Annotated in this window: 428 protein-coding genes, 9 tRNA genes, 1 other RNA gene and 3 pseudogenes (2 of these 441 only partly in view); 198 read left to right on the top strand and 243 right to left on the bottom strand. The window is 58.7% G+C overall.

Going from position 1 to position 461,373, the window contains the following annotated elements; genetic code table 11:
* Positions 1 to 866, bottom strand: partial view of a response regulator gene (locus tag HF931_RS10010; RefSeq protein ID WP_206741217.1) — the 5' portion only. Its footprint begins 82 nt before the window's first position; 866 of the gene's 948 nt are visible here — the first part of the coding sequence; its start codon is at positions 864 to 866; its stop codon lies off the left edge, out of view.
* Positions 867 to 929: 63 nt separating this feature from the next.
* Here HF931_RS10010 and HF931_RS17205 point away from each other — a divergent pair, with 63 nt between their 5' ends.
* Positions 930 to 1,718 (top strand): EF-hand domain-containing protein, encoded by a 789-nt coding sequence (locus HF931_RS17205; protein ID WP_155841987.1) that lies wholly within the window; start codon positions 930 to 932, stop codon positions 1,716 to 1,718.
* 2 nt (positions 1,719 to 1,720) lie between these two features.
* Positions 1,721 to 2,404, top strand: a complete 684-nt coding sequence (locus tag HF931_RS17200; protein ID WP_420537712.1) for a dioxygenase family protein — start codon at positions 1,721 to 1,723, stop codon at positions 2,402 to 2,404.
* A 23-nt stretch (positions 2,405 to 2,427) separates the two neighbouring features.
* Here the strand turns inward: HF931_RS17200 and HF931_RS17195 are convergent, their stop codons facing one another.
* Positions 2,428 to 3,033, bottom strand: a complete 606-nt coding sequence (locus HF931_RS17195; protein ID WP_035554726.1) for a TetR/AcrR family transcriptional regulator — start codon at positions 3,031 to 3,033, stop codon at positions 2,428 to 2,430.
* A gap of 115 nt (positions 3,034 to 3,148) precedes the next feature.
* Here HF931_RS17195 and HF931_RS10000 point away from each other — a divergent pair, with 115 nt between their 5' ends.
* The 4 genes from HF931_RS10000 to ald all read left to right on the top strand — a co-directional run bounded on the left by HF931_RS10000 (position 3,149) and on the right by ald (position 10,140).
* Positions 3,149 to 4,330 (top strand): efflux RND transporter periplasmic adaptor subunit, encoded by a 1,182-nt coding sequence (locus HF931_RS10000; protein ID WP_273239946.1) that lies wholly within the window; start codon positions 3,149 to 3,151, stop codon positions 4,328 to 4,330.
* Positions 4,331 to 4,349: 19 nt separating this feature from the next.
* Entirely contained in the window at positions 4,350 to 7,487 is a 3,138-nt protein-coding gene (locus HF931_RS09995; RefSeq protein WP_035554722.1) for an efflux RND transporter permease subunit, read from the top strand.
* Positions 7,484 to 8,902, top strand: coding sequence for an efflux transporter outer membrane subunit (locus HF931_RS09990; RefSeq protein ID WP_035554721.1), 1,419 nt, complete (start codon positions 7,484 to 7,486; stop codon positions 8,900 to 8,902). Before HF931_RS09995 ends, HF931_RS09990 begins: the two co-directional genes overlap by 4 nt.
* Before the next feature lie 122 nt (positions 8,903 to 9,024).
* Complete coding sequence (gene ald / locus HF931_RS09985; protein ID WP_035554719.1) at positions 9,025 to 10,140, top strand: alanine dehydrogenase; 1,116 nt, start codon at positions 9,025 to 9,027, stop codon at positions 10,138 to 10,140.
* Positions 10,141 to 10,157: 17 nt separating this feature from the next.
* Here ald and HF931_RS09980 read toward each other — a convergent pair whose 3' ends face one another.
* From HF931_RS09980 to HF931_RS09970, 3 genes are read right to left on the bottom strand one after another with little or no spacing between them, the layout of a single operon-like run.
* Positions 10,158 to 10,970, bottom strand: coding sequence for an aminotransferase class IV (locus HF931_RS09980; RefSeq protein WP_273239943.1), 813 nt, complete (start codon positions 10,968 to 10,970; stop codon positions 10,158 to 10,160).
* On the bottom strand, positions 10,967 to 11,551 hold the full coding sequence (locus HF931_RS09975; protein WP_035554717.1) for an anthranilate synthase component II: 585 nt from the start codon (positions 11,549 to 11,551) through the stop codon (positions 10,967 to 10,969). The genes HF931_RS09980 and HF931_RS09975 overlap by 4 nt, the downstream gene beginning before the upstream one ends.
* A complete protein-coding gene (locus HF931_RS09970; RefSeq protein WP_273239941.1) occupies positions 11,548 to 12,921 on the bottom strand; it encodes an anthranilate synthase component I family protein in 1,374 nt (457 codons plus the stop codon). The genes HF931_RS09975 and HF931_RS09970 overlap by 4 nt, the downstream gene beginning before the upstream one ends.
* A 181-nt stretch (positions 12,922 to 13,102) precedes the next feature.
* Here HF931_RS09970 and HF931_RS09965 point away from each other — a divergent pair, with 181 nt between their 5' ends.
* From HF931_RS09965 to HF931_RS09940, 6 genes are all read left to right on the top strand, one after another.
* Positions 13,103 to 13,750, top strand: coding sequence for a PepSY-associated TM helix domain-containing protein (locus HF931_RS09965; RefSeq protein ID WP_273239939.1), 648 nt, complete (start codon positions 13,103 to 13,105; stop codon positions 13,748 to 13,750).
* A gap of 62 nt (positions 13,751 to 13,812) precedes the next feature.
* Positions 13,813 to 14,553, top strand: a complete 741-nt coding sequence (locus HF931_RS09960; RefSeq protein WP_273239937.1) for an ImuA family protein — start codon at positions 13,813 to 13,815, stop codon at positions 14,551 to 14,553.
* Positions 14,441 to 16,165, top strand: a complete 1,725-nt coding sequence (locus tag HF931_RS09955; protein WP_273239935.1) for a Y-family DNA polymerase — start codon at positions 14,441 to 14,443, stop codon at positions 16,163 to 16,165. Before HF931_RS09960 ends, HF931_RS09955 begins: the two co-directional genes overlap by 113 nt.
* Positions 16,162 to 19,419, top strand: coding sequence for an error-prone DNA polymerase (locus HF931_RS09950; RefSeq protein ID WP_035554711.1), 3,258 nt, complete (start codon positions 16,162 to 16,164; stop codon positions 19,417 to 19,419). The genes HF931_RS09955 and HF931_RS09950 overlap by 4 nt, the downstream gene beginning before the upstream one ends.
* Positions 19,420 to 19,500: 81 nt before the next feature.
* Positions 19,501 to 19,947 carry a hypothetical protein gene (locus HF931_RS09945; RefSeq protein WP_035554709.1) on the top strand — a complete coding sequence of 149 codons (447 nt, stop codon included), beginning with the start codon at positions 19,501 to 19,503 and terminating at the stop codon, positions 19,945 to 19,947.
* 21 nt (positions 19,948 to 19,968) lie between these two features.
* Positions 19,969 to 20,910: a VOC family protein gene (locus HF931_RS09940; protein WP_272982218.1), complete on the top strand. Its 942-nt coding sequence runs from the start codon at positions 19,969 to 19,971 to the stop codon at positions 20,908 to 20,910.
* Positions 20,911 to 20,915: 5 nt separating this feature from the next.
* On the opposite strand, the gene HF931_RS09935 is transcribed toward HF931_RS09940, so the two are convergent.
* The 7 genes from HF931_RS09935 to HF931_RS09905 form a co-directional block, all read right to left on the bottom strand.
* Complete coding sequence (locus HF931_RS09935) at positions 20,916 to 22,409, bottom strand: PepSY-associated TM helix domain-containing protein (RefSeq protein WP_051602868.1); 1,494 nt, start codon at positions 22,407 to 22,409, stop codon at positions 20,916 to 20,918.
* Between the two features lie 17 nt (positions 22,410 to 22,426).
* Positions 22,427 to 23,014 carry a hypothetical protein gene (locus HF931_RS09930; RefSeq protein ID WP_035554704.1) on the bottom strand — a complete coding sequence of 196 codons (588 nt, stop codon included), beginning with the start codon at positions 23,012 to 23,014 and terminating at the stop codon, positions 22,427 to 22,429.
* A gap of 12 nt (positions 23,015 to 23,026) precedes the next feature.
* On the bottom strand, positions 23,027 to 25,159 hold the full coding sequence (locus HF931_RS09925) for a TonB-dependent siderophore receptor (protein ID WP_273239931.1): 2,133 nt from the start codon (positions 25,157 to 25,159) through the stop codon (positions 23,027 to 23,029).
* Positions 25,160 to 25,433: 274 nt separating this feature from the next.
* Entirely contained in the window at positions 25,434 to 28,562 is a 3,129-nt protein-coding gene (locus tag HF931_RS09920; protein WP_273239929.1) for an efflux RND transporter permease subunit, read from the bottom strand.
* A gap of 3 nt (positions 28,563 to 28,565) precedes the next feature.
* Entirely contained in the window at positions 28,566 to 29,669 is a 1,104-nt protein-coding gene (locus HF931_RS09915) for an efflux RND transporter periplasmic adaptor subunit (RefSeq protein ID WP_273239927.1), read from the bottom strand.
* Positions 29,670 to 29,671: 2 nt separating this feature from the next.
* Positions 29,672 to 31,102, bottom strand: coding sequence for an efflux transporter outer membrane subunit (locus HF931_RS09910; protein ID WP_162176011.1), 1,431 nt, complete (start codon positions 31,100 to 31,102; stop codon positions 29,672 to 29,674).
* A 322-nt stretch (positions 31,103 to 31,424) separates the two neighbouring features.
* Positions 31,425 to 33,197: a hypothetical protein gene (locus HF931_RS09905; protein ID WP_273239925.1), complete on the bottom strand. Its 1,773-nt coding sequence runs from the start codon at positions 33,195 to 33,197 to the stop codon at positions 31,425 to 31,427.
* A gap of 141 nt (positions 33,198 to 33,338) precedes the next feature.
* Between HF931_RS09905 and lldD the strand changes: the two genes are divergently transcribed.
* The gene (gene lldD / locus HF931_RS09900) at positions 33,339 to 34,475 is read left to right on the top strand and encodes an FMN-dependent L-lactate dehydrogenase LldD (RefSeq protein ID WP_035554700.1); all 1,137 of its coding nucleotides are present in this window, start codon (positions 33,339 to 33,341) and stop codon (positions 34,473 to 34,475) included.
* Here lldD and HF931_RS09895 read toward each other — a convergent pair whose 3' ends face one another.
* Positions 34,476 to 35,891, bottom strand: a complete 1,416-nt coding sequence (locus HF931_RS09895; RefSeq protein WP_273239923.1) for an FGGY-family carbohydrate kinase — start codon at positions 35,889 to 35,891, stop codon at positions 34,476 to 34,478.
* Between the two features lie 111 nt (positions 35,892 to 36,002).
* Here HF931_RS09895 and HF931_RS09890 point away from each other — a divergent pair, with 111 nt between their 5' ends.
* The 3 genes from HF931_RS09890 to HF931_RS09880 are packed head-to-tail and all read left to right on the top strand — an operon-like array spanning position 36,003 to position 40,250.
* Positions 36,003 to 38,108, top strand: coding sequence for a bifunctional rhamnulose-1-phosphate aldolase/short-chain dehydrogenase (locus tag HF931_RS09890; RefSeq protein ID WP_273239921.1), 2,106 nt, complete (start codon positions 36,003 to 36,005; stop codon positions 38,106 to 38,108).
* 15 nt (positions 38,109 to 38,123) lie between these two features.
* Positions 38,124 to 39,416: a TIM barrel protein gene (locus HF931_RS09885; RefSeq protein WP_035554696.1), complete on the top strand. Its 1,293-nt coding sequence runs from the start codon at positions 38,124 to 38,126 to the stop codon at positions 39,414 to 39,416.
* Between the two features lie 45 nt (positions 39,417 to 39,461).
* A complete protein-coding gene (locus HF931_RS09880) occupies positions 39,462 to 40,250 on the top strand; it encodes a DeoR/GlpR family DNA-binding transcription regulator (RefSeq protein WP_273239919.1) in 789 nt (262 codons plus the stop codon).
* 25 nt (positions 40,251 to 40,275) lie between these two features.
* Here HF931_RS09880 and HF931_RS09875 read toward each other — a convergent pair whose 3' ends face one another.
* Positions 40,276 to 40,602 carry a hypothetical protein gene (locus tag HF931_RS09875; RefSeq protein ID WP_273239917.1) on the bottom strand — a complete coding sequence of 109 codons (327 nt, stop codon included), beginning with the start codon at positions 40,600 to 40,602 and terminating at the stop codon, positions 40,276 to 40,278.
* Positions 40,603 to 40,619: 17 nt separating this feature from the next.
* Positions 40,620 to 41,285: a TetR/AcrR family transcriptional regulator gene (locus tag HF931_RS09870; protein WP_273239915.1), complete on the bottom strand. Its 666-nt coding sequence runs from the start codon at positions 41,283 to 41,285 to the stop codon at positions 40,620 to 40,622.
* Between the two features lie 212 nt (positions 41,286 to 41,497).
* Here HF931_RS09870 and HF931_RS09865 point away from each other — a divergent pair, with 212 nt between their 5' ends.
* Positions 41,498 to 43,912 carry a glycoside hydrolase family 2 protein gene (locus HF931_RS09865; protein ID WP_273239913.1) on the top strand — a complete coding sequence of 805 codons (2,415 nt, stop codon included), beginning with the start codon at positions 41,498 to 41,500 and terminating at the stop codon, positions 43,910 to 43,912.
* 95 nt (positions 43,913 to 44,007) lie between these two features.
* Here the strand turns inward: HF931_RS09865 and HF931_RS09860 are convergent, their stop codons facing one another.
* Positions 44,008 to 45,630: an isocitrate lyase gene (locus HF931_RS09860; protein WP_035554686.1), complete on the bottom strand. Its 1,623-nt coding sequence runs from the start codon at positions 45,628 to 45,630 to the stop codon at positions 44,008 to 44,010.
* 40 nt (positions 45,631 to 45,670) lie between these two features.
* Positions 45,671 to 47,308 (bottom strand): malate synthase A, encoded by a 1,638-nt coding sequence (aceB, locus tag HF931_RS09855; RefSeq protein ID WP_051602866.1) that lies wholly within the window; start codon positions 47,306 to 47,308, stop codon positions 45,671 to 45,673.
* 153 nt (positions 47,309 to 47,461) lie between these two features.
* On the opposite strand from aceB, the gene HF931_RS09850 reads away from it, so the two are divergent.
* Positions 47,462 to 48,901: a helix-turn-helix domain-containing protein gene (locus HF931_RS09850; protein WP_035554685.1), complete on the top strand. Its 1,440-nt coding sequence runs from the start codon at positions 47,462 to 47,464 to the stop codon at positions 48,899 to 48,901.
* Positions 48,902 to 48,920: 19 nt separating this feature from the next.
* Here the strand turns inward: HF931_RS09850 and HF931_RS09845 are convergent, their stop codons facing one another.
* The 15 genes from HF931_RS09845 to HF931_RS09775 form a co-directional block, all read right to left on the bottom strand.
* Positions 48,921 to 49,757, bottom strand: coding sequence for a TauD/TfdA dioxygenase family protein (locus HF931_RS09845; RefSeq protein ID WP_035554683.1), 837 nt, complete (start codon positions 49,755 to 49,757; stop codon positions 48,921 to 48,923).
* A gap of 36 nt (positions 49,758 to 49,793) precedes the next feature.
* Entirely contained in the window at positions 49,794 to 52,067 is a 2,274-nt protein-coding gene (locus HF931_RS09840; RefSeq protein WP_155841981.1) for a TonB-dependent receptor, read from the bottom strand.
* Between the two features lie 212 nt (positions 52,068 to 52,279).
* Positions 52,280 to 53,530 (bottom strand): MFS transporter, encoded by a 1,251-nt coding sequence (locus tag HF931_RS09835; RefSeq protein WP_035554679.1) that lies wholly within the window; start codon positions 53,528 to 53,530, stop codon positions 52,280 to 52,282.
* 129 nt (positions 53,531 to 53,659) lie between these two features.
* Complete coding sequence (locus HF931_RS09830; protein ID WP_206741216.1) at positions 53,660 to 54,322, bottom strand: cysteine hydrolase family protein; 663 nt, start codon at positions 54,320 to 54,322, stop codon at positions 53,660 to 53,662.
* The gene (locus tag HF931_RS09825) at positions 54,323 to 55,441 is read right to left on the bottom strand and encodes an LLM class flavin-dependent oxidoreductase (RefSeq protein ID WP_035554677.1); all 1,119 of its coding nucleotides are present in this window, start codon (positions 55,439 to 55,441) and stop codon (positions 54,323 to 54,325) included.
* A 106-nt stretch (positions 55,442 to 55,547) separates the two neighbouring features.
* Positions 55,548 to 55,868, bottom strand: a complete 321-nt coding sequence (locus HF931_RS09820) for a 2Fe-2S iron-sulfur cluster-binding protein (RefSeq protein WP_035554675.1) — start codon at positions 55,866 to 55,868, stop codon at positions 55,548 to 55,550.
* A 24-nt stretch (positions 55,869 to 55,892) separates the two neighbouring features.
* A complete protein-coding gene (locus tag HF931_RS09815; protein WP_199285774.1) occupies positions 55,893 to 56,972 on the bottom strand; it encodes a TauD/TfdA family dioxygenase in 1,080 nt (359 codons plus the stop codon).
* 120 nt (positions 56,973 to 57,092) lie between these two features.
* Positions 57,093 to 57,926: an oxidoreductase gene (locus HF931_RS09810; RefSeq protein ID WP_035554673.1), complete on the bottom strand. Its 834-nt coding sequence runs from the start codon at positions 57,924 to 57,926 to the stop codon at positions 57,093 to 57,095.
* On the bottom strand, positions 57,923 to 58,855 hold the full coding sequence (locus HF931_RS09805; RefSeq protein ID WP_273239907.1) for a ribokinase: 933 nt from the start codon (positions 58,853 to 58,855) through the stop codon (positions 57,923 to 57,925). The genes HF931_RS09810 and HF931_RS09805 overlap by 4 nt, the downstream gene beginning before the upstream one ends.
* Positions 58,855 to 60,144, bottom strand: coding sequence for an MFS transporter (locus HF931_RS09800; RefSeq protein ID WP_051602865.1), 1,290 nt, complete (start codon positions 60,142 to 60,144; stop codon positions 58,855 to 58,857). Before HF931_RS09800 ends, HF931_RS09805 begins: the two co-directional genes overlap by 1 nt.
* Positions 60,141 to 60,632: a VOC family protein gene (locus HF931_RS09795; protein WP_035554669.1), complete on the bottom strand. Its 492-nt coding sequence runs from the start codon at positions 60,630 to 60,632 to the stop codon at positions 60,141 to 60,143. Before HF931_RS09795 ends, HF931_RS09800 begins: the two co-directional genes overlap by 4 nt.
* A 51-nt stretch (positions 60,633 to 60,683) precedes the next feature.
* On the bottom strand, positions 60,684 to 61,721 hold the full coding sequence (locus tag HF931_RS09790; RefSeq protein ID WP_273239904.1) for a helix-turn-helix domain-containing protein: 1,038 nt from the start codon (positions 61,719 to 61,721) through the stop codon (positions 60,684 to 60,686).
* 14 nt (positions 61,722 to 61,735) lie between these two features.
* Positions 61,736 to 62,941, bottom strand: a complete 1,206-nt coding sequence (locus HF931_RS09785; protein WP_035554667.1) for an aromatic ring-hydroxylating oxygenase subunit alpha — start codon at positions 62,939 to 62,941, stop codon at positions 61,736 to 61,738.
* A 122-nt stretch (positions 62,942 to 63,063) separates the two neighbouring features.
* A complete protein-coding gene (locus tag HF931_RS09780) occupies positions 63,064 to 65,388 on the bottom strand; it encodes an acetamidase/formamidase family protein (RefSeq protein WP_035554665.1) in 2,325 nt (774 codons plus the stop codon).
* A gap of 198 nt (positions 65,389 to 65,586) precedes the next feature.
* Positions 65,587 to 66,678, bottom strand: a complete 1,092-nt coding sequence (locus HF931_RS09775; protein ID WP_035554663.1) for an acetamidase/formamidase family protein — start codon at positions 66,676 to 66,678, stop codon at positions 65,587 to 65,589.
* A 204-nt stretch (positions 66,679 to 66,882) separates the two neighbouring features.
* Here HF931_RS09775 and HF931_RS09770 point away from each other — a divergent pair, with 204 nt between their 5' ends.
* Positions 66,883 to 67,707: a DODA-type extradiol aromatic ring-opening family dioxygenase gene (locus tag HF931_RS09770; RefSeq protein ID WP_035554661.1), complete on the top strand. Its 825-nt coding sequence runs from the start codon at positions 66,883 to 66,885 to the stop codon at positions 67,705 to 67,707.
* 25 nt (positions 67,708 to 67,732) lie between these two features.
* On the opposite strand, the gene HF931_RS09765 is transcribed toward HF931_RS09770, so the two are convergent.
* Genes HF931_RS09765 through HF931_RS09755 form a run of 3 tightly spaced genes read right to left on the bottom strand, consistent with a single transcriptional unit; the run spans position 67,733 to position 71,573 of the window.
* Entirely contained in the window at positions 67,733 to 68,758 is a 1,026-nt protein-coding gene (locus tag HF931_RS09765) for a bile acid:sodium symporter family protein (RefSeq protein WP_273239900.1), read from the bottom strand.
* A 59-nt stretch (positions 68,759 to 68,817) separates the two neighbouring features.
* Positions 68,818 to 70,170, bottom strand: coding sequence for an MFS transporter (locus tag HF931_RS09760; protein ID WP_051602863.1), 1,353 nt, complete (start codon positions 70,168 to 70,170; stop codon positions 68,818 to 68,820).
* Positions 70,167 to 71,573: a zinc-binding metallopeptidase family protein gene (locus HF931_RS09755; protein ID WP_273239898.1), complete on the bottom strand. Its 1,407-nt coding sequence runs from the start codon at positions 71,571 to 71,573 to the stop codon at positions 70,167 to 70,169. Before HF931_RS09755 ends, HF931_RS09760 begins: the two co-directional genes overlap by 4 nt.
* A gap of 289 nt (positions 71,574 to 71,862) precedes the next feature.
* On the opposite strand from HF931_RS09755, the gene HF931_RS09750 reads away from it, so the two are divergent.
* Complete coding sequence (locus HF931_RS09750; protein WP_273239896.1) at positions 71,863 to 72,462, top strand: malonic semialdehyde reductase; 600 nt, start codon at positions 71,863 to 71,865, stop codon at positions 72,460 to 72,462.
* 10 nt (positions 72,463 to 72,472) lie between these two features.
* On the opposite strand, the gene HF931_RS09745 is transcribed toward HF931_RS09750, so the two are convergent.
* The gene (locus HF931_RS09745; RefSeq protein WP_162176010.1) at positions 72,473 to 73,405 is read right to left on the bottom strand and encodes a DMT family transporter; all 933 of its coding nucleotides are present in this window, start codon (positions 73,403 to 73,405) and stop codon (positions 72,473 to 72,475) included.
* Between the two features lie 168 nt (positions 73,406 to 73,573).
* Here HF931_RS09745 and HF931_RS09740 point away from each other — a divergent pair, with 168 nt between their 5' ends.
* Positions 73,574 to 74,989 (top strand): amidohydrolase family protein, encoded by a 1,416-nt coding sequence (locus HF931_RS09740; RefSeq protein ID WP_273239894.1) that lies wholly within the window; start codon positions 73,574 to 73,576, stop codon positions 74,987 to 74,989.
* A gap of 331 nt (positions 74,990 to 75,320) precedes the next feature.
* Positions 75,321 to 78,092 carry a bifunctional aconitate hydratase 2/2-methylisocitrate dehydratase gene (locus HF931_RS09735; RefSeq protein ID WP_273239892.1) on the top strand — a complete coding sequence of 924 codons (2,772 nt, stop codon included), beginning with the start codon at positions 75,321 to 75,323 and terminating at the stop codon, positions 78,090 to 78,092.
* Between the two features lie 61 nt (positions 78,093 to 78,153).
* On the opposite strand, the gene HF931_RS09730 is transcribed toward HF931_RS09735, so the two are convergent.
* Positions 78,154 to 79,686, bottom strand: a complete 1,533-nt coding sequence (locus HF931_RS09730; protein ID WP_273239890.1) for an alkaline phosphatase D family protein — start codon at positions 79,684 to 79,686, stop codon at positions 78,154 to 78,156.
* Between the two features lie 127 nt (positions 79,687 to 79,813).
* Positions 79,814 to 82,435: a TonB-dependent receptor plug domain-containing protein gene (locus tag HF931_RS09725; protein ID WP_241764225.1), complete on the bottom strand. Its 2,622-nt coding sequence runs from the start codon at positions 82,433 to 82,435 to the stop codon at positions 79,814 to 79,816.
* Between the two features lie 259 nt (positions 82,436 to 82,694).
* Between HF931_RS09725 and HF931_RS09720 the strand changes: the two genes are divergently transcribed.
* Positions 82,695 to 83,471 carry an HAD-IIA family hydrolase gene (locus tag HF931_RS09720; protein ID WP_051602861.1) on the top strand — a complete coding sequence of 259 codons (777 nt, stop codon included), beginning with the start codon at positions 82,695 to 82,697 and terminating at the stop codon, positions 83,469 to 83,471.
* Here HF931_RS09720 and HF931_RS09715 read toward each other — a convergent pair.
* On the bottom strand, positions 83,468 to 84,370 hold the full coding sequence (locus tag HF931_RS09715) for a MurR/RpiR family transcriptional regulator (protein ID WP_035554841.1): 903 nt from the start codon (positions 84,368 to 84,370) through the stop codon (positions 83,468 to 83,470). The genes HF931_RS09720 and HF931_RS09715 overlap by 4 nt on opposite strands.
* A gap of 163 nt (positions 84,371 to 84,533) precedes the next feature.
* Here HF931_RS09715 and HF931_RS09710 point away from each other — a divergent pair, with 163 nt between their 5' ends.
* The 3 genes from HF931_RS09710 to phnE are packed head-to-tail and all read left to right on the top strand — an operon-like array spanning position 84,534 to position 87,284.
* Positions 84,534 to 85,469 (top strand): phosphate/phosphite/phosphonate ABC transporter substrate-binding protein, encoded by a 936-nt coding sequence (locus HF931_RS09710; protein ID WP_035554646.1) that lies wholly within the window; start codon positions 84,534 to 84,536, stop codon positions 85,467 to 85,469.
* Positions 85,470 to 85,496: 27 nt separating this feature from the next.
* The gene (locus HF931_RS09705; RefSeq protein ID WP_035554644.1) at positions 85,497 to 86,270 is read left to right on the top strand and encodes a phosphonate ABC transporter ATP-binding protein; all 774 of its coding nucleotides are present in this window, start codon (positions 85,497 to 85,499) and stop codon (positions 86,268 to 86,270) included.
* Positions 86,271 to 86,279: 9 nt separating this feature from the next.
* Positions 86,280 to 87,284 carry a phosphonate ABC transporter, permease protein PhnE gene (gene phnE, locus HF931_RS09700; protein WP_273239887.1) on the top strand — a complete coding sequence of 335 codons (1,005 nt, stop codon included), beginning with the start codon at positions 86,280 to 86,282 and terminating at the stop codon, positions 87,282 to 87,284.
* Between the two features lie 289 nt (positions 87,285 to 87,573).
* Here phnE and HF931_RS09695 read toward each other — a convergent pair whose 3' ends face one another.
* The 3 genes from HF931_RS09695 to HF931_RS17190 all read right to left on the bottom strand — a co-directional run bounded on the left by HF931_RS09695 (position 87,574) and on the right by HF931_RS17190 (position 90,615).
* The gene (locus HF931_RS09695; protein WP_273239885.1) at positions 87,574 to 88,278 is read right to left on the bottom strand and encodes an IS6 family transposase; all 705 of its coding nucleotides are present in this window, start codon (positions 88,276 to 88,278) and stop codon (positions 87,574 to 87,576) included.
* A gap of 167 nt (positions 88,279 to 88,445) precedes the next feature.
* Complete coding sequence (locus HF931_RS09690) at positions 88,446 to 89,882, bottom strand: hypothetical protein (RefSeq protein WP_273239884.1); 1,437 nt, start codon at positions 89,880 to 89,882, stop codon at positions 88,446 to 88,448.
* A gap of 355 nt (positions 89,883 to 90,237) precedes the next feature.
* On the bottom strand, positions 90,238 to 90,615 hold the full coding sequence (locus HF931_RS17190) for a DUF3592 domain-containing protein (protein ID WP_420537738.1): 378 nt from the start codon (positions 90,613 to 90,615) through the stop codon (positions 90,238 to 90,240).
* Between the two features lie 147 nt (positions 90,616 to 90,762).
* Here HF931_RS17190 and HF931_RS09685 point away from each other — a divergent pair, with 147 nt between their 5' ends.
* The gene (locus tag HF931_RS09685; protein WP_273239883.1) at positions 90,763 to 90,894 is read left to right on the top strand and encodes a hypothetical protein; all 132 of its coding nucleotides are present in this window, start codon (positions 90,763 to 90,765) and stop codon (positions 90,892 to 90,894) included.
* A gap of 23 nt (positions 90,895 to 90,917) precedes the next feature.
* Here HF931_RS09685 and HF931_RS09680 read toward each other — a convergent pair whose 3' ends face one another.
* Positions 90,918 to 91,067 (bottom strand): hypothetical protein, encoded by a 150-nt coding sequence (locus HF931_RS09680; RefSeq protein ID WP_273239882.1) that lies wholly within the window; start codon positions 91,065 to 91,067, stop codon positions 90,918 to 90,920.
* Positions 91,068 to 91,201: 134 nt separating this feature from the next.
* Here HF931_RS09680 and HF931_RS09675 point away from each other — a divergent pair, with 134 nt between their 5' ends.
* Together HF931_RS09675 and HF931_RS09670 are read left to right on the top strand one after the other, a co-directional pair.
* Complete coding sequence (locus tag HF931_RS09675; RefSeq protein WP_273239880.1) at positions 91,202 to 93,625, top strand: TonB-dependent receptor; 2,424 nt, start codon at positions 91,202 to 91,204, stop codon at positions 93,623 to 93,625.
* Positions 93,626 to 93,645: 20 nt separating this feature from the next.
* Positions 93,646 to 94,062, top strand: a complete 417-nt coding sequence (locus HF931_RS09670) for a nuclear transport factor 2 family protein (protein ID WP_272982173.1) — start codon at positions 93,646 to 93,648, stop codon at positions 94,060 to 94,062.
* A gap of 50 nt (positions 94,063 to 94,112) precedes the next feature.
* Here the strand turns inward: HF931_RS09670 and HF931_RS09665 are convergent, their stop codons facing one another.
* Positions 94,113 to 94,610 (bottom strand): MarR family winged helix-turn-helix transcriptional regulator, encoded by a 498-nt coding sequence (locus HF931_RS09665; protein ID WP_273239878.1) that lies wholly within the window; start codon positions 94,608 to 94,610, stop codon positions 94,113 to 94,115.
* Positions 94,611 to 94,821: 211 nt separating this feature from the next.
* Here HF931_RS09665 and HF931_RS09660 point away from each other — a divergent pair, with 211 nt between their 5' ends.
* A complete protein-coding gene (locus tag HF931_RS09660; RefSeq protein WP_273239876.1) occupies positions 94,822 to 96,069 on the top strand; it encodes a cytochrome P450 in 1,248 nt (415 codons plus the stop codon).
* 108 nt (positions 96,070 to 96,177) lie between these two features.
* Here HF931_RS09660 and HF931_RS17185 read toward each other — a convergent pair.
* The 3 genes and pseudogenes from HF931_RS17185 to HF931_RS09650 form a co-directional block, all read right to left on the bottom strand.
* Positions 96,178 to 96,303 (bottom strand): annotated as a pseudogene (locus HF931_RS17185) (IS6 family transposase); the annotation flags it as partial.
* A gap of 93 nt (positions 96,304 to 96,396) precedes the next feature.
* A complete protein-coding gene (locus HF931_RS09655; RefSeq protein ID WP_272982169.1) occupies positions 96,397 to 98,310 on the bottom strand; it encodes an SEL1-like repeat protein in 1,914 nt (637 codons plus the stop codon).
* 405 nt (positions 98,311 to 98,715) lie between these two features.
* Positions 98,716 to 98,805, bottom strand: a tRNA-Ser gene (locus tag HF931_RS09650).
* A gap of 184 nt (positions 98,806 to 98,989) precedes the next feature.
* Between HF931_RS09650 and HF931_RS09645 the strand changes: the two genes are divergently transcribed.
* From HF931_RS09645 to obgE, 4 genes are all read left to right on the top strand, one after another.
* A complete protein-coding gene (locus HF931_RS09645; RefSeq protein WP_035551565.1) occupies positions 98,990 to 99,637 on the top strand; it encodes a 50S ribosomal protein L21 in 648 nt (215 codons plus the stop codon).
* 39 nt (positions 99,638 to 99,676) lie between these two features.
* Positions 99,677 to 99,946 (top strand): 50S ribosomal protein L27, encoded by a 270-nt coding sequence (gene rpmA, locus HF931_RS09640; protein WP_027838753.1) that lies wholly within the window; start codon positions 99,677 to 99,679, stop codon positions 99,944 to 99,946.
* 125 nt (positions 99,947 to 100,071) lie between these two features.
* Positions 100,072 to 100,587 (top strand): GNAT family N-acetyltransferase, encoded by a 516-nt coding sequence (locus HF931_RS09635; RefSeq protein ID WP_051602664.1) that lies wholly within the window; start codon positions 100,072 to 100,074, stop codon positions 100,585 to 100,587.
* A 17-nt stretch (positions 100,588 to 100,604) separates the two neighbouring features.
* On the top strand, positions 100,605 to 101,642 hold the full coding sequence (gene obgE / locus HF931_RS09630; RefSeq protein WP_035551571.1) for a GTPase ObgE: 1,038 nt from the start codon (positions 100,605 to 100,607) through the stop codon (positions 101,640 to 101,642).
* Here the strand turns inward: obgE and HF931_RS09625 are convergent.
* A complete protein-coding gene (locus HF931_RS09625) occupies positions 101,639 to 101,872 on the bottom strand; it encodes an MJ0042-type zinc finger domain-containing protein (RefSeq protein ID WP_035551574.1) in 234 nt (77 codons plus the stop codon). The genes obgE and HF931_RS09625 overlap by 4 nt on opposite strands.
* Before the next feature lie 106 nt (positions 101,873 to 101,978).
* Between HF931_RS09625 and proB the strand changes: the two genes are divergently transcribed.
* From proB to HF931_RS09610, 3 genes are read left to right on the top strand one after another with little or no spacing between them, the layout of a single operon-like run.
* Positions 101,979 to 103,097, top strand: coding sequence for a glutamate 5-kinase (gene proB, locus HF931_RS09620; protein WP_035551669.1), 1,119 nt, complete (start codon positions 101,979 to 101,981; stop codon positions 103,095 to 103,097).
* Positions 103,098 to 103,103: 6 nt separating this feature from the next.
* The gene (locus HF931_RS09615) at positions 103,104 to 103,571 is read left to right on the top strand and encodes a GNAT family N-acetyltransferase (protein WP_035551577.1); all 468 of its coding nucleotides are present in this window, start codon (positions 103,104 to 103,106) and stop codon (positions 103,569 to 103,571) included.
* Positions 103,568 to 105,037 carry a RimK family protein gene (locus tag HF931_RS09610; RefSeq protein WP_035551579.1) on the top strand — a complete coding sequence of 490 codons (1,470 nt, stop codon included), beginning with the start codon at positions 103,568 to 103,570 and terminating at the stop codon, positions 105,035 to 105,037. The genes HF931_RS09615 and HF931_RS09610 overlap by 4 nt, the downstream gene beginning before the upstream one ends.
* Before the next feature lie 3 nt (positions 105,038 to 105,040).
* Here the strand turns inward: HF931_RS09610 and HF931_RS09605 are convergent, their stop codons facing one another.
* The gene (locus HF931_RS09605; RefSeq protein WP_051602665.1) at positions 105,041 to 106,864 is read right to left on the bottom strand and encodes a long-chain-acyl-CoA synthetase; all 1,824 of its coding nucleotides are present in this window, start codon (positions 106,862 to 106,864) and stop codon (positions 105,041 to 105,043) included.
* A gap of 137 nt (positions 106,865 to 107,001) precedes the next feature.
* Between HF931_RS09605 and HF931_RS09600 the strand changes: the two genes are divergently transcribed.
* From HF931_RS09600 to HF931_RS09585, 4 genes are all read left to right on the top strand, one after another.
* Positions 107,002 to 107,877: an acyl-CoA thioesterase gene (locus tag HF931_RS09600; RefSeq protein ID WP_035551583.1), complete on the top strand. Its 876-nt coding sequence runs from the start codon at positions 107,002 to 107,004 to the stop codon at positions 107,875 to 107,877.
* Between the two features lie 54 nt (positions 107,878 to 107,931).
* Positions 107,932 to 108,008: transfer RNA gene (locus HF931_RS09595), tRNA-Pro, on the top strand.
* Positions 108,009 to 108,036: 28 nt separating this feature from the next.
* Positions 108,037 to 108,345, top strand: coding sequence for an ETC complex I subunit (locus HF931_RS09590; RefSeq protein WP_035551586.1), 309 nt, complete (start codon positions 108,037 to 108,039; stop codon positions 108,343 to 108,345).
* Positions 108,346 to 108,366: 21 nt separating this feature from the next.
* A tRNA-Arg gene (locus tag HF931_RS09585) sits at positions 108,367 to 108,443 on the top strand.
* A gap of 93 nt (positions 108,444 to 108,536) precedes the next feature.
* Here the strand turns inward: HF931_RS09585 and HF931_RS09580 are convergent.
* The 9 genes from HF931_RS09580 to HF931_RS09540 form a co-directional block, all read right to left on the bottom strand.
* Positions 108,537 to 110,246, bottom strand: a complete 1,710-nt coding sequence (locus tag HF931_RS09580) for a class I adenylate-forming enzyme family protein (RefSeq protein WP_035551589.1) — start codon at positions 110,244 to 110,246, stop codon at positions 108,537 to 108,539.
* Between the two features lie 102 nt (positions 110,247 to 110,348).
* Positions 110,349 to 111,773: a DUF1593 domain-containing protein gene (locus HF931_RS09575; protein WP_051602668.1), complete on the bottom strand. Its 1,425-nt coding sequence runs from the start codon at positions 111,771 to 111,773 to the stop codon at positions 110,349 to 110,351.
* 174 nt (positions 111,774 to 111,947) lie between these two features.
* A complete protein-coding gene (locus HF931_RS09570) occupies positions 111,948 to 113,732 on the bottom strand; it encodes a carboxylesterase/lipase family protein (RefSeq protein ID WP_035551593.1) in 1,785 nt (594 codons plus the stop codon).
* A 109-nt stretch (positions 113,733 to 113,841) separates the two neighbouring features.
* A complete protein-coding gene (locus tag HF931_RS09565) occupies positions 113,842 to 114,327 on the bottom strand; it encodes a UPF0262 family protein (RefSeq protein ID WP_035551596.1) in 486 nt (161 codons plus the stop codon).
* Complete coding sequence (hisD, locus tag HF931_RS09560; RefSeq protein WP_035551599.1) at positions 114,324 to 115,628, bottom strand: histidinol dehydrogenase; 1,305 nt, start codon at positions 115,626 to 115,628, stop codon at positions 114,324 to 114,326. The genes HF931_RS09565 and hisD overlap by 4 nt, the downstream gene beginning before the upstream one ends.
* 2 nt (positions 115,629 to 115,630) lie before the next feature.
* Positions 115,631 to 116,080, bottom strand: a complete 450-nt coding sequence (locus HF931_RS09555; RefSeq protein WP_035551602.1) for a DUF2948 family protein — start codon at positions 116,078 to 116,080, stop codon at positions 115,631 to 115,633.
* 20 nt (positions 116,081 to 116,100) lie between these two features.
* Positions 116,101 to 117,381 (bottom strand): UDP-N-acetylglucosamine 1-carboxyvinyltransferase, encoded by a 1,281-nt coding sequence (murA, locus tag HF931_RS09550; RefSeq protein ID WP_035551605.1) that lies wholly within the window; start codon positions 117,379 to 117,381, stop codon positions 116,101 to 116,103.
* Between the two features lie 66 nt (positions 117,382 to 117,447).
* Positions 117,448 to 118,653: a cytochrome P450 gene (locus HF931_RS09545; protein WP_051602666.1), complete on the bottom strand. Its 1,206-nt coding sequence runs from the start codon at positions 118,651 to 118,653 to the stop codon at positions 117,448 to 117,450.
* Positions 118,650 to 118,790, bottom strand: coding sequence for a hypothetical protein (locus tag HF931_RS09540; protein ID WP_164473914.1), 141 nt, complete (start codon positions 118,788 to 118,790; stop codon positions 118,650 to 118,652). The genes HF931_RS09545 and HF931_RS09540 overlap by 4 nt, the downstream gene beginning before the upstream one ends.
* A 79-nt stretch (positions 118,791 to 118,869) precedes the next feature.
* Between HF931_RS09540 and HF931_RS09535 the strand changes: the two genes are divergently transcribed.
* Positions 118,870 to 118,944: transfer RNA gene (locus tag HF931_RS09535), tRNA-Thr, on the top strand.
* A 571-nt stretch (positions 118,945 to 119,515) separates the two neighbouring features.
* Here the strand turns inward: HF931_RS09535 and HF931_RS17180 are convergent.
* Positions 119,516 to 119,584: pseudogene (locus HF931_RS17180) on the bottom strand (hypothetical protein); the annotation flags it as partial.
* Positions 119,585 to 119,722: 138 nt separating this feature from the next.
* Between HF931_RS17180 and HF931_RS09530 the strand changes: the two are divergent.
* A complete protein-coding gene (locus HF931_RS09530) occupies positions 119,723 to 119,905 on the top strand; it encodes a hypothetical protein (RefSeq protein ID WP_273239869.1) in 183 nt (60 codons plus the stop codon).
* 177 nt (positions 119,906 to 120,082) lie between these two features.
* Here the strand turns inward: HF931_RS09530 and HF931_RS17175 are convergent.
* The 8 genes and pseudogenes from HF931_RS17175 to HF931_RS09490 all read right to left on the bottom strand — a co-directional run.
* A pseudogene (locus HF931_RS17175) lies at positions 120,083 to 120,511 on the bottom strand (recombinase family protein); the annotation flags it as partial.
* The gene (locus HF931_RS09520; protein WP_035551621.1) at positions 120,508 to 120,906 is read right to left on the bottom strand and encodes a hypothetical protein; all 399 of its coding nucleotides are present in this window, start codon (positions 120,904 to 120,906) and stop codon (positions 120,508 to 120,510) included. The gene HF931_RS09520 and the pseudogene HF931_RS17175, both read right to left, overlap by 4 nt.
* A 165-nt stretch (positions 120,907 to 121,071) precedes the next feature.
* Positions 121,072 to 121,506, bottom strand: a complete 435-nt coding sequence (locus tag HF931_RS09515; protein WP_273239866.1) for a hypothetical protein — start codon at positions 121,504 to 121,506, stop codon at positions 121,072 to 121,074.
* A gap of 280 nt (positions 121,507 to 121,786) precedes the next feature.
* Entirely contained in the window at positions 121,787 to 123,427 is a 1,641-nt protein-coding gene (locus HF931_RS09510) for a type IV secretory system conjugative DNA transfer family protein (protein WP_273239864.1), read from the bottom strand.
* Between the two features lie 51 nt (positions 123,428 to 123,478).
* On the bottom strand, positions 123,479 to 123,706 hold the full coding sequence (locus HF931_RS09505) for a hypothetical protein (protein WP_273239863.1): 228 nt from the start codon (positions 123,704 to 123,706) through the stop codon (positions 123,479 to 123,481).
* A gap of 41 nt (positions 123,707 to 123,747) precedes the next feature.
* Complete coding sequence (locus tag HF931_RS09500) at positions 123,748 to 124,044, bottom strand: hypothetical protein (RefSeq protein ID WP_273239861.1); 297 nt, start codon at positions 124,042 to 124,044, stop codon at positions 123,748 to 123,750.
* A 227-nt stretch (positions 124,045 to 124,271) separates the two neighbouring features.
* Positions 124,272 to 125,036: a helix-turn-helix domain-containing protein gene (locus tag HF931_RS09495; RefSeq protein WP_273239860.1), complete on the bottom strand. Its 765-nt coding sequence runs from the start codon at positions 125,034 to 125,036 to the stop codon at positions 124,272 to 124,274.
* 573 nt (positions 125,037 to 125,609) lie between these two features.
* Complete coding sequence (locus tag HF931_RS09490; RefSeq protein WP_273239858.1) at positions 125,610 to 126,071, bottom strand: recombinase family protein; 462 nt, start codon at positions 126,069 to 126,071, stop codon at positions 125,610 to 125,612.
* 276 nt (positions 126,072 to 126,347) lie between these two features.
* Here HF931_RS09490 and HF931_RS09485 point away from each other — a divergent pair, with 276 nt between their 5' ends.
* Positions 126,348 to 126,812: a hypothetical protein gene (locus tag HF931_RS09485; RefSeq protein ID WP_035551640.1), complete on the top strand. Its 465-nt coding sequence runs from the start codon at positions 126,348 to 126,350 to the stop codon at positions 126,810 to 126,812.
* Here HF931_RS09485 and HF931_RS09480 read toward each other — a convergent pair.
* A complete protein-coding gene (locus tag HF931_RS09480; RefSeq protein WP_273239855.1) occupies positions 126,809 to 127,651 on the bottom strand; it encodes a hypothetical protein in 843 nt (280 codons plus the stop codon). The two genes, HF931_RS09485 and HF931_RS09480, sit on opposite strands and share 4 nt — an antisense overlap.
* A 226-nt stretch (positions 127,652 to 127,877) precedes the next feature.
* On the opposite strand from HF931_RS09480, the gene HF931_RS09475 reads away from it, so the two are divergent.
* Positions 127,878 to 128,318 carry a hypothetical protein gene (locus tag HF931_RS09475; protein WP_273239853.1) on the top strand — a complete coding sequence of 147 codons (441 nt, stop codon included), beginning with the start codon at positions 127,878 to 127,880 and terminating at the stop codon, positions 128,316 to 128,318.
* Between the two features lie 599 nt (positions 128,319 to 128,917).
* Here HF931_RS09475 and HF931_RS09470 read toward each other — a convergent pair.
* The 6 genes from HF931_RS09470 to HF931_RS09445 all read right to left on the bottom strand — a co-directional run bounded on the left by HF931_RS09470 (position 128,918) and on the right by HF931_RS09445 (position 137,313).
* Positions 128,918 to 130,141 (bottom strand): hypothetical protein, encoded by a 1,224-nt coding sequence (locus tag HF931_RS09470; RefSeq protein WP_273239851.1) that lies wholly within the window; start codon positions 130,139 to 130,141, stop codon positions 128,918 to 128,920.
* A gap of 47 nt (positions 130,142 to 130,188) precedes the next feature.
* Positions 130,189 to 131,490, bottom strand: coding sequence for a restriction endonuclease (locus HF931_RS09465; RefSeq protein WP_273239849.1), 1,302 nt, complete (start codon positions 131,488 to 131,490; stop codon positions 130,189 to 130,191).
* Between the two features lie 72 nt (positions 131,491 to 131,562).
* Complete coding sequence (locus HF931_RS09460; RefSeq protein WP_273239847.1) at positions 131,563 to 132,981, bottom strand: hypothetical protein; 1,419 nt, start codon at positions 132,979 to 132,981, stop codon at positions 131,563 to 131,565.
* Positions 132,887 to 133,489 (bottom strand): mobile mystery protein B, encoded by a 603-nt coding sequence (locus tag HF931_RS09455; RefSeq protein ID WP_273239845.1) that lies wholly within the window; start codon positions 133,487 to 133,489, stop codon positions 132,887 to 132,889. Before HF931_RS09455 ends, HF931_RS09460 begins: the two co-directional genes overlap by 95 nt.
* On the bottom strand, positions 133,486 to 133,956 hold the full coding sequence (locus HF931_RS09450; protein WP_273239843.1) for a mobile mystery protein A: 471 nt from the start codon (positions 133,954 to 133,956) through the stop codon (positions 133,486 to 133,488). Before HF931_RS09450 ends, HF931_RS09455 begins: the two co-directional genes overlap by 4 nt.
* Positions 133,957 to 134,088: 132 nt before the next feature.
* The gene (locus HF931_RS09445) at positions 134,089 to 137,313 is read right to left on the bottom strand and encodes a hypothetical protein (protein ID WP_273239842.1); all 3,225 of its coding nucleotides are present in this window, start codon (positions 137,311 to 137,313) and stop codon (positions 134,089 to 134,091) included.
* A 354-nt stretch (positions 137,314 to 137,667) separates the two neighbouring features.
* Between HF931_RS09445 and HF931_RS09440 the strand changes: the two genes are divergently transcribed.
* From HF931_RS09440 to HF931_RS09420, 5 genes are read left to right on the top strand one after another with little or no spacing between them, the layout of a single operon-like run.
* The gene (locus tag HF931_RS09440; RefSeq protein ID WP_273239840.1) at positions 137,668 to 138,369 is read left to right on the top strand and encodes an antirestriction protein ArdA; all 702 of its coding nucleotides are present in this window, start codon (positions 137,668 to 137,670) and stop codon (positions 138,367 to 138,369) included.
* 3 nt (positions 138,370 to 138,372) lie between these two features.
* Positions 138,373 to 140,103 carry a group II intron reverse transcriptase/maturase gene (ltrA, locus tag HF931_RS09435; RefSeq protein WP_273239838.1) on the top strand — a complete coding sequence of 577 codons (1,731 nt, stop codon included), beginning with the start codon at positions 138,373 to 138,375 and terminating at the stop codon, positions 140,101 to 140,103.
* A 3-nt stretch (positions 140,104 to 140,106) separates the two neighbouring features.
* Positions 140,107 to 140,517 carry an antirestriction protein ArdA gene (locus HF931_RS09430; RefSeq protein WP_273239836.1) on the top strand — a complete coding sequence of 137 codons (411 nt, stop codon included), beginning with the start codon at positions 140,107 to 140,109 and terminating at the stop codon, positions 140,515 to 140,517.
* 3 nt (positions 140,518 to 140,520) lie between these two features.
* The gene (locus HF931_RS09425) at positions 140,521 to 140,964 is read left to right on the top strand and encodes a hypothetical protein (protein ID WP_273239834.1); all 444 of its coding nucleotides are present in this window, start codon (positions 140,521 to 140,523) and stop codon (positions 140,962 to 140,964) included.
* 48 nt (positions 140,965 to 141,012) lie between these two features.
* On the top strand, positions 141,013 to 142,542 hold the full coding sequence (locus tag HF931_RS09420) for a hypothetical protein (RefSeq protein ID WP_273239833.1): 1,530 nt from the start codon (positions 141,013 to 141,015) through the stop codon (positions 142,540 to 142,542).
* A 414-nt stretch (positions 142,543 to 142,956) separates the two neighbouring features.
* Here the strand turns inward: HF931_RS09420 and HF931_RS09415 are convergent, their stop codons facing one another.
* The 4 genes from HF931_RS09415 to HF931_RS09400 all read right to left on the bottom strand — a co-directional run bounded on the left by HF931_RS09415 (position 142,957) and on the right by HF931_RS09400 (position 146,838).
* Entirely contained in the window at positions 142,957 to 143,493 is a 537-nt protein-coding gene (locus tag HF931_RS09415) for a hypothetical protein (protein WP_273239831.1), read from the bottom strand.
* Positions 143,494 to 143,520: 27 nt separating this feature from the next.
* Positions 143,521 to 144,861: a hypothetical protein gene (locus tag HF931_RS09410; protein ID WP_273239829.1), complete on the bottom strand. Its 1,341-nt coding sequence runs from the start codon at positions 144,859 to 144,861 to the stop codon at positions 143,521 to 143,523.
* Between the two features lie 235 nt (positions 144,862 to 145,096).
* On the bottom strand, positions 145,097 to 146,404 hold the full coding sequence (locus tag HF931_RS09405; protein WP_273239827.1) for a relaxase/mobilization nuclease domain-containing protein: 1,308 nt from the start codon (positions 146,402 to 146,404) through the stop codon (positions 145,097 to 145,099).
* On the bottom strand, positions 146,401 to 146,838 hold the full coding sequence (locus HF931_RS09400; RefSeq protein ID WP_081806054.1) for a MobC domain-containing protein: 438 nt from the start codon (positions 146,836 to 146,838) through the stop codon (positions 146,401 to 146,403). Before HF931_RS09400 ends, HF931_RS09405 begins: the two co-directional genes overlap by 4 nt.
* Before the next feature lie 348 nt (positions 146,839 to 147,186).
* Here HF931_RS09400 and HF931_RS09395 point away from each other — a divergent pair, with 348 nt between their 5' ends.
* Complete coding sequence (locus HF931_RS09395) at positions 147,187 to 148,227, top strand: zinc-dependent alcohol dehydrogenase family protein (protein WP_051602547.1); 1,041 nt, start codon at positions 147,187 to 147,189, stop codon at positions 148,225 to 148,227.
* A gap of 123 nt (positions 148,228 to 148,350) precedes the next feature.
* Here the strand turns inward: HF931_RS09395 and glpK are convergent, their stop codons facing one another.
* From glpK to HF931_RS09375, 4 genes are all read right to left on the bottom strand, one after another.
* Positions 148,351 to 149,832, bottom strand: coding sequence for a glycerol kinase GlpK (glpK, locus tag HF931_RS09390; RefSeq protein ID WP_035549853.1), 1,482 nt, complete (start codon positions 149,830 to 149,832; stop codon positions 148,351 to 148,353).
* A 52-nt stretch (positions 149,833 to 149,884) separates the two neighbouring features.
* Positions 149,885 to 150,352, bottom strand: coding sequence for a hypothetical protein (locus HF931_RS09385; protein ID WP_035549856.1), 468 nt, complete (start codon positions 150,350 to 150,352; stop codon positions 149,885 to 149,887).
* Entirely contained in the window at positions 150,340 to 150,813 is a 474-nt protein-coding gene (locus HF931_RS09380) for a D-Ala-D-Ala carboxypeptidase family metallohydrolase (protein WP_241764155.1), read from the bottom strand. Before HF931_RS09380 ends, HF931_RS09385 begins: the two co-directional genes overlap by 13 nt.
* A 67-nt stretch (positions 150,814 to 150,880) precedes the next feature.
* Positions 150,881 to 151,876 carry an NAD(P)H-dependent flavin oxidoreductase gene (locus HF931_RS09375; RefSeq protein ID WP_035549859.1) on the bottom strand — a complete coding sequence of 332 codons (996 nt, stop codon included), beginning with the start codon at positions 151,874 to 151,876 and terminating at the stop codon, positions 150,881 to 150,883.
* Between the two features lie 174 nt (positions 151,877 to 152,050).
* Between HF931_RS09375 and HF931_RS09370 the strand changes: the two genes are divergently transcribed.
* Complete coding sequence (locus tag HF931_RS09370) at positions 152,051 to 153,226, top strand: glycoside hydrolase family 43 protein (RefSeq protein WP_035549861.1); 1,176 nt, start codon at positions 152,051 to 152,053, stop codon at positions 153,224 to 153,226.
* Between the two features lie 119 nt (positions 153,227 to 153,345).
* Here HF931_RS09370 and HF931_RS09365 read toward each other — a convergent pair whose 3' ends face one another.
* On the bottom strand, positions 153,346 to 153,567 hold the full coding sequence (locus tag HF931_RS09365) for a hypothetical protein (RefSeq protein ID WP_035549864.1): 222 nt from the start codon (positions 153,565 to 153,567) through the stop codon (positions 153,346 to 153,348).
* A gap of 126 nt (positions 153,568 to 153,693) precedes the next feature.
* Here HF931_RS09365 and HF931_RS09360 point away from each other — a divergent pair, with 126 nt between their 5' ends.
* The 3 genes from HF931_RS09360 (at position 153,694) to HF931_RS09350 (ending at position 158,172) form a co-directional block, all read left to right on the top strand.
* On the top strand, positions 153,694 to 155,616 hold the full coding sequence (locus tag HF931_RS09360) for a methylmalonyl-CoA mutase family protein (protein ID WP_035549867.1): 1,923 nt from the start codon (positions 153,694 to 153,696) through the stop codon (positions 155,614 to 155,616).
* Positions 155,613 to 157,772: a methylmalonyl-CoA mutase gene (scpA, locus tag HF931_RS09355; protein WP_035549870.1), complete on the top strand. Its 2,160-nt coding sequence runs from the start codon at positions 155,613 to 155,615 to the stop codon at positions 157,770 to 157,772. Before HF931_RS09360 ends, scpA begins: the two co-directional genes overlap by 4 nt.
* A gap of 70 nt (positions 157,773 to 157,842) precedes the next feature.
* Positions 157,843 to 158,172: a heavy metal-binding domain-containing protein gene (locus tag HF931_RS09350; protein WP_035550020.1), complete on the top strand. Its 330-nt coding sequence runs from the start codon at positions 157,843 to 157,845 to the stop codon at positions 158,170 to 158,172.
* Here HF931_RS09350 and HF931_RS09345 read toward each other — a convergent pair.
* The 11 genes from HF931_RS09345 to HF931_RS09295 all read right to left on the bottom strand — a co-directional run bounded on the left by HF931_RS09345 (position 158,169) and on the right by HF931_RS09295 (position 169,089).
* A complete protein-coding gene (locus HF931_RS09345; protein WP_420537737.1) occupies positions 158,169 to 158,564 on the bottom strand; it encodes a GFA family protein in 396 nt (131 codons plus the stop codon). The two genes, HF931_RS09350 and HF931_RS09345, sit on opposite strands and share 4 nt — an antisense overlap.
* Positions 158,565 to 158,566: 2 nt before the next feature.
* Positions 158,567 to 159,046 (bottom strand): YbjN domain-containing protein, encoded by a 480-nt coding sequence (locus HF931_RS09340; protein ID WP_035549873.1) that lies wholly within the window; start codon positions 159,044 to 159,046, stop codon positions 158,567 to 158,569.
* A 20-nt stretch (positions 159,047 to 159,066) separates the two neighbouring features.
* On the bottom strand, positions 159,067 to 160,515 hold the full coding sequence (locus HF931_RS09335) for an amidase (protein ID WP_035549876.1): 1,449 nt from the start codon (positions 160,513 to 160,515) through the stop codon (positions 159,067 to 159,069).
* 54 nt (positions 160,516 to 160,569) lie between these two features.
* Complete coding sequence (locus HF931_RS09330; RefSeq protein WP_035549879.1) at positions 160,570 to 161,058, bottom strand: periplasmic heavy metal sensor; 489 nt, start codon at positions 161,056 to 161,058, stop codon at positions 160,570 to 160,572.
* Positions 161,055 to 161,498, bottom strand: coding sequence for a hypothetical protein (locus HF931_RS09325; protein WP_051602548.1), 444 nt, complete (start codon positions 161,496 to 161,498; stop codon positions 161,055 to 161,057). Before HF931_RS09325 ends, HF931_RS09330 begins: the two co-directional genes overlap by 4 nt.
* Positions 161,495 to 162,037, bottom strand: coding sequence for an RNA polymerase sigma factor (locus tag HF931_RS09320; protein ID WP_035549882.1), 543 nt, complete (start codon positions 162,035 to 162,037; stop codon positions 161,495 to 161,497). The genes HF931_RS09325 and HF931_RS09320 overlap by 4 nt, the downstream gene beginning before the upstream one ends.
* A gap of 98 nt (positions 162,038 to 162,135) precedes the next feature.
* Positions 162,136 to 162,675 carry an EF-hand domain-containing protein gene (locus HF931_RS09315; RefSeq protein WP_035549883.1) on the bottom strand — a complete coding sequence of 180 codons (540 nt, stop codon included), beginning with the start codon at positions 162,673 to 162,675 and terminating at the stop codon, positions 162,136 to 162,138.
* A 56-nt stretch (positions 162,676 to 162,731) separates the two neighbouring features.
* Positions 162,732 to 165,407 carry a bifunctional [glutamine synthetase] adenylyltransferase/[glutamine synthetase]-adenylyl-L-tyrosine phosphorylase gene (locus HF931_RS09310; RefSeq protein ID WP_051602549.1) on the bottom strand — a complete coding sequence of 892 codons (2,676 nt, stop codon included), beginning with the start codon at positions 165,405 to 165,407 and terminating at the stop codon, positions 162,732 to 162,734.
* A 7-nt stretch (positions 165,408 to 165,414) separates the two neighbouring features.
* Entirely contained in the window at positions 165,415 to 166,815 is a 1,401-nt protein-coding gene (locus tag HF931_RS09305) for a sensor histidine kinase (RefSeq protein ID WP_035549886.1), read from the bottom strand.
* Positions 166,816 to 166,848: 33 nt separating this feature from the next.
* Positions 166,849 to 167,520, bottom strand: a complete 672-nt coding sequence (locus HF931_RS09300) for a response regulator transcription factor (RefSeq protein ID WP_035550031.1) — start codon at positions 167,518 to 167,520, stop codon at positions 166,849 to 166,851.
* Between the two features lie 36 nt (positions 167,521 to 167,556).
* Positions 167,557 to 169,089, bottom strand: a complete 1,533-nt coding sequence (locus HF931_RS09295; protein ID WP_273239814.1) for a Do family serine endopeptidase — start codon at positions 169,087 to 169,089, stop codon at positions 167,557 to 167,559.
* A gap of 670 nt (positions 169,090 to 169,759) precedes the next feature.
* Between HF931_RS09295 and HF931_RS09290 the strand changes: the two genes are divergently transcribed.
* Positions 169,760 to 170,317 (top strand): prepilin peptidase, encoded by a 558-nt coding sequence (locus HF931_RS09290; RefSeq protein ID WP_051602550.1) that lies wholly within the window; start codon positions 169,760 to 169,762, stop codon positions 170,315 to 170,317.
* On the opposite strand, the gene HF931_RS09285 is transcribed toward HF931_RS09290, so the two are convergent.
* From HF931_RS09285 to HF931_RS09250, 8 genes are all read right to left on the bottom strand, one after another.
* On the bottom strand, positions 170,314 to 170,733 hold the full coding sequence (locus HF931_RS09285) for a cytochrome c-type biogenesis protein (RefSeq protein ID WP_035549889.1): 420 nt from the start codon (positions 170,731 to 170,733) through the stop codon (positions 170,314 to 170,316). The two genes, HF931_RS09290 and HF931_RS09285, sit on opposite strands and share 4 nt — an antisense overlap.
* Positions 170,730 to 172,613: a heme lyase CcmF/NrfE family subunit gene (locus HF931_RS09280; RefSeq protein ID WP_035549892.1), complete on the bottom strand. Its 1,884-nt coding sequence runs from the start codon at positions 172,611 to 172,613 to the stop codon at positions 170,730 to 170,732. Before HF931_RS09280 ends, HF931_RS09285 begins: the two co-directional genes overlap by 4 nt.
* The gene (locus HF931_RS09275) at positions 172,610 to 173,035 is read right to left on the bottom strand and encodes a cytochrome c maturation protein CcmE (RefSeq protein WP_035549894.1); all 426 of its coding nucleotides are present in this window, start codon (positions 173,033 to 173,035) and stop codon (positions 172,610 to 172,612) included. The genes HF931_RS09280 and HF931_RS09275 overlap by 4 nt, the downstream gene beginning before the upstream one ends.
* 56 nt (positions 173,036 to 173,091) lie before the next feature.
* Positions 173,092 to 173,694: a tetratricopeptide repeat protein gene (locus HF931_RS09270; protein WP_035549897.1), complete on the bottom strand. Its 603-nt coding sequence runs from the start codon at positions 173,692 to 173,694 to the stop codon at positions 173,092 to 173,094.
* Positions 173,691 to 175,124 carry an ATP-binding protein gene (locus HF931_RS09265; protein ID WP_051602551.1) on the bottom strand — a complete coding sequence of 478 codons (1,434 nt, stop codon included), beginning with the start codon at positions 175,122 to 175,124 and terminating at the stop codon, positions 173,691 to 173,693. The genes HF931_RS09270 and HF931_RS09265 overlap by 4 nt, the downstream gene beginning before the upstream one ends.
* Positions 175,125 to 175,151: 27 nt before the next feature.
* Positions 175,152 to 175,835, bottom strand: coding sequence for a response regulator transcription factor (locus HF931_RS09260; RefSeq protein WP_035549900.1), 684 nt, complete (start codon positions 175,833 to 175,835; stop codon positions 175,152 to 175,154).
* A gap of 37 nt (positions 175,836 to 175,872) precedes the next feature.
* Positions 175,873 to 176,184 carry a PepSY domain-containing protein gene (locus HF931_RS09255; protein WP_035549903.1) on the bottom strand — a complete coding sequence of 104 codons (312 nt, stop codon included), beginning with the start codon at positions 176,182 to 176,184 and terminating at the stop codon, positions 175,873 to 175,875.
* A 95-nt stretch (positions 176,185 to 176,279) separates the two neighbouring features.
* Positions 176,280 to 177,041: a helix-turn-helix transcriptional regulator gene (locus HF931_RS09250; protein WP_035549906.1), complete on the bottom strand. Its 762-nt coding sequence runs from the start codon at positions 177,039 to 177,041 to the stop codon at positions 176,280 to 176,282.
* Positions 177,042 to 177,550: 509 nt separating this feature from the next.
* Here HF931_RS09250 and HF931_RS09245 point away from each other — a divergent pair.
* Positions 177,551 to 179,983: a bifunctional diguanylate cyclase/phosphodiesterase gene (locus tag HF931_RS09245; protein ID WP_273239809.1), complete on the top strand. Its 2,433-nt coding sequence runs from the start codon at positions 177,551 to 177,553 to the stop codon at positions 179,981 to 179,983.
* A gap of 4 nt (positions 179,984 to 179,987) precedes the next feature.
* Here HF931_RS09245 and HF931_RS09240 read toward each other — a convergent pair whose 3' ends face one another.
* The 17 genes from HF931_RS09240 to HF931_RS09160 form a co-directional block, all read right to left on the bottom strand.
* Positions 179,988 to 180,863, bottom strand: a complete 876-nt coding sequence (locus tag HF931_RS09240) for a J domain-containing protein (RefSeq protein WP_273012575.1) — start codon at positions 180,861 to 180,863, stop codon at positions 179,988 to 179,990.
* Positions 180,864 to 180,941: 78 nt separating this feature from the next.
* The gene (locus tag HF931_RS09235) at positions 180,942 to 181,412 is read right to left on the bottom strand and encodes a DUF1203 domain-containing protein (protein WP_273239807.1); all 471 of its coding nucleotides are present in this window, start codon (positions 181,410 to 181,412) and stop codon (positions 180,942 to 180,944) included.
* 67 nt (positions 181,413 to 181,479) lie between these two features.
* Positions 181,480 to 185,103 (bottom strand): baseplate multidomain protein megatron, encoded by a 3,624-nt coding sequence (locus tag HF931_RS09230; RefSeq protein ID WP_273239805.1) that lies wholly within the window; start codon positions 185,101 to 185,103, stop codon positions 181,480 to 181,482.
* Positions 185,104 to 185,106: 3 nt separating this feature from the next.
* Positions 185,107 to 185,538, bottom strand: a complete 432-nt coding sequence (locus tag HF931_RS09225) for an NlpC/P60 family protein (RefSeq protein WP_273239803.1) — start codon at positions 185,536 to 185,538, stop codon at positions 185,107 to 185,109.
* Positions 185,535 to 186,182, bottom strand: a complete 648-nt coding sequence (locus HF931_RS09220) for a DUF2163 domain-containing protein (RefSeq protein ID WP_273239801.1) — start codon at positions 186,180 to 186,182, stop codon at positions 185,535 to 185,537. The genes HF931_RS09225 and HF931_RS09220 overlap by 4 nt, the downstream gene beginning before the upstream one ends.
* Positions 186,183 to 186,187: 5 nt before the next feature.
* Complete coding sequence (locus tag HF931_RS09215; protein ID WP_273239800.1) at positions 186,188 to 186,805, bottom strand: DUF2460 domain-containing protein; 618 nt, start codon at positions 186,803 to 186,805, stop codon at positions 186,188 to 186,190.
* Positions 186,802 to 187,179, bottom strand: coding sequence for a phage tail tape measure C-terminal domain-containing protein (locus HF931_RS09210; RefSeq protein ID WP_273239798.1), 378 nt, complete (start codon positions 187,177 to 187,179; stop codon positions 186,802 to 186,804). The genes HF931_RS09215 and HF931_RS09210 overlap by 4 nt, the downstream gene beginning before the upstream one ends.
* 54 nt (positions 187,180 to 187,233) lie before the next feature.
* Positions 187,234 to 187,473 carry a phage tail assembly chaperone gene (locus HF931_RS09205; protein ID WP_273239796.1) on the bottom strand — a complete coding sequence of 80 codons (240 nt, stop codon included), beginning with the start codon at positions 187,471 to 187,473 and terminating at the stop codon, positions 187,234 to 187,236.
* Positions 187,473 to 187,766 (bottom strand): GTA-gp10 family protein, encoded by a 294-nt coding sequence (locus HF931_RS09200; RefSeq protein ID WP_273239794.1) that lies wholly within the window; start codon positions 187,764 to 187,766, stop codon positions 187,473 to 187,475. The genes HF931_RS09205 and HF931_RS09200 overlap by 1 nt, the downstream gene beginning before the upstream one ends.
* Complete coding sequence (locus tag HF931_RS09195; RefSeq protein ID WP_273239792.1) at positions 187,763 to 188,176, bottom strand: phage major tail protein, TP901-1 family; 414 nt, start codon at positions 188,174 to 188,176, stop codon at positions 187,763 to 187,765. Before HF931_RS09195 ends, HF931_RS09200 begins: the two co-directional genes overlap by 4 nt.
* Positions 188,176 to 188,586, bottom strand: a complete 411-nt coding sequence (locus tag HF931_RS09190; protein ID WP_273239790.1) for a DUF3168 domain-containing protein — start codon at positions 188,584 to 188,586, stop codon at positions 188,176 to 188,178. Before HF931_RS09190 ends, HF931_RS09195 begins: the two co-directional genes overlap by 1 nt.
* A complete protein-coding gene (locus HF931_RS09185) occupies positions 188,583 to 189,131 on the bottom strand; it encodes a head-tail connector protein (protein WP_273239789.1) in 549 nt (182 codons plus the stop codon). The genes HF931_RS09190 and HF931_RS09185 overlap by 4 nt, the downstream gene beginning before the upstream one ends.
* Before the next feature lie 136 nt (positions 189,132 to 189,267).
* Complete coding sequence (locus tag HF931_RS09180) at positions 189,268 to 189,471, bottom strand: hypothetical protein (RefSeq protein WP_273239787.1); 204 nt, start codon at positions 189,469 to 189,471, stop codon at positions 189,268 to 189,270.
* A 212-nt stretch (positions 189,472 to 189,683) separates the two neighbouring features.
* A complete protein-coding gene (locus HF931_RS09175) occupies positions 189,684 to 190,856 on the bottom strand; it encodes a phage major capsid protein (RefSeq protein WP_273239786.1) in 1,173 nt (390 codons plus the stop codon).
* A 38-nt stretch (positions 190,857 to 190,894) separates the two neighbouring features.
* Positions 190,895 to 191,410 carry an HK97 family phage prohead protease gene (locus HF931_RS09170; protein WP_273239784.1) on the bottom strand — a complete coding sequence of 172 codons (516 nt, stop codon included), beginning with the start codon at positions 191,408 to 191,410 and terminating at the stop codon, positions 190,895 to 190,897.
* Complete coding sequence (locus HF931_RS09165; RefSeq protein WP_035549945.1) at positions 191,403 to 191,633, bottom strand: hypothetical protein; 231 nt, start codon at positions 191,631 to 191,633, stop codon at positions 191,403 to 191,405. Before HF931_RS09165 ends, HF931_RS09170 begins: the two co-directional genes overlap by 8 nt.
* Positions 191,630 to 192,757, bottom strand: a complete 1,128-nt coding sequence (locus HF931_RS09160; RefSeq protein ID WP_273239782.1) for a phage portal protein — start codon at positions 192,755 to 192,757, stop codon at positions 191,630 to 191,632. The genes HF931_RS09165 and HF931_RS09160 overlap by 4 nt, the downstream gene beginning before the upstream one ends.
* A gap of 218 nt (positions 192,758 to 192,975) precedes the next feature.
* On the opposite strand from HF931_RS09160, the gene HF931_RS09155 reads away from it, so the two are divergent.
* From HF931_RS09155 to HF931_RS09145, 3 genes are read left to right on the top strand one after another with little or no spacing between them, the layout of a single operon-like run.
* Positions 192,976 to 193,860, top strand: coding sequence for a ParA family protein (locus HF931_RS09155; RefSeq protein WP_051602556.1), 885 nt, complete (start codon positions 192,976 to 192,978; stop codon positions 193,858 to 193,860).
* The gene (locus HF931_RS09150; RefSeq protein ID WP_035549950.1) at positions 193,857 to 194,309 is read left to right on the top strand and encodes a hypothetical protein; all 453 of its coding nucleotides are present in this window, start codon (positions 193,857 to 193,859) and stop codon (positions 194,307 to 194,309) included. The genes HF931_RS09155 and HF931_RS09150 overlap by 4 nt, the downstream gene beginning before the upstream one ends.
* A gap of 54 nt (positions 194,310 to 194,363) precedes the next feature.
* Positions 194,364 to 194,726, top strand: a complete 363-nt coding sequence (locus HF931_RS09145; protein ID WP_273239780.1) for a GIY-YIG nuclease family protein — start codon at positions 194,364 to 194,366, stop codon at positions 194,724 to 194,726.
* Between the two features lie 74 nt (positions 194,727 to 194,800).
* Here the strand turns inward: HF931_RS09145 and HF931_RS09140 are convergent, their stop codons facing one another.
* Positions 194,801 to 196,039 (bottom strand): DNA-packaging protein, encoded by a 1,239-nt coding sequence (locus tag HF931_RS09140; RefSeq protein ID WP_420537711.1) that lies wholly within the window; start codon positions 196,037 to 196,039, stop codon positions 194,801 to 194,803.
* A 528-nt stretch (positions 196,040 to 196,567) separates the two neighbouring features.
* Between HF931_RS09140 and HF931_RS09135 the strand changes: the two genes are divergently transcribed.
* The 4 genes from HF931_RS09135 to HF931_RS09120 all read left to right on the top strand — a co-directional run bounded on the left by HF931_RS09135 (position 196,568) and on the right by HF931_RS09120 (position 198,867).
* Positions 196,568 to 196,843, top strand: a complete 276-nt coding sequence (locus HF931_RS09135; protein ID WP_273239776.1) for a TonB-dependent receptor — start codon at positions 196,568 to 196,570, stop codon at positions 196,841 to 196,843.
* 112 nt (positions 196,844 to 196,955) lie between these two features.
* A complete protein-coding gene (locus HF931_RS09130; RefSeq protein WP_035549957.1) occupies positions 196,956 to 197,219 on the top strand; it encodes a hypothetical protein in 264 nt (87 codons plus the stop codon).
* Between the two features lie 182 nt (positions 197,220 to 197,401).
* Positions 197,402 to 197,662, top strand: a complete 261-nt coding sequence (locus HF931_RS09125) for a hypothetical protein (protein ID WP_035549960.1) — start codon at positions 197,402 to 197,404, stop codon at positions 197,660 to 197,662.
* 173 nt (positions 197,663 to 197,835) lie between these two features.
* Entirely contained in the window at positions 197,836 to 198,867 is a 1,032-nt protein-coding gene (locus HF931_RS09120; protein WP_035549963.1) for a phytase, read from the top strand.
* 78 nt (positions 198,868 to 198,945) lie between these two features.
* Here the strand turns inward: HF931_RS09120 and HF931_RS09115 are convergent, their stop codons facing one another.
* Together HF931_RS09115 and HF931_RS09110 are read right to left on the bottom strand one after the other, a co-directional pair.
* Positions 198,946 to 199,674, bottom strand: coding sequence for an SDR family NAD(P)-dependent oxidoreductase (locus HF931_RS09115; RefSeq protein WP_273239773.1), 729 nt, complete (start codon positions 199,672 to 199,674; stop codon positions 198,946 to 198,948).
* A gap of 112 nt (positions 199,675 to 199,786) precedes the next feature.
* Positions 199,787 to 200,284: a nuclear transport factor 2 family protein gene (locus HF931_RS09110; RefSeq protein ID WP_273243177.1), complete on the bottom strand. Its 498-nt coding sequence runs from the start codon at positions 200,282 to 200,284 to the stop codon at positions 199,787 to 199,789.
* A gap of 11 nt (positions 200,285 to 200,295) precedes the next feature.
* Between HF931_RS09110 and HF931_RS09105 the strand changes: the two genes are divergently transcribed.
* A protein-coding gene (locus tag HF931_RS09105; RefSeq protein ID WP_273239771.1) for an IS3 family transposase occupies positions 200,296 to 201,434 on the top strand; the annotation gives its coding sequence in 2 pieces (ribosomal slippage) (positions 200,296 to 200,554 and positions 200,554 to 201,434; 1,140 coding nt in all).
* A gap of 629 nt (positions 201,435 to 202,063) precedes the next feature.
* Here the strand turns inward: HF931_RS09105 and HF931_RS09100 are convergent.
* Both HF931_RS09100 and HF931_RS09095 read right to left on the bottom strand, forming a co-directional pair.
* Positions 202,064 to 202,612 (bottom strand): hypothetical protein, encoded by a 549-nt coding sequence (locus HF931_RS09100; RefSeq protein WP_273239769.1) that lies wholly within the window; start codon positions 202,610 to 202,612, stop codon positions 202,064 to 202,066.
* Entirely contained in the window at positions 202,599 to 205,484 is a 2,886-nt protein-coding gene (locus tag HF931_RS09095) for a class I SAM-dependent DNA methyltransferase (RefSeq protein ID WP_273239767.1), read from the bottom strand. Before HF931_RS09095 ends, HF931_RS09100 begins: the two co-directional genes overlap by 14 nt.
* Positions 205,485 to 205,917: 433 nt before the next feature.
* Here HF931_RS09095 and HF931_RS17170 point away from each other — a divergent pair, with 433 nt between their 5' ends.
* The 4 genes from HF931_RS17170 (at position 205,918) to HF931_RS09080 (ending at position 210,114) form a co-directional block, all read left to right on the top strand.
* Entirely contained in the window at positions 205,918 to 206,223 is a 306-nt protein-coding gene (locus HF931_RS17170; protein ID WP_420537710.1) for a helix-turn-helix transcriptional regulator, read from the top strand.
* A gap of 266 nt (positions 206,224 to 206,489) precedes the next feature.
* Complete coding sequence (locus tag HF931_RS09090) at positions 206,490 to 207,674, top strand: ABC-three component system protein (protein ID WP_273239765.1); 1,185 nt, start codon at positions 206,490 to 206,492, stop codon at positions 207,672 to 207,674.
* Complete coding sequence (locus HF931_RS09085; protein WP_273239764.1) at positions 207,671 to 208,177, top strand: three component ABC system middle component; 507 nt, start codon at positions 207,671 to 207,673, stop codon at positions 208,175 to 208,177. Before HF931_RS09090 ends, HF931_RS09085 begins: the two co-directional genes overlap by 4 nt.
* On the top strand, positions 208,174 to 210,114 hold the full coding sequence (locus tag HF931_RS09080; RefSeq protein WP_273239762.1) for a DUF3732 domain-containing protein: 1,941 nt from the start codon (positions 208,174 to 208,176) through the stop codon (positions 210,112 to 210,114). The genes HF931_RS09085 and HF931_RS09080 overlap by 4 nt, the downstream gene beginning before the upstream one ends.
* 336 nt (positions 210,115 to 210,450) lie before the next feature.
* Here the strand turns inward: HF931_RS09080 and HF931_RS17165 are convergent, their stop codons facing one another.
* On the bottom strand, positions 210,451 to 210,696 hold the full coding sequence (locus HF931_RS17165; RefSeq protein ID WP_420537736.1) for a helix-turn-helix domain-containing protein: 246 nt from the start codon (positions 210,694 to 210,696) through the stop codon (positions 210,451 to 210,453).
* 290 nt (positions 210,697 to 210,986) lie between these two features.
* On the opposite strand from HF931_RS17165, the gene HF931_RS09070 reads away from it, so the two are divergent.
* A complete protein-coding gene (locus HF931_RS09070) occupies positions 210,987 to 211,277 on the top strand; it encodes a hypothetical protein (RefSeq protein ID WP_273239758.1) in 291 nt (96 codons plus the stop codon).
* A 75-nt stretch (positions 211,278 to 211,352) separates the two neighbouring features.
* Here the strand turns inward: HF931_RS09070 and HF931_RS09065 are convergent, their stop codons facing one another.
* The 4 genes from HF931_RS09065 to HF931_RS09050 all read right to left on the bottom strand — a co-directional run bounded on the left by HF931_RS09065 (position 211,353) and on the right by HF931_RS09050 (position 213,256).
* Positions 211,353 to 212,540 carry a tyrosine-type recombinase/integrase gene (locus HF931_RS09065; protein ID WP_273239756.1) on the bottom strand — a complete coding sequence of 396 codons (1,188 nt, stop codon included), beginning with the start codon at positions 212,538 to 212,540 and terminating at the stop codon, positions 211,353 to 211,355.
* Between the two features lie 185 nt (positions 212,541 to 212,725).
* Positions 212,726 to 212,812, bottom strand: a tRNA-Leu gene (locus HF931_RS09060).
* Positions 212,813 to 213,055: 243 nt separating this feature from the next.
* Positions 213,056 to 213,129: transfer RNA gene (locus HF931_RS09055), tRNA-Gly, on the bottom strand.
* A 42-nt stretch (positions 213,130 to 213,171) separates the two neighbouring features.
* Positions 213,172 to 213,256 (bottom strand) — tRNA-Tyr (locus tag HF931_RS09050).
* Positions 213,257 to 213,363: 107 nt separating this feature from the next.
* Between HF931_RS09050 and HF931_RS09045 the strand changes: the two genes are divergently transcribed.
* The 3 genes from HF931_RS09045 (at position 213,364) to HF931_RS09035 (ending at position 218,050) form a co-directional block, all read left to right on the top strand.
* Positions 213,364 to 214,194 (top strand): TrmH family RNA methyltransferase, encoded by an 831-nt coding sequence (locus HF931_RS09045; protein WP_273239755.1) that lies wholly within the window; start codon positions 213,364 to 213,366, stop codon positions 214,192 to 214,194.
* 57 nt (positions 214,195 to 214,251) lie between these two features.
* Positions 214,252 to 215,142 (top strand): hypothetical protein, encoded by an 891-nt coding sequence (locus HF931_RS09040; RefSeq protein WP_035555731.1) that lies wholly within the window; start codon positions 214,252 to 214,254, stop codon positions 215,140 to 215,142.
* A gap of 94 nt (positions 215,143 to 215,236) precedes the next feature.
* Positions 215,237 to 218,050 carry a phosphoenolpyruvate carboxylase gene (locus tag HF931_RS09035; protein WP_273239752.1) on the top strand — a complete coding sequence of 938 codons (2,814 nt, stop codon included), beginning with the start codon at positions 215,237 to 215,239 and terminating at the stop codon, positions 218,048 to 218,050.
* Between the two features lie 6 nt (positions 218,051 to 218,056).
* On the opposite strand, the gene HF931_RS09030 is transcribed toward HF931_RS09035, so the two are convergent.
* The gene (locus HF931_RS09030) at positions 218,057 to 219,049 is read right to left on the bottom strand and encodes an aspartyl protease family protein (RefSeq protein ID WP_273014030.1); all 993 of its coding nucleotides are present in this window, start codon (positions 219,047 to 219,049) and stop codon (positions 218,057 to 218,059) included.
* 179 nt (positions 219,050 to 219,228) lie between these two features.
* Between HF931_RS09030 and HF931_RS09025 the strand changes: the two genes are divergently transcribed.
* On the top strand, positions 219,229 to 220,473 hold the full coding sequence (locus HF931_RS09025) for an acetyl-CoA C-acetyltransferase (protein ID WP_035555722.1): 1,245 nt from the start codon (positions 219,229 to 219,231) through the stop codon (positions 220,471 to 220,473).
* A gap of 155 nt (positions 220,474 to 220,628) precedes the next feature.
* Entirely contained in the window at positions 220,629 to 221,021 is a 393-nt protein-coding gene (locus HF931_RS09020) for a SpoIIAA family protein (RefSeq protein WP_035555719.1), read from the top strand.
* Positions 221,022 to 221,025: 4 nt separating this feature from the next.
* On the opposite strand, the gene arsC is transcribed toward HF931_RS09020, so the two are convergent.
* The 4 genes from arsC to HF931_RS09000 all read right to left on the bottom strand — a co-directional run bounded on the left by arsC (position 221,026) and on the right by HF931_RS09000 (position 224,705).
* The gene (gene arsC, locus HF931_RS09015; RefSeq protein WP_035555717.1) at positions 221,026 to 221,427 is read right to left on the bottom strand and encodes an arsenate reductase (glutaredoxin); all 402 of its coding nucleotides are present in this window, start codon (positions 221,425 to 221,427) and stop codon (positions 221,026 to 221,028) included.
* A gap of 17 nt (positions 221,428 to 221,444) precedes the next feature.
* Positions 221,445 to 222,515 (bottom strand): PLP-dependent cysteine synthase family protein, encoded by a 1,071-nt coding sequence (locus tag HF931_RS09010; RefSeq protein ID WP_273014029.1) that lies wholly within the window; start codon positions 222,513 to 222,515, stop codon positions 221,445 to 221,447.
* 90 nt (positions 222,516 to 222,605) lie between these two features.
* Positions 222,606 to 223,595 (bottom strand): DNA topoisomerase IB, encoded by a 990-nt coding sequence (locus HF931_RS09005; RefSeq protein WP_051602940.1) that lies wholly within the window; start codon positions 223,593 to 223,595, stop codon positions 222,606 to 222,608.
* 75 nt (positions 223,596 to 223,670) lie between these two features.
* A complete protein-coding gene (locus HF931_RS09000) occupies positions 223,671 to 224,705 on the bottom strand; it encodes a hypothetical protein (RefSeq protein ID WP_273239750.1) in 1,035 nt (344 codons plus the stop codon).
* A 75-nt stretch (positions 224,706 to 224,780) separates the two neighbouring features.
* On the opposite strand from HF931_RS09000, the gene HF931_RS08995 reads away from it, so the two are divergent.
* Entirely contained in the window at positions 224,781 to 225,671 is an 891-nt protein-coding gene (locus tag HF931_RS08995) for an alpha/beta hydrolase family protein (RefSeq protein WP_273239749.1), read from the top strand.
* Here HF931_RS08995 and dnaJ read toward each other — a convergent pair.
* Positions 225,668 to 226,825: a molecular chaperone DnaJ gene (gene dnaJ, locus HF931_RS08990; protein WP_273239746.1), complete on the bottom strand. Its 1,158-nt coding sequence runs from the start codon at positions 226,823 to 226,825 to the stop codon at positions 225,668 to 225,670. The genes HF931_RS08995 and dnaJ overlap by 4 nt on opposite strands.
* A 107-nt stretch (positions 226,826 to 226,932) precedes the next feature.
* Entirely contained in the window at positions 226,933 to 228,261 is a 1,329-nt protein-coding gene (locus HF931_RS08985) for a penicillin-binding protein activator (RefSeq protein ID WP_273239745.1), read from the bottom strand.
* On the opposite strand from HF931_RS08985, the gene rsmI reads away from it, so the two are divergent.
* Both rsmI and HF931_RS08975 read left to right on the top strand, forming a co-directional pair.
* Positions 228,255 to 229,175: a 16S rRNA (cytidine(1402)-2'-O)-methyltransferase gene (gene rsmI, locus HF931_RS08980; RefSeq protein WP_273239743.1), complete on the top strand. Its 921-nt coding sequence runs from the start codon at positions 228,255 to 228,257 to the stop codon at positions 229,173 to 229,175. The genes HF931_RS08985 and rsmI overlap by 7 nt on opposite strands.
* Positions 229,168 to 229,554: a YraN family protein gene (locus tag HF931_RS08975; protein WP_273239741.1), complete on the top strand. Its 387-nt coding sequence runs from the start codon at positions 229,168 to 229,170 to the stop codon at positions 229,552 to 229,554. The genes rsmI and HF931_RS08975 overlap by 8 nt, the downstream gene beginning before the upstream one ends.
* A 14-nt stretch (positions 229,555 to 229,568) precedes the next feature.
* Here the strand turns inward: HF931_RS08975 and HF931_RS08970 are convergent, their stop codons facing one another.
* Positions 229,569 to 230,843 (bottom strand): MFS transporter, encoded by a 1,275-nt coding sequence (locus HF931_RS08970; RefSeq protein WP_273014166.1) that lies wholly within the window; start codon positions 230,841 to 230,843, stop codon positions 229,569 to 229,571.
* A 187-nt stretch (positions 230,844 to 231,030) separates the two neighbouring features.
* Here HF931_RS08970 and HF931_RS08965 point away from each other — a divergent pair, with 187 nt between their 5' ends.
* Both HF931_RS08965 and HF931_RS08960 read left to right on the top strand, forming a co-directional pair.
* Entirely contained in the window at positions 231,031 to 232,014 is a 984-nt protein-coding gene (locus HF931_RS08965; RefSeq protein ID WP_273239739.1) for a glutathione S-transferase family protein, read from the top strand.
* A 98-nt stretch (positions 232,015 to 232,112) separates the two neighbouring features.
* Positions 232,113 to 233,231 carry an acyl-CoA dehydrogenase family protein gene (locus HF931_RS08960; RefSeq protein ID WP_273239737.1) on the top strand — a complete coding sequence of 373 codons (1,119 nt, stop codon included), beginning with the start codon at positions 232,113 to 232,115 and terminating at the stop codon, positions 233,229 to 233,231.
* A gap of 38 nt (positions 233,232 to 233,269) precedes the next feature.
* On the opposite strand, the gene HF931_RS08955 is transcribed toward HF931_RS08960, so the two are convergent.
* Positions 233,270 to 234,799, bottom strand: a complete 1,530-nt coding sequence (locus HF931_RS08955; protein ID WP_273239735.1) for a flavin-containing monooxygenase — start codon at positions 234,797 to 234,799, stop codon at positions 233,270 to 233,272.
* 211 nt (positions 234,800 to 235,010) lie between these two features.
* Between HF931_RS08955 and HF931_RS08950 the strand changes: the two genes are divergently transcribed.
* The 5 genes from HF931_RS08950 to HF931_RS08930 all read left to right on the top strand — a co-directional run bounded on the left by HF931_RS08950 (position 235,011) and on the right by HF931_RS08930 (position 241,146).
* Positions 235,011 to 237,032: a transglycosylase domain-containing protein gene (locus HF931_RS08950; protein ID WP_273239733.1), complete on the top strand. Its 2,022-nt coding sequence runs from the start codon at positions 235,011 to 235,013 to the stop codon at positions 237,030 to 237,032.
* A 56-nt stretch (positions 237,033 to 237,088) separates the two neighbouring features.
* The gene (locus tag HF931_RS08945; protein ID WP_273239732.1) at positions 237,089 to 238,129 is read left to right on the top strand and encodes a methyltransferase; all 1,041 of its coding nucleotides are present in this window, start codon (positions 237,089 to 237,091) and stop codon (positions 238,127 to 238,129) included.
* Entirely contained in the window at positions 238,126 to 238,800 is a 675-nt protein-coding gene (locus HF931_RS08940; protein WP_273239729.1) for a pseudouridine synthase, read from the top strand. The genes HF931_RS08945 and HF931_RS08940 overlap by 4 nt, the downstream gene beginning before the upstream one ends.
* 23 nt (positions 238,801 to 238,823) lie before the next feature.
* Positions 238,824 to 240,653, top strand: a complete 1,830-nt coding sequence (locus tag HF931_RS08935) for an ABC-F family ATP-binding cassette domain-containing protein (protein WP_420537735.1) — start codon at positions 238,824 to 238,826, stop codon at positions 240,651 to 240,653.
* Positions 240,654 to 240,714: 61 nt separating this feature from the next.
* On the top strand, positions 240,715 to 241,146 hold the full coding sequence (locus HF931_RS08930) for a PAN domain-containing protein (protein ID WP_273239726.1): 432 nt from the start codon (positions 240,715 to 240,717) through the stop codon (positions 241,144 to 241,146).
* Here the strand turns inward: HF931_RS08930 and HF931_RS08925 are convergent.
* The 4 genes from HF931_RS08925 to HF931_RS08910 form a co-directional block, all read right to left on the bottom strand.
* Positions 241,143 to 242,741, bottom strand: a complete 1,599-nt coding sequence (locus HF931_RS08925) for a peptide chain release factor 3 (RefSeq protein ID WP_273239724.1) — start codon at positions 242,739 to 242,741, stop codon at positions 241,143 to 241,145. The genes HF931_RS08930 and HF931_RS08925 overlap by 4 nt on opposite strands.
* Positions 242,742 to 242,820: 79 nt before the next feature.
* Positions 242,821 to 243,195 carry a hypothetical protein gene (locus HF931_RS08920; protein WP_155842034.1) on the bottom strand — a complete coding sequence of 125 codons (375 nt, stop codon included), beginning with the start codon at positions 243,193 to 243,195 and terminating at the stop codon, positions 242,821 to 242,823.
* Positions 243,196 to 243,286: 91 nt separating this feature from the next.
* Entirely contained in the window at positions 243,287 to 243,637 is a 351-nt protein-coding gene (locus HF931_RS08915) for a DUF1491 family protein (RefSeq protein ID WP_273239722.1), read from the bottom strand.
* Positions 243,637 to 245,280: a sensor histidine kinase gene (locus HF931_RS08910; protein ID WP_273239721.1), complete on the bottom strand. Its 1,644-nt coding sequence runs from the start codon at positions 245,278 to 245,280 to the stop codon at positions 243,637 to 243,639. The genes HF931_RS08915 and HF931_RS08910 overlap by 1 nt, the downstream gene beginning before the upstream one ends.
* Positions 245,281 to 245,399: 119 nt before the next feature.
* On the opposite strand from HF931_RS08910, the gene HF931_RS08905 reads away from it, so the two are divergent.
* Both HF931_RS08905 and HF931_RS08900 read left to right on the top strand, forming a co-directional pair.
* Complete coding sequence (locus HF931_RS08905) at positions 245,400 to 246,377, top strand: hypothetical protein (protein ID WP_035555683.1); 978 nt, start codon at positions 245,400 to 245,402, stop codon at positions 246,375 to 246,377.
* An 88-nt stretch (positions 246,378 to 246,465) separates the two neighbouring features.
* Positions 246,466 to 246,900, top strand: coding sequence for a SufE family protein (locus HF931_RS08900; RefSeq protein WP_273239718.1), 435 nt, complete (start codon positions 246,466 to 246,468; stop codon positions 246,898 to 246,900).
* On the opposite strand, the gene HF931_RS08895 is transcribed toward HF931_RS08900, so the two are convergent.
* From HF931_RS08895 to HF931_RS08815, 17 genes are all read right to left on the bottom strand, one after another.
* Positions 246,864 to 247,520 carry a hypothetical protein gene (locus HF931_RS08895; RefSeq protein WP_273239716.1) on the bottom strand — a complete coding sequence of 219 codons (657 nt, stop codon included), beginning with the start codon at positions 247,518 to 247,520 and terminating at the stop codon, positions 246,864 to 246,866. The genes HF931_RS08900 and HF931_RS08895 overlap by 37 nt on opposite strands.
* Positions 247,521 to 247,523: 3 nt before the next feature.
* The gene (locus tag HF931_RS08890; protein ID WP_035555675.1) at positions 247,524 to 247,868 is read right to left on the bottom strand and encodes a helix-turn-helix domain-containing protein; all 345 of its coding nucleotides are present in this window, start codon (positions 247,866 to 247,868) and stop codon (positions 247,524 to 247,526) included.
* Between the two features lie 206 nt (positions 247,869 to 248,074).
* On the bottom strand, positions 248,075 to 248,575 hold the full coding sequence (locus HF931_RS08885; RefSeq protein ID WP_273239714.1) for a PAS domain-containing protein: 501 nt from the start codon (positions 248,573 to 248,575) through the stop codon (positions 248,075 to 248,077).
* A gap of 142 nt (positions 248,576 to 248,717) precedes the next feature.
* Positions 248,718 to 249,134, bottom strand: coding sequence for a Ros/MucR family transcriptional regulator (locus HF931_RS08880; protein ID WP_273239712.1), 417 nt, complete (start codon positions 249,132 to 249,134; stop codon positions 248,718 to 248,720).
* Positions 249,135 to 249,281: 147 nt separating this feature from the next.
* Positions 249,282 to 251,045 (bottom strand): Na(+)/H(+) antiporter subunit D, encoded by a 1,764-nt coding sequence (locus tag HF931_RS08875; RefSeq protein ID WP_273239710.1) that lies wholly within the window; start codon positions 251,043 to 251,045, stop codon positions 249,282 to 249,284.
* On the bottom strand, positions 251,045 to 251,491 hold the full coding sequence (locus HF931_RS08870; RefSeq protein WP_273239708.1) for a hypothetical protein: 447 nt from the start codon (positions 251,489 to 251,491) through the stop codon (positions 251,045 to 251,047). The genes HF931_RS08875 and HF931_RS08870 overlap by 1 nt, the downstream gene beginning before the upstream one ends.
* Positions 251,488 to 252,996 carry a monovalent cation/H+ antiporter subunit D family protein gene (locus HF931_RS08865; RefSeq protein WP_273239706.1) on the bottom strand — a complete coding sequence of 503 codons (1,509 nt, stop codon included), beginning with the start codon at positions 252,994 to 252,996 and terminating at the stop codon, positions 251,488 to 251,490. Before HF931_RS08865 ends, HF931_RS08870 begins: the two co-directional genes overlap by 4 nt.
* A complete protein-coding gene (locus HF931_RS08860) occupies positions 252,996 to 254,525 on the bottom strand; it encodes a monovalent cation/H+ antiporter subunit D family protein (protein ID WP_051602932.1) in 1,530 nt (509 codons plus the stop codon). The genes HF931_RS08865 and HF931_RS08860 overlap by 1 nt, the downstream gene beginning before the upstream one ends.
* Positions 254,522 to 254,974 carry a cation:proton antiporter subunit C gene (locus HF931_RS08855; protein ID WP_272981614.1) on the bottom strand — a complete coding sequence of 151 codons (453 nt, stop codon included), beginning with the start codon at positions 254,972 to 254,974 and terminating at the stop codon, positions 254,522 to 254,524. The genes HF931_RS08860 and HF931_RS08855 overlap by 4 nt, the downstream gene beginning before the upstream one ends.
* 4 nt (positions 254,975 to 254,978) lie before the next feature.
* Positions 254,979 to 255,431, bottom strand: a complete 453-nt coding sequence (locus tag HF931_RS08850; protein ID WP_035555645.1) for a Na(+)/H(+) antiporter subunit B — start codon at positions 255,429 to 255,431, stop codon at positions 254,979 to 254,981.
* Positions 255,428 to 256,060 (bottom strand): DUF4040 domain-containing protein, encoded by a 633-nt coding sequence (locus tag HF931_RS08845; protein ID WP_051602943.1) that lies wholly within the window; start codon positions 256,058 to 256,060, stop codon positions 255,428 to 255,430. The genes HF931_RS08850 and HF931_RS08845 overlap by 4 nt, the downstream gene beginning before the upstream one ends.
* A 5-nt stretch (positions 256,061 to 256,065) precedes the next feature.
* On the bottom strand, positions 256,066 to 256,437 hold the full coding sequence (mnhG, locus tag HF931_RS08840; RefSeq protein ID WP_035555642.1) for a monovalent cation/H(+) antiporter subunit G: 372 nt from the start codon (positions 256,435 to 256,437) through the stop codon (positions 256,066 to 256,068).
* On the bottom strand, positions 256,430 to 256,723 hold the full coding sequence (locus HF931_RS08835; RefSeq protein WP_035555640.1) for a monovalent cation/H+ antiporter complex subunit F: 294 nt from the start codon (positions 256,721 to 256,723) through the stop codon (positions 256,430 to 256,432). Before HF931_RS08835 ends, mnhG begins: the two co-directional genes overlap by 8 nt.
* Positions 256,720 to 257,208 carry a Na+/H+ antiporter subunit E gene (locus HF931_RS08830; protein ID WP_035555636.1) on the bottom strand — a complete coding sequence of 163 codons (489 nt, stop codon included), beginning with the start codon at positions 257,206 to 257,208 and terminating at the stop codon, positions 256,720 to 256,722. Before HF931_RS08830 ends, HF931_RS08835 begins: the two co-directional genes overlap by 4 nt.
* 95 nt (positions 257,209 to 257,303) lie before the next feature.
* Entirely contained in the window at positions 257,304 to 258,503 is a 1,200-nt protein-coding gene (locus tag HF931_RS08825) for a DUF2336 domain-containing protein (protein ID WP_035555632.1), read from the bottom strand.
* Positions 258,504 to 258,578: 75 nt separating this feature from the next.
* Complete coding sequence (locus HF931_RS08820; protein ID WP_035555629.1) at positions 258,579 to 259,040, bottom strand: DoxX family protein; 462 nt, start codon at positions 259,038 to 259,040, stop codon at positions 258,579 to 258,581.
* A 100-nt stretch (positions 259,041 to 259,140) separates the two neighbouring features.
* Positions 259,141 to 259,965 carry an isocitrate lyase/PEP mutase family protein gene (locus tag HF931_RS08815; protein WP_273243166.1) on the bottom strand — a complete coding sequence of 275 codons (825 nt, stop codon included), beginning with the start codon at positions 259,963 to 259,965 and terminating at the stop codon, positions 259,141 to 259,143.
* Positions 259,966 to 260,129: 164 nt separating this feature from the next.
* On the opposite strand from HF931_RS08815, the gene HF931_RS08810 reads away from it, so the two are divergent.
* From HF931_RS08810 to HF931_RS08765, 10 genes are all read left to right on the top strand, one after another.
* Positions 260,130 to 261,581, top strand: a complete 1,452-nt coding sequence (locus HF931_RS08810; RefSeq protein WP_035555622.1) for an MFS transporter — start codon at positions 260,130 to 260,132, stop codon at positions 261,579 to 261,581.
* 50 nt (positions 261,582 to 261,631) lie between these two features.
* Positions 261,632 to 262,687, top strand: a complete 1,056-nt coding sequence (gene alr, locus HF931_RS08805; RefSeq protein WP_035555619.1) for an alanine racemase — start codon at positions 261,632 to 261,634, stop codon at positions 262,685 to 262,687.
* Positions 262,665 to 263,477, top strand: a complete 813-nt coding sequence (locus HF931_RS08800; protein WP_035555617.1) for an MlaE family ABC transporter permease — start codon at positions 262,665 to 262,667, stop codon at positions 263,475 to 263,477. The genes alr and HF931_RS08800 overlap by 23 nt, the downstream gene beginning before the upstream one ends.
* Complete coding sequence (locus tag HF931_RS08795) at positions 263,474 to 264,238, top strand: ABC transporter ATP-binding protein (protein ID WP_027837996.1); 765 nt, start codon at positions 263,474 to 263,476, stop codon at positions 264,236 to 264,238. Before HF931_RS08800 ends, HF931_RS08795 begins: the two co-directional genes overlap by 4 nt.
* Positions 264,239 to 264,499: 261 nt before the next feature.
* Positions 264,500 to 265,096 carry a hypothetical protein gene (locus tag HF931_RS08790; protein ID WP_272981612.1) on the top strand — a complete coding sequence of 199 codons (597 nt, stop codon included), beginning with the start codon at positions 264,500 to 264,502 and terminating at the stop codon, positions 265,094 to 265,096.
* A 117-nt stretch (positions 265,097 to 265,213) separates the two neighbouring features.
* A complete protein-coding gene (gene radA / locus HF931_RS08785) occupies positions 265,214 to 266,596 on the top strand; it encodes a DNA repair protein RadA (protein ID WP_035555610.1) in 1,383 nt (460 codons plus the stop codon).
* Positions 266,589 to 267,134, top strand: coding sequence for a CvpA family protein (locus HF931_RS08780; RefSeq protein ID WP_035555607.1), 546 nt, complete (start codon positions 266,589 to 266,591; stop codon positions 267,132 to 267,134). The genes radA and HF931_RS08780 overlap by 8 nt, the downstream gene beginning before the upstream one ends.
* 40 nt (positions 267,135 to 267,174) lie before the next feature.
* Positions 267,175 to 268,626, top strand: coding sequence for an amidophosphoribosyltransferase (gene purF / locus HF931_RS08775; protein ID WP_035555604.1), 1,452 nt, complete (start codon positions 267,175 to 267,177; stop codon positions 268,624 to 268,626).
* A 21-nt stretch (positions 268,627 to 268,647) separates the two neighbouring features.
* Positions 268,648 to 269,370, top strand: a complete 723-nt coding sequence (locus HF931_RS08770) for an SDR family NAD(P)-dependent oxidoreductase (RefSeq protein WP_035555602.1) — start codon at positions 268,648 to 268,650, stop codon at positions 269,368 to 269,370.
* A gap of 4 nt (positions 269,371 to 269,374) precedes the next feature.
* Positions 269,375 to 269,854 (top strand): GNAT family N-acetyltransferase, encoded by a 480-nt coding sequence (locus tag HF931_RS08765; RefSeq protein WP_273243160.1) that lies wholly within the window; start codon positions 269,375 to 269,377, stop codon positions 269,852 to 269,854.
* Here HF931_RS08765 and HF931_RS08760 read toward each other — a convergent pair.
* On the bottom strand, positions 269,851 to 270,453 hold the full coding sequence (locus HF931_RS08760; protein ID WP_273243159.1) for a glutathione S-transferase N-terminal domain-containing protein: 603 nt from the start codon (positions 270,451 to 270,453) through the stop codon (positions 269,851 to 269,853). The two genes, HF931_RS08765 and HF931_RS08760, sit on opposite strands and share 4 nt — an antisense overlap.
* An 11-nt stretch (positions 270,454 to 270,464) precedes the next feature.
* Positions 270,465 to 271,481 carry a 2'-deoxycytidine 5'-triphosphate deaminase gene (locus tag HF931_RS08755; protein ID WP_035555593.1) on the bottom strand — a complete coding sequence of 339 codons (1,017 nt, stop codon included), beginning with the start codon at positions 271,479 to 271,481 and terminating at the stop codon, positions 270,465 to 270,467.
* Positions 271,482 to 271,546: 65 nt separating this feature from the next.
* Between HF931_RS08755 and metZ the strand changes: the two genes are divergently transcribed.
* Positions 271,547 to 272,749 carry an O-succinylhomoserine sulfhydrylase gene (metZ, locus tag HF931_RS08750; RefSeq protein WP_273243158.1) on the top strand — a complete coding sequence of 401 codons (1,203 nt, stop codon included), beginning with the start codon at positions 271,547 to 271,549 and terminating at the stop codon, positions 272,747 to 272,749.
* Between the two features lie 25 nt (positions 272,750 to 272,774).
* Positions 272,775 to 273,191, top strand: a complete 417-nt coding sequence (gene apaG / locus HF931_RS08745) for a Co2+/Mg2+ efflux protein ApaG (RefSeq protein ID WP_035555589.1) — start codon at positions 272,775 to 272,777, stop codon at positions 273,189 to 273,191.
* Positions 273,192 to 273,197: 6 nt separating this feature from the next.
* Here the strand turns inward: apaG and HF931_RS08740 are convergent, their stop codons facing one another.
* From HF931_RS08740 to HF931_RS08720, 5 genes are all read right to left on the bottom strand, one after another.
* Positions 273,198 to 273,941, bottom strand: coding sequence for a DsbA family protein (locus HF931_RS08740; RefSeq protein WP_035555586.1), 744 nt, complete (start codon positions 273,939 to 273,941; stop codon positions 273,198 to 273,200).
* Between the two features lie 98 nt (positions 273,942 to 274,039).
* Positions 274,040 to 275,422, bottom strand: coding sequence for a M48 family metalloprotease (locus tag HF931_RS08735; protein WP_035555583.1), 1,383 nt, complete (start codon positions 275,420 to 275,422; stop codon positions 274,040 to 274,042).
* Positions 275,423 to 275,514: 92 nt separating this feature from the next.
* A complete protein-coding gene (locus tag HF931_RS08730) occupies positions 275,515 to 276,525 on the bottom strand; it encodes an ABC transporter ATP-binding protein (RefSeq protein ID WP_035555580.1) in 1,011 nt (336 codons plus the stop codon).
* A complete protein-coding gene (locus tag HF931_RS08725) occupies positions 276,522 to 278,135 on the bottom strand; it encodes an ABC transporter permease (RefSeq protein WP_273243157.1) in 1,614 nt (537 codons plus the stop codon). Before HF931_RS08725 ends, HF931_RS08730 begins: the two co-directional genes overlap by 4 nt.
* 6 nt (positions 278,136 to 278,141) lie before the next feature.
* Complete coding sequence (locus HF931_RS08720) at positions 278,142 to 279,215, bottom strand: extracellular solute-binding protein (protein ID WP_035555575.1); 1,074 nt, start codon at positions 279,213 to 279,215, stop codon at positions 278,142 to 278,144.
* A 224-nt stretch (positions 279,216 to 279,439) separates the two neighbouring features.
* Between HF931_RS08720 and HF931_RS08715 the strand changes: the two genes are divergently transcribed.
* From HF931_RS08715 to HF931_RS08675, 9 genes are all read left to right on the top strand, one after another.
* Complete coding sequence (locus HF931_RS08715) at positions 279,440 to 279,688, top strand: hypothetical protein (protein ID WP_035555572.1); 249 nt, start codon at positions 279,440 to 279,442, stop codon at positions 279,686 to 279,688.
* Between the two features lie 38 nt (positions 279,689 to 279,726).
* Positions 279,727 to 280,902 (top strand): glycine oxidase ThiO, encoded by a 1,176-nt coding sequence (gene thiO / locus HF931_RS08710; RefSeq protein ID WP_273243156.1) that lies wholly within the window; start codon positions 279,727 to 279,729, stop codon positions 280,900 to 280,902.
* A gap of 24 nt (positions 280,903 to 280,926) precedes the next feature.
* Entirely contained in the window at positions 280,927 to 281,505 is a 579-nt protein-coding gene (locus HF931_RS08705) for a hypothetical protein (RefSeq protein ID WP_273243155.1), read from the top strand.
* A 2-nt stretch (positions 281,506 to 281,507) separates the two neighbouring features.
* Entirely contained in the window at positions 281,508 to 281,837 is a 330-nt protein-coding gene (locus HF931_RS08700) for a hypothetical protein (protein ID WP_273243154.1), read from the top strand.
* A 160-nt stretch (positions 281,838 to 281,997) separates the two neighbouring features.
* Positions 281,998 to 283,578: an ABC-F family ATP-binding cassette domain-containing protein gene (locus tag HF931_RS08695; RefSeq protein WP_273243153.1), complete on the top strand. Its 1,581-nt coding sequence runs from the start codon at positions 281,998 to 282,000 to the stop codon at positions 283,576 to 283,578.
* Positions 283,579 to 283,680: 102 nt separating this feature from the next.
* Entirely contained in the window at positions 283,681 to 284,085 is a 405-nt protein-coding gene (locus HF931_RS08690) for a thiol-disulfide oxidoreductase DCC family protein (protein ID WP_273243152.1), read from the top strand.
* On the top strand, positions 284,078 to 285,739 hold the full coding sequence (locus HF931_RS08685; RefSeq protein ID WP_273243151.1) for an SDR family oxidoreductase: 1,662 nt from the start codon (positions 284,078 to 284,080) through the stop codon (positions 285,737 to 285,739). The genes HF931_RS08690 and HF931_RS08685 overlap by 8 nt, the downstream gene beginning before the upstream one ends.
* Positions 285,740 to 285,825: 86 nt before the next feature.
* Positions 285,826 to 286,998: an acyl-CoA dehydrogenase family protein gene (locus tag HF931_RS08680; RefSeq protein WP_273243150.1), complete on the top strand. Its 1,173-nt coding sequence runs from the start codon at positions 285,826 to 285,828 to the stop codon at positions 286,996 to 286,998.
* Between the two features lie 129 nt (positions 286,999 to 287,127).
* Positions 287,128 to 287,505, top strand: a complete 378-nt coding sequence (locus tag HF931_RS08675) for a hypothetical protein (protein ID WP_273243149.1) — start codon at positions 287,128 to 287,130, stop codon at positions 287,503 to 287,505.
* An 85-nt stretch (positions 287,506 to 287,590) separates the two neighbouring features.
* Here the strand turns inward: HF931_RS08675 and HF931_RS08670 are convergent, their stop codons facing one another.
* A complete protein-coding gene (locus tag HF931_RS08670) occupies positions 287,591 to 288,217 on the bottom strand; it encodes a sulfotransferase family protein (protein ID WP_273243148.1) in 627 nt (208 codons plus the stop codon).
* 101 nt (positions 288,218 to 288,318) lie between these two features.
* Complete coding sequence (locus tag HF931_RS08665) at positions 288,319 to 290,331, bottom strand: putative bifunctional diguanylate cyclase/phosphodiesterase (RefSeq protein WP_273243147.1); 2,013 nt, start codon at positions 290,329 to 290,331, stop codon at positions 288,319 to 288,321.
* Positions 290,332 to 290,501: 170 nt separating this feature from the next.
* Between HF931_RS08665 and HF931_RS08660 the strand changes: the two genes are divergently transcribed.
* The 8 genes from HF931_RS08660 to HF931_RS08625 all read left to right on the top strand — a co-directional run bounded on the left by HF931_RS08660 (position 290,502) and on the right by HF931_RS08625 (position 297,620).
* Positions 290,502 to 290,750 (top strand): DUF3297 family protein, encoded by a 249-nt coding sequence (locus HF931_RS08660; RefSeq protein WP_035555553.1) that lies wholly within the window; start codon positions 290,502 to 290,504, stop codon positions 290,748 to 290,750.
* A 65-nt stretch (positions 290,751 to 290,815) separates the two neighbouring features.
* The gene (locus HF931_RS08655; protein WP_273243146.1) at positions 290,816 to 291,400 is read left to right on the top strand and encodes an NnrU family protein; all 585 of its coding nucleotides are present in this window, start codon (positions 290,816 to 290,818) and stop codon (positions 291,398 to 291,400) included.
* A gap of 3 nt (positions 291,401 to 291,403) precedes the next feature.
* On the top strand, positions 291,404 to 291,805 hold the full coding sequence (locus HF931_RS08650; RefSeq protein ID WP_273243145.1) for a GFA family protein: 402 nt from the start codon (positions 291,404 to 291,406) through the stop codon (positions 291,803 to 291,805).
* A gap of 69 nt (positions 291,806 to 291,874) precedes the next feature.
* Positions 291,875 to 292,711, top strand: coding sequence for a 3-methyl-2-oxobutanoate hydroxymethyltransferase (gene panB / locus HF931_RS08645; RefSeq protein ID WP_273243144.1), 837 nt, complete (start codon positions 291,875 to 291,877; stop codon positions 292,709 to 292,711).
* Positions 292,712 to 292,780: 69 nt separating this feature from the next.
* A complete protein-coding gene (locus tag HF931_RS08640; RefSeq protein WP_273243143.1) occupies positions 292,781 to 293,533 on the top strand; it encodes a hypothetical protein in 753 nt (250 codons plus the stop codon).
* A complete protein-coding gene (locus tag HF931_RS08635) occupies positions 293,530 to 294,879 on the top strand; it encodes a PQQ-like beta-propeller repeat protein (protein WP_273243142.1) in 1,350 nt (449 codons plus the stop codon). The genes HF931_RS08640 and HF931_RS08635 overlap by 4 nt, the downstream gene beginning before the upstream one ends.
* A 54-nt stretch (positions 294,880 to 294,933) precedes the next feature.
* Positions 294,934 to 296,475, top strand: a complete 1,542-nt coding sequence (gene der, locus HF931_RS08630; RefSeq protein ID WP_035555536.1) for a ribosome biogenesis GTPase Der — start codon at positions 294,934 to 294,936, stop codon at positions 296,473 to 296,475.
* A gap of 89 nt (positions 296,476 to 296,564) precedes the next feature.
* On the top strand, positions 296,565 to 297,620 hold the full coding sequence (locus tag HF931_RS08625) for a methyltransferase domain-containing protein (protein ID WP_420537734.1): 1,056 nt from the start codon (positions 296,565 to 296,567) through the stop codon (positions 297,618 to 297,620).
* Positions 297,621 to 297,626: 6 nt separating this feature from the next.
* Here HF931_RS08625 and arfB read toward each other — a convergent pair whose 3' ends face one another.
* A complete protein-coding gene (gene arfB / locus HF931_RS08620) occupies positions 297,627 to 298,061 on the bottom strand; it encodes an alternative ribosome rescue aminoacyl-tRNA hydrolase ArfB (protein ID WP_273243140.1) in 435 nt (144 codons plus the stop codon).
* Positions 298,062 to 298,201: 140 nt separating this feature from the next.
* Between arfB and HF931_RS08615 the strand changes: the two genes are divergently transcribed.
* The 5 genes from HF931_RS08615 (at position 298,202) to HF931_RS08595 (ending at position 302,422) form a co-directional block, all read left to right on the top strand.
* Positions 298,202 to 298,768, top strand: coding sequence for an RcnB family protein (locus tag HF931_RS08615; protein ID WP_273243139.1), 567 nt, complete (start codon positions 298,202 to 298,204; stop codon positions 298,766 to 298,768).
* 447 nt (positions 298,769 to 299,215) lie between these two features.
* Complete coding sequence (gene kdsA / locus HF931_RS08610; protein ID WP_035555527.1) at positions 299,216 to 300,064, top strand: 3-deoxy-8-phosphooctulonate synthase; 849 nt, start codon at positions 299,216 to 299,218, stop codon at positions 300,062 to 300,064.
* The gene (locus tag HF931_RS08605) at positions 300,061 to 300,531 is read left to right on the top strand and encodes a GNAT family N-acetyltransferase (RefSeq protein WP_273243138.1); all 471 of its coding nucleotides are present in this window, start codon (positions 300,061 to 300,063) and stop codon (positions 300,529 to 300,531) included. Before kdsA ends, HF931_RS08605 begins: the two co-directional genes overlap by 4 nt.
* On the top strand, positions 300,528 to 301,082 hold the full coding sequence (locus tag HF931_RS08600; protein WP_035555524.1) for a pseudouridine synthase: 555 nt from the start codon (positions 300,528 to 300,530) through the stop codon (positions 301,080 to 301,082). The genes HF931_RS08605 and HF931_RS08600 overlap by 4 nt, the downstream gene beginning before the upstream one ends.
* A 92-nt stretch (positions 301,083 to 301,174) precedes the next feature.
* Positions 301,175 to 302,422 (top strand): mechanosensitive ion channel family protein, encoded by a 1,248-nt coding sequence (locus tag HF931_RS08595; protein ID WP_273243137.1) that lies wholly within the window; start codon positions 301,175 to 301,177, stop codon positions 302,420 to 302,422.
* A 12-nt stretch (positions 302,423 to 302,434) separates the two neighbouring features.
* Here the strand turns inward: HF931_RS08595 and HF931_RS08590 are convergent, their stop codons facing one another.
* The 5 genes from HF931_RS08590 to phaP form a co-directional block, all read right to left on the bottom strand.
* Positions 302,435 to 303,637, bottom strand: a complete 1,203-nt coding sequence (locus tag HF931_RS08590; protein WP_035555521.1) for a serine hydrolase domain-containing protein — start codon at positions 303,635 to 303,637, stop codon at positions 302,435 to 302,437.
* Between the two features lie 102 nt (positions 303,638 to 303,739).
* Complete coding sequence (gene clpA / locus HF931_RS08585; protein ID WP_273243136.1) at positions 303,740 to 306,061, bottom strand: ATP-dependent Clp protease ATP-binding subunit ClpA; 2,322 nt, start codon at positions 306,059 to 306,061, stop codon at positions 303,740 to 303,742.
* A gap of 27 nt (positions 306,062 to 306,088) precedes the next feature.
* Positions 306,089 to 306,487, bottom strand: a complete 399-nt coding sequence (clpS, locus tag HF931_RS08580) for an ATP-dependent Clp protease adapter ClpS (protein WP_420537722.1) — start codon at positions 306,485 to 306,487, stop codon at positions 306,089 to 306,091.
* Positions 306,488 to 306,558: 71 nt separating this feature from the next.
* On the bottom strand, positions 306,559 to 306,951 hold the full coding sequence (locus HF931_RS08575; RefSeq protein ID WP_273013244.1) for a DUF1499 domain-containing protein: 393 nt from the start codon (positions 306,949 to 306,951) through the stop codon (positions 306,559 to 306,561).
* Positions 306,952 to 307,120: 169 nt separating this feature from the next.
* Positions 307,121 to 307,549, bottom strand: a complete 429-nt coding sequence (phaP, locus tag HF931_RS08570; protein ID WP_035555515.1) for a TIGR01841 family phasin — start codon at positions 307,547 to 307,549, stop codon at positions 307,121 to 307,123.
* 242 nt (positions 307,550 to 307,791) lie between these two features.
* Between phaP and HF931_RS08565 the strand changes: the two genes are divergently transcribed.
* Together HF931_RS08565 and HF931_RS08560 are read left to right on the top strand one after the other, a co-directional pair.
* Positions 307,792 to 308,901 (top strand): D-alanyl-D-alanine carboxypeptidase family protein, encoded by a 1,110-nt coding sequence (locus HF931_RS08565; protein ID WP_273243133.1) that lies wholly within the window; start codon positions 307,792 to 307,794, stop codon positions 308,899 to 308,901.
* 94 nt (positions 308,902 to 308,995) lie between these two features.
* Complete coding sequence (locus tag HF931_RS08560) at positions 308,996 to 309,958, top strand: KpsF/GutQ family sugar-phosphate isomerase (RefSeq protein ID WP_273243131.1); 963 nt, start codon at positions 308,996 to 308,998, stop codon at positions 309,956 to 309,958.
* A gap of 5 nt (positions 309,959 to 309,963) precedes the next feature.
* Here HF931_RS08560 and HF931_RS08555 read toward each other — a convergent pair whose 3' ends face one another.
* Positions 309,964 to 310,761, bottom strand: coding sequence for an SIMPL domain-containing protein (locus HF931_RS08555; protein ID WP_273243129.1), 798 nt, complete (start codon positions 310,759 to 310,761; stop codon positions 309,964 to 309,966).
* Between the two features lie 62 nt (positions 310,762 to 310,823).
* A complete protein-coding gene (gene galE, locus HF931_RS08550; protein ID WP_273243127.1) occupies positions 310,824 to 311,894 on the bottom strand; it encodes a UDP-glucose 4-epimerase GalE in 1,071 nt (356 codons plus the stop codon).
* A 129-nt stretch (positions 311,895 to 312,023) separates the two neighbouring features.
* Between galE and HF931_RS08545 the strand changes: the two genes are divergently transcribed.
* Positions 312,024 to 312,100: transfer RNA gene (locus HF931_RS08545), tRNA-Ile, on the top strand.
* A gap of 38 nt (positions 312,101 to 312,138) precedes the next feature.
* Here HF931_RS08545 and HF931_RS08540 read toward each other — a convergent pair.
* Positions 312,139 to 313,092, bottom strand: a complete 954-nt coding sequence (locus tag HF931_RS08540; protein WP_273243125.1) for a UDP-glucuronic acid decarboxylase family protein — start codon at positions 313,090 to 313,092, stop codon at positions 312,139 to 312,141.
* A gap of 105 nt (positions 313,093 to 313,197) precedes the next feature.
* Complete coding sequence (gene phhA, locus HF931_RS08535) at positions 313,198 to 314,067, bottom strand: phenylalanine 4-monooxygenase (RefSeq protein ID WP_273243123.1); 870 nt, start codon at positions 314,065 to 314,067, stop codon at positions 313,198 to 313,200.
* A gap of 100 nt (positions 314,068 to 314,167) precedes the next feature.
* On the opposite strand from phhA, the gene HF931_RS08530 reads away from it, so the two are divergent.
* Positions 314,168 to 315,274: a glycosyltransferase family 2 protein gene (locus tag HF931_RS08530; RefSeq protein ID WP_273243121.1), complete on the top strand. Its 1,107-nt coding sequence runs from the start codon at positions 314,168 to 314,170 to the stop codon at positions 315,272 to 315,274.
* On the opposite strand, the gene rfbA is transcribed toward HF931_RS08530, so the two are convergent.
* Genes rfbA through rfbB form a run of 3 tightly spaced genes read right to left on the bottom strand, consistent with a single transcriptional unit; the run spans position 315,243 to position 318,121 of the window.
* A complete protein-coding gene (gene rfbA / locus HF931_RS08525; RefSeq protein WP_273243119.1) occupies positions 315,243 to 316,115 on the bottom strand; it encodes a glucose-1-phosphate thymidylyltransferase RfbA in 873 nt (290 codons plus the stop codon). The genes HF931_RS08530 and rfbA overlap by 32 nt on opposite strands.
* On the bottom strand, positions 316,112 to 317,020 hold the full coding sequence (rfbD, locus tag HF931_RS08520; RefSeq protein ID WP_273243117.1) for a dTDP-4-dehydrorhamnose reductase: 909 nt from the start codon (positions 317,018 to 317,020) through the stop codon (positions 316,112 to 316,114). Before rfbD ends, rfbA begins: the two co-directional genes overlap by 4 nt.
* 27 nt (positions 317,021 to 317,047) lie before the next feature.
* The gene (gene rfbB, locus HF931_RS08515; protein ID WP_273243114.1) at positions 317,048 to 318,121 is read right to left on the bottom strand and encodes a dTDP-glucose 4,6-dehydratase; all 1,074 of its coding nucleotides are present in this window, start codon (positions 318,119 to 318,121) and stop codon (positions 317,048 to 317,050) included.
* Positions 318,122 to 318,419: 298 nt separating this feature from the next.
* Here rfbB and HF931_RS08510 point away from each other — a divergent pair, with 298 nt between their 5' ends.
* The 6 genes from HF931_RS08510 to HF931_RS08485 all read left to right on the top strand — a co-directional run bounded on the left by HF931_RS08510 (position 318,420) and on the right by HF931_RS08485 (position 331,872).
* Complete coding sequence (locus HF931_RS08510; protein ID WP_273243112.1) at positions 318,420 to 320,759, top strand: rhamnan synthesis F family protein; 2,340 nt, start codon at positions 318,420 to 318,422, stop codon at positions 320,757 to 320,759.
* Between the two features lie 35 nt (positions 320,760 to 320,794).
* Positions 320,795 to 326,671 (top strand): rhamnosyltransferase WsaF family glycosyltransferase, encoded by a 5,877-nt coding sequence (locus tag HF931_RS08505; RefSeq protein WP_273243110.1) that lies wholly within the window; start codon positions 320,795 to 320,797, stop codon positions 326,669 to 326,671.
* Positions 326,672 to 326,770: 99 nt separating this feature from the next.
* Positions 326,771 to 327,697 (top strand): phytanoyl-CoA dioxygenase family protein, encoded by a 927-nt coding sequence (locus HF931_RS08500; protein ID WP_273243108.1) that lies wholly within the window; start codon positions 326,771 to 326,773, stop codon positions 327,695 to 327,697.
* Between the two features lie 216 nt (positions 327,698 to 327,913).
* Positions 327,914 to 329,383, top strand: coding sequence for a hypothetical protein (locus HF931_RS08495; RefSeq protein WP_273243106.1), 1,470 nt, complete (start codon positions 327,914 to 327,916; stop codon positions 329,381 to 329,383).
* 331 nt (positions 329,384 to 329,714) lie between these two features.
* Positions 329,715 to 330,926, top strand: coding sequence for a hypothetical protein (locus HF931_RS08490; RefSeq protein WP_273243104.1), 1,212 nt, complete (start codon positions 329,715 to 329,717; stop codon positions 330,924 to 330,926).
* Positions 330,927 to 331,032: 106 nt separating this feature from the next.
* Entirely contained in the window at positions 331,033 to 331,872 is an 840-nt protein-coding gene (locus tag HF931_RS08485) for a class I SAM-dependent methyltransferase (RefSeq protein ID WP_273243103.1), read from the top strand.
* Here the strand turns inward: HF931_RS08485 and HF931_RS08480 are convergent.
* The 8 genes from HF931_RS08480 to HF931_RS08445 are packed head-to-tail and all read right to left on the bottom strand — an operon-like array spanning position 331,850 to position 340,918.
* Positions 331,850 to 332,623 (bottom strand): SDR family NAD(P)-dependent oxidoreductase, encoded by a 774-nt coding sequence (locus HF931_RS08480; RefSeq protein WP_273243100.1) that lies wholly within the window; start codon positions 332,621 to 332,623, stop codon positions 331,850 to 331,852. The genes HF931_RS08485 and HF931_RS08480 overlap by 23 nt on opposite strands.
* Positions 332,616 to 333,938 (bottom strand): FAD-binding oxidoreductase, encoded by a 1,323-nt coding sequence (locus HF931_RS08475; RefSeq protein WP_273243098.1) that lies wholly within the window; start codon positions 333,936 to 333,938, stop codon positions 332,616 to 332,618. The genes HF931_RS08480 and HF931_RS08475 overlap by 8 nt, the downstream gene beginning before the upstream one ends.
* Positions 333,904 to 335,388: a UbiA family prenyltransferase gene (locus HF931_RS08470; RefSeq protein WP_273243175.1), complete on the bottom strand. Its 1,485-nt coding sequence runs from the start codon at positions 335,386 to 335,388 to the stop codon at positions 333,904 to 333,906. Before HF931_RS08470 ends, HF931_RS08475 begins: the two co-directional genes overlap by 35 nt.
* A 39-nt stretch (positions 335,389 to 335,427) precedes the next feature.
* On the bottom strand, positions 335,428 to 336,060 hold the full coding sequence (locus HF931_RS08465; protein ID WP_273243096.1) for a VTT domain-containing protein: 633 nt from the start codon (positions 336,058 to 336,060) through the stop codon (positions 335,428 to 335,430).
* Positions 336,061 to 336,065: 5 nt separating this feature from the next.
* Positions 336,066 to 336,494 (bottom strand): GtrA family protein, encoded by a 429-nt coding sequence (locus tag HF931_RS08460; protein WP_273243094.1) that lies wholly within the window; start codon positions 336,492 to 336,494, stop codon positions 336,066 to 336,068.
* 2 nt (positions 336,495 to 336,496) lie between these two features.
* A complete protein-coding gene (locus HF931_RS08455) occupies positions 336,497 to 337,837 on the bottom strand; it encodes an NAD(P)/FAD-dependent oxidoreductase (RefSeq protein WP_273243092.1) in 1,341 nt (446 codons plus the stop codon).
* A 2-nt stretch (positions 337,838 to 337,839) separates the two neighbouring features.
* Positions 337,840 to 338,784 (bottom strand): NAD-dependent epimerase/dehydratase family protein, encoded by a 945-nt coding sequence (locus HF931_RS08450; protein WP_273243090.1) that lies wholly within the window; start codon positions 338,782 to 338,784, stop codon positions 337,840 to 337,842.
* Between the two features lie 22 nt (positions 338,785 to 338,806).
* Positions 338,807 to 340,918, bottom strand: coding sequence for a hypothetical protein (locus HF931_RS08445; RefSeq protein WP_273243088.1), 2,112 nt, complete (start codon positions 340,916 to 340,918; stop codon positions 338,807 to 338,809).
* 277 nt (positions 340,919 to 341,195) lie between these two features.
* Between HF931_RS08445 and HF931_RS08440 the strand changes: the two genes are divergently transcribed.
* Genes HF931_RS08440 through HF931_RS08420 form a run of 5 tightly spaced genes read left to right on the top strand, consistent with a single transcriptional unit; the run spans position 341,196 to position 346,943 of the window.
* The gene (locus HF931_RS08440; RefSeq protein ID WP_273243086.1) at positions 341,196 to 342,050 is read left to right on the top strand and encodes an ABC transporter permease; all 855 of its coding nucleotides are present in this window, start codon (positions 341,196 to 341,198) and stop codon (positions 342,048 to 342,050) included.
* On the top strand, positions 342,040 to 343,443 hold the full coding sequence (locus HF931_RS08435; protein WP_273243085.1) for an ABC transporter ATP-binding protein: 1,404 nt from the start codon (positions 342,040 to 342,042) through the stop codon (positions 343,441 to 343,443). Before HF931_RS08440 ends, HF931_RS08435 begins: the two co-directional genes overlap by 11 nt.
* Positions 343,444 to 343,447: 4 nt before the next feature.
* Positions 343,448 to 344,758, top strand: coding sequence for a hypothetical protein (locus HF931_RS08430; protein ID WP_273243083.1), 1,311 nt, complete (start codon positions 343,448 to 343,450; stop codon positions 344,756 to 344,758).
* Positions 344,759 to 344,781: 23 nt separating this feature from the next.
* Positions 344,782 to 345,573: a sulfotransferase family protein gene (locus HF931_RS08425; protein ID WP_273243081.1), complete on the top strand. Its 792-nt coding sequence runs from the start codon at positions 344,782 to 344,784 to the stop codon at positions 345,571 to 345,573.
* Positions 345,570 to 346,943 (top strand): sulfatase, encoded by a 1,374-nt coding sequence (locus HF931_RS08420; protein ID WP_273243079.1) that lies wholly within the window; start codon positions 345,570 to 345,572, stop codon positions 346,941 to 346,943. The genes HF931_RS08425 and HF931_RS08420 overlap by 4 nt, the downstream gene beginning before the upstream one ends.
* A 9-nt stretch (positions 346,944 to 346,952) precedes the next feature.
* Here HF931_RS08420 and HF931_RS08415 read toward each other — a convergent pair whose 3' ends face one another.
* Positions 346,953 to 347,936: a DUF2793 domain-containing protein gene (locus HF931_RS08415; protein WP_273243076.1), complete on the bottom strand. Its 984-nt coding sequence runs from the start codon at positions 347,934 to 347,936 to the stop codon at positions 346,953 to 346,955.
* Positions 347,937 to 348,058: 122 nt separating this feature from the next.
* Positions 348,059 to 348,616 (bottom strand): dTDP-4-dehydrorhamnose 3,5-epimerase, encoded by a 558-nt coding sequence (rfbC, locus tag HF931_RS08410; RefSeq protein WP_273243074.1) that lies wholly within the window; start codon positions 348,614 to 348,616, stop codon positions 348,059 to 348,061.
* 214 nt (positions 348,617 to 348,830) lie between these two features.
* Here rfbC and HF931_RS08405 point away from each other — a divergent pair, with 214 nt between their 5' ends.
* Positions 348,831 to 350,006: a glycosyltransferase gene (locus tag HF931_RS08405; protein ID WP_273243072.1), complete on the top strand. Its 1,176-nt coding sequence runs from the start codon at positions 348,831 to 348,833 to the stop codon at positions 350,004 to 350,006.
* A 97-nt stretch (positions 350,007 to 350,103) separates the two neighbouring features.
* A complete protein-coding gene (locus HF931_RS08400; RefSeq protein ID WP_273243070.1) occupies positions 350,104 to 351,264 on the top strand; it encodes a DegT/DnrJ/EryC1/StrS family aminotransferase in 1,161 nt (386 codons plus the stop codon).
* 36 nt (positions 351,265 to 351,300) lie between these two features.
* On the opposite strand, the gene HF931_RS08395 is transcribed toward HF931_RS08400, so the two are convergent.
* Positions 351,301 to 351,744 (bottom strand): RDD family protein, encoded by a 444-nt coding sequence (locus HF931_RS08395; protein ID WP_273243068.1) that lies wholly within the window; start codon positions 351,742 to 351,744, stop codon positions 351,301 to 351,303.
* A gap of 301 nt (positions 351,745 to 352,045) precedes the next feature.
* Here HF931_RS08395 and ahcY point away from each other — a divergent pair, with 301 nt between their 5' ends.
* Genes ahcY through metK form a run of 3 tightly spaced genes read left to right on the top strand, consistent with a single transcriptional unit; the run spans position 352,046 to position 355,512 of the window.
* On the top strand, positions 352,046 to 353,440 hold the full coding sequence (gene ahcY, locus HF931_RS08390) for an adenosylhomocysteinase (RefSeq protein ID WP_273243066.1): 1,395 nt from the start codon (positions 352,046 to 352,048) through the stop codon (positions 353,438 to 353,440).
* Positions 353,441 to 353,453: 13 nt separating this feature from the next.
* Positions 353,454 to 354,308, top strand: a complete 855-nt coding sequence (locus HF931_RS08385) for a formyltetrahydrofolate deformylase (protein ID WP_273243063.1) — start codon at positions 353,454 to 353,456, stop codon at positions 354,306 to 354,308.
* A gap of 22 nt (positions 354,309 to 354,330) precedes the next feature.
* Positions 354,331 to 355,512 carry a methionine adenosyltransferase gene (gene metK, locus HF931_RS08380; RefSeq protein WP_273243061.1) on the top strand — a complete coding sequence of 394 codons (1,182 nt, stop codon included), beginning with the start codon at positions 354,331 to 354,333 and terminating at the stop codon, positions 355,510 to 355,512.
* A gap of 7 nt (positions 355,513 to 355,519) precedes the next feature.
* Here the strand turns inward: metK and HF931_RS08375 are convergent, their stop codons facing one another.
* From HF931_RS08375 to HF931_RS08365, 3 genes are all read right to left on the bottom strand, one after another.
* The gene (locus tag HF931_RS08375; RefSeq protein ID WP_273243059.1) at positions 355,520 to 355,915 is read right to left on the bottom strand and encodes a hypothetical protein; all 396 of its coding nucleotides are present in this window, start codon (positions 355,913 to 355,915) and stop codon (positions 355,520 to 355,522) included.
* On the bottom strand, positions 355,888 to 358,380 hold the full coding sequence (locus HF931_RS08370; protein WP_273243057.1) for a S8 family peptidase: 2,493 nt from the start codon (positions 358,378 to 358,380) through the stop codon (positions 355,888 to 355,890). The genes HF931_RS08375 and HF931_RS08370 overlap by 28 nt, the downstream gene beginning before the upstream one ends.
* 101 nt (positions 358,381 to 358,481) lie before the next feature.
* Positions 358,482 to 359,405, bottom strand: coding sequence for a hypothetical protein (locus HF931_RS08365; protein ID WP_273243055.1), 924 nt, complete (start codon positions 359,403 to 359,405; stop codon positions 358,482 to 358,484).
* Between the two features lie 206 nt (positions 359,406 to 359,611).
* Between HF931_RS08365 and HF931_RS08360 the strand changes: the two genes are divergently transcribed.
* Positions 359,612 to 360,760: an AGE family epimerase/isomerase gene (locus HF931_RS08360; RefSeq protein WP_273243054.1), complete on the top strand. Its 1,149-nt coding sequence runs from the start codon at positions 359,612 to 359,614 to the stop codon at positions 360,758 to 360,760.
* A 24-nt stretch (positions 360,761 to 360,784) separates the two neighbouring features.
* Here HF931_RS08360 and glmS read toward each other — a convergent pair whose 3' ends face one another.
* Complete coding sequence (glmS, locus tag HF931_RS08355) at positions 360,785 to 362,611, bottom strand: glutamine--fructose-6-phosphate transaminase (isomerizing) (protein WP_273243052.1); 1,827 nt, start codon at positions 362,609 to 362,611, stop codon at positions 360,785 to 360,787.
* 251 nt (positions 362,612 to 362,862) lie between these two features.
* On the opposite strand from glmS, the gene cysD reads away from it, so the two are divergent.
* The 4 genes from cysD to HF931_RS08335 all read left to right on the top strand — a co-directional run bounded on the left by cysD (position 362,863) and on the right by HF931_RS08335 (position 368,343).
* Positions 362,863 to 363,765, top strand: a complete 903-nt coding sequence (cysD, locus tag HF931_RS08350) for a sulfate adenylyltransferase subunit CysD (protein WP_273012746.1) — start codon at positions 362,863 to 362,865, stop codon at positions 363,763 to 363,765.
* Positions 363,765 to 365,675 carry a sulfate adenylyltransferase subunit CysN gene (gene cysN / locus HF931_RS08345; protein WP_273243050.1) on the top strand — a complete coding sequence of 637 codons (1,911 nt, stop codon included), beginning with the start codon at positions 363,765 to 363,767 and terminating at the stop codon, positions 365,673 to 365,675. The genes cysD and cysN overlap by 1 nt, the downstream gene beginning before the upstream one ends.
* Before the next feature lie 100 nt (positions 365,676 to 365,775).
* Positions 365,776 to 367,293, top strand: a complete 1,518-nt coding sequence (locus HF931_RS08340; RefSeq protein WP_273243048.1) for an acetyl-CoA acetyltransferase — start codon at positions 365,776 to 365,778, stop codon at positions 367,291 to 367,293.
* A gap of 45 nt (positions 367,294 to 367,338) precedes the next feature.
* On the top strand, positions 367,339 to 368,343 hold the full coding sequence (locus HF931_RS08335) for an NAD(P)H-dependent glycerol-3-phosphate dehydrogenase (RefSeq protein ID WP_035546562.1): 1,005 nt from the start codon (positions 367,339 to 367,341) through the stop codon (positions 368,341 to 368,343).
* 23 nt (positions 368,344 to 368,366) lie between these two features.
* Here HF931_RS08335 and HF931_RS08330 read toward each other — a convergent pair whose 3' ends face one another.
* The 3 genes from HF931_RS08330 to HF931_RS08320 form a co-directional block, all read right to left on the bottom strand.
* Positions 368,367 to 369,278 (bottom strand): MBL fold metallo-hydrolase, encoded by a 912-nt coding sequence (locus HF931_RS08330; protein WP_273243046.1) that lies wholly within the window; start codon positions 369,276 to 369,278, stop codon positions 368,367 to 368,369.
* A gap of 41 nt (positions 369,279 to 369,319) precedes the next feature.
* Complete coding sequence (locus HF931_RS08325; protein WP_035546569.1) at positions 369,320 to 370,258, bottom strand: ATP-grasp domain-containing protein; 939 nt, start codon at positions 370,256 to 370,258, stop codon at positions 369,320 to 369,322.
* Between the two features lie 138 nt (positions 370,259 to 370,396).
* Positions 370,397 to 370,807, bottom strand: a complete 411-nt coding sequence (locus HF931_RS08320) for a protein tyrosine phosphatase family protein (RefSeq protein ID WP_035546572.1) — start codon at positions 370,805 to 370,807, stop codon at positions 370,397 to 370,399.
* Positions 370,808 to 370,943: 136 nt separating this feature from the next.
* Here HF931_RS08320 and HF931_RS08315 point away from each other — a divergent pair, with 136 nt between their 5' ends.
* From HF931_RS08315 to HF931_RS08300, 4 genes are all read left to right on the top strand, one after another.
* A complete protein-coding gene (locus HF931_RS08315) occupies positions 370,944 to 371,915 on the top strand; it encodes an ABC transporter permease (protein ID WP_272982412.1) in 972 nt (323 codons plus the stop codon).
* On the top strand, positions 371,915 to 372,826 hold the full coding sequence (locus tag HF931_RS08310) for an ABC transporter permease subunit (RefSeq protein WP_035546576.1): 912 nt from the start codon (positions 371,915 to 371,917) through the stop codon (positions 372,824 to 372,826). Before HF931_RS08315 ends, HF931_RS08310 begins: the two co-directional genes overlap by 1 nt.
* A gap of 112 nt (positions 372,827 to 372,938) precedes the next feature.
* Complete coding sequence (locus HF931_RS08305; RefSeq protein ID WP_273243042.1) at positions 372,939 to 374,378, top strand: mannose-1-phosphate guanylyltransferase/mannose-6-phosphate isomerase; 1,440 nt, start codon at positions 372,939 to 372,941, stop codon at positions 374,376 to 374,378.
* Between the two features lie 98 nt (positions 374,379 to 374,476).
* Positions 374,477 to 375,700 carry a potassium/proton antiporter gene (locus HF931_RS08300; protein ID WP_273243041.1) on the top strand — a complete coding sequence of 408 codons (1,224 nt, stop codon included), beginning with the start codon at positions 374,477 to 374,479 and terminating at the stop codon, positions 375,698 to 375,700.
* Here HF931_RS08300 and HF931_RS08295 read toward each other — a convergent pair.
* Entirely contained in the window at positions 375,697 to 376,572 is an 876-nt protein-coding gene (locus HF931_RS08295) for a DUF1499 domain-containing protein (RefSeq protein WP_081805951.1), read from the bottom strand. The two genes, HF931_RS08300 and HF931_RS08295, sit on opposite strands and share 4 nt — an antisense overlap.
* A 151-nt stretch (positions 376,573 to 376,723) precedes the next feature.
* Here HF931_RS08295 and HF931_RS08290 point away from each other — a divergent pair, with 151 nt between their 5' ends.
* Positions 376,724 to 377,242, top strand: a complete 519-nt coding sequence (locus tag HF931_RS08290; RefSeq protein WP_273243038.1) for a DUF305 domain-containing protein — start codon at positions 376,724 to 376,726, stop codon at positions 377,240 to 377,242.
* Here HF931_RS08290 and HF931_RS08285 read toward each other — a convergent pair.
* Complete coding sequence (locus HF931_RS08285; protein ID WP_273243036.1) at positions 377,239 to 378,864, bottom strand: long-chain-fatty-acid--CoA ligase; 1,626 nt, start codon at positions 378,862 to 378,864, stop codon at positions 377,239 to 377,241. The genes HF931_RS08290 and HF931_RS08285 overlap by 4 nt on opposite strands.
* Before the next feature lie 99 nt (positions 378,865 to 378,963).
* Here HF931_RS08285 and HF931_RS08280 point away from each other — a divergent pair, with 99 nt between their 5' ends.
* On the top strand, positions 378,964 to 379,908 hold the full coding sequence (locus tag HF931_RS08280; protein ID WP_273243035.1) for a glycerophosphodiester phosphodiesterase family protein: 945 nt from the start codon (positions 378,964 to 378,966) through the stop codon (positions 379,906 to 379,908).
* 201 nt (positions 379,909 to 380,109) lie between these two features.
* Complete coding sequence (locus HF931_RS08275) at positions 380,110 to 380,559, top strand: glyoxalase superfamily protein (RefSeq protein ID WP_273243033.1); 450 nt, start codon at positions 380,110 to 380,112, stop codon at positions 380,557 to 380,559.
* A gap of 3 nt (positions 380,560 to 380,562) precedes the next feature.
* On the opposite strand, the gene pdxH is transcribed toward HF931_RS08275, so the two are convergent.
* Positions 380,563 to 381,234, bottom strand: a complete 672-nt coding sequence (pdxH, locus tag HF931_RS08270; protein ID WP_273243031.1) for a pyridoxamine 5'-phosphate oxidase — start codon at positions 381,232 to 381,234, stop codon at positions 380,563 to 380,565.
* A gap of 173 nt (positions 381,235 to 381,407) precedes the next feature.
* Between pdxH and HF931_RS08265 the strand changes: the two genes are divergently transcribed.
* The 3 genes from HF931_RS08265 to HF931_RS08255 all read left to right on the top strand — a co-directional run bounded on the left by HF931_RS08265 (position 381,408) and on the right by HF931_RS08255 (position 384,670).
* A complete protein-coding gene (locus HF931_RS08265; protein WP_273243029.1) occupies positions 381,408 to 382,388 on the top strand; it encodes a malate dehydrogenase in 981 nt (326 codons plus the stop codon).
* Between the two features lie 31 nt (positions 382,389 to 382,419).
* Positions 382,420 to 383,511: a chorismate synthase gene (gene aroC, locus HF931_RS08260; protein ID WP_273243027.1), complete on the top strand. Its 1,092-nt coding sequence runs from the start codon at positions 382,420 to 382,422 to the stop codon at positions 383,509 to 383,511.
* 103 nt (positions 383,512 to 383,614) lie between these two features.
* Complete coding sequence (locus HF931_RS08255) at positions 383,615 to 384,670, top strand: hypothetical protein (protein ID WP_035546603.1); 1,056 nt, start codon at positions 383,615 to 383,617, stop codon at positions 384,668 to 384,670.
* A 13-nt stretch (positions 384,671 to 384,683) separates the two neighbouring features.
* Here HF931_RS08255 and HF931_RS08250 read toward each other — a convergent pair whose 3' ends face one another.
* Together HF931_RS08250 and HF931_RS08245 are read right to left on the bottom strand one after the other, a co-directional pair.
* A complete protein-coding gene (locus HF931_RS08250) occupies positions 384,684 to 384,854 on the bottom strand; it encodes a hypothetical protein (protein WP_155841590.1) in 171 nt (56 codons plus the stop codon).
* Between the two features lie 155 nt (positions 384,855 to 385,009).
* Entirely contained in the window at positions 385,010 to 386,083 is a 1,074-nt protein-coding gene (locus HF931_RS08245) for a class I SAM-dependent methyltransferase (protein ID WP_272982394.1), read from the bottom strand.
* A gap of 116 nt (positions 386,084 to 386,199) precedes the next feature.
* On the opposite strand from HF931_RS08245, the gene HF931_RS08240 reads away from it, so the two are divergent.
* A complete protein-coding gene (locus HF931_RS08240; RefSeq protein WP_273243024.1) occupies positions 386,200 to 386,922 on the top strand; it encodes a hypothetical protein in 723 nt (240 codons plus the stop codon).
* Here HF931_RS08240 and HF931_RS08235 read toward each other — a convergent pair.
* Positions 386,919 to 387,647: a TlyA family RNA methyltransferase gene (locus HF931_RS08235; protein WP_273243022.1), complete on the bottom strand. Its 729-nt coding sequence runs from the start codon at positions 387,645 to 387,647 to the stop codon at positions 386,919 to 386,921. The genes HF931_RS08240 and HF931_RS08235 overlap by 4 nt on opposite strands.
* 65 nt (positions 387,648 to 387,712) lie before the next feature.
* On the opposite strand from HF931_RS08235, the gene HF931_RS08230 reads away from it, so the two are divergent.
* From HF931_RS08230 to HF931_RS08210, 5 genes are all read left to right on the top strand, one after another.
* Entirely contained in the window at positions 387,713 to 388,324 is a 612-nt protein-coding gene (locus tag HF931_RS08230; protein WP_273014210.1) for a superoxide dismutase family protein, read from the top strand.
* Positions 388,325 to 388,443: 119 nt separating this feature from the next.
* Positions 388,444 to 389,952 (top strand): amidase family protein, encoded by a 1,509-nt coding sequence (locus tag HF931_RS08225; protein ID WP_035546618.1) that lies wholly within the window; start codon positions 388,444 to 388,446, stop codon positions 389,950 to 389,952.
* Positions 389,953 to 389,958: 6 nt separating this feature from the next.
* Complete coding sequence (locus HF931_RS08220) at positions 389,959 to 390,969, top strand: zinc transporter ZntB (protein ID WP_273243018.1); 1,011 nt, start codon at positions 389,959 to 389,961, stop codon at positions 390,967 to 390,969.
* Between the two features lie 181 nt (positions 390,970 to 391,150).
* Positions 391,151 to 392,227: an efflux RND transporter periplasmic adaptor subunit gene (locus tag HF931_RS08215; RefSeq protein ID WP_273243016.1), complete on the top strand. Its 1,077-nt coding sequence runs from the start codon at positions 391,151 to 391,153 to the stop codon at positions 392,225 to 392,227.
* Positions 392,224 to 395,460 (top strand): efflux RND transporter permease subunit, encoded by a 3,237-nt coding sequence (locus tag HF931_RS08210; protein WP_273243014.1) that lies wholly within the window; start codon positions 392,224 to 392,226, stop codon positions 395,458 to 395,460. Before HF931_RS08215 ends, HF931_RS08210 begins: the two co-directional genes overlap by 4 nt.
* Positions 395,461 to 395,668: 208 nt before the next feature.
* Here HF931_RS08210 and HF931_RS08205 read toward each other — a convergent pair whose 3' ends face one another.
* Both HF931_RS08205 and HF931_RS08200 read right to left on the bottom strand, forming a co-directional pair.
* Entirely contained in the window at positions 395,669 to 396,103 is a 435-nt protein-coding gene (locus HF931_RS08205; protein WP_162175917.1) for a PH domain-containing protein, read from the bottom strand.
* A 58-nt stretch (positions 396,104 to 396,161) separates the two neighbouring features.
* A complete protein-coding gene (locus HF931_RS08200; protein WP_420537721.1) occupies positions 396,162 to 398,501 on the bottom strand; it encodes an ATP-dependent helicase in 2,340 nt (779 codons plus the stop codon).
* Positions 398,502 to 398,609: 108 nt separating this feature from the next.
* On the opposite strand from HF931_RS08200, the gene HF931_RS08195 reads away from it, so the two are divergent.
* Complete coding sequence (locus HF931_RS08195; RefSeq protein ID WP_273243011.1) at positions 398,610 to 399,191, top strand: hypothetical protein; 582 nt, start codon at positions 398,610 to 398,612, stop codon at positions 399,189 to 399,191.
* Between the two features lie 402 nt (positions 399,192 to 399,593).
* On the opposite strand, the gene HF931_RS08190 is transcribed toward HF931_RS08195, so the two are convergent.
* Positions 399,594 to 400,703 carry an NADH:flavin oxidoreductase gene (locus tag HF931_RS08190; protein WP_273243009.1) on the bottom strand — a complete coding sequence of 370 codons (1,110 nt, stop codon included), beginning with the start codon at positions 400,701 to 400,703 and terminating at the stop codon, positions 399,594 to 399,596.
* A gap of 148 nt (positions 400,704 to 400,851) precedes the next feature.
* Between HF931_RS08190 and HF931_RS08185 the strand changes: the two genes are divergently transcribed.
* Positions 400,852 to 401,868 carry a hypothetical protein gene (locus HF931_RS08185; protein ID WP_035546631.1) on the top strand — a complete coding sequence of 339 codons (1,017 nt, stop codon included), beginning with the start codon at positions 400,852 to 400,854 and terminating at the stop codon, positions 401,866 to 401,868.
* Positions 401,869 to 401,875: 7 nt separating this feature from the next.
* Here HF931_RS08185 and HF931_RS08180 read toward each other — a convergent pair whose 3' ends face one another.
* The 5 genes from HF931_RS08180 to HF931_RS08160 all read right to left on the bottom strand — a co-directional run bounded on the left by HF931_RS08180 (position 401,876) and on the right by HF931_RS08160 (position 404,256).
* Complete coding sequence (locus HF931_RS08180) at positions 401,876 to 401,998, bottom strand: hypothetical protein (RefSeq protein WP_272983391.1); 123 nt, start codon at positions 401,996 to 401,998, stop codon at positions 401,876 to 401,878.
* A gap of 69 nt (positions 401,999 to 402,067) precedes the next feature.
* Positions 402,068 to 402,262 carry a DUF4169 family protein gene (locus HF931_RS08175; RefSeq protein ID WP_273243007.1) on the bottom strand — a complete coding sequence of 65 codons (195 nt, stop codon included), beginning with the start codon at positions 402,260 to 402,262 and terminating at the stop codon, positions 402,068 to 402,070.
* The gene (locus HF931_RS08170; RefSeq protein ID WP_035546639.1) at positions 402,255 to 402,860 is read right to left on the bottom strand and encodes a GNAT family N-acetyltransferase; all 606 of its coding nucleotides are present in this window, start codon (positions 402,858 to 402,860) and stop codon (positions 402,255 to 402,257) included. The genes HF931_RS08175 and HF931_RS08170 overlap by 8 nt, the downstream gene beginning before the upstream one ends.
* 12 nt (positions 402,861 to 402,872) lie before the next feature.
* Positions 402,873 to 403,172 carry a hypothetical protein gene (locus tag HF931_RS08165; RefSeq protein ID WP_035546644.1) on the bottom strand — a complete coding sequence of 100 codons (300 nt, stop codon included), beginning with the start codon at positions 403,170 to 403,172 and terminating at the stop codon, positions 402,873 to 402,875.
* A 73-nt stretch (positions 403,173 to 403,245) separates the two neighbouring features.
* Positions 403,246 to 404,256 (bottom strand): helix-turn-helix domain-containing protein, encoded by a 1,011-nt coding sequence (locus HF931_RS08160; RefSeq protein ID WP_051602356.1) that lies wholly within the window; start codon positions 404,254 to 404,256, stop codon positions 403,246 to 403,248.
* A 14-nt stretch (positions 404,257 to 404,270) separates the two neighbouring features.
* Here HF931_RS08160 and HF931_RS08155 point away from each other — a divergent pair, with 14 nt between their 5' ends.
* Complete coding sequence (locus tag HF931_RS08155) at positions 404,271 to 405,218, top strand: DUF2306 domain-containing protein (protein WP_273243004.1); 948 nt, start codon at positions 404,271 to 404,273, stop codon at positions 405,216 to 405,218.
* Here the strand turns inward: HF931_RS08155 and HF931_RS08150 are convergent.
* The 5 genes from HF931_RS08150 to fumC form a co-directional block, all read right to left on the bottom strand.
* A complete protein-coding gene (locus HF931_RS08150; protein ID WP_035548087.1) occupies positions 405,215 to 406,018 on the bottom strand; it encodes an SDR family oxidoreductase in 804 nt (267 codons plus the stop codon). The genes HF931_RS08155 and HF931_RS08150 overlap by 4 nt on opposite strands.
* Before the next feature lie 89 nt (positions 406,019 to 406,107).
* Positions 406,108 to 407,745, bottom strand: a complete 1,638-nt coding sequence (locus tag HF931_RS08145; RefSeq protein ID WP_273243002.1) for a SulP family inorganic anion transporter — start codon at positions 407,743 to 407,745, stop codon at positions 406,108 to 406,110.
* A 129-nt stretch (positions 407,746 to 407,874) separates the two neighbouring features.
* The gene (locus HF931_RS08140; RefSeq protein ID WP_272983384.1) at positions 407,875 to 408,171 is read right to left on the bottom strand and encodes a CcdB family protein; all 297 of its coding nucleotides are present in this window, start codon (positions 408,169 to 408,171) and stop codon (positions 407,875 to 407,877) included.
* 3 nt (positions 408,172 to 408,174) lie between these two features.
* Entirely contained in the window at positions 408,175 to 408,588 is a 414-nt protein-coding gene (locus HF931_RS08135; RefSeq protein ID WP_273243000.1) for a type II toxin-antitoxin system CcdA family antitoxin, read from the bottom strand.
* Positions 408,589 to 408,623: 35 nt separating this feature from the next.
* The gene (gene fumC, locus HF931_RS08130) at positions 408,624 to 410,009 is read right to left on the bottom strand and encodes a class II fumarate hydratase (protein WP_273242999.1); all 1,386 of its coding nucleotides are present in this window, start codon (positions 410,007 to 410,009) and stop codon (positions 408,624 to 408,626) included.
* Between the two features lie 207 nt (positions 410,010 to 410,216).
* Here fumC and HF931_RS08125 point away from each other — a divergent pair, with 207 nt between their 5' ends.
* Entirely contained in the window at positions 410,217 to 410,528 is a 312-nt protein-coding gene (locus HF931_RS08125) for a hypothetical protein (RefSeq protein WP_273242997.1), read from the top strand.
* Positions 410,525 to 410,887, top strand: coding sequence for a RusA family crossover junction endodeoxyribonuclease (locus HF931_RS08120; protein ID WP_273242995.1), 363 nt, complete (start codon positions 410,525 to 410,527; stop codon positions 410,885 to 410,887). Before HF931_RS08125 ends, HF931_RS08120 begins: the two co-directional genes overlap by 4 nt.
* Here HF931_RS08120 and HF931_RS08115 read toward each other — a convergent pair.
* A complete protein-coding gene (locus tag HF931_RS08115) occupies positions 410,884 to 411,399 on the bottom strand; it encodes a DsrE family protein (RefSeq protein ID WP_273242993.1) in 516 nt (171 codons plus the stop codon). The genes HF931_RS08120 and HF931_RS08115 overlap by 4 nt on opposite strands.
* A gap of 118 nt (positions 411,400 to 411,517) precedes the next feature.
* Between HF931_RS08115 and hemN the strand changes: the two genes are divergently transcribed.
* Both hemN and HF931_RS08105 read left to right on the top strand, forming a co-directional pair.
* Positions 411,518 to 412,867 carry an oxygen-independent coproporphyrinogen III oxidase gene (gene hemN, locus HF931_RS08110; protein ID WP_273242991.1) on the top strand — a complete coding sequence of 450 codons (1,350 nt, stop codon included), beginning with the start codon at positions 411,518 to 411,520 and terminating at the stop codon, positions 412,865 to 412,867.
* 86 nt (positions 412,868 to 412,953) lie between these two features.
* Positions 412,954 to 413,151, top strand: a complete 198-nt coding sequence (locus HF931_RS08105) for a hypothetical protein (RefSeq protein WP_035546675.1) — start codon at positions 412,954 to 412,956, stop codon at positions 413,149 to 413,151.
* Between the two features lie 21 nt (positions 413,152 to 413,172).
* Here the strand turns inward: HF931_RS08105 and fghA are convergent, their stop codons facing one another.
* Complete coding sequence (fghA, locus tag HF931_RS08100) at positions 413,173 to 414,015, bottom strand: S-formylglutathione hydrolase (RefSeq protein WP_273242990.1); 843 nt, start codon at positions 414,013 to 414,015, stop codon at positions 413,173 to 413,175.
* A 295-nt stretch (positions 414,016 to 414,310) separates the two neighbouring features.
* Here fghA and HF931_RS08095 point away from each other — a divergent pair, with 295 nt between their 5' ends.
* Positions 414,311 to 415,927 (top strand): hypothetical protein, encoded by a 1,617-nt coding sequence (locus HF931_RS08095; protein ID WP_273242988.1) that lies wholly within the window; start codon positions 414,311 to 414,313, stop codon positions 415,925 to 415,927.
* 59 nt (positions 415,928 to 415,986) lie between these two features.
* On the top strand, positions 415,987 to 417,081 hold the full coding sequence (locus tag HF931_RS08090; protein WP_273242986.1) for a glutathione S-transferase family protein: 1,095 nt from the start codon (positions 415,987 to 415,989) through the stop codon (positions 417,079 to 417,081).
* Here the strand turns inward: HF931_RS08090 and HF931_RS08085 are convergent.
* The 5 genes from HF931_RS08085 to HF931_RS08065 form a co-directional block, all read right to left on the bottom strand.
* Positions 417,078 to 417,455, bottom strand: a complete 378-nt coding sequence (locus HF931_RS08085) for a hypothetical protein (protein WP_273242984.1) — start codon at positions 417,453 to 417,455, stop codon at positions 417,078 to 417,080. The two genes, HF931_RS08090 and HF931_RS08085, sit on opposite strands and share 4 nt — an antisense overlap.
* A 16-nt stretch (positions 417,456 to 417,471) precedes the next feature.
* Positions 417,472 to 417,849, bottom strand: a complete 378-nt coding sequence (locus HF931_RS08080; protein ID WP_035546691.1) for a VOC family protein — start codon at positions 417,847 to 417,849, stop codon at positions 417,472 to 417,474.
* Positions 417,850 to 417,965: 116 nt separating this feature from the next.
* On the bottom strand, positions 417,966 to 418,343 hold the full coding sequence (locus HF931_RS08075; RefSeq protein WP_035546694.1) for a VOC family protein: 378 nt from the start codon (positions 418,341 to 418,343) through the stop codon (positions 417,966 to 417,968).
* 78 nt (positions 418,344 to 418,421) lie between these two features.
* Positions 418,422 to 418,952 (bottom strand): DUF1993 domain-containing protein, encoded by a 531-nt coding sequence (locus tag HF931_RS08070; RefSeq protein ID WP_273242982.1) that lies wholly within the window; start codon positions 418,950 to 418,952, stop codon positions 418,422 to 418,424.
* A 37-nt stretch (positions 418,953 to 418,989) separates the two neighbouring features.
* Entirely contained in the window at positions 418,990 to 420,099 is a 1,110-nt protein-coding gene (locus HF931_RS08065) for an S-(hydroxymethyl)glutathione dehydrogenase/class III alcohol dehydrogenase (RefSeq protein WP_273242980.1), read from the bottom strand.
* Between the two features lie 93 nt (positions 420,100 to 420,192).
* Between HF931_RS08065 and HF931_RS08060 the strand changes: the two genes are divergently transcribed.
* Positions 420,193 to 421,089 (top strand): LysR family transcriptional regulator, encoded by an 897-nt coding sequence (locus tag HF931_RS08060; protein WP_273242978.1) that lies wholly within the window; start codon positions 420,193 to 420,195, stop codon positions 421,087 to 421,089.
* Positions 421,090 to 421,093: 4 nt separating this feature from the next.
* On the opposite strand, the gene HF931_RS08055 is transcribed toward HF931_RS08060, so the two are convergent.
* Both HF931_RS08055 and HF931_RS08050 read right to left on the bottom strand, forming a co-directional pair.
* Complete coding sequence (locus HF931_RS08055; protein WP_273242976.1) at positions 421,094 to 421,882, bottom strand: metallophosphoesterase family protein; 789 nt, start codon at positions 421,880 to 421,882, stop codon at positions 421,094 to 421,096.
* Positions 421,879 to 422,757 carry a diacylglycerol/lipid kinase family protein gene (locus tag HF931_RS08050; protein ID WP_273242974.1) on the bottom strand — a complete coding sequence of 293 codons (879 nt, stop codon included), beginning with the start codon at positions 422,755 to 422,757 and terminating at the stop codon, positions 421,879 to 421,881. Before HF931_RS08050 ends, HF931_RS08055 begins: the two co-directional genes overlap by 4 nt.
* An 85-nt stretch (positions 422,758 to 422,842) precedes the next feature.
* Here HF931_RS08050 and dapB point away from each other — a divergent pair, with 85 nt between their 5' ends.
* The 5 genes from dapB (at position 422,843) to HF931_RS08025 (ending at position 426,560) form a co-directional block, all read left to right on the top strand.
* Complete coding sequence (gene dapB, locus HF931_RS08045) at positions 422,843 to 423,676, top strand: 4-hydroxy-tetrahydrodipicolinate reductase (RefSeq protein WP_273242972.1); 834 nt, start codon at positions 422,843 to 422,845, stop codon at positions 423,674 to 423,676.
* A gap of 98 nt (positions 423,677 to 423,774) precedes the next feature.
* Positions 423,775 to 424,179 carry a PTS sugar transporter subunit IIA gene (locus tag HF931_RS08040; RefSeq protein ID WP_035546707.1) on the top strand — a complete coding sequence of 135 codons (405 nt, stop codon included), beginning with the start codon at positions 423,775 to 423,777 and terminating at the stop codon, positions 424,177 to 424,179.
* Positions 424,179 to 424,487 (top strand): HPr family phosphocarrier protein, encoded by a 309-nt coding sequence (locus HF931_RS08035; RefSeq protein WP_035546710.1) that lies wholly within the window; start codon positions 424,179 to 424,181, stop codon positions 424,485 to 424,487. The genes HF931_RS08040 and HF931_RS08035 overlap by 1 nt, the downstream gene beginning before the upstream one ends.
* Before the next feature lie 9 nt (positions 424,488 to 424,496).
* Positions 424,497 to 424,856, top strand: a transfer-messenger RNA (tmRNA) gene (gene ssrA, locus HF931_RS08030).
* An 87-nt stretch (positions 424,857 to 424,943) separates the two neighbouring features.
* Positions 424,944 to 426,560 carry an amidase gene (locus tag HF931_RS08025; protein WP_273242970.1) on the top strand — a complete coding sequence of 539 codons (1,617 nt, stop codon included), beginning with the start codon at positions 424,944 to 424,946 and terminating at the stop codon, positions 426,558 to 426,560.
* 3 nt (positions 426,561 to 426,563) lie between these two features.
* Here the strand turns inward: HF931_RS08025 and HF931_RS08020 are convergent, their stop codons facing one another.
* The 4 genes from HF931_RS08020 to HF931_RS08005 form a co-directional block, all read right to left on the bottom strand.
* Positions 426,564 to 427,235 (bottom strand): glutathione S-transferase family protein, encoded by a 672-nt coding sequence (locus HF931_RS08020; RefSeq protein WP_273242968.1) that lies wholly within the window; start codon positions 427,233 to 427,235, stop codon positions 426,564 to 426,566.
* 99 nt (positions 427,236 to 427,334) lie between these two features.
* Positions 427,335 to 428,540 carry a Gfo/Idh/MocA family protein gene (locus HF931_RS08015; protein ID WP_273242966.1) on the bottom strand — a complete coding sequence of 402 codons (1,206 nt, stop codon included), beginning with the start codon at positions 428,538 to 428,540 and terminating at the stop codon, positions 427,335 to 427,337.
* Positions 428,541 to 428,648: 108 nt separating this feature from the next.
* Positions 428,649 to 429,515: an SDR family oxidoreductase gene (locus HF931_RS08010; RefSeq protein ID WP_273242964.1), complete on the bottom strand. Its 867-nt coding sequence runs from the start codon at positions 429,513 to 429,515 to the stop codon at positions 428,649 to 428,651.
* A gap of 29 nt (positions 429,516 to 429,544) precedes the next feature.
* A complete protein-coding gene (locus tag HF931_RS08005) occupies positions 429,545 to 430,786 on the bottom strand; it encodes a pyridoxal phosphate-dependent decarboxylase family protein (RefSeq protein WP_273242962.1) in 1,242 nt (413 codons plus the stop codon).
* A 117-nt stretch (positions 430,787 to 430,903) separates the two neighbouring features.
* On the opposite strand from HF931_RS08005, the gene HF931_RS08000 reads away from it, so the two are divergent.
* From HF931_RS08000 to HF931_RS07980, 5 genes are all read left to right on the top strand, one after another.
* Positions 430,904 to 431,089: a hypothetical protein gene (locus tag HF931_RS08000; RefSeq protein WP_035546724.1), complete on the top strand. Its 186-nt coding sequence runs from the start codon at positions 430,904 to 430,906 to the stop codon at positions 431,087 to 431,089.
* Between the two features lie 184 nt (positions 431,090 to 431,273).
* Positions 431,274 to 431,756, top strand: a complete 483-nt coding sequence (locus tag HF931_RS07995) for an SspB family protein (RefSeq protein WP_035546733.1) — start codon at positions 431,274 to 431,276, stop codon at positions 431,754 to 431,756.
* Positions 431,757 to 431,771: 15 nt separating this feature from the next.
* Positions 431,772 to 432,227, top strand: coding sequence for a PaaI family thioesterase (locus tag HF931_RS07990; RefSeq protein ID WP_273242959.1), 456 nt, complete (start codon positions 431,772 to 431,774; stop codon positions 432,225 to 432,227).
* Positions 432,227 to 432,658: a PaaI family thioesterase gene (locus HF931_RS07985; protein WP_273242957.1), complete on the top strand. Its 432-nt coding sequence runs from the start codon at positions 432,227 to 432,229 to the stop codon at positions 432,656 to 432,658. The genes HF931_RS07990 and HF931_RS07985 overlap by 1 nt, the downstream gene beginning before the upstream one ends.
* A gap of 106 nt (positions 432,659 to 432,764) precedes the next feature.
* On the top strand, positions 432,765 to 433,535 hold the full coding sequence (locus HF931_RS07980) for a siderophore-interacting protein (RefSeq protein WP_273242955.1): 771 nt from the start codon (positions 432,765 to 432,767) through the stop codon (positions 433,533 to 433,535).
* On the opposite strand, the gene HF931_RS07975 is transcribed toward HF931_RS07980, so the two are convergent.
* The gene (locus tag HF931_RS07975) at positions 433,532 to 434,914 is read right to left on the bottom strand and encodes a cytochrome P450 (protein WP_273242953.1); all 1,383 of its coding nucleotides are present in this window, start codon (positions 434,912 to 434,914) and stop codon (positions 433,532 to 433,534) included. The two genes, HF931_RS07980 and HF931_RS07975, sit on opposite strands and share 4 nt — an antisense overlap.
* Before the next feature lie 187 nt (positions 434,915 to 435,101).
* Here HF931_RS07975 and HF931_RS07970 point away from each other — a divergent pair, with 187 nt between their 5' ends.
* From HF931_RS07970 to gyrB, 6 genes are all read left to right on the top strand, one after another.
* Positions 435,102 to 436,331: a cytochrome P450 gene (locus HF931_RS07970; protein WP_273242951.1), complete on the top strand. Its 1,230-nt coding sequence runs from the start codon at positions 435,102 to 435,104 to the stop codon at positions 436,329 to 436,331.
* A 375-nt stretch (positions 436,332 to 436,706) separates the two neighbouring features.
* Positions 436,707 to 438,689, top strand: a complete 1,983-nt coding sequence (locus tag HF931_RS07965) for a DEAD/DEAH box helicase (RefSeq protein WP_273242949.1) — start codon at positions 436,707 to 436,709, stop codon at positions 438,687 to 438,689.
* A gap of 91 nt (positions 438,690 to 438,780) precedes the next feature.
* Positions 438,781 to 439,005 carry a ParD-like family protein gene (locus HF931_RS07960; RefSeq protein ID WP_273242947.1) on the top strand — a complete coding sequence of 75 codons (225 nt, stop codon included), beginning with the start codon at positions 438,781 to 438,783 and terminating at the stop codon, positions 439,003 to 439,005.
* Positions 439,002 to 439,781 (top strand): type I methionyl aminopeptidase, encoded by a 780-nt coding sequence (map, locus tag HF931_RS07955; RefSeq protein WP_273242945.1) that lies wholly within the window; start codon positions 439,002 to 439,004, stop codon positions 439,779 to 439,781. Before HF931_RS07960 ends, map begins: the two co-directional genes overlap by 4 nt.
* A gap of 86 nt (positions 439,782 to 439,867) precedes the next feature.
* A complete protein-coding gene (locus HF931_RS07950; protein WP_035546757.1) occupies positions 439,868 to 440,632 on the top strand; it encodes an enoyl-CoA hydratase in 765 nt (254 codons plus the stop codon).
* A gap of 397 nt (positions 440,633 to 441,029) precedes the next feature.
* Complete coding sequence (gene gyrB / locus HF931_RS07945) at positions 441,030 to 443,456, top strand: DNA topoisomerase (ATP-hydrolyzing) subunit B (RefSeq protein ID WP_035546759.1); 2,427 nt, start codon at positions 441,030 to 441,032, stop codon at positions 443,454 to 443,456.
* Between the two features lie 571 nt (positions 443,457 to 444,027).
* Here the strand turns inward: gyrB and HF931_RS07940 are convergent.
* Positions 444,028 to 444,369, bottom strand: a complete 342-nt coding sequence (locus tag HF931_RS07940; RefSeq protein ID WP_273242942.1) for a PadR family transcriptional regulator — start codon at positions 444,367 to 444,369, stop codon at positions 444,028 to 444,030.
* 256 nt (positions 444,370 to 444,625) lie between these two features.
* Here HF931_RS07940 and HF931_RS07935 point away from each other — a divergent pair, with 256 nt between their 5' ends.
* From HF931_RS07935 to HF931_RS07925, 3 genes are all read left to right on the top strand, one after another.
* On the top strand, positions 444,626 to 444,811 hold the full coding sequence (locus HF931_RS07935) for a DUF3008 family protein (RefSeq protein WP_035546763.1): 186 nt from the start codon (positions 444,626 to 444,628) through the stop codon (positions 444,809 to 444,811).
* Positions 444,811 to 445,032, top strand: a complete 222-nt coding sequence (locus HF931_RS07930; RefSeq protein ID WP_273242940.1) for a hypervirulence associated TUDOR domain-containing protein — start codon at positions 444,811 to 444,813, stop codon at positions 445,030 to 445,032. Before HF931_RS07935 ends, HF931_RS07930 begins: the two co-directional genes overlap by 1 nt.
* A 171-nt stretch (positions 445,033 to 445,203) precedes the next feature.
* On the top strand, positions 445,204 to 445,881 hold the full coding sequence (locus tag HF931_RS07925; protein WP_273242937.1) for a hypothetical protein: 678 nt from the start codon (positions 445,204 to 445,206) through the stop codon (positions 445,879 to 445,881).
* A 218-nt stretch (positions 445,882 to 446,099) separates the two neighbouring features.
* Here the strand turns inward: HF931_RS07925 and HF931_RS07920 are convergent, their stop codons facing one another.
* Positions 446,100 to 446,819 (bottom strand): VOC family protein, encoded by a 720-nt coding sequence (locus HF931_RS07920; protein WP_273242935.1) that lies wholly within the window; start codon positions 446,817 to 446,819, stop codon positions 446,100 to 446,102.
* A 140-nt stretch (positions 446,820 to 446,959) separates the two neighbouring features.
* Between HF931_RS07920 and HF931_RS07915 the strand changes: the two genes are divergently transcribed.
* The 3 genes from HF931_RS07915 to trxB all read left to right on the top strand — a co-directional run bounded on the left by HF931_RS07915 (position 446,960) and on the right by trxB (position 450,001).
* Positions 446,960 to 447,874, top strand: coding sequence for a DMT family transporter (locus tag HF931_RS07915; RefSeq protein ID WP_035546773.1), 915 nt, complete (start codon positions 446,960 to 446,962; stop codon positions 447,872 to 447,874).
* A 91-nt stretch (positions 447,875 to 447,965) separates the two neighbouring features.
* Positions 447,966 to 448,946, top strand: a complete 981-nt coding sequence (locus HF931_RS07910; RefSeq protein WP_273242933.1) for a cation diffusion facilitator family transporter — start codon at positions 447,966 to 447,968, stop codon at positions 448,944 to 448,946.
* A gap of 86 nt (positions 448,947 to 449,032) precedes the next feature.
* Entirely contained in the window at positions 449,033 to 450,001 is a 969-nt protein-coding gene (trxB, locus tag HF931_RS07905; protein ID WP_273242931.1) for a thioredoxin-disulfide reductase, read from the top strand.
* Between the two features lie 173 nt (positions 450,002 to 450,174).
* On the opposite strand, the gene HF931_RS07900 is transcribed toward trxB, so the two are convergent.
* The 5 genes from HF931_RS07900 to HF931_RS07880 form a co-directional block, all read right to left on the bottom strand.
* Positions 450,175 to 450,251: transfer RNA gene (locus tag HF931_RS07900), tRNA-Met, on the bottom strand.
* Positions 450,252 to 450,339: 88 nt separating this feature from the next.
* Complete coding sequence (locus tag HF931_RS07895; protein WP_273242929.1) at positions 450,340 to 452,055, bottom strand: hypothetical protein; 1,716 nt, start codon at positions 452,053 to 452,055, stop codon at positions 450,340 to 450,342.
* An 89-nt stretch (positions 452,056 to 452,144) separates the two neighbouring features.
* Positions 452,145 to 452,525: a DUF983 domain-containing protein gene (locus HF931_RS07890; protein ID WP_035546782.1), complete on the bottom strand. Its 381-nt coding sequence runs from the start codon at positions 452,523 to 452,525 to the stop codon at positions 452,145 to 452,147.
* An 8-nt stretch (positions 452,526 to 452,533) separates the two neighbouring features.
* A complete protein-coding gene (locus tag HF931_RS07885) occupies positions 452,534 to 454,165 on the bottom strand; it encodes an ATP-binding protein (RefSeq protein WP_273242927.1) in 1,632 nt (543 codons plus the stop codon).
* Positions 454,166 to 454,313: 148 nt separating this feature from the next.
* Positions 454,314 to 454,913, bottom strand: coding sequence for an ATP-dependent Clp protease proteolytic subunit (locus HF931_RS07880; RefSeq protein WP_035546792.1), 600 nt, complete (start codon positions 454,911 to 454,913; stop codon positions 454,314 to 454,316).
* A 227-nt stretch (positions 454,914 to 455,140) separates the two neighbouring features.
* Between HF931_RS07880 and HF931_RS07875 the strand changes: the two genes are divergently transcribed.
* Complete coding sequence (locus HF931_RS07875; RefSeq protein ID WP_273242925.1) at positions 455,141 to 455,884, top strand: hypothetical protein; 744 nt, start codon at positions 455,141 to 455,143, stop codon at positions 455,882 to 455,884.
* Here HF931_RS07875 and recQ read toward each other — a convergent pair.
* Together recQ and HF931_RS07865 are read right to left on the bottom strand one after the other, a co-directional pair.
* Positions 455,881 to 457,716 (bottom strand): DNA helicase RecQ, encoded by a 1,836-nt coding sequence (gene recQ / locus HF931_RS07870; RefSeq protein WP_273242924.1) that lies wholly within the window; start codon positions 457,714 to 457,716, stop codon positions 455,881 to 455,883. The genes HF931_RS07875 and recQ overlap by 4 nt on opposite strands.
* 49 nt (positions 457,717 to 457,765) lie before the next feature.
* On the bottom strand, positions 457,766 to 458,656 hold the full coding sequence (locus tag HF931_RS07865) for a histone deacetylase family protein (RefSeq protein ID WP_273242922.1): 891 nt from the start codon (positions 458,654 to 458,656) through the stop codon (positions 457,766 to 457,768).
* Positions 458,657 to 458,791: 135 nt separating this feature from the next.
* Here HF931_RS07865 and HF931_RS07860 point away from each other — a divergent pair, with 135 nt between their 5' ends.
* The 3 genes from HF931_RS07860 (at position 458,792) to HF931_RS07850 (ending at position 460,461) form a co-directional block, all read left to right on the top strand.
* On the top strand, positions 458,792 to 459,487 hold the full coding sequence (locus tag HF931_RS07860) for a pirin family protein (RefSeq protein ID WP_273242919.1): 696 nt from the start codon (positions 458,792 to 458,794) through the stop codon (positions 459,485 to 459,487).
* A gap of 80 nt (positions 459,488 to 459,567) precedes the next feature.
* Entirely contained in the window at positions 459,568 to 459,879 is a 312-nt protein-coding gene (locus HF931_RS07855; RefSeq protein ID WP_273242917.1) for a cupin, read from the top strand.
* A 90-nt stretch (positions 459,880 to 459,969) separates the two neighbouring features.
* Entirely contained in the window at positions 459,970 to 460,461 is a 492-nt protein-coding gene (locus HF931_RS07850; protein WP_272983339.1) for a hypothetical protein, read from the top strand.
* Here the strand turns inward: HF931_RS07850 and HF931_RS07845 are convergent.
* Positions 460,458 to 460,877 (bottom strand): 6-carboxytetrahydropterin synthase, encoded by a 420-nt coding sequence (locus HF931_RS07845; protein WP_272983340.1) that lies wholly within the window; start codon positions 460,875 to 460,877, stop codon positions 460,458 to 460,460. The genes HF931_RS07850 and HF931_RS07845 overlap by 4 nt on opposite strands.
* Before the next feature lie 130 nt (positions 460,878 to 461,007).
* On the bottom strand, positions 461,008 to 461,373 hold the 3' portion of the coding sequence (queC, locus tag HF931_RS07840) for a 7-cyano-7-deazaguanine synthase QueC (protein WP_035548106.1). 342 nt of this gene lie beyond the right edge of the window; the window shows 366 of its 708 coding nt (coding positions 343-708); its start codon lies off the right edge, out of view; the stop codon is at positions 461,008 to 461,010.

The following is a 461,373-nucleotide window of genomic DNA, read 5'->3' as shown; positions in this document are numbered from 1 at the left end:
TCTATTTTTTTCCTGAAACGGCTAACCTGGCTGTCGACACTTCGATCAAATACGTCCGCGCCTTCAGCATGCGACAATTCCACAATTCGCTCGCGCGACATGACAATCTGTGGACGCGCGATGAAGATCATCAGAAGCTGGAACTCACCGCTACTCAACGAAACAATCACGCCATCATCACGCGTCAAACAACGTTTTGCCGTGTCGAGCGTCCAACGGTCAAACTCAAAGTAACGCGTCTTTTCGGGTGTCATTTCCCGGTTGTTGCCATTCGAGCGCCGCAGGACTGAACGTACTCGCGCTAACAGTTCGCGGGGATTGAATGGCTTGCACACATAATCATCTGCGCCAACCTCGAGTCCAACGATACGGTCGATCTCATCAGTTCTCGCGCTAATGAACACTATTGGGATAGAAGTAAGACGGACAATTGAACGACACAGACTGATCCCGTCCTCGCCTGGCATCATGACATCGAGCAGAATGAGGTCGGGCTCTTCGGAGTGTATTCCACGGCGCGCGGCCGGCGCGTTCTCCGCTGTCGATACCCGATAGCCATTCTCGGTCAGATAGGCTCGCAAGTCTTCCCGGATGTCACGGTCGTCATCTATCACCAGAATATGCTCTGGGGCGTTAGTGGCTGGATCTGGCATCGCCAGAGTCTCCTGAACAGAAATTTCAATCAGATCATTACAGATAGGATAAACTTGTTGCCAAGTTGTGTCGCGGCTGCAGATGATGGGCTTGATCCTGCATTCGCGGCATAATCGTTCGACGAACGCGCTATCAGATTTTCGATATTTCAAATCCGTAATGCAGTGTTGCGCACTGCCACATCTTGCCATCACTTTTGTCGGAACCGGCATATCCTCTCAACATGGACGGAGCATGTTCTCACCATCAGCTCTGGGGAATTTCCCGGAAGAATAATGATGAGAGATGCCCCAATGCCGAAGTTCACTGCCACGTCGTCTGCAAGGACCAGCTCTTATTCAAGCCCAGTCATAGTAATCATCGCATCAGATAGGACAGTCCCAGTCCGCCCCTTGCTCACCGAACCTCCCTTTGGGTGCAACAATAGATGCGATGAGAGGGAGGTGTCACGCGTCCCCTACGTCTCACCCAGTGACGCCTCCCTCACCTCCCCCTTTACCGGGCGGCACCCGAAACGGACTTCCACCACCAAGCTCGCCGTTTTGGGCATAGGCGCAGCGTTTTTGCTGGCCGCCTGCGCATCATCCTCACGACCAGGGCCTCCCACCGGTCGAGACAAAGATGATCGCGCCCGCCCGGTGCCCTCACAACCAATGTCTGCTCCGCCCATCGCACTCCTGTTTACTGGAATGGACACAAACAAAGATCACATAGTCACACTCTCAGAGGCTCAGCAGGGCACTGAGATGGAGTGGCTGTCAGTATCTGGAGCAAAGAGCGATTATAGGACCGCAATCGAGATGACCCAATGGTCAAGTACAGCACTTGGAAATCCGAACGCCTTACCCAATCCTATAGCATTCGACAGCAATTTGGACGGCCGCATCACCCCGCAGGAGTTCCGAACACGTCTAATCGACATATTCGAAACATTCGATAGGGACCACAACGGACACCTCACCCGCGCAGAGCTTTTGGCAGCTTCCGAAATCACAAATCGGATGGATCAACCGACACCTCAGGGTTCTAACCGCCGCGCACCTCCCCCCCGCGGACGGCAATAGGCATGAGGAATTCGGTACGGCGACAACCATTTGCGCCCGTAGAGGCGGCAAACGCCATCACGCCTTATCCCGCCGACCAATTTCTCGGCCTTGAGCAGAGCCTTGCCAGGCTATGGATCAATTCCGGCCTGATACGATCTGATCTGAAACGGGGTTTCGCAGGCCTTTCAGGAACCGCCACCGGCGCGCCACTTGATCTGAGACTTCAGTTCCTCTCAACCTCAAACAGGCGAGCGCCGCTTGCAAATCATACGATCTATATCTGGCACGCGGATGCCTCTGGGAAGTACTCTGTATACAACAAACCGGATACAAATTACTTAAGGGGGATCGGCGTTACTGACACGAGTGGACGGGTACGATTTTCAACGGTGTTTCCCGGAACATATCGCGGGCGCATACCCCATATACATTTCGAGGTTTATCGAAACCTCGAAGCGCTTGAAGCAGGCGCTGAACGTATAATCAGGTCGCGGTTGCTCTTTCCGGACCATATCACCCGGGCCGTGTACTCGGGATCCTCGTGCTATGTTGAAAGTCTTGCTTGCTACAAAGAGCTAAATTTTGAACGCCCGGTGACAGAACCTCGGCACGACCGCAGGTCTGTCCAAATGGCCAGCGTTACTTCCCGTGGAGCTGACACGCTACGCGCGAGCATGACCGCCTTCCTTTCGACATCAAAATGAAGACGGCGCAATGCATATGCGCCTCAACCTGAGCAATCGTCCCCTACAAGAATATCTGTGATGATCGGCTTCATCAGCTCAATGAATTGGGAGCGCTCCTGCTCCGGATGGCGCAGATTGCGGGCGGGAATTCCCGCAAACAGGCTGAAGAGCATTTCGGTTCGCATGATGGGCGTCCCAATACCGGCCTTTTCGAGAAGAGCGCAAAACTCCTCCCGAATTTCTCGGTCATATCGCTGCAATATCGCAGCGATCGAAGGATTGCGCTGCGCCTCAGCCAGAATCTCAAAATTCAAAACAGTTCGGAACGGTTCCTGGCTTTTGACAATAGCATCAATGACCAGGGGCGCGATCTGATCACGAATTTCTGCAGCGTTGAGATTCCGAAAGTCTTCCAGCTTGTCCCGCTGCCGCACCAATTCCCGCTCCACGACGGCTTCGATGAGAGCCTCTTTGGAGGAAAAGTAGTGATAGAGGTGCCCGACGCTTATTCCGCAGGATTTAGCAATGCCCGAAATTCCCGCGCCATGAAATCCACTCTCAACGAACTGTACCTCTGCACAATCGAGGATTTCGGCAATCCTGGCCTCTCTCTTGGCGGCGGTCTTCGAAATCTGAATATCTGTCATGCGTTTATGCACCTAATTTACGTCATGCCCAATCTTGACTTGCTGCACCGCAGCACTAGATAGAGCGCTCATTCTATTTTTATAAGTGAGCCGACCGGCTCGTCAAGGAATCCCCATGAAACCTATAAGAAAAAGTCTTTCGGTTGCAGCCCTTGCCGTTGCGTTACTCGCGACGGCATGTGGTGACAGTGGGGAAACCACCGCGACACCGCAACCTGTTGCCCCCCGAGTTGAGACACTCACCGCGGAACTGACCACCGTTCCAAACGAGGTGGAACTCCCCGGTCGTGCACGCGCATACGCCGAGGCTGAGATTCGGCCGCAAGTTACAGGCATCATCAAGGAACGCCTCTTCAAGGAAGGCGACCTGGTCGAACGCGGACAGGCCCTATATCAAATCGATGCCGCCGAATATGCAGCAGATGTAAGAAGCGCCGAAGCATCCCTGGCCCGTGCGCAAGCATCTTCCAAAGTCGCACATGAGACGGCTGCGCGTTTCGCTGAGCTCGCAAAGATCAACGCCGTCAGCCAGCAGGAATATGATCAGGCAATGGCCTCAGCCCAGGAAGCGGAGGCAGATATCGCACTCCAAAGAGCAGCTTTGGACCGCGCCCGTATCGACCTTGCCCGTACAAAAATCTCATCTCCGATTGAAGGCCGCATCGGTCGCTCTTCCGTAACGCACGGCGCGCTCGTCACACAAAACCAGACCGACGCCCTGGCCCGCGTCCTTCAGATTGACCCCATCTATGTGGACCTGACTGTTTCCAGCAACCGGGTACTCAGCGTTCGCCAGCAAATCGCTTCTGGAGAGGTGGCCTCTTCAGAACTCAACATGACACCAGTGAGCATCATTTTGAATGACGGCTCCATCTACCCGCTTCAGGGTACGCTTGAGTTCAGCGAAGTGAATGTTGATGAGAGTGCAGGCACGATTGCCGTGCGCGCAAATGTACCCAATCCGGATGGCATCCTCCTGCCCGGTATGTTCGTTCGCGCGAAGTTTGTTGCCGGCTCATACGAGAACGTCGTTACTCTCCCACAGTCCGTCGTATCGCGCACGCCGACAGGCCAAGCATCTGTCATGGTGCTGAAGGAAGACAACACGGTTGAACAGCGCCTCATCAAGGTTGAGGACTTTGATGGAAAATCCTGGATCGTGCTCGATGGATTGGAAGCGGGTGAAGAAGTCGTCATCTCAAACCTGCAATCGGTTCAAGCTGGCATGACGGTAAACCCTGTCCGGGCAAATCCTCAGATTTCTGCCGCCCGCGAAACCCAAAGCGACCTGAACTAGAAACACCGGATACTCACTCATGGCCAAGTTTTTCATTGATCGCCCAGTGTTCGCCTGGGTGATTGCGATCATTATCATGCTTGCGGGCGGGATGGCGCTTCGGTCGCTTCCAGTCGCGCAGTATCCGGACATTGCTCCTACCACGGTAAGCATCAATGCGAGCTATCCCGGTGCCTCAGCCGAAGCCGTTGAGAATGCGGTAACCCAAGTTATCGAACAGCAACTCACCGGGCTGGACGGACTGGACTATATTTCCTCTTCCTCAAGCTCGGACGGCGTTGCATCCATCACGCTTTCCTTCGAGCCCGGCACGGACCCTGACATTGCGCAAGTGCAGACACAGAACAAGATTTCCCTGGCCACACCTCTTCTGCCAGAGCAGGTTCAGCGTCAGGGCGTGACGGTCAGCAAGGCGAGCGGGGGCTTCCTGCTGGTAACGGCTGTCTACTCGCCAAACGAAACATTCAATCAGACGGATTTGGGCGACTATGTCCAATCGAACATCTACGACACGATCAGTCGTCTGGATGGTGTTGGGAATGTCCAGGTGTTCGGCTCCCAGTACGCAATGCGGGTTTGGCTCGAACCTGAAAAGCTCAATCAATACGGCCTGACGCCGTCTGAAGTCGTCCAAGCCATCGAGGCGCAGAACGCACAGATCGCCTCGGGTGCCCTCGGCGGCGCGCCCTCAGTACCCGGCCAGGAAATCAATGTGACGGTGACATTGCAATCGTTGCTGACGACACCAGAACAATTCCGCAATCTGCTTATCCGCACGACGTCAGCTGGCGGCTCTGTGAGACTGCAGGATGTAGCGCGAGTTGAATTGGGCGCACAGGACTACTCCTTCATTTCTCGCTTCAATGGCTATCCATCAACGGGATTCGCCGTCACGCTTGCGACTGGCGCAAACGCGCTCGACACTGCCGAACGAGTGAAAGAAGCGATGGGCCACCTCGCGGAAGATTTCCCCGCAGATATGGAATACGTCTTCCCGGTGGATGCGACCCCCTTCATCGAGACCTCCATCCACGAAGTAGAAAAGACACTTTACGAAGCCATCGCACTGGTCTTCGTCGTTATCCTGATATTCCTTCAAAGCTTCCGCGCGTCATTGATCCCGATCATTGCCGTGCCTGTAGTGTTGTTGGGAACATTCGCCGTGCTGCTGGTATTCGGCATGTCCATCAACACGTTGACCATGTTCGCCATGGTGCTCGCTATCGGCTTGCTGGTTGATGACGCGATTGTCGTTGTCGAAAACGTTGAGCGCGTAATGCATGAGGATGGATTGTCGCCTTATGATGCGACCGTCAAATCCATGCAGCAAATCACCGGCGCACTTGTCGGAATTGCCGTCGTGCTCTCAGCCGTTTTCGTTCCAATGGCGTTTTTCCCCGGTTCGGCCGGCGTGATCTACCGCCAATTCTCAGTGACAATCGTGGCCGCCATGACCTTGTCGGTAATTGTAGCTGTCGTGCTGTCTCCAGCTCTCTGCGCCACGCTGCTCAAGCCTTCTCACGGGAATGGCAAGTCGTGGCTCATGGCTCCCGCGAATGCCTTCAATGCCGGATTTGACAAGCTGACCAGTGGCTATGAGGCGGCGGTCACCCGGATTGTGCGTCGGCGCTGGATCATGCTGGGCGTATTCGCAATAATCATCACCCTGACCGGCCTGATGTTTGTCCGCTTGCCCACCGCGTTCCTCCCAGACGAAGACCAGGGCACAATGATGACCATCGTTCAGCTACCGGAAAGCGCCACACTTGAACGCACAGCTTCCGTGCTTGACGAAGTTCGGGGCTATTATGCTGAAAACGAAAGTTCCAACATCAAGGGCCTCTTCACGGTCGCCGGCTTCAGCGTCGTCGGGGCGGGCCAAAACAATGGCATTGCCTTCGCAGCTATGAATGATTGGGAAGAGCGCCCCGGTGCCGAAAACACTGTACAAGCTATTGCGGGCCGCGCATTTGGAGGCCTCTCCCAAATCGATGAGGCAAACATCTTCCCGATTGTTCCGCCTCCCATTCAGGAAATGGGCAACTCCAGCGGATTTGACCTATACATCAAGAACACTGGCGGGCTGTCCCACGAGGAGTTCCTCAATGCACGCAATCAATTGCTCGGCATGGCCTCTCAAGACCCGCGCCTGATGGGTGTACGCCCGAACGGTAGTGATGATGGCCCACAATTCAACATGCATCTGGACTACCAGAAGTCTCAGGCCCTAGGTGTCTCGGTCGGGGACGCAACAAGTCTGCTGTCCATCGCTTTTGGTGGCACCTATGTGAACGACTTTCTGGATCGTGGACGGATCAAGCGCGTGTATGTCCAAGGCGATGCAGACGACCGCATGCAGCCAGACGATGTCTCGAACTGGTTCGCACGCAGCAATACAGGTGAGATGGTTCCACTGGACGAAATCGTATCCGGCGAATGGAGCTATGGCTCTCCCCAATTGCAGCGCTTCAACGGCGTTTCCGCCATGAACATCCAGGGATCGCCAGCCCCCGGACAGAGCTCGGGAGCTTCGATGGACCTCATCGGCAGCCTGGTCGACCAGCTGCCGGGCGACATCACCTATGAATGGAGTGGCCTCAGCCGTCAGGAGCAACAAACCGGAAATCAGGCGACCATGCTCTATATCATGTCTCTGCTTTTCGTATTCCTTTGCCTCGCGGCCCTCTATGAAAGCTGGACAGTGCCAATTTCGGTACTTCTCGTTGCACCGCTCGGCGTTACAGGCGCCGTCGCCTCGGCAAACCTGTTCGGTCTGGCAAACGATGTGTTCTTCCAGGTGGGACTGTTGATGACGGTCGGACTAGCCTCGAAGAACGCAATTCTGATTGTCGAATTCGCACGCACACTTGAAGAAACCGGCAAGGAAGTCGTGTCTGCCACGATTGAAGCGGTCCGTCTTCGTATCCGCCCCGTGCTGATGACATCCCTGGCCTTCGGCTTCGGTGTACTGCCATTGGCGCTAAGCTCAGGTGCGGGATCTGAAAGTCGTAACGCGATGGGCTGGATCATGATTGGTGGCGTCATTGCCGCCATGACGTTCAGCCTGCTGTTTGCCCCCCTGTTTTATGTCATCGTTCGTCAGGTAACCATGCGCCTTCGCGGCCAGCGTCCTGCCAATACTGGAGAGACCGCATGACCCGCCACCACTATCTCGCCGCTTCCCTCAGCGCGCTGGTTCTCACAGGCTGTGTCAATATGGCGCCGGAATATGAGCGCCCCGTAGCCCCTGTTCCGGCGGAACTGCCGGTTGCTGATCCTTCCCAGGAAGGAGCCTCGACACTGACTTGGCAGCAGGTCGTCCAGTCCGAAGAGCTTCAGGAGCTGATCGCCTTGTCGCTTGAACAGAACCGCGACTTGAGAACGGTCGCCGCGACGGTTGAAGTGGCCCGCGCCAATCTCATCACCGCGCGGTCGGGCTTATGGCCTTCATTCAATGGCTCAGGCAATGCGCAGATTGGCGACACTTTTGATGACAGCTCAGCGTACTCATCAACGTTCAGCGACAGCACATCCGCGCAGATTGGTGTTTCCGCATGGGAGCTCGATTTCTTCGGGCGCATCCGCAACACGAATGACTCGGCACTGCAGACTTATCTCGCCAGCGTAGAAGGTGAACGCGCGGCGAAGATCTCGCTCGTTGCATCCGTGGCTGAAGCCTGGCTCCAACTGGGTGCGGACAAGGAATTGTTGCGCCTTGCTCAACAAACCGCCGAGAGCCAGAAAGAAAGCTTGGAGCTCACTCAGGCCCTCTTCGACGCCGGGACGGCCAGTGAGATTGACCTGCGACGTGCCTCCGCATCCGTTGCGTCTGCTCAGGCTCAGGCTGCTACATTCGAAGCGAATGTACGGCGAGACATCAATACGCTCCGTTATCTGGTTGGCACGGATCTGCCGCCGGCAATTGAGGCAAGCGTGGCGCTCTCACCTTCGCCGGTACAATTGAATTTGCCAGTCGGCCAATCATCCTCGGTTCTGTTGCGTCGTCCAGACGTTATCCAGGCTGAACGAACATTGCTCGCTGCAAACGCTAATATCGGCGCGGCACGCGCCGCCTATTTCCCGTCCGTATCCTTGTCTGGTGGTGTTGGGGTTGCAGGAGGCGACATTTCGGACCTGTTCGAAGGCGACTACGCGTCAGGTTGGACGTTTACGCCGAGCGTCTCAATCCCGATTTTCGATTTCGGCGCCCGGCAAGGAAACCTTGATGCCGCCCGAGCGAACGCTGACGCAGCCATCGCCACCTATGAAGGCGCTATCCAGCAGGCCTTCCGGGAGGTTGCCAACGCACTCGCGGTCTCAGAGACAATTTCGCGCCGCCTGGATGCGCTTGAACAACTGGCGGAGGATACCAGCGTGACACTGAATCTGTCTCAGGAACGGTTCAAGTCCGGGTTGGACGACTATCTGACCGTGCTCGATGCTCAACGCGAAAATTATGACGCCCAACAGCAACTCATTCAGGCAAATCTGGACCATGGGCTAAACAGCCTGGCGCTCTATCGGGCCTTAGCAGTTTGGAAAGAGCCAGCAGGAAGCACACCAAGCGAATAGAATATTTTTCGGAGATTAGTTTTTCTCGCGGCACAATTCATACTAATTTTCTGGACATTAGGGCATAAAATATACGATATCCGCGAAAATAGAGGTAACATCACCTGCCGGGAGTTGCGAGCATGCGGATTGGCGTTCCAAAGGAAATCAAGAATAACGAATTTCGGGTAGGCCTGACCCCGGAAAGCGTCAGCGAGTTTGTCGCGCGTGGACACACCGTTCTAGTCGAAACTCAGGCCGGCATGGGCATTGGCGCTGCAGACGATGCCTATCGCGCCGTTGGTGCTGACATCGCGGACACGGCGACAGATGTGTTTGCCAGCTCAGACATGATCATCAAGGTGAAGGAGCCCTTGGCACCGGAGCGCGCCATGCTTCGCGAAGGTCAGATCCTGTTCACTTACCTGCACCTCGCCCCGGATCCGGAACAGACCCAGGATCTGATGAAATCAGGCGCAGTTTGCATCGCCTATGAAACCGTCACGGATCGCACAGGCGGATTGCCCCTGTTGAAGCCCATGAGCCAGGTGGCCGGTCGACTTGCTGTGCAGGCTGGCGCGTCTGCACTCGAAAAAGCCAAAGGTGGCCGCGGCGTTCTGATCGGCGGTGTTCCGGGCGTGCGCGCGAGCCGTGTGGTCGTAATCGGAGGCGGTGTGGTTGGCTTCAACGCGGCTCAAATGGCCGTGGGCATGCATGCCGATGTGACCATTCTGGACCGCAACCCCGATGTGCTCGAACGCCTCGCGACGCATTTTGAAGCAGGCGCAAACACGGTCTACTCCACGCGTGCCACACTCGAGCAGGAAATCGCGCAGGCTGATCTCGTGATCGGCGCTGTGCTCGTACCCGGCTCTGCAGCGCCGAAGCTGATCACCCGCGAAATGCTTTCCATCATGCAGCCCGGCGCCGTCATGGTGGATGTCGCGATCGATCAGGGCGGCTGTTTTGAAACCTCAAAGCCGACTACGCATGACGCCCCAACTTATGTGGTGGACGACATTGTTCACTATTGCGTCGCAAACATGCCGGGCGCTGTCGCCAGAACCTCTACCTATGCCCTCAACAATGCCACACTTCCACATGCGCTGCGGATCGCTGACAAGGGCTGGAAAGATGCATTGAGGTCAGATCCTCATCTGACAGCGGGACTGAACGTATGGAACGGAAAGGTCACGTGCGAAGCGGTGGCTGAAAGCCTGAAGCTAGATCTGACGCCTCTTACCGCAGCCCTGGCCTAATTGCGACGACTGCGGGGTCAGCGACCAATCAACTGGCTCCGCAGCGCTTCACACCCTTCAGGCAGCAACGGCTCAAAGTGAGTGGCCTCAAATCCCGACACAGGTTGAAACAGTCGCAAGCTGTTCGTCAGGAAGACGCGATCAGCAGCCAACAAATCACTGCGCGATACTGACCTTTCGGAAACTACAAACTCGCCGATGTATCCCCGCTCAAGCACCCAATTTCGTATCACGCCAGGCAAGGCTCCGTCATCAATGGGTGACGTCACGATATCTCGTCCCAACTGAACGAAGACGTTTGCCGCTGTCGCACAGGATAGATTGCCTCCCGGCGAAAAGAAAAACGCATCTCCAAACCCGGAGGAGACTGCAGCACGTAGAGCAACAACATTATCCGTATAAGACAAAGTCTTGTGCCGCGCATTTATAGAGGTCGGATTGCGCAGAATCTCGCTCTCTTGGACGTGCACGGCGGGCAAAGGCACGCTAACATCATAGTCTGTCAAATTCGCCAAAATTGTCGCGCCACCGGACACTTCTCCGGCCAGCCCTCTACCGCCCGCGCCTCTCGTGACGGTAACGCGCAGCGCTCCGGATGATTCGGGCGGGGCAGCTTGGTCCATCGCCCCCTCAACCTGAGAGCGTTGCAGAGGGATGCCAAGAGCGACAGCGCCATCCAGAAGGCGATCAATATGCGCGTCACGCATCATGATCTGCCCACGAACTACCAAGGACGTGTCGAACACTCCGTCTGCCAGCAACAGCCCTCGGTCTCTGACATCGAACGAAACGGAATGAACCGGACTGGATGATGGTTGAAACAAGTTCATAGTCGAGGCCACGTCTTACTGAGTTGCACGAAGTTGCCAATCAACTCCGCACCATATTCGGTCAGGATTGACTCTGGATGGAATTGGACACCGAAGAGCGGTTTCGAGATATGCGAAAGCGCCATGATTTCACCTTCAGCAGATACCGCGTTCACCATGAGTTCGTCGGGCAATTCATCAAACTGTGCGACGAGGGAATTGTACAGCCCAACCTCGTATGACCTTGGCAGCCCTTCAAACAATTTTCCACTCTGGACGGACAATTTTGTCGTGCGGCCATGCCTCGGATGACCAGCCCTGACAATCTTGCCGCCATACACTTGCGCAATCGTCTGGTGGCCGAGACACACTCCGAGAATCGGCAACGCATCGCTGAAATGGCGCACGACATCGAGGCAAATTCCGGCCTCGTTCGGTGTACAGGGTCCCGGTGAGAGCACGAGCGCGTCTGGTTCCAGATCGGTTATCTCACTCAGCGTGACGCGGTCACTATCGATGACCATCACGTCTGCGCCTGCACAGGTCACATACCTTGCCAGGTTGAATACAAAACTATCGCGATTGTTGAGAACAAGGATCATGACGAGTTCTCTTGCGCAAATAGCCCAGGCGCTATCCGCTCCGCCTTCAACTCCGACTCGGCGAGTTCACCTTGCGGATCAGACATCAGCGTAATGCCTCCCCCTGCCAGCAGCACGCTCTCTTCAGGAAGATGGTCTATAGTACGTATAAGGATGTTGAAATCCATCGCACCATCGAAGCCGACATACCCAACCGCTCCGCAATACGCGCCGCGCGGTCTTTGTTCCAGTTCGTCAATAATCTCGATGGCCCTCAATTTGGGCGCCCCTGTGATAGATCCGCCAGGAAACACTGCTGAGAACAAATCAACGCCGTCCTTGTCTTCGGCCAGATCGCCTTCGATGGTCGAGACAAGATGGTGAAGATTGGAGAATGTCTCAAGCCTGCAGAGTGACGTAACCTTGACCGAATCTGGCGCACACACGATTGATAGATCGTTCCGCAGGAGGTCAGTAATCATTATATTCTCTGCACGGTCCTTCTCGGACGCCAACAACTCGGCCTGAATGTTAGCGTCGACTTTCGGGTCTGATGCCCGCCGCATCGTCCCCTTGATCGGTTCTGCGACAACACGCCTATCAGCCGACACAGAGATCAATCGCTCCGGTGACGCGCTGGCCAGTATTCGCCCACCAAAATGACCAAAAGCCGCGAACGGCGCGGGTGTTCGCTTTCGCATCTCGAGATAATTGGTAAACGCATCATCTGCGCCCAACTTCTCACTTATCCAGTTTTGGGCAATGTTTGCCTGATAGATGTCGCCATCCAATATGTATTCCTGTGTACGCTCAACCGCTTTCACGTAGTCGATAGCCCGGTCAGGACGTTCCCATTTAACCGACGCCACAGGGGTGGCTAACTCGTCTGATCCCGCAAGCGCTGCCAATACCTTCGATATTCGCTGATCTGCAAGATCTTCGTTTTGGCCTTCATCAGGAGACGTGAGACCAGCGGACATAATCCAGGTCTTTCCCTGCACATGATCAAACGCCAAGAGCGTGTCGTACAAACTGAATTCCGCCATATCGGATTGTGCAACATGGCGCGAATGGAACCGGCTATGGAAGAGTGGCGCAGCATCATAGGCCACATAGCCTGCTGCGCCGCCCTGAAACGGTGGTCCGCCAGAAATTCGGGTTCGAGGTCGTGCCGTCACCCACCGGCGCAACATATCCATGCTGGCAGCAAATTCAGTTTCGGTCGCCTGGGCGGTCAGGCGCATGGTCGAAACCGGCGCCACACAAAGATACGACCATCGCGACGATGGGTGATCCGGATCTGCACTATCCAGCCACAACATGCCCAGCTCACGATGGAAGACAGCTGCAGCATGTGCAGGATCACATTGATCTAACAAAACGTAACGCATTCGGACCCAACTCAGAGATGAGAAACCTCTACAGATCAATAGAGTGCGCGACATAAAAGGCACGTAATGATCGCAGCAAATTCATGCGAATGACTTGCAAGAGCATTTCCGGCCGTGTTACGACGCCGGGCAACAGTGGCGCGCACCTCCCCACGCGACATCAATAGCGGATTCTGTCTCCATGAACTCTTCTCCTGCCGCCGCTGCCAAGCGGGCTTCCTTCAAGATGTTCGTCAAGCGTCAGGTGCGTACAATACATTGGATGTCTGGCGCGGTCTGTCTGGTCGGCATGATCCTGTTTGCGTCCACGGGGATCACTCTCAACCATGCAGGAATTCTGTCTGCAAAACCAAAAGTGGTCGAGGGAGAAGTCGTGCTGCCAGAGGAGATGGCACGCCAGCTTCAGGAGACTCTGGAAGACGGCACACAATTGCCTTTGCCGAAAGAAGTGGCACGTTACCTGAAGTCTGAGACTGGCTTCGATTTGATCGGTCGCACCGGGGAGTGGACCGAGTACGACATCAACATCAGTATTGCCCGCCCCGGTGGCGATGCCTGGGTCAGCATCGATCGCGAAACAGGCGACGTCCTGTTCGAGAAGACCAATCGCGGCGTGGTTGCCTACCTCAACGACTTGCATAAGGGCCGCAACACGGGAATAGCCTGGACGTTATTTCTGGATCTGTTCGCGATTGGCGTGATCATTTTCAGCGCGACTGGTCTATGGCTACTGCAGATGCAGGCCGCTCGCCGTAACAGCACATGGCCACTGACAGCAGTAGGCTTCGCCCTGCCCGTTATCCTTCTCCTGATCTTCGTTCACGCCTGAGGAATTTCACCTCAGCAGCGGCGCGCAGTTGACTCTTCTGCGGCAGAACAAATAATGAACATATGGAGCATGCACCACTTCCCCTGAAGGATGTTTTTCATCTGTCACCCCCCCGGGACCGGCCCAGTCTGGCCTTCCCCCTCGGGCTGGGGGATGCAGGCCTGCATGAAATCTGCGAAGCCTCGCATGGGGATTTCGCCGCCATGACGGGCTTTGCCCTCGCGGCCAGAGCGCATCGCAAAGGCCCGATTGTCTGGATCCGCCAAGCCGGCCTGAAACAGTCTCATGGTCTCCTCCTGCAAGCTGGCTATCGGGAGATCTCAACAAATATATCCCCCTGCCTGACAATCACGCCCCGCAAACTTTCCGAAACCCTCTGGGCGACTGAAGAAGCCATTCGCTCAGGTGTCGCAGCGCTTGTTATCGCAGAACTGGAAGACACCGACTTCACAGCATCTCGTCGCTTGGCATTGGCCGCCGGTCGCCACGGCGTGCCTGTGCTTCTGCTAATGCCTTACAGCCGTGATGGTGCCACCGCCGCCAGTGCCCGTTGGCGTATATCCCCCCGCCCGTCCTCCCCGAACCGTTACGACCCGAAAGCCCCCGGAGCGCTCCGCTGGAAGGCTGTGCTCGAACGGTCCCGCCAGGCCCCGCACATGGCCGGGCAATCCTTTGATCTGGAGCTTGATGATGAAACGCTATCTTTGCGTGTGGTGTCCGGATTGGCCGCTGACCCGGTTGCGACGCGCCCGTCGTGGGCACAGGACCGGATCGGCCCGTCCCATCTCCGACAAAGCGCCTGATCCCCACCAGCCCTTCGTGCTGCTGGAAAACGGCGCCAAGGGCCTGCGCGTAGCGGCCGCCAATGAACCTGTCCGACAATTGGGGGTTACAGAGGGACTGGCCTTTACAGACGCCCGCGCCCGCGCGCCCAATCTCGTCGCCGAGGATCTGGACCCCGTCGCCGATGCGAAGGCCCTCGCAGCCCTTGGTGACTGGATGATCCGATTGTCGCCACTTGTCGCGATTGATGGCACAGATGGACTCATCCTTGAAACAACGGGATGCGACCACCTCTATGGCGGTGAGCACGCCATGATGGAAATGCTTTCCAGCCTGTTGCAACGGAATGCCATTCCACACCAATTGGGTCTTGCCAGCACACCGGGTGCAGCCTCGGCCCTCTCCCGCGCTGCGCCGGGCACCTGCCTGAAGGAAGGCGAAGAACAGGCTGGCCTTGCCGATCTGCCCGTCGCCGCCTTGCGCCTGTCTGCTGATGCCGAAACCCTGCTAAGACGGTTCGGGCTGACACGGATTGGCCAGCTCTACGGTATTGACCGCAAGGCGTTGGGACGGCGTTTTCAATCGCGATCCGCCGCCGATGCTGTGCTTCTCCGGCTCGATCAGGCCCTTGGCCTGCGCCATGAACCCCTTGCGCCTCTGCGTCCGATGCCACTCCGGTCAGCCCGGCTGAACTGTCCGGAGCCCATTGCCACCAGCGAAGCTATCAAAATCGGCCTTGAACAGCTAACACGGGAAGTGTGCGAAGCGCTCAGCGCCACAGGGATCGGCGCACGATGCTTCCTACTTACGGCTTTCAGATCAGATGGCTCCCGGTCGGACATCGCTGTGAAAGCCGCCCGCCCTGTACGTGAGCCGAAGCATATTCTCCGCTTGTTCCGGGAACGGATTGACACGATTGATCCAGGGTTTGGCATAGACCTCCTCCTGCTCGAAGCCCATCGCACCGACGCCATGGAAACCAGCCCCATGGCGCTGTCAGGCGATCTCGCCTCAACCGACATGGACGCCATCGCCTTGTCCGCCTTGGCCGACCGGATCGCAGCCCGGCTTGGAGAGGGGGCGGTCAGCCGGGTCCAGCCCCGCGAAAGCCACATGCCAGAGCGCGCCGAACCTCAGGCGCGATTTGACGGGAGCGCCCCGATTCCGGCCATACCCAGCCCGACTGCCGGGCCACGACCCATCCGCCTGCTACCCTCACCGGAACGGGTCACAGTTATGGCCGAAGTGCCTGACGGCCCGCCCTTGCGCTTCATCTGGCGACGCGTGCCGCTTACAGTAACCCGCGCCGACGGGCCAGAACGCATAGCACCAGAATGGTGGACTCATATCGCCGCCCCCCAAACTCCCCCCTCACTGGATGGGCAAGCCCGCCCCTGGCTAACCCCCAAAATGGATCCCCGCGCGGATGCCGCACAGATTGCCCATGTCCGCGCTGACCTCGAAGCCATGCTGGACGCCCCCTCCGAACCGGTAAAACTCCTGCCCCGCGCACGGGACTATTACCGTGTCGAGGACGCATCCGGACGACGATACTGGCTGTTCCGCGAAGGACTTTACGGAGATGGTCGCGGCGGACCACCGGAATGGTATGTCCACGGTCTTTTTGCATGACTGAGTACGCAGAACTCTCCGTCACAACGAACTTCTCATTTCTGCGTGGAGCTTCACACGCAGAGGAACTCGTCCTGACCGCCAAACAGCTCGGGCTCACAGCCGTCGGTGTTGCAGATCGCAATACGCTCGCGGGCGTCGTGCGGGCGCACATCGCAGCGAAAGAGGCTGGCCTACGCCTTCTCATCGGCGCGCGCCTTGTCCCAACCGATGGCCCGGAACTGATTTGTTACCCAACTGACCGGGCCGCTTATGGCCGGCTGTCACGTCTCCTTTCAGACGGAAAGCTGCGCGCGGAAAAGGGCGACTGCCTGATCACGCTGGACGATATTCTCGCACATGCAGACGGACAAGTATTCATCTTCCAGCCACCAGAACGGTTGGACACGACCTTTGCAGAGACACTGGAACGCTTCGCAGCGCATACGCCGGGCAATGTCTACGCTGCTGCAACCTATGCCTATCATGGCCGCAACCGTGAACGGATCGCTCGCATTGCCGATTTCTGCGCGCGCCACGGCGTACCAATCATTGCGACAAATGATGTCCTCTACCACACTCCGGAGCGACGCCCCCTGCAGGATGTTCTCACCTGCATCCGCACGCATTGCACCATCGAACAGGCTGGCTATCAGCTGGAGGCCCATGCGGAACGCCATCTGAAAAGTCCGGAAGAAATGGCGCGCCTGTTCAGAGGCTTTGAGCCTGCTTTGCGCCGCACCGTCGAGATTGTGGATCGCTGTCAGTTCAGCCTCGATGAATTGGCCTATGAATATCCTGATGAGCCCGTGCCTGCCGGAAAGACCCCACAGGAACACCTGACTGACCTTACTTGGAGCGGCGCACATTGGCGCTACCCAGAGGGCGTTCCCGGCAAGGTCAGCGCCGCCCTCAACAAGGAACTCGCCCTGATCGAGGAGCTGGACTATGCACGCTATTTCCTGACCGTACACGACATAGTTGCCTGGGCACGCGAGCAAGGCATTCTCTGTCAGGGGCGTGGCTCGGCCGCGAACTCGGCAGTCTGCTATTGTATCGGGATCACGAATGTCGATCCGGCCCTGACCAGCCTTCTGTTTGAACGTTTTCTCTCCAGAGAGCGCAAGGAGCCGCCAGACATCGATGTCGACTTCGAGCATGAGCGCCGCGAGGAAGTCATCCAGCATGTCTACAAGCGCTATGGCCGTCACAAGGCTGCGCTGACAGCAACAGTGATTTCCTATCGCCCCCGTTCTGCTGTTCGCGAGGTCTGCAAAGCACTTGGCCTGACCGAAGATGTTTCTTCTGCACTTGCCGGAACGGTCTGGGGCAGTTGGGGCAGCGCCATCAATCCGAACCAGATCCGGCAGGCCGGACTGGACCCGGCCAATCCCATGATCCGCCGCGCCATCCTGCTGACCCAGCAATTGATTGGCTTCCCTCGCCATTTGTCTCAACATGTTGGCGGCTTTGTCCTGACACGCGGGCCGCTGGTCGAAACAGTCCCTATAGGGAATGCCGCGATGGATGAGCGCACATTCATTGAATGGGACAAGGACGACATCAATGCACTCGGCATCATGAAGGTGGACGTGCTCGCGCTCGGCATGCTCACCTGTATCCGCAAGGCATTTGACCTGCTTCAATTGCACAAGGGGCTGGAGTTCTCGCTCGCCACCATTCCGCAAGATGATGTGGCGACCTATGACATGCTTTGCGAAGGCGACAGTCTGGGTGTCTTCCAGGTCGAAAGCCGGGCACAGATGAACATGTTGCCGCGCCTTCGCCCGCGCACCTTCTATGATCTCGTCATCGAAGTGGCCATCGTGCGGCCTGGCCCCATTCAGGGGGATATGGTCCACCCTTATCTGCGCCGCCGCAAAGGGCTGGAAACTGTAACCTACCCGTCTCCAGCGCCAGAGCATGGCCCCCCAGATGAACTGGAACGCATCCTCAGCCGAACATTGGGCGTGCCCTTGTTTCAGGAACAAGCCATGCAGATCGCCATGGATGCCGCGAAATTTTCAGCCGACGAAGCCAATGGCCTGCGCCGCGCAATGGCCACTTTCCGAAAAGTCGGCACGATTGGAAACTATCAGGACATGATGGTCGGTCGCATGATTGAGCGGGGATATGATTCCGCCTTTGCCGCACGTTGTTTTGATCAGGTCAAAGGGTTTGGTGAATATGGCTTCCCGGAAAGCCATGCAGCCTCCTTCGCACACCTCGTCTATGTGTCCAGCTGGTTGAAATGTCACCACCCGGATGTTTTCTGCGTTGCGCTGCTGAATAGCCAACCCATGGGGTTCTATGCTCCGGCCCAGATCGTTCGGGATGCGCGGGAGCATGGCGTGGAGATTCGTCCCGTTGATGTGAATTTGTCAGATTGGGATAATACGCTGGAGCCTACCGATGGCAGGTATTGCGCAGTACGGCTCGGCTTTCGGCAAGTTGACGGCTTGCGCGAAGACGAGATGGAAGCGCTGATGGTGGCGCGGGGACATGGCTATGACCGGCCGGACGACATACGCCGCCGCGCACGCGTCAGCCGTCGATCATTGGAGTTGTTGGCAGCGGCGGACGCCTTCGGCTCCATGCAGCTCAGTCGGCGCGAAGCCCTGTGGAGTGTACGCGGCGAGGCCAGCGGCAACACACTGCCCCTGTTTGCAGCTGCGGACGCTGCTGAGCAGGGCCAGGAACAAGCCCCTCAATTGCCCATCATGCCTGCGTCAGAACAGGTTTTGCAGGACTATCAAACCACGCGTCTCTCTCTCAAGGATCACCCGATGTCTTTCCTTCGCGAAGCCTATGAGCGGATGGGCGCTGTTTCGACACGCGAGGCCTGTAGCCTGGCAAATGGCGCGCGCGTCCAGACAGCCGGCGTCGTACTGGTTCGCCAGCGCCCCGGCTCAGCCAGCGATGTCTGCTTCATTACAATTGAAGACGAAACAGGCATCGCCAACCTCGTCGTATGGCCAAACGTATTCGAGCGATTCCGTTCTGTGGTGATGGGCGCGCGCATCCTGCTGGTGAAGGGGCGGGTCCAGACCGCAGACAATGTTACCCATATAGTCGCAAATCAGTTGATCGACCGAACCGGAGACTTGGCCTGCTTGTCCGAAGACGCGCATCAAGACCCGCTGAAGCAGGCCCTTGATCGCGCCGATGAGGTCACCCGCCCCATTCCGGAGCGCAAGGGTCCGCCCCCCCAGCGCTCAGGCGGACGCCACCCGCGCAACGTCCGGGTCATTCCTCGAAGCAGGGATTTCCACTGACAGGGCCTGAAAGAAGCCCCCATCAATTGACATATCATTATACCCTTTTACCGTGGTGGAAAATCTACGGAGCCTCCCGCCATGAATCAAACCGCCCAGCACTTTCCCTTACTCGCGCGCGGCTGTGGCAGCTGGACAGGAACCTACACCCACATAACTCCGGAAGGTGACGTGCTAGACCGGCACCAGGTCGACACGCATTCGTCTTTTCCGCTCGAAGCAGATGCAGACTTCGTTCTCGATATCCGCAACACCTGGAGCGATGGACGGGAGACACGCATAACACTGAAGGCAGATCACAGGAACAATCGCCTGGAATGGCAAGATCGCCTCGACGGCTGGATGGAAGAGGTCGACGATCGGACAGTGTATCTCAACTTCACCTATGCAAATGACCCCTCCATTCGAGTTTGTGAGATGATCCAGATCAGTGAAGACGGCCAAAGCCGGGCTCGCACATGGCACTGGTTCAAAGATGACAAGCTCTTCAAGATCACGCTGACAAACGAAACGCGCTCCACATTATAGTCCGATCAAGGATCTGGTTTCATGACCTCCCCAAGTCAAACCCCGAAAACTCTCCGCATTCACGGGCCCATCATCTCGTCGAGCGACGTAGAACGACACATTGCACTCTTCGCCGCATTCGGCCTTGAGGAAATTGGTCGTCTGGAACGGACCGCACCGGAAACCTCCGAAATCTGGGGAACACAGGATCAGGAAAGTCTGGAAGTCACGCTTCAAACGCCCGGAACGCAATTTGGCGTCAGGCTCATCCAATTTTCCCCCGGTACGGATTTCCAGATCCGGAACCCGGCGCGTGGTTCCGATAGCAATGCCCTAAAAGTGATCGACTTTTACGCACCTGATCTTGATGCGGCCATGGCTGAAATCGAAAAATCCGGATTCCGCTTCAAAGCAGAAGTCGCAGACTATGACACACCAGAAGGACGCTTCCGTGAAGCGCACCTGTGGGGACCAGACGGAGTTGTTTGCGCGCTTATCAGCGGTGATCCTGACAGGTTTGAATCTCTTGCGACGGTTCGTGACAGACTTGTCAGCGAGCCCCAAAGCATTTCCGGCCCCGTACAGGACCAGGAGCCCACATTATCCTTTCTGGAAGACGTGTTCGGCCTGACAGTGATTCATCGATATGGACTTGACGATGAGAGCTTTGACGCACTTGTTGGCAGTGCGGATTCCATGAAGCTAAGAGCCTGGAATGTTGGTACAAAGACCAGTGAGCCCTACTTTGGGATCATAAACTACGGCTTGCCCGCGGGCTCTCAGACGTCCGTGTTCGAAACGGCCCGGCCTCCCGCTCGTGGACTATTGGGCGCCACGCTATTGGTGGAGGATATTGCTCCTGTTTCGAACCATGCAAAGGTTGAAGCTGTTGAACAGAACCTTCCCGGAATCGGACGCTGCAAGTCAGTAACCCTACAGGGGCCAAACGGCGCATGGTTCCAGGCTCTTGAGACGAAAGAATAGCGCCCTCAAGCCGCCTCAGTCTCAGAGGCGCGCACGCTGCGGGGTAGCTCCACGAACGAGCCGACTGCCCTGAACACGAACAATGCGCCAATGACAACAAGGCCAACAGACACGCCAACCGCGTATGGATTTGACCACACCAGTTCGCCGCGAATGAGATGGATCGCCGGCGCGGCCAGCATGGCAAGACCAGCGCCCCCTCTGTAAAGTCGCCCTGCTTTCGCTGCCGTCAGCCATACGCAGGCGGCTGCGGCCAACAGGATCGACCCAAGCCAGTAGACCGCGATCAGCATGGCAACACCTATACCCATCAAGCTGGCTGTGAGCGTCACAGGCAGCATTGCGGTGCTCCCCCATATCCAGCCGCTCCACATCGCCTCAAGCCGAGGGGCCGAGCGTCCCTTTTCCCGACGTTTGAGGAAATAGATATTCAAGCCCGTCGCAACGATGATGCACAGCATGATCCCCAGACCAAAGTAAGCCGCCTTGATCCAGAGGCCACCATAGTCGCCAAAGTGCAATTTATACATCGACAGCGCGATCTGCTGCCCTGCCGGACCATCAGAATTGTGACCGGTTGCGAGCAATTCGCCATCTGTTGAGTAAGTGTATGTCTCTCCATAAATCAGGCGGTCGGTTTCGTCGCTATAGAACTGGATGTGCTGGCTCTTCTGTCCAGGTTCATGCACCACGATCAGAAACGGATTGGCATCGACGACATCGCGCGACAGATTGATCATCGCCGTGTCCACGCCCGTCAGCGGCACGGGTGTTTCATCCGGCTCAAGCACCTCGCCGCCAAAGATGGCTTCGCTCAACTTGCTGGTATCACCGCCATAATTTGTCTGCGCGAACACGAGCGCCGCCACTCCGAACAAACCGATCATCGCTCCAGTTCCGGCCACGGCCACCAGGAAAGGTGTCGTCCAGACGCTCAACCGATTGTGCAAATCCACTTGCGCCAGCCGCGCCTGACCTGAACGCTTGAACCGGAACGCATCCCTGAAAATGCGTGGATGCGCCAACAGGCCAGAAATGGCCATAGAGACGAGCATCACGCCAAATATCGCTACGATTATGATGCCAAAACTGTGCGGCATGGTGAGATAGTAATGAAGCTCGATCAGGAATTCGTTCCACGGCGCTTCCAGCTTTGCAACAAACGTCCCGGTCTCACTCACGGCGTAAGACCCGTTGTCGCCGCCCACGACATAGCGCGGCCAATCCTCACGAGGGAGATATACGTACAAATGGGTCGTATCCGGATCGCGCTTCAGCAATTCATCGGCGGAAGACTGCACGATTGCAGGATCAACCGAATGTACGACCGGCGTGTTCGCTTGCTCCCACCACTCGATTTCGTCTTCAAAGACCGCGACCGTTCCGCTGAGGCACAGAACGAACAGCAATGCGCTAATTACCAACCCCATCACAGAGTGCGCAGACAAGGCAGAGTCCACACGTGCGCTGGAAGATTTTGGCCAGATCGTTTTTGCCATGAGCTTGTCCCGACGAATTAAATGAAAGCTGCAGCCAATGCGACTGCACACGCGCCAAGCGCATAGAGGGTCCGATGCAGTTTACGCTGTTCCATCAACAACAATGTACTCAGCAAGGCCCATGCAACCAGGCTGAATAGAAACGCTCCGACCGCTGCGTTTGCAGGATTGCCCGTTTCCGGAACCGTGACGCGCAACAGCGCGCCTCCTGCATAAAATGAGATCACGCCCGCGACAGGTCCTGCAAGCAGGAACGTCCAGATACCCGAACCGACGGCTGTTGCTTTTTGGACAATTGATGCGGCCTGTGGGGGCGTGTTTTCAATCGTTCTGATGCGTATTGGCGCATGCATTCCATTAGTGCCCAACAAGCCCGGCCAGGTAATCAGTCCCGCGACGACCAGCATCAAAATGGATGCGATCTGCGCAACACCTCGATCCATGTTCACCATGAACCAGACAAGGAGGCTCGAAAGCACGAGAGCCCAACCGACCACAAGCATCACCGGACGCCCCGGCTTGCGCCACACTGAGTAGAGAAGCGCCAGGCCAAGCAGACCGCCCAAGGCAGCGAGCGTTGCGAAAATGTAGTCGGTTGGGCTCATATGAGTCTCGGCTTAGAATTTGTAGCGAAGGCTTGCAACAACTGTCCGGCGTTGTCCGGGGAAACAATCGCCACGCGTCAGACATCCGGTCAGATAATCTTCATCGGTGATGTTGCGGGCATTGATTGCAAAGTCCCACTGGTCCCACTCATAGCCAACCATCAGGTCGCCCAGCGTGTAGTCCGGTGTCACGTAACGCAATGTACCATTCTCGGAGACAGTTTCGCCGACATAGCGGACGCCGGCACCTGACTTGAAGCCGGTCCACTGGCCATCCGGCCGCCACGTCGCCCAGACCGAGCCTTGAGTTTCAGGCGCAGCAGCGAGTTGGAAGCCATTCGGATCTTCCGCGTCCAGTGTCGAAAACGCTGCCTGGACATACACAGTGTCAAACTGGACATGGCTTTCGAACTCGAAGCCTTTCAGCGTGCCGACGCCTTCCTGTTGGGAGGCAGCCCCTGGCAGGGAGTTCGGATTTCCGAGATTGGAAATCTCAATATCGAAATAGTTCAAGGTGATCAGTCCGGGGAACGCAGACGGCTCATACTTGACGCCGACTTCGTATTGACGCGCTTCTTGCGGCTTCAGCGGGTTGCCCGTCGTCGTGTCTGTACCAACGACAGTCTCGAAGGATTCCGAATAGCTCGCATAAGGCGCAAAGCCATTGTCGAACCGGTAGAGCACACCGACGCTGGTTGAAATGGCATCATCATCCTGAACGACTGTGCCGCTGTCATTTTCGACATTGTCGCTACGAAGGCCAAGCGTGAAGCGCCAGTTTTCGTAGGAAATCTGGTCGGAAACATAGATGCCGAGATCCTGAACTGTAGAAGCCGGATTGTCGTTGTAGATGGCGTCAAACACGGCCTGGTCTGGGTAGTTTCCGTACACCGGATTTGCCAGGTCGAAGACATAGCTGAAATCGCCCTGCAACACGCCACCGGCAAAATAGTACGAAGAATCGCTGTCCGTTTCGACGTCCTGATATTGTACGCCTGCAAGCAATTGATGCTCAAACGCGCCCGTCGTGAAGTCCGCACGCACGCGGACATCGCTCGCCAGCTGATCAAACGTGTTGTCGCCCTGATAGAAGGTTCGAGCTACGGTTGTCTCGGTAAAGAGAGGCGCGCCCAGATATTGATTCAGATAGCGGCTGGCACCTGTGAATGTTGGCCATGCTTGATGGTAGTCGGCCTCACCAGAGCGCCACAGGGCGGTTGCTTCGAGTTTGAACACATCATTGATGCGATGCTCAGCCAGCAAGGTGACCTGCTGGGAATCTGTGTCGTACCGATTGAAACCAGGCTCGCCGACATAGACGTCCGTGTCGATGAACTCGCCCGTCACATTGTGAGGCTCCAGCGTCCCTTCAATCGGAATGAACTGGGCGGCCGCGTCGCTGTCAGTCTCCTGCAGCAAGCCGATGATTGTGAACTTCGTATCAGGTGTCGGTAGCCAGGAAAGGGATGGCATGAAAACCGTGGTGGTCTCGTCGACTTCGTCAATCTGTGTACCCGTATCGCGATAGACGCCAACGACACGATAAAGCAGCTTTCCGTCCGATCCAGCTACTGGCCCGGTCACGTCACCTGCGATCTGGTAGCGATCAAAGTTGCCGAGCTCCGCAGCGATTTCACCACCGAAATCTTCCTGAGGAGTCTTGGAAACATAGTTTGCGATCCCGCCAGGGGATCCTTGACCGTAAAGGACAGAGGCGGGCCCTTTCAGAACCTCGACCTGCTCAATCGTGTAAACGTCGGCGCGGGTCGAATTATAGCTGCCAAACAATTCCTGAACGGAGTCGCGATAGCGAGGGATGCTGAGGCCACGGGAGAACGGGAAGTCACCCCGTGTGGAAAAGCCATAAGGCTCGGCGGTCACACCCGCGACATAGGTCAGCGTGTCAGCGAGACGCAGCGCCCCCTTGTCGATGAACATGTCAGACGTTTCGACCGACAGCGATCGTGCGGTCTCAACAATGGGCGTTTCGTTCTTTGTCGCGCCGAACGAACCTGTCGTGCCCGTGACGATCACGGTCTCCTGACGGCTCTCATCGTCGCTGCTTTGTGCCAATGCCGGCGACGCGGCAGCCATGCCGATAACAAGCGCGACGGTGCTGACTGCGCCAACCTTCGAAATACTCATGATGTAACCTCTAGAAAACAGATGTGAGAATGCATCTCAATACTAGAGGGCACCTACGAGGCATGTTATTGCAAGTCAATCGCATGACACACGCATTCCTGAGAATGCGGATCATTTTCTTTGGAATATCAATCGTCGTGACGAAGAAGCCACACTTCGCTCACAGCATTGGTGCGTGCCCCTGGGCATCGCGCGGCCAAGCCAATCATGTTTTGTAGCTGGGCAGACAGTTCGACTAGTCTCCGCGACACCAAGCGACAAAAAGCGACACAGGCTATTCGGCCGGCACAGCCGCCTGATCGACGCTCGCACTTTCCGCTTCCAGCTTCCGGGCGACATCTCCGGGAGAGCCGGTGCCACGTGCAATCAGCGCATACGCAGTTGGAACGAACAGCACTGTCACCAGCGCTGCTGCGATGACACCAAACAGGATGAGGACACCAATCGCTGACCGCGTTTCAGCGCCTGCACCGCTCGACAGGATAAGCGGCAACGCCCCTGCAGCCGTTGTCAAACTGGTCATGACAATCGGACGGAACCGCGCGAGAGAGGCTTCCTTGATCGCGTCGTGGAACTCTCGCCCTTCGTCCCGCAGCTGGTTTGCAAATTCCACGATCAGAATGCCATTCTTCGCGGCAAGCCCCACCAACATGATCAGTCCGATCTGCGTGTAGATATTCAGGGAGTTGCCGGTCAGCCAGATGCCCAGCATGCCACCCGCCAGCGTGGCTGGCACGCACAGCATGATGATGACGGGGTGGCGATAGCTTTCGAACTGCGCCGCAAGCACGAGGAAGACGATGACCAGCCCCGTTGCGAACACGAACAGGATCGACTGTCCCGACGTCTTGAAGTCGAGCGACTGGCCTTTGAAATCGATGATGGCTTCCTGGGGCAGCACGTCGCGCGCTGTCGCCTGCATGGCGTCCAGCACAGTTCCGAGCGCGGCACCATCAGCCAGGCCGGCCTCGATCGTGATTGCCCGGACGCGATTGTAGCGATTGAGCGTCGGGCTATCGGCGATTGGCATGATGCTTACAAGGTTGGACAAGGGGATGAGTTCGCCAGAACGGGCTGACCGCACATAGATGTTCTGCACATCATTCGGCGTATTCTGCTCTGACCTAAGCCCCTCAAGAATGACGTCATACTCTTCGCCATCGTCGATATATGTCGTCACTTGTCGCGAGCCGAGCATCGTCTGAAGTGTCTCGCCAATGTCCGATACGGTCACACCAAGATCGGCCGCACGGTCGTAATTCACCTGAATACGATATTGCGGCTGCGTCTCCTTGTAGTCCCAATCAATATCGACGAGGCCGGGATTGTTTTCCTCAAGCGCTGCGATGAACGTGTCTCGCCATTCGACCAACGTTTCATAGGACGGTCCACCCAGCACGAACTGGATCGGTTTTCCCGTTCCACCGCCCAAGCCCTGCCGCATGATGGCAAAGGCGCGAATGCCGGGCAGGTCAGAGAGCTTTCCATTCACTTCACCAATGATCTCGTCCGCAGGTCTGCGTTCGGACCAGTCATTTAGCACAACGATCATGAAGCCCTGATTGAACGATGAGCTTCCGAAACCTGGGGCGCGCAGGAGTAAACGGTTGACCTCGCCGCTCTCGGTATAAGGAAGCATACGGCGTTCGATCTCGTCCATGTAGCGTTCCATGTAATCATAGGACGCCCCTTCAGGGCCGCGGATGGATACAAAGAACGCTCCGCGATCCTCGATGGGGACATATTCCTGTTCGATGGTCTGGGAGAGCCCATAAGCCCCGCCAAACAGGGCGATGAGTATGGCGCCGACGGCGATGGGACGCATGATCAGCTTGTCCAGAACCCAAGCGTACCCGACGCGCAAGCGACCAAACCCACGATCAATGGCGTTCGGCAACGCCGCCATCACGCCGGTATTCTTCTCGCGCTTCAGCAATTTGGAGGCGAGCATCGGTGCCAGAGTCAGAGCAAGAATACTCGAAAACGCAACCGCAGCCGCCATGGTCAGCGCGAATTCCGTAAACAGTCGCCCAACGTCGCCCCGCATGAAGGTGATCGGCACGAATACCGAAATCAGGACGAGCGTGGTTGCAACGACTGCAAAGCCAACCTGCCGTGTCCCGCGAAACGCGGCGACGAGCGGTGTCTCACCCTCTTCCTCAATCCGTCGGACAATGTTCTCCAGAACGACGATCGCGTCATCCACGACGAGCCCGATTGCCAGAACCAGAGCCAGCAAGGTGAGCAGGTTTACCGACAATCCGAGCGCGTAGAGCACGATGAATGTGGCGACGATGGAAATCGGCACGGTGATGGCCGGTATGATGGTCGCTCGAATGCTTCCCAGGAAGATGAAGATCACGAGCGTGACAAGCCCAACCGCAATGGCCAATGTCGTGTAGACTTCGCGGATGGAAGCATCGATGAAAACCGAGCTGTCGAAGCTGCGCGCGATGATCATGCCTTCCGGCAAGGTTTCGTTGAGTCTTTCAGCAAGATCCCTCGCACCCGCAGCGACCTCGACCGTATTGGCGGTGGATTGCTTGATGATGCCTAGCCCCACCATCGGGACACCATTGCCCCGGAACATGTTACGGTCTTCCACGGTGCCGCGCTCGACGCGGGCCACATCGCCCAATCTGACGAGATATCCGTCTGCGCCTTCAGCAATGACGAGCGCCGCAAACTCTTCCGGTGTCCGGAAGGTCCGGTCGATACGAACCGTAAACGTTCGCTTCTCGGACTCAAGGCTACCTGCCGGGGCTTCGATATTCTCGCTACGGAGGGCCTGAATGATCTCGGAAACGGTCAGATTTCTCGCGGCCAATTTGCGACGGTCAATCCAGACCCGAAGCGCATAGTCGCGAGAACCGCCCACCCGTACACGCGCCACCCCATCAAGCGCCGAGAACCGATCCACGAGATAACGCTGCGCATAGTCAGAAAGCTCAGGCGTCGTCATCGTTTCACTAGCGAGGTTCAACCAGATGATCACATCATCATTGGAGTCGGCCTTCTCGACTTCTGGCGGGTCCGTGTCCTCGGGAAGATTATCCATTACTCCGGAAATTCGGTCCCGGATGTCATTCGCGGCAACATCGATATCCTGGTCAATTCCAAACTCGACGCTGATACGAGAACGTCCATCGCTTGAGTTGGAGTCGATATATCTGATGCCTTCAACACCCGCGATCCGATCTTCGATAATTTGCGTGATGCGCGTTTCAACAACGCTTGCAGATGCACCGGGGTATCTCGTATCAATCGAGACGATCGGCGCATCAATGTCCGGGTATTCCCGGAGCGGCAAGCGCTCGAACGAGACCAGACCGAATATCACCAGGATGAGCGCGAGAACCGACGCAAATACCGGCCGCTTGATGGATGTATCGGACAGCAGCATTTTCTAGCGTCCCGCAGATGATGAAGAACCGCTTGAACTGCCTGATCTTTTCTTCCCGCTGACTGCCTGCGGCTCCAGCATGGATTTGTCGCGAATAGTGACAGCGCCACCTTCACGAACCCGGATCACGCCTTCCGTGATGACCTCTTCACCTTCGACCAGTCCGGAGAGCACTTCCACCTGTCCCGCCTGGCGTAGGCCCAGCGTGACCTCCTTGCGCCGTGCAACGCGCTCACCACCTTCTTCGGCGGCGACGAACACGAATGTACGCGGCCCGACCGGCTGAACGGCTTCCTCCGGAATGGACAGTGAGACACGCGGATCTGCAACCAGCGTGACCTGCACGAACATGCCCGCGATCAACAGACGGTCAGGATTCGGCAAGGTGGCTCGCACGCGAACGGACCGAGTGACAGGATCAATCGCGTTGTCGATAGAGGCAACAGTGCCTTCGAAAGTCTCGCCAGGAAAATCGTCAGAGCGCGCCTCAATCGCGGTGCCCTTTTCAAGGGTCCGCAAGAATGTGGATGGCACCGAGAAATCGAGATTCATTTCGCTGTCATCAATCAACCTGGCGACCACATCACCCGGCTGAACATATGATCCCACACTGACCATCCGGAACCCGAGCACGCCATCAAAAGGTGCAACGAGCACACGATCGCGCTGGCGTGATTGAACTGCGCGCAACTGAGCCGCCGCGCTATCCAGATTGCGATTGGCCTGATCAAGTTCGGATTGTGAAACGGCCTGCTGCTCTGCGAGCCGAGCAAGACGTTCCTGCTGGCGGCGTGCTTCATCGTAAGTCGCCTCAGCGGCCTCTACCAGGGCAACCTGCTCGCGCTGAGCCAGAGACAGCAATGTCTTGCCCTGATGCACACGGTCGCCATCGTCAAAATAGATCGCACGGACACGGTCTGCCGCATTCAGGGTCAAATCCACCTGCTCATTCGGTTCCAGAGTACCGAGCGCTTCGATCCGCATAGAGAAATGGCGTTCCTGAACCGGTTCGACAAACACACTTGCAGGACTGTTGCGCTGAGCATTCGCAACCAGCCCGGAAAAGAGCAAAGCACTTACGAAAAGAGAGGCAAATCTGTTCAACATGTTCATTCCAATGCCATTTCTGGATCGGCTTGCGGAGTTCCGTCCATCAACTCTACTCCACCCAACGCTCTATACGCAGCAATCGCGAGGCTGGATGATTGCAATCTACTCTCCGCCAACTGGTCTTCCGCAGTCAGCAGGGTTCTCTGGGCCTCCAGAACGTCGAGATAGTCATCGAGGCCTTCTTCGAAACGCAGTCGCGCCAGATCAATCGCACGGCGCGCTGAGGCGGCGGCGCGCTGAAGATCGTCGCGCCGCCTTAATTCGTTGGTGTAGTCGGTCAGCGCCGACTCCACTTCACTGAGCGCATTCAACACTGTCTGCTCATATTGCGCAATTGCCGCTTCGGAGACGGCATCCGCAACCGCGATATCAGCGCGGACGCGTCTGAGGTCGGGACCAGCCCAGCTGATGGACGGCCCAATACCGAACCCGAAGCTCGACAGATCCCCGACATTGTTGCTGTCGTCGAACAGCGCGAACAGATCTGCGTTGAGCGTAATTGTTGGAAACAAATCGGCCCGCGCCGCCTCTCCAAGGGCCAGTTGCCGGGCAATGGTCGCTTCAGCTTCGCGGATGTCCGGGCGTCTCCGTACCAGTTCAGCCAGGGAGCCCGTTGCGATGGCTCCCTCATGTTCCGGAATATCCAAACGCGTGGAGACGAGGTTCGCCAAAGAGGCATCCGGATCGTTCGCCGCCCGCCCTGTCAGCGCTGCCAGAGCATTTCGAGACGACTGGATCGTCGCTTCGTAGCGGGGCAATGAGGCGAGCGTTGTCCGGTATTGTGCCTCAGCACGCTCAAGGTCCAGCCGGGTTGCACGGCCATTGTCAAAAAGGGTCTGAAGCAATTCGAGCCCTTCAGCCTGGGTTTGGGCATTCTTGCGCGCAACTTCGAGCCGTGTTTGCGCCCCGCGCATCTGCACATAATTACGTGCCGTTTCGCTGGCGACGATCACCGCCACGTCTCGGCGTGCCTGTCGCGCAGCCTCAACATCGAACTCTGCCGCCGCGATCTGAGCCTCAATCCGACCGAACGCATCAAACTCCCAGCTGGCGCCTAGTCCGCCCTGAACAGACAAATCGACATCTTCGCCCGACCGAGCTGCCCGGCCGACTTCGGCTGTCGTATTGGCCGACGTCGAATAACTCCGCCCAAGACGCGCCCCGAGCGCAGAGGCCTCTGCTGCACGCAAGTTGGCAGAGGCCAGCTCAAGCGACTTGTTGGCAGACAGGGCGCGATCGACCAGCGCGGTCAGTTCGGGGTCACCAAATTGCGTCCACCATTGAGTGTTGAACGGAAGCTCTGCCTCCACACTGAGAAAATCTCCGCCCACAGGTAAAGCGGCCTCCTCCGGCCGCTGCGGCACAGAGGCACATCCTGCCAAAATCGCTACAGCAGCTACAGGAAGGGACAGATTGAAAACGGCTTTCATGCCGCGCATGTACCGCACTGGCCCTTAATATCCAGTGATAGTTGTCGAGAAACTCCTCACATGTTCGTTATAACTCATTCTACGGAGTCCTCCTTAGGGTAGCGCGCGCCTCCACCTCCGTTTGGCCTTTAGCAGCGCACGAGACTTGGCGGACACAAATTCCTTCGCGCCCGCCAGGAATGGTCTGAATTCCAGAAATGCAGAACATTTCTCTAGGTCAGAGTCCTTCTCGCTCGGTCGCGCCTCATTGTTCCTGAAAGCTGCCATTCATTCTAGCTGCTGCGCCCTGGTCGGGCGATCAGGCAAATCGTGTTCAAATCGCTCAGGACAGCTCCCGCTTCTCCCCACGAATGATCACCGCCAGCGCCGCGCAGGCGAAGAAGACAAGGCTTGGCCAGATGACGTTCTCGCGGAATGCGGCAAGGGCACCTGGGTAAGCAGCCGCATCGACGAAAAGGAGTTGCGCGCCGGACACCAGCATCCATGCGAGGGATAGGAAGCCGATTGCTTGCAAACCCCACCACAAGAGTGTGTGCCCGCCAGACTCGTCAATTGGCGCGCCCGACGCCAGATAGCGAGCCTCCTCCGCCTTCCGCATCGCGAGCGTCTCTTCCTCAATCTCCGCCTGCGGATATTGTTTCGCAGCACCGAAGCTGCGCGCGAGTACCAGATAGGCAATCGTCGCGGTGGCCCATGCAGGCAGCAGAAGAAAGAACTGGTGCACACCGGCGCCAAAATACAGCACAGAGATGATGGCAAGAGCCGCGCCCCAGGCAAGAACTGCGGGCACATTCAGCCCCGACTTGCGATACGAAGTCCAGTACCGACGAAGCCCTGTGCGCGGAAACAACCAATGCTCCGCGACGATGATCGCGCCTACCGGCGACAGGATCAGCCCCATCCACCCGACATAACCAAGCAATTGGGTAAACACGAAGGGTGAACACGCCAGCACCATGGTGACGAGGCCAACGAGAATGGTGACATGGGTACGCTTCCAGGCAGGGTTCAGGCTCTGAAACGCAAGTCCTGCCCGGTAAAGCGTCGGATTGGATGTGGTCCAGCCGGCGATGATGACTGCGATAACCCCCGCAAGGCCTAGCGCCTGTGTCGCCACCGCGCCGGGGTCCAGCAGACCTATCTGTGTATTGAGCGCATAGGCCGCGCCCGCCCCCATCGCGCCTGCGCAGACCCAACAGACAAAATGACCTATGAACATGCCGAGTGCGGAGAACCAACCGTAAGACTTTTTCTTCGCAAAGCGCAGCAGCGTCATGTCTCCCAGGGATCCGTGCATTGCGAGATTGGCGACCCACGCAAAGGCCGCAATGGACCAGAAACTCTTGGCTTCGTTCGGGATGGACCAGAAAGCGCCCTCCATCGGGGTGGGCTGGTACACTTGTGTTGAGAGGACCTGCCAGAACACATCGCCTGATACCGCGGGCAAGGCACTTCCGATTGCCTGAGCCAGCAAGGGATAGAGCACCAGGGCGCCGACAAGGAAGATGCAGATCATCCAGGGTACGACCGCGCCTGCAAACTGCGCGAGCCTTTTGAAGCCCAAGACAGCAAGCGCGACCACGACGGCCCCCACGGCCAAGGCGATGAGCACAAACCGAATGTCGGTGGGGAACATTCCGGTCTGCGGAGCAATTGGCGCACCGGGGACTGCCGAATTGTAGAATACGCGCACAGCTGAGGCAGACACGGTGATCATGGATCCGGCCAGCCCGAGGAACATCACGCCGTTTACAACCGAATAGATCTTCAGGAAATGGCGACCTGCAATCTTCTCGAGATAGGCGTAGAGTGTCAGGCGTGTGTCGACCGCAATCGGTGCGGTGATGAAGGCCCATGTCAGAACTGCCAGCAAGTTTCCGACGAGCAAACCGAGAATCACATCGGATGCAGCCGCGCCTGCCCCGGCAAACAATGCGCCGATGACAAATTCCGTACCTGCAACATGCTCCCCCGAATAGTTTCCGGCGAAATATCCAGCGGGTTGAAGCTTGCGAGGCGGAACCGGGTGGAAGTCCAGATTCTGCGGCTCACCGGTTTCGACGGCGCCTGCGGCGTCCGCTCCAGCAATCGACATTGCGATGTTCCTCCCCTGAATCACATGCACATGTATGACATATTTTGATTGATTATTATCATTGTTGATTGCATTCGATTTATTGTACGTCAAGCACGAACACGCCAGAGTGGTCGGCAAACCATCAGGGAGGCGACGGCCTTGATCATTTCATCACCACAAGACTTTCGTGCTGCCGCGCTTCGCAAGCTGCCAAAATTCCTGTTCGACTATATAGATGGCGGCGCGAATGCGGAGCAAACCCTCGCGCGGAATACATCCGATCTGCAGTCGATCCGGTTACGGCAACGCGTCTTGCGGGGATCAGATTCGATTGACCTGAGCACATCCGTGTTCGGCGAAACGCTCGCTGCCCCTATCGGCCTGTCCCCGGTCGGCCTGACAGGCATGTATGCACGCAGGGGCGAAGTACAGGCCGCCAAGGCTGCCGAGCGGGCGGGCATTCCCTACACACTTTCAACGGTCTCGGTTTGCTCACTGGAAGAAGTTGCAAGCAAGACAGATCGCGCGATCTGGTTTCAGCTCTACGTTCTGAAAGACCGCGCCTTCATGAAGAATGTGCTTGAGCGCGCCGAAGCCGCTGGTGTGCGCACTCTTGTTTTTACTGTAGACATGCCTGTACCCGGGGCGCGCTACCGCGATGCCCACTCTGGCATGAGCGGGCCCAACGCGCCGTTGAAGCGCATGTACCAAGCCATCACACATCCCGAATGGGCCATGTCAGTCGGGCTGATGGGGCGCCCGCATGATTTGGGCAACATATCTGTCTACCGAGGGAAAAAGACAAACTTGTCGGACTATATCGGATGGCTGGGCGCGAATTTCGACCCCGAGATCTCATGGCGCGACCTGGAATGGATTCGCGACACCTGGTCGGGAAACCTGGTGATAAAAGGCATTCTGGATCGTGACGATGTGGACGACGCCGTCCGCCTCGGGGCCGATGGCATCATCGTCTCCAATCATGGCGGCCGCCAACTCGACACCGTGTCGTCCAGCATCAGAGCATTGCCTGACATCGTCCATGCCGTCGACGGACGAATGAAAGTGCTCGTCGATTCCGGATTTCGCAACGGGCTGGATGTTTTAAAAGCGCTCTGCCTCGGCGCGGATGCCGTCATGTTCGGACGGGCTTACATCTACGCACTGGCCGCGGGGGGAGAGACTGCCGTATCGCAATTCATCTCATTGATCGAACATGAGATGCGCATTGCGATGGTGCTGATGGGCGCGAAGTCCGTGCCTGACCTGTCCGGCGATCTGCTCGACAGAAAATAGTCAGCGCCCCTCCGTGTCATACTCCGCTTCGGCCAGACGACTTTCCCATCCAGATGCATATTTGCCGAGGTCTTCGGGAAGAGGCTCAACCCTCTCCAGAACGCCTTGCGGCTCCAGATCAGGATAGATCAGCCTGAGCGCCCCGAAGGAAACATCGTTCTGCGCACTCGATACAAACACTTGATCATCACCCCGCAAGGATGCCAGCCCACGCACGAAAACCTCAGCCCCTGCAAAACGCCCTTCCACCAGGACGGGCCCCGTTGAAGCAACCAGGTCAAGACAGGTATTCGTCATCAGAGCGGCATACAGACTGATGGTCGCCCCTCTGGCATCTGCCGTTCCGGGTTTTGAAATCCAATGACCTGAGCGCTTTGAATAAGGACCAAATCCCGGCGCAAAACAGGGCACCAATTGCGCGCCAGACCTCATCACGTCCGGCACAGCGTCCATCAACCGCGCCTGATCCTGCCTCCGGTCCACTCGCTGCGCATCCGGCGCGACGAGTCGCTCAATCTCCCGCCCGCCCATGAAGCGTGCAGATGGGACTGGCCGGTTCCACGCATCCACATTGACGAGGCAATCTCTTTCATCAGACAAAGCGGGCAAGTCAGCAGACTTTTCCGGTCGCCGCATCGTTACGAACCATGTACCCGTTGAAACGATGCTCATCTCGTCTTCAGCGAACTGAGGGAATCCCATCGCCGCCACGAGCGCCGCATTCGAATCGTGCAGTCCGCAATGAATGACAGCGTTTGGACTCAATCCGGTCCTGTGGGCCAGGTCGCCGCGCAATTGTCCAATGGGCTCTCCCGCAAAGACGACCGGCGCAAAACGCTGCGCCCAGCCTAACCGCTTCGCCATGGGCGAAAAGTCCCGCTCCATCGGCGCCCATAAATCCGTGTGGCAGCCCAGGCTGGTGCCTTCCGAGCGCATTTCCCCTGACAGAAACCATGCCCAGTATTGCGCCCACGGCATGATTGTCGCGTCATCCAGGACCGCATCATTCTCCTGCACCGCCCAGTATAGTTGCGCCCCCGCATTCAAACCGTCGGCCAGAAAGGGCGAACCAGTAATTTCGAACGGATCCCTCTCCGCCGCGTAGCCACGCCGAACATCGTCCGGAATGGGAACTTCGTAATCGAACGGCGGAATGACATGTCGGCCAGACTTCACCACAACAAGTCCTGCCCCGTGCGCGACCGGGATGATGTGGGCGACTTCTGCGAGAGGCGCGAATTTCTTGAGCGTGAAAATCAGCCATTCGGAGATGCCATCAACGTCCAGCGTGGCGCGCCCATTTGAACTCACACGCTCATTCGCCCGGGTCTCCCGCGCCAGGACATCTCCGTCAGGAGACCAAAGACTGAGCTTGCTGACCGTCTTGCCGACGTCGAGCACGATGACGGCACTCATTCGGATACTCCAACAATTGATTCCACAACAATGATCATTATTAAGCGAAAATGATTGAATTTGGCAATTTGAAATGCTAGCGAGCCGAAAGATGTCGTTTGGAGGCCCCACATGTCCACTGATACCGAAGCTCTCGCCCGCTCCGCCACAAAGTTCGCCGTTCCCGAAAGCCTGTGGAACGACGATGTGGCCGCTGATTTGTCCCCTCCTGAGCTGCTCTTGTATCGATCCAACCTGCTGGGATCGGATCTCACCGTAACGAACTTTGGCGGTGGCAACACATCGGCGAAACTTGAAGGTGTTGATCCGCTAACGGGTGAGACTGTTGACGTCTTGTGGGTAAAAGGATCCGGTGGCGACATCGGCTCCATGAAGATCGAGGGGTTCGCTACGCTCTACCAATCCAGACTGCTTGAACTGGAAAAGCATTATTCCGGCCCCGACGATGACGACAAGATGGTCGGCTACCTTCCGCATTGCACCTACAATCTGAACACCCGCGCGGCCTCCATCGACACACCGCTCCATTCGCTTTTGCCCTTTGCGCATATTGATCACGTCCACCCGGACGCCATCATCGCACTGGCGGCATCGTCCGAAGGCGAAGCCGCCACGCAGGAAATATGGAATGGCAAGATCGGCTGGCTTCCGTGGAAACGGCCAGGCTTCACGCTGGGCGTCATGATCCGGGACTATGTAAAACAGAACCCTGACGTTCAGGGCGTGATGCTGGCCGGTCACGGCATCATCTGCTGGGCGGATACCGCCAAGGATTGCTATGAGCACACAATCCAGCTGATTGCAGACGCGGCGAGTTACCTGAATGAGAAACTCGGAGATGCGCCCGCATTCGGTGGCGAGATCGTGGCACCAAATCCGGAGCGGCGCGCCATAGCCGAGGCCCTGATGCCGAAACTGCGCGCGCTGATGACCGGGGACCGGCCGAAACTTGCCCATTATTCCGACGATGCAGAAACACTGGAATTTGTTGGGTCAGCCGATTTCGAACGACTTGCCCGCCTTGGTACATCGTGTCCGGATCATTTCCTGCGTACCAAGATCGCACCACTCACGCTCGATCCCGAACGTTTGAACGATCAGGCCTACCTGCAATCCTCCCTGGAAGACTACCGCGCAGGATATGCCGGATATTACCAACGCTGCGCGGGCCCGAATGACCCGGCCATGCGCGATGCCAACCCTGTCGTGGTCCTTGTTCCGGGCGTTGGTCGGATCACCTTTGCCGCAAACAAGGCCACCGCCAGGATCGCGGGCGAGTTCTACGGAAACGCTATCAATGTCATGCGCGGCGCTGAAGCCATCGGCGCATATGTCGCGCTGGATGAACAAGAGGCATTCAACATCGAATATTGGGCGCTGGAGGAAGCAAAACTGCAGCGCATGCCAAAGCCAAAACCATTGGTCGGCAAGATTGCAGTCGTCACCGGAGGCGCTGGCGGAATTGGCGCCGCGACCGCCGCGCGCCTGATGCGCGAAGGCGCTTGCGTGATGTTGCTTGATCGCGATGAAGCTGCGCTGGACGCAGCGGCGGCTGGATTTCAGAGCGAATTCGGCAAGGATGTCATCAGAACCGCAATCTGCGACGTGACCGACGAAGCCGCCGTTGCTGCGGCATTCAAGTCGTGCGCGGTCGAGTTCGGGGGCTGCGATATCTTCGTCGCGAACGCTGGAATTGCCTCGTCTGCGCCATTCGAGGAGACCACGTCCGCAATGTGGAAAAAGAACTTTGACGTACTGGCTGAAGGCTATTTCCTGACGGCGCGCTCCGCCTTCACGCTGATGAAGCAACAGGGCGAAGGCTCAATGGTCTTTATTGGTTCGAAGAATGGCGTGGCCGCCGCAAATGGCGCCGCCGCCTATGCCTCTGCCAAGGCTGCAGCGAACCACCTCGCCCGCTGCCTCGCCCTGGAAGGCGCCGCGCACGGCATCCGCGTGAACACAGTGAACCCGGACGCTGTAATCAAGGGGTCTCGTATCTGGGATGGCGACTGGCGCAAGGAACGCGCCAGCGCACATGGCATTGATACGGGCAAGGAACTGGAAGAGCACTACAGGCTACGCTCAATGCTGAAGCGGGACGTGTTGCCGGCTGACGTTGCCGAGGCTGTGTACTTTTTCGCCAGCGACATGTCTGCCAAATCGACTGGAAACATGCTCAATGTAGATGCTGGCAACGCACAAGCCTTCACGCGCTAAACGGGAGCAGCCTCGATGACACATCTTCCCATTTCCGCGGACCTGATCGCCGAACAGAATGACAAACGCCTCGAAGCTGTCGAGGAAGACTACGCCGCCTTGTCACGAAAACTGACGCGCAACGGCATCAACATCAGCGACGTACGCCAGAAAGTGTCTGATTTCAGCGTCGCGGTTCCAAGCTGGGGCACCGGCCGCGGCGGCACCCGGTTCGCGAAATTTCCGATCCCCGGAGAGCCGACCAATATTCACGAGAAACTGGAAGACTGCGCGGTGATCAACCAGCTGTCGCAGGCGACTCCGCGCGTCAGTCCTCATTTCCCGTGGGACAAGGTCCAAGACTATTCCGCCCTGCGCCGCGACGCCGAAGCCCTCGGGTTGGGCTTCGATGCGATCAACTCCAACACATTTCAGGATCAGCCGGGCCAGTCACATTCATACGCCAACGGATCACTTGCATCGACGGACGCGGCCACCCGCGCACAAGCCGTTGCCCACAACATCGAGTGTATCGAAATCGGAAAGAAACTTGGCGCGACAGACCTGACCGTCTGGGTTGGCGACGGAACCAACTTTCCAGGCCAGCAGGATCTGGGACGGTCGCTTGACCGGTATCTGGACGCGGCGGCAGAGATCTACGCTGCCCTGCCGGATGATTGGCGCATGCTGCTTGAACACAAGATGTTCGAACCGGCTTTCTATTCTTCCGTCATCTCTGACTGGGGCTCATCCATCCTGGCCGCCCAGACGCTTGGCGAGAAATGCAAATGCCTTATCGATCTTGGTCACCATGCGCCGAACGTGAACATTGAACAAATCGTTGCCCGCCTCCACCGCTTCGACAAGCTCGGCGGATTTCACTTCAATGACAGCAAGTATGGCGATGATGATCTTGATTCCGGATCAATCAATCCGCACCAATTGTTCCTTGTGTTCAACGAACTCGTCGAAGCCGAACGCAATCCACGCGGCGGTTTCAGCCCGTCCTACATGATCGACCAGTCGCACAATGTGACTGACCCGATCGAGTCCATGATGTCCTCGGCTGACGCCATTGTGACGGCGTATTCGAAAGCCCTGCTTGTAGACCGAGACGCATTGCATGCAGCGCAGGAAACGAATGATGTCATGCTTGCCTTCCAGACGCTAAGGGACGCCTACAAGACAGACGTGTCCCCGCTTCTCGCGGCCGTGCGGGCAGACAAGGGCGGCGCAATCGACATGATCGCCACCTATCGCGCGAGCCAATACCGTGAACGAAAGAGCCAGGAACGCGCCGCGGTCGGGCTTGGCGCTGGAATTGTCTGATTGAAATTGATTGATTCTTAGCGTTCGTCGTTCAAAATACCGCTCATGCATGCGACACAACGTGAATCGATCATTCTGGACCTGCTGGCAGAGCACGGCTTTGTCAGCTTTCGGGACATAGAAGCAAAGCTGGACGGATCGCCGGCCACGATCCGGCGCGACCTTGAGCGACTGGACGAGGAAGGCAAGATCATCCGCGTTCGCGGCGGGGCAAAATCTGTTTCGTCTAGCGACGGTCAGGCGAAAGCGGATCTGAAACTGTTCGGCACGCCATTTCATGAGAATGTCGTTCTGAACACCCAGCAGAAAAAAGCCATTGGCCAGGCCGCAGCGCGGTTATGCAATGCGGGCGAAGGCATCATGATCGATGGCGGGTCAACCACATTACAGATGTGTCCATTCCTTGAGGGGCTGAATCTGCAGGTGCTGACCAATTCTCTACACATCGTCCAGGCTCTGGGCGGCCAGCCCGGCACACGCGTGCTGATACCGGGAGGGGCGGTGTTTCCGGAACAGAACATAGTGCTGCCCCTGTTCGGTGAAGACCTCACTCCCGCTTTCCACGCTCCCAAATTGTTCATGGGCGCCGCCGCGCTCAGCGCACGAGGCCTGATGCAGGATGATGTGGTTCTCGTCGCCAGCGAGCGCCGCTTCATGGAGCGAGCAGAAGAGGTGATCGTGCTCGCCGATGCGTCCAAATTCGAAAGCTCGTCAGGCAATGTCGTATGCCCGCTGAATGAAATCGATGTGCTCGTCACAGACGCGCGACTTGGCGACAAGGACGCCAGCACCATCGAAGCAGCTGGCATCCGGCTGATCATCGCCGACGCCTGACCAAGACAAATTCGGAATCCGGACCCTAATGCCGAAGCATGAAGCGCCGCCCCACCTGTGCCAGGCAGAACAGTGCGAGCGCGATAGCAACCAGGAAACTGGTCGTCAGCAAAACCCTTTGAAACAAGTCTTGCCCACCCGGGCTGAAGCCGACAAGCGCAGGGCCGATCCCCATTCCGGCGAACGCCAGAACCGGTCGTAATGATGTCACCCGGTCAGTGATATCCACTTCCGCCACGGCGCCCATCATCAGGGGCAAACCACCACCCCAAGCGAAGAGAAACAGGCAGCTGGCCACGTAGAAAATGCCGAGGCTCATATCTTGCGAAAACAGCGCAACGCTGACGAACATCAAAACACACACGGCCGTCACTGGCCCGATGCGTCTGACTCTCGATACTGGAAGAAGAGATTGATCACAGACTCTATGTGAGCGTCGACCAGTTCAGGTGCCTGCACGTCCACATCGAACAATGCCTGCGACTCCTTGGCCAGGACATAGGGCATCTGGCAGATCGACGAGACGATGTAGACCAATGACAACGGGTGCATCTTTGGCATTTGCTGAATGTTGCCCGCTGTCGCCATCTGTCGCTCCACGAGGTCGCGCCGCGGGGCAAGGAAGTTCTCGACAATCCAGTTGAGTCGTTCCCCGCCGCGCATGGCTTCGGAGATCATGATCCGGGCATGCTCCGGATGGGCAGCGCAGTGGCGAATATAGCGCCGCAGAAAATCCTTGTACCCCTCGACACCGCCAGATGGCTCGCCATCAGAGTCGTCAAGCGCCAGCGCTTGATCGAGCATCTCGAACATGTCCCGAACCGCCTCTCGCCAGAGCTGTTCTTTCGTGCCGAAATGGTATCGGATCATTGAATGCCGAGTGCCAGCTGCCGCAGCAATGTCGCGGACATTCGCCGCCTCGAACCCTTCCTGCGCGAAAGCGATACGCGCCTCATGAAGGATACGGGCCCGCTTCTTTTCGGACCGCTCCTGAACCGGAGTGCGGTGCTTTCGGGTCTCGGCGGTCTGGCTCAACTTGGTCTTCTTCAAAAAGGTTATTGCTACCGCGCCGACCCTAGAAGATCGCCGCACGGGGTCAACGCACACGCCCCCCGCGAGCAGGCAGCGGGCCGATGGCGATTGAACACAAAATACGTCCAAACGGACTAATTTTCAATTGACAAATAGTCCAATTGGACGACTTTTGGCGCACCATCGCTCTTCATCAAAGATTCCGGCAGGTCTGCATGTTGCTCAAAAGATTGAAATGGCCCCTCAGAATATTCGCTGGCCTGATCGCCCTCGTGGTTCTTCTCGCCATTGTCGCCTATTTCAATCGGGTTCGCATTCTCGTCGCGCTGATGAAGAATGACGCCTTTGTAGAATGGGCCGGAACGTTTGAACCGGGCGAGAATTACACCGCCAGCCTGCAAGGCTCTTATCCGGTGGCCGCCTGCCAGAACAGTCATGTGGACTTTGGTGAAGCCGTACGCAGAACGGTCTCGTTAGATGGGGTCTGGGACGTAGAGGAAGGCCCGCTTTCAGACACCGCGCCCGAAGCTTTTGCTCATCGCGCCCCCGTCCCCGGATTGATCACCGAGGCCACGCCCTCATTCAGCGAGATGGGCAAAAAGAGCAAACAACGCGACGTGTTCTGGTATCGCACACGATTCAACGCGCCGAACACTCCGTCTGCACAAGCTCATATCTGCCTGCACAAGGCGGCCTATGGCGCCAAAGTCTGGCTGAACGGACAGGAGCTGGGCGAGCATTTCGGGCCGTTTACCCTGTCAGAGTACGACGCCAGCACGGCCATCAAATACGGCGGCGAAAATGAACTCATCGTCCGGCTCGGCGCAGACCGAAGCCAGTTGCCCGACTTTGTTCCCGCTGGCGACGATGATGAGGTCGCGCGGTGGTATCCAGGGCTTTGGGATAGTGTCAGTCTCGTCATGACCGGGGATGCGTCCATTGCAAATGTGAAGGTCGAAACAGATGTCGACACAGGTCAGGTGACGGTCATTACGGAGCTTCACAATTCGTCCGATACCGCCCTTAGCGCCCGCGTGTCCCAGTCCGCCGCTTCCTGGCCGGTCTCGCAGGAATTCGTGCCACAAATATCTGACGAGGTTACATTGGCACCGGGCAGCAATACGAGCGTGACCCAGACCTTCACGATAGAAGACGCCAAGCTGTGGAGCCCGGAGACGCCCCATCTGTACCTGGTGTCGACCAGAGTTGAAACCGCAAACGCTGATGGCCAATGGGTCGCCACCGACGATCGCGCCACACGTTTCGGGATGAGAAAAGCCGAGTGGCGTAGCGGAGACGATAAGGGCTTCTATCTGAACAATCGAAAATACTATTTGCGCGGGACGAATGTCGCACTGCACCGCTTCTTCGGCGATGCGGAACGTAAGACCCTTCCGTGGAATGAGGACTGGGTTCGTGAACTTCTCTCTGGTCATCCCAAGGACTTCCACTGGAACTCAATCCGAACACACAATGGCCGGGTACCGAACTTCTGGTATGACATTGCTGATGAGGTCGGCCTGATCATTGCCGATGAGTACAGCTTCTGGTCTGTCGCGCGCGGAACGGAGTCTGCGGACTGGTCGATTGTCGAGCTTGAGAAAGAGTTTCGGGGTTGGGTGCGGGAAAGCTGGAACCATCCTTCCATTGGTTGGTGGGATGCGGCCAACGAAAATAATAATCCAATGTCGACCGAGGTGATCGCGCGGGTTCGCTCGATTGATCCGACGCGGCAATGGGAGAATGGTGGCTACCAGCGCCCCGAAGGCCCGAATGACCCCATCGAAGAACATCCGTACAAGCTGAATTCCGGCGGGGCGCTGAACCTCAATGATCGTGCCTATACACTTGATGACTTTTCAACAATGGACGGCCAGCCTCCACAGGCCGTTTGGGGCCTGTTCGCCACTTATGCGGACGCGCCAGAACACCCCTTCATCAATAATGAGTATGCTTTTCTCTGGATCACGCAGCTCGGTCGCCCGACACCCTTGGCACAGAGTGCATTCGACACGATGACAGGCGGACTGGATCTGTCACCGGACGAGTACCGGGAAGCCTACGCCTATGTCACATCTGAATTGACGGCCTATTGGCGGGCCATGCGCGGCTATGCAGGTGTCCAGCATTTTGTGTATTTGTCGAAATGCAATGATGAGGACCTGCTGCCGGATGCGTGGGAAATTCGCACAACCAGCGCGACATGCGACAGCTTTCTGGACGTCACCAATCTTGAACTCGAACCTCGCTGGGAACGCTATGCGAAAGATGTCTTCGCGCCTCAGCTTGTGTATTTGAAGGAATGGCGTGACCAAGCCTATCCGCGCGGGCAAGACGTCGACGTGCCGCTTATCCTCATCAATGATGATTATGAGGCGGTCGCCGGAAATGTTCGCCTATACGTCACCGATGCTGCCGGGAACGTCTCGTCTTCAGATATCCTTCCCGTCACCATCCCGCCTCTGGGCCGGGTAGAGCTGAACGCGCCGCTGAACATTCCGGACCTGGACGCCTTTACGGTTTATGCCAAACTCAGCTCACAGACGGAGGCTTTCGCTCCAGTCTGGAGCCGGCGGAAAATCGGCTTTGAGCATCCCGGTGTGCAGATACAAGATCCTCCCTTTGAATAGGAACTCACCCGGCAGGGTTCCGGTCTCCGGCCCATAAAAAAAGAAGCCCAGCCAAACTGGCTGGGCTTTAGGTCCGTTTGAAAAGTTCAGGATGATCAGTCGACGTTCTCGAACTGGTTCATCGTGTTGTGGACACCGCCCGCCTTCAGCGCACGTTCGCCGGCAACCATTTCCTTGAACGTATCGCCAAGGTCTGAGCCCACTTCGTGCTGGTGCTTCACGGCAGACACACCATTGCGGATTTCGCGGCGCTGGATGGTCTGCACATAGGCGGCCATCTTGTTCTCGCCGAAGTACCCTTTCGACAATTCGTCCATGGCGAAGGCCGTCATGTGGAAGGTTGGCAGCGTGATCAGGTTGTGGAACACGCCAGCGCGTTCGCTGATGTCATATTGGAAACGTTGCAGGCGTGCGTCAGCTTCCTTGCCGAGATCGGTATCGTCAAAGCGGGCCGACATGAGTTCTGCCTCCGGATATTCATTCTCGGAGATCTTGCCAGCCGCGATCCAGTCTGCCCGGACCTGCTTGCGCAGATTGAGGGTCCAGTTGAAGCTTGGGCTGTTGTTATAGGTCAGCTTCGCATCTGGCACGACTTCCTTGATACGGTTCACCATGCCCGCGATGATGTCGACGTTCGGCGTATCAGTTTCGATCCAGAGCAGGTCTGCGCCGCCAAGCGTAAGGTTGGCGATACAATCCTCGATCACGCGCTCGGTGCCCGTTCCTTCGCGGAAGCGATAGAGGCCGTTTGGCAGACGGACTGGCTTGACCAGCTTACCATCTTTCTGCAGCGCCATCTCGCCATCCTGAAGCGGATTGGAGTCGGAGATCTCTTCGGTTTCAAGCCATTTGATGTATTCCGAAGCCAGGTCGCCCGGCCCCTGAGATACCGGAACCTTCTGGGTCAGGCCGGCGCCGAGGCTGTCTGTACGCGCGACGATCACACCATCGTCTACCCCAAGCTCCTCAAATGCCAGACGGCAGGCGCGCAGCTTCTCGATGAAGTCTTCGCGGGGAACTGTGACCTTGCCATCCTGGTGGCCACACTGCTTCGCGTCAGAGACCTGGTTCTCGATCTGGAGGCAGCACGCGCCAGCCTTGATCAGCTCCTTGGCCAGCAGATACGTCGCATGCTCGTTGCCGAAGCCAGCATCGATGTCAGCAATGATCGGAACCACATGGGTCTCGAACGTGTCGATCCGGTAGATGATCTCATCCAGGACATCCTGGCTTGCACCCGCTTCCCGGGCGGCGGCCAGTTCGCGGAACAAATCGTTCAGAGCAACTTCGTCGGCCTGACGAAGGGAAACATAGATCTCTTCGATAAGCTCTGCGACAGCCGTCTTTTCGTGCATGGACTGATCCGGCAGGTGACCCCAGGTGTTGCGCAGGCCAGCGACCATCCAGCCGGACAGGTACACATAGGTGCCTTTTGCCGTGCCGCGCATGCGCTTGACAGACTTGATCATCTGTTGCGCGTGGAAGCCGGACCAGCAGCCCAGAGACTGGGTGAACTTTGAGTGGTCGGCGTCATAGGCCGCCATGTCAGCTCTCATCACGCCGGCCATTTCGCGGGCAATGTCGAGATGCGTGGAGTATGTGTTCTGGATTTTCAGCTGGACGATATCGTCTATGCTGATCCCGGCGCGCGTCACGCCGTCGGGATAACGCTTGAGCGCCTCGGCGCGCAGTTCAGAGTAAGTTGGGCGGTTGGACATAGTTTTGTCTCCTTGAAATTTGGTGAAGTCAGTGTGGGGATTAGGCGAGCTTTCGCAGCGCCTCGTAAGCGGGGGTTGTCAGGAAGTCTGGCAGGTCTTCGCCGGTTGCCGTTTCGGTGAAGATGTTTGCGGCAAGTTCGTAGCGGCCCTGTTCATAGGCATCTGCGCCGATGGCTTCGCGGATCTTGGCGAGCTCCTCGCCGAGAATTTCCATGAACCAGTCCTGTGAGAACGAACGGGCTTCACCATTCTGCGCGATGATGCTGGCCTGATGATGCAACCACTGCCAGATCTGGCTGCGGGAGATCTCAGCTGTTGCGGCATCTTCCATCAGATTGTGGATCGGCACAGCGCCGCGACCATTCAGCCAGGCGGCGGTGTATTCAATGCCGACGGAAATATTGGTGCGCACACCCGCCTCGGTGATGTCCCCGGTGTGCGGACGCAGAAGGTCGTCCCGACGGATCGGCGGGAAAGTCCGCTGGCTGCGTACTTGATTGCAGGCCGGCATGTGCTCGTTGAAGACTTCCATCGCCACAGGCACGAGCGCAGGGTGAGCCACCCAAGTGCCATCATGACCCGCCTTCACTTCGCGCAGCTTGTCGGCGCGCACCTTTTCAAAGGCCGCCGTGTTTGCCGCCTCGTCATTCTTGACCGGAATCTGCGCCGCCATGCCGCCCATCGCATGGGCGCGGCGATTGTGGCACGTCTTGATCAGCAGCAAGGAATAAGCATTCAGGAATGCGCGGTCCATGCCGACCTGCGCACGGTCTGGCAGCACGTAGGCTGCGTTCTTCCGAAGCGTCTTGATGTAGGAGAAGATATAGTCCCACCGGCCACAATTGAGGCCAGCGATGTGGCGGCGGAGTTCGTAAAGGATTTCATCCATCTCGAATGCAGCGGGAAGCGTTTCGATCAGTACGGTCGCCTTGATGGAGCCTACTGGAATTCCGAGCGTTTCCTGCGCGAACTCAAAGACCTCATCCCACAGGCGTGCCTCCAGATGGCTCTCCATCTTCGGCAAGTAGTAGAAAGGCCCAAGGCCCGAGGCGTGCAGTTTCGCGCCATTGTGGAAGATGTGCAGTCCGAAATCGAACAGGCTGGCGGAGATGGGTTGGCCGTCAATGAGGAGGTGCGCCTCTTCCATGTGCCATCCGCGAGGGCGCACGATCATCACAGCGGTCTCTTCGCCGAGCGCATAGGATTTGCCAGACTTCGGGTCCGTGTAATCCAGGCTGCCATTGGCATAATCCTGCATGTTCACCTGACCGTCGATCATGTTCCCGAAGGTCGGTGACGACGCATCCTCGAAGTCAGCCATGAACATCTTGGCGCCAGAGTTCAGCGCGTTGATCATCATCTTGCGATCAACAGGGCCCGTGATTTCCGCGCGGCGATCCTGGAGAACCGCCGGGATCGGGGCAACTTCCCAGACGCCATCGCGGATTGATTTCGTTTCAGGCAGGAAATCCGGCAGCTCCCCGGCATCGAACCGCGCCTGACGTGCGCGGCGCGCAGCGAGAAGCTCACGACGCCGGGAACCGAAACGGCGCTCAAGGCGAACCAGAAAGTCGAGCGCACCCTCGGTCAGCACCCGGTCTACGCCCTCTACCCGCTTCAGGACTTCAATATGGTCAGCCTCTTTGGGGGCCCGCTCCAACGCTTCGACAAAAGTCATAATGTGCCTCATCAATCAAACTCGAATTGACACAACACTATTTACACTTCTTCCGAATATCGAGTATGCAATTGTTTCTATTGGGTTTTTATGTTTACGATGTAAGGTAAACCCAACGGTAATTGTAAAGTTTGTAAATCTTCAGGGTATTTGATGAGCCAGCGAAAAGAGAAACTCCTCATTGGCGCGAAGCTTCGACGGCTTCGCCGCACGCTTGGACTGACGCAGGCCCAAATGGCCGAAGACCTCGATGTCTCAGCCAGCTACATCAATCTGATCGAGAGCAATCAGCGCCCCGTGAGCGCGAAACTGCTCGTGTCCCTCGCACAAATCTACGATTTCGATCTGAGCGATGTGGGCGGCGCAAGCGACGCCCGACTGGCCTCCGAACTCATGGAAGCGCTTCGCGACCCCGTTTTTGAAGCCGGGCCGATTGGCAAGAATGACGTCGAAGATGTCGTCAACGCCAATCCGGACATCGCGAAGGCGTTCCTCCGTCTCTATTCGCGCCATCAGGAGATGAATATCCGGCTCTATTCGGACGCCAACCCAATGGCAGACCGGGAAAAGGTCGAAGTGCTGGAACAGACGGATCGGAGCGTGGATTCCGTTCGTGAATATTTCCACGAAAACCGGAACTACTTCCCCGAAATCGACGAAGCGGCAGAAGCGCTCTCAGCCGAATTGTTTCTGACCACGGATGAACCTCATACCACCCTGACAGACCGCCTGAAGAAGCAACACAATTACCAGGTCCGGATTGTCCCGGCTCATGTCATGCCAGACAGGCTACGCTATTTTGATCGGCACCATCGCAGGATCGATCTGTCAGAACTGCTCCACCAATCCGGACGACGCTTTCAGCTGGCCGTCCAGATCGCCATGCTGGAATATGCCCCCCTTATTGAAGCGCATGTCGAGAAAGCCAAATTCCCGGATCGCAGCGCGCGAAACCTGGCCAGCGTCAGCCTGGCAAATTACTTCGCCGCCGCGTTGCTGATGCCGTATGCGCGCTTCCTCCGTGAATGCGAAACAACGAAATATGACATTGAGCTGCTCAGCCATCGGTTCGGCGCAAGCTTTGAACAAGTCGCCCACCGCCTCACCACACTTCAGAAACCGGATGCACGCGGCATCCCCTTCTTCTTCGTCCGAATGGACAGCGCCGGCAATGTGTCCAAGCGTTTCAGCGCGGGGCGGTTTCATTTTTCGAAATTCGGTGGCGCCTGCCCGCTCTGGAATATCCATGATTGCTTTGCGACGCCTGACCAGGTTCGCACCCAAATCATTCAGATGCCGGACAATACGACCTATTTCTCAATCGCCCGCACGATGTCACGGTCGGAAGGCGCCTTTGACCGGCCGCCAACCAAGTACGCCATCGGCCTTGGGTGTGACATCGCCTACGCCCCCCGCCTGATATATGCGCAGACACTCAATCTGCCCGCCATGCAGGCGACGCCCATTGGAGTGAATTGCTATATGTGCGACCGGAACAATTGCCCATCCAGGGCCCACGCTCCGCTAAACAAGAAACTTGTCTTCGATACAAGATCGCGCGGTATCTCTGTCTTCAGCTTCGAGCACGACTAGCGGACCACAATCGCATTCCCTAGGAAACGGGTTTGTCACCCGCGATCGTGACCCGGAAACCGGATCTGACTTCCGGGAAATAGTCCCAAACCGCCAGGTGCTGGACGGCACGGTTGTCCCAAAAGGCGATGGAGTGCGGTTTCCATCGAAACCGTATCTGAAAGTTCGGATTCTTCACGTGGTCGAACAGGAAGTTTAGAACCGCCTTGCTCTCCTCATCCGACAATCCCTCAATATGGGTCGTGTAGGACGAATTGACGAAGATACATTTCTTTCCGGTCACCGGATGCCTGCGAATGACCGGATGGGTCGCAACCGGATACCGTTTATCATAATCCTTGAACAGAGCATGATAAACCGGATTGGCGTCATGCACCGCCTCCAATCCTTCGAGATATGTTTTCATCCGTTCAGACAAGGCGTCATAGGCTTTGTACATGCTGGAAAACATCGTATCCCCGCCCGTTTCCGGAACGGTGTGAAGATAAAGGATACTACCAAGTGGAGGTTCTTCATCTGCACTCAAATCCGAATGCCAGCTCTCTCCGGCAACATATTTTGAGTCCGCATCGGCATGAATGGCCACAATCTCTGGATGTCCATCGATGCCAGCCACCGCCGAATGGATCGCGAGAGGCCCAAACAATCGCCCCAGATCCTTGTGCGCGTCATGACTGATTTCCTGGTCACGAAAGAAGATAACCTGGAACCTGGCCAGCGCATCTCGCAATTCGTCTGCCTGGCTGGGTGAGAGGGGCCGGGTCAGATCAATTCCATCCAACTCGGCCCCCATGTAGGGCGTGACTCGATTTGCGGTGAAATGCTGGTACGTCTTGTCGCCGTCAAATTCGGACACGTCTATTTCCTTCTAATAATTTGGCTTCGCTTCAGATCAGAACTCAAATCCGAATGTGACGAGCAATTGCCGCGGAGGGACATACTCATTGCTCACAGTTCCGCTTGAGTAAGGATCCACGAACCGGCCCGAGATACCCTCTTCATCTCCAATATTCGTGATCGAAGCCGACACGAACCACGGCGCTTCATTCGGCTGATACTGGAAGTACGCATTCCAGAGGCTGTATGATGGCACATCATCCGCGCCAGCCGTGTTGAAAATGCGCGCCTCATACTCTCCAACATATACATTCTCGATGCGAGACGTCAGCTCACCATGATCACCAACTGGCTGGAACCAGGCCGCATACAGATTGTATGTCAGGTCAGCGAGATTTGGCGGGGTGTTGCCCTCGACCTGCACGCCTGCAGACTGACGCGCGAGAAACCAGTCATAAGACCAAGGATATGTAGCGCCTGAATTCACCGCTTCATCTCCGGCGAGGTCAGCAAGGCGGCGATCCAGCGCCACATAGTCAGCAGTGACCTCCCCGTCCAGCATGGCCATATTGCCGCCAAGCATGAGCTGGTCGTTGAAGGTCAGATAGCTGCCCTCCAGTTCGATACCATATGTTTCAGCTTCAGGAATGTTGCCAATGCCCCCGGCATAGGGGATCGGATCCTCTTCGATGAACTGCATGTTTTCATACTGATTGAAGAAGACCGAGGCGTTGAGCGTTGCGCGGCCATCAAGAAATGTGTTCTTGGAGCCGAACTCGATCGCCTCCACAGTCTCTTCATCATATGTCGAGGAGACAACAAGTGCGCCTGACGTTCCGCCATTCAGTCCGCCCGGCTTGTAACCGCGTGACCAGCTCGCATACACCATCGAGTCTTCGGATATATCGTAATCAAGCCCGACTTTCCCGGTCCAAGTCTGTGTTGCGAACGAACTGGCGGTCGGCGTTGAATAGTACGAAGCACCCTCGCCGTCATACTTGTCGTCATTGTAACGCGCGCCGACTGTTGCGCTCAGGTTTTCCATCAGCGGGATTGTCGCCTGAAAGAACGGAGCAATCGACTCACGATTGACGGTCGAAATGTTTTCATAGGCAAGGTTTGAAGGAATTTCCGCCGGAGTGGTGTCACGAGGCAGAACTGGGAGGCCGGGAATGGAGGTGACGCCAAGCTCCCGGTATTCGACCACATATTGAGCCGAGTCCGTGTTCGAATAGAATACGCCTGCAATCCAGTCGATTCCGGATTCCGGAAGTGAGCTGATTGTCAGTTCTTCCATGAAGGTTTCGGCTTCTGTAGCCCACGTCGCAACATGATCGTAGCCGCCATAGGTCGCCAGATCGAGGCGATCGGCGTCAAACGACTGGTCATGCGACATGTCCTGATAACTCGTCACAGACTTCAGCGTCGCGAAAGGAAGCTCGTACGATACGTTGAGCGTGGCAAGTTCCGACCTCAGCTTGAACTTTGCGGGAAAGTCCTGCGTGACTTCGCGAATATCAGGATTGGGGTCCTCAATATTCTTCAGTGCTCCGCCATTATGCTTGTCATTGTATAGCGTATAGGAAAGCGTTGTGGACAGCTTGTCCGTTGGCTCCCACAAGGCGGCGAGGCGATAATGCTCATTGTCTGCGTCATCCAGCTCATAACCGCCATCAATACTGGTGGCCGTCGCATAGCCATCATGAGACGTTTGCTGGATTGACCCGCGGATCGCCGCTGTTTCACCAATCGGCACATTATAGGAGGCAAATCCCTGAACGTAGTTGTAGTCGCCCAGAGTTGCCTTGAACGTGCCCTTCGACTCTCCAAGCGTTGGCTGGTTCGTGATCACGTTGATCGACCCACCGGTTGAACTCTGTCCGAACACAGTGCCCTGCGGGCCGCGAAGGACTTCGATGCGATCTACATCAAAGAACCCCATATTGAGCGCGATGGAATTTGGCAGGAACGCGCCGTCGACATGAAACGACACACCCGGAATTGTCGCGAAGTTCTCTGGAGTCTGCTGGCCTACACCGCGAATGGTGACGATGCGCTCAGACCCGCCACTTTTCGTGATCATGAGGCCGGGAACATACCCATTCAGCTGGCTCGGATCCGTGATGCCCGCCTGCTCCAGGATATCCCCGGTGATAGCGCTCAGCGCGATTGGCGCATCCTGAAGAGTGGTTTCCCGCTTCTCTCCGTACACTGTTATCTGGTTCATGTTGCGGATGTCATCTTCATCACCCGCCGCATCATCGGCAAATGCAACACCACCGTGAACCAGCGCAACACTCAGCGCTGCAACAGCAGCACCACACTTCATAAAACTTCTTTTGTTCCGACCCATGACATTACCCCTCAAGCTGCAGAAAATCACAAACTTTGCGATATCTCACGCTAGATTGGGGTTCTCGTCCTGACTTGATTTGGAGCGCCAAAATAGTTGCAAAAGCTGAACCACCAGAAACACGAAACTTACTCTCCACACACACCAACAGGTTGTATTCGCAGCCACAGCGGACGCTTCACAAGGACTTACGCTTTGAGAGCATCGGCGGAACCAGTTTCCTGTGTCGTGCCTGTGAGTTGAAGCTTTGACAATCCCGGGTCCCTCAAAACCTGGATAAACAATGCCAAAAGCCCCAGCGCAATTGCGAACACGAAGAAAACTGGCGCGAATGAGCCGACCTTGTCAGCGGCCAGTCCAGCTGCCAAGGGACCAAAGGCGGCAACCGAGGAAATCTGGTGCGACACGCCCAGCAATTGGGCACCCAGTACCCTGCCGAAACGCTCAATGAGCACGACCATCGTCGCGACAACGGTGATCCCCCACCCCGCGCCAAACAGCAAGGAAGACACCACAACGATGGCCGGGCTCATGGCGATCGCAAACAGCACAATCCCTACAGCTTGCAAGGCCATACTCACGGCCAGCAAGTGTTTCGACGAAAACCGCTCACAGAGCGGTCCAGCCAGGCCTTTGAATGCCAAGGATACAAACGCCATGAAGCTGAGGCCAAGTGCCCCAACGGAAGGCGATAGCCCAATCAACTTCAAATGACTGACAGCCATTGAGTGGACGGTCGTGACGCATGCGAGATTGAAGGTTACCGCCGCCGCAATGACCAGAAAGAGCGGACGAAACACTGCCGTTTTCCAGTTCTCGGAACTTCTTGCCGCCGAGCCCTCCAGCGCGCCCTCATTGGTCTCCCGTTCCCGATACGACGTCTTGTCCTTTGGAATGGCCAGCGCGCCAAGGATTACCAGCATGCCACAAACCCCGGCCAGAATGGTCCAGTTTGCACGCCAACTCGTCCACTCGACCACGTAGTAACTCAAGCCTGGGCCCACGATATCGCCAATGCCGCCAAGCATGAGATACAGGCCGATCATCCGGGCCGTTCGGATCGGGAACCATTCTCCGATCAACCACACCGCCGTGACATTTCCGGCAAGGGAGAATCCCGCTCCGACAAAGCACATGGCCGCAAAAAAGGTCATCAGCGCTTCGCTCGCGCTCGCCAGACCAAACCCGGCACCGACCAGGACGAAGCCGAGTGCAAATGTCTGTCGTGCACCAATACGCGGAAGCAGAAAGGCCGGCAGAAACCCTGTCAGCCCGACGGCGAGCCCAAGCACGGTGAAACCCAATCCGGCGGACGTGTAGCTCCACCCCAGATCGTCCGCCATAACAAACAGGACGACGCCGAGTGATGCAAATGTGCTGGCATTGAGCACGAAGAAGCCGCCGACCAGAATGGCAAAGACCAACCACTTTCGAAACATGCTCGCCATCCTGTCAATGTGAGGGACCAAGCATCAAAGGTCTCACATCGGGGGCGATCAATATTGTCGCTGTGCGCACTCCGAGTTTGTATTTGCGCCCAGTCGGAGCGGTCGTGCTCCGATTTCGTGTTACCCTTCCAGGGTGTCCAGGACTGTTTGCGTGTCAGCCAGCAAAGCGCAATTCTTCTCCAATGCCATGAGCGCACCGACATGAAGTATCTCTTCATAAGCCGCGCACGCATCAGAAACGACGACGACGTTGAAATTGTGATGAAAGGCAGACCGAGCGGTCTGGTCGACACAGCAATCCGTCGTCACGCCCGCCATCAACACAGTATCAATGCCGCGCGCCTTCAATTCCGCGTCGAGTTCCGTGCCATGAAACCCATCGAACAGAACCTTCGCTATATCGAGATCACCATCCTCCGGGACAAGCTGATAATAGTCTGACCCCGCCTCATCCGCACGGCATATCGCGTGCTGGCCCGGCTTGCCGCGCCAAGCATAGAGGTTCTTCAAGGCGTCCGTGTCTGTTTCATCCCGGGTCACGACCTTCAGGAAACAGATGGTTCCGCTCTTTTGCTTGAGCGCCTCACGAAGACGAGCCATCTGGGCCATTGCGATGTGCGCTGGGCGAAGGTCAACGCCCGCCTGCCCGATCACGCCATCTGGCGAAACGAAATCCACCTGAACATCGACCAGGACCAAAGCGGTACGTGCAGGATCAAGTATCTCGCTGAGCAACTCGGACCCGACATGCGGCAAGTCAGATACAGACGGCAAAGCTGTCATCTATGCCGCCCCGGCGAGAGACGGAAACTTTGCGCGCAACTTTGGAAGCACTTCTTCCGCAAATTTCGGCATTCCCTCAATATAGTCGGGGAAGATCAGCATGAGGCCATCCAGACCCGACACTTCCAATTGCTGTGACAGACGCTCCACAACTGTATCAGGCGATCCTGCAACGTGCGGCGACATGAACGATGATCTGGCCTTTTTCACGAACGCATTCTCCTTGCCGATTTCGGCATCCAGGAACCCGTAGGCGCGCATCATACCGCGCAGGGCCTCTTCATCGAGACCATCCCGATAGTGCTGCGCCGTCGCTTGAGCCTCTTCATCTGTGTCGCCGAGGACAACGGTCATCATCGCGTACGTGCGGATGTACCGCCCCATTTCGGCGGCGATGCCTTTCACCTTGTTACTGGCAGCGGCCAGCACTTCAGGAACGTCGCCAGACAAGAAGATCGCGTCCATTTCGTTCGCGCTGAATCGCATTCCCTTTTCAGACGTACCCGCACAAACAAGGAATGGCTTTTTTGAAGGCTTGGGGTTCGAAACACAGTCATCCAGTTGGAAATACTTGCCATCCATCGTGACAGAAGGCTCGGTCCACAAGCCCTTGATGGCCTTGATCCACTCGTCGGCAAGGTCGTATCGGGCGTCGTGGTCAACATCGTCCGGCCACATACCCATTTGGGAGAACTCGCCCTTGTAGGAACCCGTGACCACATTGAGCCCTGCCCGTCCGTTCGATACCTGATCCAGCGTAGCAATCATTTTCGCGACCGTTCCCGGATTTTGCAGGATCGTGTGGACAGTGGTCCAGACCTTCACGGTTTTGGTGACTTCTGCCAGCGCTGCCATCGTGACCGTCGCGTCGAGTGTCGCATCCCACTGTTTGGTTTCGCCGCCATATCCGCGATACTTTGCCATGGACATGATGAAGTCGTATCCCAGCTCTTCTGCCAAAACCGCGACTTTGCGGTTGTAGGCATATGACCCATCGAGCTCCGGCTTGTTTCTCGACAGGATCCACCCCCCATTGGCGATCGGCATGAAGATGCCCAGATCCTTGCCTCCGGTATCGGATGGCAAGTCAAACTTGGTTGGAGAAACTGGCTCTGACATGTCTTCAATTCCCTCATTTCGATACCGTACTATCACCAAGACAAGCCATCCGGTTCTTGATTTCTCGCGCCTCAACTATTGATCGGCGACCATCTTCCACAGGCGCTCACATTTCCTCAGGCGCAACTTCCACGCACAAACCCGACAGCTCTTCCGTCATGATGATCTGGCATGATAGCCGGGATTGGGGCCGTGCATTGTCGGAGAAATCGAGCAACTCTTTTTCCGGTTCGGATGCCGCCCCCGTACGATCCAGGAACTCATCCCCCACGAAGACATGACAGGTTGCGCACGCGCAGGCACCCCCGCAAATCGCAGCGATATCTTCGGCGCCAGAAGCAGATATGGCCTCCATTACGCTATGGCCAGCGGTTGCCTCTATGACGACCTCTTCTCCGGAGCGCTTGATCACTTTCAGTTCGGGCATTCAGCGTCTTCTTCTGTGGCTTGATCAGGAAATCATTCTGGGCACGGCAGCGTCCGCGACATGGAATTTGCCGATCACTTCATCATCGACACCTTCCCGAGGCTTTTCCCTGACCTGCACGACACCATTCTTGCCAAAACCCTCCACAACCGGTCGCCCTGCATCCCGGCTGAGCCACAAGCGCAGAAGATGGCGTTTGCGTTGCGGTTCAGGATGATCAAAGAACTCCGTACGAGAATGAAGTGCGGCGTAGTTGGATAGCCACTGAATATCACCGGGGCGGAAATCCATATCGATCGCCATGCCTGGCTCATAGGTAATTTCGTCAAACAGCGCGAGCACTTCCTTTTGTGCGTCCGTCAGCTTCGGCACCCCCGGATATTCCTGCGCCGTCAGAATATAGAGCGAGCCCGCATACATGCTGAACACGCCTTCTTCGATACTGATCACCGGCGATGTGTACGTGTTGGCCGGGGCATTGTGATCTTGCCGCCGCCAATCCCAGTGAAACGGCTCCAGCAACAATGGCGCAAGGTCGGGCCGGCGGCGCAGAATTTCATTATAGATCTCGGCTCCTGACACCAGACAGGATGCGCCCCCTTCCTTGGCTGGCCTCAGGCACATCAATGCGACAATGTCAGAACTGTCGGAATGATAGACGAGCTTGTCACGCACCTTTGATGAGAGCGCCGTCGGGTCATCCATCGTCTTGTCGGATGTCGCGTAGATATGGTCAATCAAATCTCCCATCTCATTTTGACGGATCGGATCGCCCATGTGCAGGCCGAGAATGTAATAGATCGCCGAGGACAGGGCATCCGAATACAAATGGGTACGCAATCCTCGCACCAGCACGAAGCCGCGCCCCGTGTCGACATCCCGGCCCCAGGCTTCCACCGCATTCGCGCAGGCGGTCAGCGGGTACTCAGATGCCTGCACGAATCGAAGGTCTGGATCCACCTCAACAAACCGGGCTCCGAGGTCCTCCAATTCCTCTACCTGCTCAGGTGAAAGATGGTAGATCCATTCCTCGCCCGCCTTGATCTCATCGCCACGCCAGGCCGCCGCGGTCGTCACAGGTTTGCACACAGTTTCAGTCGTCATCATGGCCTCCAGGCTCAGGAAATTCAGCAAATTCGGAATTGAGAATATCAACGCCGGATGCATCGGTCTTGCACCGAGCGACATGAATTCTTGTGGCGTGCTGAATTGCTGAAAAAGGCATCACACTGCCTCCACTGACACAGAATGCGTGAGCTCTTTGAACGCATCCATAGCATCAAGCTGGCTTCTGAGATGGTCGGTCGCGTATTTGTACGCATCCGCGCCCAATAGCAGCAGCCGCGGCGGCACATCCATCTCCACCAGGTGCGCAATCGCCGATGCGATCTTGCCAGGGGCGCTTGGTTCCCGGCCCTTGCCTTCCGAAAGCACTTGATGGGCCATATGGGCCGTCGTTTCGTAGTCCGGAATAGTCGGCTCGACTGCGCGCAAGGAGCCGCCGGCGAAATCCGTGCGCATTCCCCCCGGCGCCACATTCGTCACATGAATGCCAAGTGGCGAAACCTCGTCCGCCAATGTCTGACCAATACATTCGAGCGCATACTTGCTTGCGCCGTAAATTCCGGTTCCTGCCCACGGCGCAAGCCCGCTGGCGGAGGAAACATTCACAATGTGCCCCGCGCGTCGCCGGCGCATTCCTGGAAGCACGGCCTGGATCATGGCGATGGCGCCAAGAACGTTTACGTCGAAAAGCGATCTGATTTCCTGAATAGAGGTTTCCTCAATGGCTCCAGTCAATCCGTATCCGGCATTGTTCACAAGCACATCAATCGGACCGTGTTCTCTTTCAGCTTCAGCTACTTTCTCAGAGACTTCATCGAAGTCAGTCACATCAAGCAGCAGCGCAATGGCGCGCCCGCCCGCCTGACTGGAAAATTCCTTGTGATCCTGTTCAGAACGCACCGTGCCGATCACACGGTCGCCTTGCTCCAGCATTTGTAAAGCGATCTGCTTTCCCAGCCCCTTGCTGACGCCGGTAATCAACCAGGTCTTCATCCGGGAACCTCCTCCGACTCCATCTCGAAGATGATCAGCTCAACATCTTCCCGCGAGGGCATGGATGCGGCGGCGCCATCTTTCTCAACGGACAAGGATGCCGCTATGGATGCGTATTGCATCGCTGCATCAAGTTGGTCGCCCATGGCAAGTCGCGCGCACAAGGTTCCACAGAAACAGTCGCCTGAACCGGTTGTGTCTCGCGCTTTCGTGCGTCGCGCGGGTGTTACGTGCAGGTGATTGCGACTGATTGCCAGCGCACCCGCGGCACCACAAGTCACGATGATAACCTGATCCGCACGCGAGAGCAGCGTCCTCGCAATTCGGGTGATATCTTCAATATCTTCCGGAAGGCTCTCAATTTCTGCATAGAATGCGAGTTCAGACTCGTTCATCACGATGATGTTCATCACGTGGAACAAGTCATCGCGCGCCCGCAATATTGCTGGCGCCGCATTCAACACAGCTGTCGTATTGGAACCTGCAAGCGACGCACAATACGCAAGTGTCGTTTCGATCGGCGTCTCCAATTGGGACAAGACAACTTTCGCGTCGGCCCGCTTTGGCGGAACGACCTTGAGCTGAGCATTTGCGCCGGCATCGACGACGATGTGATTTTCGCCTGCTGCGTCCACGCAGATATAAGCGCGACCGCTCCGCATGGATGGCAACTTTTCGATATCGCCCGAAGGCACAGAAAGTACCTCCAACTCTGAAATGAGCCATGCCCCGTCCTCATCATCTCCAAGGCAGGCATAGAATTCCAGATTGACCCCAGACCGCGCGGCGGCAACCGCTTGGTTGGCTCCCTTCCCACCGAGATAATGATCAGAGCCTGTTGCAGAAACAGTTTCCCCCGGCCTTGGCAAGCTGGCAACACGAAGCACAACATCCAGATTGACGCTTCCCAATATGGTCAGGTCTGCCATCAGCTGATCACCTCCTGATCGTGAGCAGATGAGTTCTTGCTGAACTCCGGAAGCAACAGGATCAGGACAGTGCCAAGCAAGAGCAGACCTGCGAGCACCCATACCGACGTCACATAGCTGCCCGTGACGTCAAAGCCGATATCCATCAAGACCGGCGCCCCTCCCTGGAAGACTATGACGACGGAGTAGAAGACCCCAATGATCGTTCCGAATGAGCGAAGCCCGAAATAGCGGGACACAAAATAGGACAGACAGCCAAACTCTGCCCCAAGCCCAATGCCCATCAAAGCTGCGCCGATGTAGATGGTCGGCAGGGCCGTTCCATACTGGAAACAAAGCAGGCCAAGGATCGCCGCAGCAAACATGGGCACCGCTACTTTTGGCGTATAAAAACGGTCCAGGAAGTATCCCGTCATGACTTGCCACCCCGCAGTTACCAAGGCGAAGATACTGATGGCCAAGGTCGCGGATTGAAGGGAAATGCCGCGATCCATCAGCATGGGCACCACATGGGTAAAAATGGCGGTCATGCATCCGGCGCCAAGGGCGACAGCCGCCATGAGAATCCAGAATGTCCGCATGGACGCTGCTTCGCCAAGACTAACGCCGGATAGCGTCTCCGTTGCGGGAGAAACTCGCGCACCTCTTTCGCCCTTCTGGATCACCGCCAGCCGGCCAGGCGCGTCCCGCAGCAAGGCGAAAAGAACAGGGAACCCAAGACAGAAGACAATCAGGCCAATCCCGATATAGGCGCCACGCCACCCGAACTGTACCAGCATCAACCCCGCCGCAATTGGCATCAAGGTCGATCCAAGCCCATTGCCGAACCCTGCTGCCACCCCAAGCATCAGTCCCCGCTTTTCATCGAACCACTCGGAAATCACCTTGGAATAAGCAGGCGTTGACGGGATGGCCCCCGCCGCGCCGACAAGCGCAAACAGGGCGTAGAACTGAAGTACGGAACCATTCGCCAGCGCCAATCCCGCAATTGCCGGAGCAAACACAGCGCATCCGAAAAGGATAATGCGCCGTGAGCCCCATTTGTCGGACAATCGACCGGCGATGGGATATATGATCGCCGACATGACAGCCGTTAGCAGCAGGACTCCAGACACAACTGACCGCGGCCAACCAAACTCTGTCGAAATCGGCACAAGGAACAAGCTGAAGACCGCACTGACGGCGGGCGTTGTGCTGACAATATTCCCCACCGTTGCAGCAACGACCACACCCGTCTTGCGAGTTACCGCCTGCTGCCCGATAGCGTCTGCGCCCGCCAGGTCGGTCATTCGCTGGTATACCCCTCTGGGATCACCGGATCTGCTCCGCCTTTGCGCCAAAGAATGATCTGGTTGCCCCACGGGTCTTGAAAGGAATCATTGAAGCCATTGAATTCCTTCCAGTAATGATTTCGCCAAAGCGTCTTTGCTCCGCGCGCCTCCGCCGCTTCCATGATCCGGTCAACCGAATCATCTTCGCTGACCAAAACCCAGAGCCGGGATGTGCGGGTCTCTGTCGATAGCGCCCGGGGATCCACTCCTGCCGGATCAGGGTTGGGGCGCAAGTTCTTCACATTGCCGATCCCGATATGCAAATTGCCGATCTCGCTGTCCGACCCATCCGGATTCTTGAAGTTTCCACCCGGCACCATGCGGCAGTACTGGCCATCCATCCGGACGTCGTCTTCCCAACCCATGACTTCGGCATAGAACTTTCCAGCCGCCACGGGATCGTCCGACATCAAGTCAACGAAGATGAGTGTGTTTGGATTTGGCATATAAATTCCCTGTACTTACTTATTCGGTATCAAATGATGCATAGTGTCATGCTAGGCGCGACCTTGGGCAAACTCTTGATACTCGCCCCATAATTTGTTGACCTCAGCCTCATCCTGGGCGCGGTTTGCCAGCCCTGTCCGCCGATGCTCGCGCGGCGACAAACCAAACTGCTCCCGAAAGCTGCGACTGAAATGAGCTGAACTGCTGAAGCCCCAGCGAAACGCCACTTCGGAAATAGATTCCTGCGCGTGGAGCGGACTGATCAGGTCCGCATGACACCGCTCCAATCGACGTTTCTTGAGATATCCGCTGAAATTGTGCCCATCCGCAGCGAACAGGCGTTGCAGATAACGGGGAGAAACACCAACCTCATCTGCCGCCTTCACAATCGTCAGATCAGGATCCCACAGGAGCGTTTCCAATGTCTGTTGGATTCTGTGGAGATGGGCCGCTCTTGCGCCCTGCGCGCCACCAAGCGATCGCGTGTCTGCAATTTCAAGCAGCTTGCTCGTCAGCAACTCGATCAAGGCAAGCTCAACCGGGGGCAGGTCCTGAGTCGAGATGTCGCCAAGCTCATCGGCCATGACGAGAAGCATGCCCAGCAGCATTCGTCCAACACCAACGCTGCCGTCAATTGTGCCGGATTTGTAATGGGTTGGCGCAATCAGTCGGCCACCCAACGCCACATCCGGAATGCGCACAAACAGGATCGCATTATCTTCACTCACTTCCAGACGGGAGTCGTGTCGCGTCGCGCCGTACACGATCATATTCTGCGTCACGTCTACAGCCACGCCGTCAGAACTGAAGCGCGCATTCCCTTTCAGCAGGACAAGCAACCATATGCCCGCGCCCTGCTCCAACTCACGCCCATCAATGACCTGGCGTCCAGACTCGATGCGTGCGAATTGCAAGCCCAGCGCCGAAGACTGAATGGTCATCCGCCCGTCAATCGGTTGCCCTTCCGGATCTGACACGAAAGGCAGTCGCAACCGCCGCATGGCGTTGGCCCAGGCCGCATTCCTCTGCGTGGCAGGCACTGATCGTGTCTGGAACCGCCAGGTCGTGGGGTGTTCTGAAGGGTGCACGTGCCTGCTCCGCCCTATTCGGCAGCAACCGCAGCCCCGACAGCAGACGGATCGCGCCTATCCCATTCCGCCAGATAGCGGTCGACAAGCCATTCATTGAATTGCGCTTGCGCGCCTTCTTGCCAGGAATACCGCCCACGTTTTGCAAAGCGGGAGCGCAGGCCCAGTTGAACCATCTCGTCCACATGCCAATCCTGAGCGATGATATGAGATGTCGAATTCATGATCATCTCCATCTTGTGCTCATACGCCTCATCCGCCATCGCGCCGGGCGCCACAAGTACGCCCGTGTCCATGTAATGCGTTTCAGGACTGTCAGGCCGGATGATCAGATAGATGACCATGTCGCTGGTCATGACCAGTGACAGGCTGGGCGGGATATTTGCAAACGTCATCCGGTTGCGGGCTTCATCGGACAGTCCCGGAAAAACCGGCAGTACTGCCTTCTGCGTGGGATTAAAGCTCGCGTCAGGATGAAGCGTACCGTTGAACCGCAGATAGCCTGCGGCCCCTTTCGGCGCATCGGGGAAACTTGCCTGTTCTGACGGCACAAAATCATGCAACGGGCCGTGGTGCAGGCGGCTGGCGTGATAGCCATCATTGTTGTTCTCGAACATGACTTTCCAGTTCCACATGAGGCGTGGCGCCGGGTCAGGTCGGGGCCCTTCCGCATTGGCCAGGTCGTAACCACTGATCGCTTCCTGAACATGCGTCAGACGGGGCGCCAGTGGCGCAGCATTCTGATCGAAATTGATGAAGATGAACCCTTCCCACACCTCAACCTTGAAATTCGGAAGCCCATTTGCCTTGCGGTCGAATTCGCAAGTCTTGTTCATCGCCGGCGCGCCGACCAGATCACCATCCAGCGAGTAGCTCCAATGATGATAGGGGCAAACAAATCCACGCGCATTTCCGCTGCCTTCGGCAACCAGCATCGCGCGGTGCTGGCAAACAGACGACATTGCCTTCAATTCGCCTTTGCGATTTCTGGCCACGACAATTGGTTCGTTTACGGTGGAGGTGGTGAAATAGTCGCCCGGCTCTTTCACCCATTCTTCCCGGCCGACACACAACCAGTCATGCGTAAAGAGGGCTTCCTTCTCAAACTCGTAGAAATTGGCGTCCGTATAGCATTCTGGCGGAAGCGTTTCAGCTTCGAGAACATCTCCTTTTGAAGATGCCAGAGACTGGATGAACTCTTCGGTGATGGTGATCGGCATGCCCTGAATGTCCTCTTCTTGTCAGCATCACCCTGTCATTGGCGGCCCGTCCATTCTTGTCTCTGCGCGCACAAGAACTTGTTGGGCTCGCGATTTTCGCCGTATCACCGGGAAACGCGCCCTTACGCCGTGAACAATTCCTTGCGGATAATGGCATGGACTCCCCAGTTCCCATTGACGACCTGAGTAATCCCGAAATCCACGCCGACAGAGAGCAGCGAGATCGCCTCATCCTCATCAAGGTCGCGTGCGGTCATCAGGAAACGACGCGCTTTGCGGAACGCATCCCGCATGGCCAGATCAATTGAAGACTTCTTATAGATGTCACTCTGTGCAGATGCCCCGAGCTCTTTGAGATAGTTCGGATGGCTAAAGCCGAAGATCACCCATTCGTCCTGGGTTTCCAGAAGAGGATAATCGAGATCCCGGATATGCCCTCTCTTGTCGCTCGCCCGATGCAGAATAGGCTGGATAAGCGCTGTCATTGAACACTCGATTGCCGTCCCACACAGCTCCGAGTCTCCTTGCGACGCATGCGGATCACCGAGGGACAACAGCGCACCCGCCACACCGACAGGCAGAAACAGGCTGGACCCCGGCGCAATACGCCAATTGTCGAGATTACCTCCGAAATTGCCTGGCGGAATGGAGTCGACCAGTTTGGATTGCGGCGGAGCAACACCAATCACCCCAAAATGCGGACGCACCGGAATCTCGATGTTGCGAAGGACATCATAGTTTTTCTTGATCGTGCTCGTGTCCACAGGCAAGCCGGGATAATCGTACAATTCATGCACAATACCAAACGGATCTGTCTGAGGGGTCCAGCGATAATTGTAGACGGCACGTGCACAGGACCGCCCCATCTCGCTCTCGACTTCATAAATGGTAATGACTTCGCGTTGTTTCGGTTCCGTCAGAAGATCATTATACTGAAATCCCCAATACGCTGCAGCATTGCTGCCGAATGACTGCCCCGCATATTTCGGGTTCCCGCTGGTCCGCGGCTTCAGTTCCAGAATACGGATCTCGACAATGTCATTCGGCTCTGCCCCCGCGATCTCAATCGGGCCAGTGCAGATATGAACACCAAAGCCCTCACCCGCGCCGCGCCCTGTTGAGGAAGACGAATCCAGGGCGCCCGCCCCTCGTCGGTTGATGGTTTTACCCTCCGGAGTCCAGCGATAGATATCCTCAATCGCCGGGTCTCCCATGACCATACGCTCATGGTCGTCATTCGCATGATGCGTCAGGGTTTCAACCGTCACATAATCCCCGGATTCCACGGTCAGGACTGGCTTCAGCGAACTGCTGAAATGCCCCCAGTGAATGGTTTCAGGCGTAACTGGCAAATAGTGATGCCGGGCTCCATGCTGGACCGGAACGTGCGGCAGATCCGATACGTCAGAAGTTTCCTGTTCGATGTCATCCAGCATCTCGTCAGCCTGGGATTCGATCGCCTGATCTTTCGCTGTCGGCGGCCGTCCCCGTTGCGGGGCTTCGGCTTGCGCTTCTTCCTCTTGCGGCGCTCTGCGATACTCCCGCGGGCTCATCCCGTACTGTTCTCGAAACGCTCGGCTGAAAGACGCGCTATCGTTGAAGCCCCACTGGAACAAGATGTCCGAGATGGAACGCTGTGCATGTAACGGGCTACGAAGGTCCAGCCGGCACCGCTCCAGCCGCCTGAGTTTCACAAAATGACCGAAACTATCGCCAACAGATTCGAACAATTTCTGAAGGTAGCGCGGTGAGATATTGTGTTCCTTGGCGACCTGATGAAGGTTCAGGTCAGGATCACTCAAACGCATCTCGATGGTCTGGAAAATTCGCTCCAGCAACGCCGCCCGGACGCCGGCCGCGCCGCCCAACTCCTTGGTAGAAGCTTCGCTCATAAGCGCCGTGGAAATGAATTCAGGCAGCGCCACCTCAATGGGACGCATCTGGTCATCGTCGACATCCATGATCGTGTCGGCGACAGATCGCAACAATCCTGACAACATGCGCCCAACGCCTGTTTCAGAGACAAGATTGGAGATGTCAGCTTGCGGCTTTGAACGCAGACGCAGTGCCGGATGCGTGACCGGCACCTGAACCATCAAGAAGCGATTGTCGCGCTTGAAATCGAGCGTGACATCCAGATCGCCAATTCCATAAACGATATCGCCCTCGGAGACATCGATGGAGTTGGTTTCCGTTTTGGCGACGAGGTCACCTTCCAGCAGCATGATCAACCAGAACTGGGAGGGGCCCTGCGACAGGTCCAGGCGGATGACGTGTTCCGTGGACGTGATGCGGACAAATGTGAAATCCTGAGCACTTCGATAGCTGACCAATTCGCCATACAGCTCTCCCTCATGCTCCAGAAGCTCCATGGAAAATCGCTGTAACGCGAAGTGCCAAGCGTCCTTCCGCTGCTCCTTCGGATACGCATTGGTTGTAAACTGCACCGACTGGCTCCGTTCCGCTCTCGCTCTCAGTCCTCACCCAATGCTGATCCTCGGACCGCCACTACAGCGGTCAATGAAACCTGCATCTCACACTGCAGGACACAGGTGACGCTGCCTGACTTTTGAGCAGCATCTACCCATTCCGCCGCCGATCACGCCCATTTTGGCCGGGCTGACAGGGGTCACCGACGCGCAGGATCAATCCGGATCTTTCACGACGCCCTTCTCCGGGAAGATGTTGCGATCAATCTTAACGTGAATTCCCTGCGTCCCATCGACGACTTGCGTGATTCCGAAATCCGTCGCGACGCTCATCAGGGAATAGGCATCATTGCGGCTGAGATCCTGATGCTCGGTAAGCAGGTGGAGCATATCCAGCGACGCATTCTTCATCGCCTTGTTCAGGTCTTCATCGAACCCGTGCACGATCCAGTGGTCCGGCGTCTCAAGCAAGGGGGAAGGGAATTTGAAATCCTTGCGCAAGACAATCTGGAACAAAACGTCCAACGATGCCTCGATGGCTGTGCCACTGATCTCGCCGTCTCCCTGGCTGACGTGTGGGTCGCCAATCGAGAACAGGCCACCCTTTACCTGCACGGGATAATACATCGTCGCGCCTGCGCCGATGCGCCAATTGTCGATATTGCCGCCATGCAGGCCCGGCGGAATGGTGCTGACGCGTTCATCAACGGCCGGTGCCACCCCAGCCGTTCCAAGATGGGGCCGGGCGGGCACGCGAACGCCGGTCAGAGCGGGCTCCTTGTCACAATCAGGGCAATGCGTGATTGTCCCCGGAATCAGATACTTGCCTTCAAAATCATAGGCGTACAGCGCATGAGCCGTATTGGAATTCGGGTCTAGCTCGTAGATTGTTACGCGCTCTTTCTCGCCAAACTCCTGGTAGAGATGCCCCCAATTGGCGGCAAGGTTCGAGCCATAATTGCATCTTGGCACCATGCGAAAATACCGAACTTCCAGCATATCGCCTGGTTCAGCACCTTCGACATAGATCGGCCCGGTCATGATATGCACACCGGGAGCGCGGTCTTCTGGCTTCACCCCTTCCCAGATCGCCTTGACGGTTTCATCCATCATCAGATCCGGCGCGTCGCCCGCATGGTGCGTAATTGCTTCGGCCTGAATGAGGTCGCCGCTCTTGACGTGCAAGGCTGGCTTTATGTTTGGATGGAAGTATCCCCAGTGAACCGTTTCAGGCGTCGCCTTCAGATGATGCAGATTTTCGGGCTGGACCTGAACCTTGCTTTTCCGGGTGTCTTCAATCAACGCCATACCTAACTCCTTGAACCAAACGCCGTGTACGAAATCTGGCTGCAAGGCCGGCACTTGGTCTTGTTCAAATGCGCCCAACTAGTTGCGCATGCTTGTCACCCCCCTCAAATGGGGAGCAGGTTCAAGTTTGCGGTCGTCCACCAACAAGACAATCGTCACCATGTCGCCTACCAATCCCTTTTGGATCAGTATCGGGAACAGACTATGCCAGAGACACCGTCCACCAGAATGCCCACCTTGTTCATTCCGCATGGCGGAGGTCCCTGCTTCTTCATGGACTGGAGTCTGATGGGTGGCCCTGCCGATACGTGGGACCAGACCGCTGCATGGCTGAAGAGTATTCCGGAAAGTCTGCCCGAAAAGCCAAAGGCGCTTCTGGTGATTTCGGCGCATTGGGAAGAAGACGAGTTCACGCTCTCGACAGCGTCGAAACCCGGCATGATCTTTGACTATTACGGCTTTCCACCGCACACTTACGAATTGAACTATCCGGCCCCGGGCGCCCCCGAACTGGCAACGCGAGTGTCGCAGCTCATCACGCAACAAGGGTTGCCGGAGCCGCGCAACACGGATCGCGGCTTTGACCATGGCGTGTTCGTGCCGCTTCTGGTGGCATTTCCAGATGCGGACATCCCAATCCTAACTTTGTCGCTGACCAAGGATCTGTCACCGGAAAAACACCTTATCCTTGGCGAGGCGCTTTCTGCCCTCAGAGATGAAGGTGTGCTGATTATCGGCAGCGGCATGAGTTACCACAATATGCGCGCGTTTCGGACACCCGCGGCAACCGCCCCGTCAGAAGAATTTGACCACTGGCTGACGGACACAATCGAATCCGATTCAGGAGACGCGCGATGGAATCGCCTGAGCAATTGGCTGTCAGCCCCCCAGGCACGCAATTCTCACCCGAGGGAAGAACACTTCATTCCGCTAATGATTGCGGCCGGCGCAGCCCGCGATGATGCTGGGCGCAAGATTTTCTCGGACAATGTGATGAACGCTACAGTCTCCGCCTTCCAGTTCGGCTGACCTGGACATTCGCCGGACTGAGGGCCTAGTCTCGCTCTCCATAGTTGCGAGCGATAATTGCGCAGACAATCAATTGAAGCTGGTGAAATATCATCAGGGGAAGGATTATGACTCCTACCTGCGCTGGTGCAAACATCGCCGCAGCCATCGGCACACCGCTCGCCAGGCTTTTCTTGGATCCACACATGACGAGGGTGATTTCGTTCTCTTTCGACAATCCGGTCAAATGAGCTGTCCTGCGTGTCACCAGCAGCACGACTGTCAGGACAACCGCACTCACGAGCAAGATCGTTGCGATATCCAAAGCGGACACTCTCTGCCAGATACCCTCCACCACCGCCGCGCTAAACGCCGTGTAGACAACCAAAAGGATAGCTCCGCGGTCCAGCTTTGACAAAATCGCCTTGTTCCGATCAATCCAGCGTCCGATAAGAGGACGGCTGAGATGTCCGATGATAAAGGGCGCTAAAAGCGTCAGCATGATCGAGCGCATGACGCCCAGCATGTCCCCGCCACCCGATTGCAACTCCGAACGCATGAGCAAGCCCGCGAGCAAGGGCGTGATGAAAACGCCAAGCATGTTGGATAGAGACGCCGTGCAGACTGCCGCAGCGACGTTTCCGCGAGCCATTGATGTGAATGCGATAGACGATTGCACCGTGGACGGCAGAATGGTCAGGAACAGAAAGCCCATTTTTACGCTGGGACTGATCAGCATATCGGGCAGACAGCTGACCGCGAGGCCAAGCAGCGGAAAAAGAACGAATGTGCTTGTCAGGACAAGGCCATGTAGCCGCCACGCGCCAATTCCGCCAAGAATGGCTTCGCGTGACAGTTTCGCACCGTGCATGAAGAAGAGGAGGAAAATCGCCCCCTTCGTCAACCATTCGAATCCGATCGCCACATCGCCGCGACATGGAAGAATGCTCGCGGTCACGACGACGCCAAGCAGCACCAACGCATACGGGTCCGGCTTCAACCATTTGACCCAGCCAGAACGCGGAATCCCCTTTGGCGGGTTCGGGTCTGACGCTTCAGGGTGAGGGGACATAAGTTCTCCGCAATCGGGTTCATCACACCCGAATTTGAGTTGGCCAAATATCTGGATCGCTACTCCGCGGGTTGACGATATGGCACGTCATTCGCGTCCGCGGGCACATCAACCTGCCCCTCTTGCGCTTCCGCAGGATATGGCGGCTTCATGAACAGAACGAACATGAAGACAAGCGCAGACAGGACCGAAAGGATCAGGAAAATAAGAGAGAAACTCCCGGATACATCGCGGATGACCCCTCCGATCACCGGACCCAGCGCGGAGATTGCCCCCGTCACACACATGGCGGAGAAAAGTTCGAGATTGTACTTTCTCCCGAAATAATTGAGCAGCAAAACGGTACACGCCAACTGGGTGGTACCAAATCCAATCCCCGTCCCGAACGCATACAGCAACAGCATCACATGATCGGTTGTCAGCGCGAGCACAGCGCACCCGATCATCGTCGCGAACAGCGCAAACGTCGCCAGATGCTTCGGATCGAAAATATCTCCCAACGCGCCCGAAAACCCTCGGATGAGTACAGCAATCAATGCCTCAATGCTCAGCATTCCCCCGGCCACGGTTTCGGAAACGCCGCGCTCGATCAAATGGCCCACCGACAGGCTCGTGACTGTGACGAGACACATCATGTTGAGGCAATAAGCGGCTGCCAGGATTTTGAACTGCGTGGTCTGCATCGCCAGCTTGGCGGGCCAGTCCTTGGTGGTGCGGTAAATATTCCGCCCAAACCGCGAAGCTGGAGAGTCCGCCTGGTCGGGCATGATGACCGGAGCGGGATCCTCCACCTCTGGAACTTCAAGCTCCTCTTTGGCAGGTCGGCGAAAACTCCGTTCGAGACCAATGATAACGGCACAGAGTATCGCCGCAGCCAAAATCGCAAGCGCCTGATACTCCCAGTAATTTCGCCAGGTCTGCCCTTTCAGGGCAAGCACTCCCAAGACCATGAGCGGCCCCACCACTGTGCCCAGGCCGCTGATGGTTGCGGCCACTCCAAGCGCGGTGGACTGGCGCTTGAACAGACGACTGACCATGAAAGTCGTCGGGATTGACGCCATCATCGGATAGGCCAGACCGCAAATTGCCGCCGCCAGATAGTACTGGATGAGATTGTCGACGCCATGAAGCAGATACAAGCCGAGACTGGCGAGCACTCCTCCAAGGAGAATGGTGTTTCGTACGCCGATCCTGCGAATGAGAAATGGCGGAACGGATGAGGCGAGCCCGGTGACGGCGCCAAGCACGGTGAAACCGAGCCCGGCTTGCGACCAGCTCCATTCAAGATCCATCACCATGAATGGCAGTACGACCCCCAGGGATGAATATGTCGCCGCGGCCAGCAGCAGCTCCAGAGAACTCATCGCGACCAGTTGGCTGCCTGCCTTGAACGGGATTGCGGCTTTGATCATTCTGCCTGCTCCTGCTTGGCGAAGGGGTTGTCTCCATACACATCAGACCGGGAAGTCATCTCGCCCCCTTCGGATTCTGACGCCCGGCCACAGAGTGACAGGGCTGTCAGCGCGTAAATCAACGTGCTTTTGACCATGTCCTCCGGGGTCGGGCGCCAACGGGGGAACCCGGTTGTCACGGCAGGAATACGGTTCATGTTGAAAACGTTGTGGTCGCGCCACATGCTGGAATAGACCGGGTGGGCAAGTTGCAATGGCTCGCCAAGCGTGTCCCGAGTGGCGGCATCCACAGCGGCCACCAATGGCCCCACGCGCGTCTCGTCGGCAGCAAATCCATGCCGCACGACCACCGGCTCAATATCGAATTCGCCGAGTCCCTGTTTTCGCAAATGAGCCTGCAAGCTTCTGAAGACCTGACCGACTTCAACATGCGGCGGCAAGCCGACCTCAAGATACAAAGAGCAAATTTCGGTGCCAGCTCCGAACGCATAGGGCACTCCCCCGCGTACCGAAGAGATCTGGGTTTTCGGCTTCGCAACGCCGCCATCTGACGAATAGATATTCTCTTGTTCGTACACTCGCCCCCAGTCCAGCACCGACTGGATCGCATCGCCCAATCGGTAGATCGGGTTCGGATGATCAGACGCACGCTCCGGATTGTCGAGAAGTGGAGTGAATACCCCTTCCCCGAAAAGCTGGATTCGGAAGACGGCGTAACCGCATGCGACCCAGGTCAGCCCGAAGTCGCAGCCCTCCGCGGCAATGGCGTAATCTGGCGCCACCCCACCATGATAGAAGGCGTAGTGCGTGCCGATTTCCTTGCCCATGTACTGAACGCCCCGCGCCTCTTCGATCGGCTCGGGGCCTATCTCTCCGGGCGATGCGGTCAGGTAAAGGCGCCCTGACAAGTCTATACCGCAGGCTTTCAGGGCCTTTGCCGCCATCAGGAAGCACACCATTGGCCCCCGATCATTCGAGATTGGAAATCCGTGAAATGCGCCATCCTGCAGCCAGCACTGGTTCCATTCCGGGTTCGCCAGCGTTTCAGGCCTGAATTTCTGCGCATCCAGATCAGGGTCCCAGGTCGGGCTCTCGGTATCGAGGTGGGCCGTAAAGAGCAGGCTTTTCCCGTCGCCCTTGCCTCCATATGTGGCGATAATGTTTGGACGCTCGGGTGTCGCCCCTACTTTTCTTGGCGCGAAGCCTTCACGGGTCAGCCAATCAAACACGTACTCAGCCGCAGATGCTTCCTGCATTGAGGGGCTGTCGATGTTGCCAAGCTCCAAGGCGGTGCGCGTCAACTCATCCTTGTCGATGGCCGCTTCGATGGCCTTGCGTTCTTCCGGTGTCACTTCATACGCGACAGGGGGCAGATTTGGAAATGCCGGGCTTGCTTCTGTCACGCTGGTACCTGATCCGTTCGGGGGTCGTTCTACTCTGCCAGAAAAGAAATCATTTCAAGCCGCAGCAAGTCTTGATCTGCGCCGCACAGTTTCTTGCCCGCTTCAGATGGATATTTGAGCAGCCCGCCGCAACAAGCGCGCACAACTGGTCGCAACCGCAGATATCTGGCGCTGCCGACGTCCGCAAGAATTAGGGCCGTAGCCGCAAAGAAACGCGCAGCGACCGCGATCACATTGCATACCAGCACCCAACCGCCGCTGCATTCGCAGCCTGATATGCGAGATAGACATGAATTTGACCAAAGCAGAACTGGACCGCGGCGCCCTTGAGCAACTTTTCCTTGAGGCTCGCACCTTCTCAGACTGGCAGGACAAGCCGATTTCGGACGAGGACTGCAAACGCATCTACGAACTCGCAAAACTGGGCCCGACGTCTTCAAACGCTTCGCCGGCAAGGTTCGTTTTCATTCGGACCAGCGAGGGAAAAGACAAGCTCAAACCCTTTCTCTCTTCTGGCAATCTGGAAAAAACAATGTCGGCTCCACTGACAGTCATCGTGGCGCATGATCTGGATTTCGCGGACAGGATACCGGAGCTGTTCCCGCATTTCCCCGCCGCCGCGAAATGGTTCGCTCCAGAAGACATCAAGCTTGAAACCGCCTTCAGAAACAGCAGCCTGCAAGGCGCCTACCTGATTCTGGCCGCACGCAGCCTGGGTTTTGATTGCGGCCCCATGTCAGGCTTTGACCCGCAAGGACTGGACAAAGCCTTCTTCAGCGGCACGAACGTCAAATCGAACTTTCTGGTCAATATCGGATATGGGGAGCCTTCGAACCTGCACCCGAGACTGCCGCGCCTCTCTTTCGAAGATGCGTGTCAGATCGCCTAACGAAACAGGTTCACGCGGGCGTTCGCGAAGTACGTAGCATTCCGGCAAGCGGCGTGTACTTCCAGACACCTGCCACGATGATCAGGACGAGCCCAAAAACGGTCGGCGCGTCGATCGGGTCATGAAAGAGGAATACACCATAGCCCACAGCCCAGACGACTTGTGAATATTGCATGGGGCCCAGAAGGTTGGCTGGTGCATATCTGGACGCAAACATGATTGTCAGATTCCCCAGCGCAATGAAAACACCATAAACTGCGATAGGCAGCCAAAGCGAAAGGTCAGGAAGCCGAAAGTCGGGAATGATCATGATTCCGCAGAAGACCATCGGAAGAAGCGTGGCGGCACCGAAATGGGAGATCGTGTGCTCGTCATGCTTTATATGGCGAAGGATCACGAAAACCGACGACGAACATATGGTCAGCACGAACGCAGCGAGATGCCCGATCGTAAGCTCCCGCATGCCCGGACGCAGCACAATCAAGGTGCCAACGAAGCAGACGAATATCGTAAGCCAGGTCGACCGTGTCACCTTCTCGTTCAGAAACACGATCGACATCAGCGAAATCATGACCGGCATGAGGAAGACCAGTGAAAACGCCTCAACCATAGGCAATTCAGTGAATGCGATGATGCCAGCTATGATGCCGACAGTCTGAATCACGCCGCGCAAAATCCACAGTTTCGGACGCCTCGGCCGAATGATGTGGATCAGTCGTTCTCCGCGCCCGCGCACAAGGGGTGCCAGCACCAAGCATAGCAGGCACCCGAGAAATCCCAGCATGAATGGCGGAACCTGGCCGCCCAGAAAGCGAACCACGGCATCCTTTGTTGCAAACAGAGAGAATGAAACAAGCGCCAGTGTGACGCCTCTCGATAGGTCATTTGTCTGGCTGTTCACGATGTTCACTTTATCTGGATCAGGGCAACTTATCCGCCTCATGATGATGCAAGTCACCCGACGGGTCTTGCCCCAGCGCGGCCAGTTACTTGTCTGCATCAAAGATTGTAGGCTGTCAGGAATTCCTTCGCCTGGCGTCAATTGCAGCGCCTCAAACGCGTTTAACATCGGTCGCAAGAGAACCAGCTCCTCGAACGGTCGGAGAACGCGATGGATACCAATCAGCCAAACTCGCCTGCATCTGCTGACTTGATCATCAAGCATGTCTGGATTGTCACCATGGATGAGGAACGGCGCATCTTTCGCGATGGCGCCATCGCGGTGAAAGGCGACAGGATCACCGGCGTTGGACCATCTCCGGATATTCTCCAGAACTTCCGCGCCGACACGGTCATCGACGGCACGGACAAATTTGTGATCACGCCGGGCCTTGTGAATGGCCATGTGCATGTTACGGGCGAGCCCATTACGCGCGGCCTGGTTCCCGACAATACCGATTGGCAGGAAAACGTATTCGGTTGGCTTATCCCAACCTATCTCTCCCAAACGCCGCAGGATGAACAACTCTCGGCCAAACTCGCGGCGCTGGAAATGCTCCGCACCGGCACAACCTGCTTCGTCGAGGCCGGCACAATTCTCGATCTTGACGCCACGGTGCAAGCGTTGAACGAAATTGGCATCCGCGGCAGGCTTGGGCAGTGGCTGCAGGATCGCGCGTTCGATCCAAATGATAACCAGTCCGAACTCACGAAAACCGCCGTTGCCAAGATGGTGGCCCAGCAAGACCGATACCCTGCCACTGAAGACACACTTTTGGCCGCAGCGCCGTGTCTGGTCGGGCACAATACGGCAACTGATGAATTATGGCGCGAAGCGACGCATCTCGCCCAAGATGCACATGTTGGTGTCACAGCCCATATGAGCGCCGACCCGGCTGATCCGAACTATTATCTGGAAACTTCCGGTGCGCGCGCAATTGAACACCTCGCCAATTTGGACGCACTGGGCCCACACCTGTCCCTCACACATGCCGTTCATCTGGATGCGCACGAAGTGGACCTGCTGGCCCAAACGGAAACAAGCGTCACACATTGCCCGATGACAGCGATGAAAGGCGGATATGGCGCGACGGCAACTGGCCTGTTCCCCGAGATGTCAGAAAAGGGCGTCAACATTCTGCTTGGCACGGATGGCGCCAATAACGGCAACTCGTCCGACTTGATGCGGGCGATGTTCTGCTCCGCGGGCATCTTCAAGGACAGTCGCCGAAATCCGAACCTTTTCCCTGCCACCCAAATTCTGGAAATGGCGACCATCAACGGTGCCAAAGCCGCCCAGATGTCTGACCAGATTGGCTCGCTGGAAGTAGGCAAGAAAGCAGATTTTGTTCTTCACGACCGCAAGCGACCGGAATGGAGCCCGCTCATTGATCCGGTGAACCAACTTGTCTACGCCGCTGATGGGCGAGGCGTTCATAGTGTGTGGATAAACGGCGTTCGCGTAATCGACAATTACCGATCCACGCTGATTGACGAAGAAAAACTCTATTCCGAGGTTCAGCAGGCAAGCGACACTCTGGTCGCGCGTCTCGACAGGAAGAGCACACCCGCCTGGCCAGTCATCTGAGCGTCACGCGGCGTGGTCAAGTCAGCTAGATTTCTTTTCCCCTGCGTCTCTCGCCGTACTCAAAGGCCGTCAATTTCCACCAATCCCTGATTGTTCGGAGACGAACGAATAGCGCGCGGCGCTTGGATCAAGGGATTCATTCAAAAAGGGCGCCAAAATCGCAGCCGTTTGAGAACGCCTCTCAAAGGAGAGCCGACGCTCAGCAGGAAATGTCTTGCAAGGGAAAACTGACTAAAATAGTACATCTTCACAAAAGCGAAGAACCGGCCAGCTATGATACTGCTTGAGCCAGTATTCTAGCTGAAATCAATAACATAGCGCCGGGAAAAATATGAATATCTACACAACTTACCTTGATGAAATCGAAACCCGGAAAATTCAGGGTCTGCATCCAAAACCTATCGAAGACGCCGAGCTCGTAGATGCACTTGTTGCTCAGATCCTTGATCCCGCTCACGAACATCGCGCCGACTCCCTGAACTTCTTCATCTACAACGTGCTCCCCGGCACAACCAGCGCGGCGGGCGCCAAATCCCGGTTCCTGAAAGAAATCATCCTTGGGACCCATAAGGTTGAAGAGATTTCACCAGAATTCGCCTTCGAATTGCTCTCGCACATGAAGGGCGGCCCCTCAATTGAGGTGCTTATTGATCTGGCGCTGGGCGACGATCAGGCGATCGCACGCGCGGCAGCGGACGTCCTCAAATCCCAGGTCTTCCTGTACGAAGCAGACACAGACCGCCTTGAAGCCGCCCACAAGAGTGGCAACGCTCTGGCGACCGAGATTCTTGAAAGTTATGCCAAGGCTGAGTTTTTCACGAACCTTCCTGACATCGAAGAAGAAATCAAAGTCGTCACCTTCATCGTCGCCGTAGGCGATGTCTCGACTGACCTGCTCTCGCCGGGCGCGGATGCCCACTCCCGTTCTGACCGCGAACTGCATGGCCAGTGCATGTTTGAGCACAACAAGGAACAGCAAGCCGCCCTCAAAGAGCTTCAGGCTCAGCACCCCGACAAGCGCGTCATGTTGGTCGCCGAAAAAGGCACGATGGGCGTTGGTTCGTCCCGCATGTCCGGCGTCAACAATGTGGCGCTCTGGACAGGCAAGCAAGCCAGCCCCTACGTTCCATTCATCAATATCGCCCCAGTTGTCGGCGGCACGAACGGTATTTCCCCCATTTTCTACACGACTGTTGGCGTGACCGGCGGCATCGGTGTGGACCTGCAGAACTGGGCCAAGAAGCTGAACCACAATGGTGGCCCGGTTCTGGATGAAGATGGCGAACCTGTTCTGGAACAGCTCTATTCCGTCGACAATGGCACAGTCCTGACGATCAACACGAAAACCAAGAAACTCTACAATGAAGACGGCAGCAAAGAGCTCGTCGACATTTCGAACGCTCTGACGCCACAGAAAGTGGAGTTCATGAAAGCGGGCGGCTCTTATGCCGTGGTTTTCGGGAAGAAGCTTCAAACGACTGCCGCTGAAATCCTCGGCGTTGAAGCCCCGGCCGTCTATGCGGAATCCAAAGAGATCCATCACGAGGGGCAAGGCCTCACCGCCGTCGAAAAGATCTTCAACCGGAACGCGGTCGGTGTCGCGCCCGGTAAGGTTCTTCACGCCGGTTCAGACGTTCGCGTCAAGGTAAACATCGTCGGCTCACAGGATACGACAGGCCTGATGACGGCCCAGGAACTAGAAATGATGGCCGCGACGGTGATTTCACCAAGCGTAGATGGCGCATATCAGTCCGGCTGTCACACAGCATCCGTATGGGATCAGAAAGCTCGTCAGAACATCCCGAAACTGATGAGCTTCATGAACAAGTTCGGCCTCATCACCGCGCGTGATCCCAAGGGCGTCTACCCCGCCATGACGGACGTGATCCACAAGGTTCTGAACGATATCACGGTTGATGATCGTGCGGTCATCATCGGCGGCGATTCCCACACCCGCATGTCCAAGGGCGTTGCCTTCGGCGCTGACTCCGGAACAGTCGCACTCGCACTCGCAACGGGTGAAGCGACAATGCCTATCCCGCAATCGGTCAAGGTGACGTTCAAGGGCACGCTGAAGGACCATATGGATTTCCGTGACGTGGTGCATGCCACGCAGGCGCAGATGCTCGACCACTTCAATGGCGAGAACGTGTTCCAGGGGCGCATCATCGAGGTGCATATCGGCACCCTGCTGTCCGATCAGGCATTCACGTTTACTGACTGGACTGCCGAAATGAAGGCCAAGGCGTCGATCTGTATTTCCGAGCCGGACACGCTTGTGGAATCTTTGGAGATCGCGAAACACCGTATCCAGATCATGATCGACAAGGGCATGGACAATGACAAGAAGGTGCTTCAGGGCCTGATCGATCTGGCCGAAGCCCGGATTGCCGGGATCAAGTCCGGCGAAACCCCACCACTGGTTCCAGACGAAAATGCGAAATATTTCGCTGAGTTCGTTGTAGACCTCGACGCCATCAACGAGCCAATGATTGCGGACCCGGACGTCAACAATGAAGACGTGTCCAAGCGCTACACTCACGACACCATTCGTCCGGTCTCATACTATGGTGGAAGCCGCAAAGTGGACCTCGGATTCGTCGGTTCCTGCATGGTGCACAAGGGTGACATGAAGATCCTCGCCCAGATGCTGCGCAATATCGAAAAGCAGAACGGCTCGGTTGAGTTCAACGCGCCACTCGTTGTTGCTCCGCCAACCTACAACATCGTTGATGAACTCAAGGAAGAAGGCGACTGGGAGGTTCTGGAGCGGTATTCCGGCTTCGTGTTCGACGACGCCAACCCGAAAGACACCGCGCGCAAGAAATATGAGAACATTCTCTATCTTGAGCGCCCTGGGTGTAACCTCTGCATGGGTAACCAGGAAAAGGCCGAGCCGGGCGACACCGTCATGGCCACGTCCACACGCCTGTTCCAGGGACGTGTTGTGCGCGACTCCGACGAGAAAAAAGGTGAATCCCTGCTGGCTTCAACGCCCGTCGTTGTCCTTTCATCCATTCTCGGCCGTACGCCGACTATCGACGAGTACATCGCAGCCGTAGATGGCATCAACCTGACATCGTACGCGCCTCCGGTGCACTAGGCCAAGCTTGAGGGGGCCGAGTTCAAACTCTGCCCCCTCTTGTTTCACCTACCGGGGGTGATCACATATCGCTGGTGCGGATGTCGATATCCGTCGAAACCGGAGAGTCGGCACGCCCGGAATCTTCCACTACCCGGAACTCGCCGCGGCAATTGTCCTTCGTGAAGGTCGCGCGCAGATAGCCTCGCTGCTTCCCATTCAGGTGCGCCACGTGCGGATTGGCGTCGCGCATGATTTCCATATCACGGGCCCACGGGCAGTAGGACGAGATCGGCCCTCCGACCAGTTCGTGGCCAATGCGTTTTGAGGTCGTATCGAACGGATCCTCGTGAATGGTGGACGCCATGGCCGTGTGCCAATCCCCGGTCAGGAACACGGGGTTGGACACATCATTGGCCAGAACCGAGTTCAACCGCTCCCGGGCAGCCGGGTATCCATCCCAGGAATCGAGGTTGGTCACGGCTCCCTCGGGTGGCGCATTGTAGCGATAGGACGTGTGCCAGATCTGCGTCGCGATCACGTTGAATGGCGCATCGGACCGCTTCAGCTCTTGCGTCAGCCACGCCTCCTGCGTCTTGCCCAGCATGGTCCGGGACGGATCAAGCGCTTCCTCGCAATAGGGCTTGCGCCCATCGCCACATGGCTGGTCTGACCGGAATTGCCGCGTGTCCAGCAAGTGAATCTGCGCCGGCCCGAACACGTACTTGCCATACATCTGCAAGGCCGGTTCCATGTTGCGCAGGATTGGCGGCTGCTCAATCGGCATATGCTCATAATACGCCTTGAACGCCATGTACTTCCGGACCTGAAACTCCAGCGGCGTTTGCTTTTCCGGGTCCTGCGGAATCTGTGCCGCCCAGTTATTGTCGACCTCATGATCGTCCATCGCGACGATCCATGGCGCACAGGCATGGGCCGCCTGGAGATGCGGGTCTGACCGATAGAGCGCATAACGATTGCGATAATCCCACAGCGACGTGATCTCGTTGCCATCATGCTGGCGGACAATCTCGAACAGACGGCGCTCGCCGCCGCCGACATCGCGCATCTTCGCGCCAAGCGGACTGACGCCGCCTTCATAGATATAGTCACCCGTATGAATCACACAGTCGGGCAACCAGTCCGCCATATCGCGATAGGCCGCATAGCGACCCGTTTCATAGTGCTGGCAATAGGCCAGCGCGATCTTGGCGGACGCATCGTCGGGGCTCGAGGTGCGTGTACGGCCGACCGGGCTTTCCTCATCGCCATAATAGAACTGATAGAAGTATTCCCGACCCGGCTTCAGGCCTTCAATGCGCACATGCACCGAATGCCCCTTGGCATCAGATGTCTCTGCCACACCATCCTGCAACGTGTTTCGCATGGCTTCATCTGAGCACACACGATAGCGCACTTGTGCGGAGCCAACCGGCATACCGCCCCCCTGCAGGGGCTCCGGGGCCAGGCGCGTCCAGAGGATGACGCTGTTGGGGCGCGGCGAACCGGATGCCACCCCCAATGTGAAATGAGGCTTGCCGCCTTGCGCGACCGCCATCTTGGGCAACCAGAGCGCAGCGCCAGACGACGCCAGAAACAGTCTACGGGAAAACATGGCACTTCCTTTCATCTGAGTTCGAAAAGGGGTGGTCACCGGCAGGGGACTATTTCGCCGGTGACCAGAACCATTCGATCGGGGCTGGACATGGACCCCGCCCTCGCGGGGTCCGGCCATCGAATGGTTAGAACGAATACTCGTACTGGATCCAGAAGGAACGCGGCTTACCATTCCATCCGTACTGGCGGTAATAAGCGCTGTCGTTCGGTCCGATTTCCCCACGCACGACCGCGCGATCACGGCTATAGCCAGATCCGCCTGAGGCACGTTCGAAGTAATCTTCACCCAGAAGGTTCACGCCGCGGATCAGGAAGCGGTGCTGCTTCTCATCACCCATGAAGTACTGAACCGATCCGTTGAGAACAAAGTAATCACCGAAGTTCAGGTCTTCCACGACACGGTTGCCATCCTCGTCCACCATGCGGGCAAGGCTGGTTCCGGCATAGGCCCATTCCGGCCCCTGCCAGCGTGGGTTGAGTGACAAGATCCAGCGATCGGTTGGCGTGTAGGAGACCAGACCCGACAATGTCCACTCCGGACGCTCGGACGACTGACGGAACTCAGCGCTCCCTGCCCGCCCCGGCACGACAAAGCCAAGATCGGTGGTTGTGCCGTCAAGGCGTGCCGAAACGCCGTAGACCGGGTTCGGCTCGAGCGATTCCATGTCTGTGAAGCTGAAATCCGCCTGCCACTTGTCGAAGTCGAAGGCGACATCCAGGGTGATGCCCTCAATGTCCTGTTGGCGGATCGTATTCACTGCAACCGTTTCACCCGGATCGCTCAGGCCCGCGGCTGCGGTTCCGCAGAACTCATCAGGCGCAACAATGTTGTTGCGGTTCCGCTCAATGGTCGCTGTATCGTTGATCAGATTGTTGAACAGCGGATTGGCGACGTCATTGGCATACTCAAAACATACCGCGCCGACGGCCCGGCTGGAGAACAAATTCTTGATCTCCGTTTCGAAGTAACCGATCTCGACATTGTACGTGCCGCCAAAGATTTCACCGTCTATACCTGCACCGATGTTGAATGCGTTGACTTCCTGCGGCTGCAGGCCCGGGTTGATGTTGGACCCGGCACCAAACGCCCCGATCTCGTCAATCTTGGGAAGGCTGTAGGATGTACCACCCGACCCGCGAGCATAAATGCCGCGGCCGAAATCCTGACGCAGACCAACTTTCCAGACGGCCTGATCGTCGAAATTGTCGTTGAAGTCCTGACGGGCCGCGAATGAGCCGCTGAAGCCGTCCAGTACCGGCATGGAGACACGCAGGTCACCATAGATGCCTGTGCTGGTCAGCGTCACATCACGAACACCGAAGGAGTCGTCGGAATTATCCGTGTAGCTGGTGTTCTGGATACCGGCAACGATTTCAAGGTACTCGTTCACAGTATAGGTCGCGCGGGCATTGATGCCGTAATCGACATAACCGGATTCACGCTGGTCCGTGGTACCGAAACCCTTTGTCAGGCCGCCATCGCCGAAGCCAGCCGTGGACTGGATGACATATCCCATCGGCGCGCCAATCGGGAACGGGTTCTCATGGGTGCCATAGGGCTGACCGTAGAATGGGCTGTCCGGGTCCTGATTGATGTAGAATGAGCTACCGCCATTCCAGTTATCATCCGATGCGCCACCTGCACTGCCGACAGGATTGGTGACACACCCGGCGGAGAGGCCAGGAATACCGGCAGCGAAGCTTTCAAACGCAGATGCTGTCGAGAAGCCTGAGATCCCTTGATCAGCGGCAAGCGTCTGAATGTCGGCCGGCAAGTCTTGCAGGCGCGGGATCTGACAGATTTGCGCGTCAATCTCGTTATTCTTCAGCTGGGGGTCCTGATAGTGGGCCTCAACATTCAGCTTCAGCTTGTCACTGAAGCGATGCTTGAACTCACCTGTATAGATCGGGAACTCAGTGAAGTTCGGCTGGAACACAGTGCTTTGCGGGAAGGAGTCCCGGAAATCGATCGTGGTGTAGGATGCGCCCAGCAGCAACTCGGTCTCTGGGGCGATGTCCCAGAGGTATTTGATGCCGAGGCTGTTGAAGCTGTAAGGGAATTCGTGGCGGCCGCCGAGTGCCAGCACATTGTCGCTATAGGCGGACTCATCGAATAGTTCGTGCGCGTCGGTTTCGTAGGAACGCCCGTAAACCAGAACGGAGTGCTTGCCATCCTTGTCCAACGGGAAGGACATATTGCCGTAATACTCGCGCGTCTTGAACGAACCGGCATAGACACCAAACTCGCCCTTCAGTGTGCCATCCGGACGCTTCGTCTTCACGCTGACGACACCAAGACCACCATTTGATCCGAAGTACAGGCTGTTGCCGCCACGATAAACTTCAACACTTTCGATCATGCGCGGATCGATTGCCGTGGCTGGCCAAAGGTCTTCCAGTGGCGAAGAGCGATCAAAGAAAGGCGCGCCATCCACGAGGAGAAGCGTGTCGCGATCAGTACCGCCATCGATACGGATGGTAAATTCGCCTTCATCCGGCGAATAACCGATATTCGCTCCACGGATCAGGCCCGATGCAAGTTCACCGAAATTGGTGAAGCCGCCGGTCTCGATTTCGTCGGAGCTGATCAGCTGAACCTGCGTTCCGAACTCGGCAAAATCGACGGCAATATCGGATACGGAGGCATCAACGGCCTGACCTTCAACGCGGATGGTTTCAAGGCGGCGGGAGTTCTCCCCCGTCTCAGATTCTTGCGCCAGTGCAGCGGGAATCGCTGCCGTCGCCATCAGGGCACTCAACCCCACTCTCAAACTTCTGCTTGTCTCAATTCTCATCGCTGGTCTCTCTCATCTAACCCCAGGGACCGCCACCATCGGCGGGTTGTGGCCGGGCGCTGGTGGGCGCTCTCTGCCACGAGGCTGCTCTAGAGCCGCAACGCGACACTTACATGAAGATTAAGAAAACATTGTATGAATGATATTTACATCGTGATGGTTTTGTAATTGAGGAAAACTCATCACGAACATGCCGTCACCGGAGTTGACTATGGCCTACGAGAATGCTGCCTCGCGCCTGCAGGAAATAATCAATATCAGCAAGACCACCGCCGGGTATCTCGTCGACTGGGACGGCTGCTGCGCCCTTGGCAACACGCTCACCCCGGAAGCAGCAGCCTTCCTCCGCGCTCATCAGGATCGCGTCGCCATCGTGTCCAACAACTCAACCTGCACGCAGGAAGACTTCCAGGAGATCCTGGAGCGCGACGAAATACGACTCCCGCGCGACAAAATACGACTTGCCGGCATCGAGGCGCTACATCGCGCGACACAATTCGACAAAGGCGACACTATGGTCCTCGGGGATCCACACATGCGCGGAGTCGCCAGGAAGCTCGGATTGGGCCTCACACAGGAAGACGCCAATGTCGTGGTCCTGTTGAGAGATCGGCGCTTTACCTACCGCCGGCTGGAGCGCGCGGTGAACGCGCTCGCGAAGGGCGCCCACCTCATCGTCGCCAATCCGGACCTGACTCACCCGGCTCAGGATGGCGGCCTGAAACCCGAAACCGGCTCACTCCTCGCGGCCATTCGCGCCTGTGTGGAACTGGACGCGACAAAAATCGACATCGTTGGCAAGCCCTCGCCGCTCATGTTTCACGAAGGTTGCCGCACGCTCGGCCTGCCACCAGAGAAGGTCACCATGCTGGGGGACAATCCCGCGACCGACATCGCTGGCGCGAGGGCCCTTGGCATGCAGGCGATCCTCACCTCCGCCCGGTCACCGGATGTGTTCGAGGCATTGATGGGCGTCGATGCGCGCTAGAACCGCTTCAGCGACAACACGTCGAAGGTCTTGCGCAATGTGTCGGTCGCACGGTCATAATCAGCCAGTGCCAGCGCTGCGATCAGGGCATCCAGCACGCACAATTGCGCGATGCGGCTGGTCATGGCCTCGGTGCGGAACTTGGTTTCCCGCGCCATCGTGAACAGCTTCACATCTGCATATGCCTGCAATGGTGAACTTGAGAAATTCGTCACAATGATCGTCTTCGCCCCCGCATCCTTCGCCAGGCGTGTCGCCGCCAAAGTTTCATGCGTCGACCCCGAATGGGAGATGGTCAAAACGGCCACATCGGGACCGGTGCGGGATGCGCTGATCGCCTGAACATGACTGTCCACCACGACGCGCGCGTCCAGGCCGATGCGCAACATGCGATACTGGGCATCCTCGGCAATCGGTGCGGAAGACCCTATTCCATAGATTTCGACCCGTTTTGCAGATCGTATGATGTCGACCGCCGCCGAAACCGCATCCGCATCAAGGATCGACATCGTATCCTTCAACGCCTGCACGCCCGCATGAAACATCTTGCGGCAAACCGTGCCCGTATCATCGCCCGGCTGCAGGTCCTCATGAATGAACTGAACCGGCTGCACAACTTCCTGCGCCAGGCTCAGTTTCAACTGCTGAAACCCGGACAAATCCAGCTGACGACAGAAATTGATTACACTCCCATCACTCGCCCCCGTCGCCTCAGCAAGTTCGGTGACAGACATTCCGACCACTTTTCTAGGATTTTCCAATACATAGTCAGCAATGGACCGCGTACTCGGACCCAGGGACGGATGCCTGACCCGGATACGAGTCATCACATTGTCCACTATCGCGACATCGGAACGCTTCTTAGGGGCCGATTTACGTTTTGTTTTGCTCTGCGCCATGCGCATTCCTCGAGATCGTTAGCGTTTGAGTTGAATACTACTCAAATTTTATCAAAGATATATGAATTTCGTAACACCAATGTCATGTCGGACTGCTACTCAATCCCACATCAACTTCGCGCGGTCTGAACGCGCCTCACCAAGCGAGAATTGGGTTATCGAGATGCGTAGTCTACCCGCAATCTTCACGCTCCTCTGTATTGTCTTCATACTGCCCGTCACAGCGCAAGCTGACCAAATTGGAAGTCACAAAAAGCCAATCCGAGTCATGCTGATCCCTGCCGATGGCGGGACCGAGGATGGGACAAAGGCAGATTTTCAGCCATTGTTCGACGCCATCACGCAGTCAAGCGGTTTGCAATTTCAAGTCAGCACGGGGCAAAGTTATGCCGCCGTAATTGAAGGAATGTGCGCTGGACTGACAGACATCGCCTGGTTTGGCCCCGCCTCCTACATCGAAGCGCGGGACCGCGGCTGCGCCGAGTTGCTCGCGGTCGAAGAGAGAAACGGTTCTTCGACCTATTTCGCGGGACTGTTCGTTTCAGCAGACTCAGATTTCGAACAAACAGCAGACCTCAAGGAACACTCCATCGCGCTCGGGTCCAGCCACTCGGCCAGCAGTTTTTCCTACCCGCTCGCCATGCTTCGCAAGGTCAATGTTGATCCGCTCAGAGACTTGTCGAGCATTCGAATTACCGGAAGTCATACCAACAGCCTGCTAGCGCTAAAAAACGGACACGTAGACGCCGCAGGTGCTTCCTTCATTTCATTCGAGCGCGCGGTAAACCAGGGTGGCCTGGACGCGCGCAGCTTCAAGATACTTGCAAAGTCCGCACCCATTCCAAATCCGCCGATCGCAATGCACACTCAACTTCCCAGCGATATCAAAATGAAACTCAGGCAGGCGATTGGCAATGTCCACACGAACAAAGATATCAATCCGGAAGCCATTCGCGGATATGGCGGCAAACGCGTGGACCGATATAACGTAGAGACGGGAGAAGCACTGTTCGATAGCGTCGTCGACGCCACGTCGTTTCTGAACGACGATTACATGGCGGCACTATTGCGCAAGGCCGATTCCGCAAAACGCGGCTAAGCGCCTGTCTCCAAACCTGGAATTCAAATGACAGAACAAGTCACCCCGGCGCTCGCCCTCTCAGGTGTATTCAAATCGTACGAGACTGGCACCAATGTTCTCTCCAATTTCAATCTCGCCATCCAACCAGGATCGTTCTGCGTCCTGTTAGGGGCCTCGGGATCGGGAAAGTCTACGCTGCTAAAGTGTATTGCTGGCCTGACACCGCTGGATGCCGGAGATATTCGGCTGCACGGCACACCACTTTCACGAAAGCGCTTGCAAGACATGGGAATGGTGCACCAGGATTTTGGGCTGTCAGACCGTTTGACCGCTGCGCAAAATGTCATGTCGGGCACCGCCCCTTCGGTCAGTTGGTGGCGCGTCGCGCTTCAACTCTACTCTCGCACAACACAACAAAAAGCATGCGCTTTGTTGGAGCGCGTGGGACTTACCGAAGCGCATGCCAATCGTACCACGGACAAGCTATCTGGCGGTCAGAAGCAAAGAGTAGGTATCGCGCGTGCGCTCATCTCAGATCCACGTCTTATCTTGGCCGACGAACCGGTTGCGAGCCTTGACCCCAGATCCTCTGCCGAAGTCATGAGCTTGCTGAAGAATGCAGCAAATGAACGCGGCGCGTCCGTACTCTGCTCCCTGCACCAGATTGATCTCGCGCGAGCATATGCGGACCGCATCATTGGCCTCAAGCATGGACACATTGTTTTCGATGGACCGCCGGACGCGCTCACACACGATACGATCCGTTCGATTTTCAACATCGAAGCCAGCGCACCTGAACGACAGCTGGAGATCGCCTAGATGTCGATAATGACCACAAGGACTTCCGTACCAGATTGGCGTCTCAGGCAACCTTTCGGATGGAAATCGGTTGTCGGCCTGCTCGCCATACTTTTTGTGGCCTGCCTTTCGGCAGAACGGGTTCAATTGGACCGTATGGCTATCGAGATAGGCAGTTTCTCGCTGGAGCTGGCAGGTCTTTCTGAAGGATCACAGATTGGTCGCGGCGTGGAAAGTGTGACGCGCGATATGTTTCCGATCGCCATATCGGAAAAAAGACCACTCGATCTGGTCGAAGATTTTGACGCGAACGCTCTCCCGTTTTGGGCCCGCATAGAGACAGAGTACGTAGAGACAACAACCCTTGATCCGGATACTCTTCAGATGAGCATCATCACTGAAGAGCAACGTTTTCTTGTCCAACCAATTGGATACCTCGTCTTTGTTCTGGGCAAAATGCTGGAAACAATCGAGATTGCCATATGGGCAAGCCTGATCGCCATTATATTTAGCCTTCCGCTCGCCTGGCTTGGATCATCGAACTACTCTCCCCACCCTCTCGTCTATGCATGCGCAAGAGGTTTTGTCTCGTTCCTTCGTTCGATACCTGAACTCATCAGTGCACTGTTTCTTGTACTCGCGTTTGGCTTCGGCCCAATCGCCGGAATTCTGGCGCTAACCTTCCACAGTATTGGGTTCCTTGGAAAGTTCTACGCCGAGGACGTCGAGGCAGCGAATGTGAGCCCTCAGAACGCCATGAAGGCCGCCGGAGCGGGAACGTTCACAATTCTGAGAATCGCAGTGCTGCCTCAAGTGTTGCCGAGCTATATCGGCCTGTCTCTCTACATACTCGACCGAAACATACGGATGGCTACAGTTATCGGCCTGGTGGGCGCGGGAGGGATCGGTCAAGAGCTCAAGGGCCGGTTCGATATGTTCCAATACGACCGAGTCGGAACGATTCTTCTTGTGATCTTTCTGACTGTCGTCGCGCTTGACATCATCTCGGCGCGCTTCCGAAAACGCTTGGTCTAACTCCACGCCCGCCTCCTCGCCTGACCTCGTTGAATAGGGCCTGGCACTTCACAAACAATGGGAACAATTCGCATACTCTGTGTGATTTCATCGATCGAATGGCCCAATCGCGCAATTGCCGCCTTCCCCTTCGGCAGTCAGACGATGCTTACAAACTCTCAGCAGATTCTACCGGCTTGTATTCAGAAGGATCCGTCACAAATTCCGCGTGACCATAACTGGCGAGCTGTCGTCTGAGTGCTGTCAGACAAACTCGAACCAGTCTCCGTTTTTCACGGACGAGCAGGTCTCAGGCAGCGAGAAGCTCGCGCCATTCGAGAAGAGCGGCGTCGCGTAGCGATTTGAACCGGGCCCTGCTCTCGATATTCCTTTGATGGTTGAAGTGGTTGTATACAGACGAATGGGTTGAAGCGAATTTCTGGAGACTTCGCATGCGCCTGAACCGTGACATCGCCCTCTCTCGTCGCCGAAACGGAAGATGGGAATTTTCAGCGCGATTGTTCAGGTGTCGGCCGCACTCCTGGCGCCGGGCATTCCAGATTTCCTTCATGGCCGCACGATATGAATGGCACCTATCCGTCACCACCACTTTCGGATTGCCGTAGCGCTTCATAGCTTTTCTCACAAATCTCAATGCGGAAGCCTTGTCCCGAGTTTTCGTGACGAAGGACTCCAGAACCTCACCTTCGTGATCGACCGCTCGCCAAAGGTAGTGAGTTTGACCACGGATTTTCACAAGCACCTCGTCCAAGTGCCATCGCCATTGCGGACTCTGCCGCATAGCTTCCGAACGCCGCCTCCGGATCTTGTGTGCAAAATAAGTACCGAACCGATCGACCCAGTGGCGGACCGTTTCGTGGCAAATGTCGATACCGCGCTCGTGAAGCAGGTCCTCGACGTTTCGAAGTGAAAGCGGAAATCGAACGTACATCATGACCGCAAGCTGGATGATTTCCGGTGATGTCTTGAAGTAGCGGAATGGGTTCTGGTTCATTTTTCGAGCTTAAGCGTCAGGATTGGCGGCCTCAAGCTCAGTTCCGCTGACAATGTCCTAACTACCCGTACTCTAAGATGCCGCTGGTTAGTCTGGCAGAAAAGAAAATCGCATCACTTGATGACGAACTTTATGCCTTCTCGGCAATACGAGGAACACAAAGCCAACTATCGGCCGAACAAAAAAGCCGCATGAAATCCTTTCAGACCCTTTTCACTGGATTCTGATCCAAAATCGCCCAGCATTACTGTCCGAACAGCACCATTTTGCCTGATGTCGGCGTAGATCTTGATCGTTTTTGAGTTCATCGCATCTTCTAATGAGAGAAAACTGATCCCCATTCTGGTCAACGCTTCTACGGATGTTCCAAAAAGTTCGGCCTGTCGCCGCGTTCGTTGCAGCAACGCCGGATCCTGAACATATTTGTTATCGAGTTTTGATGGGACCATGTCTGCGAATATGATCCGCAGTGAGTTGAGATACTGAGTATTGTCGATGACTTCCAATTCGGCGCGGTGGATAATGGTGCCGCGCTCTGTTTCTATCCGGACTGGCACGTGATCGTTTCGCATAACCCAAGCGGCATTTGTGTCCGGAGACGCCGCGTGGGTGACGGTCACGTAAATCGACTGATAACCTGATAGATTGTGGCATAGCATCTTGCTCGTGAAAGGAAGCCCTTGGTCACGGAAGCGTCGATCAACACCAAAGTACTTTCCGCCCACGCCTTCCAGTGTCCCCCAACGATCTCTGTCAATCATCGCATTGATATCGTAGGCTTCGCGGTGCAAGTCGGACAGCTCTTTCTGCAATATCGTACGTTGTTCTGCAGGTGAAAGATCTGTCTCTTTCGGCGTTGTGTCCCTTTCAGAAGCTTGCTGTGCAGCTCGCGCTTCAGCCAACTCTACCGCGTCGCTTCTAGTTTCAGCCGCAAGTTCCTCGGTTCGCGCCGCACGCAGGTCATCGCCCATGCGAGCGGCCTTGAACAACGGATCTCGTTCGTCCTTTGCGTGAGCTTTTATTTTATACTCATCGCACTGAAGTTCGCTGTGGCCCTTCGCTTCCGTTGCCTCGGCAAGAACCAGCATGGCTATCCCTGCTTTTCTCGTGAAAGCGTGTTCGGAGGTACGCATCGAAGCAAACTGCAGGAACTCGTCATGCAAGCCCGTTCCTTGCTGAAGGAGAGTGGAGCAAATGCCGAAAACGTCATTGGAAACAAAACTGGCAAACAGAAATTGTTCCGCCTTTCCCTCTTGTTCGGCGACAGACACGAACATGGTTGTGTCGCCATCTTCGAAAATGGATTTGGAGAAAGTTCGATTTGCCTGCCAGTCTTCGCGCGGTTCTTTGTATGTTGCCATACGGTCAATCGGCACCAATCCTATATCCAACACGCGGAACTTTTGCTCAAACGAGTTTGGGTCAGCTTCTCGGAACACGGGCCGATATTGGTTTTCAGAACTGATTTCGTAAATTCCGAGCGGTCCGAAATCGTCACTTATTGATACAAATTCGCTCTGAACCGGGATAAAGTAATCCTCAGCCGTGTAAACTCTGTCTTCCGATTGCCAACAGCCCGCGAGCGCGAAAACAGAAATCAACAATACTACTCGGTTTATAATCATAATCTGATCAACCTAGACTTTGGTGCTTCCAAGATATGTTCCCCAACCGCCCGGAAGTAACGGTGAGAATCGCCATAATCGGACTCTGATATCCATCGAGCCAACGCGCTGACACGCTGAACGCTTTCGAAGGATTGAGACACTCAAGCGCTCTTGGATCAGGAAAGATTGGCTCATATAGTTTGGTTTAATCAGTAGGTTTTGCGCGATGCAAGCATAGAAGACTAACTACCCGTACTCTGAGATGCAGCCGCTCATCTGGCAGGAAAGAAAATCGCATCAGTTGATAACGGACTTTACAGGCTGGAGGGGCCGCCCAGCCAATTTGGCTTCTCTATTGGAGAGCGCTGGGCAATGTCCAGGTGAGCAAGGTTGCTAGAAAAACGAAAAGCCCAACAACAGAAAAAGCAATGCCCGAAAAAAAATCCCGCAAAGGTGTAATCGTGGCTCTGCTCGGATTTCTTCTATCGTAATGCACTAGCACCTCGCACCCTTCAAGGGATTGCACGCTTGCGGCCGTGTGCATCGTGAATAGACCGCTGGGCGCGGACTGTTCGAACCTGACGGGTGTTCGACCAGCTGCTTCGAAAACGACGCTGACATAGGCTTCACGATCTGAGTCCGAGCCATGCCGCCGAATGAAGCGGGTCGCTTCAATGAGGCCTGGCGTTACGCCCCGGCGCAACTGTATCAGGACCGCGTCCCGGGACATGTAAATGCCACCGCAAAAGAAGCCGAATCCGCCGACTGCCATCAGAAGTCTGAGAAATAAGTCCATGTTCTCATCCACACTTTCTCCCACGGGATCATTCACTCGAAATGATTAAAACAATCAAAGCGTGATGGTAGAAAAGGGCTGGTGTCAGACGAATTCGAAACGGTCTCCCTTTTCGCGGACAATCAGACCTCGCGCAGCGAGAAGCTCGCGCCACTCGAGCAGAGCGGCGTTACGCATCGATTTGAACTGGCTCTGCTCGTGATCTTTTGCTGATATTTTAAATTGCTGCACACAGACTAATAGTCTTGCACGAAGTTCTCTAGACTTCGCATGCGCCCGGATGTTTGCCCGGAACGAAACCCAGCCTTCGCACCGAGTGCGTTGCCGCGCTCCGGCACATTGAACATGAAACGAGCGATACCGTCTTCCACCTCAACTTCGATCAAACTCTATCCTCCTAGCTTATTCCGTCTTTTGGACGCAATGTCTTTAAGATACACTTTCTTGACAAGCATTTTTTCTGCCCGTCATATAGCCGGATAGAAACGACTCGGCGACATGACCGGGCGGGGAGGAAAAAATGAGTTCACGCACACTTTGGGCGTCAGCTTCGCTGGCGACCCTGATGCTGGCGACGCCGGCAATGGCCCAGACAAATCTTGATGAAACTCAGGCAGAGACCGAGGATGCGGTTCGATCTCTTCAAACGGTACTTGTAACAGCAACCCGGCGCGAGGGGGCCGCCCAAGAGACAGGCGCCGCCCTGTCCGCATTCGATCAGAACGCCCTTGAACTACGCTCTGTTCAGTCTGTGGAGGATCTCGCGGATCTATCTCCCGGGTTGCAGATATCGACGTATCAGGGCGACACGTCGATCTTTGTGCGAGGTATTGGGACACCTGTTATCATTGCTGGCGCCGACAGCTCCACAGCCACTTATGCAGATGGCGTTTATTTGTCCCGTGCCGCAGCGATCGGCCCGGCATTCTTCGATGTCGAGAGGGTCGAAGTGCTCAGAGGGCCTCAGGGCACGCTCTATGGCCGCAACGCCACAGGTGGCGCAGTCAAGATCGTCACCAAAACGCCCAGTGACACATTTGAAGGTGAAGCCAGGCTGATCCTCGGAGATTATGATCGCATTCAGGCCTTCGGGGCCGTCAGCGGCCCCATTGGTGACGGACTGCGCGCCCGTCTCGCCGTTCAGAAAGAAACCCGCAATGGGTACACTGAAGTAACATCACCCCTGGGTAATTTCGACGCTGAAGACAAGGATGACCTGTCGGTCCGGCTGACCTTCGAGGCAGATCTGTCAGAATCCGTCCTGCTGACGCTCAGGAGCGACTACTATACGGCTGACGACCGAGCCAATGTGTTTCATTTTGCGAGCCTCGGCTATCAGGAGGAGGTTGACGACTGGCTGAGCTCTCGGGAAGGCAGCCAGACCCTGCCCTATTTTGCCATCAAGACCAGCGGCCGCGTCTCAGCACCGGCATCGCGGAACATTTACTCCGGGGTCGACTATTATAATGACACCAAAGTCTGGGGGGTTAGCGGACAGCTTGACTGGCAGATTGGAGCCTATGACCTACAGGCGATCATTGGCTACAAGGATACCCAGCCGGATTTCCTAAATTCGTTCGATCTTGGGGAGCGCTTCAACACATACATCAATCGTGCCGAAGACCATCAGCAATGGAACGCGGACGTCCAGTTGGCGTCCCCGACATCCGGCCCGATCTCTTGGATCATTGGCGGCGGGTACTTCACTGAAGAAAACGACATCGAGAACAATATCTTCGGAGATTTCTGGGAGCCAATACTCATACAGGGACTGACCGATTTGCAAACGGCCGGTATTCTTCCGCCCTTTCCGATAGACATTCCCGAATCCACCCTCTGCTGTGAGTTGCATCTGAATGGCAGACAGGAAACCGAAGCTGTCTACGCATTCGTAGACGCAGACTGGGCGCTGACTGACACACTGACCTTGAAAGCCGGTATTCGGTTCTCAGAGGAGGAACGAGACGGGCGCCAGGCGTTCGATCTGACCATCCTGCCCGCGACGCCAGGCGGGCCGCCGATCCGCTTTGCTCCTGAAGTCGCTTTCTTTCCAAATGCGGTAAGTGACTCCCGCGACGGCGTTCAGCCTGACCCGTTCGGCTTCGTGGTTGCACCGGTGGAAGGCCCTGCAACATTTGATGCAACAACGCCGAAGATTGCGCTGGAGTGGGAGCCTGATTCAGATACGCTGCTCTATGTCAGCGCACAGCGCGGTTTCAAGAGCGGCGGCTACAATATCGGTTCGAACCAGCGCACGCCGTTCGAACCGGAAGATATCTGGGCCTATGAAGCCGGCCTGAAGTCCTCCCTTGCCAGCAATCGCCTGCAGTTCAATGCAGCTGGCTTCTTCTATGATTATACAAACCTTCAGGCCCAAGACTCCATCGGCAACCAGCCCATCATTCGCAACGTCGGCAAGGCAGACGTCAAAGGCGCCGAATTCGAGTTTGCGGCACTTCTGACAGACATGATCAAAATGGATGGGTCAGTTACCTATGTGGATGCGGCATTCACCGAAGGCTCCCTGACCGAACCCTTGCGTCCAGCGCCTCTGAGCCAACCGCCAGGCACCCTGCTGACCGATCTCGACGGAAAACGCCTGCCACGTGCCCCCGAGTGGAAACTGAACCTTGGCGCCCAGGCAGACTTCACTGCACTCGGAGGCGACATGACAGTGCGTGCGGATTATAGCTGGCAGGACGAGATCTACTTCACGGTCTTCAACATCGAGGCTGCGTCGCAGGATGCCTATGGCGTATGGAGGGCGAGAGCCTCGTATCAACCCCATGATTCGCAATGGCGCTTCGCGGTATTCGGCGAAAACCTTTCCGACGAAACCTATTTCACCAATCAGATCCTGACCGGCACCGTCTATGGTGCGGAATTTGTCGGTTCACTGGGCGCACCCCGGACCGTCGGATTTGAAGCCGCAGTGACGTTTTGAGTAAAGAAGGACCAAGGACAATGACAAGAACTCCCCTCCAGGCCGCTACGGCATGGTACGACGCAGTTCATTCCGGAGATTTCGACGCCCTGTTCGATGTCATGGCGGATGATTGTGTCGTCGAATTCTATGGGCCTTCGAGCATTCCGTTTGCGGGAATCTTCAAGGGCAAGGAAAAATGCAAGACCTTTTTCGGGCACGTCGCCAATGATGTGGATATCCTGGAATTCTCGCAGACGGAATTCATCAGTGAACGCGACAAGGTCGCCGTAACCGGACGATTGACCATGGATCTGAAGGAAACCGGTCGTCGGTATTCTGCAGACTACGCCCATATCCTGACAGTCAGGGATGGCCAAGTTGTGCGTTTCAGGGATTTCCAGGATACGGCGCAGGCTGCACATGTGGCGCACCAGCTGGAAACACCTATACGCTGAAGTCAGAACTTTACGGCCAAACGTTCCGAGATCCGGGCGGCCCCAAATATCTAATTTGTGGGCCCCGCCTTGGCTCTCAATTCGTGATGAATCTCCTCCACGCGGGAAAGGAAATGAATCCCCTGCTTGATCTCCTCCTGCGTCAGACGCTCCACAAGCGTGTCGATGAACGCGGCGCCATTGCGAACCATGTTCTCAACAAAGGTCTGCCCCCTCGGCGTCAGGGAGACAAGCTTCTCTCGCCCATTGTCAGGGTCTTCTTTCATAACGATCAGGTCGAGAGGAGGTTTCGTCAGAGCCCGAATGGATTTTGATACGGCAGAACTTGTGACCTCGTACCAAGCCGCCAGCGCGCGCTCGACATCTTTGCGTCTCATGTGTCGACCGTCCTGACCTTCGGTCCGGATCAGCCACAAGATACAGGCCTGCTGCCGTGTCAGAACACCGGAACGCATTGCATCTTCAATCTGAATGCCGACGAGATAATGAGTTGGATAGAACAAGTCGAGGAAGCTGATCGCAGCAGTCTTATTAGTCTTGCTTCGCATAATGTCCCTGCTCAACAATTTCACTTTGGGAGATCATCATATTGGTGAGACCGCGAAATTTGTCAAAGCATCTGAACATCAAGGTTTAGGACATCGACCGCAATTTATTGCGTCTTTACGACACTATTTCTTTTGTGCAATGTTTGTCGGGACGAATTTAAAACTTGGCGCGCCGCATCTGTGCGGTGAAGACCACATGATGGAGGAAACCATGCCCGTCCCGCCTTTGCCTATCATCGATGATAAATTCCAGTCTCGCGATCTTTATGCGCCAGACGTCATTGCCAATCCTTACCCCTATTATCAGGCCCTGCGGGACCAGCCGATCCAGTTCGGTCTTGAAGACTACCCCCCGGGAACGGTTCCTGGCGTTGATAAGCCACACCCCGCCTGGGTTGTCTTGAAACACGCTGATGTCGTCGACGTGTGTCGTCGTCCCGAGACTTTCTCGTCTCGCGACATCATGCAGGAAGAATCAGAAGCGCCCACACTCATGCTCGTGAATCATGATCGACCGCGTCACACTGAGTTGCGGGCCATCGCCCAGAAGGCTTTTCACCCCAAACGCGTCATGGAAGACGTGGCGCCCTGGATGGAACGCACTGTCAACAAGCAACTCGACTTGATTGGAGATGCAGAAGTCGACTTCATGAGGGACCTCGCCCCCAATCTGCCTGCACTGGTCATGACCCGACTAATAGGCCTGCCGGAAGCCGATTATGTCCTGCTGCGGCGGTGGGCAAATGCCTTCATGGTCACGTCGGATTTCACAGTCGAAGAACGACAAGCCTGCAATATCGAATTGTGGAGCTACTTTCAGGAAGCCGTCGACAAACGATACACCAAGATCGAACGCGGAGCAGAGGTGCCAGATGATCTGATGTCGGCATTCATCACGGCAGAATCAGACGGCAACAAACTAACCCGCGAGGAAGTGGTGCGTTTCTGCCTAACACTTGTGGTGGCTGGTGCTGAAACGACCGGATATCTTCTTGGGAATCTAATTGATGTCCTCGTTTCAGAGGACGGACTTTATGACAAGGTGCGCGCAGACCGCGCCCTCATTCGCAACCTTGTTGAGGAGAGTTTGCGCCGAGATGGACCGGTTCAGCGGCTGCACAGAGTCTGCGTTGAGGACACGATGATCGGCGAAGCACATATCAAGGCAGGAGACTGGGTCGCTATATTCCATGCCTCCGCAAACCGCGATCCAGAAGTTTGGGAACGGCCGGATGACTTCATCTTGGATCGTCCGAACTTTCGCAAGCATGTCACTTTTGGCAACGGCATCCATCATTGTATGGGGGCCGGAATTGCGCGCAATGAGGCAGTCCAGATGATTACATCCATCATGGATCGATATGAGAGAATAGAGCCAGCGGGCGAGCGCATCCGACAACGTGGCGGTCTATTGAATTACGGCCTCGAGACCTGCCCCGTGCGGTTTGTCAGCGCGTGACTGTCCGGAGAGGCAAACTTAGTCCGACGGCGTGGTACGTTCAAACGAATGTACGGAAGCGAGCTTTTGGAGATTTCGCATTCGCGGGAACCGAGATATCGCTCTCATGATCCATCGCTCGTAAAGCCGGTCTTCGACATTACGTAATGACAACGGAAAACGGAGGTACATCATCACCTCAAGCTGGATGATCTCGGGTAAGGTCTTGAAGTAGCGGAAGGGTGATTTCGTTATTCCCCGAAGCTAGACGCCAGAATTGGCACCCTCAAACGCGGTTCCTTTGACAATGCCGTTCTGGCAATGCCATCGGTTGTGACTCAGGTCATATCACTGACAAAAGTCGGTCGAACCGAGGGAGCCGGAGCACATGTTTGCCTTGGCCCGGCGCGAAGCTTCGGCCGAAGAGATCGTCCCTGGTATTTCCGGAGCTGTTCCACCGCGGCCCACGCTGGTCGCTGGCTCGTAATTGCGCGATCGCGCATGGGCCCGCTGGCTGCGAAGGCGCTCGGCCTCGGCCGCCGCAGCGCGCCGCTCACTGTCGCGTTGCAGGCCATATACCCTTTGCGTGTATTCACCTGATGACGACATGCCATAAGACTGCGCCATCCTCAGCTGACTGCGGCAATGGCTTAGCGTCGACTTATAATAATCGTCCAGCGATCTCACGCCCGCGTCTTCAAGGCAGCCCTCTGCACCTTCTGCGTAGGCAATACCGATCATGCGCTGCGCCTCAACATCGCTGATGTAACCAGCCCGGCGCGCTGGTTCGAGCATGGCCCTGACGTAAGGCCCATACGATCCATTCCTTTGGGCTACCAGTTTTCCGCCCTCTAGCTCTAGCGAACCGACGCCCATATAGCGCGCGGCGGCTGTTGAGGCGTAGTTCAAATCACCTTCTATAAGTGATCGCCCGGTAAAGAAGGCCATACCCCGGTCGCCCACCTTGTCCTCGGGGACGTCCATGAGCAACAACACGTCCATTGCGGATGGTTGATACCGGCCCCAGCATCCATTCGGGTCGGTCATTTTGTCGAGCGCGTCCATCAGGTCATTGCGTTCAACTGCTTCGACGACCTCTACACACGGCTGGGGCACGAAGCCTGTGCGATAGCGCGACCTTAGCTGTGAGCCAAGTTCGCCCGACAGCAGCATCGTATCAGCAGAGCTCGAGTTGATTGTGTCAGGATTGGGCACATTCTTGCGTGTCTTCACAGTTAGGCCGAGCCTCGACACAAACGTATTACTGCTTCCGCCGCGATTTTGGTATTGGTCGTCCAGGAACTCTGCGAGCCACCTCATTGCGTTGTACTGGCCCAGATCAGCAGCAAAAACGAGGTAGCGGAAATAGTCCTCATCGCTCACCGTAACATCGGGATAGCGAGTCGGATCGTTATTGTTGCGCCGAAAGAACCTGATGCACTCACGGCATCCCCGTGACAGGCCTTCAGCATATATCTCGGCGGCGCGCACTGCATCGCCATAGCCATTCTTGTCCGTTCCATTTTCATAGAGCTCGCCCAGCCAGAGATAAGCTTCGGGCGTTTTCTGCGCGCCGATCCTCAACCATTGTTCTGCAGTCGCAAGATCGCTTGAGACCCCGCCCTGCCCCCTGCGAATAAAATAGGCGAGCGTGACGGCCATCTCGCCGCGTGTATCAGGTCGACGGGCATATTCGGCGTATATCGGCAAAAGTTCTGCGAGACGGTTATCTTTCACCGCCTGGGTGATTGTCGGTGTACCGTCCCCAAAGACGTCCGTGTTGAGAAGGTATTTGTCGAACGGTTTCACGACGCGGGTGCCGCGTTGCCATCCGAGCTCCGGAACCCAGCGTGTGCCGGGCGCCACGGTATCGTAGGCGAACTCGACTTCCGGTGTGATGTTCGTGCCGAGCCAGTAGGCGTCTATACCATCCTTGGTGCCACGCTGAGCGATCGCGTTTGTGCGCTCACCGGACTGCATTTTCTCGAGATCGCGAACGCGGATTTCATCTTGGTAGACATTCTGAGGCTTTGCGATTGTACCCGGGTCTTTGCCCTTTCCAGCGGCGGCGCGCTCACAATCCAGCGCAAAGCTGATCTCGCTATCGGTGACCTCGCCGCTGCTTGAGGCCATTTTGGCGGCGATACGGTCATATTCGGCGCCGCACTGAAGCTGCGCATCCGACGGTAGCGCAAACAGAGCAGCCATGAATGTCACTACCGTCGACATGCCGAACAGGCGGTGCGCAGAAATAATGCTCATTACAATCCCCAAAACGTCCAATCAGGACCACCAACGGACGCCACCATCAAGCAGAAAAATACGCCTTGGTTGACTGAAATCCCCCATGCTCCGCTCGGGAAAAGGAGGGAAAGCTGTTCAATCGGTCCCACTTATTTAATGCATGGCCTCGCCTTTCCTTCCTACATGCTCTTTCTGAAAGCGTCTTTCACCCTTGGGGGTGAAGCGATGAATCTCGCGCCTTTCTAGGCTTCATTTACTTGATGGAGAGGGTACTGTTGCATTTGGCGATTGGAGCCGGCGGCGGATTTCGGGCGCAAAATCTACCCTCTTCCGGAAACGGAGACGCAGCCCTGGTGCCAAAGCCCGCGGTGTGTGGGGCTTTGCGCGGACGTGACGGTACTTTTCTTTGTTTGGGGGTGTGGCTGGCGGAGAGAGAGGGATTCGAACCCTCGGAACCCTTGCGAGTTCACTAGTTTTCGAGACTAGCCTATTCAACCACTCTAGCACCTCTCCGCAGAGCCCGTGGACGGCTGCCTGCACTATATAATATGCGCCTGTCATGCAAGCACCTGAAATCGCCTGAAGATGACATTTGACAGCGCGGCCTGATTGGTGTTTACCCCCCGCTTCGAGCGCGGATCCGGCAACGGCTTCGCGCGCAATTCATTTCGATTAGTATTCCGGAAGGACGAGACCCATGTTCGCGGTCATCAAAACAGGCGGCAAGCAATATAAAGTCGCGGAAGGCGATACGATCACCGTCGAAAAACTGGACGCCGAAGCCGGCAAGGACGTAACCTTTGACACCGTGCTCATGCTGGGCAATGGCGACGACGTAACTGTTGGCGCCCCGCTGGTAGACGGCGCAAGCGTGTTCGGTGAAGTCGAGGAGCAGACGCGCGGTGACAAGATCATCATCCGCAAGAAGCGTCAGCGCCAGACCTATCGCCGTACACAAGGCCACCGCCAGCACCTGACGGTCGTCAAGATCACCGGCATCAGCGCCGACGGCAAGAAGCCAGCCAAGAAAGCTGCAGCGAAGAAAGCGGCTCCAAAAGCTGAAGCGCCTGCTGCAGAAGCTGCTGCACCCGCCGCAAAGCCGGAAGTCGATTCCCGCGGCCGTATCGCCAATCTGGAAGGCAAGCCCGACAATCTGAAAAAGATTTCCGGCGTTGGCCCGGTTCTGGAGAAAAAGCTGCATGAAGCCGGCATCTACTTCTTCTGGCAGGTCGCTGCCTTGAAAGAAGACCAGATCGCTGATCTCGAAGAAGAGATGAGCTTCCCAGGCCGTATCACTCGCGACGAGTGGATCAAGCAGGCCGAAGAATTCGCCAAGGACGCATAAGGGCGCTATAAGCCCTTTATAGAGGATCAGGAGCAAACCATGGCTCATAAGAAATCAGGTGGTTCGTCCCGTAACGGCCGCGACTCAAACCCGAAGTATCTTGGCGTCAAGAAATTTGGCGGCGAGCACGTCATTCCGGGCAACATCATTGTGCGTCAGCGCGGCACCCAGAAATGGCCAGGCCGCGGCGTCGGCATGGGCCGTGACCACACCCTCTTTGCCCTTTCCGAAGGCAAGGTTGAGTTTACGCGCAAGGCGGGCGGCCGTCTCTACGTAAACATTGTGCCGGTCGCAGACGCAGCAGAATAGCGGCTGACAGCGCGGCCGCGGGAACGTGGCCGGATCGCTTCAGACGATCAGTTTCCAAGGGGAGGCAGGCCACTGCCTCCCCTTTGTTTTGTCTCCCCTGCAATTGCCCCGGAAGGGCACGCACCATGTGTGAATTGATTGAGACAGACAGACTGGTTTTACGGCGCATCACCCCAATGGATGCGCCGCGCATTACTGAGTGCATCGCCGACCCGCGCATCTATCGCATGGTCGCGAGCATCACACCGGATCAAAGCCTGGAGCGCACTCAGGAATGGATTGCGACACATGAGGCCGGGGCGGCGAACGACACAAACCACATCTTTGCCCTTCAGAAGGATCTTGAACTGGTGGGCGTGATCGGCGCGGACCGCCCGGGTGCGGGATTGGCATTTGATATCGGCTACTGGCTCGCCCCCACCGAATGGGGCAGCGGCCTGATGACCGAAGCCGCAAATGCCGTGAAGAATTGGCTGAAGGGGCGCGGCGAACGCGCGTTCACCTCAGGCCACTTTGCTGACAATCCCGCGTCAGGGCGCGTTCTGAAAAAGATCGGATTTCTCCCCTCCGGACGTGGTAGAGTGTTCAGTCTCGGTCGGGGCGAAGCTTCAGATCACATCAACATGTCCTACATTGATTGAAAGCTGGATAGTACGTCATGAAATTCCTCGATCAGGCCAAAGTCTTCATTCAGTCGGGCACCGGCGGGTCTGGCTGTGTCTCGTTTCGGCGCGAGAAGTATATTGAGTATGGCGGTCCGAATGGTGGCGATGGGGGCCGGGGTGGCGACGTCTGGGCGGAGGCCGTTGAAGGCCTGAACACGCTGATCGACTATCGCTACAAACAGCATTTCAAGGCGAAGCGCGGCGGCCACGGCATGGGCAAGGACCGCACCGGTGCTGGCGGCGATGATGTCGTGCTGAAACTGCCGGTCGGCACGCAAATCTTTGAAGAAGACCAGGAAACGCTGGTCGCAGACCTGACTGAAGTCGGCCAACGCGTCCTGCTGGCCGTCGGCGGCAATGGCGGCTGGGGCAATACGCGCTTCAAGACCTCCACGAACCAAGCCCCTCGCCGCGCCAATCCGGGCGAGCCGGGCGAAGAACGCTGGATCTGGCTGCGTCTGAAACTGATCGCCGATGCGGGCCTGCTGGGCCTGCCCAATGCCGGCAAATCCACCTTCCTCAGCGTTGTCACTGCAGCCACGCCGAAAATCGCAGACTATCCCTTCACCACCTTGAATCCCGGCCTCGGCGTTGTGGACCTCGGCCCCGGCAGCCGATTCGTCATGGCGGACATTCCCGGCCTCATCGAGGGGGCCGCAGATGGTGCCGGCCTGGGCCACCGCTTCCTCGGACATGTCGAGCGCTGCAAGGTGCTGCTGCACCTGATCGACTGCACGCAAGACGATGTGGCAGGCGCCTACACGACAATTCGCAACGAGTTGGAGGCCTACAGCCCCGAACTGGCCGAACGGCCTGAAGTCGTCGCGTTGAACAAGATTGACGCGCTGCTGCCGGAACAAGTCGACGAACAGGTTGCGCAGCTGAAAACCGTGTATGGCGGTGAGCCGCTGCGCATTTCAGGTGTCACGGGTGCAGGCGTGAAGAAGGCGCTGTCCGAAGTCTCGCGTCATCTGGGCATCATCGCCGCCGAGGAAGGCGAGGATGAGGATGCCGACTGGTCGCCGCTCTAGTGGTGATGGTGGTGCGGTTCGGTGTTGAAGCGCCCGCACTTGCCACACTTCACGACAACGCCGTGCGCATCATGATGGGCCACGTTGACCAGCAGCTTCGTCTTGCAAGAGCCGCAGCGATAGGTTTCGTCGCCACCGCCTTCACGCGCAGGCGATCCGGCCGTGTGCTCCAGCACTTCGGCGCCTTGTACCTGAGCCGGTGTCAGAAGGATCATGTCGAATTGGGGCATGGCGAAAACCTCTTCTTTTCATCTGTCGTGACGGCGAAAGCCGTTGATTGTCAACGACTTCATTTTCGCTTTCGGCATTTGTCGCAGCAGTGTATCGCTCCGCTTCATGACTGACACGCCCTTCTCTTCAGCCAAACGCATCGTGGTGAAAACCGGCTCGGCGCTCGTAGCGGAAAACGGAAAACCGCGCCATGAATGGCTTGAAAAGCTGGCGTCGGACATTGTCGCCCTGCGTCGCCGCGGGTTGCAGATCGTGCTCGTTTCGTCAGGCGCTGTCGCCCTGGGTCGCCAGAGTGTCGCCGGATCTGTCGCCAATCGTCTCGACCAGAAACAGGCCGCGGCCGCCATCGGCCAGCTTCGCCTCATGTCCGCCATCGCCACCGCGTTCGAGCCGCACGACGTGACCATCGGCCAGGCCCTGCTGACGCTCAGCGACACCGAGATCCGCCGCCGCTGGCTGAACGCGCGCGCGACGCTGGAGACGCTGCTGGAATCCGGGACGGTTCCGGTGATCAACGAGAATGACACGGTCGCGACGGATGAGATCCGATATGGCGACAATGATCGACTCGCCGCGCGCGTGGCACAGATGATGGGCGCGGATGTTCTGGTGCTGCTGTCCGACATAGACGGGCTCTACACCGCTGACCCGCGCAGCCACCCGGACGCGGCGCATATTCCTCATCTTGCCGAGCTGACGGCGGAGCATGATGCCATGGCGACGGGCGCGAATGCCGATGCCGGGGTGGGCTCCGGCGGCATGGCGACCAAGCTCGCCGCCGCGCGCATCGCTCATGCGGCGGGCTGCTCAACTCTCATCACACTCGGCAATCGGGACCATCCCCTGCTCTCGATTGAAGACGGCGCCCGCGCCACGCTGATTTCGGCGGCGACCACACCGGCAAGCGCACGTGCGGCCTGGCTGGCCGGGCACCTCACCCCTGAAGGCGCGATCACGCTGGACGAAGGCGCGGCCAAGGCCCTGCGCGGCGGGGCGAGCCTTCTGGCCGTGGGCATAACCGGCGTGACCGGCAATTTCGAACGTGGCGCAGCGGTGGCCTTGAAAGCGCCATCGGGCAAGATGGTTGGCAAGGGTGTCACCGCCTATGGCTCGGCCGAGATCGCCCGCGTCATTGGCCGCCAGAGCGATGAAGTCGAAGCAATCCTCGGCTATCGCGGACGCCCAGCCATTGTCCACCGGGACGACATGGTCCTGGTTCGCTAGACCGCCATGACACAGACTGTTCGCGCTGCCACACCGGAAGACGTCGCCGCGCTGACCGAGCTGGAGCTGGCGTTTCCAGAGGAAGACCGCTTCTCCCGGCGCACCTGGCAGAGGCTGTTGCGCGGGAATTCAGCCATCCTCGTATCCGACGGAGAAGCCGGGCTCGATGGCGCGCTTGTCCTCCTGTTCCGCAAGACCAGCCGCATTGCGCGAATCTACTCGATATCCGTCGCAGAAACTGCGCGTGGAACGGGCCTGTCCGACAAACTTCTGTCCGAAAGCGAAGCGATTTCAAGGCAGCGGGGCTGTGTTGCGATAAGGCTGGAAGTGCGCGAAACAAATTCGCGCGCAAAGCGTCTTTACGAACGCCATGATTATCGCGTAATGGCGCGCGCCGCAGGCTATTACCCGGACGGGGAGGCCGCACTTAGAATGGAGAAGCCGCTGGTCGGCCTCTCGAGAGAGGATCAATGACCGATTGGGTCGTACTCGTCGAATCCGCCAACGACATCTCGCAGGCTGAAACGCCTCACAAGGTGCTCAAGGTTGCAGACTATATCACCAAGCCCGCCCTGTTCAGCGGACGGCGGCCCTATATCCTGAACCTCTGCCGATCCTACGGCTATCAGTCAGAGGGCTATTACGCCTCCCTGCTCGCTGAAGCGCGCGGCCATCGGGTCAGCCCCAGCGTACAGACGATGGTAGAGCTGTCAGCCAAGGGCCTCTACAAACACGCCCTGCCCGATCTTGGCGAACGCCTGCGCGAAGCCATCTCGAAAGGCGCGCCAGAACAGGAAAGCCTGTTCGTCGCCTTCTCGAAGCCGGACACGCCCGGCTACGAACGCCTTGCCCGGGAAGTTTCGGACTGGTTCCGCGTGCCAGCGCTGGAGGTTGAGTTCGATCCGAAATCTCCCCACGGAATTGGCCGTGTCCGGATGGTGCCGCCCCACAAGCTGAAAGGTGCGCGCCGGGACTTTTTCCTTGAGGCAATGGGCACCTATACGAGCGGCCGGATCAGCGAACCGAAAACAAAGGCCCCGGCCAAATGGGCGTTGGCCGTGCTGGTGGACCCGCATGAGAAGACTGCCCCCTCGAAGCCTTCTTCCATCAAACGCCTGGCTGATGTTGCCGCGAAGATGGGTGTGGAGGTCGAAACAATCGAGCCATCCGACCTGACCAGCCTCGCCGAGTTCGACGCCCTGTTTATCCGGGCGACGACGCAGATCGACAACTACACCTACAAATTCGCACGCCGCGCCGAACAGGAAGGCATGCCCGTCATTGACGACACCCAATCCATGATCCGGTGCACGAACAAGGTGTTCCTCAAGGAAATTCTGGAGAAGGCGGGCCTGCCCATTCCGAGGACGGAAATCCTTGACGAGAAATCAGACCTGGCCGCCGTGTTCGAAAAGCTGGGCAACCCGGTTGTCCTGAAAACGCCGGATGGGTCGTTCGGCACGAATATGGTCAAGGCCCGTTCGCTTGAGGAACTGCGCGCCGGGGCGAAGCAGATGTTCAAGGAAACGGCACTGATCATCGCGCAGGAGTTCGTGCCAACCAAGTTCGACTGGCGCATCGGCGTGCTGAACGGCGAGCCGCTTTATGCGTGCCAGTACCGTATGGCGCGTGGGCACTGGCAGATCGTGAAGCACGGGCCCGATGGCAAGACGACCGAAGGCGGGTTCGCGACCTTCCCGGTCGAGGATGCCCCGCCCGAGGTGGTGGACGCCGCGGTGCGCGGGGCGCGCCTGATCGGCGACGGCCTGTATGGCGTGGATCTGAAGGAGACCGACAAGGGCGTCGTGATCATCGAGATCAACGACAACCCTTCGATCGATCATGATGTTGAGGGCGCCGTCCTGAAAGACGAACTCTGGCGACGGATCATATCCTGGTTCTCCACACGCCTGGAACAGCGCATGGGCCGGGTCACCTGATGTCTAGAAGCGGAACGCGCCAGATTTCAAGGAGTCGTAGCGATCCTGAGTGAACGGCACATATTGGCGACGCTCGGGATGGTACATCCAGATCGGATCATCGACGAGATCCGGGCTAAAGCCCTCCTTCATCAGTTCGACCTTGCGGAATTTCAGGGTGCCGGTGGTGTCTGCCTCGCGCTGGATGCGCAGGAATATCGGGATGGCATAGGCCGGCAGACTGTTTGACAGATTGTAGTGCAGGCTTTCGAAGTCTACATCCCCATTCAGCGTGATGGCGGCCATTCCTGCCTTGCCATCTGTACCGGGAATTTCGACGCCATAGACATTGGCCGTGGCGATCCCCTCCACGCGTGACAGGGCATTGCTGACTTCACTGGTAGAGACGTTCTCGCCTTTCCAGCGGAACGTGTCGCCTGTGCGGTCCACGAAATAGACGTAGCCGTCTTCGTCCTTGCGCATGAGGTCTCCCGTTCTGAACCAGCGGTCGCCCTGCTCGAACACGTTGCGCAGGATTTTCTTTTCGGTCGCCTTGGGGTCATGATAGCCGGCGAATTCGAATTCCTCGTCGGACATGCGGCCAAGCATCTCGCCCACTTCGTTCGCTGCCGCACGGATCACATATCCGTCTTCACCGCGAACGACATCTTCTTTCTCAAGGTCGTATTTCACGAACTCGACATGATCGAAGCGCGCCTTCAACCATTTGGGAATGCGGCCGACAGCACCGACCGTGCCGTCAATGCTCATGAGATTCACATTGCCATCTGTCGCGCCATAAAACTCGACCAGATTGGTAATGTTGAACCGCTCACGGAACTCCGTCCAGATTTCAGCGCGAAGGCCGTTGCCAAACCCCGTGCGCAGGCGATGCTGACGCTCCTTCGGATGAACCGGCTGGTTCAGAAGGTATCGGCAAAGCTCGCCAATATAGACAATCGAGGTTGCGCCCTCATCCACGACATCGTCCCAGAAAGCGGTCGCAGAGAACTTCCGACGCAGGATGACACTTGCACCCGTCATCAGCGCCTGACCAATACCGCACGCGCCGCCCGTCGCATGATAGAGCGGCAGCGTGATGTAAACGCGATCACGTGGCCCTGTGTAGCAAGGCGCAATAAAGGTCCGCATCATGATCTGCAGGCGGGAATTGGTGATTTTCGTCGCCTTGGGCAGGCCCGTTGTGCCTGATGTATATATGAAGAGGCAGTCATCCTTGCCGCGCAGATGCGCGCGCAGGTCACGTGATGGCCGCTCGGCCGACAGGCTTGGCAGCATGGCCGCGATGTCTTCGCCATGTTCCCCGCCCCAAGTCCAGACTTGTGGCGGGCCGTCCATCGTGGCGGAAGCTTCCGTGACCGCCTTGTCGCGAGTCGCCCCGGCAATGATGTGGCTTGCCTCGGAAATGGTCAGGCAATGGCGCAACGCGTCGCCATCCAGATGTGTGTTGATCAGGGCTGTGACCACGCCAACTTTTGCGAGGCCAACCCAGATCGCCACATAATCCGGGCAATTCTCCATGCAGAGCGCAACACGGTCACCCGCTTTCAGATTGTGCGCCAGCGCCCAGTGCGCGATGCGGTTCGCTTGCGCGTCGAACTCAGCATAGGTCGTCAGCCCGCCTTCAAACCGGAAGGCGACATTGGCCGCAAACTTGTCCGCACTAGTCTCGAAATCATCCGCAACCAGCTGCTCAGTCTCTGGCGTCACATCGCCAATCAACTTGTGCATGCGATACGCCATGCGCAGGAAATCCAGATCCCGCTTCATCTGGGAAAAGGAATCGTGGAACGGCACGGCGGTGCGGAGTGAGGCAGCATTAACCATAATAACTGGCAATACCCGAATGTGGTGAACATGTAGTGACCAGAAAGGTCAAAATTCGAATGGACGCGCGCACTTGCACAGTTTGCATCCATTCCTGCCTCTGCTAGCTCCATCCAACACAATCTGGAGACCCTCGCATGGCAGACCCCGTCGGAGACCTTCTGGCCCTTTTGGACATTGAACGCCTGGAACTGGACCTGTTCCGGGGCCAGAGCCCTGATGAGCGGGCCAGCCAGCGCGTATTCGGCGGTCAGGTGATCGCGCAGTCACTTGTCGCGGCCTATCGCACCGTTCCGGACGACCGCACCTGTCACTCGCTGCATGCCTATTTCATCCGGCCGGGCGATCCGACCGTGCCGATCATCTATCAGGTCGACCATTCGCGCGACGGTGGCAGCTTCACCACGCGGCGCGTCGTTGCGATCCAGCATGGCAAGCAGATCTTCAACATGGCCGCCAGCTTCCAGACCGACGAGGACAGCTGGGAACACCAGCACAAGATGCCGGACGTGGAAGGCCCGGAAGGACTGCCAGAGCTGCGCGAACGCCGCATGCAGATTCTCGACAAGGTGCCGGAGGCAATGCGCGAGGATTTCACCCGCGAACGCGATATCGAAATCCGCGATGTAGACCCGCTGGACCTGATTCATCCAGAAATCGCGGATGACCGCCATAATCTGTGGTTCCGCGTCAGCCGCCCCATTGATGTACCGCCTGCCCTGCACCACTGCCTGCTGGCCTATGCGTCTGACATGAGCCTGCTCAGCTCCAGCTATCGCCCGCACGGCATTACCTGGCTGAACCACAAGGAATTGATGTCTGCCAGCCTCGACCACGCCATGTGGCTGCATGCGCCGATCAAGTTCGATGAATGGCACCTCTACTCCATGGACAGCCCGTTCGCCGGTAAAGGCCGCGGACTGAACCGCGGAATGATCTATAATATGGCCGGAGACCTCGTCGCGAGTGTTGCACAAGAGGGTCTGGTGCGACGCTTGCGCACAAAAGACTGAATTCACAGCCGAAAGGGGCTTGCGCCATAGCGCGACCCCATTATTACGGGAGTCCGGAGCGTAGCGCAGCCTGGTAGCGCATCTGGTTTGGGACCAGAGGGTCGGAGGTTCGAATCCTCTCGCTCCGACCATTCACTTTCGCAGCGGTGAGGTCGATCAATGCAAGCGCGTATTTACAAGCCCGCCAAAAGCGCGATGACCTCAGGACGCGGCAAGACCAAGGCCTGGGTGCTGGAATTCGTGAAGAATGACGCGAAGCGCTCTGCCGACCCGGTCATGGGCTGGACCAGCATCGACGACACGTCTGGCCAGGTCCGCCTCTCCTTCGACACACAGGAACAGGCCATCGAATACGCCAAGAGCGAAGGCCTCACCTTCACCGTCACGCCCTCTGAGGAGCGGAAACGGCTTGTAAAGTCCTACAGCGCTAATTTCGACGCAAATCGCAAGCAGCCCTGGACACACTAGGGTGCCCGCCGGCGGCGTTCCGGCCCCGTAGCTCAGCTGGATAGAGCACCCGACTTCTAATCGGACGGTCGCAGGTTCGAATCCTGCCGGGGTCGCCATTGCGTTGCGATCTGGCTCAATACTTTCTCCAAAACGAGACAAGGCCCCCGAAATCGGGAGCCCTGTCGTGGTCTCTCAGTATCGTTCAGGCGTCAGCTCACCTGCGCGCTGTCGAGATCCTTGGTCAATTGTTCCTTCAGATCGCGCTTCACGAATTTGCCGCTGGCATTGCGTGGAAGTGCGGTGAGGAACCAGACATAACGCGGCACCTTGTGCTTCGCCATGATGCCGGCGCAATGTTCGCGCAGGGCGTCGGCGGAAACGTCTTCGCCCGGCTTCAGCACGATGGCCACGCCGACCTCTTCGCCCAGACGATCATCCGGCACACCGAACACGCTGCATTCAGCGACTGATGGATGGCGATAGACGGCGGCTTCCACCTCGGCGCAATACACATTCTCGCCACCACGCAGCACCATGTCTTTCTTCCGGTCGACGATAAAGATGAAGCCATCTTCGTCGATACGCGCAATGTCGCCTGTGTGCAGCCAGCCATCCGTAATGGATTCAGCAGTCGCCTCGGGACGATTGATATAGCCCTTGATGACGGAAGACCCCTTCACCCAAAGCTCGCCTACCTCGCCCTGAGGCAGGGTTTCGCCCAGCTCGTTGACGCATTTTGCCTCGAAGTTCGGCATGGCCGGGCCAGCACTGTCCGGCTTGTCGATGAAGAAGTCCGCCGACACCGATGTGATGATGCCGCAGGTTTCAGTCATGCCATAGCCGGTATTCGGGCGAGCCGTTTCAACCGAGGAATCAATCTTGTGGACCAGGTCCGGCGGCAATTGCGCGCCGCCGCCGCCAAGTGTCTGCAGGCTGGATGTATCCGTCGTGGCGAAGTCTGGATGGTTGATCAGTTCCCGCGCCATGATCGGCACGCCACTCATCGCCGTGACTTTCTCGGTCTCCACCAGTTTCAGCGCTTCACCGGCATCCCAGCGATACATCAGCACGATCTTTCCGCCCGCCGCCGTGATCAGATAGGCCGCGCAATTATTGGCCGTGACGTGGAACAGCGGCGTGGTGATCAGGCCCACCGGTACGGGTGCCTCTTCCGGTGGCGGTGGCATTTCGCCAGTCGCGCGAGCCGTGGCAAGCATGGTCGATGCTGCCGAGAACGCCATGTTCAGCAAATTGGAGACGCAGCCACGATGTGTCAGCTGCGCGCCTTTCGGGAACCCGGTCGTGCCGGACGTGTAAAAGATGCAGGCGTCGGAATCCGGGTCCACGGTCACTTGCGGCAGATCCCCACCATGCGCGAGCACGTCTGACCACTGGATCACAGGCGCAGGCGCGTCCGGCGCGCGAACGCCGACCACTTTCATCCGGTCCGTTACGCCATCGATGGACAGGGCGCGTTCCAGACGCTCTGAGTCCGCAAAAAGGACTTTGGGTTCGGAATCCTTCAGCGCGTAGTCCATTTCCTCTGGCGTCCACCAGGCATTCATGCCGACAACGACAACACCCGTTGCCACGCAGGCCCAGTAGAGCAACATCCATTCAGGATAATTGCGCATCGCAATCGCCACGCGGTCGCCCGGTTTCACGCCCTGCTCGGCCATCCACGCCGCGGCAGACGCCACATCGCGATGCGCGTCGGCGTAGGTCCAGCGCTCATCTTGGTAAACGAGGTAGTCCCGCTCAGGGAATTGCAGTGTCGACAGCCAGACTTCCCGCACACTGGGCGGAGCGTTCTTGTAGACGCGGAGCCGGTTGCCCAGAACCTCCGCCTCGACGATCTCGAATTCGCCGCCGGGGCCAGTCAGTTCTTCCCGTGCTTTCAGGAGTTCGGTGTAGTGCATGTTTCCTCCGGAATGTTTTGTCCGATCATACACATTGTCGTTGCGTCACAAAGACCGGACGCAAGGGCAAGATATGCCCAATTTACCTGAACTTTCCTCAGCTTAAGGCACGATTGTGACAATCACACGCGCATAGCGGGTGAGAGCGGGCGTGCCCTTGTCCGTCACCTTCACAATGAAGTGGGCTGTTTCCGTCTGCTCTACCTCCGGCAATTTGAACCAGACATCGAAATCATTCACCGCATGGCCCATGTCTATGGGCGCCTCCAGCGTGCCCGCCTCGGCATAGTTGAACCAATGATAGCTGAGGCTGTCGCCATCGGGATCATACGTGCCGAAGGCATCCAGACCGATGTGCTTGCCTGATTTTGCCGTCAGCCGCGCTTCATGGGCCAGTTTCACCACAGGCGGGTGGTTGGCGTCCTCATAATCGGAAATGGTCCAATCCATACGCGCCGCGAAGTCGCGCTGGAAATCACTCTTCCAGCGCAGCAGCGTAACCTTGTTGCCTTCATACGTCTCATCTGACGGGCCGATAGCACGGCCATCCTTTTGCGGCACCCAGGGCGTGTAGGTGTCGGTCGCATTCGTCCAGATCGGGCGCGGCTCAGGCTCCAGCGGCACACCGCCCGATCCGAGTTTTCCGGGGCCAACACCAATCTCATCCGCGCTCGGTGTATAAAGCTCATACCGGCCACCCCAGCCGCCCCAGTCCGGATGGTCCGGCACATTCAAGCCATTCGGGATCAGTGAGAGATAGGCCGGCGTATCGCCTTCCATGCCCCAGACAACATCAGGATAATGCGCGCCGAGCGGCCCGTGGTCCTGCTGGATGTTTTCGGCAATCCACTGGTTCGAGATGTGATCTTCAAAGCCGGGGAACGAACGGGTAATGGCTGTCCAGGTAGAGAGATCATACTTGCCGGGGCTGACAATGTAGAACAGGTCTGGAAACTCCCTGCGGATCCAGATGCCACTGTCATCCTGATCAGAGATTGTATAGACACGGAGCTTTGAAATCATCCGCGCAGCTTCTGCTTCTGAGCGCGTCTCGCGAATATCATGCAGCGCCTGCGCCAGCGTGTTGGCCCCGCCCCAGACGGAAATCCAAAGCGGTCGCGCATCTTCCTCTTCCAGCAGGCGGATAATCGCCTCTGACCCCTCGGTCGACTGGCCAGTCCCGACGCTCTCCATTCCGTAGCCGGGCTGGCCATTCATCACGAGACCTTGCAGCTCTGCCTCGGTTGGATAGTTCGGGGCATGCTGGCTCAGCGTGTCATAGACCTCGCCATACTTTCCCAGCGTGGCACGGATAGAGTCCGGGCGGAGATTTTCCTGCTTCCAGATGGAAGTCGTGGCGACCAGCGCCCTGATGTCGATTTCGTTGGCGTAGAGCAAGAGGCGGATCAGGGATTGCGTATCGTCCGGATCAGCTTCCATATCCGTCAGGATCACAACCCGGTGCTGTTCCAGCGCGGCCTCCGTCGGCGCTTCCAGCGGCGCGGCAGTCGGCAAAGCCTCTCCCATCGCGTTGCAGCCGCCGAGCGCCAAACCGGACGCAAGCCCTACCATTCCCGCCAGAATACGCTTCACCATGACAATCCTCCGCTATTTTATGATAGCGGTATCATTATCGGATGAAGCTCTCTTTGCAAGGCACCAGGCCGTGGCCCTTTCCTCGCTCAACTTGCTGTTCGAATTCTATTGTTCGCAACTTTCCTCGACAAACTCTCGCCAATCATCAAGCGTGCCACCCACGCGGCTGACCATGTCGATCACCATATTCGCCGTCTTACAGCGCTGATGATCCGTCTTCATGCGTGAGTCGCTCAGAAAGCTCTCAAACAGAGTGTCCGGGGTCGGGGTGGCCGGCCCCATTCGCACGCCGCCATCCTTCTCGCCATCCAGCAGCATCAGGCTCTGCTCTACCGGAGACTCCGCCCACGCGGTCCAGCGCGGCAAAGTGCCAGACAAGCCCCGCCCCGGCGCACCATGGTGCGCGAAAGCGGACCAGTATTCTATCATCTGTGCCGACAGCGTCTCGCGGCTGGCCTTGTTCTTCTTCGAGAAAAAGATGCCAGCCGGGTCTGTCTCTTTCTGGTCAAACCCATTGATGATGAAGGGCATCTCCAGCGAGTGTGAAGCCCCCACAAGAAAGCTGATATCTGTCAGCAGTTTCTTTCCCTGCTCGTCCCAGTCAAAGCGGTACGTATAAACCGGCGCTGTACGCACAGAGGCCCAGGCTTCGGCAGGTGCGCGCACGCCGTGATACGCCCAGACCGTATCGGGATAATCCCCAAAGGCGGCGTAAACGCCCTTGTCCCTTGGCCAGAAGGCAAGGTTGAACAGACTACGCATCATCTCCTTGTCTGCAAAACCAAGCCCGCGAAGTTCATTGCGATTGGTGCCGATCAGCAATGGAAGGTCCCTTAACCCGCCTGTCTCACGCAGAGCGGCCTGAATGCCCATTTCGGGTACGACGATCCCGTCATTCGCGGTATCCACGGGACTGATCAGGCCGGGCATGTCCATCGCCGCCGGAAAGGATTGGTAGGTGTCGAAGATGTCCTTGAGGGGAAGCGCGCGCAAATGCTCGGCCAGCGTTTCTGGCGTCACCTCGTTCTGAGGCGGCAACCCGCCTGCCTCCACCATGGCCTCAATGAAGGTGTCGGCTGAAACGCTATTCGCCAGATTGCTGGCGGAGCCACTCACCGCGTCTTCATAGGCGGCGCTCTGGAACCCGCCGCTCTGCATGATTGCCTTGTGGAACAAGCCATCGGAGAGGGGCGAACTCATCAGCGCAGCGATGTTGAACGCGCCTGCTGATTGTCCGAACACTGTGACATTTTCAGCGTCGCCCCCAAAAGCCGAAATATTCTCCTGCACCCATTCCAGCGCAGCGATCTGATCCAGCAGCGCGAAATTCATGGATCGGTCCAGATCGGTCTCCGCCGTCGCGACCAGGGACGGATGCGCGAACCAGCCCAGCATGGCGAGGCGATAGTTTATGGCGACGATGATCACATCTCCCTGCGTCGCCAGATGGCCCATTTCATACATGCCCGCCGAGCCGCCAATGTTCGCGCCGCCATGGATCCAGACCATCACCGGCAAAGGCCGGTCACCCGCATCCGATGGCGCCCAAACGTTCAAATAGAGGCAGTCTTCCGAGCCAGTCAGTGTCCAGTCCGCATCGGCGCTGCCAAACAGATTGCTGTACTGAACGCATTCGCGGTCAGGTTTGGTAGCTTCATATCGGCCTGCCCAAGCTTCCGCCGGACGCGGCGCGCGCCAGCGCAATTCTCCGACCGGCGGCGCAGCAAATGGAATTCCATACCAGGCCATCGTATCCGCCGCGCCAAATGTGCCAATCACCTCACCTTGCGCGATCGTCCGGATCGTTGAGGCCTGAGGTACGCGGTCAAGCGAGGCGGTGTAGCCTTTCGTCGCCGCGGACTCGCACGCAACCAAAAGAGCGCAAGCCATTATCAGGCCCGCCCAAAAAGCAGGTCTCAGCACTGCATATTCCTCCCATCATCGTTTCACGCGACGATAGCCAAAAACATTTCAATTGCAATGTTTCTGTGAGCGCGCCCTATCCCGCGGCGCGGGTTTGTCCGGCGTGGAGGGCGCAGATCAGCGTGAACAGGCGTCGGGCCGTGGAAAAGTCGACGTCGATCTTCCCTTCAAGGCGCTCGGCGAGGAGTTCAGACCCCTCATTGTGAATGCCGCGCCGTGCCATATCGATAGCTTCGATCTGGTGAGGTGATTGCGTCCGGATCGCGTCGTAATAACTATCGCAGATCATGAAATAGTCGCGGATCACGCCCCGGAACGGGCCAAGCGACAGGATAAAGGTATGAACATCTTCGCCCGCTTCGTTGCGGATGGCGAAGACGAGCCGGCGTTCGGCCTTGGAGAGGTTGAGCTGATACGGCCCCTCATCCTTGTCGATCACCTTGAAATGATTGTCTTCCAACAGGTCAAAGATGGCGACGCGGCGCTCATGCTCAGCGTCCGGGCCGGAAGCGCCCAGGGTCTCATCGTCGATATCGACACCGATGAGCCTGTCCGAACTCACCCGTCGGCGTCCCGGTTCGTTCGGATGGAAATGGATCGCGCATGCGCCGGCAAGCGCTCGGCCTCGGCAAGGCGCAAGGCGGCTGGCGCGATCGCAGCGAAGCCTTGCGGCCCGGCCCGCTGTACGCTCATCCGTTTTAAAAAGTCATATAGCCCCAGGCCGGACGAGAACCGCGCGGCGCGGCTGGTCGGCAGCACGTGGTTTGACCCGGTGACATAGTCGCCCAGCGCTTCCGGCGTGTGGTGGCCGAGGAACACCGCCCCCGCATGACGTACCAGCGGAAGAAGCGCGTCGGGATCCTCGATGCAGAGCTCCAGATGCTCGGCAGCGATACGGTTGGCAATGCTTGCTGCAGCGTCCAGATCAGGCGCCACGACGATGGCGCCATTATTTGTCCAGCTCTCCCGCGCTCGCTCACCTGTGGCGAGGGAATTCAACTGGTTTTCCACAGCCTTTTCCACAGAATCTCCCACAGCCTCATCCACAACAATCAGAATGGATTGGCTGCTCGGATCATGCTCTGCCTGCGAGAGCAGGTCTGCGGCCACCCAGTCCGGATTCGCCGTGTGGTCTGCGATGACGAGAATCTCTGAAGGCCCGGCAATCGTATCAATACCCACTCGCCCAAAGACCTGGCGCTTGGCCTCAGCGACAAAAGCGTTTCCCGGCCCGACAATCTTGTCGACTGGCGCAAGATTGGACGTGCCATAGGCCAGTGCCGCCACGGCCTGTGCTCCGCCCATCGGGTAAAACTCTTCAACGCCAGCCTTCAGCGCCGCATAGGCGACAGCGGGCGACAATTCGCCTTTCGGGGCTGGCGCGACCATTACGATGCGATCCACTCCCGCAATCTTGGCCGGAACGACATTCATCAATACGGATGACGGATAGCTGGCCCGCCCGCCCGGCACGTAAACGCCAACGCTTTCCAGCGCGGTCCAGCGCCAGCCGAGTTCAACCCCGGCATCGTCGGTGAATTTGTGGTCGTTCGGGCGCTGGGCCGAATGATAGGCAGCGATACGATCATGCGCGAAATCAATCGCGTCGCGCAGATCCTGCGGGCATTCAGCCGCCAGCGCGTGCAGATCTACATTGTCCGACTTCAGCGTGGAGGGATCCAGCTGCAAGCCATCAAATTTCGCCGTGTATTCCGCGACAGCTTCACCGCCGCGCTTGCGCACGTCTGCAATGATATCCGCCACGATTTTAGCCACATCGGCGCCTGTGCCGCGTTCCTGTTCGAGGAATTGGGCAAATTCGCCATTAAAGGCATCAGTGGAGGCGTAAAACCTGCGGACCATGTCTATCTCCGGCGCCGCTCATGATTGGGCAGATGGCGCGTCGGCCACACATAGTCACTGTCGAGCAGGGTTGCATCCAGAACTTCGACGTCCAGTTCGATTTCCCCATCACCAGCAAACAGCAGCGTCACCTTCCCGCCCGGCGGTTCATCCGCCGGGGTAAAGCTGACCTGAAGCAGCGACAGGATCATTTCCGGGTCGATCTTGTTCACGGCGCGGGTTTTCACCCCCATCACACCATCGAACGCCAACAGGGAACGCACGCGTTCGCCATCGCCCCGTTTCGCGCCAGCTTCCCAGCGGAACCTGTTGATTTCCAATGTGAATCGGTTGCGCCGGGACTCATATTTCAGGTTTCCGGCCTTCACGACGCTGTCCTGAATGGCGGCCGAAATGACTTCCAAATCCTCCGCTGTCTCAGCGAGGAGTCTCAGTGAAGTTTGGTCGGCCATCAGCGCCCCTTGATCAGTTCTCAGTCTTCATCCTCGGACCGGCGTTCAATGCTCGCCCCGCAGGCGTTAAGTTTCTCTTCCAGTCGCTCAAATCCGCGATCCAGATGATAGATACGGTTCACCACAGTCTCCCCCTCTGCGGCAAGCCCCGCAATCACGAGTGAGACTGAAGCACGCAGATCTGTTGCCATGACGGGCGCAGCGGTCAATTGCGGCACCCCTTTCACGACAGCTTCCTGCCCGCGTACAGTTATGTCGGCGCCAAGGCGAGACAATTCCGGCGCATGCATGAACCGGTTCTCGAAAATCGTCTCGCGAATGATGCTCGTGCCATCGGCAAGGCTCATCAGCGCCATGAACTGCGCCTGCAAGTCAGTCGGGAAACCGGGGTGCGGCTGGGTCGACACGCTGACGGATTTCAGACGCGATCCGTTGCGTACGATGCGCAACGTGCCGGCCTCTTCATCCGCCTCAACTGTAACGCCTGCTTCGCGCAATTTCGCATTCATCGCACCGAGCGCAGCAACCGGCGCGCCCTCAAGCGTGACATCCCCGCCGGCAGCCGCGGCTGCCATCGCAAACGTGCCAGCCTCGATCCGGTCCGGCATCACGGCGTGGGTAGTGCCGCCAAGCGTCTCGACACCTTCGATACGGATCTTGGACGTGCCCGCCCCCGTAATCCTGGCGCCCATCGAATTGAGGCAATTCGCCAAGTCTTCGATTTCCGGCTCGCGAGCCGCGTTTTCAAGGACCGTCACGCCCTGCGCCAGCGTCGCCGTCAGCATGGCATGCTCGGTCGCGCCAACGCTTGGCATGGCAAAATTGATATGCGCGCCTTTCAGGCCGTGAATGGCCGCCGCCTTCACATAGCCCTGCTCAACCCGCAAATCCGCACCCATGGCTTCCAGCGCTTGAAGGTGCAAATCCACAGGTCGCGCGCCGATAGCGCACCCGCCCGGCAGCGATACCGTGGCGTGACCAGACCGCGCGATAAGCGGGCCAAGCACGTTGAAGCTCGCCCGCATCTTGCGGACCTGATCGTAAGGCGCGATCGTGCTTTTCAGCTCGGCGGCGTTCAGATGGCAGGTCGACTCGCCCTTCGGCCAGTACACTTCCACGCCCAGCGTCTCCAGCAGCTGCGCCAGAAAGCGTGTATCAGCGAGGTTTGGCATATTGGTGAGCGTGATCGGCTGATCGGTCAGCAGGCACGCAACCATCAGCTTCAGGGCGGAGTTCTTCGCGCCGGAAACCGGAATGCGGCCGTTCAGCTGAGCGCCGCCCTTGATGTGCAATCTATCCATGACTTGCCCTTATACAGCGCTTCGCGGCTTTGGAAGGGCCTGAATGTGGCATCTGCTGCACAGAGTTTATCCAAATATTACCGGCAGTTGTTTCAGGCCACGCAGGCCGGATCGCGGGATCCATTTCAACCTGTCTGGATCAACGCCCAGCGTCAGACCCGGCCATCCGTCCAGAAGGCAGTCGAACGCAGCCTGCGCCTCGGCGCGCGCCAGATGCAGGCCGAGACAGATATGCGGGCCGCCGCCCCATCCCATGTGCCGGTTCGGGCGGCGCGTCAGGTCTAGCGACACAGGGTCTTCAAAGACGCGGGGATCGAGATTTGCCGCAGCCAGCATCCCCACCAGCCGATCCCCCTGTTTCAAGTGCAGGCCGTGAAATTCCGTGTCTTCCCGTGCGTAGCGCGGCTTGGTCATCTGAACCGGCGCGCAATAGCGGACAAGTTCGTCCACAGCGATGCCGCGCCCATCCTCGTCCATCGCGCGGTAAGCGTCCGCCGCCCCCGGCGTCGTGAGCAACGTATACAGCCCGGTCGAGATGAGATGCTTTGTCGTTTCGTGCCCAGCGATGAAGAGGACGAACACCATCGCGACAAGCTCATCGTCGCTCATGCGCTCGCCATCCGCCTCTGCATGGACCAGTTCCGTCACAAGTCCAGGCCCCGGCTCCCGGCGCACGCGCTCGAATTCGTCTTCCAGCATACGCTGGACCGGGCCGAGCAGGGTCAGTCCACGCAGCACATTGAAGATGTTCGCGGTCGCTGTGAGGCCCTGAAGCAGGGAGTCCAGACGCTCGCGCAGCGCTCCCGAAAAACCCAGCAGGTCATAGATCACGATCAAGGGTAGTTGTCGGCACAGGCCTTCTACCAAATCCGGCTCTCCTGATTTGACCATGTCATGCACCAACCCGTCACAAGCCTCACGAATACGCGGCTTCAGCTCATCAATGGAGACGCGCCGGAAAGGCTGGTCGACCAAGCGCCGGAGCCGTCGATGGTCCGGATCGTCGAGTGACAGCAGATTGTTTGACAGGCGCTTCAGGGATTTCGGCAGGAATTTCATGCCAAAGGGCGAGTCCGCGCCCGCATTGCGCGCGTCCACGGCAAAGCGGTCGGAATCCTTCAGGAATTCCTGGCACTCCGCATGGCCCAGCACCAGCGTGCAGCGGCCCAGAAAGGGCAGTTTCTGAGTGATGAACAAGCTTTCGCCTTGCGCAGGCACGAGGAAATCCTGCGGCGCACGCAGATAGGCCTGCGAGTTGAGCGGAAGGCTCACCCCTTTTCACCGCTGTCTGGCTTTGTCGCCGAGGGCGCCTTCTCCTTGCGAGTCGCGGCCTTGCGCCGGCGCAAATTGGCCCTCAACGCCTCGGCCCGGCGTGCGGCTTTTTCCTGTTCGTTTGGCTTGTCTGTCATGTGAGGTGCTTTTCGCGGCAAAACGGTCTTTTCATGTCTGCCAGCATAAGCTAAAGCCCGCTTTCCATTCCTGCAATGTGCCGCGGTAGCTCAGTGGTAGAGCGCATCATTGGTAATGATGAGGCCGGGAGTTCAATTCTCCCTCGCGGCACCATTGCATTTTTTCCCGCAAAAGCGGGGTCCATTGGGGTCATTTTTCCTCCTAACTCATTGAAAATATTGAATGGTAACGACAAGGGTGAGAGTTCAAAACCTTCCCCTTTGCGGTAGCGCAAATGCTCCGAAAACGTCAGTTTCAGCACCAATCTGCGCAGGTCCAACCGTCCCGATTCCCATAGTAAATACGGGGCTTTCAGGAACTTCAGGGAGAGTTCAAAAACTCTCTCCATAGGTATCAACGGTTTTACGCCTACTCTGGCGTGTTCCAGCGCGATGATCTTCCGGCGTTCTTCGGCATCAATCCGCCGCTCTAGAGCCGAGATCACGCGCGCGTTCGAGCTTTCGACAATGCGGTCCACAAGCGCCTGTATTTCCGCCTCAGCCGCGTCAGCCTCTTTCTGATAGGCAATGACGCGCTCATGGGCTTGTCTGTTCTCTCGGTCCCAAAGGTCCCTGAACATCGCTTCAGCGAGCCTCAGAAGCCACTGAGTGGGTTGCAGCTCTTTTAGGAGGTCCGTGAAGTCAGCTTCCATCTTATCGCGTGAGATCGTCTTGCTGCGCTGATCACAGCCTTTCTGCGCACACCAGAAATAGGCATAGGTCTTCGTCTTGCCCTTGCAGTGTCCCGCCGTCATGGGCTTGCCACATGAGGCGCAGCTTACCGCCCCACGCAGGATAAATTTCTCAGTCGTATCAACGCGCGAAGGCGCATAGACGCCGCGCTCAAGGATTTCCAAAATCTTCTGGTGCGTTGTGGGCGAGACAAGCCCTTCATGCTTGCCTGGACGCAACGACACGCCCCAGACCTTGGCATAGACCATCCCCGCATAGACGGGGTTGCTGAGAAGTCGGACGATGGCCTGCGGGCGCACACGCCCTTTGGGAGACTGCGCAGCGAACTCGGGCTGAGATTGAAGGAAGCGCTGGACTTCGACCTGCGAACCAAGGCGGCCTGATGCAAACCCATCCAGAGCGCTTTTCACAATCGGGCCAAGTACAGGATCAGGAACAAGCACTTTCCCGCCAGATTGGGCCTTTTGATAGATGTAGCCCTTAGGCGCGTGAAACACCCAATAGCCTTGCTCTACACGGGCTTTCATTTTCTGGAGAACCTGACGGCGGTTCTGCTCGCGCTCCAACTCCCCTTGAGCCGCAAGCACGGTCTCAACGAATTTGGATTCCGGCGTGTCTTCGAAATTGAAGTTCGGGCATTCGCGGATAGCTCCGCGCATTTCCATCTCACGTTTGAGCTTGAGATAGAATTCCGTATCGCGGCTGTAGCGTTTCAGATCATCAAAGATGACCACGAAATTATCGAACGGATTATCATCGAGAAACTTGAGAAGCGCCACCATGCCGGGGCGTTTCATAAAATCACCATAGCCGCTGATATCGTCAGGAAAGACAGCAACGACCTCATAGCCTTTACTGGCGGCATGCTCGCGGCAAAGATGCTCTTGTGAATCCAGACCGCTTCCTTCCGTACTCTGAGACTTGCTCGAAACACGGCAGTAAATGACAGCCTTTTGTGGTTTGGTTGAATGGTAGTGCGCTCTGGTCATGCCTCGACTCCTTCCTGAGCCGCTTCATCCAAATGAGCAGCGACATCATCAAATTCAGTTATGAGGTGCTTATGCTCAGAGCCTAGCAGAATTGACCGCGACTTTGGGGGCGCCGTGTCCTCAAAATCGACTTTTCCACAGGCTTGCTGAATAGGATGAACACCAAATCCGAGCATGACGAACTCGCTCATGATGTTCCAGATTGCTTGAAGAAGTTCCAGCTTCTGGGCCTCGCTCAAATCGGCGTCAGCCAAGAAGTCTGCATACTTGTCGTAGTCAAATTCAACGCGTTTCGTATCGCTTTGAATTGTCTTATCCGCGCCTACCGCTGCGCGTGTCTTACCCTCTTTGTGCGGAGGTGGGTGAATAGTCTCCTTTGCGTGGTCCTTTGCCATCGTTTTTGTTGTCCTTGTCGTCTAGGGTGATTTCATTCGTTTCGTCCTTTCCTCTTCTTGCGCTGCACTGTGACGGGATCGCCAAAGGCAAAAAGAACATAAAGTGAACATACGCTCACTTTTGAATTTTGGCAAGAAGAATCTAAGTGGCTTTAGGCCCGCTTCTCAGCGGGCCGCTCTATCTCGCGGTTTAGCACGGCGTGCGCCGCGTGAGGGCTTGCGCTCCTCCTTGAAACGCTCGCGCGCAATGTCCTGGCGGGAGCTTTCCTCATCATGCCAGTCTTCGGCAAAATCCCGTTGTTCGTCTCTCGTCTCTGACTTTTGCTTTTCTTGAGAATGCGCACGCCTGCGCATCAGCACTTCCCGATGGGTTTCACGGGCAAGCTCGCTGACTTGAAGAAGGTCTTTCGAGTTCAGCGTTGCAGTCTCACGGGGATTGCCATCCTCATCGCGATAGAGCTTGGTGATACGGGTATTAAAAAGCGGGCCGTACTCTCCCTCGCTTCTCCATGTCGCGCTGCGCAACGCGCCATCACGCAAAACAAAATTGGGGGCATTCTCACTGTTCTGAGGGGTGTTTGCTTTGTCTTCTTTCATCATGTCTCCTGATTGAGTGGGTGGGGTTAAAACGGGTCGTGAGAAACAGCCTGCCTGTGATCGCGGTGGCTCTTCTCCGATTGCTGCGCCAAACGCGTGCGGATGAAAGCAATCCTTCGCTCCCGCATGCGCTGCATGTCATAGTCGGTTTGGTATTGGAGGCTTCCGCCTGGTGTAAGCGTTGGAATCGCATCCGGCACGGCGCGATGCCTCTCAAGCCGATCCGCTTCAGCAGATGTGACCATTTTCGGGTGGCTCAATTCTATGGCTCCTTGAATGAGGATTAGTCTTCAATGCGGGACCAGAGGCCGTTTGCGTATTGCGGATAGTGAGCAAAACGCTCCGGCACGGGTTCTGTGACGACACGCCGCCAAGCATGGCCCCAGCGGGTCTTAACACGCACGCGGGTCTGCGGAGGGTGATACGGATTGGGGTGATAGCGCCCCGCCATGAAACGCTGCTCGTAATAGGGCTTACGGTTACAAAGCAGTGGCTTGGGAAGATCATCCGTGAAGATATATTGCTGGTCTTTAGGCGTATTCAGCACTTCATCGGCGGTACGGAGCAAGCGGTGCTGTTTACTCTTTTGCTGCGCTTCCCGCGCATGATGCGCCATACTCATGCCTGCGGCAAAGGGGTCGCCGCCGTTTATCAATGACTGCATCGCCTGATGCTTGGCATGGCGCGCGCGTTGTTGCATCAGCTCATCATCATATTCGAGCGTTTGCGAACCAAGCATGCGTGACACGGCCTGCGCGGTATCGATATCACGAACAGCGAAGTAGCTTTGGATTTGCGCGCTTGAAGTGATGATGTTTTTTGCGCCGCCACCCAAACGATCCATCTGAAAGACGGATTGAAGCACCGCCCACGGACGGATGCCAATCCCTGCGCCGTAAGTGAACAGCTTCTCCACCAGAGGAAAGCCGCCTAGCTGCGCGCACTCATCCAAAATCCATGTCTGGCGCGGGGCTTGCGGCATGCGTGCCTTATAGATCATCCCCGCCACGAACAAGGCTTTGATCACGGGCGCCCACGGCTCGATAAATTCGGCAGGTGGCATGATATAGAGCTGCACCGCTTGCTCGCTGCACATTTGCTCCATCGAAAAATCAAAAGGCGGAGAAACAGCGTCCATAAGGACGGGATCAGATAGCGGCGATAGTGCCTTGAAGAGTTCCCCCACAATCCCCTGATAGCCTGTGCTTGCGCCATCCACGCGCGCATTGGCAATCTCTTCTTCGATACGCTCGGAGATCGCAAAGCCTGACTGGCTCATCTCGAACGCAAAATCGAGCCATTTCTCGCCGCCCCCTGGAATGAGATTCACGGCATCATAGAGATGCTTGAAGGTCAAAACGCCATGCAATCGAACCAGTGTCAGGATAATACCTTCGAGAAATTCGCGCGCCCGCCCTTCAAAATAATCGGCATTCGAACGCACAGAAGGCGGGATAAGATTATGCGCCAATACTTTGACATCTGAGATCAGGCTAGGGCTTCCAATACGCACAAAATCGACAGGGTTGATCCGATGCTGCGGCAAGCCGTGCAAGCCCGCAGGGTTCCAATAGATGCAGTGTTTTTGGTCCGCAGTCTGATTTTGACTAATCGCGGCCAGCTCGCCCTTCATATCCAGCACAAGCATCGAAGGCGAGTGGATGCCCGCACACAGATTATAGGAAAGCAAATCACGTAATTTTCCGCCCCGCGCGCCTGCAATCAGAAGCAGCCCACCAGCGCCACTATACCAAATTGGCGCATTGCCCTGAAAGCCGATCAGAAGCGAGTGCGGATGTTGCTTGAGCATACCGGCACGGCGGAGGTCAAGTTCATCGCTTAATGCTGCGCTTCCAAAGCGCGCAAGCTCGTTTATGTTCATATCAATGTGTGTTAGCTGGGGGATGGGGTGCAGCGTCGCCAAACTGTCTGCACCCCATCAGGTTGATGACCTGGCCGGGATTATGACGGCCCACTAATCATAGTTGGAACTGTTGTAATCCCGCTTGGTCTTTATTTTCGAGGCAATGAACAGCGTCCCGCCGCAAATCAAAGCTGACCAAAACCCGGTTTCGGCAGCTCCGTTGGAAAAGGCCAGCCATGAGATCACTCCCGCACCCAGAGCCGCAGCAATAAGCCAGCCCTGGAATTGTTCAGCCTTTTTGTCCCTCACTTTTTTGGGGACTTTTATATGATTTGCCATTGGTATCTCCATTTCTGGCGTTGGGGTTTACCTACTGATCCTCAAAAGATCGGTAGCTTGGTCATGGCGAATAGAACCGCCATCATTACACTCGTCGCCAGAGCGGCACGCGCAGCGTAAAGCGCCGCCATGAAGATCATGAGAAACAGCGCGTATTTAAATAGCGCGGCCAGGTCGTATCCGAGCTGCGGTATTAGGACGTTCTCAGTGAGCCACAGCGCAGCCCACCAGATTTGAGGGATCATCAAGAAGATGCACAGCGCGGCCAGCCAGAACGCCATCATTTGCGTGTTTTTGTGTCGGCCCGACTGTGAATTTCTATCTGCAGATTGTTTCATATTAGAGTCTCCTCCGACGAAGGACTGTCAAACTTTGTGCGAAGATCGAAATAGTATTGCATTAGGCAAACCTCCTCTGCTCACCGCTACCGTTGAAGCATCGGTTGTGGACTCCGGATGCAAGGAGACCAGAGTTTTTAGTTTTGCTTGAGAGCGATTTAAGCCGGCCTCTGAGCTAGATAGACTGTACACGTTTTTGGGTACACATCAAGCCGTCCGACCAAATTTTATTGGATGTTGAATGCCAAGACTTCAATACCAACACCGAGCGCCTTGAGAACCTGGGCGGATTTGTCCAAAGTGGCATCTCCGGATTTTATTCTTTGAATATCTGTCTTATTCACGCCCGCAGCTTCAGCTGCGGCTCGAACCGAAAAGCCCTTTTCCGTCATTACCGATTCAAGCGCGCGCGCCATGGCCGCCCTATCAAGGGCGCCCTCATAAATCTGCTTAATTGTAGGCTTATCACCAGCACTCAATAACTCTTGCGCTGTAATTCGCGCAACTTCATTAGAAATATCTGTATACGGTACATTTAACAGGTTTTCATGCTGCGCGTCAATTATTTGGAAAAGAACGTATCCATGAATTGAAGTAAGCAAAGAGAACGTGGGTCTGCTGTATAAGGTTGCCGCAGGAAGGGGCATCTCCATGAATGGTACGGAGGCGGCCTCAGAGTTACGCCACTTATTCAAAAAGTTCGCAAAATTAAAATCAGAACACCACTGAGCACCCGCGATTTCCTGTATCAAATCTTGGGAATACGCCTCACCAGGCATAAGCACTGTATGATGATAGATGTCGGGTTTAGATTCCTGAACCCGAGCGACATGCTTAGAGAGAAGATTGAGAACCGCTATCGAAATCGCCAGATTCTCGATATCTCCATTGACATTGAGTCCACCGTTATTCTGCAAAGATATGGCTTCAGGTGCAGAATCTTGGAATCGCACATCTCCAGTCGAGCTGGGAACAGTTTTTGTCTTCGCCATTAGTCAATCGCCTTAGCTAACATGCCAACACATAAGACAACCCTTAAGCTGAGGTCGCTGGAACGCATGGGGAACAATATGACGATGAGAATGCTGAATGACAATAGGGATTCCTCGGAAAGACTTCCTTTATCACTTCCTGCATCTGTGCGCAGTATATCGAATTCGCGAGGCTGAGCTGACAGGCGATTCCTCGCTCTCTCAGACAGACTTTCTCGAATGGATTCTGTTTTCTTTGGTATCCGATCCGTTGAATATCAGCCAACAGACCTAGGACACTTCCGGGTCTTCACTTGAGGGATTCACCCCTGCCTGCTCTCGTTGAGTTCCCAACTCTCGGATTCTCGTTTTAACGTGTTTGGGCAGTCCACCTCCAACTTCAATGTGATCACAGCCCATATCCGCAAGCTCTTCCATAGTTACTTTCTGCCAAATCCCCCCATGCAAGGGTTTGGTCGCACCGAATGTCGTATCCGAAACGGGGATCGCAAATTTTTTTGGGTTCGTTATTATCTCCACTGCTCACACATTATTATACAGTATTCGGAAGATTTAATTCAACTAATACAAAACTTAAGCCGCCATGCGCCACCTTTCATCTTTGCGTGGTCTCCCAGGAAACCGCCCCTTCGTGGCGGCGACAGCCAACCCCGCCAATGTTCTCTCCCGAATAATCTGCCGCTCAAGCTGCGCTACGGCAGCGAGGATATGAAACACGAACTCCCCCATCGGGGTTGAGGTATCCAGCTTTTCGGTCAGGCTCTCGAACTGCGCCCCGCGTTCAGCCAATGTCTCATTGACCTCCACCAAATGTCGGAGCGAGCGGCCCATGCGATCCAGCCGCCAAACGACGAGCTTATCGCCTTTGCCGATCTTGTTCATGATCTCGTCAAATGCAGGGCGTGATGTCTTCGCGCCGGAGAACCCAATGTCACCGAGGATTTCACAGCAACCCACATCTTTCAGCGCATTGATTTGCAGCTCAGGATTCTGGTCAGCCGTGCTGACGCGGTAATAGCCGTATGTCTTTGTCATTTCGGGCGTCCTTGTTTGTCATGTGAAACGACGCCAGCGGCCACCAAAGCAACACTGGCGACACACCCGAAAAAACGACCGTTTTTCTTGAATTTGCACGGTTACGATTCGCAACGACCCGCACTTGTTGTGAAGTCCAATTAAATCAAAGACTTCCTATTCAATACGGAACGTAACACAAAGTTCAGTTGCCTTGCAAGAAAAACGGTCGTTTTCTGACCGGAATTTGCAAATGATTACAGCGCAGTAGCCCGATGGAATTTGAGGCTATTGCCCATGAAAAGAACAGCACAAGCAGGATTACTGGCGCTCGCCGCGTCGTCGCTTCCCTTCGCAGCGCATGCTGACGATGCTCCCCCCGCAGCGCCAACAACAGCGGTGGCCGCCACGACCATCAGCTATGTTGAAAACGCAGACAATGCCGCAACCGCGTGGAATGCGATTCATCCGGAGGGTATCGGTGTTGCGGTTTACATGGGAACTGAAACCGACCTCACACCTGAGCAGTTAAGGACAGGTCTCACAAACATTGCGAACAGTGGGGGGATAGAAGATATTGAGTTCTTTTTCGAACAAAATGACGTTCCGCATACTGGCTTTGCTTTGTATTACGATGACGTATTCGAAGGCCCCCTCAACCTTGATGAGATAATTCCCTCAACTCAAAAGGCTGCCCGTTACCTTCAAACCAATCAAGAACTACTTCAGACTGCAAGCATATCTGAGGTGTCATACGATTAGGTCTGACCTGTCAGTGACATAAAGCTGTTCGCATCAAGCGCCGGAGCCACCTCAAGGTGTTTATCGGTATTGGCATCCATTTCAGCATCCATTTCAGCCGCAACGTCCTCATCGGAGGCATTGTGCTTAGCAAGCCTCACAGCCGCCTGAGATGCGCTTTCACGCGCTGCTGTACGCTCGGCCTCGGTCGCTGCAGGGTCGTTATAGGTCGCTTCTAGCTGCTGCGCTTCGATTTCAGCCTGCCTGATATCCCAACGCGTTTTTGCCCATTCCGCGCGATCTCCGTATTTTGGATGATCCCTATATTCCGGCTTAATATTTCCGTTCTCATCAATCATCTCATCGATGAGCGCTTGTTCTACGCGTTCACGATAATCCTCCAGGCTTTCACCATCCATGCGTTGCGGGATTTCGTCTTCATCCAGAATCTCAAGAGCGAGATCTTCGCGCCAACTATCCCCGTACTTTTCTTCAAAGCCTTTTTCCATTTCATCAGCCTGAGCCTCCATTCGCTCGATAGCGTCCTTCAATTGGCTCAATGTGATGAGGAACATATGATTATCAGTTGCCCGCTTGGCCTCTGATGCCTGCACCTGCGCGGCTAACGCTGCTGCGTCGACGCCGTTCACACGGATACTCATCTGTGACGGGTCAATAATCCCCGCCCAGACCTGGCGCACGAGGTTTGTTTGGAAGAGCTGGCTTTCGCCGCCATGCGCCACCGCAAATGCATTCACAAGCGTTTCTAACGGTGGCCGTGCCATCGCTCCGATAATCGGCTCCGCGATCGACGCGCCTACGGCCTTAAATTCCTCTATCTTGTTTTCCGGCGTTGCCATCCCACACATATCTCCCGCATGCCTACCTCTTATCGGGCTTATTGGCTTTAGAGCGGCTTTTCGCGCGCTCGATTGTATAATTTTCAAGTAAAAGCGAACTTTGATGCACAGCACCATTTCGCCATTTCAGATATGATAGCTCTGAGCGATTAAGAAATATGTAAAATTGTAAGGCATTTGTCTAAAATACATATAAAATACAATGCATTATATGTATGCTATCAACATGAACGCAGAGCCAACGGAGACCATTGCACTAACTTCCGGAATTATTGCCGAGTTAAACGCTGAACGCGACCGCACATCCATTGGGCCGCAAGCGCTGCTAAAACCGTACAAGGACAAACCGAAGGGTTTGAATCATGCGATGGTCACGCACTGGCTTGGCGGGCGCATCAAAACGGCAAGGCGCGAACATCTGGAATTTGTTCGGGCGGCGTGGGGGAAACTCGAAACAGACAGATCAATTCGGCTTACGGATGATCTGTTGGAAGAACTCAGGACGCTACAGATGCAATCGGGGATCAACGCGGAAATGATGATGCGCTGGAGCGATGCCAATCGAGTCGGGCTGAGCGTGAGCAAGATCAAGCATTACATGAGCGGGAACGCGAAAACGGTTCGGGAAGATCAGATCGCATTGATGAAGCGTATCTGGAGCGGTTGAAATCGAATGACGGTCTATAGTCTGAGATATCGGGATTGAAGGCGAAGTCATAAGCGGTTCGGTGCGTGGGTCAGGGTTCAGGGTTCAAATTGGTAGTACAATGCGCGGGGTTGGCATTTGCGTGATGCGCAAGGTGTAGTCTGGTAATACCAGACACCTTGGCAAGGGAACCCGCTGCGCGTTCCCGTTGCATCCCTCCGGCCCTAGCTCTTCCTGAGGACAAACCCATCCAGAGCCATCAGAACGTATCGCCGTTCAATCACTCGTCAGGGCATTTGGCCCCCGACACCCGCCATTCAGGGGAGCCTTCGTACTGCCCCTAAAAACCCCATGACAAACGCTTTCGTCGTTTAATCCCGAGCAGGAGACTTCGCTCTCCCTGCACCCATCGACCACGGAGCCTTCAAGCCCCTTTGGAAACCCTGACCATTTCATGGAGACGCTTTCAGCGCGACAATTTCTTGAGACCAACCCTGCGCGGATTGGATGTCGATCAGGTCTTTCGTGACCCGATACCCAACATAATTTCTAATGCACATCGGTTTGATGCATGAAATGCAAATCCCAAGGCATCGGCAACGAGAATTTTAAGGTCAGGCTCACAAATTTTCGCGGCTCAATTGGTCATCATAGCGAATAAATTCCGGCCCCATCATGAAGTGGACCAGATGATCCGGAAAAAGCCTTCCAAAGCGCTTGCGCGACTGATCATATCCAGGGAACTTGTCGTCGATGATCATACGAAATTCTCGTCTAAATCTTGGCTCAAGAGAATTTTCAATATCTATACAGAACAAGTGAACGCTCTCATAGTCGGCAATTGCCCCTTTAGGGGCCACCCAAGATTCGTAGTTTTCCCAAAACGACTTAAATATATCCCCCGCATCAGCATAAAGAGGCGTCTTCCCGTCAAAGTAGACCGTTTCCAGTTTGTCCTGCTCGGGCACCACGTTCGCATGCAAACTGTCATTCCGTTTGCTACGAATGCGCATGAAATCCCTGTAGGTGGTAGACGATTTGTCTATCGGTTTCGCAAATCCACGGCAGTCTTCAGACAAATTTTCGAGCTTGGTGTGGAAAGTCGATTTCCGATAGCTGAGCCAACGCTCGGGATCCTCTTTGATCTCCGGTTTTGCCAACAATGCAGTGAGCATGTTGAGGAAAGCCTCCCCCAAAATCGGAGTGAGTACTCGCAGCTGAAGGCAATCAGCATAGATACGATTGGCCCGCTCACCCGCAGCCCTCAACTGCTCTTGATAAGCTTCATCCGTGAAACCTTCGGAACCCATCGCCTCAAAACTGAAGCCCGCCTCTAACGCTTCAACGATGTTTTCGTGAAGCCCCGCGCATGCCTCTGCTATTGCCGCAAACGGATTGGCGAACACAAGCCACTTTTCGAACCTGCTTTGCACTGCTGATTTTGCTTTCGCAAAGACGGCGAAATCAGATCGCAAATTTTCAATGAACGTCAGCCATTCGTGATCCGAGACCTCTTCTGAAACAAGGACATGAATCTCTCTCGTAAGACCAGTTATGAGAACACGTGTTTCCCCCGATCTGATCTCAAAATCCCAGTGAATAATGTTTCCGGAGTTTGGAGAGGGTGATCCTTCAATCGGGGCCCTCAACAACAATGATTGTTTTCCGTTCGGCTCCCCGAACCGCCCGACCAAATACCCGTAGAGATCGACTGGCTTGATGGTTGTACGCAGTGAGAGCGCATCTCCCTTGCCTGGGACTTCTGCGTTCTTGTCAGAGGTGACCTCATCAACAAGCTCCTTCTGATCAATCAGCTCCCATGTATTTAGATCAGTCCAGGCCATACAGTTGATAGCTTCTATTGTTCATCTCTCTTGATCGCACACGTCTATCAATCATTCGAAGTATTACCGACAACAACGTGCTTCTGTTCCGCTTCATTGAATCTGAATTCACTCACGCGCTTTAAAATCGCCAAGAGAGAACCGACGTTCTTGTCGTCCGGCTCAATCGCGAACAGGGGACAACTAGTTTCTTCATTAACTTGAAACCCCACGGCACAAGGCGCGGCTTTTGATTCGATCAACAGGTAACGACCGTCATTTTTGTCATCCCGTGTGTCGGTGGCCTGGAAGCGTTCCCAATAGGTCGCAATTTCATCGGCGCTTTGCGTAAATTTAGCCCTTTTGCATGATGATATCCTGATACAATCGTCACTGCATATGTCCTGCATCTCTGAGAGAAGCTGATCCGTGATCGGTAGAAGTAACATCAGGCGAACTTGCTCAGGCATCTCCATCTGGTCTTCACGGAAAAGAGAATCTGTGATCAGCTCTGCTACGTTCTCGGCTGGTAGTTCACGGAGCGCTGCAAGAATGAGATATGAAATCGCTCGCAGAACCGGCGTTTGGTTTATGCCTGTCTCAGAGCATTTAATCAGCAAATACGGCGCATTTACGAGCGCGAGGTGAAGTACTTCAGCCAGAGACTGGATGTCTAAAAAAGCGCCCCATGCGCGCTTGCTGATATCGCCGTTGGAAAATTCACTGACTATGGCTGCAAACATCCCGAGCGCTGTAAACTCGATGCTCTCTCGTTCAGTCCATATTTTTGCCAATGCGCCTTCGGGTGAGAGTTCAAGTCTATTCCAGAATCGCGACTCCATAGCTGCGGCTTGGCCCTGGCTACTCAATGCTCCGGAAAAGAGCCGCAGAACAACACTAGGATGGCGGGACAGCAAACGTTCAAGTTGGCTTTTGTCCCACAGTTTCACTTTGGGCTTGGGGTGAGTTTTCTGCCATTCTTTAATCCAATCCAGTGTGGGGTTGGAGAACTGCGTATTAGTGGCGATAACGAGGTAATCGAGATCACCTCGTGCTAGAGCATTATTTGCGGCTTCCTGAACTTCGGATTTTTCGACGGTATCCTTGCGGCCTTTACACTCAATCCACCAGACTTTTGGTTCAAGTTCATCATCCACGTTCGGAGTGTAGAAATGCGCCTCTAAATCACGGCCACCATCGGCGGCACCGCCACCCTTGCCTCCTGTCCGCCACTCAAGGTTTTTTGCGCCGAGAGCGTCAAACAACCAATAAACGCATTCTTCAAGATCACGGCCTTTCAGGCGCTCAAAAGGAATAGACGCAGGCTCTACCCATTTATTCTCGGCATCATTTTTTTTCGAGTCGGTCATGTGGGCAGTGTAGCATGCTCTTAATTCAATTTATTATAGTTATTTGCGTATCGTTTGGCGCTCTGCTGAGTGTTACTTTCGTATCTCCAAAATGAGTTCAAAGCCCTTGCCATTTGGAAACACTTCTTCGCTGAAATGCACATTGACGCCTTCTTGCTCGACATCAAACTCTTCCCGTTTTGTCAGTTTTTCCGAAACCTGAACGTCGCAATGTGGGGCAGCGCGTTCAAGCAGGACAACAGCCAGCCTGCTGAACTCCGCGAGAGCTTCGTCAGACACAAACTCTGCAACGAAATGCCCTTTTAGTTTTAGGCTTTTCGCAACGCCTTTCACGCCCGCAAATGAATAGTTCACAATGCCTGGGACAAGCCCCTCATCAAGGTCTCTGGAGGCAACTCCGGACCACCACTCTTCTTCATCGTACCCCGCGTGAAAATCCCCTGTACGCAATCCCTCATCAGTCAGGAATTCCCGAGCCGAATGGGGACTCCATCCTACCCTTTCATCGACTTGGGGAGGGTTCTTTTCTTCCCGATGATATTCAAGAACATCGCGGATGATCCTAACAACGTCATCATTATTTTTAGCGGGCATGCTGTGAAACTGCCGTGTTGCGCGCCTTAGAAGCCATGGGCGCAGCGCGAACGCCCAGAAGAGACGTTTCTTCGCATACTTTTTCAACTCGTCAGATTGAAAGGTCTTCATGTCAATTTGAATGCGCGCACCTTCAATGTGTGAATAACAATGCACCGCATAGAAGAATGGAATTGAACCGATGGTCAGATAGATTGGCAGGATGAAATTTCGGAACATCTGAGTAGTGAAGAACCCTTCCGGAGCGGCCCAAATCTGAGACAAAGAATTCCAGAAAATCACGATGGCAACGAATGCCAAAATCCATGTCAGGAGTTTGTTCACGGCAGAATATTCGGGACTCCGCTCCGAAATAACAACCATCATGGCGAGCGCTGTAACTGCCGGAACCAAGAATAGCTCTGTCAACAAGCCGAAGGTTTCTGCAACGAAGATAAATTCCAAAAGCGCTGCTCCGCTTAAGGCATCTTTGGCATAGCCTCGAAAATGCTGAGTGCCTTCTTTGGCCTCAAACGCCCGCGCCAGAAGAGGCAGTCCGCCGAGAAAATACCAAATAATTGTCTGCGTCAGCAAACTTAAGCCCCATACTGTCGAGTACGTACCCAGCCAGGACAAAATAGTTACGTTCAGGGCAAAACAGAGGAGCAACACCAGAAGCGTACTCTGACACGCAACCGCTACTATGCCTTTGAGGCTTTCGCGACCGCCTTTCTTCAAAGAGAATAAGAGAAGGATAATCGTCAACCAGACCGCACTGGCAAGTTCGCGATTGTTGAAGTTTCTGGTGATCCACTCCCCCAACTCACTCATCGCTACATCCGACAAATTCCAGTAGCGGGTCGTAATCGTGACCATCGGCGGCGCGGAGCGCAGCGATATAGGCGTCCCGTCTTTCATTGTTGTTGGTCAGGTCCGCGCCGTTTTCCCAGTCTATCGGCGCATGCTCAAAGCACTCTGACAGGTAAGTGTCCGCCGCTATCCTTGAGTGACGACCATTTCCATTTGCAAACGGATGAATTTGCACAAGGCGGTGATGAAAACGCGCTGCCGCTTCCAACGGCGGATAGGTGTTGTTCTCCACCCAGTATTTGGCATCGCCCAAGAGATGACGAATGCTCACGCCGATCATCATCGGATCAATACCGATATTCTTCTCGCGCAGGCGATATGTCCCCGCCCAGCCCCAGACATCGCCAAAAAGGCGTCTATGAAGCTCACGCAGGAAGTCATCCGTCAGAATGTCCGCCTTACGACGACGCCCGAGCCAGAGAAGGCCAGTCTGAATATTGGCCTGCTCAAGCTCGTCCAACTCGCTGCGCGTTGTGATGTGGTCGAACTTCAAGCCCTCCAGCTCATCGGGATCAAGCGGCGTTGCGCCATCGGGTTCACCTATGATCGCGTTCATTCGACCTCCCAGAAGTTGGACGGCGGGTTCTGGATCAATTCTCGGGTCAGCCTTTCAATCTCGGCTTTGTTCTGCTCATCACGCAGCGATTGCTTTTCCAGAGCCATATGCGTGGCCGCACGCTTTACGAGCGCGGTGGCTTTCTTGCGCGCCTGCGCCTCTACGACATCATTGAGATTGCCGCTTTCAGGTATGATCGCGTAGACAAAACGGCAGCCAAGACCTTCGGCCAGCTCATGCATCGAGCGAAGCGTCACGCCGCCCTCTGCCTCAGCCTTCTCCGCCTGCGATATCCGCCCGCGAGACAGAGACAAGCGCTTACCCAGCTGCGCGCCGGACATGCCCAGGGCATTGCGCACAAGGGCAATCCAGCCCTCTTTCGGGGTTTGAAGCTGGCGCGCGGAATCCATAGCGGATTTGTTGATTCTGCTCAGCATTTGCTTTCTGGCGATGTCTTTGACGCTCATGGTGTCTATATCCGTATTGACGGGTTTTTCTTATTTGTCTCTATATTTATAGAGAATAAATCTATTAATGTCAATATATTTATAGACAAAAAGTGATGTAATGCTCACATATATGTAGTCAAAATAAGTGGACTAAACAACATCCTTCAGATATCCGCGGATCTGCAATGAGATCGCCGCTGCATCATTTGCACTCACCTCGGCAGCATTCCTCACCTCAAGTTCCCGCTTTTCGATGGCGAGGTCGAATCCCACTTCAGGCAGGCGATTGGGTATTGTCGGCATTATTCCTGGAGCAATCGCATACACTCCGTACTTCTGATATGCGGCCAGAAATCCATCGAGATTTTCGGAGGTTGATGGTGTGACTTCCAGCGAACGTATGGGAGAAGTCAGAACCTTTGCACTCATCTTGTCCGCATCAACTGGAACACGAGAAGTGATTTGAGCGATGTAATGATGCGGATTTCGCTCAGGTAACTGTCGGATGAATGAAATGGCTATCTCTTCAGTTACGTCTTTCTCGCCGAAGCGCTGACGCCAACGCTCGAAAATTTTATGACCTGCCGCCTGATCCTGGAACAGCAACATCATGATGGGCGGCAAGCTAGGATCAGCCTGCAAGAAGCCGCATCCACGCCACACCGCTTTATTCCAGGTCTGCTGATCGATAACTGATCGAACACCGAACATTTTGTGATTTTTGGGTGGTGCAAGGTCAAGCCCTGCATCCTTATCGCTCTGACCAACGCTGGCTTTCACTTCAGCATCAGGAACGGTCGGCCTCGATTTCTTGAGCTCGTAAGACTTTAGGTCGTGCTCATCCCAATCACTTAGTTGAGAATAAGGCTTATGGAATAGACGATTATAGCTGTTTGGAAATGCCGTGATCATCGCAATTCGATGGAGCACCGCCTCATCTTCAAACAAACCCTCAAGAAGTCCATATGAATCCGGCGTTGCGCACCCGGTGGCCAGAACATGCGCAGCAATCACGACTAATCCAGTACGAACCTCATCAACTCGGTCATAGCTGGCTACAGGAAGATTGCTGGGCCATTTGACATTCGTCGTCATGTCAAATGGTTCACTTGTCACTTCAGGTTCGCCCAAATTATCGTCAGCAGTGAGCACAATTCGATACTGCTCCGTATGGGGGGCGATTCTCCGCTCAATAACAGTCGCAAAGAATGCCTCTAGTACTCCCAATATTGTCTCCGCGACAGAAATCAGATCAGCACCTTCGATTTCAACAACAACCTGCATGCCCAAAATCGTTGTCTGCAAAGATTGCGGACCTTCTGCGTTGAGTACAGGCGGCACCTCCACACTTTGGCTCACTGGCTGGCCCTTCATTTGGGCCATCAATTCCAGAATGCCTTCGTCACTTTCCTCCGCCGGAATTGACCCATCCGCGCGCAAGACATCCAAATGCCCAAGCGAATAAAGAAGAGCTATGCGGGCCATGTGGAGGTTTAACCCTTCCAACAAATCAGGCAGCTTTACCATGTGAACAAGTTGAGATTCATCGAGATTCAGCAGAAGTGAACCTATCGCGATGTCTAGTTCTTGAAGGTCATGACTGACGCGCTCTTTAGATGCATCATCAAGTGGCAGCCCCGCAAGAAAGCCATTGAGTAGCTGAACATTGTGAAGAAAGTCAGATAAGTGCCAAAGCTCCAGTGATATCCACGCCCACATCTTCATTGCTGGCACGACTTTTACAGGAATCTCGTTTGCCCTGTCGCCTTCAATAAACATCGTTGTCATAGCCATGGCGCAACTCGCACGCGCAGCCCACAAGAGGCCAGCACTTCGGTAGGCTAGAGAAAGAAGATGGGTCGCTTCGACCAATTCTTCTGAATACTCCTGCTTGGAAAGTCCGACTACTGCCTTTCCAAGCCATCGGATCATGTCAAAGTTATCATCAAAGTCGAGCTTCTTTGCCCGGCTCAGATACATCAACGCAGCCTCACTTTCACTTGTCCGTTCGGCAACGAGTTCGGCACATTTTTCGACAAGGTTATTATATGCCGGATTATTTCCAGCCACCCGTCCGGCGACCTCAATAAAGTCAATGAGCGTCTGGAAGCCAAACTCGCCCAAGCCGCGTGCGGCTTGAACAATTTCAGCGTACTCATTCCAAATTTGAGGCAGCGCATCACGCTGCCCCCTTAACATCGCCCGGTTTAACTGTACTCGGAGAATAGCTGAACGGGCCTCAAGCCTGTTGTTGGGCCGCTCTGGATCATCGGCCAGGACCTGCAGTCTTCGCTCAAGGCGCTGAGCACGCTCCCAGAGCTTTGCATCTTCAATAGAGACATGATTGTGAGTAACACTATTAACGAGAAGCTGGTGAAGATTTCCAAGCCATTCCAAGTCGACAGCATTGTCAGATTCAATGACCCGCTCTTCAAATGCGTCATAGTGGGAGAGCAAGAACTCAATATCATTGAACCACCAGAAAGCGGTCCAAAACTGTTCGTAATTCGCTTCCAATTTCTGCCGATAGGTTCCGTACTTCTCGGCGAGATTGACTGCCCTCATGAAACGCCCATCAGTTTCTATCCGTGGGCGTTCTAAATTTCGGGAAAGTTTCGCTGCGACCAAAGCCTCTGACGCCAATTGCATTTCCATGCCATCGAAGGCAGCAGGGTTCTGAATATCTTTCTCGATGTCTTCGAGTTGCTGGGTACGAGAATAGTCATTTGGCCCGAGCCTCGTGCCATCGGATACAGCCTGACCAACGTTCAGGAAATTGAAAGCAAGGTCCAACCGTTCTTTTTCGATAACCTCATCGACAATCCATGTACGGTCGTGAATTGTAACCGGAATTCCGTATGCTTTCGTCAGCTCATCCTCTAACCGCGCGCGGTCCTTCGCGCGGGCATGTCGGCTGGTAATGAAGAAAATACGCTCATAGTTGCGTTCGGTCTCGACGATCTTGGCTACATCGCTTCTCGCTTTAACCGTCCATTTCTTCTCAGCGCTGATTGCGAATGCCCATTTTTCATTGCCTGTGTTCGCCAGGCCTTCATAAAATCGTTCCTGTACCTCCTCGGAAACAGGAAGGGATTCTGTGTCGACTTTGCTATCTCCACCACCTTCTGGTCCTGTCTGCGCCCTCAAATTCGGACAAATAGCTCGCTCACAAAGCTTCCTACAGAAGAGCTCAAAGTCGTGGGTCTGGTTGCGAGCGGTGATTGTCCCTAAATGATATTCTAACTGATCGGGCGTCAGGATAATGGTGTTGCGCGCTTGCGTGTCTGAATAATATTCAGGCCGCAGTTTACGCATGAAATCCGAAGGCATCATGCCTTGCGGAATTGCTTCAGGGTCATCTTCACTATTCTTCATATGTTCAACCATGATACCGAACATATATAGAACAAAGCCACATCGGATACAAAGCCAAATGGGAGTCGACGTCCATAGTCGGTGGACAACTTCGATCCGGAATGGAGCGCACCCTTTGGGACGGGCTGTCGTGAACCAAGCCCGCCCGCGCGGTCTTGGCCATGCGGCGTCGATCCCTCGCGCAAGGACTTAGGGCTCTGCCCTCACCGCGCTTCGCAAAAAATAGACGGTCTCCCGAGGCTCGCAGCATAGCTGCTGCGCCCGCCGTCGATTTTTCCCTCCGCTTGGACACCCGCTGCTCGACCGCGAGGCAGGGTTGCATGTGCAACCCATACCCTACGGGAGATCAGTAAAATGAAAAACCAAACGTGTGAAATCAGAATCTATGTCGCCTGCTTAGCCAGCTACAATAACGGACACCTGCACGGGCGCTGGATCTACGCCAACCAAAGCGCCGCAGCAATCTGGGCGCTCGTCTCAGACATGCTCAAAGACTCACCGATTGAAGAGGCGGAAGAGTGGGCAATTCACGGTGCGACCAGAAAGTCGCATCTGTTGAGTGAGGCAGGGATGCCTCTGGTCGAGCCTTCTCGACCATTTCTAGCCGGAGCGTGCGAGCTGGGTAACCGGCTGGTGCGAAGCCTCCGGAAACGAGCGGGGAGCTGGCAGCCACACGCCGGTGAACCGCCCAAGGAGAAGACCGGTATGGTGAACGAAAGTGAATCTGTGTTGATGCGTCGTTACCCATCAGTCCCCCGGAAGTGGCTTTTACGGGGAGCAAGGGAATGGGCTGGGGGCACGTGGATCCCTCAGTCGGAAGGTCGATATTCCCCGGCGTATAGCAGGCACCTAACCCGGTCGCATCTCACAGATGCGGAACTGAGTAACCCCGATGAGGTCCGGTCGCTGGCAACAGCATTCGGTAAGCGGCTCGCAAGAGCCGCCCAACTCCTCAGCGGGTGTAGGAAGTTATCAGAAGCAAATGCCGCCAGCCGAAAGGCACGGGGAATACATAACCCGGCGGATAGGGCCATGCCCAACCTGAAAGGGTGCTGACAGATGACTGGTGAGTCCCCCGTAATCTCATGGAACAGCAACCGAACCGTTCGTGAAAAGATGGACGGGCCGCAAGGCCTGATCGTAAGCGGCGGAACTGTTCAATGGCAGACCATTGACTGGCCTGCCGCCTATCGAACCGTCAGGACGCTGCGCCGGAGAATCTATCGGGCGACTGAAATGCGGGACTGGAAGACGGTTCGCTCGTTGCAAAAGCTGATGCTGCGCAGCCGGGCGAACCTGCTCGTTTCCATCCGAAGGGTCAGCCAGATCAATCGCGGGAAAGCCTCTCCCGGTGTCGATGCGCGAACCGCACTGACGCCGACCGAGCGGGCCGACCTTGCGAACCAGCTGGGGAACCTCAAGGCATGGGAGCCGCTTCCAGCCCGGAGGGTGTATATCCCTAAAGCGAGCGGTAAGAAGCGGCCGCTCGGAATCCCGTCCCTCATCGACCGGTGCCAGCAGGCCATTGTGCTCAATGCACTTGAGCCCTGTTGGGAAGCGCAGTTCGAGGGGACAAGCTACGGGTTCCGGCCCGGTCGTAGCGTCCATGACGCCATCGAGCGGATATATCTGGCAACGAAATCCGGGTCCAAACGGGTCTGGGTTCTTGATGCCGATATCAAAGGCTGCTTCGACAATATCGACCACGACGCCCTGATGGAGGCCATCGGCAACTTCCCCGCAAGGGGAATGATCCGCCGTTGGCTGAAGGCAGGCTATGTGGAAGATGGCGTGTTCCACGCCACCGAGCAGGGCACACCGCAAGGCGGGGTCATCAGTCCCCTACTTGCGAACATCGCCCTGCATGGAATGGAAGAAGCGCTGGGCATTGAGTATCGCGGAGGCACGAGCGCCTCATACGTGAAACCTCACTGCCCTGTCTTTGTGCGGTATGCTGATGACTTCGTCGTCATCTGCCACACCGAGACGCAAGCGCTTGAGGCCAGGACACGGGTTGCGGCCTTTCTCGCCGGGCGCGGTCTTTACCTCTCCGAGGAGAAGACCAGCATCCGGCACATACGGGAAGGCTTCGACTTCCTCGGCTTCAATGTCCGTTCCTACAAGGTGGCAGACCGCGCCGCTGGCACGAAGACCCTGATCAAACCTTCCAAGGACGCCGTCAAAGCGTTCAGGAAGAAGCTCAGGGACCTGTTCCGCGCCCATGTCGGTTCGGATCAGGGGCAGCTGCTTGCAGCTGCCAATCCGGTGATACGTGGATGGTGCAATTACTACCGCTACAGTGTCGCCGGGAAAATCTTCTCGGGGATCGAACACTATGTCCATGTCCGGCAACGTCGCTGGTGCCACCGTGCCCATGCGAGGAAGCTGAAACACTGGTGGATGCGGAAATACTTCGGGCGGCACTATAACTGCCCGAACTTCAGCTACACCTTTATGGACAAGCAGTCTGGTGCGTTCATGATCCATCCAGCCGCGATCAAAATCGTGCGCTGGACGATGGTGAAGCACCGCAACTCTCCCGACGATCCGTCTCTCGCCGACTACTGGCGAAACCGGACCCGCCGGATGGGAGGGACTGACCTCACGCGCAGTTGGCAGAAGGTTGCGCAGCGGCAACGGCACACGTGCCCGACCTGCCGCGAGAGCCTCTACAATGGCGAAACCATCCGCATGTCTCATGTGGATGGGGACAGGACGAACGGTTCCTACCGGAACCTGCGACTTGTCCACGCCGACTGCCGCCGCGCGGCACAACAGGGACTTGCTTGAGCCGTGTGCGGGGAAACTTGCAAGCACGGTTCTGAGGGGACGGGTCGGCGGCAACGCCGACCTGTTACCCGACACTATGAAGGCTTTGAAGGCGCCACCATCAGTGAATGGGAGAGTTTTGAGCGTATCTCGGAGATTGCCGCATTCATAGCTGAACATGGCGAACTCGGCGGCAAGCTTATCGCGTATTTCGACAGCCTTGAAGATGCGAGAACCGCAATCAACGATCAGTATGCGGGGCAATACCGCTCTACTGCCGACTTCGTACAGGAGGTGACCGAGCAAAGCACCGAAATCCCAAAGAGCCTTCAATATTACATCGACTGGGAGTCGATGGCGCGAGACTGCGAAATCAATGACATCCTGACCATCGAGACAGGCTTTGAATCCTTCCACATATTCTGGAGGGCTTAAGTAATGAAGAAAGTTCAGACCTTTACACCCACCCATGAGCATAGGGGCTACTCCCCAGGGCATCCTTGGTATTATTTCCTTGGCGGACAGCCACTCAGCCCCCGAGACATCCTCGAAGCAACACGCCAAAGCGGTTATCAGGGCTATGCCCGCGAGAACATCAAAGCAGCCGATCAGATGGCAGAGCCAAAACGCTCGGAAACCCTTCGCATGCTACGCGCAAAGTTCTTGAGCGATTTACGCAATGACCTCAGCCGCTACCGCGAATGCGTTAGAGAACTTCGTCAAACAAATAGACAACTGCCGGATGACAGCAAGATTGCGTCCTGCGGCGACATCCACACGGCCCTGAGCTTAAAGCACAATCACATGGTCAATAATTTCGCTCACTTGATCGCGCTTGATGACATGCTCACACGCCAGAGGGATTTATTTGAACTGCTTTAGAGACCGTAGCACATTGAAAACCGCTTCATATGTCGCCACTTCTTTGAAATGCTGCAACTTCTTCTATCTGCATTGTATAACCCTTTTCGTCGGGGCTATGCGTGGGCCTTAATAATATCCTTGATAGCCTTAGCTGCTTTCTCTGCAGGGTATTGGCTGATCCAGCCACCTAAGAGTTTTGCATCTCGTCCCCCGACTCTAGCCATTCAAGCAGATTCAGGCTGCGAAGGACCGTGGACGGTTTACGCAGGCGCAGGAAACAAAGACAACTTCATCATAGCGGTAGTTGCCGATACGGAAGAACCACTCAGTTACGCAAGTAAGTTTGAAGAAATACTCGCAAACCCTCAAACCTCTGACCCTTACGCCCCGTTCAATAAGATGACACACCATTGTGGCGTCATGGATATTGCGGTGGTCGCTCCTAAAGGAAGCACGCTGATACCACTCGGTGCGGTTTTTGGTGGCGGAGATATTCAAAACGCAAATATCGGAAATTTTCTAGAAGAAGATTTTAATCCCTATTTCGATGCGGATGCTGAAATTGAAAAGCTAATTGCATCCGAAAAAGAACGGGCGCTAAAAAATGCGGATGGATCCATAGCATTTCTTACCCCCACGCTTGATGAAAACCAGATCGGTTATGTCGCGATGCGAGAGGACAAAACCGCACTTGAAGTCCTGGCGGCGGATGCAGAGGACGGACCATATTCTATGCGTACTCGACCCTTTTGGAATGAGTGCGCGGAAGAGGCTGGAGAAGCCGCCCCAACTCCGTTGGCATGCGCTTTCAGATTAAGAGCGACGCCAAGACCCTCGCCGTATCTTGGCCCCCACCTCACTCGCATGTGCCTTCCCAGTGATGAAGAAAAATCCGCAGGGGTTGGTTTTTGCGATGATCCCATCGAAGCGGTGTCGGTTGGCGGTAATGATTATGATGTGGCACCAGTAGCAATTCTATTCGAGCTAAAATGCTCAGAGTGTAAGGCAGGAAACCAAAATGGACTTTCCATCGCTACCGCCTTCGGTGGCTACTACCCCTTAGGTCTAAAAGACTTCCGAGGTGAGTTTTCCTACTCACCTATAAGCACCCCCAACTTTCAAGCTACTCCCTGGAAATCCGACAGCACGCCAAGGACGTCCAGCGTAGGGAACTGGTCAACCAAGCGAAATATAGGATACCGAAGCGATCTGATAGACAGCTATGTTTGGAATCCGACTTCGACAGCTGAGCGTCGCCAGTTTCAAATCACACTAGGGTCAATTTTAATGGGTTTGGGCCTCACGCTCATCGCAGAAATATTGATCGTGTCATTACACCCTGGCGTAAAGCTTTCACTTGGAGATGAACTCCCCAACGAGAAAGCAACTCCCACTACTCAGTCTGAACCTGCTGAGAAAGACAAGCCTGCGCCCACCGAAGCATCGGCAACAACTTCCTCTGCGGAGGACCCAGAATCGGATGTCCTAAACCTGACTGGCGAGACCGAAACGGACCTCGCGGATACCAGCGAACAAAGTGCGTCAGAAGACGAAACAAAATCCGGCGACAGCGATGAGAAATCAAGAAATGACTGAAGATGGCTGTGATGAACTATTGTAGTATTGCCTGTAAACTTAAAACGCCCATCACTTTTGAAAAACAATCTCTAGACTGTAGAATTTTCTCGGTCATTAGATAGCGAGTAACGAGGCGGTGCCAACTCCGAAATCAGGAAGTGCAATTTTTCTTCGTCTTTTTGCGAGTAGTATACCGACTCGCAAGCTTCCAAATTTGCACACCAATCAGATAGTTGATCAGGATTCAGCATTTTGATGGCATGAATCAGATTATCAATTTGAAGCTCTACCTGAACTGAATCATGATTAAACAAAAAGGGACTGAAGTTTCCTTTTAAGGTCTCATAGTTCCCATTTAAACATATAAAATCATCAATGGCTTTCCTGATTGGCATGCTTCATTATTGCACTTTCTAGACACAATTCTCAAGATTAAAATTCTTCATTGTACTTACGAAAATCAACAGTATCGCCAGAGGGAGAAATATCTTTCTCATACATCTTTCCATACCCATCATTCCTCGCCGGCGAAAAACTCTGTACTCTCACTGCGCCCCCTTCTATCCTTTGAAGGGTTGGTGGATGCGCATTGGCAACGGGTTTAAACGATAGCGCTTTCTCCGCCTGCTTGGGAGGTAACGGATCAGATGTTTTGCCAAAGCTTGAGTTTAGGCTTTCAGATGATGTTCCGCTAAAAAAAGCACCCTGCTTTCGTTGAAGTAATGCGTTGGCGTCATCTAAGACTGCTGCTGGCGGAGTAGTCGGCGTGGGCGCATCATAACGCTGCGCTCTATATGGGGCAGCGCGCCGAACATCCGTAGTCTCTTCACCTTCCTTTTTGAAGACTTTGACGATGGCTTCACCGGCTTGAACGCGGGGATTTTCCGCCTGAGCTGAGAGCATGGGTACGGCTATAGAAGCAATGGCGAGAACTATGCCTGGAAACAAAAGCCTGATGCTGGAAGACATGGGATGTTCCTCTCGCCAAATCTGTGACTATTTCCTCTTTACCCGAGATGCTGCGACTATGCCAGTGACCAGCCCCGCTGCCGCCGTCATGAGAACAAAATACTCCCCACCAGGAAACGCGCCGTGAGTGTTGTAGATACCAGCAGCAGAAAGCCCGCCTTCAATGGCCTCCGCTGTAAACCCGCCTTTAAAAGCTTCCCATGAGCTTTTTGTAGTTCCGGCAAGAAAGAAAACAAAAATGAGACCCGCTGGTGAGAGCAGGACTCCTACAATGTTTGAGGCGATAGCGAGCCAACCATATTCGTTTTCATAACCTTCAATCAGGGCCTTGGCATCCTCCTGGCATGGCAAGAAATCGCCTTCAAAAACAAACTCGCAGTAAATCTCATCCGCCCATTCAAGCGCGAACCCCTGAAACGCGGGTATGAACAAAGCAGCCACGATTTTATCGCCACTCTCATCGCCCTTGCCCGATGGGGAGACAGGATATCTCTGCAAGCCTCTTTCATCTCTCACAGGCGCCCCCCTCGGAGGCGCTACCACGGGTCTATCTTGGGTGCTATACTTATTAAATGGAGATAATGGGCTGGACGTTCTTGCAATGGCTTTTGGAAGCGCATCTTGTTCCATCAAAAAATCAAGGGCGTCCACGGCACGAATGACTATCAGGTTATTTGATCGTCCAGCCAGTTTCGAGTGTATGTGGCGAGAAAATTTCTCCGTGTAACGACCGTCTGCGGGATCGCTCCACCCTTGCCCCCAATAATCCTTGTCTTTTTGTAAGGCCAGAATGAAAGAATTGAGCGCCCTGGCCGTAGCTAGATCGAATTGCTTGGAACGCTTAACCGCAAAACCAGCATCAATGAGTGCATCCTGAATATAACCAATCGCTAAACCCTTTAGTTCGAGCTTAATCCTTACAAGATGGTCTTTATTATCCAGAAGAAGCTGGGTGTTTATGGCTTCGTAGCGATCGATTTCTTCATCAATTTGTCTGCCCAATTCTGTTCTCGAAATCCTACCGTCTCTATAAAGAGAAAATATTCTTGCTTTTGAGTGAAGATGTACATCCAAGTTCAAGCTTGCCAACAACGCTGGCTGGAGACAATCTTCCATCGATAGAGATCGCAACTCATTCCTCAGTTTCTCATGAACACGAATTCTTTGATTTATAGCTTGGTCGCTATACCCTCCAACATACCCTCGAATTTGTTCGGGACCGATAAGGCTAGACTGAATATCCTCCATCTTCTCAAAAAGACGCTCTGAACAAGCTTGTGATCGCCGATACTCAGAGAAAGTCTCTTGTCCTATCGCATGAAAGCAAACGAAGATCGAAAAGAACAAAATCGTAGCCAGCTTATTCACATGCCATTCCCCAAGAGCCTCCCGACCCTACTAGCAGGCGAGCTTGCAGTTTGTCCTGCGCAATGAACAAGCCGCTCTCACATCCATCCCCCTCATCAGTCTTTCGAGTTATATTTCACCTGACATGAAGGGCCTATGAATACAAAGTCATTCAATCAATCTGATGGATATCGAACATCAATTTCATGCTGTGAACGGGCTAAACTTATTACTCGACTCGAGTTGGAATGAGAGATCACCGCTCCGGCTCTGGCCCTCGTCTCTGACCAGATGCAGCTTGCCGACGGTCCATGAACGCCTGCTTTCGTTCTTCCCGCGATAAGTTAGCCCGTGCTTCAAAATCCGCGCGGTCCCGCGAGACCTCTTGGCGCTGCTGGCTCAGTTTTTCACGCCGTTCTTCCATACGTCTTTGGAAAAAGAGCCGCTGTTCGCGCTGACGCTGAATCAAATCGTGTTTCTCGGCCTCATCCCTCATTTGCGCCTTTGCCGCTTCGGCCTCATTCTCGCGCTTGATCCGTGCAGTCTCACCATTCAGCCATGACCACGCCCGCTTAAGCAGACCGTTCGGGAATTTGGCCTGCCTTGCCCGAACCTCTTCGATGCGGCGCTGCTCAATCCGTTGGAGCGTTTCGTCCCGTTCAGCGCGTTGACGCTCAATGAGAGCCTGTTTCTGTACGCTGCGCTCAGTCAGACGCGCCGCATTGCGGGTTCTCAGCTCTTGCGCAAACCCGCCCATCTTCTCCGCCATGTCGCGGGCGTATTGGGCTTGAGCCGATTCAACATCGGGCAAGTCCTTCTCCGGCCCCAAGCGCTCTCGCACCATCTTGGTCTTCACACCTAGCCAGCGCGGCAGGCTCATCACTTCCCCCTGATGATCAATTACGACAAAGCCGCGCCGATCCCCGCGCGCGAGCCGGAAGCCCTTATCCTGTAATGCATGCTCAAAGGCGGCCCGAGTGTCACTCATCGCCCAAGCCGCTTGCATATCCGCCTTGATTTCATCGGCACGACGCCCTGTGCGCTTGGCCTGTTGATATTGCTCAAGCGTGTAGTTGAGCGGATTGCGCTCGACTTTGTTGATCAGGCCGCGCGGCACATCCCAACCATGCTCTATGAACAACTCGCGGCTTACATCGCGCATCTTGAGCCGATTGAACGGCATTGGAATGGCCCGCATGGTTTCAGCATCAATCCGTGACCAGACGACATGGCAATGCCGATCTCGATGCTCGCCTTTCTCATGGAAGACAATCACGCGAGGTTGACCTGACAGCCCCAAGGCGTCTTCGGCCTTGGCAATCGCTTTCTCGAAGTCCTTCGAACTGGCATTGGCATCCTTGGGTGGTGACAGGCTGAGCGAGAATAGAGGCTTTTGGCAGCGTGTGCCTTTGGCAAGCGCTTCAATCTCCTGAAACGCTCCGCGCACATCATCCGCCATGAAGCCTTCAACATCATGCACCTGGACGTGTTCATTCTCATCGGTGCGCATGAGGTGAATCGCCAACTCACGCCCGCCGCCTCTGGCATTACCGTGCAGGATCATGGCGTGCGGCCCCCATAGCCAAGCGCAGCCATGATATCCTGCCGCAAAGATTTTAGCTCGGCGCAAGTTTCACGAAGCTCTTCGATCAGATCAGGCGTGAGAGGCAATGCCCCGATATTCGCAGCCTTGGCGATCTGATTGAGGTTCTGAGAAATGCGCGACTGACCCAAAGCGCCCAGCACTTTGCCAAGCGCTTCGCGATCCACCTGCCGCGCGCGGGAGCGATAATGCGGTCCTGTGAACAGGCGCGACTTGATGTAAGCGCCCAAAGGTTGACCGTTAGCCTTGTCCGCAAGCTCGTCTCGTTCTTGTTTCGTCAGGCGCAGGGAGAACGGCGCGCCGCGTTTGGTTCGGGCAGGCCGGATTTTTACATCGCCGTGTCCCGCCGCCTCCGAGAAGCTTTCATATGTCTTGGGTCCGCCGGGTCTCCTCATAAGCCCAGCTCCTCAAGCTCATAACGATATGGTTGAAGTTGGTCTTCGAAATATCGTAAGCTTTCAAATAGTTCGTCCACTTCAATCGGAGAGTTTAAGAGATCTCCGCTCAGTGGCACCAGGATTTCCCCTCATTTCGCAAGAGATCGCTGACGCGGATGTGGTCCCTCTCGGGAAACGCTGAGCCTCAGTTCGATTTGGCGAAATGGACGTGCATGAGAGACGAGCACGCCGCATGAAATCATGCTCACTCAGGCTCACCATCAAACTTTGGTATATCTTTTGCCTTGCCCTCGCGCGACGCCCGTGAAAACAATTGCCGATCAGTCACGGAAGGAAGCAGCCCACATGAAGGCGTACGTCATTGGAGACTACATCAACACCAAACAACTGGCGCCGGTAGACCGTCCCGATCCGACGCCCGGCCCCGGTGAAGTCCTCATGAAAGTGCGTGCAACCGGTCCAAATGCGCGTGACTTTCAGATCTGGACAACCGGCACCGCCATGGGACCCCCGCCCAGCGAGCGCGTTGTGTGCGCAGACAATGCCGGCGAAGTTCTGGCCGTCGGTGAAGGCGTCACCAATGTAAAGCCTGGCGACCGCATCTCGACGATCCATTACAATCAATGGATCGATGGCCCGTGGGACTTTGAAATGCGGCACATTGATCATGGGCAAACGATTGATGGGTTCATGCAGGAGAAGGCCATTGTATCGGCCGAGGCTGTGGTCAAGCTGCCCGAGAATATCTCCTTTGAAGACGCATCCACCCTGCCCAGCGCAGGACTGACGGCATGGAACGCCGTGGTTGCCACCGGCCAGGTCAAGGCGGGCGAAACCGTTGTCACGATCGGCACGGGCGGGGTTTCCGTTTTCGCCATGCAATGGGCAAAGATGCTGGGTGCACGCGTCATCGTTACCTCGTCCAGCGACGAAAAACTGGCAAAGATGAAAGAGCTGGGCGCGAACGATGTCATCAATTACCGGACGCATCCGGAATGGTCCAAACAGGTGATGGAATTAACGGGTGGCCGCGGCGCTGAAGCTGTCATCAACAATGTCGGCACATCTGAAATGGATCAGTGCCTGGAATCCTGCGCATCGTGCGGCCGGGTGATGTTTCTTGGGCACAGCCCGGTTTCCTCTGACCGTGAAGCCCGCGCGATGCCCCCGCTCCTGCGCCTTCCTTTGCTCATCATCAAGAACATCGATATTCGCGGCGTGATTGTTGGTAGCCGGAAAATGTACGAAGATCTGATCAACGCAGTCTCAAAGCACAACATCAAACCGATCATCGACCGCGTCTATGATTTCGACCAGGCCAACGAAGCCGTCGCCTATATGGCCAGCACCGACAAGATCGGAAAAGTCGTCATTCGCGTGAACTGATCCCTTGCAAATCATCAAGCGCACCGAGCCGATCCCACATCGCCGGTGTGTTAGGATTTCGAACTAGAAAGGGTGGTCCTCCGGGCCCGCCCTTTTTCTTTTGTCTCTGACAATGTGCAGGGATCAGGCCAGCGTTTTTTTCAGGGCGGTGGCCCAGCCGCGGCGAAGGCGGGCGGACGCGGTCTTTTCCATTTGGGGCTCGAACCGCGTGCCCGGAACGGTGCGGCTGGCCCAGTCATCGGCGGATAGCCAGCCCAGCTGCATCCCGGCCAGAGCTGCCGCACCAAGCGCTGTCATCTCGCGATAGTCCGGCCGCAGAATAGGCCGCTCGCAAATATCGGCTATGAATTGCATCAGCCAGTCATTTGCAACCATACCGCCATCGACGCGCAGCTCCTTGATCGCGACACCGTCTGCCTCGAATGCGTCGAGCAGATCCCGCGTCTGATACGCAACGGATTCAAGGCCAGCGCGGACCAGATGCTCCGCAGTCGTGGCCCGCGTAATGCCCGTGATCGTGCCGCGGGCATCCGCTTCCCAATGCGGCGCACCAAGTCCGGTAAAAGCCGGGACGATGTAGACACCGCCATTGCCTGGCAGGCTGGCCGCTATTTCCGCGCTTTCCGCCGCATCTTCGATCAGGCGCAAATCATCGCGCAGCCATTGGACGATTGTACCGGCATTGAAGATCGACCCTTCCAGCGCCATCGCGCCCCGGCCCGGCGCTTCATAGCCAATTGTGCCCAGCAGGCGGTTGACCGATTGCGGTCGATCCAGCCCGCAATTGGCCACCAGGAACGCCCCGGTGCCATATGTAATCTTGGCTGTTCCCACATCCAGGCAAGCCTGACCAACAAGCGCAGATTGCTGGTCACCCGCCGCTGACAGGATCGGCAATGCCTTTCCGAGCAAGGCCGCAGCACTCGTTCCAAAATCATCCGCGTTCTGTCTTATCTCTGGAAGCAGGGGTTTCGGCACACCCAGAAGGCTGCACATGGATTCGCTCCAGCCAGCATCCCCGCCCAGGCCAAGGCGGTAGAGCAAGGTCCGAGACGCATTGGTCACGTCCGTAACGTGGGATGCACCGCCGGTCAGCTTCCAGATCAGGAAGCTCTCGATTGTGCCGAAGGCCAACTCTCCCGCCTCGGCGCGCGCGCGGGCACCATCCACATTATCCAGTATCCAGCCAATCTTCGTGCCGGAAAAATAGGGATCGATCAGCAGGCCCGTCTCTTCGTGCACAGCGGCTTCATGACCCTGTTTGCGCAGGCGGTCACAGGTTTCTGCCGTGCGACGATCCTGCCAGATGATGGCCGGGGCGACGGGCGTTCCTGTCGCACGATCCCAGACGAGCGTCGTCTCGCGCTGATTGGTGATGCCGATGCCGGCAATACGCTCTGCGCCGCCCGCCTCCGCAATCGCAGAGCGGCACACGCCGAGCGTCTTCTCCCAGATCTCCTCGCCGTCCTGCTCAACCCAACCATCATTCGGATAAGTCAGCGGCACCTCTTCCTGCGCCAGCGCGACTTCATTCAGGTCGCGGTCGAACACGATTGCCCGCGTGGATGTGGTGCCCTCATCAATGACGAGAATATAGTCGCCCATGTCGCCTGCCCTCTGGTGTTTGAGACAGGATGGACCGGTGCGCGCCTGCCGGTCAACGCGCGTTGCGCTGTGCCCCGCGATCCCCAAACCACCAAAGTGTTGCCGCGGTTGCCGCGAATGTAGCCGTCTCGACGATCTTCGCCTGCTCTGTCTCAGGCGATGCGAGAAAGACCAGCCAGGTGATCAGCCATAACAGCAGGGTCAGAATGGGCCGGGTCAGCGCACGTACGGCATTCACCCAAGCGTAGCTTTCCCCAATCGCCGCCTCCGCCTGTATCGACGCCGCCAGCCCCTGCCAGCGACCCGAGGTTTCGGCCAGCCGCTCTGCTGCTTCGCTCTCTTCCCGGAGCGCCTGCAACTCCATTCCAGCAAGGTGGGACTCATGTTGCCAGCGGGACCGCTCATGCGCCTGCGACTGGCGCTGTTCGAAATATCCGGCGGCGCGGCCGATCATCGTACCGAGCAGGCCGAACACGCCGCCCCCTGCCGCGCTCGCGGCCAGACCGATCAGCTCCGCCATTTTGCCCGGCTCCTCTTATAGTACCAGCGCGCGGGCTGTTCACGCCGATCCAGATGCAGGAAGTTTCGCCCGAGACCGATACCGGTGAAACCGAGTTCCTCCGCCGCAGAGAGGAGCGCGAACCGGTCGTGGCCGATCAGGGAAATGTCGACCGCCATTTCCAGATGTCGGGATTGCGGCGCGCCGCCAATCTCTGCGTTCCATCCTTCGCATCGATGACCGGAATTGATGAACAAGGGGCCCCCGACCCGAGCGCGCAATGTCTCCAGCGAATCCAGAAATTTTGAATCATGCCAGTACTCGCCTTCACAGAACTGGCCGGCGCATTTGCACGCGAGCTCTCTGGGAGAAAAATGCGGCCAGCGCCAGCCATGCGCATCGAAGAGGGAAACAGACGGGATCAACATGTCCCGAGGCTGACACGGGCCAGTCCCTGCCGGATTGGAAACGGCGCAGAACATACAACGCCCCTGAAATCACGCGGATTTCAGGGGCGCCTTCAATGTTCAGTTCGGGGAGAAGACGAACCTACTCCGCAGCCACCGGAGCCACGCCGAACGCCTGACGCTTGGCAAGAGCGGCACGGGCCTCGTCATACTCCCGGGCCAGCTTGTCGACGAATTCTGACGTCGGCATCCGCTTGTCGATGGCACCAATGCCCTGGCCACACCCCCAGATGTCTTTCCAGGCCTTGGCTTCCTGATTGCCGCCGGACCCGAAATTCATCGCGCTCGGATCACTCTCAGGCAGATTGTTGGGGTCAAGCCCGGCCTTTGAAATGGATGGTGCGAGGTAATTGCCATGCACGCCGGTGAACAAGTTCGAATAGACAATGTCGCCCGCTTTGGAATCGACAATCATGTCCTTGTATCCATCAACAGCGTTCGCTTCGTCGCACGAGATGAAGGCCGAGCCGATATAGGCGAGATCCGCGCCGAGCGCCTGCGCCGCTGCGATGGACCCGCCATTGGCGATGGAGCCCGACAGCGCAAGTGGTCCGTCAAAGAATTGGCGGATCTCCTGAATCAGCGCGAAAGGCGACAGGGTGCCCGCATGGCCACCTGCCCCGGAGCAGACGGCGATCAGACCATCTGCGCCCTTCTCCAGCGCCTTGTGCGCGAAGACAACATTGATGATGTCGTGCAGCACGATACCACCATAGGAGTGGATGGCATCATTCACTTCCTGACGCGCGCCCAATGATGTGATCACCACTGGCACCTTGTACTTCACGCACATTTCCACGTCATGATCGAGGCGGTTGTTCGTCTTGTGGACAATCTGGTTCACCGCAAAGGGCGCCGCCGGGCGATCCGGGTTCTTTTCATTGTATTCGGCCAGTTCTGTCGTGATCTTGTCGAGCCACTCGTCAAGCACGTGTTCCGGCCGGGCGTTCAGCGCCGGGAAACTGCCGACCACGCCCGCCTTGCACTGGGCGATCACGAGGTCCGGATTTGAGATGATAAACAGTGGCGACCCGATGACCGGGATGCGCAGGTTCTGGAGAATGGGGGGCAGTGCCATGAGAAATTACCTCACCTGATAACGACGTCGTTTACGTAAACGGAAACTATCGCTTGATCCATGTTGGGCAAGGCGTGACGTTGCGGAGACCTCTTGCCCTCAACTGCTGTTCAGGCCAGAGTACCGGGCATCCACAACAGTGCCAAAGAATTTTGTCCGAGGGAGAAAAACGGAATGCGAAACTTCAGCCTGACTTTTGGTAGCGCTATCATACTGGCAGCAGCGGCTGCCTGTTCCGGCGAACCGACAGACCAGAGCGCCGACACAGAGGTCGCCACACCACCCGCCGAAGTCTCAGAAACAGCTGACACCGAACCATCGGAGTCGAAATATCTTGTCCAACCGCTTGTCTCCGGAATCTTCACCGCAGACCCGTCGGTGCACGTTTGGGACGATGGCCGCATCTATGTCTACCCAAGCCACGACTATGACGCCGGCATCCCTGAAGATGATCTCGGCAGCCAGTATGCGATGCGCGATTATATCGTCCTCTCGATGGATGAAGTCGGCGGCGACGTGACCATCCACGATGTTGCGCTGGATGTGGACGATGTCGCCTGGGCCGCGCAGCAGATGTGGGCCCCGGATGCCGCGCACAAGGATGGCAAATACTATCTCTATTTCCCGGCCAAGGATGCGGACGGCGTCTTCTATATCGGCGCCGCCATCTCTGACAGTCCGACGGGCCCGTTCACCGCTGAGCCGGAACCGATCGAAGGTTCGTTCTCGATGGACCCGAGCGTCTTCGAAGATACGGATGGCGAATACTACATGTATTTCGGCGGCATCTGGGGCGGCCAGCTGCAACGCTGGGCGACAGGCGAATACAATGCTGATCCCGGCCTCAACACCGATCTCGTCAATGATGATCCCCTGACCAATGATGACGAAGCCGGCCAGCCGGACGATGTCGCCCTGATGCCGAAAATCGCCCGCATGGGTGACGACATGGTGTCCTTTGCAGAAGCCCCGAAAGACGTGATGATCCTTGATGAGAATGGCGATCCGATCAAAGCGAAGGACCATGCACGTCGCTTCTTCGAGGCGGCCTGGGTCAACAAGATTGGCGACAAATACTACCTCTCCTATTCAACAGGCGATACGCATCTGATCGTCTATGCGACAGGCGACAGTCCCTATGGCCCGTTTACCTATCAGGGTGTCGTCAATCAGCCAGTTGAAGGTTGGACCAATCACCACTCAATCTTCGAGCATGACGGCAAATATTATCTGGCCTATCACGACGTTCAGCTGAGCGGGAAAAGCCATTTGCGCAATGTGAAGATTGCCGAACTGACGATCAACGAAGACGGCACGATCGAGCCCATCGATCCGATGCCGGGCGAATAATCACGCCCGCCTGTCCGACGAAAAAAGAAGCCGGTACGGAATTCCCGTACCGGCTTTTCAGTTTGCGCGACTAATAGCTCTCACGCATTGGAGAGAACTTCCGACTGGCCGGGGATCCCTCATCCCCCGACCAGCCGGTCCTGCATCATGGCCAACCAGCTTTGCTGGCGATGAAGCATGGATACGATGTCCTCTGAATCCCCGTCTTCAATGAGACGGTCCATCCAGAAGCCCAGAATGCGGGTGTGCGTTTCCATCCAGTCCCTCAAGGCTTCATGCCGGCCCCCTGCCGCTGCAAGCGGCTCTGAAACAGGCTGAAACGGCAAGAGCTTGGCGGACATGACTCACTCCCTATATGCGAACAATTCTCATTCTCACGGAGTCGAAGAAGAGAGTCAAGCGACCAAGTGTCCTTGACCTATCGTTAGCAGTTCACAAGCGCCCCCGGTTCGGACTAAATCCCCGGCATGGCAGATGATCTCCTTCCCCTGAGCAGCGGGTTTCCCGACGCCACCGAAGCCGAATGGCTCGCCAGCGTCGACAAGGTCCTGAAGGGCCGCGGCATTGATTCGATTACACGCAAGACCGTGGACGGGCTGGAGATCCACCCGCTCTATCGGGAGAGTGATTTCCCCGCAGCCACCGACCCGCTGGGCACACCAGGCGTGGCCCCGTATCTCCGCGGGCCCACCGCTGCGCCGGACCGGTTTGCGCCGTGGGATATTCGTCAGGCATTCGCGCATCCATCACCGGTCACAACGAATGAAGAAATCCTGCGTGATCTCGAGCGTGGGGTCATGTCCGTCGAACTGAAGCTCGATTGCACAGGCGCAAACGGCGTGCAGATCACCACGCTGGAAGATTTCCGCACAGCGCTGAATGGCCTGCGCGCGGACATCGCCCCTATCGCACTTGACCATGGCGCAGGCTCTGGTGTCACCGCGGCCACGCTGCTCGGTCTGTGGGGACAGGAGCAAGATACTCCCGCCAGTCAGAAATTCGATTTCAACATGGACCCGCTCGGGTGCCTTGCCCGCACGGGCAAGCTGTCGGGTGGATTGAACGGCGCCTTTGCGCGCCTCTCGGCAGCGGCCAACAGCCTTGGCGACGCCTATCCGGAAGCCGGCCTGATCCGCATTGATGCCCGCATGGTGCATGAAGCTGGCGGCTCCGACGCGCAGGAGCTGGCCACCCTGATCGCCAGCGCCGTGGACACGCTGCGCCGGCTGGACAATCGCGCGGATATTTCTGCGCTTGTCCCACGCATGAGCTTCGCAATCGCGCTCGACAGCAATTACGGTCTCGGTGTCGCAAAACTACGCGCAGCCCGTCGTCTCTGGGCGCGTATTCTTGACGCCATGGAGCTGCAACCTGTTCCCATGCGTTTGCAGGCTGTCTCGTCTGGTCGCATTTTGTCGCGTTATGACGCCTGGACGAACATGCTGCGCACGACGGCGGCGGCGTTTGCGGGTGCAGTGGGCGGCGCAGACATTCTCACCATCCGCCCCTTCAATGAGGCGCTCGGCATTCCCGAAGGCCTCGGGCGGCGCATCGCGCGGAACACGCAATTGATCGCGATGGAGGAAAGCCAGCTTGGCCGCGTGGCCGACCCAACCGGAGGCGCATGGTTTACCGAAACCTTTGCGGACGATCTGGCCGAAGCAGCCTGGAAGGAATTCCAGACCCTCGAAGCCGAAGGCGGCTATGCCGACTCCCTGATCGCGGGCAGCTTCCAGAAACGGATCGCCGAGAAGCGCGAGGCGCGCGCCAAGGACATCGCCAAACGCAAGGTTCCGATCACGGGCGTCAGTGAGTTCCCGCTGCTGGACGAGATCGCCGCGCCGGTCGCGGACGCGCCCTCCGTCACGCCAAAGGACGGCATCTCGAACGAAGGCTTCGCGCGTTTCGTGACGGCTGACCTGCCCGCAGACGAGGCCGATGCCACCGCCGAAGCCCTGCCGCGCATTCGTCTTGCGGAAGACTATGAAGCCCTGCGCGATGCGGCGAGTGCTGCGCCCAAGCGCCCAAGCATCTTCCTGGCGACGCTCGGCCCGCTTGCCGAACACAATGCCCGCGCAGACTTTGCCCGAAACCTCTTCGCCGCTGGCGGCCTTGAGGCGACGCAGCCCCCTGTGCCGCCGCAATCCCCATCCGAAGCCGCCGCCGCGTTCAAGGCCTCCAGCAGCAAGATCGCCTGCATCTGCGGTGCCGATGCGCGCTACAAAGACGAAGCCGTCGAAACCGCCAAGGCGCTGAAAGCCGCTGGCGCACTGCATGTCTGGCTCGCTGGCAAGTTCGAAGGCGACAGCATCGATTCCAACATCTTCATGGGCTGCGATGTGCTACACACGCTGAAACTCGCCCACGCAAATTTGGGAGTGGCCCAATGACCAATTTCCCCGACTTCACGAAACTCGATCTCGGCACGCCAGATGCAAAGGCCAAGTCGCCAGACCTTGGCGAGGCTTGGGAGACGCCGGAAGGTGTCGCCGTCAAATCCACCTATACCGCCGACGACCGCAAGGGGCTCGACTTCCTGGACGATTATCCAGGCCTTGCCCCCTTCGGACGCGGGCCTTACCCGACCATGTATACGAACCAGCCCTGGACGGTTCGTCAGTATGCTGGCTTCTCCACGGCGGAAGACTCCAACGCCTTCTATCGCCGCAACCTGGCCGCCGGTCAGAAAGGCCTCTCGGTCGCCTTCGACCTGGCCACACACCGCGGTTATGATTCCGACCATGTCCGCGTGTCCGGGGATGTCGGCATGGCGGGCGTCGCCATCGACTCCATCTATGACATGCGCACGCTCTTCTCCGGCATCCCTCTGGACAAGATGTCGGTGTCCATGACCATGAACGGCGCGGTTCTGCCCATCCTCGCACTCTACATCGTCGCAGCCGAGGAACAGGGTGTCGGCCCGGAAAAGCTCGCGGGAACCATTCAGAACGACATTCTGAAAGAGTTCATGGTGCGGAACACCTATATCTATCCGCCCAAGCCATCGATGCGGATCATTTCGGATATCTTTGCCTACACCTCGCAGAACATGCCGAAATTCAACTCGATCTCGATTTCCGGCTATCACATGCAGGAAGCGGGCGCCTCGGCGGATCTGGAACTGGCCTACACCCTCGCCGACGGCATTGAGTACATCCGCGCCGGTGTCGCTGCCGGCCTCGATGTCGATGCCTTTGCGCCGCGCCTGTCCTTCTTCTGGGCCATCGGCATGAACACCTTCATGGAAGTCGCCAAGATGCGCGCCGCGCGCCTGCTCTGGGCAAAGCTCGTGAAGGAAGAGTTCAACCCGAAGAACCCGAAATCCCTCAGCCTGCGGACACACTCGCAAACCTCCGGCTGGTCCCTGACCGCGCAGGACGTCTACAACAATGTCATCCGCACCTGCCTTGAGGCCATAGCAGCCACGGGCGGCCAGACCCAGTCGCTGCACACGAACAGCTTCGATGAGGCCCTCGCCCTGCCGACCGACTTCTCCGCCCGGATCAGCCGCAACACGCAGCTCTTCCTGCAACAGGAAGGCGGCGCCTGCCAGACGATCGACATGTGGGGCGGCTCCTACTATGTCGAACGCCTGACGCATGACCTTGCCGAAAAGGCCCTCGCCCACATCGCCGAAGTCGAAAAGATGGGCGGCATGGCCAAGGCCATTGAGGAAGGCCTGCCGAAGCTACGAATTGAGGAAGCCGCGGCCAATACGCAGGCCCGCATCGACAGCGGCACGCAGACCGTGGTCGGCGTGAACAAATTCCTTCTGGACGAGGAAGAAGACGTCCCTGTGCTGAAGGTAGACAATGCCGCCGTGCGCCGTATGCAGCTGGACAAGCTGGCTCGCCTGAAATCCGAACGCGACGAGGCAGAGGTCACCGCCAAGCTGGACGCAATCGCCAGGGCCGCCGCCGGCACCGAGGGCAATTTGCTCGCGCTAGCCGTGGACGCCGCCCGCGCGAAGGCCACGGTGGGCGAGATTTCCGAAGCTGTCGAGCGCAGCCAGGGCCGCCACCAGGCTGTCATCCGCTCCATCAAGGGCGTCTATGGCGGCGGCGTGAAGGGCGACGACAAGGCCGAGGCCGCCGCAACGCTTGCTTCAGATTTCGAGAAGAAACATGGCCGCAAACCGAAGGTCTACATTGCCAAGATGGGTCAGGACGGACACGACCGTGGACAGAAGGTTGTCGCCTCCGCTCTGATGGACCTCGGCTGGGATGTCGAGATCGGCCCGCTGTTCCAAACACCGGAAGAGGCCGCCGCCGACGCTCGAAAGGCCGGGGTCGACATTGTCGCCGCCTCCTCGCTCGCGGCGGGCCACCTCACGCTGGTGCCGGAACTGAAACGCGCGCTCGGCAATGAAGGCGCGGCGCACACGCAGATCATTGTCGGCGGCGTGATTCCGCCACAGGATTTCGACGCGCTCTACGCCGCCGGCGCTTCCGCCATCTTCCCGCCGGGCACCGTCATCGCCGACAGCGCCATCCGCATGCTGGAAGTTCTGGACGAAGACGACGGCTCCAAGACAGCGGCGGAGTGAGTGGCGCCTCTTGAAAGCCGGGTAGGCCCACCCCAATTATTATTGATAAACAATAATAATGGAGCAAGACATGATCGTTTCGACCACCCCGACCCTGCAGGGCCATGACATCACTGAGTACAAAGGCCTCGTGACCGGCGAAGCCATTATCGGCGCGCATATCTTCAAGGATCTGTTCGCCGGCATTCGCGATGTTGTGGGCGGCCGCTCCGAAGCCTATGAGAAGACGATCCGCGAAGCCCGCGAGGTTGCCACGCGCGAAATGTGCGAGGAAGCCGCCCGGCGCGGCGGGAATGCCGTGGTCGGCGTGGACATCGACTATGAAGTCGTTGGCCAGGGCGGCTCCATGATGATGGTGTCGGTTTCCGGTACGGCGGTGACGATCAAGGCCGGCAGCTAATCCTTTGACTTGTGGGCCAGTGCTGCGGCATTGGCCTCCCAGTTCTGCACATCGAACTTGTTCACGGTCACGTCCAGTGTCTGCCACTCATCAAGGCACCGCCACGTCACGGCGAATCCATCCTGGTTTGAGCGCGGCACGTAGAAACTCTTGATGCCGCATGTCTTGCAGAAACGGTGTTTCGCGCCGCCCGTGTTGAACGTGTATTCGGCAAGGTTCTCCGCCCCCTGAAGAAGACGAAAGCGACTGGCTGGCACGATGACATGAATATTTCCGCTCATCGCGCAGATCGAGCAGTTGCAATCCTCGACCTCGAAGGCCGCCGGCAAATCCACCTCGAACCGCACCGCGCCGCAATGGCACCCGCCCGCCTGCGTGTTTAGTCCGGGCAGGGTCACTCTTCTTTGCTCATATGGCCTACATAGGCGTCGAGAATGGCCATGAACTTATCCACATCCTCGGTATCGAAATTGGCCTCATGCTTCAGGTCGAGGGAATAGTCGACCCCCACCGCAAAGGACTGCTGGTCCGGGCGCGGCAGGATGAAGGCGCGGCCAAACGGGTAACTGTCGTTGAAATGGTTGGTTTTTTCATGCGTGGCGAGGTCTGGCACCCCTGCCATTTCAAACGTCGCAAAGATCATCGCGCTCGCGCAGGTCTTCGTTTCGTCGCAATCCATCATGCGCACCGAATACTTGAAGTTACCCTTTGTTGCATCGAGGAGAGCAACATCATCGCGTACCCACGTAAGCTCCACGTCTTCGCCGCCGGCGCGGGTCAATATGGTTGAGGCATTCTCCGGAGAAATTGGCCAAGCCAGCGCAGGCAGAGCCATCATCACGGCAAGTGCCGCGCAAATTCCGCTTCTGATCATGTTGCGTCGTCTTCCTTGTTTCATCCCATCCAGACTGGCGGGCACCGGTCAATCCAGGGCTTTGCCCGTTCCAGCTGGCCAGCCAGCGAGAACAGCAATTCCTCGCTACCACACCGCCCGCCAAACATCATACCGATCGGCAGGCCCTGCGGTGCAGTTTCTGTCGGATCTGTCCAATGAAGTGGCACAGACATGGCGGGCGCGCCAATCTGATTGAACAATGGGCACAGCGGCGCAAAGCTGCCAACCGCCTCGCTCATCTGGTCTGGCGGCGCCGTCAATGCCAGCACGCCCAACTCATCCGGCGCACGGAAGGTCGTCGGGGTCATGATCAAATCGATGCCCTGATCCTCCAGGAATTGTTCGAACTGTATGGCGGTCAGATTGAACAGATTGTTCGCCCGTGCCAACTCCACCATCGGCACAGTCCGTCCAAGCCCCGCCATCGCGAACGTGATCGGTTCCAACTCATCCTCGCGCACGTCCCGGCCAAGCATGGCGGCCCGCGCATCAATCGCCGCGGCGACATTGGCCGAGATGGTGAACAGCGCCGCCTTGCCAAGCGCCTCACCGTCCAGGGATGGGGCGGCTTCGACCACTTCATGGCCCAGCTCTTCCAGCAGGCGAGCTGTGGCCTCGGCACCCTCTTTCGCCTCGGCGCTCATTTCCGTGCCGTTCGGTGCGGTCCGCCAGAGCGCAATCTTCAGCTTCTTCGGATCGCGCGAGACCGCGTTGAGATAGGTGCCCTCCGGCGCCGGCGCGACATAACGACTGCCAGTCTCCCGGCCATGCGAGGCGTCGAGCAGGGCGGCATTGTCGCGCACGGTCTGGCTGACGGCATGGACCGTCGACATGCCGTTCCAATTTTCTGTCTGAAGCGGTCCCATCGGGGTGCGCCCGCGTGAAGGCTTCATGCCGAACAGGCCCGTGCAGGACGCCGGAATGCGGATTGATCCGCCGCCATCGCTGGCCTGCGCCAAGGGCACAACTCCTGCCGCAACCGCCGCCGAGGCGCCGCCGGACGATCCGCCAGACGTCCGCGTTACATCCCACGGGTTGCGCGTTTGGCCGTAGAGCGTGGATTCCGTCGTCGTGGTCAGTCCGAATTCAGGGCTGGTCGTCTGCCCGAACATGACCAGGCCCGCCTTGCGATAACGCTCTGTCAGGACCGAATCCCGCTCGGCAACATGCCCCTTCCAGCTGACGGACCCATTGGTGAGCGGAGCGCCCTTCAGGGCAACACCCAAATCCTTTGTCAGGAACGGGACGCCTGCAAAGGGGCCATCCTTGGGCACATCTGCCAGCTGCGTCTCTGCCATGTCCGGATAGAGCGCGGAAAAGCAATTCAGCTGCTCCTGCGCGGCATGGGCGCGGGACACCGCCTCGTCCAGCAACTCTTTTGACGATACTTCCCCAGTTCGGACCAGCTCCGCCAGTCCCATCGCGTCAAACGCCGCATATTCCTTCATTCCGCCCTCCTGTTTTGAAGGCAGTTTGGAACGTGAAGGCAGAGAAGGAAACCCCTAGTCCTGTGGTGGTGGCGGAGGATCACGCCGATCACGGCTGCGCCGGTCCGGCCCGCGCGCCAGCAAGTCCGCCATGGCGGCGCGCTGATCTGATGGCAGAGCCTCCAGACGCCCGATCATGGCTTCATGTGTTGCGGCGTGCACGTCCTGCTCACTGGACCGCAGAGCGGCAAACGCTTTGCGAACCTGCTCTGCGTTGAAGGGTTCTGTCTTGAGGGCCTTTGCCAGTTCCTCTCGCGCTGCGTTGCGCACTTCGCGTTCAGGCCGCGATTCCCGATACGATTCACGCATCAAGCCGAACATGGCCCGGCGGGTGTCCGATGAAATGTCGCGCTCGACACTCGGGCGATCCCTGCCCCGGTCACGATCCGGCATCTGGCGCACGAGCATCCCGGCAATCAATCCAAGCAAAAGCAGGTTGAACAAGAGAGAGACCGTCAACCAGAAGGAAATGCGGCGCGGTTTCGGCGCGGACGTATCGCTCATTGCATCACCTCTTCTTCAAGTTCCAGCGTGTACGTGTCAAACCCGAGCGCCGCATAGACAGCGGCTTCGGCTTGTTCGTCCTGCGTCGTGACTGGCTGCGCAACGCTCATCCCGGCGAACAGGCCAACCGTGAGGGAGGCCAGAGCCCCTGCCGGAATCCAGACCGGCAGCTTCCAGCGAGATGACCGAGCCGACCGGGGTTTCGGTGCAGATGCAATCAGTGTTTCGCGCAAGGCAGGCGATGGCGAGACATGAGGAATGTCTGAAAACAGACCATCCAGAGCCTGCGCCTCAGACAGCGCTGTCGCAAACCGGGCGGGGTTGTCTGCCATGCGCGCTTTCGCGGCGGCTCGCTCGGCCTCCGGGAACATGTCCGGATCTGCCCCGTAGGCTTCGATCAGGGCCAGAACCCGCGCGTCTGTGATCATCTGTCCGCTCATGATGCGGCCCTCTCCAACAGGCTGGCTCTCAATGTGCGACGTGCACGGGCCAGCAAACTTTCCAGCGCCTCCACGCTGACATCCATGATGTCTGCCGCTTCGGCTTGTGAGTGTCCCTGCAACGCGCACAGCGTCAAGGCAGCGGCCTGGCGTTCCGGCAAGTGGGAGATTGCATCCTCCACGGCGCGGACGCGCTGGGACTGGTCCAGCAATTCTGCTGGTGTCATGGCCGGATCGGTGCGTTCCGGCAGGTGTTCCATCGTTACTTCCCGGCGCTTGCGCAGCCGATCATAACAGAGATTGAGCGCCACCCGGTGCAGCCAGGTGGAGAATTTCGCCCGTGGCTCCCAGGTCGGAAGCGCTTTCCAGGCGCGGAGGAAGGTTTCCTGCGTCACGTCTTCCGCCTCCGCGGCATCCCCCAGCATCCGGGTTGCCAAAGCGAGGACGCCGCTGCTGTAGCGGTCGACAAGGCTGGAGACAGCAGCGGGATCGCCCGCTGCCGCTCGTGTAATCCGGTCGAGGTCTGAACTGAAAGCCAAGACAGGTTTCTTAACCGAAGACGGGCCGGAAGAGGTTGGTCATCTCGTGAGTCACGCGAACACATCACACGCTTCCGGCCCATTCAGCAAGTCCTACCCTATTCCGGGCGTGGGCCGTCGCCCCGCTTGTGCCACTTGCCGTGACGCTTGCCCTTCATCTTGGACTTCATGTCCTCTATTTCTTCGGCGGTGATCACGCCATCGCCATCCGCATCAAGCTTGTCGAAACCGGGATGTCCGCGGTCATCGAGTTCGTCGATGCTGATCGTGCCATTGCCGTCTGCATCCAGCTTAGCGAACATCTCAGCCTTGCGCTCGGCGCGACGTGCTGCGCGTTCAGCTTCACGTTCCGCCTTTTTGGCTTCGTGATGCGCATCGAGTTCGGCCTGCGTCACGGCGCCATCGCCATTTGCGTCGATTTCAGCGAAACGCGCCGTGCGGTGCGCTTCCATTTCTGCTTTGCTGATGTTGCCATCACCATTGGTGTCGATCTGCTTGATCATTTCTTCCATGCCACCGCGAGGGCCATGTGGGCGGTCTCCACGCGGACCATCACCCGGCTGGGCCAAGGCCACAAGCGGCAGGGTCAGCGCAGCAATGGCGGCAATCGAAGCAGTTGCGAGAGTAGTGCGTTTCATTTGAAAAAACTCCGTTCGTTTTACTCACCCATCGCGTATTGAACGGACCGGCCCACCTAATCCGTCGCGGGCAGATGAAGTTTTTCTGCGCAAAGCGCATGAACCCTTGATTTCAATGAAGATATTTCTGCTTCCAGCGCTGCAAAACTGTCGACGCCCACTGAACGACACAGGCGATCCTTGAGGCCTTCCGGCATCACGCCAGCCTGCACATCGCTGCCCAGCGCAAGGCGATGCACCTGTTGGAGCGATTGCAGGAAGGTCACGCCCTCGATCAGCATGGATCGTTCAGCGTCCGGCAGGGTAGAATGCGCAATCGCCTCGCGCGTGTTGGCGCGGATCGCCTCCGGCTTGCCACTCAACAACATGTCCTGCTGCACGACAAACTCGGCGTCCACCAATCCGCCTTCGGCTGTTTTCAGATCCCACAATCCCTTGCCGGGTTTTTCGCGGTAGAGCCGCTGGCGCATATCGCTGACGTCTCTTGCGATGGTGCCGTCATCCTTTGCGGCCCGCGAGACAATCGCCTCGCATGCAATCGTCATGATCTGATGACTGAGCGCCTCATTCCCCGCAACGGGGCGCAGCCGTGTCAGGGCCATATGCTCCCACGTCCATGCGTCCTTATTCTGGTACCGCTCAAAGGCAGGCACACTCACCGCCACCGGGCCTGCCCCGCCAGAAGGGCGCAGCCGCATGTCCACTTCGTAGAGATCGCCCTCCGCCGTCGGCGCAGTCAGCGCGGTGATCAGGCGCTGGGTAAACCGTGTATACCAGGTCTGGGCTTCCATCGGGTCGGCGTCGTAGATCACGATCAGGTCGAGGTCCGATCCGGCGGTCAACTCCCGTCCGCCCAGCTTGCCCATTGCGAACACCGCCCAGCTGCCCGGCCTTGGCCCATACCGATTGGCCGTTTCCCGCTCCGCCGCAGCGGCCATTTCCCGAATGGTGTCATCGGCCAGGTCAGACCAATGCGTTCCGGCGTCCCGTGCCTGAATCAACCCGTGCAACAGACGGTGTCCGATCAGGAAATTCTGTTCACGGTGATACCGCCGCCACGAATCCAGTGCGCCATCAAAACTGACATGCTCATCAATCACCGGGCGGGACGGCTCCTGATTGCTGACCAGTGCCTCCAGCAGGTCTGGCCGGCGCGACAGGATCTGTGCCAGGCGCGGAGCCAGTGCCAGGGTGGAGACAAGATCGTCCAGCAATGTCTGCTCTGCCAGCAGCATGGACAACGTCTGCACACCCGATGACAAGCCCTCGAAAAATCGGGAGAACCAGCGAAACGCCTCGTCCGCCTCCCCCGTCTTGCCCATGGCCGCCAGCATACCCGGCAGCAAGGCCGTCAGCAATTCCCGCCCACGCGCTGTGCGGGTGGCGGGGACGCGGCCTCGGTGCCAATTGCGGATCGTGTCGATCGCGGCGCTCGGATTGCTGAAGCCAAGTGACGCTAGGGTTTCGATTGTGCCCGGATCATCATCCACACCCGTGAAGACAAGATTGCCGAGCGAATGATCCTCCAGCGCGCGATCCTCATGCGCGAACAGGCGATCATAATGCGCCTGCACACAGCGGCGCGTGGCTTGAAGATCGCGGTCGAAGGCGGCGAGATCGTCGTAGCCGCTCATCAACGCCACATCGCGCCGGTCGTCTTCTCCGGCGGGCACAATATGGGTTTGCTCGTCGCGGCGCATCTGGACCCGGTGCTCCAGATTGCGCAGGGCCAGATAGGCCGTATTCAGCTCATCCGCCGTGTCCGGCTCGACAACACCCGCCTTCGTCAGGGCTGCCAGCGCGCCGAGCGTGGAATTGTCCCGCAATTCAGGCTGGCGTCCGCCAAGGATCAGCTGCTGTGTCTGCGCGAAAAATTCGATCTCTCGAATGCCGCCCGGCCCCAGCTTCACGTCCGGTGACACGGTTTCGAAATCGGCCCGCCCCACCTTGCTGTTGATCATGCGCTTGATGGCCTGAATGTCGCCAATCGCCCAATAGTCCAGATTGCGCCGCCAGACGAAAGGCGACAGGATCTTCAGGAAACGCGCTGCGCTCTCCCGATCGCCCGCCGTGGGCCGCCCCTTGATCCAGACCATGCGCTCCCAATTCTGCCCGACACTCTCATAGTAGAGGTCCGCCATCCGTGTAGAGACAGCCAATGGTGTGGAGGATGGATCTGGGCGCAGGCGCAGATCGGTCCGGAACACATACCCGTCTCCGGTCAGTTCCTGCATGATGCGGACAATATCGCGCGCGATACGCTGCGCGGTCTCCCCGGCTTCATAGTCCCCGGCCATGAACACGCCGGGTTCGTAGAAGACACAGATGTCGATATCGCTGGAATAGTTCAGCTCATACGCGCCCATCTTGCCAAGCGCGACAGCAAAGATACCCGCCCCGCCCACACCGCGGCGCGCCAGTGTCACGCGCAGGGCCGCCTCAAGACAGGCCTCGGCAAACTCGCTCAGCGCCCGCGTTACACTCATCACGGGCAGTATGCCGGACAGGTCTTCTGCCGCCAGCGACAGGTGCAATTGCGCCTTTGCCTTGCGCATCACGGTCATGGCCTCGGCCTCCGGCAAGTCCGCCGGAATATCTCTCACCGCTTGCAGCGCATCGCGCCAATGGCCGCGTGTGCCCGTCTCGTGCAGGCGGCGCAGATAAGGCGCAGATGGCAAGACCCGCTCCAGCGCAGCTTCTGGCGTGTCGGCGATGGGCGAAATCGTCAGCATACAGGTCTCACACTCTTGGCAGGCGAAGCGTGGCCTTCAGGCCCGGTGCGTCCGCGGGTCCGTCCGCATCATCCAGGATCAGTGCGCCGCCATGCATGTCCGCCACCGAATCCACCAGTGCCAGACCAAGGCCCGAGCCCGGCTGGGTCCGCGCGGAATCCATGCGCTGGAAGCGTTGCACAACGCGTTCGCGCGCCTCAACCGGCACACCGGGCCCGGAATCGATCACGGTCATGTCCACCGTCCCATTCGGCCCGCGCGTGATGGAAAAGCTGATCTCGCCGCCTTCGGGCGTATACTTCACCGCATTGTCGAGCAGGTTCGAGAGCGCCTGTCCAACAAGGTCCCGGTCAGCAAGCACGACCAGATTGCGCGAAATCTGGCTCTTGAAGCCGAGCCCGGCCTCCTCGCACGCCGGATCAAACAGTTCGGCCAGCTCTTCACCCAGTTCGGAAACATCCATCCGCACCCGCTCGCCTTCTGCGCCCGCCTCAAGCCGGGCAAGGCGCAGGATGGCGTTGAAGGTGCCCAGCACGCGGTCCACCTCCAGCACGGTCTCTTCCAGGGTCGCCTCCGCGCTTTCCCTCGTCATCGGCTCTGACAGGGCAATCTCCAGCCGGTTGCGCAGACGAGACAGGGGCGAGCGCAGATCATGTGCGATGGCGTTGCCGGTGTGGCGGGTGGAATCGACCAGCTTCTCGATCTGGTCCAGCATGGCATTGAGGCGTGAGGCGAGACGGTCAAACTCGTCACCAGACCCCCGCACAGGCGCGCGGCGCCCCAGTTCTCCGCCCATCACGGCCTCCGCCGTCCGGGCCAGTTCATCCGCCCGTCGTGCAGCCCCGCGGGAGATCAGGATACCGCCCAGCAAGGAGAAGATCAGCCCGATCGGCGCGGCGATGAAGATTGCCCGCTGGATCCGTCCGACAATCGCAGTCTGCTGTTCGGTGTCAAACGCGACCAGCAAGGCCCCGCCATTGTCGCGCAGGCGCACGATGCGGCCCGCCGCTGGCCGGAATATCTCCGTACCGTCCGGTTCATGCTGCAGGAATTCGAAATAGACGGTCTGCACATCCTCTTCCGGCGGCGTGGTTGGCATTCGTCCGAAATGGCCGGCAATCTTCCGGCCCGAGGAATCTTCGAGATAATAGAAATAGGTGGAGCCCGTCCGCGTCATGCGCTCCAGAACTGACTGGCTGAGCCGCTCCATACCGCCGGTAAAGTAGGCATTGCCGAGCTGCTCGAATTCAAGGTCCATCCGCCGCTCGCTCTCCGCGCGGATGTAGTAGACCGTCGAATAATAGAGATAGACCAGCAACGCAGCCGAGAACGCCGCAAACATGGCGCTGTAGATCAGCGCCAGTTTGAACGTTGTCGTCTTCAGGAAAGTCGGCAGGGCAAGTTTCATACAGCGCTTGGTGCCAGCCGCCTGCGCGGGCGTCTAGCCCTGCAGGCGATACCCGGCGCCGCGCACCGTATGAAGCAGAGGCTCATCGAATTCCTTGTCGATCTTTGCGCGCAGGCGGGAAATATGCACGTCGATGACATTGGTCTGGGGGTCGAAATTGTAATCCCACACCTTCTCCAGCAACATCGTGCGCGTCACGACCTGTCCGGCATGGCGCATCAGATACTCCAGCAGGCGGAATTCGCGCGGCTGCAGGTCAATCTTCTGGCCAGCCCGCGTCACCTTGCGGGTCAGCAGATTCATTTCCAGATCGCCTGCCTTCAGAACGGTGATTTGCTGCTCCACCGGCAGGCGGCGGCCCAGCGCCTCAACGCGCGCGGCCAGCTCCGCCGGGGCAAACGGCTTGGCCAGGTAATCATCCGCGCCAACCTTCAGGCCCTGCACCCGGTTCTGGACATCGCCCAGCGCCGACAGGAAGAGGGTTGGCGTCTTGCCGCCAGCCTCACGGTATTCCTTGACGAGCGTCAGGCCATCTTTCTCCGGCAGCATCCGGTCCACCACAAGCGCATCGAACTCCGATGATCTTGCCAGGGCCAGGCCACTGTCGCCATCTGTGGCCATGTCGACGCGGTGGCCCGCCTCAACCAGAACCTTCTCGATAAAGCTGGCCATTTCAATATCGTCTTCAATCACGAGTACATGCATGGCGTCTTCCTGAACTGTCTCCAGCATCAGACCCTCCTATTCGGCGTCCGACAAATCAATTGTGCGATAATTCGTGATCTGCCCGATACGGACGGCGACCAGAACTTTCGTGCGCTTGGCCTGCTTGGCATCGCTGATGGCCTTGCGCAGGGCATCAACGCTCGTTGCGGGCTTATTGTTCACTTCGAGGATCACCATGCCGGGTTGGAAGCCTGCTTCTTCAAGCACACCATCCTTTGAAACCTTGGTGATCAGGAGGCCATTCTCCCCGGCTTTCAGGCCAAGGCGCTCGCGCAACTCGTCATCCATCTGTTCGAACGTGCCGCCGACTTCGGAAACCGCCTGGCCATCTTCGACCGCGTCATCCGATGGGGACGAACTTGAAGGTGTGATGTTCGCATTCGGATTGCTCGGGCGTTCGCCCACGGTCACGTTGATCGTCTGTTTCTTGCCACCGCGAATGATCTCAAACCGGTTGGCGGTGTTCGCGATCAGCTTGCCGACAAGGCGCGTGGTGGACGTTGCGTCCGTCACCTTGTCACCATTGACGGACAGGATGATGTCACCGCGCTCCAGTCCGCCCTTCTCGGCCGGGCTGCCGCTGGTGACATCTGCGATAATCGCGCCTTCAGCATCCTTGATGCCCTGGGCTTCCGCCATGTCTTCGGTCAGGTCCTGGATCGCCACGCCCAACCAGCCACGGGACACTTTCCCGTCCTTGATCAGGGCCTTGGTCACTTCATCAGCCAGTTCTGCCGGGATGGCAAAGCCGATGCCAACCGAACCACCCGTTGGGGAGAAGATCGCCGTGTTTACGCCGATCACATTGCCGTTCAGGTCAAAGGTCGGGCCGCCGGAATTGCCGCGATTGATCGAGGCGTCAATCTGAAGAAAGTCTGTATACGGGCTATCGGGGCCAATCTCGCGACCGTCCGCCGACAAGATGCCCGCCGTAGCTGTGCCGCCTAGGCCGAACGGGTTACCCAGCGCCACGACCCAGTCGCCTTTGCGCATCGTGTGGGAGTCGCCGAAATTCACGAAGGGGTATTCACCCCCTTCCGTCACGCGCAGCACCGCAAGATCTGTCTGAGCGTCCTTGCCGACGAGCTCAGCATCCAGTTCGCGCCCATCCTGCAAGACAACCTGAATTGCGGTCGCGCCGTCCACGACGTGATTGTTGGTGACGATGTAGCCATTTTTCGAGATGAAGAAGCCTGAGCCGAGCGAACGCCCTTCCTGGGTTTCCGGCTCTTCTTCCTCTTCCTGGCGGCGTTGTTCCATGAACTCGTCCAGGCCAGGCATGCCGCGGAACTGTTCGAAGAATTGCTGCATGTCGGCCAGGCGGCCAACTTCGCGCTCCGTGGTAACATTCACGCTGACAACCGCAGGCTCGACCTGCTCGATCAGGTCCGCAAAGCTGAGCGGTGCACCAAGCGGGGCTTCAATCTGAATCGGCTGGGCGCCGGCCTCCGGGCTGAAGACCTGTGGGGCCAGAGAGAAAGAGCCCACCATCGCGACGCCTACCAGCGCTGCTACCATGGCCTGTCTCGATATGCCGATTGTCTTCATTCCTGTCTCCAAGTCACTGAAAAATTTGCCGGTATTGGGCATGTGGTCCAAACATTAACCTGCCACAAGCATTGTGGTCATTAAAAGACAGCAAGGTTATTTTGCCTGAATTCCCCATAATTGGCACCGCACCACACGGTATTCCCTCAACTGCCCGATGACTGCGGCGAAATCAGGGTAAATCTGAGGGTAATCCTCCACCGCGCTGTTTCCCCAATAAATTTTTCGCATCCCCGGTGAATTCCCTTGTAAGACTCGAATTTTCGGCCCATTCTGTAATAACAACAGGCTTTGGGGGGTATTTCCGCAATCACGCCATGTCTCTTTTGCCGCCAGTCGGCACTAGGGACCGGGCGTTTGCATTCGGTCGTGGAGGGCTGCCCCCAAACAAGTTGCCGGCGTCGCACAGGCCCTTACGGGAACTGCGGCATATGCCTCCGGAGGCAAAGGTCCCTGCCAGGACTCACCTTCCGGGCCATTGCAATCGTCAAGCGCGTCCCCACCCAGCTGACGAGTGTTATGGAGCGGCGTCGGCATCCCACGACAGGAAGACTCCCCACTCACCGCCGCGCGTTTTCTGGCGCGCCTTGTTTGCTGGCCACTCTTGATTTCCCTAGGCGCGAATGCTCTTGAGCGAGCATTGCCCCGGCCGGGGAAAGGACAGACACGCATGTCAAAACCACTTTCTCTCTTGCTGACAGCGCTGGCCACAGCCGCGCTCGGCATCTCTGCCTGGATGTTCGCGCCGCCGGGAACGCTGCTCCTGACGCTCTGCCTTGGCGCGCTCCTTCTGGCGCTCAGCATCATCGACATTCGCAGCTTCACGCTGCCCGATCCTCTTACAGCCGGAATTGTCCTGCTGGGCATCGCCATGGTCTGGCTGACACGCCCGGAGGAATGGCGAGCGCATGCCATTGGCGGCCTTGCCGGATATCTCGTGCTGGTCGCCATCGAAGTCGGCTATCGCCGCCTGCGCGGGCGGGACGGCATCGGGCGCGGTGATGCGAAACTCCTCGGCGGTCTTGGCGTCTGGACGGGGTGGATGGGTCTTGCACCCATCATGCTTGCGGCGTCTGCTTCGGCCTTGATCGGCGTCATAGCGCTGGCCGTGACAGGCATTCGCAAGGCAGATGCCGACACAGCCATCCCGTTCGGGCCGTTCATTGCGCTTGGTGGATGGGTGGTCTGGCTTGGGGCGCCATACCTTCTGCCAGCTGGCGTCTACTAGACGTCTTCCGGCGCGATCGGTTCAACCGGTGCTGCCTTGCGAGAGCGGGCAATCTGCAGGCCGATCCAGCCGCCGATCAGCAATAATGCGAATGGCAGGCCCCACAGCATCCAGCCAGCCACGCCCTCCGCCTTCGGACGGAACAGAACAAACTCGCCATAGCGATCTTCAAACCAGGTGCGAACCTCTTCGTCGCTTGCGCCTTCCCCTACAAGGGTGCGAACACGTGCGCGCATGTCCTCGGCAATCGGCGCAGAGGATTGCGAGATTGGCTCATTCTCGCACGCCACACAGCGCAGCTCCCGCATCAGATCCTGCGCGCGGACCTCTTGTTGCGGATCGTCCAGCGCCACGTCTTCGGCAAACGCCGCACCCGCCAACAAGACACTGATCAGGATAATGATGATCTGCTTCATGCTTTCCGCCTCGGCCACAGGCTGAACACACCGCCCAGCGCCATCAGGAGTACGCCGAAGTATAGCAGATCAATCATCGGGTTGTAGTAGACGCGGAACACCCAGCGCGGTTCGCCCTCCACCATGCGCTGTTCGCCCAGCGCCGCATAGAGATCGCCCGTGCCGGTCTTGTGGATCGCGGTTTCCGTGGTCGGCATCTGCGCGGCCGGGTAATAGCGCTTCATCGGGGTCATCACTGCGCGGGATCCACTACGCGCAGCCGTCAGAACCGCGCGGTCAGCATACCAGTTCGGTCCCTCAATCGCGCGCACTTCATCCAGTGTCAGCGTCCAGCCGATTACCTCGGCCGAGCCGCCTTCCGCCAAGGCCACCGTGGTTTCATAGCGTCCGGTCGTCTCCACAACGGCCCCGATCACGAACAGGCCCAGCCCCAGATGCGCCAGCGTCATGCCCCAAACACGCGGCGGCAGTCGGAAGATGCGGCCCGGCGTGATCGCCCGGCGCTTCAATTCCCAGACAGAGCCGAGCACCAGCCACACGCCCAGCGCAAGACCAAGCGCTGCGCCGATGGAAATGCTCCACAGGCCAATGCCCAGCGCAACGAAGACAAGCGCCAATGCTGCGCCGCCGACGGCCCATTTGGTCCAGGATTTCAGGTCTGCCTTGCCCCAGGCCCAGGCCTGCACGACCGGCAGGATGATCAGCAACACGCCCAGCATCGGCGTGAAGGTCAGATTGAAATAAGGCTCCCCGACAGAAATCGTGCGCCCTGCGGCCTCCGCCATCAGCGGGAACAGCGTGCCCAGCAGCACGGTCAGTGTCGCCACGATCAGCACGATATTGTTCGCCATCAGCGCGCCTTCACGGCTGAGCAGCGCCCAGGGTTTGCCACCCGCCAGCTTTGGCGCGCGCATCGCGAACAGGACCAGCGCGAAGCCACCATAGGCCAGCAATCCGCCCAGCAGCAGCATTCCCCGTTCCGGGTCGACCGCAAAGGCGTGTACAGAGGTCAGGATGCCCGAGCGCACGAGGAATGCGCCCATGATCGAAAACAGGAAGGCCAGCACCGCCAGCAAGGCAGACCAGGCCGCAAAGCCTTCGCGCTTTTCCGTCACGACCACCGAATGCAGCAATGCCGCCCCAATCAGCCACGGCATCAGGGACGCATTCTCCACCGGGTCCCAGAACCACCAGCCGCCCCAGCCAAGCTCGTAATACGCCCAGTAGGAGCCGAGCGCGATGCCCAGCGTAAGCGGAATGAAGGCCGCCAGAGACCAGCGCCGCGCTTCCCGCGCCCAGACGGCATCAATGCGCGCCTCCATCATGCCCGCCGCGGCCAGCGCGAAGACAAAGGAATAGCCAACATAGCCGAGATACAGCATGGGCGGATGAATACTCAGCGCCGGATCCTGTAGCAGGGGATTCAGGCCCGCGCCCTGAAACGGGGCCGGGTCCAATCGCAGATAGGGCGAAGATGCAAACAGCAGATAGGCCAGCGATCCGACCGCCAGCAATCCCTGCACGCCCAGCGCCCGGGCCTCGAACAGGTCACGGCCTGTGCGCATCCACAACGCCCCTGCCGCGCCAAAACCGATCGTGACAAGGCACCACAGCGCCATGGACCCTTCATGATTTCCCCATGCCCCGGCGATCTTGTAGAGCATCGGCTTCAGCGTGTGGGAATTGTTCGCCACCAGCGCGACGGAAAAGTCAGATCGTGCAAAGGCGATGATCAGCGTCACGAAGGACAGCGTCATCACGCCAAACCCGGCATAGGCTGCCAGCGCTGCGAGGCGTCTTTCTCCTCTCAGTCCGAACAGGCCCTGAGCCAGCGCCGCTGCCAGCGCGAGAAAGGCCGCGAAATGGCCGAGTTCGATCATCCGGCTGCGTCCAGCGGTTTCAGTTCGCGGGGTTGGTAATTCTCGTCATGCTTGGCCAGGATCTGCCGGGCCGTGAAATCGCCCTCTGGCCCGAACTGGCCGGTGGCAACCACGCCCTGCCCCTCGCGGAACAAGTCTGGCGCAATCCCGGTATAATTCACGCGGATCGTGTGGGGGCTGTTATCAATGACCGTAAAGATCATGGTCGCGCCATCATCGGAATAGGTCAGCGAGCCCGGCTCAACCCAACCACCAACCTTGACCACCTTGCCCGTTTCCGGCTGGCCATTCTCGGCCAGGATTTCCGGCGTATAGAACAGGTTCGCATTCTCGCGCAGCGCCATAAACGCCAGCGCCGCCGCCGCCAGAAGCAGCAGCGCCGCAATGCCAAACATATAAAGCCGTCGTGTCCGTGCGCGCATGAAAGGTCTTATAGGGTGTGTTGGCCCATGTGGGGAGTGCGGCGAATGTAGCCGGTTTATTCGGTTTCCGGTGCAGCGGCCTCACCACTGCCCAGCGCCTCGATCATCGGGGCGAAGCGTTCGCGGCGGGGGTCGTCTTCCGGCAGGCGGGAATAGATATAGCGCATGGCCTGTTCGGCCTTGGCCTGATCCCCTGCCTGCGCCGCGCCCATGGCCGCCCACATGCCGGCCCGCACCTGTGTTTCGTCCAGCTCATAAGCCTTCGCAAACAGACGCGTTGCCTCCGGTGAAACGGCGCCATTGTTCAGATCCACCAGCGCATCGGCCAGCGCCAACAAGGCAGGAACATATTCGCCATCGCGCCGCAGGGCGGACTGATAGGCGCGCGCCGCATCTGACGTGCGGCCCTGAGATCGCAGGATTTCTCCAATGAAGAAATGTGGCTGCGGGTCGTCCGGGCGCTCCTGCACAGTGGCTTCCAACCGCGACAGGGTCTCCGCCGGCGTCAGCGATTGCGGATTGGTCTGTATCTTCTCCATCAGGCCCGCCTGACGATCCTTCATGGGCTGGTCGCCCATGCCGGGCTTCCCGATCAGCAAATAACCGCCCACCGCCACGGCGAGACAGACCACAAGAATGATCCAGTTCGTCCGCGTCATGGTTTCGGAAACCTCAGCTGTGCTTTCAGGCCGCCAAGCTCCGCATCGCCCAGCTCCAGTGAACCACGATGCAACTCGGCCAGCTCCTTCACGATGGACAGGCCAAGACCCGTACCCGGCGTGGTCTCATCCAGGCGCACACCGCGTTTCAGGGCGCCTTCGCGCTCCTCCGGTGACAGGCCCTTGCCATTGTCCTCGACATCAATGGTCAGGGCCGCTGCCGTGTCGCGCACGCGCACCAGCACTTCGCTGCTCGCCCATTTGCAGGCATTTTCCATCAGATTGCCGACCATTTCCTCAAGATCCTGTTTCTCCCCCCGGAACACGGCCCCCACCCCGCCGTCAACAGACACGTTGACGCCCCTCGCATCATAGAGACGGTTCAGCATGCGGGCGATGCCATCAATCACGGGGCGCAATTCGGTGCGTGCGCCAAGCGTCTGCGCGCGCGCCACCATCTGCGCCCGCTTCAGGTAATGTTCCACATTGGTCTGCATGCTTTCGGACTGACGGCGCACCACATCATCCAGTTGTGTCTCGCCGGTCGCTTCATTGCGCAAAACGGCCAGCGGGGTTTTCAGCGCATGGGCCAGATTGCCCACATGGGTCCGTGCACGCTCTACCACCTGCCGGTTATGCTCCAGCAGCTTGTTCAGCTCATCGGCCAGTGGGCGCACTTCCGCGGGATAGTCTTCAGACAGTCTCTGCCGCGTGCCTTCGCGCACTTCGGCAATGTCGCCCCCGATCCGCCGCAAGGGTCGCAGGGAGAATGAAATCGCCACAACCATTGCCGCAAACACGCCTCCGAACAGGGCAATCATCGTGACCAGCAAGAGGCTGCGGAAGCGGCTGGTCGCTGCATCATTCGCGGCCCGGTCTGCTGCCGTGACAAGGATCAGCGGTGTCTCGCGGTTCTCGATCAGGATCGCGCGGGAGGCCACCCGCACGCGCTGGCCTGCCGGCCCCTCAAAACGGAAGTTTCCAAACATGGTCAGGCCGGGATTCATCAGTGTCCGCTCAAGCTGGTCTTCATTCAGGGGCACTGGCTCGTCCCACAAGCTCCGTGAGCGGATGTCGCCTGCAATACTGCCCTCTGAATTCACGCCAACAATGGACCAGTATCGGCCGGAATATTGCGTGCGAAAACGTACGTCGCCTGCAAAGAATTCCCGCTGGGAATCCGTCACCCGGCCATCTTCCAGAAACGCGTTCTCGCGGGTCATTTCCCGTGTCAGGCCGACCAGGGTCTGCTCCAGGTCTTCTTCCAGCAGGCTCAAGGTCTGCGCGCGATACACGGCAGACAAGGCAATCGCCCCGCCAATCAAAACGACAAAGCCCCATATCGCTGCGGCCAGCATGATACGCCGGGCCAGCGACAGCCGGGTCCAGCGATCCATCAGGCTTGGTTTGGAAGCGGCGCTGTCGCTCATGCTGAGGGCTCCGGCGCGAAGCAGGCCTTATCCGGCGACGCGGGCTTCGGCATCCGGCACAACCAGGCGATAGCCAAGGCCGCGCTCTGTCTGAATCCGGTCCGTGCCAATCTTGCGGCGCAGGCGGCCGATGAAAACCTCGATCGTGTTCGAGTCACGGTCAAAATCCTGGTCATAGATATGCTCGACCAGTTCCGTGCGCGGCACGACGCGGCCCATATGGTGCATCAGGTAGGACAGGACGCGATACTCATGTGCGGTCAGCTTCACCGGTTCGCCATTCACACTGGCCCGTGCAGCGCGGGTATCGACCACCAGCTTGCCAGCCTCCAGCGTTGCGGCGGAGTGACCGGCGGCCCGGCGCAGCAAGGCACGCAAACGCGCCAGCAATTCCTCCGTGATGAAGGGCTTGGTCAGATAGTCGTCCGCGCCCGCGTCAAAGCCTGCAACCTTCTCGCTCCACGAATCGCGCGCGGTCAGGATCAGCACCGGGAAGGACTTGCCGTCCGCGCGCCATTTCTTCAGGACGCTGACGCCATCCATCTTTGGCAGGCCCAGATCCAGGATCACCGCATCATACGGCTCGGTATCGCCCAGGAAGTGGCCGTCTTCGCCATCGGCGGCCAGGTCGACTGCATAGCCGGATTGCGACAGCACGTCGGCCAATTGGCGACGCAGGTCTGAATCATCTTCAACAACCAGGATACGCATCAATACGTCCCTCCGAATTCAAAAATACACTGTCGGGTCATGCGCCCTGCCGGTCAAGCACGCGGCCAGACCGGGCGTCCACCGTGAACCGCATCTTGCGACCATCGCCGGTCATCCAGTCGATCTTGTAGCGCGGATTGCCGCCATTATCGAACAGGTCTGCGTTCAGTTGGTAACCGCCATACTGGCGCTTCAGATTCTGGAAAATCTGGCTGAGCGGCACCGTTTTGCCTTCGCGTACCGAATCGCGCGCCTGGCCCGGCGACCATTGGTTACGCCAGTCCTGCGCGATCGCCGGTGGCGTCATCACAAGGCCCAGGGCCAGAAGAAAGGCAGAAATCCGTCTCATGGCTTTGCTGTATAGGCATCAGGCTCTGAATACCAAGTGAACATATCCGCGCGGATTCCTTCACTTTCAGCAGACAGCAGCGCATCGACGTGCGCCTAGCCTTCGCGCTTGCGTGCGCGGCGGGCAAGCGCTTCGGCTTCGACTTCGGGGTCCGACGCGATGACCAGCCCGCGCATCACCCCCTTCATGACCGCCGATGTCCGGTCGAAGACTTCCAGCTTCGCGAAGATGCGCTTCACATAAGTCCCCACCGTGTCCGGGCTGAGGCTCAGCGTTTCGCCAATCGCGGCATTGCTGCGTCCCTGCGCCATCCAGTGAAGCACGTCGAGTTCACGGCTCGACAGATTCATCTCGTAATTCAGCTCCAGCGTCATCAACTGGCAATAGCGCAAATAGGCGGTCTGGGCGGCCACCTGGAACAATTGCATGTCCACGGCATGAAGGCTGTCCTGGCCAGTCTCGGAACTTGCCGCGATGAAACCGACCCGCGCCGCAGGTCCGTAAGTTGCGACACAGACACCTTTCTCCATGCCCCAGCTTTTCAGGTCTTCCAGATACGTCGTCTCGTTCTGGTTCAGCACCACATCAGAAGGCAGATGATCCCAATGAAAGGCCGAGCCGATCCGCACGGCGATATCCGGCAACGGGTCATCCATATGGCGCGCGTCGAGATAGGCGTTTTCCCATTCAAGCGGAAACCCGGCATTCACCAATGTCCGCCCTACCGAGCGGTCATGCCCGATGGGAGACAGGCAGATCACGCGCGGCATGCCCATCATGCTGAACACGGAAACAGCTTCGGCTCGCAGATCCTGCAAAGACCGCGCAGTCAACAAAGCTGAAATACCGTCCAACATGTCGCTCACCTTTCCAACACCCCGAACGATGCTAGATGGCTTCCCCTGTTCGGCAAGAAAAAAGCACCCTCTCCCTTTCGGGGTCGGCGCGCCGGACCATTTCATCGAATGATCCGGCGATGCCGAAAGCGCGCACAATGCACGCCTGATGGTGCCTGCGTCCCCCACAGCCACGATGGCAATCTATCTCAATCTCCGGCTTTCGCCAAAGAGATTCCTCCATCATGGGTGGAGCGCGCTTTCCATGAAAAAATGCAATCGATGGAAACTTTCAGCATCCAACTGCTAAAACACGAATTCATGATCTGACATTTTGTCCGTACATTTTCGCCAGGCCAAATCGCCCGTCCTGTATATTTCACTACACGATGAAAAAATCCCGGACTTCAGCGCCCGGCTGCCTGGCCGCAATTATGGTAAACGCGACCAATCTGATTTCCCTTTTGGTAACGCAACCACGTCAGTGAGATTGGCGGACTGATGGGTTTACCTTTTTTATGTACAATGTGTTGACTTGCATAACGACCGAGCACGATCTCTCGCACGTTATTGCCGCGCTTCTGGTTCTGACGTTCAGCAATTGCTGTTCGCTTGTCGTGTTCCGCCGCAGCATGGTGGCCGTACAGCTGCAGAACCAGATTTTCTGGGCGATTGCTGCTGGAACGGTCGTCGGCCTGGGCATCTGGTCCACGCATTTCATCGCCCTGCTCGGCTACAAGCCCGGCTTTGAAGTTGTCTTCTCGGGCGGACGCACCATTCTCTCCGCCATGATCGTGGTCACCGGTTTCGTGACCACTGCGCTATTGATGCGGATGAATTCCGATGTCCTCGTGCGGGTGCTTTGCGCAGCGATCGCCACCGCCTCGGTCGCCGCCATGCACTTCTGCGGCATGACCGCCCTGAACGCCTCAGCCATCATGGAATACGACCAGATGATGGTCACGACTGCCCTGGTGCTCGGCTTCATGGGATACGTTGCGACCTATCTCACCGGCGCGAACCCCAGCATCCCGCGCAGCACCCTGCTGGCCACCGTGTTCAGCATCATCGCGGTTCTCTCCATCCATTTCATCAGCGCCACCGGCACCACGATGATCCCGGTAAAGGGGTTGGAAATTCCAGCAATCGCGCTGCGTTCAGGCGGCCTCAGCATCATTATCGCTCTGGCCATGCTGCTCGTCGTCTTCATCTTCGCGATGGCCGCAGGGCTCGACAATCAGTTCCAGCGCATCCGCAACAAGGAACAGCGCAAACTCTTCGTGCTGGCCGATGCCAGCAGCGAGGGCCTGTTCGTAGTCGCCCCGGACGGCACGATCCTGTCCACCAACTCATCCGCGCGCACCATGTTCAAGGATGACGGCCCCGACGCACGCAAACTGGAAGACCTTGGTTTGACGCCGGAGCCAGAACCAGAAACAGAACAGATGCTGGTCGGCAAGAAGATCCAGGACATCCTGCAGATCAAGGATGAGGACATCACCTTCGCCGGCAATCACGATTTCGGTGAGCGGCGACTGCGTTTCTCTGACGGTCGCGAAATGGTGGCGACGGTGTCCAGCCGCTATGTCAGCGAATCGGATGGCGATTTCATCGTCTTCGCGGTTCATGACATGACCCAGCGTGTCCGCGCAGAAGCCCGTGTGCGTACGCTGGCCTATCGCGACTCGCTGACCGGCCTCTACAATCGTGTCGCCTTCAACATGGCGCTGGAATCTGCCGTCAGCAAACGAACAGGCACCAACCCGCATGAACTGGCCGTCCTCATTATCGACCTCGATGAGTTCAAGGAGGTCAACGACCAGTACGGGCATGGCGCAGGTGATACGCTGCTGAAATCCATCGGGCGCCGCCTGTCCAGCCAGCTTGAAAAGAAAGACGTTCTCTCACGTCTCGGCGGCGACGAGTTTGCGGTTCTCCTGCGCGGTCGCAAATCCCAGGACGAGATCACGGATGTCGCCAGCCGCATCCTGACGGCCCTGTCAGACCCCATCGCAATCGGGCGTCGGAACCTGTCCAGTGGCGGCAGTATTGGCATCGCCATGGCCTCCAGAGGCAATCACAGCGCAGCGCGCCTGCTCACCTTCGCAGACCGCGCGCTCTACTCCGCCAAGGAAGCCGGGCGCAATTGTTTCCGCTTCTATGACGCCGAACTGCACAAGCAACAGATGGAGGCACGCAATCTTGAGCGCGCCTTGCACAAGGCCGTCGAGAATGACGAACTCGTGCTCCACTTCCAGCCCAAGGTGAATGCGGCGACCCGGGATGTTGTTGGCCATGAAGCGCTGGTGCGCTGGAACCGTCCCGGCATCGGCCTTGTCGGCCCGGACACATTCATTCCGATTGCTGAACAAAGCATGCTGATCGTCGAGATTGGGCGCTGGACCATTCAGGCCGCCTGCCGCGCGGCACGCCACTGGGGAGAGAATGAGTCCGTCGCCGTGAACCTCTCCGCCCGCCAACTGCTCGATGCAGACCTGGTCGATACCGTCCGCACAGCGCTTACCGAAACGGGCCTGTCGCCAAACCGGTTCGAACTGGAGATCACGGAAACAGCCATCATCCACAACACCCAATTGGCCACCAGCATCCTGCTCGACCTGAAGAGTCTGGGCATCAAGATCTCGCTGGATGATTTCGGAACCGGCTATTCCTCGATGAGCTATATTCAGGAATTCCCGTTCGACCGTATCAAGATCGACCGCTCCTTCGTGACCTCCATGAATGTCGATCCGAAATCACGCGCCATCGTGGAAGCGATCATCCATCTCGCACACTCGCTGCAAATCCCCGTCGTCGCGGAAGGCGTTGAGACAGAGGACCAGGCCGAAGCCCTCGCCCGTCTCGCCTGTGAGGAATTGCAGGGCTATCTGATCGCCGCGCCGGCGCCGGTAGAGATCATCTTTGAAGACGACACGCTTCTGTTCGAACCGGCACAGGCCTGATCGCCTAGCGACCCTCGGCCCAGTCCTTGAGGCCGGGATCTTTCGGATCGGACAGAACAATCTCCAGCCGCGCATAGAGATTGCCCGGCGTTGAGGTTTGCACGCCCTTGCCCCGCAGGCGAAGCTGAGACCCGGTATTGGACCCCGCAGGCACTTTCAGCGTCACCGGCCCGGATGGGGTTTTCACCTCCACACTGCCGCCCAGCACAGCGGTCTTCAGGTCAATGGCGACCGTCATGCGCAAATCCTTGCCATCGCGCTGCCAGACCTTGCTCTCGGGCACCTGGATTTCCAGCAGCGCATCTCCAGGCGGGCCACCATTCGGAGAGGGCTCCCCCTGGCTTTTCAGGCGCAGCGTCTGGCCAGTTTCCACGCCGGCTGGAATGTTCACGTCCAGCGCCGTCCCGTCCGCCATCGTCATCCGGCGGCGTGCGCCGGTGACGGCGTCCTCAAAATCAATCGACACGCGATAGCGCACATCCCGGCCCTTTGTCGGACCGGCGCGGCGCGAGCGTCCACCGCCGAACATGCCGGACAGGATGTCTTCAAACGGGTCGCCTTGCGCGCCGCCAAACGGATTGCCGCCGCGCCCTTCCCAGCGATAGGAACCACCCCCCTGCCCATAGGGCTGGCCGCCACCGCCAAAGCCGGTCGGGTTGCCGTCGCCATCGATCTCGCCGCGATCGAATTTCGCCTTCTTGTCCTTGTCGCCCAGAATGTCCCACGCGAGAGAGACGCGCTTGAACTCTTCCGCCTTGGCCTTGTTGTCCGGGTGCAGGTCGGGGTGCAGGTCCTTTGCCTTCTGGCGGTAGGCCTTCTTGATGTCGGCATCACTGGCCGAACGGTCCACGCCGAGCACTTTGTAAGGGTCAAGAGCCACGGGCCGGGCATCCTTCTGTCTGCGAGTCACTTATCCGCACACAGTTAGGCCCTCCCGCAGCGTATTGAAACCCGGAGATTACCTTACCGGGTCGACCCGCGCGGCATAGCACCCCGGCCGGGCATTGTGCAGATGAAGATAGGCAACGCCCTCTTTCGACAGCATGTCCGGTATCGCCGTGGCCAGGTTCACGCCTTCCGCCACATCCGCTGCGACCATATCGTGCGCCTCATTAAAGGCCCGGATCGAGATCAACCGCAATGTGAGCGATTCCGGCACCTCGCCCAATTCCGGCTGGGCTTGCTTCGCACCCGCCCGCACGAATATCGCATGGGACGCGCGGTAGGGCGTCGCCTCATCATGGTGGCAATGGTGCAGCAGGAACACCGTCTCCCCGATGTCTACATCCTGCAGGCTGACCCGGCACGGATAGCCGGGATTGGCATCCACAAGCCGCTTGTGAATGTTCTGCGCGGCCAGTTCCGCATCAGACAATTGGGTCAAATGGGCGAACTGGCCTGCTGGCAGGGCGCGGATCTGGAAAGTCATGTCGGGGTCCTTTGTGCTTCATGAAACACCCTGTCGGCCGCGCTCCGCTCGCGCCACCCGATACATGCTACGCCCCGCAGGATTGCCACGCCCCAATGCGCCCGTCCGGCCCAATCTCTGCCACGCGCGCAGCAACCGCCCCAACAGGCCAGACGGCGGATGGCACTTCGACAATCTCCGACGCGGAAAATCCTGAACCGAAATCGAACGCCACCGCGAACCGGCCTGCGTTCTCCGCTTCCGGCAGGGCCCAGCTTTCCGGCACATCCGCCCCGCGCCGTGTCCAGCTCAACTGGTCGCCCACGCGCCTCAGATGCGCAACCGGCCAGGGCCGGCCCGCCTGATCCTCGAACGTCTCCGCCGTTGCGGTATCGTCGGTGACCGCTTTCCACATCATCTCCACGCCGAGCGTCTCGCCGCCAAGGCGCGCCCGCACCACAGCGGCATCCAGCATCACCAGCCGCGCGCCAATCTGGGCCCTGCCCGGCACGCTGCCCCTTTGCCCCCTCAACAGGCCGCTGAGCTGCCAAACATCCGGCGCAACAAGGTCCGCGCTCTGGAACTGGATGCACTCCCAGCCCGCCTCTGTCTCAAGCAGGGCCGCGTTGCCGCCGGACAGCACCTGCCCCGCTGGCAGGCTCGCAAACTCTCCCCCCGGACAATACACACTCAGAACCGTCGCAAGATCCCACCGCCCGACGGGCCCCGGTCCGCACGCTTCCGTCAACCGTCCGATCACGGCAGGCCGGGAGAGGCGCGCCACCTCATTCAGCGCATCCTCCGCGAGCCCGGCCAGAACCGTCACCTCGCCCGGCCACGGATCGGCCCATGCCGCGACAAGCGGGCCGGTCTCCTCTTCAAATTCCGGCAGGTGCGGCGCATCCATGATGACCAGATCCACCCCGCCAAACACCGCTGCCTCCGGCGGCGCGCTGCCGGCCCCTCCCGCACGGACACGCGGCATCGGTGTCAGTTCCTCATGGCAGGTGAGCGCGCGAACACCGCCGCGATCCACCACATCGCTCACCCGCCAGACCGCGCCATCCTCCAGCCGCAGCCCATCGCCGGGCTCTAGCGCCAATGCCGACAGCGGCAACGCACAAGTCAGGCTCTCGCCACTCGCCGCCGTTTCAAGCAAGGCCCCTGCCACGGCCTCCGCCCGGCTTGCCCCAAGGGCCAGTGGCAAGGTCACATCCTGCACAAGCCGTGCATCTCCCCCGCTCACGCGCGCTCCGGCCAGCCCCGGTTGGTAGTCCGCCTCAAGATCAATATGCGACAGGCGAAGGCGCGCCGGGGCCTTGTCCAGCAGGCCGCGCGTGCGCTGTGCCCCCGTCTCGGTCAGCGCCGCCGCCGACACGTCCAGCACCTCGCCCTCACTCGCCATGCGGAACACCAGTGCGCCATCACGCTCGACGCACTCAAACCCGTACGCCAGTTTCAGCGGCTCCAGCGCCGCGCGCACCGAATGCACCCCGTCGAGGCCATAGCCCTCAACCACGCCGTCCAGTCCGGAGACGTCAACATCTTCCACGCCGCCCCGCGCGCAGATGTCCGCCACCACATCGGCCAACGGTGCAAGGCCCGACCGGCCATTCAGCCAATGCCCGCGCGCCCAGTTTCCGCCATCACTCCAGACCGTCTCCTTCAGTGGCCAGGCTGGAAACGGTCGCCCATCCCACGCCCAGACATAGGCGGCCTCCACCAGTGGTTCAGCCTCCCAATGCGGCAACACCGCCGCCAGCGCCCGCCTCTGGAACACCTCGTCCCGCGCCCCGCTGGAATAGGGCGGCAGCGCGCTTTCGCTGCTTTTCGGATCATAGAACACATTTGGCGCATTCCCGCCCTTGTCGACCGCCGCAAAGCCGATCTCCATCAGGCGAACAGGCTTCATCCCCGGCACCCAGCCGGTTGGCGCGGCCTCCCGCACCCCTCCGGGACGCTCATGATGGAAATGCCCGGCCCAGCCCGCAACATCTTTCTGGCGGAAGATAAAGTGCTCCCCATACGCACCGTCCTGAATAGACAGGCGCGTCTGTGCATCGCGCGCCGCGCCATCGGCATAATACCAGTCATACGCCTCGCCGCCTGCAATCTGCGATGCCAGATAGGCCGGGTCGTCCGCCGCCTTATATCCCGCCAGGGCGTCCAGGTGCGCCGCGCCGTCGCGCCAGTCGCCAAGCGGCGGATACCAGTCCACCCCGACGAAATCCACATCCGCGCTTGCCCATAGTGCGTCGAGCGGGAACAGCACATCCCCTGTTCCGTCACCCGGCACATAGGCGCCATACTCGGTCCAGTCCGCCGCGTAGGAAATGTCCGCCCCCGGCAGGATCGCCTTCACCTCCGCCGCAAGGGCCACCAGCGCCTCCACAAACGGAAACGCGCCCGCCTCGTCCCGCACACGGGTCAGCCCCACCATCTCGCTGCCGACCAGGAACGCCTCCACGCCCCCCGCCTCAGCGGCCAGCTGCGCATGATGCAGGATGAACCGCCGGAAACCATTTGCGCCGTTCACGAAGGCGTCGATCTCGCTGCGCGCCGCCGCTGTGCCATCTGCCGACACGCCAATCCGCCCGCGCCACGGAAAGCCCTCGCTATCCATGAACAGGAAGGGCGACAGCGTCACCGACAGGCCCCGCGCGTTCATCTCCCGGATCGAGTCAATCACGCACCGGTCCGCGGGCGTGCCGCCATAATTCGGATGGCCGCCTTCATCGCGCGAAATGACATAGGCATCCCCCCGCGCGACACCGGCCACCTCCCAGGCATAGGGCACCGTCACACGCTCGCGCACTTCCACGCCGGGATGGATCTCACACATCCCCGCCGCAATACTCGTCCCGAACCAGCCCACGGTCAGCGCCACATGGGAAACACGCGGCAAATCTGTCTCCAGCTGGTCCAGCGAGACAAGCAAGTCCGCCCGCGCCTCACCGGACCACGCATTCAGCGCACGCTCCTTTCCGGCAAACACCTGCTCGCGCACAATCTCGGTCGAATAGACAAACTCACCCGACGCCGGGATGATGTTCACCGCCGTGACGACATCCGACAGCCCCGGCTCCGCTCCGCCCGGCGGCACGCGCTCCACCTCGAAAGAGAGCTGCGGCAACCGGTTGCCAAATGCGTCCAGCGGCAAATCCTCGAACACGATATAGGCCGTGCCGCGATAGGCCGGCGCCTTGCCTGTCCCCTCGATCATTTCGATCAACGGGTCCGGCGCCTGCGCGTCATCGCCGGGATAGACGCGGTGCACGACGCCAGACAGGTCAAACGCCTCACCATTCGCCCAGGCCCGCCGCACGCCAAGGATCAGCCCCTCGCCCAGCGCCACGGCAAAGCTCACCGAATAGTCATACTCGGTCAGCTTCGGCCCGCCCTTGCTGCCGGCGCGGCGGGTTGTCTTTGTCTCCTTGAAGCGCGCTGCCCAGATCACCTGACCGCCCACCCGCATCCGGCCGTAAACGGAGGGCAGCCCCGCGCCTTCCCGCGCCTCCATCAAGGGCAGGGATTTGACACGCGGCCCCTCCTGCGCCGGGGCGAAAAATGCGCCCACCGCCCGCCCGGCCAGACTGCCGAGAGACTTGCCAATCGCCGCGCCGGAGAGTTGCCGCCCAAGCAGGTTCAGCCCTTGCGGCAGGGCCTGTTGCCCGATCGCCTGCCCGACACTTGAAAACACGATCTGCGCCATTGCCTAGTCCTCTACGCCGGGAAAGCTGAATGCCGCCACGGCCCGCCTCTGCCACCACGGCACCAGCCGCGTTTCCACTACCGCCCGCCCCCAATAGGCATGCACAATCCGCCCCGGCGCAGACAGCACGCCGCAATGCTTGGCCGGCACACCGCTCGCCATACGGAACACCAGCACATCGCCAGCCTCTGCCGCGCTGACCGGCATTTCCACCAGATGCGTCCGCGCCGCCGCCAGCAGCGTGTCCTCGCCCGTCACTTCCGCCCAGTCCGGCGAGTAAGGCGGCACAGGCTGCGGCTCCGACCCGATCAACTCCCGCCACACCCCGCGCACCAGGCCAAGACAGTCACAGCCCGCGCCCTTGCGGCTGGCCTGATGGCGATAGGGCGTGCCAAGCCAGCCCCGCGCCGCCGTCACAATATCCTCTCGTCTCATCGCCTGCCCCCATCATTGCCGCTCGCCGCAGGGCCGAGCAGAACGAAATCCGCCCCCGGCAGATGCGGAAATCCGCGAAAGTTCTGCGCATTGCCAAACACATCCGAACACGTCGAAAACCTATGGTCACAAGCCAGTCCAGGAAACGCATCCACATTCACGCCGCAGCGTTCATCGCCCAGCACGGCGTCGCACTGGCGCGCATAGACCCGGCCCAGTGGGCGCTCGAATTCTGCCTTCCGGCTGACCAGCTGCGCTTCAAACTCGGCCTCACCGCGCGTCACGTCGCTCAGCCATCCGCTCCACACCGTTACGAACAAATCCGGCCGCTGCCAGTCGGCGCGGATCACGTCGACGCGCGCGCCATCCCACTTGCCCGCCGCCAGATCGGCTTCGGTGATCGCCTCATGCGACAGCGCCCCGCCCGCCGGCGCATGGCCTGGCCTCAGATCAGCAGACTGCGCAAAGCTCGCCCCCTCCAGCGCCGCGCCGGACTGGTAGAGAATGCCACCCACCTCCAACGCCCGATCATGCTCCGTCACCGCCAGCACGAAACCATCCGCGCGCGTGATCCGCCAACAGAGACAGGTCGTTGCCGCCCCACTGGCCAGACGCTCTGCAAATTCCTGTTCAATGATCCGCATGGTGCCTATCCGATCAACTCGACCAGAGGCACGCGCAGCGCCTTGCCGGCACCAAAGCCTTCCAGCGTGATGTCCAGCCGGTCGGTGTCGAACCGTACCGGACAGTCGAAGCGATACCCTGCCGTCACCGCCCCGCCCGGCGCTGGCGCAGCATCCAGCGTCACCTCCCCCGTCGTCGCGTCCAGACTGAACTCCGCCGTCGCGCCATCCACGGCTACGAGCACGCTGCCCGCCACCGGCTTCAGGATCCGCCGTTGATGATCGCCATACGCCTTGACCAGCTGGAACCGCGTCGCCACCCCATCGCCTGTGCCAATTCGCTGATCCGTGGCCGAGGGCATCTCCCCCGCCGCGCAGGACCGGTCATCCAGCGCGTCACGGAACCGAAACCCACAGAGCCGTCCGCCGCGCGCCTCGAAAAAGGCCACAAGATCCTGCAACGCATCCAGCTTCAGCGCCGCGCTGCCGACATCCCATCGCCGCCGAGAGCCCGCCCAGACCGCATTGCGCACTTCCGCGCCACTCGCCAGAGTCACCACCTCCGTGCGCCGCTCCGGCCCGCCTGTCGCGGCCAGCGCCAGCGGCACGGGAAAGCTCACCTCATGGAAATTCGTCACACTCACAGGAACCGCCCCCCGCCTGCCACGATCCGCGCCAGCAATGCGCTGAGGGATGCTTCGCTGCTTTGCCCAGACTGCTCCGTTTCCGGCGCATAGTTCATGTTGAGGGTCACCGCCTGCTGCGCGCCGCCCCCCACGCTTGCCATCGCGACAACGCTTTCCGCCGCCACGCGCGCCAAATCTTTCAGGATGCTCTCTGCCATGCGTTCAAAGTCCAGTTCGCCGGACCGTGCGGCTTGCCCCAACGCGGTCTCGATGCTTTGCCCGGCCTTGCCGAACACCGCCTCCAGCGCTTCAGCCGCCTGCACGCCCGGCCCTTCGGCCAGATTGCGCAGCGCATCGCTGGCGGCGGTCAGGTCACTCTCAAAATCGTTCACTATTCACCTCTCTTCTGCTCACCCGAAAAGCCCGCGCCCTTGCTTCGACTTCGCTCAGCATGAGCGCTTCTCAAGTCCGGACTCATCCTGAGCGAAGTCGAAGGATGAAGCGGTACGAGCCTCACCTTCCGCCTCATCCGGAAACCCCGCCATCAATTCCGAGAGCCGCCCAGCCTTCAGGCCCGCTCCCCGCTCCGCCAGCCATCGCCACTCTTTCAGGGACAATCGCCAGAAATCCGCCGGGCGAATCCCCGCCGCCAGCGCTGACCGCATCATCTCCGACCACGGCAACATCAGCCCGCCAGCCCCAGCCGGAACGCTTCGGCCACGGCCCGCGCCGCAGCGCCCGAGGCCACATGCTGCGCACCCAGCCGCCCGGCAATTTCCGCTTCGCCGCCGCCCCGCAAAAGCGCCGCCAGCACAATCATCAGATCTGCCGCCGACAGCGCCCGCATCCGCGCCTCAAGGTCGCTGATCCGTACACATCCGAACGCCGCCTCGATCTCTGCCAACGCGCCTAGCGTCAGGCAAAGCCGCCGCGCCTGCCCACCGATCACCAGCTCTGTCTCGCCCCGCGCCGCATTCATGGCAGCACCTCAAAACCCAGCCGCCCCGCGCTCTCCAGCGTCACGGAAAATTCCGCCTCGCCATCATGCGCGCCGCTCCAGCTCAACTCGGTGATCTGAAAGGCACCTTCGAGAATGCCGAAATCCGGCAGGATCAACTGCCAGTCCGGCGCCTCGCCCGCAAAGAACACGGCCCGCATCCGCGCGTCGCTGGCGGCATCCTTGAACACGCCCCGCCCGGTCACGCGCGCGGTCTTCACGCCCGCCCCGTCGATCAGCTCCCGCCACGCCTCGGCGCTGTCGGCGCTGGTGCCGTCCACCATCCCCGCCGACAATTGGATACGGCTTGCCCGCACCCCGGCCAGCGTTGTGAAGCCGCCTGCGCCATCTGCAATCTTCAGCAGGATGTCCCTGCCTCTCTGGCCTGCCATCAGCCTGCCTCCTCTGAGATAATCCGAATCCGGATGATGCCGCGAAAGGCGCGCTTGTCGGCGGTGCGCATCACATCGCCATAGACGACATGCGCCAGCACCACTTGCACGCCCGGCACGCTCCAGGCCGCGCCTTCCACCGCCGCGCGCAAGGCCGCCACCGCCGCCTTCGCGCCTTTCAGCCCGTCTTCCCGCGTGAACACGGCCAGCGTCAGGCGGTGCTCATGCCCGTCCACCAGCGCCGCCCCGGCGGGCGTCACTTCATGACGCTCCAGCTCGGCATAGGGAAAGAGCGGCGCATCGCTTTCGGCGTCGAACACGCGCGCGGGATTGCCGAACGTGGCCTGTACGCCCGCATCTGCCCGCAACAAATCCATCAGCGCGCTTTCGATGGCGGCCTCGACGCTCATAGCCTCCGCTCCCGCCGCGCGGCCAGGATGGCGGCGACCTCCTCCGGCAGGGCCTCGCCCGCCTCGCGCCGATAGGCCGCCAGCACCAGCCGTTTCAGCGCCTGCACCAGATCCTCCGGCACATCCGCCGCCGCGCCATAGCCGGTCACGAAGGTGACATCCGCATATCCGCCCGGCGGAATGGATGGCAGCGCCACAAAGGGCTTCAGCCGCAGCCGCCCACCGCTCAGCGCAAACCGCGCGGTATAGAGCTGCGCGGCCCCCTCGGCATCCAATGTCTCGACCGAGACCAACGCCGAAGCCGGCCCCGGCACCAGCCGCATGCCGGTCCGCGTTACGCCCGCTGGCCAGCGGTCGAACCGCCGTTTCACCGTGCGCATAACGAGGGCCAACCCCGTCTCCGCCTCCAGCCGCGCCCGCGCCGACGCGATCAGGCCGGTGACGAGATCATCCTCGCCCTCATGACCGATGCGCAGATAGGCTTTCGCCGTATCGAGAGACAAAGCCTCCCCGTCCGGCGGTGAGATCACCGTCAGATTGTTCATTCTTGTTTCCTTCTGGTTCTTTCTTCCCCCGCCTGCGGGGGAAGTGGGCCGGGCGCGACGCGTCCGGCTCGAAGGGGGCCTCTTCCCCCTCCGCCCTTCGGGCACCTCCCCCGCAAGCGGGGGAGGATTGATCGGCCTAAACCATCCCCTCCAGCTTCTCGATCAGCGTGCCGCCGATAGGCAAGGCAACGCTGCGGACGAGTTCATTGTCGATCTCGGTCTCGGTGGAATTGATCAGGGTCGAGAGCGCCTCGGCGATCTTGGTCGTGAATTCCTCCTGCTGCGGCTCGGTCAGCAATGCGGCCTGGCGGATGAGGGTGGTGAAAATGGATTCGAACATGTTGGGGTTCCTTTGGTTGGGTTGGATAAAAAAAGGTCCGCTCACCCCGGCGAAGGCCGGGGCCCAGCTAATGAAGACCGGGCATGCCGGGCGAGGTCCCGGCCTTCGCCGGGATGAGCGGATGTGGGCCCGAGCGCGACGCGTCCGGCTCGAAGGGGGCCTTCCCCCTCCGCCCTTCGGGCACCTCCCCCGCAAGCGGGGGAGGATAAAAATCAGAACACCATCACTTTCGCGGCGTCGAAATTCTGCACGCCGCCGCCGACGCGCTTGGTGGTGTAGAACAGCACGAACGGCTTGGCCGAGTATGGATCACGCAGAACGCGCGCGCCCTGGCGGTCGGCGATCAGGTAGAAGCGGCGAAAATCCCCGAAGGCGATGGCCGCATTGCCCGTGCCAATGTCCGGCATGTCCTCCACTTCCGTCACCGGATAGCCCATGATGGTGGCCGCCTCGCCGCCATTGCCGGGCTGCCACAGATAACGCCCGTCGCCATCCTTCAGCTTACGGACAGCCGCGACGGTGCGCCGGTTCATCACAAAGCGCCCATTGGCGCGGAACTGGGCCTTTGGCGTGTAGATCAGGTCAATGATCTGATCGGCGGCATCATCGGCGGTAAAGTCGCCCGCGATAGAGCCGATCTTGCCCCAGACATGGCTCGCCTCGGCGACGATGTCATAGTCCAGAAAGCCCTTCGGCTTGCCGTCGCCATCGCCGCTGACAAAGGCCGCCGATTCTTGCGCCGCAAAGGCGGCCTCCACTTCATCGGCCAGCCAGGCATCAATGTCGGCATAGGAATCTTCCAGCAAGGTCTGCGTCGCCGCCGGCATGGCGTACAGCTCGCCTGCCGGGAATTCCAGCAGGGACAGGCCCGAATGCGTGGTCTGCGTCCGCGTCGCCTGTTCACCCACCCAGCTCGCTGCCGCGCCAAGGCCAACCGGCTTCTTGTAGGTGCCCGCGCTGGTCTGGCGCACGGTTGCAATCTGACGCATCGGGCTTGCCGCCATCAGGCGCGACTCGATCAGCCGGTCCAGCTCCGGCGGCGCGATATAGCCGCCCTGCTCGTCCGTACCCGTGTTCAGCGCCTTCACGTCCAGACGCGCCAGCCCGCTTTCATCGCCCGCGCGCAGGTATCGCATCCAGGCTTGATTGCGCGCATCCTCGTCCGCGGTCTTCAGCGCGCCGGCTTCGGGCCGCGCCATTTTCAGGCTCAGCGCCTCAAGGCGGCGGTCGATGCGGGCCAGACGTTCATCTGTCAGCGGATCACTGTCGCCCTTGGCTTCGATCTCGGCCAGCCTGGCATCATTCGCCTCCGTATAGGCGGCAAACACCGCCATCAACTCGGCGGTATCGGCCCCGCCGCCCGCCATCTTGGTTTCCTTGGTCATGTTGTCTCCATTCCTCTCAAATCCATAATCCTTCGGCCTCACGCCGCTTTCCCTTCGGTGCCCAGCAGGGCAAAGCGCGCACGGGCCTGCATCGGACTGGTCACAAGAGAGACCTCCACAAGGTCCACCTCCACCAGTTCGCGCCCGTCCGGCCGCCGCGCATTCCAGATGCGGGGCCGGAACCCGATGGAGAGCCCGCTCAGCCCCTGCGCCACCAGCGACCGCGCCGCGACGCCCTCCACCAGGCCGCGCACATACAGGCCCCGTCCATCCTCGATCATCCGTACCCAGCGCCCGGCAATCGCGCCGGGCCGGTGCTGTAACAGCATGGGCAGGCCCGTCCCGCGCTGCAGGCTGCGGGCAAACGCCCCCGCCCGCACAACATCCCCGCTCGCATCCGGTATTCCGAAGAGAGAGGCGTAACCTTCGATGAGAAGTGGCTCACTTTTCCGCTCACCCCGGCGAAGGCCGGGGCCCAGCGCCGCAAGAGACGCAGCACGCCGGTCGGGATCCCGGCCTGCGCCGGGATGAGCGGCACTGACCGACCTACTCATCCCCGCCCTCCAGTCTCCGCTCAATCCGGTCCAGCTGGCTCTCCATCCGGTCGACGCCCTCTTCGAGGCGGGCGAGGCGCTCTACCACGCTGCGCCGTTCCCGGACGGTATCCTCCAGGGAAGAAATTCGCTCCGCGGCTGCGCCCGCCCAGACCAGCGCGCCGCCGGTTTGCGCCAGCACGGCCGCGATGAAGGCGATGGTCACTTTCCGGTCGATCTTCATGGCTGCAGCCCCGCCAGGCGGCGTTTCTCTTCGCCGGTCGCAAAGCTCGCCTCTTCCAGCCGCGCCCACAGCGCGTCGCGTTCTGCCGACAGGGCGGGCACACGATCGAGGTCTGGCCGCACGGTCACTTCGGTCTGGAACGGGTCATCCAGCCAGACCGACAGGGACGCCGCCATCTTCTGCACCAGCGGCAGGATGGTCAGCCGCCAGAAGGCCAGATTGGCCTCTTTATAGTTTGAATACGTATTATCCCCTGGAATGCCGAGCAGCATGGGCGGCACACCCAGCGCCAGCGCAATCTCCCGCGCGGCGCTGTGGCGCGCCTCCAGGAAATCCATCTCCGCCGGGGACAGCGACATGGGCCGCCAATCGAGCCCGCCTTCCAGCAGCAAGGGGCGCCCCGCATTGGCCGCGCCGGAATACATGCCCTCCAGCTCGTCCTTCAGCGCGTCATACTGGTCCGGCGGCATCCGCCCATGCCCGCCATAGACCAGCGCGCCGGACGGTTTTGCGGAGTTGTCAATCAGAGCCTTGGCCCAGTCCGCGCTCGCATTGTGCAGGTCCAGCGCCCGCCGCGCCGCGCCCAGCGGGGCCAGCCCCATCACATCGCTGACCGGATTGAACAGTTTCAGGTGCAGCACCGGGCTCCAGCCAGTCTCGCCATCGCGCCGGATCAGCCGCTCGCCATGACGCTCACGCACGGCCCACGCCTCGACCCAGCCGCGCGCATCGCTGACCGGGCGCATCATGGCCGGGTTCAGCGCGTAGAGCGCAGAGATGCCTGCCTCGCCCGATAGCTGCACCCCCTCCAGGAAGGCGTTGCCGGTCAGCTGCAATTGCGAATAGGCCGCCTCGAACAGATCCGCCGCCACGCCGTCCGGCTGGGGCCTGCGGATCAGGCGGGCTGCACCCTCATGATCGGTGACCAGCGGCACGGACGCCGCCGCCTCTGCCACCATGCGCACCGCGCGATAGGCGATTGCATTGGCAAGATAGCCATCCCGCGTCAGCGCCGCGCCCTCCCGGCTGCCCCATCGGGCCTCGCCCAGTTGGGACAGCGCCACGAGGGATGGCGAAGATTTCGCCTCGCTTGGGCGACGGGTGAACGGCCAGATTGGGTTCATGTTGGGGCTCGGCTCCGTTTCCATTGATGAGCAGAAATTAAATGCCGCCGGTCCCCATCGGATTGGGCAAGGAAAAGTGCCGGAAAATCAGCCCGCTAGCGCCGAAAAGCTGAGGGTTAACCGAACACTACACCCCTAATTTCCTGCGGCCGGGCCATAGCCATGCAGGCGCAAATCTGCTTTTTCGCCATTCGGTCAGGGTCAAAGGAGCTTACAGAATGTCGGCACGCGTGATTTCCATCGCCAACTCCAAAGGCGGTGTGGGCAAGACCACAACTTGCGTCAGTCTGGCAGAGGCCTTTGCCGCAAATGGCTTCCGCACGCTGGTGGTCGATCTGGACACGCAGGCCAACGCATCGCTGCTGGTCTTCGGCCATGAGGGCGACGAGCATTTGTTCCAGGCCATCAATGATTACGTCACGATTTCCGACTGGCTGCTGGAGAATTTCTTCGCGGGCGAGCACAAGCGCCTGTCGGACTTCATCGTCACCGACGCCTCTGACGTGACCTATAATGGCAAGCCGCTGGAGCTGGACCTGATCCCGTCCTCACCGCGCCTGCGCAAGACAGAGCGCGAGTTGATCTATGAGCTGACCGCCAAGGGCTATTCGATGGAGGCGTTGCAGGGCCAGGTCGGCCGCCGCATGCGCGATGATTTCGAAAAGCTGAAAGCCGATTACGATGTCATCCTGTGTGACTGCCCACCCGGCATTTCCGTGATGACCGAAACCGTGCTGGCCGCCAGCCACCTGATCATCGTGCCAACCATTCCGGACTTCATGTCCACCCTGGGCCTCGACCTGTTCACCGGTGACATCATGCGCAATCTGCGCGGCCGCGACATCGAGAACCTGCCCTGCGTGCTGGCCACCCGGTTTGACGGCTCGGCGCACCAGAAGGTCGTGCTGAACGCCATGCGCGATGCGGCGAATGCCAAGGAAACCGAATTCAACATGTTCAACTCGGTGATCCCGATGAAGCCGGGCTTTGCCACCAACCCAATCGAACTTGGCCCAGAGCCAACCCTTCAGGCAAAATGGCCCGGCGATGCCCTCGGCATCATCGAAGGTCTCCTGAAGGAAGTGCGCGAGAAGATTCAATGACCGACACCCCCGCCCCGTCCAGCGCGAAAGCGCTCGAATCCCTGCTGGCCCAGCGCGAGCGCTTTGCGAAGCTCGGCGAGAAGGATTTCGCTGCCGCGACGGCCCTGCTCGTGAAAAAGCTGATGATCTCCGCGGGTCAGACCACGCAAGACATGAAGGATCTGCGCGAGACGGTCGGCGCGGACCTGTTCGAAACAACGCTGAAATCCCTCACCGCCCACCAGGCCCGCCAGTTGGCGCGCCGCATGGACCGCTCTGTCCCGGACCTCGAAGTCTCCACCGCCGGCGCCGCCTGCGCCTGGATCCGTGGCCTGATGAACGGCACGACACCGCCCCCTGCGGAGAAGACCGAGACGGTCGAGCCTGCCACGGAAGACAAGCCGGACGACACACCCCCCGCCCCCAAGAACGCCTACTTCGGACGCAAGGCCTTCCGCACGGGGGGATAAATCTCCCAGATAACCGGGTGGATTTAGCGCGGTGTTCATGATACGTTCCCGATCATGGCGTTCTACACCTACATCGTTTGCAACCGCCGGAACGGCACGCTCTACACGGGTCATACGGATGACTTGATGCGGCGGTGCTGGGAACACCAAAACAGGATACGCCCCGGCTTCGCCTCGAAATATCATTGCACGCGGCTGGTCTGGTTCGAAGAACATGATACTCGCGAATCTGCGTTTACGCGTGAACGCCGGATCAAGGATTGGCGGAGACAGTGGAAACTGAACCTCATCGAGAAGGCCAATCCCGACTGGCGGGATTTGTATCTGGAACTCCTTGACTGGACCCCCACTCCCACATTTCACAATACCGCTCACCCCGGCGAAGGCCGGGGCCCAGCACCGCACAGACCGGACTGACCCATCTGGATCCCGGCATACGCCGGGATGAGCGGAAGAGAGGAAGGCCACCCTCACCCTCCCAGCACCAAAAGTCACAACACCCGCACCCACGGCCCGGCCCTGTCCAGGAGGAGGGCCCAGATGGCCCAGACGAGGGCGTCGACGCGGTCGGGTGAGCCGCGAAAGCCTTCCGCGCCGAAACGGCACATCTGGTCTTCCAGCTCCGGCAGCAGGCCGACATGCGCCACCCGTCCCTGTTCGTACAATGTGGCCACTGGCGCAGCGCGCGCCCGCTTTCCCAGCCGGGCATGGACCAGCCGCACCGGCACATCCACGCCGGCGCTTTCCAGAACCTGCCGCACCATTTCGCCGCCCTGATTGGCCTCGGCGATGATCTCCCGCGCGCCGACTTCTCGGCTGATGACAACGGCGCGCCGGGCCCAGTCCAGCGGCTTCAGTCCGGGTGCGGATGCATCGGCCAGCACATAGGCCACGCCATCGCGCACCCCCGCCGCAATGATACCGCAGGCATCAGCGTGCGCACCGCTGGTGGCGGGCGGATCGACAGCCACGATCACATCTTCCAGCATCGGCGGCGTCTCGACCCGTGCATCATCAATCTTCCGTCGGCTGAACAGGGCGCCTTCCGGATCCTCCAGAATTTCGCCGTGAATTTCCTGCCGGGCCAGCGCGCTGCCGCCATAGGCCGCCTCCATCGCGGCCACGAAGCCTGCTGAAAGGTTCGCCGCATTCTCTGCCATGCTGGCGCGTCGAATGATCGTGTCCGGCCCGGCCAGCAGCGCCTTGAAAAAGGGCGTCGGCCGGGGCGTGGTTGTCGCCATCACGCGCGGATCAGCGCCCAGCCTCAGCCCCATTTGCAGCGTGTCCCACACCGCCTGCCCGCGCAGCCAGGCCGCAATCTCGTCACACCAGGCCACATCGAATTGCGGCCCGCGCAGGCTGTCCGGGTCTTCGGCGGAAAAGACATGCGCCTCCGCGCCATTGTCAAAGCTCAGGATCCGGCGGCTGGGCGAATAGGATGGGCGGCGACACTTCAGCGGCTCGATCCATTTCAGGCCGCTCGGCCCGTCGATCATCACTTCGCGCACATCGTGCAAGGCCGGGCCCACCAGCGCCGCGCGGCCACACCCGCCCTGCAGCATTGACCAGCGCAGCCATTCGGCCCCCGCCCGTGTCTTGCCAGCGCCGCGTCCGCCCATGAAGACGAAACTCCGCCAGCCGTCCGGCGGCGGAACCTGTATATCGCGGGCGCTCAGGATCCAGGGATTCTGGCTGACCAGACGTGTCTCTTCCGCGCTCAACAGGTGCATCTGGCCGGACTGGTTGGCCTGCCTCGCCCTTTGTCTGAAACTCTGCTGCATAGGCTGCCAGCCGGCGCCGCTCAGCGGCAGGGGATAATTCGTCTTCGGCGTCGTCGCTGTCTTCGTGGGTTTCGTCCGTGTCGGAATAGCTTTCCTGATTATCACATCCGGCATGCCCGGCATCCTGCTCTCCTCTCCATTTCGCGACCGTCACTTCCAGACGGCGCAATTCCCCGATCAGGCGGGTCAGCACGCCGCAATAGGCCCGTTGCGCCTCCCCGGTCTGGCTTGCGGCGAGTTGTTCGGTGGTCTCATCAATGGCCTCATGCAGGGCGAGGCGCGGGCGCTCCATCCACTCTTCCGGCCCATCAAGGCCATTGCGCTGGATCAGCTTGTAGACGGTCGCCCGGTGCAGGCCGACGATACCGGCGATCTCGGCGACCGGCTTGCCCAACAGGCGCATCTGGCGAACCTGCCGGATCAGGCGATTGCGATGTGGCGTATCTGACATGGCTTTGGCCTCCTGTTTCCAGAAGGTTGGCACGGCCCCATCCCCGTCGGATTCGAGGTTCCAGAATCATTGATGATTACCTGGACGAACTGTTTGGTGCCAACATCGACCGGTACACCAGCGATCACCTCAGCGTCGAAGCGTCTGCCAAATATGACGTGAATGACAATCTGCAGGTCTTCGTCGAAGGCAAGAACCTGACCGACGAGCCGGAATACTACTATTTCGGATCCGAAAACCGTCTGTCCCAGTATGATGAGTACGGCGCTCGCTACGTCATCGGTGCTCGCCTGACCTACTAAGGCCAGCGCGCAAACAACGCAAAAACCGGAAGCCGGGCGGATCGCGTTATCCGCCCGGTTTTTCATGCGCGTATAATCAGGCTATACTTTCCCGTCTGGATAGGAGGGACTGATGAAAAGACTGATACCCGCGCTCGCAGCTGCAATCATTCTGTCAGGTTGCGCACTGAAAAAGAAAGAAGGCTTCCAGATTGTGGACCACTCCAACGATCCTGACCTCGTCTGTGAGCGTGTCCCCGTGCCCGGCAAGGTATATCCCGGCAAGATCTGCATGACCGCTGCCCAATGGGAACGGCATAACAGGGCCGGCCAGACTGCCACATCAGATGTTCAACGCGGCGCCCTGCGGACACCTGCTCCCGGCCAGGGCACCTGACAGCCGCCTGCAACCGAGACGGCAAAGGCACCGCCTGCAATCCGTTGCATTTTCGACAGAAGTGCACGATTGCAACAGAATTGTGCGTTTCTGTCGCTTTCGAATGAAAAAACATGCCCGAGGGGGCGACGTTTCCGGATCCCTCTGCTAGAGCTTTTGCAATTCGCGGGAGAAAAAACTTTATGAGAATTGCACTTATCGCCCTCGCATCGGCCCTTGCCGTGTCCGGTTGCGCACTGAAAAAGAAAGAGGGTTATGCTGTTGCAGACGCCTCCAACAACCCGGACCTGATCTGTGAACGTGTGTCCATTCCGGGCAAGATTTACCCCGGCAAGATCTGCATGACCGCTGAACAGTGGGAACGCCACGAGAAAGCTGGCGAGGACGCCACCGGTGATGCACAGCGCCGCGCCCTCAGCACGGGCGACCCCCGCGCCGGCTGATCCTGTTGGCATCAGAACACTTGGAAAAAGCAGGTCTCCGGGCCTGCTTTTTTTGCATCCGCAATGCAATTCGTGGCAGTTATGTGAAAGTTCCATCCGGTGACTTGATCTTCCCGTCCCTGCGCGGAATACCGGCGCGAAACGCTTTTAACCGAGCCCCAGAAGGAGTGTTCATGAAACGCTATCTGCCCCTTGCCGCCCTGCTTGTGTCTGCCTGCGCAACCGAGCCCGCACAGGACCTCTACGCCATCGAGACCGCGCCGATCCCGGCCGCTGTCGAGACTGCCCCAATGGTGGGCAAAGGCGACAAGGCTGATGATCCGGCCGTCTGGGTCAATCTGGCCAATCCTGCTGCCAGCCTCGTCCTCGGCACCAACAAGGACGCAGGTCTCTACGTCTACAACCTGGCCGGCGAGGAGCTTCAGTTCCTGGATGTTGGCCGCGTGAACAATGTGGACCTGCGCGGCGATCTGGCGGTCGCCTCGAATGACGAGACCAATTCGGTCAGCTGGTTCACCATCGATTCGACCACGAATACGGTCAGTCATATCGGGGACACCCCCACCAACAAGGACGAGCCCTATGGCATCTGCGCCGGTCTCGTCGGCAATACATATTACGCCATGCCCACCTACAAGGACGGTGTGGCTCAGGTCTGGGCTGTGGCGACCGATGCGATTAGCGACGGGCCAGAGCTGCTCGCCGAAATCCAGGTTGGCCAGTATGGCCAGCTGCAGCTGGAAGGCTGCGTCTTTGACGAGGCCAATGGTCAGGTCTTTGTCGGCGAGGAAGAACATGGCGTTTGGAAGCTGGACCTGAACGACTGGACGGCTGCGCCGGTCAGCGTGGACACGATTGATGCGCGCAACGGCCTTGTGGCTGATGTGGAAGGCATGGACATCTGGGCAGGTGAGAATGGCGAAGGCTATCTCGTTGTCTCGTCGCAGGCCGCAGACCGGTTCGTTGTGTATGATCTGAAAGCGCCGCATGCGCCGCGCGGCGTGTTCACTGTCGTCGAAAGTCTCGATGGCGCGATTGACGCCGTCACCCATACGGACGGATTGGACGTGAATTCCGCGCCACTGCCCGGCTTCCCGAACGGGATTGTCGTGGTTCAGGATGATGGCAATCCGGAATCCGGCGTGGACCAGAACTTCAAACTGGTTGACTGGACGCTGATCCAGGCCGCGCTCGGCCTCGAATAGTCGCCAGGTGTCGCCAGACAGAAAAGCCCGCTCCTGATACGTCGGGAGCGGGCTTTTTCATACGCGGAAAGACCAAGCCTACCAGGTCTCCCCGTAAGGCCGGATTTCCTTCTCGAACGTCCAGGCCGTTTCCGGCTGACAAAAGAGCTCCCAATAGGCGTCGGCAATCGCTTCGGGTGGTATCAGGCCCTGCGGGTCGTCCGGCCCGCCCCGGTCCTTGATGATCTGGCGCACCCAGGCCGTGTCGACACCGGCATCAATCGTCAGGTGCGCCACATGGATGTGCTGGGGCCAGAGCTCCCGCGCCATCGCCTCGGCCACGGCCTTCAGGCCGAATTTGGCAGAGGCAAACGCCGCATAGCCCTTCCCGCCCCGGCGGCTGGCAGTCGCGCCGGTGAAGAAGATCTTGCCCTTGCCGCGCGCCAGCATCAGCCGCGCAGATTCCCGCCCCGTCACGAAGCCCGCGAAGCAGGCCATTTCCCAGACCTTGCGAAACACCCGGTCGGTTGTCTCCAGAATTGGGAAGTTCACATTGGCCCCGACATTGAACACGGTCAGCGCCAGCGGGGCGAGCGCATCCGCTTCGTTCAGGAAGGCCGTCACGTCATTGGGCTCGCGCGCGTCCAGGGACCGGGCAAAGATCCGCCCGCCCGCGGCCTCGATCTGCTCAACGAGCGGTGTCAGCTTTTCGCCGTTTCGCCGCCCAGCCACAATTGTATAGCCCTCGGCGGCAAACTTCTTCGCGATCTCGGCGCCGATATAGTCGCCCGCCCCGACAATGGCGACGGTCTCGTTCCGGTGTTCCATGCACGCTTCTCCCCGGCTGGATGACAAGCGCACACTATTGAGCGTTCTAAATCAGAACTAAATAGGTGAAACAGGCTTTTCGGGGAGAATCCGGAATGAGGGCCGGTCCGGACTATAGCCCGAAATCACTCAGCCCGGCATGGTCATCCGGGCGGCGGCCGAGTTTCCAGTGAAACTTCCGTTCGGAATTGCCAATCGGCAGATTGTTGATGCTGGCGAAGCGCTGGCTCATCAGGCCGGTGTCATCGAACACCCAGTTCTCGTTGCCATAGGCACGATACCACTGCCCGGTCCGGTCGTGGAATTCATACGCGTAGCGAACGGCAATTCGGTTTTCGGAGAAGGCGAACAACTCCTTGATCAGACGATAGTTCAGTTCCCGCCGCCACTTCGCGGTGAGGAAGCGGACAATCTCTGCCCGTCCAGTGATGAACAGGTCCCGGTTTCGCCAGGCACTGTTCTCCGAATAGGCCAGGGCGACCTTCTCGGGATCACGGCCATTCCAGCCATCTTCGGCAAGACGCACCTTCTGGGTGGCCGTTTCATGGGTAAAGGTGGTCTGCCTCCCGAAAAGTGGTCCGTTATTTGAGTTAGTTCCGGCTTCAGATATGGAGCTGAGACATGGGCAAGAGAGCCAAGCCTGAAGAGATTATTGCGAAACTGCGGGAGGTGGAGGTTCGCCTCGCTCGCGGTGAGACGGCAGCTTCGGCGGCGCGAGCCGTTGGTGTGACCGAACAGACCTACTACCGCTGGCGCAAAGAGTATGGCGGCCTGCAGGTCGACCAAGCCAAGCGCATGAAAGATATGGAGAAGGAAAACGCCCGACTTCGGCGCGCAGTCTCTGATCTCACGCTGGACAACCAGATCCTTCAAGAAGTCGTGCGGGGAAAGTTCTAAGCCCTTCGCGTCGTCGTGCTGCAGTCGATCACGTGGTGGAAAAGCTTGGCGTCTCCGAACGCCGGGCCTGCCGTGTGATCGGCCAGCACCGTTCGACCCAGCGCAAGCAGCCCATACGGCGAGACGATGAGGACGCCCTGACATCGGCGATTATCCGCCTGGCCGAACGGTTCGGCCGGTATGGCTATCGCCGGATCACGGCGCTCCTCAGAAATGATGGCTGGTATGTGAACGAGAAGCGGGTTTACCGCATCTGGCGACGGGAGGGGCTGAAAGTGCCGATGAAACAACCAAAACGCGGTCGTCTCTGGATGAATGTTGGCTCGTGTGTGCGGCTGAGGCCGGCGCACAAAGGCCATGTCTGGTCCTATGACTTTGTGCAGGACCGCACCCGTGATGGACGTGTGTTCCGCATGCTGTGTGTGGTCGACGAGTTTACACGGGAGTGCCTCGCCATCCGAGTCGAGCGAAAGCTGAACTCACGGGATGTCCTCGACACGCTGGGTGAGCTGTTCGTTCGGCATGGGCCGCCGGAACACATACGCTCTGACAATGGCCCTGAGTTCATTGCAACAGCCCTCCGTGACTGGCTTGAACGGATCGGAGTGAAAACGCTGTACATTACACCGGGATCACCTTGGGAAAATGGCTACTGCGAGAGCTTCAACTCCAAGCTCCGCGACGAGCTTCTGGCGAGGGAAATTTTCTTTGATCTGCGAGAGGCGAAGATCCTGATCGAAGCCTGGCGCCATCACTACAACACCGCCCGTCCGCACTCTTCGCTCGGCTATAAGCCACCCGCCCCAAAAGCCGTCTTGCCCGCAGCGTTCATGCCGCCTTACTATAGGGAGGTGGCAGCATGAACGCTGCTACTTTGAAACCGCCGGGCTAATAAATCTGGTGGATCACCCCTGTGGGGCAGGCCACCCCAGCCCCCGCTGCGCCGCACCCAACAAAAAAGCCGCCCCAAAAAGGACGGCTCACAAAAAAACTGGTGCCAGAAGAGGACTGGCATTAGCCATATAGGCTTTGAAAAATTTTGATTATTCTTCAAATATGGTAACGGGCTGTACCATACAGCTTACCATATTTTTGAAGGACTGTATGAGTGAGAGTCCTATTTTTATCGTTTACAAATAAACGCTTAGCTTGATTTTGAGGAGCTTGCAATTCGTGTTGCTTCGAGTTTATTACGATTTGCACGACTTTGATCGCTTTTCTGCCGCCGAAGGCTATTTCGGCGAAGTCGGAGACAGTGCCCCGTTCACAAAAAGAAACAGCACAGCGCCAACAAATGCCGCAACGAGCGAAAGCGTCATCAGTGTAACAAATCTCCGGTGACCGATCGCAAATCTTGAGTCAGACTTGCGCGTATTAATTGCCACAACGAGATCGTGAGCAAGGTATAGTGCACCTAGAAGAAAGGCACCGCCGATTGTATCACGGGCAAGCTTTCCGATCGACTTGCCCGCTAAGCGGCGGATTGGCCAAGTCACGATACTCGAGATTGAAAACACAGCCATAACTGCGGCCCACAGTACCGCTTCATCCGTCGGCCCAGCCGGTTGCTTTGCGCCCGCACCGTCGACCATTCGTGTTGTTCTTCAACAGTCATGCGATGAAGTGAAACTGGTGAAGCAAGACTCACTGCGCCGTTTTGTGATCTGAGTAGTAGGAAAGACAGAATGGATGCGTCTTTCCACCAAGAGGGTACGATCAATTCGGGAAGGTCAATTTCTGTCTTGAATGTCATAGCCCAAACAGACTGGACCACATCGATGATGAAACCGCTCAGAAGTTCCAGCCATCTGAATAGCTTTATGTCTAAGACCCAGTGACTCCAAGCCTGGAAACTGTCCAATACCGGCTCAAAGAACGGAAGCACATCAAGATCGAATGTGTTTTTGAGCCAGTTTGTCATAGTAATTAAACTATAGAAGACAATGCCGATCATTCCAGCGATCTTGAACCAAGCACGAGACTCGCGCCGAAGAATATTGATCAGCTTCAGCGGGCTCCGCTCATCTTCAACTTGAGGCATCAATGCTCGCTCTTTTTTGGTTGAGCTCAAAAAGGCGTCCCAAGATCTCGTCGTCGGTTAGCAAGCCGCTTTCGAAGTCATCTAGCCACCCATATGCAGTGGCCACGGCACGGTCGAGATCACGATGAGCATGGTCAAGCCAAGCCGGACGCTCATTGTAGAGGTTGGTCAGCGTGCGCTTCTTTAGAATTTCAGCGGCTTTTTCGTCTACCGGCAGGATACGGTCTGGATATCCCGGCACGACTTCGGGCACGCGCTTCACAAGTTCAGGCGGGTTCAGCCAGTTCTCGCGCAATTCGTTTAGACGAGCGGCAGCCGCCGCAATCGCCTTTGCGCGCGGATTTTCGGCATAGTCGGCGGCAGGAATGTTGGGCGTCAGGCCTTTCGGGAAGGGGAAAGTTGTATAAACCGAGCTGGTTGCATAAGTCGGGTCATTTCCCGCGCCGATCCACGAACAATATTCGAGCGTCCATGCCTCATGGAATGTGGACGACATAATCCCAAACGTCGTGAAATCGTCACGCGGGAAGACCACTAGTTTCTGATTGGGTAAGTAGGCGGAGTCGAGAAACGCAAATACACGAGTACTCGAAACCATTGGAGTAACAAGAAACCTATCTAGGCCATCAATTGCGTTTCTCATACCTGGGCGCGCTTCTGCGTGAATCCACCACCGCTCACGGTGATTCAGACGGCGAACCTCGAACTCTCCATTCTCGTCTCTTCTTTGTCGGTAGGGTTTTATAGCTTTCCGCGCGTACTCGAACGGAAGTTCGTACAAAGCTGCCTCCCGTTCGGTCATACTAGCGCCGAAGTCCAACAGCCACTTTCGCTCCCCGCGTTGCAGTAAGTCTTGGCCATTTGCAGTAAGACGCAAAACGTCGCGATTGTGATTTCCAGTGACATTCTTTGGGGCCAACAACCAATTTCTAGCCGTCTGTTCATCCACCTCAAATGGACCATTCAAGAACGTACCGGTGAATGAAGATCGACTATTCTCTTGAAGTTGGCCGGGTAATTCTCGCGAAAATTCACTGAGAGACGGCGTGATCGCCGCAACTGGCGAACCATCTAGCTTCTTTGGCCGATCCTCCACAGAAACACATACAATCGATATTCGAACAGATGCTCCGTCCACGATCCAGGGCTCATCTGACCAAGCTTCAAATATTGGAGCGGTATCACATAGTAGCTCCAATACTCGCCTGTCAGCGCCGGTCCTGATTGCATTAGTGGTGACTAGACCAACACGTTTCACACCATTTGAGCGGACAGCTTGCTTGGATCGCTCAAGCCAATAACAAACGAGATTTGCACCCCCAGGAACTGTACCCAAGTATGCTTTTCTAAGGGTACCGGCATATTGTTCCCCAACTTCCCGGATCAGCTTTTTATCACCGACGAATGGGGGATTTCCGACGATGACATCGGCCGTCGGCCAGTCGGCCCTCGTCCCGTCACCGTCAAGAACTGCATCCCTACATTCGATGTTGTTCAACGGCTTCAGGATCGGATTGGTCGTGGCTTCAAAACCATTGGCGCGCATCCACTGGATTTCTCCAATCCAGATCGAGACGCGGGCCAGCTCAGCCGCATAGGCGTTGATCTCGATCCCTTTCACCGCTTCCGGGCCTACACGTGGGAAGCCGCGCGGCAGGCCGAGCGCTTCAGCCTCCACATTGGCCCGGTGCTCGATATCCTTCAGCGCCTTGAGCGAAACATACAGGAAATTGCCAGATCCACAGGCGGGGTCGAGTACACGAAACCGCGCTAGTCGTTCGATGAAATCACTGTGGGCCTTGACCGCCCGGTTATACGCCTGCGTCTTCGCGCCTTCCGATTTCGCGGTGAGGGATTTCTCCATTTCGTCCGCGATCTTCGCCTTCACGTCAGCCCATTCGGCCTCCAACGGCTCGATGATCACGGGACGGATGATCATCATGATCTTGTCCCGGTCAGTGTAGTGCGCGCCAAGTTGCGAACGCTTGGAAGGGTCGAGCCCGCGCTCGAACAGCGTACCGAGAATGGACGGGTCAATATCGGCCCAGAATAGTTTCGCGGCCTTGTAGACCAGCTCGATTTCGTCGCGGCCAAGCGGCAGGGCCACGTCATTATCGAACAGGCCGCCATTGAACCAGGGCACGGATTCAAAGCCGACCGGCCCGCCCGACTTCATCGCTTCGAACAGGGTTTTCAGGAAGTCCTGCGCCTTATCTGGCTCCTTGCGGGCGTGCTCGATGGCGCGCTCGAACATCTTGTTAGGCAGCAGATCGACATCTTCGGCGAACATGCAGAAGACCAAACGGTTGACGAAATGCGCCACGGTTTCGGCGTCATGGCCATCGTCTCGCAAACGCTGCGCAAGGGCGGAAAACTCGTTGGCGGCCTCGCGCGTAAGATCATCACGGGTGCGTTTCGGGCGCAGCGCTTCCGGGTTGAGGAAGCAATTTTTCAGCGTCTCGCGGGCTTTGGCATCGACAAGATCGGTCAGCGCAATGGTGTGCGTTTCGCTGACGGAATTGGTCCAGTTCGTGCGGATGATAATCGTCTTGGTATCGGAAACGATCAGCAGCGGAGGGTTCTCCAGCGCGACCGCGTATCGCTGCAATTGGGCATAGGCGACGTCCAGATTTGCCTTCGGGCCTTTATACTCCCAGCCGAAACAACCCTTCTTCCAGACATCGGCAAAACCATTGCCGCCGGTGGATTTTGTTGCCCCTTTTTCGAAGCAGTAAGTGTCACCGACAGCATCCACATCGGTCGGTGTCTCAACGCCGAGAAGATGGCAGAGATCAACGAAATGGGATTGCGCCGCCGCGCTTTCCTTAAGCTCGGATTTTTTCCATTTTCGAATGAAATCTGATGGTGTCATGAACTATCCAATAGCCTTTTAGTTAGCCAAAACAAACCACTTAAAGGTAACCAGAAGTTCGTTATCCGGTTACTTTTTCCATCATGCCCAATGGCATAGAATGCCTTGGGCAATAGCAATCTTCCTTGCCCAATTTTCAGTCCGTCAAGGGCCTGCGGCCGCTTCGCGGCGCGCCTTGCGCGCGCCCTTGACGGACTGAAAAATTGGCGACACCGACCATGAAGCGGGCGAGGAAGAAAGTGAAAACGGCGGAAAAGGGCTAATGGAGTCCCGGAGGGCAAGATTAAGGGAGTGTCACATAGTGACACCTAACTCATTGTCTGCACATCTATTTTTGTGTGACACCTCCCCGGATAGGCTGTCACCCGCATTTCGCGATTCTTCCGCCGCAATTCGACTAATTGCGAAATCCCGTGTTCTCCCTTCAAACTGAATGGCCGAACTGCGGGAGTCCATGGATACTCCTGGCATGACGAAGCGCCGGCTTTCCAACTCTGATGTTCCATTCGATTTTGACATCGATCAGGCTCGTGCAGAACTGCGTCAGCCAATTCGATTCTTGAGCCTCAACCAAGTGCTCGACCGCCTTAGCGTTGGGCGCTCAACTCTATACTCACAGATCAAAGACTCCGTACGCCCCTTTCCTTCCCCAGTTCATATCGGTCGTAGAAGTGTCTGGGTCGAAAGCGAAGTAGAAGCTTTTATGGCCTCTCTGATCCTATCTGAAAGGAATTCGTGATGTCTTCTATGGGCGCAAAAGCAGTCAAATGCTCAGAGGCCTAAGTCATCCACTTCGAAGCAAATTCGCCTTTGATTTCGTTGGTTCGTTATGAAACCCATTGATGCGGAGTATGTTATTCACGGCGTACCGGCATCGGTCCCTGTCGCTGAATACAAACTCCAGTCAACGCTTTGACTAATGCAGCAATCACCGGTTGAGAGACTTGGACTCGTACGTTAATTAGAAGTCATATTTCTAATAAGCGTTCATTTATCGGAGACCATTTGAGCGACGCCTATACAGCATCCGACTCCATGACCGGCTACTTGTTTCAAAGCCGGTACGCATTGCTACGCGCGTTGCAGGAAGCCAAATCCAATGCCGGGTTGTCCATCTCAATCGAGCGTTTCGACGATGTTGCGTTTCAGCAAGACGCAAAACCGATTGAACTCATACAAACCAAACATCATGGCGCCCCCGCAAATGTCTCGGACAAAAGTGTTGATGTCTGGAAAACGCTCCGCGTCTGGATGGACCTCATTGAGACCGATCCGCTGATCGCCGCCAATACCCGGTTTGTGTTTTTGACAACGGAGACCGCGCCAGCCGGATCCGCCCTGCGCTTACTGCGCCACTCGCCCGACACCCGCGATGTGCAAGGTGCCGTGGAGATATTGCGGGCCGCCGCGAGTGGTTCAAACAATCAAACAACGAAGGCTGCGCGTGAAGCGTTTCTGGCGCTACCGGCCACCGATCGCGCTCTGCTCGTCAGCAACATCTGGGTGTTCGATCAGGCGCCAGATATCCACAATGTCCGTTTGGAGATTGAAAAGGAGTTATTCTACTCCGCCCCACAGGGACAGGTTGAGACCTTTACAGATTATCTGGAAGGCTGGTGGTTTGCCCGCGTGGTTCAGGCGCTTTCGGGAGAAGCAGACTCAGCAATATCACTAGCCGCTGTACAGAACAAAATCCATGAATTGCGAGACGATTTCACGATCTTTCGCCTGCCCCTTGATCCCGAAATCGACGACATGCCGGAAGTCACCAGTCTGCCGAGTGATGAGCGTCCACTTGTCCGGCAAATGCGGCTAATTGATTTGAATGAAGGCGAAGCATTATCCGCTTTGCACGATTATTATCGCGCGTTTGAGCAACGTTCTCGTTGGGCGCGCGAAAGTCTACTCCTCGACGGCGAAGCCGACCGCTATGACAGGGCGCTCTGGGATGCCTGGCGACGCCAATTTCTGAGCGCCGCCAGCGACCTTCCCATGATGTGCTCGACCGCAGATAAAGAACGCGCAGGAAAATCCGTTTTCCGCTGGGCGCGCAATTATCAAAAGCCCTTACGCAATCGCGACGAAATTTGGCTTTCCTCCGGCTCTTACCAAATTTTAGCCGATGCCCTCAGGATCGGCTGGCATCCAGAGTATGAAGGCTTAATGGCTTCCGAGGAGTCCGGCTCATGAGTCTACCCGCCTGGAACGCCCGCGCGCCTGAAGAAGCCAACCATTTCAATCCCGCCTATTGCGGGGCGTTAATTTATGAATTTGTTCGCGCTTTTGAAAAAGAAGCTCCGACCTCGCCAGACTACGCCCTCATCTTCTGCGCCCTGCCAGTGGCCATGCACGCGCCTACACGCGATAGCTTGCCGCGCACGACGCTGACTGGGCTCCTTCCATGGCTGGAACGCACGCCAGCTGCACGCATCGGATTCGCGGCCCGGGCGCGCGGGCTTGCGCCGTACTTGCGCGAAGCAATCCAGTTCGCCCTCGCTCGCAACGCGCTTGTTGTGGATGAGGCAGGGCGCGTTGCACTTGGCTCCAAGCGCGCCTCCTTCACACCGAAAGCTCTCGATGACATGACTACTGACATTCGAAATACAGTGACAGCCACCCGCATGGTGGGGCGCTGGTTCGCCGCTTCCGGCGACACATCCACCATCCTAGCCGCCTGGGGAGTGCGCGTATGAGTTTCACCCTTCGAACGGTTAGCGTGTACAGCTTCGGTGGAGAGTGCCGTACAGTCGATTTTTCAGGCTCCGGCCTGCGCATTTTGACCGGGCGCGCCAAAACCGGAAAATCTTCCATCATCGATATAATTGATTACTGCTTTGGCCGCAGCGAATGCTACGTTGCAGAAGGCGTCATTCGCCGCAACGTCTCTTGGTTCGCCGTTGAAATCGAGAGTGGAAACGACCGGCTTTTTATCGCTCGGCGCAATCCCGACGCCGACGCCAAAACCAGCTCCGACATCTATATCCGCCGCGGGCATTATGATCAGCTTCCACTCTATCCCGACCTTCAGAAGAACACCAATATTGATGGCCTCATCCGCCTGCTGACCCGTTTCGCCGGCATCGCGGAGAACGAGCACCGACCGCTGACCGGCACGCGCGGGCCTCTGCAAGCCACCCTGCGCCATGCCTTGCATCTCTGCTTTCAAAAACAAGACGAGATTGCCAGCCGCGACCGACTTTTTCACCGCCAGGGCGATGAGTTCATTCCTCAATCCATCAAAGATACCTTCCCTTATTTTCTCGGCGCCGTCGATGAAGATCATTTCCTGCGCCAGAACGAACTCGATGACGCAAAGCTTCAATTGCGCCAACTCGAAACCAATAAGGCTGCACTGCAAAAAGCCAGCACAGATGCGCTTCAACGCTTTCGCCGGTTCCTCATCGACGCCAAGCGCGTCGGCCTAGTTGATCAGTCGTTTGAAACCACTGACAACAATGCTGCGCTCGCCGAACTCGGCCGCGCCATTTCACAAGATCTGCAATCACCATCCTTTCTGCCCTCAGGCAGCGATCTCATTCAGCGCCTTGAAAACGAGCTAAAAACTCTACGCGAGCAACTGATCGAAACACGGAACGAGATTCGTGCGACAACCCATTTCCTACGCGAACAAACCAGTTTTTCGCGGGAAGCGGCCGAACAACGCGCGCGCCTCTCTTCCATTGGTCTCTATTCCGGTAAGAGCGACGGTGAGAATACGTGTCCCTTATGCGATAGTGCGCTGGAGGCGCCCCTGCCGGGTGCGCTGGCTTTGAATACTGCTCTTGAACAACTCGACCGACAGCTCGACTCGGTCGGCGCGGAGAGCCCGCACTTGCAACAACGTCTCGATGCGCTTGGGAAAAAGGGCACCGAACTTCAGTACACGATTGTCTCTACACAGCGTAACTTAGAACGCGCCTACGCTGACGATGAGCGCGCGCGAAGAATTCGCGATCAGGTGATCGAGCGCGCCCGCGTGGTCGGGCGAATCGGCGCCTTCATCGATCAGACGAACGGCTCTAACGAGGAAAACGATATAGATGCGCAAATTGAAGCTGCTAAGCGCCGGGTCGAAATGCTGGCTGAACGCGTCAATACCGATATGATCCAAGAGAAGGTCTACACATTCCTCAACCTGATCGCCGATAAAATGACCGAGTATGCGGGCGAGCTTGACCTCGAACACGCCGGTGGACGCATTCGTCTCGACATCACGAAACTGACCGTGGTCGCCGAAACGGTCACTGGGCCGATTTCTCTCAATCGGATTGGTAGCGGCGAAAACTGGATCGGCTATCACGTCGTGACATTGCTGGCTCTTCATCATTGGTTTCGAGCGCAAGGCCGTCCCGTGCCCGGCATCGTCATATTCGATCAGCCGACCCAAGCGCACTATCCCCCGGAAGCCGACCAAGCCGGCCGTGTCGACGGACTTCAAGACGCTGACCGGCGCGCGGTCTATCGGCTTTTTGAACTGATGCATCAGGCGAGCGAAGAAATAGGTCATGGCTTTCAGCTCATCGTACTCGATCACGCTCATCTGGAAGAGCCCTGGTTCAATGACGCAATCATTGAACGCTGGCGCGGCGAAGAGGCCTTGATACCGGCTGAATGGATTGAGGTGGATTAGGCTTCGGCAGACAATTCAGCCCGCGCCGAGCCTAGTCGCTCATCGTGTTCCGCTTTTTAGGATACCCGCCACAACGTCATTAAGGATCTGACTGTCGCAACGGAGATTGAGCAAATACCTTCTTCGTCAACCCGAAAATTTGTTATTCGCCTTCATAAGGCAATGACCCTGTCTCTGGATCTTAAGTCCGTTAGCTCATAGCCGGAACCGGAATCACAGCGACCTTCCCAGCAAACTGCCAATGTAACCGATTAAGAACGTCCTGATCCTGACGCTAACGACCGCTTCCGGGATGAATGCGGCATATCGATTGTTACTACCGACATAGTATTGAGGCTACTCTTTCAGCCTAACGCCCGCACCGCCCTCCGCACTTTCTTGCGGTCCGAGAAACACGACTCCCCCTTCTTCAAGCGCTCTGCGCACCGCCTCTACGTTGGCATCAGTACTTGCCGACGGGCCGCGATCACTCTCCATTCGTCTTATTGTGGGAACAGATAATTTCGCTGCTTCTGCAAGTTTTGGCTGCGTCCAATCAAGGAGGGCACGAGCGGCTCGAAGTTGCGCAGCAGTGAGACTCATAATTTTCTTTTTCTGATCATATTTACAAAAAACGATCACGCCGTTATGATGCGTGATATTAAACGACTCATGTGTACCATAAAGGCAAACCCATGTCTCGACGCCGAATTGGTGTGGAGGATGCTCTCCCACGTACTTCATCCAACCTTTCTCGCCGACAGCTCGTGGTGGGCGCGGCCCTTGGCTCAACGATATCGAAGCTTCCTTCCTTACCGGATCCAGCTGTCGGTGCTTGCAAATCCTGGTTAGGACTAGAGGCCCAATACGCTGCTTTGATAGACATCTGGCAGATGACTGAAACTCGTCTAATCCGAGCGGGCTATTGGCGCGATCATCCTGAACATACGAGCATGAACATTTCTGAACCGAGGATACTTGTAGAGATTGATCGACGGTTGCGTATGTTAGAGAAAAAGAAGCAACAGCTTCTCCTCGGTTTGCCAGAGATCCCCGCAACAACCACTCGGGGTATTAAATTGAAGCTAGATGTTCTCGCTAAAGTGATCAATCCGGATGAAAATCAGACTACTCATGACCTTGCAGTGAGTATTCGCCATAATCTTGCTCTATCAAGTTTCTAAAGTGGCCATATTATACAGCACGGCGGTGTGTTTTGCGCCCCCACACACATTCCGTACTCGTGCATTATTCCGCAGTCAGCCTGAGGCAAAACTCTCCACTTCCGCCGCCCACCACTCCGCCATTTCAACGCGCTGATCCCAATACGTAGCTCGATGATATGCTTTGCGAACCTGATCTGCCCCCATGTGAGCCAACTCTGCTTCGATGGCATCTGGGTGCCATTTGCCGCTTTCATTCAGCAGACTTGAGGCGCTTGCGCGGAAGCCGTGGGAGGTCATCTCATTGGCGCTGAAACCGAGGCGACGGAGAGCCCCGTTCAGTGTGTTCTCGCTGATCGGTTTGCCGCGCGAGAGTTGGGAGACAACAACCCACGGCTCATGGCCAGTGACTGATTGAAGCCGCTTCAGGATCTTCACCGCAGGTTCTGACAGCGGCTTGCGATGCTCCCGGCGCATCTTCGTGCGCTCTGCCGGAATGGTCCATACGCGCTTTCGAAGATCGAATTCATTCCATTTCGACAGGCGGAGCTCGCCAGGACGTGGATAAAGTAGTGCCATGAGCTGAAGGCCGGCTTGAGTTTCTATTGCCCCATCATAGTCCCAGATGGCCCGCACGAGGCCAGCAAAGCCATCACGGTCAACGATAGCCGGGCGGTGGCGAACTTTAGGTACGATCAGTGCCCCGCGAAGCCCGGCAGTCGGATCATGTTCGCAGCGTGCAGTGGCGACGGCATACCTGAAGACCTGGCTTATGACAGCGCGTAGACGCCGGGCTGTTTCATAATTGCCGTCTGCTTCGACTTTGCGAAGCGGCACGAGAACGTGCGCTGGCTTCACCTGAGTGACCGGCATGTCGGCCAAATCGGCATTTGCAATACCGATCAGCCACGCTTTCTTGGAGAGCGTCGTATCGGCTAGACCTTCCTTGCGGTTCTTCTCCAGCAGCTCCTCGGCGATGGCCGAGAAAGTATGCTCTGTGAGGGCCTGCCGTTCGAGCTTATCGATTTTGGCCTGCTGCATGGGATCAATCCCTTCGATCAGCAGAGCGCGGGCTTCGGCGCGCTTCTCGCGCGCTTTGGCGAGCGAGATCTCGGGATATGCCCCCAAAGCCATCAGCTTCTGTTTGCCGTCAAACTTGTACGCAAAGCGCCAGAGTTTCGACCCCGTGGGACGCACTTCAACGAACAAATTTCCACCATCTGTATAACGGCGGGGTTTTTCCTCAGGTTTGAGACTGCGGATCTTCAGATCGGTAAGAGGCATGGCATGGTACCGGCAGCTTTTCGACTGCTAATTGATACCATACTACCAGCGAGCGTACCATATCGATGTCTGGATCTCAGCGGATCACGACGGACGCTAGCGGACGGTCAATCCCTATAACTCCCTGATTATATGGAATTTTGGAGACTTTCTCGGACGCTGAAGGATGCACTCAAAAAGCTTCCTGGTGCCCAGAAGAGGACTCGAACCTCCACTCCCTTGCGAGAACTACGACCTGAACGTAGCGCGTCTACCAATTCCGCCATCTGGGCACGGGATCGGAAGGCGCCGATGTATAGGCTGGGGCCGGGTCCGTCAACGGTAAAACTGTAGCATTCGGGCGGGAAACTGCGTGTCATCCCAGCCGCGCCCCACGCGCAGGATTTGATCGGGGCAATGCCTGCCGGAAAACGCTGCGCAGCCCCCGCAATCCCCTGCGCAATGGCCCGCGCCAACACCTGAACCACATGCTGAAAAATCGCGTGCAATTCCCTGATTTCACGGAAGTATTCGGTTGGAGCGGGTAGACGGAATCGAACCGACATACACAGCTTGGAAGGCTGGTGCATTACCATTATGCTATACCCGCTCACCGGGTCGCAGCAGCCGTTTATAGCACATCAGTGCGGGGTGGTGGAGGGAGCTGGATTCGAACCAGCGTACGCTAAGCGGCCAGATTTACAGTCTGGTGGATTTAACCACTCTCCCATCCCTCCACGGGACCCGCGACCTGACGCCAATTGACGTTGCCGCGCCGGGGCTTCACATGGGCGCTCTCGCGCTTCCGATCCATCCCGGAAGCGGCCTTATAAGGAAACCCGAAATGCCGCGCAACCATTCTAATCGGCGAAAAGCACACGACAGCGCAGATAATGCACGTCGAGGCCCGGCCCGCCCCCCTCGGCGCGGCGGAAAAGGCCGCGACTCCGGTGGTGCAGACGGTGGACCGCTCTGGATATGGGGCACGCATGCCGTTGCCGCCGCGCTGGCAAACCCGGCGCGCACCTGTCATGAGCTGCTGGCGACCGAGAATGCGGCGCAGCGCCTGCCGGCGGGAGCGGTGCAGCCTGTCATCGTCTCCGCGAAGGATATTGATTCGCGCCTTCCTGACGGGGCCGTGCACCAGGGCGTGGCTGTAAAGGTGGACCCGCTGGAGCCAGTCGCGCTGGAAGACCTGATCGATGCAGGCGTCAGCCACATCGCCGTGCTGGACCAGGTGTCCGACCCGCACAATCTGGGCGCGGTGTACCGGTCTGCGGCAGCGTTCGGCTTTGGCGGGCTGGTGCTGCAGACGCGCAATGCCCCGAATGTGACGGGCGTGGCGGCAAAGGCCGCCGTCGGCGCAATCGAAACGGTGCGGGAAGCGCGTGTGGTGAACATTGCCCGCGCGCTGGAGCAGCTGGCCGAGGCGGGCTATCACACGGTCGGTCTTGCCGGAGAGGGCCAGCGGCTGATCGCCGATGCTGTGGAGGGCGCGCCGAAACTGGCCATCGTGCTGGGCGCGGAAGGGCCGGGCATCCGCCCTGCCGTCGCCAAGGCCTGCGCAGAACTGGCGCGCATTCCGATTACCCCGGAAATGGAGAGCCTGAACGTCTCGAACGCAGCCGCCGTCGCCTTTTATGAAAGCAGCCGTAATCGTTTCCCCCTGTCATAAAGCTCTGCTAAGGGATTAACCACGCTGAGGGGATCAATAGACGGAGCGCGTGCCGCCATGCTGAGATTGCTGTCCATCCTTCTACTTCTGTGCGGCCTGGGCGCTGCGGGCTATGCCGGGTCTGTCCTGCTGGACACCTATGCCCCGCGCGACGACGTGGTCGTGGCCGCCCCGGCGCAGGAAATGGCGACGGAACAGGCGTTTGAAGAGGCCGCGCCGCCAAGTGTGGAAGAAGAACTGGCACAGCTGGAGCCGCTCGAAAGCGAAGAGATGATGATGGAGGCGCCAGCCACCGCCCCCGCCCCGGCTGCTGGCCCGACTCGCAGCCTTGGCGCGGACATTCCAGGTGATGTGTTCCCGGAGGCTGTGGGCGCTGCGCCCGAGTTTGATGTGCCGATGTCGACGCGCTCGGCCAATGTCACGGCCCAGGCAAACGAATCGTTCGTCGAGACGCTGAAATCTGTTCCCGTCGCGCATGAGACGCCCAGCAAGGCTGAATACAAGCGCGCCTTTGATGTGACGCTGGCCATTGATTCCACAGGCGATGAGACCGCTGTCGACGCCCTGCCCGGCCGCGGCAACATTATAGAAGGTGAAGCGCTCGTCTCTGACCGCGTGGAAGCGCGCCTGAGCGGTGCGAATTTCGAGATCGTCGCCATGTCGCCGGAAATTCAGGCGATGTCGCCGCTGACGGAAAATGTCTGGCGCTGGTCTGTCGTGCCGCTGACAGCGGGCAGCCATGATCTCGTCTTCGAGATCTATGCCATTGATGAAGACGCCGTCGTGCCGCTGCGAACTTTCCGCGATACGGTGACCGTGGAAGTCTCTGGCATCAACCGCGCCATCGCGTTCGCGGACCAGGCCAATCCACTCTTTGTCCTGCTTGGCGGGCTGGGGTCTGCCGTGGCGGGCCTGATCGGCGTCTTCCGATTTTTCGGCCGTAAATAGCCGGACTTCAACGCAGGGCGGGATTTATTTCGACTGGCGCGCCGGAGACCTTTGACTTTACGTCAATTTCCGTATTTCTGGCGGCATGACAACGATGACCACTCCGAAGACCCTCGCCTCAGCTCAATTGTTCCTGCGCGAGCAGGCTGCACGGATTGAAATCGATCCGCTGACCAATTCCGTATTTGCGCTGGCTCAGACACTGTTCCGGGACCTGGAGCGCGGCGACGCGAAAATCTCCGACCTGTCAAAACTGGCCGATGAAGTTCATCTGGACCTGATAGAGGAACGCGCCGAACGGTTTCGCGACCAGCATTCCGGCGGCAAGGCGAAGACAGCGTGGGCCAGCCTGACCGAAGAACTGGAAGCGCTGGCCGGACAAGGCTTCGAGGCGTTCAAGGCGCGCGTTGAGCAGGCCACCGGCGGCATCGTCTTTACCGGGCACCCGACCTTTGCGCTGTCGCGGGACTTGCGCACAGCACTGGCCGATCATGTGGTGAGCGCCACGAAGACCAGCCGCACCGCGCTGCAGCGTCAGATCCGCGCCGACTCGCGCGCCTGGAACCAGCAGATCAGCCTGCAGGGCGAACATGACGAAGTGCAGGACGCCGTCGAGCACGCCGCCAATGCGCAGCTGGCATATGCGTCCGTGTTGATTTCTGTCGCCCGGAAGGCATTTCCGGACGATTGGCGTTCGCTGAAAATCTATGTGCCGACGATTGCCTGCTGGGTTGGGTATGATCTGGATGGCCGCGCAGACATTCACTGGTCGCAATCGCTGACCTTCCGCCTGACCGAAAAGGCCGTGCAGCTTGGCCGCTACGCCGCCCAGCTTGAGGCGATCAGCGGCAGTCAGAAGATTGGCCCGCTTGCCAAGCTCACCCAGCGCCTGAAGACGGCTGCTGAAGACACTGCCGGGCATGCCGCCCTGTTCGCGGCAGACCTGACCGATCCGGACAATCTGGTGCCCGCTGCCAATGCGCTGACCGCGCCGTCAAAGCGCAATGTGCTGGACGCAAGCGAAATCGTGGATGTGCTGGACGAGGTGATCGCCACAGCTGAGGACGGTCTCGCTGCCAAGCTGATGGCCATCCGCGCGCAGGTCGAGGCACTGCAACTGGGCACAGCGCGCATTCATTTGCGCGTGAACGCCGCGCAAGTCCGAACCGTGATCAATCGCGACCTTGGCCTGCAGACCGAAGATCGGGAGCTGGGCCGCCTCGCCCTGGCAGAGCTCGCGCAGAAGGCCCGCAAGTCAAAGCCAGTTCAGGTTAACTTTGCAGACCTGTTCCTGGAGCAATCGACCGCGCGGCGCCAATTCATGATGTGTGCGCAGATCCTGAAGCATATTGATGCGGGCTCGGTCATCCGCTTCCTGATTGCGGAGAGTGAGAACCCGGCAACCGTGATGGGCGCGCTCTACCTCGCCCGGCAATATGGCGTTGACGACAAGCTGGACATCTCTCCCCTGTTCGAAACGCCAGAGGCGCTTGAAACGGGCGGCCGCTTTATTGAGCGCCTTCTGGAGGAGCCTGAATTCCTCGCCTATGTGAAACAGCGCGGCTATCTCTCGATCCAGCTTGGTTTCTCCGATGCCGGACGGTTTATCGGACAGGTCGCCGCCGACATGGCGATTGAACGCATCCACAATCTCATCGCGCGGGCGCTGGCCGCCAAGGGCGCGGATGTGGACTTGCTGATCTTCAACACGCATGGCGAAAGCATGGGTCGCGGCGCATGGCCGGGCAGCTTCGAACAGCGTTTCGATCATTTGCTGACCCCGTGGACACGCGGCGGAGCGCGGGCACGCGGGCTTCAACTGCGCCACGAAGTCAGCTTTCAGGGCGGCGACGGCTTCCTGCATTTCGCCAATCCAAATCTGGCAGAGGCGACGATGGCCGCCTGGTGCAGCCACACATTGTCTGATCCCGAAGATCGCAGCGAAGACCCGTTCTATACGCGCACGGACCTTGTTTGGGATTTCTACCGCTCGCTACGCGCCTGGCAGGAACGTCTGTTTGTGAACGAGGATTATGGTCGCCTGCTGGGCGCATTCTCCAGCGGCCTGACCGTGAAGGCCGGCTCTCGACCCAAGCGCCGCGCCGCCGGGCCGGTTGGCCCGCGGTCCCTGCGCGCCATTTCTCACAATGCCACGCTGCAACAGCTGAGCATTCCGGTGAACGTCGCCGCGGGGATTGGTTCATCCCTGCAACGGGAAATGGACCGTCTGGTCGAGCTGATCGATGCCAGCCCGCGCATGACGCGGCTGATCCTGCTGGCCACCCGCGCCCGTGTGCTGACCAGCCTGCCAGCGCTACGCTCCTACGCCAAAGTCTATGATCCGGGCGTCTGGGTGGCGCATTCGAAACTTGCCGACCAGGACAAGGCGAATGCCTATCGCGCGGTCTATTATGCGCTGCGCAATACAGAGACGGCCGTCTCGATGAACCAGATTGCCAACTTCCTGTCCGTAGACCTCGGCAAGTTCGACCGACTGCTTGCGCAGCTTCAGTCTGCGCCGTCGATCGAAGCGCGCCATGAAGGTCGGCTGGACCTGCATGTTCTGCATGCGGTGCGTCAGGCGCTGATCATGAAAGCGTTCTCGATTGTCGGCGGCCTGCCCCGCCTGTCTGAACGGCATGATGCCAGCAGCCGCGACCTGGTTGAAATGGTGGCTGAGCTGCGCATTGGCGAGGCGGTCAGCCTGCTGCGCGAAATCTTCCCGCACTCTCGCGATCAGGACACGCCCCTGACGGCGCTGACTGAGGCGGGCAATGAGTCCAAGGCGCAGGCCAGCTATGGCTATGACCGCATCCACAAGGATGTGATTGCGCCGCTGGACGAGATTGACCGCGCCCTTCACGGCATCAGCCTGGCGGTAACGCATGCCTATGGGGCATTCGGCTAGAGCCGGTCAGCGACGGCGATAGGTCTGCATCTCCATACAGACCTGACACTTCTGCGCTGTGCTGTGGCGAATGCGCAGATAGAGCAACTCATTCTTGCGATCGATCTGTACCCGGAACTGCGCAAGGAAATCCATGCCGAGGATCATGACGGGCTCGTCAGACATGCCGAGGTATTCGAACAGGGCCGGGTCTGACACGACCATGTTGAAGCTGTTCATCTTTACTTCGTGAAGCTGGAAACGGGATATGCGCGCAACATGCATGTCATACCCCTCGCCCGTCACCCCATGCAGACGTTTGGTTTCCTCCTCATTTACCCGCGTGCCCGCCAGCGCGGCAAAGGCGGAATTCATGTAGGTGATCGTGGACCCCGTATCGATCAGGGCCAGGCCGCGATGCCCATTGATCTTTACCGGGACGAAATAGAGCCCGTTGCGGACCTCCATCGGCCGTTTGCAAAGGATCTCCCGCATCCGCCCCATTGGGCGGCGATCATAGGCGGTTACCTGTTTGCTGTCGAAATCGAAATCCACCACATCGCCCGTCATGGCGCTCATCGGGAAGACATTGCGCACGCCCTCCACGGCGATCTTCCGGTCGAGCGCAGCGGGCACACGCTGAAGCGTAACCGTTCCGGCGCCAAGGCTGGGCAGGTCAATCAGCGGAAACATCTGCGGGCCACCAAGGCCCAGCACTTCGACAAACTGCTCTTCACCCTCCACAACTGCGACACCGGCAGAGCGTGCGGTCGCACCACCAATCATGGGCAGGGTTGCCGCTGTGTCGATGACGGCCGAAGCGCGCGCGCCGTTTGTGAAGGACAACTCCGTGATCAGGCGATCTTCGGAATCCATCTCGAACGGAACGATCTGGTGAATGTTGGTATTCCCGGAAGCCAGCAAGGGAAGACACAAAAGGAAACCAAGCAGCAGGCTGAACCGAACAAGCTGCTGAGCGAGACCAGGCCGCGTGGCCCGCGATGCTGGCAATCCTCCCATGGATGCTTCCTTTTCCGCCAGTATGCCACAAGCGGGCCTCCCGACAAAATGCGGAGGCCAAGGCGGCGTCTCCCTGCCCCGCAAAACAGTTGACGCATCTAACCCGACGTCACGGGTGGTCTTACGCTTACGTTCGCGTAAAGTGCGTCGAAACAGATAATTCGAGGGAGACACTGGACATGGCCGAGGCCTATATCATTGACGCCGTGCGCACGCCGCGCGGAATTGGCAAGGTTGGCAAGGGATCGCTGGCGCACCTGCACCCGCAGCATCTGGGCGCAACCGTTCTCGGCGCAATCCGCGACCGCAACAATCTCGATACGGCGACGGTGGACGACATCATCTGGGGCACGTCCAGCCAGCGCGGCGCCCAAGGCGCTGACATGGGCCGCATGGCCGCTCTTGATGCAGGCTTTGACGTGAAAGCGTCCGGCGTGACGCTGGATCGCTTCTGCGGCTCTGGCATCACAACGGTTTCGCTGGCGGCTGCGCAAATCATGTCCGGCATGGAAGACTGTGTCATCGCAGGCGGCTGTGAGATGATGAGCTACACGGCGGCGACCGCTGACCCGAAAAACCCGCCCATGATGGACGCTGGCAATCTTCACCTGCGCGAGCTGCACCCGCAATCGCAGCAAGGCGTCTGTGCCGACGCCATCGCGACGCTGGAAGGCATTGATCGCGAAGCCGTCGACCAGCTTGCCGTGACCAGCCAGAACCGTGCCAAGCGCGCGATGGATGAAGGCCGCTTCGATAAATCGGTCGTGCCGGTCTACAATCGTGATGGCACGCTGGCGCTGGAGAAGGACGAATTCCCTCGTCCCGGCACCACGATGGAAAGCCTGTCCGGCCTCAAGACCGTGTTCAACATGTTCATGGACATCCCGGTCGATGACCAGGGCAACACCTATGGCAAGATGGTCACGAAGAAGTATCCGCAACTCGAAGGCAAGATGAACCATGTTCACCATGCCGGGAACTCTTCCGGTGTTGTGGATGGCGCTGCCGCCCTGCTGATCACCTCGAAAGACTATGCTGACAAGAACGGCCTGAAGCCGCGCGCGCGCATCGTTGCCACCGCGAACATGGGTGACTGCCCAACGCTGATGCTGAACGCGCCGGTGCCTGCTGCGAAGAAGGTTCTGGAAAAAGCCGGCATGAGCAAGGACGATATCGACGTCTGGGAAATCAACGAGGCGTTCTCGGTTGTGGCAGAGAAATTCATCCGCGATCTCGACCTGGACCGCGAGAAAGTGAACATCAATGGCGGCGCCATGGCGCTTGGCCACCCGATTGGCGCAACCGGTTCCATCCTGATCGGCACGGCGCTTGACGAACTGGAGCGCTCAGGTGGCCGGTATGGTCTTGTCACCATGTGTGCCGCTGGCGGCATGGCCCCGGCAATCATCATTGAACGGATCTAGATTTCCTCCCAGAAACTCAGTTCAATCCGTTCAATTCTCTCCCGGTCCAGGTGCGCCTGGGCCGGGCTTTTTTTGCTGCACCCGACTGCAGACTTTATGGAACGCCCTGCTTGCCGGGGCGTTGCTTACACACAAGCAACCCCAACAGGAGACTCATGCCTTACACCATTGAAGCTGAAACCAACGACCTCACCACCATTGACGCACAGGGCGACCTGAACCCCGAAGCCATGCCGGAAGCCGTGGACCAGTTGATGGAGCAGACAGATGCGGAGGACCCCGGCAGCCTGCTGGTACGGTTACAGCACATGGATCTGGGCACGCTGCACACGGTTGCCAGCGACTGGTCCCGGAAGGCCGAATTCTTTGCCTTGCAAAAAAGGTTTGGAAAAGTGGCGGTGCTTACCGACCAACCCTGGGTGCGCCAGTCCGCCAAGATGCAAGCCGTGGCGCTGCCAGACACCGAACTGAAGGTCTACGACCTTGCCGATGAGGCGGATGCGCGCGTGTGGCTGGAAAAAGCCCCGGCAGAAACCGAAGCCGCCTGAAGCCTCAGGCCGGGCTGATGATCTCGCCGTCTTCCTTGGTGAAGCTTGTCGGCGGATTTTCCAGCAGATCAAACACCTTTTCAGAGGGACGGCACAGCGCCGTCCCTTTTTTTGTGACCACGATGGGGCGGTTCACCAGGATCGGGTGTTTCAACATCGCCTCGAACAGGATGGAATCATCGACCGAGGGATCGGTCAGGCCAAGTTCCTCAGCCGGGCTTTTCGACGTGCGCAATGCTTGTCGCGGTGTCAGGTCCGCCGCGCTCAGCAGACCCGCCAGCAATTCGCGCGTCCAGCCACGCTGCAGGTAAAGCACGATTTCCGGCTCCTCCCCGCTGGCCTTGATGATTTCCAGGACATTGCGGGACGTGCCGCACTCGGGATTGTGGTAAATCGTGACGCCCATCAGCTCGCCTCCAAAGCTCAAGCGCCTTTCAATTGCGACAGATACGGCGCGAGGTCCAGCCCCTGCGCCTTGATCCAATCAGAATTGTAGTAGGTATCAAGGTACCGCTCGCCGCCATCGCAGATCAGGGTCGCAACGCTGCCCGCCTTCCCCGCGTCTCGCATCTCACGCATGAGGGTGAGCGCAGCCCAGACATTCGTGCCGGTCGAGCCCCCGCATCGCCTGCCGAGAATTTCCTGCAGCCAATGCACCGTTGCGACGGATGCCGCATCCGGCACGCGCATCATGCGATCAATCACGCTAGGGCGGAAGGATGCCTCCACGCGCGGGCGACCGATCCCCTCAATACGCGACTTGCTCTGGCTACGGATATCCGGATCGCCCGTTTCGAAATGATCGTAAAAAACAGAATTCTCAGGATCGGCGACACAGAGAGAGGTCTTCGCTGAGATATCACAACGGTAGCGAATGTAGCGCCCGATCGTGGCGGAGGTGCCCCCAGTGCCGGCGCTCATTACGACCCAATCCGGCAGGGCATGCGCCTCCATCGAGAGCTGGGAAAACAGGCTTTCGGCAATGTTGTTGTTTCCGCGCCAGTCCGTCACGCGCTCGGCATAGGTGAACTGGTCCATATAGTGTCCACCGAGTTCGGCCGCGATCCGCTCGGCCTCGGCATAGATGTCAGCCGGGGGTACGGCGCGGGTCTCGCCGCCATAGAAGGCGATCTGGTCGATCTTGCTGCGCGAGACACCTTCCTGCACCACGGCGATGAAGCGCAGCCCAAGCAGACGCGCAAAATAGGCTTCCGAGACCGCCGTTGACCCGGACGAACTTTCCACGATCACCGTGTCTGGCCCGATCCAGCCATTGCACAGACCGTAGAGATAAAGCGAGCGTGCCAGCCTGTGCTTGAGGCTGCCGGTCGGGTGCGTGGACTCGTCTTTCAGGTAAAGCGTCTGCGCGTCAAAGCCCGGCAGATCCACCTTGATCAGATGCGTGTCTGCGGACCTGTTGAAGTCTGCATTGATGCGCTGCACCGCCTCACGCACCCATTCGCGCCGTTCCCAATCGAGATGAGAAATGTCCACACCTGCCTCCCAAACCTTGTCCGTTCCGGCGTCACCATAGAGGCTTGTGGCGGGTGGGCAATCGCGATGGACAGGCGGCGGGCTACGCGGTCAGTTTTGGGATTTTTCCAGCACCGATAGCAACAATGCCTCGCCCTTCAGGCCGGCCGCCTCACGGCAGTAGGTTTCGGGACGGCATTTGTCTCGCGCAAGTTCAAGAATGATGGGGTGAATGTAGGAGGACTTCGCGATGGCGGGCGTATTCCCCAATGCGTCAGCCGCTGCCTGTGTGACGGTCTTGATGGTGACGCGGTCGCAGGACGCCAGGCTATCCACTGCGGCGACGCTCCCCTTCCACGTCCGGAAATCCTTGGCCGTGAAGGCTAATCCCAAAGTCTCCTGGATATAGGTGTTCACATCCTGAGCGACTGGGCGAACCTTCCGACAGCGAAACAGGAAAGCGCCTCGCTCTTCGAGAAAGCCGTCCAGTGTCTTCGCAAGCAGCTTGTCACGCATCTGGACCCGGCGAGGTGTCCCGCCTTTGCCCTTATAGGCACAGATGACACGCTGGCCCTCAATCGTCACATGGGATTTTCGCAGGCTGACCGCACCATAGGTCTTCCGGCCGGAACGCCCAATCCGCAAGGCGCCCTTGTCCAGCAAGCGAACAATCGCGGCCAGTCTCACCTCTCTCGGACAGTCGGAATAGGTCAGGTCATGACGGACGCGGCGGCGCAGCTCCGGCAAGGCATGTCCGAAGGCGATGAGATCGTCAAACTTGGCCGAGTTGCGCGCAGCGGCCCATGTTGGGTGATAGCGATACTGAAGTCTGCCGGCTTCGTCGCGTCCTGTCGCCTGAATATGGCCGCGCGGATTCGGACAGATCCAGATGTCTTTCCAGGCGGGCGGCAGCACCAGGGCGCGGCACCGTTCCGCCCGCTTTCCCTTCAATGTCTGTCCTTTGTCATCCTGAAAGGTGAAACCTTTCCCTCGGCGCTTGCGGGTCCAGCCTTTGGCCGCCGGATCGGATCGCACAAGACCGATTGCCTCTGCCGTCACGCCTTCGCGACAGAGCGTATCGGGAGCGGAACTGAAGGGCATGGACGTTTCTCTCGGATGATGAATGCCGAGATCAACGATGGAAGAGACGCGCCGGTTCCCGTCCTTTGCGACGGCTTAGTCTGCGTCGAGGAACTGGCCTAGATTGTCCTTGAATTCCGGCCAGGTGATCTCGAACAACGGGTCGCCATCCGCGCCCTTGCCCTCCAGCTTTCGGAAGCCGAACATTTCGCCCATGCGCAGGATGCTGCGGCGTTCGACCTGCATGATGAAGGGTACGGTTTCGAGATCGAAATCAGACGCAACCTTCCAGATATGGTGGACATGATTGCGCACGAGCCGCCGAATTGCGGCAGAGCCATCTGCCTTGCCGCCGGCCGGGCGGTAAGTGGTCAGCATACCAATCGCAAACAGGAGGATACAGTCGCATGGCTCCCCCTTTGCTGCGACATGAATGTCCATTACATCGTGATCTGACAACACACCCCGCTTGTAGAGATGGGTCGCAGTCGGGTTCAACGGAATAACCATAGAGATACCCATCCGCTCCCCGGTTTCATCCAGCACGAATGCAAAGCTTTGCGGATAGCGGTCATGAACGCTGGTGTTGCGCAACAGCTTGTCGACATAGTCCCCGGAATAGTTTGCGCTTTCCTCGAAACACTCGGCGTTCATGCGGCTGAATTCCTTCAGCGCGTCATTGTCCGACACGATTTCCAGCTCATGCGCAGGAAAGCGCAATTCACCTAGCTCGGCCAGGGAGCTGAGATCCTTGATCAGGTGCGGCTGGCGCTTCTTCACGATCCGCTCAGCCACCTTCTCGGCCGGGTTGCGCGTCAGCAGATAGCGCAAGAGTGGCAGGGCGACGACGAGAGTCAGCGTCACAGATTGCGCAAGCCCCACCGTGTTGAACACGAACGCGCTCAGCGCGCTTGCCTCACTGGCCCAGTTTGCAAATTGCGGGAAGAAAGCGGATGTCAGGCGAACGACCGTACTGACGAACAGCACGACCAGCACGCCGATCCAGATCCACCGCTCAAACCGGGAGAGATCATTCAGCCCCTTCTGGACCTTCCTGAATATGCCTGCTGCCTTCATGTCCCCGCCCACCGCGATATGTGTTCCGCGCGGCAGATAGGCCGGGTTCGCCATTCAGGGCAAGACTTCCGCGTCGACAGGCTTGGAGCCGCGAACGTTTGGCGTAAGATTGCGCAAAGGGAGAACAGGATGAAACAGATAACAGGAATTGCCGCATCGCTGCTTGTGATGACCAGTGTCGCGGGCTGTGCAGGTCAGAGCGCTGTGCTGCCGGAAACGGGCATCACCCATGATGCGGACTATCCACCGGCACTGGTGGAAATGAATTTCCAGAGCCACGGCAAGCGGTTGAACGGTCTTGTCTATGTTGCCGATGGCCCCGGCCCGCACCCGACCGTTCTGCTGTTGCACGGCTTTCCGGGCAACGAGAAGAATCTTGACTTGGCTCAGGATCTCCGCGCGAACGGCTTCAATGTCCTGTTCTTTCACTATCGCGGCACCTGGGGCAGCGAGGGCGATTTCTCCTTCACGCACGTGATTGAAGATGTGGCCTCAGCCGCTGACCATGTTCGCACCAACGCCGACGCCTACCGGAGCGATCCTGGCAAGATCATCCTGATCGGGCATTCGATGGGCGGGTTCGCCGCGCTGGCTGCTGGTGCAAAGGATGAGACGATCGCGTGCGCTGCGGGGCTCGCCCCGGCAAACTTCGCAGTCGTGGCGGACGCCATCTCCGCGAGCGCAGACATGAAGGCCGGGTTTTCCGCCTATGGTGACACGCTGCAAATGCTGGCCGGAACATCTGGTGATGAGCTGATCCGTGAGCTGATCGAAAATCGGGACGCGTTTGATATTGCGGCCATTGCGCCGGAGTTTGCAGGACGCAACGTGCTGATCATTGCAGCCGACGAGGATGAAGCCGTGCCGCTGGGGACAGTCATTCATCCCCTCATGGAGGCTTACACCCAGAGCCCGGACGTGAACGCCACGACGCTCACTCTTTCGGGCGACCATTCCTTTTCATGGTCACGCGAGGAGATGATCGCATCCGTTCTGGATTGGGTGGAGGTGTGCCGTTAGTTCGGGCGGTGCTCGTCGCCGTCGCCGCTCCAGAAGCGCTTGATGCGACCGAGGAAGCCTTCGCTCTCCGGATGGCAGTCAGCGCCGGTGCACTCGCAGAATTCGCGCATCAGCTCTTTCTGGCGAGCCGACATGTTTCGCGGCGTTTCGACAAACATTTCCACGAACAGATCGCCCGTATGGCCTGACTGGCGCACGGATGGCATGCCCTTGCCGCGCAGGCGCAGCTTGCGGCCTGTCTGCGCGCCTTCTGGCACGACAACACGGGCGCGGCCACCATCAATGGTCGGGATCTCGATCTCGCCGCCCAGCGCAGCGGTCGCCATCGGCACCGGCGCGCGGCAATAAAGGTTCGGGCCATCGCGTTCGAATATGTCATGTTCGACAACATCGACGAAAATGTAGAGGTCGCCGCTCGGGCCGCCCAGTTCGCCCGGTTCGCCCTCACCTGACAGGCGGATGCGCATGCCGCTCTCCACGCCTGCCGGGATCTTCACTTGCAGCTTGCGTTCTTCGCGGACCTGACCGACGCCGCCACATTCCTTGCAAGGCTTCTTGATAATCTTGCCCTTGCCGCCACAGCGGACGCAGGTGCGCTCCATCGTGAAGAAGCCTTGCTGTGCGCGCACGCGGCCCGCACCGTCACACGTGTCACAGGTTTCCGGCTGTGTGCCCGGCGCGGCGCCAGACCCGTCACAGCCTGTACAGGGCACGGCCTGCGGGACATGGATGGTTTCTTCCTTGCCGGCCCAGGCTTCGGCCAGCGTGATTTCCAGATCGTAGCGCAGGTCCGAACCGCGCTGTGGCCCGCCCCGGCGACGACCGCCGCCAAAGCCGCCCGCACCAAATACCTGGCTGAACAGGTCGGAGAAGATGTCTTCCGGATTGGCGCCCTGGCCGAACGGGTTGCCTCCGCCCCCGCCGCCATTTTCAAAGGCACCATGCCCGAACCGATCATAGGCGGCACGCTTCTGGCCGTCGCTCAGAATTGCGTAGGCTTCGCCCACTTCCTTGAATTTCTCTTCGGCTTCCGGATTCCCTGCATTCTGGTCAGGATGATACTTCATCGCCAGCTTGCGGTAGGCGGACTTCAGCTGTTTCTCGTCCGCATCCTTGGATACGCCCAAAATCTCGTAATAGTCGCGCTTGCTCATGGAATGGCTATCGTCTTCCAGGATTGTCTCAAATCAGCCGCTCATGTGGGGGAGCACCGCGCGACGTGCAAGGGATCGTCACAGGTCGCGCAGCGTCAGGACGGGTATCAGCTGGGGCCAACAGGCGTTGTCGGGAAGGATTGCACACCCCCCTCGACCAGTTCTGCCCCGCCGGGCTGAATCTGCATCACGGCCAGGCCACGCTCGGATGTGCCGTCAATGCGGAAGCGGAACAGGCCATTTACGCCGAAGAAGCCGTCGGGATCGGTCACGCCGCCATAGGTCAGGCTGTCATCGGCGGCCAGACGGACGGTCAGCGCCGCGGCATCATAGGCCAATGCGGCCAGATCAGTCGGCGCGCGGCCATAGATCCGGCGATAGGTCTGGGTGAAGGCCGTCTTGTTGTTGGGATCAGTCGAGGCGTAATAGCCGCCGCGCAGGGTTGGCTCACGCCAGATGCTGGAATCGTCCCAATATGACGTACCGATCAGCTTCACCTGACGCATGTCGACGCCATTGTATGGCAGCAGCGGCGCGACAGACAGCAGTTTCACTCCGCGCTCCGGAATCATCACAGCGACACGATCCAGACGCCCGGACAGTTCGTTCTTGAGAACATTGGCGATCTGACGCGCTTCAGCGCCAGCGCCGCTGTCTTCGCCGTAAAATGCCGAGGCAGCCAGCACTGCGCCCAGACGCGGGGCTTCGTAACGCATCGCCGCTTCGATCTGGCGGCCATACTCAGAGCGTGGCCCCAGGAAAACGAACGTATCCACGCCGCGCGACGCGACATACTCCATCACACGGCGCACTTCTTCGTCAGGCGTGATTGAAGCGAGATAGGCCCCGCCCCCGGCGGCAGACCGGTCATTCGAGAAGCCGATAACCGGCACGTCTTCCTTGCGGGCTTTTTCCCGCACGGTTTTCACATTCGCCCCAAAGAGCGGGCCTAGAACAACATCCACCTTGTCTTCAAAGGCTTCATCAAGGCGCGCTTCCGCAACAGACGTCTTGCCGGCGGTGTCCTTTGGGATGATCAGGAAATCCTTGTCGGCATATTCGAACAGCGCCAGCTCAATTCCGGCGAGCATGCTTTCAGCCTCGGCGCGAACATTCGCGTTCGGGTGAGAGAAAGGCAGCAGCACAGCGGCGCGCTTGATCTCACGGCCCTGCATGAAGGGTGGTGTCAGGCCCCGGTCTCCCCGTCCCCGGCGCATGTCGTCGAGATCTTCAATGTCAGTGATTTCGATTTCTTCGCCCGGCACATTGCCGAGGTCCCGAGGGACACCGGTAACCGGTTCGTCACGCGGCTGTCCGGTGCCAATCGGCACTGGCTGGCGCGCTGGCGCTGTGGCACAGGCTGTGGCCAGAAGCAGCGAAGCCAACAGAAGACTTGGCGCGGGAAGCTTCCTGAGCAATGGTTGAAGCAATGTCATCTCCTGATCCTTCTGACTCCGGGGCGATTCCCGCCTCCGCCGACTCTAGGCCCGGCCACCCCAAGGGGCAACCGGCTGTATCTCTGGATCCGGGTCTCTATGTGGTTTCCACCCCGATCGGCAATCTGCGCGACATCACCCTGCGCGCACTCGACGTGCTGGCCGCTGCCGATGAGGTTCTGGCAGAGGACACGCGCGTCGCCGGAAAGCTGATGTCGGCCTATGGGATTAAAGCGCGGCTCAGCCCCTATCATGACCACAATGGGGCGGAACGGAGACCGGGCCTGATCTCGGCCCTGCAGGACGGCGCCAGGATCGCGTTGATCTCTGACGCCGGTACGCCGCTTGTCTCGGATCCGGGCTGGAAGCTGGCGCATGAAGCGCTGGAGGCTGGCGTGAAAGTCATCCCCGTGCCGGGAGCATCCGCCATGCTGGCCGGTCTCGTGGCCAGTGGCTTGCCAAGTGACAAATTCCTGTTCGCGGGCTTCCTGCCGCCTAAATCCGGCGCGCGCAAATCTGCGGCAGACGCGCTGAAAGCTGTGCCGGGCACGCTGATCTTCTATGAAAGTGGCCCCCGTCTTGCCGACGCGCTGGCAGACCTTGCTGCCGTGCTCGGACCGCGTGACGCTGCGGTGACCCGGGAGCTGACCAAACTGTTCGAGGAAACGCGGCGCGGCACGCTGGCAGACCTTGCCGCGCACTATGCCGAAGCCGGCCCGCCACGCGGGGAAATCGTGCTGCTCGTCGGCCCACCGGGCGAAGCGGAAGTGACTGCCGAAGGCCTGGACGCTGCGCTGCGCGATGCCCTGCAGGACCAGCCGACAAAAGCCGCCGCCAATGCGGTCGCCGAAGCGCTCGGCCTGCCCAAGCGGGAGGTTTATCAACGCGCCCTGCAATTGAAGGCCGATGGCTGACGCCCGGCGCCCAAGCGACAAGCGCACGGCCGCCGAAAGACGTGGCCGAACCGGGGAGACCTATGCCGCGCTCTTCCTGCGCCTCAAGGGCTATCGCATCCTCGCGCATAGGGTGCGCACACCGGTAGGTGAGATTGACCTGATCGCGGAAAAGTCCGGTACGATCGTGTTTATAGAGGTGAAAGCCCGCAAGCGTGAGGCAACGGCGATTGATGCGGTCAGCGTCAATGCGTGGCAGCGCATCGCCCGCGCAGCCGAAAACTGGATGGCCAAGCGGCCGCAATACTCACAGCATGGGTGGCGCTACGATCTGATCGGCATTGTGCCGGGTCGCCTGCCAATTCACCTGCGCGATGCCTGGCGGCCGGGCATGGCCTGAAGCATTATCCGTCCTCAGGTTTTGGGTTCGGCCTTCGGCGCGTTCTTGGCTGGGTCTTTGCCCTGCGACTTTGCACGTTTGCGGTAAACGCGCGTCAGCGGGCTTTTTGCCATTGGAATGTAGCGTGACTTCTTGCCGATGATGCGCGGACGGCGCTTGATGCCGATGCGCAGCAGCGTGAAGACGGCCAGCACAAGATAGACGCCCGCGATATACCAGAACAAGGCTGCAGGCTCGAACGCGCTCATGACCAGCGCGCCGACCAATGCGCCGACGACAGAGCCCACGCCATAAAGCAGCAACAAACCGCCACTGGTTGCGACGGCCTTGCCGACCTGAGCATGGTCATTCGCGTGCGCACAGCAGATGCCAAACACAGGAATGATGAAGGCACCGAACAGGAAGCTGAAGCCCAGCATGGCGTTCTCTGACAAGCCCGCAAACGTGGCAAGCAAGGCTGACGCCCCGGTGCCCAGCAGGGAGCTGGCGAAAATCACCATGCGGCGGTCAATCTTGTCTGACAGCCAACCGGTTGGGAACTGGAACAGGCCCGCCCCGATGATGGCGGTACTCATGAAGGCTGCGATCGCTGCCGCGCCATAGCCGAGTTCCTGCACATAGACCGGCGCCATGCCCCAGAAGGCAGCATTGGCAAGCCCCGTCGCCGCCGCGCCAATCGCGCCGACCGGCGAGACCTTGTAGAGCTGCACGATGTCCAGCTTCGCCGTTTCCAGCGGCGCGGGCGATGAAGACCGGGTCAGCGCCACAGGCACGAGCGCAATGGAGATCAGGATGGACACCAATACGAACAGCTGGAAGCCTTCCGGCGGCGCGATGGCGAGCAGGCCGTTGCCAATGGTCACGGCGCCAAGGTCAACAATACGGTAGACCGACAGGATCTTGCCGCGGTTCTCATTCGTTGCGCGTTCATTGATCCAGCTTTCCAGAACCATGGTCAGGCCCGCAAAGCTGAAACCCGTGATGAAGCGCAGACCGCCCCACGCAATCGGCTCGACAAAGAGGATGTGCGCCAATGCGCTCGACGAAGCGATGGAGGCGAGGGCCACGAAGGCGCGGATATGCCCAACGCCCTGAATCATGCCGGGCACAAGGCGGCACCCGAGAATAAACCCGGCATAATAGGCCGACGCCAACAAGCCGATGACAGTGGTCGGAAAGCCCTCGATGTCGCCGCGCACGGACAGGAGGGTGCTCTGCAAGCCGTTCCCGGCATACAGGATGGCCGCAGCGAACAAGAGGGCAGCAATGGCGGAGATAGATCTGAACATTCCAGCCTCGTAAGCGCGGTCATTCCTGGAGCGGGCGAACACCGAAGCGAAGACGATGCACGAAGCTGCGTTCCAATCGCGGCTGTAGAAATCCCGACTCCACCTGTCAATGATTGACGTGCGCCAATCTTCCCCAGCCTGAACCGTGATGCAACCACCCGGCCCGCCAGCCGTTGCGAGAGGGGGAATGGATACGAAAAGGAAGACGACGATGCCTGGCCTGCTGGTGAACGGAGAGTGGAAGCAGAAAGACGAGTTCGCCGGAGATGACGGCAAATTCGACCGTGAAGATTCCGCCTTCCGCAATTGGATCACGCCGGATGGCTCTCCCGGCCCGGATGGACAAGATGCGGTAAAGGCCGAGGCGGGCCGGTTCCATCTCTATGTGTCCTATGCGTGCCCGTGGGCCCATCGCGCGCTTATCTTCCGCCTTCTGAAAGGACTCGAGGACTTGATCCCGGTCAGCGTGGTTCACCCGCATATGCTGGGTGAAGGATGGGAACTGAAGACGGATTTTCCCGGCGCGTCCGGAGACCCGCTCTATGGGAAGGAATACTTGCACCAGATCTACACAAAGGCGAAGTCGGACTATTCCGGCAAGGTGACCGTGCCGGTTCTCTGGGACAAGCAGGAGGAAACCATCATCAACAATGAAAGCGCCGAAGTCATCCGGATCTTCAATACCGCTTTCAACGAAATCACCAGAAACAGAGCCGACTTCTATCCTGCTGATTTGCGCGACGAGATCGATCATGTGAATGAGCGCGTCTACGAACCGGTGAACAATGGCGTCTACAAATGCGGCTTTGCCCAGACACAAGATGCCTATGACGAGAACATCGTGCCCCTGTTCGATGCGCTGGACTGGCTGGAGCAGCGCCTGTCGGATGGCCGCGAATGGCTGGTCGGTGATCAGCTGACGGAGGCCGACATTCGCCTGTTTACCACGCTGATCCGGTTTGATCCGGTCTATTTCGTGCATTTCAAATGTAACGTGAAAATGATCCGTCAGTATGATGCCCTCAGCGCCTACATGAAGCGAATCCATGACATGCCGGAGGTGAAACCGACCGTGCATTTCGACCACATCAAACAGCATTATTATTACTCTCATGCACACATCAATCCGTACCGGATCGTACCGCAGGGCCCTCGCGACACTGTCTCCTGATACAGGCGACAGTTGTGCCGCACCCCGTATAACCCCTGATTGAGATCGTCCTCCACGAAACTGTATCCTCCCGCTGACGCCATACACAGGAGGGCGACATGGATGGAAGCTTCCCGATTCCGGAGATTGAAAGCGGGCGGGCAGACGCTGCGTTTCGTGAAGAGGTGGATGCCTTTCTCGATGCTGAGCTGACCGAAGAACTCCGCGCGGCTGGCCGGGAAACCACGGGGCTGAAATCCCCGCGTTGGGCATGCGACGCATGGCGCAAACGCCTGCTCGCGAGAGGATGGTTTGCGCCGTCCTGGCCAATTGAACGTGGCGGCGCAGACTGGAGTGCGGCGCAGCGGTTGTATTTCGAGAATGCCTGCGCACAGCGTGATGCGCCCATCATCATGAATTCCGGCGTCCGCACAATCGGCCCACTGATTATTGCAGAAGGAAGCGAGGACCAGAAAGCCCGCTACCTGCCCGCCATCCTGAATGGCGAGCATGAATGGTGCCAGGGTTTTTCCGAGCCGCAAGCCGGATCAGATTTGTCAGCCCTATCATTGCGCGCAACGCGAGATGGCGATGATTTCATCCTGAATGGCAGCAAGGTCTGGACCAGCTTCGCGCAATATGCCTCGCATATGTTCCTGCTGGCGCGATGCGACGACGGCAGTGCGGGACGTGATGGCCTTGTCTTCCTGCTCGTTGAGATGAACCGTCCCGGTATCCGGGTGCGTCCCATCGACTTCATCAGTGGAGAGACGGAAACAAATGAGGTTTTCTTTGACAATGTCCGAACGCCCGCCGCCGATCGTATCGGAGACATTGGCGAAGGTTGGAGAGCCGCAAAGGCATTGATGGCGATTGCGCGGTCAAACAATACGACCACCGGCCTGCTCCGCCGCGCCCTACGGGCCGCCAAGCGGGGCATGATTGGTCTTGCGCCGTCTCAGGATCTCTACAATCTGGCCATGAAGGTCGACACGTTTGAAGCATTGGAGGCGCGTGTCGCCAGCGGCGAAATGCCCGTCGGTTCTGCGGCAAGTTCTTCTGTGCTCAAAGTGATCGCCACAGAACTGCATCAGGCAATTACGCAGGCAGGCCTCGGCCTGGCCCCGAACAGTGACTTTGCACAAGCGAAATATCTATCGACCCGCGCCGCCACGATTTATTCCGGCACCAGCGAGGTGCATCGGAACATATTGGCGCACGCCATCGGCTGCCCCTGATCAGCGTCCGTCTGCAGCGCGAATGACCTCCGCGAGGCTCAGGCCAGCGCCTTGTCCTTCGCGGGGGCATCTGCGCCCATCCGGTCATAGACAAATTCCTCGCTGTCCAGATCGATCAGCGGCATCTCGTCTTTCTCGCGCCAGTAGTCCTGCGAGTGTTGCCAGATGTCATGCGCGCCACGCTTCGGCATCAGGTGGAGCGAACGCATCATGTAGCCGGGGTTGAAATTGTCCGGGTCCATCCAGAGCAGGATTTCCATATCCTTGTCTTGCTCGCGAAGCTCAACGCGCACTTCCTTCGCCCCCTTGTCGTCCATATGCTTCAGCAGGCGGCTGATGAAATCGCCCATCAGATCAACCCGCAAGGTCCAGCTAGCGCGGAAGTACCCGAACACCCAGGCCATGTTCGGCACACCCGTGAACATCATGCCGCGATAGGTAACCGTCTGACTGAAATCAATGGGCTGGCCATCCTTCGAGAAGGGAATGTCACCGAGTACGGATAGATTGAACCCGGTGGCAGTGATGATGATATCCGCCTGAAGCTCCTCGCCGGATTTCAGCAGGATGCCACTTTCGGTGAACCGGTCGATATGGTCGGTCACGACACTGGCCTTGCCGCTGGCGATGCCCTGAAACAGGTCGCCATCCGGGACGAACGCGATGCGTTGCTGCCACGGGCGGTAATTCGGGGTGAAGTGAGGATCGATGGGATAATCCGGCCCCAGCAGATCGCGAACGCCCTTCAGCAGTTCGGCCCTTACGATGTCCGGCTGCTTCTGGGCCAGTTCCGTGAATTTCGCCTGATCAAACAGAACACGCTTGCGAATGATCTTGTGGATCCAGTCCGCGTCCACGCCTTCTTCCCGCAGCGCGTCGGCCAGTTCGTTCACATTGCGGCCCGGGGTAAAATAGGTGGGGGAGCGTTGCAACAGCGTGACATGTTCGCACTCGCCCGCAATGGCCGGCACCACAGTGGCCGCCGTCGCGCCAGAGCCGATACAGATAACCTTCTTGCCATTGAGGTTTACATCATCGGGCCAGGTTTGCGGATGGATGATCTGCCCCCGGAAGTCCTGCATGCCTTCCCATTCGGGCGTGTACCCCTCCTCATGATTGTAATAGCCTTGGCACATCCACAGAAAGCCGGCCGTGAAGACCTGCGTGTCATCCGTGTCCGAGCGCTTCGCGGTGACGGTCCAGACCTTGCCCTCGGATGACCAGTCCGCCGAAACGATCCGGTGATTGTACCGGATGTGTTGGTCCAGATCGTTCTCTTCGATGACCTCGCCCATATAGGCGAGGATTTCATGCGCCGCCGCGATGGGCGCGCCTTCCCACGGCTTGAAGCGATAGCCGAATGTATAAAGGTCACTATCGGACCGGATGCCCGGATAGGTGTGCGTGCGCCATGTGCCGCCGAAATCACTCTGCGCTTCCAGCACGCAGAACGACTTTCCCGGAGACTGGTGCCGCATGTGCCAGGCCGCCCCGACACCGGAAATGCCCGCCCCGACAATCAGGACGTCAAAATGCTCTGAGGGCGTGGCGGCGGGTGATGTGGGCATGTTTTCCTCCGGGGTGCCGGGCCATCATTTACGGGCCCTGGTCGATACTGGTTTCACTGAACCAGTTTGTGCCTCTCTTATCACTCGGGAAATACCCGTATTGTAAGGCGTGACCTCGCGGCAGGCGGCACATTGCACGCCATGCCTTCTCATTGCCCTATTCCTGAAGCAATTAACCTGTTGAAAAATCGAATTCGGGTATCTGGAACACATGGCGAAAACACCCAGAAAACCGCCCGCAAAAGCAGGCAAGACGACAGGCGCCCGCGCCATAAAGGTGCGACGCTCGCGCTTCGGTTTCCTGAAGACCCGCGCCGGGCGTTATCTGATGCTGTTCCTGCTGATCGCGCTGCTGGCCGGGGCCGGTTGGGCCTTCTGGAAGTGGCGCTCTCTCTACTTCGGCATGCCCAGCCTGCCGCCCGTGGCGGAGCTGTGGGATGCCAAGCGCGAACCCGCCATCGAATTCGTGGATCGCAATGGGAACACGCTGGATGTTCGCGGCCCGCGCTATGGGCGCGCGACCGATGTCAGCCGCCTGCCCGACCATGTACCGCAGGCCTTCATCGCCGCCGAAGACAAACGCTTCTATGAGCATGATGGCGCAGACGACGCGGCCATCGCCCGCGCGGCCTGGTCTAACATGCGCGCCGGAGAGACCGTGTCCGGTGCATCCACCATCACCCAACAGCTGATCAAGAACCTCGTTCTGGACAGCCGCCAGACCATCTCCCGCAAGGCGCAGGAGATGAAACTGGCACGCGAGTTGGAGAAGAAACTCACAAAAGACGAGATTCTGTCGCTCTATCTGAACCGAGTGTATTTCGGCGCGGGTCTCTACGGCATTGATGCTGCCTCACGCTATTATTTCGGCAAGCCGCCAGAGGAATTGTCGGTGCCGGAGGCCGCCATCCTCGCTGCACTGCCCAAGGCCCCGTCCAAACTGAATTTGCGCGATAATCTGGAAGGCGCCAAATCCCGCCAGCTTTATGTGCTGCAGCAGATGCAAGATCTCGGCTTTATCACACAGGATGAGGTCACCGAGGCCATCGAGACCGATATCACCATCATCGATGCACCGGATTACGACCCGCAACTCGGTTATGTTATGGATACCGTCGCTGACCGGGTGAAGCTGATGCTGCCCCGCCCGCCGGGCGACATGGTGGTGACCTTATCGATTGATGTCGAGCTGCAGCAGAAGATCCACGCCAAACTGAATGAGCGGATGGAGAAAGATGGTGAAGCCGCAAAGGCGAGCCAGGCCGCCGCGCTCGTGATTGACCGCGAGGGGCGCGTCGTCGCCCTCGTCGGCGGCCGAGACTTTACCGAGTCCGAGTTCAACCGCGTCACCCAAGCCAAACGCCAGCCGGGCTCCAGCTTCAAACCATTCGTCTATGCGGCAGCGCTTGAAAGCGGCTTTTCTGCCTATGACGTATTCGAGGACGCGCCGCTCTCTATCGGAAAGTGGAAGCCCGAAAACTATGGCGGCGGTTTCCTTGGCCCGATGACCCTGAGCGAAGCCATGGCCCGGTCCACCAATACCGTCGCTGCAGAGCTGACTCAGGAAGCCAGCGAAGAGAGCGTCATTGGCATTGCCCGCCGGTTTGGCATCACCACTCCGTTGAAGCCTTTCCCATCCATCGCGCTTGGCAGTCAGGAAGTGTCGCTGTGGGAGATCACCCGCGCCTTCGGCACATTCCAGTCAGGTGGCCTCCGCATGGACCCTTGGCTGATTGAAAAGATCGAGAATTCGCGCGGCGACGTGCTCTATACGCGGCCGGATTACAATCGCGACCGTGTGTTCGATCATGAATTGGCAAAAGAGATGAACGGCATGCTGTCGCGTGTGACGAATGCCTCCTTCGGAACCGGCCAGCGCGCCAAATTCGGCAACTGGACCGTCGCGGGCAAGACCGGCACCAGCCAGGACTGGCGCGATGCCTGGTTCATTGGCTTCTCCAATGCCTATGTTGGCGGGGTCTGGATCGGCAATGATGATGACAGCCCGATGGCGAAAGTTTCCGGCGGTGGCCTGCCTGCCGATCTCTGGTCGGACATCATGGAGATTGCACATGCCGGCATGCCACCCGAACCGCTGCTTGGCGCAGAAGTTGGCATGGAGATGAGTGAAGCGGCGGAAGAGCGCATTACGTTCTATCGCGGCATGGCCCAGGCCTTCGCCACGGCGTCCAGCTCCCGAACCGGCAGCGGCGTACGCGTTATCCGTCAGTAACAGCCGCTATGATGCGGGGCCTTTCCCGCGACCTGCAAACCGCCTAAAGACCGCGCATGTTTGATCCTGTTGTCTACGAAACCCTGATGCTGGCTCTGGAAGATGGCGCCGTGAGCGTGCCTGAGAGCGGGCCGGTCCTGTTCCTGCGCGCGGAAGTGACGCCCTACTTGTCCCAGCTGCCGAAAGACCGGCTGGTCTGCCAGAACAGTTTCAAGCCGGATCATGACGCACTGAAGGCCGCCGGGTTCGAGGTTCTGCCGCCTGAGGCCGAACACTTTCCCGCTGCGCCGCTGACGCTGATCCTGCCACCGCGCCAAAAGGACGAGACGCGCGCCCTGCTCGCCCGCGCCCTGCGGGATGCGCCGGAGGGCGGTACCCTTCTCGCCTGCTTGCCAAACACGCTCGGCTCGAAAACCATTGAGAAACTACTCCGCGAAATCGCCGGCGAAACTGAAGCGCTGTCCAAGAACAAATGCCGCGCCTTCTGGGCCGTCAAAGACAGCAGTCGGATCAACACCGTTCTGATGAACGAATGGATAGCCCTTGATGCGCCGCAGCCGATGGAAGGTGGCATTTCCAGCCGCCCGGGCCTGTTCTCATGGAACAGGATCGATGCGGGCTCCGAATTACTGGCAGACAGTATTCCGGAATACATCAAGGGACGCGGCGCTGACTTTGGCGCAGGACAAGGATTCCTGACGCGCGAAGTCCTCGAGAACTGTCCGCATGTGGAACATATGACGCTGCTGGAAGCCGAGCATCGCGCCCTGCCCTGTATTGCAGAAACGCTGTCAGGCTTTGACAATTGGGACGCGCAATGGGCGGACGCGACCAAAGATGCAGGCACGGCGCTGTACGACTTCATCGTGATGAACCCACCTTTTCACGTAGGCCGGGCCGACGCAGCATCCCTCGGACAGGATTTCATCCGCGCCGCTGCCAAGGCGCTGAAGACCGGCGGACAACTCTGGCTCGTCGCCAATCGGCACCTGCCCTATGAACAGGTACTGGGCGAATGCTTCAAGGCACATGAAATGCTGGAAGACGCCGGTGGCTACAAGATCATCCGCGCGGAGAAACCGAAGCGGAAGCGATGAAGACTGATCGTCAGCTTGCGAAATATCTCGCCAATCTCGGCTATGGCAGCCGTAAGGAAATGGAGGCTGCCATCCGGTCTGGTCGGGTCACGGGGTCAGGCGACAATTTGCGCTTCGACGATGAACCGCTCGATCCTGCGCCGGGCATGGTTCTGATGATGAACAAGCCCGCGGGCTGTACCTGCTCGCGCGCCGACCAGGGCCGACTGGTCTATGAATTACTGCCCCCCCGCTTCCTGCAACGCAGCCCCGCACTTTCGACAGTCGGGCGACTGGACGCCGACACGACCGGGCTTCTCCTGTTCACGGATGATGGCAAATTGCTGCACAGACTGATCTCCCCGAAATCGTCCACCGAGAAGACCTATGAGGCAACACTTGCCCGCCCGCTCGAAGGACACGAAGGTGATTTGTTCGCAAGCGGCACATTGGTGCTGCGCGGCGAAGACAAACCGCTTCTGCCGGCAAAGCTGGACGTTACCGGAGAGCGCAGCGCACGCCTGACCATCACCGAAGGCCGCTACCATCAAGTGCGCCGCATGTTCGCCGCTGCGGGCAATCATGTCGAAACGCTGCACCGCTTGCGCTTCGGTCCGCTCGAACTCGGTGACCTGCCCGAAGGCGAATGGCGCCTGCTGAAACCGGGCGAGATTGCAGCGCTGGCACCCTAGCGCGCGGCTCCGGCACACGCTACATCGCAAAAATGGCTCAACCTCCCCTGATTACCCTGAATGATGTTCGCCTGACCTTTGGCGGCAAACCCCTGTTTACCGGGGTCAGCTTTTCGCTGTCCAAAGGAGAACGCGTCGCGCTGGTCGGCCGCAATGGCGCGGGCAAGTCGACGCTGATGAAGATCATTTCCGAAAGCGTGGAAGCAGACAGCGGAGAGGTCTGGCGCCAACCGGGCATCACCTATGCCGTTGTCGCACAGGAGCCGAGCCTGGCGGGCTATGACACCGTTCTAGATTATGTGGCAGACGGGCTGGAGGCCAGCTATATGGCTGAGGCCGAATTGATGGAGTTCGGCGTCGATGCCGGTGCCGACCCAGCCACGCTATCGGGCGGCCAGCAACGCCGCGCCGCCCTTGCCCGCGCCTTCGCCCGCGATCCCGATGTGATCCTGCTGGATGAGCCGACCAACCATCTGGATGTGCCCATGATCGAGGCGCTGGAAGCGCGCCTGAAGGGCTTCAATGGCGTCGTCTTGCTGGTCAGCCACGACCGTCGGTTCCTGGAGAATGTCTCGACGAACACGCTATGGCTGCGTCAGGGAAAGGTTCTGAAAAGCCCGGAAGGCTATACAAAGTTCGACGAATGGGCCGAACAGATCGAAGTGGAAGAAGAGCGCCAGCTGCGGCGGATGACCACTCAGTTGAAGGATGAACAGCACTGGCTGGCGCGCGGGGTGACTGGCCGGCGCAAGCGCAACCAGGGCCGCCTTGCAAAGCTGAAACAGATGCGGGTGCAGCATGCCGAAATGCGTGGCGCCCTTCAGGACCGCAAGAGCACAGCCGATCTGTCTGTCAGCTCCGGCGACTCCATGAGCAAGAAGGTCATCGAGGCCAAGGGACTGTCGAAAACGTTCGATACGCCAAACGGTCCCCTCGTGATCGCGGATGATCTCTCCCTGCGCATTCTGCGCGGTGACCGTATCGGGATCATCGGCCCGAATGGCGCGGGAAAGACCACGCTTGTCCGCCTGCTGCTCGGCGAAATCGAGCCAGATGCCGGCAATGTGCGCCTCTCCAAGACGCTGCAGGTGACGTATCAGGACCAGACCCGGGATTCCCTCAACGCGACAGACACTGTGTGGGAGGCCCTCGCCCCGAATGGGGGGGATTCCATCATGGTTCAGGGCAATCAGCGCCATGTCGCGGCGTATGCCAAGGACTTCCTGTTCAAGCCAGAGCAGCTACGCCAGCCGGTTGGCGCGCTTTCGGGCGGGGAGCGCAATCGTCTCGCGCTCGCCATCGGCCTGGCGCAGCCGTCGAACCTGCTTGTTATGGACGAACCGACCAACGATCTCGACATGCAGACCCTTGAGCTGCTGGAGGACATGCTGCTCAATTATGATGGCACACTGATCCTGGTGAGCCATGACCGGGCCTTCCTGGATGCAACGGTGACGAGTTGCCTCTGTCCGGTCGGCGACGGCAGATGGGTCGTGACGGCAGGTGGCTGGAGCGACGCGCAGAACCAGCTGAAGCATTTCCGCAAGTCGGACGCCCCTGTTCAGAAGTCGGAAAAACCGAAAGCAGACAATGCAGTCCGCGCGAAACCGCAGAAAAAGCTTTCATACAAGGATGAGCATCGCCAGAAGGAAATCAATGCGCTGATCCCGAAGCTGCAGCAAGAGATCCGTACGCTGGAAGAGAAGATGAGCGATCCTGATTTCTACACGCGAGACCCAAACGGCTTTGCCAAAGCATCAGACCGGATCGGCGCCGCGCGCGACGAGCTGGACGAAATCGAGATGGAATGGCTGGAGATCGAAGAAAAGCGCGAAGCGCTGGCCGGGTCCTGAACAACCATTCCTTAAGACCGCGCACCTAGTCTCTTCCGCAAGACGGATGGAGTCCTGCCCAATGCGTATCGTGTCTGCCCTGCTGCTTGCTGCCTGCCTGAACCTGCCAGCGATTGGCGACAATCATGTCGCCGCTGAAGCCCCGGTTGAGATCGCCAGCGAACAAGCCACAGGCATATACCGCTATGGTGCGACCTATGAATTCACGAACACCGCCACGGCCAGCGATTGCCAGAAGCTATGTGACACGCGCAGCGCCTGCGTGGCGTGGAGCTATATGGCCGGGTTTGATGGCGGCGCATCGCGCTGTGAACTGAAACGCGGCGCAGGCAAGGTGGAGTATAATCCGCGCGCAACGTCCGGCCTGTCGGCCATGCACGAAAACCAGTTTCAGCCTGTGCTGCAAAACACGGACGAATTGGAAGGCGGCGCAGACCTCGCCTCTCCGCCGAGCGACAAGCCGGAACCGCTGGTCGCGACAGATCCGACCTAGAGCAAGCGTTCTTTCGTGGCTGTGAAGCGGATGTCCGGGTTCTTTTCCTGAGCGTAGCCAACATCCCAGGCATTCTTGGCCAGATAAACTGGCGCGTCATCCAGATCCGTTCCGCTGGCGGACTTGTTCTTGTCCAGGAAGGCTTCCAGCACCTTGTCATCATCACAGCTGAGCCAGCGCGCGACATTGTAGGGCGCGGGCTCGAACACGACTTCCAGATTATACTCGGCGGCAACGCGCTCGGTCATCACCTCGAATTGCAGCTGACCGACGGCACCGACAATCATGTCAGACCCGATAGCCGGCTTGAACAATTGCGTTACGCCCTCTTCCGCGAGGCTTTCCAGAGCCTTGCGCAAATGCTTTGCTTTCATAGGGTCTTTCACACGCGCGCGGCGCAGCAATTCCGGAGCAAAGTTCGGGATTCCGCCAAACTGGATATCTCCGTTCTCTGACAGGCTGTCGCCCACGCGGAGCTGGCCGTGGTTTGGCACGCCGATCACGTCGCCCGCATAGGCCGTCTCGGCAATCTCGCGGTCCTGCGCCAGGAACATCATCGGATTGTGGATGTTCAGTTGCTTGCCCGCCGTCGTCTTCAGGCGCATGCCCCGCTTGAACTCACCAGAACACAGGCGCAGGAAGGCCACACGGTCGCGATGGTTCGGGTCCATGTTCGCCTGGATCTTGAAGACAAAACCTGAGACCGGCTTGTCAGACGCATGCACGGTGATCGGCTCGCCCTTCTTCTCCGCCTTCTGGTCACGCGGAGGCGGCGCATAGGCGTGAAGCGTACGGAGCAATTCAAGAACACCGAAATGACGCAGGGCGGATCCGAACACGACCGGCGTCATATGTCCGTCCAGGAAGGATTGCTCATCAAATTCCGGCAACAGGCTGGTTGCCATTTCTGCGCCCTCGGAAAGTTCTTCGAACACGCTTTCGTCGAGCGCTTTCTTGAGACTGGCTTCGTCGCCCGCAATACGCTCGGATTCGCCAATCTTCGGCGCCTCGCCCGGTTTGCGCTCGAACACACAGAACTCCTGCTTGTGCAGGTCCATCATCCCCGAGAAGCGCTGGCCACTGGCCGCTGGCCAGTAGAGCGGCGACGTGTCCAGTTGCAGCTTGTCCTGGATTTCATCCAGCAGTGCGATCGGGTCCTGTGCCTCGCGGTCCATCTTGTTGATGAAGGTCACAATCGGAATATCGCGCAGGCGGCAGACCTCGAACAGTTTCAAGGTCTGCGGCTCAATCCCCTTCGCGGCGTCCAGCACCATGACGGCACAGTCTGCGGCTGTCAGCGTGCGATACGTGTCTTCGGAAAAGTCCTCGTGTCCCGGCGTGTCGAGCAGGTTGAAAACAAGACCGTCAAACTCAAACGTCATCACGGAGGCGGAAACCGAAATGCCGCGATCTCGTTCTATCTTCATCCAGTCAGACGTCGTGCGTCGGGCCTGCCCACGCGCAGCGACTTCGCCAGCTGCGCGAATGGCTCCACCTGCCAGCAGCAGGTTTTCCGTCAGCGTCGTCTTACCGGCGTCCGGGTGGGAGATGATGGCAAAGGTGCGCCGGCGGGCGGCTTCCTGTTCATGGGACATGTAATCTGGGCTCTTTCGTGCTGGGCAGAGGCCCTAGCCCATTTGGCGCATCTGTTGAAGCACCAGTATCAGGATCAGGTCAGGCCGCGTTCGGCCAGATCTCGCCCACATTCGGTACCTTGCCTTCGCGGCGGTGGCGATCCCGAAGGGAGGCCAGCACGGTTTCCGGCAGGATGGTCAGCCGCGGCTCTCCGATCATGTCGCCGAATTTCGGGAACAGAACCGCATTTGCGCCGGTCTTGGCGATGATCAGCGCGCCCAGATCCTGAAGCAGCGAATCCTCCAGCGGGATATGCTCTTTCATATGCTCGCTGACCACGCGGCTGGCGAAGTTGAGCGCCTCTCGCGCCCGCATTCCGTAAGGATCCCCACACCCGAGAGACTTCCATCTCCTGGAAAGGTGCATTTCGGGAATTTCGATCTCGGTGATCTGATCGTTCAACAGGAAAAGCATGATGTCGCGCGCCCCAGCTAGCTTATGGCCGGAAGCTGCCCGCACACGGTTAACAAAGGGCTACCTAGTCTTAAGCAATGGATTGAAAATTTCAGTCCAGCTGTTCCTGAACCGGCTCGGTCAGGAAGTGCCGCCCATCGCGATCCTCTATCTCGATGGCCCACAGGTCGCGGTCCCGGTCGCGGGCCTTGCGAACATAGGCGTCAACGTCCGCCTCCTCCGGGCCGATCCCCTGCACGATCAGGTTCAGGAAGACGCGGTCGCCTTCCATGTTCATGCTCGGCGTGTAGACCGCCGCAGTGCCGTCCAGACAGGCGACCTTCACCACAACGTCGCCGCGCTCCTCATCGCCCGATTGCAGCACAAACGCCGCCGCGCCTGCGACCTGCGCCCGGCGAACCAGCGCATCCACCCAGACCTTCGTCGGCAGCCTGTCCATCATCACTCTGCCGCATCCTCCAGCGGCTGAATGTCTGCAGGATTGGCGCGCGGCAGGCTGACCTCGACCTTCGTGCCCTTGTTGGGTGCGGAATCAATGACGACCTGGCCGCCATGCAATTGCGCGAAGGAGTTGACGACCGCGAGGCCGAGCCCTGTTCCCTTGCGTCCCTTGGAATTGCTGCCCTGAGAGAACGGCTCCAGCACGCTGCGAACATCTTCGGGTGACATGCCCGTGCCCTTGTCTGTCACGCTCAGCACAGTGGCATTGTCTTCGTCGCGCGCATCCAGCGTGACAGTGCCGCCAGAGGCTGAATACTTGATGGCGTTGGACACAAGGTTCTGCCAGATCTGGCGGACGGCTCTTGCATCAGCCTCGGCCCAGACTTCTCGTGTTGCCTTCAGCTTCAGCTTCACACCTGCCCGCTCGGCCTGGTTTTCCAGTTGGCGCAGGACCGATTGCGCAGAGGCAGTCAGATCGACGGGCTCCGGCTCCAGGCGCTGGCGGTCAGCTTCGGCCTTGGCGAGGTCCAGAATGTCTTCGACCAACAGCAACAAATCCTGTCCGCTTTCATGAATGATCTCGGGATAGTCCTTGTAGGGTTCCGGCATCGGCCCGCGGATGCCAGCACGCATCATGTCGGCATAGCCGAGAATGGCGTTCAGCGGCGTTTTCAGATCATGGCCCAGTGAAGCGAAAAACGCGGTCCGCCCCCTGAGGCGCGCTTCGGCCTCTTCCAGACGCGACCGCGTTTCCAGCGTGCTCGCCCGGACTTCCGTCAGATCGCGCAACACCAGGATCGAGCCCTCATCATGCGCCTCGGCAACGAAGGCCACGTCGCGACCATTCTTCAGCGTGATTTCGCCATGCGTGCGGCCATTGGCAGGTTTCAACAGGCTGAGTTCAGACTCGTCCTGCAGCAGGCTGGCCAGCAAGCCCCCCGCCTTGACGCCGTCGAGCCCCAGCATGTCGCCACTCAGGGTTCGGATGCGGCCAAACTCGGATACATCGAGCAGCAGCAGACCGGATTCTTCGGGCAGGCTGAGATCCTGCCGAACGGGGATCACGGCCTCTGGCGCAATTACTGGCAAGGCGGCCTCTTCCTGGCGGGCATGCATGAAACTCCACGCCAGCAGGCCAACCATTACCAGCGCCGCGAAGGCGAGCAGCATGGCAGGCACCTGATACAGGCTGGTGGGGTTTGCCGGCGGCAACAGGCCTATTCGCACCATCACCGCAGCCGCAAGAAACGCAAAGGCGCTGAAAATCGCCGCTTCGGCTGCCATGCCGGGCTTTTCCAGATTCATCGCCGTCAGCGGCGCAATCGCGAACAATATGGTCAGCGGCGACAGCGTCACACCCGTCGCAGAGATCCCCAGCATGGCCAGCAGCGTCCAGCCGATCACCAGAAACGGCCCGACCAGATCGTCTGCCTGAACCTTTTCGTGCAACAAGGTTGCGCCCACAATTCCCGGCAGCGCCGCCATCACCAAACCTGCCAGCAGCGCCGAATCAGCTGTGCCACCGATAAGCGCAGCCAGACCCACTCCCCCCGTCAGCACCAGCCAGACGAGATGAATGAACTGTAATCTCTTTCGCGCCAGATCGGGCAAGTCGTTAACACCCCGGTGATATTCGTTAGGCATTCTGCCTGTGTCACGCATGTCTTGCTGTATTTGTAATGTGTCCAGCAGGCAAGGTGAGGTTCCCCATGTGGGGAAGTTCATGCAACAGTGTCGCGTGACGCGTGAGGGAGAATTTGCACATGAAATCCATCAGAATGATCGGTACTGCGGTGATTGCCCTGGGAATGGCAATGGGGGCATCGGCGCAGTCCGCGGACCCGATCTCTGAATCCGCCGCTGTTTACGGGACATACCAGTCCGACGTAACCGACGTGAAAGAGAAGCCGTTCGCTTCGGCCAATGACATCGACACGGCCCTGAACACTCTCGGCGGTCACAATCCAGACCAGCTGTCAAAAGGCTGGATCTCCTATTCCGCCCTGATCGCGTCTCAGGATCCTGAATACCGCGCCGCAGTACGCGACATCGAAAGCTATTACGGCTCTGATGTCCTGCTGACCGGCCTGAAGAATGATGTGCGCTATGCCCGCACGCTGAGCGGCGGCGACAATGCGGTCAGCATGTCCCTTGCTGCGACAGAAGCCGACAGCCAGCGACTCAGCGCGACAGCCGCCTACGTCAAGGAACAGGCCTACAGCCTTCAGGGCTCTGGTTGGGCCAAGGCGAAGATCGGCAATTCCGGCGCGAAGGCCAACCGCCTCAACAGCATCCAGACCGTCGGCACTCCTGCTCGCCAGCCCCTGATCTCTGCGTTCGCAGCATCTGACATCGACAGCGTTCTGGCCGGCGCAGGCCGCGTTGGCGCGCCGTCGCTCTGGGACAATGTCTCCGGCGCGGCAGACGCCATCCGCTTCCCGGCGGCAGTCACATCCGGCCTCGGCCTGACCCAAAAGAAAAAGGTGAAGTACGGCAAGGAGCCCGTGGCAGACCAGATCGCCACGCTCGCAGCTTACCGCATCCTTGGCGAAACGGCCTCGTCTTCCAGCCAGGTCAATTCTGCAATGGCTGAGCGCGAAACGCGCGGCTGCCTGAACATGGCCAATCTCAACCTGCAGCAATGCGTTGCCGCAGCGAACCAGCAATATGAAGTTCCGTTCTGCATCGGAGAGCACGCGCTTGCCGACGTGGGACAATGCATTGGCGGCGTCTACCAGTAGCCAGTCAACACAAGTCTCTCTCTCGCCCCCGGCGTCCTCAGTGGCCCCGGGGGTTTCTTTTTTGTGTGACATGCCCCATTTGGCGGTCATGACGATTGCAGAAACCGCTGACGATATTCGCGAAGAGTTTTCCTGGCTGGACGATTGGGAAGCGCGCTATGCGCACATCATTGATCTGGGCAAGGCGAACCCGCCGCTTTCCCCGGAAGAGCGCACGGAAGAAACGCGCGTGCGGGGCTGCGCCTCTCAAGTCTGGATGGTGACAGATCTGGCAGACGGCCAGATGACGATCCGCGCCGAGTCGGACGCGATGATTGTTTCCGGCCTGATTGCCTTGCTGATCCGCCTCTATTCCGGCGCAGCGCTGGACGAGATTACCCGCTTCGACGCCAAGGCCCTGCTGGATGAAATCGGGGTCAGCGGCGCATTGACGGCGCAGCGCTCGAACGGGCTTGCCTCGATGCTGGAACGCATCAACAAGGATGCTCAGGCAGGGCTCTCTGCTGCTGGCACCAATTCGTAGGCTCGCGCCAACCGCATCAGCGCCGTCCCCGCTATCGCCCTGACTGTTTCGGCCTCCATGCCCCAACGCATGCACAGGGCTGACTCCGTCGCGCGATCAATGATCAAGTCTTCCAGCTGACGCATACAGACCGTACCCAGATCACTTTCCAGTGCGGCCAGACGCTGCGCGGGAGGAAGCGCCCTCCGCTCTCGCTCGCGCGGGTTCGCCCGCTCACGGCCTGCCCCCATCGGCTGGCTGGCGCGTGTGAACTCATCCTGATAGCGACCGGCAGCGGCTTTCTCTCGCGCCCGCTCCGTTGCTCTCAGCCAGTCATGCGCCAGCCCCCTTGGCTGGCCGGGCACATTTACCTTGTCCAGAGGCGGAGGAACGGCCTGCACCACTGGATCCGGTGACGCGCCGCGCCGCCAGATGATCCGCTCCGGGAAATCTTCCGGCGCACTCAACTGCCCTTCCCTGCGCAAGCGCCCAATGATGTGCGGTGAGACCCAGCCGACAAGCTGGTACCGCGTGTCGCGCCCACGATAGACGCAGAAACTGTCACCTCTGGGAGCCGCAATGCCGCCGCGCCGCAAGATGGGCCGCAATCTGTATTCGGTCAGCAACCTTGTCTGCGCCATGCCTCAGACCTCCACCGGCGCACCATCCAGCACGACCACGCTGGACAGGCCGACGGACAATTGTTCGATCCACAAGTCGAAATCCGGATCGTCCCGGCAATCCTCGATCTGGTTACAACCATGGGCGACCGTCGTGCGATCGCGATTGAAAACGCGGGCCACGCGGCTGAGGCTCATGCCCAGCGCCGTGCGCAGCAAATACATGGCAATCTGCCGGCCCCGCGCCTCGGCCGGCGAGCGGCGCTGGCGGCTGAGGATCGCCTCGGTCTTCAGGCCCAGCGCATACGCCGTCAACGCAGCCGCGAGATAGGCCCTGTCCTCGTCTTTCTGGGGATCGAAATCCTGCATGTCTTTCTCCTGTGATGACAGGCAACAGACTACCCGCTTTCCAGCGGTGTAGGATAACTTTCCTATCCCGACAAGTTGAAGTCCCGTAATCCTTGGGGATTGCGGCGGGGATGGGCGCAGGAGTTCAGGGGATAGACCGCAAAATGAAACGGCGCAGCCCGGTGGGGCTACGCCGTTTCATGGGTCTTCGCTGGATCAGAAAGTGATCAGGCCGCGATGCCCTGTCCGCCGGTCATGCGGTCCTGCCCGGCTTGCGGCGCATCCTTGCGGGCGCGTGGGCGGACGAGTTCATCATGGCAGAGAACCTGGCTTAGATAGCCATCCGGCCCGGCAAGCGGCAGACGAACCCAGGCGTGCAGCCGGCCATCTTCCTGCTCGATCACGCCGCCAACCGGTGCGCCGCGCTCCAACGCTGCGGCGAGGCCGAGGCAATAGGCTTCGCCATGCTCGCCCAGAACTTCCTCGATCTGACGACCGCGCGCCTCCATGCCGAAAATCTCGCGCAGGCGAGAGCCGGCAATTCGGAAACGGCCGTTTCCGGCCTGGTCGAACTCGACAATGGAAATACTTGCCAGCATGGAACGGAACTGGCCTGGATCCATCGAATCGCGTCGCACAGAACCGCGCGAATCGCGCAGGCCACACCAATATTCGATCAGCTTTTGCTGCGAATCGGTCACGCCCTTGAACACTTTTGCTTTGGTCATTTCAGTCACCCCCAGGTGATTCGATAGAATCACCTATCGCGCGAGTGGAGTCGCGGATCAAGAGTCTTGGTGAGTTTTTCTTAACCATTCTTGCCAAATGCTTTCATTTCGGATGTGAAACGAAAGTATTCAGCCTCGAATACTATTCCCGCTCAGACTTGCCGAGCCCCATCTTCTTGGCGAGCATTGACCGTTGTCTGGAATAGCCCGGCGCCACCATCGGATAGTCTGGCGGCAGATTCCATTTTTCCCGGTATTCTTCCGGCGTCATGTCGTATTTTGTGCGCAGATGACGCTTCAGGGATTTGAACTTCAGCCCGTCTTCCAGACAAACGAGATAATCCTCCCCGACGGACTTTCGCACAGGAACAGCGGGGCGAGGCGCAACAGGATCGAGTTCCACGGTCCGCAAACCTGCGAGCGCGACGTGCACATCCTTCAGAAGGGAGGGCAAATTCGCCACCTCAATCCGATTGTGGCTGACATAAGCCGCCACGATTTGCGTGGTCAGCATTATGAGGTGGTGCCCGTCTTCTGACGGATTCGCGGTGTCTTTCATCACGCGCCCCTTAAGTCATGCTTCTGCAATCAACTTCTCGGGGATAGCGTATTATTACGAGACATTCACGCACAAATCGCAGTGTTTATTACAGAATGCGGAATCCCGCACACTGATTGCGCACGCGAATATTCAACCGGTGCCTGATTACCCGGCCGTGATGAAAGACAATAGCAGCACGAATCCGAGCAATATCGCCGTCCAGGTCGCCATGCCTGTGGCCAGACCGCCGCGGGCCAGCTCCCCTCTCGGGCTGAAGGCGGCTTCGATCCGGTTATAGGCGCGCCCGGTCAGCTTGAAGAAGATCGCCGTCAATGCGGGCCCCACCTTCTGCCAGACCGTGCCTGTCCATGTCGCGAGGCCATAGCCAGCCTTGCGATAGGTCCAGTCGCTGTCCAGCACCACGCCCGGCTTTTCAGGCGGGTACCAGCCAAGCCGCTTCAGCATGACAAAGGCGAAGATGGCCAGAACGAGCAACTGCATCTGTGTCAGCACATGATCCAGCGTGAACGGGTGATAGGCCATCGCCTCTTCGCGGTATGGCAACAGATTGTACAGCCACTCATAGCCGAAGCCCGGCACGATAGCCGGCACGCCCACGGCGATACAGATGAAGGCAGCAAGGCCCATCGCCAGCAACATGTTGAAAGGCGCTTCCTTGACGCGCTTGCCGCTATCATGGCCGAAGAAGGCGAAGTACGGGATCTTGATGCCCGAATGCTCCAGCACACCGGCGGAGGCAAACAACAGCATCAGCCAGACCACGGTCAGGCCTTCCTTGCCGACGGCGCTCATGGTCAGCGATTTGGCCGCAAAGCCCGAGAAGAGCGGGAAGGCCGAAATCGACATTGCGCCGATGATGCAGAAGATCGTCGTCCACGGCATGGATTTGTAAAGGCCGCCAAGTTCGGATGCCTTGGTTGTGCCGGTGCGATAGAGCACCGCGCCCATGCTCATGAACAGAAGGCCCTTGTAGATGATATGGCAGAAAGCATGCGCTGCTGCACCGTTCAGCGCGAGCGCATTGCCCACGCCCGCCGTGCCGACACCAATAGCGCAGATCATGAAGCCGACCTGGTTGTTCAGCGAGTAGGCGAGAACCTTGCGCAGGTCATTCTCGATAACGGCGAAGAAGACCGGGAACACCGTCATCACGGCGCCAATCCAGATCAGCGCATCCTGGCCCGGGAACATGCGTGCAAACGCATAGACGGCGAGCTTCGTGGTGAAGGCGGACAACACAACCGCACCCACCACGGTGGCCTTCGGATAGGAATCCTGCAGCCAGTTGTGCAGGAACGGGAACGCCGCCTTGATGCCCAGCGCGATGAAGACAAGCATCGCCCCCGGCTCGCTCAGGCTGGTAAAGGCCGAAATCGAGAGATCACCGCGAGACTGGTAGACATAGCCAATACCGGCCAGCAGCAGCACACCGGACAGGATCTGCACGCCCAGATACCGCATGGAGGCGAAGTAAGCTGCGCGTGTCCCTGCCCTCAGGATCAGGAACACCGATGTAACCGCCGTCAGTTCCCAGAACACGAACAGAGTCATCATGTCGCCAGAGAAAGTCGCGGCGACCGCAGCGCCTGCATAGGCGATGGACATGCCGTCCTGCAGCCGGTCATCCGTGTGCCACGCATATATCGCGTTCAGCAGCGCCGCCAGAAGGAAGGCGAGCCCGAAAATGTAGCTGAGATTATCGACCCGGTAGAGCACCATTTCGAGGCCAAGCGCATTGGCCGTCAACAGATTGATGTTCCGATCCGCCAGCGAGACCAGCAGGATCGCCGCAATCGGCGCGGCGATCGTCAGGCCCTGACGAATCCTCCGCATGGGCAGGAACAGCGCCACAAGGCCAACCGCAATCAGCAGCCAACCCGGGTTCAGAAGAGACAGGAGGCCAGTCATCAGAGCTCGTCTCCTTCGTCTGGGTAAGTCGGGGAAGTGTCAGGCGCGGCGGGGACATCCGGGTCAATATCCGCAGGCGGTCCGCCCGGATCGCCATAATAGTCCTCGCTGCGACGCAACAGGCCGCCCAGCGGCCAGCCCATCAGAACCACAAAGGCAAATGCCGCAAAGCCCCAGAGTGCGTAGAACCCGGTCGCTTCCGCCATGTGAACATATTCATGCCGGTCCACCGCCAGATCGACCACGATCAGGAAAGCCGACAGGATGCCGACGCCCCAGAAAATGGCGGTGCCGGTGATCTCTGCCTCGGTCCAGCCGAACAGGATTTTCGAGATCGGATGCACCCCGTCTTCGGACGGTGTGTGCAGACGATGCGCAGTCTCAGCAGCCTGTTTCACGAAGCGGCCGCTGGCATCGCGGGTATCATTGGGCGTGTTATCGCTCATGGCTGACCTCCGACGAAGGCAGAAGATGTCGGGTTTTCAAACGCGGGCGACAGGAAGTCCGCCAACGGTCCGACGAGGAAGAACAAGACCACACACAGCGCCGCAGTCAGGACGGGCGCAGCCACGGTAAAGAACGGCGCGCCGCCCGGCCGCTTGAACGGCTTTGGTTCCGGCGTTCCCGGTGTTGGCATCAATGCCAGGATCGGGATCGGCAGAAGATAGGCAATGTTCAGCAGCGACGAGCCAATCAGCACCCACGGCACGAAATCCGTTCCGCGGTCGATGGCCCCCTGCATCAGCTCATACTTCGCCCACGCGCCGGCCATCGGCGGAATGCCGATAATGGACAAGGTGGCAATGAAGAAGGCGATGAAGACCAGCGGCATCTTGCGACCAAGACCCTTCATGTCCGAAATATTGGTCAGGCCAGTGGCGACATAGATGGCACCGGCGCACATGAACAGCGTCATCTTGCCAACTGCGTGCGCCGCAATCTGCAGCGCGCCCCCCATGAACCCGGCCTGCGTGGCCAGCATCGCGCCAAGCGTGATGTAGGAAAGCTGCGCAATCGTCGAATAGGCTAGCCGCGCTTTGAGATTATCCTTCGTCATCGCAATCAGGGACGCGACGATGATGGTGAAGCACGCCACCCACAGCACGAATTCCCGCCCTGGTGTCGCGTTCAGAAGGTCTTCTCCGAAAATGTAGATCGACACTTTCATCACGGTGAAGACACCCGCCTTCACAACGGCAACAGCGTGCAACAAGGCCGATACCGGCGTTGGCGCGACCATCGCGTTCGGCAGCCAGAAATGGAACGGCATCAACGCCGCCTTACCGATACCGAATGCGAACAGGATCAGCAGCGCTGTGGCAACCGCAGGGTCGATGTCATACCCGGCGAGCAACCCGCCCTGCACGAAGTCGAGGTTTTGCCCGGCCAGTGCCCAGGTCCACATCAGCGCCATCAGGAACAGACCGATGGACGTGCCCAGCAGCGTCAGCAAATAGATGCGCCCGCCGCGCTTGGCCGCCGCATCGCCCTTGTGCGCGACCAGCGGATAGGTCGACAGGGTCAACACTTCATAGAAGACGAAGAGCGTGAACAGGTTTGCCGACATCGCAACGCCCATCGCGCCAAAGATAGCGATGGCAAAACAGATGTAGAAGCGTGTCTGGTTCCGCTCTCGATTCCCGCGCATGTAGCCGATGGAATAGAATGAGTTCACGATCCACAGGCCCGATGCGACCAGCGCAAACAGCGCCCCCAGCGGCTCCAGTTTGAACGCGAGGTCCAGCCCCGGCGCGACCTGGCCGATATACAGCTCGGGCACCTGCCCCGCTGAAACTTTTGATGCCAGCGCAATGACGACCCCAAACAGGATGGTCGCGCCGGTCAGGGTTACACCTTCCCGCACATTCGAGAATGCGCCGGTGATGGCAATTCCCGCTGCAATCAGCAGCGGCAGGCACAAAGCGGCCCAGATCAACAGCTCAGAGCTCATCAGAAGGCCTCCAGTCCGAACGCAGCGGCGGCAGCGTCACGCGCCAGGCCGAGCGGCAGTTCGGTCGTGATACCGAAATAGATGTTCGCCAGTGCCAGGATCCAGAGCGGAACCAGCAACAGGATGGGGGCCTCCTTGCGCGATTTGCGCGGGTTGATCGGAGGCCGGAAGAAGATCGCTTCCAGAATACGGCCCATGTAGATCACCGCCAGGAAGCTGGAGAACACAACAAAGACGACAGCCCACCACATGCCCTGATCAAACAGGGCATAGCCAAGCTGCAGCTTGGACTGGAAACCAGCCGTCAGCGGCACGCCGATCAGTGAGAGGCCTGCGATTGCAAAGCCCGTCATGGTCCACGGTGCGGTGCGGCCAAGGCCCGCAAAGTCGCGAATGGTGGTGCCCTGGAAGGTCAGCACAACACCGGCCACCGCCATGAAGAGCGCGCCCTTGATCATGGCGTGGTTCAGCAGGTGGAACAGGCCGGCGCTAACGCCCGCGACGGTGCCCACGGACACGCCAAGGATCATGTAGCCAACCTGCGCAACTGAAGAGTAAGCCAACGTCCGGCGTACATCCGTCTGGAAGACTGCCTGGAAGCTGCATGTGATCATCGCGGCAAGGCCAAGCGGCATCAGCAAGTAAGTGAAGGTTGCCTGCTCGAAGGCGAATTCCGGACGGAACACGGTGAACAGATACCGGATCAGCGCGTACAGCGCGACCTTGGTCGCCGTGGCCGACAGGAACATCGTCACGAAGCTCGGCGAATACGCATAAGCGTTCGGCAACCATTGGTGCAGCGGCCAGACAGCCGCTTTCAGGCCAAGACCAACGATGATGAAGGCAAAGCCCGCCTCAACACTGCGATTGCCTGCCAGCTCTGGCAGCATTTCTGCGATCTGCGCAATGTTCAGCGTACCAGTGGCAGAATAGAGGAAGCCAACGCCGATGATGTAGAAGCTCGCGCCGAGCGTACCCATGATGAGATAGTTGAACGCCGCCGGCAGCGCACGGCGGTCCCGCCCTGCTCCCAGAGCGACGAGCACATAGGTGGAGATCGACGAAATCTCGAGGAAGACGAACAGGTTGAACGCATCGCCCGTGATCGCCACACCGCTAAGGCCCGCGAAGCAGACAAGGAAAGCCGAGTAGAAGAGCGGATGCTTGCGCTCCGGAATCTCGGCTTTCACAGTGGGCCATGAGAAGATCGTCGCCAGCACGCCAATCGCCGCGACCAGCAACAGGATCATCGAGTTCAGCGCATCAACGCGGAGCGTAATGCCAATCGGCACCGGCCAGTTGCCGACATCATAGCCGACCACGCCAACCGGCGACGCCTGTACCTGCCCGACCAGGATCATGGCGCAGAACAGTGCAAATACAGTCGCGAAAATACTGATCAGCCAGGACAGCCGACCGCTTGGCAGAATGGCCAGCAGCGGCGCCAGGAACAACGGCACCATGATGAGCAGCGCAGGCGCGTGCAAAAGCGCCCAGCGCGGCGCCATATCCAGGATCGCTTCGATCATGCCAGCGCCTCTTTCTCAGCTTTTGCCTGTTCGGCTTCCTGCGCGATCGCCGTTTCCATATCGATCTCGCGCACTTCGTCAGCTTCGATCGTGCCATAGGCTTCGCGGATGCGAACGATCAGCGCCAGTCCGACCGAAAGCGTCGCCACGCCCACTACGATCGCCGTCAGCATCAAAACGTGCGGCAGCGGGTTGGAATAGGCATTCGCCAGATCTGCCACGCGGTCGCCACCATGACCGCCCGGCTTGTCCGGATCCATCAGGATCGGTGCCGTGCCCCCGGCAACAATGCCGAGCGTGACATAGAACAGACAGATCGAGGTCTGGAACAGGGACAGGCCGACCAGCCGCTTGATCAGGTTTCCGGAAGCAAACGTGATGTAGAGGCCAATCATCATCAGGCCGATGATTGCCCAGTAGTTTGCGCGTTCAAGAATGAAGAGAAGCATCGGCCTACCAGTCCTCGTCGCGGATTTCGGCCACGCGGCCAGCAAAGGCATAGAAGATCGTCAGCATGGCCCCCGAAACGCCGAACAGTACGCCCAGTTCGATCAGGATGATGCCCACATGCTGGCCATGATGGCCGCCGGGCTCTTCCTGGAAAAGCGCTTGATATTCAAGATACTGTCCGCCCTGAAGCAACGCCCAGAAACCAACACCCGCATACAGCAGCACACCGATGGCGGCGACCGAGCGGGTAAAGGCTGGCGGCACGGCCCGCATGGCGGAGGGAACCCCGAAGACAAGCGCGTAAAGAATGACGCCCACAGCCAGGATCACACCGGCCTGGAAGCCGCCGCCCGGACCGAAATCGCCATGAAACTGAACGTACAGGCCGTACAGGACAATGACCGGGATAAGCGTCTTGGTAATGACGCGCAGGATGACGTGATGGTCGCTCTTCATGAGTCGCTCTCCTCGTCTTCGGCATCAGATTTCGGGGCGTTCTTCGACAGATTCTTGTCTTCGTTGCGGATGGTCTCGGCCAGGGATCGCTCGCCAAAACCCAGCAACAGCGCAACGGCGATACCCGCCACGAACACAACGGTTGTCTCGCCCAACGTATCAAAGCCGCGATAGCTGCCCAGAACTGGCGTAACCACGTTCTCGATGCCGGTATCGTACCAGGCCACACGCAGATAGGTCAGGCCAACGCCCGTATTCGCCGGGGAGTTCGGATCACCCACAGCCGGCAAATCGACCGTTGCATAGATCAGCATGATGCCGGTCGCGATGCAGACGAGCAGTGGCCCGAGCTGGCGTAGCGATTTCTCCGGCTTGGCGGTGCGCGACGTCAGCAGCATGGCGCCAAGCAGAACGGCGGTAGACATGCCCGCGCCAACAGCAGCCTCTGTAAAGCCGACATCCACAGCGTCTACGGCGACGTACCAGACCGCGGAGACAAGCGAATAAATGCCAGACAGCATCACAATGGCAAACAGGCTGCGAAGCCGTGCGATCGCAATGGCCACTACGAAGAGAAGGCCCAGCAGGACAATATTGACCAGCGCGAGGCCGATATCTGGTTCACTCATGGCCATCAGGAATCCAGTCCTTCCTTGTCATGTGTGTCGACAGGCCCGATCAGCGGCTGCAGGCCAGCCGTGTGCGCCGCATTGGCTGCCGCATGCGACGAGGCCGGGCTGGTCAGGTAGATGAAGACGAAGATCGCGACCAACTTGCTGACAACCATCCAGTCCGGCGCCATCAGCGCCATGCCAAACAGAAGCAGCGTCGCGCCTGACGTATCGGTTACACTGGCCGCGTGGAGCCGTGTGTAGAAATCCGGGAACCGCAGGACACCAACCGTGCCCACCACACAGAGCAGCGCGCCGCCCAGGCAAAGCGCTGCGCCGAGCGGAAAGCGCACAACCTGCCACCATTCAGCGATTGATACGACCAAATCAGCCATTGCCACCTCCCTGCCCGCGACGGACCAGCGGCACCTGGAAAGACCGGTACCGGAAGAATTTGAGGATCGCGATCGTCGCTACGAAGTTGATCAGCGCGTAGAGAATGGCGATGTCCAGGAATTGAGGGCGCCCCATCACAAAGCCCAGCAGGCCAAGCGCCAGCACAGTCTTCGTGCCGAACGAGTTCACGGCGAGCACACGGTCATACAGGGTCGGCCCTGCGATCGCGCGGATCAGCAGAAGCAACATCCCGAACAGGACAGCAATCAGGGCGGCGGCGGTCATGCAGGTCTCCTCTTGCCATCTGCGGCCTCGCGGGAGCGGCGGTCCATTTCTGCAAAAGCTTCAGGCTGAGCCGACTGTTCGTACAGCGCATGGACCAGCATCTTGTCGCCCTCAATCTCGACCGTCACCGTGCCCGGCGTCAGCGTGATGGAATTGGCGAACGTCACCTTTGCAAGGTCTGACTCGCAAGCGGTCTTAACCTTCACCAAGGCCGGAGCGATATCGAGATCCGCCTTGAGGCAGGCCTTCACGACGGCCCAGTTGGACTTTGCGATCTCCACCATCAGCCAGGGGAAATACAGCGCGAAGCCGACAATGCGCACATAGGGCGCACCTTCACGGTCAATAATATCAAGCCGATAGGCCAGGATCATACAGACGGCGACAGAAACAGCGCCCAGCGACAACAAGAGAGGAGAGTAATGGCCGGACATGCCCAGCCAGAAGCCAACCAGTGCAACCAGCAACCCCAGAAAGTACGCCACGCGTGCCCCTTTCGCAGATGACCCAATAGGATGAACGCCCTGACCTAAAGGTCTGCGGTCGACTTGAAAAGTGCTTTTCGGACGGTTTTCTGCCCTTACCTGCCAAAAACGAGCCGGACGGTGCGTTGCGGCGAGGAGAAGCTGGCCTCCTCATTCGCCGGGACGTCATCAATCGCCGAGGCGAGCGCGTTTGGCGAGAATGCGGACGACAGCGACCAGTTCCAGTAGCGCAGCGTTGTCTGCGCCTTGGCGACGGTCATGATTTCGAAAATATCGGACACCTTGGCGAATTGCGGGTCGATTTCGCCATCTTCCGTCTGCAGCGGCCGCTTCAGCCCAGCCCACAGGACCGGCAGGAATTCCCTGTTCACGCCTGTTCCCTTGCAGAGCACAGCAATCCCCTCCCCGCCCTTGTCGGTCAGGATCTTCGCTGCGGTCACGGGCTTCAGGCCCGCAAGATAACCGATTTCCTGCGCCAGCTCGGAATCCATCCCGTTCAGCGCCGAGGCGTTGATCGCGTCTTCGAGGCTGTCATACGGACTCTTGTCTATAGCTGCGCGGTTGCGCTGACGGCGTTCGATCAGCTGCAATGCCTTGCGCGTCACGGGATCGGACCAGTTTTCCTCGGCGGCAAGCTCGAACACATCCCGGCACGTGTCGATCACTTCCAACCGGTCGGCAGCGTGACGTTGCAGGATCTTGCGGCGTGTGGCGCTGTCGCTCCACCAGAACATGGCCATGGCCTGGGAAGGCTTGGTCTCCAGCCGCTCAACCAGCAGGTCGCACAGGCTTTCCTCCCCGCGTGAGCGAACGACCAGCTTGTCGATGGCCTGCTCAGGCAGGATCGCCCCGTTGTTCGTCAGCATGTCACGGACCGCCGGGATCTCGGCAAACTCCGCAAGATACTCACACACCGATTCCGGCACCTGCTTGCGCTGGGCGATGATCTGACGGTGCTCCGCTGTGCCGGACATGCAGATTTCCCGCAAATCGCACGCATCAAAGCCTTCATTGCCCTCCAGCACGTGGCGGGCCACCTGAAAGGAACACTGGCCAAGATATCTCAGGACGCGTTTCGGCGCTTCGCGATGCGTCGCCAAACGACGGGCGCACATTTCGCGTTCGGCTTCTTCGGCATGAAACAGGACTTCCAGCAGGATGTCGCCCACCATATGCCGGTCCTGGTGCGCCAGACGCGATGCCGGCATCGACACAAGGTCCAATAAACGCCGGAACAGGGCGTTACGGGCACGCCCGGTCTGTTGCGCCGGCTGGGGTTCCAGTTGATCTTCCATCAGTGCGACCGTCTTCGTTGTAAAGAAAACTGTTGCAGGAAACGGTTAACGGTCTGTGGAAATATATGCGCCGCGTCAGCCCCGGTCTTTTGCGCTCGGGTGTACTACCATCACCAGAAGGCTGCACACGAGCATCAGAATCGCCAGCATGAACAACATGCCGCCATCGGTGGACGTGTTTTGAGGGTCCAGCGAGACAGGCACTTCCCTGCCAAGCCAGGGCGACAGGTGCATGGCCACTGCCCCGCCCAGAATCCCTGCCGACAGGAATGCGCCGAACCGCCGGGTCATTGGCAGGATCAGGAACAGCGCAGCGATCAGCTCAATGATGCCCACAACAACGCGCCCGGTCGGCTCGTACAGGCTGATGCCCGAATTCGTGGCGATGGTCTGGAACACGATGTTCTCGCCCGGCGGATCGAAGAATTTCACCATGCCTTCAGGCGGGTTTGGCAGGGGGTGAATGTTCGCGTGAATGAACATCGCCACCAGAAACAGGGCCAGTGCCCAACTCACGAGATGCCGGAACAAACGCATTCTACATTCCTTTCGCCGGGAGGCCGTTAGGCGGAAGCTAACCATAGCCTCCGGCCGTGGCAACTCAGGCATGCGCGAAGTTAACGTGACATCGCGCTGATCATGTCCTGGCCATCAGACTTGCCCATTCCTGCGTGGCGAATGGTTGCGACTGATAGGAGAACGTCCTCTGATTGAGAATCTCGTCAGCCGCATGGGCCAGCGCACTGTAAGCCGTATTGAGCAGAAGTGGGCCAAGGCTGGCCCGTTTCACGCCCGCCGCTTCCAGGTCAGGAAGGGTAAACGGAAACATGCCGGGAATGGCCAGCACATTGACGGGACGGTCGACGCTTGAGACCACCGTCCGAACGTCGTCGACCGATCTCAGGCCGGGCGCGTAAAGCACATCCGCTCCGGCGTCCTGATAGGCCTGGAGACGGGCGATCGTGTCGGCCAGGTCCGGAATGCCGGTGAAGAAATTCTCCGCCCGTGCGGTCAGTGTGAAATGAAACGGCAGGGCCCGCGCAGCCTCGACCGCGGCGCGCACGCGATCAGCGGCTCTCGCAATCTCATACTGCGGCGCGTCCGGGTTGCGGGTGAAGTCTTCGATGGACCCGCCCACCAGCCCGGCATTCGCACCAAGCCGGATGGTCTCGGCGCAGTCTTCGGGCGTATCTCCGAAACCATTCTCCAGATCCGCACTCAATGGCAGGTCAGTTGCGGACGCCAATCTGGCGATGTGCGCCATCTTCATGTCGCGAGTCACCTGATAGTCTTCCAATCCTTCGGTGGCAGCGAAGCCCGAACTGGTTGTTGCCAGGGCCTTGTACCCAAGACCTGCCAGGATTTTGGCAGATCCGACGTCCCAGGGATTGGGCATCAGAAACATGCCATCCTGTTCGTGCAGGGCTGTAAAACGGGCGGCGCGGTCGGCTTGTGAAATCATAACTGGTCTCCAATGTTCGCCTCCTCCTCAGCATATCTGCGTATGGCGACCCACCCGATTCTTGCGCATCGGTCATGGACATTGGCTCTCAGGTGTCGCACTCCCGGGGGCTTTCCATGTCGGGACCACCTCCATACAGTCCCGCCAATCGTTCCGGAGTGGGCATGTCAGACAAGATGGATGACCTGATTGACGAGATGGCCGAGGACGCGGCCGAAGACATCTCGTCCCCCGTCAGCGGGGTCAGCGGCGCGATCGGCGCCGGCGCATCCCTGCTGGCCACGGCCAATCACTGGCGGGCGCGCCGACTGCGCCGCGGCGTGAAGATCGAACTGCCCGCCTATCTGATGGTCCAGCTCAGCTGGTTCATGGCCTTCGGTCTCCAGATGGTTCTGTTCCCTTACCTGATCACGGGTCAGGAACACCTGCACATGGACGGGCTGGCGCTCGGCCTTGCCAATATGGCCTTGTCGGCACCGTCGGTAATCTTCCTGCTGATCGGCGGCGTCGTGGCGGAGCGCGCAGACGGCAAGCGGCTTTTGATCATCCTGCACCTGCTGGCCGCCGCTCCTGCCCTGTTGCTGGCCTTCGCGGTCTCTCGCGGCGAGCTTTCCTATCCGGCGATGATTGTCTACGGCCTGACCATCGGAACCGTCGGCGCATTCATGATGCCCGCGCGCGATTCGATTGTGAACGAAGTCGTCGAGCGTCGCATGCGTGTCGGCTCCGGTGTGACCCTGCAACTCGGCGTGACGCTCGCCACGATGGCGCAATTCCTTGCTCAGATCGGCGGCTTGATCGTCGGCGGCTATGCCGACAAGCGCACGCTGATGCCGGATTGGCTTGGCGGGTTCGGGATCGGCCCGATCCCTGCGGAACAGCTTCTGGCCATTCAGGGCATGATCCTCGCACTGGGCGCAGGCTTTGCACTGTGGCTTGGACGCGGCAGACAGATCGTGACTGGCGGCAAGGGCATCAAATCCGCACTGGCAGACATCGCAGACGGCTTCCACGCCGTGCGCTCTGACGGAAAACTCTGGGCCATGACGGCGCTGATGTTCGGTGTTGGCATCTTCGTGATCGGCGCGTTTCTTGTCGTGTTGCCGATCGTAAACCGGGATGTGTACGGTTTCGGCTCAGACGGCATCCGGGACATGTTCGTCACCTTCTGGATGGGAGCGTTCGTTTCCTCGGTTGTCCTGTCCATCTTCAAGCGCATCAAGCGTCAGGGCCGCCTGCTGCTGATCGCGCAATTCCTCGCCTCGCTCAGCATCCTCGCCATGATGTGGCGCGTGCCGCACTTTGCCTTTCTCGGCATTGTCTTCATCTGGGGGCTGGCCGCCGGCATCTCCATCGCGATGAGCCGCTCCATCGTGCAGGACGCTGCACCGAAGGAAAAGCTGGCCCGCGTCCTGTCGATCTACCAGTTGGGCTTCATGGCAGGTGCGCCGTTTGGCGCGGCCATCATGGGCGCGCTGGTCGACCTGTTCGGCCCGCAGCGCATCGCTATCGTTCCGGCGGGCGGCATGATCGCACTGATCCTCTGGATGGTCTTCTTCACCCCCGTCTGGAACATGAAAGGCTCCGCCTGGCTGGAGCATCAGGAGCGGAGCTGACGGCTTTGTGTAGATGACACGCCGGTCAAACGCTTTTATCGGAGTGTTGCATGAGCTTCCGTCCCCGCGCCACGGTCCACCTGCCCCATATTGTTGCCAATTGGCAGGCGATTGACCAGCTGCACCCCGGCGCCACAACGGCGGCCGTGGTGAAGGCCAACGGGTATGGGCTCGGCGCGCTGAGAGTATCCGAGACCCTGTCGAAAGCTGGCTGCAGCACGTTCTTCGTCGCCCATATCGAAGAAGGCGTCATGGTCCGCAGAACGCTGGGCGCGGCGCCCCGCATCTTCGTGCTGAACGGCCCCGCCGCCAGAGACTTCCGGTCGTATCGTGAGTCCGGGCTGACACCGGTCCTTTCCAGTGTGGATCAAGTGGATCTCTGGACCCGCAATGGCATCGGCCCGTGCGCGCTGCACTTTGACACCGGCATCAATCGGCTCGGCCTGCCCCCGGCCATGATCGAAACGCAGCTCGATGCCCTGAAAAAGCTGCAACCGGTTCTGGTGATGAGCCATCTGGCCTGCGCGGACGAACCAGATCATCCCCTCAACCAGACTCAGCTCGACCGCTTCACGCAGATCGCGGAGGCTTTCCCGGATACGCCAGCCAGCCTCGCCAATTCCGCAGGCTGCTATCTCGGGCCGGACTATGCATTCGACCTGCTCCGCCCGGGCATCGCGCTGTATGGCGGATCGGACGCCCCAGGCCATGTAGACCTGCAGCCGGGTGTCACGCTGGACGCCCGCATCATCAGCGTGTTCCAGGCCCGTGCCGGAGAGACCGTCGGCTATGGCGCAACCCATACGCTCAAAAAGGACGCCATACTCGCCACGGTTGCGCTCGGCTATGCGGATGGCGTCCCGCGCGCTGGCAGCAATACGCTGATTGGCTATCTGGACGGTTCGCCCTGCCCCGTGCTTGGCAGGGTATCGATGGACCTCATCACGATTGATGTTTCAAAAGCACACGAAGCGGCAAAAACAGGCGCGCGCGTTGAATTCCTCGGCCCGCATGCCAAACTCGAAAATCAAGCGGCGCGCGCTGGCACGCTAGGGTATGAATTGCTTACAGGACTCAGCAACCGTGTCGAACGTTTCTACGTCTAAGCGTGGGGTGCCAAATCCCCTGCAATGGATCGGCGCTGCGGTGCTCGGCTTCTTCGCCGAGATCGGTCGGCTGACCGTATTTGCCAGCCGCGTGAAATTCGCAGCCTTTACCCCGCGCTGGTATCCCGGCCAGGTCTGGCGGCAGGTCGTCAATATCGGCTTCTACTCCCTGCCTGTGGTTGGCCTGTCAGCCGTCTTCATCGGCGCAGCCCTGGCCCTCAACATTTATGAAGGCGGCAGCCGCTATGGCGCGGAACAATTCGTGCCCAGCATTGTCGTGCTCGGCATCACGCGCGAGCTTGGCGCCACGATCACCGGCCTCATGCTGGCCGGGCGCGTGTCTGCTGGCATCTCGGCAGAGATCGGGGCCATGCGCGTCACCGAACAGATCGACGCGCTGGAGACGTTGTCTGCCTCGCCCTACCGCTATCTCTACGCGCCGCGCTTCCTTGCCGCGATCATTGCCCTGCCCCTGCTCGTGCTGGTGGCGGACATCATCGGCATCATGGGGGGCTGGCTGGTCAGCGTCTACGGGCTCGGGTTCGACTCCACCACTTACCTGCGCAACACGCTCGACTTCCTGACCAATGAAGATGTTCTGGTGGGCCTGATCAAGGCGGTCGTCTTCGGCGCGGTGATCGCCATCATGGGCTGTTATCAGGGCGATCGGTCAGAGGCAGGCGCAACCGGCGTCGGCCGCGCAGCGACGCTCTCCATGGTCGGCGCTGCCGTGCTTGTTCTTGCCGCCAACTACCTCATGTCCACCCTGTTCGTGGAGATCGGCCTGTGAGCACGCCCATACTGAGACTCGAGAACGTCCAGAAATCCTTCGGATCGAAACAGGTTCTGAAGGGCGTCGACATCGAAGTGCAGAAGGGCGAAAGCCTCGTCATTCTCGGTGGCTCCGGCTCCGGCAAATCTGTGATGCTGAAGAATGCGCTCGGCCTGATGACGCCGACCGCTGGCAAGATCTTCTTCGACGGGCAGGACGTCACCAAGGCCACCGGCCGCACGCGCGAAAAGATGCGCGCCCGCATTGGCATGCTGTTCCAGTCCGGCGCGCTGTTCGACTCCCTCACCGTCTGGGAGAATGTCGGCTTCCGCCTGCTACAGGTCGACAAGATGCGCCGCAAGGACGCCAAGGAACAAGCCATCGAGACGCTGAAGAAGGTGCGCCTTGGCCCGGATGTGGCCGATCTCTATCCGGCGGAAATCTCCGGCGGCATGCAGAAACGCGTCTCGCTCGCCCGGTCCATCATTTCAAAGCCGGACCTGATTTTCTTCGATGAGCCGACCACCGGGCTTGATCCGATCACGGCAGATGCCATCAATGATCTGATCCTCGAACAGGTGCGCGGCCTCGGCGCGGCGGCGGTCTCGATCACGCATGACATGGCCTCAGCCCGCAAGATTGCCGACAACATCGCCATGCTGTTCGAAGGCAAGATCATCTGGCACGGCCCGGCGAACATCATCGACAATAGCGGCAACGACCATGTCGACCAGTTCGTACACGGACGCGCCGACGGCCCGATCCAGCCCGCGATTTAGGGCTGGCACAACGAACACGGGCAGGTCCACGCACTCCATTCTTGTCATCCCGGAAAACGCACCGCGTTTATCCGGGACCCTTGGCGCTGCCGTTAAAATGGGTCCCGGAAAATGGCTTCACCATTTCCGGGATGACAAGATGTGTTGCTGTGCGCGCGACCGAAAAGAAAGTCCCTAAACGGCTCAAAGCCTGCCCCCCACTTGACCCGCACCTGATCTTCGGGCGCTATCCCGACGCTGTCACGCAGGGGGAGATGCGCCATGATGGACTTTATCAAATATGTCTCGGTGGCGTTTACCGCTGTTTCGCTCGCCTTCACCGGCTGGCTGCAATACGAAAAGTTCCGTCTCGACGGCGAGTGGCACATCGATACCTGTACCGAACAGGCAGATTTGACGCGCTATGAGGGCCTGCATCTCGCTTGGCGCGTCTTCCTGTCAGATGATCCCCTGTCGGCTCCGGTGGTCGGTGATGGCGAAAAGATACAGGAAGCCTTCGCGGCGATCCCCGCCACAGCACGCCATCCTGTGCGTCTGGTCGGCACAAAGGAGATCAACAAGGTGAGCCTGACCGGCCGGTTCGAGGGCCATCGCCGCGCCTCGACCGGACGGTTCGAATTCCAGCCCACCCTGTCGAAGCGCCTCCTGTCTGGATACATCCCCTTCTATCAGCGCAATGTGGATGTGCTGGATGGCAGCTTCGCCTTTACGGCCGGCAATGCACGCGGCCCGGCCCGTGCTGTGCGGCTCGTGAACGGTAAGATACCAGAGGGGATCGCGCCTTTCGCCTGTCTCGGAAAATCCGTCGCCGATCCTCCCCCGCCTGCGGGGGAGGTGGCAGACGGCGAAGCCGGCTGACGGAGGGGGCGGAGGTCAGGTCATGCCCCCTCCGCCCTTCGGGCACCTCCCCCGCGCGCGGGGGAGGATGAACGCAGCCCCTTCCCCCTGCCTGCAAACCCTCATATCTCATTCGGCATGGCCAAGACTGCGACGACTGCCTTTGTGTGCCAATCCTGTGGCGAGGTTCACTCCAAATGGAGTGGCAAGTGCAATGGGTGCGGAGAATGGAACACGCTGGTCGAAGAGACCATCGGTGGCGCGCCGGGCGGGCTCGCCGCGCCGAAGGCCGGCACCAAGCGCTCGTCCAAGGCTGAATTCGTCGCCCTGAACGCCGAAACGGAAACGCCCGCGCGCATCGTGATGGGCGTGGAGGAACTCGACCGCGTCTTCGGCGGGGGCATTGTGCCGTCGTCCGCCACGTTGATCGGCGGCGATCCCGGCATCGGCAAATCGACCCTGCTGCTTCAGGTCGCCGCGCGCCTCGCCCGCAATGGCGTGAAGACGGTCTATGTCTCCGGCGAAGAAGCCGCCGCCCAGATCCAGGAGCGGGCCAAGCGCCTGAAAGTGGCCGAAAGCCCGGTAGACCTCGCGACCGAAACAGATCTGCGCAAGATCCTGTCTGCGCTGAAGGCCGCCAATCCGGACTTTGTGGTGATCGATTCCATCCAGACCATGTGGTCTGACAGTCTGGAAGCCGCGCCCGGCTCGGTCAGCCAGGTTCGCGCCTGCGCGCAGGAGCTGACCCGCTGGGCCAAGAAATCCGGCGCGGCGCTGGTCCTCGTTGGTCACGTTACCAAGGAAGGCAACATTGCCGGCCCGCGCGTGGTGGAACACATGGTCGATGCGGTCTTCTATTTCGAGGGCGAACGCGGCCACCAGTTCCGCATCCTGCGCGCCGTGAAAAACCGGTTCGGCCCGACAGACGAAATCGGCATCTTCGAGATGCACCAATACGGCCTCGCCCCGGCGAAGGAGCCATCGGCCCTGTTCCTGTCCGCTGATGGGGACGCAGAGGGCGGCGCTGCCGTCTTTGCAGCGATGGAAGGCTCGCGCCCCGTACTGGCCGAAGTGCAGGCCCTTGTGGCCAAATCCGCCTATGGCACGCCGCGGCGCAGCGTTGTCGGCTGGGATGGTGGGCGCCTGGCCATGCTGCTGGCCGTGCTGGAGGCGCGCTGCGGCATCAGCCTTGCGGGCATGGATGTCTATCTCTCCGTCGCGGGCGGCTATCGCATCGGCGAACCGGCAGGTGACCTTGGTGCGGCGGCAGCCCTGCTAACCTCGCTTGCCGACATGCCGGTGCCAGAGCGCAGCGTGTTTTTCGGGGAAGTCGCCCTGTCCGGCGCCGTTCGCCCGGTGGCGCGGATGGAACAGCGCCTGAAGGAGGCTGCGCGCCTCGGCTTCACCCATGCCTATGTGCCGGAAGGCAGCCCGACTTCAGTCGATGGCTTGACGATCACCCCGATTAAACGGCTTATCGATCTTGCCCAACTTCTCGCCCCGGACGCCCAGAATGCTTGAGTCCATTACAGCTTTTGATGCCATTGCGGTCGCGGTCATCGTGATTTCCGCCATCATGGCGTTTGCCCGGGGCTTTTTGCGCGAAGTCGCCACGCTGGGCTCGTTTATCGCCGCCCTTGCCGCCGCATACTATGCCCGTCGTTTCTTTGCTGAACCGGTGCGCACGCTGGTGCCGGAAGGGGCAGACCCCGTGCTGGGCGATCTCGCCCTGGTCGTGTTCGCCTTCATCATAGTTTATGTCCTGGTCGCGTGGTTCGGCCAGCGCCTGTCGAAAAACATCCAGGGCGCGGAAGGCATCGGCATGTTCGACCATGTGGCCGGCCTGTTCTTCGGCATCGCACGCGGTGCCATCGCGCTGGTCTTTTTCGCGGTCCTGCTGAATCTGGCACTGGATGAAAGCCGCATCCCGGACTTCATCCTCAATTCCCTGACCTATCCACCGCTCGCCGAAATGGCCGACTATGTGAACGACAATGCGTCAAAAGTCGGAAAAGATGTGCAAGCTGCCCTTCCCTCGGCGGGCAAAACAGGGCAATAGGCCCTCGTCGCAGAACTGTCACTCAGGAGGTGCGTCTCAAATGGTCCTTTTCGATCATGATGACGACAAGCCCCGCGAGGAATGCGGCGTCTTCGGTATCTATGGAAATCATGAGGCCAGCCTGCTGACAGCGCTTGGTCTGCATGCCCTCCAGCATCGCGGGCAAGAAGCCTGCGGCATGATCACCTTTGACGGCAAGCGCTTCCCCTCGGAACGTCATTTGGGCATGGTAGGTGAGCATTTCGGGGGTGATCTCCGAACGCGCCTTCCGGGCCACGCCGCCATCGGTCACAACCGGTATTCCACGCAAGGCCGCACCATGTTGCGGAACGTGCAGCCGATCTTCGCGGATCTCGCCGGCGGCGGGTTCGCGGTGGCGCACAATGGCAACCTGACCAATTCCCGCAAATTGCGCCATGACCTGGTCAAGGACGGTGCGATCTTCCAGTCCACAATGGACACCGAAGTCATCCTGCACCTGGTCGCCCGCAGCACCGGCAAGAACTTCCTCGACCGGCTTGTGGACGCGCTCCAGAAAATCGAAGGCGGCTATGCGCTTGTCGGCCTGACCGGCAAGAAGCTGATCGGCGCCCGTGACCCGGTGGGCCTGCGTCCGCTGATCCTCGGCAAGCTGGGCGAGGCCTATGTGCTGGCGTCCGAAACCTGCGCGCTGGACATTATCGGCGCAGAGTTCGTGCGCGAAGTGGACAATGGCGAAATCGTCGTGATCAGCGACAAGGGTGTCGAATCCTATCGCTTCGCCGCCAAGCGCCCGACCAGCCCGTGCGTCTTCGAATATGTCTATTTCGCCCGTCCGGATTCCATCATGCAGGGCCGCTCCATCTATGAGGTGCGCCGCCGCATGGGCCATCAGCTGGCCGCGGAAACCCCGGCCGAGGCGGATGTGATCGTTCCCGTTCCGGATTCCGGCGTCCCGGCCGCGCTCGGCTTTTCCGAAGCGTCCGGCATCCCCTTCCAGATGGGCATCATCCGGAACCATTATGTCGGACGGACCTTCATCCAGCCGACCCAGACCGGTCGCCAGAGCGCCGTTTCCAAGAAGCACAGCCCGAACCGCGCCGTGCTGGAAGGCAAGCGCGTCATCCTGGTCGATGACTCCATCGTGCGTGGCAACACGTCGAAGAAGATCGTGCAAATGGTACGCGATGCCGGCGCGAAGGAAATCCATTTCCGTTCGGCCAGCCCGCCCATCGTGAACCCGGATTTCTACGGCATCGACATGGCGGCCAAATCCGAACTCTTCGCGGCGATCCACACGCACGAGGAAATGACGAATGAACTGAAAGTCGACTCGCTCGGTTTTCTCTCCGTGCCCGGTCTCTACAAGGCCATCGGTGAGCCCGAACGCAACGCGATGCAGCCACAATTCTCAGACCATTGCTTCACGGGTGACTATCCGACCCTGTTGGTCGACAATGAACACGCCGAGTCCGACAAGGAACGCCAGCTCTCCCTGCTGGATGATGCCTAGCGGACCTGTAAAGGCTTCAGAATGACTGACACCCCACGTCTCATCCTCGTCACCGGCGCGTCCCGTGGCATTGGCCGCGCCGCAGCGCTGGACTTGGCCCGTCAGGGCAACATTGTCATCGCCGTTGCGCGCTCGAAAGCTGCCCTGCAGAAACTGGATGACGAGATTCGCGCGCTCGGCAGCGAAGCCGTCCTTGTGCCGATGGATTTGAAAGACACCAAAGGCATCGAGACCCTCGGCAAGGTGATTGGCGAACGCTTCGGCCGCCTTGACGGACTGGTCGCAAATGCCGGCATTCTGGGCACGCTCGGCCCGCTGGAGACATGCGGCCCACGCAGCTTCGAGGAAACGATTGCGACGAACCTCAATGCGAATTTCCACCTGATCCGCGCCCTGTCGCCCTGGCTGCACCAGTCAGATGCGCCGCGCGCCGTGTTCGTCACGTCCAGCGTCGCCCGCCATCCGCGCGCCTTCTGGGGCCCGTATCAGGCCGCCAAGGCCGGGCTGGAAGCGCTCGTCATCGGATGGGCGGACGAAAACGAAAACATGAAGCTGCGCGCCAACATCTTCGATCCGGGCGGCACCCGTACCGGCATGCGCGCCGAAGCCATGCCAGGCGAAGACCCGATGACCCTTCCGACCCCGGAAGAGGTGGCCGCCGAAATGGTCAAGCTGGTCAGTCCGGACGAAACCCGCACCGGCGCCTGCGTGGTCTATCGCGAACTGGCCAAGGCAAAAGGCTGATCGCGTGAGCGATCCCAACTATCCTGTCCGTTCTGCCACGCTGGAAGACCTGCCTGCGCTGAAAGCCTGCGAGCAAGGCATCATTGCGGCGGAGCGCCCGTATGATCATACGCTGAAGCCCGATCCGATCAGCTATTATGATCTTGGAGAACTCGTGCAGTCAGACGATGCAGAAGTCGCGGTGATCGAAATTGACGGAAACATCATCGCGACCGGCTACGCCCACAAGCGCCCGTCAAAAGCATATGTCGCGTCAGACCATCACGCCTATCTCGGCTTCATGTTCGTCCACCCGGATCATCGCGGCAGGGGATTGAACCGTGTCCTGATTGATCATCTGACTGAATGGGCCCGCACACGCGGACTGCCGGAACTGCGTCTTGAGGTTTACAGCAATAACGCTCCCGCTCTCCGCGCCTACGAGAAAACCGGCTTCAAACCCTACATCACCGAGATGCGGCTAAATCTGGATGAACAGCCTTAGGCGGGCGGCACGGTCAGGACAAAACTCACGCGCCGGGAGATTTCGGAAAACCATTCCACGAGGTCCGGATGCGGCGCGCGCCAGTTCAGGTCCGGCAAGCGGAAGTCGAGATACCCAAGCGCGCAGGCATAACTGATCCGGCCAAGGTCGAAGCTCGCCTCATCCGCCTGGATGTCTTCGGCCATATCGTCCACGCCGCGATGAATGGCGGAAATCCACCGCGCCTGCCAGAACTCGGATTGCTGTTCCTCTGTCCTGCGGGATTCCATGACCAGGCTCAGCGCCGCGTCCAGAATGCCATCGCCCAGCGCCTGCGCTTTCAGCACGCTCCAGCACCGCGCGCCATCCGCCGGCAGCAATGGCTCGCCGCCCGCCTGATGGTCGAGGTATTCACAGATCACCGGACTGTCGAAGAGGTGCGTTCCATCATCCAGCTCCAGCGCGGGTATCTTGCTGAGCGGATTGCCAATCCTTGTGGCCGCATTCTCCGCCATCGGATCCGCGCGTACCAACTCGACCGCATCTTGCAAGCCCTGCTCTATGATCAGCACCCGAACCTTTCGGGCATAGGGCGATGTTGCGGAATAATAGAGCTTCATGGCGTGCGCCTTCAGATACGGAAATGCTTGGAGAGCCTAAGGCCCTGCCCCTGATAGTTGGAGCCCTTGCCCCCATAGAGCCCCTTGGGCTTTGAGGCCATGCCCTCATAGATCAGCTTGGCGACCGGCTGGCCATGCTCCAGAATGAAGGGCACATCGCGTGAGCGCACTTCCAGCACGGCGCGGCTGCCACCGTCATTCATGCCGAAGCCCGGATCGAAAAAGCCGGCATAGTGCGCGCGAAACTCGCCCAGCTCTGGTGCAATCGGCGCCATCTCGGCCGCTTCCATCGCGCCAACCTTCACGGTTTCACGACTGACAAGAATGTAGAATTCTTCCGGGTTCAGAACAATTCGGCCGTCGCGCGGCCAGACTGGCTCCCAGAACTGGCTCGCCTCATGCGCCGCAAGGCCCCGCAGGTCCACGATCCCGGAATGGTGCTTGGCACGCCAGCCCACCGGCTGGTCGCCCTTCACTTCCAGGTCAATGGAAACGATTTTCTCTTTCAGGGTCTCCGGCTTCTTCCGCTTGAACCGGATCTGCGCCAGTCGGTCGCCCGGCCGCACCATGATGGGAAAGGTGCGCGGGCTGACCTCCAGATAGAGCGGCCCTGAATAACCAGTTGGCACTTCGTCAAACGCGCGAGACCGATTGGTGACAAGGCGCGTGAACACGTCGATCCGCCCGGTGGAGCTTTTTGGATTGGCCCGCGCCGCGATGCCCGGCGGCAGGCGCAGCGATTCCATCAGCGGCACGAGATAGACGCACCCCGTCTCCAGAACCGCGCCCTCCTTGGTCAGGTCGATCCGGTGCATGTGAATGCCCGGCTCCTGAAGCATTTCGGCGACGGTGCGGTCCTTCCCCGGCAGGAAGCTGGCCCTCAGTCGATAGGCATCCTCGGCCAGACGCAGATCAAGGCTGGCAGGCTGAACCTGTCCCTCGTCCAGAGGCAGGTCAAACCGGATCGCCTCCGCGCGCACCAGCGCCTCGATTTCCTGATCAGACAATACACCCGAATCGTCGGCCATCACTTGCACCCCTTACCTTCTCAGGCATAAGACGCACTTCAGGAAACACAAGGGACCAACCTGACATGGCAGACGCACCGGGCGAGAACGCAAAGAAGGGCTGGAAGCCCGCCACACAAGCTGTGCGCGGCGGCCTCATGCGGTCCGAGCATGGCGAGATCTCCGAAGCCCTCTACCTGACCTCCGGGTATTCCTATGACAGCGCCGAACAGGCCATGCGCCGCATGGCGGGCGAAGAGGACGGATTCGTCTACTCCCGCTATGGCAGCCCGACGTGTGAAATGCTGCAGCAGCGCCTCGCCCTGATCGAAGGGGCCGAGACTTGCCGCGTCGCTGCGTCCGGCATGGGGGCGATTTCCACGGCCATCCTCGCCCCGCTGAAGGCAGGTGACCGCGTTGTGGCCGCCACCGCCCTGTTCGGTTCGTGCCGCTGGATCATCGCCAACCAGATGCCGAAATTTGGCATTGAGACGGTGTTCGTCGATGGCGCAGACCTTGAGGCCTGGGAACGCGAGATCGCCAAGGGCTGCCAGCTCGTACTGATCGAAAGCCCGGCCAATCCCCTGCTGGATGGGGTCGACATCGAAGCCGTGGCGAAACTCTGCAAGGCGGCCGGCGCGACGCTGGTCGTCGACAACGTATTCGCCACGCCAATCCTCCAGAAACCGCTGGAGCTCGGCGCGGATGTCGTCGTCTACTCAACCACCAAGCATATGGACGGACAGGGCCGCGTCATGGGCGGAGCCATCCTGTGTGATTCTGCGCGGATGGAAGAAATCTATGATCCGTGGCTGCGCCATCTCGGCCCGGCGGCCTCGCCGTTCAACGCCTGGGTCGTGCTGAAGGGGCTCGAAACGCTGAAGCTGCGCGTGGACCAGCAGACCCGCAATGCGGCGCGCCTCGCCGATGTGATCGCCGACCATCCGGCCATTGCCGCTGTGCGCTATCCACACCGCGAGGATCATCCGCACTACGAAATCCACAAGCGCCAGATGAGCGCAGGCGGAACGATGATCGCCTTCTCGCTGAAAGGCAGTCAGGCCGAAGCATTCAAATTCCTGAACGCGCTGGAGCTGGTCGATATCTGCAACAATCTCGGCGACACCAAGACGCTGGCCTGCCACCCCTCCTCCACCACACACCGCGCGCTGAGCGATGACGAGCAGGCTTCAATGGGCCTAGATCGCAGCTGGATCCGCATGTCCGTGGGATTGGAAGATTCTGACGATCTTGTAATGGATTTGACGCGCGCCCTTAACAGTGTGTGAACGAATTGGATTGAATTTTACCTAAATGGGCAGACGGGTTCCTCCTCCACAGTATGAGCATGTAACGGATGGCGTGCGCATTCGCGTTCGCCCGAAATTCATGCACGACGAGTCAGAGCCCGCCCGCGCGCGCTTCATGTGGTCCTATACGGTCGATGTGGAGAATGAGAGCGAACAGACCTGGACCATCGTCCGGCGGCATTGGCGCATTGTCGATGCCGAGGGGCGTCGGCAGGAAGTGGATGGAGACGGCGTGATCGGCCAGACGCCGACGCTCGGCCCCGGTGAACGTTTCAGCTATACGTCCGGCGCGCCGCTGGCTGCGCCCTCCGGCATCATGGGGGGCACCTATGATCTGGAAGGCGAGGATGGCCGCGTGCTGATCGCCACCATCCCCATGTTTTCCCTGGACAGCCCGTACGAAACGTCGCTGCCCTCCTGATCCGGCCTAGCCTTTCAGGCCTTCCTTGATCAGTTCGTTCACGCGGTCACGATTGGCGCCTTCAATGAACTCATTGCCGATGAAGAAGCTTGGCGTCGCTTCCACGCCCAGCGTCCGGGCCAGCTGTTTGGAATCAGCCAGCTTGCGCTGAATATCCATCGACTTCATGTCCGCCCGCATCTTCTGGACGTTCATTCCGACGTCTTCTGCAACCTCGTCGAGCTTGGCTTCGGTCAGGTCGTTATTGTTCTTGATGTCCATCAGCGCGAGATGGAACTCAAGGTACTTGTCCTGCTTGCCTGCGGCCAGCGCGGCGAGGGAAGCTGTCTCGCTGATGCCGCCAAAGATCGGCAATTCCTTGAACACAACGCGCACATTGCCATCATACTCTTTCGGCAAGGCCTGGATCCAGTCGGTGGAGCGTTTGCACCAGCCGCAGCGATAATCGAAGAACTCGACCACGGTGATCTCAGCATCTGCCGGGCCGATCGAATAGTCGCCCGGATTGTTGTAGATCGCATCGAAATTGCTCGCGATGGCCTGTTGCGCCTCCGCTGAGGCAGCCGCTTTCTGTTTGGCTGCCAGCTTGATCAGCGCTTCCTCGATGATCTCCGGATTATCCAGAATGTACTCGCGTACGACCTGTTCCATCGCTTCGCGGTCCGCCGCGGCGGGGGCGGAATTGTCGGCGCAGGCAGTCAACGCAAGGGCGGAGCCAGCGGCCATCATTGAGGTCAGTTTGAAATTCATGCGGAATGCTTCCTGTTCACAGGTCAGAGGGATTTGCCGTCACATATACGGCGTCGGCGCGTCGCGTCCATCCGGCCTGACGCAAAGTTGATCGCTGGCTATTGGGCCGAGAATGAAAGGCGCGGCCCGCGGCGATACATGTCGCGATTGTCGGGATTGTTGGCGTCTGTCACCAGCAGGATGTCGTCTGCGCGGCGATAGTCCGGCGTGCCCGGCTCCAGGCTTTGCACGGCGAAGTGCGCAAACCGGTTGGCACGTACAATGTCTCCTACCGCATAGGCAGACTCCGCCGTTGCCAGCTGCGCATCGGCGCGGCGCCCCTGCTTTTCGTAGGTGATGGCCAATTGAGCCCAGGCGAACGCATTGTTCGGCTCTGCCAGCAGTGCATCGCGCAACGCCTTTTCCGCAGTGTCCACATCGCCCGGCTCATCCCGTGCGTTCAGGGAGCGCGCCAGATTGATGAGCAGCAGCGGCTGGCCCGGCTTCAGCTCCAGCGAGCGGGCATGAGGCGCAACAGATTCTGCAGCCCGGCCACTCTCGAACAGTATCTGGCCTTTCAGCTCCCAGTAATAAGGGTTCTCGGGGTCTTCCTCGACCAGTGTTTCGACCTGTTCCAGCGCGCGATTGATGTCAGACGCCTGCATTGCCGCGATGGCACGGGCATAGCGCGCAGGCTGGCTCTGGTCGCTGGCGGGATACTCCCGCGCCACCTTGTTCGGCGTGTCCAGAAAGCCGATCAGCTTGGCGCGCATCATCTCATACTGGCGCTGCTCAACATCCGTCGGCGGCAAATCCATCAAGCCGGTTTCCTCGGCCAGCATCCGCACATTGCGGATACGGTCAGAGGCCAACGGGTGCGCCCTAAAATATGGATAGCGACGCGCGCTGGACAGCACTTCCTGATAACGGAAATTCTCGAAGAATTCGACGATGCCGCGCGGCGACTGGCCCAGCTGGGTCAGGTATTCCACTGCGGCGGCATCCGCCATCGCCTCTTCAGAACGCGTATGCGTGAAGAAGTTCAGCGCCGCGAATTGCTGCGACGATCCGATCAGCGCTGCACCTGCACCGCCCTCTCCGGCGGCCATTGCCAGAATACCGAGGCCGATGGAAAGCAGTGCCGGACGCATCGCCACGCCAGCAGCGCGCGACCGGCTGACCGAGTGGCCACAGGCGATGTGACACGTCTCATGACCGATCACGCCCTTGATCTGCAGCGAGGAATCCGCCGCGATGATCAGGCCGGTGTGGATATGAATGTTCTGGCCATTCGCCACAAAGGCGTTCAGCGACGGGTCATTGATCAGGTAAAGGCCAACATCATTCGGCTGCAGGCCCGCAACCTCCAGGATCGGATCGGTCCAGTCCCGCAAGGTTTCCTCGATCTCCGCATCGCGGATCAGGCTTTGCGCCGTTGCACTCGCAGCCATCAAGGCGGCCAGGGCAGCCGTTGCGGCCAGTTTCAGGATATTCCGCGCCATTCAGAGCGCCTCCTGTTGATTACATCTACATCCCTGATTTTATGGGACGCATATCCGGATGGCGAGGGATTCCTCGCACTCTAACGGAAATGTCAGGAATCTGCTGACTGGAAGATGAATGTCAATGCGGGGTCCAGCCGGATGCCGATCTCTGCACCAGCCTTCGGCGCTGTCATCCGCGGCACCAGCGCGACCAGCTCCTGTCCCGCACAATCCAGCAGCAATCGGCAGAGCGGCCCGGTCAGCTGGCTGGTCACCACCGTCGCCCGCACAGGCGAGGTTTCGTCCTGAACGACGCCCTCGGGCCTTACGACCAGTTCCGATCCGGCGGGCACGGCCTGCCCCGTCAGGCCCGCAGGCATATCCGGCCCGGAGATGCGACTGACCGGCCCCAGCGCAGCCGCAATCGCGGCGCTGTCCGGTTTCAGGTAAACATCACGCGCCAACCCCTGCTGCAACAGGCGCCCGCCTTGCAGAATGGCAATCGCATCGGAGCTTTCCAGCGCCTCGGTCGGGTCATGCGTCACCAGAAGGGCCGGAATGCCAGCTTCCCGAATGGCTGCCAGCGCCGTGTCGCGTACGCTGCCCCGCAGGGCCGGGTCGAGGCCGGAGAACGGCTCGTCCATCAGGATCGCTGCAGGCTCAGGTGCCAGCGCGCGGGCAATGGCGACGCGCTGCTGCTCCCCGCCGGACAATTCATGCGGATAGGCATCGGCCCGGCCCGTCAGACCCAGACGCGCCAGCCACTCCGCTGCGATCGTTCTGGCCGCCGCCTTGCCACGGGATTTCAGACCAAAGGCCACATTCTGCGCCGCCGTCAGATGCGGGAACAGAGCGAAATCCTGAAAGATCAGCCCGATGCGGCGCTTCTCTGCTGGCACCGTCTTTCCGGGCGCAGACAACATCTGGTCCCCAAGTCGGATCTCGCCCTCGTCCAGAGGCTCGAGACCGGCAAACAGGCGCAATAGCGTGGACTTGCCCGCGCCCGATCCGCCGAGCAATGCCGTGATCTTTCCCGGCTCCAGATCGAGGCTCACCCCGTTTACAACCGTGGACACGCCATAGCGGCGGGAAACGTTGCGGGCCGTCAGGTGAACGCTCATTCCGCATCCCCCGGACGCGAACGGCTCAGCCGCCAAGACAACAGGATCACGGGCAACAGGCCCGCCAGTGTGATCAGCAGCGAGGGCAGCGCCGCCGCCGCCAGCCGCTCATCCGTGGCATAGGCGTTCGCCCGCACGGACAGGGTGTCCCAATTGAACGGCCGCAACATCAAGGTCGCGGGCAGCTCTTTCAGGGACTCAACAAACAGGATCAGCGCACCAGCCATGGCGCCTGATAGCGCGACCGGCAGGTCAACGGAAACCGCCCGGCGCAGCGGCGATGCGCCGAGGCTTTCCGCGGCATAGCCCATTGAGGCGGGTGCCCGGCCCAGCGCAGCCACCATCGGTTCGGCGCCAGAAGTAGTGAACCTGCTGGCATAGACCCAGGCCAGCGCAAAAATCGCCCCTGCCCCGGTCAGCGTCAGGCCCAATTGCCCCATCACGATCAGCGCGCCGAGTGCCAGAACCGCACCCGGAATGGCATAGCCCGTTGACGCCATCAGCCGGGCAAACCCTGCGACCAGGCCGCTCTGGCGAACGGTCAGTGCGATCACCAGCGCCAGCACGAAGGCCAGCGCTGCACCGGAGCCCGCCAGGATCAGCGTGTTGAACAAGGCCCGGCCGATGGGCGCGATGCTGTCGCGGGATTCCATCACCAGCCAGACAAGTCGCGACACAGGCAGAACAAAAGCGACAAGGAAGATCAGGCCGCACAAGGCGCTTGCCGCCAGACCCGCGCCGAGCGGCAACCGCGCGCGGGACACTGTGCGCCAGCGCGTTGAGCTCTGCTGGCTGCCCGCCCGGCCGCGTGTGTAGCGTTCGGCAAGGATGAGCCCGATCACGATGGCCACAAGCACCAGCGCCAGTCGCGCCGCCGCGGCCGGTTCGCCGAAGCTCTGCCAGGCCCGCACGATGCCGAAGGTCAGCGTCGGCACGCCCAGATACTCCGCCGCGCCATAATCCGCCGCGGCCTCCATCAGGGCGAGCGCGAGACCGGCGGCAATGGCCGGGCGCGCGGCTGGCAGGGCAACCTGCCAGAAACGCCGGAAGCTGCTGGCGCCGAGGCTGCGTGCAGCTTCGAGTGCGCAGACCGATTGCGAGACAAAGGCGGCCCGCGCCGTGAGATAGACATAAGGATACAAGGCACAGGTCAGCACGAAGGCAAGCCCCGGCAGGTTGCGCATATCCGGAAACCAATAGTCCCGCGCCGACAAGCCCGTCACATCCCGGATGGCGACCTGAAACGGCCCCATCAGGCCCATAAGATCTGCATAGGCATAGGCCAGCACATAACCCGGCGCAGCCAGGGGAAGGATGAGCAGCCATTCGAACACGCCGCGCCCCGGAAACTGGTACATGGTCACCAGCCAGGCCGCCGGAACAGCCGTGATCAGGATCATGATCCCCGTCAGGGCCAGCATGCCGAGCGTGCCGCCGGTATAGCCGACCAACAGCGTGTCGCGGATATGGCTCCACGCATCGCCGCCACCATTCACCAGTCCGGCAATCAGCGTCACGAAGACCGGCACCGCAATGATCAGGCCCGCCATCAAGGCGGGCCCGTCAACGCTTCTGAACCGAAAGCTTCGAATGTCGCTCAAACTGGTCAAATGAAATCAGTTCCAGCCAGCCCGGTCATAAATGGCTTGTGCCCGTGCCTGATTTTCCCCCAGCGTATTGAGCGGGAAGACACTTTCCTTGAAGTCTGACGGCAAGCGCTCAAGACCGACCGGCATCTCTGCGCCCTCGACCAGCGGGATCTCCTTGGTCTCTGTGGTCAGCAGGAACTGCCCCTCTTCCCCGGACAGCCATTCGATGAACTGGATCGCCGCTTCCTTATGCGGCGCATTGGCGGCAACGCCTGCGCCCGTCACGTTCACGTGCGTGCCCCAGCTATCCTGCTGCGGGAAGGACAACATGGTCTTTTCTACCGTGTTGCGCTGGGTGTCGGAGCCTTGGGTCATACGCACCCAATAATAGTGATTGACGAGCGCGACGGAACACTGACCTGCAGCAATTGCCTCGATCTGGGTTGTGTCACCGCCTTGCGGCTGGCGGGCGAAATTCGCCACAACGCTGCGCGCCCAGGCCGCCGCTGTTTCCTCGCCCAGCCGGTCTACCAGCTCGCCCATCAGGGAGAGATTGTAAATGTTCGTGCTGGAACGCATGCAGACCTCGCCTTCAAAGGCCGCACTCGCAAGGTCGGCATATTCGTCTACTTGGTCGGGCTGAACACGGTCCGGATCGTAAACGATCACGCGCAAGCGCTTGGCGAGGCCGAACCAGTGCCCCTCCGGATCACGGAAATGCTCTGGAATGCGCTCGGACAGCACATCCGAATCCACCGGCTGCATCAGGCCTGCGTCCATGAACCGGTAGAGTGTGCCAGCATCGGACGAAAGAATGACGTCCGCGGGACTGTTGTCCCCCTCATTCTTCATCGCCTCAAGCAATTCGGCCGTACCGGATTCGCGGAATCGGACGCGAATGCCGGTCTCCTCCTCGAATTTCCGGTACATCTCCTTGTCGGAATCATAGTGCCGCGCCGAATATACATTCAGCACGCCCGCAGGCTCTGCCGGCGCAGTGGCCTCTGGCGCAACCGCTGCAGGTTCGGACGGTTCTTCAGTCGGCCCGCCACACGCAGCAACAAACGCGACGGCAGCAGCCAGAGGTGTATACCATTTCATGGAACCTACTTTCCTTCTCGAGCATTGATGGTCCGTTGAAACACACTTGAGAATGGATCGCAACAAAGAGATGCGCGACCTTTTTGCCCGAATTTTGCACATCTGAACGGAAAATCCGAAAGAGTCTCAAAACGGCTATGCTGCGCCGCAATATTTGAGGTAGAAGGGTTTGATACAAACAAACTCCACTTTTGTGGATATAAAGCCTGATGGTTGGGGAAAAAATGAACGACATTGTCTTGGATCTGGACTTGGGATCGCCTGAAGAAGACGCCCTTTTGTCTATCGTGCTGGACTCCTTCATTACCGAACAACTTTCTCACGATCTGGACGAAGCGCCTCAGATGATGGTGCGCACGGCATTCCGCCCCAGCGGACAGATGTGCAAGGAAGTCGTCTTCCAGAGCCGCAAATGGGCAGACGCCTTCAAATCCTACTGGGAAGTCCAGAAAATGCAGGCCAACGCGGCCTGAGCATTCATTTCTGCAATTCTATCGCCTAGATAGCGCGCATGACCTGCGCCGCTGCCAATTCCTCACATCCCCGCATTGCCATTGCAGGCGCAGGCATCATCGGGCTGAGCTGCGCGCTGGAACTTGCCCGGCGCGGCGCATCCGTCACCCTGTATGATCCGAACCCGCCCGGACGCGGCGCCAGCTGGGCCGCCGCCGGCATGATCGCCCCGGCCTTCGAAGCGGCCAGCGAAGAGGGCGTTCATCCGCGCCTGTTCGATCTTTGCCTTGAAAGCGCAGGTCTCTGGCCGGATTTCGCCGAGCAGCTGGAACGCGAGAGCGGCCAGTCCGTCGGCTATGCGCCCGGCCCCTCGCTCGCTGTCGCCGCAGATGAGGCCACGGCCAAACATCTGGACGGCATTCTGGAAACGCTTCAGGCCCGCGCCCTGCCCGGCGACCAGTTGGACATCGCCGCCGCCCGCGCCATAGAGCCCGCCCTCTCCCCGGATTTGTGCGGCGCCCTGCGACTCCAGACCGATGGCCATGTGAACAATCGCGCTGTCGTGTCTGCGCTGATCTCGGTCTGCGAACGCCATCCCGCCATCACACTCGAAGCCACCGCCGCGCCGCTCCATGCCTCCGGCAGCACACTGGCGATCGACGGCCATGATCTGTTGCTCGTCACCGCCGGCTGGCAGAGCGCCGCGCTGAAGGTGAGCGAACAGGGCAAACAATTCAGCCTCGTGAATTGGGAAACCACGCTGGACGAGATCGATACGTTCGGTGGCCAGATGCTGTCTGTAGAGCGACGCGCCGACCATCCTGACACGACGCTGCGCGCCGGGCCGATCTATATGGTGCCGCGTGGCCGGGAACTGGTCATTGGCGCCACGATGGAGCCGGGCCGCACGACGGGCATGCCGAACACGGATGATATTGCCGCGCTCCTGTCGCGCGCGGCGACCATCGTGCCCTCGCTGGCCGATGCGCGGATCGCCTCGACCTGGTCCGGCGTTCGCCCCGGTACGCCAGACCTCGCGCCCTTCCTCGGTCGCACGCGCCAGCCGAACATGTTTGTTGCCGCAGGCCACTATCGCAATGGCATCCTGCTGACTCCGATCACCGCCCGCATCATCGCCGACCTGATGCTGGAGGAGACCGCAAATCCCCTCGCCGAGGCATTCACGCCGAACCGGTTGCAATTTAAACGAAAAGTTGCTTATAGTCGAGGCTGACAACGATCACAGCTGACAACTTAAATGGCTAAAGATAGTAAACCGCCCTCCAGCGAAGAACAAATACGACCATTACCCGCCGGTGATAATTGGTTTTTAATCAGCGATATTAGTTCTGACTTAGATCCGACTAGAGCATTCCCAGTTTGGAGGTTTCACAACGCTGACTTAAATGACGTTAAAGTTGTACATGTCGAATTTTCCGATGGCCCTGATGGGAACGTGACACCGACCTCTATTGAAGAGCCAACTTTTGGCGGCCTTATGCAGCACTTCGTATATATGACCGCAGACGAACATGTCGGATTCACGGAAAGAGAAATAGGTTCATTAGACTCATTACGAGAACGAGCAAAAACTCTTTTGTCGAGGCTTACTTCACATCAGTCAACCTACTCTACCCGTTTCGATGACAAGCAGGCTGCAGCTAATTCTGAAGCACTCGGCATAGCATCCTTGATGCTTCCTCAAGACGGACAATTTGAAATGAGTGACAAGGAGGCTGAGGCAGTCATCGCCACACAAGTTCAGCAAATTTCTTTGAAGCTAAATAGTACAATCAATAGACTTGAAAAAACTATCCAAAAAATAGAAAGCAAGTAGTTATGGGAGCTGTTGATCTTTTTAGAGAAGTTATGACGTTGACCTCGAATGTTGCCCGCTTAGAGGGAACCCTTGATCGAATGGACAACTTGATTCGGGATTTGAACGATAGAATTTCAAAGCTCGAAAACAGTTCAGAACTTACTTTGGAGAAGGCTAAGAACGCAAGCATGATGCAAACTGCCGAGATGCATGGACAGATACTTGAACGTTTTGTCAAATTAGAAACTGACGTAAAAGGACTTCATGTTGCCCAAACGGCTTCGCTGTCTCGGCAAAGCTTGAATCACCACCAACTTGCATCCAACCAAGCCGACGACATCGATGGTTAAGCTCAACTAGAGCGGCTTCCCTTGAACTGGGCCGCGGAATGCGTATGTAGACGCCTCGATCCGCAGAGACACCATCCCGAGACAATATTGGAGGCCAAAGACATGGATTACGCAAAGCCCACCGCTTCGCTCTCCCTTTCCATGATGATCCGGCCTGCCCATGTCTTCTCTTCTCACGCTCGATTCCCTTTCCCTCACCACGCCTGACGGCACGCCGCTCTTTGACGGGCTGAACCTGTCGCTTGGCCGCGAACGCATTGGCCTTGTCGGGCGCAATGGCTGTGGCAAGTCCACACTGCTGCGCGCGATTGCCGGTGAGGTCACGCCCGCGCGCGGCACACTGTCCGTACACGCCCGGCTGGGCCGCCTTGCCCAGATTGCCGATGAGTCGCAGACCCTCAGCGAAACCCTCGGCGTGGCAGAAGGCCTTGCCCGGCTCGCGCGTCTGGCGGCGGGCGATGGCACACTGGAAGATGCTGAGCTGGCCGACTGGACGCTGGAAGCCCGGCTGGAAGAGACCCTCGCCTCCACCGGCCTGCGCGACATGCCGCTTGATACCCCCATGCCACAACTCAGCGGCGGCGAGCGCACACGCGTGATGATCGCCCGCCTTCTTCTGGAGCAGCCGGACATCCTGCTGCTGGACGAACCCACAAACAATCTCGATGCGGACGGGCGGTGTGCCATCGCCGACCTGCTCGCCCAGTGGCGCGGCGGCGCACTCATCGCCAGTCATGACCGGGACCTGCTGGAGCAGGTCGACCGGATCGTGGAATTGACCCCCATCGGTGTCACACTGTTCGGCGGCGGCTGGAGCGCCTTTCGCGAAGCGCGCAACGCGGCCCGCGCCCAGGCCGAAGCCGACCTTACCCGCTCCGCCGGTGCCCTCAAGCGTGCCGAGACAGACGCCCAGCGCGCCCGCGAGAAACAGGACCGGCGGGAAAAGCTGGGCCGGGCGACCCGCGCGCGCGGATCCCAGCCAAAGCTCGTGCTGAATGCCCGAGCCGAACGCGCCGAACACACATCTGCCCGCGGCGACCACCTCGCCGGACGCCTGATTGGCGACGCCGCAGACGCCTTCGAGGCCGCCCGCGCAAAAGTCGAGATCACCGCGCCCATCTCGATGGATGTGCCACACATAGACCTGCCCCATTCGAAAGACATTCTCCGCGTAAAAGACGCGGTCGCCGCCTTCGGGGATCGCCACCTGTTCGACCCGCTCTCGTTTGAGCTGCGCGGCCCCCGGCGCGTCGCCATCTCCGGCCCCAATGGCTCGGGCAAGTCCACGCTGATGCGGATGATCCTCGGCGAAATCCCCCCCGTCTCCGGCACGGTCGAGACGCTGACGCCGCGCATCGCCCGGCTGGACCAGCATGTCAGCCTTCTGCCGCGGGAAGGCTCCATCCTCGACGCGCTCCACACCGTGCAGCCGCATCTCAGCCGCAACGCGGCCCATGCCGCCCTCGCCCGCTTTGCCTTCCGCAACGAGGCGGCGCACCAATCCGTGAGCACGCTCAGCGGCGGCGAACGCCTGCGCGCTGGCCTCGCCGCCATCTTCGCCGCGCCCGAGCCGCCCGAACTCCTCCTGCTGGACGAGCCGACCAACCATCTCGACATGGCCACGATCGAAACCCTCGAAGCCACCCTCAACGCCTATACCGGCGCCCTCCTCGTCATCAGCCACGACCCCGCCTTCCTCCAGGCCATCGGCATCACGGACCACATTGCGCTCGACTGCTAGAAAGACCCTAATTGCAGACAAAGCGACGCACGCTCCCGACAGGCTTGGCCAATTGCTAAAATCAACATTAGATTGATGGCGTTCCTCACGGAGAGAGCCCGAATGACCGATGTTGCGCCACAAGATCTCATCGTCTTCGACGGATATTGTGTTTTCTGTTCGGGCTTCGCACATTTCATGACGCGGAATGACAAGCTCGGACGTTTCCGATTTGTTACAGCGCACTCTCAGACCGGGCAGAACCTCTATCGCAAATACGATCTCTGTCCGGAGGAGATGGAAACAAACATCGTGATAATCGGTGGCAGCGCATACACTCACATGCGCGCCTTCACAGCCGCTATGAGCACACTCGGCTGGCCGTGGCGCGCCGCCCGCATTTTGAATTTCTTGCCCGACGGATTCAGCAAGTCGCTCTATCTGCTGATCGCCCGCAACCGGTACAAGCTGGGAAGGCGCACATGCCCTATGCCTTCGCCCGAACTGAAGGCCCGGCTAATTGAGTAAGTGTGTTCTCATCCTGGGTGGATATGGCGTATTCGGAGGAAAACTGGCAAAGGCGCTCTCTGCCGACCCGCGGTTTGAGGTGATCGTCGCAGGTCGGAGCTTTTCGAAGGCTAGCGCTTTTTGCACGGGCACCCCCTGCCGCCCCGCTCAGCTGGACACGCACACGAACGATTTCGCTGACCGGCTTGCCGCCGAGGCCCCTTTCATCGTCGTAGACGCCTCAGGTCCGTTTCAGCGTCGCTGCGATGATCGCTACCCAATCGCACGGGCCGCGTTGGCGGCTGGTGCCCATTACCTCGACTTGTCCGACGACGGAGACTTCACAGCCAATATCTCGATCTTGAACGATCAGGCACGCGAGAAAGCCCTTACTGTCCTGTCGGGCGTATCCAGCGTACCGGCCCTGTCGTCCGCCGCGGTCACGCGGTTGAATTCGGGGATGGAGCAGATTGACCATATTGAAAGCGTCATCCTACCCGGCAATCGCGCCCCCCGCGGTTTGTCGGTCATCCGGGCGATCGCCGGACAGGCCGGGCGCCCAATGCGTATCTGGCAGGCCGGGCAATGGAAAGAGGTTACCGGATGGGGAGACATCACGACCCTGACTCTTTCCCTTCCCGGCGCGCCAACGCTCCGCCGCCGATGGGCCAGCCTGATTGGCGCGCCAGACCTTCAGCTTTTCCCCGCTCATTTCAATGCGCGATCCGTCAGCTTTCGCGCCGGTCTCGACCTGAAACTGATGCATGGCGGGCTCAGCCTTCTCTCACAGCCGGTACGCTGGAAATGGCTGCCCAGCCTGGCGCCGCTCGCCCGGCCGCTGAAATGGGTGGCCGACCGGCTGGAACCGTTCGGGTCGTCGACCGGAGGCATGCGCGTCTCGGTTACGGGCCTAAAAGCGAGGCGAGAACCCATCGCGCGTGACTGGACACTGATCGTGGAGGGTGGCGACGGCCCTGCCATTCCGGCCATCCCTGCTGAAATCCTCTGCCGCAAGATCGCCAGCGGAGAAATCGCGCCGGGTGCGCGCCCCTGCCTCAATGAGTTCACCCTGGACGAAGCCGAACATGCCCTGGGTCGACTGCGCGTAACGACGGGACAGACGGAGCGCCCTGCTCCCTTCCTCTTTACGACAATTCTCGGCGACCAATTCAAGCGCCTCCCACCCCCGATCCAACAGCTCCACGCGGTCAGTCACGCCCGGCGCTGGACAGGCCGCGCAAGTATTGTTCGGGGCACCAGCCTGCTGTCGCGCCTTGCAGGGGCCATTGCCGGCTTTCCTCCGGCCGGCAATGATGTCCCCGTCACGGTCAGCATGACCCGCAACGGCGAGGCGGAAACCTGGCAACGAACCTTTGGAACGCACACTTTCCGATCCCAACTGTCTGCCGCATCCCCACCCGGCAGCGGCCGCATGCGCGAGCGCTTTGGCCTGCTCAGCTTCACGATAGCGCTCGGCGTCAATGACACGCATCTGGCATACCCAGTCGTCTCAGCCCGCCTTCTGGGTGCCCCCTTACCCCCATTCCTCCGCCCGCGCAGCACGACCCGGGAAACCGTAGATGCGCAAGGCCGCGCCTGCTTCGACGTGCGCATCGACCTGCCGCTTGGTGGCCATGTTGCGACCTATACCGGATGGCTGGAGCCGAACGACTGACCACATTGCGCTCGACTGACGCAGGGCCATCGCTGGACGGGCCTGCCTGCCCGGCTTAAGTCTGGGCGACAGGAGGATACCGTCACATGCACCAGATCGCGCCGATGAGTGAAGACCAGACCGCCATCAAGGCCGCCGTCGAAAAAACGCTCGAACCCTTTGGGGACGAGTATTGGGCGAAGACCGACGAGACCGGCAACTGGCCGGAGGAATTCTGCGACGCCATGGCCGCGGGTGGCTGGCTGGGCATTGCCTTTCCCGAAGAATATGGCGGCGCAGGCCTCGGCCTGACCGAAGCGGCGCTGATGATGCAAACCGTCACGCGCACCGGCGCGGGCTATTCCGGCGCCTCGGCCATCCACCTCAACATTTTCGGGCCGAAGCCGCTGGAGCGGTTCGGCAATCCGGAACAGAAGCGCGAAAACCTGCCCAAGATCATCTCCGGCGAGGAGAAGATGTGCTTTGCCGTGACCGAGCCGAATTCCGGCCTCGACACGTCCAGCCTGGAGACCAAGGCCGAGCGCACGAACACCGGCTACACAATCAATGGCCGCAAGATCTGGACGACCGGGGCCCAGCGCGCCGACAAGATCCTCATCATCGCGCGCACCACGCCCAAGGACCAGTGCGCCAAGCCGTATCTCGGCCTCTCCCTGTTCTACACAGACCTCGACCCGAACAAGATCGAGCGCCAGCCGATCCCGAAAATGGGCCGCAAGGCGGTGGAGTGCAACATGCTCTACATTGACGGTCTGGAAGTGCCGAAAGACCACCTCATCGGCGAGGAAGGCGAAGGCTTCAAATACCTGCTTCAGGGCCTGAACCCTGAGCGCGTCCTGTTCGCCGTGGAATCCATCGGCCTCGGCTTTGCGGCGCTGGAACGCGCGGCGACCTATGCGAAAGAGCGCGTCGTCTTTGGCCGTCCGATTGGGCAGAACCAGGGCATCCAGCATCCACTGGCCAAGGCATGGGCCGAACTGTCGGCCGCCGAAATGCTCGCCTACAAGGCCGCCGGTCTCTATGATGCCGGACAGGATTGCGGGGCCGAAGCGAACGCCGCGAAATATCTCGGCACCGAGGCCGGCTTCCGCGCCTGCGAGACCGCCGTGCTGACTCATGGCGGCATGGGCTATGCGAAGGAATATCATGTCGAGCGTATGATGCGCGAAGCCATGCTCGCCCGCATCGCCCCGGTCAGCCGCGAAATGATCCTCAACTTCATCGCCGAACGCGTCCTAGGCCTGCCGAAGAGTTACTAATTAATCCGGGGACAGATTTCAGCCTCTCCCCGGCCCTGAACTCTGAAAACCCCTGATCTGCCCGGCAGGTCAGGGGTTTTTCTTTGTCCCGTATCCGACAGGCCCTCGCGCTGTGGCAGGCTAAGCGGCATGGACTCGCTGTTTCGCCCCCTTGCAACACCGCTGCCGGCGCATCTGGAACCCTACCGGTTCTGGATCTGGCTGCAGATCGTGATGATCCGCGCCTATGTGCGTGCGGTGCGCGGCAAGGGCGTGCTGTTCAGCACGCTGATCGACCGGCGCGGCAATGTCTATCTCAACTGGATCGAGAAGGCCCCGGAAGACCTGACGCCTGATCCGTTCAGCTTCACTCCCTCCAAAGCCTATCAAGAGGCCCTCACCGGCCCGGACCCCGCTCATCCCGGCGAACGCCGGGACCTCCCGCAAATCGCCGCGCCCTCTCCGCGCCGCATCGCGTACATCCCGCATGTCTTCACGCAGGGCCCCTTGCCCTTGCCGGACACCTGACCGCGATCCCCACCTCCAGAAAACCCAGCCCCACGACCGAAGCGCCCTCACAGGCGTCGCATGTGCGGGTGGCACGCTCGTCTCCCTACAGATCGTCGGCCTTCTTCATGTGTTCGAAGAATTCTTCCTTTGTGTTGGTCCGCGGATAAGGCTCATCCGGGAGCGGCACATCGAGGAAGGCGCACAGGGGCGCCCAACCATCCTTGGCCGAATGCACCAGAAGGCGCTCGGCCGGAATGGCGGCCTTCACCGCGGCCTCATGCGCCTCGAAGGCGGCGATGATGCCATCCCGGTCGCGGGCACCGCCCAGGCTGCGCTCCAGCACTTTGGAGACCATCCTGAACCATTCCACCGCGGGCGGCGGCCAGGACGCCTCATCCCAGACCGTGGCTAGGATGGTTTCGGAAATACTGTTGTACCAGCTCTCGGCTGAGCGCGAGGAAAGGATCACTTTGGCGTCCGGATACGCGGCGGCGAGCTCCTGCCAGAAGGCGGCGGTCGGCCAGTCTACCGCCGCGCCATAGCCGGCATAGATCGCCTCGAAATCCGCGCGCCCGGCCAGCGCCTCATTCCAGAGCGGCACCTGCGCATCGCCATTCTCGATCACCTCGATCATGTGGTGGCAAGGCCCGAATCCCAATTGTTCCAGAGCCAGCTTCAAGGACATTGTGCCTGTTCGGCCAAATCCTGCGCTGAAAACCGATAGTGTCATACTGTCCCCTCCCAACTGCCAGAATTGCAGTATGGAGACCGAATTATCACACCCGGCAGGGAGTTGACAGAAGAATCGGAAACGTCCGTTGCAGGCGAGGCTCAGGCCACGTCGCGGCGCGGGACAGGAACCAGGGTGCCCATGCCCTCAAAGCTTTCCTCGCCCGTCAGGTAAGGCAGCATCTTTTCAGCCGTCAGCGGGGTCGAGAAATAAAAGCCCTGCACCAGATGGCATCCGGCCGCACGGACATGCTCCAACTCCTCGCGCGTCTCCACGCCTTCGGCAACGCAGGCGATCGACAGAGACCGGCACAGACGGCTGATGGTCCGCACAAGGCCGAAGCTCTTGTCATTGCTCTCGATCGAGGACACGAAGCTGCGGTCAATCTTGACGATGTCGAATTCCAGCTCCTGCAGGTATCGCAGGGAAGAAAATCCCGTGCCGAAATCATCAAGCGCGATCTTCACGCCAAGTTCGCGGAACTTCATGAGATTCTTGTGCACCTCGGTAAAGTCCGTCAACAGGGAGGTCTCGGTCACCTCAATGGAAATCCGCTTGCGCAAGCTTGGGGGCTGACGAATCAGCATGGAGGCCATCAAATCCGTGCACTGCCGACTGTTCACATCCTGCGCAGACAGGTTCACGGCAATGCAGGCATTGTCCGGCCAGACTTTCAGCTGGGCAATCACCTTGCGGAACACGGCCAGCGTCATTTCCTGGGTCATGCCTGCCTTCTCGGCAATCGGCACAAACTCGCCCGGCGGCACCATGCCGATTTCCGGACTGTCCCAGCGCGCCAGCGCTTCGCACCGGCTGATCGTGCCATCATGCGTATCGATGATGGGCTGGAAGACGAGATGAATTTCGCGGTCGAGCCGCGCATTCTTGAAGGCCTGATGGACAAGCACTTCGCGGCGCTTGCTTTCAGCGTGACGGGAGGAGAATTCCACCACGGCGCCGGCCGCCTGCTCTTTCGCGCGGAACAGGGCAAAGTCCGCCTGCTCCAGAAGATCCTTGGCCGAGGCAACTTCAAAGCCCCGTGAGGACAGTCCGATCGAAGCCGACACACGGCTTGTATCACCGCTCGGCAGGATGACGGGATGGCCGACCTGCTTCACCAGCTCCTCGGAAAAGTCCAGCACATCCTTACGGCACATATCCCACGGCAGGACATAGGCAAACTCGTCCCCGCCAAGGCGCGCCACCACGCCGCCCCACCGGGCAACTGCAGTCTTCAGGCGCGCGGCCGTCTCCACCAGCACAGCGTCACCTGCAGAATGTCCGAACACGTCATTCAGCGGCTTGAAACCATCAAGATCAACCAGGCCAACTATCGGCATTTCGCCATCCGGGCACCGGTCGAAAAAGAGATTTATCTGTTCAAAGAACCGGCGGCGGTTCGGCAGGCCAGTCAACGTGTCGGACAGCGCCAGGAAGCGATTGGATTCGGCAAGGCCCGATGCGCGCTCATTCTCTGAAACCAGTTCGGAGTGGAGGTTTACGGACTCCACAATCCGCTGCTTGTGGGCATAGGACACTTTGAAGAACACGAGATAGGACACCGCCATCGGCACCACGATAAAACTGTACGACGCCGGATGGGCCAGAACGAACAGAGCGCTGAAGACGAACAAAGTGCCGATCAGGCCGATTGCCACGATGCGCGGGCGCGGCATGGAACACATCATGCCAACCGGGCCGATCAACCCCGTGAACAGGGCCAGCTGTGTCTCGCGAGCCCCTTCCGCATAGGGGAATAGCAGGCAAATCCATCCTCCCAGCACGATGAAAATGGTCACTGAGCCAATTTCCATGGCCCGGAAATCTCTTTTCGCCTTGTCCGGATCGGTGAAATCTGCCTGCGACATCTGCCAGTGACTGATGCGCAGGATACTCCCAACAATAAAGAAGGCGGGAATACCGAGTGTCAGGTAAAGCGGCGCAGCCTCAAGGAAGCACAGGCCCAGTGAAAACGCCGCAACACACAGCATGACATACAGCGCCGGCAGATTTTGGGTGGTCGCCCGAATCTGCTCCATCATCACGGCCTCATCCATGGACCGCGCATTGTGCAGCATGGCGCGATAGTGCTTTATGTCGGAAATTCTTTGCATCGACGATTCACTCTATTGAGCATCGACGCTTAAGCCCTGTTCTATAAAGCCCGGTTTAGGTGACGGAAAATTCCACAGCTTGTCGTTAACGCTACCTTCACAGTGTAAAACCGCGTCAGACTTGCGTCTGGCCACTTGCTTTTCCCGGATTCGCTGGCAAAGAGCGAAGCATGACTGACACACTTCCAGACCGCCTCGCCCTAGACCCGGCCAGCAAGTATCACGATGCAGACCTGCTGCAGCGTGAGATCGGCGTACGCTTCAATGGCGTCGAGAAAACCAATGTCGAGGAGTACTGCATCTCCGAAGGCTGGATCCGTGTTGCCGCCGGCAAGGCTGTCGACCGCAAGGGCCGCCCCCTGACGTTGAAGCTGAAGGGCGAAGTGGAAGTGTGGATCAAGGACGAGCCAGAGAGCTGAAGGCCAACTGCTTTCTTCCAGAATTGAATGACTCGGCATAAACCTCTCACCGGGAGGAATTTGTCATGCCATATCTTGTCGCCGGACTGGTCCTGTTCTTCGGGGTCCATCTGTTTTCCGCTTTCCGCAGCCGCGCGCCGGGCAAGGATCTGCGCCAACGGCTCGGCTACGCGCCTTATATGGGCCTCTACAGTCTCGTGGCGATTGCGGGCTTTGTACTGATCATCATCGGCTATGACCAGGCTCGCTGGATCGGCTCGCTCTATTTCCCGCCGGTCTGGGGCCGGCATGTTACGATGGCGCTGATGCTGCCTGCGATGATCGCCCTGGCCGCGGCCTACCTGCCCGCCGGGCGGATCAAGAAAGCGCTGAAACACCCCATGCTGGTTGCTGTGAAGCTGTGGGCGCTGGGCCATCTGATCGCCAATGGCGAATGGAATTCCGTGGTCCTCTTCACCAGCTTCCTCGCCTATGCCGTGATTGACCGCATTGCCGTCAAGAAGCGTGGGGACAACGGCCCTGACCCAGATGCGCCGTCTTCCACACTGGGGGACATCGGCGCGCTCATTATCGGCATCGGGGCCTATCTGGTGTTCGTGTTCCACCTGCACGAATGGCTGATCGGCGTACCGGTCGTGCTGAAGGGCTAGCGGATGGAGGCCCAATGCGCCTGCGGCCAGCTGGTCGTCATCCTGACCGTAGATGTGACGCCGGCTGTCGTTGCCTGTCATTGCACGGCCTGCCAGCGCCGCTCGGGCTCGCCCTTTGGCGTTGGCGCCTACTACCCCCGCGCCCTGCTCTCCTTCTCGGGCGATAGCCGTGCCTGGACCCGGCAGGCCGACAGCGGCGGCGCGTTCACCACCCATTTCTGCCCGGTCTGCGGCTCCAGCGTTTACTGGACCACGGAGAAGCACCCGGACGCGGTTGGCATTGCTGTCGGGGCGATTGCAGATCCACACTTTCCAGCGCCTGTCCGGTCTGTCTGGGAAGAGACCCGGCATGACTGGGTCGTGATCACCTCCGCCACCCAGCACTTCCCGAAGGGCCGCAGCTGACCGCCCGTCAATGGCAGGCCCGGCGTCCGCCGCTTGCTCGCCGGTCTGAGGCAGGCTAAGTCGCTGGCCATGTCGAAACAAACCCGAATTTCCCGCAAGACCGTCAAGGACATCGCCGCCGCCAAGGGCGGGGAGCCGCTCGTCTGCCTGACCGCCTATGACGCGCCGATGGCCGAGATCATGGACCCGCATGCCGATCTGATCCTCGTCGGTGACAGCCTTGGCATGGTGGTCCACGGCCTGCCCTCCACGGTCGGCGTCACGATGGAAATGATGATCCTGCACGGTCAGGCCGTCATGCGCGGCAGCCAACAAGCCTTCGTGGTCGTGGACATGCCCTTCGGCAGCTATGAGACCAGCGAGGATCAGGCCTTCCTGAATGCCGCGCGGATCATGAAGGAAACCGGCTGTCAGGCCGTGAAGATCGAGAGTGGCGCCTATGCAGCCACCCAGATCGCGCATCTGGTCGAGCGCGGCATTCCGGTGATGGGCCATGTCGGCCTGCGCCCACAGGCGGTCAATGTCGATGGCGGTTTCCGCGCCAAGGGCCGCACGGGGTCTGAACGCGATATCGTGCTGAACGAGGCCCGCGCGGCTGACCGGGCGGGCGCATTCGCCATTGTGATCGAGGGCGTCGCCCGGGATCTTGCAGACGAGATCACCGCCGAGGTCAGCTGTCCCACAATCGGCATCGGGGCCTCAGCCAGCTGTGATGGCCAGGTGCTGGTGACACAGGACATGCTGGGCCTGTTCGATTGGGCGCCGAAATTCGTACGCCGCTATGGTGACCTGCGCACCGACATAGATGCCGCCATCAGCAAGTTTGCCGCCGATGTCCGGTCCCGCGAATTCCCCGGCCAGGCAGAGACCTATTCCCTGCGAAAACCTGATGCCAAACAGCCCTGACACGTTGCAGCTGGACGCAGGCACGTCTAGGTTCCCCCCGAAATCAGATTACCCGATCGGAGCGCCCCGTTGAGCGACATTTTTGACGAAGTCGAAGAAAGCATCCGTCAGGACAAGATGGAAGGCCTGTGGAAACGCTACAGGCCGTTCATCTATGGCGCGGCGGCGCTGCTCGTGGGGGCTGTGGCTCTCAACGAATTTGTTCTGCGCCCGCAAGCCGAACAGGCCCGCAATGAGCGTGCCCTGGCATTCGAAACCGCGCTGAACCTGCTGGAAGACGATCAGTATGTAGAGGCTGAAGCCGCCTTCCGCGAACTGGCCGAAGGCAATGGCAAGATCGCCCCGCTGGCCGCGCAATATCTGGCGCAGACCCAGTATGAAGGGGGCGGTGACGCCACCAGCGCCACGCGCACCCTGTCTGCTGCCGCCGCCGTGGAAGGCAGCCCGTATGAGCGCCTGTCGATCCTGAAGACAGCCTATTTCTCGGTCGATACCCAGTCCATGCAGGATCTGGAAGCGACGCTCGGCAGTCTGGTCGAGGATGAAGGCCCGCTCGGCGCGCTCGCCCGCGAACTGATCGCCGCAAAGGCTTTCGAGACTGGCGACATCGCCCGCGCCCGCACAGAGTTCAATCGCCTGCGCTTCGACGCAGCCGCCCCCGAAGGCGTAAAGCGCCGCGCCGAGATCGCGCTGGCCGCTATTCCGCCTGCCCCCGCCTCTGCGGACGCAGACGAGGTAGACGCAGGCACCACCGATGCACCGGACGACAGCAGCGCGGCTGCCGAGACCGATTCCGCCGATATTGAGGAGACTGGCCAATGAGGCTTTCCCGCCGTTTTCAGCTGACCGCGACCGCAACCGCCCTGGTTGCGCTGTCGGCTTGCAGCAGCATCCCCTTCCTCGGCAATTCCGGGGATGACGAGAAGGAACAGCTCGACAAGGCTGGCCGCGTCACCATGGTGCTGGCTGAGGAAGCCATCGAAGCATCTCCGGATCTGGCCACCCAGTCCATCGACCTGCCGGAAGCGCAGACACTGACCTCCTGGCCTGAAGCGGGCGGCACGCCTGCCAAGGCGCCCGGTCATGTCATCGCTGCGCAGGACATGAAGGTCGCCTGGCGCACCTCCGTCGGCAAAGGTTCCAGCAACAAATCCGCCGTGACCACGCCGCCCGTGGCCAGCGAAACCGCGATCTTCACGCTGGACGCTGACCAGACGATCTACGCCACAGACATGTCCAACGGCCGGACGCTCTGGAAAAAGGAACTCAAGGGCCTGACCAAGCGCGACAAGACTGCGCTCGGCGGTGGCCTCGCTGTGAATGGCGATACGCTGATCGTTGCAAGCGGCTTTGGCTATATCATGCGCCTCAACGCAGCAGATGGCAGCGAGATCTGGAAACGCGAACTGGGTGTTCCGATGACCGGCGCCCCGACCGTCAAGGATGGCTCGATCTTTGTGGCCTCCAACAATAACGAAGTCTTTGCACTGGATCTCGAAACCGGTGACACCGACTGGAGCGATCAGGCCATCGCGGAAACCGCCCGCGTTCTGGGCAGCCCGAGCCCGGCCGCCATCGAAGACTTCGTGATCGCGCCCTACTCTTCAGGCGAAATCATCGCCTATCTCGCGAACAATGGCCGCCGGCTGTGGACCGACGCCATTTCGCAGGCCGGCCGCTTCACGCCGATTTCCGAGATCAACGACATCGGCTCCCGCCCGGTTCTGGCCGGTGGCCTTGTGTTTGCGTCCAGCCAGTCCGGCATCACCGTGGCGATTGATGGGCGCAGCGGCAATCGCGTCTGGGCGAAACCAATTGGCTCGACCCAGGCCCCTGCCCTGGCATCGCAATACCTGTTCATCATCGGAACCAATGCCCGTCTGGCTGCGCTTGACGCTGGCACGGGCGAAGCCTTCTGGGTAACGGAACTGCGTCAGTACAAGAACGAGAAGAAGAAGAAAAAGCGGATCAGCTATGCCGGGCCGCTACTGGCCTCGGGCCGCGTGCTGATCGTGTCGTCTGATGGCGAACTGCTGGCCTTTGATCCGCAGACGGGGGAGCAGACCGACTCTCTCGACATCAAGGACACTGTCTATATCGAACCCATCGCCGTTCAGGGGAAACTCTTCCTGCTGACCGACGATGCCAAACTGGTTGCCATTCAGTAGCAGGCCGCGCCGGGCTGGCGCGCCTCGCCTGAAGGCATTGAAGCGGGCTGAGCCATGCCATTGAAACTTGCCATCGTCGGACGCCCCAATGTGGGCAAATCGACCCTGTTCAACCGACTTGTCGGAAAGAAAATCGCGCTGGTCGATGACCAGCCGGGCGTTACGCGTGACCGCAAGCAGGCTGAAGGGTATCTTGCCTCCCTGCCGCTGATCCTGATCGACACGGCGGGCTATGAAACCGCCTATGATGACAGCCTCGAATCCCGCATGCGCCAGCAGACCGAAGCGGCCATTGCCGAGGCGGAACTGGCGCTGTTCCTGATCGATGCCCGCGTCGGCGTGACGCCGGAAGACGAAAATTTCGCAGCCCTGCTCCGCAAGGCAGACATTCCGATTGTGCTGGCCGCAAACAAGGCTGAAGGCAAGCAGGGCGCGGTCGGCGTGATGGATGCCTGGTCGCTGGGGCTTGGTGAGCCGGTCGGCCTGTCCGCAGAACATGGCGAAGGCCTTGCCGAACTGTTCGAGGCAATTCGTCAGGCACTGGGCGAGGAAGCATTCGAGCTGGCCCTGCAGGAAGCCGAGCCGGATTACGATCCCCGCGCCGCCGAAGACATCATCGAAAAGCTGGCCCATATCGACATTGACGATCTCAGCGTCTCTGATGACGATCTCGTCGCCGCCATCGAAGCCGCTGACGTCGACATCGAACCAGAGCCCAAGAAGGACGACAAGCCGATCAAGCTGGCAATTGTCGGTCGTCCGAATGCAGGCAAATCAACCCTGATCAACCAGCTTCTGAAATCTGACCGCCTGCTGACCGGCCCTGAAGCCGGGATCACGCGTGACTCCATCTCCATTGACTGGGAATGGGAAGGCCGCCGCATTCGCCTCGTCGATACGGCAGGACTACGCCGCAAGAACAAGGTGCAGGAACGGCTGGAGCGCATGTCGACAGGCGAAACCATCCGGTCCCTGAAATATGCCGACATCATAGCGCTTGTCATGGACGCACATGAGGCGATGGAGAAACAGGACCTGCTGATTGCAGACCTCGCCCTGCGCGAAGGGCGCGGCGTTGTGCTGGTGATTTCCAAATGGGACACGGTCAAGAAGCCCGACGAGGCCGCACGCCATATCCGCGATCTGGCCAATCGCCTGATGCCAAACGCCGGCGGGGCTCCGGTGGTGTTTCTCTCCGGCCTGACCGGGAAGCATACGGACAAGCTGATGCCCGCCGTGGCGAAGGTCTATGAAGACTGGACCGCGCGCGTGAAGACCGGCGACCTGAACCGCTGGCTGCGCCATACAATCGAGCGCCACCCACCCCCAAGCGTGCAGGGCAAACGGATCAAGCCACGTTACATGGCGCAGATGAAGGCGCGTCCGCCGACCTTCGTTCTGATCGCGTCACGCGGCGACCAGATGCCGGAAACCTACAAGCGCTATCTGGTGAACAATCTGCGCGATGCGTTCGACATGCATGGCGTGCCGATCCGCCTGTTCGTGCGTCAGGGCAAGAACCCTTACGCCGACAAGGCTGACGGCGCTCGAAAGCCCCAGCCAAAAGGCCCCTATCGCGGCAAGCCGAAAGCCTAAGCGCATCACACGCATCCGTGACTGGAAACAATACATCCAGCGCCCTAGGCTCTCTGGCGAAATGACAAACGGAGCGTGACATGAACCAGATGCAGGATGTGGTCAAAACCTATTACGGCGAAACGCTGACCTCGTCTTCAGACCTGAAGACTGACGCCTGCACGACAGATGCCCGCCCACCCGCGCACGTATCGGCTGCTCTCGCTGCGGTTCATGATGATGTGGCCGCTCGCTACTACGGGTGCGGCCTCGCCATTCCGGCGGCGCTGGACGGTCTGAAAGTGCTCGATCTCGGCAGCGGCGCCGGGCGCGATGTATTCGCCCTCGCCAAACTCGTCGGTCCGGACGGCCATGTCACCGGCGTCGACATGACGGATGAACAGCTGGACATCGCGCGGTCGCATGAAGACTGGCACGCGGAAAAGTTCGGCTTTGCCGCGCCCAATACGCGGTTCGTGAAAGGCGAGCTTGAGAAGCTGGGCGAACTGGACCTGGCACCGGGCTCCTTCGATCTGATCATCTCCAACTGCGTGATCAATCTCTGCACGGACAAGCCTGAAGTCTTCCGCCAGGCTCATCGCCTGCTCAAGCCGGGTGGCGAACTCTACTTCTCTGATGTGTATGCCGACCGCCGCATCCCGCAGGATTTGGTGAATGACCCCATCCTGTATGGCGAATGCCTGTCCGGAGCGCTGTACTGGGGCGACTACCAGTCCATTGCGCGCGCAGCAGGATTTGCAGATCCGCGAGTCGTGTCTCATCGCCGCCTCGGCATCATCGACCCCGTGCTCAAGGCAAGGGTGGAGCCGATCCGGTTTGCATCCGTCACCGCCCGCCTGATGAAGCTCGACGGTCTGGAGCCAGCCTGTGAGGATTACGGCCAGGCCGTCATCTACAAGGGCGGGATTGAGGGCATGGAAACCGTGTTCCGTCTTGATGCAGAGCACGAGATCGAAGCCGGCCGCGTCTTCCCCGTCTGTGGCAACACACTCGCCATGCTAATGGAGACGCGGTTCGCCCCATATTTCGATGTGGTTGACCAGGGAGAGACCCATTTCGGCTTGTTTCCGGGCTGCGCCGCCCCGGATGTGTTCGCGGACACACAGGCATCCAGCGGCCCTGCGCCCGTAGGCGGGTGTTGCTGACCGGCCCTAGTCCGTTGGATCAACATTTCCGCGCAAGGCCTTGATTTCCCCGCGACGTTTCTTGGCGGCGATGCGGCGTTTGACGCTGCCATAGGTTGGCTTTGTCTTGATACGGCGCTTCGGCTTTCGGCTGGCACGCAGGATCATTTCGGCAAGGCGCTTGCGCGCGGCTTCCCGGTTCAGGGCCTGGCTGCGATGCTCGGACGCCTCCAGCACCAGCCGGCCATCCTTTGTGATGCGATTGGCATAGAGCTTGGCAAACCGCGTCTTCACCTCCGGCGGCAGCGATGATGCTTCGACATGCCAGGTCAGCTGGACCGCCGTCGAGACCTTGTTCACGTTCTGCCCGCCCGGCCCTGACGCGCGCACGAACGCCTCCGACACTTCCCAGGCGGGCAGCGTCAGCGTGTCGTTGATACGAATGTCTCCGAACTCGGCCATGGCGTTTCCTTAACATGGTGTTCAGCGAGAGTTCAGCCCCGCACATCTAGGTTCGCTGCATCAGCCCGCAAAACTGCGGGATCAGGCCGCCCCGGACCGGAGGTTCATTCCAGGGCGACAAGTCGGAGACGTAGCCTGCCATGAAACTTTTCAAGACCCTTACCACGCTGGTGGCCGCCACAGCGACGATCGGCCTTCTCGCTGCCCCAGCGGCCTATGCAGATCGCGGCCGCGGTGATCATCATCGCGGGGGTGGATATCATGATGGGGGCCATCGCGGCGGAGATCGCGGACACCGCAATGATCATCACCGCAGGGATTACAATCGCGGCCATCGCAACAAGCACCACTACAAAAAAGGCCACCACGCGAAACGGCATCACTACAAGCCTGCACCGCGCCACGCCTATCGTGCCCCGCCGCGCGCGTACCGCCATTATGCTCCGCCACGCCATGCTTATTCGCGATACAGCCGCGCCTATGGCCCGTATTACCGGAAAGGCTACACGCCGCGTTACCATGTCGGCGGCTGGTACCGTCCGCACCAGCACACGGTCTATATTACCGATTACCACACCTATGGGCTCTATGCCCCGCCGCCCGGACATTACTGGGTGCGCGATCATCGCAGTGGCGACGCTGTGCTCGCCTCCGTCGCAACAGGGGCCATTATTGGCCTGGTAGTTGGCGCGCTGGCCTACGACTAGGATTTCCAGCCCTGTCGAAATCAGCAAGCCACAGCGCCCGGGCCCCCTGCCCGGGCGTTTTTTGTGCGTCACGAAATTGTCTTCCAAAAAAGCCCGGAAGTTAACTTTGTAATGGCGCAAATCATGCTTAACTTTGATTCGTCCGGGATGGTTCTGGACAAAGTTCGTGCCTGTTGCACGCTTGAAAGGAGGTGATTCATGTCGAGTGAGAAAACCAGAGGGATCAACAAGTTTATATCCTGTGGTGCCCGGCCGGAGCAGCCTCCTGTCGGCGCATAGAGATATTTGAAGGTATGCTGAAACGCTGCCGAACTTGCTGAGTCCCGAGGACTCACGGAAGCCGCCCCAGAGGGCGGCTTCTTTGATTCTGATATGCCCTGACTGCGCCGGGTTACGTTTTGGCCGAAACAGCGCTATCTCACGCTAAACTTCTTAGCGGAGCACCCCATGAACGCGCTGACCCACAAGACCTCTGGCTGGAGCATTGGTACCGGCAAACCCCTGTCGGTGATTGCTGGCCTGAACGTATTGGAAGATGAGGGCCTCGCCCTGGAAATCGGTGGAGAGCTCAAGCGCATCTGCGAGCAGCTGGAGCTGCCCTATGTATTCAAGGCGAGCTTCGACAAGGCGAACCGCTCTTCCATCAAATCCTATCGTGGGCCCGGCCTTGAGGACGGGTTGCGCACACTGGCCAGCGTGAAGGCAAAGCTGGGCGTGCCAATCTGCACCGATCTTCACGAGCCTGGCCAGGCTGAAGCCGTGGCCGAAATCGCGGACATCGTGCAAATCCCGGCTTTCCTGTGCCGTCAGACCGATCTCGTCGTAGCGACTGCTCAGGCCACTGCTGCCGCCGGCGGTATCGTCCAGGTGAAGAAAGCCCAATTCATCGCGCCGTGGGACACCAAGAATATCGTCTCCAAGATTGGTGAAGCCGCAGATGTCGGCGTAATCCTGTGCGAACGCGGCTCCAGCTTCGGTTACAACAATCTCGTCGTGGACATGCTCGGTATTTCGGAAATGCAGAAGCTTGGCTGCCCGGTGACAATCGACGCGACCCATGCTGTCCAGCTGCCGGGCGCAGACCCACGCACAGGGGGCGCATCGACGGGTGGTCGCCGGGATGGCGTGGCGATCATCGCCAAGTCTGCGATCGCAGCAGGTGCCGACGGCGTGTTCCTTGAGTTCCACACCGATCCCGACAAGGCGCTGTGCGACGGACCGAGCTGCCTGCCTATCTCATCCGCCGAAGGCCTGCTGCGCACGCTGAAAACTCTGCGCGAAGTGGTCAATTCTTGATCCGGGACGCTGTCTCATCAGACCGGGAGGCACTTGCCTCCATTCTTTTCCGCGCCAGTCGGGACGTGTTCCCGCTGGCCGGCATTGAGCGGATCGATAAGACCGAATTCAATCGCCAGACCGAAGGCGAAAGCATACTGGTCGCCGAAGAGGACAATCGTCCGGTCGCATTTGCCAGCATCTGGGACGCCGAACACTTCCTGCACCATTTCTTTGTCGACCCCGACTATCATCGCCGCGGCATTGGCCGGTCTCTGATGGTTGCCACAATGATGAGATATGGCAGCTCGCTATCGCTGAAATGCAACACGGCGAATACACGTGCCCGCGCCTTCTATCGCGCAATGGGCTGGATCGAAACCGATGAGCCCGGCGGGGAGAGCCAAGGCACGGGTAGCTGGATCTGGATCCGCACCCCCGTTGCCGCCGCAGCCCTAGGCCTGTTGCCAGATGAGCAAGACCGATGACGCGCCTGATCGCCTTCAACAAACCCTTCAATGTGCTGTCGCAATTCACCGACAAAGGCACGCTGGCCAGCACCCGCGAGACATTGTCAGACTATCTGGCAGTCCCGCGAGTCTATCCTGCCGGCCGCCTCGACCGAGACAGCGAAGGCCTGCTGTTGCTGACCGATGACGGGAAGCTGCAGGCGCGCATCTCCGATCCGAAGCACAAGATGGCAAAAACCTATTGGGCCCAGGTAGAGGGCGTGCCGGATGACGCAGCGCTGGATGCCCTGCGCAGTGGTGTGGACCTCAATGATGGACGCACCGCGCCGGCAAAAGCGCGTCGTATGGAAGACCCCGCCAATCTCTGGCCCCGCACCCCGCCGATCCGCTACCGCAAATCGGTGCCGGATAGCTGGATCGAACTGACAATCACCGAAGGACGAAACCGCCAGGTCCGGCGCATGACCGCTGCGGTCGGCCACCCCACGCTGCGCCTCATTCGTGTTCAGATCGGTGACTGGACGCTTGGCGATCTCGCCTCCGGGGAGTGGCGCGACATCAAGCCTTGAGCCCTGCACCTTCACAGATGGCATAACTCAGATTAGCAAGCGGCACTCCACCCCTTCCGGGCCAGCCCCGGCCAAACAGATGGAGCCCGAATATGGACGAGACCCAGCTGCCGGACTGGTTTGCCAACAACGCCCCGGAATGGGCCCTTGAGCCTGCGACTTTCATTGCGAGTGTCTGGAATGATGGCGCCTACGGGCTGACCTATGGCGAAATCACCATCGCTGTGATCATCATCATGATTGCCATGATGGTGCGTGGCCTGTTTGCCCGGATCATGGTGAAGACCGTGATGCGCTTTGCCTCCGGTACGAAATCCGGATTCGACGACGCTCTGGTGAAGTCCATCTCGACCCCGCTGAAAATCGTTCCTGTCATCATCGGCATCTACATTGCGCTACAGGTGACCAACATTTCCGGCGAAGCAGAAGTCTACGCCACGCGCATTCTGCGCTCGATCATCACCCTCGCCGTGTTCTGGACCCTGTCTCGCGCCGTCCATGCGTTTGAGTTCCTGTTCCGCGGCCTCCGGTCTGCCCTGTCGCCCGCCGCAGTCGACTGGATGGTGAAAGCATTGCAGATCATCCTGATCGTGCTGGGCCTTGGCGCCGTAGCGGAGCAATGGGGCATCCAGATCGCACCGCTCCTGGCAGGCCTTGGGGTGCTCGGCATCGCCGTCGGCCTGGGCGCGCAGGATTTGTTCAAGAACCTGATTTCCGGCCTGCTCATCATTTCCGAGAAACGCTTCATTCCCGGCGAGTGGATTCAGGTGGATGGCGTGGTTGAAGGCACGGTCGAGAAGATCAATTTCCGCTCAACGCTGGTGCGCCGCTTCGACAAGAGTCCGGTCTTTGTGCCCAACAGCGCGCTGTCAGACGCCGCCGTCACCAATTTCTCCCGCATGACCCACCGCCGCATCAAATGGGTGGTCGGCGTTGAATACCGCACCACGGTCGACCAGCTGAAGTACATCCGCGATGAGATCGAAGCCTGGCTGTGGAATGATGAACGCTTCGCAAAGCCGCCAGAGGCCGCCCTGTTCGTGCGCGTCGACAGCTTCAATTCCAGCTCGATCGACTTCCTGATCTATGCCTTCACCCACACCAAGAACTGGGGCGAATGGCTGGAGATCAAGGAAGAGTTCGCGGTCGCCGTGATGGAGATTATCGACAAGGCCGGCACTGGCTTCGCCTTTCCGAGCCGTACGATCTACCTGCAGGAAACCGACCCACCGGAAATCATGGCCCCACCCGCCCGCAGTGAAGGCGTTGCCCGGGCACAAGCTGCCAAGGCTGGCAAACTGCAGACGACCGGCATCGGCGAAGCCAATGATGATGGCTGATCTGACGTCCGTCTATTTCACCCACACGCCGGGCGCGTTGGTGCGATAGCCAAGGCTGCGATAGGCGGCGTCAATCAGGCTCTGGGCGCGGTCATTCACAAGGATGCCGCTGCCCATCTGGTTCATCGTGTAGCTGAAGGCGAGGCCCGCCTCGGGGTCGGCAAAGCCAATTGAGCCGCCTGCACCAACATGGCCAAAGGCACGATCGCCCATGATGACGCTGGTTCCGGGGCCTGCGTTCAGCGCACGATTGTCCATGGACTTCATGAAACCTGGCCCAAACCGTGTTGGAATGAGTAGCGTGGCGTCGCGCTGTGTCGCCGTTGTGACCATGCTCATCGCCTGCAGTCGGTCATGTGACACCAGCGTGCCGTCATTTGTCGCCAGGGGTGTGTACATCGCAACCTGACCGCGAGCGTTCGACAGGCCGCCCCCGCCGCCGATCTCTGCCGCCTGCGATTTACGGTCGTTGAAGTCCCACCCACCATTGTTCATGAAGCTCTTGTGCTGGATCGAATCCGGATCGGTCAGCAGCTTGATCGCGAACTCGGTCGGCTGATCGTCCGGCTTGGGTGCGTAGGGAATGATCGGCGCGATATGAACATCCTCGCTCTCCGGCAGGCCGAGCCAAAATCGCGCGCCGGTTTTCTCAGCGACTTCCTCGCGAAAGAATGTGCCCAGCGACTTGCCAGACACGCGGCGAACCAGTTCGCCGACCGTCCAGCCAAAATTGATCATGTGATAGCCGTTTCGTGTTCCCGGCTCCCAGAAGGCTTCCTCGTCTTCCAAGCGCTGGATCATGTAGTCCCAATCGGTGAAGCCACCGGGACGGACCGGATCTCTCAGCGTGGGCAGCGCGCTTTCATGATTCAACATCATGCGCACGGTCGTCTTCTCTTTGCCGTTCCTGGCAAATTCCGGCCAGTATTCAGAGACCAGCGCTTCGGGGTTCAGTTCTCCCCGGTCGATCAGGATATGCGCGCACAGGGCCGTCGCCGCCTTGGAGCAGGAAAAGACGATCGAGATCGTGTCTTCGCGCCACGGGTCATTCGTTTCGGGATTGGCCATGCCGCCCCAGAGATCGACCAGCGTCTCCCCATTCACCGACAGGCAGACTGATGCGCCGACCTCCCCCCGCTCCGCAAAGTTGCGCTCGAACTCTTCCTTCACGGCGGCGAATTTCGGATCGCTCGCTCCGCTGACGGCTGATGTCATCTGGTTTCCTCCCGATTTTGGAGGGGAGGATAACGACGCCACCAGAATGAGAAAGGGCTGCCCCACGGGCAGCCCTTTCAGAAACGTATCGCGTCCGAACGCCTAGGCCGGCTCTTCGGCAGAGCCTTTCTTGGCGGCTGGCTTTTTCTTCTTCGGCTTTTCGGCCACATATTTGAAGGCCAGCTTTTCGTCGTCCGCCTTGTCGATGTCGATATAGACAACACCGCCTTTCTGGAGTTCGCCGAACAGAAGTTCTTCCGCCATCGGTTTCTTGACGTGCTCCTGGATCGTCCGGGCCAGAGGCCGGGCCCCCATGTCTGCGTCAAAGCCACGCTTGGCCAGCCATTCGCGGGCAGGCTTGGTGATCTCGATGGAGACGTTGCGATCTTCCAGCTGGACTTCCAATTGCAGGATGAATTTCTCCACCACGCGGTCAATGATTTCCGGCGTCAGGCCACCGAAGGTGATCGTGGCATCGAGACGGTTGCGGAATTCCGGCGTGAACAGACGCTTGAGCGCCTCTTCCTGCTCGTCTTCCTTCTTGCCCCGACCGAAGCCGATGGAATTCTTCGACGCATCCGACGCACCGGCATTGGTGGTCATGATGAGAATGACATTGCGGAAGTCGACCTTGCGTCCATTCGCATCCGTCAGCGTACCATTGTCCATCACCTGTAGCAGAATGTTGAACAGGTCCGGGTGAGCCTTCTCGATTTCGTCGAGCAGGAGGACGCAGTGCGGGTGCTGATCCACACCATCCGTCAACAGACCACCTTCATCATAACCGACATAGCCGGGAGGCGCACCGATCAGGCGGGAAACAGTGTGCCGTTCCATGTATTCCGACATGTCGAAGCGCAACATCTCAACCCCCATGATGGAGGAAAGCTGTTTGGCAACTTCGGTCTTGCCGACGCCGGTCGGGCCGGTGAACAGGTAGGAACCAATCGGCTTGTTCGGTTCCCGCAGGCCGGCACGGGCCAGCTTGATGGAGGCCGAGAGCGCCTCAATGGCCTCGCTCTGGCCATAGACCACGCGCTTGAGATCGGTCTCGAGAGACTTGAGCGCAGCCGCATCGTCCGTAGACACTTGTTTAGGGGGGATGCGGGCGATCTTGGCGACCACGGCTTCAATGTCCTTCTGGCCGACGGTCTTCTTGCGCTTGGAGGCGGGCAGCAACCATTGCGTGGCACCAGCCTCGTCAATCACGTCGATAGCCTTGTCGGGCAGTTTGCGGTCGGTGATGTACCGATCTGACAATTCCACAGCGGACTTGATCGCATCATTGGTGTAGCGCAGGCCGTGGAAATCCTCAAAACGGGATTTCAGACCCGTCAGGATCTTGATTGTGTCCGGAACAGTCGGCTCGACCACATCGATCTTGCGGAACCGGCGCGACAGGGCGCGGTCCTTCTCGAAGTGTTGCTTGTATTCCTTGAACGTCGTCGATCCCATGCAGCGCAGGCCACCAGACTGCAGCGCAGGCTTCAGCAGGTTTGACGCATCCATTGCGCCGCCAGACGTCGCGCCCGCGCCGATGATGGTGTGGATTTCGTCGATGAACAGGATGGCTTTTTCCTGTTGCTCGAGCTCCTTCATCACGGATTTCAGGCGCTCTTCAAAATCACCGCGATACCGCGTACCCGCCAGCAAGGCACCCATGTCGAGCGACCAGATGATGGCATCGTCCAGGATTTCCGGCGCTTCGCCATCGACAATCTTCTTGGCCAGGCCTTCGGCAATGGCCGTCTTGCCCACGCCAGGGTCGCCGACGAGGATCGGATTGTTCTTGCTGCGGCGGCAGAGCACCTCGATGCAGCGATTGATTTCCATGTCACGGCCAATCAGCGGGTCGATCTTGCCGGAGCGGGCCTTCTCGTTGAGGTCCACGCAATAGGCGTCCAGCGCCTCGTGGCCCTGCTTGACGGGTTCCTCTTCGGAGGTTTCCGCCCCGCGCGGGCTCGACTGACGGGACATGCCCGGCTGTTTCGCGACGCCGTGCGAGATGAAATTGACCGCGTCATAGCGGGTCATGTCCTGCTCCTGCAGGAAGTAGGCAGCGTGGCTTTCACGCTCGGAGAAGATGGACACGAGCACATTCGCGCCGGTCACTTCGTCCCGGCCGGAGCTTTCAACGTGAAGAATGGCGCGCTGCACCACACGCTGGAATGCAGCCGTGGGCTGAACGCGGCCTTCCGCTTCATCAACGGTGAGGCTGGAAAGCTCTTCATCAATGTATCGGCTGAGGTCTGCACTGAGCGCTTCGATGTCGACCTTGCAGGCGCCCATGACTTCGCGGGCATGCTCATCTTCGGTCAGCGCCAGAAGCAGGTGTTCCAGTGTGGCGTATTCATGATCGCGTTCTGAGGCGAACGTGAGGGCCTTTTCGAGTGCGGTCTCTAAGGAGGGGGACAAACGTGGCAAGTGGCTGGCCTTCCGGAATAAGTGTTTCTAGTCGTCTTTCTCCATGACGCATTGGAGAGGATGTTCATGGCGTTTGGCAAGGTCCAATACCTGCGCGACCTTTGTTTCGGCCACTTCGTAAGTATATACCCCACACAGCCCCACGCCCTTCTGGTGGACATGAAGCATGATACGTGTGGCCTGTTCCCTGGAGCGGTTGAAGAACTGTTCCAGAATGTACACGACGAATTCCATCGGCGTGTAATCATCGTTCAGCAGGAGCACACGATAGAGCGACGGCTTTTTCGTGCGCACCCGTGTCTGGGTGGACAGGCCAAAGTTTGTACCATCCTCATCACCGGTCTGCCCGCCCCCCGGTGGGTCGCCAGGACCAGGCTGGTTCAACCGTGCCGGATCCAATTGGGAATGATTCAGGTCGCCGCTCATATGTAACAAGATATACGTTCTTGTCCGACTTTGAAGAGCGGATTGACGGCAAAAACACAAACTGCCTGAAATCAGGTCACCTGCAGGCTGCTGAGAAGCTCATGTACGCGCTTGCGATTAGCCCCCAGATCGCTGTGGCCTATGCGTGATGCCGAATAGATCGCGAGCGTGGATTTCCCCTCGGCAGGCAAGACGGCGATGTTCACATCATCCTTGAACCGGAACAGTTTCGACACGGCGATGAAGTAGATGCGCCCCGCCTGCGCATCGAGCGACTCTAGGCGCCAATCCTTGCGCATGCCGATCAGGGCCTCGACCCGGCCAAACAGGCTTTCGGGGCTGCAGTCAAAAACCGGCCCGGCCTCGTCCGGCTTTGCCTGATCCGCAAAGCCCGCAGGGGCAACAAGATAGGTGTTCGGTGATTTGGGCCGCTCAAGGGCCTTGAAGTCCAGAAAATCGCTCATGGCCAGAATGTAGTCACGTGTCGCCGGAAGTCACAGCGCAATCTGCGCCCTGCCCCGGAAATTCTGCATATCAGGCAAAAAAGAACCGGACCAATCAGGCCCGGCTCAGTACTGTCTACACCACTCTACATTCCGGTCTGTCATCAAACCCGGAAATGCGGAAAGGAGATTATTTTGCGGAGAAGGCCATGAAGGGCTTCGCCGCGTCACGCCATGCGGACATGCAGAGTTCTGCCTGTGCGCTCATTTCAGACGTGTAGGCCGAGAACAGGCTCTTGGCGAAACCGGACTGGATTTCCATCGCCTCGCGCGGGTCTTTCGCGCTCGTCATCGACTGAGTCGCCTCGACGCCTTGCTCAAGCGTGCGCGCGAAAAAGTCCATGTTGCGTGCACCAATTGTGCGCATCATTTCGGAGGAACTGGCAGCTTGTTCAGCAAACGCCTTGAATCCGCCTTCAGCGTAATCGCCGAACTTGCCTGCAAAACCTGTCATCTGTTCCATGCCTTCATCAATCATTTTCGTAGCGGAATCTGCCACACGTGCTTCCGCTTTCGTCTTTGGAGCCGACTTCGGAGCTGTCTTCTTTGCTGTCGCCATGAGGAGGATCCTTTCACCCTGGATGATCTTACCTAACGTAAAAAATGAGCATTTGCAACATTTTTTGTGCGGTGCAGCATTTTAAATTTTGCACATGTTTTGCACTGGCTCCAGAAAGAGCCGTAAAACGGGATTACGGAATTGTGAGGGAGGGGTCTGTGTTAACATCTGGTCAACTGATTTGCCGGACTCTAAGGTTGATCCCGGGGCTCGGGGTTAACTCATTTCTCGGAGAGAACACGATGCGGCTCGCACAATTTCCTGTTGTCAAAGCACTTGCTCTCGCAGTGACGCTGCTTGTCGCAGGCCTGCACGCCCAAACTGCCTCTGCCGAGAAATACGCATCCATCGTGGTGGACGCCGAAACGCATGAAGTGCTGCACGCCCGGAACGCAGACGAAGCCCGTTACCCGGCCTCCCTTACCAAGGTGATGACGCTTTATATGCTGTTCGACGCGCTGAAGGCGGGCGACGTCTCGCTGGATGAGCGTCTCGTTGTCTCTCGCCACGCAGCAAGCCAGCCCCCATCGAATTTGAAACTGCGCACAGGTTCCACCATCACGGTTCGCGACGCGATCGGCGCGCTGGTCAGCAAATCCGCGAATGACGTTGCTGTCGTCGTGGCCGAGCGTCTGGGCCGCACCGAAAGCCGCTTCGCCCAGCTGATGACGGTGAAGGCCAAATCTCTGGGCATGGAAAACACCCGTTTCAGGAATGCATCCGGCCTGCCGGATTCCCAGCAAATGAGTACGGCGCGAGACCTGGCCATCCTGGCAGACGCGATGCTGACCGACCATGCTGACTATTATCACTATTTCTCGTCCAAGAGCTTCCAGTGGGCCGGCCGCACCTACAAGAACCACAATGAATTGCTCGGAAATGTTGATGGCGTTGACGGCATCAAGACCGGGTACACACGCGCGTCGGGCTTCAATTTGATGACCTCTGCCAAACGTGACGGACGGCGCATCATCGCCATTATGCTGGGCGGCAACACATCCCGGTCCCGGAACTCACATGTCGAAGACCTGGTCGAAGCCGCGTTCACGACACTGAACGACCCTGCGCATGACACCCAGCTCGCTTTCGCGGGTGTGCTGATGCCGATCCATCCGGATGCCGCTGCGGAGCCGATGCTGAATGGCAAACCGCTGAGCGTGATCATTGCAGAAGGCAGCGAAGACAATGCCGCCACCCCTGCCCCTACGCTGACGTCACCAGAGCCAAAACCCGAACCGGAAGTGGCCGCCCACGCGAAGCTGGAAACCCCTGTCGAGAACTTTGCGGAGCCAAAAAGCGAGTTCATGAGCGTAGCGGAATATGAAGCGCGCCAAATGAAGCTGGCCAAGTAGCGCCTGCGCCCTGTCCTTCCTATCTGACGCGCAACCCTTGCCAGCCTTGGCGGTCTGACCCAGAACGCCTTGCAGCATACAGGAGCGATCAGCCGTGACCCGTGAAAGCGATATCGAGATTGCGCGCAATGTCATCCGCATTGAGCGCGAGGCCCTTGAGCAATTGGAAGCCGCACTCGATGAACAGATCGAACGTGCTGCCGATTTGATCATGGCCACAGATCGCCACATCATCGTGGCGGGCGTGGGCAAGTCTGGCCATATCGGCCAGAAGATCGCCGCCAGCCTCGCTTCAACCGGCACGCCCTCTTTCTTCCTCCATCCAACCGAAGCCAGTCATGGCGATCTTGGCATGATCGTGCCGGGCTCCGTTGTGATTGCCATTTCCTATTCAGGCGAAAGCCGCGAGCTGGTTGACCTGCTACGCTATTGCAAAAGCAACCAGGTTCCCGTCATCGGGATGAGCCGCGCGCCAGACTCCACATTGGGACGTGGATCTGACGTGCTGTTAGCGTTGCCAACGGTCGCAGAAGCGTGCCCGAACGGGCTCGCGCCCACATCATCGACCACTATGGCGCTTGCGCTGGGGGATGCGTTGACGATTGTCCTCATGGCTCGACGCGGTTTCTCACGCGAAGAATTCGGCTTCCGGCATCCCGGTGGAAAGCTGGGGCGTTCGCTGCAAACCGCTGGAGACTATGTGGCTGCGCACACAATCGACATTCCGTCCGTGTCGCAAAATGCGCCGGTTGAAGACGTCATCCTGGCGATCTCCGAAGGTCGGAAGGGTTGCGCCGCTGTGCTGGACGGATCCGGTGTGATGGTTGGCATGGTGACGGATGGGGATTTGCGCCGCGCGATGCTGGCCGGAAAGCTCACCGCCGATGCAGCTTCGATCATGACGGCTTCGCCCCGCACGATCTCTCTTGAAGAGCGCATGTCGGCAGTCATCAAACGTCTGACCGAGCATCGCATCTCCAACGCCTTTGTTGTTGAAGATGGACGCCCGGTCGGAATTGTCGACATGAAAGACCTTCTCGCCGAAGGCTATGTCTGATCAGGCTATTTGGTCAGCTCAAAGCGGATGCTGACTTGCGCTGAATACGTGATCTCACCGCCGGAAATCGGGGTCGAGCTCATATCGGCAGACTCGGCCATCGCAGCCATTCGGCCCATAGGTATGGGCGTTTGTTCAAAGCCACCACTTTCGGAAATACCCACAATACGGGCGACTTTCATGCCCACGGCATCGGCATAGAGCTCCGCCCGGGCCATCGCATCATCCACCGCTTTCTGACGCGCCTCATCTTGTGCACCGGATGGGTCATCGAGCGAAAAGCTGAGACCGGAGAAGCGATTGCCGCCCGCTGCGACGAGGCTGTCGAGCGTTTCTCCGAGCGTATCAAGATCGGTTACTTTCACCGTCAGTTGGTTCGATGCAGAATACCCCCGCAGAACCTGTTTGCCACTACGGCGGCCGTTCGTGTCCGTTTCTTCCACATAGTCATAGACGGGGTTGAGCGAGATGTTGGACGTCTGCATGTCCTTGTCGGCAATGCCCGCAGATTTGAGCGCCTGCATCATGCTGGTCATGGCATCAGCCTGCGCCTGCATGGCCGCGACGGCAGTATCCGCCTCTTCCTGAACGCCAGCTGTAATGTGGGCCGTATCGGGTACGCGCTTGACCTTTGCATTGGCGGTAATATCGAGCGTTGTTTCAGGCTGGATCGAATTTGGGTGAATGGTCATCTGCTGTGTCCCGCTGGATGCCGATGGCGACGGCATCTGGGCGCAGGCGGGCAAGGCACCAGCCAACGCAAGCGCGCTGGAGGCGATAAACAGGGTCCGGAAATTGCGCATGAAGTCTCCTCGGTTCTGATTCATGTAACCGAGAGCTAACAGCGCATTGTGTCAAACTCGCGTCAGGCGGATCTGCTCTGGCGTTGCGGATATCCGTCTGGATTGCCGCTCTGCCATGCCCATTGGTCCCGGCACATATCTTCGAGACTGAAACGGGTCTTCCAGCCAAGAAGTTCCAACGCATAGGCCGGATCGGCCCAATAGGCCGGCAGATCACCGGGACGGCGATCCACGAACTCCAACGGAATTTCACGTCCGCTCGCCTTTTCGAAGGCTTTGACCACATCCAGAACGGAATAGCCGTTTCCAGAGCCAAGATTTACGGTGAAGCTGTCAGGCGTCTCCATGAGCTTCTCAAGCGCCGCGATATGCGCCTCAGCCAGATCGACGACGTGGATATAGTCTCGCACGCCCGTGCCATCATGCGTGTCATAATCATTGCCGAACACGCTGAGACGCGGACGGCGCCCAACCGCAACCTGAGCAACGAACGGCATCAGATTGTTCGGAATGCCGTTCGGATCTTCACCGATCAGCCCTGTCGGGTGCGCGCCAATCGGATTGAAGTAGCGCAGAATGCCTGCATTGATCCCCGCCCCGGACGCAACAAGGTCATTCAGCATCAGCTCAACGGCATATTTCGTCATACCATACGGATTGGTCGGGGCGAGCGGATGGCTCTCTGTATAGGGCAACGAGACCGGCGTACCGTATACCGTCGCAGAGGACGAAAAAACGATATGGTTCACCGCTGCCTTTTTCATGGCTTCCAACAGGCTCAACGTGCCCTGCACATTGTTGCTGTAGTAATCAAGCGGCTCTGCTGTCGACTCACCAACGGCTTTCAGGCCAGCAAAATGGACAACCGCAACGCAATTGTGATCCTGCATGGCACGGGTCATGGCGTCTGTATCACGTATGTCCGCCTCGATTACAGGCAGGTCATTCGTGCCAGTGATCTGGCAAATGCGATCGACAGCAGCGAGACTCGAATTGACGAAATTGTCTACAATAACAGGTGTGTAGCCTCGCTGAAGCAATTCCACGCAAGTGTGAGAGCCAATATATCCCGCGCCACCAGGCACCAGAACATGTCTTGATCGTTCCTGCATGAAGTTCGAAACCCTTGTCATGAAGCCGCCGGTTTAGGTATTGCAACCGTTCAATGCAACAAGCCTGCCAAGCAACACGGTGCAGAAACAAATTTGGCAAAGCATTCCGCACATTGCCAAGACAGGGAAGCACGCTAAAACGGGCCGCTGGGGCCTGTAGCTCAGTTGGTTAGAGCGGACCGCTCATAACGGTTTGGTCGCGGGTTCAAGTCCTGCCGGGCCCACCATTCCTTCGAATTGCGCCACGCAAACGGCGCGCAACTCGCTAGATCATCTCACGAATCTCATTTCGGAAATACTCAATCGTTGGGCGCAAGCCTTCAGCCAAGGCAATTGTCGGCTCCCAACCAAGTGTCGTCTTCGCACGTGTAATATCTGGCTGGCGCTGACGCGGATCATCCTGTGGGAGTGGCCTGTGGACGAGCTTCGATGTGGAGTTCGTTTGCTCGATTATCTGCTCGGCGAGTTGGCGGATGGTGAACTCCCCCGGATTGCCCAGATTGATGGGACCCGTGACATCCTCCTCGGTATTCATCAGGCCGATCAATCCGTCGACCAGATCTGAAACGAAGCAGAAGCTGCGGGTCTGTTCGCCATCACCATAGAGCGTGATGTCCTCACCGCGCAGGGCCTGAACAATAAAGTTTGATACGACCCGACCATCGTTTGGGTGCATGCGCGGCCCATATGTGTTGAAGATCCGGGCAATCTTGATTTTCACGCCGTGCTGCCGGTGATAGTCGAAAAACAACGTCTCGGCGCAGCGCTTGCCCTCATCATAGCAGGCGCGCGGACCTAGCGGATTTACATTGCCCCAATAGTCTTCAGTCTGGGGGTGGATTTCCGGATCGCCGTAAACTTCCGACGTCGAGGCTTGAAGGATTTTCGCCCGCGTTCGTTTGGCGAGGCCCAGCATGTTGATTGCGCCGTGCACACTGGTCTTGGTCGTCTGCACCGGATCGAACTGGTAGTGCACAGGGCTTGCCGGACAGGCCATGTTGTAAATTTGGTCAACTTCGACAAAGAGGGGCACGGTTATATCGTGCCGCATGACTTCAAATTTCGGATTGTCGAGCAAATGCGCGACATTGCTGCGGCGGCCCGTGAAGAAATTGTCGACGCAGAGCACTTCCGCGCCGGTTTCGAGCAGACGCTCACATAGAAAGGAACCAATGAACCCGGCACCGCCGGTGACGAGAATTCGGGGGACGTAATGCATGCCCTATGCGATCCTCGCTTTTCCCTGTCCGGTCAAGGCTCTTGGACACTCCCTGCCACGCCGAGGGTGCTGGAATAACCATCACCGCCCCCCGTCCCGCCACCTTCAGGCCTTCACTTTGTTGCGAAAATAATCGAGCGTCCCACGATGGATCAGACCATCTTGCGGTATCGTTTCATGGGCCTCTATGTCGTCAGCGTCTCTGACATCCTGATAGACATTCCCGAAATCCTTGTAGCATGCATCAAGAAGCGCATCGAAACTGTCGATGACGAAATAGGTCTGCTGGAAGTCGTCGATAATGTATTTGGTTCGCATGATCCGCTGCAGGTCAAACGCGATCCGGTTCGGACTGTCATCCTCCAACGCGAACACAGTCTCGTTTGGGCTGGAAAGAATGCCCGCACCGTAGATTCGCAGATCATCGCCTTCGCGGATCAGCCCAAATTCGACCGTGTACCAGTATAGCCTGGCCAGATTGTGCAACTGACCCAACTGCATGGCGCGCTGCCCACCCTTGCCATAAGCCTGCATGAAATCGGCGAATACCGGATTTGCCAGCAATGGCACGTGACCGAAAATGTCGTGAAAGATGTCCGGTTCCTGTAGATAGTCGAATTCCGCTTCCGGCCGGATAAAGGCGCCGGCTGGAAAACGCCTGTTTGCCAAATGATCGAAAAATATTTCGTCCGGCACCAATTCCGCAACCGGCACCACACGCCATCCTGTCAGCTTCTCCAACTTATCTGACAATTCTCCCATATGCGGGATCCCCGACGCGGACAGCTCGAGATTTGACATGGCCTTCAATGCGGTGTCACACGCGCGGCCTTTCGCGATTTCGCGCTGACGTCGAAACAGGCGCGTCCACCGGTCATGCTCTGCAGAGCTATAGGTGTCCCAAGCCTGGTCGATCGTGAAATCTGTAGCCCTCGGCGCATCATGGTAGCGGTTTTTGGAGACTGGTTCGCTCATGCTCCCAACATATCGCAGCCACAAGTTGGTTTCAAATGAAACTTAATGCTGCCATTCGGAACACGCCCGGCTCGACGCTTGTGGCAGAAGATGCGACAAGATGCCGAACCATAAGGTAGGCTTCGATTCTGGCATCATGACTCTTTCTTCGAATGCTGATGACACCTCGACCTGCGTCGAGCACCCGACGTTCTCCATTGTCATCGTGAACTACAATGGAGGCAGCTATGTGCAGAAAGCCATCAACTCCCTCGCCCACCAGTCACGTCGGGATTTTGAAGTAATCCTGATCGACAACGCATCCAGTGATGGATCTGCTACCCAGCTCGACACAACGGGTCTGCCTGACTTCGAACTCATGGCGGAAACGGAAAATCACGGCTATGCGCGTGCCACCAATCTGGCGGCGCGGAAAGCGCGCGGTGAATGGCTCGTATGCCTGAATCCGGATGCGGAAGCGGCCCCGGACTGGCTGGCAAAGATTGCTGAAGGTCAGGCGCGCTACCCTACTGCCCGGATGTTCGCATCAGCGCAGTTCGACGCCACCGACCCGGCCGTTCTGGACGGCGCGGGAGACGCCTATCTGATCTTCGGATTTCCTTGGCGAGGCGGCTTTGGCAGGTCTTCAACCGAGTTGCCGGGCGAAGGAGAATGCTTCAGCCCTTGCGGCGCGGGCGCTGTGTTTCATGCCGCTACCTTTCTTGATCACGGCGGAATGGACGAACGCTTCTTCTGTTTTTGCGAAGACGTGGACATCGGCTTCCGTCTGAGATTGGCAGGCCATACGTGCATCTTTTTGCCGGATGCGAAGATCCATCATGTCGGCGGCGGACTTTCAGGCCGGGCAAGCGACTTTGCGATTTATCATGGCACCCGCAATCGTGTCTGGACCTACGCCAAGAATATGCCGACGCCCCTGCTCTTCATCACGCTGCCCGGCCACGTAGCCTTGTCCGCCTACCTCCTTGTGCGAGGCGCAATGATCGGACGCGTACGTCAGACATGGCGCGGCATGAAAGACGGTCTGAGAGGCGCAGCGGAAATGCGCCGCCGCGGAAGGCCCGGACGCCAGAACGTGCCATCAGTCTGGCAGCTGGCGCGTTCCATGGCGTGGGATCCCTTCCGCATGAGCCGACGGAAAATTCACGTCAGAATGCGACCTCGCCGAGACGTGTTCAACGGCTCCAGTGAGTCAACAGCCCCTTGAGATAAGCGCCGTATTCATTCTTGTATGTCGCAGCCAGTTTCTGAAGCTGCTCGTCACCGATGAATCCTTTGCGCCACGCAACTTCTTCCGGACAGGCAATTTTCATCCCTTGACGCTTCTCGACCGTCTGCACAAATTGCGACGCCTGTAGCAGGCCATCAAACGTGCCGGCATCCAGCCAGGCAGTCCCGCGCGCCAGGCGATTGACGCGTAGGTCACCGCGATTGAGATAGACCTCATTGATGGTCGTGATTTCGAGCTCTCCGCGCTCTGATGGTTCCACATCCCGGGCGATATCCACGACGTTCTCATCGTAGAAGTAAAGACCAGTTACTGCCCAGTTGCTACGCGGCTCTTTCGGCTTTTCCTCAATCGACAGTGCCTTGCCTTGATCATCCATTTCAACAATACCGAATGCTGACGGATCATTGACCTGGCACGCAAAGACTTCGGCGCCTTGCTTCATCTGTCCGGCCGCGGAAAGCTCTCCACTCAACCCAGAGCCGTAGAACATGTTGTCGCCAAGAGCGAGCGCACTTTTCTGACCACCCACGAAATCGGCCCCGATAATGAAGGCCTCGGCGAGACCATTCGCTTCTGCCTGCTCGACGTATTCGAAACTCATCCCCCATTCGGATCCATCCCCCAGCAAGCGACGGTACATCGGCAATGCGTCGGGCATCGAAATGATCAGGATCTCACGAATGCCTGCAAACATCAGCGTCGTGATGGGATGATAGATCATCGGCTTGTCGTAGACAGGCAGCAATTGCTTGGAAACGCCACGGGTGATCGGATGCAGGCGTGTGCCTTTTCCTCCCGCCAGAATTATCCCCTTCATGAATTCCATTCTCCTGAAAGTATCAGTGTTTCTACACATTCGCGCGCACTCTCCCGCCAATCGGGCAGGCGCACGCCGAATGTGTCAGCAATTTTTTGGCAATCGAGCCGAGAATTGGCAGGCCGTTTCACGGGTGTCGGGAACTCAGCCGAAGTAATCCGGTTCACGGCTGCACACGGTCCGCCGAGATCTCGACTGCATTCGAATATGAATGACGCGAAATCTGCCCAGGTGGCATCGCCGGTGCCGGACATGTGGTACACGCCGGGCGTAGCCGCCGGATCGCCGTTCAGTACCTTGGCGCTTGCGGCCAGAATGCCCCGGGCAATATCTAGCGCCGAGGTCGGGTTTCCGCACTGATCATCAACGACATTCAGCTCGTCACGGCCTGCCCCTACCCGCAGCATGGTCTTGACGAAGTTCTTACCAAATGGGCTGTAGACCCACGCCGTTCGCAAGATAAAATGCGCAGGATTGGCCGCCGCGACTTCCTGTTCGCCAGCAAGTTTCGATCTACCGTAGACACCTAGCGGTGCGACGGGATCGGTTTCGGCATAAGGTGCGTTTTTGGTTCCATCGAAGACATAATCTGTCGATATGTGAATGATCGGGATTGCATGTTCCGCAGCCCCAGCGGCAAGCCGGCCGGGGCCCGCGGCGTTCAGTGCGAACGCAGCATCCTCATCGCTCTCGGCCTGATCAACGGCGGTATACGCGGCCGCATTCACGACGATGTCTGGCTTGTAGCGTTCGATCGCCGCGCGCACAGTGTCGCCATCCAGCAGGTCAAGCTCGGGCCTGCCTGCATTCAGCACCGTCACACCGGTGGGCGCGTCTGCAAGGGCAAGTGAGCGCGCCACTTGCCCGGTCACTCCCGCGACCAGAATTTTATGTTCTTGTCCCATGATTATCCCTGAAAACTATTCTGGCTGTCAGGTCTTCTGTGGCTCTGCGAGCCCAAGGCGCTCGCCCGAATAGACCGATTTTCTTAGCGGCATCCACCACGCCTCATTGTCCAAATACCACTGCACTGTCTTGCGCAGTCCAGTATCGAAGTTCTCCTGGGCTTTCCAGCCCAGCTCTGTTTCAAGCTTGGTTGCATCTATCGCGTAACGATGATCGTGTCCGGGGCGATCTGTCACGAATTTTATGAGTTCCCGGCGAGGCGTCGCTGCAGGGACGATCCGGTCGAGTTCGTCACAGATAGTTTCAACCACTTGCAGATTCGTGCGCTCATTGCGGCCGCCGACATTGTAGGTCTCTCCCAACCGTCCCTTCGTGGCGATGAGGGACAAGGCGCGCGCGTGATCCTCTACATAAAGCCAATCACGGATGTTCGAACCATCTCCATAGACTGGAAGGGTCTTTCCTTCCAAGGCGTTTAGTATGACGAGCGGGATCAGCTTTTCCGGGAAATGGTACGGTCCGTAATTGTTGGAACAGTTCGATACGACAACCGGCAGTCCATAAGTCCGAAACCATGCCTTTGCGAGATGATCTGATGCCGCTTTCGAAGACGAATAAGGGGATGATGGATCGTATGGGGTTGTCTCGTGGAAAAGACCATCCTTGCCCAATGAGCCGTAAACTTCATCGGTTGAAACATGGAGAAAACGAAAAGCGTCTTTCGCATCACCTTCCGGAAGCCCCGTCCAATAGGATCTGGCAGCTTCGAGCATGGAATATGTTCCGATAACATTTGTCTCAATGAAATCGCGTGGCCCGGAAATCGACCGGTCTACGTGACTTTCGGCGGCCAGATGGAGAATCTGGTCTGGCTGCTCTGTGGCAACGAGCTCCGTCATGACCGACTGATCACAAATGTCCTCGACAACCAGGCGACACCGTCCTGTCGCCTCCGCTTGGGCAAGGTTGGCCCGATTAGCGGCATAGGTCATCTTGTCGACGACGACGACCTCTGCATCGTCATCAAGCACCAAATGACGAGCAACAGCGGATCCGATGAACCCCGCCCCGCCGGTTACTATGACCTTCTTGCTTCCCATAAAGTCCTACCAACTGTAATTTGCAAACCGTTTCTGCGATAGGTGAGCCCGCGCGAATAGGCAAGCTGACGGTTATGGCAGATTTTGTTCAGATTAACCCAATTTACGAACATCGCGTTAGATAGTTGACTATAAAGCCGCCTCGTCTTGTCGTAGGCGGGGAGTTTGACAAAACTGTGAACAAGCCTGCGAACAAAACTTACAGCGTAGAACGAGCCAGAATTTCCCCGTGAACGAGCAAACAACCCTGCCCCACAAGCCCCAGGAAACTGACGTCTCGCATCGACAGAAGCTGTTGATGGTGTTGGGTATGCACCGAAGTGGCACCAGCGCCATTACCAAGGGCCTCGAAGTGCTGGGCGTAAACCTCGGGGACAATTTGCTCCCACCGAAGGACGACAATCCGAAGGGTTTCTTTGAAGACCGGGATCTGGTGAACCTGAACGAACGCATTCTCGAAAAGATTGGCCGCAAATGGCACGCCCTCAGCCCCATCAGCCATGAAGACCTGACAAAATCGAGCCTGATAGATGAGCGCGTCGAAGCAGGCTTGTTGCTTTCTCGCAAATTTGACGATTCACCGACAATTGGGCTCAAGGATCCGCGGCTGAGCATTCTGCTCCCCTTCTGGACAAGCGTCATCGATGATTCGCAAACCGGGTGCGGTTTCGTGATCCCCGTCAGGAATCCTCTCGAAGTGGCCCTGTCGCTCAACAAGCGAAACGGCATGTCGATCACGCGTGCGACCGCCCTCTGGGGGCGCTACATAAGTGACGCTGTGCGCTCCACAGAGGGCAGAACGCGCCTGTTTGTCAATTTCGACAGCATCCTTGATGAACCGCTCATTCAACTGCGTAGAATCAGCGACGCCTTTGAGTTGGAGATGCCCGCCCCGGAAGCACCAGAGCTGATCAGCTATCAGGACGAGTTCCTGGAGCAGAAGCTGAAGTCCAACAAGGTAAGTTCCCGAGAGCTGGACCTGTCCGGCGACACGATTACAAGTGTCACTGAGCTATACAACGGCATTCTCAAGCTGGCGAAACTGCCCGGCGACGACAGGAAGGCAACGAGCAACAAATCGCTCGAGACGGCCCTTGAGCGCTTTGATGAAATTGCTCCGCTCGCCCGCAACATGGACGCGTTGGAAGATATCGCGGGGGCGAGCCAAAATTACGCCAATGCGCAAACCAAAGCCGTTCGCACGCTGGAAAAGCAACTGCATGAAGTTCAGACAGCTCACGATTCTGCGTGCGAACAGCGTGACAAGGCCTTAGCAGACGCCAAATCGACATCAGACCGCGCCGAAACCATTCAGCACGCACATGATCAAGCCTGCAGAGAGAGAGACGACGCACGCAACGAACTCTCAAACATCCATGAAAAGCTCCAGCAGGTTGCCCATGCACATGGGCTGGCCGTCACAGAGCGGGAACAGGTCCGAGCTGAACTGGACGCCACGACGGGCGCATTGCAAGCTGCGAACGAATCCCTACGCACCATTCAGGAAGAACTGGCTGATCTTCAACAGCGCCATGATACTTTGTCAGCCGAGGCCGATGCGCAGCGCGGCCAGGTTAAGTCATATCGCGCGATCGCCCAGTACGAGATTCAGTCATCTGCGCATCTTCGGGACGCTCTTTCGCGGTCTGAAGCCGAGATAGACCAGTTCAGAAACAGTACGTCCTGGAAGATCACGGCCCCCCTGCGCGCCACACTTCGTTTCGTTCGGGGAGAAACCACGGACGAAGCCGTACAGCGTCGCCCGCGCAGCAGAGTGTCCCGCCGCCTGCTGAGGCTCTTGTCGTCTGGCGATGCGACTGTTGGGCGTTTGCCACCGCCCGCGCTGCCGGCTGTGTTGCGAGCGTCTGACGGCGAAACGCCGACGCGAAGCAAGCCATGGCTGGCCGTAATAATTCATGCCTTCTATCCGGCGCTGTTACCGGAAATTCTGGATCGCCTAGCGCATACAAAGGTGCCGCTGAAGCTTTACGTGACGACGCCCCTCAATCAGCTGGTCAACGTGCAGCCAATTCTGGAAGCACAGGATCGGCCTTATGCGCTGATCGAAACAGAAAACCGCGGCCGCGATGTCGCGCCCTTTCTGAGTGCGATGCGGTGGGTGAACAAGGACAAGCCTGATTACGTCCTCAAACTTCACACCAAGAAAAGCGTCCACCTTGAAAACGGTGAGAATTGGCGCGGTCATCTTTTTGAAAGCCTGCTGGGACTGGACGGTCCGCAGCGTGCGCTCACCATTTTTGAATCCTCGCCCGATATCGGATTGCTTGGTCCGGACGGTCACGTCCTGTCGACCGTCGACTATCTGGGCTCTAACGGGTCGACCATTTCGGCCATCTTGCCTCGTCTCGGCATAGAACAGGAAGACTTTGAAACATCAGGCTTCATCGCGGGCACGATGTTCTATGCCCGGCATGAAGTCGTCAAGGAACTGACCGACGAACTCATCACCATTACTGAATTTGATCTGGAGCATGGTCAAACCGATGGCACGATGGCCCATGCGGTTGAACGAATTACAGGCGCGCTTGCAAACAAGCAGGGCTATCGGCTTGCGTCGATTGGCAATTCCAGCCAACACACACTTCCGTTGCAAAAAGGCGCTTATCGATACCTTTGACGGTTCGGTAATCCTTGGAAACGAGATAAATTCACATGGTCGCCATACCCGTCAAACGCTTCCTGTCAGTTCGGCTGATTCGCAATTCGGGTCTGTTTGATCCCGTTTGGTACCGCGCGCGATATCCTGACATTTCTGATCTCAAGGGTGACCCAATCCGGCATTATGTTTTGCACGGTGCCGCAGAGGGGCGTGACCCATCCGGCGTGTTCGATACGGCATTCTATCTTACCCAGTACCCAGACCTGGACATCAGCAAGATCCCTCCACTGTCACACTATATTCTTGTTGGAGAGGCCGAGGGAGCCTGGCCGAACCCGTATTTTGACCCCACCTTCGTCCGTACACAAATCGGCCGCGTGCTTCGCCCGGGTCAGAATGTGCTCGCGACGTATCTGTCGCTTGGTGCGAGCGAGCTGTCCCCCAGCAACCGGCTGTGCGCACAGACGCACCTTGCCGTCCACAAGATCACTGTAGACGCGGGCGTCAGCTCGCTGTCTCATCATCTGTCATTGCGGCAAAATCTTGATCCGAACGCCCTGCTGGCGACGCCTAATATTGGTGTCCGGATGAGCGCAATGAGCGGACTGGTGCCGTTCGCGTTCGAAAACGGGTACATGTATCTGCATGTGCAAAATGACGATCCTTACATCGTTCTGAATCCGGTATCATCGGACTATTTCGAACCGGGGCACTATCGTCTGAAGATCAAGTTTTCACGCCCGGAAGACGGTCTCAAGCGCGCGCGGTTCTATTTTGATTACGGGTTGGGTTTCGATGAAGACAACACAATCCGGGCTGTCTTCGATGTCGACCAGTCCGGAACAGCCGTCGCCCTGATCCCGCTCAATGAACAGGTTCACCAGATCCGGTTTGACCCGCTAGATGCCCGCCGGGGTCATGACGTTTCACTCGGCATTTCCAGGATTGAGCTCAGCAAGATTTCATCGCTGGACTATTATCGACATATCGTCGGAAGCACCGCGACGTCGGCACCGCATTCAGCAAAACTGGTCGGACGAACACTGGTCAATGCCCTGAAGCTGGGCACGTCAGAGGCGGGCGCCCGTCTGCGTGCGGAGCATGAGTCGCGCAAGCTGGGGCCTTCGGACAAGAGCATCCAGGCCGTAATGTATCGCGACTGGATCAAGGAATTCGACGCCATTTCCGAAGACGATCGCGCGGAAATGGACCAGGCAATCAATGGGATGGCGAACCACCCGAAGTTCTCCGTTGTGATGCCGGTTTACAATACACCGATCAAACTTCTCAGAGAATGCATCGAAAGCGTTCTGCACCAGATTTATCCCAATTGGGAATTGTGCATAGCGGACGACAATTCATCCGACCCAGAAATCCGCGAGGTACTGGAGGAGTATGAAAAGCGAGACGACCGGATCAAAGTGGTTTTCCGAACGGAAAATGGTCATATCTCACGCGCATCCAACTCGGCCATTGAAGTTGCAACCGGCGACTGGATCGCACTGCTGGACCATGATGACCTGCTGGCACCAAATGCGCTGTTCTGCATGGCCGATGCAATCAACTCCAATCCCAACGCAAAAATGCTGTATTCAGATGAAGACAAGGTTGATCTTCGCGGCGCGCGCTCACAACCCTACTTCAAATCCGCTTGGAACGAGCGTTTGTTGTTCGAACAGAACATGGTTTGCCATCTGGCTGCGTACGATGCGGATCTGTTACGAGAGATTGGGGGCTTGCGCGAGGGCTTCGAGGGTGCTCAGGATCACGACCTCGTCTTGAGGGTTACAGAACGGATCCGAGTCGATCAGATCGTTCACATCCCTCATATACTTTATCACTGGCGAGTGATGCCAGGATCCACCGCGCTGGACGCGGGAGAGAAATCCTACGCACTCGAGGCCGGTATAAAGGCGTTGCAAGAAGCCGTTGAACGACGCGGCATAAACGGCCACGTCGAAGCTGCGGAAGATCTCAGCTATTATCGCCTCAAGCTGAACGCCCCCGAAACCTCGCCTCTCGTCTCGATCGTAATCCCGACACGAGACGGCCTCGATGTGCTCAAGCCCTGCGTCGAATCGGTACTGCAAAAAACAACGTACCCGAACTTCGAAATCCTGATCGTCGACAATCAGAGCGAAAAAGACGAGACGCTTGAGTATTTCAGAGAGCTCGAAGCCGTTCCGAACGTCCGAGTGATTCTGTATGATGACAAATTCAACTATTCTGCGATCAACAATTTTGCCGTCCGCCATTCCGCAGGCTCGCTCGTTTGCCTCCTCAACAACGACACGGAAGTCATCTCGCCTGACTGGCTGACAGAAATGGTGGCGGAACTATCCCAAAGCGGAGTGGGCGCTGTTGGAGCAAAGCTCCTCTATACGGACGGAACGGTTCAGCATGCAGGCGTCGTGCTGGGCATCGGGGCGGAAGAGCGCGGCGTCGCCGGACACGGAATGGTCGGCATTCCTGCCAATGCCGAGGGGTATTTCAGCTATGCTCGACTGGTCAGGGAAGTCTCTGCGGTCACCGCCGCATGCCTGCTGACACGTCGAGATATTTTCGAGAACGTCGGAGGCTTGAACGAGGATAATCTGCAGGTTGCGTTCAATGACATTGATTTCTGCCTGAAAATTCGGGAAGCGGGTCATCGCATTATCTGGACCCCCTACGCGCTGCTTCATCACCATGAATCAAAGTCCAGAGGTTTTGAAGATACGCCGGAAAAGATCGAACGCTTCGAACGCGAACGCGACTACATGCTGGAGAGATGGGGAGACGTCCTGCGTCAGGATCCCTATTACAACCCCAATTTGGCACTCGATCGAGGCGTCTATACACTCAGTCTGGAACCACGAGTCTCGCGAAACTCGGCCGAACCCACACGGCGTCAAGCGCTTTCCCTTGATCTTCCGGCACAGACTCCGCCCGAAGTCCATCGGGAACCCGAGTTGATTCACCGCGAAGCACTCTATTCTGTTCAGCAAGCCCCCACCATTTCGTCAGCAGACGACGTTGTGGTTCTCGTTCTCTTCTCACCCGACGGCCGCGTCACTGAACTGCAGAACGATATTATTCAGAGCTGGAAGTCCGCAGGTTTCAAGCTCATCCTGATCGTGAATGCTGCAAAGTATGATGAACATGTCGCCACCGGTGCAATAGACTGCGACGGACTGATCGTTCGCGAGAACATTGGCTTTGACTTCGGTGCATGGCGCCACGGGCTCCGGCTCTTGGGCGGACTAGATGGTGCCAATCTGGTGATCTTGGCAAACGACAGCGTATTGCCCGTCAATGGCGGCGAAAGCCTGAAAAACTATCGCAAGCGAGTGGACGAGTCTGAAGCGGACATCGCCTTCTGCACACGCAACCTGGAAGTGAAGCCACACCTTCAGTCATACGCGATCGCGATCAAGAAATCCGCCCTGAAAAACGGAGCGCTCAATCAGTTCAGGTCACTGAATTACCACGCTGACAAGATCGACCTGATCCATCACGTGGAAGTCAACATCAGCGACCAGCTATCGGATGCCGGTCACGTCTGTGAAGCGCTCTACCATGTCGATGGAGCCGAAGAAACAGGCGTCAATCCAACTATCCATTATTGGGAAGAGCTGATCGATGACGACTTCCCATTCTGGAAGGCCCAGTTGATCACCGCCGAGATCCTGGAGCTGGAGGATCCGAGAATTGTCGCCGCCCTCGGGCAAGAGCGGACGGACAAACTCAAACGCCACCTGGCCGCGCGAATGAGCGTCGCGAACGGTCCGGTTGAATCCCCCTCCTTCGTGCCGTCTCCCGCCTTCGGTCATTTTGGCGATTACAACGAGCATGGCGCGCAGAATGCCTGCAATCCGGGCAATGGATGGCTACGTCCAATTGCCCTGCCTCTGGATGGTCTTGAGGAAGAGAACATCCCAGTGCCGCGCATATTTGGCGTCATTCACTGTTTCTACACAGACGTGGCTCGGGACATTCTGGATGAACTGGCTGCGCTCAATCTACCGATGCGCCTGTTGCTCACAACAGACACCACCGACAAGCAAGCCGAGCTTATGGCCTTTATCGTGGACCGCGGACTGGATGGCGACGTCGTCGTTACGCCAAACCGCGGGCGAGATGTCGCCCCTTTCCTGATTGAAGGTGGACGCCATATTGGCGATGCAGAGCTGGTCTTCCATCTGCACACCAAGAAATCAAAACACGACGAACGCTACGCCGATTGGGGCAGATTCCTGCGCGAGAACTTGATCGGGTCTGAAGCGATCGTCCGCTCCATCCTGAAGCTGTTCACTCAGGAGACACTTGGACTGGTCTATTCAGAGCATTTTCGAGAGGTGAAAGACCTCAGAAACTGGGGCTTTGATTTTGACAAGGCGCGCGCCCTGCTCGCCAGAATGGATTGCCACATCGATGCGGACAATCTGCTCGAGTTTCCGACGAGCACAATGTTCTGGGCACGGCGTGATGTCCTTCAGCCTTTGTTCGATCTCGGGCTGAGCTATGAGGACTTCGACCCGGAAGAAGGCCAGATCGATGGCACGCTGGCACATGCAATTGAACGGTCCTTCCTGTACGTCTGCGAAAACGAAGGCTTTCAATTCCGAAAGGTCGTTTCGAAGTCTGCCGATGATGACCATCTCGCCAATGCGGCTTTTCTGAACAAACACGATTTGGCGTTCGAAGCCGGGCTCCCGATCACACAACTCCTTCCCAACAATGTGAACCGAGCCAATCTGTTTCACCATGTGGGCGAAGTATATCCGGTAGAGATCGCCGCATCGCCACGGACCGAAGCCCGGCTAAATCTGGTCCTTCCCACATTGAAGCCGCAGAAGGTGTATGGCGGCATATCGACTGCGATCGCGACGTATAAGTCTCTCGCGGATGCGTTGGGTGTCGAATTGCGCGTGCTGGTCACGACGGACGATGTCGACATGGATTCCATTCAGGAAGTCAGCCGCCGGCTGGGCACGAGCGTCACCCTCGTGCCACCGAGAGCGGATGCGGCGGGCGGCGCGACCGTCGTGGATATACCTTCCAACCTTCAGGAGCCGCTGGCCGTCAGAAGCACGGACATCTTCTTTGCTACCGCCTGGTGGACAGCAGACCTCGCCTTCCGTCTGAAAGATGCGCAACAGAAAGTTTTTGAGGTGGATCGCCCCGTCGTTTACCTCATTCAAGACTATGAGCCGGGATTCTACAGCTGGTCCGAGAATTACGCGATTGCCGAAGCGACCTATCACCGCGGCGACGACACGCTGGCGATCATCAATTCCGAAGAATTGTTCGGCTTTATGCAGCAAAGATATGATTTCCGCGCGGCGTGGTATGTTCCGTATACGCTGAACGAGCGCCTCGATCAGCTGATACGACCCACACCGAAAGAAAAGTCCATCATTTGCTATGGGCGCCCGGGCACGCCGCGAAATTGCTTCCACATCCTGGTTGAGGGCCTGCGCCGCTGGCAGCGGGAAAACCCTGCGGAGTCCGAAGGCTACGAAATCGTCTTCGCAGGAGAGCCATTTGACCCGGCTGCCATTGGCGCGCTGCGCAACGCTCGCGTTGTGGGTAAAATGACGCTGGACGATTACGCCGACATGCTGAATCGCAGTGCGCTCGGCGTCTCCCTGATGGTCAGTCCGCACCCCAGCTACCCACCGCTTGAAATGGCGAATGCAGGCTGTCTGACAATCACGAATGCCTATGAGGGAAAGAATATGAGCCATCGCTCGGACCGGCTGATTTCATTGGCGTCCCTGTCGCCGGCCACCCTGGCAGACGCGCTGAAAGAGGCTGTTCGGAACGTAGGGATTGGCGCCACCCCGCCACTCCGCACCGTCAAGGATCTCCCCTGCGACGGACAGCCTGTCGATTTCGGCGATGTAGCGAGTTACTTTAAAATTCAGCCGATGAACCAACTTCGATAGTTCCTAACGCTCAGCGTTTGGGGTGTCCAATAAACTACTTGAACCTGCGTTTTCAGGGTCTACTACATAGTTAATGCAATCTGGTTCGGGGGACCTGACATGACTGAAGCTCAATCAATTGCACCCAATCCCTACGCGATAAGAAATCTGCGAGATCGTACTCGGTTTTGGTGGGAGCAACCGAATTCTGAAAACCAGATTGCAAATGTAGACGACCAAGCAACGCGAGAGGCGGCCTTAGCGCTGAGAGACGATGGAATAGCTGTCCTCGAGGGATTTGTCAGCTCGGCACTTTGCGACGACATCAACCGCGACTTCATGGAATTTTGTTCGCAGAATAAGACAGAATCTGACCATTGGCGTTTACCGACAGGTTTCCACCCTCGCCTCACCAACTTTCACACCTATAGCGCAGCAGCACGCGAAGCATTAATGAGCGGACAGCTCACTGCAGTCCTGGACGCGCTTTTTGGCGAGAAAACAGCGTTATGTTCATCTTTGTATTTCGAACAAAGCACGGAGCAACCCATTCACCGCGACAGTCCTTTTTTCTGTTCGAACCCCTATGGCCGATTTTTCGGAGTTTGGATCGCATTGGAGGACATCCGACCACAGGCGGGTCCGCTCAACTACAGACCCGGCGGACACAAGCTCGACATAGATCAAGTCGAATTGGCATTGCAAAATCCTGACCTCGATGTTGGCCAGCTATACGGAAAGTATCTTCAAGAGATAAAGCAGCGTTGCGATGACGAAGGCTTGCCTGTGTCAACAGTACTCCCCAAGAAGGGCGATGTCGCAATATGGCACCCTGAACTTCCACATGGCGGCGGCAAGATTTTGGATGGTGGTGGCTCCAGAAAAAGTATTGTTTATCACGTAATGCCAGAAACTGCCCCAATCTATGGAATTGATATATTCTTCGGCCGACGGGAAGTTGCAGACTCCGGCCTCCCGCTTGTCGATTGCAGTTTCGGCAGAAAAATGTTGGACCAAGGCTCTCCTGCATTTGCGCCCAATCTGTAGTGTTCTCAGCCAACCGGATTTATTTGCGAGCCGAGGTCAAAAGCTATGGAGCACAGACGCCCGCCCTACATGAAGCTCCTCCCGCAGGTCAGGAATTGGCTGGCCACTATCAAATGGCCTACACTCGCTGCAGCAACCATCTTCCTGCTGACGGTTTGTTGGGTGATTTACCGATGGTTCTTGACATCCGACGTCTTGGAGTTTGGAGACGAGACAATGGTGCTCGTAACCGCCCGGCAAATTGCGGCGGGCGATCGACTCTACGACGATATATTCAGTCAATGGGGCCCGGGCACAATCGCTATCGCCTGGCTAGCGAAAGCCTTCGGGGCCGACTCATTCGTTGGATTTCGTGTGCCCGTGCTTTTGCTACAAATCTTTGCAACCGCAAGCATTCTGCTGTCCCGAGTTTGGCAGCACCGGACGCAAGGTTTTATTGCCGCCGCTGTGTTCGCCTTCGTGACATCGGCACTTGGCCCAATCTGGTTGGGGCATATGCTCTTGTATACAACGGTCGGTGGGTATTTGGTCACTGTATCTATTGCACTAGTATTAGCCCCGCTATTGATGGACAGAAGTCCACCTTTATCTGCGTATGCTATCGCGGGTGCCTGCTGGACTTTCCTGGTCGCATGCGCGATTTCGTTCTTGCCTGCAGCATTACTTTTCGGGCTCACTACGCTTTTGCTCGTTCCTCAAAAGAAGATCACCTATGTACTTCCACTCATATCTAGCGCCTTGATTGGGGCGATAGTCGTTTCTGCTCTGATGATCGTCTGGATGGCATTATTCGCAGACTTCCAAGGTTATTGGGTGAACCACATACGATTCAACACTGAGGTGTTTTCAAAGATCGTCTCGCCCCCAATGAACCCATTGTCGCCTTTCAAATATGTGTTGCGAGCATTCAATGACCCCCTACATTCCGATTTCTTTCCGTCATTTGTCGTGACCTTACTTTTCCTATCAGGAACGGGTGCATTCTTTGCTTCAGGCGCAGCACGCAAAAAGATCGTGAACATTTTGGCCATGACGCTGATGGCCTGCATGATCCTGTATCTCAATCCACGGGGCGGCACGCTACATCACCCTGGCGGTGTCATGCTTGCCAGCATCGGTGTGATCGCGATCGGTTTCTCCTGTCTGATTCAAATGCAAATTTCTCGTATTATTCTGATTACGATGATGATTGCGCCGTTTGGCTTGGTAGTCAGTGCTTACAAGAGCGGGACAGCAATATATGGTGCGGGCGTTGAGACGATCGAACTTCGAAATGCTGGGCGCAACCTTCAACAGGTATCTACTCCATTTAACAACGCAATTCGTGCTGTTGTTGATGAAGACGAAAGAGTTGTTGTGTGGGAGTTCCTGCCCTTCTTGTATTTCAACACTGATCGTCTCCCCTCCAGCTCGCATATGTTTTTGCTTCCTGCACAGATGTCTTGGCTCCAATTGCATGGTCCCGCGAAGGGCCTGCCCGACCCATGCGCCGAACTCCAGCAGAAATCTCCTCCAGCAATCGTATTGGGTTATTGGCAACCACAAAATGTTAAAGACTTCGCACCGTGCGTTCCTGAATTCGCGCAGAAAAACTACATCGCCATCAACTCGACACCACCGATTCTTTACGTCCGTCCGGACAGAACGAACCGTCTCCGCAGCGAGCAGATAGAGCAACTGCCTTAGCACCATCACAATTCCTAAAAGTTCAGATATTTGCGAAGTATCCAGATCTGATCAGCCACCCCTGTTTCGGCGCGCGCCTCTGCCGGCGACAGAATGGCCTGAATTGGCAACATCGGTGGAAATCGGTACGCCAGCCACAGTGCGTGTCACCCCCTTCACGTTGAAATATGACGGCGAAAACTTTGAGGTCCTGCCTTGATTGGCAAGCGCAAACATCACGCATTCACCGGTCAAACCAAATGTGTCCGGTCAAAAGGTTGGAAGCAGGACTGGCAGTAGCTTGCATTATCCTTCACCTGAACTATTCAGCGTAATATCAGAGGGGGAAGCGATGCAGGATCAGACTTCGAGCGCGAGTTGGAAGAAAGCCATTTTCATTGGCCTGGCGGCGATCCTGATATCGATAGTCAGGAGACCAGACCAGCTTACTCACCCTGAAGTATGGGTTGAAGAAGGCAGCCAATTTTTTCCGCAGTTTCTTGAGCATGGTTGGCTGTTCATATTTGAACCAATTAATGGGTACCTGATTATACCCTCAAAACTCATTGCGCTGATTAGCTATCACATCAGTTTTGTGCACTATCCCACAGTGAGTTACATCTTGGCACTAATTGTGTCGGGATTGGTTGCCGCGACCATCTATCGTTCTCCGACTTTCATCAGATACCCAGCTATCGCGGCGCTCGCGCCGTTCCTGATCCCATTCGATCCAGAGCCAATCGGAATTGGTGAATACGCATTTTGGTTCGTCGGCTTGTTCAGTGTCCTTGCATTGGTATGGCAACCCGGAAAGTCTCCGAAGGTGAGGATTGCACTCGCCGGAATTGGTGGCTTGTCAGCCCCGCTTGGCATTTCATTGCTGCCCCTTTTCGCATTGCGGGCTCTGATCTGCCGCTCGAGAAGCGACGTATTGACTCTGGGCACTGCGACCGCAGTGACGGCGATACAATTGTGGTTCGTTGTAACGACTGGCTCTTCAAGCGCGAACTACGTTAGCGCGCTATTTGCCAATCCGTACGAAAACCTGCTTGTATTCATCACAAAGTTCATCGGACAGTTTTTCTGGGCAAGAGACCCTTCCACTCTTTTGGCCATTGCAGCGGTATTCGTGGGATGTGCATATTTGTGGCGAGATGTGCGTGAACAACGTTTTGTTGCTTTAACTTTCCTTGCATGTGCGGCTATCTCCGCAGGTCTATCAATCCTCCGTGTCCCGCTTGATGCCATCGGGCCAATGGCCAATGGCCCACGCTACTTCTTTTACCCCTATATTTTCCTGTCTTGGGCAATGCTGTCATTCTGTGCGGTTGAAGAACGACGAAAGGCCATCATGATTGCTGGAATGCTCGTATTGCTGAATACACTGAATTTTTTGAGTCGGCCGCACGACGATCTGGACTGGGCAGGAGCCGTCCACCAGTGCCTGACATCCGACGCTGGTGCCGACTTGCCTGTTCAGTTCAAGGGAGATCGGCCCAGCGCGTGGAAAGTCACCCTAACCCAGGCTGAGTGTGAACGAATGGAGCGGCTATCTATTTTCTGATCTGCGAAGGCTCGACGCATATCTCGCGCATCACCAAGTTGGAGTTGCTATTGAGATACACCAGAGATAGGATTTCGGTACTTCACCCTACAAAGGGGATTGTCAGGTGTCTCATCCGTTTCACGCGTGGTTGGACAAGTCGCACTTTGGTCTTGAACTTGGCCCGAGCCATCGACCCGTGGCCGCCAAGCGAAACGGCTATAACGTGCGAGTGCTGGACCATCTGAACCGTGAACAGCTCATCGCGAAATACGAGCAGCACGGCGTAGATCTCAACGCGATTGAAGAGGTCGACTATGTCTGGAATGGGGAACCTTACCGGCAGCTGGTCGGCGACGGCGTCTATTTCGACTGGATCGTCGCATCGCACCTGATCGAGCATACTCCGGACATGATTTCGTTTCTGCTCGATTGTGCGGAGATCGTTACAGACGATGGCTTTGTCGCGCTGACCGTGCCGGACAAGCGCTATTGCTTTGATCGCTATCGACCGCGCACATCCCTTGCCAGCATCATAGATGCGCATCAGAGCAACCGGAAAATCCACTCCGTTGGGACGGCCGCGGAATATTTCCTCAATGTGGTGTCGCGCGGAGGGCATATCGCCTGGGACCCAACGCATGACGGGCAGTATGCATTCGTCCACACATCTGAAGAGGCAAGAAACGCGATGCAGGTCATCGCTGAGCAAGGCGCTTACCTGGACCTGCACGCCTGGGTTTTCACCCCCAGCAGCTTCCGGCTGGTCATTGAGGATCTCTACATATTGGGCCTGAGCCCTTTTCGGGAGTCCTCATTCAAGAACACGACCGGACACGAATTTCACATCCAGCTCAGCCGAAGCGGAAATGGTCCGGGACTGAGCCGGTTTGAGTTGCTGAAGCAGATAGATGCGGAAGAAGAAGCCGTCTTGAATGGTCCGCTTACATCTTCGTCTTGTGCATGATCGGCACGGGCAAGCTGCGCACGATCAGCAGTATCCAGCGCCAGATCCAGGGTGCGTAAACACGAACACGGCGCGAATCCATCGCCTTGTGGATCACGCCGGCCACTTTTTCCGGCGTCGCCCAAAGCGGGCCGCCTTTGCCTTCGATATGATCTGTCATGGGCGTGTCGATGAAGCCTGGCTTCACGATCGTGATGACAATGTCCTTCTGCCCTGCAAACCGGTGGGCCATGCCTTCACACACGCGCTCAAGCGCCGCCTTCGTCGCACCGTAGAGATAGTTTGACTGGCGCCCACGATCCCCCGCGACGGAGCCAATCACGGCCAGCCGGCCCTGCCCTTGTTGCTCGAAATGTGTCGCGAGCATTTCACACCACATGGCCGCGGAGGTCAGATTTACGTCCATCAGGGATTTAAGCGTGTCTGAGCTCGACTGCTGGTCTGCTTGATCCCCGAGCACGCCATAGGCAAGCAAGGCATCATCAATCTGCTCAGCGAATTCAAATACTTGCGCACACAGACCGGGCACAGCTACAGGGTCGCCCAGGTCGCCAACGACAATCGACGACGTGTCACATGCGCCCCGCGCCACAAGGTCGGTACGAATTTCGTTCAATCTTGCTTCATTCCGGCCCGCCAGAATGAAAGTAGGCTGGCCTTGCTCACACGCCTGACGCGCAAAGGCGATGGCAACAGCAGATGTCGCCCCGAGCACAAGAATTGTCCTGGAAGAGGCTGCGGTCTCAGTCATCAATTGGGTTCCCACCAGTTTCTGTCACGCGCCGCCAGAAGGACGAAGACACTTTCGGGTCTCTTTCTGCCTCCAGCCGGGTCCACTCAGGATAGGCCTCCTGAAAGAACTCTGCCGACATGCGTGAATCCTTGGCCGGATAGACCCGGCCTCCATAATTCCGCACGATAGCATCGAGGTCTGAAAAAAGACGTAACGTGGAAGCGCCTTTGTTCGCGAAATCCAGAGCCAGACTTACACCTTCGCGGCAAAAAGACATGACGCCCGGCGACGTCTCTGGGCCGTGAACTTTCAGGACAGCCAAGAAAGACCCCTGCCCGCTTTGTGCAATGCGCTGCAGCATCTCCCGAATGCCCGCTTCACCCAATTCCGGCGGCAGAAGCGATTGGTGCTGGAAGAAACCTTTGGAACCGTAGAGGAGGTTCCAGTCGAGGATCTTGTCCAAGGGATAGAAAAACGGATCGTAATGCTGCTCCCCGACATATCTGGCACCGGGGCGCGCCCTGTAGAGAGCGTTGAACACCGAAATGCTCATGCGGTTCAATGCAAAGCCAGGCGTCGGCACGGGCCATTTCACCGCCTTGGTGGAATGTACATCCAAGCGTCCATCCGAGCGCGGTCGGGCACGGGAAAATATTCCACGCCCCAGCTCGTCGCCGGTCGCAAAGCAATCCACCCACATGACGGTATAGTCCCATTCCTGGCTTTCCTCGCTCAGACGGAAAAAGTCCGACAGAGAGTCACAGGGAATGTTCTCAACGTCGACATACGCCGATTGAATGGGGGCAAGCTGAAGCTCCACCCAGAGAATGATACCTGTGAGTCCCAGCCCGCCGAGCGTGAGTGCAAACAGGTCCGCATTCTCATCGCGGCTCAGCTCCACAAAGCCCCGATCTGAACGCAACAGACCAATGCGCGTCACATGCGCCCCAAAGCTGCCCTTCTTGTGATGGTTCTTGCCGTGCACATCATTGGCGACCGCGCCGCCCAGCGTGACGAATTTCGTTCCCGGCGTGACGGGCAGGAACCATCCTTTGGGTACGCAGACACGCAGAAGCTCTTCATTTGAAAGCCCCGCGCTGGTACGGACCCGTCCGGTTTCCCAATCCGCCGAGATCAGCTGGTCCATTCCCGGCGTCACGAGCAGGCAGCCGCCATCATTCAGCGCGACATCGCCATAAGATCGGCCAAGACCGTGGGCCAGAACTGACGCCTCGCCCTCAAACGCAGCCTTGATCTGAGCGATTTCCCGTCCAGCTCTCAGGCGCCGGACATCATGCTCATATCGTTGGACGCGGCCCCAGCTCAGAACCATTGAGACCACACCGGCCGGAGGCTCTCTCGGCACCCAGAAAGCCGCCCACGATGAATAGACACGCCAGACTGATCTTGTCTTTGACCGCGAAGAGAACAGGATCGTCATTCAGCTCTCCACGGACGGCGACGAGCCAAATACGCATGAACCAGGCGCCCACCACGCATGCCACAACCATCATGACAAAGGCGTTGTCGATTAGCCTGTTCGGCGCCAGCAGTCCGTAGATGGCGAGGGCGAGCACGGCGGCATTTGCCGTTGCCGATCCGAACGCCAGAATCATGGGGGCATCCTCAGCCTGGTACCCCCTGCCCGACACCTTTCCGCCAGCTTCAGTCTTCCGAATCTCGACGTATCGCTTCGCCAAGGCGAGGCTAAGGAACACAAGCCCGATGAACATCATGAACCAGGGTGAAATCGGGGCACCGACGACTTCTCCGCCAGCCCACACCCTCAGACTGAACAACCCTGCCAGGATGAACACATCCACGATGGGAAGCCGTTTCAGACGGAAGGAGTAGGCGATCGTCACAATCGCATAGAGCGCCAACACCATGGCGAACGAACTGCTGAGCAGGAAGGCACCGATCATGCTGCCGCAAACCAATGTGACAAGAGCACCTGCAGCCACTGGCACACTCAAGCGACCATCTGCGATCTGCCGCAATTTCTTCGTCTGGTGACGTCGGTCATCCGGAATATCAAACAAATCATTCAGGATGTACGTACCGCTCGCCATCAATCCGAAACAAATGAAGGCAAGTACGACCCGAACCATGTCGATGCCTGTCAGCTCGCTGAGCAATAGACCCGGCACGACGAAGACGAGGATGTTTTTTGCCCATTGATGCAGCCGCATTGCCTTTCGCAGCGGTCGCAGGCTCTTTTCGCGCGGGATCTGCTCGTGCACACTGACCGGATTGCCATCGGGCGAATTGAGGCGGAAAGCATTGCGCGGCGCCCGGAATGCGTACCCTTCCAGGGATTCCTTCCAGACCGCGATATCCTGATGGCTGTTGCCGGCATACGAATACCCACCCGACAACTGCTCTTTCAGGAACGCGGCCTTCCGCGACGATGTCAGATTATTGCCGGGCTCCGATCCCTGATAGCGCGTGAACATTCCAAGGTGGTTTGAGATACGCCCCACCAGCAAATGATCGCTCCCGGATACGAGCCACGCCTCGCCACCTTGCTCCGTGTGCTTGCGCACCAGTTCGAGCGCGCTTTCCTCGTATGGCAAGTGCGCCGGGTCCATATGATGGCCGAACTTTTCGACCAGCCATCGTTTTGCCGACGCGCGATCCTTCAATAGCTTGAACAACGCCAATGGCAGCAGGAACGGAGCCCATCGCGCGCACAGTACCAGTAGCTCATGCGTGGTATCAGAACGGATCAAGGTACCATCCAGATCTACCGCGAGCGTGCTACGATTCTCTTTTTTCTCTATATTTTCCAGAGTCTTGCAAAGCCGGAATCGGCCCTTCCCCTAAATTGAACCAATACCGCAAACAGGAGCAAACTGCCCTCCGAATCCTACAAAAGCAAATGCGACTGGTCTAACCCATCCAGCCGCAAGTGTTCCAATCATGAAGTCTCTCCAGGTAATTCCCAGAAAGCTCGCCATGAGTGATGCAACCGCGCTCGGCACCACAGGGACAAGTCGCAATCCAGCGCTGACCCATTTGCCACCTCTCACCGATTTGTCGCGCACTTTCGCCAGAACCGGATAAGCAGCGAAGCGACGATTAACTGCCGCCGGGTCTGATTCCGAACCAAGCTTGTACAGAATAGCACTCGACAGGACCAGCGCTACAAACTGCACGCCCCCGGCCGCAGGCCCCAATAGAAAGCCTGCCATCAGAATGGTCAGCGTGCCCAAAGGCATGACAGTCAGGAACAGTAAAAACGACCAGCACAGCAGGATCGCGTAGGCAAGCATCTGATGCTCCTGAGCGATCCGCTGCAACTCCAGAAGTCCATTGCAAACCGCCATCGGGTCCAGCAGCTCGACCGCAACCAATGCCGCTATCGATAAAAGGAAAACACCTGCCCCGATCCGCACTGCCCTGGACATTGCCAGCAAGTGCAGCATGTCAGATATGGCCGTGCGAAGGGTCATGGTGATCAATCCCGGACTTGGGGACCCTGTTCCGGCTTTGCACGGAACGAGAAATGCTTGTGCCCGAGATAGCTGGTCAGCACCGGACTGGCGACACCAATCATGTGTGACACAAGTGCAGGATAGAACGTCCACCCCAGTGCGGGCAGCACATAATATCGCAGTCCCATCGTCACGAGCCAGACCTGAATGATTGCCACCAGGTTCACGATGGCGAACTTTGACAATTCTTCTGATACAGACCGACCTGACCGTTCGAACACGAACTTCCGAGACAGGGCGTACGCCACCACCATAGCGATCAGATATGCCACGATCACCGCGAGCTGGAAGCTCATGACGAAGGACAGGGCGATCCGGGCCAGCACGTTCACACCAGCAGCAAATCCACCGGTCAGCACAAATACAATAAAGCGGCGCTTCTCGCTGGTCATGGTCAGTGATCTTCGCCGTTCTGTTGAAGTCGGCCCAGCGCCGTCGCGGCCATCCCCTTGGCGAAGCCGACACTCTCGGAAATTCCCCGATCCTCGGGGTAATAATAGCAAGTGTCGGCGACCTGAACGCCCGGCACAGACGTATCAACAGCCGGCAGCTTGTCCAGGAAGTTGGGTGTGCAGATTGGCTGCGAGTGTACCAGACGCGCAGCTTGCCGCGTCAACACGTCCGCCTCGGTCAGGTCAGGATTGACTGCCTTCATCGTTTCGAAAGCCTCATCCAACAGGGCTTCGTCTGTCCATGCCCATCGTGGATTGTCGACCGGCATGTAGTACGGCGCATACACAATCGTTTCATCGCCGAAGTCGCGCAGCGCAGAGAATTCGATCAGTCCCGGAATGGCGTGGTCTTCGTCGATAATGTTAAGCCAGAAATGGCCCGTGACCTTACGCTTCAGTTTGTAGACCAGGCAAACGACTCCAATATTGTCGATTGCGTCCAGCTTTGATTTCTCGTCTTCGGACAATTGAGGGATCATGGCGTTGACCAGCGGCGTTGGGACGGTGCTGATCACCTCTCTCGCGCGCACTTCACTTCCGTCGGCGCACCGGACAGTCTTCAGATGGTCCTCGCCGGCCTCGATATTCGCTACAGGCGCACTGCATCGGATTTCACCGCCATTGGACAAGATGGACTTGCACAGAGCATCGACAAGCGTCTGCGTTCCGCCAGCTATATGGCCGAGCTGTTCCTGAAGCAGCGACTTTCGCGATCTGCCGATACGTTGGATTCGGGTGGCGATCCATGTCGCGCTGACAACATCCGTGAACTGAAATAGCTTCAGGTAGAGAAGACGATGCCACATCTTCTGATAGCAGGATTCTCCGAGCCAGGCCCTGAACCAGTCTGGTGCCGTCATGCTTTCGGCCGGCCCCCAAGACTTTCTTTTTGTGCACCACCACGCCATCAGCCCGTAGCGAAACTTCTCAATAGGGTTAAGATGAGGGTATTTCAACAAAGCCACGGGATTACCCCAATCATGCAGCTTTCCACGGGTGAAGTATCCCATCGACGTCTCTTTCCAAACCATCTGGTTTGAAATTCCGAGCTCCGCCATCAGGTCGAACGTGTCCTGATCGGTCTTGCAGACGAAGTGATAGAAGCGCTCGAGCGATACGCCGTCGAAATCGAAATGCGCCGCCATGCCTCCTGGAATGTTCCCTGCTTCCAGCACCAGAGTAGAGGCACCGGATTTGGCCACATGATGAGCCGCCGCAAGCCCCATGGCTCCAGCACCGATGACGACGACGTCATGGATTGGCGTGGTCTGCGCGTCAGGCATGTTCAGAACTCCAGGAAAATGTCGGAATGCACCGGGTGGTTATAGGTCTCATCGACCGCTTCGCGAAACGGCGTGGCCGCTAACCCGAAACGCCCGGGCCAATCTATGATCGGAAACTCTTCGGGTATCACCAGCGCCTCCAGCTGGCGCGTCGTGAAAGGAGGTTGTTTCATGAACAGGCCCACAGTCCACAAGGACATCCAGAATGCCCAATAGGGTATGTGGATGATCGCGGCCTTGCCTTTCGCGACTTCCTTGATGGTCCGGATCATGTCCTTGTAATAAATGCGTTCTTGGCCGGAAACATCGAATACTTCGCCTTCAGGTTCCTGCTCTATGCAGCCCATGATCACGCGGCAGAAGTCTCCCTCATACAGCGGTTGCCGAATGTATTTTCCGTGCGACGGAATCGGAAACACCGGCGACTTGTCCATGAAGCGCCGAAGCCAGCCGAGATGCTTTCGGTCAAACCAGCCGAACATCAACGTCGGGCGCAGTACACAATGCCTAAAGGGCGACGCACGAACCATTTCTTCCTGGGTCGTTTTCGATCTCGTGTAAAAATCGTCCGCACGGCTGTTCACAACGGACGACGAGATGTGAACGATGAAAGGAGCATTCTCCGGGTCAATCGCGTCCAGAATTTTCTGCGTCGCGATGATATTGTTGCGCTCGAACTGGTCCCACTCCAGACCGCCAATCTGCGCCTGGTTCAGGACGATCGTATCTGCCTTGGCGATCTCTGCTGCCCAGTCACCAGTTTCGGCCAGATCTGCTTCGATCGCCTCCACATAGGGTTGATGCTGGCGCAGCACGTCGAGATTGTGCTTGTGCTTGTCGATACCCACAATGTTCGTGTAGCCGGCCTCGTGCAGTTTAAGGCAAAGGTTCTGGCCCACCAATCCGGCGGCACCTGTTACGACAATTCGCCGATTCAAATCTGGCACATCTTACTCCTGCTGACTCAGACTACTGGCCGGGTTGCTCAGATCGGAGGGCGATCGCAGACCACTCCCCCCACTCGCTGCCCACATCCGAGATTTCTACTTCCAGTGAGTCGGTCTCGAAAATGTCGGCATGAAGCTCGATCAAAGTCCATTCAATGGCAACAGGAAGCGACACTTCGATATCCTTGCCCATAACCTTGAGCAGTTGCCGTCTCGGAGTTGGACCGGATCGGTACAGAAAACTCTGACCTTTCCCCATGCGCAGCCTGATCACGCCGGTGTCTGCATCGGACGTCACAAGCGTTCCCATGACTTTCAGTCCTGGCAACTCGCTCTTGTAAAAATCGCTTCCATGCCACCCCTCGGAAGCGAGAACGTCTCCCTGTGTCAGGGATACGCGCGCTGCATCTGTCGTCTGCCCCCGGTTGAGCAGAATTGTGGGCTCGAACTGTCCGTCCGTTTTGCAGAACTCGCCAACTGCCGAGACCGGCCTGCCCAAGGCTTCGGCGAGCACATAGCCGGTGAACCCGGCTGCACCGGCTTTCCGGTCCACCGCGGCCTTCACGTCGGGTCTGGATTCTCCCGTCAAGGCGAAGCCCACGAGGCGCCCGGTCTCATCCACGATGCGAAGGCTTTGCTCTACGCGTCGACGCTCCTGATCAAACTGCCAGCCGTGGACCCGCACATATTTGTCTGAGCCGCCAATCGACTCTATTCGTTCCAGATTGCCTGCGCAGGCGCGCACCTCGCCCAGCGACTCTTGCCCGCCGATGCGCTCACGCAGCCCTTTGTAGGGCTTAAGCCCGAATACGGCGAGGTCGTTGGCAGTCGCCTTGTTCGCGATATCCAGGACAACCGCTGTGTTCGGGTAGATCTGAGAAATGTAGGGGGAATCCGGAATGTCCAGTTCGGCGGCGAGGGCCGCCACGCTCCGAACGTGCAATGTATGGGTGAGAGGATTCAGCGCAGTGAATTGATACTTCAGTAGAAACAGCGCCATAGCCGCCACGATGGACAAGGACGCAAATCTTTCCGGCCCAGCCTTTCGGAAAGCCGTCAGTATCCAAGGAGAAAAGATACAGAACAGAGCTGCCCAGGCCATGAGAGCGGGTGTGGTGTAGCGGCTCGCAAAGGCGGCACCGCTCCCCATCATCAGCCGGCCGCCGGCAGTAACGAACGCAGTCAATCCGACGAAAACGATGAACAGAAGCAATCCGGACGAGACGTGGTGCAGGCGGCGTCCGCGCAGAACCTGCAACCCAATCCCCACCGCCACAAATACCATGCTGGCACCTGCCAGAATCGCGATCAGGTGGGCGACCCGATTCATTCCAAAAATATAGAAGAACGGGCTGCCGAGATACCGAAACACAAAAACAAGCAAACCGATGGGATCAGTCAGCAGCGATTCTCTCAATGACCCATGGCCACCGATCGAATGGTATCCGTTGAAGTACAGAGCCACAGCGAATACGGCCACAACGGCAAGGATGCCAAAACGAACCCACCCCATGCGAAACACAGCAGCGCCAACAGCCAACAAGGGCAGCGTTGCCACGCCATTGGCCATTGTACCAAGACTGACAAAACCAGCGACAACAGCAATCAGGAACCAGGGCCTGAACGGCGAATCTTCAAGCATCGCTCGCCCAAGCGCAAGGCAAGCCAGCAACGGCACAAGCTGAGCCAGAAAGAACTGGCTCTGAAAAGCCCATGTCAAATTGTTGTTCTGCGTCCACAGGAAAAGCCATGCGGTCATCAACAGCCCAGCGAAAGCCACATGCGACTTTGATGTTCGATTTCGATTGATGACAACCAGGCTTCGCCAGAATGTCGCGCAAATTGCGATTGCGCAAAGATAATTCACAATAATGAGAAATAGGCTGCTCCCGCCGAAGACCTTGTATTCAAGAAGGAACAGGAACCTCGTCAGAACGATTCGGTGTTCATTGTGTTGGCCGAAAAGCGCGCCGCGGGGATCGTCCTCGAAGCGTTGCACAAAGCCGAGCGTTCCGTCCCACATGTCCCAGAACGGGATGCGGGAAAACTGCAGAGCACCACCAGCAAACGCAAGCAGAACGATGAGGACAGCCGCCGCACAAATGATTCCCAGTGCGGCCTTTTGAGCTTGCATAAGTCCCCTCCTACATGCTCAGGCGCGACGGTGCCGGACAGCACCCGAAGCCTGAGTGTCGGACTTGTACGAACATGTCAACTTAATGGGCGCAACCAGAACAGTTTGCACTCATTCGCCCTGAATGACAGGCGAGAAGCCCCCCGAAAAAGGTCGATTGAGCACCAAGAGGAAAGTCACGCCTAAAATGATGACGCTACTGGCCGTGAGTCGTGTATTTTGATAGCAGGGCTGACAATGAAGAGGGGCTCTGTAGGCAAGAGTGAGAGTTTCAAGCTTGAATTATCTGTCATTTTTATCGGCCAGACCTAAGAAGGCAGCTGGTGATTCTTCGCAAGTCAAAGCGCAGCAAAACTCTAAACTGAGGCTGATCTACGAGCTTGTAAAACGCGAAATCGAATCCCGGTACCGGGGGTCGGTGCTTGGTATCGTGTGGTCCATGATCACCCCGTTGCTCATGCTCGGCGTCTATACTTTTGTTTTTGGAACGGTCTTCGGCGCGCGATGGACTGAAGCCGGTACACAAACGCCTCCAGCTCAGTTCGCAGTGATCCTGTTTGCCGGACTGATCGTCTACCAGATTTTTGCTGAAACAATCATTCGAGCGCCCATGCTGATGATCTCTCACAGCAACTATGTGAAGAAGGTCGTTTTCCCTCTGGAAATCCTTGTTCCAGTGGCTATCGGCAACGCCTTGTTTCATGCAGCGGTCAGCCTGTTGATTCTCCTGCCTTTTCTATTTTTGTTCATGGGTGGCATTCCATGGACGATTGTTCTCCTGCCGGTCGTCATTGCCCCTCTGCTGCTGATGTCGGCGGGTGTAGGTTGGTTTCTAGCGTCTCTTGGAACCTATACACGCGATATCGGCCAGTTCATCGGTACTGTCGCCACCGCTATTCTGTTTCTCGCACCGATCTTCTTCCCCTCCACAGCTCTGCCGGCCTGGCTACAGCCCTGGCTGGCGTTGAACCCTGTCACCGTCCCCGTTGAACAAGCGCGGGAGGTGCTGATATTCGGGCGCCTGCCAGACTTTAGTGACCTGACAAGCTATGGTCTTGTTTCCGTCGTATTTGCTGGCTTTGGTTTCCTGTGGTTCCAGAAAACGCGCAAGGGGTTTGCCGATGTCCTCTGACCTCATCATTGATGTAAACGACGTCTCCAAAACCTATCTGATCTACGACAAGCCGGAGAACCGCCTGAAGCAAATGGTCGTTCCCCGGCTGCGTAGCATCGCCGGGTTGAGCCCTGTACAATACTTCCGGGAGTTCCCTGCCGTCCGCCACACGTCATTTCAGGTCGGACGAGGCGAGACTGTCGGCATCGTCGGCCGCAACGGATCCGGCAAGTCCACTTTACTGGAAATGATTTGCGGCACGCTGCAGCCGAGCGGCGGCACGATCAATGTTCACGGGCGGATCGCAGCCCTACTGGAACTCGGATCTGGATTTAATCCGGACTTCACCGGGCGTGAAAATGTCTATCTCAACGCCGCCATCCTCGGCCTGTCGCGCGCCGAGACCGAGAGGCGCTTCAGCCAGATCGCCGAGTTTGCCGGAATTGGCGACTTCATGGATCAACCCGTGAAGACCTATTCTTCAGGCATGTATGTGCGTCTGGCTTTTTCTGTCGCCACCAATGTTGATCCGGATATCCTGATCGTAGACGAAGCGCTGGCCGTGGGCGATGAGGCGTTCCAGCGTAAATGCTTCGCGCGGATCGAACAGATCAAGGAGCGCGGCTGCACGATCCTGTTCGTCAGCCACAGTCCGCAGAGCGTGATCCAGCTGTGCGACCGTGCCATCCTGATGGACCGCGGCGAAAAGATCATGGAAGGCAGCCCCAAGATCGTCGTCAATCATTACCAGCGCATGGTGAACCTGTCCGGCGACGACGCCGAAGCTGTTCGTGAAAAGATCAAGACGCTGGATGGCTGGACAGTCACGGCAGAAGATGAAGGCGATGAACCGGACGGCGAACTGAAGGCCGAAGCGGAAGCTGAAAAATCAGGCGAGCAAGCCTGGTTCGATCCAAGCTTGAAATCAGAATCCCGCGTTGAGTACGAAGCGGATGGTGCAAGGATCTCAAACATCCGGTTGCTGGACCAGCAGGGCCGGAGAGTGAACCATCTGGTACCGAACGAAACCTACAATTTTGTCTACGACGTACATTTCGACGCCAACGTGTCTCATGTGGGTTTTGCAATGTACATCAAGACCGTGCACGGCGTCGAACTAGCTGGGCAAACCAGTCATCCGGCTGGCGAAGGCGCAAGCTTTGAAGCGGGCGACTTTGTTACCGTGAGCTTCCCCTTCGATTGCCACCTGCTATCCGGCGCGTATGTCGCCAATTGCGGGGTATATGTGAATGGAAAAGGCGAGTTCATCCAGCTTCACCGCATTCTTGACGCCTTGATGTTCCGTGTATCGACGTCTAACCCGAATTTCCGGAGGATGGGGCTGGTAGATCTCCAATCTCACGATGAGCCCTGCGTTATCCAGCATCACAAGCTCAAGCACACGGCCTGAGCTGATGCGGCCCGCATACTTCACGATCTGCGCACGCAACTATCTGGCTTATGCGCTGACGTTGCGAAACTCGGTACTTCAATTCAGTCCGCAGGCCGATTTCATCATATTTCTGGCGGATGCGCCGTTGCAGGAACCTGTTCCTGACACGCATATCATTCCAATTGACGCGCTGAGCCTTCCAAACCTGAAGGAAATGACCTTCCGATTTTCCCTGATGGAGCTGGCCACAGCCATCAAACCTACCTGCTTCAAGCACCTGCTCAACGAAATGGGTTACGAACAAGCCGTCTACCTCGACCCGGACATCCAGCTGTTCGCGCCACTTTCGCGTGTCCACTCTGCATTCGCCGATGGGGCGTCTTTCGTCGTGACGCCCCACATCCTCGCTCCACTGACGGACGACAAGACTCCTACCGACATCGACATATTGCGAAGCGGAACCTTCAATCTGGGTTTTGCGGCGGCGCGGAAGTGTGACGAGACCCTAACCTTTCTCGACTGGTGGGAAGATCGCCTCTACCATCACGGCTATAATGATCTTGAGCGCGGCCTGTTCGTCGACCAGAAATTCGCCGAGTTCGCGCCAAGCTTCCTGCCAAAGCTCCGCATACTTCATGACCCCGGATACAATGTGGCCTATTGGAATCTGAGCCACAGGCCCCTGAGCCAGACGACGGAAGGGTGGCAGGCAGGCGGCGCGCCCCTTGTTTTCTTTCATTTCAGCGGCGTTGTGCCCGGCGATCCCGGAGTTTTCTCAAAGCATCAGACGCGATTTTCCATTCAGGACCTGGGGGCGGCAGCTCAACTCGTGACAGATTATCTGGGACAGCTGGAGCATAATAATCAGGCCCATTGGGGCCGTGTTCCCTACGCCTTTGATCGGTTTGAGGATGGCACATTGATTCCGCCCATCATTCGACGTTCACCACCGGACACCGCGTCGCTCGCCCTTTGGTGGCACGCCTATGACAGCGCCTATTGGGATGCCCCAAGCCCTCGCGTGGATCAGGAAGAGGCTTACAAAATTACCCGGCTGATGGAGACGATCCATCAATCCCGCCCGGATTTGCGCGCCAGTTTTTCCTTGGCCAGCCGGTCCGGGCGCCGCGCATTTCACGCTTGGTTTCTGGAAAACGGGGAACGTGAATGCCGCGCACCGCGCACCAGCCTAGAGGCGGCGCTCGGCCGACCTTTTGCTGGCAAGGGTTTGCAGGCCAATGGGCTCGTCAGGATGGCCGCGCCCCTTGCCAGAATTCTTCCCGCGCCTGCGACCCGCTCGCTCAAATCCTGGCTTATCCGAAACAGCCGCTGAACCACCCCCATCACCAAATGACCATGACTGTAGATTCTCTGCCTTCTTCCAACGACTTCCGCGTCACGTGTTTCGTGGCTGGCGTCCAGAAATGCGGTACGACAACGTTGAACAGTTATCTGTCCGATCATCCTGAAATGTGCCGGACCGACGCTCTAGAAGCGCATTATTTCGACAATGAAGCGCTTGATTGGGATTCGGTCGATCACAGCACCTATCACGCCATGTTTCCCTCATCAGCGCAGAGGAAGACCGCATATGAGGTGACGCCAATATATTTCTTTTGGGAACCAGGCCTGAAGCGATTGCGCGCCTATAATCCGGATGCCCGAATTGTCCTTATTTTTCGGGATCCCGTCGAACGCGCATGGTCACAGTGGCGAATGGAAATAGAGCGCGGAACAGAAGACCTTTCTTTCAGCGATGCCATTCGGTCTGGCCGCGACCGTTTGAAAGGCGCTCCTGAAACCAGCGATATCTGGCGAACGGCCAGCTATGTTGAGCGTGGCTTCTACGGAAAGCAACTGGAACGCGCGCTGACATTGTTTCCGCGCGAACAAGTCTTGTTGCTGAAGACAGACGAACTCGCTTTGGATCACATGCGTGTTCTGAACCGGATTACAGACTTCTTCGGCACGTCGAGGTTGCCGTTCATGTCTGAGCGGCAGGCACGGATCGGCAGCTCCGCCTTCGGTGAGATTCCCGTCGAAGATGCCTCCTACTTGCGCAGCCTTTTTGCGGAAGATCTGGACAAGTTCTCGAAGTTGTCGGGACTTGATATATCGAACTGGCGCTCGGGACTTCGAAGCACATGACGCAAACACAGAGATCGCCGAACATTTTGTTCATCGCCGTCGATGATCTGAACGGATGGATCGGCGCACTCGGGCGCCATCCGCAAGCCCGCACTCCCAATATCGACAAGCTGGCCTCCCGAGGAACCCTTTTCTCCCGGGCCTATTGTAGCGCGCCTTATTGCAATGCCAGCCGCATGTCCGTTTTTACCGGGCTGCAGCCAGCTACCAGTGGTATCTATCAAAACGAGTCCTACTGGGAGATGACCGAACGGCCGCGAACGTATTTCGAGGCGCTGCGAGAGCACGGTTACCGCCTGCACGGAGCCGGCAAAGTGTTCCACGGAACATTTGACTATGCGACTGCAGGGCGAGAGCGCGCGTCGACCGCAAACTGGCGGACGATCCATTCACATGATCAGCTATGGGATCAATTTACGTGCAATAAAAGTGAGCCCATGCCGGCTCAGCGGCCACTGAACGGCATGTTTGATTTTGACCGGTTCGAGGAAGTGTCGCCCTGGAACCATCTGTTCGATTGGGGAATCCTTCCAGACGACCGCGCCGAAGAAACTCCAGATGCGCAGACCGTCAGATGCGCTGAAGATTTCCTCGCCAATCCTCCGGATACACCTTTCCTATTCGCCGCCGGCCTCTACAAACCCCATTTGCCCTGGTACGCACCCAAACGGTTCTTCGATATGTTCCCTCTGGACAGCATTGTCCTTCCGGACGTGCTGGAAACCGATCTGGACGATGTGCCGGATATCGCGCGGGATTGGGCCCTCAACCCGCCAGACCATGAAACCGTAACTCAGGCCGGTCAGTGGAAGCATGCCGTGCGGGGGTATCTTGCCACAATCGCATATTGTGATGAGCAGGTCGGCCGCCTGATGGCCGCGCTCGACGCTTCTCCTGCGGCCGACAATACGATTGTCGTATTCTGGAGTGACAATGGCTTTCACCTTGGTGAAAAACTCCACTGGCGGAAGTTTGTCCTATGGGAGGAAGCCACGCGGGTACCGTTCATCATCGTACCTCCGCAAAGCCTGGCCACGTCGGCACAAACGCTCGACTTTCCAGCCAGCTTGATTGATCTCTTCCCGACCTTGTTCGACATGGCAGGACTCGCCCCGATGCCGGGCAAGGACGGACGGTCCCTCCTGCCGCAGATTCAAGGTGCTCCGTCACCAGATCGTCCCGCGATCACCACGTGGCTGCAGGGAAATCATTCGGTTCGCTTCGGCTCATGGCGCTACACCCGATATCATGATGGCAGTGAGGAGCTATACGATCAGGACAACGACCCGATGGAACGAGTAAATTTGGCGAACCGGGTGGAGTATTCAGGTCCGGTCGAGATGGGGCGCTCTTTCACCCCCAAAGACTGACAAAGCCGTTCAGGAAACGACAGATCGATCCGTCGTGCGACGCCAATCGGTCCCATCCGAGAATGCCATGATCGCGCCGCCGCTGGCGTCCGGCACGTGGATCATGGCCCCTGCTCCATAATCCGATGCGGACGGCAATGACGCAGCGGAAAAACTGCCGCACCGCACGGCCCCCTCAACATGCAATCGGCAGCTCGGTTCGCTCGTGCCGATCCCGACATTGCCGTTTGATTTGAAGCGTGCGCGTTCCGCGCGGGCGCTCGCGGTCGCACCCTCAGGGGTCGTCCGTATCAATATGTCAGTGCCATGACTGGTTGGAGACCAGTCTCCATCCGCAACCATGTCTATCTGCGCTGGCAAAGGGATGACAAAGCCAGCGCCGTCGTGCCCCGATCCGAGAATGGCAAACAGGCGGTCGCCATTCTGCGTTGCCTCCGGAAGGTCCAGAGAGCCCCGCGCGCCATACCCCTGAAACGCTGCGTTCGGACCTGGGCCGACAGAGCGAAACTCCGCCCGCTCTGACCCGGTCTCTCCCTGCACCACGATCCCCGCCTGGCCGGCAACCAGACCGAAACGGCCAGTGTCCACGGTCAATGGCGCCTGAGCTTCACCCTCCCCCAGCACGACAAAGCCGGTTGCCTGATCAAACCGGAACACTTCGTGCCAGTTTCCTGCAAGGAAGACCAGCATACCTCCGCACTCGACATTTATGGCGCGCCAACCGTCCTGCGGTGTGAGAAACACCCATCCGCCATCGTGGACGCATGCGAGTTGCCCGGCGCTACCGCTGGTCCAATCCGCGCCACTGGCTCCGGCTGGCAGAATATACACATCCCCGTCTACCGGATCCTCTGGCTGGACAGGCATATCGGTAGACAGCACACGCATCTGGACCACGGAATCGAGGCGGCTCAGCGCATCGTTGAAGGTAACGTGTTTCTGTGCCTGGTTCGGCAACAGATATGGCAGGGCGTGCCGCGGTGTGAAATCCATTGATACTCTCCCGGCTGAAGGTCAGCCGACAGAGTCATCGCTTATCATGCCCATCGGATTGGGCCGCAGTTTCGCCTGTCAGAACCGCGAAAATGGCGGGGAGAACACGGCGCCTTTTCCCATCAGAACGGTGTCTTGAACTCCGCAAAGGACTGCGCCGTCTTGTCCTTGTCGGACAGCATCGCCTCTTCCGGACGGACACCCCAATCAATGCCGAGCGTCTCATCGCTCCACAGAACAGACCCGTCACATTCCTTGCAATAGTAATTGTCCACCTTGTAGGCGATCTCCGTGTCCGGCTCGAGCGTGGCAAATCCGTGCAGGAACCCGCGTGGCACGTAGATCTGAACGCCGTTCTCTGCGCTCAGCTCTGCGCTGACCCATTGTCCATATGTTGGCGAACCTTTTCTCGCGTCCACAGCGACATCAATGATGGAGCCGCGAAGCACCCGGACAAGCTTGGCCTGCGCAAATGGTGGAGCCTGAAAATGCAGCCCGCGGACCGTGCCTTTCTGGGCCGACAGAGAGTGATTATCCTGCACGAAATCTGCGTCGATTCCCGCTTCCTTGAAGCGTTGCGCATTGTAGGTCTCACTGAAAAAGCCGCGATCATCTCCAAAACGCGGAGGCGTAACCAGTTTCACATCGGGGATGGCTAGGGCTTCGACTTTAAGGGACATGCAGTGGCTCTCTCATGATTGAAATCGGCCTTGGCATGGCATGAACGTTTGGCCCATGTCCAGTTTTCTTCTGCCGGTCAGAACAGCGCGACATCACCTCACAGTACCGCCCGTTTGAGTCTGGGTCAGAGTGCTCTTGTCGGCACCTATCGCACCACGGTAGGAACAGGCTTGGTCTTCCATCCGCCTGCATGAAAAGAGTTATAACCGACGCATGGCCTCTCCTCTGCAAGTTGCGAAAAATGCTGTCCGGCGGCTCATCCTGCCACGCCCGGCACATCTGGACCGGGCTGTGCCAAAATCCGGCCCCCTCGTGGTGGCTGGCATGTTCCGAACTGGAAACGGTATCGGCCGCGCCGCAAGATCATGCGTCGAAGCCCTCACCCTGGAAGGGCACGCGCCGATCGCGGTCGACCTCAGCGAAATGTTCAATCAGGTCGAAGGCGACGCAAGCGTTCCTCTGTCGCCAATGCCGAACACTCGCTCCGGCACGCTCATCCTTTTTGCCAACGCCCCGGAAGTCATGCGGGCGCTGGTGGGGCTGGGTCTGCGCCGATGGCATGATTGGCGGCTGGTGGGCGCCTGGGCCTGGGAGCTTCCCGTTGCGCCGCCGGGCTGGTCCGAAACAGCCCGCATGCTGTCGGAAATGTGGTACCCGAGTGCCTTTGTGCGCGACGCCCTGCACAAGGACATCAACTCGCCCGCCTACATCGTTCCGCACTTCGTCGCGCAAAACCCAGACCCTCTAGACGACTACTTTTCTGGATCGCACGAACGCCCTTTGCGCATCCTCTGCCTTGCAGATGGCCGGTCATCCCTGCCCCGCAAGAACCTGGCATCCGCTATCGAAATGTTCCAGCGGGCGTTCCCCGGCGAAGAAAATGTGACGCTCTGCCTGAAGTGCCGCAATCTCACCCTGTTCGAAAACCAGACGCGCGGCCTGATGGAATTTATCAGACGTGACCCTCGTATCGAACTGATAGACCAGACACTGCCTCAGCCGGATCTCGACCGACTGATCGAAACGCATGACATCATGTTGTCTGCTCACCGCGCAGAGGGCTTTGGCCTCCATTTGGCAGAAGCGATGGCCGCTGGCCGCGCTGCAGTAGCAACCGGATGGTCAGGCAATCTGGAGTTCATGGCTGAAGACAATTCGGTGCTGCTCCCTTACACGATGGTGCCAGTGCAGGACGACAGCGGCATCTATGCTGATTTCGGACACACCGAATGGGCAGAGGCAGATCTGGATGCGGGCGCTGCAGCCCTGCGCGCCCTGTATTCCGACCCGGACCGTCTGAAGCGCATCGCGCAGGCCGGGCATGCCTCCATCAGTTCGTCCCTGTCGCCGTCGAACTACTCCCGGGCGCTGCTGGCAGAGCCAACATAACCCGCCACAGGTGCTGACTTTGTAACAAGTCGTGTATTGTCGGGTCAGGCGGACCCAATTATTCCGCCACGACAACCAAAGAAAAGGTTTCAGAGCCGTGCAGATTCCATTCATCGACCTTCAGGCCCAGCGCAAGCGCATTGAGGGCGAAATCAACGCCGCAATTCAGAGCGTCGTCGAGAGTGGCCGCTATGTCCTAGGCCCGGAAGTGACCGAATTGGAGAAACAGCTCGCCGGCTGGTGTGGCGCGTCTCATTCGGTCAGCTGTGCGAATGGCACGGACGCGCTCGCACTCGCACTGATGGCGTGGGAACTGAAACCCGGTGACGCGGTCTTCTGCCCGTCCTTCACCTTCGTCGCGACGGCCCAGGTCGTGCCATGGCTTGGTGCGGCGCCGGTATTCGTCGACATTCTACCAGACACCTACAACATGGATCCGGCCCATTTGCGCAAGCAGATCGAAGCAGTGAAGGCCGAGGGCAAGCTGACCCCGAAAGTGGTCATCGCCGTCGACCTCTTCGGCCAGCCCGCCAACTATCCGGAGATCAGGGCGATCTGTGACGAGTTCGGCCTGAAGCTGATAGCCGACACGGCGCAGGGCTATGGCTGCACGCTGAACGGACAACATCCATCAGACTGGGCCGACATCGCGACGACCAGCTTCTTCCCGGCAAAGCCGCTTGGCTGCTATGGCGATGGCGGCGCGATCATCACCAATGACGCAGCCCTCGCCGAACGCATTGAATCGCTGCGCGTCTACGGCAAGGTGACGCCGACAGACGCCGCCGAGCGCAATTTCCACCATGACCCGAAATATCTCTCCCTGCGCGTCGGCATGAACTCACGGCTCGACACGATCCAGGCTGCGGTGCTGCTGGAAAAGCTCAAGATATTCGGTGACGAGATCGAGAAGCGACAGATTGTGGCGGACCGCTATGCCGATGGTCTCACCGGGCATGTGAAGCGCGTGCCGAGCGTCATCGCAGGTGGCAAGAGCGTCTGGGCACAATATGTCATTGAGCACGAGGATCGTGACGGCCTGCAGGCGCATCTTTCCAGTCAGGGCATCCCGACCGCCGTCTATTACCCCGTACCAATCCACGAACAGGATTTCTGCGCCCGCTTCAAACCTGAAGAGGGCACGCTGCCCGTCACCGGAGCCGCCAGCAAATACGTCGTCGCCCTGCCTATGCACCCATATCTGAAAGAAGCCGACCAAACCCGCATCATAGACGCGATCCGGGCGTTCAACGCGTAGCCAGACGCGACAGAAGCTCCTCTGGCTAGGACGATGCTACCCGTCTCGCCTTTGTTCCGGATGTCGTGTCCCAAATATAGTCCTGCTTTTTCGGAACAGCATCCACGGCCAAAGTGGCCACCAGCTGCAGACCATCCAAGCCACGAATGTCCGGGTTCCGAAACTTGGACGTTCGCGGGTTGGCAGGACCTTGAATTTCATCAGATGCTGCCCGAGGGTCTGGGCACCCCGGTCAAAGTGCCATTTGAAATAGTAAAAGGCCCCGAAGCAGGCGGCCAGGCCGATGAAAAGCGACGCCCAGTCTCTCGTCCTGAACACCTCGCGTTCAAAACTCCACTGCCATACGCCGGTCGCAATATACTCAATTACCAAGGCTGGCAGAGACACCGCCGGCAACATTCCCACAACTATGACAAAAAAATCGAGATAGAACGCTACGAAGCGTCTTGTCAGGCCGACACGGGACTCTTCGATGACCATGCCGTGCCGCTTCGGCCACCAGAGCGCAATGGCGAACCCCAACGGTAACAATACAAATACCCACGGTTCTGACGAGACAGACAAAATGCACCTCTAGGATAAAGACTACCCATAATCCGCCCCACCCCAGGTTGCCAGCGGCCAAATCGCCAGGACATGAAATCCGTATGAGCATCAAGCCAGCGGAATACGCTCACTTTCCCAATCTGAAATGCGCGCGCGGGTCAGGTGAGCAGATCGCGCGTTGCCTTTTCGCCTGCGTCATGTTAGCCGCGATACAAACGTATAAAGGATCATTGATATGGCCAAGAGCTATCACGTCGCGGACATTTCTCTTGCTGACTATGGCCGCAAGGAAATCGCGATTGCAGAGACGGAAATGCCAGGCCTGATGGCGGCGCGTGAAGAGTTCGGGCCGTCACAGCCCCTCAAGGGCGCAAAGATCGCCGGCTCATTGCACATGACGATCCAGACAGCTGTCCTGATCCAGACGCTCGAAGCCCTTGGCGCAGATGTGCAATGGGTGTCGTGCAACATCTATTCAACGCAAGACCACGCCGCCGCCGCGATTGCCGACAATGGCACGCCGGTCTTCGCCTATAAGGGTGAAACGTTGGAAGAGTATTGGGACTTCACTGATCGCATGTTCCATTGGCACGATGGAACAGGCCCCAATCTGATCCTGGATGATGGCGGTGACGCCACGATGTACTTGATCCTCGGCGAGCGAGCTGAATCCGATCCGTCTTTCCTGGAAAAGCCGGCCTCGGAAGAGGAGAAATTCCTGTTCGCACAGATCAAGAAACGTCTGGCCGCATCGCCCGGCTGGTTTGCCAAGACCAAGGCCGCAATCCGCGGCGTGTCCGAAGAAACCACAACCGGCGTGAACAGGCTCTATCAGTTGGAGAAGAAGGGCGAACTCCCCTTCCCGGCGATCAATGTCAACGACTCTGTCACCAAGTCGAAATTCGACAACAAGTATGGTTGTAAAGAGTCGCTCGTTGACGCGATCCGTCGCGGAACGGATGTGATGATGGCGGGCAAGAAAGCCTTCGTCGCCGGATATGGCGATGTGGGCAAGGGCTCTGCCGCGTCGCTTTCCGGCTCAGGTGCCCGCGTATCTGTCTCCGAAGTCGACCCGATCTGCGCCCTTCAGGCAGCGATGGACGGCTATGAGGTCGTCTCGCTGGACGAGGCTGCGCCGAAATTCGACATCTTCGTCACGGCGACAGGCAACAAGGACATCATCACCGTCGACCATATGCGCGCGATGAAGGACATGGCCATTGTCTGCAATATCGGCCACTTCGACAATGAAATTCAGGTCGAAGGCCTGCGCAATTTCGAATGGACGAACATCAAGCCGCAAGTCGACATGATCACCTTCCCGGATGGCAAGCGGATCATCCTCCTGTCTGAAGGCCGTCTCGTGAACCTCGGCAATGCCACGGGGCATCCCTCCTTCGTCATGTCGGCCTCGTTCACAAATCAGACGCTGGCCCAGATCGAACTTCACACGCGCGCAGACCAGTACGAAAACAAGGTCTATACACTGCCGAAGCACCTCGATGAAAAGGTTGCCATGCTTCATCTGGAAAAACTCGGCGTTCAGCTGACCGAGCTTTCCAATGAGCAGGCAAACTATATCGGCGTGGACACCGCAGGACCGTTCAAGCCAGACCATTATCGCTACTAGGACTGACAGGACCTTGCCACGCAACCACATCCTCACCCTTTCCTGCCCTGACCGGGTTGGACTGGTCGCCAGCCTCGCGAAGGCGATGGAACAACATGAGTGCTTCATCGAATCCTCACGCACATTCAGTGACCCTGAAACCAGCCGCTTCTTCGCGCGGCTGGTCTTCCGAGGTCCCGGGGAAGACCTGCCGGATGGGCTGAATGCAGACCTTGGAAATCTTGCCACAGAGCTTGAGGCCGATTGGTCCGTCCATCCCGAAGGTGAGACGATCAAGGCCCTTCTGCTTGTTTCGAAATCCGATCATTGCGCAAACACGCTGCTCTATGGCGCGCGTCGCAATGAGCTCCCTATCGAAGTCGTTGGCATCCTGTCGAATAATGAGACGCTGAAGGATAATTTTGCGCATTGGGGTCTGCCCTGGTTTCATGTGCCGGTGACCCGTGACACAAAACCGGAAGCCGAAGCGCGCCTTTTCGAAATCGTCGAAGAGACAGGCGCCGAATTGGTGGTGCTTGCGCGATACATGCAGGTGCTGAGTGATGATGCATGCCGACGCCTTGAAGGACGGTGCATCAACATTCACCACTCCTTCCTGCCAGGCTTCAAGGGCGCCCGCCCCTACCATCAGGCCCATGAGCGGGGCGTCAAAGTGATTGGCGCAACGGCGCACTATGTCACTGCGGACCTCGACGAAGGCCCCATCATTACTCAGGTCACAGAAGTTGTGGACCACACATTCAGCCCGTCTGACATGATCGAGACGGGTCGTCATCTTGAAGGCAACGCCCTGCTCCGTGCCGTAAAGGCGCATGCGGAGCATCGCATATTCATCAACTCCGGAAAAACGGTCGTGTTCGCCCGATAGGGCTTGTCGAAAGAGAGCAGTCATGAAACTTGCCAGCCACGAATTCACCAGCGAAAGCGTTTCTGAAGGACATCCGGACAAGGTCGCGGACCAGATTTCAGATGCCATCGTGGACCTCTTCCTGTCGCGGGACCCGTCTGCGAAAGTGGCCGTCGAAACCCTGACGACGACCAATCGGGTTGTGCTGGCCGGCGAAGTCCGCACCAATAATGGTCAGGATGTCAGCCATGATGAAATGAACCAGGTCGCGCGCGATGTCGTCAAACGCATCGGTTACGAGCAAGACGGCTTCCATTGGCGGACGATGGAAATCGCCAACCATGTGCATGGTCAATCGGCCGAGATCGCGCAAGGCGTCGAAGAAGGCCAAGGATTGTATGGCGAAGAGGGCGCGGGCGATCAGGGCATAATGTTCGGCTACGCTACGAACGAAACGCCGGAACTGATGCCTGCCACGCTGGTATACTCGCATCAGATCCTGCAACGGCTTGCGCAGCTTCGGCATGATGGCACCCACCCCGAACTCGAACCTGACGCCAAGAGCCAGGTAACGCTGCAATATGAAGGCTCGAAACCGGTTGGCGTGAACGCCCTCGTGGTCTCGCATCAACACAAGGATAGCGCGACACTCGATCAGTTACGGGAAATTATCCGGCCCGTGATCAAGGAGGTCCTGCCTGAAGGCTGGTTTCCCGAAGAGGACAAGTTCTACGTCAACCCGACCGGGCGCTTTGTCATCGGCGGGCCTGACGGCGATGCGGGCCTCACCGGGCGCAAGATCATTGTTGATACGTATGGCGGCGCGGCCCCGCATGGTGGCGGCGCGTTCTCCGGCAAAGATCCTTCCAAGGTCGACCGTTCCGCTGCCTATGCTACGCGCTACCTCGCAAAGAACATTGTAGCGGCCGGATTGGCCGACCGCTGCACAATCCAGGTCAGCTACGCCATTGGTGTGGCTCATCCCCTCTCCATCTATGTCGACACACACGGAACAGGCAATGCGGACGAAGAACGCATCGCAAAAGCGCTGCGGGAGTTGTTTGACCTGTCACCCAAGGGGATTCGCACACATTTGAATCTGAACCAGCCGATCTATGGACCGTCCGCCGCCTACGGCCATTTTGGCCGCACACCGACGGACGCTGGTGGATTCAGCTGGGAAAAGACAGACCTCGTTGACGAACTCAAGCGCCTCACGAACTAGTCGATCGCTAGTAGGCGACCGTTATCTTTTCAATGGTCGCCACGGTCCTGCCGCGGCATTCCACCTCAATTCGCTGTGGCAGCGGCTTGCGCGACTGCTGGTAAGCCGCCGTTCCCGGCACAGATGGCCCGCCCTCTGACAGTGCCAGCACGAGCACGTCGTTTGAATGCGTTGCCGCGGGGCTCAGCATCCAGGGCTGATCATCGTCGACACGCACCACAACATGCAGTTTGCCACCAGACGGCTGGCCGGGCCCGGGCATCCTGTTGATCCATGCTGATGTGTCCGTAATTTCCGGGCAGGATTTGCCTGTAAACGGGAGGCCCGCACAGCCGGCGAGCAGGCCACCGGTCACAGCAACCAACAGCGCCCCCCTTACCATGGTGTCGACAGCCGCATCCACAGCGCCTCCTGATCCTCGGCGCCGTAAATATGGTTTGGCGATGTCGAAATCACGGCCGCCGCTTCACCTGACCATGTGTCGATGAGGCCGAACGTGTAGCGGGTTTCGTAATCAATTTGTCGGCCGCTCGGCGTCAGCTCCGCCTGCACCAGACCACGGATCAATTGACTGTTCATATCAACCCCAATGGGTGCTTCGAGATTGAGGTGGCCCGTTTCCGCGCGCCGGGGCTGCGCCACGATGAAGTGAAGCCGCCCCTCGCCCAGCGCACGGTCCGCGCCCAGCGACCAGCGGCTGGTCCAGATATTTTCCGCATCAACGCCTGGCAATTCGACACTCGACATTTCAAGCCCGGACGACACAATCCATCCGCCACCCGCAAGCCATGCGCCTTCCAACGCATAGGCCGTCATCTCGGTCTGGTCCTGCGCACCAAAGCGAGCCTGCAATGATCCGCCAAGCGCAGTACTCTCGTCCTTGATAAAGGACGCACCTGCCCTGACAGACCATGTGCGTTCATCCCGGCCGAACATGAAACCGGACTGGCTACGAGCGCCCTGCTCTGCCGAGAAGATGTCCATGACCAGATCATCAGTTATGGCATGACTGAACTTTGCCCACGCCCCACCAGTTGAGAACGCATTGCCCACGCCCGGCTCATTCAACAGGGAAATATCAGGCGCAAGATGGGTCAGCGACCCGCCGCGCCCGAATTCGACCTGGCTTTCACCAAAGCTGTAGCGCATTTTGAACGTAGACTGAGGGTCGTCCTGATACGGCGCAGTCGGGTCTTCTGTCAGCCGCGCCTGAGTCCAACTGAAGGACACGCCACCCGCACTCATGGCGTAGGATTCCCCTGCTGCCCAGTCGGCGCGCGTGTCGAAACTGATCAGGCGTGATCCGAGAGCATCTGCCGGAAACGCCGCTGCCACAGCATCCGCATTGAACAGGAAGCCGCGTTGGTACTTGTCTTGAAACACAAGCTTATTGAACGCGCCGGAATTCGACGCCCAGTCTCCGAACGCGCCGCCGCTTGGCGCCACCGCATCGATGAGACTGACTTTCTCGGCTCCGAAATCGAGGTTCTGTTGCCCCTGCGGACGAAACGCTTCTTCCAGATTCAAAAGCCCAACACCCGATACACTATCCGTGCCGACGCCGGCGACCTCACCGGTAATGATGTCAGACGTGCTATCGACATAGTCTGTCGCAGTATCCAGCAAGATCTGGAGCGCAACCTCTGGCTGCGATCTCAGATTTGGGAACGCGTCCAGCAAGAGAGCCAATGATCCCGCCACGTATGGCGCCGCAAAAGATGTGCCTGAAATCCGATAATAGTCACCCTCATTGTCAGCGTCATTGCACCCTTCAAACTCCCCTACGGCACATGTGGGAAGGTCTGGAAATGCCACATCGTCGTCCGGTCCAGTCGAGATTACACCTTCGCCCGGCGCCAGGAGATAATAGGATTGCGATGCCGTACCAGCGCGGTTGGAGAAGTCCGAGAGCTTTCCATCCGGATCAACCGCCCCGACGGCCACAACACGCCCCAAGGATGAAGCCTCGCCTGCGATATAGGCTGGCTCGTTCGGAATTTCGCCCTTGGCTTCGGTTGGATTGCCATCTTCGTCCGTGCCAGCAGGTTCGCCATCGTTGCCCGCAGAAATGACAACAAGCACGCCGGCTGCTGCAGCCGCCCGAATGGCATTTTCAAGCGTGGGGTCACTGTCGATTTCCCCGCCGAGCGACATGTTGATGATTGTTGCCCCTTGGTCCACGGCGTATTCGATTGCGCGCACCAGCGTATTGTCACTGTAGACACAATCATCATCCTCGCCTTCCCGGCCGCAGCTTCCCGGCGAGTCCGCGCGAATGTCGAGAATTGAGGATTCATAGGCGACACCCTGAATCCCGTTTGGCATGTTGTCATCAAATGATGAATTGAAATCGTCCTGCCGGCGCGCGGTAATCACGCCTGACACCAGTGTCCCGTGACCACCCGTATCGATATCGCCCGGCTGGCGACGCATGGTCGTGCGGTTCCCATTCTCATCATAGCCCGGACAGTCGGTATCGGCGCAGACATCGAACATCTGAATGACAGCGCCCTCAAGGTCCGGATGGCTCGCTTCGGTCCCGGTATCGATCACGGCGATGGTCTGCCCTTGCCCGGTCGCACCCAGCGCATAGGCGCTGGAGGCGCCGATAATCGGCAGACCAACCGTGGCGTTGTACTCCCGGGTCTCAAACTGTTCCGGCTCCGCGATCCGGTCCGGAAACGGATTAGACGGTGGTGGCGGCGGCGGCGGTGGTGGGGGTGGCGGCAACGGCGTCACGGCGGAGCTGCCGCCTCCACCACCACCTGCACAGGCACCCAACAGCGTTACGGATGCGCCCATCATTAAGAGGGCCAAAGCAGAACCAGACCCCACCGTACGAGATTTCGTTTTTGCACGCCAGATCAAGCGCAATCCTCCCAACATCCACGCAAGTTTTCACGCTATAACTTCAAGACGAAATAGTTCACCCCAAAGAAAAACACAGCGCAAACACTTCCTTCAGTGGGTCATGAGAACTCGACCCGCTCCTGCGAGAAGTAAAATAGCGACCGCGTCTCGTCATCAATCGTGTCGCCGGGCGCATTCAGCAGTGCTTTCATCGCATTTTTGCGGTCCTTCAGCGCGTGCGTGAAGTCATCCTCGATCAACCGGTCAACGCCGGTTCGTACCATCGCATCGCGCACTTCCATGTACAACGTCAGCGAACCGCCGAGAAACATGGACTCATACGCGATCTTGCTGGCGATCTTGTCGTGGATGTCCGAATACTGGAACTGACGCTCCATGACGGATTTGCGCTTGCAGATGAAATCTATTTCGTGCCGATACTTCGGATGCCGCAGATAGAAGTTCTTCAGCGCGACCATTTCACCGTCTATCCGTTCCTGAATATCGTCGGGCAAGGCTTCACTGAGAATGATGATGATGTCGATATCCGACCCCCGCACCATTTCGCCCGAAGCGGAATGCTCTCGCATCTCGTTATGGGCGAGGAAATAGGACAGGTCTCCCGCAATGAATGCGCACAACTGGCTTCGAACTTCGCGGCCCAGACTTACAAACAATTGCTTCATGACATCCTGAGCGACACCGATCTTTTCGCGGCTGATCTCCCGGTGCATGTTCGACAAAGTGCCCTGTCGCTCGATCATCTGATAACGTTGCGCCGGCAGCCCAAACAAGGTGAATGACAGGAAATCCCGCAAGATGGACGGGCTGAGGCGGACCTGGTCTTCGCGCGTGATATCGAACCGCAAATAATAGCTCGCGAAATGGGAGATCAGCAGGCTCTTGCTCCGATTGCATACCTGCCAGAGCGCCAGCACCGGCACATCCGGCATCTCCTCCGACAACTCCTTTCCAATCCGAGGCCCCTTCTCCTCAAGGATCCGAGTCAGGCGGGCTTCGATCTCATTCAGGTCTATGGTCACAGGCGGACTCGATCTCCTAGGTGGCGACAACACGTATTTTTTGCCGCATCGGTGGCGCAGGATCGAACGCAGCCGTCGACAGGTCAATACTTGATGAGAAACACGGCCCATTGTACGGGATTCACTGAGTTCAGGCCGCTGTGGACCTCATGCAAGCCGTGGTCTCGCTGACGACATTTCCGTAAGCAAGCGTAGCGGTAAGGCAAATGGATTGTGTAACCAGGATACGCCACTGGCTTTTCGACGAGGCAATCCCCGTCTGGACTGAAAAATGTCTCGATCCGCATTTCGGCGGACCCATCGAAAGTTTCAATCTGACAGGCACTGGCCCGTCGGCCGATCCGTTCAAGCGAACATTCGTAATTGCTCGCCAATTGTACGTAATGTCTCACGCCGCCTGTCTTGGCATAGTCAAGGCAGGGCCGATCGCGGACACGCTTTTTGAGTATCTCTCTAGGCATTGCTGGCAAGGCGCTGACCAAGGATGGGTTCATGCGCTGGCGCACGACAAGACGATTCTCGACCCTACCGCCGACCTATATGATTTTGCTTTCAGTCTGTTTGGCCTTGGCTGGTATTACAGATACTCATCAGACCCCGCCGCCTTGAAGCTGGCGCACCAGACAACCGACATCATCGAAAACGTCTTTCGTCACCCATCCGGGAAGGGCTTTCACAATCAGATTCCGTCCACACTGCCCCGCCAGCAGAATCCGCACATGCATCTCTTCGAAGCAGCACTTGCCATGTGGTATGCGACTGGCGACGAAAGGTTTGGACAGCTGTCGAACGAACTCGCCGATCTCTTTCTGCAACATTTGTACACGCCGGAAATCGGAACGGTCTCGGAATTCTTCGATGATGATTTGGCGCGCATTGGCGATGAAGACGGCAACAGGCTGGAGGCCGGGCACCAGTTTGAATGGGCCTGGATTCTTGCTCAGCACCAAAAGCTGTCCGGACAGGATCACTCTGACATCGTACGAACTCTTGTCTCGAATGCAGAAACATTCGGTGTAGATCCAGTCAGCCAGCTGACAATCAATGCAAACCATTTGAACATGAGTCCAAAGGACAAGGGGTCACGGACCTGGCCGAGTACAGAGCGCATAAAAGGCTGGCTTGGCCTGTATGAATTGACCGGAGCATCCCCGTGGCACGCCCTCGAGAACAGCTGCGACGCATTGTTCAGCCATCATCTCGGAAGCCTGGCACCAAACGGCATGTGGATCGATGCATTCGATGCGCAGCGCCAGCCGACATCAAGCAAGATTCCAAGCTCCACTCTGTATCATGTCTGGTTGGCGTTCACAGAAGTGCTGCGGCTTGCTCCTGAGCCGACGACGCCCGGTTGAGCAAGTCAGTCCGTGCTGCAGAATCTATTCCACCGTCACGGATTTGGCGAGGTTACGCGGCTGGTCGACATCGGTGCCTTTGGCCACAGCCACGTGGTATGCCAACAATTGAAGGGGCACAGCCGCCAGCACAGGCAGGCTGATCTCGTCGCCTTCCGGGATTGCGATGACATGATCGGCGCGATTGCCGGCTGCCTTGATGCCCGCTTCATCTGAAATGAGGATCACACGCGCGCCGCGCGCCCGGATTTCTTCAACATTGGAAATGGTTTTTTCGAAAAGTTCATCCATGGGCGCGATCACCACAACGGGGACATCTTTTTCGATCAGCGCAATCGGACCATGCTTCAGCTCACCTGCAGCATATCCCTCTGCGTGAATATACGAGACTTCTTTCAGCTTGAGCGCCCCCTCCAAAGCGAGAGGAAAATACCGGCCGCGCCCAAGGAAGAGGACATCACGGCTCTGGGTCAGCGTCTCTGCAATCGCGCGGATTCCGTCTTGTGCTTCGAGCGCTTCGGTTACTTTTCGCGGCAAGGCCAGAAGGCTCTTAACCGCCTGCACTTCCTCGCCCGGCAGCAAACGTCCGCGCGCCTTCGCTGCATTTAGCGCCAAAACCGCCAGCACAGACAATTGCGCTGTAAACGCTTTCGTTGATGCGACGCCAATCTCAGGCCCGGCATGGGTCGGCACGATGGCAGCAGCTTCCCTGGCGATTGAGCTTTCCGGTACGTTTACGATGGCAACGGCGGGCGTGCCATTCTGACGGCAATAGCGCAGCGCCGCCAGCGTGTCCGCAGTTTCGCCCGATTGGCTGACAAACATGGCTGGGCCCGTCTGCGGCAAGACTGGGTTGCGATAGCGAAACTCCGATGCGATGTCAGTTTCCAGAGCAAGTCTCGCCTTTTGCTCGAACCAGTATTTCGCCGTGTGTGCGGCGTAATAGGCTGTTCCGCATGCAATCGCGACAGCGCGGTCGGCCCCAGCAAACATCTTGTCAGCCACATCACCCAGATTGAGTGTCTGCGTCGCCTGATCAATGTAAGGAAGGATCGAGCGCGCCAGCGATTCCGGCTGCTCGTGAATTTCCTTCAGCATGAAATGATCATATTCGCCGCGCTCAATCAGACTTTCATTCACAGCAGACTGCACGCGGGGGCGGTTCACCCGTTCACCATCCACATTCCGGATGTCGTGGCTGTCAGGTGTCAGGACCACCCAATCGCCTTCTTCCAGATAGGTCACATCGCGTGTGAACGGCGCGAGCGCGATTGCGTCAGAACCGAGAAACATCTCGCCTTCGCCATATCCCAATACCAACGGACTGCCTTTGCGCGCACCAATCAGGAGATCGGTATCGTCTGCAAAGATTGCGGCAATCGCAAACGCGCCGGATAGCTTCTTGAGGGCGGCCTCGAACGCATCCACAGCGTCCATACCGTCGTTCATGTTCTTGTCGATCAGCTGGGCGATGACTTCGCTATCCGTTTCGGATTCAAAGCTGCGACCGTCGGCCTGCAATTCATCGCGCAGTTCACGAAAATTCTCGATGATGCCATTATGGACGATCGCAACTTTCCCCGACATGTGGGGATGCGCATTGATCTCGTTCGGCTGACCATGCGTGGCCCAACGCGTATGGGCAATGCCCATCGGACCATCGATCGGCGCTTCCGCCATAACGGCCTCAAGATTAACGATCTTGCCCTGTGCGCGCCTGCGCTCGACCTTGGGGCCCGCCCGAACTGCGATGCCCGCGCTGTCATAACCGCGATATTCAAGCCGCTTCAGACCATCCACGAGACGGTTCGCCACTGTTTCGGTGCCAGCGATCGCTACAATTCCGCACATACTTCATCTCCAATCAGACAAAGCGTATTTAGCCCCCCTGAATCAGACGGCATAATGACAGATTATGTAGGAATACGACAATCAGCGACACGATTCAGACCGATCGTGCCTTTTTCCCGACCATTTAGCCCTGCTGATAGATCAAATCATTGAACTCACTCATATTGGGGGCTATCGCCCTGTTCTCGTGACTATATCTGAAAGCCACAGAGTTTTTTCGGCTAAATGATACTTGAAGGAAACTGAACGTTTTGACCAATCTGACCCACCTCGACAGGCTGGAGGCTGAAAGTCTTCATATCATACGAGAAGTTGCAGCTGAGTGTGAGAACCCTGTGATGCTGTATTCGGTTGGCAAGGATTCGGCTGTGATGCTGCATCTTGCGATGAAGGCGTTTTATCCGTCTCGTCCGCCCTTTCCGCTGATGCATGTGGACACGACCTGGAAGTTTCGGGAGATGATCGAATTCCGGGATCGCAAGGCGAAGGAGCTGGGCTTCGATCTTCTGGTCCATGTCAATGAGGACGGCGTGCGCGAGGGCGTTGGCCCGTTCAGTCATGGCTCTGCGGTGCATACGGATGTGATGAAGACACAGGCGCTGAAGCAGGCGTTGGACAAGTACAAATTCGATGCTGCCTTTGGCGGCGCGCGGCGCGATGAGGAAAAATCCCGCGCCAAGGAGCGGATCTTCTCCTTCCGGTCTGCCGAGCATCGCTGGGATCCCAAGCGCCAGCGCCCGGAGCCGTGGAATGTCTACAATACGCGCATCAACCAGGGCGAAAGCGTGCGCGTTTTCCCGCTGTCAAACTGGACCGAGCTCGACATCTGGCAATATATCCGCCGCGAGAACATCGAGATCGTGCCGCTCTACTTTGCCGCCCCGCGCCCGGTCGTGAACTGGAACGGGGTCGACATCATGGTTGATGATGACCGGATGCCGGCAGAGCTGGCAAAGACAGCTGTCACCAAATCCGTCCGCTTCCGCACGCTGGGCTGTTATCCGCTGACCGGCGCCGTGGAAAGCACGGCCGACACGCTGGAAGACATCATCCAGGAAATGTTGCTGACCACGACCTCCGAACGCCAGGGCCGCGTGATCGATGCCGACCAGTCCGGCTCCATGGAAAAGAAAAAACAGGAGGGCTATTTCTGATGCGCCTCAATGATGAATTGATTGAATCGGATATCGCCGCCTATCTCGAGAAGCATGAGCACAAATCCCTGCTCCGCTTCATCACCTGTGGTTCGGTGGATGATGGCAAGTCGACGCTGATCGGCCGCCTTCTGTATGATGCCAAGATGATCTTCGAGGACCAGCTGGCCTCGCTGGAAAATGATTCCCGGAAAGTCGGCACACAGGGCGAGAACATCGACTTCGCCCTTCTGGTCGATGGCCTGACCGCCGAGCGCGAGCAGGGCATCACGATCGATGTCGCCTATCGTTTCTTTGCTACCGACAAGCGCAAGTTCATCGTCGCCGACACGCCCGGCCATGAACAATATACGCGCAACATGGCCACCGGCGCCTCGACGGCCGATGTTGCCATCCTGATGGTGGATGCCCGCAAGGGCATCCTGACCCAGACGCGCCGTCACAGCTTCATCACCACCCTGCTCGGCATCCGCAAGCTCGTCCTGGCCATCAACAAGATGGATCTCGTCGGCTACAGTCAGGATGTCTATAACGACATTGTCGATGACTTCTATGCCTTCGCAGACGAGCTGGCGACCGATCTGGAAATCCAGCCCATCCCGATGTCTGCCCTGGAGGGTGTCAACATCACCAGCAAGTCCAACGAGACCGACTGGTATGATGGCCCCAGCCTGATGGATTATCTGGAGACGGTGCCGGTGGGCGACCGCCGCCTGAACGCCTCCTTCCGCATGCCGGTCCAGTGGGTCAACCGCCCGAACCTCGACTTCCGCGGCTTCTCCGGACAGATCGCGGCGGGCACGGTCAAGCCGGGCGACCGGGTCAAATCCATGCCCTCCGGCAAGCAATCCACCATCCAGCGCATCGTTACCGCCACGGGAGACCTGGACGAGGCGATCGCCGGCCAGTCCATCACGCTGACCCTGGATGACGAGATCGACTGTTCACGCGGCGACGTGCTGGTCTCGGCCGAGGACCCGGCGGAAGTCTCCGACCAGTTCCAGGCCCGCATCCTGTGGATGAGCGAGACCCCGCTCCTGCCCGGCCGACGCTACCTGCTGAAGATCGGTGCCAAGACGGTCACCGCCACGGTCAACGCCCCGAAATACGGCATCGACGTCAACACGCTGAATGATGTGCCGGCCAAGACGCTGGACCTGAACCAGATCGGGGTCACCACCCTGTCGCTCGACCAGGCCATCCCGTATGATCCGTATGATGTCAATCGCGAGATGGGCGGGTTCATCCTGATCGACCGGATGAGCAATGACACGGTCGGCCTCGGCCTGATCGACTTTGCCCTGCGCCGGGCCTCCAACATCCACTGGCAGGCCATGGATGTCGACCGCTCGGCCCTGGCAGAGCAGAAGGGCCAGAAACCGGCTGTGCTCTGGTTCACCGGCCTGTCGGGCTCGGGCAAATCGACCATCGCCAACGCGCTCCAGAAACTGCTCTATGCCCAGGGCAGACATACGTTCACGCTGGATGGCGACAATGTCCGCCATGGCCTCAACCGCGATCTCGGCTTCACCGATGCCGACCGGGTCGAGAACATCCGCCGGGTCGCCAATGTTGCCCGGCTGATGTCGGATGCCGGCCTGATCACGCTGGTCTCGTTCATCTCGCCGTTCCGCTCGGAACGCCAGATGGCCCGCAACATGATGGCCGAGGGCGAGTTCATCGAGATCCATGTCGACACGCCGCTCAGCGTCGCCGAAACCCGCGACGTCAAGGGCCTCTACAAGAAGGCCCGCGCCGGGGAAATCAAGAACTTCACAGGCATCGACAGCCCCTATGAAGCTCCCCTCAACCCCGAACTCAAAATCGACACCGTCAACAACTCTCCAGAAGAAGCCGCTGAAGTGATCCTCGGCTTCCTTCGTGAGAAAGGCCTTTTGAACGGCGATTGATACAATCATGACGGGACGTCGGGCTTCCCCGACGTCCCGGCTCGCCTTGCCTCATATCCCACGCTAGGACTCGCCTTATAAGACGAGAAGGAAGCGTGATATGGCCAAGGGTGATTTGCCGGTTCTGGTGGGTGTAGGACAGAGCCTGAGCCAATGGGACGGCACGAACGGCCCGGACGGCGCCCCCTCTCCGCTCTCGCTCATGGTAGAAGCCTCCAAAGCTGCGCTCTCCGATAGCGGCGCAGACCTGGCAGATGCAATCGACACGATTGCCGTGGTTCGCATCTTCGAGGATTCCGTCGGCGGCGCGCCTCACCCGCATGGTCACAACACGAACCTGCCGGGCACGCTGGCGCGCGACATCAACGCCTCACCCGACAAGCTGATCTATGAGACCGTGGGTGGACAAAGCCCGCAAGCCCTCGTCAACGAGATGGCCGCACGCATCCATGCCGGAGACGCAGACTGTGTGCTGATCTCCGGATCGGAAGCCAATCGCGCGTCCAAGGGGGCTCGCCGCAATGGTGTCGAGATTGACTGGGCCGATAGCGCAGACGCGGACTACGAAGATCGCGGCATGGGGCCGATGATGCTGTCGCGGGAAGAAATCAAGCATGGCATTGTCGCGCCAGCCTATTTCTACGCCTTGTTCGAAAACGCGATTGCTGCGCGCGAAGGCCGTTCACGTAGTGAACACCGCAAGGCAATGGCGGAACTCTTCCAGCCCTTCACAAGTGTGGCCGCCGGAAACCCCTATTCCCAATTCCCGCAGGAACACTCCGTAGAATTCCTGTCGACCCCGTCAAAAGCCAACTACGAATACGCCGACCCTTTCCTGAAATGGTTCATCGCGCAGGACGCCGTGAATCAGGGCGCGGCAGCCATCCTGATGAGCAGTTCAAAAGCGGATGCCTTGGGTGTTCCGGAAGACAAGCGCGTCTATCTGCACGGGGGTGGAGAGGCCGCGGATGACCTGATCTCGCTGCGCCCGCGCCTTGATGGATCCTGGGCAATGCAGACCGCAATTGGTCGCGCGCTGGACCAAGCCGACAAGACCGCTGACGACATCCAGCATCTTGATCTTTACTCCTGCTTCCCATGCGCTGTCCTCTCTTCGACGGCGGAGCTGGGAATCGACTGGAAGAGTGATCCACGTCCCCTGACCCTCACCGGCGGGTTGCCCTTCTTTGGCGGGCCGGGAAACAATTACTCCCTGCACGGGATCGCCGAGATGGCTGCGAAACTGCGCGCGAATCCTGGCGACTACGGGCTGGTGCTCGCCAATGGCGGCTGGATGACCAAGGAAGCCGTAGGCGTTTACTCCACCGAGAAACCTGCGCGCTTCGCGCCCGCCGAGCCGTACGCAACGCCAAGTGAACGCGTCACGCTCTGCAAGGACGACTGCGAAGGTATTCTGGAAACATTCACCGTCACGCACGGCAAGGATGGCCCGAACAAGGGGATCGCCTTCATTCGGCTGGAAGACGGTCGGCGCGCGCTGGCCAATGCTTCGAAGGAGGCATTCCCTGTCCTGCGGGAAGATGCCTCTCCGGTGGGTCGGAAAGTTGCCGTCACAGTGGACCCTGAGAAGGAACGCGGCACGTTCAATTTCATCTGATTGAGCCGCTTGCCCCGCTGAGCGGTTTCGACCAATCTCCGGCGCATGACGAAACATTTCAAGACATTCGGCGTCATCGGTGGCGGCGCTTGGGGCACTGCAATTGCCCAGATGCTGACCCGCGCAGACCAAGACGTGCTGATCTGGTGCCGCGAGCCCGAAATCTCGGATGCCATCAACACGCGTCACGAGAATACAGGCTTCCTGCCCGGCGTTGCCCTGAACCCGGCGCTGAAAGCGACCTCGGACCTGGCTGATCTTCACCTGATGGATGCGCTGTTTGCCGTTGCGCCAGCGCAGCACACGCGGGCAACGCTCATGGCGCTGAAAGGACATATTCGTCCCGGAACGCCTGTCGTGCTTTGCTCGAAGGGGATTGAGCTGAAGACCGGCGAATTCATGACGCAGGTCCTGAAAGATGAACTGCCCGAAGCTGTTCCGGCCGTGATGTCGGGGCCAAGTTTTGCAATTGACGTGGCCAAAGGTCTGCCGACAGCGGTCACCTTCGCGATTGAGGATGAGGCGCTTGGCACCGAATTGATCGCCGCGGTTGCCACACCAAACTTCCGCCCCTATCTGGCGCATGACCTGCTGGGCGCTGAAATCGGCGGCGCGGTGAAGAATGTACTGGCCATTGCGTGCGGTATCGCGCTGGGCAAAGGACTTGGCCGCTCTGCGCACGCGGCGTTGATCGCGCGGGGAAGCGCCGAAATGACCCGACTGGCGCTCGCGTTGGGCGCGGAGCGTGAAACCCTGTCCGGCCTGTCCGGTCTCGGAGACTTGGTGCTGACCTGCTCGTCAGAGACGAGCCGCAACATGAGTTGCGGCATGGCGCTGGGAAAAGGCGAGCGGCTGGAAGATATTCTGGGCGCACGAAATGCGGTGACCGAAGGCGTCGCGACTGCGCCGGTCCTGAAGCGGCTCGCGGCAGAACGCGGTGTGGACATGCCGATCTGTGATGCCGTCGCAGATGTCATTGAAGGCGCGATCAGCGTGGATGAGGCCATCCAGCAGCTGCTCATGCGACCGAACAAGGCAGAAACCGTTTAGGCTGGTAACCTTGCCCAAGCCCGTCAGGCGGCGGATTTCACCAGTTCAAAGTGAGAGCGAACGGTCGGCTTGTCATCTGGCGAGACAGCAACGCCCGTCTTGATCAGCTCAATCATGTGGCCAAGCACCGACATGGCGGCTGCCGGATGTAGCCGTTTGTCGACGTCGGCATACATCACTTTCACCATTTCGGGGATTGAGGTCTGCCCCGAGCGCATCTGATCCAGTATGGCTGCCTCCCGCGCGCGGCGGTGATTGGCGTATTCGGTGATAAAGCGGTCGACAAATTCCTTGCCGCGAACGGGGCTTCCATGCGTCGGCCAGAGGGTGTCGAATTCCATCGCTCGGATCTTGTCGAGGCTGCGCATATAGTCGCCCATGTCGCCATCGGGCGGTGCGACCACCGTGGTCGACCAGCCCATGATATGGTCGCCTGACAGGCACGCATTCTCTTCGCGCAGACCAAAGCAGAGATGGTTGCAAGTGTGGCCGGGTGTTTCGATGACGTCCAGTGTCCAGCCGGGTCCGGAGATGATATCGCCGTCGCCAACCTTCACATCCGGCATGAAGCCGAGATCGTCTGCGCTGCCGAGTTCGCCCTTGGCCGTCGGCACACCGCAATTCTTTGCATAGGTCTTGCAGCCAGCCCATTCGGCCAAAGGCGTAGCCAGTGGAGAATGATCTGAATGGCCATGTGTAACCAAAACGTGTGTTACGGTCTCGCCTTCAAGCGCTTTTTTCAATGCTTCGAAATGATCGGCATTTTCCGGGCCGGGGTCGATCACAGCGACTTCGCCGTGCCCGATGATGTACACGCCTGTGCCAACATAGGTGAATGGTCCCGGATTGTTCGCGATTACCCGGCGGATCAGCGGAGAGACCTGCTCCACAACGCCATACTCAAACTCGATTTCGCGAATATAGGGAATTGCCATTTTCTAGTCTCTTGCAGCGGTTCTGACCGTCCGGAGCGAGATCACCGCTTCTTCGATGCAAATGCGACTGCGAACGCCTGAGCCATGCGGCGCGTGGCGCGAAGCTTGGCCGCCAGCTTCAGAGCAACAGGCGGGCCCATATCAGTCTTGTTTGCATCGACGATGAAGATTCGTCCGGACTGCCGGTCACGTAGGACGTCCACACCACCCCAGTCCAGTCCGATGGATGCCGCAAAGCGCTCAATCACGGCAATTTCATCATCCGTGTAGCAATTGCGAGGCTCGTCGAGCAAAACCTGGACATTCTCATTCAGGAAACGGCGCTCAAGCGGACGACGCTTGCGGAACACGACGACGGGCGAGCCTGCAACAATGCAGCATCGCAGATCCTCGACCAGTCCGCCTTCAATCTCATTATCGACCAGCCGTTGGTACGTCTTTCCGGGCAGCGGCGTGTCCAGAGGGCCTTCCAGGATGCGGCCGTCATGCGCAGCGTTCAGCTCGGACTTCTCGACCATACGGCCCTGATGAGTGGTTGGGTCGACAGACAGGGAGTAGCCCGCAGCCTCTTCAAAGGCGGCAGCAACGGTCGATTTCGATATGTCGTCACAGGAGAAATTAACCAGCTTTGCGCCATCTCTCACTGTCGGGACCGAGTTATCGGTTTCCGTCGAGTCGTCGAACTGCATGACAATGTCAGCCGTCTGGACGTCATCAATCAGTTTCGCACCGGACACGTGCATGACGGGCCAGATGAAGTACCAAGGGCGCGGCTTATCGGGATAGAACGCAATCGTAGGGCGCTTGTGACCGGTCAGACGGCGCCATGTGCGCCAGGTCTGAGCAAAGAAATAGAAGCAGAACCAGGTGAAGATGTCGTGCGCGAGGGAAAGCGTGAGCGGAACGCGGTGCCCGGTCTTCTTAACCAGCATGGCGCCATCGTCATATTTGAAGTCGGTGATCCATAGACGATCGCTCATCCATTCCACTCCTGTCGCGCATTTGGCCTCATGACCTGCGCCTCCCTGTGTTGGCCTTCGCATGGCCCGCCTACACTGACAACACACTTAATGCGGCGCAAGTGTGACCAGTTGCTCACAAACTTGTGCGATTGATGATCAGAGCAACGACTGCAAACTGGACAGATCATAGCCCGCATCTGCTGCGGCATCGACGATTTCTTGCGCTGCTCCCTGCCCCGCATGGGTCAGCGCCCAGGCCGTGATGCTGCGGGTTCCGGTGCGGCAATACGCCAACACGGGCTGAGGCGCTTCGTTCAGAATATTTCCAGTCCGTTCAACCACTTCGGGTGTCGGCGCACCGGAAAATGGCAAAGCAACAAAGGTCAGTCCCAACGATTCGGCTTTCGCGCGGATCGCGCCCATGCGCGGCTGAGTAACCCCGCCTTCTCCGTCCGGACGGTTTGCAACGATCGTTTTGAAGCCTGCAGCCTGAATCTCGGCAACATCCTCCTCATCAATTTGAGGAGCGACGGCAAAAGCTTCCGTAACGCGGCGAATATCGGCCATATTTTCGTGTCCTTGCCTGTGTCTGCGGTCTTGATCGGCTGTCGCTACAAGCTAAGGATTGCGGATCGCGATGCCAAGCGCCCGAAACGGCGGCAAGACGAATTTCCTATTACCAGCAACGGAATAGCAAAAGAACGTGTCCTCATTCCAACGTGCCATTAGCCGAGTTCCGTGGGCCTATACGTTCAGGCGCCTGCTGATTGCAATCCCTACAATGTTGGCCATCATCACGATGGCGTTCTTCATGATGCGCGCCGCGCCGGGCGGCCCGTTCGACGGCGAGCGGAAACTGCCACCCGCAACCGAAGCGGCGATCGCCGCCAAGTTCGGCTTCGACAAGCCGCTGCACGAGCAATACTTGAACTATGTAGGCGGTGTGCTGGTGGGAGATTTCGGCCCCTCCTACAAGACGCTCGGTAAGAGCGTGAATGATTTGATCGCCGATGGATTGCCGATTTCGCTGACCATCGGCTTCCTCGCCATGGGACTTGGCCTGGTGGTTGGAACACTGCTCGGCGTATTTGCCGGGCTCAGGCAAAATACGAGCGCAGATTACGGCGTGATGGGCATCGCCATGGCGGGCATATCCATTCCGACTTTTGTTACCGGCCCTATTCTGATCCTGATATTCGCGCTCGGCGCTGGCATCTTTGCAGTCGGCGGCCTCGGCACGTATCCAAACATCGGCATGAGCTGGCACAACATGACCCTGCCGGTCATCACGCTCGCCCTTCCACAGATCGCCATCATCTCGCGCCTGATGCGCGCGTCGATTATTGAAACGATGCGATCCAACCATATCCGCACAGCGCGCTCCAAAGGGCTGACCGAGCGGCAGGTCATCGCGCGCCACGCCTTGCCGGCCGCGCTCCTACCGCTGATTTCCTATGCCGGGCCAGCCATGGCACGGGTCATGACAGGCTCGGTGGTCATCGAGAAGATTTTCGGCCTGCCGGGTCTCGGCACCTATTTTGTCGATGGCGCGCTCAACCGGGACTACACGCTCGTGATGGGCGCGATCATTGTCTATGCGGGCCTGATTGTCTTGCTGAACCTGCTCGCTGACATTCTCTATGCCCTGCTCGATCCGAAAGTGAAGTACGACTGATGACGGATCTCGACCCCCTCCTCGACCCGACCGGACGTGTTGAACCGGTACAGAAAGCCATTGTGGGCGGCCGTTCGCTTTGGGATGACGCGCGTGCGCGACTGTTCCGCAACCGCGCCGCCGTGATCTCGATGTGGATTTTGGGCGCACTGGTCCTGATCGCCGTGTTTGGCCCTATGCTTTGGGTGCACAAGTACAGCACGATTTCCGACCTGCGCACGATTGCGCCAACCTTCGATGGTATGCACCCGCTAGGCACCGACCTCCAAGGGCGTGACTTGCTCGCCCGCCTGATGATCGGGCTTCGGATCTCGCTGATGGTGGGTATCGTCGCAACGGCGGTCAGCCTCGTCATCGGGGTCAGCTGGGGCGCAACGGCGGGTTATCTGGGTGGCCGCGTCGACAATTTCATGATGCGGATCGTCGACGTCCTCTACGCCCTGCCCTTCATCTTCTTCGTGATCCTGCTGCTCACCGTGTTCGAGCGAAACATCGTTCTGATCTTCGCAGCCATCGGCGCGATTGAGTGGCTGACCATGGCGCGCATCGTGCGCGGCCAGACGCTGGCTATCAAAGGCAAGGAATTCATCGAGGCCGCCCGCGCAGCCGGTGTCAGCCGGAAGGACATCATCACGCGGCACATCCTGCCAAATGTGATTGGGCCGGTTGCGGTATACGTCACGCTGACCATCCCGGTCGTCATCCTGGCTGAAAGCTTCTTGTCCTTCCTCGGCCTTGGGGTGAATGAGCCACTAACCTCTCTCGGCGTCCTGATCTCTGATGGCGCAGACCGGATGGAGGAGAAGCCCTGGATGCTGCTGGCCCCTGCCCTGACCATGGCGGTCACCCTGCTCTGCCTGAACTTCATCGGCGACGGCCTCCGCGACGCACTGGACCCCAAGGATCGCTAACGATCGGGACATCAGCCTTCAACTTTTGACACGCCGTGATTTTTTTGGTCACCGGCCTGACATGTGCACGCTTCATGCGCCATAAACGCAAGGTTGGCAGAGGGCAGACAGAATGACGAAACGAGTCGCGGACATTGTGCCGGTTATCATATGTGGCGGGTCCGGCACGCGTCTGTGGCCACTGTCGCGTAAAAGCTATCCCAAGCAGTTTGTACCCCTTGTCGGTGAAACATCCCTGTTCAAGGCGTCCGCGCTCAGACTGACAGGTGGCAGGTTTACGCCTCCCCTGATCCTGACCAATGCAGATTTCCGGTTTCTGGTACGCGAGCAGCTGGCGGAAATAGGCATCACAGATCCGACGATCCTGATCGAACCCGAAGCGCGCAATACAGCGCCTGCCATTCTGGCGGCAGCGCTTTACCTGGAAAAGTCCGATCCAGACGCCCTGATGCTGATCGCCCCTTCAGACCATGTCATTCCAGACAATGAGGCGTTCCTTGCCTCCATCCTTGCGGCAACAGACGCCGCGCGGGCCGGTCAGCTTGTCACGTTCGGTATTGAGCCCACACATCCAGAAACCGGGTATGGATATCTGGAATTGAGCGAGCCAACTGGGGCAGGCTCCTTGTCTCCGATCAAACTGAAGCAGTTTGTCGAGAAGCCCAGCATCGACCGCGCCACCGACATGCTGGCGAGTGGCAATTTCCTATGGAATGCCGGCATCTTCCTGTTCAGCGTGAGAAGCATTCTCGCCGCTTTCCGCAGGTTTGAACCAGACATGGTCGAACATGTTGCCCAGTCAGTTGACCGGTCAGAGAACGACCTGGGTTTTATCCGCCTGGCTCCTGACAGCTGGAGTAGGACCCAGTCCATTTCCATCGACTATGCCGTCATGGAACGCACCGACAATCTCAGCGTCGTGCCGTTCTCTGGTAAATGGTCTGACCTTGGGGGATGGGATGCCGTTCTACGAGAGACCGAGCCCGACGAGAATGGAGTCTCCAGCAGCGGCCCCGTCACCGCCATTGAGTGTCGGGACTCTTTGCTGAGGTCAGAAAGTGACAGCGTGGAACTCGTCGGCATTGGCTTGAAAGACATCATCGCCGTGGCAATGCCGGACGCGGTCCTCGTCGCTGACAGTTCTCGCGCGCAGGACGTAAAAATTGCCGTCAGCAAGCTTAAGGAAAAGCAGGCCCCTCAAGCTGAACAATTCCCCCGCGACTATCGCCCATGGGGCTGGTTCGAATCCATCGCTGTCGGAGAGCGGTTCCAGGTAAAACGCATTCTCGTGAAGCCTGGTCAGTCACTATCCTTGCAGTCACATAATCACCGTGCGGAACACTGGATTGTTGTCTCCGGAACCGCTCAGGTGACGATAGACGAAACAGTTCAACTCGTCACGGAAAACCAATCCGTATACATACCCGTCGGCTCCGTGCATCGTCTTGAGAATCCGGGCAAACTGCCAGTCGTTCTGATCGAAGTTCAGACTGGAAGCTATCTCGGTGAAGACGACATCGTTCGCTACGAAGACAAGTACGCGCGAAACTGAACGGTAATAGTCCCGACGGATTACGTGCGCCTCCTTGAACTGACGCGTCGACAGCCTTTATCTACAGGACGCGCTACAAGTTCAGTCAGGGAGTCCAAGTGTATCTATTTGTCTTCCTGTGCAGCCTGATCATCTTCATCAGCTTTGCTTTCATGCCTGTCGCGCGGCGGGCGGGTGCGCCTTTCCTTCTGATTGCCTTGATCATCGGCATGCTGCTTGGCGAAGATGGGCCAGGCCGGATCGAATTCAGCAATTTCAACTTTGCCTTCGACCTCGGCAGCGTGGCACTGGCTGTCATCCTGTTTGCGGGAGGCCTTGAAACAGACCGACGCGTGTTCCGCTCTGCCGGAGCGCCCGCCACATCACTCGCAACCCTGGGCGTGCTGGTTACTGCCGGCATAACGGGCGTGGCTGCAGCCTTGTTGCTACAGGTACCGTGGCAAGTTGGACTACTGCTTGGCGCGGCCGTGGCATCCACTGACGCAGCAGCCACCTTCCTGTTGATCCAGCAGAGTGGCATCGGGCTGAGGCCACGCCTGAAAGACACGCTATTGCTTGAGTCCGGCCTGAACGATCCGATGGCAATCTTTCTGACGGTCACGCTCACATCCCTTGTTGCAACAATGCAGACGGATGCGCCTTTCGATCTCGCGAGCATGGGCGTATTGCTGGTGATGCAGGCTGGAATTGGAATTCTGGGCGGCATCTTCGGGGGGCGTCTTCTGGCGCGTCTGCTGGATACGCTATCGCTTCCCGTGGGCACATACCCTGTGATGACGCTGGCCGGCGCACTTGTGATCTTCGCGGGTGTGTCTCTGCTTGGCGGCAGTGGATTTCTCGCGGCTTACCTTGCTGGCATCAGCCTGAAGGCAAAGCTGAAACGCCCGATCGACCGCATTGTCGATTTCAACGAAGCCTTCCAATGGCTCTGTCAGCTCGTCCTGTTCCTGACGCTAGGCCTACTGGTCACACCAAGCGCACTGCTTCAGGATATCTGGCCAACCATCGGGATCGCCGCTGTTTTGATGCTGGTCGCGCGACCGCTTGCCGTGTTCGCCTCGGTGGGGTGGATGGGCTTTACGTTGCGCGAGAACATATTCCTCAGCTGGGTTGGCTTGAGGGGCGCAGTCCCGATCCTGCTGGCGATCTATCCCGTCATATCGCCGGGACCGATTACTGTCGGCTTTTTCAACGTCGTCTTCGTGATCGTTGCCATTTCTCTCACGACACAAGGCTGGACCATTGGACCGGTCGCCCGCCTGCTCGGCCTCGGTCCCCAACCGCCAAAGGCCAAGGACGAGGCCGAGGTGAGCGCGCCTTAGCGCAGAGCCGTCTCAATATCGTCGAGCAAGTCGCGAACCCGCTTTGCATTCGCACCCAGATCTGACAGGCCTACCCGACTGGTAGAACGCACATCGATGCGAGAGCCACCTTCTTCAGTTGGCAGGATACGGATCATTACGTCATCCTTGAAGTCGAACCAGAAGCTGGTCTCTGTCGCTTCGATCACGCCTTGAGCCGCATCGTCCTCCACGACAGCCCAGCCGCGCTCTTTGACGATATCCAGAATTGCCTCATGCGCTGTCGCTGGCGGCGCATTGGTGATGTAGGAATCAAGCTTCGGATATGGCGCGTCGACCCGGTCTTCCTGTACGGCCGGATCGAACTCCGCTTCTTCCTGCAACTCCGACACGAGCCGCCCTGGTGTACCTGGCCAGCGTTCCTCTGCGTATTCCGGTACCACTGGCGCTTCCATGACCGGGTTCATCGCGCCGGTTTTCTCACGCGCTGCCAATAGCGCTTCGCTCGGCATGATCGGGTTCGTCCAATCGGTCTGCACGTCATGGATGGGAGGAAGTCGCGTTGCCTGTCCACCGAACGCCGCCACCCGGCCGAAGCACAGGCCCGAAATCAGCAGTGCTGCGAATGACAGAATAAAGGCTCGCTTGCGCGGCGCCTTGATCAGGGAGAGGACCAGCGCGATTACAGAGACACCGAGCGCAAGGAAGATGAGTTTCAGCCCCCAATTGATCGTCATCGTGCCGAGGCCGAATTGCCAGCCCCACAGACCGAGCTTTGTGCCCAGCGCGGCGGCGACAAACCAGAAAACCGTAAAGATGGACAAGGCCAGTGATGCCTTCGCGACCAGCCCCCGCCAACCGGCATCCTGTGTCTGTTCCGATGTCATACTCATACGCCCTACCCTCTCCGAAATTCTTCAACTGAACTGACATAGATCAGCCGATCCTTTCGAACCAGTCGTGACGGGCAGAATATTCCGGAACGGGATCCGTGAAACTCGCGTTGGACAAGATGAATCGAGCCATACATGGAGCGAGAAACTGATGAACCATTCTGGAAGCTATCGCCGGTTCGGGCTGATGATCGCGACGTCCGCCATCTTCATGTTCGGCCTGATGTATCTCAACACTTATGCTCTCCCGCACGTGCACTGGAGTGAAACACGATTCTTCATGACGCTGATCATGGCCGCAGCCATGGCCGTCGTGATGCTGTCTTTCATGCTCCATATGTACAAGGATACTCGCATCAACTTCGCCATTTATGCAGGCAGCGCTCTGCTGTTCGTAGCAGCACTGTTCCTTGTCCGCTCTCAGGCAACAGTGGGGGACAAGGCCTACATGGAGGGCATGATCCCGCATCATTCAATCGCCATCATGACAAGCGAACGGGCAGGAATCGAAGATGTCCGCGTCCGGAAACTGGCGGATGAAATCCTTCAGGCTCAGAAGAAAGAAATCGCCGAAATGGAATGGTTGCTTGATGACATTTCCAGAAATGGAAAGGCGACGACTCCAGAAGAAGCCGCCGCCCGCCCGGTTCCTGAATTCAGTGCAGACTAAGCTGTCGGCAGCTTGTAGTCCTTGAACTGGTTGCGCAGGGCCAACTTGTTGATCTTGCCAGTTGCGCCAAGTGGGATCTCGTCAACAAAGACCACGTCGTCCGGTGTCCACCATTTGGCAATCTTGCCTTCAAGCTGGGCCAGGACATCTTCCTTGCTCGGGGTTTCGCCCGGCGCAGGCTGCACGACCAGCAAGGGACGCTCATCCCATTTCGGATGGTAGATACCGATCGCGGCCGCATTCGCTACCTTCGGATGGCCGACGGCAATGTTCTCGATGTCGATCGAAGAAATCCATTCGCCGCCCGACTTGATCACATCCTTGGCGCGGTCGGTAATCGTCATCGTGCCATACTCGTCGATGTTCGCGACGTCGCCCGTATCGAAGAAGCCGTTGTCGTCGAGGACATTTCCACCGACACCCTTGAAATACCCCGCCGCGATGGCCGCGCCCCGCACCACGAGGCGACCGGACGTTTCGCCATCATTCGGAAGGTCTTCGCCTTCGTCATTGACGATCTTGAGCTCAACGCCGAAGGGCGGACGCCCTTGCTTCAGCTTCTGCTCCATACGCGTGTCGATGTCCGCATCCATCATGTGAGGCGGCAGCGTTCCGAGCGTTCCCAGCGGCGAGGTCTCCGTCATGCCCCAGGCATGGACCACATCCACCTCGTAATCTTCCTCGAACGCGCGGAGAATACGCTCCGGCACAGCAGAACCACCAATGATCACTTTTTCAAGATGCGGCAGCTTCAGATCGTTTTCCTGAAGGTGGTTGAGCAGCATCAGCCACACTGTTGGCACAGCGGCGGTGATGGTCACCTTCTCGGTATCAAGCAATTCATAGATCGACGCACCGTCCATCTGCGCGCCCGGCATCACCATATTGGACCCGACAGCTGGACAGGACAGCGCAAGGCCCCACGCATTGGCGTGGAACATCGGCACGACCGGCAGAACGGAATCATTCGCGCCCATGCCAATCGCGTCACGCTGCATGGTAATCATCGTGTGCAGCACGTTGGACCGATGGGAATATAGCACGCCCTTCGGGTCGCCCGTGGTGCCGGATGTGTAGCAAAGCCCACATGCGGTATCTTCCGGGAAATCGCCCCAGCGCACATTTGTGGACCGCCCGTCGATCCAGATATCAAACGGAACTGCGCCAAGATTGTTTTCCGGTATCGTGTCGGCATCGGCATAGATCACGAACGTTTCGACCGTCTGGAGATGGTCCTTGATGGCCTCGACAATCGGCAGGAAGGTCTTGTCGAAGATCAGCACCTTGTCTTCGGCATGGTTGGCAATCCAGGCAACCTGCTCAGGATGCAGGCGCGGATTGATAGTGTGCAGGACCGCGCCAATCCCCATCGCGCCATACCAGGACGCCATGTGGCGTTCCGAGTTCCAGCCAAGCGTTGCCACGCGGTCGCCCAGCTTGATGCCGCCATCGATTAGCGCATTCGAAACCTGCTTGGACTGTTTGAAAAGGTCGGCATATGTCGTGCGGACGATATTGCCTTCTACCCGGCGGGTGATGATTTCCCGTGTCGGGTTGATGCGGTTGGCGTGTTCCAGAATCTTGTTAACCGTGAGCGGCCAATCCTGCATGATGCCCAACATGATGAAGTCTCCCTGTGTGTTCTTGTTTTCAGCATTAATCGCCTGATTTAGAACCGGTTTATGCGCGCATTTGGTGCGGCGCAAGAAGAGGACCCTAGAATGACCCGTTCCGCGCTGCTTGTTACCGCCCTCATCATTCTTGCTGGTTGCGAGCCGTCAACCGATATCGCGCCTCAAACTGAAGGGTTTGCTGCAGTCGAAGCCAACAGCCAGCGCCTTCCCTTGCCCGAATATTTCGACTGCCTGCGCGAAAATCGCGGTGTCGTTATTGCGGCCCATCGCGGCGGCCCTGCTCCCGGGTATCCGGAGAACGCCATCGAAACGATGCAATACAATTTCGACCGCGGCGTACGTGTGTTCGAGGTCGATGTCGCCGAAACGCGCGATGGCGTCCTGACGCTCATGCATGATGACCGCCTCAATCGCACCACCACTGGCCGCGGCTATATTTCTGACATCAGCTGGGAAGACTTGTCCGGCGTATTGCTGGTCGACAATGACGGTCGCCGCACAGATTTTTCTCCGCCCAAACTGACAGATGCCCTGATCTGGGCGCGCGATACCGGTGCAATTCTTGAGCTGGACCGCAAGAAGACGACCAGCTTCTCCAACATCGCTGAGGCCGTATATGCAGCGAACGCGGAGGAGAGCGTGATCATGATTTCCTACAATGATGATGAAGCCGCCGAAATCGCTGCGATTGATCCGGAGCTCATGATGACGGCTTCGGTTCGTGGCGGACGGGACATTTCCGCGCTGGAAGCTCGGGGCGTGGATTCCCGGCGTCTCATCGGCTGGACGGGCACCGAACGTCCTGATGCCGCTGCCTGGGACCGCAACGCAATGAATGATGTGGAGTCGGCGTTCGGAACGCTCGGCCGGGCGGGCGACCGCCTTGACGACATCTACATGGCTGACGGCGACGGATCGGAGTTTCAGGACCTGGCAGATGACGGCCTGGTCATGCTGGCGACCGATCGCCCACTGGAAGCGGCAGAGGCAATGACCTCGGACGACACAGCCATCGCCGCCTGCGGGCGTTGACGTTTCGCCGTTCCAGGCTTATCTGGCGCGCAGGTTTGAGACACCTGCCGCTTGCCGGGACGCCCCGAAGGTGAAGATCTCACAGCCGCAAACGCGCGGCTGTTCCTTTCAGGATGCTGACGCTTCATTTCAAGCGGTCCAGCGGCAAGGCAAGCCCCGCGTAGAGCGACCGCGTCTGGATGAAGGGAAAGGATCCCACCCATGCCGCAATCCATTACAACCCGCGAAGCCGCCAAGGCCCGCGCCCGTGAACTGCGCCTTGAGGCCAGCACTGCGGGGCAATCCATCTCGCACTCAAAAGCGCTCGAAATGGTCGCCGCAGAGCTCGGCTATCGCGACTGGAACACCGCATCTGCGCGGCTGTCGAACACACCCGAGGCCCCCTGCCAACTCGGCGATCATGTCTCTGGCCGCTACTTGAAACAGCCTTTCCACGGCCGCGTCCATGCGATCCGCGAACTGGCGGGAGGCATGGGCTATGAAGTGACCCTGCATTTCGACACACCCGTCGACGTGGTCGAGTTCGACAGTTTCTCTGCTCACCGCCAGCGTGTGTCGGCGATGGTCGGCAGCGATGGAGTTTCCTGGGCGAAGACCAGTGATGGCGTCCCGCACCTGATTATTGAAACCGTCGCAAACGGGATCGTCTGATTGTCAGGGGTAGAGGCGACCTGTCGTCCAGCCATCGTCGGCGCGTGTGAACTTCAGCCGGTCATGCATCCGGAAGGCCTGATCCTGCCAGAACTCGATCTCGACCGGAACGACACGGAACCCGCCCCAGAATTCGGGGCGGGGAATGTCGGGCCCATCGCCGAATATCTCTGAAAGCTCGGCCACGCGCTGTTCGAACTCGGCCCGGTCATTCAATGGCCGGGACTGGTCGGAGGCAATTGCGCTGATCCGGCTCTGCGCTGCGCGGGTCGCGAAATACTCGTCCGCAGCCTCTTCTGAAACAGGCTCGACGGTGCCGCGCACCCGCACCTGGCGTCGCTGACTTTTCCAGTGAAAGCCGAGCGCGGCCTTTGGCGTTGTCGCCAATTGTTGCCCTTTCGCGCTTTCCAGATTGGTGAAGAAGACAAATCCTGCCTCTGTCACCTCTTTCAGCAACACCACGCGTACATCCGGCATGCCGTCCGCGTCGATTGTGGCCAGCGACATGGCATTTGAATCATTCAGCTCGCTCTCCCGCGCCTCAGCCATCCAGGCTTTGAACAGCGCAATTGGATCAGATGTATTCGGAATCAGCGGTTTCCCGTTCGGATCCGTCGCATAATCTGCGGCGCTGGGCGATGGTGGAATGATGTCTGGCGTGTCGGTCTGGCTCATGGCGATGTCCGGTCCAAGGGCTGCTGGGTGAGCCTTCCATATAGGCCAAACTCTGCCGGAGTCCCACTGTGGCAGGGTGCCCGGTCTGCGTCATAGACGCATGGCCGCTTGCCCTTCCCCGACAAATTCGCCATTGATGCCGCGAAATCACCCTATGCAAGAAGGAAACTCCCATGAAAAAGCCTGTGAAAGTCGCTGTAACCGGCGCTGCCGGCCAGATCGGTTACGCTCTCCTGTTCCGCATTGCCGCTGGCGACATGCTGGGAACGGACCAGCCGGTCGACCTTCACCTGCTCGAAATCACGCCCGCGCTCGGCGCGCTGAACGGCGTGGTGATGGAACTGAATGATTGCGCCTTCCCGCTTCTGAACAGCATTGTTGCCACCGACGATCCAAACGTCGCTTTCAAGGATTGCGACTACGCCCTGCTCGTTGGCGCGATGCCACGCAAACAAGGCATGGAGCGGAAAGACCTGCTGTCCGCAAATGGTGGCATCTTCGGCCCACAAGGCAAGGCGATCAACGATCACGCGTCACGCGATGTGAAAGTGCTTGTCGTCGGCAACCCGGCCAACACGAACGCCCTGATCGCACAACAGAATGCGCCAGACCTCGACCCGAAATGCTTTACTGCGATGGTTCGGCTCGACCACAACCGCGCGATGAGCCAGCTGGCCGAGGAAACCGGCACCCACAATACCGACATCAAGAATGTCATCATCTGGGGCAACCACTCCGCCACCCAATACCCCGACATCCACCACGCCACAGTGAAAGGCGATGCCGCCAAGCCACAAGTGGACGACGCCTGGTATCAGGACACGTTCATTCCTGACGTGCAGCAACGCGGCGCGGCCATCATCAAGGCGCGCGGTGCCTCCTCCGCAGCATCCGCGGCATCTGCCGCGATCGACCATATGCGCAGCTGGGCGCTCGGTACGCCTGAAGGTGAATGGGTCTCCATGGGCATCCCGTCTGACGGCTCCTACGGCATCGAGCCAGGCGTCATCTATGGCTATCCCTGCACCTGCAAGGACGGCAAGTACGAGATCGTTCAGGGCCTCGACATCAACGAGTTCTCGCGCGCCAAAATGGACGCAACCGATGCAGAACTCCGCGAAGAACGCGCGGCTGTTGAGCATCTGTTCGCCTAGTTCCTGACCTTTAAATCCGAGATGGGCAGCCATGTCACACAACACATTCGGCCACCTCTTCCGCGTGACGACCTGGGGCGAAAGCCACGGACCGGCGCTCGGCTGCGTGGTCGATGGCTGCCCGCCAAACCTCCCGCTAGATGAGGCCTTTATCCAGCAATTTCTTGATCAGCGCAGACCGGGCACGTCGCGTTTCGTCACCCAGCGCAAGGAACCGGACGCGGTAAAAATCCTGTCCGGCGTGTTCGAGGATGACCGCACCGGCGGACCGGTGACGACGGGTACCCCCATTTCGCTGATGATCGAAAACACCGACCAGCGCTCCAAGGATTACAGCGAGATCCGCGACCGGTATCGACCCGGCCATGCCGACTACTCCTATGATCAGAAATACGGCGTACGTGACTATCGCGGCGGCGGCCGGTCCAGTGCGCGCGAAACTGCGGCGCGGGTCGCTGCTGGTGCCGTAGCCCGCCGCGTTCTTGGTAAAGATGTCCTACTGCGTGGCGCTGTGGTTCAGATCGGGCCGCACGCAATCGACCGGTCGCGGTGGAATTGGGATACGACCCAGTCAAATCCGTTCTGGTGCCCGGACCCGGACATGGTGCCCGTTTGGGAGAACTTTCTTGACGAGACACGGAAGGCCGGCAGTTCGGCCGGAGCCATCGTCGAGGTCGAGGCAACCGGAATACCTCCCGGATGGGGCGCGCCCATATACGGGAAACTGGATTCAGAACTCGCCAGCGCCATGATGAGCATCAATGCCGCAAAGGGCGTCGAAATCGGAGACGGCTTTGCCGCTGCGACACTGTCCGGCGAGGAAAATGCGGATCAGATGCGCGCGGGAGACAACGGCGCGCAGTTCCTCTCCAATCATAATGGCGGCATCGCCGGAGGCATTTCGACAGGCCAGCCGGTTGTGGTGCGAATCGCAATCAAACCAACTTCCTCCATCCTGACACCCGTCCAATCGGTGACCCGTGACGGCGAAGAGGTAGACGTGCGGACCATCGGCAGGCATGATCCCTGTGTGGGGATACGCGCTGTACCTGTGGCCGAAGCCATGCTTGCCTGTGTGCTGGCAGATGCAAAATTGCGTCAAAGAGGGCAAACGGGACGATGAGCTCAGATGCGCGTGTCACAGTAAGTTCACAAACCTGCTATCGGCATTGTTCAGTGAACCTGCTACCTCGCGTTCAGACTTCATATAGCGATGGGTTGTCGGCATGAGTGGCGTGGAAATTTTCGGCATCATTGGATTTGTGCTGGCCGCCTATGCGGTTGTCGCGAATGACTCCATCCAGACACTGGGCACATTCCTGTCCTCAAATGCCCGTCGTCCCTGGTGGGTTCTGTGGCTTTTTGCGAGCGCTATCCTGCTCGCAGTCCTGTTTTATGGTTACTTCAATGGCAATGGCGACGTTGCCTATGAGCGCCTCGACAAGCTGTCTCAGCTTCCCGGTGAAGGGGATCGCACCCAATTGCTGATGCCAGGCATCCAATGGTGGCATGCCCTGCCCCCGCTGGTCCTGTTGTTCCTGACACGCTTTGGCATTCCTGTTTCGACCACATTCCTCGTTCTGACCCTGTTTGCCCTGTCTGGCGGGTCTGCCAGCGAGGGCATTCTCGAGAAGATGATCATCAAGTCCGCAATGGGCTATGTCGTGGCGTTCGCCTGCGGCGCGGTCATCTGGATCATTATCTCCCGCACATTCGAGCGCTGGGTGTTCCACACCAAGGATGAACTGCCCTGGCCCTACTGGGTCACGTTCCAGTGGCTGACAACGACCTTCCTCTGGTCGCAATGGCTGATGCAGGACCTTGCAAATATCTTCGTCTACCTTCCGCGCACCGTGACGGTGACGGGCGACGAAACGCATGTCGCGTTCTCACTGGGGTATGTCGTTTTCGGTGCCATCCTGCTGGTCGCAATCCAGGGCTACATCTTCGCGACCCGCGGCGGACAGATACAGAAGATCGTTCAGAGCAAGATCAATACGGTCGATGTTCGCGCGGCGACAATTGTCGACCTTATCTACGGGATCATCCTGTTTATCTTCAAAGAAATGAGCAACGTTCCGATGAGCACAACATGGGTGTTCCTCGGCTTGCTGGCCGGACGTGAGCTGGCAATCGCCTATGTCGCTCAGCTGCGGGCAAAAAATGAGGCCGTGAAAGATGTCGTCGGCGATGCCGGACGTGCCTTCCTCGGCCTCATCATTTCCATCATTCTCGCTTATGCCATGCCCATACTGGGAACCGGCAAACTGCCGAGCTTCTAGGTTCCTGACCTAATCAGGCAAACAGGTTGAAGATCGGGTCTAGCGCAATCGCTAGGCTTACCCCGACAATACCTGCTGTGGTCAGCATCGCTCCCCGCAGAACACGCAGGCCCGTCTCGTTGAGAGCGAGGTCCCTGTGCGCCAGCCAGGAAACGTGGTTATCATTATGATCTAGGACGGCCATAGTTGCCTCCTTTCCTTCCTGGTATCAAAGTTCGTGTCACATGACCGTAACGTAACTGTCATATTAGTGTCACGTTCCATACACGCAAATCAATATTTCTTCATTCGGAATTAAGCGCGACAGCGCTGACGAGAAATCAGTTCTCTTACAAGGTGTTAGGCAGGACGACGAAAACTGTTTATTTTTGTCAGAAATGCCAGTGTCCGCCGATCGGGCACAAAACCGATCGATTCGCACGTTTCTTGGACATTCCAGGAAAGATAGCCTTTATAGTAGGGCTCGTGGAATCCATGGGGAAAGTATTCCAGCAGGCCGTCCATCTCAGGATAGTCGCCGAATTGAACACTCTCTGCGATGATCAACAGCCCGCCGGGCTTCAACACGCGATACATTTCGGCCAGCACAACCGATCTCACCCTCGGTGGCAGCTCGTGAAACAGGAACACCGAGATCACTATATCCTGGCTAGCATCTTCTACCGGCATTGCCTCGGCCGCCTCGTGGAGAATCTCCACCTGTTTCCACGACTTCAGGCGCTCACGCGCTGCGTCCGTATATGTGGGTGACAGGTCCAGGCCGGTTGCCTTTAGGCGCGGATAGACCTGCATGATTTGCGACAGGAAACGGCCATTGCCGCACGCCACATCCAGCAGACTGACACCGCGCTGATCCCTGCCCCTCAATTCGCGGGAAATCTCTGCCAGCGCGGCGCGGCGCATCGCGTCGGCGGTACCTGTGAAAAGCGCTTCAACCTGCGTGTCATACAGATCTGCGCTGTCCTCGGTGAACCAGCCACCGGATTGGTAGTGAAAGTTCTGCAAATAGTAGGTCGGATAGCGATTATGACCGTCCACCACTTGCTGACGTATTTCCGTGCCATTTCGCTCAAGGCGACGCCGATCAACTTCAGCGACATCTTCCCTGAATGCGCGGGCGGAACGGAGCGCCTTGGGCAGGTCTCTCAGTCGTACATCGGACGGTCTCGGATAAAGCCCCGCTTCCACGTTCAATCGATCCTGAAGGAAAAGCTCGAAATAAGCACGTCGCAATACACTGAGGTCAGGTGTGCCACGTGTCGGGCGAAAGGCAGGTTCACCCGGCCGGTCAAAGCCGCTCGCGCTGCGCCGGGCCGCTCCCATCTGCACGCCGTACCAGGCTGATCTCAGCCCCTGCGCCGCTGCATATCGGGCGCGCCCCGCCGTGCGGGCAGCTACATCCAGAACTCCCATACCAGAAATATGTGGCGCATATCCTGCTTCGTCCAGCTTTCACCTCGTGTTCAGGTTCAAACCGGCACTGTGCAGGCTGACTTGGTGGACGTGTATCTGCTGCAAGGAGTATTGCGATGAAATCCCGATCGCTCGTCATCGGCGCGCTGGCCCTCTCGGGCCTCGCTATCCCGGCCACTGCCGCAGCCCAGAGCGGGTATGGCTACACCTACAACGCGCCCGTACAGAATGTTCAGTGCGAACGCCAGAAGAAGGACGACCAGTTGGCAGGCGTGCTGGTGGGCGCCATTGCAGGTGGACTGATCGGCGGCGCCATCGGAAACAATATTGATGACGGAGACGCCTACCGCCATCACCGCCACTATCGCGGGTATCGTGGGTATCGCGGCCACCGAGGGTATCATCGCCACCATCGCGGCAACGGCAATTCGGACGAAGTGGCTGCCGGCGCGATCCTTGGCGCGATTGTCGGCGGCATTGCAGGTGGCGCGATTGCGGACGATACAAGCCGTCCCTGTCAGGTCGCAACGCCGTACGGTTCCTCTCCCAACACAGCCTATCCGGCGGGCGGAATCCCGCGCACGACAGATGGCCTCTATGGTGGCCCGGAAGTCATGACCTACCCGAACACGCCGCCGCCAAGCCGGACCTATCCCGTGTCGACCGCGCCGGGCCCGACCCTGCCACCGCAGGCCGGCACGAATATCGAGTGTCGCACAATCGAGCGTGAAACCCGACTACCTGATGGCCAGGTGATCCGCGATCCGATCACGGCCTGTCGCGACCCCTATGACGGGAATTGGGAAATCAGCGATCCGTTCAACGACGAGAACTATTAGCGCTTAATGGCATGAAACAGGCGTTCGGCATTTCCGTCGCCGCCTGTAATCGGGCTCTCAGTCCAGGCTATAATCGGCCAGCCGTGCTCCTTCATCCAGTCTGCAAAGGCATTGGCCGCTCGTTCGGTCACGTTCTGGTCAGTCACCAATCCGCCTTTGCCGATATGGTCCCGACCCACTTGAAACTGTGGTTTGAACAAACCTACGAACTCTGCGCGGTCTGCTGCGAGCGACAGCGGCAGAGCAAGTAATTTTTCAAGCGCGATAAAGCTCGCATCGCAAACCAGCAGTGACGGCGCACTGCCCATCATTTGCGGAGTCAGCGTACGAGCATCCTGTGCCTCAAGGCTGGTGACCCTCTCATCCGTTGCAAGAGATGCGTGAAACTGCCCCCGCCCGACATCGACAGCCACGACATGACACGCTCCGGCTCTCAGCAGTACATCCGTGAAGCCACCCGTCGATGCGCCGATGTCGAGACAATGCCGGCCTTCGGGATTCACGCCGAACACATCGAGCCCATGGGCGAGCTTCAACCCGCCGCGTGACACGTACGGATGCGCGGGCGCGGCAGTGATATTGTCTTCAGACGACAGGATCTGCGACGGCTTTCTGACGAGAGCACCGCCAGCGGTCACATTGCCAGCGTCAATTGCCGCGCGCGCAGCCGCCCGGCTTTCGAACAGGCCGAGGCTTACCAGCAATTTATCCGCACGATCCTTCACGTCAGGGAGCCTTCCTGCAACATGGGCGTTAGGCCTACACCAGAACTTGCAGACAGGAGACCCCCATGATCACCCGAACTGCCTTCGCCGCACTTGCCATTGCCTTGACCGCTTGTGGCCAACAGGGCGCGACCCCTCAGGAAATGCCCAAAAACGAGCCTACCCTGCCCGGCCCCGAAGACATGCCCGGTCCCGAAGACATGCCCGGTCCTGATGAGGGTGTGTACCCATCCATGATGACCGCTTCGGCTACGCTTATCGGAAGTGAAGGCAATGAGATCGGCACGGCCAACTTCCTGGATGGGCCAAATGGCGAGGTGATCCGTATTGAGCTGAACCCCGACAGTCTTAGCCCCGGCTGGCATGGACTGCATTTGCACGCCGTCGGCACCTGCGAGGATGTGGGCGAGTTCAAGGAGTCAGGCGGCCATCATGGGAAAGTCGAAGGGGCGCACGGTCTGTTGAACCCCAAAGGCCCCGAAGCTGGCGACCTCCCGAATATCTGGGTGGCAGCGGATGGATCGGCCGGGTACGAGGCGTTCACCCGCCTGACTGCGCTCGACTCCCTGCTCGATGAAGACGGCTCAGCGATCATTATCCATGCGCAGGAAGATGATCATCTCACCCAGCCCATTGGTGGCGCTGGCGCGCGCGTTGCGTGCGGCGTGATCCAGTAGTTCCGGACCCCACCCTTTTGCGACGCCGGGCCATAAACCGTCTTGGCGGTTCATTTGGCCTTGCGAAAACATGCAGTGCATTTCAGTCTGCTGCGCAAAAGGGACAAGGGAGACCATAAATGACCGGATTCACAAGACGCGCCGCCTTGCTTGGGGGCGTGGCGGCCACGACACTTGCCGCCTGCGGCCAGAAATCCAGCGGTGCACTCACACCGGCAAGCACCCCGGTCGCCGCGAAAGCGGTGCCACCTGCCGGTTGGGAAAGCGGCCTGACCATCGCGCGCCGTATTAAATCCGGAGAAACGACATCCCTCGCTGAGGTCGAGAAAGCGATTGCGCGCGCAGAGGCGGTAAATGGCGACATCAACGCCATCGCCACGGCAAGCTTCGATACAGCCCGTGCAGTGGCCGCGGATCCACTTCCAGGCCCGTTCAGCGGCGTCCCCACCTTCATGAAGGATCTGCTCGACTGGGAGGGGACTCAAACCCTGTGGGGCAGTCGCGCTTTCGTCGGAAACATCTCATCGCAGGATTCTCCCTTCGCCACTGCCTGGCGTAAGGCCGGGGTCGTGTCACTCGGCAAGTCCACCACACCTGAAATGGGGCTGACCTCGACAACCGAACCTCTGGTGACCGGTGCGACGCGCAACCCCTGGGACCTGTCCCGCATGACCGGCGGCTCCTCCGGCGGCGCTGCCGCGCTGGTCGCTGCGCGCGTGGTGCCGTTTGCGCATGCCAGCGATGGCGGCGGCTCCATCCGCATTCCAGCGTCGACTTGCGGCGTGTTCGGTCTCAAGCCTTCTCGTGGCCGGCTCGGTGCGCGCTCGGCTGCGGCGCCCCCTGTCGACATTTCAGTCAATCATGCCGTCACAATATCCGTTCAGGACTCCATCGAACTGTTCCGTGTCGCCGAGACGAATGACGGCACCTACGCTCCACTGGGAGAGATTTCAGCTCTGAACCGCCCGCTCAAGATCGGCTTCGCGCCTGATACGATCAGCGGCACGCGTGTCGCGGCCGAGACGACAGCCGCGCTTGAGGACGTTGCGCAGCTCTGTCGAGAGCTTGGCCATGAGGTACGCGACTTCTCCGTTCCTCTGGATGGCAAGGAATTCACGGACAAGTTCCTGCTTTACTGGGCCGCTGGCGCAGCGGAGTTCGCCGGGCAGGCAAGCGCCTTTTCCGGAAAGCCGGTTGGGCCGGACATTCTTGAGCCCTGGACGCTTGGACTGGTGTCCATGTTCCAGTCACGGCAGGCAGAAATGCCTGAAACCATTGCCTATCTCCAAGCGTTCGAAGCCGCTTATGATGAATGGTTCAATGACATTGATGTGTTGTTGACGCCCGTCACCGGCAGCCCGGCCGTGCCGATTGGTGAGCAGGCCCCGGATGGTGACTTCGACACGGTCATGGAAAGCGTGCTCAATTTCGCTGCATTCACTGCCCCCATGAACGTGGCCGGCGCCGCCTCCATGAGTGTCCCGCTATCCTGGTCCTCCGGAAATCTGCCGATCGGTTCGATGTTCTCGGCCAAGCGTGGACAGGATGGACTATTGTTCGAACTCGCCATGCAGTTAGAAATCGCCCGTCCCTGGATGTCACGCACACCACCGGTCTCCGCGCTGTAGACGCCGATGACGACGCCTGCCCCGCACCCGCCCGAATTCGCGAACGCACCGATGGTGTTTGGCTACGGATTTGCGGCGGACGGAGCGGCGACGCCATTGGAATGGTCGGATGTATTGTCCGGCCGTTTGTCGGAGTTCGCGCGATACTGGTTGCACCTGAACAGGCTGTCACCGGATGTCCGCACCTGGCTGAAGACCCAAAGCGGTCTGGACCATCTGTCAACAGAAGCACTTCTTCAGGAAGACACGCGTCCACGCGCCGTCCGACATGACCCGGGCTTCCTGATCAATCTGCGCGGCATGAACCTCAATGAAGGCGAAGCGCTGGAAGACATGCTTGCCCTGCGCATGTGGGCCAGCGAGACGGCGCTGATCACCTTGCGGGCCAAGCCGATCCGCGGCGCGCGCGACGTGGAAACCCTGGTGAAAGAGGGAAAAGCCCCCGCCTCAACCGGCGGACTGATCGCCGCACTGGCCGATGCTCTGACGGATCGGATGGAACCCGAGGTCTCACGTTTCGATGAGCAGGCCGATCAGTTCGAGGATGATCTGCTCGATCCATCCATCAAGCTGCCGCGCTCCACGCTGTCGGAGTTCCGACGTCGTGTTCTTCAGGTCCGGCGTTACATCCTGCCCCAGAGAGAGGCGCTGGCCCAGCTGGTGAGAGAGGGATCGCAAGCGGGCCTGTTCACTGATCATGATCTGCTATTCCTGCGGGAATCCGCTGACCGGGTGACCCGTCTGGCGGAAGAGCTCGACACGATCCGGGACCGGTCCACCGTGCTTCAGGAGCAGGTCATCGAAGAACGCGCCGAAGTCATGAACCAGCGCCTGTTTGTACTTTCTATCCTGTCGGCTGTTTTTCTGCCGATCAGCTTTGTGACGGGGCTGTTCGGCGTCAATGTTGGCGGCATGCCCGGCGTGGAAAGCCCCGGCGCCTTCGCGCTGCTGGTGGTTGGACTGGCACTGGCCACCTTGCTGATGCTTGCCCTCTTTCGTTGGCGTCGCTGGATCTGACTGGCGCCCTTACGCATCAGGGCGATTATTAATCATACCTTTCGCTGAAAGCTGAAATCCCTGCAGCACCTTTGCGGGATCGCAACAATCCGCTGTTAACTATGCTGTATCGGTCGCCTTAACCGGGCGACGCCGTACCCTATTTCTGCTACACAAGCAGCCCTGTGTGAAAGTGTGAACCGTGAACCGATCCGTCAAAATTGCCATTCTGATTTTTGCCGGGCTGCTCGCCTGGTTCGTCATCCGAAGTGTGATCCGGGGCGATATCAGCACCCAGCACGAGGAACCGCGGATCGAAAAGAACACGGTCGCGCCTCAGGCGGTGACTTATGAGGCGTCCGCGCAGACCCACGGCATTCGCCTGAAGGCCAAGGGCCTGACTGCACCCGACAAATCTGTCACCGTGAAAGCGGGCACCGCAGGCAATGTGATCTCGACACCGGTGCGAGAGGGTACACATGTTTCGCGCGGCACCCTGCTCTGCGGACTGGACGTTGAGGCGCGTGCTGCACGACTGGAAGAAGCAGAAGCCCGTCGCGACGCCGCGCGCATTGATTTTGAGGCGGCGAAAACGCTGGCCGAGAAAGGCCTGGCCCCGGCCAATAACGAAGCCGCGGCCAAGGCAGCGCTGGACGCAGCTGAAGCTTCGGTCAATGCCGCGCGGGTGGAATTGTCCAAAACCCAGATCCGCGCCCCGTTCGATGGCATCTTCGAAACGCGTCTAGCCGAGGCAGGCGACTATCTCTCCCCCGGCCAACCATGTGGCACAATGGTGGACATGGACCCGGTCATCGTTGCGGTCGAAGTTGCCGAAGCGAATGCCGGCCAACTCTCCACGGACATGACCGGCACAGCCCGTCTGCCTAGCGGACAAACCTATCCGGCCAGGCTCCGCTATGTGTCCCGCACGGCCAATGAAGGCACACGGACCTTCCTGATCGAAGCTGAACTGGACACGGGTGAAGACCCGGTCGCGGCTGGCGTCACCGCCGAATTGTTCATCCCGATGGGCGATGTCCCCGCCACACTGATTTCCCCCGGACTGCTGACCCTGTCAGACGCAGGCGACCTCGGTGTGCGCTATGTAGATGACCAGAGCATTGTGCGCTTCGCCGAAGTGAAGGTGATCGACGAGACGCCCGAAGGCGCATGGGTCACCGGTCTGCCCTCTCCGGCTCGCTTGATTTCGATTGGTCAGGACTATCTGGCTGAAGGCGTCGAGGTGCGGCCCGTACCACAGGGTGGAGCGCAGCCATGACCCGCATTGTAGAAGGTGCCATCGGCCGCGCCAGGATGGTCCTGTCCATCCTGATCTGCGCGATCATTGCCGGTACGGCCACCTATGTCGGCCTGCCCAAGGAAGCCGACCCGGATATTCCGATTCCGTTCGTCGGCATCACCGTGCCTCTTGCAGGCGTGACGCCGGAAGATGCCGAGCGCCTGCTCGTCAAACCCATCGAGCAGGAGATCCAGTCTCTTGAAGGCCTGAAATCTTTTATCGGCATCGGAGCCGAGGGGGCTGGCCAGTTGATTCTGGAGTTCGAAATCGATTCCGACATCGATCAGGCAGTGCTGGACGTGAAGGACAAGGTAGACCTCGCCAAACGTTTCTTCCCGGATGATGCGCGTGAACCGATCATTACCGAAGTCAACGCTTCCCAATTCCCCATCATGGTGGTGAATTTGTTCGGCCAAGCCCCAGAGCGCGGCCTGAACGATATTGCTGAAACGCTTCAAGACTTGCTGGAACGCAACCCCGGCGTGCTGGAAGCGACCATTATCGGCCAGCGCGAAGACGTGCTGGAAATCGTCGTCGATCCGGTGAAGCTGGAAACCTACAACCTGTCCTATCAGGATATCTACGCCGTGGTTTCGGCCAACAACCAGCTTGTGCCGGCTGGCCAGATTGATACGGGCGAAGGCAGCTTTGCGGTGAAAGTCCCCGGCCTTATCCGCACGGCCCAGGACGCACTGAACCTTCCGGTAAAACGCTCTGAGAACGCAACAGTGACCTTGTCAGATGTCGCCGAAATTCGCCGTACGTACAAGGACGCGACCGGCTACGCCACATTCAATGGTGAGCCGTCGCTGCAGCTTCAGATCGTCAAACGCTCCGGCGCCAACATTCTCGATACCGCCAATTTCGTCCGCGACACGGTAGAGGCCCAGAAGGAAAGCTGGCCCAATACCGTAGACGTGCGCATCACCTCAGACGCGTCGGAACTCATCGGCGACCAGCTCGGACAGCTGCAGAATTCTATCATTACCGCAGTCGTTCTCGTGATGATCATCTGTGTGGCAGCTCTGGGTTTGCGCTCTGCGCTGCTTGTCGGAATTTCGATCCCAGCCTCATTTGTCATGGCCTTCCTGCTGCTCGGCGCGTTTGGCTACACAATCAACATGATGGTCATGTTCGGCATGGTCATCGCCGTGGGTATCCTCGTGGATGGCGCGATCGTCGTAACCGAATATGCCGACAGGAAAATGGCGGAAGGGCTGGACCGGAAACGTGCCTATGCCATGGCCGGCATGCGCATGTTCTGGCCAGTTGTTGCCTCAACTGCCACCACGCTCGCCGCCTTCATCCCCTTCCTGTTCTGGAATTCGATGCCCGGCAAGTTCATGGCCTATCTGCCCATCACGCTGATCTTCGTGCTCTCGGCCTCGCTGGTCATGGCGCTGATCTTCTTGCCGGTGCTCGGCTCCGTCATTGGCGCGCGTCCGGGCGGCAAGGATGAAAGCCTCGCCGCGCTCGCTGCGGATGCCGATCCGGCGTCGGCCACCGGTTGGCTCGGCGGCTATGTGCGGATCGTGCAATCGCTCATCGCCAGACCGCTCGCTGTCACCGGCGTCGCAATTGTCAGCGTGATTGCAATCTTCATGTGGTTCGGCTCAACCGAGCACAAATCGGAACTGTTTCTGGATGTCGAACCTGAACAGGCTTTTGTCTTTGTTCAGGCGCAAGGCAGTCTCTCGACGGCCGAACAGCTCTCCCTGGTCAAACGCGCCGAAGCAGCCATCACCGGTATGGACGGCGTACAGGACATTTCGACCGAGGCTGGAAGTTCTGGTCAGGCGATTTTCTCGCCAGATGGATCGTCCAGCAAGCCAATTGATACGGTCGGCCAATTGCTGATCGACCTCGCCACCGCAGACGGCGTGCACAATGGCCGTCGCACCTTGGCAAATATCCGTGATCGGTTGAGCGAAGTGCCCGGCCTGCGATTTGAAATCGCCGCGCGTGAGCAAGGTCCACCCTCCGGCAAGGACGTGCAGATCGCCCTGCTCTCTGAAGATGCAGCCGCGCTGAACTCAACGGCACAATTGATCCGCGAGCATCTCGATTCCCGCGCAGACCTTCGGGAAGTCGAAGATACGCGTCCCCTGCCCGGCATTGAATATCAGCTGGAGGTCGACCGTGCCGAAGCTGGTAAGTATGGGCTCGACATCAGCCAGGTTGGCGCAGCAGTTCAGTTGATCACCGAAGGTGTGCTGGTCGGCCGGTACCGCCCGGATGATGCGCAGGACGAAGTCGACATTCGTGTACGTTTTCCACAGTCTGACCGGAGCGCCAGCGCGATTGATGATCTGCGCATCGCCACGCCGCGCGGGAATGTTCCGCTTTCCCTGTTCGTGGAACGTGTGCCTGCTCCACGGGTCAGTCAGATCACTCGCCGCGATGGCGCACGCGTGATCGACGTTCGAGCCAATACGGTCGAGCAAGGCGCCGGCGCAGGCATCGTCGAGGAACTAAAGGTCTGGATCGCCAATCAGGATATTCCGTCCACAGTCGAGGTTCGCTTCGAGGGAGCGGACGAAGATGCCGCAGACGCCGCCGCCTTTTTCCAGGGGGCCCTGCTGGCCATGCTGTTCATGATGGCCATCATCCTGCTTTGGGAGTTCAATAATTTCTGGCAGGTCTTCCTGACCCTGACGGCTGTCATCATGTCTACGGCGGGTGTCGTGGTCGGCATCCAGCTTATCCTGCCATATGTCTCACAGTTGATGATCGGCACGGGAATCGTGGCGCTCGCAGGTATCGTGGTGAACAACAATATCGTGCTGATCGATACATACAATCGCCTGCTCAGCGATGGCCGGACGCCTGAAGAAGCCGCGGTTGCGACAGCGGCCCAACGTATCCGCCCGATCTTGCTGACGACCGGCACGACGATCTGTGGCCTGTTGCCCATGATCATCCAGATGAACGTCAACTTCTTTGAAGGCTCGATCAATTTTGGAGGAGCAAGCTCCGAATGGTGGGTTCAGCTCGCCACGGCGGTTGTGTTTGGCCTTGGTTTCTCAACCATCATGATCTTGCTGGTGACACCGGTCTGGCTGCTCGCTCCGCACCGCATCGTTCGCTGGGCGGGCCGGATGAAGGATCGTGTACGCGGCAAGCGTGAAGCCAAGCGCGCGGTCTCACAATCGTCTTCGGGCACGGCCAATGAGAACAACCCCGTGGACCGCTCCCTGCCCGCGGCGGAATAGGGTCCTGATGACCGGCAGATGAACGCGCCATTCGGATTGCGTTCGCCCGCCACAATGTAACACCTGTCCCTGCAGCGCCGGGTATGCCTCGCCAGTCCTCCGGGACCAGCGCATCCACCCATCGCGCTTGTCGAGGCCGGCCTGCCTTCCCTTACCCCCTGAACAGGCCCCCGGTTGCTGCAAATCCCTGATCTTGGAAATCACCTACCTATCCGGTGAGCGGCCCGCCAGGCTGGATCGCGGCCTGTTTCGATTTCTCCGCTTCGGCGCGAAATTTCTGCGGGTGCGCCATGGAGGGAAAGGTGATGTGGGTTTCACCGCGGCCATGAATCGAGAGCCTTCCAAACCCGAAGATGCGGCCAAGAATACCCTGCTTCAAAGTGCTGCCTTCAATCGCGTCCAGCGCAATTTCATTCACATCCGCTGACCAGAGCCCGGTCTTCATCACAACACGACGGTCAGTCACGACGAACTCGGTTGTGTTCAAATGGATCATTTTCGCGATGAAATAGACGATACCGACGATCAGAATGCCGAACACGACAAGCATCAGCCAGGCCTTGGCATGCTCAAACCAGTGAAACGCACCGCGATGGCGCAGTATCTCGCCTTCATAGAGATGTTTCTCGATGTATCCGGCCATATGCGCCTCACCGCTGCCCCGCATCCATCCAATTCCGAATAGGCGGCGCGGTCAACCGTCAGACGGGCTGCACGAAGGTGGCAATCACTTTCTTCCGACCAGACTTTTCGAAGTCCACCGTCAGCTTGTTGCCTTCTGTATGGGCGACACGGCCATAGCCGAATTTGTCGTGAAAGATGCGCGTACCGACCTTGAACCCGGAAGGGCCGCCAGAGGTGGCTGACAGGTTGGTGGCGTCCCGTGGCGGGCGTGTATCGAATTTGCCCGCATTCTCCTTCAGGCGTTGCCAGCCGGGGCTTTTGTAATTCGAGCGCTCCCCCAGATCTTCGACCGTCCCAGTAAATCCGGTATCGCCTCCGGGAATACCGGAATAGCCGGTCTCTGATACCGCCTCGACATGTTCGTGGGGCAGTTCGTCCACAAACCGGCTCGGCAGCACGCTTTGCCAGCGGCCATAGATCTGCCTATTCGCGACAAAAGAGATGTAGGCATGCTGGCGCGCGCGCGTAATGCCGACATAGGCAAGACGGCGTTCTTCCTCGAGGCCCTTCATGCCACTTTCATCCAGGCTGCGGCGTGATGGGAACACTTCCTCTTCCCAGCCCGGCAGGAACACGACGGGCCATTCCAGCCCCTTCGCACCATGCAGTGTCAGGATCTGCACCTGGTCTTCCCCGGCCCCGCCGGTCGAAGCGTCCATGACCAGTTCGATATGCTCCAGGAAGCCGGCCAGTGAGTCGAACTCGCCCATCGCGCGGACCAATTCCTTGAGGTTGTCCAGCCGCGTCTGCGCCTGAGGGCTGCGATCCTTCTGCAGCATGTCCGTATAGCCGGATTCCTCCAGAATCGTCTCGGCGAGCTCTGTATGCGGCATGCCATTGGTCAGCTTGTCACGCCACAGATTGATCTGGTCGATAAACTGGGTCAGGCCGCGCTTTGCGCCCCCTTTGATTTCGTCAGTCTGCAGCACCATTGGCGTCAGCACGAACAGGCTGCGCCCGTCTTCACGCGCATAGGATTGCAACTTGGCCAGAGACGTATTTCCGATGCCGCGCTTGGGCTGGTTCACCACGCGCTCGAACGCCAGATCATCATCCGGTGAGCGGATCAGGCGCAGATAGGCCAGCGCATCGCGGATCTCGGCGCGTTCAAAAAAGCGTGGCCCGCCAATCACGCGGTACGGAATGCCCAGCATGATAAAGCGTTCTTCAAACGCCCGCATTTGCCAGGATGCACGCACCAGTACAGCGCAATCCTCATGGCTTCCACCCTTGGACACCCAGCTTTCGATGTCGTCGGCAATCAGGCGGCTCTCGGCCTCGCCATCCCACAGGCCGCGCACCTTCACCTTGGAGGCGTCGATGTCGTCGATCGCATTGTCATCGCCCACATAGAGCGTCTTTCCGAGACGGCTCTTATTGTGGCTGATGACGGATGAGGCCGCCGCAAGGATATGCTTTGTGGAGCGGTAATTCTTTTCCAACCGGATAACATGCGCGCCGGGGAAATCCTTCTCGAAACGGAGGATATTGTCCACTTCCGCGCCGCGCCAGCCATAGATCGACTGGTCATCATCGCCAACACAACAGATGTTCTGCGATCCCTGCGCCAGCAGGCGCAGCCACAAATACTGCGCAACGTTCGTATCCTGATATTCGTCAACTAGGATATAGCGGAACTTGTCGTGATACTCTTTTAACAGGTCCGGATTGTTCTGGAAGATGACGATGTTGTGGATCAGCAGGTCGCCGAAATCACACGCGTTCAGAACTTTCAGGCGAGCTTGATAGATCTGGTAGCAGGTGATGCCCTTGCCGTCGGCAAACTGGTGCGCCTCTTCCGGTGGCACCTTGTTCGGTACCAGAGCGCGGTTCTTCCAGCCATCGATCAGGCTCGCCAGATAGCGCGGTGTCCAGCGCTTGGGGTCGATGTTCTCTGCCTGAATGATCTGCTTGCACAGACGGATCTGGTCATCGGTGTCGATGATGGTGAAGGTGGATTTCAGGCCCGCCAGCTCGGCATGCTTGCGCAGGATCTGCGCGCTGATCGAGTGGAATGTGCCGAGCCAGCGGAGCCCCTCGCCTGCCTCTCCCAACATGGATAGCGCCCGCTCGCGCATTTCCCGCGCGGCCTTGTTGGTAAAGGTCACGGTCAGCGTCTGCGACGGCCAGGCCAGCCGCGTGCCAATGATGTGCGCCAGCCGGGTGGTCAGCACGCGCGTCTTGCCCGTGCCCGCGCCAGCCAGCACCAGCAATGGCCCTTCAGTCGTCAGCACCGCCTCGCGCTGCTCCGGATTCAGGCCATCAAGATACTCCGCCTCGCTCTTGGCTGCGGGCGGCTTGGCAGAGGCCATCTGCGAAATGGACATACGATTCGGATTGGAACTCATGGCGAACATATAGCACCGAATGCGCCCTTGGGCAGGGCTTGCAGCGCAGGCGTGCATTGCAAATGCCTGTGCCCCGTGCAACCCTCCTCAAGGTTGAAAAAATGGAGACATCCCAAAATGAACTGGATCGACTGCTGCGCAGCAACCCTTACAGTTCTGACGCTGGCCCAGCCAATGGCCTGGGCAGACGGGAAGTACAGCCACGAGATGAGTTTCCACCTCAAGCCAGGCGATTCTCAAACCGTGTTTGTGAGCGGGTACAATTCCGGGAAGTCCTTTCCGGTCTTCAGGATCTGCGCGACGTCGACCTCAGGCCATTTGGCCAATGTCACGATTTTGGAGTCGGGAAAAGGCAATGCCATTGGCGTGACCGAACCGCTGCCTCATCATGGCTGCCTGTTTGTGACCGGCGGTCAAATTGCGGTGGCGGCCGAAACCGATCCTTCCCCAGAAATTCGTGCCGCCATGGATGACGCAGCTGAACGGGCCCGAGATTGGCTAACCGATCGCATCGCGACGCTCAGCGCTAAACCCGACCGGGATGAAACCGAGGACATGCTGCTGGAAGAATTACGAACTCGGCTGGAGAAATCCAATCAATCGGACCAAGTATTCATTGGGAATATCTGGGCGCAGAACAAACAGGATTTCACACCTCCAGAAGGCGTCAGTATACGCGTTGCGATATCATCAGACTGAGACGGACCCTATCTGAGGTCGCACCATCGCTGGTTCCCTTCACGTAGGGATCGTCCAGCCCATCCTGAACCAAAAAACCCCGCAAGGACGCGTCAGGTGTGCGGGACGCGGCCTTGCAGGGCTGAGCAAGATGCTGGTGTGAAGGCATCTTACCTTGGGTGTGAGCACAGCCCACGTCAGCAGGGGAAATCGAGCATCCGCACGAGCGACACCGGAACCCGCAGGTTCCGAGCGCAGACGAAGGAAATGCGTGTACGGGTCCCCCGCAAAACTTCGTCATCAAATTGTGCCGGATGGCTCTTTTATGTCCCCACCATCCAGACGAAGAACTTACCCGGGAGAGCGTTTCTTCGTCTGGTTAATCAGAACCATTCCCTGCCCTCAGATGCAAGAAAAATCGACCTATGATAGCGTCGCGAGGCTCGCTGCATCATAATCAGTCAATTCCTCGGCACGTCCTTCATGAATCTTGCGGGCCCATGCCGGGTCCTGAAGCAGGGCGCGACCAACGGCGACAAGATCAAACTCGTCCCGAGCGAGGCGTTCTTCCAGATCATCCAGTGACCGCGTGCCGGACCCTTCGCCCTGGAAGGCCTTGATGAAATCACCTGACAGTCCAACAGACCCGACCGTAATGGTTGGCAAGCCCGTCAGTTTCTTGGCCCAGCCCGCGCCATTGAGGCCATTCTCGCCGTCGATTTCGGGAAATTCCGGCTCCCAATAGCGGCGCTGAGAAGCATGGAGCACGTCCACACCAGCATCCACGAACACTTTCAGGAAGGCCTCAAGATCGTCAGGTGTCGTGGCGAGACGCGCGCCGTAATCCTGTTGTTTCCACTGGGAATAGCGCAAGATCACCGGAAAGTCCGGCGACACGCGCTTGCGGATTTCCTTCAGGATATCCGATGCAAAGCTCGCACGCTCCACGAGAGACGTTCCGCCGAACTTGTCATCACGCTGGTTCATCGCATCCCAGAAGAACTGGTCGATCAGATAGCCATGCGCGCCATGAACTTCGACACAGTCAAAGCCCAGCTTTTCAGCTTCGGCGGCGGCGTCCGCATAGGCCAGGACCATATCGTCAATTTCTGCGGAGGTCGGCGCGTCGATAACCTGCTTGCCGGTATGCGTCATACCTGACGGACTATCCGTCGGGGCGTCAGGATTAGGCCCGCTGCCAACTTTGCGGACCATGCCCATATGCCAGATCTGCGGCGCGATCTTGCCGCCCTTGGCGTGGACTTTCCCGACAACATTCTTCCATCCAGCCAGCGAGTCCGCCTCATGGAAATTCGGCACGTTCGGATCGTTGGACGCGCCGCCCCGGCGGATCGTGGTGCCCTCGGTCAGAATCAAGCCGACTTCGTTTTCTGCGCGGCGCGCATAGTAGCCGGCCACATCGTCGCCCGGAACGCCGTTCGGAGATTTCGACCGCGTCATCGGGGCCATAACGATCCGGTTCGGCAGGTCGAGAGATTTGATCTTGAATGGGGTGAACAGTGAACTTGTCATTTAGGGCTCCATCAATGTTGCGAGACAGGTGGCCGCGCCCTCCCCTCGCGTCAAGAATTTACGCAGCGCAAAGACAGACATTGCATGGTTCAGTGTCTGTTCAGTATCTCTGAACCCTACTGACTTGAAACTGTTGAAAGCTCGCCACATGAGACACGCCCTGCTCCTTCTGTTTCCCGTTCTGGCTGCAGCCTGCGCAACGCCCGGATATGACTATCAAGCCCGGATGGCGCCGACCTTTCCGCAAGCAGCCGAGTATCGGGATGTATTGGTCGGAGAGTTCCGGGGACCAGCTGGATATGTTGCGGAGGAAGAATTCGCCGCAATGCTCGACCAGATCGTGATCGACGGGGAGTATTGGTTCACAGACCCCTATGGAGAGCCCGCGGGGACCTATCAGGGGCGTGTCGACATTGACTCCTGGGAGGCTGAAACCCGGTTCGAACGCAAGAAGCGATGCGTTGAGTATGACGGCCTGTTCGATTGCGAACGCCGCGCTGTCGTGGAAACCGAATGCCGCGAAGAGACGGTTGAAGTGGTGGTTACAGCTGAACTGATCGATCACCGCACGGGACGTCTTGTCCTGCGGCAGGAACAGCTCGGCGGGGCCAGCCGCGAAAGCTGTGCCGACATCGCCGAGTATCCCTACAATGGCGAGGATTTGGGAGTGTGGGGCGAGCCACGCTATTCGAGCTACGATCCCTACAATGCCCCAATCGGTATGGTAGAGGACGCAACGATTGAAGCCGTCCACCGCTTCCGCAATGACATTGCGCCCTACTACCAGACAATGCGCGCGGAAATCATGACGGAGGGCCTGACTCCTGAAGCGCAGAATGACCCTCGCTTCGCTGCCGCGGTGAAGGCGACAAAGGACGGCAATTTCCTCGGAGCGTGTGCACAATGGGACGAGCTGGGCCGCGAATGGACACAGTCACCCTCCATCCTCCACAATCTGGGTGCCTGCGCCGAGGCGCGCGGGGATATGGCCACAGCGCAGATGCGCTATGCCCGCGCGGCTGAGCTCGCCCAAGCCATCCCGCTTCTGGAGGACAAGAAGGCCAAGTCCATCTTCACCGCTCTGGAGCGCGTCTCGGGCCGACGCATGGATGATCAGTTGATCAATTCCATCCTCCACCCGGAAGAGAGCGCGCCGGAAAGCTGATTGCGGATCAGAGCCCGATCAGGCTGGTCAAAGGCACACCGGCGTCATTTGCTTCGGCGATGATGGCCCAGGTGATGCCGGCGGCGAAAGCGATGGTTGCAATCGCCAGTTTTCCAATAATCCGTCCCATTATGTCCTCCCGCTTTGAAACAAAGTCAGGAGTGAGGGTGCAAATCAGGGGCCGGTTCGTAACCGCTGATTAACCACGATCTTCCGGATCATCCTGAAGGCGGTGGCCGTCAACCTGATCGCGGGCCTTGTCGGCGCGCACCTTGTCCAGCGACTTCTCCGCTTTCGTGCGACCAAACTTGGCGCGGTTTTCTTTTGCGCGCTGATCTTTCTCGGCCTTGGCTTTGGCCTTTCGGAACTTGTTCAGATTGATCGGCTCAGCCATGATTCACGTCCTCGAATGCGGACAAGCGCGCCTCAAGACCCGCCTTCACCGCAGGCCATTCCCGCGCCAGCACGGAGAACACCACGGTCGTGCGCACAAATCCATCCGGAAGGATGCGATTGTCCCGCAGCACGCCTTCCTGAGTTGCGCCGAGCTTCATAACGGCAGCGCGCGACCGCAAATTGCGTTCATCCACATTGAAGTAGACGCGGATGGCCCCCTGCCCGAAAGCATGAGACAACAGCAAATGCTTGCAGGCGGGATTGGTCGCTCCGCCCTGAAACTCCGGCGCGTAGATCGTCATGCCGATTTCGACATTTCGCGACGCGGCATCCGGGTTCAGATAAGCGCTCATCCCCACAAAGCGCCCATCGGACGCGAGCACGGCGAACGGCACCAACGTACCTGCCTCAGTGCGCTTGCGGATAGACTTCACCCAATCCGAAATCCAGTCGCCCGGTGGATTGAAGAACGGCCAGGTTGCCAACCGCTGTCCAGAGCGCTCCGCCATGTCCCGCAGGGCTTCGGCATGCCCACCTATCTCGAACGGAACGAGGCGTACGAACTCATTCTGAAGCGTAACAGGTTCTATCAGCAACAGGACCTGCCTTTAGTCTTCGCCGTGCGTTTCGCGCCACTGCTCCATCGCCAGTGAGATGGCGAAGGTTTCCCGGTATTTCGGGCTGGAGGCCGGGCGCGGCGCCTTTGCAGAGGTGAGCGCCATGATCTCGGCCAGCTTGTTGTGCGCTGCGCCCGCCTGCCCTGCGCCGATATAGGCGTGCAGCTCGACCAATGCAGACGACAGCGGGTCGTGTGCCCGGATCACGAAATAGGGTTCGTCATCAGCCAGCTTGTTCAGAATATCGAACTGGGACGGGTTGGATTTCGATCCGACGGGAGCGTTTGCCATGAGCACGGCCTTTCTTGGCTGGAAGTGATTCTCTATCGCGCAGTCTAGACACCGCCGCGCTGTCCGCCAGCCCTCACCGCACCGACTCTGCTATCCGGGTCTGCCGCCGATAGGCGCTCGGAGTCATGCCGGTATGCGCCTTGAATGCGCGGTTGAATGGACCGATGGAGCCAAAGCCACAATCCATCGCAATAGACAGAATTGGCTGGTCCGCCAGATCCGGCTGCAACAGCTGGTCGCAGGCTTCCTGAATTCGATACGAATTGATCAACTGGTTGAAGTTCGCGAAGCCGAGATCCGACACAATGCACTGGCTGACCTTGTAGTCAGGCGTTCGCAGGCGCAAAGCGGCGTCGGCCACTTTGATATTCGGTTCCAGATAAATCCGGTCGACCTCAAGCAAAGTTGTCAGCCGCGCCGCCAGAGCCGGATCGCACGGCACGCTGCGGCTACGATCTGTCTTGCGCGTCTTGCTGACTTCCAGAGGGTTACGACGCCGATACAGCACAGCAAGGCTCGCCCCCATCAGGGCTAGCGACGCCGCAACGATACGAAACTCGTCCTGCCACGCGTCCAGTCCCGGCTGGTCAGCGAGCAGTGACACCGTGACTAGCCCGGCATATCCGCCAGCAAAGCTCAGGCGAAATCTTCGCTCCGACGCTGACGCGTTCATCCCGTCAATCGCTTCTACAAATGTCATCAGCAGCATGGCTGACCCGATCAGGGATTTCATGCTGGCGACGACCCCCAACATGCCACCGACGTGGGATTCCGGGGCCAGATAGTTGATCAGACATGTCAGATAGAGAACACCAACGACCAGCGCGGGCCAGGCCTTACGTTCGGCTTCCTTGCGGAACAATTCCCGCGACAGGAGCCACGCCAATCCGCAAGGCACGAAACTGATCAGCACCAACAAGACACCAAGCTGCAGCACATGGCTGCCCACGAAATATTCGGCGACGAAAGCTGCAACTGACAGCGCAAAGGCGGCCCAGTAGATCGCCAGAGGCGATGCCGGCCCGGACGGCAAGCTTCGCCAAAACGTCCCGAGATTTCCCAGCGAAGCACGCGCAATGTTCATGAGGTATCATCCTGATGTCTGCGATCCGGGGCCAGCTTAGGCCTTCGCGACGCCAAATTCGACGTTTTTCTTCGGAAATCCTCGCCGATTTCCAAATCGGCAAGACGCTGAGCCTCAACACCTTCACGCCTTTCGGGTCTGAAAACCCGGAAGGACTCATTGTGCCCACATCTCCCCCGCCCCTCACTCTCTGGAACAAGATTCTCGGTCGAACCGGCATCGCCTGGTTTTGCGTCGCAGCCATTGGCCAGACCGCATTCATACTCTTCATTGCCAGCTATTACGGCGTGCGCACCGCCACGGGAAACTATGCTGGCTGGAACGACAAGAGCCTGATCAAGGGGCATGTACCGGGCGATGATGCGGGCAATCTTATGTTTGCGCTGCACGTCTTGCTCGCCGCGATGATGACGTTTTCCGGACTGATCCAGCTGGTTCCTGTGCTCCGCCGAAAATTCCCCAAACTTCACCGGTGGTCAGGGCGCATATTTCTGGTGCTGGCCTGTTTCCTTGCCCTTGGGGGGCTGTGGCTGACCTGGGGACGGGATACATATTTGTCGCTCGTTTCAGCTGTCAGCGTGTCGCTGAATGCCGTGCTGATCCTCGTCTGCGCCGCCTATACATTGCGGTTTGCATTGGCGCGCCGCTTTGCAGACCATCAGCGCTGGGCGATGCGCCTGTTCATGGTCGCCAATGGCGTCTGGTTCATCCGAGTCGGCTTGATGGGCTGGATCCTGATCAATCAGTCCCCGCGCTGGATGAACAGCACGATGAGCGGGCCTGCCGACATCGTTATCAGCTATGGCAGCTATCTGATCCCGCTCGCCGTATTGCAACTTTACTCCGCCGCGCGCCGCAGTCGCTCTGTGCCGGCCAAGGCCGCGGCCAGCCTGCTCGTCGCAGGGGCCACGGTCTTCACCGGGATCGGCATTCTCGGCGCGTCGATGTTCCTCTGGTTCTAACTGGAGGAAACGATTCCGCCATCGCAGGGCACGGTGTGGCCAGTAATATAGTTCGATGCCTTGGACGACAGGAACATGGCGAGGCCGGCGATGTCAGACGGCTGGCCCACGCGGCCCGACGGGTTCTGGTCGCCAATCTTCTGCCAGTCCACGCCTTCGGTTTCGCCTTTGAAGCCGACGCCGGTGGAAAGCATGTAGGTCGGGAACGGACCCGGCGCGATGCCATTGCAGAGAATGTGCTCCCCAGCCAGATGCGCGCCCATGAAGCGCGTCAGATGGATGACGGCGGCCTTTGACGTGCCATAGGCAAAACCGCTCATGGGCGAGGTGTGCATGCCGTCGATCGAAGCGATGTTGATCACCCGGGCCGGATTGTCGGCGCTTGCCGCCTTGCGCAACAATGGCATCAGTTTCTGTGTCAGGAAGAACAAGCCCTTCACATTGACGTCCATCACCTTGTCCCAGCCATGCTCCGGGAAGTCTTCCAGCTTCGCGCCCCATGCGACGCCAGCATTGTTTATGAGAACGTCGACCTTGTCTTCTCGCTCGGCAATTTCCTTGGCGAGGTGCTCAATGCCAACCATCTGGCCCACATCGGATGGGATGGCATAGATTTCACCGCCATATTGCGACTTCAGACGCTCAACCGTTTCTTCGCAGGCATCCGCCTTGCGGGAAGAAATGATCACTTTGGCGCCATTGGCCAGGAAGCCAGCCGAGATCATTTCGCCAATCCCGCGCGAACCGCCAGTTACGACGACCGTCTTGCCGGCCACCGAGAACAAATTACTGAAATCCATATCCATCCGACTTTCCTCCAAGTTTCTGATCGGCGTTCCTGATGGCGGAACAACCGGCCTGGCGCAAGGAGATTAGGTCGCAGGAAAGATCAGTGGCCGCCGCCAAATGCGCCTGTGCGAACCGAATAATCGACCGCCACGGCGTATTCCGGATCGTCATCAGAATCGACCATCAACTGGCCAGCCTTGGTCAGAAGCTTGTGGCAATCGCGGGACAGATGGCGCAATTGCAGCGTCTTGCCCTGCGCTTCATAGCGGCGGGCCAGATCCTCAATCGCCTGCAGGGCGGACTGATCCACAACGCGTGAGCGCATGAAGTCCACGATCACCACATCCGGGTCAGTCTCCGGGTGGAAGAGTTCGGCGAAACCATCTGTCGATCCGAAGAACAGCGGGCCTTCGATCTCGTAGACGTGGGCGCCAGGCGTGCGGACACTGTCACGCTCGATCACGCGAATCCGGCGCGCATTGTTCCACGCATAGGCCAGCGCCGACACGATCACGCCCACCACAACAGCCGTGGCGAGATCGTAGAACACCGTCACGACAGTCACCAGCACAATGACGCCCGCATCCAGAAGCGGAATGCGCGTCATAATGCGCAGGCTGTTCCACGCAAAAGTGCCGATCACGACCATGAACATGACGCCAACCAGAGCCGCGAGCGGAATCTGCTCAATCAGGCTGGAGCCGACAAGAATGAAAGCGAGCAGGAACAGCGCCGCAGCAATGCCCGCGAGGCGCGTGCGCCCACCGGATTTCACATTGATCATGGACTGGCCGATCATGGCGCAGCCACCCATGCCACCAAAGAAGCCGGTAATCACATTGGCCGTGCCCTGCGCGATGCATTCCTGGCTGGCCCCGCCCCGCTTGCCGGTAATCTCACCGACAAGGTTCAGCGTCAGCAGGCTCTCGATCAGGCCAATGGCGGCGAGAATGACCGCGTAAGGCAGGATGATCTTGAAGGTTTCAAATGTCAGCGGCACGCTCGGGATATGGAAAGGCGGCAAGCCGCCCTCGATCGACGCCATGTCGCCAACGCGTGGCACATCCAGCCCGAACGCGATCACCACGCCCGCCACGATAGCGATACCTGCCAGTGGCGCAGGAATGATCTTGGTAAATTTTGGCAAGGCCCAGATGATCAGCATGGTGAGCGCAACCAGCGCCAGCATCAGCGCGAGCGGCCAGCCGCTCATCCATTCCCCGCCCGACATGCCGTGCCCGGAAACTTCTGCCGTGCCTGGCACCTGGAACTGGGTCAGCTGCGCCATGAAGATCACGATGGCGAGACCGTTCACGAAGCCAAGCATCACGGGGTGCGGCACAAGGCGGATGAATTTGCCAAAGCGGAAGACCCCTGCCGCAAGCTGCAGGATGCCCATCAGCACGACCGTCGCGAACAGGTATTCAACGCCATGCTGAGCAACGAGCGACACCATGACGACGGCGAGGGCCCCGGTCGCCCCGGATATCATGCCCGGCCGACCGCCGATCAATGCTGTTACCAGCCCGACGATGAAGGCCGCATACAGGCCCACCAGGGGGTGCACTCCCGCCACGAAGGCGAAGGCCACGGCCTCCGGCACAAGCGCCAGCGCCACGGTCAGGCCCGAAAGCAATTCAATCTTGATCCGGTCCGGCGTGAACTTGGAGAGATTGGCCTGCGAGAAACTCTGCGCGCCGAGGCGATCCGCAAAGGCTGCAAAAGACGATTTTACCACGGGATGACACTCTTCATTGTGAGGGCAGGAAGATGTTTGCCGCCGTATGGCCATCTTCATGGCATCGCGCAACCGCAGGCGTGAGAAAACCAATGCGTTTCCAGCCCCTGCCCGCACCTTGGGCGACTTTCAATTTCCGAAGAACAAACGCGAAAGCGCGCGGGAGATTTCGTACTCATATGCGAGCAAATCTCCCATCCGGCCTTCAAGACTGGATTTGCGAATTCCAGCCAGCAGATGAACCCCGAGGATAAATCTGTCCCCGTTTAATACGACTTCCGGTGTGATGATCTCCATCGGCATGGCTGCGCCAGCGGGGTACAGCGGCGCAGCCAGCACAATATCTCCCGTGTCCATGCCGGGATACTGCAAGATCACAACTGGTGGCTTGCCGTGACTCAAGCGATGAACGGCGAGACGCTCCATTCGCTAGAGCGCCCGCAAATCATCGGACCATAGGCCTTCACGCTCGACCAGCTTGTTCCAGCTGTCGACGGCCTCGCGGTTTTTCTCGTTCCATGCATCCATACGTGCCCGCTTCACGGCTTCTTCTACAGCCGTGCGGGCAATCGCATTGGGATCTAAGCCTAGCGCACGCGCCTCGGAGGCAAGCGCAGGCTCAAACGGAGTAGCCTCTTCGCTGACACCGCCGGAGATTCCGAGCAATTCCGCCGCTGTTACTTCGCCATCGGTCGCAGCCTCAATACGCTTCGCTGCCTCAACAGAAGGTCGCTTCAGTCCCCGCTCGACTTCGGACAGGAACCCCTTTTGCAAACCTATCTGTTCCCCAAGCGATGCAAGGGAGCGCCCGTTTGCTTTGCGCCATCCAGAAAGCGAACTCATGTTGAGAACTTATGTTCACAACTAGTGAACGTCAATCACCCCGGCGAAATCATCTTGGATGGGTCGACGATGTTGTCGAAATCGTCGCCCGGGATGCCGTCGGCGATGGCCTCCTCGCGAAGCGTCGTCCCGTTCTTGTGGGCCGTCTTGGCAATCTTGGCGGCGCGGTCATAGCCGTATTTTTCCTTCAGCGGCGTCACCAGCATCAGCGAGTTTTCGAGGCCGCGCTGAATATTGTCGAGGCGCGGCTCGATACCGACAACGCAGTTTTCAGTGAAGCTGATTGCGGCGTCGGCCAGCAGGCGGACAGACTGCAGGAAATTATAGGCCATCATCGGGTTGAACACGTTCAGCTCGAAGTGACCCTGAGACCCTGCGAAACCGATTGCGGCATTGTTGCCGTGAATGTGCGCGCAGACCTGTGTCAGCGCTTCACACTGGGTCGGGTTCACCTTGCCCGGCATGATGGAGCTGCCCGGTTCGTTTTCTGGCAGAGCCAGTTCGCCAAGGCCGGAACGCGGTCCGGACCCGAGGAAGCGGATGTCGTTCGCAATCTTGAAGCAGGACATGGCCACCGTGGTGATCGCGCCATGCGTGAACACCATCGCGTCATGCGCGGCCAGCGCTTCAAACTTGTTCGGTGCCGTCGTGAATTTCAGGCCCGTGATCGCGGCGATTTTCTCCGCCACCTTTTCCGCAAACCCTACAGGCGAGGCGAGACCGGTGCCGACGGCCGTGCCGCCTTGCGCCAGTTCCATCAGCTTCGGCAGGGTCAGTTCGATCCGCTCGATGCCGTTCTGCAGCTGCTGGGCATAGCCGGAGAATTCCTGGCCGAGCGTGACCGGCGTGGCGTCCTGCGTGTGCGTGCGGCCAATCTTGATGATGTCAGCCCATTCCTTGGCTTTGGAATCGAGCGCATTGTGCAGAACCTGCAGCGCCGGGATCAGGCGGTGCACGACTTCCTCGGCGCAGGCGATGTGCATCGCTGTCGGGAATGTGTCGTTTGACGACTGGGACATGTTCACATGATCATTCGGGTGAACCGGCGTCTTGGAGCCTTTTTCCCCGCCAAGGATCTCGATTGAGCGGTTTGAGATGACCTCATTCGAGTTCATGTTGGACTGGGTGCCCGACCCCGTCTGCCAGACAACCAGCGGGAAATGATCGTTCAGCTTGCCTTCGATCACTTCTTCGGCGGCCTGCACGATGACCTTGCCGAGGTCCGGATCCATCTTGCCGAGGTCCATGTTCGCTTCGGCAGCGGCCTTTTTCACGATGCCCAGCGCGCGGATGATGGGCTCGGGCTGCTTTTCCCAGCCGATCTTGAAGTTTCCGAGGCTGCGCTGCGCCTGTGCGCCCCAATAGGCATCATCAGAAACTTCGATTGGGCCCATCGTGTCGGTTTCGGTCCGCGTCGTCATGGTCTTGAATCCTCATGCGTGGAAAAGCTTTCGCGCCGGGTTTAGCCAAGTGGGCGCACATGACAAGGTGTTGCCGGTTTACTGGCCCTATACGCCGCAGCCGCCTGTCGGACTGCTGGCTTGCGCTCGTCCCCTCGCCGCGCCTAGATTGCGCTTGTGCCGGGCCACCTGACAGCCCCTCCCCTGCAAGCTGAGCCAGGATACATCTTGAATACCTTCGCCCACGCCCTGACCCAGCCGGAGACGCTCGTCCTGATGGCACTCGCCTTCGGGCTCGGCTTCCTCGTGCGCGGGATCGGAAAGAACTCGACCTCGCCCCCAATCCTGACACAGGCACAGGTCGAAGATGCCATCTCTCGCGTCACCAAGGCCCGCTGGGCCGAGATCGACCGCGCCATTGACGACCGCAAGAAACTCCTCGCCATCAAGCTGCTTCGCGAGCAAACCGGCCTCGGCCTGAAAGCCTCCAAGGAGGCCATCGAGGCCCGCATGCAATCCCGCCACCGGATGCGCGGATGAGCCGGTCGGACTGGACCAGCGCCGGAAAGGTGCGCGCGCGCATCACCGATGAAGGCGCGCTCGAAGTGCGTTGCACGGGCCTGACGACGCAAACCAAATACTACAAGACGCTGCTGAAAGAGTTCTTCCGCAAGGACTTCCCGCCCCTTCGCCCCGGCTACGGCGATTATTCCGTGCACATCATGATGGAGTACACGGGAGACGCGCCCTGGATGGATCTCGACAATCTCGCCAAGGCCCTGCTCGACAGTTTGACGGGCAATGTCTTCGAGGACGACCACCAGGTCGCCCGCCTTCTGGTAGAGCGCCGCGTGGGAGAACGCGAAGGCATCTGGCTGAAAGCCGAGGCGATGGACTAGAACGGGTTCAGCGTGTACCCGTCCTGCTGCAATTGCGCGTGAGCCGTCATGGCTGACAGCGACATTTCAGCGCCCGGCAACAAGTCGGCTTTGGTGACATCGCGATAGGCCGCCGTCTGGCCGCACAGGATAATGCGCACCCGGTTCTTCAGCAGCGCAGCGATCAGTGGCGCGGAGGCATTGTCCTCACGCTTCAGCAAGTCAGCATAGGCCCCGCCATGCACCACAACCGCCAGCTGGATATTGCTGGCAGGAATGCCAACCGCTTCATGCATGTTCAGGAAGCGCGCGGCGCTCTCCAGCGTGCGGTTCACCTTGCCGGGTTCAGCCGCGGCGGCCGTATCGAAGGCGATCTTGAAGACGGCGTCCTTGTTCAGGCGTTCCGCGTCCGGCACGGCGGCGACCTTGCCATAGGTCGGAATAGCCGGGCCTGGCTTGAAATCTTCCGGGCCGGCAAGCGCTGGTAAACTGAGTGAACTGGCCGCGAAGGCACAGGCGAGCAGTCGGATCATGGGGCAACCTCCTCTGAGCCCGGGCAGATTAGGCTGCGGCGCGGGCGGCGTCGAGATGCGTCTCGCTTACGGGTTTCCCCCTAGTTCCCCGTTGCACAGGCATTGGTAGGACACCGCCATGAAACAGGCATGGATCCCCTTCGCGTCGCGCCCTGTCCCGCGCTATACCAGCTATCCGACCGCCGCAGACTTTGCGCCGGATGTCTCGGAACCGGATGCCCGCCTATGGGCCAGCGCGACGACCCCTGACAAGCCGGTCTCGGTCTATATCCACGTGCCCTTCTGCGAGAAGCTCTGCTTCTATTGCGGCTGCGCGACCAGCGTGCCGAACGGCTATTCCCGGATTGCATCCTATCTGGAAACGCTGCACCGCGAGATTGACCTATGGGCCGCAGCCCTCGGGGACCATGCGGGCATGGCGCATCTCCATTTCGGGGGCGGCTCGCCCAATGCGCTGTCGGCAGAGGATTTCAAGGATCTGGTTGCCCACGCTGCCCGCGCCTTCCATTTGCGGCCCGATGCCGAAATCGCGGTGGAGATCGACCCGCGCAGCCTGTCGCCAGATTTCATTCACGCAATGGCCGTGTCCGGCGTCAACCGCGTCAGCTTCGGCGTCCAGACCCTGTCCCCTACCGTCCAGCAGGCCGTGGGGCGCATCCAGCCGAAGATCCTGCTCAGCGAAGGCATCGACCGCCTGCATGATGCCGGCATTCGCGCGATCAACATGGATTTGATGTACGGCTTGCCACACCAGACCGTGGCCGATGTTGAGGATGCCGCGCACTTCGCCGCAGAGATGGGCGCGGCCCGCATATCCCTGTTTGGCTATGCGCATGTCCCGTGGTTTGCAAAACACCAGAAGGCCATCGACGAGGACGCCCTGCCCGGCCTTGAGGCACGGTTCGAACAGGCCGAGGCAGGTGCACACACGCTGGAACTGGCAGGTTATCACGCCATCGGACTGGACCATTTCGCCCGTGCAGATGACTCGCTTGCCGTTGCTGCACGCGCCGGAACCCTGCATCGGAACTTCCAGGGCTACACGGATGACCCGTGCGACACGCTGATTGGTATCGGCAGCACGGCAATTTCCCAGTTTTCAGAAGGGTATGCCCAGAACTTCAAGGATCGCCCGAACTGGCAAGCCGCCATCAATAATGGTCGCCTGCCGGTTGAGCGCGGCGTGGCCTTCACCGACGATGACAGGCTGCGTTCACGCGCGATCGAGCGACTGATGTGTGATCTGGAAGTGGATGTGGACGCCGTCTGCGACGAGATGGAGGCCCCTCGCGGCAGTCTCGCCGATGCGCTGGAGACCGCCCGCTTCCTGCAGTCTGCGGGCCTTTGCGAGTTGAACGGCAAAACGATCCGTGTTCCGACTGAGGCCCGCCTCTTCCTGCGCACAGTCGCGCAAAGCCTTGATGGTCGCTACAAACCCGCCGCCCAACGCCACGCCAAGGCGGTCTGATCCAGCGCATCAAAGCAACCGGCGTCATTTGCAGATAAGTGAACTGGTGTTACACGCAGGCTCAACAATCCGGAGCGTGACTTGCCATGGCTGAATTCCTCGTCCTGCATCAGAAGAACAATGACAAGGTGCGCGTGGTGAATATTGAACATGTGCGCATGCTGCGTCCGCATGACGAATCCGGCACATGGCTGGAATTTGGAGGCGACAGCGAGTTCTCCAGCCTCCTGGTTCGCGAGGATCTGGCCAGCCTGATGTCCTATCTGGAAGCCGAACACGTTTAGCCCGGGAGGGCCGGATGGTGCCTAGCTGCCAAGCGCCCGCGCATGGTGGGCAATATGCTCGTCCATGTAGGTCGCGATGAAGTAATAGTCGTGGCCATACCCATCGCGTAGATTGTAATCCAGCCGCTGGCCATGCTTTGCGCAGGCTTCGGTAAAGATCTCGGGCTTCAGTTCCCGCTCAAGGAAAGTATCTGCCGTACCCGTATCGACCAGGATGGTCGCCTTGGTCTGACGTTCCTTGACAAGCTCAGTCGCGTCATACTGCTCCCATGCAACCGAAGGCGCGCCGAGATAGGCGCCGAATGCCTTCTGGCCCCATGGCACCTGCGCCGGGCTGGTGATCGGACTGAACGCTGAGCAGGATTTGTAAACATCCGGATGTTTCAGGTGCAGCGTGATCGCGCCATGACCGCCCATAGAGTGGCCGAAGATCCCCTGCCGGCTCATATCCGCATAAGGGAAATTCTCCGCGATCACCTTCGGCAGTTCCTCGGTGATGTACTCGTCCATCTTGTAGTGCTTCGCCCACGGCTCCTGCGTCGCCGTCAGGTAAAATCCTGCGCCCTGCCCCAGATCATAGGCCTCATCATCCGGCACATGCTCGCCGCGCGGGCTGGTGTCCGGCGCGATGATCATGATGCCATGCTTCGAGGCCGCACGCTGCAACCCGGACTTCTCCATCACATTGGCCCAGGTACAGGTCAGGCCCGACAAATACCACAGCACGGGCACCTTCTCGGGGTTCGCCTGCGAGGGGGTGTAGACCGCAAACCGCATCGTGCAGTTCTGCAAGGCGCTTTCATGATCATGGACAGACAGCGTGCCGCCAAAGGATTGCCACGAAGAAACTTCAATTGGTTGCACGCCATGATCCTTTTCGGTTTTGCTTTGGTGGCCGCCGCCCCTCGAGGTTCAGCACCCTTTTGGGCCTCGAATACGCCACTCCACGCATGTTGGCGATAGTGGCGCAAAGACCCCGCCAAGTAAAACGAAGACAATCGGAAAAAAACAGGCTCAACTCGCTGAAACCGCGAAACTTGGGATTCCCTTCGACTTCGCCTCTGGTACAAGGAAACCATCATCACAGGTCGCACCGGTCTTGATTCCGAAAACACCGGGGATACGGCCGCACAAGACATGCATGCTTAAGGGGACGCGTATGATCCGGATTTTGCTGACTCTTTTGGGGGTTGTGACGGCGTTTGCCGCGAGTGCACAGGCACAGACCGTTCAGCGGGACTGGACGCCCTATGAGCAGAACAAGCAATGCATGATTTCCGAGAATTTTTACAATACAACTTATCGAAGTGATGGGACGAAATACTGGTTCATCCCGGATAATTCGATGGCGACGATAATCCTGAAGTGGCATGTCACCGGCGACCAGTTCCTTAACGAAATGGAATACGTGTCCCGCAAGAGTTTTGCGGCGTGCTTCAATGGTGAGCGCGAATGTGGACTGCCGCTGAATTATAATATCGCGAATGAGCTCAGCCAGTTCGACGTGCCGGAAAATGGCGTCTCCACGGCCTATTTCAAGAACCCGCCGCCGGCGAGCGCCGTGCGCAACGCGATGGCGGTCGTCGGCGATTGTTTCGGTTCCGCCGGCGAGGGCATCTATCTCGATGAGGTCGAGCTGACCGAAACGGACCTGCCGATCGATATCTGTTTTCGCGCCGGACAGACGATGTTTTACCGCGGAGAATATTACCGCAGCGAGGCGCCGCCGATGACCGACGCCCAGATCGCCAGATACAGGGAATGGGGCATGCTCGCCTACTACCTGATCAATCAGGTGCGCAACAAGCCTGATGAAGGGGCGACGCGATGCGGCGTTGCACCCATCGAGCTGATACCCACCTTCATGCAGTATTATGACGACAACAATTATGCCGCCCTTGAAGATCCCGTGCAGATCGCGGCACGGGAAGCAGAGGCTGCTGCAGCGGCGCAGGCTGCCGCCGAGAAGCAGGTCCGCGAGGACGAATATCTGCGAAAGTCCAAGCGCGAGCGCCTTCTGGCCCGCAACGATTATCAGCGTTTCGGCACGCTCGATGGTTGCCAGATCGCCTATTCCTACGTCTTTGGCGGTATCAATCGGGACAAGATGAGTTTCATCGTCGATCCGGTGCCGGACAGCGGCATCAGCTGGGCCCTGCAATTCGAGAAGACACAAGCCGCCGGACAGGCATGCCCGGCCATGCCGCAGGAGCTGGGCGACTGGGTCGCGAAGCAGGACCCGAAACTGTTCGAGGCCTATGGGGCCGAGGAGGAATTCCGGAACAACAAGCCGAACATCTGGAACGAGAATGACTGGAAGGCCTTTGTTGAACGCTGGATGTGGCGCGACCAGACCTTCGCCGAAACCTATGTTCAGGGCGGGAATTGCCAGGCGGCGATCTGGTATTCGCGCAACATTGCCCATGACTGGAGCAAGTTCAGTCAGGCTGAAGAGGATTTCGTCGGTCTCGCCAGAGTCTTCGACCGTTGGGGCGCCCCTGACAAAGCCTTGTGCGCGGCGATCCCGCCGGATGTGCTGCCACTGGCCCGCAAGACCTGGGAACGTCACTACAATCAGGTGATGCGTGAGAAAGCCCGGCAACAGGCCGAGTGGGACGCCGCCAATCGCCGGGAAGCCGCGCGCCGTGCCGAAATCGACGCCGCCTATGACGAGCTGCTGAACTGGAAGCCGCCCTATCAGAAGCAGTCCGAATTGCGCTGCTACAATGTTGAAGAGACGAAATATGGCACGCGTCAAAGGTGCTTCAGCGACTAGGCGTGACCTTCCTTCAGCAGACTGCACAACATCGACTACACAGGAACGAAAACCGTATCATGCCAGGCTACACACTCTACGGCGCCGAAGTCAGCTATTTCACCGGCAAGGCGCGCGCCTATCTCGACTGGCGCGGCGTGGATTATGTCGAGGAGCTGGCGACGCAACAGGTCTACCGCGACATCATCCTGCCCTCGGTTGGCTGGCCGGTCATTCCGGTGATGAAGACGCCGAGCGGAGAGATCGTGCAGGATACCGCCGACATCATCGCCCATGTCGAGGCGGCGGAAGGGCTCTCCCCTCCCGCAATTCCGGACACGCCGGTTCAGGCTTTCGTCGCGCAGCTGCTGCAGCTCTATGCAGATGAGTGGCTCGTCCTGCCGGCGATGCATTATCGCTGGAACTACAATGAAGACTGGGCCTATCAGGAGTTTGGCGCGATCTCTGCGCCGGACCGCCCGGCGCCGGAACAATATGACATCGGCAAGCGCAATGGAGAACGCTTCAAGGGCGCGCTGCCGCCGCTTGGCGTTTCCCCGACCACTGCGCCGGCGATCGAGCGCAGCTATGAAGCGTTCTTGCGGGAATTCTCGACCCATCTGGAAGTACACCCCTATGCGCTGGGGGGGCGTGCCACGCTGGCGGACTTTGCGCTCTATGGCCCGCTCTATGCTCACCTCTATCGTGACCCGACATCCGGCGACCTGATGAAGCGCTACGCGCCGAAAGTTGCCGACTGGGTGGAGCGTGTACAGGCAGGTTCTCCGGCTGAGGGCGAGTTGCTGCCCAATGACGAAATTCCGCTGACACTGGTGCCGATCCTTGCCCGCCAGATGCGGGAACAATTCCCCGCCCTCCACCAGACGGCGGAACTGTTCGGCGCCTGGGCCGAGACCGCCTCCCCCGGCACGCATGTGCCGCGTGCAGTCGGGCAAATCGAGATTGATATCGAAGACACTCAAGGCCCGGCGGCGGCGCGCACTTTTCCGCTCTGGCGCCTTCAGGCGGCACTGGACGCATACTCCGCCTTGGAGGGCGACGCGCTAGCCCGCGCGGATGATCTTCTGGAGCGTATTCGCGGCAGCGCGCTGAAGGAATTCAGCCTGCCTGCGCGCCTTGCGCGGACAGATTACCGGATCGCCCTGGCCGCTTAATGAATGGTGGCGTTGCCGATGTCGTCTTCATCGTCATCCTCGTCGACCATGTCAGCATATGACGTAAACTGAACATCATAGCCGAATGGCTGGTCCTCGGCGGCGATCTCCGGCTCGGTCTGGTAGACTTGGAGTTCGCCATCGACCTTGAAGCCCAGCCGCTTGCCGATCTGGACGATCATGTCGGCGGCCTGTTCGGCATCCTCGGCCCAGACTTTCATGCCCATGATGCATGCGCCAATCTCCGTGCCGTAATTCTCGTTCGGCTCGAACACATGTCCGTCAGCGATCAGCGTGAAATGCGTATACTCTGTCATGCGCAGACCATGCCGCGATTTGAGCGGCAAGGCGAGGCCCGCAGGTTGATTTTCCATCCTGCGGGCTGGGGCCTTACTCAGCCAGTTGGCAAAAGGCGCAGATCTTGTTGCCATCCGGATCGCGCAGATAGGCGCCATAGGCCTTGCCCGGCGCATTCGGGCGGAGTCCCGGCGCGCCCTCATCCGTGCCACCCGCCTCAATACCTGCCTTGTGGAAGGCGTCGACTTCTTCCGCAGACTGCGCCCGGAAACCGATGGTCAGGCCGTTCGCGCAGGTCGCATCCTTTCCATCGGCGGGCCGGGCTACGATGAGCATCAGGCCATCCTTTGAAAAGTAGGCCCGGTCGTCTGGCGAGACCGTCGCAGTTACGCCAACCGCGCCGAGCGCCGCCTGATAGAACGCAATGGAGGCCTTGGGGTTGGTGGCCCCCATCATGATGTGAGTGAGCATAAATCAGTTCCTGTCTTGCATGGCGCGCCAGGATACAGCGCGCGCAAATCTGCCCTAGGGAATCAAAAAGGGCGACGCAATCGCGCCGCCCTGAACCGTGTGTTTAGTTGACCGGCCTAGCCGCGCATCATGGTGCAGATCTTGTTGCCGTCCGGGTCGCGCAGATAGGCAAGGTACAGCTTCATGCCATTCCCTTCGCGCCAGCCTGGCGGGTCTTCAATCGCGGTGCCGCCAGCCTCGATCCCGGCCTTGTGCCAGGCATCGGCCTGCTCGGTGCTGTCGACCGCAAATCCGATCGTGCCGCCATTGGCGTGGCAGGCAGGCTCGCCATCAATCGGCGGTGTCACGAGGAACGTCCCGCCATTGTGCAGATAGATCAGCCGCCCTTTCGGATCGACAATCGCCTCGCGCCCGCCCAGCGCCTTGAACAGCGCATCATAGAATTTCTTCGATTTCTCAAGGTCGTTCGTGCCGACCATGACGTGACTGAACATGTGTTTCCTCCTTATGGATGGGGAATTTGTGCCTCAGCCGCCGAAACAGCGCCAGAGGGATTTCGGCCTCCCCTCGCGTCAGCTAGCCATAGCCGCCGCCAGCAGCGGGCGTAAATGGCTCAAATAGTCTGCTTTGCCGATCGCCAACCCTTCGGCCCGCAGGATGTCGTAGGCGGTGACGAGGTGGAAATAGAAATTCGGCGTTAGCCATTCATCGATATAGTCCTGGCCGGTCATGGAAAGCGTCGGCATGCCGGGCAGTTCAAGCGGGGTCTTCGCCTCGGCGAAGCTTTCCTTTGTGTCGGCCTGCGCCTCGATCCGGGAAATCGTCTCGGCCACCAGCGCCTGCAGGTCCGCGAAGCTCGCCGTATCAACCTCGAACTCCTTCACGGGCGTGTCATTCAGCTTGCCCAGAAGCAATTCTGCCTGACGGCATGCAAACCAGACCTGGTTGGGCAGCGGCAGCATGTCCTCGGCCAGCCGGGCCGTCAGCAGGGCTGTCTTTTCCGGGTCATCCGGAAACAGCTCCGCCTCGGCCCGGCCAAGGATGTTCTGCAGCGTGATCAGGCGCGTGCGGTAGATGTCAAGATTGCGTTTTACAATGGTCATGGATGGCTCCTTCCCGACCACTCTGGACGTGACCGACCTAGTCGTAAACCACCACGCTCCGAATGCTTTCGCCCGCATGCATCAGGTCGAACGCATCATTGATCTTGTCCAGCTTCATGACGTGGGTGATCATCGGGTCGATCTGGATCTTGCCGTTCATGTACCAGTCGACAATCTTCGGCACATCCGTGCGCCCCTTCGCGCCGCCAAAGGCCGTGCCGCGCCAGTTGCGGCCCGTCACCAACTGGAACGGCCGTGTGCTGATTTCCTTGCCGGCCTCGGCCACACCGATAATGACGCTCGTGCCCCAGCCGCGATGGCAGCATTCCAGCGCCTGACGCATCACATCCGTATTGCCGGTACAGTCAAAGGAATAATCCGCGCCGCCATCGGTCAGCTCAACGAGATGCGCGACCACATCGGCAGTTTCCTTCGGATTGACGAAATGCGTCATGCCGAACTTCTCGCCCCACTCTTTCTTAGACGGGTTGACGTCGACACCGACAATCATGTCCGCCCCGGCCATCTTCGCGCCCTGGATCACGTTCAGCCCGATGCCGCCGAGGCCAAACACGACGACATTGTCGCCAACCTGGACCTGCGCCGTGTTCACCACCGCGCCCACGCCCGTTGTCACGCCGCAGCCGACATAGCAGGCCTTGTCGAAGGGCGCGTCGGTGCGAATTTTCGCGACAGCGATTTCCGGTAGCACGGTAAAGTTCGAAAAGGTCGAACAGCCCATATAGTGATAGATCGGCTGGCCCTTGTAGCTGAAGCGCGTCGTGCCATCCGGCATCAGGCCCTTGCCCTGCGTCGCGCGGATCGCCGTGCAGAGATTGGTCTTGCCGGAGAGACAGCTTTTGCACTGGCGGCACTCCGGCGTGTAGAGCGGAATCACATGGTCACCCGGCTGCACACTCGTCACGCCCGCGCCCACTTCACGCACAATGCCCGCGCCCTCATGGCCCAGAACGCTCGGGAAGATGCCTTCGGAATCGAGCCCGTCCAGCGTGTAGGCATCCGTATGACAAATGCCCGTCGCCATGATCTCGACCAGAACTTCACCCGCTTTCGGGCCTTCCAGATCGAGTTCGACGATTTCCAGCGGTTTCTTGGCTTCAAAGGCGACAGCAGCGCGCGTTTTCATGAGGGAACTCCATTCAGTTTGCCTGCCATACTACTCTTGCGAATTCAGCGATAAAGTAGGTAATTCGAAATTCATTGTTGCAGGATTGGGATAATGCGCGCGAGCTGGGATGGGATCGAGGAATTCGTGGCCGTGGCCACCTGTATGGGCTTCAAGCCTGCGGCCCTAATGCTGAATGTGTCGACGTCTCACGTCAGCCGCGCGGTCACCAAACTCGAAAACGCCATCGGCGCACCCCTACTCTATCGCACGACGCGGAAAGTCTCCCTGACAGATACGGGCCGCACCGTGCTCAGCCAGTGTGAAGCGCTGATCCGCGCGCGCGACGAATTATTCGCAGTCGTGGGCGGAAACACCGAGCCTCAGGGCGAACTCAAGATCACTTGCTCCACCTCGCTTGGCGAGCGCTACATCTCGCCGATCGTCCGGCAATTCTGTCAGGACTATCCAAAAGTCGAAATCACGCTAGACCTTTCGAACCGCCTCGTAGACCTGATCGCCGAGGGATTTGACCTTGCCATCCGAACTGGCCAGCTGGAAGATTCCCGCCTGATCAGCTCTCGCGTGGCTAGGCGGCAATTCCTGGTCTGCGCTGCCCCGGCCTATCTTGCCGCCAACGGCACGCCGGACCGGCTGGATGATTTGAAATCCCACAATTGCATCATCGGCTCATCCAGCAACTGGCGGTTCCGGCACGGCGGCCAGCATGAAACAATCCGTCCACGGGGAAATCTGAAATGCAATTCCGGCGCGTCCGTGCTGGATGCGTTGCTGGCAGGCGCGGGTATCGGCCAACTGCCTCTCTTCTATGTCGCGCCGCATCTTGAAAGCGGTGAGTTGGTGGAGTTGTTCGCAGACCTCCGCCCGGAGCCCGAACCCATCTGGGCCGTCTACCCGCAGGCCAGACACCTTCAGCCCAAGGTACATTTGCTGGTGGATCGAATCCGCGCCGAGCTACAGGCGAGTTTTGAAACCGGCGGCACTCAGTAGGCGATCAGGAACACGCGCTGGCATGGGCTTCAAATTCGCCCATGCGGGACAGTTTCGGCCCGTCACTGCGCATGTCACACCGATCCACACAGACATTCCCGTCTTCCAGCCGCACCAGATTGAAGGATGGCGGCTCAGCTCGCAGGCGCACAGACAATGTGCCTGACGATACGGCGAGATAACATCCATTCGCGCGCTGACGCAGCGTGACGGATGGTGTGTGGACGTGCCCTGTCAGCAACACTTGAACATGGCTCGCCGCAACCTTGTCAGAGGCGCGCCTGCCCCGACGTGTGCGCGTGCGCAAGGGCGCGGCCGGCAGAGAATGGAACGGATGATGACAGGCAATCATCTTCAGCGTGGCATCAGATTCAGCCGCGCGAATGATCGCCTCATCCAGATCATCCAGATTGACCGTCCCCTCGGCCCAGTTGCGCCGCACCTGCCAGCCACGCGCAGTGTTGAGTCCAACTGCGATCGCTTCACCGGCCTCTGCCACATCGAACAAGTCGCTGAACAGGCTCTTGAACCGCTTGAACGGTTCAGCCGCGCGAGCAGCAAGATTGAACATGGGTGTGTCATGGTTTCCGGGCACGACCAGCTTTGGCAGATCGAATTGATCAAGCCAGGTCGCCGCAGCTTCAAATTCAGAACGCTTTCCCCGCTGGGTCAAATCCCCACACAGAACCAGCATGTCAGGCCCCGCCTCTTCGATACAGGCGGCGGCTTCGGCAATGGCCCGCTCATCTTCGGCGCCGAAGTGAACGTCGGAAATCTGTGCAATCAGGGTCATTGGGACAGATCAGGCACGAAGATCTTGACCGCAGAATCCACACGCTGGAACTGAACCGGTGACGCCATTTCACGCAGCTCCCCATCCAGCGTCAGGCTGATGCGGTCCTTCTCGGAATTGGTAACCTCGATTTGATCCGCCAGCAGAAGATCAACGTCCTCGGCATTCCGCCAGCCATCTACCAGCATTTCGATGCCAATCTTCGCCAGTCCGAGCAGACCTTCCGGGTCGACGCTCGCAACTTCCAGCTTGCCCGGCGTGTCAGCATTGATGTTCACCGTCACGGCCGTCGATTTGCGCAGGGTTTGTCCAGGCACTTTCCAATGCAGATTGGAGCGCAGAGCCAGCGCCGAAGAATCATGCACAATCTCCGCCGCTTCCATCAGATTGCCTTCGCGCAGCGCTTCGCGGGTCTGGGTGAAGCGTGTCATGTCGCCCATCATCGCGGCCACGAAAAAGCGCGGACCGCCGACAATCTCTCCGCAGGGCATCGGCCTGACACGTCCGCCCTTCAGGGCCGCGTCCATGAGCGTTTCCCAATCATAATCGCCGCCCAGTGCGCGGGTCGGCAGCATGTTCATTGTTCCGCCCGGCAAGGGCAGGATGGCCGGCCCTGTCATGCCGGCATGCGACAGGGCGCAGGCGATTGTCCCGTCTCCCCCCCAGACGATCAGCGTGTCCGGGTCGTCGGCCAGGGCGTCTTCTACATGCACCGGCAGATCGCCCTCCCCGGCCACATGGAGTTTTGCTTCATCCGGCAGGCCGGAAAGCTTGGCGCGGATCAGGTCTGCCGCGTCTGCGGGCGTGCTGCCCGATTGCGGGTTGATCACACACGAAACGCGGCCCAGCCGCGAGAGAGTATCTGTTGGAACCATGCGCTATAAACGCTCCACACGAGAAATTTGTTCCGCGCGCCCGCGCGCCTCTCGCCCTGACGGAAAAGCCCGCTATAAGGGCGCGATGACTGATCTATCCCCTTCCGATTCGATGCGTGTCGCCGTGGCCGGAGTGGCAGGCCGCATGGGCCGCCAGCTGGTTGGCGCGGCGCTGGACGCTGGCCTCACCGTAACAGGCGGCAGCGAGGCCCCGGCGTCTGAATTCCTGAGCCATGACATTGGCGAGCTTGCCGGGCGGCGCCTGCTGGACCTGAGACCCGCAACCGATCCGGTGGCTGCGGCCAGCAATGCGGATGTCTGGATCGATTTCACACGCCCTGCCGCGACGCTGGCGGCGCTCGATTCCCTGAAACACACCAGTGTCCGCGCCGTCATTATCGGCACAACCGGCTTTTCCGACGAAGAAGAGGCGGAAATCGCAGACGCGGCCAAGACGCTGTCCATCGTGAAGGCAGGCAATTTCTCTGTCGGCATCAATTTGCTGCAGGCGCTCACCCGTATGGCCGCCGAACGGCTCGGGCCGGGCTGGGACATCGAAGTCCTGGAAACCCATCACCGCCGCAAGGTGGATGCGCCCTCTGGCACAGCGTTGATGGTGGGCGAAGCGGCCGCAGCCGGTCGCGGCAAACCACTGTCGGAATTACGCGCCGCGCCCTATGACGGCCCGGATGCCAAGCGCCGCGCGGGCAGCATCGGCTTCGCCGTTCGCCGCTCTGGCGGGGTTATCGGCGAGCATGAGGTGAGTTTTGCCTCCGATATGGAAATCCTGTCGCTCAGCCATACTGCCATTGATCGCGCCGTGTTCGCACATGGCGCATTGGGCGCTGCAGCATGGGCCCTGCGCCAGGATGCCGGCCTGTACGACATGGACGATGTGCTGGGGCTTTCGGGCAACTAGATGGGCTACCCAGTCGCCCAGCAGCTGAATCAGGGTTGACGCTCCTGTTCGCAGTGGCAGCATGACAAGTTCGTAAAGTTTAATAACCGGAAACGCCCATGATCGGAATTGTGGTTGTCAGCCACGGAAAGCTTGCCCGCGAACTCGTCGCCGCGACAGAGCATGTTGTCGGCGAACAGGACCGATTCCGTTCGATCTCCATAGAGGTCGAGGACGATATCGAAGCGCGCCGCGACCAGATCCGCGAAACGGCGAAATCCTGCGACAATGGCAAGGGCGTCATCATCCTGACCGACATGTTCGGCGGCACGCCGTCAAATCTCGCGATGTCGGTGATGAATACCGGCAATGTCGAAGTGCTCTCCGGCGTCAACCTGCCCATGCTGATCAAGCTGGCGGAAGTGCGCGGAGACCTCTCCCTGAAAGACGCCGCCAAGGTTGCCGCAGAGGCCGGGCGGAAATACATCAATATCGCTTCTGAACTTCTCACAAAGTCGAATTGATGCCCGACACCGAAACCGTCACCGCAAGCCAGCGCGCCACCATCGTCAACCGCAAGGGCCTGCACGCCCGCGCCTCCGCGCGCCTGTCACGCCTCGCGGGGGAATTCGAATCCCGCATCATCGTCTCGCATGAGGGCGAAACGGCAGATGCACGCTCGATCATGGATCTCATGATGCTGGTCGCACATACGGGCTGCGAAGTGGAAATCAACGCCGAAGGCCCCGACGCCGCCGAGGCCGTCACCGCCATCGCCAGCCTCATCGCCGACGGCTTCGGCGAACAGGGCGAAGCCGACACGATCTGCTGAGGCACCTCCCCCCTTCCAACGCCCGCAAATCATCCCTATATTGGTCCTGTCTTCGGACTATGGCGATAAACGCGCGTGTAATAAGCGGTTCGGACCCGGGGGCGGTACCCGGCGGCTCCACCAAAAGCAGGTTCAGGCTCTCACCGGCCTGTTTCTGACGGGGCCGAAACAGGATCGACGGACGTGTAAAGACGATGCCTTCGCCGGATTGGGCCCCCTCAGAAGCCCAAATCAACATAGTTGCAAATGACAACTTTGCTGAAGGTGAACTGCTCGCAGCGTAAGCTGTGCTCGGATTACCGACTTAACTCCTTAGGCTTCAGACCCTAAGGCGGGGCCCGGAGGCGCCTGGCAACAGAAGCCTCCACTTTCTCCCCTTCCCGAATGGCATGTGTCTGGCCAGTCCACACGATTGGCGGTAGCGTTTCTGATGGAACTTCAGGGGAGCTGGCCACCATGAAACACGTATTCACTGCTGCCATATCGGCGCTGGTCTTGTCGGCCTGTTCCCAAACCGTGGAGGATGCGCCCATGCCGGACAGCAAACCACCGATCAGCTATGCCGCCGAAGGCTGGACCGCCAAATCCCTGCCGGAACTGGCCGAGGCCCTGAAGGCAGGCGAGGTCTCGGCTGAGGAACTGACCCAGGCCTATCTCGACCGGATCGAACAGGTCGACCGGAACGGCCCCACACTGCAGGCGGTCCTCACCCTGAACCCGGATGCGCTGGACGTGGCCCGCGCGCTGGATGCAAAGCGCGCAGCGGGTGAACCGCTCGGCGCGCTGCATGGCCTGCCCATCCTGATCAAGGACAATATCGAGACCGCCGATGCCATGCCCACCACGGCAGGCTCCCTTGCCCTGAAGGACAATTTCACCGGCCGCGACTCGCCCCTGATCGCGGGCCTGCGCGCGGAGGGCGCCATCATCCTTGGCAAGACCAATCTCAGCCAGTGGGCGAACTTCCGCTCCAACAGCTCGATGAGCGGCTGGTCCGCCCTTGGTGGGCAAGTCCGTAATCCGCACATGCTGGACCGCAATCCCTGCGGCTCCAGTTCCGGCTCTGGCGCAGCGGCGGCTGCCTCACTCGCCGCGGGAACCGTCGGAACAGAAACCAATGGGTCGATTTCCTGCCCCTCTACGGTGAATGGCGTGGTCGGGTTCAAACCCACCGTCGGCCTCGTCTCGCAAGACTATATCATCCCGATCTCCTCCTCACAGGACACGGCAGGTCCAATGACCAAATCGGTCAGGGGCGCAGCGATGATGCTGGCCGCCATGGCGACTGGAGATGCGAGAACGGATTATTCCAGCGCTTTGGACGCCTCCTCTCTGGAGGGCACACGCATCGGCGTGTTGCGCGGGGCAGAAGGCAGCAACGCCCTGATCCAAGAGCGCTTTCACGCGGCACTGGCTGATATGGAAGCGGCGGGCGCCATCCTTGTTGATATAGAAGATGTAGACATGCCGAGCGGCTTCTGGGGCAACGCGTTCGATGTGCTGAAATATGAGTTCAAGGCCACGCTGAATGCCTATCTGGCCACCACCCCCGACGCGGTCACGACCCGCTCTCTTGCAGACCTCATCGCCTTCAGCCAGCAAAATGCCGAAGCCGAATTGGCCCTGTTCAACCAGGATATTTTCGAACAATCGAACGCGATGGACGGGCTCGAGTCAGACGGCTATCGCGATGCCGTCGCCCTTGTGCAGTCGGCAACACGTGAGGATGGCATAGACCGTCTTCTGGCGGAGCATGACGTGATTGCACTGGTGGCGCCGACTGGCCCCCTCGCCCCGCGCGTTGATCCGGTCAATGGCGATGTCTGGCCGGACTGGCCCGGCGCAGGCTTCATGGCGGCAATCGCCGGCTATCCGCACCTGACTGTACCGATGGGAACTGCTCGCGGCCTGCCGGTCGGAATCTCGTTCATGGGCGGAAAGGATCAGGACGCCACCATCCTCTCCCTTGGCTACGCCTATGAACAGGCCAGCAATGCCCGCGCAGAACCGCAATACTATCAGACGGCAGAGGACCTGCCGAACATCGCAAATGCCATGCGCCGCCCAGATTAGGCACTAGAGCAGGATCGTGCCCTTGCCGTCCTTTTCCAGCGCGCGCTGATAGGAGGGATAGGCCCGCATCTGCTGCAGGAAACGGTGCGCATTCGGATAGTTTCCGGCGTCCATGCCAGCCCGGTGCGCGGCCAGCTCCATCGAATATCCCATTACGATATCTGCTGCCGTCAACTCTTCGCCAGCGAACCATTTATGCTTGCCCAGCGCCTTTTCCGCCTCTGCCATGAACGCGCTCAGGCGCGGGCCGAAGAAGGCCTTGTCCAGGCCGCCCACCAACATCTTCGCCGCAGGCTTCAGGAAAAATGGCGCGCGGCTGGTCATCGCCATCATGACGAATTTGTTGGTCAGCAAGGGCTGGAAACTGCCCTGCGAGGCATGGAACCAGAACAGGTAGTCTGCACGATCATCCGTCCCCGGCGCGGGGCGCAGGCGGCCATCATCATGCTTGTCCAGGATATAGTCGACAATGGCATTCGTCTCGGCCAGCGTGACGTCGCCATCGCTGATGCAGGGCGCGGTGCCGAGCGGTGAGACGGCCTTGTATTCCGCCGGGGCCAGCCGTGTGTTTGGATCGCGGTCATACAGCTTCACCTCATAGGGCACACCCAATTCCTCCAGCAGCCAGAGGATGCGGATGGATTGCGACTTTTCGAGATGGTGCAGCGTGATCATGGATTGGCCCCTCAGCCCAATATTGGAAACAGGAAGGACTGTAGGGCGCGGGGCGACCGCGTCCAGCTTTCCCTTGCGCAGGGGCGTTGAATTTCCGCGCTAGAGCGTGATCTCGCGCCCTTCAGCGGCGGAGCGATAGATCGCCTCGATCAGCGCCATGTCCCGCAGGCCCATCTCGCCCGGCGTGATGATTTCGGTGCCGTCGCGGATCGCGTCGGCCAGATGATCGCACTGAAGCGCGAATTGTACGTTCGGGTCGCCAGGATTGAGGTCTTCGGTCACACCATCGCGGGTCAGCCGCATCTTGTGGCCGCCATAGCCCGTTGCCGGTTGCATGAGCAGCGTGCCGGCCTCGCCGTCCACCCGCGCCATATTGTTACCGGGCGAGGTATCATAGGAGGTGAACAAATGCGCCGTCGCCCCGGACGGGAAGCGCAAATCGGTTGTGACAGTGGAGAAGATTTGCTCGAAGCGCGGATCATTTGCGGGCTGCTCGGTCACGGCCTTTACGGCCACCGGCATTTCGCCCGACAGGTAAAGCGCGGACTGCAAACCATAAATCCCGTAATCTTCCAGCGGACCGCCCCCGGCCAGCGCGCGCACGACACGCCAGTTTTCAGACACGCTGGTCGGTCCCATACGGTAATTCTGCGCCGTCTCGATATGTTTGATCTTGCCGACTGCCCCTTCCCGCATCAGCTCCATGGCGCGCAAATTGAACGGCTCGAAATGGCAGCGATAGGCAATCATCAGTTTCCGATTGGCGGCCTCCGAGGCAGCAATCATCTGCTCGCATTCGGCCACCGACATCGCCATCGGCTTTTCGCAAAGCACGTGCTTTCCTGCCGCAAAGCTCTTCTCCGTCCATTCCAGATGCAGGCCCGTCGGCAGCACATTATACACCGCCTCAACGCGATCATCCTCGGCGATGCGGTCAAAGTCTTCATACGAATAAATAGCATCTTCCGGCAGACCATAGGCCGCGGCCACCTTTTTCGCTTTCTCAGGATTGCCGGACACCACCGCCGCCACATGACACCGGTCGGCCGCGGCCAGCGCGGGCAAGACCTTGCCGATGCCGTAACCGCCCAGCCCCATCACGGCGAACCCGACGCTGCCCTCTGTCGGTGCAGGCGGCGGGCTGTCGGGCAACTCGCCCCAGTTGGGCCACGGCATGCCGATCGCCTTGGCCGGGATCGCGCCGCTGCCTTCTGCACTGGCACATCCCGCGATCCACGGCGCCGCCGCAAGGGTGGCGGAACTTAGGGCAATGAATTGCCTGCGCGAATGAATGAATCCGGTCATGAGGGTCTCCCTGAGGGTCGCTGCATCTTGTGTTAGCGCTACCGAAAGAGAAACCCAGCCGCCCTGGGCGGTCAAGGGAAAAGCCGGGCGTGGTTGATCACAACCGCGTCACAGCAGGCCCTGGCCAGACTTTCGGATACGCTCCACCACAGCGCCGACATGATACTGCATGGCGCCCGGCCCCATCGGCGCCTGACGTGCAAACTCCTTCTGCACTTCGTCGGCCCGTTTCTCCGCCGCCAGCCAGGCCGACGGTTCCGGCACGATCAGGAATGTGTCACGCGCGATCTCGTCCAGCGTGTGGCGGGCTACCTCCTCCGCCGGCTTGCCTTGCGCCATGACCGCACGGGCGATCGCGCTGCGGCGCTCATCCGGCGACATACCCGTTGCTGCGGGGCTCGTATCCGGCATGCCTGTCGCGGTCAGGCCGGGGCACAACACGCTCATGCCGATACTGTCCGGTAATTCAGCCCGGAACACATCGCCCAGCGCCAGGACGCCATGTTTTGATGCCGTGTAGAAACCATTTCCCGGATGTTGCAGGCCAAGGGCGTGTTCAGATGCAGTCAGGCAGATATGCCCGGAATGGCCCGCCTCGATCATCCGTACAGCGAAGGCCTTCGCCGTAGCCCAGACGCCTTTCAGATTCACGCCCATCGTGACATCGAATTCCGCCTCACTGGCCTTGAGCAATGGGCGGGCAACACTGATCCCGGCATTGGCAAAGACAAGATCGACCCCGCCCAGCCAGTTCCAGGCCTCCTCCGCCATCGCCTCGACACCCGCCACATCGGCGACATTGCACGCAATGGCGTGCGCCGCATCCCCCAGCTTTGCTGCCTGCGCCTCGGCGGCGTCCTTGTTGATGTCCACAATCACGACGCGGCCGCCATCGGCCACCATTGCGTCAGCCAGCGCCGCACCAATGCCGCTTGCACCTCCTGTTATGACGGCTGTTCGTCCCTTCGTTTCCATGTCTGCGTCCTCCCCATTCATACATTATGTCAGCTATAGCGCGCCTCGACCTTTTCGCCTGCCGTGCCGGCCTGCACCGCCTTCACGCTGGCATCCAGGTCGGCGAGATAGGCGTCCGCCACCTCGGCATGTTTCGGGCTCAACATCAGGTGCAGGCTTGGCGGCTCCTTCGTGACGGAGGTGAACCAGCCACGCCGGAAGATCTCGCCATAGATCGCGAAGGCATGGACATTCGGATGCGAAAAGGCCACCAGGCCCAGCATCGGATTGCCGACCACGTCAAAGCCGAGCCGCTTGACGCCCTCCTCGATACGCTCCCGCGTCGCGCAGACCTGCCCCTGAAGCCGCTTGTAGCCTTCAATGCCCAGAGTGTTCATCACGCCCCAGGCCGCAGAGATCGCTCCGCCCGGCCGCGTGCCTGCCAGTGTCGGAGTCTTCATCGGCGCGCCGCTCCATCCGGCCATGTCAAACGGCATGTGGGCATACAGCTCCTCTGACCGGAACAGGACTGTCGACGCCCCCTTCGCGCAATAGCCGTATTTATGCAGATCCGCGCTCATGGATTTGACGGCCGGAACCTCGAAATCGAATTCAGGCACGGGCACGCCATTCATCCGCGCAAAGGGCGCGAAATAGCCGCCGACGCAGGCATCGACATGCAGCCAGACATCCTTCTGCTCCGCCACCTGACCCAGCGCCGCGATCGGATCAATGATGCCATGCGGGAAGTTCGGCGCCGACCCGACCATCATGATCGTCGCGGCGTCCACGGCTTCCCCCATCGCCACCGGGTCCGCCTCATAGCTGCCATCTGTCTTCAGAGGCACGCGGCGAATTTCGATGTCCATCAGATGCGCAGCCTTGTCGAAGGCAAGATGCGCCGATTGCGGCAGCACCACATTTTGCCCCTCGCGCGGCTTGCCCCGGCTGCGCGCATAATCGCGCGCGGTCTTCATCGCCATCGTGATCGAATCGGTGCCACCGGACGTCATCGCCCCGGTCGAGCCCTCCGGCCCATGCAGCAGGGACAGGCCCATGCCGATCACTTCCTTCTCCATCTGTGCCAGGCTCGGGAAAGCGAGCGGACCGAGACCATTCTCCGCCATGTAGAGCCCATAGGCGTCATGCTGGATGTTCGAGATTTCCGGCCCTGCATTAAATACGTAGACCGTGGTGCGTCCGTCGCGCCATTGCGCATCCCCGCCGCCGCGCGCAATCATCTCCTCGCGCACGTCACTCCAGTCGCGTCCCTTTTCCGGCATGGTGATCATGTAAACTGTCCTCCCGATTGCCGGTGTTCCGGCCTGTTTGGGACAGCCTAGAGAGATTGCACCCAGACGCAACCAAAGGCGGCGCGATGCGTTGGATTGGCACGAAGGAGTATGCACATGACACAGCAAGCTGATCCGAAGAATCGCAAACCAGAGACCGAAACCGAAGACGAACCGACTCACCACAAGAAGGTTCGCCCTGCGGGTGCAGAGAATATGGAGCATCCCCCGGAAGAGTGGAACGAGGTCGATGAGGAACTCGACGAGTCCTTCCCGGCCAGCGACCCACCGGCAAATTACTAGTGTTTCATTCAGGGCAAAGGCTCGCAAAGATGGCTTCTGCCACAATGGGTTAGTCACAGCTTCCCGCAAGCGAACCTGACTTTTTTGCTCGCCCGTTGTGCGAACGCCGTTGCGAGCCTGCGTCCACGCCCCTACTGTAAGCATCGCTACGACGACATACGACATCTGGGGAATACACAGGCTTATGACGGACTATATCGGCTATGAGGCACTTACTCAGGCGGCTATGCGGGGCGTTGTACGCGAAGCCCTGCGCACTGGCGTTGAGGGCAACGGCCTGCCGGGCGACCATCATTTCTACCTGACTTTCCAAACCCGCGCCCCCGGCGTGAAGATTGCCGACTATCTGATCGAGCGCTTCCCCGAAGAAATGACCATCGTGATCCAGCACCAATACTGGGATCTGGAAGTGCATGACGGCCATTTCGAGATAATCCTGAAATTCTCCGGCGTGCCCCAGCACCTGCACGTGCCCTATGCCGCCATCACACGGTTTGTGGACCCGTCGGTCAATTTCGGCCTGACATTCGAATCCCCGGACAAGGACGCCGCCGTTATTTCTCCTGCGGGCGAAGCGACCAGCGCGCCCAGCGCCCCTGAGGACGCCGATAGCGCCGAGGCAGAGGCCGGAACTGTCGTCAATCTCGACGCCTTCCGCCGCAAATAGGGCCGGACCGCGACCATGTCCGACGACGAAAAACCCCGCGTCTCCGACGCCGATATGCTGGCGCGTTTCCAGAACTCCAAGAAGCGCCCGCCCTGCTCTGACACATTGGGCATGCGCCTTGTCGAAGTCGAGCAGGATGCCCAGCGCATCCGCATGGATTTTGACGTCTCTCCCAGCTTCGCCAACCCGACCGGCGCGGTTCAGGGCGGTTTCATTTCCGCCATGATGGACGAAGCGATGAGCACCTGCGTGATCATCGCCTCCAACATTACCATGACGGCGCCAACGCTTGAGATGAAGACCAGCTATCTGCGCCGCCTGATGCCAGGCAAGGCCAACGTTGAGGCCCGCATCCTGCGCATGGGCAAGTCCGCCGCCTTCATGGAAGCCGAATGTTTCGATGCAGATGGCAAGCTCGTCGCCAAGGCGACCGCCACCGCCATACCCATGCTGTTCAAACGCCTCGGCTGATGAGCTTCGACAAGCGCGCCTTCTGGCAGGACTTGCTGACGCGGGACGATATTCCCGCCGCCGCCCGCTTCCTGAATTTCGAGCTGATCGCCTTTGACGAGACCGAGGGCTGGGTCGAAGCGGCCTTTACCTTGCCACCCGAAGCGGGCAATCCGGCTGGCGATGGTCAGGGCGGTTTTGTTGCGGCCATGCTGGATGAAGTGATGAGCGTCGCGGGCTCCATCGTGCAGGATGGCCCGGCTATGGCCCCCACCCTGCAAATGACGACGAGCTATATCCGTCCCGTTCCGGTCGGTGAGCGCCTGATCGGTCGCGGCGAATGTGTCCGGCGGGGCCGCGCCGGCATTTTCACGCAAGGCTTCCTGCGCCGCGAAGACGGCACATTGCTGGCGCAGGCCACTGCCAGCTGCATTCCGCGCGCCCTCGGCTGAGCCGTAGACGCGTTTTTTCAGGCCAATTTGCGCTCACATGCTTGATCCCGCGCGCACAGGCCATATGTGTGATTGAGAATTATTCTCAATACAGGTATGCCCGTTCATGTCCTCATCCAATTTTGCCGAAGCCATCGTCCTGCGCACCGTACAGCTGACGCCGCACATGTATCGCCTGACCTTCCGGTCCGATTTTGCGGCAGACTTCACGCTCGGCGCGCCCGGCCAATACCAGAAAGTGCTGGCCCCTGCCCCCGGCGAAGCTGGCCCGCCCACCTTCGATCCGGACACCTACAAGACACAGATGCGCACCTATACGCTGCGCCATGTCCGCCCGGCGGAGCGGGAATTCGATATCGATTTCGTCGTGCATGGCGATGAAGGCATTGCCGGGCCGTGGGCGAAACAGGCCAAGGCTGGCGACCGCATCCTGATCTCGCGCCCCGGCACGCTGAAATTCACCATCGAAGAGGCAGACTGGCATATGTTCGCGGCGGACATGGCCGCCATCCCGGCCGCCGCGATCGAACTTGAAGGCCTGCCAGAACATGCGGTCGGCGATGCCTTTTTCGAAATCCTCAGCGAGGAAGACCGCCAGCCCGTGCGCGCGCCAGCCGGCATCACCATCCACTGGATCATCAAGGCGGACGCCCACGCGCCGAGTGACGAGCTTATCGATGCCGTCCAGTCCGTTATCTGGCGCGAAGGCGCGCCTAGCGTGTTCGTCGCAGGCGAATTTTCCGTTGCCGGACTATTCCGAACCTATTTCCGCAAGGAACGCCCGACACGCAAAGAGCTGACCTATGTCAGCTCCTACTGGAAACTCGGCCTCATCGAACCCGAACACAAAGCCTTCAAGGCGCAAATTGCGGCCTAGGCCGTCGCCATCGACTTGACCTGCACCTTGGTCGGGCGGGACTTGCCCTTGCCGTAGAGATTGACCTTCAGCTTCGAGATCGCATGGACCAGCGCGTTCGGGCCGTACTTGATCTCTCCGGTAAACTCGATGTCCGGGAAGCGCTGGAAAATCTGCTCATAGGCCACGCGCAGCTGCATCTGTGCCACGCGGGAACCGAGGCATTTGTGGATGCCGTGGCCGAAGGCGATATGCTTGTCGACATTGTCGCGCATCATGTCGAACCGGTCCGGGTCCGGGAAAATGTCCGCATCCCGATTGCCGGCACCGTACCACATGACGACCTTCTCATCCTTGGCGATCATCTGGCCGTTCAGCTCAATGTCTTCCAGCGCGGTGCGGCGCATGTGCTTCACCGGCGAGATCAGGCGCAACGCCTCGTCAGACATGCGCGGGATCAACGACGGATCCTCCAGCACCATGGCGCGCTGCTCCGGCCATTCTGTCATCAGCTTGATCGTGCCCGACAGGGAATTGCGCGTCGTGTCATTGCCCGCAAAGATGATCAGCAACCAGGAGCCGTCGAGAAATTCCTGTGGCAGGTCTTCATCGTCCAGCTTGGAATGGGCGATCACGGTCAACAGGTCTTCCCGCGGATTGGCGCGGCGGTCTGCCATCACCTGCGCGCCATAGGCAAACATGTCCTCAACCACTTTCTTGAAGCGCAGCGGGAACAATGGCTCGCCCAGGAAGGTGCGCAGCGGATTGGTCATGAACTGGCTGGCCATTTCCAGGTAATGCATCCAGTGGACGATCTTCTGGCGGTCTTCTTCGTCCACGCCCAGCATCTCGCACAGGGTGAACAGCGGCAGCTGGTTGGAAAACAGTTTGACGAAATCGACCTCTGGTCCGTTCGCCTCCAGATCATCCAGCAGCGAGTCCACCTTCACGCTGACCTTCTCGCGCAATTGCTTCACATAGGCCGGAATGAAGAAATCCTTCTGCTGGATGCGCATCTGCATGTGGCGCGGCTCATCCATCGAGATCAGATTGTCCATCGCCGCGCGCACCAGGATTTCCGGTTTCCAATGCTGGCGCGGGGGCACGGCCAGGTTGATGCCGCCCCGCTCCGATGAAAAGACCTGCGGCTGCAGCTCAACGGCCTTGATGTCTTCATAGCGGGAGACCGACCAGAAGCCCGTGCCGCCCCGCCCCATCTTGGACCACATGACCGGCGCTTCGCTGCGCATGCGGGCATAGAGTCCGTAGGGGTGGCCCTGTGTCCAGGAGTTGGGATTCCAGAGCTCGAAATCCGATTCGAGCATGGGATAGGCAAGTGGGTTTGCCGGCATTACTGCGCCGGTGTCTTCAAGAATGGCGTCGCTGACCAGCCTCGTCATGGCTTCCTCCGAGTCATGTTTTGACCACACTATCCCCGGCTCTCCCTACGACACTCAAGGGGCAAAAACCGGCTTTCTCTATTTAGAGCAGAAATTCCCTTCGCCCAGCGTCACCCACGATTTCGCGGCTGATCCATGTTAAGCTCACTGGAGTGATCCGGCGCAAAGACCGGACAGGGAGGAAAACATGGCCGACGACCAGACCGCACCGCCGGTGCCGCATTCCGTTATTGAAGTGACCGCTTTCATGCCCGATGCGCGCGCCAATCCGCATCCCAAGCTTGAAGCCCTGCGCCACAATTGTCCCGTCATGCGTGACGAGATCGCCAAGACCTGGTTCCTGACGCGCTATGCCGACATTCGGGAAGCCGTGAACGATCGCAGCTTTGTCCGCCATCCGCTGAATTCCGAGGAAGGCTCAATCTCGCGCCAGCTGATCGAGGATGACGAAAACCCGCGCCGCACCTCCATCCTCTTTCTGGATGACCCTGACCATGCCCGCGTTCGCCCGCCCCTGGCGAAGGCCTTCTATGCGCGCATCCAGAAGATGAAGCCCCAGATCGAGGCCATTATTGACGAGACCATCGACGCCGCGACCGCGACCGGCCGGTTTGACTTGATGGCAGACATCGCCGTGCCCATCCCGGTCACCGTCATCGCCCGCATTCTCGGCGTGGACGAGGAACGCCTGCCGGATTTCCGCCAATGGTCAGAAGATATCATCCTCAGCCTCAATCCCGTGCGCACCCCGGAAGAGACGGAGCGGATGGAACACGGCAGCCACGCGCTCGACGCCTATTTCACCGAATTGATGGAGGCGCGCCGCAAAGCTCCCGGCGATGATCTGATTACAGACATGGTACTGCTGCAGGCAAGCGGCGACGCTCCGCTGACAGATGACGAACTGCGAATCAATCTCGGCGCGCTCCTTGTTGGCGGGAACCTCACCACGACAGACCTGATCGGCAATGGCGTGTGGCTGTTCCTGACCCATCCGGACCAGCTCGCCGCGTTCAAGGCCGATCCGGCGCTGGGCGCGCAGGCGGTTGAGGAAGTGCTGCGCTATGAGGCGCCCGTCTCGGCCACCTCCCGCATCGTCGAGGCCGACAAGACAGTCGCCGGCTGTCCGATGAAGGCCCATCAGGTCGTATTCTGCTCACTGGCCTCCGCCAATCGGGACGAGACCGTGTTTGACGCGCCTGAGGCGTTCGACATCACGCAGAAACGCGCCAGCCATGTCGCTTTCGGCGGCGGCCCACATATCTGCATCGGGGCCCCCTTGGCCCGCATCGAAGCGCGACGCGTGTTCGAGAAACTGTTCGCGCGCTATCCTGACATGCGCCTGCCAGAGCAGGAACTGACCTGGCGCGCCCTCCCCTTCTTCCGTGGGCTGGAGCGACTGGACGTGGAAGTGTGAGTTTCTCCCGTGTCTTCGGCGAATGCCGGAGCCTCCACCCCATTCCTGTCATCCCGGAAAGCCTGAAAGGCTTGTCCGGGCCCCATCGCAGACCAGCGCAACTCCCATACCGTCGGCCCAAGCCGCTCCAATAGGTCCCGGTTATTTGCGAGCGCAAATTCCGGGATGACAAATTTCGGAGTGCGCTCCCTTTGTTTGTCATCCCGGAAAACGCAAAGCGTTTATCCGGCCCCACCAGCGGACCCACGCAAATCCCCAAACACCCCATCTGCGCGCTGTTTATGGTGCGTTACGCAAAAACGTGTCATAGGGGGCAAAATCTTCCCGCGCTGCGCACGCTGCTGCGCCCTTAGCGCCCCTGAAAGTCCCTGCCCCATGACCGACACTTCCCTTATCCCATCGGCGCTTGCCGAGGCCCTTGCGCAGCGTGGATACGACACGCTGACCCAGGTCCAGTCCGCCGTCATTGAAGAAGACCTCGCTGGCCAGGACCTGCTCGTCTCCGCGCAGACCGGCTCCGGCAAGACGGTCGCCTTCGGCCTCGCCATGGCCGCCGACCTGCTGGACGGTGCCGACCGGTTCGACCGCCCCGAAACGCCGCTGGCCATCATCGTCGCCCCGACCCGGGAACTAGCACAGCAGGTCTCCCGCGAGCTGGACTGGCTCTATACCCCCTCCGGCGCGCGCCTGACGACATGCGTGGGCGGCATGGACATGCGCGACGAGCGCCGGGCGCTGGGCCGCGGAGTCCACATCGTTGTCGGCACGCCGGGCCGCCTGTCAGACCATATCCGCCGTGGCTCGCTCGACGCTTCCAAGGTGCGCGTCGTCGTGCTGGACGAGGCCGACGAGATGCTGGACATGGGCTTCCGCGAGGAGCTGGAGCACATTCTCGACGGCACACCTGAAACCCGCCGCACGCTGATGTTTTCCGCCACCGTGCCGAAAGGCATCGCCGCGCTCGCCTCCCGCTACCAGAACGATGCCAAGCGCATCACCACGGCGGCAGAGAAATCCCAGCATGTCGACATCGACTATCGGGCCCTGCTGGTTGCGCCGGGGGATGAAGAAAACGCCATCGTCAACATTGTCCGCCATTCCGACAGTGAGACCGCCATCGTCTTCTGCACGACGCGCGCCGCCGTGAACAAGCTGATGAGCCGTATGGGCAATCGCGGCTTCCCGGTCGTCGCCCTGTCAGGTGAGCTGAGCCAGAAAGAGCGGTTCAACGCGCTGCAAGCCCTGCGGGACGGCCGCGCCCGCGTCTGTATCGCGACCGATGTTGCCGCGCGCGGGCTGGACCTCGAAAATCTCGGCCTCGTCATCCATGCAGACCTGCCACGCGATCCGGCCACCCTGCTCCACCGGTCAGGCCGGACAGGCCGCGCAGGCCGCAAGGGCGTCAGTGCGCTTCTGGTTGCGCCACGTGCCCGCCGCCGGGTGGAGCGCCTGCTGCGCGACGCAAAGATCGAGGCGAGCTGGGGAAAACCGCCGTCTGCAGATGAAATCAATGCGCTGGACGATGCCCGCCTGATGGCCGACCCGATCTTCACCGAAGATGCCAGCGCCAATGAGGCAGAACTTGCCCGCACACTGATCGACACCTATGGCGCAGAACAGATCGCGGCCGCCTTCATCCGCCGCCAGCGCGCCGGGCGCACCGCCCCGGAAGATCTGCGCGAAGTGGATGACCGCCCGCCCTCGCGTGAGCGGCGTGAGCGCAATGATCGCCGCGACCGGGATGATCGTGGTCCCAGAGAACCGCGCGAGCCTCGCGAACGCCGCCCGCGCGAGCCGCAGCCCGGATTCGAGAATGCAACATGGATCGGCCTGAACGTCGGTCGCCGCAAGAATGCCGAAGCCCGCTGGCTGCTACCCATGCTGTGCAAGGCCGGTGGCCTGTCACGCGAAGACATCGGCGCGATCCGCATCAACCCGGCCGACACGCATGTGGAGCTGAAGCCCGACGCCGCCAAACGCCTGTTCGACACGATCAAGCCGGATGGCACGCTGGAAAAAGGCCTGCGCGCCTTCTCGCTGGACGGCCCGCCTGCCGCGCATGCGCCAGGCTCCGACGCAAAGGACGACCGTCCGCCGCCCCGCCGCGAGCGCAAGAAGCCAAAGCCGCCCGCCGCGGCGAAGGAAAAGCCCTTCGATCCGCTGACCGACTACATCCAGGATGACCGCCCGGCCAAGAAGGCCCGCAAGGCGCCCCAGATCCGCGCAAAAGCCCCCGGCAAGGGCGGCAAACCCACCGGCGGCGACCAGACCTACAAACGCCCCACAAAGAAAAAGCCCTTCAAGAAGGGCCCGGCCAAAGGCCACGGCAAGGGGCCGAAGAAGCCACAGGCGGACTAGCCGCCATCACTGGCACGACCTGAAATTCCTCTTGCGGCACCGATATACATTTCATATACGATCCATATATGGAATGTATTCGGAGCCGGACATGGGAATTGTAAACATCGACGACGACCTGCACGAACAGGTCCGGCGGGCCAGCAAGGTGTCCGCCCGCTCCATCAACGCTCAGGCAGCCTACTGGATCAGGATCGGCATGCTTTGCGAAATGAATCCGACCCTCAGCTATAGCGAAGTCCTGAAGCACGAACTGGAGACCGCTGGCGTCTCGGCGCCCTCTCTCACGCCTGATCGCGCCGCTGTCGACGCATGACAAAGACGCCACAGGAACTTGCGCTGATGGCGGAATCCGGACGCCTGCTCGCAGCCGTATTCGAGTATCTGGACACGCTGGACCTCATTGGAACAACCACCCTCCAGATCAATGATCTGGTCGAACACTACATTCGGGAAGACCTTCAGGCCCGCCCCGCCAGCAAGGGGCAATATGGGTTTGAGTTTGTCCTGAACGCCTCCATCAACAATGTTGTCTGTCACGGTGTTCCGTCGCCTACGGACGTTCTACGCGATGGCGACATTGTGAACTTCGACATCACGCTGGAAAAGAACGGCTACATTGCCGATTCCTCCAAAACCTACCTTGTTGGCGATGTCTCGCTCGCGGCCAGGCGTCTGGTTCAGGCGACCTACAGCGCCATGTGGAAAGGCATTCGAGCGGTCCGCCCCGGCGCACGACTGGGGGACATAGGCTTCGCGATTGAGCGCCACGCCAAACGCGCTGGCTATTCCGTGGTGAGGGAATATTGCGGCCACGGCATTGGCCGGGAGATGCATGAAGATCCGCAAATCCTTCATTTCGGCAAACCCGGTACCGGCCTCACCCTGCGCGAAGGCATGGTCTTCACGATCGAACCGATGCTCAATCGCGGTCGCCGCACCGTACGGACCGAAGAGGATGGCTGGACGGTTGTGACCACGGACGGCTCCCTCTCGGCTCAGTTCGAGCACACGGTCGCGGTAACGGCCACGGGCATCGACGTGCTGACGCTCAGGCCAGAGGAACGCGCCTCCGGCTTCCGGGCCGCATGAACAGCAGGTCCTCCCGCACCGTCAGAGATTGACGCCCGGCGCGCCAGCCCGCACACCCCTGCGGGCAACAAGACGCGGAGCGCCCCATGACCGACCATATCCAGACCAGCCTCGACAACCAGATCCTGACGCTCACCATCAACCGGCCCGAGCGCAAGAACGCCCTGACCCAGGCCATGTATGGCGCGATGGCGGATGCGATTGTCGGCGCGAATGACGACAAGGCGGTTCGCGCCATCATCATCACCGGCGAAGGTGACATGTTCACGGCTGGCAACGACCTTGGCGATTTCGCCTCCGACATGGAACGCAGCTCCGGCGAGCCGCCTGTCACCCGCTTCCTGAACGCCATCCGCGACGCAGAAAAACCGCTCATCGCCGCCGTCAACGGCCCGGCCATCGGCGTTGGCCTGACCATGCTGCTGCACTGTGACATCGCCTATGCGGCTGAGAGCGCCAATTTCCGCGCGCCCTTCACGGCGCTGGGTCTTGTGCCGGAAGCGGGCTCCTCGCTGCTCCTGCCGCTGTCTGTGGGCAATTCCATGGCCAATGAGATCCTGCTGGCAGGCCGCATCCTGACCGCGCAGGAAGCGCTGGACTGTGGCCTGGTCTCACGCCTCGTGCCGGATGCAGGCCTGATGGCCGCCGCAACCGCCTGCGCCCAGCAGGTCGCCGCCGCCGCGCCGACAGCCATCCGCCGCTCCAAGGCGCTGATCCGCGCCAATCGCGACGCCGTGAAACAGCGCATGGCCGAAGAAGGCAAGGCGTTTGCGGAACAGCTCAAATCCCCAGACTTCGCCGAAGCCGCCGCCGCCTTCGCCCAAAAGCGCAAACCGGTCTTCCAGGACTGAGCATTTCGCGAGGCCTGACGGGGGCGCTCTGCCGCTTCATCCTTCGACTTCGCTCAGGATGAGTCCGGTCTTTACTGCACTTTTTGAGCGCTCATGCTGAGCGAAGTCGAAGCACGGGCGCGGGCTTCGCGCAGCCAGCCGCAAGAGGCTCCGGGTCAAGCCCGGAGACACGGATCTGGAGAGACTCATCCCCCCGAAATCCCCCCTGATTCCGGGGTTTTTTGACACTTTTTTAGCCCGGCCATCCGCAGACGGACGCCCTGCCGGCCAAATCGGCCCGCAAGACCCTGTTTTAAAAGAGTTTTCCGGGCTGCAAATTCCCCCTCTCATCTGTGGCCTTTAGGCGTCAAACCCCCTATAAATAAAGGCGAATCCACGAATCGATGAGGAGGCCTTTATGGCCGAAGGCACGCAAGCTGAATCCCCCGAATATGGCGCTGGCTCGATCAAGGTCCTGAAGGGCCTCGAAGCGGTCCGCAAACGCCCCGGCATGTATATCGGCGACACCGATGACGGTTCGGGCCTGCACCACATGATCTACGAAGTTGTGGACAACGCCATCGATGAGGCGCTGGCCGGTCATGCAGACCGTGTGACGGTCACGCTTTACCCCGATGGCTCTGCCGAAATCACCGACAATGGCCGCGGCATTCCGGTCGACATGCACCCGACCGAGGGCGTCTCGGCAGCCGAAGTGATCATGACCCAGCTGCATGCGGGCGGGAAATTCGATTCAAACTCCTACAAGGTCTCGGGCGGCCTTCACGGCGTCGGCGTGTCCGTCGTGAACGCGCTGTCGGACTGGCTGGAGCTGACCATTCACCGCAATGGCAAGGAACACTGGGTCCGCTTCATCGAGGGGGGCCGCGTGGAGGCGCCCCTGATCGAGCGGGGCGAGTCCCCCAACCGCGACAATGGCAAGCCCTATACCGGCACCGCCGTACGCTTCCTCGCCTCGCCGTCGACCTTCACCAAGACCGATTATGACCGCAAGACGCTGGAGCACCGCCTGCGCGAGCTGGCCTTCCTGAACTCCGGCGTGAAGATCATCTTCCGCGATGAGCGCGACGCAGAGCCCTATGAGGCGATCCTCGAATATGAGGGCGGCGTGAAGGCGTTCGTCGAACACCTCGACAAGACCAAATCCAAGCTGATCCCGGAGCCGGTCTACGCCATCGGCGAGAAGGACGGCATCACGGTCGAAGTCGCGATGGAGTGGAATGACAGCTATCACGAGAACGTGCTCTGCTTCACCAACAACATCCCGCAGCGCGATGGCGGCACCCATCTGGCGGGCTTCCGCGGCGCGCTGACCCGCCTGATCAACAAATATGCGAACGAAACCGGCATTGCGAAGAAATCCAAGGTCGAGATTTCCGGCGATGATGCGCGCGAGGGCCTGACCTGCGTCCTGTCCGTGAAAGTGCCTGATCCGAAATTCAGCTCCCAGACGAAAGACAAGCTCGTCTCCTCCGAAGTGCGCCCTGTGGTCGAGAGCCTGATGGGTGAAAAGCTCGCCGAATGGTTCGAGGAACACCCGAAGGAAGCGCAGGAAATCATGATGAAGATCGTCGAGGCAGCGGCGGCGCGCGAAGCGGCCCGCAAGGCCCGCGAGCTGACGCGCCGCAAGTCTGCGCTCGACATCACCTCCCTGCCCGGCAAACTGGCCGACTGTCAGGAGAAAGACCCGGCGAAATCCGAACTCTTCATCGTCGAGGGTGACTCCGCGGGTGGCTCTGCCAAACAGGGCCGCGAACGTCAGAACCAGGCCATCCTGCCCCTGCGCGGGAAAATCCTGAACGTGGAACGCGCACGCTTTGACAAGATGCTGTCCTCCGATCAGGTCGGCACACTGATCATGGCGCTCGGCGCGGGCATCGGCCGGGACGAGTTCGACATCAACAAGCTGCGCTATCACAAGATCATCATCATGACCGATGCTGACGTGGACGGCGCGCACATCCGTACCCTGCTGCTGACCTTCTTCTATCGTCAGATGCCGGAGCTGATCGAGAAGGGCTATCTCTACATTGCCCAGCCGCCGCTCTACAAGGTGTCGCGCGGCAAGTCCGAACGTTACCTGAAAGATGATGCGGAGCTTGATTCCTATCTCATCGACGAGGGCACGTCCGGCGAGGCGCTGATCCTGCCGGATGGCACCCAGATTGCGGGCGAAGATTTGCGCGACCGGGTGCGCGCGGCCTCCAACTTCCGGGCAAACCTCGCCCGTCTCGCCCTGCGCGCCCCGGCAGATTTGCTGGAACAGGCCGCCATGGCCGGCGCGATGGCCGCTGGCGCAGGCGACGCCGAAGCGCAGAAGACCGCCGAACGCCTGAACCGCTTTGCCGAAGAGGGCGAAGACAATTGGGTGGGCCGTTTTGAAGACGGCGCGCTGGTCCTGAAGCGCACCGTGCGCGGCGTGGAAGAGAACGCCATCCTGCCTGCGCCGCTACTGGCCAGCCAGGACGCCATTCGCCTCGCCGAACGCGCCGAAAGCCTGCGTGAGCTCTATGACCAGCCGCTGATCCTGCGCCGCGAAAAAGGCGGTGACTTTACCGTCCACGGACCATGCGCCCTGTTCCAGGCCGTGCTGACCGCGGGCCGCGACGGCATCAAGATCCAGCGCTACAAGGGGCTCGGTGAAATGAACGCCGACCAGCTCTGGGAAACCACGCTCGACTCCAACGCCCGCACCCTCCTCCAGGTCCGCGTCGACCATATCGAGGAAGCCGACGAAATGTTCACCAAACTCATGGGCGACATCGTCGAACCCCGCCGCGAGTTCATCGAAGAGTTCGCGCTGGAAGCTGAGGTGGATGTTTGATCAGTAGTCCTGACGATCTGAAGCACACCATCGACAACAACTAACGCTGCATCGACGTTTGTTGGCAGTACGTTGGTCGAGAATAGCTTGTCGCTTTCTCGTGCATTCCTGTCATCATTTTGATCCGCTTGGATCTTCTTCAGTTCGTTTTCGACTACGCGAAGCCCTTTTGACCCAAACCCATCGAACACCTCTTTAACTATAAAGAGTGCAATCAGTTTACGACATTCAGAATCGTCACGAAAATTCCACGAGATAACAGTCGTATCCTTCAAATCTAGTGAAGGAATACAGCACACATAGTATTTTTTGGGCAGTTTAACCGGCAGAAACCGTTCACATATCTCTATACGGCACGTCCATACAATGCCAAGGGCGGTCACAATCTGCCATGCCGAACCCTCAATTTCTTGAATATCCGAAATCCACTGCTCACGACGTTCGTCCTTAACATGGTACGGCAAATTACTTGTAGCGAACTCGATAGCAGTTTCCGATATCCACAACGCACGCTCTAGTACTAAAGCGACCGCAAATGAGCATAAAAGCGATATAACCGCAGCGATAATCATTAGCCATCCTCCACCGGAGCATTGTGGCGCGACGGGCTGGATTTAATCGCGATCCCGTGCTCCTGCAAAATTTGGCTCGCTCGATGCACTCCGTCAGCCGTCATCTTGTAAAGCCTTTTCCGGGGGCGCTTCACCACCGAGGGATCCACATCCTCCCAGCGGCTACTCAATAGGCCATAAGTCGCCAACCTATCTAACAACGGATACAGGGTCCCAGATAGGATGCGCTTAGAATTGATAATGTCAGCGCCCGATACCGGCTCAGGGTGCTTCTCCAGCAAAAATGACAAGACCTTTAGCGTCTGCCCCGTAACGCGAATGGTATGCTGCTCCATTGCCATTATTGACCTTCTACATAGCTAAGTGGTAAATCTACATAGGTGGTGCAATCTGTCAACCTCCGTTGAAAAGGATGTCTGACACCCAAGCGCCCACACGCCGCTTCCCCGGACTTGATCCGGGGCCTCCCGCGGCAACTCCAGAAAGCCAGCCGCACGGGGCTCCGGGTCAAGCCCGGAGATACGGCGGGGGCGAGCCGGGAACCCATCCCTCCCTCCTCCGTTCCTTCCGCAAGACCCATGCGCGAAGGAGCCCTCCATGCCTGCCCAGTCCGAAGCCCAGCAGAAGGCCGCCGGCGCGGCGCTGTCCGCCAAGCGCGGCGAGACAAAGGTCAGCGACCTGCAAGGCGCGTCAAAGGAGATGTACGACTCGATGAGCGAGTCCGAGCTCGAAGACCTGGCCTCCACCAAGCATGACGACATTCCGGAGAAGAAAGGCGACTGATGGCGACCGACGGCTACGATATCGGCACAAAAGTGGAATGGGACTGGGGCAATGGCACCGCCACGGGCAAGGTGGACGAGCGCTTCACAGACACGGTCACCCGCACGATCAAGGGCAATGAGGTGAAACGCAAGGCGACAAAAGACGACCCCGCCTACCTCATCAAACAGGAAGACGGCGACCGCGTCCTCAAATCCCACTCCGAACTCCGCAAGGCGTGAGGCTCACTTCCAGTCATGGGGATTGGCATCAGACTGCCCGCGCCCGTGCTTCGACTTCGCTCAGCATGAGCGCTCAATAAGCACGGACTCATCCTGAGCGAAGTCGAAGGATGAAGCGGCCCAAACCCACCCCCAATCCGTCTGAGAAGCGCGGCCTTCAGACTGGGCCTCATGATCCGTGCAGGCGACTTCTTGATCCATGCGGCCCGGTTCAGCCTTGACCGGCTGGACTGGATGGTCGGCGACATGCGCCGACGGCTTGGCCTTGGCCTGTTGCCCTGCCTGCCCTTTCTGGCGCGGCGGGAGCTGCAGGGCCTGACGCGGTTCCTGGCCTATGCCGACCCCCTGATGCGACGCCTGATCGTGCTGCTCGCCGCTGAGCTGGGCGCGCTACAGACATATCCGTCCACGGCGCATGGCACGCCAGCGCCAAAGCGCGCCACGGGCCCGGTCGCCACACCCCGCCTGTTCCCGGCGGTACATTTCCGGCTGACAGAGGCTGAGCCCGGCACGGCACAGCGCACACCGCCACCCAAACGTTTCCGAACGGGCCCGCGCATCCGCCTGCTGGATGAGGAGACGCAAGTCGACCTGTCGGACTATCCGGCGCTGCCGGAGGACATCCTGCCCGCCGCGCGGCAGGTGCGCCGCTTCCTGGCACTGGAACATGCGATGGACAATCTACCCCGCTATGTCGAAGCGATGCGCCGCCTCATGGGACAGGCCACCCCGATCCTCACCCGCACCCTGCCACCCGCCTTTTCCCGCCTGCCGGTGACCCGGGCCGAAGAAGCCGCGCTGATAGAGCTGCATGATGTGGCGGTCCGGGAATGTCCGGATACGTCTTGAGTTTGGGTCGTCTTTCACACGTCTTCCGCCGGCCAGCCTCGTCTGAGCCGGACGGACGCGCTTGTCCGAAAACCTGTCTTCACCTGCTTCATCCTTCGACTTCGCTCAGGATGAGTTTGCTCTGTGCTGCACGTCATGAGCGCTCATGCTGAGCGAAGTCGAAGCACGGGCGCGGGCATAAGTCCCGCCTACATACTCCTGAAAAACCCGCACGCCCCCTACTCCAACAGGCTCAGCCCCACACCGGCAAAGCGGATTTCCCGCCCGTCCACATCCAGGCCCATCGCTTCGGCGCGCGACAGGATGGCGTCGGCATCCGGCCGGTAGAGGCCGAAGGCGGCGAGCTTTTCCACCGGCCCCTCACGGAACACGATGGCCGCGTCTTCGAGATACAACACCCGCTCGTCCACGGTCAGGCCCAGCGCCAGCGCCCAGCGCGCGGCGAGGCCGTCGGGGTCTGGTGCCTCCATCGCGGCGCTGACCAGCCGTCCGGGCACGGTGTTGTCGCGCCAGGCCGGGCCGCCCCAGCGCCAGCTGCCCGCCGGGCGCGCTTCGTCCACAGAGACGATCGCGCCGCCAATATCGGCCGGGTGCAGATGGCTGGCGGAAATGTCCGGCAGGTCAATGTTCCAGACGCGGCGAATGCCCATCCCGTCCACGCGGGCGCGCAGGGCGTTCAGATCATCGGTCTGGAAGATCGCCATGTATCCGCCCTCGCCCACCCGGTCGATGAAGCGGCGCGCGGGCGCACTGTCCGCCATCGGCACGACCACTTCCAGGAACTGGTCGCCAAGGGCGTAGACCCGGTTCTCCAGGCCGAACTCCTTCACGCCGGGGTCCACGAAAGGCGCGCCCAGTTCCAGCAGCTCTCCCAGCTGGTCAGCGGCCTCCAGCGTTTCGGCGGCAATCACCAATTGGCGCAGGCGTGGTGCGGTCATCTTGTCCTCCCTCGGCGCAGTCGCTCGTGCAGGTGGCAACCGCTTTCCCCCCTCCTACCACACCTGCCCCGGCGGCACACATATGCCGCGCCAAGAAATCGATTCCCGCGCGGAGGGGACTCGTCTACGGTCCGGCGCTCATGATTGCCCGCCTTCTCTCCGCCCCCATGCTGATCTCCGCCTTTGCCATTCTGGTCGGCACCGGCGTGGACGCGCTGGTGAAGGGCGTCGCGCCCGATGCGGGGCTGCAGCATCTGGTAGCCTGGCGCTTCCTGTTCGGCGCGCTCATCGCCCTTGCGGTCTTCCTGGCCCAGCGCAAGCCCGCCCCCGGCTGGGCGGCCATCCGCTTCCACACCTTGCGCGGCTTGCTGCAGCTGTTCTGCGCCTTCACCTTCTTCTACGCGCTGACCCAGCTGCCACTGGCCGTGGCCACCACGCTGGGCTTTACGGCGGCGCTGCTGGTTGCGCCGGTCGCGCGCCTCCTGCTGGGCGAGAAGATCAGCCCTGTTGCCGCGGGCGCCACCCTGCTCGGCTTTGCGGGCGTTGCCTTCGCCCTCTCCGGCCAGTCCGGCGCAGGCGAGGATGCGGGCAACCAGACACTTGGCCTGATCTCGCTGTTCAGCTCCACAATCGGCTATGCGTTCGTGCTCGTCCTGTTGCGGATGCGGGCCCTGATCGAGGATGCCACCACGATTGCGCTGTTCACCAATATCGTCCCCGCGCTGGCCATGCTGCCGGTCACGTTTGGCGTGTTCGGCGCGCCCGACTGGAATGACCTGCCGATCTTCGCGCTGCTGGGCCTGCTGGGGTATGGGGTCTGGTACCTGGCGACGCTGGCCTATGGCCGCGCCCCGGCGCAGCGGCTGGCCCCGCTGGAATATACCTCGCTGGTCTGGTCGGCCCTGCTAGGGCTTGTCTTCTTCAACGAGATGCCCAGTTGGCAGCTCTGGGTCGGCGCGGTCGTGATCATCACGGCCTGCCTGATCGTTGCCTTCGAGGGCCGGTTCCGCACCCGCCGGGAAGCGCGCCTGCCCGCCAGCGACCTGCCGGAATAGGGCCCGGCCTGTTGCCGATGCTATAGCGTCACGATCGCAACGCTATCACAGGCTGATTGACCCCTCCCCCAAGAGCCGCCACACAGATGGCATGAGTGAACACGCCCATTCCCACGCGCACGATCATGGTCACAATCATGGACATGGCCACGGTCATGACCATCACGATCATGACCATCACGCCGATATGAGCAGCGCCGATTCCCGCCGGCGTGTTGCCATTGCCGGCCTGCTGACAGCGGCCTTCATGATCGCGGAAATCGTGGGCGGCGTCATTTCCGGCTCGCTGGCCCTGCTGGCTGATGCGGCGCACATGCTGACCGATGCAGGCTCCCTCGCGCTCGCCTGGGTCGGCTACAAGCTGGCAGACCGCCCGGCAGATCCGCAGCGCTCCTATGGCTTTGCCCGCATGAAGATCCTGGCCGCCTTCACCAATGGCATCCTGCTGGTCCTGCTCTCGCTCTGGATCGTGTGGGAAGCCATTCACCGCCTGCTGGAACCGGTCGAAGTGATGGGTAATGTGCTGATGGCCGTCGCGGTTGGCGGCCTGATCGTCAACATCATCGCCTTCGCCATCCTGCATGGCGGCAGCAAGGAAGACCTGAACCTGCAGGGCGCGCTCTGGCATGTGGCCGGGGATTTGCTCGGTTCGGTCGCCGCCATCGGCGCAGCGGTGATCATCATGACCACGGGCTGGATGGCTGCAGACCCGATCCTGTCAGTCCTCGTGGCCCTGCTGGTTCTGTTTGCGGGTGTGCGCATTGCCCGTAAATCCGGTCATATCCTGCTGGAAGGCACCCCCGCCGGGCTGGACCCGGCAGAGATCCGCGCAGACCTCGCCAGCCTCGAAGGGGTCGTCTCGGTCGATCATCTTCACGCCTGGGCGCTGACCGAGCAAAAGCCCCTGATCACGCTGGAAGTGACCGCCGCAGACGGCGCCGATCCGGACCTGCTGCGCCGCGCGGTGAAAGACAGGCTGGCTGACCGGTTTCAGGTCTCCCACGCCACGGTAGAAGTCGTCTGCGCGGGCAATGACACGGCCTTGGCCCCTGCCGGGCAGTGTTCACATTGATATGAAGCCCGCAGCGCTTTAAGGCTCGGTCAACGCTCCCTATATGGCGGGCCGAACAACAAGAACAGATGGCGGAGCCTTCCGAAATGGCTGACACGAAACACACCGAAATCCTGATCATCGGCTCCGGCCCGGCTGGCTGGACCGCCGCTGTCTATGGCGCGCGGGCGATGCGCGATGTCACCGTGGTGACCGGCATGCAGCCCGGCGGCCAATTGACCATCACGACAGAGGTTGAGAACTATCCCGGCTTCACGGAGATTCAGGGCCCGGAACTGATGGTGAAGATGCAGGAACACGCCGAAGCCATGGGCGCGAGCGTCATCAACGATCACATCGCTGAGGTCGATTTCACCTCCCGCCCCTTCAAGGCTGTGGGCGAAAGCGGCACCACCTACACCGCCGATTCCGTCGTCATCTCCACGGGCGCGCAGGCCAAATGGCTGGGCATCCCGTCAGAGGAAAAATACAAGGGCTTCGGCGTCTCCGCCTGCGCCACCTGTGACGGCTTCTTCTATCGCGGCAAGGAAGTCCTCGTCGTCGGCGGCGGCAACACAGCTGTGGAAGAAGCGCTGTTCCTCACGAACTTTGCCTCCAAGGTCACGGTCGTACACCGCCGCGACGGCTTCCGCGCCGAGAAGATCTTGCAAGACCGCCTGTTCAAGAACCCGAAAGTCGAAGTGGTCTGGAACACGGTTCTGGATGAAGTGCTCGGCGAAGGTGACCCGGCTGGCGTGACGGGCGCGCGCCTGAAGAATGTCGACACCGGCGAAACGACCGACATTCCGGTGCATGGTGTGTTCATCGCCATCGGCCACGCCCCGTCCACGGAACTGTTCAAGGGCAAGCTGGCCATGAAGGACAATGGCTATCTCATCACCGCGCCGGATTCGACCGCCACCGAAATTCCCGGCGTCTTCGCCGCAGGTGACGTGACCGACGAGACCTATCGCCAGGCCGTCACCGCAGCCGGCATGGGCTGTATGGCCGCGCTGGAGGCCGAACGCTTCCTGTCGGAACAGGAAGCCCACGCCGAAGCCGTTGCTGCGGAGTAGATGCTCTGAATAGCGGTCTCAATGGGACCAAGCTGCAAAACCTGTCGCCGCCGCGATCTGTACGCGGTGGCGGCGATATTCCCGCACTATGATGAGCTGCTGCACCGAGCCGCATATTCGCGCGGAGCCCAAACCCTAGTCTATAAACGGAAAAATGGTCAGCAATCCGCAAATGGTGGTTCGGGGGAGACTTGAACTCCCGACCTCACGATTATGAGTCGTGCGCTCTAACCAGCTGAGCTACCGAACCGATCGCATGTTGCGAAGCGCGCCTATTACACGCGGTTTCGCGCCTCTGCAACCATCTGACCTGCACGCGATGCAGGTCGTTTGCGCCCTTACTGCACAGGCACCGCGCTGAAGCTGCGGCTCTCGCGCTGATCGCCAGCGGAATACCGGATATCCAGCGTGTCAAATGTGCCCACTTCAGGCGAGAATCGATGCTCTATGGTCGTTGTCAGACCGGGCGGAATTTCACCGCTGAAGTCGTTGTTCATAAGAACCACCGCATTCGCAGACCGAACCTCCTGCCGCCCATCATGCGTGCCTTCGGCCCGCCCGGCAGAGACTTTGACATAGGCGTCTGTCGTGTTCCGAACATCGGTACGGCACACTGGCTTCAGCGTGTCAGTGCACCCCATGAACGCGAACTCGACTCCTCCTGCTTCGAAATAGCCATCAGGCCCAAATACAGCGGCCGCATCCAGCGTTTTGATCTCCGGCATGGGACCATCGCCGAGCGGCAGATCCCGATAGGACCGTGTAATGCGGTTGCCATTTACCTCGAATGAGGCCCGATACTCCTGGAAGAAGGAGGACGGTTTGCGGAAATTAACGGTCCAGCCTGTCGTGATGCCGGGCGGAACCTCTCCGCGATTGTCTCCACTGATGTCAAGCTCAGGGAGAAACGACTCGATCGCCCGGCTGCTGTGATCATAAGCCACGTCCGAACGGACGTTGATAACCGCCATTTCTGACCCCGTATTGAGCAGGTCAAACCGGCAGACAGGTGCGTCCGGATTGCTACATCCCAGGAAATGAAACTGCACGCCTGATACAGAAAACGCCCGGTCCGGATAGGACGGATCAATCGGACGCATCTGGCGCACCTGAACATCCCGGCCACCCCGCACCGCCACGTCCCGGAACGTCTTCTTGTAGGACACATTGTCCACATGCAGGTCAAAGGTCAGATACTGGAGAATGTTTGCTGTACGCCCGAAGGTGAAGTCGATCTGAGACGCCTCGAGTGACGGCACATTCCAGGTGTAATGGCTGGATGCCCGCACATTGCGCCGCGCATCCCTCATCCAGCGGCTATGCTCATCAACGGCCCAGACGCTGCGCGTGAACAGGTGTTTCTCGTCGGGCGTCGTGTTCGTCACCGACAGGACGCAGTTCAGCTTTTCTGAATTCTCACACCCTTCAAACTCGAACAGCAGACCATCAAACTCAAACTGCGCATTCGGGATAGCGGCCACCTGATTGGCGGCGGCCGTCTGAGCCGACAATTGCTGAATGCGCGTGGCGAGGATCTGGTTGTCCGGGTCCAGCTCCTGCGCCTTGCGGTAGGTAGCGAGCGCCTTCTCTGGATCGGAGGGAACGAGAATGTCGCCCGCGCTGCGCAGAAGGCTGGCACGATCTCGCTCGGGAATAGGGTCTGCATCGCCAGAGGTCAGCTCCGCCATCGTTACAAGTTCATCAGCCGCCGCCTCTGTCTGGCCAGACAGGGCGAGGAATTTGGCGTCGTTGAAAGTGGGGTCTTCAGATGCCAGCAACGAGGTCAGCGCGGCTTCGTAATTGTTTCTTTCGTCCCCGGAGAAATCGGTTCCCTGAGCCTGCGCATTTGTCAGCGCCGCGCTGACGGACGCCTGCACCACAGAGACGATACGTTCTTCGCTAAGACGCATCTGCTCCTGAACGTCTGCGCGCGTGGCGGGCGCAAGATCTGGAAACAGGCGGGCACGAACCTCGTCGTTCACATAAACGACGATACCAATAACAGCCGAGATGAATCCGACGATGAGCGCTATGCGACCAAACCATTTTCCCATGCGTGTCTCCCCACTTGAAATTGTCTTGCCTCAAGTGAGAGCGAAATCTTCGCGCAATTTCAACCCTGAATGCCGAATTGTGTAGACTTTCAGGCTTCGTCGTTCTCGCGGCTTCCAAAGCCGGAAAGCCAGAGCGCGGCGATAAACGCCCCCTTCATACGGGGCAACAGGATCAGCACCGCGCCGGTTACCGCGATGATTGCGATGGGAAGGCTGGTCCAGAGGGGAAGATGGCCAAATGAGACGAAGAAGGTGATGGCCACAAGGAAAGGCCCGAGCGAGAGCACGGTGAGCCAGGCAGGCCCGTCATCCGCCCGGACATGTCCCAGTGGCTCGCCACATTCATCGCAAGTCTCCACCTGTTTCAGATAGGCGCGAAAGAGACGCCCCTTCCCGCAGCGCGGACACCGAAACCGCAGGCCGCGCCCGACTGCGATCAGCAGGCCTGGCTTGTCGTCCGGCAATGGCATGTCTCCGCTCAGGCCCGTTGCAATTCAGTTGCCTCAGCGGCTGCCGCCTTGTCCGCGAGCAGGATGTCGACCAGCGTCGCCACAAGCGCGCGGGGCCGGATCGGCTTTTCAATGATGGTCGTGAACCCGGCGCGCTGGCAGGCGAGTCGCCGCTCGGGACTGACATCAGCTGTCACCGCAATGATCGGAGCCAAGGCGTTTGGCCCCTTGCTGTCGCGAAGTGCCGCCAGCACGTCGTCGCCTGTCGCGCCCGGCAGGTGAATGTCTGTCAGGATGGCCTGATACGTATTCTCGGTTGCCTTGGCGATGGCATCTTCTGCGGTTTGCACCGAGTCTACCTGCCACCCCGCAGCGGAGAGCGCACGCGTGACAACAAGGGCGCTGACCGCATGGTCTTCGGCCAGCAGGATGCGGCCCAGCTCGAACGCCCGCATCCGGGGCTTTGGCGGCGCACCTGTCACGGCAAGGCGTGGTCCTGCCCGTTTCACGGGTATAGTGACGGTAAACACCGAGCCACCGTCCGGATTGTCTGCGAGGAGGATCTCCCCTTCCATGCGGCGGGCAAGGCCCTTCGCGATCGACAGGCCGAGCCCGGATCCGCCATGCGTTGAAGCGGTCGAGGGCCTGGCCTGTTCAAAGGCTTCGAACAGGCGCGCCTTGTCAGCATCGGAGATACCGCAGCCTGTGTCTTCCACCGTCATGCGAAGCTTCAGGCTTCCGGCGGCTTCAAAGGTCGACAATTCAACGCCGATATAGCCACGCTCGGTGAATTTCAGCGCGTTGCTCATCAGATTGAACAGAATCTGACGCAGGCGCATCGCGTCGCCCTCAAGGCGGATGTTCGGCTCCCCGACAACACGAATGCGCAGGTCCAAACGCTTCCCGGCAATGCGGGAGTGCCACAGGTCGCGGGCTTCATTGGCAAAGGCGCCAAGCTCGAACGGCGCGCTGTTGATCGACAGCTTCCCGGCTTCAAGGCGCGACAAATCCAGAAGATCGCTGAGCAACCGGTCAAGGTGATGCCCGCTTTCGGAAATGGTGCGCGCCAATCGCTTCGGCTCAGATCCATTCACGCTGTCCTGCAACAGGTCGGCAACTCCGAGAATGCCGGTGAGCGGTGTGCGGATCTCGTGCCCGACAAAGGACAGGAACTGCGCCTTTTCCTGCTCAAAGGTCCCTGCTTCGCCCTGTTTCTGCTGAAGGCGCTTGTGTGCAACCTGAAGCGCCCTCGCCCGGGCCGTGTTTTCCTTGGCGATGGCAGACAGAAGTGATGCGGGGCTGATGAGGCCGAAATATTTGCCTTCGGCCAATACGATCACACCATCGGTCAGCGCTGTGTTCGACATTTCCGAAGCGATCTTGGCAACAAGGCCAACCGGCGTGCCTGCTTCACTCATGACCGGTTGCTCGACCATGATGCTGGTAACCGGAGACGAGCTGTTGGCCTCCCTGAGACTGACGGTGGCCAGCGCCTCCAGAACGGCCCGGCGCGTGACCATGCCCAACGCCGCACCATCACTGACGATCGGCACAGCAAACAGGTCCGGATTGGCCAGGAACCGGGTGACTAACCCGGATATTGTGGCAGCGGTCGGAATGGGCCGCACAGCGACCGCGATGTCTTCTACTCGTACCGGCATAGAGGCGGCGGGGTCCTTAAACAGGTTAAGAAGCCACCTTGCGCCATAAACCTTTACGCGCGGCAAACACATGCCTAACGAAAGATAAACGCCCGGACCTGAACAGGACCGGGCGTTAGAAGTCTTTAAATGTCAGCGTGATGAACGCTTACTTGATGTCGCTGCGGTGATTCACGATCTGCCCAACCAGCCCGTAATCGACCGCTTCCTGTGCGCTCATCCAGAAGTCACGATCTGTGTCTTCCTTGATCTGCTCCAGCGACTTGCCAGTCGCCGCCGCGAAGATCTTGTTGAGGCGTTCGCGCATCTTGATGATCTCGCGGGCCTGGATTTCAACATCCGTGGCCTGACCGCCAACACCGCCCCGCGGTTCATGAAGCAGGAAGCGTGTATTCGGCAGGCAGTAGCGGTTTTCCTTCTTGGCCGCCGAGTAGATCAGCGCGCCGGCAGAGGCGACCCAGCCTGTGCCGAGGATTTTCACCGGAGCTTCGACGAATTTGATCATGTCGTGGATCATGTCGCCGCTTTCGACATGGCCGCCCGGAGAGGACAGGACCAGCAGGATTGGCTCCTTGCTTTCCGAGGACAGGGCCAGAAGGCGCTGGCTGACCCGGCGCGCGGCGTGGAAATCGATGCCGCCGGTCAGCAGGATCGTACGGGCCTTGAACAGCGCTTCCTCAAGGAAGGCATTCGGCTCGGTCTGGGTCTTTTCGTCTGTCTCGTCATCGAGGCGGTGCAAAAGGTTCATGAGAACTCCGAAAGCGGGAAATCTTGTTGGCTCTATAGGTGAGGCGCGCTGCCCGCCGGGTCAAGGCGCTGAAAGCCTTTTGCCGAGGACGCCTCGTGAATTTTTCCGAATCTTTTGCAGCGCGTCGGAAAAATTGAAATCTCGTCACCCTTAGCTTGACCGTCACGAAACCTTTAAATAACTACCAATATTAGGATTTTGTTTACTTGGGGGACGAGGCGCTCAACATGGTTTCGAGCATCACTACACAACAAATCGGCCGTCCGACGGCTACCGAGGCGACGATTTCAGAGCGCTCGGTTGCCAAGGCTCTGATCGCAATCACGCTGTTTCTGGTGTCTGCGCATATTGCGGCACTCATCCTGAAATATGGACTTGGACGCGAGCACGCCTTCGGCTTTGTCGGCACGTTCCATATGGACGGAGAAATGAATGTTCCGTCTTTCATGTCTTCCTTGCTTCTGTTTTCGACGGCGATGATGGCTTTCTTCACCGCAGCCGTGACACCGGGCGATCGTCGGAGCAAACTACCCTGGCTCACCGTTGGCCTGGTGTTCGTCCTGCTCAGCTTCGATGAAAACATCCGCATCCATGAGCGCATAACCAATTCCATGCGCGCAATCCTGCCCGAAGGCTTCATGCCTTATACGGGATTTGAAATCCCCTATCTCATTGTCATGGGCATCATCGGTCTGTTCATGATCAGGTGGTATTTGAATCTGGACCGGTCCAGCCAGCTCCTGTTCGCCCTGTCCGGCTTTATCTTTGTGTGCGGCGCGGTTGGCCTGGAGCAGGTCGCGTCAGTCTATTACGATGCAAATGGTCTGGCACGCGCGGGAGAACCGACGCTTGTCGGCGACGTTTTTGTGCTCATCGAAGAAACTTGCGAGATTGCTGGTGTCTCCCTGTTCCTCTACGCAATGGTACGCCGCCTCGGCGGCATTAAGCTGGCTTCAGCCGACACGATCTAGGCCGCTTCGCTGATAATCCGCGACACGTCTTCGGCGTAGCGCTGGGCCTTTTTCTCGCCGACACCGCTGATCAGGCGCAGCTCATCTGCGCCATTGGGACGTTCGCGGGCGATTTCGGCGAGGGTGCGGTCATGGAAAATAACGTAAGGCGGTACGCCGCGCGTCTTCGCCGTTTCCGTGCGCCAGATGCGCAGATTGTCGAACAGGGCCTGATCACGCTCTGACATGTCAGCCAGCGCCTGCGCCGCGACGCGGCTCTTGCCTTTCGAGCGCTTGCGCGTAGCGGCCGGGTCGGCGCGCAGCATCAGCGTGCGCTCCCCCCGGAACAGCGCACGGGCGACTTCGGCGTCCGGCACGATCATGGCCGGGCGGTTCATCTCGCCGCCTTCGGCCAGAACGCCATCATAGAGCAGCGCATCGAACACACGGCTCCACCCCTGTTTGGGCATGTTCTTGCCGATGCCATAGGTGGACTGGGTGGACAGCTCTTCGTCGAAACTATCCTTCGCCTGCCCCAGCAAATGATTGATCAGGCGCCCCCGGCCGATCTTCTGGCCGCAGCGCAGGACAGCTGAGACCGCCATCTGCGCCCAGCGCGTCGCATCATAGGGATCGCCGCTCTCGCCCCGGCAGATATCGCAGGCCCCGCAGGCCTCCACCCCCTCTTCCCCGAAATAGCGGCGCACAGCCGCGCGGCGGCAATCATCCCCATCGAAAAAGGCAAACAGCTGCCGTGTCTTGGTGATCTGCACGCGCTTGACCGCTTCGGGCGCATCGCTCTCATAAGTCCAGCTGAGCGAGCGGCGCATGTCTGCTGGGCCATAGAGGGCCACGCCCTCGGCAGGCTCGCCATCCCGGCCCGCGCGGCCAACTTCCTGCCAATAGGCTTCCATCGTCTTGGGCGGGTCGGCATGGATGACAAAGCGCACATCCGGCTTGTCGACGCCCATGCCGAACGCGACGGTCGCGCACATGACGAGCCCGTCTTCAAGCAGGAAACGCCGCTGGCGCTCGGCCCGCACGTCCGCATCAAGGCCCGCATGATAGGCGAGCGAGGAAATCCCGGCCCGCTCCAGCGCCTCGGCAAGGTCTTCGGTCGCGTTGCGGGTGGCGGCGTAGACAATGCCGGAGAGGCCCGGTCGCGCCTTGACGAGAGAGACGACGCGCTGGGCGCGGTTGCCTTCCTTCGGCTCTGCGGCAAGCGCAAGGTTTGGCCGATCAAAGCTCGCGACATGAACGACGGGCTTCGTCAGGTCGAGCTGCTCAAGAATGTCTTCGCGTGTACGGGTGTCTGCCGTTGCCGTCACGGCCAGGCGCGGCACGCCAGGGAACAAATCCTTCAGCCGGCCCAGCGCGCGATAGTCCGGGCGGAAATCATGGCCCCACTGGCTGACACAGTGCGCCTCGTCCACAGCGATCAGCGAAATGTTCATTTGGGCAAGGCGCTGGGCCAGCCCCGTACCCATGCCCTCTGGCGAGACATAAAGCAGATCCATTTCGCCGCGCGCGGCCGCCTCCAGCGCCTCGGCGCGGGCATTGAAATCCATCGAGGAGTCGAGCCGTTCGGCGCGCACGCCAACCTGTTTCAGCGCGTCGACCTGATCCGCCATAAGCGCGATCAGCGGCGAGACGACAATGCCGACCCCCTCCCGCAGCAGCGCCGGGATCTGATAGCAAAGCGACTTGCCACCGCCGGTCGGCAACACGGCAAGGCCATCCTTGCCTGCCAGCGCATCCGAGATGACCGCCTCCTGCAACCCCCGGAAGGCGTCATAGCCATAGACGCGCTTCAGCAGCGCGCGGGCATCGTCGAGGGTTGGCTGGGCAGGCATGCGTTTCTTGTGGCGGCGCAAGTGAGTCGGGGCAAGAGGCTGGGTGCCTTCACGCAGCCGCGCCCAGCGCCTCAACCAGAAACGTATGCCTCCGGGCGACGGCGCGGGCGTCGCGGGCATAGCCGCCGCCGAGGACGCCGCAGAGCGGGATGTCGGCTGAGCGGCAGGCCCGCGCCACATATGCGTCCCGCGCGCGCAAGCCCTCATCGCTGAGGGACAGCAGGCCCAAACGGTCTTCTGCATGCGGATCGACCCCGGCATTGTAGAAGACAATGTCCGGCGCGGTGCCGAGGGCGGCATCGACAAGATCTTCCAGCGCGGAAAGATAGGCCGCATCGCCCGTGCCCTTTGGCAGGCCGATGTCCAGATCAGAGGGCGGCTTCTCGCGCGGCCAGTTCTGTTCGCAATGGAGCGAGGCGGTGAAGACGCGCGGATCGTAGCGGAAGATCAGCGCCGTGCCGTCTCCGTGGTGTACATCACAATCAATGACGGCCACACGGCGCACTTCCTTCGTTTCCAGCAGGAGCTTTCCGGCAACGCCGACATCATTGAACACGCAGAACCCCGCCCCGCCGTCGGGCCCGGCATGATGGCTGCCGCCGGCAAGGTTCACCGCGGCCCCCTGCTCCAGCGCAAGGCGCGCGGCAAGGCATGTGCCGCCGACCGACGCAGCCGAGCGCCGGGCGATGGCGGGCGTGATCTCGAAGCCGACCTTGCGGGCGGCCTTTGCATCAAGCGTTTGGGTCAGGATGGCGGTGACATAGGCCTCGTCATGCGCGAGGTGCAGCCAGTCTTCCGATGCGGCCTGTGGCTCTATGAAGCTATGGCCTGCCTCGCGGAGAAATTCGGCCACGAGCGCATATTTGCGCATCGGGAAACGATGGTCATCCGCGACGGTTTTCGCGTCATAATCAACATGGTGAACAATGGGCAGAGTCATGCCGGACGGAACCTAGCGGGTTTCGGGCCCGTTTCCACTTATGCTCGGCATGCATAGGTGTGATGGCTGGCTGCGCTCTTCAGGCTGCGCCCGGACACGTCATATTCGCTGCAACACGAGCGAAAGGATATCGCCATGATTGAACACAGACCCTTCAAACAGCTTGGCCGGTTCCAGAACGACTGGCTGAACGCCAATTATCACTTTTCCTTCTCGGGCTACCATGATCCGAAGCGGATGGGCGAAGGTGCCCTGCGCGTCTGGAATGATGACACGATCCAGCCGCATACAGGATTTCCGCCGCACGGGCACAGCTCAATGGAAATCATCACCTATGTCCGCACAGGTGCGATCACCCACAAGGATTCGATGGGCAATACCGGCCGTACCGAGGCTGGCGACGTGCAGGTAATGAGCGCTGGCGATGGTGTGCAGCACTCGGAGTGGAACGCCGAAGACGAAGAAACGACCCTGTTCCAGATCTGGATCCTGCCACGCCATGCAGGCGGCAAGCCCGGCTGGGGCGCACGGAAGTTCCCGAAAGGGGAACGCTCCGGAAATTGGGCGGTGCTAGCCTCTGGCGACGGCGCAGACGACAGCCTCGTCATCAATCAGGATGCCAATGTTCTCGGCGCGACACTGAAGGAAGGCGAAACGCTCACCTATGAGGTCAAGGAAGGCCGTCACGGTTATCTGGTACTGGCCGACGGATCCATCGAGCTGAACGGTATTGTCATGAACGGACGCGATGGCGCCGCGATCACGGGCCCCGAAGCCGTAACTCTGAAAGGCGTAGCCGACGCAGAAATCGTGTTCGTCGACACGGTTTGATCTTGCCTCTAGCCGCGATACGTCGGAGACCGGGCCGCAACACTCTGCGGCCCGGCTTACTGCATTAGGGAACGACGACCATGAAGATCATCCGCGGCAAGGCATTTACCGCGCCCAAAGCATGGGGTGCGATCGACGTGGCGAATATGGCCGGGATCACAACGCGCCTGCACTGGACCGATCAGCCCTATATCTGGCACGTCAACGAAGGTGAGGAAGTGTTCGCCGTGCTCGATGGCGTGGTTGACATGCATTACCGCGAAGACGGCACCGAGAAGATCGTGACGCTGGAAACTGGAGACGTCTTCTTCGCCGGGATCGGGTGTGAACATGTCGCCCATCCCCGGGGGGAAGCCCGCATCCTGGTGGTCGAGCACGAAGGCAGCATCTGAACCTCTGATAGGCTCGCTCACAGGCCTGTGACTTCTACAGGTTCGACCGGCATGATAGAGTGTAAACACAACAGTTCAGGAGATACTCCAATGAAACGGTTTACACCCCTTGCCGCCCTTGCCCTTCTGGCCGCGCCGATTGCGCTGGCGGGCGAGATCAATGTCGGCTTCAGCCCGGAATTCACCGAAGAACTCGAAGATGATTACGGCATGCGAGAGGCCGACTATCTGATCGATGCCGTGAAGGATGATCTGGATCGTGAACTCGGCAAGGCCGGGCTGGACATTCCGCGCATCGAGGTGACGATCCTGGATGCCATGCCGAACAAGCCAACTTTCAAACAGCTCGGTGACACGCCGGGTCTGGATTATGGCAGCTCAAAAAGCATTGGGGGCATGAAATTGTCTGCCACTGCATATGACGCAGATGGCAATGCGACAGGCGATCTGACCTATGACTGGTACGAGACTGATATCCGCTATGCCGGTATTTCGACCTGGCAGGATGCGAAACGCGCCTCTGACCGGTTTGCCCGCAAATTCGTGAAGGAACTGACCGCCGGAACGCCGTCGGGCAGCTAAAGCACCAGTTCGCACCGTTCATTCAGGCTGGGCCGGGAGATGGCGACTTTAGTCAATCCCGGCAGGCCGGCCTTCAGGTCAGCGGCCGCCCAAAGACAAATCCGCTCCAGCGTCGGCACTTCAAGCCCTTCAATGTCGTTCAGCAGCTTGTGGTCCAGCTTCGCCGCAGTCTCTTGCAGGCACGCGGTCAGATGAGAGAAATCCTCAACCCATTGCTCACCCGGCTTGACGGTTCCGGCAACAGTCGCCTCAAGCACGAAGGAATGCCCGTGAACATTGCGATATGGGTGCCCTTCGGGCTTGCCGCCCATATAGTGAGCAGCCTCGAAATTCACCGATTTCGAGATCGCGAACACGCTGCCTTCCGGATTGGTCGCAGCAGAGCTCTGGCTGGTCTGGTCGGTCTGAGTGGTCATCGTCTCAAGGTCAGGTCTGGTTCAGGGGCGCACGCCCATTGGCGCGGGGCGATCAAGCGCCCTCAAATGGTGGAAAAACCCTGAAAAGTCCAGCTTATATGGCTGTTTTGGCTGTAACGCGCAAATCGGTCTAGCTGGCGTTTTTCCAGCTTTCCCACCCCTTTGCCCGCAACTCGCACGCGGGGCATGTGCCACAGCCATATCCCCATTCGTGCCGTGCGCCCCGCTCGCCAAGATAACACGTATGGGTATCTTCCGCGATCAGATCGACCAGCCCCTGCCCGCCCAGCGTATCCGCCAGCGCCCAGGTTTCGGCCTTGTCGATATACATCAGGGGCGTCTCGATCTGCATGGGAACATCCAGGCCGAGCCGCAGGGTCTCGGCCTGCGCCGCCATTGTGTCGGCCCGGCAGTCCGGATAGCCGGAATAGTCCGTTTCGCACATACCGCCGACCAGGACCGCAATTCCCCTGCGGCTGGCGAGCGCCCCGGCCAG

Source organism: Hyphomonas atlantica corrig. (assembly GCF_017795365.1).
In the GTDB taxonomy this organism is placed as follows: Bacteria; Pseudomonadota; Alphaproteobacteria; order Caulobacterales; family Hyphomonadaceae; genus Hyphomonas; species Hyphomonas atlantica.
This window is presented reverse-complemented; position numbering and strand designations above follow the sequence as displayed.

Bases quoted from the DNA above. Each gene is read 5' to 3' on its own strand.
- HF931_RS09990 (WP_035554721.1), top strand. From the start codon at position 7,484: ATGACCCGCCACCACTATCTCGCCGCTTCCCTCAGCGCGCTGGTTCTC.
- HF931_RS08760 (WP_273243159.1), bottom strand. From the start codon at position 270,453: ATGAAGCTCTATTATTCCGCAACATCGCCCTATGCCCGAAAGGTTCGG.
- HF931_RS08690 (WP_273243152.1), top strand. From the start codon at position 283,681: ATGACCGATGTTGCGCCACAAGATCTCATCGTCTTCGACGGATATTGT.
- HF931_RS08335 (WP_035546562.1), top strand. From the start codon at position 367,339: ATGACGAAACATTTCAAGACATTCGGCGTCATCGGTGGCGGCGCTTGG.
- HF931_RS08945 (WP_273239732.1), top strand. From the start codon at position 237,089: ATGTTTGATCCTGTTGTCTACGAAACCCTGATGCTGGCTCTGGAAGAT.
- HF931_RS08565 (WP_273243133.1), top strand. From the start codon at position 307,792: ATGCGGCTCGCACAATTTCCTGTTGTCAAAGCACTTGCTCTCGCAGTG.
- HF931_RS09325 (WP_051602548.1), bottom strand. From the start codon at position 161,498: ATGAGCGGACAGATGATCACAGACGCGCGGGTTCTGGCCCTGATCGAA.
- HF931_RS17170 (WP_420537710.1), top strand. From the start codon at position 205,918: ATGGCCGAACTGCGGGAGTCCATGGATACTCCTGGCATGACGAAGCGC.
- HF931_RS07895 (WP_273242929.1), bottom strand. From the start codon at position 452,055: ATGGGAAAATGGTTTGGTCGCATAGCGCTCATCGTCGGATTCATCTCG.
- HF931_RS08460 (WP_273243094.1), bottom strand. From the start codon at position 336,494: ATGACCAGCGAGAAGCGCCGCTTTATTGTATTTGTGCTGACCGGTGGA.
- HF931_RS09140 (WP_420537711.1), bottom strand. From the start codon at position 196,039: ATGCACCTGTTGAGCGCGGAAGAGACACGTCTGGTCAGCCAGAATCCC.
- HF931_RS08770 (WP_035555602.1), top strand. From the start codon at position 268,648: ATGACTGACACCCCACGTCTCATCCTCGTCACCGGCGCGTCCCGTGGC.
- HF931_RS08680 (WP_273243150.1), top strand. From the start codon at position 285,826: ATGCACCAGATCGCGCCGATGAGTGAAGACCAGACCGCCATCAAGGCC.
- HF931_RS08195 (WP_273243011.1), top strand. From the start codon at position 398,610: ATGAACTGGATCGACTGCTGCGCAGCAACCCTTACAGTTCTGACGCTG.
- HF931_RS08665 (WP_273243147.1), bottom strand. From the start codon at position 290,331: ATGCAAAGAATTTCCGACATAAAGCACTATCGCGCCATGCTGCACAAT.
- rfbA (WP_273243119.1), bottom strand. From the start codon at position 316,115: ATGAAGGGGATAATTCTGGCGGGAGGAAAAGGCACACGCCTGCATCCG.
- HF931_RS09625 (WP_035551574.1), bottom strand. From the start codon at position 101,872: ATGCCCCAATTCGACATGATCCTTCTGACACCGGCTCAGGTACAAGGC.
- HF931_RS09670 (WP_272982173.1), top strand. From the start codon at position 93,646: ATGACAAGAACTCCCCTCCAGGCCGCTACGGCATGGTACGACGCAGTT.
- arsC (WP_035555717.1), bottom strand. From the start codon at position 221,427: ATGGGCGTCACGATTTACCACAATCCCGAGTGCGGCACGTCCCGCAAT.
- ltrA (WP_273239838.1), top strand. From the start codon at position 138,373: ATGACTGGTGAGTCCCCCGTAATCTCATGGAACAGCAACCGAACCGTT.
- HF931_RS09295 (WP_273239814.1), bottom strand. From the start codon at position 169,089: ATGAAGACAATCGGCATATCGAGACAGGCCATGGTAGCAGCGCTGGTA.
- HF931_RS08855 (WP_272981614.1), bottom strand. From the start codon at position 254,974: ATGCTTCTCTTCATTCTTGAACGCGCAAACTACTGGGCAATCATCGGC.
- HF931_RS08250 (WP_155841590.1), bottom strand. From the start codon at position 384,854: ATGGCCGTCCTAGATCATAATGATAACCACGTTTCCTGGCTGGCGCAC.
- HF931_RS08660 (WP_035555553.1), top strand. From the start codon at position 290,502: ATGACTGACACACTTCCAGACCGCCTCGCCCTAGACCCGGCCAGCAAG.
- HF931_RS08150 (WP_035548087.1), bottom strand. From the start codon at position 406,018: ATGGATTTCAGTAATTTGTTCTCGGTGGCCGGCAAGACGGTCGTCGTA.
- HF931_RS08070 (WP_273242982.1), bottom strand. From the start codon at position 418,952: ATGACCATTGTAAAACGCAATCTTGACATCTACCGCACGCGCCTGATC.
- HF931_RS08915 (WP_273239722.1), bottom strand. From the start codon at position 243,637: ATGATGGACAGGCTGCCGACGAAGGTCTGGGTGGATGCGCTGGTTCGC.
- HF931_RS09940 (WP_272982218.1), top strand. From the start codon at position 19,969: ATGACCTCCCCAAGTCAAACCCCGAAAACTCTCCGCATTCACGGGCCC.
- HF931_RS08615 (WP_273243139.1), top strand. From the start codon at position 298,202: ATGAAACTTTTCAAGACCCTTACCACGCTGGTGGCCGCCACAGCGACG.
- HF931_RS09800 (WP_051602865.1), bottom strand. From the start codon at position 60,144: ATGACCGACCTGGCGGGCGCAGACGCTATCGGGCAGCAGGCGGTAACT.
- HF931_RS08850 (WP_035555645.1), bottom strand. From the start codon at position 255,431: ATGAAGAGCGACCATCACGTCATCCTGCGCGTCATTACCAAGACGCTT.
- panB (WP_273243144.1), top strand. From the start codon at position 291,875: ATGTCGAAACAAACCCGAATTTCCCGCAAGACCGTCAAGGACATCGCC.
- HF931_RS08540 (WP_273243125.1), bottom strand. From the start codon at position 313,092: ATGCATTACGTCCCCCGAATTCTCGTCACCGGCGGTGCCGGGTTCATT.
- HF931_RS08815 (WP_273243166.1), bottom strand. From the start codon at position 259,965: ATGATTTCACAAGCCGACCGCGCCGCCCGTTTTACAGCCCTGCACGAA.
- HF931_RS07910 (WP_273242933.1), top strand. From the start codon at position 447,966: ATGAGTGAACACGCCCATTCCCACGCGCACGATCATGGTCACAATCAT.
- HF931_RS09455 (WP_273239845.1), bottom strand. From the start codon at position 133,489: ATGAACGCGATCATAGGTGAACCCGATGGCGCAACGCCGCTTGATCCC.
- HF931_RS09520 (WP_035551621.1), bottom strand. From the start codon at position 120,906: ATGGCAAAGGACCACGCAAAGGAGACTATTCACCCACCTCCGCACAAA.
- HF931_RS09645 (WP_035551565.1), top strand. From the start codon at position 98,990: ATGTTCGCGGTCATCAAAACAGGCGGCAAGCAATATAAAGTCGCGGAA.
- HF931_RS09170 (WP_273239784.1), bottom strand. From the start codon at position 191,410: ATGAGTAGGTCGGTCAGTGCCGCTCATCCCGGCGCAGGCCGGGATCCC.
- HF931_RS09350 (WP_035550020.1), top strand. From the start codon at position 157,843: ATGATCGTTTCGACCACCCCGACCCTGCAGGGCCATGACATCACTGAG.
- HF931_RS08865 (WP_273239706.1), bottom strand. From the start codon at position 252,996: ATGAGCTCTGAGCTGTTGATCTGGGCCGCTTTGTGCCTGCCGCTGCTG.
- HF931_RS09465 (WP_273239849.1), bottom strand. From the start codon at position 131,490: ATGACCGACTCGAAAAAAAATGATGCCGAGAATAAATGGGTAGAGCCT.
- HF931_RS08160 (WP_051602356.1), bottom strand. From the start codon at position 404,256: ATGAACATTGCGCGTGCTTCGCTGGGAAATCTCGGGACGTTTTGGCGA.
- HF931_RS08105 (WP_035546675.1), top strand. From the start codon at position 412,954: ATGGCTGAATTCCTCGTCCTGCATCAGAAGAACAATGACAAGGTGCGC.
- HF931_RS09600 (WP_035551583.1), top strand. From the start codon at position 107,002: ATGGCAGACCCCGTCGGAGACCTTCTGGCCCTTTTGGACATTGAACGC.
- HF931_RS09230 (WP_273239805.1), bottom strand. From the start codon at position 185,103: ATGGCGCAGATCGTGTTTTCAAGTGTCGGGCAGGCGATCGGGCAACAG.
- HF931_RS09420 (WP_273239833.1), top strand. From the start codon at position 141,013: ATGCTGCAACTTCTTCTATCTGCATTGTATAACCCTTTTCGTCGGGGC.
- HF931_RS09380 (WP_241764155.1), bottom strand. From the start codon at position 150,813: ATGTTCTGCGCCGTTTCCAATCCGGCAGGGACTGGCCCGTGTCAGCCT.
- HF931_RS09875 (WP_273239917.1), bottom strand. From the start codon at position 40,602: ATGTTCGTCAGCGTTGCGCTGTTTTCGCAAGATATGAGCCTCGGCATT.
- HF931_RS09530 (WP_273239869.1), top strand. From the start codon at position 119,723: ATGCTTGCCTGGACGCAACGACACGCCCCAGACCTTGGCATAGACCAT.
- HF931_RS09885 (WP_035554696.1), top strand. From the start codon at position 38,124: ATGACACATCTTCCCATTTCCGCGGACCTGATCGCCGAACAGAATGAC.
- HF931_RS09425 (WP_273239834.1), top strand. From the start codon at position 140,521: ATGAAGAAAGTTCAGACCTTTACACCCACCCATGAGCATAGGGGCTAC.
- HF931_RS08220 (WP_273243018.1), top strand. From the start codon at position 389,959: ATGACGACGCCTGCCCCGCACCCGCCCGAATTCGCGAACGCACCGATG.
- HF931_RS09765 (WP_273239900.1), bottom strand. From the start codon at position 68,758: ATGTCCCCTCACCCTGAAGCGTCAGACCCGAACCCGCCAAAGGGGATT.
- HF931_RS09070 (WP_273239758.1), top strand. From the start codon at position 210,987: ATGACTGAAACTCGTCTAATCCGAGCGGGCTATTGGCGCGATCATCCT.
- phnE (WP_273239887.1), top strand. From the start codon at position 86,280: ATGACCACAAGGACTTCCGTACCAGATTGGCGTCTCAGGCAACCTTTC.
- phaP (WP_035555515.1), bottom strand. From the start codon at position 307,549: ATGGCGACAGCAAAGAAGACAGCTCCGAAGTCGGCTCCAAAGACGAAA.
- HF931_RS09735 (WP_273239892.1), top strand. From the start codon at position 75,321: ATGAATATCTACACAACTTACCTTGATGAAATCGAAACCCGGAAAATT.
- HF931_RS08600 (WP_035555524.1), top strand. From the start codon at position 300,528: ATGACGCGCCTGATCGCCTTCAACAAACCCTTCAATGTGCTGTCGCAA.
- glpK (WP_035549853.1), bottom strand. From the start codon at position 149,832: ATGGGCGACTATATTCTCGTCATTGATGAGGGCACCACATCCACGCGG.
- HF931_RS08870 (WP_273239708.1), bottom strand. From the start codon at position 251,491: ATGAGCGATAACACGCCCAATGATACCCGCGATGCCAGCGGCCGCTTC.
- HF931_RS08185 (WP_035546631.1), top strand. From the start codon at position 400,852: ATGAGACACGCCCTGCTCCTTCTGTTTCCCGTTCTGGCTGCAGCCTGC.
- phhA (WP_273243123.1), bottom strand. From the start codon at position 314,067: ATGAGCGAACCAGTCTCCAAAAACCGCTACCATGATGCGCCGAGGGCT.
- HF931_RS08510 (WP_273243112.1), top strand. From the start codon at position 318,420: ATGGTGTTGGGTATGCACCGAAGTGGCACCAGCGCCATTACCAAGGGC.
- HF931_RS09190 (WP_273239790.1), bottom strand. From the start codon at position 188,586: ATGAGCGTCGAGGCCGCCATCGAAAGCGCGCTGATGGATTTGTTGCGG.
- HF931_RS08420 (WP_273243079.1), top strand. From the start codon at position 345,570: ATGACGCAAACACAGAGATCGCCGAACATTTTGTTCATCGCCGTCGAT.
- HF931_RS08965 (WP_273239739.1), top strand. From the start codon at position 231,031: ATGGATACGAAAAGGAAGACGACGATGCCTGGCCTGCTGGTGAACGGA.
- HF931_RS09330 (WP_035549879.1), bottom strand. From the start codon at position 161,058: ATGAGCGATACGTCCGCGCCGAAACCGCGCCGCATTTCCTTCTGGTTG.
- HF931_RS08275 (WP_273243033.1), top strand. From the start codon at position 380,110: ATGCCGCAATCCATTACAACCCGCGAAGCCGCCAAGGCCCGCGCCCGT.
- murA (WP_035551605.1), bottom strand. From the start codon at position 117,381: ATGGATAGATTGCACATCAAGGGCGGCGCTCAGCTGAACGGCCGCATT.
- HF931_RS07885 (WP_273242927.1), bottom strand. From the start codon at position 454,165: ATGCCGGTACGAGTAGAAGACATCGCGGTCGCTGTGCGGCCCATTCCG.
- HF931_RS09495 (WP_273239860.1), bottom strand. From the start codon at position 125,036: ATGGCGAAGACAAAAACTGTTCCCAGCTCGACTGGAGATGTGCGATTC.
- HF931_RS09730 (WP_273239890.1), bottom strand. From the start codon at position 79,686: ATGTTTTCCCGTAGACTGTTTCTGGCGTCGTCTGGCGCTGCGCTCTGG.
- metZ (WP_273243158.1), top strand. From the start codon at position 271,547: ATGGCAGACGCACCGGGCGAGAACGCAAAGAAGGGCTGGAAGCCCGCC.
- HF931_RS09555 (WP_035551602.1), bottom strand. From the start codon at position 116,080: ATGGCCGACCAAACTTCACTGAGACTCCTCGCTGAGACAGCGGAGGAT.
- HF931_RS08330 (WP_273243046.1), bottom strand. From the start codon at position 369,278: ATGGCAATTCCCTATATTCGCGAAATCGAGTTTGAGTATGGCGTTGTG.
- HF931_RS09660 (WP_273239876.1), top strand. From the start codon at position 94,822: ATGCCCGTCCCGCCTTTGCCTATCATCGATGATAAATTCCAGTCTCGC.
- rfbD (WP_273243117.1), bottom strand. From the start codon at position 317,020: ATGGGACAAGAACATAAAATTCTGGTCGCGGGAGTGACCGGGCAAGTG.
- HF931_RS08475 (WP_273243098.1), bottom strand. From the start codon at position 333,938: ATGGTTCTGAGCTGGGGCCGCGTCCAACGATATGAGCATGATGTCCGG.
- HF931_RS08575 (WP_273013244.1), bottom strand. From the start codon at position 306,951: ATGAGCGATTTTCTGGACTTCAAGGCCCTTGAGCGGCCCAAATCACCG.
- HF931_RS08950 (WP_273239733.1), top strand. From the start codon at position 235,011: ATGGCGAAAACACCCAGAAAACCGCCCGCAAAAGCAGGCAAGACGACA.
- dapB (WP_273242972.1), top strand. From the start codon at position 422,843: ATGACTGATCTATCCCCTTCCGATTCGATGCGTGTCGCCGTGGCCGGA.
- HF931_RS08635 (WP_273243142.1), top strand. From the start codon at position 293,530: ATGAGGCTTTCCCGCCGTTTTCAGCTGACCGCGACCGCAACCGCCCTG.
- HF931_RS09270 (WP_035549897.1), bottom strand. From the start codon at position 173,694: ATGACGCGGACGAACTGGATCATTCTTGTGGTCTGTCTCGCCGTGGCG.
- HF931_RS09225 (WP_273239803.1), bottom strand. From the start codon at position 185,538: ATGAGACGAGAGGATATTGTGACGGCGGCGCGGGGCTGGCTTGGCACG.
- HF931_RS08360 (WP_273243054.1), top strand. From the start codon at position 359,612: ATGGATTGTGTAACCAGGATACGCCACTGGCTTTTCGACGAGGCAATC.
- HF931_RS07930 (WP_273242940.1), top strand. From the start codon at position 444,811: ATGGCGACCGACGGCTACGATATCGGCACAAAAGTGGAATGGGACTGG.
- HF931_RS08005 (WP_273242962.1), bottom strand. From the start codon at position 430,786: ATGATCACCATGCCGGAAAAGGGACGCGACTGGAGTGACGTGCGCGAG.
- HF931_RS09360 (WP_035549867.1), top strand. From the start codon at position 153,694: ATGGCAGATGATCTCCTTCCCCTGAGCAGCGGGTTTCCCGACGCCACC.
- HF931_RS08415 (WP_273243076.1), bottom strand. From the start codon at position 347,936: ATGGATTTCACACCGCGGCACGCCCTGCCATATCTGTTGCCGAACCAG.
- HF931_RS09255 (WP_035549903.1), bottom strand. From the start codon at position 176,184: ATGAGACGGATTTCTGCCTTTCTTCTGGCCCTGGGCCTTGTGATGACG.
- hisD (WP_035551599.1), bottom strand. From the start codon at position 115,628: ATGGTCCGCAGGTTTTACGCCTCCACTGATGCCTTTAATGGCGAATTT.
- HF931_RS09205 (WP_273239796.1), bottom strand. From the start codon at position 187,473: ATGTTGCCGTGGTCGGAGATGATGCGGTCAGCGCTGGCGGCGGGGATT.
- HF931_RS09115 (WP_273239773.1), bottom strand. From the start codon at position 199,674: ATGGAACACCGGAACGAGACCGTCGCCATTGTCGGGGCGGGCGACTAT.
- HF931_RS07890 (WP_035546782.1), bottom strand. From the start codon at position 452,525: ATGCCATTGCCGGACGACAAGCCAGGCCTGCTGATCGCAGTCGGGCGC.
- HF931_RS09830 (WP_206741216.1), bottom strand. From the start codon at position 54,322: ATGACAGCTTTGCCGTCTGTATCTGACTTGCCGCATGTCGGGTCCGAG.
- rfbC (WP_273243074.1), bottom strand. From the start codon at position 348,616: ATGTCCCTTAAAGTCGAAGCCCTAGCCATCCCCGATGTGAAACTGGTT.
- HF931_RS09840 (WP_155841981.1), bottom strand. From the start codon at position 52,067: ATGAAGTGTGGTGCTGCTGTTGCAGCGCTGAGTGTTGCGCTGGTTCAC.
- HF931_RS09305 (WP_035549886.1), bottom strand. From the start codon at position 166,815: ATGAAACTTGCCCTGCCGACTTTCCTGAAGACGACAACGTTCAAACTG.
- HF931_RS08190 (WP_273243009.1), bottom strand. From the start codon at position 400,703: ATGACAAGTTCACTGTTCACCCCATTCAAGATCAAATCTCTCGACCTG.
- HF931_RS09315 (WP_035549883.1), bottom strand. From the start codon at position 162,675: ATGAAACGCACTACTCTCGCAACTGCTTCGATTGCCGCCATTGCTGCG.
- HF931_RS08860 (WP_051602932.1), bottom strand. From the start codon at position 254,525: ATGATCGAAGCGATCCTGGATATGGCGCCGCGCTGGGCGCTTTTGCAC.
- HF931_RS08265 (WP_273243029.1), top strand. From the start codon at position 381,408: ATGAAAAAGCCTGTGAAAGTCGCTGTAACCGGCGCTGCCGGCCAGATC.
- HF931_RS08430 (WP_273243083.1), top strand. From the start codon at position 343,448: ATGCGGCCCGCATACTTCACGATCTGCGCACGCAACTATCTGGCTTAT.
- HF931_RS08445 (WP_273243088.1), bottom strand. From the start codon at position 340,918: ATGCAAGCTCAAAAGGCCGCACTGGGAATCATTTGTGCGGCGGCTGTC.
- HF931_RS09960 (WP_273239937.1), top strand. From the start codon at position 13,813: ATGGAGCATGCACCACTTCCCCTGAAGGATGTTTTTCATCTGTCACCC.
- HF931_RS09195 (WP_273239792.1), bottom strand. From the start codon at position 188,176: ATGGCAGGCCAGAGAGGCAGGGACATCCTGCTGAAGATTGCAGATGGC.
- HF931_RS09175 (WP_273239786.1), bottom strand. From the start codon at position 190,856: ATGACCAAGGAAACCAAGATGGCGGGCGGCGGGGCCGATACCGCCGAG.
- HF931_RS08890 (WP_035555675.1), bottom strand. From the start codon at position 247,868: ATGCAGGATTTCGATCCCCAGAAAGACGAGGACAGGGCCTATCTCGCG.
- HF931_RS08925 (WP_273239724.1), bottom strand. From the start codon at position 242,741: ATGTCCCATGAACAGGAAGCCGCCCGCCGGCGCACCTTTGCCATCATC.
- HF931_RS08820 (WP_035555629.1), bottom strand. From the start codon at position 259,040: ATGCGTTTGTTCCGGCATCTCGTGAGTTGGGCACTGGCCCTGTTTCTG.
- HF931_RS08695 (WP_273243153.1), top strand. From the start codon at position 281,998: ATGTCTTCTCTTCTCACGCTCGATTCCCTTTCCCTCACCACGCCTGAC.
- HF931_RS08985 (WP_273239745.1), bottom strand. From the start codon at position 228,261: ATGACATTGCTTCAACCATTGCTCAGGAAGCTTCCCGCGCCAAGTCTT.
- HF931_RS09030 (WP_273014030.1), bottom strand. From the start codon at position 219,049: ATGGGAGGATTGCCAGCATCGCGGGCCACGCGGCCTGGTCTCGCTCAG.
- HF931_RS08880 (WP_273239712.1), bottom strand. From the start codon at position 249,134: ATGAAAGACACCGCGAATCCGTCAGAAGACGGGCACCACCTCATAATG.
- HF931_RS08960 (WP_273239737.1), top strand. From the start codon at position 232,113: ATGGATGGAAGCTTCCCGATTCCGGAGATTGAAAGCGGGCGGGCAGAC.
- HF931_RS08590 (WP_035555521.1), bottom strand. From the start codon at position 303,637: ATGACATCAGCCGTCAGCGGAGCGAGCGATCCGAAATTCGCCGCCGTG.
- HF931_RS09020 (WP_035555719.1), top strand. From the start codon at position 220,629: ATGCCTTACACCATTGAAGCTGAAACCAACGACCTCACCACCATTGAC.
- HF931_RS09470 (WP_273239851.1), bottom strand. From the start codon at position 130,141: ATGGCCTGGACTGATCTAAATACATGGGAGCTGATTGATCAGAAGGAG.
- HF931_RS08245 (WP_272982394.1), bottom strand. From the start codon at position 386,083: ATGGGAGTTCTGGATGTAGCTGCCCGCACGGCGGGGCGCGCCCGATAT.
- HF931_RS08055 (WP_273242976.1), bottom strand. From the start codon at position 421,882: ATGACCCTGATTGCACAGATTTCCGACGTTCACTTCGGCGCCGAAGAT.
- HF931_RS09085 (WP_273239764.1), top strand. From the start codon at position 207,671: ATGAGTCTACCCGCCTGGAACGCCCGCGCGCCTGAAGAAGCCAACCAT.
- HF931_RS09760 (WP_051602863.1), bottom strand. From the start codon at position 70,170: ATGATCAAAGCCGCAATCCCGTTCAAGGCAGGCAGCCAACTGGTCGCG.
- HF931_RS09785 (WP_035554667.1), bottom strand. From the start codon at position 62,941: ATGCCGATCACCATCACCGAAGAGTTCATCCAGTCTCTGGCATCTTCA.
- HF931_RS09095 (WP_273239767.1), bottom strand. From the start codon at position 205,484: ATGACACCATCAGATTTCATTCGAAAATGGAAAAAATCCGAGCTTAAG.
- HF931_RS08955 (WP_273239735.1), bottom strand. From the start codon at position 234,799: ATGCCCACATCACCCGCCGCCACGCCCTCAGAGCATTTTGACGTCCTG.
- HF931_RS09460 (WP_273239847.1), bottom strand. From the start codon at position 132,981: ATGAAAGACGGGACGCCTATATCGCTGCGCTCCGCGCCGCCGATGGTC.
- HF931_RS08940 (WP_273239729.1), top strand. From the start codon at position 238,126: ATGAAGACTGATCGTCAGCTTGCGAAATATCTCGCCAATCTCGGCTAT.
- HF931_RS08025 (WP_273242970.1), top strand. From the start codon at position 424,944: ATGAAACACGTATTCACTGCTGCCATATCGGCGCTGGTCTTGTCGGCC.
- HF931_RS09915 (WP_273239927.1), bottom strand. From the start codon at position 29,669: ATGTTGAACAGATTTGCCTCTCTTTTCGTAAGTGCTTTGCTCTTTTCC.
- HF931_RS08595 (WP_273243137.1), top strand. From the start codon at position 301,175: ATGGACGAGACCCAGCTGCCGGACTGGTTTGCCAACAACGCCCCGGAA.
- HF931_RS09415 (WP_273239831.1), bottom strand. From the start codon at position 143,493: ATGTCTTCCAGCATCAGGCTTTTGTTTCCAGGCATAGTTCTCGCCATT.
- HF931_RS07965 (WP_273242949.1), top strand. From the start codon at position 436,707: ATGACCGACACTTCCCTTATCCCATCGGCGCTTGCCGAGGCCCTTGCG.
- HF931_RS09120 (WP_035549963.1), top strand. From the start codon at position 197,836: ATGAAACGCTATCTGCCCCTTGCCGCCCTGCTTGTGTCTGCCTGCGCA.
- HF931_RS08090 (WP_273242986.1), top strand. From the start codon at position 415,987: ATGCCAGGCTACACACTCTACGGCGCCGAAGTCAGCTATTTCACCGGC.
- HF931_RS08305 (WP_273243042.1), top strand. From the start codon at position 372,939: ATGACGAAACGAGTCGCGGACATTGTGCCGGTTATCATATGTGGCGGG.
- HF931_RS17200 (WP_420537712.1), top strand. From the start codon at position 1,721: ATGAGGAATTCGGTACGGCGACAACCATTTGCGCCCGTAGAGGCGGCA.
- HF931_RS07935 (WP_035546763.1), top strand. From the start codon at position 444,626: ATGCCTGCCCAGTCCGAAGCCCAGCAGAAGGCCGCCGGCGCGGCGCTG.
- gyrB (WP_035546759.1), top strand. From the start codon at position 441,030: ATGGCCGAAGGCACGCAAGCTGAATCCCCCGAATATGGCGCTGGCTCG.
- HF931_RS09480 (WP_273239855.1), bottom strand. From the start codon at position 127,651: ATGGCAACGCCGGAAAACAAGATAGAGGAATTTAAGGCCGTAGGCGCG.
- HF931_RS08895 (WP_273239716.1), bottom strand. From the start codon at position 247,520: ATGGCGCAGACAAGGTTGCTGACCGAATACAGATTGCGGCCCATCTTG.
- HF931_RS09165 (WP_035549945.1), bottom strand. From the start codon at position 191,633: ATGAAGATCGACCGGAAAGTGACCATCGCCTTCATCGCGGCCGTGCTG.
- HF931_RS08655 (WP_273243146.1), top strand. From the start codon at position 290,816: ATGCCATATCTTGTCGCCGGACTGGTCCTGTTCTTCGGGGTCCATCTG.
- HF931_RS09795 (WP_035554669.1), bottom strand. From the start codon at position 60,632: ATGCCAAATCCAAACACACTCATCTTCGTTGACTTGATGTCGGACGAT.
- HF931_RS09975 (WP_035554717.1), bottom strand. From the start codon at position 11,551: ATGATCCTTGTTCTCAACAATCGCGATAGTTTTGTATTCAACCTGGCA.
- HF931_RS09500 (WP_273239861.1), bottom strand. From the start codon at position 124,044: ATGAAACAATCTGCAGATAGAAATTCACAGTCGGGCCGACACAAAAAC.
- HF931_RS09865 (WP_273239913.1), top strand. From the start codon at position 41,498: ATGTTGCTCAAAAGATTGAAATGGCCCCTCAGAATATTCGCTGGCCTG.
- HF931_RS09045 (WP_273239755.1), top strand. From the start codon at position 213,364: ATGCCGCGCAACCATTCTAATCGGCGAAAAGCACACGACAGCGCAGAT.
- HF931_RS09300 (WP_035550031.1), bottom strand. From the start codon at position 167,520: ATGCATGTACTCGTGATTGAAGACGATATTGAAATGGCCAGCTTTATC.
- HF931_RS08230 (WP_273014210.1), top strand. From the start codon at position 387,713: ATGATCACCCGAACTGCCTTCGCCGCACTTGCCATTGCCTTGACCGCT.
- HF931_RS09715 (WP_035554841.1), bottom strand. From the start codon at position 84,370: ATGGCGCAGAGCAAAACAAAACGTAAATCGGCCCCTAAGAAGCGTTCC.
- HF931_RS09250 (WP_035549906.1), bottom strand. From the start codon at position 177,041: ATGTTGGACGGTATTTCAGCTTTGTTGACTGCGCGGTCTTTGCAGGAT.
- obgE (WP_035551571.1), top strand. From the start codon at position 100,605: ATGAAATTCCTCGATCAGGCCAAAGTCTTCATTCAGTCGGGCACCGGC.
- HF931_RS08050 (WP_273242974.1), bottom strand. From the start codon at position 422,757: ATGGTTCCAACAGATACTCTCTCGCGGCTGGGCCGCGTTTCGTGTGTG.
- HF931_RS09440 (WP_273239840.1), top strand. From the start codon at position 137,668: ATGAAAAACCAAACGTGTGAAATCAGAATCTATGTCGCCTGCTTAGCC.
- metK (WP_273243061.1), top strand. From the start codon at position 354,331: ATGAAACTTGCCAGCCACGAATTCACCAGCGAAAGCGTTTCTGAAGGA.
- HF931_RS09725 (WP_241764225.1), bottom strand. From the start codon at position 82,435: ATGGCGACGGCAGCGATTCCCGCTGCACTGGCGCAAGAATCTGAGACG.
- HF931_RS09980 (WP_273239943.1), bottom strand. From the start codon at position 10,970: ATGAACTTGTTTCAACCATCATCCAGTCCGGTTCATTCCGTTTCGTTC.
- HF931_RS08240 (WP_273243024.1), top strand. From the start codon at position 386,200: ATGAAATCCCGATCGCTCGTCATCGGCGCGCTGGCCCTCTCGGGCCTC.
- HF931_RS09925 (WP_273239931.1), bottom strand. From the start codon at position 25,159: ATGAGTATTTCGAAGGTTGGCGCAGTCAGCACCGTCGCGCTTGTTATC.
- arfB (WP_273243140.1), bottom strand. From the start codon at position 298,061: ATGGCCGAGTTCGGAGACATTCGTATCAACGACACGCTGACGCTGCCC.
- HF931_RS09805 (WP_273239907.1), bottom strand. From the start codon at position 58,855: ATGGCAGACCTGACCATATTGGGAAGCGTCAATCTGGATGTTGTGCTT.
- HF931_RS08155 (WP_273243004.1), top strand. From the start codon at position 404,271: ATGTCTGCGATCCGGGGCCAGCTTAGGCCTTCGCGACGCCAAATTCGA.
- proB (WP_035551669.1), top strand. From the start codon at position 101,979: ATGACTGACACGCCCTTCTCTTCAGCCAAACGCATCGTGGTGAAAACC.
- HF931_RS09265 (WP_051602551.1), bottom strand. From the start codon at position 175,124: ATGAGCGACAGCGCCGCTTCCAAACCAAGCCTGATGGATCGCTGGACC.
- HF931_RS08810 (WP_035555622.1), top strand. From the start codon at position 260,130: ATGTCAGACAAGATGGATGACCTGATTGACGAGATGGCCGAGGACGCG.
- HF931_RS09275 (WP_035549894.1), bottom strand. From the start codon at position 173,035: ATGCGCGCACGGACACGACGGCTTTATATGTTTGGCATTGCGGCGCTG.
- HF931_RS09810 (WP_035554673.1), bottom strand. From the start codon at position 57,926: ATGAAGACCTGGTTGATTACCGGCGTCAGCAAGGGGCTGGGAAAGCAG.
- HF931_RS08065 (WP_273242980.1), bottom strand. From the start codon at position 420,099: ATGAAAACGCGCGCTGCTGTCGCCTTTGAAGCCAAGAAACCGCTGGAA.
- HF931_RS08175 (WP_273243007.1), bottom strand. From the start codon at position 402,262: ATGGCTGAGCCGATCAATCTGAACAAGTTCCGAAAGGCCAAAGCCAAG.
- HF931_RS07845 (WP_272983340.1), bottom strand. From the start codon at position 460,877: ATGACCACTCAGACCGACCAGACCAGCCAGAGCTCTGCTGCGACCAAT.
- HF931_RS09665 (WP_273239878.1), bottom strand. From the start codon at position 94,610: ATGCGAAGCAAGACTAATAAGACTGCTGCGATCAGCTTCCTCGACTTG.
- HF931_RS09340 (WP_035549873.1), bottom strand. From the start codon at position 159,046: ATGATCAGAAGCGGAATTTGCGCGGCACTTGCCGTGATGATGGCTCTG.
- HF931_RS08295 (WP_081805951.1), bottom strand. From the start codon at position 376,572: ATGAGTATGACATCGGAACAGACACAGGATGCCGGTTGGCGGGGGCTG.
- HF931_RS08700 (WP_273243154.1), top strand. From the start codon at position 281,508: ATGGGAGCTGTTGATCTTTTTAGAGAAGTTATGACGTTGACCTCGAAT.
- HF931_RS07980 (WP_273242955.1), top strand. From the start codon at position 432,765: ATGTCCTCATCCAATTTTGCCGAAGCCATCGTCCTGCGCACCGTACAG.
- HF931_RS09365 (WP_035549864.1), bottom strand. From the start codon at position 153,567: ATGTCCGCCAAGCTCTTGCCGTTTCAGCCTGTTTCAGAGCCGCTTGCA.
- HF931_RS08455 (WP_273243092.1), bottom strand. From the start codon at position 337,837: ATGCCTGACGCGCAGACCACGCCAATCCATGACGTCGTCGTCATCGGT.
- rpmA (WP_027838753.1), top strand. From the start codon at position 99,677: ATGGCTCATAAGAAATCAGGTGGTTCGTCCCGTAACGGCCGCGACTCA.
- HF931_RS09035 (WP_273239752.1), top strand. From the start codon at position 215,237: ATGACCACTCCGAAGACCCTCGCCTCAGCTCAATTGTTCCTGCGCGAG.
- HF931_RS09485 (WP_035551640.1), top strand. From the start codon at position 126,348: ATGAAAAGAACAGCACAAGCAGGATTACTGGCGCTCGCCGCGTCGTCG.
- HF931_RS09905 (WP_273239925.1), bottom strand. From the start codon at position 33,197: ATGTCGATTGCTGGAGCGGACGCCGCAGGCGCCGTCGAAACCGGTGAG.
- HF931_RS09310 (WP_051602549.1), bottom strand. From the start codon at position 165,407: ATGCTGACGATTTCGCCCATCGCCGACACGCCAGAAGCTGCGCTGGAG.
- HF931_RS08735 (WP_035555583.1), bottom strand. From the start codon at position 275,422: ATGGCGCGGAATATCCTGAAACTGGCCGCAACGGCTGCCCTGGCCGCC.
- HF931_RS09180 (WP_273239787.1), bottom strand. From the start codon at position 189,471: ATGTTCGAATCCATTTTCACCACCCTCATCCGCCAGGCCGCATTGCTG.
- HF931_RS08720 (WP_035555575.1), bottom strand. From the start codon at position 279,215: ATGAAATGGTATACACCTCTGGCTGCTGCCGTCGCGTTTGTTGCTGCG.
- HF931_RS08675 (WP_273243149.1), top strand. From the start codon at position 287,128: ATGGACTCGCTGTTTCGCCCCCTTGCAACACCGCTGCCGGCGCATCTG.
- HF931_RS09935 (WP_051602868.1), bottom strand. From the start codon at position 22,409: ATGGCAAAAACGATCTGGCCAAAATCTTCCAGCGCACGTGTGGACTCT.
- HF931_RS08435 (WP_273243085.1), top strand. From the start codon at position 342,040: ATGTCCTCTGACCTCATCATTGATGTAAACGACGTCTCCAAAACCTAT.
- HF931_RS17205 (WP_155841987.1), top strand. From the start codon at position 930: ATGATGAGAGATGCCCCAATGCCGAAGTTCACTGCCACGTCGTCTGCA.
- HF931_RS08625 (WP_420537734.1), top strand. From the start codon at position 296,565: ATGCAGGATGTGGTCAAAACCTATTACGGCGAAACGCTGACCTCGTCT.
- HF931_RS08835 (WP_035555640.1), bottom strand. From the start codon at position 256,723: ATGACCGCCGCCGCCCTGATTGCTGTCCTGTTCGGGATGTTGCTTCTG.
- HF931_RS09675 (WP_273239880.1), top strand. From the start codon at position 91,202: ATGAGTTCACGCACACTTTGGGCGTCAGCTTCGCTGGCGACCCTGATG.
- HF931_RS07985 (WP_273242957.1), top strand. From the start codon at position 432,227: ATGAGCTTCGACAAGCGCGCCTTCTGGCAGGACTTGCTGACGCGGGAC.
- HF931_RS09655 (WP_272982169.1), bottom strand. From the start codon at position 98,310: ATGAGCATTATTTCTGCGCACCGCCTGTTCGGCATGTCGACGGTAGTG.
- HF931_RS09635 (WP_051602664.1), top strand. From the start codon at position 100,072: ATGTGTGAATTGATTGAGACAGACAGACTGGTTTTACGGCGCATCACC.
- HF931_RS08970 (WP_273014166.1), bottom strand. From the start codon at position 230,843: ATGTTCAGATCTATCTCCGCCATTGCTGCCCTCTTGTTCGCTGCGGCC.
- rfbB (WP_273243114.1), bottom strand. From the start codon at position 318,121: ATGGGAAGCAAGAAGGTCATAGTAACCGGCGGGGCGGGGTTCATCGGA.
- HF931_RS10000 (WP_273239946.1), top strand. From the start codon at position 3,149: ATGAAACCTATAAGAAAAAGTCTTTCGGTTGCAGCCCTTGCCGTTGCG.
- HF931_RS09705 (WP_035554644.1), top strand. From the start codon at position 85,497: ATGACAGAACAAGTCACCCCGGCGCTCGCCCTCTCAGGTGTATTCAAA.
- radA (WP_035555610.1), top strand. From the start codon at position 265,214: ATGGCCAAGACTGCGACGACTGCCTTTGTGTGCCAATCCTGTGGCGAG.
- HF931_RS08340 (WP_273243048.1), top strand. From the start codon at position 365,776: ATGGCCAAGGGTGATTTGCCGGTTCTGGTGGGTGTAGGACAGAGCCTG.
- HF931_RS07975 (WP_273242953.1), bottom strand. From the start codon at position 434,914: ATGACGAGGCTGGTCAGCGACGCCATTCTTGAAGACACCGGCGCAGTA.
- aroC (WP_273243027.1), top strand. From the start codon at position 382,420: ATGTCACACAACACATTCGGCCACCTCTTCCGCGTGACGACCTGGGGC.
- HF931_RS09515 (WP_273239866.1), bottom strand. From the start codon at position 121,506: ATGATGAAAGAAGACAAAGCAAACACCCCTCAGAACAGTGAGAATGCC.
- HF931_RS09930 (WP_035554704.1), bottom strand. From the start codon at position 23,014: ATGAGCCCAACCGACTACATTTTCGCAACGCTCGCTGCCTTGGGCGGT.
- HF931_RS09995 (WP_035554722.1), top strand. From the start codon at position 4,350: ATGGCCAAGTTTTTCATTGATCGCCCAGTGTTCGCCTGGGTGATTGCG.
- HF931_RS09880 (WP_273239919.1), top strand. From the start codon at position 39,462: ATGCATGCGACACAACGTGAATCGATCATTCTGGACCTGCTGGCAGAG.
- HF931_RS08530 (WP_273243121.1), top strand. From the start codon at position 314,168: ATGCCGAACCATAAGGTAGGCTTCGATTCTGGCATCATGACTCTTTCT.
- HF931_RS08825 (WP_035555632.1), bottom strand. From the start codon at position 258,503: ATGGAAGATCAACTGGAACCCCAGCCGGCGCAACAGACCGGGCGTGCC.
- HF931_RS08200 (WP_420537721.1), bottom strand. From the start codon at position 398,501: ATGTTCGCCATGAGTTCCAATCCGAATCGTATGTCCATTTCGCAGATG.
- HF931_RS08060 (WP_273242978.1), top strand. From the start codon at position 420,193: ATGCGCGCGAGCTGGGATGGGATCGAGGAATTCGTGGCCGTGGCCACC.
- dnaJ (WP_273239746.1), bottom strand. From the start codon at position 226,825: ATGAGCAAGCGCGACTATTACGAGATTTTGGGCGTATCCAAGGATGCG.
- HF931_RS09405 (WP_273239827.1), bottom strand. From the start codon at position 146,404: ATGATCCTGCACGGTAATGCCAGAGGCGGCGGGCGTGAGTTGGCGATT.
- kdsA (WP_035555527.1), top strand. From the start codon at position 299,216: ATGAACGCGCTGACCCACAAGACCTCTGGCTGGAGCATTGGTACCGGC.
- HF931_RS09590 (WP_035551586.1), top strand. From the start codon at position 108,037: ATGCAAGCGCGTATTTACAAGCCCGCCAAAAGCGCGATGACCTCAGGA.
- HF931_RS08135 (WP_273243000.1), bottom strand. From the start codon at position 408,588: ATGAGTTCGCTTTCTGGATGGCGCAAAGCAAACGGGCGCTCCCTTGCA.
- HF931_RS09160 (WP_273239782.1), bottom strand. From the start codon at position 192,757: ATGAACCCAATCTGGCCGTTCACCCGTCGCCCAAGCGAGGCGAAATCT.
- HF931_RS09575 (WP_051602668.1), bottom strand. From the start codon at position 111,773: ATGGGAGAGGCTTTGCCGACTGCCGCGCCGCTGGAAGCGCCGACGGAG.
- HF931_RS08180 (WP_272983391.1), bottom strand. From the start codon at position 401,998: ATGGGACGGATTATTGGAAAACTGGCGATTGCAACCATCGCTTTCGCC.
- HF931_RS08290 (WP_273243038.1), top strand. From the start codon at position 376,724: ATGAACCATTCTGGAAGCTATCGCCGGTTCGGGCTGATGATCGCGACG.
- HF931_RS08465 (WP_273243096.1), bottom strand. From the start codon at position 336,060: ATGACCCTTCGCACGGCCATATCTGACATGCTGCACTTGCTGGCAATG.
- HF931_RS09100 (WP_273239769.1), bottom strand. From the start codon at position 202,612: ATGCCTCAAGTTGAAGATGAGCGGAGCCCGCTGAAGCTGATCAATATT.
- HF931_RS08995 (WP_273239749.1), top strand. From the start codon at position 224,781: ATGAAACAGATAACAGGAATTGCCGCATCGCTGCTTGTGATGACCAGT.
- map (WP_273242945.1), top strand. From the start codon at position 439,002: ATGACAAAGACGCCACAGGAACTTGCGCTGATGGCGGAATCCGGACGC.
- HF931_RS08705 (WP_273243155.1), top strand. From the start codon at position 280,927: ATGGCTAAAGATAGTAAACCGCCCTCCAGCGAAGAACAAATACGACCA.
- rsmI (WP_273239743.1), top strand. From the start codon at position 228,255: ATGTCATCTCCTGATCCTTCTGACTCCGGGGCGATTCCCGCCTCCGCC.
- HF931_RS09775 (WP_035554663.1), bottom strand. From the start codon at position 66,678: ATGGCGTTGATTGAAGACACCCGGAAAAGCAAGGTTCAGGTCCAGCCC.
- HF931_RS09895 (WP_273239923.1), bottom strand. From the start codon at position 35,891: ATGAGTGCCGTCATCGTGCTCGACGTCGGCAAGACGGTCAGCAAGCTC.
- HF931_RS08875 (WP_273239710.1), bottom strand. From the start codon at position 251,045: ATGACTGGCCTCCTGTCTCTTCTGAACCCGGGTTGGCTGCTGATTGCG.
- HF931_RS09710 (WP_035554646.1), top strand. From the start codon at position 84,534: ATGCGTAGTCTACCCGCAATCTTCACGCTCCTCTGTATTGTCTTCATA.
- HF931_RS08140 (WP_272983384.1), bottom strand. From the start codon at position 408,171: ATGGAGCGTCTCGCCGTTCATCGCTTGAGTCACGGCAAGCCACCAGTT.
- HF931_RS07995 (WP_035546733.1), top strand. From the start codon at position 431,274: ATGACGGACTATATCGGCTATGAGGCACTTACTCAGGCGGCTATGCGG.
- HF931_RS08115 (WP_273242993.1), bottom strand. From the start codon at position 411,399: ATGATCCGACTGCTCGCCTGTGCCTTCGCGGCCAGTTCACTCAGTTTA.
- HF931_RS17195 (WP_035554726.1), bottom strand. From the start codon at position 3,033: ATGACAGATATTCAGATTTCGAAGACCGCCGCCAAGAGAGAGGCCAGG.
- HF931_RS08015 (WP_273242966.1), bottom strand. From the start codon at position 428,540: ATGACCGGATTCATTCATTCGCGCAGGCAATTCATTGCCCTAAGTTCC.
- HF931_RS09745 (WP_162176010.1), bottom strand. From the start codon at position 73,405: ATGAGGCGGATAAGTTGCCCTGATCCAGATAAAGTGAACATCGTGAAC.
- HF931_RS09835 (WP_035554679.1), bottom strand. From the start codon at position 53,530: ATGTTTCGAAAGTGGTTGGTCTTTGCCATTCTGGTCGGCGGCTTCTTC.
- HF931_RS09860 (WP_035554686.1), bottom strand. From the start codon at position 45,630: ATGTCCAACCGCCCAACTTACTCTGAACTGCGCGCCGAGGCGCTCAAG.
- HF931_RS08085 (WP_273242984.1), bottom strand. From the start codon at position 417,455: ATGGAAAATCAACCTGCGGGCCTCGCCTTGCCGCTCAAATCGCGGCAT.
- HF931_RS09370 (WP_035549861.1), top strand. From the start codon at position 152,051: ATGCGAAACTTCAGCCTGACTTTTGGTAGCGCTATCATACTGGCAGCA.
- HF931_RS09815 (WP_199285774.1), bottom strand. From the start codon at position 56,972: ATGACGACTGAAACTGTGTGCAAACCTGTGACGACCGCGGCGGCCTGG.
- HF931_RS08790 (WP_272981612.1), top strand. From the start codon at position 264,500: ATGATGGACTTTATCAAATATGTCTCGGTGGCGTTTACCGCTGTTTCG.
- HF931_RS08040 (WP_035546707.1), top strand. From the start codon at position 423,775: ATGATCGGAATTGTGGTTGTCAGCCACGGAAAGCTTGCCCGCGAACTC.
- galE (WP_273243127.1), bottom strand. From the start codon at position 311,894: ATGACAAGGGTTTCGAACTTCATGCAGGAACGATCAAGACATGTTCTG.
- HF931_RS09150 (WP_035549950.1), top strand. From the start codon at position 193,857: ATGACCGACACCCCCGCCCCGTCCAGCGCGAAAGCGCTCGAATCCCTG.
- HF931_RS07960 (WP_273242947.1), top strand. From the start codon at position 438,781: ATGGGAATTGTAAACATCGACGACGACCTGCACGAACAGGTCCGGCGG.
- HF931_RS09580 (WP_035551589.1), bottom strand. From the start codon at position 110,246: ATGCACTACACCGAACTCCTGAAAGCACGGGAAGAACTGACTGGCCCC.
- HF931_RS09065 (WP_273239756.1), bottom strand. From the start codon at position 212,540: ATGCCTCTTACCGATCTGAAGATCCGCAGTCTCAAACCTGAGGAAAAA.
- HF931_RS08000 (WP_035546724.1), top strand. From the start codon at position 430,904: ATGACACAGCAAGCTGATCCGAAGAATCGCAAACCAGAGACCGAAACC.
- HF931_RS07940 (WP_273242942.1), bottom strand. From the start codon at position 444,369: ATGGCAATGGAGCAGCATACCATTCGCGTTACGGGGCAGACGCTAAAG.
- HF931_RS08020 (WP_273242968.1), bottom strand. From the start codon at position 427,235: ATGATCACGCTGCACCATCTCGAAAAGTCGCAATCCATCCGCATCCTC.
- HF931_RS09570 (WP_035551593.1), bottom strand. From the start codon at position 113,732: ATGGCTTGCGCTCTTTTGGTTGCGTGCGAGTCCGCGGCGACGAAAGGC.
- HF931_RS09400 (WP_081806054.1), bottom strand. From the start codon at position 146,838: ATGAGGAGACCCGGCGGACCCAAGACATATGAAAGCTTCTCGGAGGCG.
- HF931_RS09145 (WP_273239780.1), top strand. From the start codon at position 194,364: ATGGCGTTCTACACCTACATCGTTTGCAACCGCCGGAACGGCACGCTC.
- HF931_RS09820 (WP_035554675.1), bottom strand. From the start codon at position 55,868: ATGCCCGAACTGAAAGTGATCAAGCGCTCCGGAGAAGAGGTCGTCATA.
- HF931_RS09720 (WP_051602861.1), top strand. From the start codon at position 82,695: ATGGCCTACGAGAATGCTGCCTCGCGCCTGCAGGAAATAATCAATATC.
- ald (WP_035554719.1), top strand. From the start codon at position 9,025: ATGCGGATTGGCGTTCCAAAGGAAATCAAGAATAACGAATTTCGGGTA.
- HF931_RS07925 (WP_273242937.1), top strand. From the start codon at position 445,204: ATGATCCGTGCAGGCGACTTCTTGATCCATGCGGCCCGGTTCAGCCTT.
- HF931_RS09750 (WP_273239896.1), top strand. From the start codon at position 71,863: ATGAATTTGACCAAAGCAGAACTGGACCGCGGCGCCCTTGAGCAACTT.
- HF931_RS09375 (WP_035549859.1), bottom strand. From the start codon at position 151,876: ATGGCACTGCCCCCCATTCTCCAGAACCTGCGCATCCCGGTCATCGGG.
- clpS (WP_420537722.1), bottom strand. From the start codon at position 306,487: ATGAGCGGCGACCTGAATCATTCCCAATTGGATCCGGCACGGTTGAAC.
- HF931_RS08255 (WP_035546603.1), top strand. From the start codon at position 383,615: ATGAGTGGCGTGGAAATTTTCGGCATCATTGGATTTGTGCTGGCCGCC.
- HF931_RS07920 (WP_273242935.1), bottom strand. From the start codon at position 446,819: ATGACCGCACCACGCCTGCGCCAATTGGTGATTGCCGCCGAAACGCTG.
- HF931_RS08900 (WP_273239718.1), top strand. From the start codon at position 246,466: ATGACGATTGCAGAAACCGCTGACGATATTCGCGAAGAGTTTTCCTGG.
- HF931_RS07865 (WP_273242922.1), bottom strand. From the start codon at position 458,656: ATGACTCTGCCCATTGTTCACCATGTTGATTATGACGCGAAAACCGTC.
- HF931_RS08210 (WP_273243014.1), top strand. From the start codon at position 392,224: ATGACCCGCATTGTAGAAGGTGCCATCGGCCGCGCCAGGATGGTCCTG.
- HF931_RS08205 (WP_162175917.1), bottom strand. From the start codon at position 396,103: ATGGCCGGATACATCGAGAAACATCTCTATGAAGGCGAGATACTGCGC.
- HF931_RS17165 (WP_420537736.1), bottom strand. From the start codon at position 210,696: ATGAGTCTCACTGCTGCGCAACTTCGAGCCGCTCGTGCCCTCCTTGAT.
- aceB (WP_051602866.1), bottom strand. From the start codon at position 47,308: ATGACTTTTGTCGAAGCGTTGGAGCGGGCCCCCAAAGAGGCTGACCAT.
- HF931_RS09025 (WP_035555722.1), top strand. From the start codon at position 219,229: ATGGCCGAGGCCTATATCATTGACGCCGTGCGCACGCCGCGCGGAATT.
- HF931_RS08080 (WP_035546691.1), bottom strand. From the start codon at position 417,849: ATGCTCACTCACATCATGATGGGGGCCACCAACCCCAAGGCCTCCATT.
- HF931_RS09615 (WP_035551577.1), top strand. From the start codon at position 103,104: ATGACACAGACTGTTCGCGCTGCCACACCGGAAGACGTCGCCGCGCTG.
- apaG (WP_035555589.1), top strand. From the start codon at position 272,775: ATGGGCAGACGGGTTCCTCCTCCACAGTATGAGCATGTAACGGATGGC.
- trxB (WP_273242931.1), top strand. From the start codon at position 449,033: ATGGCTGACACGAAACACACCGAAATCCTGATCATCGGCTCCGGCCCG.
- HF931_RS08910 (WP_273239721.1), bottom strand. From the start codon at position 245,280: ATGCCTAACGAATATCACCGGGGTGTTAACGACTTGCCCGATCTGGCG.
- HF931_RS09155 (WP_051602556.1), top strand. From the start codon at position 192,976: ATGTCGGCACGCGTGATTTCCATCGCCAACTCCAAAGGCGGTGTGGGC.
- HF931_RS07880 (WP_035546792.1), bottom strand. From the start codon at position 454,913: ATGAACCTTTTGCACCGCCTCGATGACGAGACAGACGAAAAGACCCAG.
- HF931_RS07970 (WP_273242951.1), top strand. From the start codon at position 435,102: ATGGCCGACGACCAGACCGCACCGCCGGTGCCGCATTCCGTTATTGAA.
- HF931_RS09970 (WP_273239941.1), bottom strand. From the start codon at position 12,921: ATGCGTTACGTTTTGTTAGATCAATGTGATCCTGCACATGCTGCAGCT.
- HF931_RS08845 (WP_051602943.1), bottom strand. From the start codon at position 256,060: ATGAGTGAACCAGATATCGGCCTCGCGCTGGTCAATATTGTCCTGCTG.
- HF931_RS08320 (WP_035546572.1), bottom strand. From the start codon at position 370,807: ATGGCCGATATTCGCCGCGTTACGGAAGCTTTTGCCGTCGCTCCTCAA.
- HF931_RS09080 (WP_273239762.1), top strand. From the start codon at position 208,174: ATGAGTTTCACCCTTCGAACGGTTAGCGTGTACAGCTTCGGTGGAGAG.
- HF931_RS08405 (WP_273243072.1), top strand. From the start codon at position 348,831: ATGGCCTCTCCTCTGCAAGTTGCGAAAAATGCTGTCCGGCGGCTCATC.
- HF931_RS09260 (WP_035549900.1), bottom strand. From the start codon at position 175,835: ATGCGTATCCTGGTTGTTGAAGATGATTCAGACCTGCGTCGCCAATTG.
- hemN (WP_273242991.1), top strand. From the start codon at position 411,518: ATGAAACAGGCATGGATCCCCTTCGCGTCGCGCCCTGTCCCGCGCTAT.
- HF931_RS09130 (WP_035549957.1), top strand. From the start codon at position 196,956: ATGAAAAGACTGATACCCGCGCTCGCAGCTGCAATCATTCTGTCAGGT.
- glmS (WP_273243052.1), bottom strand. From the start codon at position 362,611: ATGTGCGGAATTGTAGCGATCGCTGGCACCGAAACAGTGGCGAACCGT.
- ahcY (WP_273243066.1), top strand. From the start codon at position 352,046: ATGGCCAAGAGCTATCACGTCGCGGACATTTCTCTTGCTGACTATGGC.
- der (WP_035555536.1), top strand. From the start codon at position 294,934: ATGCCATTGAAACTTGCCATCGTCGGACGCCCCAATGTGGGCAAATCG.
- HF931_RS09610 (WP_035551579.1), top strand. From the start codon at position 103,568: ATGACCGATTGGGTCGTACTCGTCGAATCCGCCAACGACATCTCGCAG.
- HF931_RS07915 (WP_035546773.1), top strand. From the start codon at position 446,960: ATGATTGCCCGCCTTCTCTCCGCCCCCATGCTGATCTCCGCCTTTGCC.
- HF931_RS09770 (WP_035554661.1), top strand. From the start codon at position 66,883: ATGCCAGAGACACCGTCCACCAGAATGCCCACCTTGTTCATTCCGCAT.
- HF931_RS07860 (WP_273242919.1), top strand. From the start codon at position 458,792: ATGATTGAACACAGACCCTTCAAACAGCTTGGCCGGTTCCAGAACGAC.
- HF931_RS09200 (WP_273239794.1), bottom strand. From the start codon at position 187,766: ATGAATGCGGCGCGGGGCGAGACAGAGCTGGTGATCGGTGGGCAGGCG.
- HF931_RS17190 (WP_420537738.1), bottom strand. From the start codon at position 90,615: ATGTCCCGGGACGCGGTCCTGATACAGTTGCGCCGGGGCGTAACGCCA.
- HF931_RS08425 (WP_273243081.1), top strand. From the start codon at position 344,782: ATGACTGTAGATTCTCTGCCTTCTTCCAACGACTTCCGCGTCACGTGT.
- HF931_RS08920 (WP_155842034.1), bottom strand. From the start codon at position 243,195: ATGCTTTTCCTGTTGAACGATCAGATCACCGAGATCGAAATTCCCGAA.
- HF931_RS09395 (WP_051602547.1), top strand. From the start codon at position 147,187: ATGAAGGCGTACGTCATTGGAGACTACATCAACACCAAACAACTGGCG.
- HF931_RS09920 (WP_273239929.1), bottom strand. From the start codon at position 28,562: ATGCTGCTGTCCGATACATCCATCAAGCGGCCGGTATTTGCGTCGGTT.
- cysN (WP_273243050.1), top strand. From the start codon at position 363,765: ATGCGCCTCAATGATGAATTGATTGAATCGGATATCGCCGCCTATCTC.
- HF931_RS09850 (WP_035554685.1), top strand. From the start codon at position 47,462: ATGAGCCAGCGAAAAGAGAAACTCCTCATTGGCGCGAAGCTTCGACGG.
- recQ (WP_273242924.1), bottom strand. From the start codon at position 457,716: ATGCCTGCCCAGCCAACCCTCGACGATGCCCGCGCGCTGCTGAAGCGC.
- HF931_RS07950 (WP_035546757.1), top strand. From the start codon at position 439,868: ATGACCGACCATATCCAGACCAGCCTCGACAACCAGATCCTGACGCTC.
- HF931_RS09290 (WP_051602550.1), top strand. From the start codon at position 169,760: ATGTCAAAACCACTTTCTCTCTTGCTGACAGCGCTGGCCACAGCCGCG.
- HF931_RS08780 (WP_035555607.1), top strand. From the start codon at position 266,589: ATGCTTGAGTCCATTACAGCTTTTGATGCCATTGCGGTCGCGGTCATC.
- HF931_RS08165 (WP_035546644.1), bottom strand. From the start codon at position 403,172: ATGGCAAACGCTCCCGTCGGATCGAAATCCAACCCGTCCCAGTTCGAT.
- HF931_RS07855 (WP_273242917.1), top strand. From the start codon at position 459,568: ATGAAGATCATCCGCGGCAAGGCATTTACCGCGCCCAAAGCATGGGGT.
- HF931_RS08480 (WP_273243100.1), bottom strand. From the start codon at position 332,623: ATGACTGAGACCGCAGCCTCTTCCAGGACAATTCTTGTGCTCGGGGCG.
- HF931_RS08740 (WP_035555586.1), bottom strand. From the start codon at position 273,941: ATGAATTTCAAACTGACCTCAATGATGGCCGCTGGCTCCGCCCTTGCG.
- HF931_RS09285 (WP_035549889.1), bottom strand. From the start codon at position 170,733: ATGAAGCAGATCATCATTATCCTGATCAGTGTCTTGTTGGCGGGTGCG.
- HF931_RS08075 (WP_035546694.1), bottom strand. From the start codon at position 418,343: ATGTTCAGTCACGTCATGGTCGGCACGAACGACCTTGAGAAATCGAAG.
- HF931_RS08280 (WP_273243035.1), top strand. From the start codon at position 378,964: ATGACCCGTTCCGCGCTGCTTGTTACCGCCCTCATCATTCTTGCTGGT.
- HF931_RS09040 (WP_035555731.1), top strand. From the start codon at position 214,252: ATGCTGAGATTGCTGTCCATCCTTCTACTTCTGTGCGGCCTGGGCGCT.
- HF931_RS09125 (WP_035549960.1), top strand. From the start codon at position 197,402: ATGAGAATTGCACTTATCGCCCTCGCATCGGCCCTTGCCGTGTCCGGT.
- HF931_RS09490 (WP_273239858.1), bottom strand. From the start codon at position 126,071: ATGACAAAGACATACGGCTATTACCGCGTCAGCACGGCTGACCAGAAT.
- HF931_RS08325 (WP_035546569.1), bottom strand. From the start codon at position 370,258: ATGAGCGATCGTCTATGGATCACCGACTTCAAATATGACGATGGCGCC.
- HF931_RS08885 (WP_273239714.1), bottom strand. From the start codon at position 248,575: ATGACCAAAGCAAAAGTGTTCAAGGGCGTGACCGATTCGCAGCAAAAG.
- HF931_RS09695 (WP_273239885.1), bottom strand. From the start codon at position 88,278: ATGAACCAGAACCCATTCCGCTACTTCAAGACATCACCGGAAATCATC.
- HF931_RS09910 (WP_162176011.1), bottom strand. From the start codon at position 31,102: ATGAAAGCCGTTTTCAATCTGTCCCTTCCTGTAGCTGCTGTAGCGATT.
- HF931_RS07990 (WP_273242959.1), top strand. From the start codon at position 431,772: ATGTCCGACGACGAAAAACCCCGCGTCTCCGACGCCGATATGCTGGCG.
- HF931_RS08755 (WP_035555593.1), bottom strand. From the start codon at position 271,481: ATGGCCGACGATTCGGGTGTATTGTCTGATCAGGAAATCGAGGCGCTG.
- HF931_RS09955 (WP_273239935.1), top strand. From the start codon at position 14,441: ATGAAACGCTATCTTTGCGTGTGGTGTCCGGATTGGCCGCTGACCCGG.
- HF931_RS09335 (WP_035549876.1), bottom strand. From the start codon at position 160,515: ATGAAGGAATATGCGGCGTTTGACGCGATGGGACTGGCGGAGCTGGTC.
- alr (WP_035555619.1), top strand. From the start codon at position 261,632: ATGAGCTTCCGTCCCCGCGCCACGGTCCACCTGCCCCATATTGTTGCC.
- HF931_RS08225 (WP_035546618.1), top strand. From the start codon at position 388,444: ATGACCGGATTCACAAGACGCGCCGCCTTGCTTGGGGGCGTGGCGGCC.
- mnhG (WP_035555642.1), bottom strand. From the start codon at position 256,437: ATGGCTGATTTGGTCGTATCAATCGCTGAATGGTGGCAGGTTGTGCGC.
- HF931_RS08395 (WP_273243068.1), bottom strand. From the start codon at position 351,744: ATGGTCATCGAAGAGTCCCGTGTCGGCCTGACAAGACGCTTCGTAGCG.
- HF931_RS09235 (WP_273239807.1), bottom strand. From the start codon at position 181,412: ATGACTTTCCAGATCCGCGCCCTGCCAGCAGGCCAGTTCGCCCATTTG.
- HF931_RS09890 (WP_273239921.1), top strand. From the start codon at position 36,003: ATGTCCACTGATACCGAAGCTCTCGCCCGCTCCGCCACAAAGTTCGCC.
- HF931_RS09740 (WP_273239894.1), top strand. From the start codon at position 73,574: ATGGATACCAATCAGCCAAACTCGCCTGCATCTGCTGACTTGATCATC.
- HF931_RS08120 (WP_273242995.1), top strand. From the start codon at position 410,525: ATGAGCCGGTCGGACTGGACCAGCGCCGGAAAGGTGCGCGCGCGCATC.
- HF931_RS09505 (WP_273239863.1), bottom strand. From the start codon at position 123,706: ATGGCAAATCATATAAAAGTCCCCAAAAAAGTGAGGGACAAAAAGGCT.
- HF931_RS09475 (WP_273239853.1), top strand. From the start codon at position 127,878: ATGAACGCAGAGCCAACGGAGACCATTGCACTAACTTCCGGAATTATT.
- HF931_RS08490 (WP_273243104.1), top strand. From the start codon at position 329,715: ATGCAGGATCAGACTTCGAGCGCGAGTTGGAAGAAAGCCATTTTCATT.
- HF931_RS09280 (WP_035549892.1), bottom strand. From the start codon at position 172,613: ATGATCGAACTCGGCCATTTCGCGGCCTTTCTCGCGCTGGCAGCGGCG.
- HF931_RS07850 (WP_272983339.1), top strand. From the start codon at position 459,970: ATGAAACGGTTTACACCCCTTGCCGCCCTTGCCCTTCTGGCCGCGCCG.
- HF931_RS09385 (WP_035549856.1), bottom strand. From the start codon at position 150,352: ATGGCGGAGCTGATCGGTCTGGCCGCGAGCGCGGCAGGGGGCGGCGTG.
- HF931_RS08670 (WP_273243148.1), bottom strand. From the start codon at position 288,217: ATGACACTATCGGTTTTCAGCGCAGGATTTGGCCGAACAGGCACAATG.
- purF (WP_035555604.1), top strand. From the start codon at position 267,175: ATGGTCCTTTTCGATCATGATGACGACAAGCCCCGCGAGGAATGCGGC.
- HF931_RS09540 (WP_164473914.1), bottom strand. From the start codon at position 118,790: ATGACAGACAAGCCAAACGAACAGGAAAAAGCCGCACGCCGGGCCGAG.
- HF931_RS08930 (WP_273239726.1), top strand. From the start codon at position 240,715: ATGCGTATCGTGTCTGCCCTGCTGCTTGCTGCCTGCCTGAACCTGCCA.
- HF931_RS08500 (WP_273243108.1), top strand. From the start codon at position 326,771: ATGACTGAAGCTCAATCAATTGCACCCAATCCCTACGCGATAAGAAAT.
- pdxH (WP_273243031.1), bottom strand. From the start codon at position 381,234: ATGAGCCAGACCGACACGCCAGACATCATTCCACCATCGCCCAGCGCC.
- HF931_RS08715 (WP_035555572.1), top strand. From the start codon at position 279,440: ATGAACGACATTGTCTTGGATCTGGACTTGGGATCGCCTGAAGAAGAC.
- fumC (WP_273242999.1), bottom strand. From the start codon at position 410,009: ATGACGACGCGGACCGAAACCGACACGATGGGCCCAATCGAAGTTTCT.
- HF931_RS09950 (WP_035554711.1), top strand. From the start codon at position 16,162: ATGACTGAGTACGCAGAACTCTCCGTCACAACGAACTTCTCATTTCTG.
- HF931_RS09450 (WP_273239843.1), bottom strand. From the start codon at position 133,956: ATGAGCGTCAAAGACATCGCCAGAAAGCAAATGCTGAGCAGAATCAAC.
- HF931_RS09000 (WP_273239750.1), bottom strand. From the start codon at position 224,705: ATGGCGAACCCGGCCTATCTGCCGCGCGGAACACATATCGCGGTGGGC.
- HF931_RS09185 (WP_273239789.1), bottom strand. From the start codon at position 189,131: ATGAACAATCTGACGGTGATCTCACCGCCGGACGGGGAGGCTTTGTCT.
- HF931_RS08285 (WP_273243036.1), bottom strand. From the start codon at position 378,864: ATGTTGGGCATCATGCAGGATTGGCCGCTCACGGTTAACAAGATTCTG.
- HF931_RS07875 (WP_273242925.1), top strand. From the start codon at position 455,141: ATGGTTTCGAGCATCACTACACAACAAATCGGCCGTCCGACGGCTACC.
- HF931_RS08505 (WP_273243110.1), top strand. From the start codon at position 320,795: ATGGTCGCCATACCCGTCAAACGCTTCCTGTCAGTTCGGCTGATTCGC.
- HF931_RS09445 (WP_273239842.1), bottom strand. From the start codon at position 137,313: ATGAAGAATAGTGAAGATGACCCTGAAGCAATTCCGCAAGGCATGATG.
- thiO (WP_273243156.1), top strand. From the start codon at position 279,727: ATGACCTGCGCCGCTGCCAATTCCTCACATCCCCGCATTGCCATTGCA.
- HF931_RS09945 (WP_035554709.1), top strand. From the start codon at position 19,501: ATGAATCAAACCGCCCAGCACTTTCCCTTACTCGCGCGCGGCTGTGGC.
- scpA (WP_035549870.1), top strand. From the start codon at position 155,613: ATGACCAATTTCCCCGACTTCACGAAACTCGATCTCGGCACGCCAGAT.
- HF931_RS08730 (WP_035555580.1), bottom strand. From the start codon at position 276,525: ATGAGCGTTCACCTGACGGCCCGCAACGTTTCCCGCCGCTATGGCGTG.
- HF931_RS08555 (WP_273243129.1), bottom strand. From the start codon at position 310,761: ATGCGCAATTTCCGGACCCTGTTTATCGCCTCCAGCGCGCTTGCGTTG.
- HF931_RS09965 (WP_273239939.1), top strand. From the start codon at position 13,103: ATGAACTCTTCTCCTGCCGCCGCTGCCAAGCGGGCTTCCTTCAAGATG.
- HF931_RS08310 (WP_035546576.1), top strand. From the start codon at position 371,915: ATGACGGATCTCGACCCCCTCCTCGACCCGACCGGACGTGTTGAACCG.
- HF931_RS08650 (WP_273243145.1), top strand. From the start codon at position 291,404: ATGGAGGCCCAATGCGCCTGCGGCCAGCTGGTCGTCATCCTGACCGTA.
- HF931_RS08495 (WP_273243106.1), top strand. From the start codon at position 327,914: ATGGTGCTCGTAACCGCCCGGCAAATTGCGGCGGGCGATCGACTCTAC.
- HF931_RS08095 (WP_273242988.1), top strand. From the start codon at position 414,311: ATGATCCGGATTTTGCTGACTCTTTTGGGGGTTGTGACGGCGTTTGCC.
- HF931_RS08035 (WP_035546710.1), top strand. From the start codon at position 424,179: ATGCCCGACACCGAAACCGTCACCGCAAGCCAGCGCGCCACCATCGTC.
- HF931_RS09220 (WP_273239801.1), bottom strand. From the start codon at position 186,182: ATGCGGATCATTGAACAGGAATTTGCAGAGCGTCTGGCCAGTGGGGCG.
- HF931_RS08975 (WP_273239741.1), top strand. From the start codon at position 229,168: ATGGCTGACGCCCGGCGCCCAAGCGACAAGCGCACGGCCGCCGAAAGA.
- HF931_RS09605 (WP_051602665.1), bottom strand. From the start codon at position 106,864: ATGGTTAATGCTGCCTCACTCCGCACCGCCGTGCCGTTCCACGATTCC.
- HF931_RS09005 (WP_051602940.1), bottom strand. From the start codon at position 223,595: ATGCCCTTCAGTTCCGCTCCCGATACGCTCTGTCGCGAAGGCGTGACG.
- HF931_RS09825 (WP_035554677.1), bottom strand. From the start codon at position 55,441: ATGTCAGAGCCAGTTTCTCCAACCAAGTTTGACTTGCCATCCGATACC.
- HF931_RS08010 (WP_273242964.1), bottom strand. From the start codon at position 429,515: ATGGAAACGAAGGGACGAACAGCCGTCATAACAGGAGGTGCAAGCGGC.
- HF931_RS08905 (WP_035555683.1), top strand. From the start codon at position 245,400: ATGAAATCCATCAGAATGATCGGTACTGCGGTGATTGCCCTGGGAATG.